Annotated in this window: 442 protein-coding genes, 8 tRNA genes, 2 rRNA genes and 1 other RNA gene (1 of these 453 only partly in view); 180 read left to right on the top strand and 273 right to left on the bottom strand. The window is 54.8% G+C overall.

Features of this window, described 5'->3' with window-relative positions; all coding sequences use genetic code 11:
- The 5 genes from IB226_RS02260 to IB226_RS02240 form a co-directional block, all read left to right on the top strand.
- A protein-coding gene (locus IB226_RS02260) for a beta-N-acetylhexosaminidase (protein ID WP_192233352.1) crosses the window boundary here: on the top strand, positions 1-2,104 show its 3' portion. The gene continues 560 nt to the left of window position 1, outside the view; 2,104 of the gene's 2,664 nt are visible here — the last part of the coding sequence; its start codon lies beyond the left edge, outside the window; the stop codon is at positions 2,102-2,104.
- Positions 2,105-2,157: 53 nt separating this feature from the next.
- Positions 2,158-3,282, top strand: coding sequence for a sugar efflux transporter (locus IB226_RS02255; protein ID WP_192233350.1), 1,125 nt, complete (start codon positions 2,158-2,160; stop codon positions 3,280-3,282).
- A gap of 56 nt (positions 3,283-3,338) precedes the next feature.
- Positions 3,339-4,370: a UDP-glucose 4-epimerase GalE gene (galE, locus tag IB226_RS02250; protein ID WP_192233348.1), complete on the top strand. Its 1,032-nt coding sequence runs from the start codon at positions 3,339-3,341 to the stop codon at positions 4,368-4,370.
- Positions 4,370-6,235: a GNAT family N-acetyltransferase gene (locus IB226_RS02245; RefSeq protein ID WP_192233346.1), complete on the top strand. Its 1,866-nt coding sequence runs from the start codon at positions 4,370-4,372 to the stop codon at positions 6,233-6,235. The genes galE and IB226_RS02245 overlap by 1 nt, the downstream gene beginning before the upstream one ends.
- A 185-nt stretch (positions 6,236-6,420) precedes the next feature.
- Positions 6,421-6,624: a hypothetical protein gene (locus IB226_RS02240; RefSeq protein WP_101763330.1), complete on the top strand. Its 204-nt coding sequence runs from the start codon at positions 6,421-6,423 to the stop codon at positions 6,622-6,624.
- 71 nt (positions 6,625-6,695) lie between these two features.
- On the opposite strand, the gene ahpF is transcribed toward IB226_RS02240, so the two are convergent.
- Positions 6,696-8,264, bottom strand: a complete 1,569-nt coding sequence (ahpF, locus tag IB226_RS02235) for an alkyl hydroperoxide reductase subunit F (RefSeq protein ID WP_192233344.1) — start codon at positions 8,262-8,264, stop codon at positions 6,696-6,698.
- A 67-nt stretch (positions 8,265-8,331) separates the two neighbouring features.
- Positions 8,332-8,895, bottom strand: coding sequence for an alkyl hydroperoxide reductase subunit C (ahpC, locus tag IB226_RS02230; RefSeq protein WP_101763328.1), 564 nt, complete (start codon positions 8,893-8,895; stop codon positions 8,332-8,334).
- Positions 8,896-9,220: 325 nt separating this feature from the next.
- Here ahpC and IB226_RS02225 point away from each other — a divergent pair, with 325 nt between their 5' ends.
- Entirely contained in the window at positions 9,221-9,673 is a 453-nt protein-coding gene (locus tag IB226_RS02225) for a GNAT family N-acetyltransferase (protein ID WP_137386156.1), read from the top strand.
- On the opposite strand, the gene apbC is transcribed toward IB226_RS02225, so the two are convergent.
- Positions 9,670-10,782 (bottom strand): iron-sulfur cluster carrier protein ApbC, encoded by a 1,113-nt coding sequence (gene apbC, locus IB226_RS02220; protein WP_101763326.1) that lies wholly within the window; start codon positions 10,780-10,782, stop codon positions 9,670-9,672. The genes IB226_RS02225 and apbC overlap by 4 nt on opposite strands.
- 161 nt (positions 10,783-10,943) lie before the next feature.
- On the opposite strand from apbC, the gene metG reads away from it, so the two are divergent.
- The 6 genes from metG to sanA all read left to right on the top strand — a co-directional run bounded on the left by metG (position 10,944) and on the right by sanA (position 17,949).
- Positions 10,944-12,977, top strand: a complete 2,034-nt coding sequence (gene metG, locus IB226_RS02215; protein ID WP_192233342.1) for a methionine--tRNA ligase — start codon at positions 10,944-10,946, stop codon at positions 12,975-12,977.
- A gap of 170 nt (positions 12,978-13,147) precedes the next feature.
- Entirely contained in the window at positions 13,148-13,531 is a 384-nt protein-coding gene (locus tag IB226_RS02210; RefSeq protein ID WP_110866616.1) for a CidA/LrgA family protein, read from the top strand.
- A complete protein-coding gene (locus tag IB226_RS02205) occupies positions 13,524-14,216 on the top strand; it encodes a CidB/LrgB family autolysis modulator (RefSeq protein WP_101763323.1) in 693 nt (230 codons plus the stop codon). The genes IB226_RS02210 and IB226_RS02205 overlap by 8 nt, the downstream gene beginning before the upstream one ends.
- A 124-nt stretch (positions 14,217-14,340) precedes the next feature.
- Complete coding sequence (gene cdd, locus IB226_RS02200) at positions 14,341-15,237, top strand: cytidine deaminase (RefSeq protein ID WP_192233340.1); 897 nt, start codon at positions 14,341-14,343, stop codon at positions 15,235-15,237.
- Between the two features lie 160 nt (positions 15,238-15,397).
- Positions 15,398-17,095 carry an NAD-dependent malic enzyme gene (locus IB226_RS02195; RefSeq protein ID WP_101763321.1) on the top strand — a complete coding sequence of 566 codons (1,698 nt, stop codon included), beginning with the start codon at positions 15,398-15,400 and terminating at the stop codon, positions 17,093-17,095.
- 134 nt (positions 17,096-17,229) lie between these two features.
- The gene (sanA, locus tag IB226_RS02190) at positions 17,230-17,949 is read left to right on the top strand and encodes an outer membrane permeability protein SanA (protein WP_008104952.1); all 720 of its coding nucleotides are present in this window, start codon (positions 17,230-17,232) and stop codon (positions 17,947-17,949) included.
- 127 nt (positions 17,950-18,076) lie between these two features.
- Here sanA and mglC read toward each other — a convergent pair whose 3' ends face one another.
- The 7 genes from mglC to IB226_RS02155 all read right to left on the bottom strand — a co-directional run bounded on the left by mglC (position 18,077) and on the right by IB226_RS02155 (position 26,303).
- Entirely contained in the window at positions 18,077-19,087 is a 1,011-nt protein-coding gene (mglC, locus tag IB226_RS02185) for a galactose/methyl galactoside ABC transporter permease MglC (RefSeq protein ID WP_007889502.1), read from the bottom strand.
- 18 nt (positions 19,088-19,105) lie between these two features.
- Positions 19,106-20,626, bottom strand: a complete 1,521-nt coding sequence (mglA, locus tag IB226_RS02180; RefSeq protein ID WP_110866613.1) for a galactose/methyl galactoside ABC transporter ATP-binding protein MglA — start codon at positions 20,624-20,626, stop codon at positions 19,106-19,108.
- Between the two features lie 70 nt (positions 20,627-20,696).
- Positions 20,697-21,692 carry a galactose/glucose ABC transporter substrate-binding protein MglB gene (gene mglB, locus IB226_RS02175; RefSeq protein ID WP_101763715.1) on the bottom strand — a complete coding sequence of 332 codons (996 nt, stop codon included), beginning with the start codon at positions 21,690-21,692 and terminating at the stop codon, positions 20,697-20,699.
- A 303-nt stretch (positions 21,693-21,995) separates the two neighbouring features.
- Positions 21,996-23,036 (bottom strand): HTH-type transcriptional regulator GalS, encoded by a 1,041-nt coding sequence (gene galS, locus IB226_RS02170; RefSeq protein WP_192233338.1) that lies wholly within the window; start codon positions 23,034-23,036, stop codon positions 21,996-21,998.
- A gap of 142 nt (positions 23,037-23,178) precedes the next feature.
- The gene (gene yeiB, locus IB226_RS02165; RefSeq protein WP_192233336.1) at positions 23,179-24,339 is read right to left on the bottom strand and encodes a DUF418 domain-containing protein YeiB; all 1,161 of its coding nucleotides are present in this window, start codon (positions 24,337-24,339) and stop codon (positions 23,179-23,181) included.
- 53 nt (positions 24,340-24,392) lie between these two features.
- Positions 24,393-25,058, bottom strand: coding sequence for a GTP cyclohydrolase I FolE (gene folE / locus IB226_RS02160; protein WP_049852430.1), 666 nt, complete (start codon positions 25,056-25,058; stop codon positions 24,393-24,395).
- A 117-nt stretch (positions 25,059-25,175) separates the two neighbouring features.
- Positions 25,176-26,303 (bottom strand): YbfB/YjiJ family MFS transporter, encoded by a 1,128-nt coding sequence (locus tag IB226_RS02155; RefSeq protein WP_192233334.1) that lies wholly within the window; start codon positions 26,301-26,303, stop codon positions 25,176-25,178.
- 99 nt (positions 26,304-26,402) lie between these two features.
- Here IB226_RS02155 and IB226_RS02150 point away from each other — a divergent pair, with 99 nt between their 5' ends.
- From IB226_RS02150 to fghA, 3 genes are all read left to right on the top strand, one after another.
- Entirely contained in the window at positions 26,403-27,314 is a 912-nt protein-coding gene (locus IB226_RS02150) for a LysR family transcriptional regulator (RefSeq protein ID WP_101763711.1), read from the top strand.
- 67 nt (positions 27,315-27,381) lie between these two features.
- Entirely contained in the window at positions 27,382-28,506 is a 1,125-nt protein-coding gene (locus tag IB226_RS02145; RefSeq protein ID WP_064739274.1) for an S-(hydroxymethyl)glutathione dehydrogenase/class III alcohol dehydrogenase, read from the top strand.
- Between the two features lie 12 nt (positions 28,507-28,518).
- Positions 28,519-29,361: an S-formylglutathione hydrolase gene (gene fghA / locus IB226_RS02140; RefSeq protein ID WP_192233332.1), complete on the top strand. Its 843-nt coding sequence runs from the start codon at positions 28,519-28,521 to the stop codon at positions 29,359-29,361.
- A gap of 171 nt (positions 29,362-29,532) precedes the next feature.
- On the opposite strand, the gene IB226_RS02135 is transcribed toward fghA, so the two are convergent.
- The 4 genes from IB226_RS02135 to yieE form a co-directional block, all read right to left on the bottom strand.
- Positions 29,533-30,318 (bottom strand): ABC transporter ATP-binding protein, encoded by a 786-nt coding sequence (locus IB226_RS02135; RefSeq protein WP_192233330.1) that lies wholly within the window; start codon positions 30,316-30,318, stop codon positions 29,533-29,535.
- Positions 30,318-31,397, bottom strand: coding sequence for an iron ABC transporter permease (locus IB226_RS02130; protein ID WP_101763708.1), 1,080 nt, complete (start codon positions 31,395-31,397; stop codon positions 30,318-30,320). The genes IB226_RS02135 and IB226_RS02130 overlap by 1 nt, the downstream gene beginning before the upstream one ends.
- Before the next feature lie 169 nt (positions 31,398-31,566).
- Positions 31,567-33,033, bottom strand: a complete 1,467-nt coding sequence (locus IB226_RS02125; protein WP_101763707.1) for an amino acid permease — start codon at positions 33,031-33,033, stop codon at positions 31,567-31,569.
- A 136-nt stretch (positions 33,034-33,169) separates the two neighbouring features.
- Positions 33,170-34,036, bottom strand: a complete 867-nt coding sequence (gene yieE, locus IB226_RS02120; RefSeq protein ID WP_192233328.1) for a DNA-binding transcriptional regulator YeiE — start codon at positions 34,034-34,036, stop codon at positions 33,170-33,172.
- A 234-nt stretch (positions 34,037-34,270) separates the two neighbouring features.
- Between yieE and IB226_RS02115 the strand changes: the two genes are divergently transcribed.
- Together IB226_RS02115 and nfo are read left to right on the top strand one after the other, a co-directional pair.
- A complete protein-coding gene (locus IB226_RS02115) occupies positions 34,271-35,314 on the top strand; it encodes a YeiH family putative sulfate export transporter (RefSeq protein WP_192233326.1) in 1,044 nt (347 codons plus the stop codon).
- 57 nt (positions 35,315-35,371) lie between these two features.
- Positions 35,372-36,217 carry a deoxyribonuclease IV gene (gene nfo, locus IB226_RS02110; RefSeq protein ID WP_192233324.1) on the top strand — a complete coding sequence of 282 codons (846 nt, stop codon included), beginning with the start codon at positions 35,372-35,374 and terminating at the stop codon, positions 36,215-36,217.
- 54 nt (positions 36,218-36,271) lie between these two features.
- On the opposite strand, the gene fruA is transcribed toward nfo, so the two are convergent.
- The 4 genes from fruA to IB226_RS02090 form a co-directional block, all read right to left on the bottom strand.
- Positions 36,272-37,969 (bottom strand): PTS fructose transporter subunit IIBC, encoded by a 1,698-nt coding sequence (gene fruA, locus IB226_RS02105; RefSeq protein WP_101763703.1) that lies wholly within the window; start codon positions 37,967-37,969, stop codon positions 36,272-36,274.
- 16 nt (positions 37,970-37,985) lie between these two features.
- On the bottom strand, positions 37,986-38,924 hold the full coding sequence (gene fruK / locus IB226_RS02100; RefSeq protein ID WP_101763702.1) for a 1-phosphofructokinase: 939 nt from the start codon (positions 38,922-38,924) through the stop codon (positions 37,986-37,988).
- Positions 38,921-40,051: a fused PTS fructose transporter subunit IIA/HPr protein gene (fruB, locus tag IB226_RS02095; protein ID WP_101763701.1), complete on the bottom strand. Its 1,131-nt coding sequence runs from the start codon at positions 40,049-40,051 to the stop codon at positions 38,921-38,923. The genes fruK and fruB overlap by 4 nt, the downstream gene beginning before the upstream one ends.
- 278 nt (positions 40,052-40,329) lie before the next feature.
- Entirely contained in the window at positions 40,330-40,584 is a 255-nt protein-coding gene (locus IB226_RS02090; RefSeq protein WP_101763700.1) for a YkgJ family cysteine cluster protein, read from the bottom strand.
- Positions 40,585-40,736: 152 nt separating this feature from the next.
- On the opposite strand from IB226_RS02090, the gene yeiP reads away from it, so the two are divergent.
- The 9 genes from yeiP (at position 40,737) to yejF (ending at position 51,669) form a co-directional block, all read left to right on the top strand.
- Complete coding sequence (gene yeiP, locus IB226_RS02085) at positions 40,737-41,312, top strand: elongation factor P-like protein YeiP (protein WP_008105009.1); 576 nt, start codon at positions 40,737-40,739, stop codon at positions 41,310-41,312.
- A 106-nt stretch (positions 41,313-41,418) separates the two neighbouring features.
- Entirely contained in the window at positions 41,419-42,393 is a 975-nt protein-coding gene (locus IB226_RS02080; protein WP_192233322.1) for a GTP-binding protein, read from the top strand.
- A gap of 44 nt (positions 42,394-42,437) precedes the next feature.
- Entirely contained in the window at positions 42,438-43,145 is a 708-nt protein-coding gene (locus tag IB226_RS02075; RefSeq protein WP_101763698.1) for a phosphatase PAP2 family protein, read from the top strand.
- Positions 43,146-43,659: 514 nt separating this feature from the next.
- On the top strand, positions 43,660-44,235 hold the full coding sequence (mepS, locus tag IB226_RS02070) for a bifunctional murein DD-endopeptidase/murein LD-carboxypeptidase (RefSeq protein WP_008105015.1): 576 nt from the start codon (positions 43,660-43,662) through the stop codon (positions 44,233-44,235).
- 280 nt (positions 44,236-44,515) lie between these two features.
- Positions 44,516-46,081 (top strand): cyclic di-GMP phosphodiesterase, encoded by a 1,566-nt coding sequence (locus tag IB226_RS02065; protein WP_192233320.1) that lies wholly within the window; start codon positions 44,516-44,518, stop codon positions 46,079-46,081.
- Positions 46,082-46,146: 65 nt separating this feature from the next.
- Positions 46,147-47,955 carry an extracellular solute-binding protein gene (locus IB226_RS02060; protein ID WP_192233318.1) on the top strand — a complete coding sequence of 603 codons (1,809 nt, stop codon included), beginning with the start codon at positions 46,147-46,149 and terminating at the stop codon, positions 47,953-47,955.
- Between the two features lie 10 nt (positions 47,956-47,965).
- The gene (locus tag IB226_RS02055; RefSeq protein WP_176972345.1) at positions 47,966-49,057 is read left to right on the top strand and encodes a microcin C ABC transporter permease YejB; all 1,092 of its coding nucleotides are present in this window, start codon (positions 47,966-47,968) and stop codon (positions 49,055-49,057) included.
- Positions 49,057-50,079, top strand: a complete 1,023-nt coding sequence (locus IB226_RS02050; protein WP_110866600.1) for an ABC transporter permease — start codon at positions 49,057-49,059, stop codon at positions 50,077-50,079. Before IB226_RS02055 ends, IB226_RS02050 begins: the two co-directional genes overlap by 1 nt.
- Positions 50,080-51,669: a microcin C ABC transporter ATP-binding protein YejF gene (gene yejF / locus IB226_RS02045; protein WP_192233316.1), complete on the top strand. Its 1,590-nt coding sequence runs from the start codon at positions 50,080-50,082 to the stop codon at positions 51,667-51,669.
- Here the strand turns inward: yejF and IB226_RS02040 are convergent.
- The 3 genes from IB226_RS02040 to rsuA form a co-directional block, all read right to left on the bottom strand.
- Complete coding sequence (locus IB226_RS02040; RefSeq protein WP_101763692.1) at positions 51,663-51,989, bottom strand: hypothetical protein; 327 nt, start codon at positions 51,987-51,989, stop codon at positions 51,663-51,665. The genes yejF and IB226_RS02040 overlap by 7 nt on opposite strands.
- 337 nt (positions 51,990-52,326) lie before the next feature.
- Entirely contained in the window at positions 52,327-53,520 is a 1,194-nt protein-coding gene (locus IB226_RS02035; protein ID WP_192233314.1) for a Bcr/CflA family multidrug efflux MFS transporter, read from the bottom strand.
- 12 nt (positions 53,521-53,532) lie between these two features.
- Positions 53,533-54,255, bottom strand: coding sequence for a 16S rRNA pseudouridine(516) synthase RsuA (rsuA, locus tag IB226_RS02030; protein ID WP_176973714.1), 723 nt, complete (start codon positions 54,253-54,255; stop codon positions 53,533-53,535).
- Positions 54,256-54,421: 166 nt separating this feature from the next.
- Between rsuA and IB226_RS02025 the strand changes: the two genes are divergently transcribed.
- The 3 genes from IB226_RS02025 to IB226_RS02015 all read left to right on the top strand — a co-directional run bounded on the left by IB226_RS02025 (position 54,422) and on the right by IB226_RS02015 (position 60,639).
- Positions 54,422-56,176 carry a DEAD/DEAH box helicase gene (locus IB226_RS02025; RefSeq protein ID WP_192233312.1) on the top strand — a complete coding sequence of 585 codons (1,755 nt, stop codon included), beginning with the start codon at positions 54,422-54,424 and terminating at the stop codon, positions 56,174-56,176.
- Positions 56,177-56,307: 131 nt separating this feature from the next.
- On the top strand, positions 56,308-56,592 hold the full coding sequence (gene rplY / locus IB226_RS02020; protein WP_101763688.1) for a 50S ribosomal protein L25: 285 nt from the start codon (positions 56,308-56,310) through the stop codon (positions 56,590-56,592).
- A gap of 216 nt (positions 56,593-56,808) precedes the next feature.
- On the top strand, positions 56,809-60,639 hold the full coding sequence (locus IB226_RS02015) for a S6 family peptidase (RefSeq protein WP_192233310.1): 3,831 nt from the start codon (positions 56,809-56,811) through the stop codon (positions 60,637-60,639).
- A gap of 35 nt (positions 60,640-60,674) precedes the next feature.
- Here the strand turns inward: IB226_RS02015 and yejK are convergent, their stop codons facing one another.
- A complete protein-coding gene (gene yejK / locus IB226_RS02010) occupies positions 60,675-61,679 on the bottom strand; it encodes a nucleoid-associated protein YejK (protein WP_101763686.1) in 1,005 nt (334 codons plus the stop codon).
- Between the two features lie 158 nt (positions 61,680-61,837).
- On the opposite strand from yejK, the gene IB226_RS02005 reads away from it, so the two are divergent.
- From IB226_RS02005 to IB226_RS01995, 3 genes are all read left to right on the top strand, one after another.
- Positions 61,838-62,065 (top strand): YejL family protein, encoded by a 228-nt coding sequence (locus tag IB226_RS02005; protein WP_036648480.1) that lies wholly within the window; start codon positions 61,838-61,840, stop codon positions 62,063-62,065.
- 22 nt (positions 62,066-62,087) lie between these two features.
- A complete protein-coding gene (gene yejM, locus IB226_RS02000) occupies positions 62,088-63,842 on the top strand; it encodes an LPS biosynthesis-modulating metalloenzyme YejM (RefSeq protein WP_192233308.1) in 1,755 nt (584 codons plus the stop codon).
- A gap of 70 nt (positions 63,843-63,912) precedes the next feature.
- Positions 63,913-63,989: transfer RNA gene (locus IB226_RS01995), tRNA-Pro, on the top strand.
- Between the two features lie 65 nt (positions 63,990-64,054).
- Here IB226_RS01995 and IB226_RS01990 read toward each other — a convergent pair.
- The 4 genes from IB226_RS01990 to IB226_RS01975 all read right to left on the bottom strand — a co-directional run bounded on the left by IB226_RS01990 (position 64,055) and on the right by IB226_RS01975 (position 67,364).
- Positions 64,055-64,984, bottom strand: coding sequence for a hypothetical protein (locus IB226_RS01990; protein ID WP_192233306.1), 930 nt, complete (start codon positions 64,982-64,984; stop codon positions 64,055-64,057).
- 290 nt (positions 64,985-65,274) lie between these two features.
- Positions 65,275-65,700 (bottom strand): glutaredoxin-dependent arsenate reductase, encoded by a 426-nt coding sequence (gene arsC, locus IB226_RS01985; RefSeq protein ID WP_192233304.1) that lies wholly within the window; start codon positions 65,698-65,700, stop codon positions 65,275-65,277.
- A 12-nt stretch (positions 65,701-65,712) separates the two neighbouring features.
- Positions 65,713-67,002 (bottom strand): arsenic transporter, encoded by a 1,290-nt coding sequence (locus tag IB226_RS01980; RefSeq protein ID WP_192233302.1) that lies wholly within the window; start codon positions 67,000-67,002, stop codon positions 65,713-65,715.
- A gap of 41 nt (positions 67,003-67,043) precedes the next feature.
- Positions 67,044-67,364: a metalloregulator ArsR/SmtB family transcription factor gene (locus IB226_RS01975; RefSeq protein ID WP_101763682.1), complete on the bottom strand. Its 321-nt coding sequence runs from the start codon at positions 67,362-67,364 to the stop codon at positions 67,044-67,046.
- A gap of 291 nt (positions 67,365-67,655) precedes the next feature.
- Here IB226_RS01975 and IB226_RS01970 point away from each other — a divergent pair, with 291 nt between their 5' ends.
- Both IB226_RS01970 and IB226_RS01965 read left to right on the top strand, forming a co-directional pair.
- A complete protein-coding gene (locus IB226_RS01970; protein WP_008105079.1) occupies positions 67,656-67,859 on the top strand; it encodes a hypothetical protein in 204 nt (67 codons plus the stop codon).
- Positions 67,860-67,936: 77 nt separating this feature from the next.
- On the top strand, positions 67,937-68,662 hold the full coding sequence (locus tag IB226_RS01965) for a 4'-phosphopantetheinyl transferase (protein WP_192233300.1): 726 nt from the start codon (positions 67,937-67,939) through the stop codon (positions 68,660-68,662).
- 156 nt (positions 68,663-68,818) lie between these two features.
- Here IB226_RS01965 and IB226_RS01960 read toward each other — a convergent pair whose 3' ends face one another.
- From IB226_RS01960 to apbE, 3 genes are all read right to left on the bottom strand, one after another.
- Positions 68,819-70,471 carry a multidrug ABC transporter permease/ATP-binding protein gene (locus tag IB226_RS01960; RefSeq protein ID WP_110866591.1) on the bottom strand — a complete coding sequence of 551 codons (1,653 nt, stop codon included), beginning with the start codon at positions 70,469-70,471 and terminating at the stop codon, positions 68,819-68,821.
- Between the two features lie 514 nt (positions 70,472-70,985).
- A complete protein-coding gene (gene alkB, locus IB226_RS01955) occupies positions 70,986-71,627 on the bottom strand; it encodes a DNA oxidative demethylase AlkB (RefSeq protein WP_176973725.1) in 642 nt (213 codons plus the stop codon).
- Positions 71,628-71,638: 11 nt separating this feature from the next.
- Positions 71,639-72,676, bottom strand: coding sequence for an FAD:protein FMN transferase ApbE (apbE, locus tag IB226_RS01950; RefSeq protein WP_192233298.1), 1,038 nt, complete (start codon positions 72,674-72,676; stop codon positions 71,639-71,641).
- A gap of 402 nt (positions 72,677-73,078) precedes the next feature.
- Here apbE and IB226_RS01940 point away from each other — a divergent pair, with 402 nt between their 5' ends.
- A complete protein-coding gene (locus IB226_RS01940) occupies positions 73,079-73,237 on the top strand; it encodes a hypothetical protein (protein WP_192233295.1) in 159 nt (52 codons plus the stop codon).
- A 3-nt stretch (positions 73,238-73,240) separates the two neighbouring features.
- Here the strand turns inward: IB226_RS01940 and IB226_RS01935 are convergent, their stop codons facing one another.
- Positions 73,241-73,696, bottom strand: coding sequence for a nuclear transport factor 2 family protein (locus IB226_RS01935; RefSeq protein WP_192233293.1), 456 nt, complete (start codon positions 73,694-73,696; stop codon positions 73,241-73,243).
- A 93-nt stretch (positions 73,697-73,789) separates the two neighbouring features.
- On the opposite strand from IB226_RS01935, the gene IB226_RS01930 reads away from it, so the two are divergent.
- The gene (locus IB226_RS01930) at positions 73,790-74,353 is read left to right on the top strand and encodes a TetR/AcrR family transcriptional regulator (RefSeq protein WP_192233291.1); all 564 of its coding nucleotides are present in this window, start codon (positions 73,790-73,792) and stop codon (positions 74,351-74,353) included.
- A 24-nt stretch (positions 74,354-74,377) separates the two neighbouring features.
- Here IB226_RS01930 and ompC read toward each other — a convergent pair whose 3' ends face one another.
- From ompC to IB226_RS01910, 4 genes are all read right to left on the bottom strand, one after another.
- Positions 74,378-75,502 (bottom strand): porin OmpC, encoded by a 1,125-nt coding sequence (gene ompC, locus IB226_RS01925; protein ID WP_101763675.1) that lies wholly within the window; start codon positions 75,500-75,502, stop codon positions 74,378-74,380.
- Between the two features lie 598 nt (positions 75,503-76,100).
- Entirely contained in the window at positions 76,101-77,270 is a 1,170-nt protein-coding gene (locus IB226_RS01920; protein ID WP_192233289.1) for an HlyD family efflux transporter periplasmic adaptor subunit, read from the bottom strand.
- Entirely contained in the window at positions 77,267-79,399 is a 2,133-nt protein-coding gene (locus IB226_RS01915) for a type I secretion system permease/ATPase (protein ID WP_192233287.1), read from the bottom strand. The genes IB226_RS01920 and IB226_RS01915 overlap by 4 nt, the downstream gene beginning before the upstream one ends.
- Before the next feature lie 71 nt (positions 79,400-79,470).
- Positions 79,471-81,255, bottom strand: coding sequence for an Ig-like domain-containing protein (locus IB226_RS01910; protein WP_192233285.1), 1,785 nt, complete (start codon positions 81,253-81,255; stop codon positions 79,471-79,473).
- 562 nt (positions 81,256-81,817) lie between these two features.
- On the opposite strand from IB226_RS01910, the gene IB226_RS01905 reads away from it, so the two are divergent.
- The 3 genes from IB226_RS01905 to rcsB are packed head-to-tail and all read left to right on the top strand — an operon-like array spanning position 81,818 to position 86,311.
- Entirely contained in the window at positions 81,818-82,972 is a 1,155-nt protein-coding gene (locus IB226_RS01905) for an MFS transporter (protein WP_110866581.1), read from the top strand.
- A 23-nt stretch (positions 82,973-82,995) separates the two neighbouring features.
- Positions 82,996-85,659: a phosphotransferase RcsD gene (rcsD, locus tag IB226_RS01900; protein WP_192234493.1), complete on the top strand. Its 2,664-nt coding sequence runs from the start codon at positions 82,996-82,998 to the stop codon at positions 85,657-85,659.
- Between the two features lies 1 nt (position 85,660).
- Positions 85,661-86,311 (top strand): response regulator transcription factor RcsB, encoded by a 651-nt coding sequence (gene rcsB, locus IB226_RS01895; protein ID WP_007889370.1) that lies wholly within the window; start codon positions 85,661-85,663, stop codon positions 86,309-86,311.
- 48 nt (positions 86,312-86,359) lie between these two features.
- On the opposite strand, the gene rcsC is transcribed toward rcsB, so the two are convergent.
- Complete coding sequence (rcsC, locus tag IB226_RS01890; RefSeq protein ID WP_101763669.1) at positions 86,360-89,215, bottom strand: two-component system sensor histidine kinase RcsC; 2,856 nt, start codon at positions 89,213-89,215, stop codon at positions 86,360-86,362.
- Between the two features lie 164 nt (positions 89,216-89,379).
- A complete protein-coding gene (gene gyrA, locus IB226_RS01885) occupies positions 89,380-92,019 on the bottom strand; it encodes a DNA topoisomerase (ATP-hydrolyzing) subunit A (protein WP_192233283.1) in 2,640 nt (879 codons plus the stop codon).
- A gap of 176 nt (positions 92,020-92,195) precedes the next feature.
- On the opposite strand from gyrA, the gene ubiG reads away from it, so the two are divergent.
- The 4 genes from ubiG (at position 92,196) to yfaE (ending at position 97,425) form a co-directional block, all read left to right on the top strand.
- On the top strand, positions 92,196-92,921 hold the full coding sequence (ubiG, locus tag IB226_RS01880) for a bifunctional 2-polyprenyl-6-hydroxyphenol methylase/3-demethylubiquinol 3-O-methyltransferase UbiG (protein WP_110866579.1): 726 nt from the start codon (positions 92,196-92,198) through the stop codon (positions 92,919-92,921).
- Between the two features lie 771 nt (positions 92,922-93,692).
- Positions 93,693-95,978, top strand: coding sequence for a class 1a ribonucleoside-diphosphate reductase subunit alpha (nrdA, locus tag IB226_RS01875; protein WP_110866577.1), 2,286 nt, complete (start codon positions 93,693-93,695; stop codon positions 95,976-95,978).
- Between the two features lie 53 nt (positions 95,979-96,031).
- The gene (gene nrdB / locus IB226_RS01870) at positions 96,032-97,162 is read left to right on the top strand and encodes a class Ia ribonucleoside-diphosphate reductase subunit beta (protein ID WP_192233281.1); all 1,131 of its coding nucleotides are present in this window, start codon (positions 96,032-96,034) and stop codon (positions 97,160-97,162) included.
- A 2-nt stretch (positions 97,163-97,164) separates the two neighbouring features.
- Positions 97,165-97,425, top strand: a complete 261-nt coding sequence (gene yfaE, locus IB226_RS01865) for a class I ribonucleotide reductase maintenance protein YfaE (protein WP_061717835.1) — start codon at positions 97,165-97,167, stop codon at positions 97,423-97,425.
- A 37-nt stretch (positions 97,426-97,462) separates the two neighbouring features.
- Here yfaE and IB226_RS01860 read toward each other — a convergent pair whose 3' ends face one another.
- Entirely contained in the window at positions 97,463-98,659 is a 1,197-nt protein-coding gene (locus IB226_RS01860; protein ID WP_192233279.1) for a nicotinamide mononucleotide deamidase-related protein YfaY, read from the bottom strand.
- 144 nt (positions 98,660-98,803) lie between these two features.
- Positions 98,804-99,112, bottom strand: a complete 309-nt coding sequence (gene elaB, locus IB226_RS01855) for a stress response protein ElaB (protein ID WP_101763663.1) — start codon at positions 99,110-99,112, stop codon at positions 98,804-98,806.
- Positions 99,113-99,403: 291 nt separating this feature from the next.
- Between elaB and IB226_RS01850 the strand changes: the two genes are divergently transcribed.
- Positions 99,404-101,062, top strand: coding sequence for a glucan biosynthesis protein D (locus IB226_RS01850; protein ID WP_101763662.1), 1,659 nt, complete (start codon positions 99,404-99,406; stop codon positions 101,060-101,062).
- Positions 101,063-101,092: 30 nt separating this feature from the next.
- Here IB226_RS01850 and IB226_RS01845 read toward each other — a convergent pair whose 3' ends face one another.
- From IB226_RS01845 to lrhA, 15 genes are all read right to left on the bottom strand, one after another.
- Positions 101,093-101,545, bottom strand: coding sequence for a GNAT family N-acetyltransferase (locus IB226_RS01845; RefSeq protein WP_101763661.1), 453 nt, complete (start codon positions 101,543-101,545; stop codon positions 101,093-101,095).
- Positions 101,546-101,734: 189 nt separating this feature from the next.
- Positions 101,735-103,192: an NADH-quinone oxidoreductase subunit NuoN gene (gene nuoN / locus IB226_RS01840; RefSeq protein ID WP_008105131.1), complete on the bottom strand. Its 1,458-nt coding sequence runs from the start codon at positions 103,190-103,192 to the stop codon at positions 101,735-101,737.
- A gap of 6 nt (positions 103,193-103,198) precedes the next feature.
- Positions 103,199-104,719 (bottom strand): NADH-quinone oxidoreductase subunit M, encoded by a 1,521-nt coding sequence (gene nuoM / locus IB226_RS01835; protein ID WP_101763660.1) that lies wholly within the window; start codon positions 104,717-104,719, stop codon positions 103,199-103,201.
- Between the two features lie 84 nt (positions 104,720-104,803).
- The gene (gene nuoL, locus IB226_RS01830; RefSeq protein WP_192233277.1) at positions 104,804-106,639 is read right to left on the bottom strand and encodes an NADH-quinone oxidoreductase subunit L; all 1,836 of its coding nucleotides are present in this window, start codon (positions 106,637-106,639) and stop codon (positions 104,804-104,806) included.
- Positions 106,636-106,938: an NADH-quinone oxidoreductase subunit NuoK gene (gene nuoK, locus IB226_RS01825; RefSeq protein ID WP_007889334.1), complete on the bottom strand. Its 303-nt coding sequence runs from the start codon at positions 106,936-106,938 to the stop codon at positions 106,636-106,638. The genes nuoL and nuoK overlap by 4 nt, the downstream gene beginning before the upstream one ends.
- Positions 106,935-107,486 (bottom strand): NADH-quinone oxidoreductase subunit J, encoded by a 552-nt coding sequence (nuoJ, locus tag IB226_RS01820; protein ID WP_008105138.1) that lies wholly within the window; start codon positions 107,484-107,486, stop codon positions 106,935-106,937. Before nuoJ ends, nuoK begins: the two co-directional genes overlap by 4 nt.
- A 10-nt stretch (positions 107,487-107,496) precedes the next feature.
- Positions 107,497-108,039: an NADH-quinone oxidoreductase subunit NuoI gene (nuoI, locus tag IB226_RS01815; protein ID WP_007889332.1), complete on the bottom strand. Its 543-nt coding sequence runs from the start codon at positions 108,037-108,039 to the stop codon at positions 107,497-107,499.
- Positions 108,040-108,050: 11 nt separating this feature from the next.
- On the bottom strand, positions 108,051-109,028 hold the full coding sequence (gene nuoH / locus IB226_RS01810; RefSeq protein WP_008105140.1) for an NADH-quinone oxidoreductase subunit NuoH: 978 nt from the start codon (positions 109,026-109,028) through the stop codon (positions 108,051-108,053).
- Complete coding sequence (gene nuoG, locus IB226_RS01805; RefSeq protein ID WP_192233275.1) at positions 109,025-111,748, bottom strand: NADH-quinone oxidoreductase subunit NuoG; 2,724 nt, start codon at positions 111,746-111,748, stop codon at positions 109,025-109,027. Before nuoG ends, nuoH begins: the two co-directional genes overlap by 4 nt.
- Before the next feature lie 103 nt (positions 111,749-111,851).
- Positions 111,852-113,192: an NADH-quinone oxidoreductase subunit NuoF gene (gene nuoF / locus IB226_RS01800; RefSeq protein WP_176519213.1), complete on the bottom strand. Its 1,341-nt coding sequence runs from the start codon at positions 113,190-113,192 to the stop codon at positions 111,852-111,854.
- 2 nt (positions 113,193-113,194) lie between these two features.
- Positions 113,195-113,710, bottom strand: a complete 516-nt coding sequence (gene nuoE, locus IB226_RS01795) for an NADH-quinone oxidoreductase subunit NuoE (protein ID WP_101763655.1) — start codon at positions 113,708-113,710, stop codon at positions 113,195-113,197.
- A 2-nt stretch (positions 113,711-113,712) separates the two neighbouring features.
- A complete protein-coding gene (gene nuoC, locus IB226_RS01790) occupies positions 113,713-115,512 on the bottom strand; it encodes an NADH-quinone oxidoreductase subunit C/D (protein WP_101763654.1) in 1,800 nt (599 codons plus the stop codon).
- Positions 115,513-115,628: 116 nt separating this feature from the next.
- Positions 115,629-116,309 (bottom strand): NADH-quinone oxidoreductase subunit B family protein, encoded by a 681-nt coding sequence (locus IB226_RS01785; protein WP_008105151.1) that lies wholly within the window; start codon positions 116,307-116,309, stop codon positions 115,629-115,631.
- A 15-nt stretch (positions 116,310-116,324) separates the two neighbouring features.
- A complete protein-coding gene (locus tag IB226_RS01780) occupies positions 116,325-116,768 on the bottom strand; it encodes an NADH-quinone oxidoreductase subunit A (RefSeq protein ID WP_007889316.1) in 444 nt (147 codons plus the stop codon).
- A gap of 660 nt (positions 116,769-117,428) precedes the next feature.
- The gene (gene lrhA / locus IB226_RS01775) at positions 117,429-118,352 is read right to left on the bottom strand and encodes a transcriptional regulator LrhA (protein ID WP_021509211.1); all 924 of its coding nucleotides are present in this window, start codon (positions 118,350-118,352) and stop codon (positions 117,429-117,431) included.
- Between the two features lie 966 nt (positions 118,353-119,318).
- Here lrhA and IB226_RS01770 point away from each other — a divergent pair.
- A complete protein-coding gene (locus IB226_RS01770) occupies positions 119,319-120,536 on the top strand; it encodes a pyridoxal phosphate-dependent aminotransferase (protein ID WP_192233273.1) in 1,218 nt (405 codons plus the stop codon).
- A 70-nt stretch (positions 120,537-120,606) separates the two neighbouring features.
- The gene (gene yfbR, locus IB226_RS01765; protein ID WP_110866568.1) at positions 120,607-121,206 is read left to right on the top strand and encodes a 5'-deoxynucleotidase; all 600 of its coding nucleotides are present in this window, start codon (positions 120,607-120,609) and stop codon (positions 121,204-121,206) included.
- Positions 121,207-121,233: 27 nt separating this feature from the next.
- On the opposite strand, the gene IB226_RS01760 is transcribed toward yfbR, so the two are convergent.
- The 3 genes from IB226_RS01760 to yfbV form a co-directional block, all read right to left on the bottom strand.
- Positions 121,234-121,893 carry a sugar phosphatase gene (locus IB226_RS01760; protein ID WP_192233271.1) on the bottom strand — a complete coding sequence of 220 codons (660 nt, stop codon included), beginning with the start codon at positions 121,891-121,893 and terminating at the stop codon, positions 121,234-121,236.
- 14 nt (positions 121,894-121,907) lie between these two features.
- The gene (locus IB226_RS01755) at positions 121,908-122,402 is read right to left on the bottom strand and encodes a YfbU family protein (RefSeq protein ID WP_101763651.1); all 495 of its coding nucleotides are present in this window, start codon (positions 122,400-122,402) and stop codon (positions 121,908-121,910) included.
- 150 nt (positions 122,403-122,552) lie between these two features.
- Complete coding sequence (yfbV, locus tag IB226_RS01750) at positions 122,553-123,005, bottom strand: terminus macrodomain insulation protein YfbV (RefSeq protein WP_101763650.1); 453 nt, start codon at positions 123,003-123,005, stop codon at positions 122,553-122,555.
- A 339-nt stretch (positions 123,006-123,344) separates the two neighbouring features.
- On the opposite strand from yfbV, the gene ackA reads away from it, so the two are divergent.
- The 3 genes from ackA (at position 123,345) to IB226_RS01735 (ending at position 128,153) form a co-directional block, all read left to right on the top strand.
- Positions 123,345-124,547: an acetate kinase gene (gene ackA, locus IB226_RS01745; protein WP_101763649.1), complete on the top strand. Its 1,203-nt coding sequence runs from the start codon at positions 123,345-123,347 to the stop codon at positions 124,545-124,547.
- 73 nt (positions 124,548-124,620) lie between these two features.
- Positions 124,621-126,765, top strand: coding sequence for a phosphate acetyltransferase (pta, locus tag IB226_RS01740; protein ID WP_176971183.1), 2,145 nt, complete (start codon positions 124,621-124,623; stop codon positions 126,763-126,765).
- A 128-nt stretch (positions 126,766-126,893) separates the two neighbouring features.
- Positions 126,894-128,153: a 4-aminobutyrate--2-oxoglutarate transaminase gene (locus IB226_RS01735; RefSeq protein ID WP_192233269.1), complete on the top strand. Its 1,260-nt coding sequence runs from the start codon at positions 126,894-126,896 to the stop codon at positions 128,151-128,153.
- A 46-nt stretch (positions 128,154-128,199) separates the two neighbouring features.
- Here the strand turns inward: IB226_RS01735 and yfcD are convergent, their stop codons facing one another.
- Positions 128,200-128,745, bottom strand: a complete 546-nt coding sequence (yfcD, locus tag IB226_RS01730; protein WP_007889295.1) for an NUDIX hydrolase YfcD — start codon at positions 128,743-128,745, stop codon at positions 128,200-128,202.
- Between the two features lie 111 nt (positions 128,746-128,856).
- Positions 128,857-129,498 (bottom strand): glutathione transferase, encoded by a 642-nt coding sequence (gene yfcF, locus IB226_RS01725; RefSeq protein ID WP_008105173.1) that lies wholly within the window; start codon positions 129,496-129,498, stop codon positions 128,857-128,859.
- Between the two features lie 204 nt (positions 129,499-129,702).
- On the opposite strand from yfcF, the gene IB226_RS01720 reads away from it, so the two are divergent.
- Positions 129,703-130,596, top strand: a complete 894-nt coding sequence (locus tag IB226_RS01720; RefSeq protein WP_101763646.1) for a TIGR01777 family oxidoreductase — start codon at positions 129,703-129,705, stop codon at positions 130,594-130,596.
- A 32-nt stretch (positions 130,597-130,628) separates the two neighbouring features.
- Here IB226_RS01720 and IB226_RS01715 read toward each other — a convergent pair whose 3' ends face one another.
- From IB226_RS01715 to dalD, 3 genes are read right to left on the bottom strand one after another with little or no spacing between them, the layout of a single operon-like run.
- Entirely contained in the window at positions 130,629-131,909 is a 1,281-nt protein-coding gene (locus IB226_RS01715; RefSeq protein ID WP_192233267.1) for an MFS transporter, read from the bottom strand.
- Positions 131,910-131,931: 22 nt separating this feature from the next.
- The gene (gene xylB, locus IB226_RS01710) at positions 131,932-133,401 is read right to left on the bottom strand and encodes a xylulokinase (RefSeq protein ID WP_192233265.1); all 1,470 of its coding nucleotides are present in this window, start codon (positions 133,399-133,401) and stop codon (positions 131,932-131,934) included.
- Positions 133,402-133,411: 10 nt separating this feature from the next.
- Complete coding sequence (gene dalD, locus IB226_RS01705; protein ID WP_192233263.1) at positions 133,412-134,806, bottom strand: D-arabinitol 4-dehydrogenase; 1,395 nt, start codon at positions 134,804-134,806, stop codon at positions 133,412-133,414.
- Positions 134,807-135,001: 195 nt separating this feature from the next.
- Between dalD and IB226_RS01700 the strand changes: the two genes are divergently transcribed.
- Complete coding sequence (locus tag IB226_RS01700; RefSeq protein ID WP_192233261.1) at positions 135,002-135,949, top strand: sugar-binding transcriptional regulator; 948 nt, start codon at positions 135,002-135,004, stop codon at positions 135,947-135,949.
- Positions 135,950-136,109: 160 nt separating this feature from the next.
- Here the strand turns inward: IB226_RS01700 and hisP are convergent, their stop codons facing one another.
- The 15 genes from hisP to IB226_RS01625 form a co-directional block, all read right to left on the bottom strand.
- A complete protein-coding gene (hisP, locus tag IB226_RS01695; protein WP_101763641.1) occupies positions 136,110-136,883 on the bottom strand; it encodes a histidine ABC transporter ATP-binding protein HisP in 774 nt (257 codons plus the stop codon).
- An 8-nt stretch (positions 136,884-136,891) separates the two neighbouring features.
- Positions 136,892-137,608: an ABC transporter permease gene (locus tag IB226_RS01690; RefSeq protein ID WP_008105190.1), complete on the bottom strand. Its 717-nt coding sequence runs from the start codon at positions 137,606-137,608 to the stop codon at positions 136,892-136,894.
- Positions 137,605-138,291, bottom strand: a complete 687-nt coding sequence (locus tag IB226_RS01685) for a histidine ABC transporter permease HisQ (RefSeq protein WP_008105192.1) — start codon at positions 138,289-138,291, stop codon at positions 137,605-137,607. Before IB226_RS01685 ends, IB226_RS01690 begins: the two co-directional genes overlap by 4 nt.
- Positions 138,292-138,485: 194 nt before the next feature.
- Positions 138,486-139,268: a lysine/arginine/ornithine ABC transporter substrate-binding protein ArgT gene (gene argT / locus IB226_RS01680; RefSeq protein ID WP_101763640.1), complete on the bottom strand. Its 783-nt coding sequence runs from the start codon at positions 139,266-139,268 to the stop codon at positions 138,486-138,488.
- 278 nt (positions 139,269-139,546) lie between these two features.
- Entirely contained in the window at positions 139,547-140,116 is a 570-nt protein-coding gene (locus IB226_RS01675) for a UbiX family flavin prenyltransferase (RefSeq protein WP_061717852.1), read from the bottom strand.
- A gap of 116 nt (positions 140,117-140,232) precedes the next feature.
- On the bottom strand, positions 140,233-141,750 hold the full coding sequence (purF, locus tag IB226_RS01670) for an amidophosphoribosyltransferase (protein WP_101763639.1): 1,518 nt from the start codon (positions 141,748-141,750) through the stop codon (positions 140,233-140,235).
- Between the two features lie 36 nt (positions 141,751-141,786).
- Positions 141,787-142,272: a colicin V production protein gene (gene cvpA, locus IB226_RS01665; RefSeq protein ID WP_064739347.1), complete on the bottom strand. Its 486-nt coding sequence runs from the start codon at positions 142,270-142,272 to the stop codon at positions 141,787-141,789.
- Positions 142,273-142,521: 249 nt separating this feature from the next.
- On the bottom strand, positions 142,522-143,271 hold the full coding sequence (dedD, locus tag IB226_RS01660) for a cell division protein DedD (protein WP_110866560.1): 750 nt from the start codon (positions 143,269-143,271) through the stop codon (positions 142,522-142,524).
- On the bottom strand, positions 143,261-144,526 hold the full coding sequence (gene folC, locus IB226_RS01655) for a bifunctional tetrahydrofolate synthase/dihydrofolate synthase (RefSeq protein ID WP_101763637.1): 1,266 nt from the start codon (positions 144,524-144,526) through the stop codon (positions 143,261-143,263). Before folC ends, dedD begins: the two co-directional genes overlap by 11 nt.
- A gap of 126 nt (positions 144,527-144,652) precedes the next feature.
- A complete protein-coding gene (gene accD, locus IB226_RS01650) occupies positions 144,653-145,561 on the bottom strand; it encodes an acetyl-CoA carboxylase, carboxyltransferase subunit beta (RefSeq protein ID WP_008105205.1) in 909 nt (302 codons plus the stop codon).
- A 132-nt stretch (positions 145,562-145,693) separates the two neighbouring features.
- The gene (locus tag IB226_RS01645) at positions 145,694-146,347 is read right to left on the bottom strand and encodes a DedA family protein (protein WP_101763636.1); all 654 of its coding nucleotides are present in this window, start codon (positions 146,345-146,347) and stop codon (positions 145,694-145,696) included.
- Between the two features lie 36 nt (positions 146,348-146,383).
- A complete protein-coding gene (gene truA / locus IB226_RS01640) occupies positions 146,384-147,190 on the bottom strand; it encodes a tRNA pseudouridine(38-40) synthase TruA (protein WP_101763635.1) in 807 nt (268 codons plus the stop codon).
- Complete coding sequence (locus tag IB226_RS01635; RefSeq protein WP_110866557.1) at positions 147,190-148,200, bottom strand: aspartate-semialdehyde dehydrogenase; 1,011 nt, start codon at positions 148,198-148,200, stop codon at positions 147,190-147,192. The genes truA and IB226_RS01635 overlap by 1 nt, the downstream gene beginning before the upstream one ends.
- 101 nt (positions 148,201-148,301) lie before the next feature.
- Positions 148,302-149,426, bottom strand: coding sequence for a 4-phosphoerythronate dehydrogenase PdxB (gene pdxB / locus IB226_RS01630; RefSeq protein WP_110866556.1), 1,125 nt, complete (start codon positions 149,424-149,426; stop codon positions 148,302-148,304).
- A gap of 56 nt (positions 149,427-149,482) precedes the next feature.
- Positions 149,483-150,262, bottom strand: coding sequence for a helix-turn-helix domain-containing protein (locus IB226_RS01625; RefSeq protein WP_192233259.1), 780 nt, complete (start codon positions 150,260-150,262; stop codon positions 149,483-149,485).
- Positions 150,263-150,356: 94 nt separating this feature from the next.
- On the opposite strand from IB226_RS01625, the gene IB226_RS01620 reads away from it, so the two are divergent.
- Positions 150,357-151,262, top strand: a complete 906-nt coding sequence (locus IB226_RS01620) for a DMT family transporter (RefSeq protein ID WP_192233257.1) — start codon at positions 150,357-150,359, stop codon at positions 151,260-151,262.
- 112 nt (positions 151,263-151,374) lie between these two features.
- Positions 151,375-152,406, top strand: coding sequence for a flagella biosynthesis regulator Flk (gene flk / locus IB226_RS01615; RefSeq protein WP_192233255.1), 1,032 nt, complete (start codon positions 151,375-151,377; stop codon positions 152,404-152,406).
- Here the strand turns inward: flk and IB226_RS01610 are convergent.
- Complete coding sequence (locus IB226_RS01610; protein WP_192233253.1) at positions 152,403-152,846, bottom strand: rhodanese-like domain-containing protein; 444 nt, start codon at positions 152,844-152,846, stop codon at positions 152,403-152,405. The two genes, flk and IB226_RS01610, sit on opposite strands and share 4 nt — an antisense overlap.
- 86 nt (positions 152,847-152,932) lie before the next feature.
- Between IB226_RS01610 and IB226_RS01605 the strand changes: the two genes are divergently transcribed.
- Positions 152,933-154,369: a PLP-dependent aminotransferase family protein gene (locus IB226_RS01605; protein ID WP_192233251.1), complete on the top strand. Its 1,437-nt coding sequence runs from the start codon at positions 152,933-152,935 to the stop codon at positions 154,367-154,369.
- Here the strand turns inward: IB226_RS01605 and IB226_RS01600 are convergent.
- Both IB226_RS01600 and fabB read right to left on the bottom strand, forming a co-directional pair.
- A complete protein-coding gene (locus IB226_RS01600) occupies positions 154,332-155,513 on the bottom strand; it encodes an MFS transporter (protein ID WP_192233249.1) in 1,182 nt (393 codons plus the stop codon). The genes IB226_RS01605 and IB226_RS01600 overlap by 38 nt on opposite strands.
- Before the next feature lie 231 nt (positions 155,514-155,744).
- A complete protein-coding gene (fabB, locus tag IB226_RS01595) occupies positions 155,745-156,965 on the bottom strand; it encodes a beta-ketoacyl-ACP synthase I (RefSeq protein WP_192233247.1) in 1,221 nt (406 codons plus the stop codon).
- A 153-nt stretch (positions 156,966-157,118) separates the two neighbouring features.
- On the opposite strand from fabB, the gene mnmC reads away from it, so the two are divergent.
- On the top strand, positions 157,119-159,131 hold the full coding sequence (mnmC, locus tag IB226_RS01590) for a bifunctional tRNA (5-methylaminomethyl-2-thiouridine)(34)-methyltransferase MnmD/FAD-dependent 5-carboxymethylaminomethyl-2-thiouridine(34) oxidoreductase MnmC (RefSeq protein WP_192233245.1): 2,013 nt from the start codon (positions 157,119-157,121) through the stop codon (positions 159,129-159,131).
- A gap of 29 nt (positions 159,132-159,160) precedes the next feature.
- Here mnmC and IB226_RS01585 read toward each other — a convergent pair whose 3' ends face one another.
- The 6 genes from IB226_RS01585 to prmB all read right to left on the bottom strand — a co-directional run bounded on the left by IB226_RS01585 (position 159,161) and on the right by prmB (position 163,788).
- Positions 159,161-159,442, bottom strand: a complete 282-nt coding sequence (locus IB226_RS01585) for a YfcL family protein (protein ID WP_008101252.1) — start codon at positions 159,440-159,442, stop codon at positions 159,161-159,163.
- 30 nt (positions 159,443-159,472) lie between these two features.
- Positions 159,473-160,018, bottom strand: a complete 546-nt coding sequence (locus tag IB226_RS01580) for an elongation factor P hydroxylase (RefSeq protein ID WP_192233243.1) — start codon at positions 160,016-160,018, stop codon at positions 159,473-159,475.
- A gap of 66 nt (positions 160,019-160,084) precedes the next feature.
- Positions 160,085-160,882: a sulfite exporter TauE/SafE family protein gene (locus tag IB226_RS01575; protein ID WP_192233241.1), complete on the bottom strand. Its 798-nt coding sequence runs from the start codon at positions 160,880-160,882 to the stop codon at positions 160,085-160,087.
- 8 nt (positions 160,883-160,890) lie between these two features.
- Positions 160,891-161,718 carry a penicillin-insensitive murein endopeptidase gene (gene mepA, locus IB226_RS01570; protein ID WP_370579096.1) on the bottom strand — a complete coding sequence of 276 codons (828 nt, stop codon included), beginning with the start codon at positions 161,716-161,718 and terminating at the stop codon, positions 160,891-160,893.
- Between the two features lie 5 nt (positions 161,719-161,723).
- Positions 161,724-162,809, bottom strand: coding sequence for a chorismate synthase (gene aroC, locus IB226_RS01565; protein ID WP_101763624.1), 1,086 nt, complete (start codon positions 162,807-162,809; stop codon positions 161,724-161,726).
- Between the two features lie 46 nt (positions 162,810-162,855).
- Entirely contained in the window at positions 162,856-163,788 is a 933-nt protein-coding gene (prmB, locus tag IB226_RS01560; protein WP_137386216.1) for a 50S ribosomal protein L3 N(5)-glutamine methyltransferase, read from the bottom strand.
- A gap of 160 nt (positions 163,789-163,948) precedes the next feature.
- On the opposite strand from prmB, the gene smrB reads away from it, so the two are divergent.
- Positions 163,949-164,497: an endonuclease SmrB gene (smrB, locus tag IB226_RS01555; protein WP_101763622.1), complete on the top strand. Its 549-nt coding sequence runs from the start codon at positions 163,949-163,951 to the stop codon at positions 164,495-164,497.
- Between the two features lie 54 nt (positions 164,498-164,551).
- Here smrB and sixA read toward each other — a convergent pair whose 3' ends face one another.
- From sixA to IB226_RS01535, 4 genes are all read right to left on the bottom strand, one after another.
- Entirely contained in the window at positions 164,552-165,034 is a 483-nt protein-coding gene (sixA, locus tag IB226_RS01550; RefSeq protein WP_101763719.1) for a phosphohistidine phosphatase SixA, read from the bottom strand.
- A 195-nt stretch (positions 165,035-165,229) separates the two neighbouring features.
- Positions 165,230-167,359: a fatty acid oxidation complex subunit alpha FadJ gene (fadJ, locus tag IB226_RS01545; protein ID WP_192233239.1), complete on the bottom strand. Its 2,130-nt coding sequence runs from the start codon at positions 167,357-167,359 to the stop codon at positions 165,230-165,232.
- Positions 167,359-168,669: an acetyl-CoA C-acyltransferase FadI gene (gene fadI, locus IB226_RS01540; RefSeq protein WP_137386218.1), complete on the bottom strand. Its 1,311-nt coding sequence runs from the start codon at positions 168,667-168,669 to the stop codon at positions 167,359-167,361. Before fadI ends, fadJ begins: the two co-directional genes overlap by 1 nt.
- A 166-nt stretch (positions 168,670-168,835) precedes the next feature.
- Positions 168,836-169,132 carry a YfcZ/YiiS family protein gene (locus IB226_RS01535; RefSeq protein WP_101763619.1) on the bottom strand — a complete coding sequence of 99 codons (297 nt, stop codon included), beginning with the start codon at positions 169,130-169,132 and terminating at the stop codon, positions 168,836-168,838.
- A gap of 359 nt (positions 169,133-169,491) precedes the next feature.
- On the opposite strand from IB226_RS01535, the gene fadL reads away from it, so the two are divergent.
- Positions 169,492-170,775, top strand: coding sequence for a long-chain fatty acid transporter FadL (fadL, locus tag IB226_RS01530; protein ID WP_101763618.1), 1,284 nt, complete (start codon positions 169,492-169,494; stop codon positions 170,773-170,775).
- A gap of 47 nt (positions 170,776-170,822) precedes the next feature.
- On the opposite strand, the gene mlaA is transcribed toward fadL, so the two are convergent.
- The 10 genes from mlaA to ccmA are packed head-to-tail and all read right to left on the bottom strand — an operon-like array spanning position 170,823 to position 178,581.
- The gene (gene mlaA, locus IB226_RS01525; RefSeq protein ID WP_101763617.1) at positions 170,823-171,590 is read right to left on the bottom strand and encodes a phospholipid-binding lipoprotein MlaA; all 768 of its coding nucleotides are present in this window, start codon (positions 171,588-171,590) and stop codon (positions 170,823-170,825) included.
- 35 nt (positions 171,591-171,625) lie between these two features.
- The gene (gene ccmI, locus IB226_RS01520) at positions 171,626-172,837 is read right to left on the bottom strand and encodes a c-type cytochrome biogenesis protein CcmI (protein ID WP_192233237.1); all 1,212 of its coding nucleotides are present in this window, start codon (positions 172,835-172,837) and stop codon (positions 171,626-171,628) included.
- A complete protein-coding gene (locus tag IB226_RS01515) occupies positions 172,837-173,292 on the bottom strand; it encodes a cytochrome c-type biogenesis protein (RefSeq protein ID WP_192233235.1) in 456 nt (151 codons plus the stop codon). The genes ccmI and IB226_RS01515 overlap by 1 nt, the downstream gene beginning before the upstream one ends.
- Positions 173,289-173,846 carry a DsbE family thiol:disulfide interchange protein gene (locus IB226_RS01510; RefSeq protein WP_101763614.1) on the bottom strand — a complete coding sequence of 186 codons (558 nt, stop codon included), beginning with the start codon at positions 173,844-173,846 and terminating at the stop codon, positions 173,289-173,291. The genes IB226_RS01515 and IB226_RS01510 overlap by 4 nt, the downstream gene beginning before the upstream one ends.
- Positions 173,843-175,801, bottom strand: a complete 1,959-nt coding sequence (locus tag IB226_RS01505) for a heme lyase CcmF/NrfE family subunit (protein ID WP_192233233.1) — start codon at positions 175,799-175,801, stop codon at positions 173,843-173,845. The genes IB226_RS01510 and IB226_RS01505 overlap by 4 nt, the downstream gene beginning before the upstream one ends.
- Positions 175,798-176,283 (bottom strand): cytochrome c maturation protein CcmE, encoded by a 486-nt coding sequence (ccmE, locus tag IB226_RS01500; protein WP_008101293.1) that lies wholly within the window; start codon positions 176,281-176,283, stop codon positions 175,798-175,800. The genes IB226_RS01505 and ccmE overlap by 4 nt, the downstream gene beginning before the upstream one ends.
- The gene (gene ccmD / locus IB226_RS01495; protein ID WP_192233231.1) at positions 176,280-176,513 is read right to left on the bottom strand and encodes a heme exporter protein CcmD; all 234 of its coding nucleotides are present in this window, start codon (positions 176,511-176,513) and stop codon (positions 176,280-176,282) included. Before ccmD ends, ccmE begins: the two co-directional genes overlap by 4 nt.
- Complete coding sequence (locus IB226_RS01490; RefSeq protein WP_110866541.1) at positions 176,510-177,250, bottom strand: heme ABC transporter permease; 741 nt, start codon at positions 177,248-177,250, stop codon at positions 176,510-176,512. Before IB226_RS01490 ends, ccmD begins: the two co-directional genes overlap by 4 nt.
- 57 nt (positions 177,251-177,307) lie before the next feature.
- Positions 177,308-177,967, bottom strand: a complete 660-nt coding sequence (ccmB, locus tag IB226_RS01485) for a heme exporter protein CcmB (protein WP_101763610.1) — start codon at positions 177,965-177,967, stop codon at positions 177,308-177,310.
- Positions 177,967-178,581 (bottom strand): cytochrome c biogenesis heme-transporting ATPase CcmA, encoded by a 615-nt coding sequence (gene ccmA, locus IB226_RS01480; protein WP_192233229.1) that lies wholly within the window; start codon positions 178,579-178,581, stop codon positions 177,967-177,969. The genes ccmB and ccmA overlap by 1 nt, the downstream gene beginning before the upstream one ends.
- A gap of 243 nt (positions 178,582-178,824) precedes the next feature.
- Here ccmA and IB226_RS01475 point away from each other — a divergent pair, with 243 nt between their 5' ends.
- From IB226_RS01475 to IB226_RS01465, 3 genes are all read left to right on the top strand, one after another.
- Positions 178,825-179,739: a formate/nitrite transporter family protein gene (locus IB226_RS01475; protein WP_137386225.1), complete on the top strand. Its 915-nt coding sequence runs from the start codon at positions 178,825-178,827 to the stop codon at positions 179,737-179,739.
- 87 nt (positions 179,740-179,826) lie between these two features.
- Positions 179,827-179,901 (top strand) — tRNA-Arg (locus IB226_RS01470).
- 162 nt (positions 179,902-180,063) lie between these two features.
- The gene (locus tag IB226_RS01465) at positions 180,064-181,221 is read left to right on the top strand and encodes a tyrosine-type recombinase/integrase (RefSeq protein ID WP_192233227.1); all 1,158 of its coding nucleotides are present in this window, start codon (positions 180,064-180,066) and stop codon (positions 181,219-181,221) included.
- A 7-nt stretch (positions 181,222-181,228) separates the two neighbouring features.
- Here the strand turns inward: IB226_RS01465 and IB226_RS01460 are convergent, their stop codons facing one another.
- From IB226_RS01460 to IB226_RS01445, 4 genes are all read right to left on the bottom strand, one after another.
- Positions 181,229-181,471, bottom strand: coding sequence for a hypothetical protein (locus IB226_RS01460; protein WP_192233225.1), 243 nt, complete (start codon positions 181,469-181,471; stop codon positions 181,229-181,231).
- Between the two features lie 53 nt (positions 181,472-181,524).
- Positions 181,525-182,787, bottom strand: a complete 1,263-nt coding sequence (gene umuC / locus IB226_RS01455) for a translesion error-prone DNA polymerase V subunit UmuC (protein WP_192233223.1) — start codon at positions 182,785-182,787, stop codon at positions 181,525-181,527.
- On the bottom strand, positions 182,787-183,209 hold the full coding sequence (gene umuD / locus IB226_RS01450) for a translesion error-prone DNA polymerase V autoproteolytic subunit (protein WP_192233214.1): 423 nt from the start codon (positions 183,207-183,209) through the stop codon (positions 182,787-182,789). Before umuD ends, umuC begins: the two co-directional genes overlap by 1 nt.
- Before the next feature lie 63 nt (positions 183,210-183,272).
- Positions 183,273-183,506 (bottom strand): DNA polymerase V, encoded by a 234-nt coding sequence (locus IB226_RS01445; RefSeq protein WP_192234490.1) that lies wholly within the window; start codon positions 183,504-183,506, stop codon positions 183,273-183,275.
- Positions 183,507-184,783: 1,277 nt separating this feature from the next.
- On the opposite strand from IB226_RS01445, the gene IB226_RS01440 reads away from it, so the two are divergent.
- Complete coding sequence (locus IB226_RS01440) at positions 184,784-185,863, top strand: acyltransferase (RefSeq protein ID WP_225608138.1); 1,080 nt, start codon at positions 184,784-184,786, stop codon at positions 185,861-185,863.
- Positions 185,864-185,945: 82 nt separating this feature from the next.
- On the opposite strand, the gene IB226_RS01435 is transcribed toward IB226_RS01440, so the two are convergent.
- The 44 genes from IB226_RS01435 to IB226_RS01220 all read right to left on the bottom strand — a co-directional run bounded on the left by IB226_RS01435 (position 185,946) and on the right by IB226_RS01220 (position 218,619).
- Complete coding sequence (locus tag IB226_RS01435; protein ID WP_192233212.1) at positions 185,946-188,405, bottom strand: GDSL-type esterase/lipase family protein; 2,460 nt, start codon at positions 188,403-188,405, stop codon at positions 185,946-185,948.
- Positions 188,406-188,461: 56 nt separating this feature from the next.
- Entirely contained in the window at positions 188,462-190,954 is a 2,493-nt protein-coding gene (locus IB226_RS01430; RefSeq protein ID WP_192233210.1) for a host specificity factor TipJ family phage tail protein, read from the bottom strand.
- The gene (locus tag IB226_RS01425) at positions 190,914-191,333 is read right to left on the bottom strand and encodes an NlpC/P60 family protein (protein ID WP_192233208.1); all 420 of its coding nucleotides are present in this window, start codon (positions 191,331-191,333) and stop codon (positions 190,914-190,916) included. The genes IB226_RS01430 and IB226_RS01425 overlap by 41 nt, the downstream gene beginning before the upstream one ends.
- A complete protein-coding gene (locus IB226_RS01420) occupies positions 191,326-191,796 on the bottom strand; it encodes a DUF1833 family protein (protein WP_192233205.1) in 471 nt (156 codons plus the stop codon). The genes IB226_RS01425 and IB226_RS01420 overlap by 8 nt, the downstream gene beginning before the upstream one ends.
- Positions 191,796-192,293 (bottom strand): hypothetical protein, encoded by a 498-nt coding sequence (locus tag IB226_RS01415; protein WP_192233203.1) that lies wholly within the window; start codon positions 192,291-192,293, stop codon positions 191,796-191,798. The genes IB226_RS01420 and IB226_RS01415 overlap by 1 nt, the downstream gene beginning before the upstream one ends.
- Positions 192,294-192,295: 2 nt before the next feature.
- The gene (locus IB226_RS01410; protein ID WP_192233201.1) at positions 192,296-195,754 is read right to left on the bottom strand and encodes a tape measure protein; all 3,459 of its coding nucleotides are present in this window, start codon (positions 195,752-195,754) and stop codon (positions 192,296-192,298) included.
- A gap of 61 nt (positions 195,755-195,815) precedes the next feature.
- Positions 195,816-196,223, bottom strand: a complete 408-nt coding sequence (locus IB226_RS01405; protein ID WP_192233198.1) for a hypothetical protein — start codon at positions 196,221-196,223, stop codon at positions 195,816-195,818.
- Between the two features lie 78 nt (positions 196,224-196,301).
- Complete coding sequence (locus IB226_RS01400; protein WP_192233196.1) at positions 196,302-196,979, bottom strand: DUF6246 family protein; 678 nt, start codon at positions 196,977-196,979, stop codon at positions 196,302-196,304.
- A 59-nt stretch (positions 196,980-197,038) separates the two neighbouring features.
- Positions 197,039-197,785 (bottom strand): Ig-like domain-containing protein, encoded by a 747-nt coding sequence (locus IB226_RS01395; protein ID WP_192233194.1) that lies wholly within the window; start codon positions 197,783-197,785, stop codon positions 197,039-197,041.
- A gap of 26 nt (positions 197,786-197,811) precedes the next feature.
- A complete protein-coding gene (locus IB226_RS01390; protein WP_192233192.1) occupies positions 197,812-198,195 on the bottom strand; it encodes a hypothetical protein in 384 nt (127 codons plus the stop codon).
- Positions 198,192-198,560, bottom strand: a complete 369-nt coding sequence (locus IB226_RS01385) for an HK97 gp10 family phage protein (protein WP_192233190.1) — start codon at positions 198,558-198,560, stop codon at positions 198,192-198,194. Before IB226_RS01385 ends, IB226_RS01390 begins: the two co-directional genes overlap by 4 nt.
- A gap of 2 nt (positions 198,561-198,562) precedes the next feature.
- A complete protein-coding gene (locus IB226_RS01380; protein ID WP_192233188.1) occupies positions 198,563-198,910 on the bottom strand; it encodes a hypothetical protein in 348 nt (115 codons plus the stop codon).
- Between the two features lie 168 nt (positions 198,911-199,078).
- Positions 199,079-199,456, bottom strand: coding sequence for a hypothetical protein (locus IB226_RS01375; RefSeq protein WP_192233186.1), 378 nt, complete (start codon positions 199,454-199,456; stop codon positions 199,079-199,081).
- A 2-nt stretch (positions 199,457-199,458) separates the two neighbouring features.
- On the bottom strand, positions 199,459-199,860 hold the full coding sequence (locus IB226_RS01370; protein WP_192233184.1) for a hypothetical protein: 402 nt from the start codon (positions 199,858-199,860) through the stop codon (positions 199,459-199,461).
- 9 nt (positions 199,861-199,869) lie between these two features.
- Entirely contained in the window at positions 199,870-200,940 is a 1,071-nt protein-coding gene (locus IB226_RS01365) for a major capsid protein (RefSeq protein WP_192233182.1), read from the bottom strand.
- A gap of 11 nt (positions 200,941-200,951) precedes the next feature.
- Positions 200,952-201,383 (bottom strand): hypothetical protein, encoded by a 432-nt coding sequence (locus IB226_RS01360; RefSeq protein WP_192234486.1) that lies wholly within the window; start codon positions 201,381-201,383, stop codon positions 200,952-200,954.
- A gap of 3 nt (positions 201,384-201,386) precedes the next feature.
- A complete protein-coding gene (locus tag IB226_RS01355; RefSeq protein WP_192233180.1) occupies positions 201,387-202,583 on the bottom strand; it encodes a DUF2213 domain-containing protein in 1,197 nt (398 codons plus the stop codon).
- 24 nt (positions 202,584-202,607) lie between these two features.
- Entirely contained in the window at positions 202,608-203,576 is a 969-nt protein-coding gene (locus IB226_RS01350) for a phage minor head protein (RefSeq protein WP_192233178.1), read from the bottom strand.
- Positions 203,515-204,972, bottom strand: coding sequence for a DUF1073 domain-containing protein (locus IB226_RS01345; protein WP_370579081.1), 1,458 nt, complete (start codon positions 204,970-204,972; stop codon positions 203,515-203,517). The genes IB226_RS01350 and IB226_RS01345 overlap by 62 nt, the downstream gene beginning before the upstream one ends.
- Before the next feature lie 11 nt (positions 204,973-204,983).
- Positions 204,984-206,456: a terminase gene (locus tag IB226_RS01340; protein WP_192233176.1), complete on the bottom strand. Its 1,473-nt coding sequence runs from the start codon at positions 206,454-206,456 to the stop codon at positions 204,984-204,986.
- A gap of 2 nt (positions 206,457-206,458) precedes the next feature.
- Entirely contained in the window at positions 206,459-207,061 is a 603-nt protein-coding gene (locus IB226_RS01335) for a hypothetical protein (protein WP_192233174.1), read from the bottom strand.
- Positions 207,062-207,203: 142 nt separating this feature from the next.
- The gene (locus IB226_RS01330) at positions 207,204-207,386 is read right to left on the bottom strand and encodes a hypothetical protein (protein ID WP_192233172.1); all 183 of its coding nucleotides are present in this window, start codon (positions 207,384-207,386) and stop codon (positions 207,204-207,206) included.
- 40 nt (positions 207,387-207,426) lie between these two features.
- Positions 207,427-207,915, bottom strand: coding sequence for a hypothetical protein (locus IB226_RS01325; RefSeq protein WP_192233170.1), 489 nt, complete (start codon positions 207,913-207,915; stop codon positions 207,427-207,429).
- 105 nt (positions 207,916-208,020) lie between these two features.
- Positions 208,021-208,269: a bacteriocin immunity protein gene (locus tag IB226_RS01320; protein ID WP_192233168.1), complete on the bottom strand. Its 249-nt coding sequence runs from the start codon at positions 208,267-208,269 to the stop codon at positions 208,021-208,023.
- A gap of 39 nt (positions 208,270-208,308) precedes the next feature.
- Positions 208,309-208,773, bottom strand: a complete 465-nt coding sequence (locus IB226_RS23315; protein ID WP_192233166.1) for a lysis protein — start codon at positions 208,771-208,773, stop codon at positions 208,309-208,311.
- Complete coding sequence (locus tag IB226_RS01310; RefSeq protein ID WP_304622212.1) at positions 208,763-209,266, bottom strand: lysozyme; 504 nt, start codon at positions 209,264-209,266, stop codon at positions 208,763-208,765. Before IB226_RS01310 ends, IB226_RS23315 begins: the two co-directional genes overlap by 11 nt.
- 4 nt (positions 209,267-209,270) lie before the next feature.
- A complete protein-coding gene (locus IB226_RS01305; RefSeq protein WP_192233164.1) occupies positions 209,271-209,513 on the bottom strand; it encodes a phage holin in 243 nt (80 codons plus the stop codon).
- Between the two features lie 830 nt (positions 209,514-210,343).
- Entirely contained in the window at positions 210,344-210,967 is a 624-nt protein-coding gene (locus IB226_RS01300; RefSeq protein WP_192233162.1) for a hypothetical protein, read from the bottom strand.
- Positions 210,957-211,082: a YlcG family protein gene (locus IB226_RS01295; RefSeq protein ID WP_192233160.1), complete on the bottom strand. Its 126-nt coding sequence runs from the start codon at positions 211,080-211,082 to the stop codon at positions 210,957-210,959. The genes IB226_RS01300 and IB226_RS01295 overlap by 11 nt, the downstream gene beginning before the upstream one ends.
- Positions 211,079-211,303 (bottom strand): protein ninY, encoded by a 225-nt coding sequence (locus IB226_RS01290; RefSeq protein WP_192233158.1) that lies wholly within the window; start codon positions 211,301-211,303, stop codon positions 211,079-211,081. The genes IB226_RS01295 and IB226_RS01290 overlap by 4 nt, the downstream gene beginning before the upstream one ends.
- Complete coding sequence (locus tag IB226_RS01285) at positions 211,300-211,884, bottom strand: recombination protein NinG (RefSeq protein WP_192234480.1); 585 nt, start codon at positions 211,882-211,884, stop codon at positions 211,300-211,302. Before IB226_RS01285 ends, IB226_RS01290 begins: the two co-directional genes overlap by 4 nt.
- On the bottom strand, positions 211,877-212,053 hold the full coding sequence (locus tag IB226_RS01280; protein WP_192233156.1) for a hypothetical protein: 177 nt from the start codon (positions 212,051-212,053) through the stop codon (positions 211,877-211,879). The genes IB226_RS01285 and IB226_RS01280 overlap by 8 nt, the downstream gene beginning before the upstream one ends.
- A 98-nt stretch (positions 212,054-212,151) precedes the next feature.
- Complete coding sequence (locus tag IB226_RS01275; protein ID WP_192233154.1) at positions 212,152-213,177, bottom strand: DNA cytosine methyltransferase; 1,026 nt, start codon at positions 213,175-213,177, stop codon at positions 212,152-212,154.
- 309 nt (positions 213,178-213,486) lie between these two features.
- A complete protein-coding gene (locus IB226_RS01270; RefSeq protein WP_192233152.1) occupies positions 213,487-213,681 on the bottom strand; it encodes a hypothetical protein in 195 nt (64 codons plus the stop codon).
- 8 nt (positions 213,682-213,689) lie between these two features.
- Positions 213,690-214,139 carry a DUF1367 family protein gene (locus IB226_RS01265; protein WP_192233150.1) on the bottom strand — a complete coding sequence of 150 codons (450 nt, stop codon included), beginning with the start codon at positions 214,137-214,139 and terminating at the stop codon, positions 213,690-213,692.
- Positions 214,140-214,292: 153 nt separating this feature from the next.
- Entirely contained in the window at positions 214,293-214,664 is a 372-nt protein-coding gene (locus tag IB226_RS01260) for a DUF3850 domain-containing protein (protein WP_225608137.1), read from the bottom strand.
- Positions 214,630-215,025 carry a hypothetical protein gene (locus tag IB226_RS01255; RefSeq protein WP_192233148.1) on the bottom strand — a complete coding sequence of 132 codons (396 nt, stop codon included), beginning with the start codon at positions 215,023-215,025 and terminating at the stop codon, positions 214,630-214,632. The genes IB226_RS01260 and IB226_RS01255 overlap by 35 nt, the downstream gene beginning before the upstream one ends.
- Positions 215,006-215,221: a hypothetical protein gene (locus IB226_RS01250; protein WP_192233146.1), complete on the bottom strand. Its 216-nt coding sequence runs from the start codon at positions 215,219-215,221 to the stop codon at positions 215,006-215,008. The genes IB226_RS01255 and IB226_RS01250 overlap by 20 nt, the downstream gene beginning before the upstream one ends.
- Entirely contained in the window at positions 215,218-215,430 is a 213-nt protein-coding gene (locus IB226_RS01245) for a hypothetical protein (RefSeq protein WP_192233144.1), read from the bottom strand. The genes IB226_RS01250 and IB226_RS01245 overlap by 4 nt, the downstream gene beginning before the upstream one ends.
- On the bottom strand, positions 215,427-215,621 hold the full coding sequence (locus IB226_RS01240; RefSeq protein WP_192233142.1) for a hypothetical protein: 195 nt from the start codon (positions 215,619-215,621) through the stop codon (positions 215,427-215,429). Before IB226_RS01240 ends, IB226_RS01245 begins: the two co-directional genes overlap by 4 nt.
- On the bottom strand, positions 215,618-217,006 hold the full coding sequence (locus tag IB226_RS01235) for a replicative DNA helicase (protein ID WP_192234476.1): 1,389 nt from the start codon (positions 217,004-217,006) through the stop codon (positions 215,618-215,620). The genes IB226_RS01240 and IB226_RS01235 overlap by 4 nt, the downstream gene beginning before the upstream one ends.
- Positions 217,006-217,866 carry a replication protein gene (locus IB226_RS01230; protein ID WP_192234474.1) on the bottom strand — a complete coding sequence of 287 codons (861 nt, stop codon included), beginning with the start codon at positions 217,864-217,866 and terminating at the stop codon, positions 217,006-217,008. The genes IB226_RS01235 and IB226_RS01230 overlap by 1 nt, the downstream gene beginning before the upstream one ends.
- Before the next feature lie 134 nt (positions 217,867-218,000).
- Complete coding sequence (locus IB226_RS01225; RefSeq protein ID WP_049852105.1) at positions 218,001-218,282, bottom strand: CII family transcriptional regulator; 282 nt, start codon at positions 218,280-218,282, stop codon at positions 218,001-218,003.
- 121 nt (positions 218,283-218,403) lie between these two features.
- Complete coding sequence (locus tag IB226_RS01220; protein WP_192233140.1) at positions 218,404-218,619, bottom strand: helix-turn-helix domain-containing protein; 216 nt, start codon at positions 218,617-218,619, stop codon at positions 218,404-218,406.
- Between the two features lie 103 nt (positions 218,620-218,722).
- Here IB226_RS01220 and IB226_RS01215 point away from each other — a divergent pair, with 103 nt between their 5' ends.
- From IB226_RS01215 to IB226_RS01195, 5 genes are all read left to right on the top strand, one after another.
- On the top strand, positions 218,723-219,361 hold the full coding sequence (locus IB226_RS01215; protein ID WP_192233138.1) for a LexA family transcriptional regulator: 639 nt from the start codon (positions 218,723-218,725) through the stop codon (positions 219,359-219,361).
- 343 nt (positions 219,362-219,704) lie between these two features.
- Positions 219,705-220,010 (top strand): antitermination protein N, encoded by a 306-nt coding sequence (locus tag IB226_RS23190; RefSeq protein ID WP_225608135.1) that lies wholly within the window; start codon positions 219,705-219,707, stop codon positions 220,008-220,010.
- Positions 220,011-220,012: 2 nt separating this feature from the next.
- Positions 220,013-220,243, top strand: a complete 231-nt coding sequence (locus IB226_RS01205) for a hypothetical protein (protein WP_192233136.1) — start codon at positions 220,013-220,015, stop codon at positions 220,241-220,243.
- 68 nt (positions 220,244-220,311) lie between these two features.
- Positions 220,312-220,800 (top strand): hypothetical protein, encoded by a 489-nt coding sequence (locus IB226_RS01200; RefSeq protein ID WP_192233134.1) that lies wholly within the window; start codon positions 220,312-220,314, stop codon positions 220,798-220,800.
- A 125-nt stretch (positions 220,801-220,925) separates the two neighbouring features.
- Positions 220,926-221,204: a hypothetical protein gene (locus IB226_RS01195; RefSeq protein ID WP_192233132.1), complete on the top strand. Its 279-nt coding sequence runs from the start codon at positions 220,926-220,928 to the stop codon at positions 221,202-221,204.
- Between the two features lie 13 nt (positions 221,205-221,217).
- Here IB226_RS01195 and IB226_RS01190 read toward each other — a convergent pair whose 3' ends face one another.
- Positions 221,218-221,343 carry a DUF2256 domain-containing protein gene (locus IB226_RS01190; protein ID WP_072930066.1) on the bottom strand — a complete coding sequence of 42 codons (126 nt, stop codon included), beginning with the start codon at positions 221,341-221,343 and terminating at the stop codon, positions 221,218-221,220.
- Positions 221,344-221,486: 143 nt separating this feature from the next.
- Here IB226_RS01190 and IB226_RS01185 point away from each other — a divergent pair, with 143 nt between their 5' ends.
- The 12 genes from IB226_RS01185 (at position 221,487) to IB226_RS01130 (ending at position 226,811) form a co-directional block, all read left to right on the top strand.
- Positions 221,487-221,693: a protease FtsH-inhibitory lysogeny factor CIII gene (locus IB226_RS01185; protein WP_370579072.1), complete on the top strand. Its 207-nt coding sequence runs from the start codon at positions 221,487-221,489 to the stop codon at positions 221,691-221,693.
- A 273-nt stretch (positions 221,694-221,966) separates the two neighbouring features.
- Complete coding sequence (locus IB226_RS01180) at positions 221,967-222,119, top strand: hypothetical protein (protein WP_192233130.1); 153 nt, start codon at positions 221,967-221,969, stop codon at positions 222,117-222,119.
- Positions 222,112-222,726 (top strand): ERF family protein, encoded by a 615-nt coding sequence (locus IB226_RS01175; protein WP_192233128.1) that lies wholly within the window; start codon positions 222,112-222,114, stop codon positions 222,724-222,726. Before IB226_RS01180 ends, IB226_RS01175 begins: the two co-directional genes overlap by 8 nt.
- 50 nt (positions 222,727-222,776) lie before the next feature.
- Positions 222,777-223,121, top strand: coding sequence for a single-stranded DNA-binding protein (locus IB226_RS01170; RefSeq protein WP_225608134.1), 345 nt, complete (start codon positions 222,777-222,779; stop codon positions 223,119-223,121).
- Between the two features lie 26 nt (positions 223,122-223,147).
- Positions 223,148-223,471: a hypothetical protein gene (locus IB226_RS01165; RefSeq protein ID WP_192233127.1), complete on the top strand. Its 324-nt coding sequence runs from the start codon at positions 223,148-223,150 to the stop codon at positions 223,469-223,471.
- 270 nt (positions 223,472-223,741) lie between these two features.
- Complete coding sequence (locus tag IB226_RS01160) at positions 223,742-224,311, top strand: hypothetical protein (protein WP_192233125.1); 570 nt, start codon at positions 223,742-223,744, stop codon at positions 224,309-224,311.
- 206 nt (positions 224,312-224,517) lie between these two features.
- Positions 224,518-224,703, top strand: coding sequence for a hypothetical protein (locus tag IB226_RS01155; RefSeq protein WP_192233123.1), 186 nt, complete (start codon positions 224,518-224,520; stop codon positions 224,701-224,703).
- 113 nt (positions 224,704-224,816) lie between these two features.
- Complete coding sequence (locus IB226_RS01150) at positions 224,817-225,089, top strand: DUF5405 family protein (protein ID WP_192233121.1); 273 nt, start codon at positions 224,817-224,819, stop codon at positions 225,087-225,089.
- Positions 225,082-225,288 (top strand): hypothetical protein, encoded by a 207-nt coding sequence (locus tag IB226_RS01145; protein ID WP_192233119.1) that lies wholly within the window; start codon positions 225,082-225,084, stop codon positions 225,286-225,288. The genes IB226_RS01150 and IB226_RS01145 overlap by 8 nt, the downstream gene beginning before the upstream one ends.
- On the top strand, positions 225,285-225,617 hold the full coding sequence (locus IB226_RS01140; RefSeq protein ID WP_192233117.1) for a hypothetical protein: 333 nt from the start codon (positions 225,285-225,287) through the stop codon (positions 225,615-225,617). Before IB226_RS01145 ends, IB226_RS01140 begins: the two co-directional genes overlap by 4 nt.
- Before the next feature lie 72 nt (positions 225,618-225,689).
- On the top strand, positions 225,690-226,439 hold the full coding sequence (locus IB226_RS01135) for a DNA cytosine methyltransferase (RefSeq protein ID WP_192233115.1): 750 nt from the start codon (positions 225,690-225,692) through the stop codon (positions 226,437-226,439).
- A 177-nt stretch (positions 226,440-226,616) separates the two neighbouring features.
- Positions 226,617-226,811 carry an AlpA family transcriptional regulator gene (locus IB226_RS01130; RefSeq protein WP_064739444.1) on the top strand — a complete coding sequence of 65 codons (195 nt, stop codon included), beginning with the start codon at positions 226,617-226,619 and terminating at the stop codon, positions 226,809-226,811.
- Between the two features lie 108 nt (positions 226,812-226,919).
- On the opposite strand, the gene IB226_RS01125 is transcribed toward IB226_RS01130, so the two are convergent.
- From IB226_RS01125 to IB226_RS01115, 3 genes are all read right to left on the bottom strand, one after another.
- Positions 226,920-227,108, bottom strand: coding sequence for a hypothetical protein (locus tag IB226_RS01125; RefSeq protein ID WP_192233113.1), 189 nt, complete (start codon positions 227,106-227,108; stop codon positions 226,920-226,922).
- Between the two features lie 25 nt (positions 227,109-227,133).
- A complete protein-coding gene (locus IB226_RS01120) occupies positions 227,134-227,367 on the bottom strand; it encodes a hypothetical protein (protein ID WP_225608133.1) in 234 nt (77 codons plus the stop codon).
- Positions 227,368-227,551: 184 nt separating this feature from the next.
- Positions 227,552-228,421, bottom strand: coding sequence for an AraC family transcriptional regulator (locus IB226_RS01115; RefSeq protein WP_101763606.1), 870 nt, complete (start codon positions 228,419-228,421; stop codon positions 227,552-227,554).
- 180 nt (positions 228,422-228,601) lie between these two features.
- Between IB226_RS01115 and IB226_RS01110 the strand changes: the two genes are divergently transcribed.
- A complete protein-coding gene (locus tag IB226_RS01110; protein WP_192233111.1) occupies positions 228,602-229,501 on the top strand; it encodes a DMT family transporter in 900 nt (299 codons plus the stop codon).
- 38 nt (positions 229,502-229,539) lie between these two features.
- On the opposite strand, the gene IB226_RS01105 is transcribed toward IB226_RS01110, so the two are convergent.
- The gene (locus IB226_RS01105) at positions 229,540-229,779 is read right to left on the bottom strand and encodes a hypothetical protein (protein ID WP_008101313.1); all 240 of its coding nucleotides are present in this window, start codon (positions 229,777-229,779) and stop codon (positions 229,540-229,542) included.
- 269 nt (positions 229,780-230,048) lie between these two features.
- Between IB226_RS01105 and IB226_RS01100 the strand changes: the two genes are divergently transcribed.
- Positions 230,049-231,266 carry an MFS transporter gene (locus tag IB226_RS01100; protein WP_192233109.1) on the top strand — a complete coding sequence of 406 codons (1,218 nt, stop codon included), beginning with the start codon at positions 230,049-230,051 and terminating at the stop codon, positions 231,264-231,266.
- Positions 231,267-231,781: 515 nt separating this feature from the next.
- Here the strand turns inward: IB226_RS01100 and IB226_RS01095 are convergent.
- The 4 genes from IB226_RS01095 to IB226_RS01080 form a co-directional block, all read right to left on the bottom strand.
- Positions 231,782-232,063, bottom strand: a complete 282-nt coding sequence (locus tag IB226_RS01095; RefSeq protein ID WP_008101319.1) for a membrane lipoprotein lipid attachment site-containing protein — start codon at positions 232,061-232,063, stop codon at positions 231,782-231,784.
- A gap of 253 nt (positions 232,064-232,316) precedes the next feature.
- Positions 232,317-233,120 (bottom strand): hypothetical protein, encoded by an 804-nt coding sequence (locus IB226_RS01090; protein WP_192233107.1) that lies wholly within the window; start codon positions 233,118-233,120, stop codon positions 232,317-232,319.
- Between the two features lie 9 nt (positions 233,121-233,129).
- On the bottom strand, positions 233,130-233,582 hold the full coding sequence (locus IB226_RS01085; RefSeq protein WP_101763602.1) for a universal stress protein: 453 nt from the start codon (positions 233,580-233,582) through the stop codon (positions 233,130-233,132).
- Between the two features lie 7 nt (positions 233,583-233,589).
- Positions 233,590-234,375, bottom strand: coding sequence for an IclR family transcriptional regulator (locus IB226_RS01080; RefSeq protein ID WP_008101326.1), 786 nt, complete (start codon positions 234,373-234,375; stop codon positions 233,590-233,592).
- Between the two features lie 150 nt (positions 234,376-234,525).
- Between IB226_RS01080 and IB226_RS01075 the strand changes: the two genes are divergently transcribed.
- From IB226_RS01075 to ypdK, 3 genes are all read left to right on the top strand, one after another.
- Positions 234,526-236,127, top strand: a complete 1,602-nt coding sequence (locus IB226_RS01075) for an MFS transporter (protein WP_110866532.1) — start codon at positions 234,526-234,528, stop codon at positions 236,125-236,127.
- A 5-nt stretch (positions 236,128-236,132) separates the two neighbouring features.
- Positions 236,133-237,161 carry an HlyD family secretion protein gene (locus IB226_RS01070; RefSeq protein ID WP_192233105.1) on the top strand — a complete coding sequence of 343 codons (1,029 nt, stop codon included), beginning with the start codon at positions 236,133-236,135 and terminating at the stop codon, positions 237,159-237,161.
- Positions 237,162-237,363: 202 nt separating this feature from the next.
- Positions 237,364-237,435, top strand: coding sequence for a membrane protein YpdK (gene ypdK / locus IB226_RS01065; protein ID WP_099686956.1), 72 nt, complete (start codon positions 237,364-237,366; stop codon positions 237,433-237,435).
- 41 nt (positions 237,436-237,476) lie between these two features.
- Here ypdK and alaC read toward each other — a convergent pair whose 3' ends face one another.
- Together alaC and IB226_RS01055 are read right to left on the bottom strand one after the other, a co-directional pair.
- Positions 237,477-238,715 (bottom strand): alanine transaminase, encoded by a 1,239-nt coding sequence (gene alaC / locus IB226_RS01060; protein WP_008101332.1) that lies wholly within the window; start codon positions 238,713-238,715, stop codon positions 237,477-237,479.
- 118 nt (positions 238,716-238,833) lie between these two features.
- Positions 238,834-239,358, bottom strand: coding sequence for a GNAT family N-acetyltransferase (locus IB226_RS01055; protein WP_137386234.1), 525 nt, complete (start codon positions 239,356-239,358; stop codon positions 238,834-238,836).
- A gap of 419 nt (positions 239,359-239,777) precedes the next feature.
- Between IB226_RS01055 and IB226_RS01050 the strand changes: the two genes are divergently transcribed.
- Together IB226_RS01050 and IB226_RS01045 are read left to right on the top strand one after the other, a co-directional pair.
- Positions 239,778-241,469: a sensor histidine kinase gene (locus IB226_RS01050; RefSeq protein ID WP_110866529.1), complete on the top strand. Its 1,692-nt coding sequence runs from the start codon at positions 239,778-239,780 to the stop codon at positions 241,467-241,469.
- Positions 241,466-242,191: a LytTR family DNA-binding domain-containing protein gene (locus tag IB226_RS01045; RefSeq protein WP_101763596.1), complete on the top strand. Its 726-nt coding sequence runs from the start codon at positions 241,466-241,468 to the stop codon at positions 242,189-242,191. Before IB226_RS01050 ends, IB226_RS01045 begins: the two co-directional genes overlap by 4 nt.
- 31 nt (positions 242,192-242,222) lie before the next feature.
- Here the strand turns inward: IB226_RS01045 and glk are convergent, their stop codons facing one another.
- Both glk and IB226_RS01035 read right to left on the bottom strand, forming a co-directional pair.
- Positions 242,223-243,188 carry a glucokinase gene (gene glk / locus IB226_RS01040; RefSeq protein WP_101763595.1) on the bottom strand — a complete coding sequence of 322 codons (966 nt, stop codon included), beginning with the start codon at positions 243,186-243,188 and terminating at the stop codon, positions 242,223-242,225.
- A gap of 160 nt (positions 243,189-243,348) precedes the next feature.
- Positions 243,349-245,001: an alpha-keto acid decarboxylase family protein gene (locus IB226_RS01035; RefSeq protein ID WP_192233103.1), complete on the bottom strand. Its 1,653-nt coding sequence runs from the start codon at positions 244,999-245,001 to the stop codon at positions 243,349-243,351.
- Positions 245,002-245,214: 213 nt separating this feature from the next.
- On the opposite strand from IB226_RS01035, the gene mgrA reads away from it, so the two are divergent.
- Both mgrA and IB226_RS01025 read left to right on the top strand, forming a co-directional pair.
- On the top strand, positions 245,215-246,204 hold the full coding sequence (gene mgrA, locus IB226_RS01030) for an L-glyceraldehyde 3-phosphate reductase (protein ID WP_101763593.1): 990 nt from the start codon (positions 245,215-245,217) through the stop codon (positions 246,202-246,204).
- Positions 246,205-246,362: 158 nt separating this feature from the next.
- Positions 246,363-246,719 carry a DUF2502 domain-containing protein gene (locus tag IB226_RS01025; RefSeq protein WP_101763592.1) on the top strand — a complete coding sequence of 119 codons (357 nt, stop codon included), beginning with the start codon at positions 246,363-246,365 and terminating at the stop codon, positions 246,717-246,719.
- A gap of 45 nt (positions 246,720-246,764) precedes the next feature.
- Here IB226_RS01025 and IB226_RS01020 read toward each other — a convergent pair whose 3' ends face one another.
- Positions 246,765-248,006 (bottom strand): Nramp family divalent metal transporter, encoded by a 1,242-nt coding sequence (locus IB226_RS01020; RefSeq protein ID WP_192233101.1) that lies wholly within the window; start codon positions 248,004-248,006, stop codon positions 246,765-246,767.
- 369 nt (positions 248,007-248,375) lie between these two features.
- On the opposite strand from IB226_RS01020, the gene IB226_RS01015 reads away from it, so the two are divergent.
- The 4 genes from IB226_RS01015 (at position 248,376) to IB226_RS01000 (ending at position 253,052) form a co-directional block, all read left to right on the top strand.
- Positions 248,376-249,566 carry a NupC/NupG family nucleoside CNT transporter gene (locus IB226_RS01015; RefSeq protein ID WP_101763591.1) on the top strand — a complete coding sequence of 397 codons (1,191 nt, stop codon included), beginning with the start codon at positions 248,376-248,378 and terminating at the stop codon, positions 249,564-249,566.
- A gap of 192 nt (positions 249,567-249,758) precedes the next feature.
- Entirely contained in the window at positions 249,759-250,847 is a 1,089-nt protein-coding gene (locus tag IB226_RS01010) for an LLM class flavin-dependent oxidoreductase (protein WP_192233099.1), read from the top strand.
- Between the two features lie 5 nt (positions 250,848-250,852).
- Entirely contained in the window at positions 250,853-251,443 is a 591-nt protein-coding gene (locus tag IB226_RS01005; protein WP_192233097.1) for a cysteine dioxygenase, read from the top strand.
- A complete protein-coding gene (locus tag IB226_RS01000; RefSeq protein ID WP_192233094.1) occupies positions 251,436-253,052 on the top strand; it encodes a rhodanese homology domain-containing protein in 1,617 nt (538 codons plus the stop codon). Before IB226_RS01005 ends, IB226_RS01000 begins: the two co-directional genes overlap by 8 nt.
- Positions 253,053-253,177: 125 nt before the next feature.
- Here the strand turns inward: IB226_RS01000 and IB226_RS00995 are convergent.
- Both IB226_RS00995 and IB226_RS00990 read right to left on the bottom strand, forming a co-directional pair.
- A tRNA-Ala gene (locus IB226_RS00995) sits at positions 253,178-253,253 on the bottom strand.
- 42 nt (positions 253,254-253,295) lie between these two features.
- Positions 253,296-253,371, bottom strand: a tRNA-Ala gene (locus IB226_RS00990).
- 361 nt (positions 253,372-253,732) lie between these two features.
- Between IB226_RS00990 and IB226_RS00985 the strand changes: the two genes are divergently transcribed.
- Positions 253,733-254,521 (top strand): formate/nitrite transporter family protein, encoded by a 789-nt coding sequence (locus IB226_RS00985; protein WP_101763587.1) that lies wholly within the window; start codon positions 253,733-253,735, stop codon positions 254,519-254,521.
- Between the two features lie 111 nt (positions 254,522-254,632).
- Positions 254,633-254,986 carry a YfeC-like transcriptional regulator gene (locus IB226_RS00980; protein ID WP_110866524.1) on the top strand — a complete coding sequence of 118 codons (354 nt, stop codon included), beginning with the start codon at positions 254,633-254,635 and terminating at the stop codon, positions 254,984-254,986.
- Positions 254,987-255,021: 35 nt separating this feature from the next.
- Here IB226_RS00980 and gltX read toward each other — a convergent pair whose 3' ends face one another.
- A complete protein-coding gene (gene gltX / locus IB226_RS00975) occupies positions 255,022-256,443 on the bottom strand; it encodes a glutamate--tRNA ligase (protein WP_101763585.1) in 1,422 nt (473 codons plus the stop codon).
- 272 nt (positions 256,444-256,715) lie between these two features.
- Between gltX and IB226_RS00970 the strand changes: the two genes are divergently transcribed.
- The 5 genes from IB226_RS00970 to IB226_RS00950 all read left to right on the top strand — a co-directional run bounded on the left by IB226_RS00970 (position 256,716) and on the right by IB226_RS00950 (position 257,604).
- Positions 256,716-256,791: transfer RNA gene (locus tag IB226_RS00970), tRNA-Val, on the top strand.
- Between the two features lie 49 nt (positions 256,792-256,840).
- Positions 256,841-256,916 (top strand) — tRNA-Val (locus tag IB226_RS00965).
- Between the two features lie 41 nt (positions 256,917-256,957).
- Positions 256,958-257,033: transfer RNA gene (locus tag IB226_RS00960), tRNA-Val, on the top strand.
- Between the two features lie 4 nt (positions 257,034-257,037).
- Positions 257,038-257,113, top strand: a tRNA-Lys gene (locus tag IB226_RS00955).
- A gap of 161 nt (positions 257,114-257,274) precedes the next feature.
- On the top strand, positions 257,275-257,604 hold the full coding sequence (locus IB226_RS00950) for a FlxA-like family protein (protein ID WP_101763584.1): 330 nt from the start codon (positions 257,275-257,277) through the stop codon (positions 257,602-257,604).
- Here the strand turns inward: IB226_RS00950 and IB226_RS00945 are convergent.
- Complete coding sequence (locus IB226_RS00945; RefSeq protein ID WP_101763583.1) at positions 257,601-258,521, bottom strand: LysR family transcriptional regulator; 921 nt, start codon at positions 258,519-258,521, stop codon at positions 257,601-257,603. The genes IB226_RS00950 and IB226_RS00945 overlap by 4 nt on opposite strands.
- Before the next feature lie 102 nt (positions 258,522-258,623).
- On the opposite strand from IB226_RS00945, the gene IB226_RS00940 reads away from it, so the two are divergent.
- On the top strand, positions 258,624-259,625 hold the full coding sequence (locus IB226_RS00940; RefSeq protein ID WP_101763582.1) for a bile acid:sodium symporter family protein: 1,002 nt from the start codon (positions 258,624-258,626) through the stop codon (positions 259,623-259,625).
- 31 nt (positions 259,626-259,656) lie between these two features.
- On the opposite strand, the gene IB226_RS00935 is transcribed toward IB226_RS00940, so the two are convergent.
- The 3 genes from IB226_RS00935 to zipA all read right to left on the bottom strand — a co-directional run bounded on the left by IB226_RS00935 (position 259,657) and on the right by zipA (position 262,941).
- Complete coding sequence (locus tag IB226_RS00935) at positions 259,657-259,875, bottom strand: DUF3820 family protein (RefSeq protein WP_101763581.1); 219 nt, start codon at positions 259,873-259,875, stop codon at positions 259,657-259,659.
- A gap of 1 nt (position 259,876) precedes the next feature.
- Positions 259,877-261,895 (bottom strand): NAD-dependent DNA ligase LigA, encoded by a 2,019-nt coding sequence (gene ligA, locus IB226_RS00930; protein ID WP_192233093.1) that lies wholly within the window; start codon positions 261,893-261,895, stop codon positions 259,877-259,879.
- A gap of 68 nt (positions 261,896-261,963) precedes the next feature.
- Positions 261,964-262,941: a cell division protein ZipA gene (zipA, locus tag IB226_RS00925; protein ID WP_137386242.1), complete on the bottom strand. Its 978-nt coding sequence runs from the start codon at positions 262,939-262,941 to the stop codon at positions 261,964-261,966.
- 217 nt (positions 262,942-263,158) lie between these two features.
- Here zipA and cysZ point away from each other — a divergent pair, with 217 nt between their 5' ends.
- From cysZ to crr, 5 genes are all read left to right on the top strand, one after another.
- Entirely contained in the window at positions 263,159-263,917 is a 759-nt protein-coding gene (gene cysZ, locus IB226_RS00920) for a sulfate transporter CysZ (protein ID WP_192233090.1), read from the top strand.
- Positions 263,918-264,057: 140 nt separating this feature from the next.
- Positions 264,058-265,029, top strand: a complete 972-nt coding sequence (gene cysK, locus IB226_RS00915; RefSeq protein ID WP_192233088.1) for a cysteine synthase A — start codon at positions 264,058-264,060, stop codon at positions 265,027-265,029.
- Between the two features lie 388 nt (positions 265,030-265,417).
- On the top strand, positions 265,418-265,675 hold the full coding sequence (gene ptsH, locus IB226_RS00910; RefSeq protein ID WP_101763576.1) for a phosphocarrier protein Hpr: 258 nt from the start codon (positions 265,418-265,420) through the stop codon (positions 265,673-265,675).
- Between the two features lie 157 nt (positions 265,676-265,832).
- A complete protein-coding gene (gene ptsI, locus IB226_RS00905; protein WP_110866519.1) occupies positions 265,833-267,560 on the top strand; it encodes a phosphoenolpyruvate-protein phosphotransferase PtsI in 1,728 nt (575 codons plus the stop codon).
- 41 nt (positions 267,561-267,601) lie between these two features.
- Entirely contained in the window at positions 267,602-268,105 is a 504-nt protein-coding gene (gene crr / locus IB226_RS00900) for a PTS glucose transporter subunit IIA (protein ID WP_008107804.1), read from the top strand.
- Between the two features lie 228 nt (positions 268,106-268,333).
- Here crr and IB226_RS00895 read toward each other — a convergent pair whose 3' ends face one another.
- The 11 genes from IB226_RS00895 to IB226_RS00845 all read right to left on the bottom strand — a co-directional run bounded on the left by IB226_RS00895 (position 268,334) and on the right by IB226_RS00845 (position 278,139).
- The gene (locus IB226_RS00895; RefSeq protein ID WP_101763574.1) at positions 268,334-269,695 is read right to left on the bottom strand and encodes an ATP-binding protein; all 1,362 of its coding nucleotides are present in this window, start codon (positions 269,693-269,695) and stop codon (positions 268,334-268,336) included.
- Positions 269,692-270,372, bottom strand: coding sequence for a response regulator transcription factor (locus IB226_RS00890; RefSeq protein ID WP_008107810.1), 681 nt, complete (start codon positions 270,370-270,372; stop codon positions 269,692-269,694). Before IB226_RS00890 ends, IB226_RS00895 begins: the two co-directional genes overlap by 4 nt.
- A 176-nt stretch (positions 270,373-270,548) precedes the next feature.
- Positions 270,549-271,430: a cysteine synthase CysM gene (cysM, locus tag IB226_RS00885; RefSeq protein ID WP_110866517.1), complete on the bottom strand. Its 882-nt coding sequence runs from the start codon at positions 271,428-271,430 to the stop codon at positions 270,549-270,551.
- 72 nt (positions 271,431-271,502) lie between these two features.
- Positions 271,503-272,591, bottom strand: a complete 1,089-nt coding sequence (cysA, locus tag IB226_RS00880) for a sulfate/thiosulfate ABC transporter ATP-binding protein CysA (RefSeq protein ID WP_192233086.1) — start codon at positions 272,589-272,591, stop codon at positions 271,503-271,505.
- Positions 272,581-273,453 carry a sulfate/thiosulfate ABC transporter permease CysW gene (gene cysW / locus IB226_RS00875; protein WP_101763571.1) on the bottom strand — a complete coding sequence of 291 codons (873 nt, stop codon included), beginning with the start codon at positions 273,451-273,453 and terminating at the stop codon, positions 272,581-272,583. Before cysW ends, cysA begins: the two co-directional genes overlap by 11 nt.
- Positions 273,453-274,286, bottom strand: coding sequence for a sulfate/thiosulfate ABC transporter permease CysT (gene cysT / locus IB226_RS00870; protein ID WP_064739484.1), 834 nt, complete (start codon positions 274,284-274,286; stop codon positions 273,453-273,455). The genes cysW and cysT overlap by 1 nt, the downstream gene beginning before the upstream one ends.
- Positions 274,286-275,302, bottom strand: a complete 1,017-nt coding sequence (locus IB226_RS00865) for a sulfate ABC transporter substrate-binding protein (RefSeq protein ID WP_192233084.1) — start codon at positions 275,300-275,302, stop codon at positions 274,286-274,288. The genes cysT and IB226_RS00865 overlap by 1 nt, the downstream gene beginning before the upstream one ends.
- A gap of 269 nt (positions 275,303-275,571) precedes the next feature.
- Positions 275,572-276,468, bottom strand: coding sequence for a Dyp-type peroxidase (locus tag IB226_RS00860; protein ID WP_192233082.1), 897 nt, complete (start codon positions 276,466-276,468; stop codon positions 275,572-275,574).
- A gap of 100 nt (positions 276,469-276,568) precedes the next feature.
- A complete protein-coding gene (locus IB226_RS00855) occupies positions 276,569-277,189 on the bottom strand; it encodes an RpoE-regulated lipoprotein (RefSeq protein ID WP_192233080.1) in 621 nt (206 codons plus the stop codon).
- A 63-nt stretch (positions 277,190-277,252) separates the two neighbouring features.
- Positions 277,253-277,705, bottom strand: coding sequence for a DUF2919 domain-containing protein (locus tag IB226_RS00850; protein ID WP_225608132.1), 453 nt, complete (start codon positions 277,703-277,705; stop codon positions 277,253-277,255).
- A gap of 8 nt (positions 277,706-277,713) precedes the next feature.
- Entirely contained in the window at positions 277,714-278,139 is a 426-nt protein-coding gene (locus tag IB226_RS00845) for a GNAT family acetyltransferase (RefSeq protein WP_061717913.1), read from the bottom strand.
- A gap of 211 nt (positions 278,140-278,350) precedes the next feature.
- Between IB226_RS00845 and amiA the strand changes: the two genes are divergently transcribed.
- Positions 278,351-279,208 (top strand): N-acetylmuramoyl-L-alanine amidase AmiA, encoded by an 858-nt coding sequence (gene amiA / locus IB226_RS00840; protein ID WP_101763566.1) that lies wholly within the window; start codon positions 278,351-278,353, stop codon positions 279,206-279,208.
- A gap of 48 nt (positions 279,209-279,256) precedes the next feature.
- Positions 279,257-280,177, top strand: coding sequence for an oxygen-dependent coproporphyrinogen oxidase (gene hemF / locus IB226_RS00835; protein WP_192233076.1), 921 nt, complete (start codon positions 279,257-279,259; stop codon positions 280,175-280,177).
- Positions 280,178-280,281: 104 nt separating this feature from the next.
- On the opposite strand, the gene maeB is transcribed toward hemF, so the two are convergent.
- Positions 280,282-282,561: an NADP-dependent oxaloacetate-decarboxylating malate dehydrogenase gene (maeB, locus tag IB226_RS00830; protein WP_192233074.1), complete on the bottom strand. Its 2,280-nt coding sequence runs from the start codon at positions 282,559-282,561 to the stop codon at positions 280,282-280,284.
- A 341-nt stretch (positions 282,562-282,902) separates the two neighbouring features.
- On the opposite strand from maeB, the gene tal reads away from it, so the two are divergent.
- The 3 genes from tal (at position 282,903) to ampH (ending at position 287,248) form a co-directional block, all read left to right on the top strand.
- Positions 282,903-283,853, top strand: coding sequence for a transaldolase (gene tal / locus IB226_RS00825; RefSeq protein WP_101763551.1), 951 nt, complete (start codon positions 282,903-282,905; stop codon positions 283,851-283,853).
- A 69-nt stretch (positions 283,854-283,922) separates the two neighbouring features.
- Positions 283,923-285,932 carry a transketolase gene (tkt, locus tag IB226_RS00820; protein WP_192233072.1) on the top strand — a complete coding sequence of 670 codons (2,010 nt, stop codon included), beginning with the start codon at positions 283,923-283,925 and terminating at the stop codon, positions 285,930-285,932.
- Between the two features lie 146 nt (positions 285,933-286,078).
- Positions 286,079-287,248, top strand: coding sequence for a D-alanyl-D-alanine-carboxypeptidase/endopeptidase AmpH (ampH, locus tag IB226_RS00815; protein ID WP_101763549.1), 1,170 nt, complete (start codon positions 286,079-286,081; stop codon positions 287,246-287,248).
- A 92-nt stretch (positions 287,249-287,340) separates the two neighbouring features.
- Here ampH and IB226_RS00810 read toward each other — a convergent pair whose 3' ends face one another.
- On the bottom strand, positions 287,341-288,414 hold the full coding sequence (locus tag IB226_RS00810) for a DUF1176 domain-containing protein (protein WP_192233070.1): 1,074 nt from the start codon (positions 288,412-288,414) through the stop codon (positions 287,341-287,343).
- A 488-nt stretch (positions 288,415-288,902) separates the two neighbouring features.
- On the opposite strand from IB226_RS00810, the gene IB226_RS00805 reads away from it, so the two are divergent.
- From IB226_RS00805 to IB226_RS00770, 8 genes are read left to right on the top strand one after another with little or no spacing between them, the layout of a single operon-like run.
- Positions 288,903-289,733, top strand: a complete 831-nt coding sequence (locus tag IB226_RS00805; RefSeq protein ID WP_101763547.1) for a DeoR/GlpR family DNA-binding transcription regulator — start codon at positions 288,903-288,905, stop codon at positions 289,731-289,733.
- Positions 289,734-289,745: 12 nt separating this feature from the next.
- On the top strand, positions 289,746-290,729 hold the full coding sequence (locus tag IB226_RS00800) for a substrate-binding domain-containing protein (protein WP_110866506.1): 984 nt from the start codon (positions 289,746-289,748) through the stop codon (positions 290,727-290,729).
- Positions 290,730-290,731: 2 nt separating this feature from the next.
- Positions 290,732-292,237, top strand: a complete 1,506-nt coding sequence (locus tag IB226_RS00795) for a sugar ABC transporter ATP-binding protein (protein ID WP_192234472.1) — start codon at positions 290,732-290,734, stop codon at positions 292,235-292,237.
- A complete protein-coding gene (locus IB226_RS00790) occupies positions 292,230-293,219 on the top strand; it encodes an ABC transporter permease (RefSeq protein ID WP_101763545.1) in 990 nt (329 codons plus the stop codon). Before IB226_RS00795 ends, IB226_RS00790 begins: the two co-directional genes overlap by 8 nt.
- A 16-nt stretch (positions 293,220-293,235) precedes the next feature.
- Complete coding sequence (locus IB226_RS00785) at positions 293,236-294,285, top strand: ABC transporter permease (RefSeq protein WP_101763544.1); 1,050 nt, start codon at positions 293,236-293,238, stop codon at positions 294,283-294,285.
- A complete protein-coding gene (gene alsE / locus IB226_RS00780) occupies positions 294,285-294,977 on the top strand; it encodes a D-allulose 6-phosphate 3-epimerase (protein ID WP_061717928.1) in 693 nt (230 codons plus the stop codon). The genes IB226_RS00785 and alsE overlap by 1 nt, the downstream gene beginning before the upstream one ends.
- Positions 294,974-295,867, top strand: a complete 894-nt coding sequence (alsK, locus tag IB226_RS00775; protein ID WP_192233068.1) for an allose kinase — start codon at positions 294,974-294,976, stop codon at positions 295,865-295,867. The genes alsE and alsK overlap by 4 nt, the downstream gene beginning before the upstream one ends.
- A complete protein-coding gene (locus tag IB226_RS00770; protein WP_101763542.1) occupies positions 295,867-296,829 on the top strand; it encodes a ribokinase in 963 nt (320 codons plus the stop codon). The genes alsK and IB226_RS00770 overlap by 1 nt, the downstream gene beginning before the upstream one ends.
- A gap of 103 nt (positions 296,830-296,932) precedes the next feature.
- Here the strand turns inward: IB226_RS00770 and nudK are convergent, their stop codons facing one another.
- The 8 genes from nudK to IB226_RS00730 all read right to left on the bottom strand — a co-directional run bounded on the left by nudK (position 296,933) and on the right by IB226_RS00730 (position 304,216).
- The gene (gene nudK / locus IB226_RS00765) at positions 296,933-297,511 is read right to left on the bottom strand and encodes a GDP-mannose pyrophosphatase NudK (RefSeq protein ID WP_192233065.1); all 579 of its coding nucleotides are present in this window, start codon (positions 297,509-297,511) and stop codon (positions 296,933-296,935) included.
- A 230-nt stretch (positions 297,512-297,741) separates the two neighbouring features.
- Positions 297,742-298,326: a cytochrome c-type protein NapC gene (gene napC, locus IB226_RS00760; RefSeq protein ID WP_101763540.1), complete on the bottom strand. Its 585-nt coding sequence runs from the start codon at positions 298,324-298,326 to the stop codon at positions 297,742-297,744.
- A gap of 7 nt (positions 298,327-298,333) precedes the next feature.
- Positions 298,334-298,765, bottom strand: a complete 432-nt coding sequence (napB, locus tag IB226_RS00755) for a nitrate reductase cytochrome c-type subunit (RefSeq protein ID WP_101763539.1) — start codon at positions 298,763-298,765, stop codon at positions 298,334-298,336.
- Positions 298,766-298,776: 11 nt separating this feature from the next.
- Positions 298,777-301,263, bottom strand: coding sequence for a nitrate reductase catalytic subunit NapA (napA, locus tag IB226_RS00750; protein ID WP_192233063.1), 2,487 nt, complete (start codon positions 301,261-301,263; stop codon positions 298,777-298,779).
- Positions 301,260-301,538 (bottom strand): chaperone NapD, encoded by a 279-nt coding sequence (locus IB226_RS00745; protein ID WP_101763537.1) that lies wholly within the window; start codon positions 301,536-301,538, stop codon positions 301,260-301,262. The genes napA and IB226_RS00745 overlap by 4 nt, the downstream gene beginning before the upstream one ends.
- Positions 301,528-301,998 carry a ferredoxin-type protein NapF gene (gene napF / locus IB226_RS00740; RefSeq protein ID WP_192233061.1) on the bottom strand — a complete coding sequence of 157 codons (471 nt, stop codon included), beginning with the start codon at positions 301,996-301,998 and terminating at the stop codon, positions 301,528-301,530. The genes IB226_RS00745 and napF overlap by 11 nt, the downstream gene beginning before the upstream one ends.
- Positions 301,999-302,161: 163 nt before the next feature.
- A complete protein-coding gene (gene ansP, locus IB226_RS00735; protein ID WP_101763535.1) occupies positions 302,162-303,664 on the bottom strand; it encodes an L-asparagine permease in 1,503 nt (500 codons plus the stop codon).
- A gap of 279 nt (positions 303,665-303,943) precedes the next feature.
- Positions 303,944-304,216 carry a YdgH/BhsA/McbA-like domain containing protein gene (locus IB226_RS00730; protein WP_101763534.1) on the bottom strand — a complete coding sequence of 91 codons (273 nt, stop codon included), beginning with the start codon at positions 304,214-304,216 and terminating at the stop codon, positions 303,944-303,946.
- Between the two features lie 237 nt (positions 304,217-304,453).
- Here IB226_RS00730 and narQ point away from each other — a divergent pair, with 237 nt between their 5' ends.
- The 3 genes from narQ to acrD all read left to right on the top strand — a co-directional run bounded on the left by narQ (position 304,454) and on the right by acrD (position 310,196).
- Positions 304,454-306,142 (top strand): nitrate/nitrite two-component system sensor histidine kinase NarQ, encoded by a 1,689-nt coding sequence (gene narQ / locus IB226_RS00725; protein ID WP_192233059.1) that lies wholly within the window; start codon positions 304,454-304,456, stop codon positions 306,140-306,142.
- A gap of 109 nt (positions 306,143-306,251) precedes the next feature.
- On the top strand, positions 306,252-306,884 hold the full coding sequence (locus IB226_RS00720; RefSeq protein ID WP_101763532.1) for a response regulator: 633 nt from the start codon (positions 306,252-306,254) through the stop codon (positions 306,882-306,884).
- Positions 306,885-307,079: 195 nt separating this feature from the next.
- Complete coding sequence (gene acrD / locus IB226_RS00715; protein ID WP_192233057.1) at positions 307,080-310,196, top strand: multidrug efflux RND transporter permease AcrD; 3,117 nt, start codon at positions 307,080-307,082, stop codon at positions 310,194-310,196.
- A gap of 196 nt (positions 310,197-310,392) precedes the next feature.
- Here acrD and ypfM read toward each other — a convergent pair whose 3' ends face one another.
- The gene (gene ypfM, locus IB226_RS23375) at positions 310,393-310,452 is read right to left on the bottom strand and encodes a protein YpfM (protein WP_137386901.1); all 60 of its coding nucleotides are present in this window, start codon (positions 310,450-310,452) and stop codon (positions 310,393-310,395) included.
- A 404-nt stretch (positions 310,453-310,856) separates the two neighbouring features.
- On the opposite strand from ypfM, the gene IB226_RS00705 reads away from it, so the two are divergent.
- Genes IB226_RS00705 through IB226_RS00695 form a run of 3 tightly spaced genes read left to right on the top strand, consistent with a single transcriptional unit; the run spans position 310,857 to position 312,561 of the window.
- Positions 310,857-311,225 carry an ArsC family reductase gene (locus IB226_RS00705; protein ID WP_101763530.1) on the top strand — a complete coding sequence of 123 codons (369 nt, stop codon included), beginning with the start codon at positions 310,857-310,859 and terminating at the stop codon, positions 311,223-311,225.
- A 1-nt stretch (position 311,226) separates the two neighbouring features.
- Entirely contained in the window at positions 311,227-312,354 is a 1,128-nt protein-coding gene (dapE, locus tag IB226_RS00700; RefSeq protein WP_179449927.1) for a succinyl-diaminopimelate desuccinylase, read from the top strand.
- An 18-nt stretch (positions 312,355-312,372) separates the two neighbouring features.
- Positions 312,373-312,561 (top strand): YpfN family protein, encoded by a 189-nt coding sequence (locus IB226_RS00695; RefSeq protein WP_008108368.1) that lies wholly within the window; start codon positions 312,373-312,375, stop codon positions 312,559-312,561.
- A gap of 47 nt (positions 312,562-312,608) precedes the next feature.
- On the opposite strand, the gene ypfH is transcribed toward IB226_RS00695, so the two are convergent.
- The 6 genes from ypfH to dapA form a co-directional block, all read right to left on the bottom strand.
- Positions 312,609-313,304 carry an esterase gene (ypfH, locus tag IB226_RS00690; RefSeq protein WP_101763528.1) on the bottom strand — a complete coding sequence of 232 codons (696 nt, stop codon included), beginning with the start codon at positions 313,302-313,304 and terminating at the stop codon, positions 312,609-312,611.
- A 73-nt stretch (positions 313,305-313,377) separates the two neighbouring features.
- Entirely contained in the window at positions 313,378-315,309 is a 1,932-nt protein-coding gene (locus IB226_RS00685; protein WP_192233055.1) for a tRNA(Met) cytidine acetyltransferase TmcA, read from the bottom strand.
- A gap of 26 nt (positions 315,310-315,335) precedes the next feature.
- Complete coding sequence (locus IB226_RS00680; RefSeq protein ID WP_192233053.1) at positions 315,336-316,208, bottom strand: neutral zinc metallopeptidase; 873 nt, start codon at positions 316,206-316,208, stop codon at positions 315,336-315,338.
- Positions 316,209-316,422: 214 nt separating this feature from the next.
- Complete coding sequence (purC, locus tag IB226_RS00675) at positions 316,423-317,136, bottom strand: phosphoribosylaminoimidazolesuccinocarboxamide synthase (protein WP_097097668.1); 714 nt, start codon at positions 317,134-317,136, stop codon at positions 316,423-316,425.
- Positions 317,137-317,280: 144 nt separating this feature from the next.
- Positions 317,281-318,309, bottom strand: a complete 1,029-nt coding sequence (bamC, locus tag IB226_RS00670; RefSeq protein WP_101763526.1) for an outer membrane protein assembly factor BamC — start codon at positions 318,307-318,309, stop codon at positions 317,281-317,283.
- A gap of 14 nt (positions 318,310-318,323) precedes the next feature.
- Positions 318,324-319,202 carry a 4-hydroxy-tetrahydrodipicolinate synthase gene (gene dapA, locus IB226_RS00665; protein WP_101763525.1) on the bottom strand — a complete coding sequence of 293 codons (879 nt, stop codon included), beginning with the start codon at positions 319,200-319,202 and terminating at the stop codon, positions 318,324-318,326.
- Between the two features lie 143 nt (positions 319,203-319,345).
- On the opposite strand from dapA, the gene IB226_RS00660 reads away from it, so the two are divergent.
- Positions 319,346-319,912: a glycine cleavage system transcriptional repressor gene (locus tag IB226_RS00660; RefSeq protein ID WP_217548954.1), complete on the top strand. Its 567-nt coding sequence runs from the start codon at positions 319,346-319,348 to the stop codon at positions 319,910-319,912.
- Positions 319,913-320,052: 140 nt separating this feature from the next.
- A complete protein-coding gene (gene bcp / locus IB226_RS00655) occupies positions 320,053-320,520 on the top strand; it encodes a thioredoxin-dependent thiol peroxidase (protein WP_192233049.1) in 468 nt (155 codons plus the stop codon).
- A gap of 32 nt (positions 320,521-320,552) precedes the next feature.
- Here the strand turns inward: bcp and IB226_RS00650 are convergent, their stop codons facing one another.
- The 9 genes from IB226_RS00650 to IB226_RS00610 all read right to left on the bottom strand — a co-directional run bounded on the left by IB226_RS00650 (position 320,553) and on the right by IB226_RS00610 (position 329,251).
- Entirely contained in the window at positions 320,553-322,145 is a 1,593-nt protein-coding gene (locus IB226_RS00650; RefSeq protein WP_101763522.1) for a sensor domain-containing diguanylate cyclase, read from the bottom strand.
- A gap of 165 nt (positions 322,146-322,310) precedes the next feature.
- Positions 322,311-323,129: a phosphodiesterase gene (locus IB226_RS00645; RefSeq protein ID WP_225608171.1), complete on the bottom strand. Its 819-nt coding sequence runs from the start codon at positions 323,127-323,129 to the stop codon at positions 322,311-322,313.
- Positions 323,130-323,199: 70 nt separating this feature from the next.
- Complete coding sequence (locus IB226_RS00640) at positions 323,200-324,183, bottom strand: ABC transporter ATP-binding protein (RefSeq protein ID WP_192233045.1); 984 nt, start codon at positions 324,181-324,183, stop codon at positions 323,200-323,202.
- Complete coding sequence (locus IB226_RS00635) at positions 324,180-324,992, bottom strand: ABC transporter permease (protein ID WP_192233043.1); 813 nt, start codon at positions 324,990-324,992, stop codon at positions 324,180-324,182. Before IB226_RS00635 ends, IB226_RS00640 begins: the two co-directional genes overlap by 4 nt.
- Positions 324,989-325,852: an ABC transporter permease gene (locus IB226_RS00630; RefSeq protein ID WP_192233041.1), complete on the bottom strand. Its 864-nt coding sequence runs from the start codon at positions 325,850-325,852 to the stop codon at positions 324,989-324,991. The genes IB226_RS00635 and IB226_RS00630 overlap by 4 nt, the downstream gene beginning before the upstream one ends.
- Positions 325,852-326,865, bottom strand: a complete 1,014-nt coding sequence (locus IB226_RS00625; protein ID WP_192233039.1) for an ABC transporter substrate-binding protein — start codon at positions 326,863-326,865, stop codon at positions 325,852-325,854. The genes IB226_RS00630 and IB226_RS00625 overlap by 1 nt, the downstream gene beginning before the upstream one ends.
- The gene (locus tag IB226_RS00620; protein WP_192233037.1) at positions 326,862-327,887 is read right to left on the bottom strand and encodes a substrate-binding domain-containing protein; all 1,026 of its coding nucleotides are present in this window, start codon (positions 327,885-327,887) and stop codon (positions 326,862-326,864) included. The genes IB226_RS00625 and IB226_RS00620 overlap by 4 nt, the downstream gene beginning before the upstream one ends.
- A 126-nt stretch (positions 327,888-328,013) precedes the next feature.
- Positions 328,014-328,622, bottom strand: coding sequence for a DsrE family protein (locus IB226_RS00615; RefSeq protein WP_192233035.1), 609 nt, complete (start codon positions 328,620-328,622; stop codon positions 328,014-328,016).
- A gap of 23 nt (positions 328,623-328,645) precedes the next feature.
- Positions 328,646-329,251: a DsrE family protein gene (locus IB226_RS00610; protein ID WP_101763514.1), complete on the bottom strand. Its 606-nt coding sequence runs from the start codon at positions 329,249-329,251 to the stop codon at positions 328,646-328,648.
- A gap of 309 nt (positions 329,252-329,560) precedes the next feature.
- Here IB226_RS00610 and IB226_RS00605 point away from each other — a divergent pair, with 309 nt between their 5' ends.
- From IB226_RS00605 to arsC (IB226_RS00595), 3 genes are read left to right on the top strand one after another with little or no spacing between them, the layout of a single operon-like run.
- Entirely contained in the window at positions 329,561-329,833 is a 273-nt protein-coding gene (locus IB226_RS00605; protein ID WP_192233033.1) for a hypothetical protein, read from the top strand.
- A gap of 59 nt (positions 329,834-329,892) precedes the next feature.
- Positions 329,893-331,356 (top strand): M48 family metallopeptidase, encoded by a 1,464-nt coding sequence (locus IB226_RS00600; RefSeq protein ID WP_192233031.1) that lies wholly within the window; start codon positions 329,893-329,895, stop codon positions 331,354-331,356.
- Between the two features lie 4 nt (positions 331,357-331,360).
- Positions 331,361-331,708 carry an arsenate reductase (glutaredoxin) gene (arsC, locus tag IB226_RS00595; protein ID WP_192233029.1) on the top strand — a complete coding sequence of 116 codons (348 nt, stop codon included), beginning with the start codon at positions 331,361-331,363 and terminating at the stop codon, positions 331,706-331,708.
- Here the strand turns inward: arsC (IB226_RS00595) and hda are convergent.
- From hda to upp, 3 genes are all read right to left on the bottom strand, one after another.
- Positions 331,705-332,406 (bottom strand): DnaA inactivator Hda, encoded by a 702-nt coding sequence (hda, locus tag IB226_RS00590; protein WP_036649513.1) that lies wholly within the window; start codon positions 332,404-332,406, stop codon positions 331,705-331,707. The two genes, arsC (IB226_RS00595) and hda, sit on opposite strands and share 4 nt — an antisense overlap.
- 93 nt (positions 332,407-332,499) lie before the next feature.
- The gene (gene uraA, locus IB226_RS00585) at positions 332,500-333,783 is read right to left on the bottom strand and encodes a uracil permease (RefSeq protein ID WP_192233027.1); all 1,284 of its coding nucleotides are present in this window, start codon (positions 333,781-333,783) and stop codon (positions 332,500-332,502) included.
- Positions 333,784-333,901: 118 nt separating this feature from the next.
- Positions 333,902-334,528 carry a uracil phosphoribosyltransferase gene (gene upp, locus IB226_RS00580; protein WP_008108331.1) on the bottom strand — a complete coding sequence of 209 codons (627 nt, stop codon included), beginning with the start codon at positions 334,526-334,528 and terminating at the stop codon, positions 333,902-333,904.
- A gap of 230 nt (positions 334,529-334,758) precedes the next feature.
- On the opposite strand from upp, the gene purM reads away from it, so the two are divergent.
- Both purM and purN read left to right on the top strand, forming a co-directional pair.
- The gene (gene purM / locus IB226_RS00575; RefSeq protein ID WP_101763557.1) at positions 334,759-335,799 is read left to right on the top strand and encodes a phosphoribosylformylglycinamidine cyclo-ligase; all 1,041 of its coding nucleotides are present in this window, start codon (positions 334,759-334,761) and stop codon (positions 335,797-335,799) included.
- A complete protein-coding gene (gene purN / locus IB226_RS00570) occupies positions 335,796-336,434 on the top strand; it encodes a phosphoribosylglycinamide formyltransferase (RefSeq protein ID WP_101763510.1) in 639 nt (212 codons plus the stop codon). Before purM ends, purN begins: the two co-directional genes overlap by 4 nt.
- A 109-nt stretch (positions 336,435-336,543) precedes the next feature.
- On the opposite strand, the gene pstB is transcribed toward purN, so the two are convergent.
- The 4 genes from pstB to IB226_RS23365 all read right to left on the bottom strand — a co-directional run bounded on the left by pstB (position 336,544) and on the right by IB226_RS23365 (position 340,599).
- The gene (gene pstB, locus IB226_RS00565) at positions 336,544-337,311 is read right to left on the bottom strand and encodes a phosphate ABC transporter ATP-binding protein PstB (protein ID WP_101763509.1); all 768 of its coding nucleotides are present in this window, start codon (positions 337,309-337,311) and stop codon (positions 336,544-336,546) included.
- An 11-nt stretch (positions 337,312-337,322) separates the two neighbouring features.
- Positions 337,323-338,921, bottom strand: a complete 1,599-nt coding sequence (gene pstA, locus IB226_RS00560; protein ID WP_192233025.1) for a phosphate ABC transporter permease PstA — start codon at positions 338,919-338,921, stop codon at positions 337,323-337,325.
- Entirely contained in the window at positions 338,918-339,670 is a 753-nt protein-coding gene (locus IB226_RS23370) for an ABC transporter permease subunit (RefSeq protein ID WP_225608169.1), read from the bottom strand. The genes pstA and IB226_RS23370 overlap by 4 nt, the downstream gene beginning before the upstream one ends.
- 848 nt (positions 339,671-340,518) lie before the next feature.
- Entirely contained in the window at positions 340,519-340,599 is an 81-nt protein-coding gene (locus tag IB226_RS23365) for a hypothetical protein (RefSeq protein ID WP_225608168.1), read from the bottom strand.
- A 594-nt stretch (positions 340,600-341,193) separates the two neighbouring features.
- Between IB226_RS23365 and ppk1 the strand changes: the two genes are divergently transcribed.
- From ppk1 to mgtE, 5 genes are all read left to right on the top strand, one after another.
- Entirely contained in the window at positions 341,194-343,254 is a 2,061-nt protein-coding gene (ppk1, locus tag IB226_RS00550) for a polyphosphate kinase 1 (protein ID WP_101763506.1), read from the top strand.
- A 5-nt stretch (positions 343,255-343,259) separates the two neighbouring features.
- Positions 343,260-344,786 carry an exopolyphosphatase gene (gene ppx, locus IB226_RS00545; protein WP_192233021.1) on the top strand — a complete coding sequence of 509 codons (1,527 nt, stop codon included), beginning with the start codon at positions 343,260-343,262 and terminating at the stop codon, positions 344,784-344,786.
- A gap of 21 nt (positions 344,787-344,807) precedes the next feature.
- A complete protein-coding gene (gene tehB / locus IB226_RS00540; RefSeq protein WP_137386274.1) occupies positions 344,808-345,413 on the top strand; it encodes a tellurite resistance methyltransferase TehB in 606 nt (201 codons plus the stop codon).
- A 153-nt stretch (positions 345,414-345,566) separates the two neighbouring features.
- Positions 345,567-345,752, top strand: a complete 186-nt coding sequence (locus IB226_RS00535; protein ID WP_110866478.1) for a YfgG family protein — start codon at positions 345,567-345,569, stop codon at positions 345,750-345,752.
- A gap of 121 nt (positions 345,753-345,873) precedes the next feature.
- On the top strand, positions 345,874-347,307 hold the full coding sequence (gene mgtE, locus IB226_RS00530; protein ID WP_110866477.1) for a magnesium transporter: 1,434 nt from the start codon (positions 345,874-345,876) through the stop codon (positions 347,305-347,307).
- Here the strand turns inward: mgtE and IB226_RS00525 are convergent.
- Positions 347,304-347,804: an AlpA family transcriptional regulator gene (locus tag IB226_RS00525; RefSeq protein ID WP_192233019.1), complete on the bottom strand. Its 501-nt coding sequence runs from the start codon at positions 347,802-347,804 to the stop codon at positions 347,304-347,306. The two genes, mgtE and IB226_RS00525, sit on opposite strands and share 4 nt — an antisense overlap.
- Before the next feature lie 13 nt (positions 347,805-347,817).
- Complete coding sequence (locus tag IB226_RS23175; protein WP_225608130.1) at positions 347,818-348,075, bottom strand: hypothetical protein; 258 nt, start codon at positions 348,073-348,075, stop codon at positions 347,818-347,820.
- Positions 348,076-348,291: 216 nt separating this feature from the next.
- Between IB226_RS23175 and IB226_RS00520 the strand changes: the two genes are divergently transcribed.
- On the top strand, positions 348,292-348,471 hold the full coding sequence (locus IB226_RS00520) for a DUF2158 domain-containing protein (protein ID WP_101763499.1): 180 nt from the start codon (positions 348,292-348,294) through the stop codon (positions 348,469-348,471).
- 27 nt (positions 348,472-348,498) lie between these two features.
- Here the strand turns inward: IB226_RS00520 and IB226_RS00515 are convergent, their stop codons facing one another.
- From IB226_RS00515 to guaB, 3 genes are all read right to left on the bottom strand, one after another.
- Complete coding sequence (locus IB226_RS00515; protein WP_008108318.1) at positions 348,499-349,275, bottom strand: DUF3750 domain-containing protein; 777 nt, start codon at positions 349,273-349,275, stop codon at positions 348,499-348,501.
- A gap of 169 nt (positions 349,276-349,444) precedes the next feature.
- Entirely contained in the window at positions 349,445-351,025 is a 1,581-nt protein-coding gene (guaA, locus tag IB226_RS00510; protein ID WP_101763498.1) for a glutamine-hydrolyzing GMP synthase, read from the bottom strand.
- 72 nt (positions 351,026-351,097) lie between these two features.
- Positions 351,098-352,564 (bottom strand): IMP dehydrogenase, encoded by a 1,467-nt coding sequence (guaB, locus tag IB226_RS00505; protein WP_101763497.1) that lies wholly within the window; start codon positions 352,562-352,564, stop codon positions 351,098-351,100.
- Between the two features lie 169 nt (positions 352,565-352,733).
- Here guaB and xseA point away from each other — a divergent pair, with 169 nt between their 5' ends.
- The 4 genes from xseA to IB226_RS00485 all read left to right on the top strand — a co-directional run bounded on the left by xseA (position 352,734) and on the right by IB226_RS00485 (position 355,778).
- Positions 352,734-354,107 carry an exodeoxyribonuclease VII large subunit gene (gene xseA, locus IB226_RS00500; RefSeq protein WP_110866471.1) on the top strand — a complete coding sequence of 458 codons (1,374 nt, stop codon included), beginning with the start codon at positions 352,734-352,736 and terminating at the stop codon, positions 354,105-354,107.
- Between the two features lie 48 nt (positions 354,108-354,155).
- Positions 354,156-355,181 carry a M4 family metallopeptidase gene (locus IB226_RS00495; protein ID WP_192233017.1) on the top strand — a complete coding sequence of 342 codons (1,026 nt, stop codon included), beginning with the start codon at positions 354,156-354,158 and terminating at the stop codon, positions 355,179-355,181.
- A complete protein-coding gene (locus IB226_RS00490; protein ID WP_137386280.1) occupies positions 355,166-355,492 on the top strand; it encodes a protealysin inhibitor emfourin in 327 nt (108 codons plus the stop codon). The genes IB226_RS00495 and IB226_RS00490 overlap by 16 nt, the downstream gene beginning before the upstream one ends.
- A 103-nt stretch (positions 355,493-355,595) precedes the next feature.
- Complete coding sequence (locus tag IB226_RS00485) at positions 355,596-355,778, top strand: general stress protein (protein WP_045814915.1); 183 nt, start codon at positions 355,596-355,598, stop codon at positions 355,776-355,778.
- A gap of 87 nt (positions 355,779-355,865) precedes the next feature.
- Here IB226_RS00485 and IB226_RS00480 read toward each other — a convergent pair whose 3' ends face one another.
- The 13 genes from IB226_RS00480 to IB226_RS00420 form a co-directional block, all read right to left on the bottom strand.
- Entirely contained in the window at positions 355,866-358,304 is a 2,439-nt protein-coding gene (locus IB226_RS00480; RefSeq protein WP_192233015.1) for a glucose/quinate/shikimate family membrane-bound PQQ-dependent dehydrogenase, read from the bottom strand.
- A gap of 327 nt (positions 358,305-358,631) precedes the next feature.
- Positions 358,632-358,859 carry a zinc ribbon domain-containing protein gene (locus IB226_RS00475; protein WP_192233013.1) on the bottom strand — a complete coding sequence of 76 codons (228 nt, stop codon included), beginning with the start codon at positions 358,857-358,859 and terminating at the stop codon, positions 358,632-358,634.
- Between the two features lie 94 nt (positions 358,860-358,953).
- Complete coding sequence (der, locus tag IB226_RS00470; RefSeq protein ID WP_101763491.1) at positions 358,954-360,444, bottom strand: ribosome biogenesis GTPase Der; 1,491 nt, start codon at positions 360,442-360,444, stop codon at positions 358,954-358,956.
- Between the two features lie 178 nt (positions 360,445-360,622).
- Complete coding sequence (bamB, locus tag IB226_RS00465; protein WP_110866466.1) at positions 360,623-361,804, bottom strand: outer membrane protein assembly factor BamB; 1,182 nt, start codon at positions 361,802-361,804, stop codon at positions 360,623-360,625.
- A 19-nt stretch (positions 361,805-361,823) separates the two neighbouring features.
- Positions 361,824-362,441: a YfgM family protein gene (locus tag IB226_RS00460; RefSeq protein WP_101763489.1), complete on the bottom strand. Its 618-nt coding sequence runs from the start codon at positions 362,439-362,441 to the stop codon at positions 361,824-361,826.
- 39 nt (positions 362,442-362,480) lie between these two features.
- Complete coding sequence (gene hisS / locus IB226_RS00455; protein WP_192233011.1) at positions 362,481-363,755, bottom strand: histidine--tRNA ligase; 1,275 nt, start codon at positions 363,753-363,755, stop codon at positions 362,481-362,483.
- A gap of 105 nt (positions 363,756-363,860) precedes the next feature.
- Positions 363,861-364,982 carry a flavodoxin-dependent (E)-4-hydroxy-3-methylbut-2-enyl-diphosphate synthase gene (gene ispG / locus IB226_RS00450; RefSeq protein ID WP_101763487.1) on the bottom strand — a complete coding sequence of 374 codons (1,122 nt, stop codon included), beginning with the start codon at positions 364,980-364,982 and terminating at the stop codon, positions 363,861-363,863.
- A gap of 38 nt (positions 364,983-365,020) precedes the next feature.
- The gene (rodZ, locus tag IB226_RS00445) at positions 365,021-366,037 is read right to left on the bottom strand and encodes a cytoskeleton protein RodZ (protein WP_137386283.1); all 1,017 of its coding nucleotides are present in this window, start codon (positions 366,035-366,037) and stop codon (positions 365,021-365,023) included.
- The gene (gene pilW / locus IB226_RS00440) at positions 366,027-366,761 is read right to left on the bottom strand and encodes a type IV pilus biogenesis/stability protein PilW (RefSeq protein WP_192233009.1); all 735 of its coding nucleotides are present in this window, start codon (positions 366,759-366,761) and stop codon (positions 366,027-366,029) included. The genes rodZ and pilW overlap by 11 nt, the downstream gene beginning before the upstream one ends.
- A gap of 75 nt (positions 366,762-366,836) precedes the next feature.
- On the bottom strand, positions 366,837-368,006 hold the full coding sequence (locus tag IB226_RS00435; RefSeq protein WP_007884898.1) for a bifunctional tRNA (adenosine(37)-C2)-methyltransferase TrmG/ribosomal RNA large subunit methyltransferase RlmN: 1,170 nt from the start codon (positions 368,004-368,006) through the stop codon (positions 366,837-366,839).
- A gap of 188 nt (positions 368,007-368,194) precedes the next feature.
- Positions 368,195-368,626 (bottom strand): nucleoside-diphosphate kinase, encoded by a 432-nt coding sequence (ndk, locus tag IB226_RS00430; protein ID WP_007884899.1) that lies wholly within the window; start codon positions 368,624-368,626, stop codon positions 368,195-368,197.
- Positions 368,627-368,794: 168 nt separating this feature from the next.
- The gene (gene pbpC, locus IB226_RS00425) at positions 368,795-371,119 is read right to left on the bottom strand and encodes a peptidoglycan glycosyltransferase PbpC (protein WP_192233007.1); all 2,325 of its coding nucleotides are present in this window, start codon (positions 371,117-371,119) and stop codon (positions 368,795-368,797) included.
- Between the two features lie 6 nt (positions 371,120-371,125).
- Positions 371,126-376,012: an alpha-2-macroglobulin gene (locus IB226_RS00420; protein WP_192233005.1), complete on the bottom strand. Its 4,887-nt coding sequence runs from the start codon at positions 376,010-376,012 to the stop codon at positions 371,126-371,128.
- Between the two features lie 147 nt (positions 376,013-376,159).
- Between IB226_RS00420 and sseA the strand changes: the two genes are divergently transcribed.
- Positions 376,160-376,999 carry a 3-mercaptopyruvate sulfurtransferase gene (gene sseA / locus IB226_RS00415; RefSeq protein ID WP_192233003.1) on the top strand — a complete coding sequence of 280 codons (840 nt, stop codon included), beginning with the start codon at positions 376,160-376,162 and terminating at the stop codon, positions 376,997-376,999.
- 30 nt (positions 377,000-377,029) lie between these two features.
- On the opposite strand, the gene sseB is transcribed toward sseA, so the two are convergent.
- The 5 genes from sseB to trmJ form a co-directional block, all read right to left on the bottom strand.
- Positions 377,030-377,797, bottom strand: coding sequence for an enhanced serine sensitivity protein SseB (sseB, locus tag IB226_RS00410; RefSeq protein WP_192233001.1), 768 nt, complete (start codon positions 377,795-377,797; stop codon positions 377,030-377,032).
- A 49-nt stretch (positions 377,798-377,846) separates the two neighbouring features.
- Positions 377,847-379,133, bottom strand: coding sequence for an aminopeptidase PepB (gene pepB, locus IB226_RS00405; protein ID WP_192232999.1), 1,287 nt, complete (start codon positions 379,131-379,133; stop codon positions 377,847-377,849).
- Between the two features lie 62 nt (positions 379,134-379,195).
- Positions 379,196-380,368, bottom strand: a complete 1,173-nt coding sequence (locus IB226_RS00400) for an IscS subfamily cysteine desulfurase (protein WP_192232997.1) — start codon at positions 380,366-380,368, stop codon at positions 379,196-379,198.
- An 88-nt stretch (positions 380,369-380,456) separates the two neighbouring features.
- Positions 380,457-380,954 carry a Fe-S cluster assembly transcriptional regulator IscR gene (iscR, locus tag IB226_RS00395; protein ID WP_008108287.1) on the bottom strand — a complete coding sequence of 166 codons (498 nt, stop codon included), beginning with the start codon at positions 380,952-380,954 and terminating at the stop codon, positions 380,457-380,459.
- Between the two features lie 135 nt (positions 380,955-381,089).
- Entirely contained in the window at positions 381,090-381,833 is a 744-nt protein-coding gene (gene trmJ / locus IB226_RS00390) for a tRNA (cytosine(32)/uridine(32)-2'-O)-methyltransferase TrmJ (protein ID WP_110868266.1), read from the bottom strand.
- A 121-nt stretch (positions 381,834-381,954) separates the two neighbouring features.
- Here trmJ and suhB point away from each other — a divergent pair, with 121 nt between their 5' ends.
- Positions 381,955-382,758 carry an inositol-1-monophosphatase gene (gene suhB / locus IB226_RS00385; RefSeq protein WP_008108283.1) on the top strand — a complete coding sequence of 268 codons (804 nt, stop codon included), beginning with the start codon at positions 381,955-381,957 and terminating at the stop codon, positions 382,756-382,758.
- Positions 382,759-382,795: 37 nt separating this feature from the next.
- Here the strand turns inward: suhB and IB226_RS00380 are convergent, their stop codons facing one another.
- The 3 genes from IB226_RS00380 to IB226_RS00370 all read right to left on the bottom strand — a co-directional run bounded on the left by IB226_RS00380 (position 382,796) and on the right by IB226_RS00370 (position 385,598).
- Positions 382,796-383,809 (bottom strand): hypothetical protein, encoded by a 1,014-nt coding sequence (locus tag IB226_RS00380; protein ID WP_101763476.1) that lies wholly within the window; start codon positions 383,807-383,809, stop codon positions 382,796-382,798.
- A 191-nt stretch (positions 383,810-384,000) separates the two neighbouring features.
- Entirely contained in the window at positions 384,001-384,981 is a 981-nt protein-coding gene (locus tag IB226_RS00375; RefSeq protein ID WP_192232995.1) for a nickel/cobalt transporter, read from the bottom strand.
- Complete coding sequence (locus tag IB226_RS00370) at positions 384,972-385,598, bottom strand: DUF1007 family protein (protein WP_137386294.1); 627 nt, start codon at positions 385,596-385,598, stop codon at positions 384,972-384,974. The genes IB226_RS00375 and IB226_RS00370 overlap by 10 nt, the downstream gene beginning before the upstream one ends.
- A 155-nt stretch (positions 385,599-385,753) precedes the next feature.
- Here IB226_RS00370 and csiE point away from each other — a divergent pair, with 155 nt between their 5' ends.
- The gene (gene csiE, locus IB226_RS00365; protein ID WP_110868270.1) at positions 385,754-387,022 is read left to right on the top strand and encodes a stationary phase inducible protein CsiE; all 1,269 of its coding nucleotides are present in this window, start codon (positions 385,754-385,756) and stop codon (positions 387,020-387,022) included.
- Here the strand turns inward: csiE and IB226_RS00360 are convergent.
- Together IB226_RS00360 and glyA are read right to left on the bottom strand one after the other, a co-directional pair.
- Positions 387,019-388,158 (bottom strand): 3-phenylpropionate MFS transporter, encoded by a 1,140-nt coding sequence (locus tag IB226_RS00360; RefSeq protein WP_192232993.1) that lies wholly within the window; start codon positions 388,156-388,158, stop codon positions 387,019-387,021. The genes csiE and IB226_RS00360 overlap by 4 nt on opposite strands.
- Positions 388,159-388,286: 128 nt before the next feature.
- Positions 388,287-389,540 carry a serine hydroxymethyltransferase gene (glyA, locus tag IB226_RS00355; protein ID WP_101763471.1) on the bottom strand — a complete coding sequence of 418 codons (1,254 nt, stop codon included), beginning with the start codon at positions 389,538-389,540 and terminating at the stop codon, positions 388,287-388,289.
- A 339-nt stretch (positions 389,541-389,879) separates the two neighbouring features.
- Here glyA and hmpA point away from each other — a divergent pair, with 339 nt between their 5' ends.
- The gene (gene hmpA / locus IB226_RS00350; RefSeq protein WP_192232991.1) at positions 389,880-391,064 is read left to right on the top strand and encodes an NO-inducible flavohemoprotein; all 1,185 of its coding nucleotides are present in this window, start codon (positions 389,880-389,882) and stop codon (positions 391,062-391,064) included.
- Between the two features lie 51 nt (positions 391,065-391,115).
- Here the strand turns inward: hmpA and glnB are convergent, their stop codons facing one another.
- The 5 genes from glnB to purL all read right to left on the bottom strand — a co-directional run bounded on the left by glnB (position 391,116) and on the right by purL (position 399,468).
- Complete coding sequence (gene glnB, locus IB226_RS00345; RefSeq protein ID WP_007886217.1) at positions 391,116-391,454, bottom strand: nitrogen regulatory protein P-II; 339 nt, start codon at positions 391,452-391,454, stop codon at positions 391,116-391,118.
- Between the two features lie 75 nt (positions 391,455-391,529).
- Positions 391,530-392,861, bottom strand: a complete 1,332-nt coding sequence (gene glrR / locus IB226_RS00340; protein ID WP_101763469.1) for a two-component system response regulator GlrR — start codon at positions 392,859-392,861, stop codon at positions 391,530-391,532.
- A 2-nt stretch (positions 392,862-392,863) separates the two neighbouring features.
- On the bottom strand, positions 392,864-393,535 hold the full coding sequence (gene qseG / locus IB226_RS00335) for a two-component system QseEF-associated lipoprotein QseG (RefSeq protein ID WP_192232989.1): 672 nt from the start codon (positions 393,533-393,535) through the stop codon (positions 392,864-392,866).
- A gap of 3 nt (positions 393,536-393,538) precedes the next feature.
- Complete coding sequence (locus tag IB226_RS00330) at positions 393,539-394,966, bottom strand: HAMP domain-containing sensor histidine kinase (protein WP_101763467.1); 1,428 nt, start codon at positions 394,964-394,966, stop codon at positions 393,539-393,541.
- Between the two features lie 611 nt (positions 394,967-395,577).
- A complete protein-coding gene (purL, locus tag IB226_RS00325; RefSeq protein ID WP_192232987.1) occupies positions 395,578-399,468 on the bottom strand; it encodes a phosphoribosylformylglycinamidine synthase in 3,891 nt (1,296 codons plus the stop codon).
- A gap of 270 nt (positions 399,469-399,738) precedes the next feature.
- Between purL and mltF the strand changes: the two genes are divergently transcribed.
- The gene (mltF, locus tag IB226_RS00320; protein WP_110868275.1) at positions 399,739-401,196 is read left to right on the top strand and encodes a membrane-bound lytic murein transglycosylase MltF; all 1,458 of its coding nucleotides are present in this window, start codon (positions 399,739-399,741) and stop codon (positions 401,194-401,196) included.
- Here the strand turns inward: mltF and tadA are convergent.
- Both tadA and yfhb read right to left on the bottom strand, forming a co-directional pair.
- Entirely contained in the window at positions 401,193-401,687 is a 495-nt protein-coding gene (gene tadA / locus IB226_RS00315; RefSeq protein WP_137386298.1) for a tRNA adenosine(34) deaminase TadA, read from the bottom strand. The genes mltF and tadA overlap by 4 nt on opposite strands.
- 64 nt (positions 401,688-401,751) lie before the next feature.
- Entirely contained in the window at positions 401,752-402,390 is a 639-nt protein-coding gene (gene yfhb, locus IB226_RS00310; protein ID WP_192232985.1) for a phosphatidylglycerophosphatase C, read from the bottom strand.
- A 167-nt stretch (positions 402,391-402,557) separates the two neighbouring features.
- Between yfhb and IB226_RS00305 the strand changes: the two genes are divergently transcribed.
- Entirely contained in the window at positions 402,558-403,397 is an 840-nt protein-coding gene (locus IB226_RS00305) for a MurR/RpiR family transcriptional regulator (protein WP_101763462.1), read from the top strand.
- Between the two features lie 55 nt (positions 403,398-403,452).
- Positions 403,453-403,701, top strand: a complete 249-nt coding sequence (locus IB226_RS00300; protein ID WP_192232982.1) for a YfhL family 4Fe-4S dicluster ferredoxin — start codon at positions 403,453-403,455, stop codon at positions 403,699-403,701.
- On the opposite strand, the gene acpS is transcribed toward IB226_RS00300, so the two are convergent.
- The 11 genes from acpS to rpoE form a co-directional block, all read right to left on the bottom strand.
- Positions 403,698-404,078, bottom strand: coding sequence for a holo-ACP synthase (gene acpS, locus IB226_RS00295; protein WP_101763460.1), 381 nt, complete (start codon positions 404,076-404,078; stop codon positions 403,698-403,700). The two genes, IB226_RS00300 and acpS, sit on opposite strands and share 4 nt — an antisense overlap.
- Positions 404,078-404,809, bottom strand: coding sequence for a pyridoxine 5'-phosphate synthase (pdxJ, locus tag IB226_RS00290; protein ID WP_007886179.1), 732 nt, complete (start codon positions 404,807-404,809; stop codon positions 404,078-404,080). Before pdxJ ends, acpS begins: the two co-directional genes overlap by 1 nt.
- Positions 404,810-404,879: 70 nt before the next feature.
- Positions 404,880-405,608 (bottom strand): DNA repair protein RecO, encoded by a 729-nt coding sequence (gene recO / locus IB226_RS00285; RefSeq protein ID WP_008101510.1) that lies wholly within the window; start codon positions 405,606-405,608, stop codon positions 404,880-404,882.
- A gap of 3 nt (positions 405,609-405,611) precedes the next feature.
- On the bottom strand, positions 405,612-406,517 hold the full coding sequence (era, locus tag IB226_RS00280; RefSeq protein WP_008101512.1) for a GTPase Era: 906 nt from the start codon (positions 406,515-406,517) through the stop codon (positions 405,612-405,614).
- A gap of 49 nt (positions 406,518-406,566) precedes the next feature.
- Positions 406,567-407,247: a ribonuclease III gene (rnc, locus tag IB226_RS00275; RefSeq protein ID WP_036620136.1), complete on the bottom strand. Its 681-nt coding sequence runs from the start codon at positions 407,245-407,247 to the stop codon at positions 406,567-406,569.
- 118 nt (positions 407,248-407,365) lie between these two features.
- On the bottom strand, positions 407,366-408,337 hold the full coding sequence (lepB, locus tag IB226_RS00270; RefSeq protein ID WP_101763459.1) for a signal peptidase I: 972 nt from the start codon (positions 408,335-408,337) through the stop codon (positions 407,366-407,368).
- A gap of 9 nt (positions 408,338-408,346) precedes the next feature.
- Complete coding sequence (lepA, locus tag IB226_RS00265; RefSeq protein ID WP_101763458.1) at positions 408,347-410,146, bottom strand: translation elongation factor 4; 1,800 nt, start codon at positions 410,144-410,146, stop codon at positions 408,347-408,349.
- 218 nt (positions 410,147-410,364) lie between these two features.
- On the bottom strand, positions 410,365-410,829 hold the full coding sequence (gene rseC / locus IB226_RS00260) for a SoxR-reducing system protein RseC (protein ID WP_061718009.1): 465 nt from the start codon (positions 410,827-410,829) through the stop codon (positions 410,365-410,367).
- A complete protein-coding gene (gene rseB, locus IB226_RS00255; protein WP_110868278.1) occupies positions 410,826-411,782 on the bottom strand; it encodes a sigma-E factor regulatory protein RseB in 957 nt (318 codons plus the stop codon). Before rseB ends, rseC begins: the two co-directional genes overlap by 4 nt.
- A complete protein-coding gene (rseA, locus tag IB226_RS00250) occupies positions 411,782-412,438 on the bottom strand; it encodes an anti-sigma-E factor RseA (protein ID WP_101763456.1) in 657 nt (218 codons plus the stop codon). The genes rseB and rseA overlap by 1 nt, the downstream gene beginning before the upstream one ends.
- A gap of 27 nt (positions 412,439-412,465) precedes the next feature.
- Positions 412,466-413,044, bottom strand: a complete 579-nt coding sequence (gene rpoE, locus IB226_RS00245) for an RNA polymerase sigma factor RpoE (protein ID WP_007886161.1) — start codon at positions 413,042-413,044, stop codon at positions 412,466-412,468.
- 440 nt (positions 413,045-413,484) lie between these two features.
- On the opposite strand from rpoE, the gene nadB reads away from it, so the two are divergent.
- A complete protein-coding gene (gene nadB, locus IB226_RS00240; protein ID WP_192232980.1) occupies positions 413,485-415,122 on the top strand; it encodes an L-aspartate oxidase in 1,638 nt (545 codons plus the stop codon).
- Here the strand turns inward: nadB and IB226_RS00235 are convergent.
- The gene (locus IB226_RS00235) at positions 415,088-415,837 is read right to left on the bottom strand and encodes a tRNA1(Val) (adenine(37)-N6)-methyltransferase (RefSeq protein WP_192232978.1); all 750 of its coding nucleotides are present in this window, start codon (positions 415,835-415,837) and stop codon (positions 415,088-415,090) included. The genes nadB and IB226_RS00235 overlap by 35 nt on opposite strands.
- Before the next feature lie 141 nt (positions 415,838-415,978).
- On the opposite strand from IB226_RS00235, the gene srmB reads away from it, so the two are divergent.
- The gene (srmB, locus tag IB226_RS00230) at positions 415,979-417,307 is read left to right on the top strand and encodes an ATP-dependent RNA helicase SrmB (protein WP_137386305.1); all 1,329 of its coding nucleotides are present in this window, start codon (positions 415,979-415,981) and stop codon (positions 417,305-417,307) included.
- Between the two features lie 187 nt (positions 417,308-417,494).
- Here srmB and grcA read toward each other — a convergent pair whose 3' ends face one another.
- Positions 417,495-417,878: an autonomous glycyl radical cofactor GrcA gene (gene grcA / locus IB226_RS00225; protein WP_192232976.1), complete on the bottom strand. Its 384-nt coding sequence runs from the start codon at positions 417,876-417,878 to the stop codon at positions 417,495-417,497.
- Positions 417,879-418,143: 265 nt separating this feature from the next.
- On the opposite strand from grcA, the gene ung reads away from it, so the two are divergent.
- Positions 418,144-418,821 (top strand): uracil-DNA glycosylase, encoded by a 678-nt coding sequence (gene ung, locus IB226_RS00220; protein ID WP_192232974.1) that lies wholly within the window; start codon positions 418,144-418,146, stop codon positions 418,819-418,821.
- A 46-nt stretch (positions 418,822-418,867) separates the two neighbouring features.
- On the opposite strand, the gene grpE is transcribed toward ung, so the two are convergent.
- Entirely contained in the window at positions 418,868-419,446 is a 579-nt protein-coding gene (gene grpE / locus IB226_RS00215) for a nucleotide exchange factor GrpE (RefSeq protein ID WP_101763451.1), read from the bottom strand.
- A gap of 122 nt (positions 419,447-419,568) precedes the next feature.
- On the opposite strand from grpE, the gene nadK reads away from it, so the two are divergent.
- The 3 genes from nadK (at position 419,569) to bamE (ending at position 422,729) form a co-directional block, all read left to right on the top strand.
- On the top strand, positions 419,569-420,447 hold the full coding sequence (nadK, locus tag IB226_RS00210) for an NAD(+) kinase (protein WP_061718023.1): 879 nt from the start codon (positions 419,569-419,571) through the stop codon (positions 420,445-420,447).
- An 85-nt stretch (positions 420,448-420,532) separates the two neighbouring features.
- Entirely contained in the window at positions 420,533-422,194 is a 1,662-nt protein-coding gene (gene recN, locus IB226_RS00205) for a DNA repair protein RecN (RefSeq protein WP_101763450.1), read from the top strand.
- A 187-nt stretch (positions 422,195-422,381) separates the two neighbouring features.
- The gene (gene bamE / locus IB226_RS00200; protein WP_101763449.1) at positions 422,382-422,729 is read left to right on the top strand and encodes an outer membrane protein assembly factor BamE; all 348 of its coding nucleotides are present in this window, start codon (positions 422,382-422,384) and stop codon (positions 422,727-422,729) included.
- Positions 422,730-422,783: 54 nt separating this feature from the next.
- On the opposite strand, the gene IB226_RS00195 is transcribed toward bamE, so the two are convergent.
- Positions 422,784-423,074 (bottom strand): RnfH family protein, encoded by a 291-nt coding sequence (locus IB226_RS00195; RefSeq protein WP_110868282.1) that lies wholly within the window; start codon positions 423,072-423,074, stop codon positions 422,784-422,786.
- Positions 423,067-423,501, bottom strand: coding sequence for a type II toxin-antitoxin system RatA family toxin (locus IB226_RS00190; protein ID WP_008101549.1), 435 nt, complete (start codon positions 423,499-423,501; stop codon positions 423,067-423,069). The genes IB226_RS00195 and IB226_RS00190 overlap by 8 nt, the downstream gene beginning before the upstream one ends.
- A 159-nt stretch (positions 423,502-423,660) precedes the next feature.
- On the opposite strand from IB226_RS00190, the gene smpB reads away from it, so the two are divergent.
- The 3 genes from smpB (at position 423,661) to IB226_RS00175 (ending at position 425,512) form a co-directional block, all read left to right on the top strand.
- The gene (smpB, locus tag IB226_RS00185) at positions 423,661-424,143 is read left to right on the top strand and encodes an SsrA-binding protein SmpB (protein WP_007886141.1); all 483 of its coding nucleotides are present in this window, start codon (positions 423,661-423,663) and stop codon (positions 424,141-424,143) included.
- A 44-nt stretch (positions 424,144-424,187) separates the two neighbouring features.
- Positions 424,188-424,550: a transfer-messenger RNA gene (ssrA, locus tag IB226_RS00180) on the top strand.
- Positions 424,551-424,657: 107 nt separating this feature from the next.
- Positions 424,658-425,512, top strand: a complete 855-nt coding sequence (locus IB226_RS00175; protein ID WP_101763447.1) for a PA4780 family RIO1-like protein kinase — start codon at positions 424,658-424,660, stop codon at positions 425,510-425,512.
- Here the strand turns inward: IB226_RS00175 and IB226_RS00170 are convergent.
- Positions 425,479-425,646: a hypothetical protein gene (locus IB226_RS00170; protein WP_192232972.1), complete on the bottom strand. Its 168-nt coding sequence runs from the start codon at positions 425,644-425,646 to the stop codon at positions 425,479-425,481. The two genes, IB226_RS00175 and IB226_RS00170, sit on opposite strands and share 34 nt — an antisense overlap.
- Before the next feature lie 224 nt (positions 425,647-425,870).
- Between IB226_RS00170 and IB226_RS00165 the strand changes: the two genes are divergently transcribed.
- Both IB226_RS00165 and IB226_RS00160 read left to right on the top strand, forming a co-directional pair.
- A complete protein-coding gene (locus IB226_RS00165) occupies positions 425,871-426,227 on the top strand; it encodes a hypothetical protein (RefSeq protein ID WP_110868297.1) in 357 nt (118 codons plus the stop codon).
- Between the two features lie 124 nt (positions 426,228-426,351).
- Positions 426,352-427,011 (top strand): epoxyqueuosine reductase QueH, encoded by a 660-nt coding sequence (locus IB226_RS00160; RefSeq protein WP_008101584.1) that lies wholly within the window; start codon positions 426,352-426,354, stop codon positions 427,009-427,011.
- Positions 427,012-427,145: 134 nt separating this feature from the next.
- Here IB226_RS00160 and mgtA read toward each other — a convergent pair whose 3' ends face one another.
- On the bottom strand, positions 427,146-429,869 hold the full coding sequence (gene mgtA, locus IB226_RS00155) for a magnesium-translocating P-type ATPase (RefSeq protein WP_192232969.1): 2,724 nt from the start codon (positions 429,867-429,869) through the stop codon (positions 427,146-427,148).
- 806 nt (positions 429,870-430,675) lie between these two features.
- On the opposite strand from mgtA, the gene IB226_RS00150 reads away from it, so the two are divergent.
- Genes IB226_RS00150 through speG form a run of 6 tightly spaced genes read left to right on the top strand, consistent with a single transcriptional unit; the run spans position 430,676 to position 436,200 of the window.
- Entirely contained in the window at positions 430,676-432,244 is a 1,569-nt protein-coding gene (locus tag IB226_RS00150) for an ABC transporter substrate-binding protein (RefSeq protein WP_101763445.1), read from the top strand.
- Positions 432,244-433,296, top strand: coding sequence for an ABC transporter permease (locus IB226_RS00145; RefSeq protein ID WP_192232967.1), 1,053 nt, complete (start codon positions 432,244-432,246; stop codon positions 433,294-433,296). Before IB226_RS00150 ends, IB226_RS00145 begins: the two co-directional genes overlap by 1 nt.
- A complete protein-coding gene (locus tag IB226_RS00140) occupies positions 433,293-434,150 on the top strand; it encodes an ABC transporter permease (protein WP_101763443.1) in 858 nt (285 codons plus the stop codon). Before IB226_RS00145 ends, IB226_RS00140 begins: the two co-directional genes overlap by 4 nt.
- Complete coding sequence (locus tag IB226_RS00135; protein ID WP_061718038.1) at positions 434,140-434,973, top strand: ABC transporter ATP-binding protein; 834 nt, start codon at positions 434,140-434,142, stop codon at positions 434,971-434,973. Before IB226_RS00140 ends, IB226_RS00135 begins: the two co-directional genes overlap by 11 nt.
- Positions 434,966-435,658 (top strand): ABC transporter ATP-binding protein, encoded by a 693-nt coding sequence (locus IB226_RS00130; RefSeq protein ID WP_137386313.1) that lies wholly within the window; start codon positions 434,966-434,968, stop codon positions 435,656-435,658. Before IB226_RS00135 ends, IB226_RS00130 begins: the two co-directional genes overlap by 8 nt.
- The gene (speG, locus tag IB226_RS00125; protein ID WP_008101618.1) at positions 435,655-436,200 is read left to right on the top strand and encodes a spermidine N1-acetyltransferase; all 546 of its coding nucleotides are present in this window, start codon (positions 435,655-435,657) and stop codon (positions 436,198-436,200) included. Before IB226_RS00130 ends, speG begins: the two co-directional genes overlap by 4 nt.
- Positions 436,201-436,302: 102 nt before the next feature.
- On the opposite strand, the gene IB226_RS00120 is transcribed toward speG, so the two are convergent.
- From IB226_RS00120 to IB226_RS00105, 4 genes are all read right to left on the bottom strand, one after another.
- Positions 436,303-436,722 carry a hypothetical protein gene (locus IB226_RS00120; RefSeq protein ID WP_008101619.1) on the bottom strand — a complete coding sequence of 140 codons (420 nt, stop codon included), beginning with the start codon at positions 436,720-436,722 and terminating at the stop codon, positions 436,303-436,305.
- 87 nt (positions 436,723-436,809) lie between these two features.
- Positions 436,810-437,742 carry a homocysteine S-methyltransferase gene (gene mmuM / locus IB226_RS00115; RefSeq protein WP_192232965.1) on the bottom strand — a complete coding sequence of 311 codons (933 nt, stop codon included), beginning with the start codon at positions 437,740-437,742 and terminating at the stop codon, positions 436,810-436,812.
- Positions 437,732-439,147 carry an S-methylmethionine permease gene (gene mmuP, locus IB226_RS00110; protein WP_101763440.1) on the bottom strand — a complete coding sequence of 472 codons (1,416 nt, stop codon included), beginning with the start codon at positions 439,145-439,147 and terminating at the stop codon, positions 437,732-437,734. Before mmuP ends, mmuM begins: the two co-directional genes overlap by 11 nt.
- Before the next feature lie 133 nt (positions 439,148-439,280).
- Positions 439,281-439,619: a DUF2002 family protein gene (locus IB226_RS00105; RefSeq protein WP_008101622.1), complete on the bottom strand. Its 339-nt coding sequence runs from the start codon at positions 439,617-439,619 to the stop codon at positions 439,281-439,283.
- 150 nt (positions 439,620-439,769) lie between these two features.
- On the opposite strand from IB226_RS00105, the gene IB226_RS00100 reads away from it, so the two are divergent.
- From IB226_RS00100 to emrB, 11 genes are all read left to right on the top strand, one after another.
- Positions 439,770-440,090, top strand: a complete 321-nt coding sequence (locus IB226_RS00100) for a DUF883 family protein (RefSeq protein WP_008101623.1) — start codon at positions 439,770-439,772, stop codon at positions 440,088-440,090.
- Between the two features lie 462 nt (positions 440,091-440,552).
- Positions 440,553-440,795, top strand: coding sequence for a glutaredoxin-like protein NrdH (nrdH, locus tag IB226_RS00095; RefSeq protein WP_008101624.1), 243 nt, complete (start codon positions 440,553-440,555; stop codon positions 440,793-440,795).
- A 3-nt stretch (positions 440,796-440,798) separates the two neighbouring features.
- The gene (nrdI, locus tag IB226_RS00090) at positions 440,799-441,203 is read left to right on the top strand and encodes a class Ib ribonucleoside-diphosphate reductase assembly flavoprotein NrdI (RefSeq protein WP_061718050.1); all 405 of its coding nucleotides are present in this window, start codon (positions 440,799-440,801) and stop codon (positions 441,201-441,203) included.
- On the top strand, positions 441,182-443,320 hold the full coding sequence (gene nrdE / locus IB226_RS00085; protein ID WP_192232963.1) for a class 1b ribonucleoside-diphosphate reductase subunit alpha: 2,139 nt from the start codon (positions 441,182-441,184) through the stop codon (positions 443,318-443,320). The genes nrdI and nrdE overlap by 22 nt, the downstream gene beginning before the upstream one ends.
- 8 nt (positions 443,321-443,328) lie before the next feature.
- Positions 443,329-444,288, top strand: coding sequence for a class 1b ribonucleoside-diphosphate reductase subunit beta (gene nrdF, locus IB226_RS00080; RefSeq protein ID WP_036647504.1), 960 nt, complete (start codon positions 443,329-443,331; stop codon positions 444,286-444,288).
- Positions 444,289-444,770: 482 nt separating this feature from the next.
- Positions 444,771-445,961, top strand: coding sequence for a glycine betaine/L-proline ABC transporter ATP-binding protein ProV (proV, locus tag IB226_RS00075; RefSeq protein WP_192232961.1), 1,191 nt, complete (start codon positions 444,771-444,773; stop codon positions 445,959-445,961).
- 2 nt (positions 445,962-445,963) lie between these two features.
- Positions 445,964-447,142, top strand: coding sequence for a glycine betaine/L-proline ABC transporter permease ProW (gene proW / locus IB226_RS00070; protein WP_101763436.1), 1,179 nt, complete (start codon positions 445,964-445,966; stop codon positions 447,140-447,142).
- Positions 447,143-447,205: 63 nt separating this feature from the next.
- Positions 447,206-448,201 (top strand): glycine betaine/L-proline ABC transporter substrate-binding protein ProX, encoded by a 996-nt coding sequence (gene proX, locus IB226_RS00065; protein WP_008101636.1) that lies wholly within the window; start codon positions 447,206-447,208, stop codon positions 448,199-448,201.
- 708 nt (positions 448,202-448,909) lie between these two features.
- The gene (gene mprA / locus IB226_RS00060; RefSeq protein WP_008101638.1) at positions 448,910-449,440 is read left to right on the top strand and encodes a transcriptional repressor MprA; all 531 of its coding nucleotides are present in this window, start codon (positions 448,910-448,912) and stop codon (positions 449,438-449,440) included.
- A 148-nt stretch (positions 449,441-449,588) separates the two neighbouring features.
- Positions 449,589-450,761, top strand: coding sequence for a multidrug efflux MFS transporter periplasmic adaptor subunit EmrA (emrA, locus tag IB226_RS00055; RefSeq protein WP_110868299.1), 1,173 nt, complete (start codon positions 449,589-449,591; stop codon positions 450,759-450,761).
- A gap of 17 nt (positions 450,762-450,778) precedes the next feature.
- Positions 450,779-452,314, top strand: coding sequence for a multidrug efflux MFS transporter permease subunit EmrB (emrB, locus tag IB226_RS00050; protein ID WP_101763434.1), 1,536 nt, complete (start codon positions 450,779-450,781; stop codon positions 452,312-452,314).
- Between the two features lie 37 nt (positions 452,315-452,351).
- Here the strand turns inward: emrB and IB226_RS00045 are convergent, their stop codons facing one another.
- Positions 452,352-453,464 carry a tRNA/rRNA methyltransferase gene (locus tag IB226_RS00045; RefSeq protein WP_137386321.1) on the bottom strand — a complete coding sequence of 371 codons (1,113 nt, stop codon included), beginning with the start codon at positions 453,462-453,464 and terminating at the stop codon, positions 452,352-452,354.
- A gap of 156 nt (positions 453,465-453,620) precedes the next feature.
- Here IB226_RS00045 and trxC point away from each other — a divergent pair, with 156 nt between their 5' ends.
- The 5 genes from trxC (at position 453,621) to IB226_RS00020 (ending at position 459,377) form a co-directional block, all read left to right on the top strand.
- Positions 453,621-454,040: a thioredoxin TrxC gene (gene trxC, locus IB226_RS00040; protein WP_101763432.1), complete on the top strand. Its 420-nt coding sequence runs from the start codon at positions 453,621-453,623 to the stop codon at positions 454,038-454,040.
- 91 nt (positions 454,041-454,131) lie between these two features.
- A complete protein-coding gene (locus tag IB226_RS00035) occupies positions 454,132-454,836 on the top strand; it encodes a tRNA-uridine aminocarboxypropyltransferase (protein ID WP_110868291.1) in 705 nt (234 codons plus the stop codon).
- A gap of 87 nt (positions 454,837-454,923) precedes the next feature.
- The gene (locus IB226_RS00030) at positions 454,924-457,581 is read left to right on the top strand and encodes a bifunctional acetate--CoA ligase family protein/GNAT family N-acetyltransferase (RefSeq protein ID WP_192234470.1); all 2,658 of its coding nucleotides are present in this window, start codon (positions 454,924-454,926) and stop codon (positions 457,579-457,581) included.
- 116 nt (positions 457,582-457,697) lie between these two features.
- Positions 457,698-459,053 carry a CDP-diacylglycerol--serine O-phosphatidyltransferase gene (gene pssA, locus IB226_RS00025; RefSeq protein ID WP_101763429.1) on the top strand — a complete coding sequence of 452 codons (1,356 nt, stop codon included), beginning with the start codon at positions 457,698-457,700 and terminating at the stop codon, positions 459,051-459,053.
- A 3-nt stretch (positions 459,054-459,056) separates the two neighbouring features.
- Positions 459,057-459,377 carry a YfiM family lipoprotein gene (locus IB226_RS00020; RefSeq protein WP_101763428.1) on the top strand — a complete coding sequence of 107 codons (321 nt, stop codon included), beginning with the start codon at positions 459,057-459,059 and terminating at the stop codon, positions 459,375-459,377.
- Here IB226_RS00020 and IB226_RS00015 read toward each other — a convergent pair whose 3' ends face one another.
- The 3 genes from IB226_RS00015 to IB226_RS00005 form a co-directional block, all read right to left on the bottom strand.
- A complete protein-coding gene (locus tag IB226_RS00015; RefSeq protein ID WP_192232959.1) occupies positions 459,378-460,682 on the bottom strand; it encodes an MFS family transporter in 1,305 nt (434 codons plus the stop codon).
- A gap of 233 nt (positions 460,683-460,915) precedes the next feature.
- Positions 460,916-461,031 (bottom strand): 5S ribosomal RNA (rrf, locus tag IB226_RS00010).
- A gap of 104 nt (positions 461,032-461,135) precedes the next feature.
- Positions 461,136-461,373 (bottom strand): 23S ribosomal RNA (locus IB226_RS00005); the annotation flags it as partial.

The following is a 461,373-nucleotide window of genomic DNA, read 5'->3' as shown; positions in this document are numbered from 1 at the left end:
CGTGCTAATGCTGCCGCAAAGTCGCTTCTCAAAGAATGCCGATGTGGCGCAACTGCCTGCCAGCGCGCTGCGCGGACAAATCACCCCAACGCCGCGTTCGGTGAAAGTTCATGCGGCGGATGTCGATCTGAGCCGTGGCGTTGCCTTGCATCTTGAGGTATTGGCGGACAACCAGGCCGATGCAGTTAAACAGCGTTTCGATTTGATGGGGCTCAAACCGCAGTCAGCGGGTTATGACATTCATACCCGTATCGCCGTCAATCATTTCCACGGCGCAGAGGCGGTTTCCGGTGCTTATGAACTGCGCATCACACCGCGCGGCACCGATATCATTGGTTACGATCAAGCTGGCGTTTACTACGGCTTAATGTCGTTACTGTCGCTGGTGCCGGCTGAAGGTAAACCGATTATCGCCACGCTTGAAGCGAAAGATGCACCGCGCTTTGCCTATCGCGGTGCCTTCCTCGATGTGGCGCGTAATTTCCACAGCAAGCAAGCGGTGCTGCGCATGCTCGATCAAATGGCGGCGTGGAAGATGAATAAATTCCACTTCCACCTGACCGATGACGAAGCCTGGCGTATCGAAATCCCCGGTCTGCCAGAGTTGACCGACGTCGGCAGTAAGCGTTGTCACGATCTGACTGAGCAGCAATGTCTTCTGCCGCAATTGGGCTCCGGCCCGCTCACGAATAACAACGGAACCGGACATTTCAGCCGCGCCGATTATATCGAGATCGTCAAATATGCGCAGGCGCGCAACATCGAAGTGATCCCGGAAATCGATATGCCCGCGCATGCACGCGCGGCGGTGATCTCTATGGAGGCGCGATATCAGCAACTGATGAAAGCGGGTAAACCGCAGCAGGCCAGTGAATATCGATTGGTGGATCCTACGGATACCTCGAATACCCGTTCCGTGCAGCTGTACGACCGCACCAGCTATCTCAATCCTTGCCTCGACTCCTCGAAGCGATTTGTCGATAAAGTGATGGGTGAAGTGCAGGCGATGCACCGCGAAGCCGGCCAACCGTTGACCACCTGGCACTTTGGCGGTGATGAAGCGAAAAACATTCGCCTCGGTAGCGGCTACAGCGATGTTAAGAACCCGAAAGCGGGAACGGGCATTTTAGACCAAAGCAAAGAGGACAAACCCTGGGCAAAATCTCAGGTCTGCCAGGCGGTGGTGAAATCCGGCAAGGTGGAAGATCTGGAGCACTTGCCAAGTCACTTCGCGCTGGAAGTGAGCAAGATGGTGAAAGCGCACGGCATTCCGGTGATGCAGGCCTGGCAGGATGGATTGAAAGATGCCACTGACGCGCACGCCTTCGCCACTTCGCGCGTACGCGTTAACTTCTGGGACACGCTCTATTGGGGCGGCTTTGACACCGCCAACGACTGGACGCTGAAAGATTATGAAGTGGTGATCTCCAATCCGGATTACGTCTACATGGACTTCCCGTATGAGGTGAATCCTAACGAGCGCGGCTATTACTGGGGCACACGCTTCAGCGATGAGCGCAAGATGTTTGGCTTCGCGCCGGACAACCTGCCGCAGAACGCTGAAACCTCGGTGGATCGCGACGGGAAGACCTTTGATGCCACCTCGAATAAGCCGTGGTCAGGCGCATACGGCATTTCAGTACAGCTGTGGAGTGAAACCACGCGTACCGATCAGCAGATGGATTACATGGTATTCCCGCGCCTGCTGTCGGTGGCCGAACGCGGTTGGCATCGCGCGGAGTGGGAGCTGAATTATCAGCAAGGCCGCACCTTTAAAGGCGGTGAAACCCACTTCGTTAACCAGCAGCAGCGCAATCAGGACTGGCAGCGTTTCGCCAATCTGTTAGGCCAGCGTGAGTTGGGCAAGATGGATAAAGCCGGTATTCACTACCGTTTACCGGTGCCGGGGGCGCGCGTCGAGAATGGCATACTGACCATGAACATTGCGCTGCCGGGTCTGCCGCTGGAGTACAGCCTGGATAAGGGTAAGCGCTGGCAGCGTTATCAACCACATGCTAAACCGGCAATTACTGCTAGCGATAAAGTCTGGGTGCGTAGCGTGAGTCCGGATGGCAAACGCTTCAGCCGCGCTGAAGCACTTTAAAAACTTTCTGCCCCTCGCTGGAGTGCCTGGGGCGAACACTGACAAGGATGTCGATGAAACACTCAACCTTCTCTTTTTATGTTGTTGCGCTGGGTGCCGGTTTAAGCGGCGCCCTGTTCATTCCGACGCTCAGCTTATTTCTAGCCAGTGAACTTAACGTGGCAGCCTGGAAAATCGGCGCCTTCTTCAGCGTTAATGCGCTCAGCAGTATTGCGATGAGCTTACTGATTGCCCGTTATTCAGATCGTGTCACGCAGCGTCGCCCGCTACTGCTCTTGTGCTTATTCGCACAGGCGCTCAATGCGCTGCTGTTTATCTTCTGCCGCGATTATCTGCTGTTAATTTCGCTCGGTTCGCTGCTCAATGCTTGCGGCAGTGCGGCGATACCGCAACTGTTCGCGCTGGCACGGCAAACCCGCAGTGACAATGCTTTCAGCGCCATTTTACGCGCGCAATTTTCGCTGGCGTGGGTATTCGGCCCACCGCTGGCATTCTGGATTGTTCAGTTGGCCGGCTTCACCTGGCTGTATGCCGTCATGTTCGTGCTGTTACTGAGCGTGACGCTGCTGGCTGTCACCTTGCCGCCTGGCGAGCGGCTGGCAAGCGCTACTCCTGCAAAGCAACCGGACCGGCAGCCGCTGGGGCGAAACCTTTGCTTACTGATGTTTGCCACCTTGCTGGTATGGAGCTGCAGCGCACTCTATCTGATTGCGTTTCCTTTGCATCTGGCAGAGCAGCCAACCTTGTCTGCCGACTGGAGTGGCGTGCTTTTTGGCCTCGCCGCGGCGCTGGAAATACCGATCATGCTGCTCAGCGCCAGCATGCTCAAACGCTGGGGTAAGAAAACGCAAATGCAGGCAGCCATGCTGTGCGGCATGATGTTTTATGTGGGAATTTACTTCAGTCAAAGTTTTATCCCACTGATGTTACTGCAAATTTTCAATGCCATTTTCATCGCTATCATCGCTACCGTTGGCATGTTCTGGTTTCAGGATTTACTGCAACATCGTCAGGGAATGGCGGCCACGCTGTATACCAATTCGATGTCCATCGGCGTGCTGCTGGCTGGCGTTTTACAGGGAATTATCACCACCGTCTCACCGCTGGCCATCTGGCCGGCAGCCTGTGTGCTGTTGGTGATGTCATTACTACTGATAACAAAGGTCGACAATGTTTAAACACCCTCATTCGTCGCGCACCGCTGCGCGCAACAAAACACATGGAGTGTACGTAAATGAATGTCTTAATTACTGGCGGTGCGGGCTATATTGGCTCACACATTGCCCTTAGCCTGCTGCAGAAAAACCATCGTGTAATCGTGCTGGATAATTTGTGTAATAGCTCACCGCTGGCCTTAACGCGTGTCGAAGCGTTAAGCGGAAAGAAAATGACGTTTCATCAGGGCGATATTCGCCGCCGCGCCGATCTAAATCTGGTATTTAGCCATCAGCCGATTGATGCGGTTATTCATATGGCTGGGCTGAAATCGGTAAATGAATCGCTGCAGAAACCGGTGAAGTATTATCAAAACAATATTGCCGGAACGCTAATGCTGCTGGAAACCATGAAGCAGCATCAGGTGAAAAAACTTATTTTCAGCTCATCCGCCACGGTTTATGGCATTCCGGTAAAGATTCCGCTGTGTGAGAACTGTGATACCGGCAATACCACCAATCCTTATGGCGCCTCCAAATACATGGTGGAGAAGATCATGGGTGAAGTGGTTGATGCACAACCTGAGTTAGCCATTACCGCACTGCGCTATTTCAATCCCGCCGGCGCGCATCCCTCCGGCCAGATTGGTGAACATCCTGCAGGGATTCCCAACAATTTACTGCCCTATCTGTTTCAGGTTGCCAATGGACTAAGAAGCCATCTGCCGGTATTTGGTGATGACTATGCAACGCCCGACGGCACCGGCGTGCGCGACTACATCCACGTGATGGATTTAGCCGAAGGTCATATTCAGGCGCTAAATCATCTCAAACCGGGCTATCGCCATTACAACCTGGGTACCGGACAAGGCTACTCGGTGCTGGAAATCGTGCAGATGTTTGAACAGGTGAGCGGCCGACGCGTGCCGCTCGATATGCGCCCGCGTCGTCCCGGCGATGTCGCCATCTGCTTATCCGATCCCGGTCAGGCGAAAAAAGAACTGGGCTGGCAAGCAACTCGCGGCCTCGAAGACATGCTGCGCGACGCATGGCGCTGGCATACGCAGAATCCGCAAGGCTATGTTGCTCAACCAGCCGGGAGCGAAATCTGATGATGACGCGCGAAACGTTTTTACCTCACTACGAACGCCAACTCGCCGCGCTTAAAAAGCGCTTTACCTATCCCGCGACAGCAGACTGGCAACAAGCATTACGGCAGTTTAAACAGTGGCAAGTGGAACATCAGCCGCACGAGGTGTGCGTTGCGGAACTCTCTTCGATGTTCGCGGTGCCCACCAGCCGACTGACAGGTAATGAATGCACGCTCCATCGCGTCTGGCTCGGCGGAGCATCACCACTCAACGTCAACCGCACCATTGCCCAATGGCAACGCGCGATAGAAGCCAGTCGCAGTGATTTCCGGCAAACGCTATGGGTGTGGAATGCACAGCAGCTGGCGGCAGAGGATCGCTTCGTCGCTCAGCAGGGAAACAGCCCCTTTCATGCTGGCACGCTGTTTCTGCCTGATGCGCTGGTGCAGGTCAACAGCCTGAGCGCACTGATGCAGTCATTTGATGGCGCCCTGATCGATGTGCTGCAGCAACTGCATGATAAGCGCTATTACGCTACGCTCTCTGACTTCTTCCGCCTGGCGATTCTCAATCGGTGCGGCGGCGTTTATATGGATGCCGATACACTTCCCGCTCAGCCTGCGACGCTGTTTCTCTGTCATCCTGAACTGCCTGATTTTACGGCAGAACAGCAGCAAATAAATTGGCTGAATCTCTTCACCGATGAAACCGGCATGATCATCAGTCATCAAAACAATCCGGTGTTGCAGAACTTACAACGGCGGCTCTGTGCGGTGTATCGCGGCTGGCCTCAGCCAATTCCAGCAAAAACGCCGGAAAGCGAACGCGCCATCTTCGAACCTTTTTACCAGTTATGGTGCGAGCAATTGCAGGTCACGCAGCTCAGCCATCAGGATTTCAGCCGGTTTGCCGTATGGGGTTTTGATGTTCAGCAGCATCGCGTGAGCGGGATTAAAGGCATGCGCCTGACGGAGGATATTCTCAGCGGTGAACGTCGCCCGCTGAGTGGTGAAGAGCAGCAGCATTATCAGCATACGATTACTCAGCTAGCACAACGCGACTGGCAATTAAGCGATCCTCTGCAGTTGGGTGAACTGGTACCTTTGCTTTCTGAATGCGATATCCTGCAAATTGCTTATGCGCCGCAGCTGCGCGCTGAAATTCCCTATTATCACTATTACGGCGTGCTCTCTCAGGATCCGCAACTGGATAAAGTGAATGCGTTATTCAGCAATTTTTTAATTGCGCTTAACGCCAGGAACATAAAAGCAGGTGATTTCTGGCAGCCGATTCATGGTCAGAAAGCGTCGCCGCTGAGCTTCAAACCGGGAAGTATTACAGACAAGCATGAACAGCTCGCGATGGCGAAATTAATTTTCACCACCAGCTATCTGGAATACTGCTCGGTCGATAATATTTATGCCACTGATATAACCACCCTACAGCAGCGGCAAAATATCCAGCCTTTCCTGCAACAGATTGCCGTGATTTATAATCCGCAGGGAAAAATGGTGGGTTTCGTTAACGCTGCGCCGATTCAGGATTACGATCACATCAAGGTGCAATATGGCTATCGTCAGGAGGTTTTTCCACTGGATGTGGCTTACGACAGTTTCGTGAATCAGCATCGCCAGCCGGACGATTTCTTCATTTGCAGCGTGGCGCTGCAGCCAGAGGAACAGGGAAAAGGCTATTTCAATCAAATTTTGTCAAAGCTTAAGGATCAAGCCAAACAGCAAAAAATGCGCCGCATCACCTTATGCGTCTGGCAATCGAACCCGGCAGCTATGATCTATCGCAAGAAAGGTTTTAAGGTGGTGAGCAGTATGAAACAGGAGGTTGCACGGTTTAGTGATGAAATCTTGTTTATGGCGCTAATGCTGTAATCCTTCCGCGATCAAATAATCCGGTGCGAATCTATTTATATTCGCACCGGAAGCAACAGAAGCGCGGTGAAATAAGCAAAGTTTTAATCACCTTGATACTTATCAAATTTATTACGCCAGAAAACGGGCCTAATTGCGCTCCGGATTTGAAGATAAACACCGCCCACTCCATTCCGGTAGCGATAATGAAATTAAAATTCTTCAGCTTTATTCCGCATGCACACAAATGGCACAACATCCGTATTTCCCGCAAAGGCGCTATTTCTCCCACCGGGCGAGCCTACTTCTCAACTCATGTTGAAGCACAATGTAAAGGCTGTGGCGAACGGCTGCATAAAATCTATTACCGCGATATTAGCGATGCGCAAGCCATACGCTGGTTAGGCTAATCATTGTTTTTTCAAATAAAAAAAAGCCCCGCAACATGCGTTGCAGGGCTATTGCGTGGCTATCGCAAAACTTATTCAGCCGGTTTGGTGCGAATCAGATAATCAAAGGCGCTGAGTGAGGCTTTCGCGCCTTCACCGCTGGCGATGATGATCTGCTTGTACGGCACCGTGGTGCAGTCGCCTGCGGCAAACACGCCTTTCAGGCTGGTTTCGCACTTGGCATCGATGATGATTTCGCCCATCTTGTTGCGCTCAACCGCACCTTCCAGGAAGGTGGTGTTCGGCAGCAAACCAATCTGCACGAAGATGCCGCTCAGCGCGATTTCGTGGCTGCTCTGGTTGTTACGGTCAATGTAGGTCAGGCTGGTGACTTTGCTGCCGTCGCCTTTCACTTCGGTGGTCTGTGCGTTCAGAATCACATCGACGTTTTTCAGGCTGCGCAGTTTGTCCTGCAGCACTTTGTCGGCGCGCATTTCGCTGGCAAATTCCAGCAGCGTCACGTGCTCAACAATACCGGCCAAATCGATTGCCGCTTCAACGCCTGAGTTACCGCCGCCGATCACCGCGGTGCGTTTGCCTTTAAACAGCGGGCCGTCGCAGTGCGGGCAATAGGTTACGCCCTTGGTGCGATACTGCTCTTCGCCAGGTACGCCCATGTTGCGCCAGCGTGCGCCGGTAGCAATGATGATGCTGCGGGATTTCAGTACTGCGCCAGATGCGGTTTCAATTGCGTGCAGACCGCCCTCTTTCGCCGCCGGAATCAGCTTGATGGCGCTCTGGGTGTCAATCACATCAACATCGTAATCATCAACGTGGGCACGCAGAGAACCGGCCAGCTTCGCGCCTTCGGTTTTCGGTACGGAGATGTAGTTTTCAATGTCTACGGTGTCCAGCACCTGACCACCGAAACGCTCGCCCATCAGGCCAGTACGGATGCCTTTACGTGCAGAGTAGATGGCCGCTGCTGCGCCCGCCGGGCCGCTGCCGACGATCAGTACTTCGTAGGCTTCACGTTTGTTCAGCTCTTCAGCCGCACGCTTGTCGGCGTTGGTGTCCACTTTACCGACGATTTCCGCCAGGCTCAGACGGCCCTGACCGAACTCTTTACCGTTGAGGAATACCGCCGGCACGCCCATCACGTTGCGCTCGGTGATTTCGTTCTGGAACATACCGCCGTCAATCGCGGTATGGCTGATACGCGGGTTCAGCACCGCCATCAGGTTCAGCGCCTGTACCACGTCAGGACAGTTGTGGCACGACAGTGAGTAATAGGTTTCGAAGTGGAAGTCGCCTTCCAAAGCCACAACCTGATCCAGCAGGCTCTGCGCTTCTTTCGAAGGGTGTCCACCGGTTTGCAGCAAGGCTAAAACCAGTGAAGTAAATTCGTGGCCCATTGGCGAACCGGCAAAACGCGGACCGCTCTGGCTGCCTGGGTTAGTGATCAGGAAAGAGGGTTTACGCACCGGACGATCGTTCTCTTCGCGGAAGCTGACTTTATCTGACAAGCCCGCGATATCGGCCAACAGAGAGCGAATCTCTGCCGATTTGGCGCCATCATCCAATGTGGCAATCAACTCAACCGGTTTCGTTAGTTTCTCAAGGTAAGCCTTGAGTTGGGATTTTAAATTGGTGTCGAGCATAGTGAGTTCCTGTCATGAAAATCGGGTGCCGTAGCACCCGATAGAGAAAGATCGAATGGCAGCTAACTTAGATTTTGCCAACCAGGTCCAGTGATGGAGCCAGAGTTGCTTCGCCTTCTTTCCATTTTGCCGGGCAAACTTCACCTGGGTGAGAAGCAACGTACTGAGCGGCTTTCACTTTACGAATCAGGTCAGATGCGTCACGGCCAATGCCTTCTGCAGTGATTTCGATCGCCTGGATGATGCCTTGCGGGTCAACGATGAAGGTACCGCGGTCTGCCAGACCTTCGTCTTCGCGCATGATTTCGAAGTTACGGGTCAGCGCGCCAGTTGGGTCACCGATCATTGCGTATTTGATTTTCGCGATGGTGTCAGAAGAACCGTGCCAGGCTTTGTGGGTAAAGTGCGTGTCAGTAGAAACAGAGTAGATATCTACACCCAGTTTCTGGAACTCTTCGTGATGGTCTGCAACGTCACCCAGTTCGGTTGGGCATACGAAGGTGAAGTCAGCCGGGTAGAAGAAGAAAACACTCCATTTACCTTCAACGTCTTTCTCGGTGACTTCGATGAATTCGCCGTTTTTGAACGCTGCGTTTTTAAATGGTTTGATCTTGGTATTAATGATGGACATGGTGACCTCCGTTAAAAGATGTGATGCAGGCTACAGAATTTTCGGGCCAACTTCTAATATGCAGACGTTATCAATCAGATAACCAAAAGCTATCAAAGCGCCGACACCTGATTTCATGCGGCTCGCGGAGGCATTCTACACAAAAAGGGCGCGGTTCTGTCAGGCTTTATCTTTTTGCGGTGAAACTGCTAGTTTAAGCTGCGTTATCGCACGGATTTGTAGCGGCGCGATTTATCGCGCGTCATTCAGACGGAACAATCGTCAATTGTGCGCAATAAATTGCGCCGCTACGGCCTCTGCGCATCTCACATAATGGAGCTCTCAGGTGCATATACGTTTTTTTGACGAAGCCGATCGGCCTTTTCTGCGCACGCTGTATCTTGCCGCGCGACGCCATAACTGGACGTGGCTGGATGGCGATGATTGGCAGTTAGAAGATTTCGATGCGGTGATTTTGGGCGAAACCGTGCTGGTCGCTGAACTGAATGGGCATCGCGTAGGGTTTGCGGCGGTGCTGGATAATGACAACTTCCTGCATAGCCTGTATGTCGACCCCGATGCGCAGGGACAAGGCGTGGGCAGCGCGCTGTTAGAAAAAGTGCAATCGCGATTTAGCTCGACGGGCGCCTTGAAATGCCTGCAACAGAATCAGGCGGCGATGGATTTCTATCTCAAACACGGCTGGCGGCGCGAAGCGGTTGGCGAGAGCGAGCAGGGAAAATATGTGCTGATGCATTTTCCGCTGGCGACGCGCACCAGCGGAAATGGACGCCGTTAAACGGCGCGGAACGCGATATCGCCAGGGATAATTTCTCCCTGCCAATAGAGCTGCGCCGCAACGCGACCCGCCAGCTGGCGGTAGAGCGCGGTGAAATCACTTTCCGGACGGCGCACCACGGTCGGTTCGCCATCATCCAGATCTTCACGCAGCGTAATGTGCAGCGGCAACTGGGCCAGCAAACGGGTGCTGTAATCTTCCACTAGCTTCTGCGCACCGCCGGTGCCGAAAATCGGCTCATGATGTCCGCATTGGCTACAAATGTGCATGCTCATATTCTCGATCACGCCCAGCACCGGCACGCTGACTTTCTCGAACATCACCATCCCTTTACGCGCGTCAATCAAGGCGATGTCCTGCGGCGTGGTGACCACCAGCGCGCCGGTCACCGGCACGTTTTGCGCCAGCGTCAGCTGAATATCGCCGGTACCTGGCGGCATATCGAGGATCAGATAATCGAGATCCGGCCACAGGGTTTCGTTGAGCAACTGCATCAGGGCTTTGCTGGCCATTGGACCGCGCCACACCATGGCGTTGTCGTCGGTGACCAGATAACCAATCGAATTGGTTGCCAGGCCGTGCGCCATAATCGGTGCCATGTGCGTGCCATCCGGCGAGGTGGGACGCTGATTTTCGGTGCCGAGCATGTTAGGGATCGACGGACCGTAAATATCCGCATCGAGAATCCCCACGCGCGCCCCTTCGGCGATCAGCGCCAGCGCCATGTTCACAGCGGTGCTGGATTTGCCCACGCCACCTTTGCCAGAACTCACGGCGATGATGTTCTTCACACCGGTTGCGCCCGGATGGTTTTTCACCCGCTTCAGCGTGGCGATGTCGTGGCGCAGTCGCCAGTCAATGGCGCTGGCGTCCGTCAGGCGCAGCAGTTCGGCGCTGGTTTGCGCTTTCAGCTCTTCAAAAGCGCTGGCCCACGCGAATGGCATCACCAGCTCGATATGCAGCTTGTCATCCAGCAGCGCGACATGGCGCAGGGCTTTCAGCGTGGTCAGGTTATGTTGCAGCGTCGGATGTTCAAAGTCACTCAACACGCCAATAACCAATGCTCGCAGCGCCTCAGGTGAATGATGTTGCTGGGATTGTGAAGTCATCCCCTCTCCTTGTTTATTCATCACGCCAGATTGCGGCGGTGTCTGTTCAATAATATCAGATAGGCGCTAAAAGTGACGTGGATGTCCAGCTGTGTTTACGCCAGAGGGTGCTTCGGTTAACATCTAACACCGATTTTTCTTCAACGGAACGCTACGCAAAAATGACTCAAGTCGCTAAAAAAATTCTGGTAACGTGCGCACTGCCGTACGCAAACGGTTCAATCCATCTCGGTCACATGCTTGAACACATTCAGGCTGACATTTGGGTCCGTTACCAGCGAATGCGTGGCAACCAGGTTCACTTTATCTGTGCAGACGACGCTCACGGCACGCCTATCATGCTGAAAGCTCAGCAGCTTGGCATCGCGCCGGAGCAGATGATCGCGGAGATGAAACAGGAGCACGAAACGGATTTTGCTGGCTTCAATATCAGCTACGACAACTATCACTCGACGCACGGTGACGAAAACCGTCAGCTGTCCGAGCTGATTTATGGCCGCCTGAAAGAGAACGGCTTCATTAAGAACCGCACCATTTCGCAGCTGTACGATCCTGAGAAAGGCATGTTCCTGCCGGACCGTTTCGTCAAAGGCACCTGCCCGAAATGTAAGTCACCGGATCAATATGGCGATAACTGCGAAGTGTGTAGCGCAACCTACAGCCCAACCGAGCTGATCGACCCGAAATCGGTGGTCTCTGGCGCGACGCCGGTGCTGCGCGATTCCGAGCACTTCTTCTTTGATCTGCCCTCTTTCAGCGCGATGCTGCAGGCGTGGACGCGTTCAGGCGCACTGCAAGAGCAGGTGGCTAACAAGATGCAAGAGTGGTTCGAGTCTGGCTTGCAGCAGTGGGATATCTCCCGCGATGCGCCTTACTTCGGCTTCGAAATCCCTGGCGCGCCGGGCAAATACTTCTACGTCTGGCTGGATGCGCCAATCGGTTACATGGGTTCATTCAAAAACCTGTGCGACAAACGCGGCGATATCGATTTCGACGAGTTCTGGAAGAAAGATTCCACTACTGAGCTGTATCACTTCATCGGTAAAGACATCGTCTATTTCCACAGCCTGTTCTGGCCAGCGATGCTGGAAGGCAGCAACTTCCGCAAGCCAACCAATCTGTTCGTACACGGTTATGTGACGGTGAACGGCGCGAAGATGTCTAAATCGCGCGGCACCTTTATTAAAGCCAGCACCTGGTTGCAGCATCTGGATGCCGATAGCCTGCGCTATTACTACGCAGCCAAGCTCTCTTCACGCATCGACGACATCGACCTGAATCTGGAAGATTTCGTGCAGCGCGTGAACGCAGACGTGGTGAACAAAGTGGTGAACCTGGCGTCACGTAATGCCGGCTTCCTGACCAAACGCTTTGGCGGCAAACTGGCGAGTGAACTGGCCGATCCCGCGTTGTATCAAACCTTTGTGGCGGCCTCAGAGAAGATTGGCGAAGCCTGGGCCAGCCGCGAATATAACCGCGCGATCCGTGAAATCATGGCGCTGGCCGATCTGGCCAACCGCTATGTCGATGAGCAGGCACCTTGGGTGTTAGCAAAGCAAGAAGGCCGCGATGCCGACCTGCAGGCGATTTGCTCCATGGGCATTAACCTGTTCCGCGTCTTGATGACCTGGCTGAAGCCAGTGCTGCCATCTTTGAGCGAGCGTGCCGAAGCCTTCCTGAAGAGCGAACTGAGCTGGGATGCAATTACCCAACCGCTGCTGGATCATGAAGTAGCGCCGTTCAAAGCGCTGTATGGCCGTATCGAAATGACCAAAGTTGACGCGCTGATTGAGGCCTCGAAAGAAGATGCGGCGGCGGCGAATAAGCCTGCAGCAACCGGTCCGCTGGCTGATGCGCCGATTGGCGACACCATCACCATTGATGATTTTGCCAAGGTCGATATGCGCGTGGCGCTGATCGAGAAAGCGGAGCTGGTTGAGGGTTCTGACAAGCTGCTGCGTCTGGAGCTGGATTTGGGGGGCGAGAAGCGTCAGATTTTCTCTGGCATTCGCGCTGCGTATCCGGATCCGTCGGTGCTGGTCGGCAAGATGACCATCATCGTCGCCAACCTCGCGCCGCGTAAAATGCGCTTCGGTATTTCCGAAGGTATGGTGCTGTCAGCGGGTCCAGGCGGCAAAGACCTGTTTGTGCTGTCGGTTGATAGCGGCGCAGTACCGGGCATGCCGGTTAAGTAAGCTAACAAGCCGCCTCAGGGCGGCTTTTTTGTACCTGTTGATCCTACAAAGGATTGACGCGTTTTTTGTAGGGTCGCCATTTATGGCGACCAGGTCAGACAGTACTGTGATCGCTAGCACGCTAATCGCTTAATGCGTATGATAAAGCGCTACGAAAACAGGAGCCTGACATGCCTGCCGTTCTCACTGCTTGTTGGCGCTATGTGCGCGCCTTCGTCATCATCTATGCGGCGCTTTACGCTGGAATGGGGATTTCTGCCCTGCTCCCAATAACCATTCCCGGCAGCATCATCGGCATGCTGCTGCTATTCCTGCTGCTGGGTCTGCAAATCATGCCGGTTGAGTGGGTGAAACCCGGATGCCATTTACTGATTCGCTATATGGCACTGCTGTTTGTGCCGATTAGCGTTGGTGTAATGGGCTATACCGATATCCTCACCGCGCAGTTTGGGCCGATTGTGGTGTCATGCATTGTCAGTACTTTTATGGTGCTGCTGATTGTCGGGCTCAGCGCAGAGCGCCTGCAGCGCCCGCAGGAGAAGCCGAATGAGTGATGCATGGTGGTCGCTGCCGCTGACGGTGATCGCCTATTTTCTGGCGCGTAAACTGGCGGCGAAAATCAATATCTCCATCGTTAATCCATTGTTAGTGGCGATGGCGATTGTCATTCCGATTCTGCTGCTGACTCACCTGCCTTACACGCGCTATTTTGCCGGCAGCAGCCTGCTCAATCAGTTGCTGCAACCGGCAGTCGTAGCGCTGGCGTTGCCGCTGTATGAGCAGATGCATCAGATTCGCGCGCGCTGGAAAACCATCATCAGCGTCTGCTTCATCGGCAGCATCACGGCAATGGTATCGGGCACCGCGATTGCGCTGTGGATGGGCGCAACGCCGGAAATCGCCGCCACCATTATGCCGAAATCCGTTACCACGCCGATTGCGATGGCGGTCTCCGCATCGCTGCACGGTATTCCTGCCATCAGCGCCATCTGCGTACTTATCGCCGGCGTGCTGGGTGCGGTGTTTGGCCATATGCTGCTCAATCTGTTTAAGGTGAAAAACAAATCCTCGCGCGGGTTAGCAATTGGTAACGCATCGCACGCGTTAGGTACCGCGCGCGCAGCCGAGATCGATTATCAGGAAGGCGCGTTCAGCTCCCTTGCGCTGGTGATTTGCGGCATCATCACCTCGTTACTGGCGCCGCTGCTTTTTCCGCTATTAATGCATTGGTGGGGCTAAAACTTGCGAGAGATCTCGCAAAGTTGAAACAACCCAATCAGCTTGCATTGTCAGAGCGACTTGGATCACATATAAAACGTCAGGCGGCGCATCGCCGCTAACGCGTAACTGAGGTCATCCCATCATGCATTCACGATTCCTAACTGCTTTTTCTGCCCTGCCCGCTGCGCTGCAAGCTGCGATTCAGCCGCTGCTGGATGCGCCGGATTTCCATGGCGTATTGCGTCCGCAGGATGTCGCGCAACTGAAACAGCTTACCGGACTGGATGAAGATGCGCTGGCGCTGGAACTGCTGCCGCTGGCGGCGAGCTGCGCCGTGGCAACGGTGTCTCACTTTAATGTCGGCGCGATTTCCCGCGGCGTCAGCGGCCATTGGTACTTCGGCGCCAACATGGAGTTCCTGCATACCCCGCTGCAGCAGACGGTGCACGCCGAGCAGAGCGCGATTACGCACGCCTGGCTGCGCGGTGAAGAGAAGCTGGCGGCGATTACCGTCAACTACACGCCGTGCGGACATTGCCGTCAGTTTATGAACGAGCTGAACAGCGGCACAGCGATTCGCATCAGCCTGCCGGGACGTGCGGTTAGCACGCTGGGCGACTACCTGCCGGATGCGTTTGGCCCTGCCGATCTGAACATCACCGAACGTCTGCTGACGCCGGTCGATCATGGTTTTGCGGTTGCGGGCGATGCATTGCAACAGGCCGCCATTGCCGCCGCCAATAACAGTCACGCGCCTTACAGCCAGAGTTACAGCGGCGTGGCGCTGCGCAGCCAGAGCGGCAAGGTCTTCACCGGTCGCTATGCGGAAAACGCCGCCTTTAACCCCAGCTTGCCGCCGCTGCAGGCTGCACTGATTTTGATGAACATGAGCAACGAAGCACTGGAGACAATTCAGCAAGCGGTTTTGGCGGAATGTCAGGACAGCACGCTGAGTCAGCTTGACGCGACCCGCGCGACGCTTAAGGCGTTAGGATGTGAGGATTTCTCACTTACTTTAGTTTCGAAAACATCAGTTTAGTGATCCTTTTACCGCTTTTGTGACCTCCTGTTAACAAAAGCTGTACATCTGCAGGAATTTTCATAGGATCGGGCGCCAGAACCTCTTCACTTCAAGATGGACTGGCGTTACCTTTTCCCGGCGATACGTCAGAAAACACTGCAACCGGAGCAAGCACTGCATGGAACTCGACTACGAAAGTAAACGCCCGCTGTATATTCCTTATGCGGGTCCGATCCTGCTGGAATTTCCGCTGTTGAATAAAGGCAGCGCCTTCACCCTCGAAGAACGTAACGAATTTAACCTCAACGGCCTGCTACCCGAAGCGGTAGAAACCATCGAAGAGCAGGCGGAACGTGCCTGGCGCCAGTTCCTGGATTTTAAAAACAACAACGACAAGCATGTCTATCTGCGCAATATCCAGGACACCAACGAAACCCTGTTCTACCGCCTGCTCGACAATCATCTCGAAGAGATGATGCCGATTATCTACACCCCAACGGTCGGCGCCGCCTGTGAACACTTCTCTGAAATCTACCGTCGCGCGCGTGGCGTATTCATCTCTTATAACAATCGCGACCGCATTGAAGACATGCTGCAGAACGCCACCAAGCAGAATGTCAAAGTGATCGTGGTGACCGATGGCGAACGTATTCTCGGCCTCGGTGATTTGGGTATCGGCGGCATGGGCATCCCAATCGGTAAGCTGTCGCTGTATACCGCGTGTGGCGGCATCAGCCCGGCTTACACCTTGCCGGTGGTGCTGGATGTGGGTACCAACAACCAGCAGTTGCTGAACGATCCGCTCTATATGGGCTGGCGTCACCCGCGTATCACTGGCGAAGAGTACGAAGAGTTCGTCAATGAATTCATTCAGGCGGTGAATCGTCGCTGGCCGAACGTGCTGTTGCAGTTCGAAGACTTCGCGCAGAAAAACGCCATGCCGCTGCTGGAGCGCTATCGCGATGAGATCTGCTGCTTCAACGACGATATTCAGGGCACCGCCGCAGTGACCGTCGGCACCCTCATCGCCGCCAGCCGCGCTGCGGGCAGCCGCCTGTGCGAGCAGAAAGTGGTGTTCCTCGGTGCCGGTTCTGCCGGTTGCGGTATTGCCGAGCAGATCATCGCGCAGATGAAGTCGGAAGGATTGAGCGATGATGAAGCGCGTGGCCGCGTGATGATGGTCGATCGCTTCGGTTTGCTCACCGACAAGCTGCCGAACCTGCTCAATTTCCAGAGCAAGCTGGTGCAGAAGAGTGACAGCCTGAAAGATTGGGACACCAGCAGCGACTCCATTTCTCTGCTCGACGTGGTACGCAACGCCAAGCCGGATATTCTGATCGGCGTGTCTGGCCAACCTGGCCTGTTCACCGAAGAGATCATTCGCGAGATGCACAAGCACACTAAGCGTCCGATTGTTATGCCGCTGTCGAACCCGACTTCACGCGTTGAAGCGACGCCAGCCGACATCATCGCCTGGACTGACGGCGCCGCGCTGGTTGCCACCGGCAGCCCGTTCTCGCCGGTCACCTGGAAAGGGAAAACCTATCCCATCGCCCAGTGCAATAACTCCTATATCTTCCCTGGCATCGGTTTGGGGGTTATCGCCGCGGGCGCCAGTCGCGTGACGGATTCGATGCTGATGACCGCCAGTCGCGCATTGGCCGACTGCTCGCCGCTGGTTAACGATGGCGAAGGTCCGGTTCTGCCGGAGATCAAAGACATTCAGGGCGTTTCCAAGCTGATTGCCATCGAGGTGGGTAAAGCCGCGCAGCTGGCGGGCGTGGCGGTGGTGACCTCGGAAGATGTGTTGTCGAAAGCCGTCAGCAACAACTTCTGGCTGCCGCAGTATCGTAACTATCGCCGTACTTCGATCTGATAAATCCGTTGCCGGATCATTTAGATCCGGCAACGTTTAAAAAAACGTCAGCCAACGGGCGTTTACTTGCTTCCCCCGCCCGCCTCAAGTAGCCTTTATCCATTCTGAATTCTGCCAACCGAGTGCCCGCGCGCATGATTAAACGCGTTTTCTTTGGTCTGTTTTTCATCATCTTACTGATGGTGGCGACCGCGCTCGGCCTGGATCGCTGGATCAGCTGGAAAACCGCGCCCTTTATATACGAAGATGTCACCTCGTTGCCACATCGTCAGGTCGGCGTGGTCTTGGGCACGGCGAAGTACTACCGCACCGGCGTGATCAATCAGTATTACCTCTATCGCATCCAGGGCGCGTTGAACGCCTATAACAGCGGCAAGGTCAATTACCTGCTGCTGAGCGGTGATAATGCGCAGCAAAGCTATAACGAACCGATGACTATGCGCCGCGATTTGATCAAAGCGGGCGTCGCGCCGTCGGACATCGTGCTGGATTACGCTGGCTTCCGTACGCTGGATTCGATTGTGCGCACGCGTAAAGTGTTCGATACCAACGATTTCATCATCATTACTCAGCGCTTCCACTGCGAGCGAGCGCTGTATATCGCGCAGCATTTGGGCATTCAGGCGCAGTGCTATGCGGTGCCGTCGCCGAAGAATATGTTGTCGGTGCGTTTCCGCGAAGTGGGTGCGCGTTTGGGTGCGCTGGCGGATTTGTATTTGATGAAGCGCGAGCCGCGCTTCCTTGGCCCATTAGTGCCGATTCCTGCGGTGCATGAAGTGCCGGAAGATGCGCAGAGTTATCCGGCGGTGACGCCGGAGCAGCTTTTGGAGTTAGAAGAGAAACTGCAGAAGTGACGTTTGCTCCCTGACCCTGGCCCTCTCCCGCGAGCGGGAGAGGGAACCGTGTAGTGCAGGTTTAAGCCAGAATTCGGTCTGCTCCCTCTCCCGCCTGCGGGAGAGGGTTGGGGTGAGGGGAAATCCACTACTTCTTACGTGCGTACTTCAATGAATCCAGCGCCACGGCGAAGATGATGATGCCGCCCTTGATGATGTACTGCCAGTAAGGGTTAACGCCGATGTAGGTCAAACCGTAGTTGATCACGGTGAAGATGATGACACCGGTCACCACGCCCGCCACCGAACCCACGCCCCCGGCAAACGACACGCCGCCGACCACACAAGCCGCAATCGCATCCAGCTCATACATAAAGCCGAGGTTATTGGTGGCGCTGCCGATACGGCCTGCTTCCAGCATCCCGCCGAACGCGTAGAACACGCCAGACAAGGCATACACCAGAATCAGGTTGAACGGCACGTTCACGCCAGACACTTTCGCCGCTTCCGGGTTACCACCGATAGCGAAGATATTGCGACCAAAGCGAGTTTTATTCCACAGCACCCAAACAAAGACGATGGCAATCACAGCGTAGAAGGTGATAAACGACAGTTTGAAATCACCAAAACGCAGGAAGCCTTGGGCAAATTTGGAGAAGCCAGGATCGAAACCGGCAATTGGCGATGCACCCACAAAGTCGTAATAGAGCGAGTTGATACCGTAAACGATAATCATGGTGCCCAACGTGGTGATAAATGGCGTTACCTTGAGGTAAGCAATAATCACCCCGTTCACCAGACCAATCACACCGCCGATGATGCACACGGTCAGGATAACCACCGGAATGGGCACGGTATCCAGATGCGGGAACACCTTGTTGGCGTTATCCATCGCCTGCAGCAGCGTAGCTGCCACCACCGCCGCTAAGCCAACCTGACGACCCGCTGAAAGGTCGGTACCCTGGGTGACAATCAAACCGGCCACGCCGAGTGCGATGATAATACGCACCGAAGATTGGGTCAGAATATTACTCAGGTTCATTAAACTTAAGAAGGTTGGATCCTGGAAAATAATAATTGCCAGCAGTACAAACAGGACAACGTAAATGCCGCCCTCTTTTAACCAGGTTAGCGCATTCTTTTTAGTAGTCGCTTTCATGTTAAAGCCCTTGCTTCATTAAAGGTGTAATGACGCTAAACGCAGGATTTCATTCTGCGAGGTCGTTTTGGTATCAACAATGCCTGCTACCTGGCCATTACTCATCACTAAAATACGATCGGTAATACCCAACAGCTCTGGCATTTCAGAAGAGATAATAATGATGCCCTTCTCTTTCTTCGCCAACTCGGCAATAAGTTGGTAGATTTCGAATTTCGCGCCCACATCAATCCCGCGCGTCGGTTCATCAAGCATCAATATTTCCGGCTGCGTTAATAACCAGCGACCAATAATCACTTTTTGTTGGTTACCACCGGAAAGCGAACCAATTTGCGTATGATGACCCGGCGTTTTCACGCGCATCGAATCAATGACCCATTGGGTATCGCTTTTCATGCGTTTATTATCGAGCAGCCCCATGCTGGATTTATACTTTTTAATATTGGAGATAAGCGAGTTAAAGCCTATATCCAGATACGCATAAATACCGGTGGAGCGACGCTCTTCTGTCACCAGCGCAAAGCCGTGGTTAATGGCTTCGTTGGCGCTGTGGTTATTAATACTCTTGCCGTGCAGCTTAATCGTACCGCCTGACTTCTCGCGAATGCCAAACAGGGTTTCGACGATGTCGGTACGCTTGGCGCCCACCAAACCGGCAATACCAAGAATTTCACCTTTACGCAGATCGAACGAGATATCACGTATCGACGGCTGACGCAGTGAGGTTAAATGGCGCACCTCAAGAATGGTTTCCCCCGGCACGTTGGTTTTGTCCGGGAAGCGCTGGTTCAATGAACGGCCAACCATCATCGAGATGATTTTGTCCATGTCCAGACCTTCCAGCGGCTGGGTGGCGATCCACTGTCCGTCACGCAAAATGGTAATCTCATCACACAGCTGGAATATCTCTTCCATCTTGTGCGAGATATACACAATGCCGCAGCCACGATCTTTCAGCTTACGAATAATCGTGAACAAGTGGTTCACTTCTTTTTCGGTCAGCGATGATGTCGGCTCATCCATGATGACGATTTTGGCATCATAGGAGAAGGCTTTGGCGATTTCGATCATCTGCATCTGCGACACCGATAAGGTGGCAACTTTATCGCGCGGATCGATATCAATATCTAATTCATCAAAGATCGCTTTGGTATCGCGATACATTTTATCCTGATCGACAAACACGCCTTTACGTGGATAACGGCCAAGCCACATGTTATCCATGACGTTGCGTTGCAGAACCAGGTTTAATTCCTGATGCACCATGGAAACGCCATTTTCCAGCGCTTCTTTGGAGCTCTTATAATCAATTTCCTCACCCTGAAACAGGATGCTCCCCGTATCCTTTTTATAAATCCCAAACAGACATTTTAATAATGTAGATTTCCCGGCGCCGTTTTCGCCCATTAATGCATGAACAGAGTGCGGCCGCACTTTTAAATTCACATTATCTAAGGCTTTAACCCCTGGAAATGATTTCGAGACATTCGTCATCTCCAGCAGATATTCACGCTGTGTGGTCGGATTCTCACTGGCCATAATTTACCTGGCTAAATAAAGCGTTGGTCAGATGCAATAAGGCGCGGCGAAATGCCGCGCCCAGGATGAATTACTTCACAAACTGCGACAGATTTTCTTTATCTACTGGTACGTAAGGAACACGTACGATTTTGTTGTCCATCTTGAAGTTAGTGCCTGCAGTTGGCTCTTTGCCATTGGCCAGATTGTTAGCAATATCCAGCGTCGCTTTCGCCTGGTTTTCCGCATCGTTCAACACGGTACCGGCCAGCGCGCCTGATTTCACCAGCGCCAGCGCTTCTGGCAGTGCATCGACACCAAACACCGGAATGCTGGTTTTGTTGTGCGCTTTCAGCGCTTCAACCGCACCCATCGCCATCGCATCGTTATTAGCGATGATCACTTCAATTTTGTTGGCGTTCGGGCCAGAGAGCCAGGCGTCAACTTTGTCTTTTGCCTGTGCTGTATCCCACATCGCGGTATCCATCGCCAGCTGCTGCGTTTTTAGGCCGTCTTTGTTCAGGGTATCGATCACGTATTTGGTACGCGCTTCGGCATCCGGATGACCCGGCTCGCCTTTCAGCAGCACGAACTGGATGGTACCGTCTTTGTTCAGATCCCAGGCTGGCGTGGCTTTCCAGTGCTTCTCAATCAGCTGACCCTGGATGATGCCTGACTCTTTAGAGTCGGTACCGACGTAATACGCTTTCGGGTAGCTGGCCAGCACTTTGGCGTTAGGTTCTTTGTTGAAGAACACCACCGGCACATCGTTGCCACGCGCTTTATCAATCACCACTGCCGCAGCAGCCGGATCCACCAGGTTGATGGCCAGCGCTTTCACGCCTTTCGCCATCAGCACGTCAATCTGGTCGTTCTGTTTAGACTGGTCGTTCTGGGAGTCATTCATCAACAGCTGAATGCCGCCCAATGATTTTGCTTCTTTCTCAATGTCCTTACGCACCATCGACATGAAGTTGTCGTCGTATTTGTAGATGGTCACGCCAATGCGGGTATCGGCGGCGTGCGCAGTTGCACCAAACATCATGCTGGCAACCAGTGCTGTGAGCGTGAAAACCTTCTTATTCATGGTATCTCCGGTTTTTTATGTAGGGCATTTCATTGCGCTATTTGCCTGCGGGCAAACAGCGCCGTCGGTTGTAAACCTGATAATGGGCGGACGCGTAACGCAAAGCCGGGCCACCATCGCAATCCTGACTTCCCTGTAGGTAAACGCTTCCTGAAGAGTGTTGTGAACTATTTCAATCGGCTACTGAAACCGGCTGGGAAGAGGATTTCCCGGCGTTACATGATGTTTCAGTCCGGTAAGACGCTGCCATCATAGTGAGCGGCATGTTAATTAACTGTGAATGCAATCACAGATTGGAAACGGTTACACTGCGCTATCGCCTGAATTAGTGACCGACTCCACAATTTGCCGCTGGGCGACAGAATGGCGACGCACCAGCGTTGGCATAAAGCAGTGTACAGCCAGCTGATCCAGCTCGCCTGCGGCACCTTTAAGCGCTAACTCCGTGGCGAGTTTCGCCATAGAAACAATAGGATAACGGACCGTGGTTAACTGCGGATCGGTGTAGCGGGAGATGGGAATATCATCAAAGCCAATGACAGAGAAATGCTGCGGAACCTGGATGCCGTTGTCCTTTAAAGCGGTCAATGCACCCGCCGCCATGCCGTCATTGTAGGAAAACACCGCTGTTAAATGTAAGTTACGCCCCAGCAACTCCACCATCGCTGCTTCGCCGCCTTGCATATCAGGTTCAGCATGCGCAATCCATGACTCCTGCGGGCGGATTCCCTGTTCTGACAAGGCCTGCAGCCAGCCTTCACGTCGTTGCGTTACATCCTCAATCGGGTGGCTGGAGCTAAGAAAGCCGATGCGTTGATGTCCCTGTTGTAACAACATGCGCGTGGCTACCTGAGCGCCGGTAACATTATCCAGGCAGACGCAGCGGTGTTCGTAACCGGGAATTGTACGGTTAATCAATACCATACCGGGAACCTGATCCATAAACTGCGTCAGTTCGGCGTCTGAAAGCGTTTTCGCGTGCACCACCAATGCGTTACATCGTTGACGTATCAGCACCTCAATTGCGTGACGTTCTTTCTCTTCCTGATGCCAGGAGTTACTGATTAACACGTGTTTATGCACGCGCTGCGCCACGGTATCCACCGCTTTCACCAGCGCGCCAAAGAAGGGATCGGAAACATCCATCACCACCACGCCGATGGTGTCACTGATTTGCGTAGCCAGCGCCTGCGCGTTGGCGTTCGGGCGATAGCCTAACGCATCAACGGCAGCCAGCACGGCTTCCCGGGTATCGGCGGTGACTGCACTGCTGTTGTTGAGCACACGCGACACGGTGGCTACTGACACACCGGCCTGACGGGCGACATCACGAATCGTTATCATGCAGCTGTTCCACAGAGTCTGAAAATGCGCGACAAGCGCGTAACGGCGCTATTCTGTCAGGGCATGTGAAACGACTACGTGAATCACGTCACAGCAATGAAAACGGTTACATACAATTCTGCAACCTTTGTGATGAACATCATTATCTGAGCGAGGAGGAAGGATCAGCTTTTCCCGCGGCAAGACGTGTCAGTTTGCGCCAGATCCACTCCATTGGGCCTTGCGGGAAGACGCGCAGCCACAGCACGGAAAACAGGATATTAACCAGCCAGATAGCCGGTACAAAGGCCAGCAGCTGCAGGCGATCGAATCTGAGGAAAAGATCAAAGCGGTAGAACAGCGTGGTGCAAATCAGCGTCTGTAACAGGTAATTGCTCAAGGCCATGCGGCCAACGCATTGAATGGCGTAGCTGACGCGCGTTGACGCAATTTGCGGCCAGAATCCCAGGCAAAGCGCGGCATAACCGAGGCTGATAAACGGACTGGCGAGATCGCGCGGTACCTGCAGGAAAAAGCCGGTCCAGCGGAATTCCCAGCCAATCATCCACTGCGCGGCGATGCCGGGAATGGCGATCAGCCAGCCGATAGTCAGCAGCAGCGCCGCCGAACGGCGATAGTGCTGCACGCTAAATTGCCCGCTGAGCCAGCCGCTGCGCATCAATGCCGCACCAATCAGCATCAAACCCGCCAGTTGCCATCCATATTGTGACGCCAGTGCCATCAGGCCTGATGACAGATGATCCAGCCGGTTCTGCACCGCTTCCCAGCCGCCGAGCAGTTTCCAGTAGCTCTCATATTGCAGATCCGACGCACCCGGCAGCCAGGATCGCGTGGGATTGGGGCTGGAGACCGCGCCGAAAATCAGCAGCACGCCGCAGCCGACCAGATAGAGTAATGCGCCGGTTTGTAACAACGCGCGGTCGGAAGGCACATCCCGCAGCATGCGCCAGATAATCAGCCCAATCAGGCCATAATCCAGCAGGATGTCGCCTTCCCAGAAAAAGATGCCGTGAATGAAACCGAGCAGCACCAGCAGCGTCAGACGCGCCGACATCCAGCGGCTGCCGCGCGGCGCCTGCATGTAAAGGCCGGCACCAAACAGCAAGGCAAACAGCGTGAGGAATTTCAGCTGCGCCAGGCCATCCATGATCGCCCACGTCCAGGCATCAGACGTAGCAGCCTCGCCGCGCCATGCCGGATTGAGATAGGCGGCCGATGGCAACGCAAAGCCGACAATGTTCAGCAGCAAGATGCCGAGAATGGCGCAACCACGAATGAAATCCAGCGCGAGATAGCGTTGCATCGAGTGCCCTGACGGAGAGAGGAAATCGGGCAACAGGCTGTTGCCCAAACAGATTAGCTGTGACGAACCGCGCGCAAAAACTCCTGACGCGTGTTCTGGCTGGATTTGAACAAGCCACCAAGCGAGGTGGTGGTGGTGGCGCTGGTAGCATCTTTCACGCCACGCGCTTTCACGCAGTAATGCACTGCATCAATCGACACCGCAACGTTATTGGTGCCGAGCAGCGTTTGCAGCGCCACCAGCACTTGCTGCGTCAGGCGCTCTTGCACCTGCGGACGCTGGGCAAAGAACTGCACAATACGGTTGATTTTCGACAGGCCAATCACTTTCTCTTTCGGGATATAGGCCACGGTGGCTTTGCCATCGATAATCACAAAGTGGTGTTCGCAAGTGCTGGTCAACGTGATATCACGCACCGTTACCATCTCATCCACTTTCATCTTGTTTTCAATAACGGTGATTTTCGGGAAGTTGGCGTAATCAAGACCTGAGAAAATCTCATCCACATACATCTTGGCGATGCGGTGCGGCGTTTCCATCAGGCTGTCATCTTCCAGATCCAGGTTCAGCAGCTGCATGATTTGCGTCATGTGGCCGGCAATTTCGCGTTTGCGCGCGGCGTCATCCATTTCACGCACCGGGGCACGTAACGGTGTTTCCAGACCACGCGCCAACAGCGCTTCGTGAACCAGGGCGGCTTCCTGACTTAAGGTGCTCATTTACTCTTCTCCGACAGGTGATGCGCCCGCGGGTTTTCGCCCACGGGGGAAATTCTGAGCGCGTATTGTGAAATACTCCGCGCCCTTAATCCAGTAATCATTCTGATAAGCTTTTCATCACGTACGGCGACGTAAAACCAGCATTCCCGCAAGGATTAAGCTGGCGCCCGCTACCCATAGCGCGGGTTCCAGCTGATGCCATAGCATGCTGGAAATCCACGACAGCAGCGGACCGCCCAATTGCCCGACCGCATAACCGGTGGTGAGCAAACCGGCAAGATAGCGCGCATGCTGTGGTGCCAGCTCGCGCCCATATTGCAGCGTCAGCTGCACCACACACAGGAAGCCGCCGCCGATCAGCGCTGCGCCCAGCATCAGGCCATTCAAGCCGGGCAGCACAATCGCGGCGATAACGCCCAGCGCCTGCGCCCACAACACTATGGCCAGCCGCAGATGGCTGCTGCCCCAGTGACGCGTCAGAATACCTAACACGATGCCGATCACCGCCGCGCCACCAAACACCGGCCAGACAAACTGGGCAAACGCGCTGTCAGGAAAACGCGCCGCCGCCATTTGCGACAGAAAAGTGGCGGGCAGAATGTAGCCAAAGCCGGCGAGGCTGTAACTCAGCACCAGGCGCTTGAGATTGCCATTCAGCACCAGCGGCGATGCAGCTTGATCGGGGCGATGTAACTGGCCGGTGCGCGGCAGGAATCGCGCAATCGCGGCAATCAACAACAGTGCCAGCAAACCGTAAGCCGCCCACGCAAAGGCCGCGCTGACACCGCTGGCGTGCAGCGCCACCGCCAGCATGCCGCTGATAAAGATGCCGGTGCCGGGTCCGGCAAACACCGCCGCCAGCAAGCCGGGACGTCCGTGATGATGTAGCTGGTCGCTGGCCCATGCCGCCAGCAACACCATCGCCCAGCCGCTGGCCCAGCCAATCAGGAAACGAATCAGGCCATGTAACCACGGACCGCTGACGCAGGCCGAGAGCAGCGTTAAAATCACTGCGCCCCACACGCCCGCCTGTAAACGCCACTCGACGCGGGTGCGCGCACGCATCGCATCAAACGAGCCAAACAGATAGCCGAGATAGTTGAGTGCCGCCACTAGACTGGCGCTGGTGAGCGTCAGTTGATGGTCCTGAATCATCAGCGGAACCTGCGGCGTGAAAGCAAATCGCCCAATCCCCATCGCAACCACTAAACTTAAGAACGCGCTAAGCGCGACACGAAACGCCATACCGACCTCAGAATGTTTTATCACTTGTCACTAGCATGCATGACGTTTAAACTCACGGAAAGTGAATAATACTAACCAAGTTGTTTACGAGAAGAGAATATGGATTTAGTACAGCTCCGCATGTTTTGCTCCGTGGCCGAATCCGGTTCGCTGGCGCGTGCCGCCGAGCAACTCCATCGCGTACCTTCCAATCTCACCACGCGTCTGCGCCAGCTGGAAGATGAAATTGGCGTTGATCTGTTTATTCGTGAGAAGCAACGCATTCGCCTGTCGCCAATGGGCCACAATTTTCTTAACTATGCGCAGCGCATCCTGGCATTGAGCGATGAAGCGCTGAACATGGCGCGCGCCGGTGAGCCGGGCGGTAATTTCGCGCTCGGTTCGATGGAGAGCACCGCCGCGACGCGCCTCCCTGCCCTCCTGGCGGCCTATCACCAGCGTTTTCCCGCCGTGGAACTGTCGCTGATCACCAATACTTCCGGTGAAATCATCGACAAAGTGCGGGAAGGCACGCTGGCCGCCGCGCTGGTGGATGGTCCGGTGGCGCACGACGATCTCAATGGCTGCATTGCCTTTAATGAGCAGATGGTGCTGATCACCAGCCCGGAACATGCGCCGATTGCCAGCGCGCGCGATGTGCAAGGCGACACGCTGTTTGCTTTTCGCAACAGCTGTTCCTACCGCACCAAGCTGGAAGCGTGGTATCGCGAAAGCCAGACCGCGCCGAGCAGCGTGATGGAGATACAGTCTTACCACGCGATGGTGGCGTGTGTGGCCGGCGGCGCGGGCGTGGCGATGATTCCCGCCTCGGTGCTGGCGCAAATGCCAGCCCGCGCCCGCGTGCAGGAGCATGCGTTACCGCCTGCTTACCGCGATACCGCCACCTGGCTGATGTGGCGGCGCGATGCGTTTACACCCAATGTGGAAGCGCTGAAATACTTGATTATTGAACTGTTTGACGATCGCCCGGTTAACGACGAGTTGCGGCATCCGCTGCACGTTGCCGAGTGAGTTTCTGTTTTATCGACATCACGACCATCGGGGCCACTTACCCCGCATCTACAGGAAGAGGGATTGCATGAACATGATTAAAACCCGCGCCGCCGTTGCCTGGGCAGCTGGCGAACCGCTGAAAATCGAAGAAGTGGATCTGATGCCACCGCAAAAAGGTGAAGTGCTGGTGCGCATCGTGGCTACTGGCGTGTGCCACACCGATGCTTACACCTTGTCGGGACAAGATCCGGAAGGCGTATTCCCGGCGATCCTCGGTCACGAAGGCGGCGGCGTGGTGGAAGCGGTGGGTGAAGGCGTGACCAGCGTGGCCGTCGGCGACCACGTGATCCCGCTTTACACCCCAGAGTGCGGCAAGTGTAAGTTCTGTCTCTCGGGCAAAACCAACCTCTGCCAGGCGATTCGCGCCACCCAGGGCAAAGGTTTGATGCCAGACGGCACCACCCGCTTCTTCAAAGACGGCAAGCCGATTTTCCACTACATGGGCACCTCAACCTTCTCTGAATACACCGTGGTACCGGAAATCTCGCTGGCGGTGATCAGCAAAGAAGCGCCTCTGGAAGAAGTGTGCCTGCTGGGCTGCGGCGTCACCACCGGCATGGGCGCGGTGATGAACACGGCCAAAGTAAAAGAAGGCGACACCGTGGCGATCTTCGGCCTCGGCGGTATTGGTTTGTCGGCGATTATCGGCGCGAAGATGGCGAAAGCCGGTCGCATCATCGGTATCGATCTCAACACCAGTAAATTCGATCTGGCGCGCAAACTGGGTGCCACCGATCTGATCAACCCGAAAGATCACGATAAACCGATTCAGGATGTGATCGTTGAACTGACCGACGGCGGCGTCGATTTCTCCTTCGAGTGCATCGGTAACGTTAACGTGATGCGTTCGGCGCTGGAGTGCTGCCACAAAGGTTGGGGCGAATCAGTGATTATCGGCGTGGCTGGCGCGGGCCAGGAGATTTCTACCCGTCCATTCCAGCTGGTGACCGGTCGCGTATGGCGTGGTTCCGCTTTTGGTGGCGTTAAAGGCCGTTCACAGTTGCCGGGCATCGTGCAGGATTACCTCGACGGTAAATTCGCCCTGAACGATTTCATCACCCATAACCTGCCGCTGGAAGAGATTAACGACGCCTTTGATCTGATGCATGAAGGGAAATCTATCCGTACGGTGGTGCATTTTACTAAGTAATCAGGAGACGTTATGGCTTCCACTTTGGAGCTGTTAGAAGAGCATCGCATTTTTGGTGGCTGGCAGCAGCGCTGGCGTCATCAGTCGGCCATGCTGAACTGTCCGATGACCTTCAGCATTTTTCTGCCGCCGCCGCAGAGTGACGCACCGCCGCCAGTGGTGTGGTTTCTCGCCGGATTGACCTGCAGCGATGAGAACTTCACCACCAAAGCCGGCGCCCAGCGCGTGGCTGCGCAGCTGGGTTTGGTGCTGATTATGCCCGACACCAGCCCGCGCGGTGACGATGTGGCGAACGACAGCGGTTACGATCTCGGCCAGGGCGCAGGTTTCTACCTCAACGCCACGCAGCAGCCGTGGGCGGCGAACTTCCGCATGTTCGATTACCTCAGCGCGGAGCTGCCGGAGTTGGTGGCGGATAACTTTAAGCTGAGCGATCGTCAGTCGGTGATGGGTCATTCAATGGGCGGTCACGGTGCGCTGGTGTTGGCATTGCGTCTTGGCGGACGTTTTGCGTCTGCTTCTGCCTTCGCGCCAATCGTCAATCCTACCGAAGTGCCTTGGGGGCAGAAGGCCTTTGCCGCATACCTGGGTGAAGATCGTCAGATGTGGCGTGAATGGGATAGTTGCCTGTTGATGCGTGACGTGGAACAGCGCTTGCCGATTCTGATTGATCAAGGGGATAGCGATCAGTTCCTCGCCGATCAGCTGCGTCCAGAGCGACTGGAAGCGGTGGCGCGTGAGCAAGGCTTCCCGCTGGAGCTACGCATCCAGCCGGGTTATGACCATAGCTACTTCTTTATCGCCAGCTTCGTGGAAGATCATCTGCGTTTCCACGCGAAGCATTTGTTGGTGTGATGGTGCTGGCTGGCCTCTCGGTATGTGCTGGCTGTCCCCCTCCTCGGTCCTCCCCCATAAATGGGGGAGGAAGATGCTGCCACATGTCAGTGAGGAAGCTGCATGTGGCAGCGTCTCCTTCCCCCGCTTGCGGGGGAAGGCCGGGATGGGGGACAGCGTGCACCTGCTTAACTACACCAACGTCTCCGCCAACCCGTCGATCATCACCTGCGGCATGCCGCGTGAGCAGTGCTCGATACGGCCGCGCACGCCATACACCTGCGCAAGCGTCTCCGGCGTAATCACCTGCGACGGCTCGCCGTCCGCCAGCAGATTGCCATCCTTCAGCATCAGCGCGTGATCCGCATGACGCAGCGCGATGTTGATATCGTGCACCACCACCACCGTCACAATATTGCGCAACCGGGTTTCACGACGCACCAGATCCATCACGTGGAACTGGTAGTTAAGATCCAGCGCGCTAAGCGGTTCATCCAGCAGCAGAAGTTCCGGACGGCGAATCAGCGATTGCGCCAGACCCACCAACTGCTTCTGCCCGCCCGAAAGCTGATCGAGATAACGCATGGCTAAATGCGCGATGCCGAGCTGCTCGAGTAGATGCATGATCTCCGCTTCGCTCGAGGCGCTGTGTAAACCACCCGACGCACGCTGCGCCACGATAATCGACTCCAGCACGTGCAGATGCACGCCCGCCGGCAAACTTTGCGGCAGATAAACCACACGCTGCGCCCGGCGCGCAAACGGCTGGCTCATCAGCTCTTCACCGTTCAGCCACAGCTCGCCCTGCCCTTTGCCCAAGCCAGCCAGCGCGCGCAACAGCGTCGATTTGCCGCAGCCGTTGGGGCCAAGCAACACGGTGATTTTGCCCTGCGGCAGCTCCGGCACGTTGAGATCGTCAATCACCTTGCACTTCGGATAACCGGCGGAGAAATGCTTGAGACGTAATCCCTGCTCCATTACACCGTCCCCCGATGACGCAGAATAATGCTGAGGAAGAACGGCACGCCGACCAGCGACGTCACAATTCCCACCGGAATGATCACGCCGGGAATCAGGTTTTTCGACGCCACCGAAGCCAGCGACAGCACCAGCGCACCGACCAGCGCGCTGGCTGGCAGGTAATAGCGGTGATCTTCACCAAACATCATGCGCGCAATGTGCGGCGCGACCAGACCGATGAAACCAATTGGGCCGACAAACGCCACCGCCAGCGCAGAGAGAATACTGATGCGCAGCAGCGTTGCCAGGCGCAGACGGCGCACGTCGATACCAAAACTCACCGCGCGATCTTCGCCGAGGCGCAGCGCGGTCAGCTTCCAGCTGCTGAGCATCGAGAACGGAATCAGGATGGCAAAGGCGGCGGTTAATACGCCGAGCTTTTCCCACGAGGCGCGCGCGAGGCTGCCCATGGTCCAGAACACCAGGCCCTGCAAAGTATCTTCGCTGGCGATGAACTGCATCATTGAGACTAATGCGTTGAAGGTGAACACCAGCGCGATACCAAACAGCACCACGCCAGAGGTCGAAACTTTGGTCCAGCGCGTCACGCCATCCAGCATCAAGGCGGCAAATAGCGCAAACACAAACGCGTTGGCGGAGATAAACCACTGATCCGGCACGCCAGGAATGCCGATACCAAGAACGATGGCCAGCGCCGCACCAAAGGCCGCCGCCGACGAAACGCCGAGCGTAAACGGGCTGGCAAGCGGGTTATTCAGGATGGTTTGCATCTCTGCACCGGCAAGGCCGAGCGAGAAGCCCACCACAACCGCCATCAAGGCGTACGGTAAACGAATATCCCAGACAATCACGCGCGTGCCCGCATCGACCGCATCGGGATGCGTCAGCGTTTGCCATAAGGTGTCGAGGGAGAGCCCAGCCGGGCCGAGGGTGAAATCAAGAATCACTGACGCTAATATCGCCAGCGCCAGCACGCCAATTAACATCAGTCGCTGGCGCAGTACCTGACGATAACGCGTCATGGTGTCGGTTTCGAGGCCGTTTTCCGCCAGCAGCGTGGCGTCGGTGGTACGCATTGTTCTACCCGTTTCTTGTCGAAATCATAACGGCAGCCACAATAGTGCAGGTGATAATAATTATCAATTCAATCTGAGTAACAAAATCCAAAACAATGCGCAATAAATTGCGCCGCTACTACACGTGCACCTTATTCGTAGCGGCGCGATTTATCGCGCAAGGGTATGACTACTCTTTGAACGTCGGGAATTCCATCTCGCTGTATTTCACGAAGCGCGAACCGCGTGTCAGCTTGTAGCCCAACCAAATAATCAGGAACAGCGGCAGACCAATATAGGTTGCGGCCACGCCATACCAATCAATGCGGTCAGCAAGGAACGCCTGATAGTTCTGACCCAGTGTGATGATCAAACACAGAATAAAGGCGAAAATCGGTCCCAGCGGGAAGAAGCCCGAACGGTACGGCAAATCGGCCAGGTTGTGACCCTGAGCGATATAACCGCGACGGAAACGGTAATGGCTAATGGCGATACCCAACCAGGCAATAAAACCGGTCATGCCTGAGGTGTTCAGTAGCCACAGGTAAACTTCCTGGTTACCAAATTTCGAGCTCAGGAAGCACAATCCCGCCACCACGGTGGTAGCAATCAGCGCGTTACGCGGCACGCCACCTTTCGACAGCTTGCCGAAAATGCGTGGCGCTTTACCTTCGCGTGCCAGGTTGAACAGCATACGCGTTGAGGCGTACATGCCGGAGTTACCCGCCGACAGTACCGCCGTCAGAATCACTGCGTTCATTACCGCTGCGGCTGACAGCAGACCGGCATTCTGGAACACCAGCGTGAACGGGCTGATGGCGATATCGGTGACATCGTTATGCAGCAGCTTCGGATCGGTGTACGGCAGAATCAGGCTAATGATCAGAATAGCGAAGATATAGAACAGCAGAATTCGCCAGAATACCTGACGCACCGCACGCGGAATGTTCTTCGCCGGATCCTCAGATTCACCGGCCGCGATACCGATCAGCTCGGTGCCCTGGAAGGAGAAGCCAACGATCATCGCCACGCCTATCATCGCGGCAAAACCACCGGCGAACGGCGCTTCGCCCACGGTCCAGTTATGCCAGCCGGCGTTTTCTGCGCCGCGCATGATGCCGGTGATCATCAACACGCCAACCACAATAAAGATGATGACGGTGGTCACTTTGATCAGCGAGAACCAATATTCCGCTTCGCCGAAGCCTTTGACTGAGATGTAGTTGAGCAGGAACATCAGGCCAAGGAACAGTGCGCTCCAGATCCAGCCGGGCGTGTCCGGGAACCAGTAGTTCATGACGAGCTGCGAGGCGACGAGGTCAACGGCGATGGTCACCGCCCAGTTGTACCAATAGTTCCAGCCCAGCGCGAAGCCGAAGCCTTCTTCAACATATTTTGAACCGTAGGTGGAGAAGGAGCCAGAAACCGGCATAAAGGCCGCGAGTTCGCCGAGGCTGGTCATCAGGAAGTAAACCATCAGGCCGATGAGCGCATAGGAGAGCAGCGCGCCGCCGGGTCCGGCCTGAGAAATGGTGGCACCCGAGGCGACAAACAGGCCGGTACCGATGGAACCACCAATGGCGATCATGGTGAGATGACGCGCTTTTAATTCACGGCGCAATCCAGGTTGTTGTGTTGTTTTTGAGTCATTATGCATGTGTAAACGCTATGCTGGATAAAAATGAGGCGAGATTGTAGCAGCTAGCCCCAAGCTGTATAGCATTCACGTCGGGTTATTAGTTACCTTCATGATCGGCCGGGAATTATTAGCCGCAGCGTGATCAGCGCTGTGATTATTCACGGCAATACGACAGGAAACGGCTCAACGCTTTGGACACATGCTTCTGTCGATGATGGATGCGATACAGCGTGCGCGTCAGGCGCGTCAATGGGATCGCGACTTCCACCAGCGTGCCGGCTTCCAGCAGATCCTCAATCACCCGCCGCGACAAACAGCTGATGCCCATGCCGTGACGCACCGCGTGTTTAATCGCCTCTGAATTGCCTAACTCCATGCCGAGCTGAAACTGTGGCAGATGCGACAGCAGCAGATAATCAACGATCTCGCGCGTGCCTGAACCGCGCTCGCGTAGAATCCACGGCGCGGCGGCGAGCGCTTCCAGCGTAATCGGCTGCTGCAGGATGGCGGCATCCGGCGCGGCAAACACCACCAGCTCATCTTCCAGCCACGGCTCGCTGATAATATCCAGCTCGTGGCACGGACCTTCGATCAAACCGATATCGACGCGAAAATCCGCCACCGCATTAATCGCATCCTGACTGTTGCCGACGCTCAGCTCCAGCGGCAACGCGGGGAAATCGCGGCGATAGGCGGCGATCATGCCCGGCAGCAGGTAATTACCAATGGTGCTGCTGGCGAACAGGCGAATCGCCCCGTTATCTTCCTTAAACAGCTGTTCGATTTCGCCCGCCTGCTCCATCAAACCCACGGCGCGCGGATAGAGTAAACGGCCATGCTCATTCACCACCAGCCGCTTACCAACGCGGTCAAACAGCTGCACACCGAGTTGGTTTTCCAAATCTGCTAACGCGGCGCTCACCGCCGACTGCGACAGCGCCAGCACCTGCGAGGCCTGCGTCGTCGAGCCGCTCTTCAGCACTTCGGTAAACACTTCAATCTGGCGCAACGTGATGTGCATGCGGTTTCCTTTATATTACTTATTCTGGTTAATTATAAATATATTATCAATTTTACTTTTATACCAGCGCAGCGCAGGCTTAGCAAAGAACAGCATGAGATAAGCACACGGCATAAATCATCGCACATTCCGTAGCGGCGCGATTTATCGCGCAATAAATTGCGCCGCTACGGAATGTGCGCTCTTTAATTGTGGTTTTCGTCCGAACCACCGCCGTCCAGCGAGGAGAAAAGTATGGCTGAGTTAAGCGTGAATAAAACCCCGTTTCATCTACATCACTGGCTGCCGGGTTTGCTGTTGACCGTGGCGATTGCCGGTACCGCGGCGTGGTTAAGCAATCAGTCTTGGTTGGCCGGGGCCGGATTCGGTGCGCTGACGTTAGCGATTATTTTGGGCATCGTGCTCGGTAACACCCTTTATCCGCAGATGGCCGGCGCCTGTGACAGCGGCGTAATGCTGGCGAAACAGCGCTTGCTGCGCCTCGGCATCATCCTGTATGGCTTTCGTATTACCGTGCAGCAGATTGCTGATGTCGGTCTTAGCGGCGTATTGATTGATGTGATGGTTCTCAGCTCCACTTTCCTGCTGACCTGTTTTATCGGCATTCGTCTGCTGAAGATGGATCGCGAAACCGTGTGGCTGATTGGGGCGGGCAGCAGCATTTGTGGCGCGGCGGCGGTGCTGGCGAGTGAACCTATCGTTAAGGCTGCGCCGTCAAAAGTGGCGGTGGCTGTTGCGACTGTGGTGCTGTTTGGTACCCTCGGTATCGTCCTCTATCCGCTGCTGTGGTCGCTGCTACCAACAGTTAGCGCGGAACATTTCGGTATCTTCACGGGTTCGACGTTGCATGAAGTGGCGCAGGTTGTCGCGGCAGGACACGCGATGGGTGCCGAGGCCGAAAACACCGCCGTGATTGCCAAAATGCTGCGCGTGATGATGTTAGCGCCCTTCTTGCTGATGCTGGGAAGCTGGCTGAAACGTCAGCGTAGCCACAACGCACAGCAACAAGCGATTAGTTTTCCCTGGTTCGCGCTGCTGTTTATTGTGGTGGCGCTGTTTAACTCGCTGCATCTGCTGCCTGCCAATATTGTTAGCACGCTGAATCAGCTGGCCAATCTGCTGCTGGCGATGGCGATGGCCGCGCTGGGTTTGACTACGCGCTTCAGCGCCCTGAAACAGGCTGGCTGTAAACCCTTGCTGCTGGGATTGGTGATGTTTGGCTGGTTAATTCTCGGCGGCGGAGCACTCAATGTGCTGGTGCAACATTTCATGGCGTAACCGCATCCGCTATGATGGGCAGCTTTGCAGCAGCAATCGCCCAATCAGGAGAGCGGCATGAAATATATCGGCGCACACGTCAGTGCATCAGGCGGCGTGGACCAGGCAGTTATCCGTGCCCACGAACTCGAAGCCACAGCCTTTGCGCTGTTCACCAAAAATCAGCGCCAGTGGAAAGCCGCACCGCTGTCAGGAGAAGTGATCGATGCGTTTAAAACCGCCTGCGATCGTTACAACTTCACCTCCGCGCAGATTCTGCCGCATGATAGCTATCTGATTAACCTCGGCCATCCGATGATGGAAGCGCTGGAGAAATCGCGCGAGGCTTTCCTCGATGAGATGCAGCGTGCCGAGCAGTTGGGTTTGACCTTGCTGAACTTCCATCCGGGCAGCCATCTGAAGCAGATTGAAGAAGAAGCCTGCCTGAAGCGTATCGCCGAATCGATCAACATCGCGCTGGATAAAACCAGCAGCGTGGTGGCGGTGATCGAAAACACCGCCGGTCAGGGCAGCAATCTCGGTTTCCGCTTCGAGCACCTCGCCACTATTATTGAGCACGTGGAAGATAAGTCGCGCGTTGGCGTGTGCATTGATACCTGCCACGCCTTTGCGGGCGGTTACGACCTGCGTACCGAAGAAGCCTGCGCCGAGACCTTCAGCGACTTTGAGCGCATCGTTGGTTTCCAGTATCTGCGCGGTATGCACCTGAATGATGCCAAGAGCACGCTGGGCAGTCGCGTCGACCGCCATCACAGTCTGGGTGAAGGCAATATCGGTAAAACCGCGTTTAGCTGGCTGATGAAAGATAAACGTTTTGACGGCATTCCCATGATTCTGGAAACCATTAATCCGGATATCTGGAAGGATGAGATTGCATGGTTGAAGTCGGAGCAGCAGGGTTAATTATCTGATTAAACAAAAGGGAGCCGCAGCTCCCTTTTTTATGTGTGACGAAGATTACGCGGCTTTAACCAGCTCTTCTTCCGGTCTTTTCAGGATGGCGTAGCCAAGTCCCGCTACCGCAGTACCAATCACAATCGCCAGCAGATAACCCAATACTGGGGTAATCGCGCCTGGAATCAGCAGGACGAACAGACCACCGTGCGGTGCCATCAGTTTCGCGCCAATCGCCATGGAAATCGCACCGGTTACCGCGCCGCCAATGATACAGCACGGCAGCACACGCATTGGATCACGCGCCGCGAACGGAATCGCACCTTCAGAGATGAAGCACAGCCCGAGCACCAGCGCCGCTTTACCACCTTCCTGCTGACCTTTGTTGAACTTACGACGCGCAACCAGCGTCGCCAGGCCCATCGCCAGCGGTGGCACCATTCCGGCTGCCATAATGGCCGCCATCGGTGCGTAGGTTTGTGAACTCAGCAGACCAACACCAAACGCATAGGCCACTTTGTTCACCGGACCGCCCATGTCGGTACACATCATGCCACCGAGAATCGCGCCCAGCAGCACTGCGTTCGCGGTACCCATATTGGCCAGCCAGGTTGTCAGGCCAGTCATGATGCCCGCCACCGGCTTACCTACCACGTAAATCATCAGCAAACCGGTAATTAAACTCGCCACCAGCGGAATGATTAGAATCGGCTTCAGCGCTTCCATACTCTGCGGCAGTTTCACTTTGCTGCTGAGCATCTTCGCGGCGTAACCGGCAATGAAACCGGCGATGATACCGCCCAGGAAACCGGCGTTAATGCTGGTGGCGATCATACCGCCAATCAAACCAGGCGTCAGACCCGGACGATCCGCAATCGAGAAGGCAATGAAACCGGCTAACACCGGCACCATCAGCGCGAAGGCGCTGCCGCCACCGATCTGCATCAGTGCCGCCGCTAAGGTGCCCGGCTCTTTAAATGCGGTGATACCAAAGGCAAATGACAGCGCGATGCTCAAACCACCGGCAACCACCATCGGCAGCATGTACGAAACGCCAGTCAGCAGGTGACGATAGGCACCGGCTTTCTCTTTGCTGTCGCCCTGTGCGCTGGCAGCCTGATTGCCGCTCGGCTGATAGGTTTTCGCTTCGGCCTGCGCTTTATCCAGCTCCTGCGCAGTTTTCTTCAGCGCCAGACTGGTTGAGGTGCGGTACATCGGCTTACCGGCAAATTTCGCCAGATCCACATCGATATCAGCCGCGACGATCACCAGATCGGCCGCCGCCACTTCTTCTGGTGTAATCGCGTTGCCTGCGCCCACAGAACCACGGGTTTCAACTTTCACCCACCAGCCACGCTTGGTCGCTTCGGCCTGAATAGCTTCAGCAGCCATAAAGGTATGCGCCACGCCGGTTGGGCAGGCGGTCACCGCCACGATGCGTTTCTGAGCAGCGCTCTGCGCAGCTACTGGCGCGGCAGCGGTTGCAGCAGCAGGCTGCCAGGTTTTGGCACTCGCTTTGGCTTGATTGATTGCCGCCAGCGGATCGCGCAGCGCTTGCTGCACATCAACCAGCGCCAGCGATTTACCGGCCAGCTCTGCGTCCTGCGGCACATTGTGACCAGCAACCAGCACCAGTTCTGCTTCGGCGGCATTATCGGTCAGCGTCAGGCCAGCTTGTGCCGCCGTCGCGCGTAAACGTTCCAGCGCCAGATGTCCTGACGCCAGTCCCAGTAAAGAATCTTTTATCAGCAGCGTTTTCATTATCGCTCTCCTGCTGTTAGTTAACGGGTTGTAAGTCGACGCGCGCCATCATCGCGGCCAACTGGGTACGATCTTTCACGCCAACGTTGCTTTGGCTGACGGCCATCGCCGCCACTGCCGTCGCCAGACGCAGCGTGTGCTCGCTGGATTCACGCATCAGCAAGCCGTAAATCAGGCCGCCGACCATCGAATCGCCGGCACCGACGGTGCTGACCACTTCGCAGGCAGGCGGTTTGGCGATCCATTCGCCGGAGGCATTCACCCACAGCGCACCTTCCGCACCGAGAGAAATCACTACGTGCGCAATACCTTGCTCACGCAGTTCATGTGCAGCACCGATCACGTCCTGCAGCGCAGGCAGTTTGCGACCAGCCCAAATCTCCAGCTCGCGGCGGTTCGGTTTCACCAGCCACGGCGCGGCTTTCAGACCGGCGACCAGCGCTTCGCGGCTGCTGTCGAAGATGATGCACGGGCACAGCGTGCGCAGATCGCTCATCCATTTGGTGAAGGCTTCTGGCGCCACGCCGGCTGGCAGGCTGCCGCTGACGCACACCATGTCGAACTGGCCGAGCCAGGTGAGAGAATCGGCGGTGAAGCGCTCCCAATCCTGCGCGGTGACCTCAAAGCCAGAGAAATTCAGGTCGGTCACATCGCCGTCTTTTTCGGTCAGCTTAACGTTAATACGCGTACGGCCCTGCACCACCTGAAAACGGTTGGCGATGCCGAGTTCGCTGAACAGCTGCTGAAAGCCGTCCTGATTCTCTTTGCCGAGGAAACCGCCGACGGTGACATCAATACCGAGATCCTTCAGCACTTTGGCAACGTTGATGCCTTTACCCGCCGCGTGCAGGCCGGTGGTTTTCACCAGGTTGACTTCGCCGCGCTCAATTTCTGGCGTGTATCCGACCAGATCGTAAGCCGGGTTTAAGGTAATTGTTGCGACACGACGGCTCATGCAACCCCCTCGCCTAAACCAGAATTGATCGCTTCTTCAATTGCGTTCAGCGCCTGCTGTGCATCTTCGCCGCTGGCGGTAAAGCGCAGGCGATGGCCTTTTTTCACACCGAGCGCAACGACTTTCATCAGGCTGCGGCCGTTAGCAGGCTTACCGCTGCCATCGAGATTAGTTACGGTGATGTCGCTGTTGAACTGTTTGATGACGGTCACCAGCGCCGTGCCCGGACGCGCGTGCAGACCGTGTTCGTTGCGGATGGTGAATTCAGCGGTCAGCAGCTCGGCAGCTTCATCGACTTCGCTGGTCAGCAGCGCCAGAATACCGGCGGCATCGGCCTTCAGCAGACGTTCAGCTTTGTTGCTGAGCAGCAGGTTGCTGAGATAGCCCAGCACTTCCAGCGGACGCTGATCGTTAGCCGCCACGGTCAGCAGCAGCGCGACGTTTTCGCCCTGATGCTGGAATGGCGCAGCCGCGCGGCTTACGGCCACTGCGCTGCCGAGATTGCCGTTGGCGCTGTCGCTCAGCCAGATGCCCTGACCAAGGCTCAGCGGGGCGCGGGAAATCACGTCAGCAATAAATGACGCGTCCACCGCGCCTGCAGCCTGCAGACGTCCGGCGTTCAGTGCCTGTAACGTGATTAAATCGCTGGCCGCCACATCAACGGCAATCAGCGAGGTATCGAATTTGAATTCTGCCGCCTGGTTTTCGCCCATCAGCAGCGCACGCAGATCTTCCGCCGAGGCGGTTTTTAGCTGTTCAGCAATGCTGTCATCACTTAATACGTGAGTGAGCTGGCGCAGCAACGCGAGGTGTTCATCCGATTTAGCGGCAATACCGATCGCCACATACGCCGTTTGCCCTTCGCCCCAATCCACGCCCTGCGGGAACTGATAAACCTGGACACCGGTTTTCAGCACCAGGTCGCGGGTGTCGGTGGTGCCGTGCGGAATGGCGATGCCGTTACCCAGGAAAGTGGTGGTTTGCTGTTCGCGCGCCAGCATGCCGTTAACGTAGCCTTCGGCCACATTGCCTGCAGCGGTTAACGCAGCGGCAACCTGACGAATGGCCTCTTCTTTATTCTGTGCGCTAGCACCGGTATGAATGGCCTGAACTTCGAGCTGGAACATATCTCTCCTCGCTTGCTGTATTGAATCGTTTCAGCTAGATGGTGAAAAAATCTGCTGTGCATCGCGGACTTAGCCGGAGTGACAACGCTGAAACGTTTCAGGGAATATGGTACAGCCACGTACAGCAGGCAAGAAAATGCGCGATCTGAGTAGCAGATTTTTGACGTTCCGCACACTTCATGTTGGATTTAAGATTTTTACCGGCAGGCAGGCTGATGCTTTTGCTGTACAGACCAACGGCATTAAGTCCAATTCTTCAGCTAAGCGTCAGCAGTGCTTCAGGGCGCCGTCTCGGCTTCCAGTTTAAGCAGAAATGTCATGGCGCTATCACGGCTGCTGCCGCACATTTCGGCGCTGGGCTGTAAGCCGGCACAGACCGCCGGACGCAGCGGTGAACCAAAGATTTTGCAACGCTGTTGCTCATCAAGCTGCACGCAACGCGTGTTGGCCGGCTTGCCGTGCGGCATGCCAGGAATCGGGGACGAGATTGAGGGGGCTGTGCAACAGGCACCGCACTGGTCACGACAAAACATCATGCGCTCCTGCAGACAATTCGCCGCGACAATAACAGTCCCAGACCGCGAATGCCATGCACCGGCAACAATTTTACATTGGCTGACTTGCCAGTTTTTCGCCGCGCGAGTAACGTGACGCGCATTAACCTCCTGTCAGCGAGAAAACCACCATGCCAAAGGCAAATGAAATCAAAAAAGGGATGGCTGTCACCTGGAACGGCAAACTGTTGCTGGTGAAAGACATTGATGTACAGAGCCCAAGTGCTCGCGGTGCCGCGACGCTCTATAAAATGCGTTTTACCGATGTCCGCACCGGCCTGAAAGTGGAAGAGCGCTTCAAAGGCGACGATATTATTGACGCCATTTCGCTTAGCCGCCGCGCCGTCACCTTCTCTTATATAGATGGTGATGAGTATGTGTTTATGGATGACGAAGACTACACGCCGTACAACTTCAAAAAAGAGCAAATTGAAGAAGAGCTACTGTTTATTCCTGAAGGTGGCATTCCCGGCATTCAGGTGCTGACGATGGATGGCCAGGTCTTGGCGCTTGAACTGCCACAAACCGTCGATATGGAAATTGTTGATACCTCGCCGGGCATTAAAGGCGCCTCCGCCAGCGCTCGATCCAAACCCGCAGGCATGAGCACCGGCTTATCCATTCAGGTACCGGAATACCTGAGCAATGGCGATCGCATCCGCATTCATATTGCGGAACGTCGTTATATGGGACGCGCTGATTCATAACGTGCTTCCGTCCGGCGGCCGGTGATTGTTATAGTATAACAAGGCCGTGCGCGCCGGATGCCTCTCATCCACGCGCGATTTATTCTCTTTTTTTGGGAGCCCTTTTGTGACGCGCGTAAACCTCATCACCGGATTTCTCGGCAGCGGAAAAACCACCACTCTGCTGCATCTGTTAGCCAATAAACCCGCCGATGAAAACTGGGCGATTCTGGTCAACGAATTTGGCGAAATTGGCATCGACGGCGCACTGCTCGCCGATCGCGGTGCCACGCTGAAAGAGATTCCCGGCGGCTGCATGTGCTGCGTTAACGGCTTGCCGCTGCAGGTTGGGCTGAACATGCTGCTAAAACAGGCTAAACCCGATCGTCTGATTATCGAACCTACCGGCCTTGGCCATCCCAAACAGCTGCTGAATATGCTGCGTGCTGCCGTTTATCAACCCTGGATTCAGGTGGATGCCACCTTAACGCTGCTCGATCCGCGCCAGCTTGCCGACGCACGCGTAGTGGAGAATGAGAATTTCCGCGATCAGCTGGTGGCGGCCGATATCATCGTGGCGAATAAAAGCGATCGCTGGAGCGATAATGATCGTCAGCGTTTGCAGGATTGGCAACAGCAATTTTTGGGCGAACGTCAGCTGGTGGAAGTGGCGTGGGGACACATCGATCCCGCGCTGTTGACTCAACCCGCCTTGGCGGATCGTGCGGTTCCCGATGCAGCACATCACCACCAGAATTCACGTCCACAAGGCCTGGCCGCACTGAAACTGGATGGCCAGGCGCGCTGGCGTCGTGCGCTAAATGAAGGCCAGGGCTATGCTTCCTGTGGCTGGATTTTCGATGGTGAAACCGTGTTTGATGCGATCAAAGCGCTAGAGTGGGCAAGGCATGCGCCGGTTGATCGCGTTAAAGGTGTGTTGCGCACTGCCGATGGTTTAGTGAATATCAATCGCCAGGGCGACGATTTGTTTATAGAAACCCGCCCTACCACACCGCCTGATAGCCGCATCGAATTGATTCATCATCAGCCTGCTGACTGGAACCTTTTGCAGACCGCTTTGTTGAAGATTCGTTTAAATTAGATGCGTTAGGTTGCCCCGTTGTTTTCACTTTGAGTCTATTTTCTATGCGCGCTTCTCGATTAGTCACCATCCTGCTGCTGAATGCACTGGGTGTGATGCTTTTCCTTTCATGGTACCTGCCGCCGGATCACGGGTTCTGGTTTGGTATCGATAAAGCCATCTTTTATGGCTTCAATGACCAGATGGTTGATCATCACGGTTTCGCACTGTTAGTGGCCATCACTAACTTCCGCGGTTTCGATGTGGTTTCGCTGTTGGCTATGGGTTTGCTCTATTTAAGCTACTGGCGCCGCGAGACACCGCAAGGTCGCCGCCGTTTGCTGGCCATTGGCATCACGATGCTGCTGAGCGCGGTAGTACTGAACCAGCTCGGTCATCTGCTGCCGGTACAGCACTCCAGCCCAACGCTGTTCTTTGAGAATGTGCATCGCGTAAGCGAACTGACCGGCATCCCGGCCAAAGATGCCTCGAAAGATAGCTTCCCTGGCGACCACGGCATGATGCTGATGATCTTCACCTGCTTTATGTGGCGCTATTTCGGCTTCCGCGCGTTTCTGGTGGGGTTGATGATTACCGTGGTGTTTGCTCTGCCACGTGTGATGGCGGGTGCGCACTGGTTTACTGATATCGCTGTGGGTTCGTTGTCAGTGGTGCTGGTTGGCATGAGCTGGTGCCTGTTAACGCCCTTCAGCGACAAGCTGGTGAATTGGCTGAACCGTTCGTTGCCGGGCAAATATAAGCCGCGCACGTAATTGTTAAGCGCGAGTGATCATAGAACAAAAAGTCAGTCGCTCGCGCTTATTTAAAACCTGAATAAACTATTAGCAAACTAACATTATTCAGGTAAAAGAAAAGATTATGATGAAAAACGCGGAACAATAGCCTTAATCCTAAGTTGTCCAGCCCGAACCCTCTTAAAATCGGCCTTAGCGCCAGAATTACCCCCTTATTGCACCGCTGTTTGGCTATTAAATCGCTGCCAATTGTTGATAAAGTCGCCATTGTGTTACAGATTGATTTCACATCGAAAAAACCTTTGAATATTTATATAAAAGCACTCGCCACGCGGTCTGTAATCGGTTAACCTCAAATCCGATTAGTAAGCAACAGCATAAAATGCGGTGCTGAAAGCGACAAAAATGTGTGCATTAACACATTTTAGTAATTAAGGATTTGTCTTAGACGGTCGTACTTATTAATCTCAACCCGTTTTGTCATCTGGCTGACGACATTCTGTCGTAAGGAAATCGAAGGAAAACACGTACAATGGTCAAGTCTCAACCAATTCTGAGATACCTCAGGCGGATCATTCCCGCGGTAGCACTCGCAACACTTTTATCAGCATGTAGCAGTACCCATAACGGTCAGAACGCGAATAACGAGAATCATGAAGTTAACAACCAGAATGGTTTTTTACTTCAAGCGTCTCAGGACGAATTTGAACAGATGGTGCAGAACGTGGACGTTAAGTCCCGCATCATGGAACAGTACAGTGACTGGAAAGGTGTACGTTATCGCTTAGGCGGCGACACCAAACGCGGCATTGATTGTTCTGCTTTTGTTCAGCGCACCTTTCGCGAGCAGTTCGGTTTAGATTTGCCACGCTCAACGTCTGAACAGCAAGACACCGGCAAAGAGATTTCACGCAATAAATTGCGCGCAGGTGACTTAGTGCTGTTCCGCGCCGGTTCTACCGGTCGCCACGTGGGCATCTATCTTGGCAACGATAACTTTGTTCACGCGTCCACCAGCAGTGGCGTAATGATTTCCAACCTGAATGACAGTTATTGGAAAAATCGTTACCGCGAAGCGCGTCGGGTTCTTGCTAAAAACCCAAGCTAACGTACTTCTTTGATGATCCTCTCAGCCAGAGAATCAGAAACGCTGCCCCGGCAGCGTTTTTTTTCGCCCGTAGTTTTTAACTCAAATCCAACCGATAAAAAGTAATTGAGAATCAAAAATATAACGAGACATTCTTCGCGCTCTCGTTATATTCTCGTTGACTTCCTGATACCCAGATATTGCGCTGCAGACACCGTTATCACCGTGGCTGCGGTCTGAAGTGGGTAGTGACCAAACGATAAACATAATAAAAAATGGCAAGACAAGGGGAATGCACTCCATGCCACTGTCAGGGACATTAAAACACCACCGCAGTTATTCACGCCGTATCGCCTGGCATAGTGCGATTATCGGCGCGGCATTCTTTCTGCTTTTTGTCACCGTGCTATTAACACTCACCTGGCAAAAACGTGTACAACAACACGAACAGCTTCTGGCACACAGCCGCGACGATTTACAACAGGTGATAGCAAGCCTGGTCGATACACTTTATCCCTTACAGCAATACACCCAGTTAGCCTGCAACAACGTCAGTCGTGAGCTCACTTCTCGCGCCGCCTTTGCCGGTAATATCCGCGCCATCCTGCTGGTGCGTGATGGCAACGCTTACTGCTCTTCTGCCACCGGCGCTTTTCTGATGCCAGCCAACGATATTTCTCCTGAGTCTGAACTGGAACGCGATCGCGATATGCGCTTGCTGGAAGGCACGCCATTGCTACCGAAGAAACCGGCGCTGGTGCTATGGGTGAAAAATCCAGGTTCAGCCGAGACCGGCCTTTTCGCCACCATGAACATCAGCCTGACGCCTTATCAGCTGCTGGCCTCTTATCATCCCGAAATCACTGGCATGGCGCTGGTGGTCGGCAACAAAGCGCTGTTGAGCGGCAGCAACAACGTGGTACGCGCGAGTGATTTACCGGCATCGCTACATGAAATAGCCTTTAATAACAGCGATCTACGATTCGTGCTGTTTGGCACCACCTTAGCGCCACGCGATTACTCACTGACGTTGCTGACCGGCATACTCTTCTCACTGCTGATTTCCGCGCTAAGCGGGTTATTGCTGACGCGACATCAGCGGCCGGGCAAAGAGATCATGCAGGGCATTAAACGTGGCCAGTTTCATGTTGAATACCAGCCGCTGGTCACTGCGCACGATGGACAACCCTACGGCGTGGAAGCGCTGCTGCGCTGGACGCATCCCACTGAAGGCATGATTCCGCCGGATGCCTTTATCAGCTACGCCGAAGCGCAAAACCTGATTATTCCGCTCACTCAGCATCTGTTCACGCTGGTGGCGCGCGATGCCCAGTTTCTCTATAAACAGCTGCCGCGCGGCACGCGCCTGAGCCTCAATCTCTCGCCGCTGCATCTCGCCTCAGAGAGCTTCCGGCGCGATGTCCAGGCATGGATTAACATCATGCCTACCGATCACTTCAACTATGTGTTTGAAATTACCGAACGCAGCATGGTCGGTGAAAAAAGCGCGGGAGAAATCTTCGCCTGGCTACATGAGAACAATTTTAAAATAGCGATTGATGATTTCGGCACTGGGCATAGCGCGCTGATCTATCTGGAAAAATATCCGTTCGATTACCTGAAAATCGATCGCGGCTTTGTGCAAAGCATTGGTACAGAAACTGTCACCTCACCGGTGCTTGATGCAGTGCTGCTGCTGGCAAAAAAACTCAATCTCAAAACCGTGGCTGAAGGGGTCGAAACGGGCGATCAGGCGGCGTGGCTGGTGAATCGCGGCGTGACGCATTTGCAGGGCTATCTGTTTAGTCGTCCGTTACGCCCCGAAAACCTCGTCAGCTATTATCAACGCCAGCGCGCGCTGAGTTAACATCACGCGAACCCCATGAAACTGCTACCATAAAGTGCGGAACACCACAGGAGATCGCCCCACTTATGCTGCTGCGTCTTGTCACAGCGTTGTTCATTTGTAGCGCCATTGCGCCGCTGCATGCCGCCACCATCAATGAAAGCTATGCCTTCGCTAAACTGGGCGAGCCGAAATATGCGGTGAATTTCACTCACTACGATTACGCCAATCCCGCCGCGCCCAAAGGCGGCAAAATCACGCTGGCGGTGGTGGGCACCTACGACAACTTCAACCGTTTCGCCTCGCGCGGCAATCCCGGCATCGGTACCGATACGCTGTATGACGGCTTGTTCACCACCTCCGATGATGAACCTGGCAGCTACTATCCGCTGATCGCGGAATCAGCGCGCTATCCCGACGACTATCGCTGGATGGAAGTGTCGATCAATCCTCATGCACAGTTTCAGGACGGAACACCGATTACCGCGCAGGATGTGGCTTTCACCTTCCAGAAATTCATGACGGAAGGTGTGCCGCAGTTCCGCGTGGCGTTTCGTGACGTGCAAGTGAAAGCGCTAAACCGTCTCACCGTGCGTATCGATATGCCGAAACCGGACAAAGATCGGATTCTCAGCTGGCTAACGCTGCCGGTCATCCCGGAAAAATTCTGGCAAAACAAAAAGTTTAACGAGCCGATTGGTTATCCGCCGCTGGCCAGCGGGCCTTATCGCGTCACCTCCTATAAATCGGGTCAGTTTATCCAGTACAGCCGGGTGAAAGATTACTGGGCCGCCAATCTGCCGGTGAATCGCGGGCGTTTTAACTTCGATACTTTGCGTTATGACTATTATCTTGATGACAACGTGGCGTTTGAGGCCTTTAAAGCCGGCGCTTACGATTTGCGCGAAGAGAGTTCAGCGAAGAAATGGGCGACACAATATCGCGGCCGCAACTTTGACAGTCACGCCATCGTCAAATCGACCATTCCCAACACCGTTTCCACCGACACGCAATGGCTGGCATTTAACAACGAAAAACCGCTGTTCGCCGATCGTCGCGTACGTGAAGCCATCACGCTGGCGTTCGATTTCGAGTGGATGAACAAAGCCTTGTTCTATGGCGCTTATAAACGCACGCGCAGCTATTTCCAGAACACTGAATATGCAGCGCTTGGCTATCCCAAAGCCGAGCAGTTGATCCTGCTGGCGCCCTACAAAGCGCAGCTGCCGCCCGAAGTGTTCAACAATGAGTATGCCCCGCCACGTTCTGACGGCAGCGGTTTCGATCGCGGCAACCTGTTGCAAGCCATGAACTTGCTGAAAGCGGCGGGTTGGGAAATCAGAAATCAGCAATTGGTGAATGTGAAATCCGGCCAGCCGTTCCGTTTCGAATTACTGATGCGCAGCGGTACGCAAAACGACTGGGCGTTGCCGTTCCAGCACAGTTTGCAGCGGCTTGGCATCCAGGTCTCGCTGCGCCAGATTGACAGCTCGCAATATCTCCGCCGTATGCGCGAAGGCGACTACGACATGATCCCATCGCTCTATTACGCCATGCCATGGCCCTCGACCAGCTTGCAAACGATCTGGCAATCTCAATTCATTGACTCTTCCTGGAACAGGCCGCGCGTGAAAGATCCCATCGTCGACCATTTTGTGCAGCAGATCGTTGAGCATCAGGGCGATGAGAAAGCGCTGCTGCCGCTCGGCCAGGCGCTGGATCGCATCCTGCTGTGGAATGCCTACATGATTCCGATGTGGTACAGCGCGGAAGATCGCATGGCGTATTGGGACAAGTTTTCCCATCCCGAGATTAAACCCGCGTTTGCTACCGGTCTGGAAAACTGGTGGTACGATGTGAACAAAGCCGGGCGATTGCCGGCCAATCGACGCTGAGGAGCACGGTTTGGCAGCCTATTTTCTTCGCAGGTTACTGCTGATCATCCCGACACTTTGGGCGATCATCACCCTGAACTTCTTTATTGTGCAGATTGCGCCGGGCGGCCCGGTGGATCAGGCGTTAGCCAATGTGCAGTTTGGTCACAGCACCGGCATTCCTGGCTCAGGCGGCGGCGACAGCGGCGCGCGCGGTGCGCTGATGCGTGACAATCCCGGCGACAGCCAATATCGCGGCGCTCGCGGACTCGATCCGGAAGTGATCGCGGAAATTAAGCATCGCTATGGCTTCGATAAACCGCTGCTGCAGCGTTACGGTGAAATGCTGTGGAACTATATCCGTTTTGATTTCGGCGACAGCCTGTTCCGCAGCGCATCGGTGCTGCAGTTGATCAAAGAGAGTTTGCCGGTCTCCGTCAGTTTGGGATTGTGGAGCACCTTGATCATTTATCTGGTGTCGATTCCGCTGGGCATCAAAAAAGCGGTGCGTAACGGCAGCGCTTTCGATATCTGGAGCAGCACTTTTATCATCATTGGCTATTCGATCCCGGCATTCCTGTTCGGCATCATGCTGATTGTGCTATTCGCCGGCGGCAGCTATTTCGACTGGTTCCCGCTGCGCGGCCTGACGTCACCGCAGTTTGATGCGCTGCCGTGGTACAGCAAAATCAGCGATTACCTATGGCACATCACGCTGCCGGTGCTGGCTACGGTGATTGGCGGTTTCGCCACGCTGACCATGCTGACTAAAAACTCGTTCCTTGATGAGATCCGCAAACAATATGTGGTCACCGCACGCGCCAAAGGGCTGGATGAGAAGCGCGTGCTGTACGGCCACGTGTTCCGCAACGCCATGCTGCTGGTGATCGCCGGTTTCCCCGCCACCTTTATCAGCATGTTTTTCACCAGCTCGGTGTTGATAGAGGTGATGTTCTCACTCAATGGTTTGGGCCTGCTCGGCTATGACGCCACTATTCAGCGCGACTATCCGGTGATGTTCGGCACGCTCTATATCTTCACCTTGATTGGCCTGCTGATGAACATTCTTAGCGATCTGACCTACACGCTGGTCGATCCGCGCATTGATTTTGAGGGACGCTAATGCGCTTATCTCCGGTTAACCAGCAGCGCTGGCAGCGTTTTCGCCATAACCGACGCGGTTACTGGTCGCTGTGGATTTTCCTGATCATTTTTGTTCTGTCACTGGGCGCTGAGCTGCTGGCTAACGACAAACCGCTGCTGGTGCATTATCAGCAGCGCTGGTATGTGCCGCTGCTATTCAACTACAGCGAAAGTGATTACGGCGGTGATTTCTCTACGCCTGCCGATTATCAGGATCCCTGGCTGAAGCAGCGCATCGATCAACAAGGTTGGGCGATCTGGGCACCGATTCGCTTCAGCGACAGCACCATCAACTTCGCCACCGATGTGCCCTTCCCTTCGCCACCTTCCACACAAAACTGGCTCGGCACCGATGCTAACGGTGGCGATGTGCTGGCACGCTTGCTGTATGGCACGCGCATCTCATTGCTGTTCGGCATCATGCTGACGCTGTTCTCCAGCGTGATTGGCATCGTGGTTGGCGCGGTGCAAGGCTACTTTGGCGGCCGCATCGATTTGGTGGGTCAACGCCTGATTGAGGTGTGGTCCGGCATGCCTTCGCTGTTCCTGCTGATTCTGCTCTCCAGCGTGATTCAGCCCGGCTTCTGGTGGCTGCTGCTGGTGACAGTGGTGTTTGGCTGGATGAGCCTGGTAAGCGTGGTGCGCGCCGAATTCCTGCGCGCACGTAACTACGATTATATCCGTGCGGCGCGCGCGCTCGGCGTCAGCGATAGCCGCATTATGCTGCGCCACATGCTGCCCAACGCCATGGTCGCCACGCTGACGTTTTTGCCATTTATTCTGTGCGGCTCAATCACCACGCTAACTTCGCTGGACTTCCTGGGTTTTGGTTTACCGGTGGGATCACCCTCGCTTGGCGAGCTACTGCTCCAGGGCAAAAACAATTTACAGGCGCCGTGGCTGGGACTGGCGGGCTTCTTTGCCCTCGCCCTGCTGCTGTCGTTACTGATCTTTATTGGCGAAGCGGTACGCGATGCCTTTGACCCGAGTCGAGGACGCTAAATGAGCCTGTTAAAGGTGAATCATCTGGCGGTGGCCTTTCAGGATCGCCGCGTGGTAGAAGACATTTCGCTGCAGATTGACGCCGGCGAAACGCTGGCGCTGGTGGGCGAATCCGGTTCCGGTAAAAGCGTGACTGCGCTGTCGATCATGCGCTTATTGCCGCAGCCGCCGGTCAACTATCCGCAAGGCGAAATCTTGTTTAACGGCCAGGATATTTTGCAGGCCAGCGAACGCACCTTGCGCGGGCTGCGTGGCAACCAGATGGCAATGATTTTTCAGGAACCGATGGTGTCGCTCAATCCACTGCATAACGTGGAGAAGCAGCTGTATGAAGTGCTGTCGGTGCATCGCGGCATGCGGCGCGAAGCCGCACGTGGCGAAATGCTGAGCTGCCTGGATCGCGTCGGCATTCGCCATGCGGCATCGCGCTTGCAGGATTTTCCGCACCAGCTTTCTGGTGGTGAGCGACAGCGCGTGATGATCGCCATGGCGCTGCTAACCCAGCCGAAGCTGCTGATCGCCGATGAACCGACCACCGCGCTGGATGTGACGGTTCAGGCGCAGATTCTGCAACTGCTGCGCGAACTGCAGCGTGAACTCAACATGGGCATGCTGTTCATCACCCATAACCTGAATATCGTGCGTCAGCTGGCGCACAGCGTCACGGTGATGCGCAATGGCCGCGCTGTGGAACACAATCGCTGCGATATGCTGTTCAGCCAGCCGCAGCAGCCCTATACGCGCGAACTGATCGCCGCCGAGCCGGATGGCGAACCGGTGCCGCTGCTGGATGCGCAACCGCTGTTACAGGTGAAGAATTTACAGGTTGGTTTCCCGATCCGGCGGGGATTGCTGCGTCGCACCGTGGCAGAGAAGATGGCGCTGAAGGATCTTAGCTTTACCCTGCGGCGTGGCGAAAGCCTCGGACTGGTGGGCGAATCGGGCTCGGGCAAGAGTACAACGGGCCTGGCGCTGCTGCGTTTAATTAGCGCGCGCGGTGAGATCTGGTTTGACGATCAGCCGCTGCATCAGCTGTCGCCAAAGCAATTATTGCCGCTGCGCCAGCGCATTCAGGTGGTGTTTCAGGATCCCAATTCTTCGCTCAATCCGCGCATGACGGTGCAACAGGTGATTGCGGAAGGTTTAGCGGTGCATCGCCCGGAACTGAGCAGTGCGGAGCAGGAAGCCAAAGTGATTGCGGTGATGCAGGAAGTGGGGCTCGATGCCGACAGCCGCTCGCGCTATCCGGCGGAGTTTTCAGGCGGTCAGCGCCAGCGCATCGCGATCGCCCGCGCGTTGATCCTTGAGCCGCAGCTGATTGTGCTGGATGAACCCACCTCGTCGCTGGACCGCTCGGTGCAGAAGCAAATTCTCACCTTACTGCGCCGTTTGCAGCAGCAGCATCAGCTCGCCTATCTGTTTATCAGCCATGATTTGCAGGTGGTGCGCGCGCTCTGTCATCAGCTGATTGTGCTGCGTCAGGGTGAAGTGGTGGAGCAAGGTGATTGCGAAACGCTGTTTAACGCACCAGCAGCCGATTACACGCGGCAGCTACTGGCGTCTGCGCAGGGAAAAGATCTAAGTCAGTGACCATCAAAGGTTTCGGCGATAGCGACACCCTGATTTTTCAGGCAGCAGTTGGTCGCGCTTTCGTCATCACGTTGAATCAGCAGGCAAGGCTGCCCTTCACACTCGGCGATTTTGCACTCGACCTGAATTTGCGCCAGCGTCTCCTTCAGCTGGTGCAGAATTTCCAGCGCCGGATGACCATCATGACTCAGCAGGCGCAGCACCACTAAATCTTCGGCATGCACGCCATTCGCTGCTTCCTGACGCACAATTTCACCCGCATGTTCCAGCGACCAGCGATAATGTTGTGGCAAGCGATGCACAACGGAAAGTTGCAGCATAGTTATACGGCCCCCAGAGACGTTAACTTTATTCACGACGACGGCACAACGTGGTGAATCCCAATCTGATTAGCTCTGAATACCAATTCAGTCTGCCTTCTCGTTTTAAACACAAAGCGTGTAGCCAATTTATAATTTGCGAGGCTTCTCACATTTATGCCTATGTTTACCGTGTTCGGCTGCGGTTAACAATCATTTTAGACGCATTATCGTTACTTTTTTATCTCTAAATTTTCACATAATGGAAACATTAAGCATAACGAATGAATGGGGATTAGCGAGTGAGGGAGAAGAATTAAGAGAGGTCAGGTCGCCATTTATGACGACCCTGGGGATGTCACGCCGGCTGTTGAGGCCGCGAAGCATAGGTGAACAGCACAATCGAAATTGTGGCGCACAGCGCAATGGTGGCAACCATCGGCCAGGCGCTGTTAATGCTGACTAATGAGAGCAGCGCGCCGACTAAAGCACCGACACCAAAACGCAGCGTTCCCGCCAGCGAGGAAGCGGTGCCCGCCATATGCGGAAACTCATCCAGAATCACTGCCATCGCATTCGACGACACCGTCGAGACGCAGCCAATAAACATCGCCACGCCAAACACCAGCGACAAGAAGCCCAAATCCAGCGCGCTGGAAATCAACAGCCAAACGCCCATCGCGAACTGAATCAACAATCCCATGCGGAACATTTTCACCGGACCAAAACGGCGCACGGCGCGGCTGTTGATCAACGTCATCACGAACAGGAACACCACGTTCAGGCCAAAGTAATAGCCAAAGTTCTGCGGGGAAACGTGGTTCACTTCGATGTAGACAAACGGACCGGCGTTGAGGAAGGTGAATAATCCGGCAAAGGAGAAACCGCTCGCCAGCATGTAACTGAAGGCGCGCTTGTGGCGCACCAGCGCCACAAAGTTGCCCAACGTGGTCCGCAGATGAAAGCGCTGGCGCTGTTCGGGCTTGAGCGTTTCACGAATTTGCGTCACGACCAGCATGGTGGTGAACAGCGCGGCACCTGCCAGCGTCCAGAAAATAGCGTGCCAGTTCCACAGCAACAGCAGCCAGCCACCGATAATCGGTGCCAGCAGCGGCGCGATGGTGGTCACCAGCATCACGAATGACATCATGCGCGAGAAGTCCTCTTTCGAGTAGGTGTCGCGCATCAAGGCGTTGATCACCACGCTGGCAGCGGCGGCCGATAAGCCGTGCAGGAAGCGCATAAAGATCAGCTGATCGATGGTTTGTGACAGCGCGCAAGCCGCGGCGGCGCAGGCAAAAATTAGCGTTCCCAGCACAATCACCGGTTTACGTCCGTAGCTGTCTGCCAGTGGACCATAAACTAACTGGCCAATGGCGAAACCGAGGATGTAAAGGTTGAGCGTCATCTGCACACTGCCCGCTGAAACCGCAAACTCATGGGCGATTTGCGGCATGGCCGGCAGATACATATCGATAGAGAGCGGCATCAGCATTGCCAGCAATCCGAGGATGACCACTAAACCGACCGGTGAATTCTTTTCCTTGCGCACCGCGTTCTCCCGCTATTTACGTTGTTTGAGTTCTTCTGGCAGGCCGATGCTGTCGACCTCTTGCTGGGTCAGTTCACGATATTCACCTTCGCCGAGATCTTCATCCAGCTCGATGTCACCAATACGTTCGCGATGCAGCGCTGAGACATGGTTACCCATCGCCGCAAACATGCGTTTGACCTGATGGTAACGCCCTTCGCTGATAGTCAAACGGGCGGCTTTCTCATCGAGAATCTCTAGCACGGCCGGCTTGGTGAGCTCTTTTTCATTGTGCAGCTGTACACCCGCAGCGAACTTCTCAACCAGAGCAGGATCGATTGGCTCCTCCACTTCCACCAGATAAGTTTTTTCCAGGTGATGCTTCGGTGAGGTAATGCGGTGTGACCATTGCCCATCATCGGTCAGCAGCACCAAACCGGTGGTGTCGATATCCAGACGGCCCGCCGCATGCAGCTTGAACGCTGCGGGTTCTTCGATAAAGAACAGCACGGTGGGATGATCGGGATCGTCGGTTGAGCAGACGTAACCCTGCGGCTTGTTCAGCATGAAATAGCGCGGTCCTTGCTGCACCACCAGCGGATTGCCGTCGTATTCGACTTCATCGTCTGGCAATACTTTGTAAGCCGCATCGCGCACGACTTCGCCGTTAATGGTGACTTTTTTGGCGCGGATTTCGCGTCCGGCGATAGCACGGCTAACTTCCAGTTGCTGAGATATGAATTTTTCGAGTCGCATGAATTCGCTTTGCCTGTTACTGCGGGGGAAACTGAAACGGTGTTTTTGTCCGTTAAGAAAGTGTGGGCAGTATAGCTTGATCCTTAGAGTGCTAACAGTAGTGAACCTGCGTTTAACTGGCTTTCATGGCATAATGCGTGTTTGTTCCAGAAAAAAGTTTGCCCCGATGTCATTCACCCTGCGCCCATACCAACAAGAGGCGGTTGACGCCACCCTCAACCACTTTCGTCGCCATACCACGCCTGCGGTGATTGTGCTGCCAACCGGGGCGGGTAAGAGTCTGGTGATTGCTGAACTGGCGCGGCTAGCGCGTGGACGGGTATTGGTGCTGGCCCACGTCAAAGAGCTGGTGGAGCAGAATCACAGCAAATATCAGGCTTATGGTCTTGAAGCAGACATCTTCGCCGCGGGTTTGCAGCGCAAACAGAGCGAAAGCAAAGTGGTGTTTGGCAGCGTGCAGTCGGTAGCACGCAATCTTGATCGCTTCGATAGCGCCTTTTCACTGGTGATCGTTGATGAGTGTCACCGCATCAGCGATAACGAAGAGAGCCAGTATCAGCTGCTGTTCGCCCACCTGCGGCAGCACAATCCGCAGTTGCGCCTGTTGGGTTTGACCGCCACGCCCTTCCGACTCGGCAAAGGCTGGATATATCAGTTCCACTATCACGGCATGGTGCGCGGCGATGAGAAAGCACTGTTCCGCGATTGCATTTATGAGCTGCCGCTGCGCTATATGATCAAACATGGCTTTCTGGTGCCGCCGGAGCGCTTAGATATGCCGGTGGTACAGTACGATTTCAGCCGCCTGATCCCGCAAAATAATGGCCTGTTTAGCGAAGCCGATCTCAACCGCGAGCTGAAACAACAGCATCGCGTAACGCCGCATATTATTCGCCAGATTATTGAGTTTGCTGAAGATCGCCGTGGCGTGATGGTGTTTGCCTCAACCGTGGAACATGCCCGTGAAATCCTCACGCTGCTGCCTGAAAACAGCGCGCTGGTCTCGGCGGAAACGGCAGTGAAGGATCGTGACCGCTTAATTGGTGCATTTAAAGCGCAGCAGCTGAAGTTCCTGGTCAACGTTGCCGTTCTGACCACTGGCTTTGACGCGCCCCACGTGGATTTGATCGCCATTTTGCGCCCTACCGAATCCGTTAGCCTCTACCAGCAGATCGTCGGTCGCGGTTTACGCTTGTCACCCGGCAAAACCGATTGTCTGGTGCTGGATTACGCCGGTAATCCACACGATCTTTTCACCCCCGAAGTCGGCGCGCCGAAAGGGGCCAGCGACAATCAGCCGGTGCAGGTGTTTTGTCCCGCCTGCGGTTTCGCCAATACCTTCTGGGGCAAAACCACCGAAGATGGACACATCATCGAGCATTTTGGCCGCCGCTGTCAGGGCGTGCTGGAAGATGATGAAGGCGAGCGCGAACAGTGTGATTATCGCTTTCGCTTCAAAAGCTGCCCGGATTGCGGCGCCGAGAATGACATCGCCGCGCGGCGCTGCCATCAATGCGACAAAATTCTGGTCGACCCGGATGACATGCTGAAAGCGGCCCTGAAACTGAAAGATGCGCGCGTGTTGCGCTGCGCCGGCATGACGCTGGAGCAAGGGCGCGATGATAAAGGCGAATGGCTGAAAGCCACCTATTTCGATGAAGATGGCACCAGCGTCAGCGAGCGTTTTCGCCTGCAAACGCCAGCACAACGTAAAGCCTTTGAGCAGCTGTTTATGCGCCCGCATCAGCGCGCGCCGGGCGTGGAACTTGGCTGGCAAACCGCAGCGGATGTCATCGCCTTACAGCCTTTATTGCGTCATCCGGACTTTGTGGTGGCACGCGCAAAAGGCCATTTCTGGCAGATTCGCGAAAAAATGTTTGATTATCAGGGCCGTTATCGCCGTGCCAATGAGCTGCGTTAAGCGGCGGAATCATTTGCCCCTGCAGCATCATTGGGGCTATAATGCCGCCCGCTTTTGCATCCGTAAAAGCAGTTTGAATAACCGTCCTGTTGCTGGGTCGCCTGTAGCAGGAACTATTGAAGAGACATCAAATGTTCACTATTAACGCTGAAGTACGTAAAGACCAGGGTAAGGGTGCGAGCCGCCGCCTGCGTGTAGCAAACAAATTCCCAGCCATCATCTATGGCGGAAATGAAGCACCAATTGCTATCGAACTCGACCACGATGCAGTGATGAACGTACAGGTTAAACCTGAGTTCTACAGCGAAGTGCTGACCATCGCGGTTGATGGCAAAGAAGTTAAAGTTAAAGCTCAGGCGGTACAGCGTCATCCGTTCAAGCCAAAACTGTTCCACATCGACTTCGTTCGCGCTTAATCGCTGAATAAGTTGAAGGTAGAAGGGCCGGTTGCGAAACCGGCCCTTTTATTTTAGGCATAAAAAATAACCCGATATCTTCCCTTCCTAAAAACCCCTGTCTTTCATTTCTCTCTGCTTTCGTTTATTTGAGACTGTTCTTTACCGTGAAGCTTTCACAAACCATGGAGAATGCCGTTTTAACATTTCTCCAGAATTTGTCTGCAAGGACTTCAAGTGAAAAAAATACCTGCCTTGGGCTATGGCATCATACTCATCTCATTTTCTGGCTATGCGGGCGTAATGCGTCATGACATTAACGTGCAAGAATACCGTGATTTTGCCGAAAATATGGGTAAATATCGTGTCGGCTTAAGCAATATTCCCATTTTTAAAAAAGATGGCGAGCTGAGTGGTTATCTTGATTTTGCCATGCCCGACCTTAGCAGTGTATCTCGTCGCGGGTTTGCCACATTAATTAATCCATCCTATGTAACCACCACACGGCACGTAACCGCTTTGGGTAGCGTTTCTTTTGGCGGTCCTTCTGCTTATTCCTCCCGTTATCTTTTTATTAACCGCAATCAATCCGCCGTTCAGGATAATATTCTGCCACGGTTAAACAAAGTTGTAACCGAAGTAGCGCCAATAGATTATGTGGAACGTAATGAGCTTCAGAAAGGACATGGCTCTCGGTATATTGCTTATGTGCGCGCGGGTGCTGGTGAAATGACACAGGTCACAAATGACCTCACTGAGAAAGAGTTCCTGGCCAGTGCCTATAAATGGTTAGCGGGTGGAACAATTAATATTGACACCATTACCTTCAACAAAGAAAAAAATGACGATTTCTATTGGATTCAATATGAACCTGGCCATCAATATTCATCCGCTTTATCAATATCAACCGGCGGCGGTGACAGTGGCAGCCCTATTTACGTCTACGACAATGTTGATAAAAAATGGAAACTCGCTGGTGTACATTATGGTGGTTATGGTAGCGCAACGCCTTATGGTCGCAAAGTTATCTCAACACGTTTTAATGAAGAATATTTCAATGGGATTATTGCCAACAATATCTCTCCCGATGTCACTGATTTTGCGAATAATGGCCCAATTTACTGGAATGCAGATAAGCTGGTTCAGGGTAGTAAAAACTGGGGTTGGCAAGGTTTAGACAACACATATCGTCATTTGGCGCCAGGCAAAGCCAGCCTTATTGAACTTGATGCAACCAAAGATATTCGCTTTAACGGCGCGGGCGGAGACATTATTCTTAATGAGGCTGTCAATCTGGGAGCAGGAAAACTACAGTTTTCTAATAACTACACACTGAAATCTGCAGAGAATGTGGGCGCAACCTGGGTGGGCGGCGGCGTTGAAATCGATGAAGGGAAAAAAGTCATCTGGCAAGTGAATGGACTCAAAGATGATGATTTACACAAAATTGGCGGTGGCGTCTTACATATTAATGCTACAGGTGTCAATGAAGGCGGACTGAATATCGGCGATGGCACCGTTATTCTGGATCAACAAAAAGATGCGCAAGGAAATCGCCAGGCATTTTCTCGACTGTATTTAGCGAGCGGTCGGCCTACCGTTATTTTAGCGAGCGAAGACCAGGTTAATCCTGATAACATTTATTTTGGTTATCGTGGGGGGACATTGGATCTTAGTGGTAATAATCTCATAATGCGAAAGATTAATCACACGGATAGCGGTGCGGCAGTGATCAATCAGAGTGAGTTAACCTCGGCCAGTCTAACGCTTACAGGGTACTCACGTAGCGATATCAACATTAACACCTGGAGCAGTGTCGACATTGGTAATATTGGTGATATTTATGAATATTATAATTCGAGAACGCAACGTAAAGAGTATTTTCAATTAAAAAAAGAGAAGTATTGGTACTTCCCCACAAATCAGCAGGACAATGAAGACTGGAAGTATCTGGGATATGATCTGGTTCAAGCCGTCGATTATCGACTATCGCAGTTAAATGATTTAGTTTTCCGCGGAGACATTGGCACGCGCTCGTCGGATAAAAATAATGGTGCATTAGATGTGAATTTATCTCCGGAGAGTGGAAATACACATTTCGCACTGACCGGTAATATCCATTTAAATGGAAATATCAGCGTCAATAAGGGGACTCTTCTGCTGTCCGGGCAACCCGTTCCTCATGCCGGCGGCCTGATCATTGACAACGATTGGTACACTTCCTCTTTCACCGCCAATAACATTGTAGTCAATGACAATGCACGTTTACAGGTCGGTGAATACGCGCAGGTTAAAGCCGATATCCAGGCGGGCGACAACAGCCAGGTTATCCTTGGCTACCATCCCGACGCTGCTGATGAGCAGCAAATTTTACGCTGCACCTCGCCGGTGCAAAGCACTAAGGGCAGCTGCAAAGTTGCACAGCGAAACGCGGAAGAGTTGCGTTTCCTTCCCGCCAGCTCGGTTGAGGGCAATATCACGCTGGGCGATAACGCATTGCTTCATCTTGGCAAAGTCGATTACTACGGCCACATCAACGACAGTCACTCAGCGAGAGTCACCCTGAGCAGTGAAACATTCTGGAATATGAATGGTAACAGCCGCGTGCATCGGATGGATGCAGGTAAAGGCGGTATCATCTCGCTTCTTTCTGCAGATGAAATGGCCTGGACGCCGAAGCTGCTCTCTGTGGAACATCTGACGGCAAATCATCTGCAGCTTGGTTTCGGCATCGCGCCACAGTCCGCCATCAGCGACAGTTTATACATTGGGTCCAGCGTGCAGGGCGGCAGCAACACCCTCGATCTTGGCTTTATGCTGGGTGAAACCTTCCCCAACCGCATCGCGAAAGAGATCGTGCTGGTGAACGCGCCCGCCGGAACCGCGCACGACTATTTCACGCTACCTCCGGTCAAACGCGGGTTCTCGCTCTATACCGCTGATTATCAGGTTGTGGAAGAGAATGGTCGCGTGAAATGGATCATTGCCAAAACGCCGGATCCGGTGTTACCACCCGATCCGATAATTGACCCCGATCCGGAGACTCATCCCGAACCCGACATTACGCCTGAACCGGAAGTTAAGCCTGAACCGGAAGTTAAGCCTGAGCCTGAAGTGAAACCTGAGCCCGAGATCACGCCAAATCCGGGTACTGCAGAAGACTGGTTTGAGATCATTGATAATCAGCCGCTGGTGCAGAGTACTCGCGCCCTGCTCGCTTCGCGCCACTACCTGTTCAGTGAAATCAGCAATATGCTGACCGATCGCGCTCAGCTCCTGCGCGGTAACCATGAAAATAGCGGCGCATGGGCCAGCCTCAGCCAAAATCGCGGCAGAATGGATAGCGTAACGTTAAAAGACAGCAGGCTAGAGATCGGCGCCGATGCGCAAGCGGATGCCTGGCTTTATGGCGTGACCGCCAGTTACAGCCAGGGAAATGCCGGGGACGAAGCCAGCATTAGCCATAAACTGAGCACTCTGGGCCTGTATGCAAGCGGAATGAGCGATGAAGGATGGTTTATGGATCTTGCTGCCAGCTACCTGCATCTGCGTCAGGACATTCACCTTGACCCGGTATTGGGAGTAAAAAGCACCTCAAAAACCAGCCATATGCTGGTAGGCAGTGCAAAATGGGGTAAATCCTACCCTCTGCTGGATGCGTCTTTCACGCTATCGCCTTACCTGAAAGCCAGCGCAGGCTATTTACCGGGATACACGCTGGAAAGCAGAGAGGCCAGCATTGCCCTGAGTTCAGCCATGCCGTGGGGACTCGCGCCGGGTATTGAAGTCAGCAAACAGGGGCTCGGTACGCTGCTGCCACGCGTGCGATTCAGCGCCACCGTTGAAAAACAATTTTCACCGGGCCGTTCTGGCTCTTCACTAACCCTTGAGGATCGCCACAGCCGACGCGTTTATGGCGCGCTGGACGACGATCGTTATCGGGTTCATCTGGGTTTAGAAGGGAAAATCAGCGACAACTGGTCAGCGAATATTGGCGCGAAGCATAGCTTTGGTGGCAAGTTCCGCACCGATTCCCTCATCAGCAGTGGCATAAACTATTCGTTCTGATAGAAAAGCCGGGCACTTTGGTGACCCGGCTTTTTTCATTTACTGCTGGTGCGGCGTTGCAGCTGATCGCGCAAATTCGGTGGCGTGCCTTTAATGGTCAGCGTGTCGGTGGTGGGATCCCAGAAGATACGCTCGCCGAGCAGCATGGCATCAAAGTTCAGGGTTAATCCGCCGCCGCTACCCGCAAACTTGGTCAACTGGCGCAAGGTGCTACGATCCGCTGGGAAGGTCTCTTCCAGCTCGTAACCTTGCTCCTGGGTGAAGGCCTGAAACGTTTTTTCTCCCAGCGGCGGTAATTCACTGGAGAGATCGTGTAGCGCAATCTCTTCGCCGGCCTGCAGCTGATCGTTACAGTAGCTGTAAACCTGCTGACGATAGTTCTGACGCTCGTTTTTATCGAGATCCGATTCGGCGCAGTAATCATCAACCGCTTGCAGCAGCCCACGGTTTTGCGCTTTGGTGTCCAGACCGACGCTAGCACCAAGGAAATCCATGAAGAAATCCGCCACTTTACGCCCCACGCGACCGCGCAGGAAGGTCAGATAACGGGTGGATTCCGGGTTAGTTTCCCACTCGGTGAGATCGATACGCGCCACAATATCCGCATGATTGATATCGAGATAATGGGTGCTGCTGATATCCAGTTGCTCGTTGACGCGCATGCTCGACTGGCTGTTGAGAACCGCAATCAGCAAATATTCCACGGCCAGATAGCGATAGTGCAAAAACAGCACCACGCCGCCTTCCGCAAACGGATATTTGCTCAGTTCATCACGCAAACGTCCGGTTGCCGCACGGCTAAACGCCAGAAAGTCATCTTCCCCTTTGCGGCAGTTACGCAACGCATCGGCCAGTTCGCTATCTTCGTTAAACAGTCCGTAAGCTTTGCTTTTGGCGCTATATACCCGGTGCAGCTCTTCTGCCATCTCTTCAACCGCGCGGGTAGCAGGCAGCAAGGTGTCGCGCAGTACCAGTTCAAGCTGGTTTTCATCACGTTTAACTAACTGATGCAGGGCAATCTGGTCGATATCCAGACTCATGGTAGACTCTCCTTTTAGCTCAGGCGCGTATTCAAACACCGCCCGCAGCCGCTTTCAACTGCCAGCACAAACTGATCGCTCTGCTTGCGATAAAATTGCGGAAAAAAATGCGTTGTTACGGTAATATACCGCCTTTTCACACTTGATTAGACGACGATATGCCACAATCATCCCGTTACAGTGACGAACGCGTGGAAAAGCTCCTCGCAGAGATGGCGCAGATTCTTGAAAAAGACAAAGCGCCAACCGACCTTTCCCTGATGGTATTGGGTAACATGGTAACTAACTTGATCAATACCAGCGTTTCACCGGCTCAACGCCGCACACTGGCTCGATCTTTCGCGGATGCGTTGCAGTCATCCGTACGCGATGATAACGCTCATTAATATGCAGATTTGACCTCATAATATGGTAACCAACCGGCAGCGCTACCGTGAAAAAGTCTCCCAGATGATCAGCTGGGGGCATTGGTTTGCCCTGTTTAATATTATCTTCGCGTTAATTTTAGGCAGCCGCTACCTGTTGGTCGCCGACTGGCCCGCGTCACTCGCGGGACGTATCTATGCCTATACCAGCTGGATCGGTCATTTCAGTTTCATCGTCTTCGCCGGTTATCTGCTCATCATCTTCCCGCTCACTTTCGTGGTGATGTCACAGCGATTGCTTAGGGTGTTGTCGGCGATTGTCGCCACCGCCGGACTGACGCTGATTATGGTCGACAGCGCGGTGTTCAGCCGCTTCCACTTGCACCTCAATCCGGTGGTGTGGGAGCTGGTGATAAACCCTGATCAAAGCGAGATGGCGCGCGACTGGCAGCTGATGTTTATCAGCGTGCCGCTGATTTTCCTCGTCGAAATGCTGTTCGCGACCTGGAGCTGGCAAAAGCTGCGCAGCCTTAATCGGCGCTCGTTCGGCAAACCGCTGGCTGCGCTGTTTATCAGCGCCTTCTTCGCCAGTCATCTGCTCTATATCTGGGCCGATGCCAATTTCTATCGCCCAATTACCATGCAGCGCGCCAACCTGCCGCTCTCCTATCCAATGACCGCGCGTCGCTTCCTTGAGCGTCACGGTTTGCTGGATGCGCAAGAGTATCAGCGCCGTCTGGTGCAACAGGGTGATCCGGAAGCGTTGTCAGTGCAGTATCCACTGAGTGACATTACCTTCCGCGATGGCGGTACGCGCCACAATCTGCTGGTGCTAACCGTTGATGGTCTGAACAACGCCACGGTGGAAAAAGCGCTGCCGTCGCTTCATCAATTCGCCAGTGAGAACGTGCGCTTCACCCAGCATTTCAGCGCGGGGCTACAGCCGGAAAAAGGGTTATTTGGTCTGTTCTACGGCATCTCTTCCAGCTATATGGATGGCGTGTTAGCGTCGCGTACGCCTTCCGTGCTGCTGAATGCGCTGAACGCGCAAGGCTATCAGTTTGGCTTGTTCTCATCGGACGGCTTCAGCCAACCGCTGTATCGTCAGGCTTTGTTAGCCGATTACTCGCTGCCGCAGGCCGACACCCAACCGAATAGCACCACGGTGACGCAGTGGCAGAACTGGCTCAATGGCCACAAATCAAACAATGCGCCGTGGTTCTCGTGGATTGCCCTTAACGGTGTGACGGTCAATGGCGACAACCTAAAAGCGCGCCAGCGTAGCTATACGCGTCAGGCAAGCGGTGTCGACGAGCAGATTAAGGCGGTGCTGCAAACCTTGCAGGATCGCGATTTGCTGAAAAATACCGTGGTGGTGATCACGGCGCAGCGTGCGGTCAATCTGGATAGCAACGATGACAATCCAGGTAACCGTGCGACGTTACAGGTGCCGCTGGTGGTGCATTGGCCGAATACGCCAGCGCAAACCATCGATCGCCTGACCGATCAGCAGGATGTGATGACCACGCTGATGCAGCGTTTACTGCACGTGCGCACTAATCCCGGTAACTTCTCACAGGGTGAAGATCTGTTTGCCGCACAACGCAGCCACGATTGGGTGGCGAGCAGCGAAGATGGCAAGCTGGTAGTGACCACGCCAACCGTGACGCTGGTGCTGAATAACAATGGCAGCTACAGCGCTTACGATGCGCAGGGTAACAAACTGAAGGATCATAAACCGCAGCTGGCGTTGTTACTGCAGGTGCTGACGGAAGAGAAGCGTTTCGTCGCAAACTGATTAATTATGAGGCAGTTAAATGCGGCTCATATTGCAATCGTGCGTAGAAACAGTAATATTCTTCCACGTTCGGCACGTAGCGCAGCCTGGTAGCGCACGGTCATGGGGTGTCCGGGGTCGGAGGTTCAAATCCTCTCGTGCCGACCAAAATCCTTTCGAAAAAAGGGATTATCTTTCGAGATAATCCCTTTTTCATATCTGAATTTTCTCGCTTACCAGCTACCGTGGAATCCACCGCCCATCGCTGAACCGCCACCAATATGCGGCCCACCGCCTAAGCCGTGAGCGCTATTAGTGTTAGCAGCATTATTAGCACCATTACCGCTACCGCCAAAAGAATGTGATGAAGCCTTATCATTTTTGGAACCTTTGCCCGTATTAACCTGAAACGCGGGAACGTGTGGGACTGCAACTTGTACGGATGGATTAACAGCCGCAATAACCCCAGCCGTTGTAGTTTTAGTTATCCCGTTCACAGTGACGTTAACCAGTGTTGAAGGTTTCAGGCTGCTAACAGCGACGTTTATTGTTTGTGCTTGCTCAAGCTGATTGATATAGGCACGGTAAGAAGCACCGGTAATCTGAGGTTGTTTGGTTGGTACGGCTTGCGGGGTGAGCTGTTGCTTAACAGTCGGAACACTGTAGGAAGGAGTTAACTGTTCATTAGGTGCGATCTGGGGCGTTAACTGTGCTGTAGGAGTAGGCACACTGTAAGATGGTGTTTTATGTGGTGTTGCTTGCGGTACGGCTTGAGGCTGCATGTTCGGAACAGCCGTAGGGGTTTTAGTAGGCGTAGCGTATGGAGCCTGATTTACTGCAGGATGTGCAGAAATATCACCGTACCGGTCAGCTACAGCTTGGGCCTGATCAGCACGAGCTACGGCAGCCATGTTAGCGGCCCGATTCTGGCTAACAGTTTGAGCACTGTTCAAATCAGCATGGGCCTGAGCTCGTTCAGCACCAATAGCAGCGCCCATAGTATCCTGTGAATCGCCACGTACACCCGCCGAACCCTCTGGACGGTTGTTAATCGAATCGCCGTAGCGGTCTGTGTGGCTTACTGCTTCCTGTGCCTGAGATAAGTCAGCAGCCACGGTAGAAAATGAACTCATTACCAGTAAAGCAAGCATAGTATTTTTCATTTGTTAATTTCCGAATTGAAAATCTCGTCAGGGCTCGGTTTATTCGTGGCGAATAATAAGTTGACGTATTTATACACTTCTCAATTGTCGGAAATTTGATCTTAATCACACTAATATCTCTACTATAGAAACATTCCCATCACCCTTACTCACTTTGCCCCCTAGCTAAGTGATGGAAACGCCCTAAGCATATGAGGTGTCCAAGGTCGGAAGTTCAAATCCTCTCGTGCCAACCAAAAGCCAAAAAAAGCAGCCTTAATGGCTGCTTTTTTTATTGTTTCTAATTCGGCCTAAACGATTCGATTTCCGTGCTTATCTATCACCTTCTCACCATCCTCCTTTCTGAATTCGCCCTGCTGCGCATCGGGAAGAATATCGAGCACGGCTTCTGAAGGCCGGCACAAACGCGTTCCCAGCGGGGAGACAACAATCGGACGGTTAATCAGGATGGGATAATTCAACATCGCCTCGATGAGTTGCTCGTCACTAAAACGCTCTTCAGCCAAACCCAATTTTTCGTAGGGTTCGACATTTTTGCGTAATAAAGCGCGCGCATCGATCCCCATCGCGCTAATCAACGCCTTAAGTTGCTCACGATTTGGCGGAGTCTCAAGATAGAGAATGATGGCGGGTTCAATGCCGCTATTGCGTATTAACGCCAGCGTGTTGCGCGATGTGCCGCAAGCGGGATTGTGATAAATGGTGATGTCAGTCATGGTGCTCTCTTCCTAATGGGACAACGTTAGGCGCAGGGCCAACGCGCTAAGGGTGACGAGCAGCACGGGCAATGTCATCACGACACCCACGCGGAAGTAATAACCCCAGCTAATGTTGATGTTCTTCTGGTCGAGTACGTGCAGCCATAGCAATGTGGCAAGACTGCCAATCGGCGTAATTTTTGGCCCCAGGTCGCAACCAATAACATTGGCATAAATCATCGCTTCCTTTATCACGCCCTGCGCGCTGCTGGCATCAATCGACAGCGCACCAATCAGCACCGTTGGCATATTATTCATTACTGAAGAAAGCAGCGCCGTCACCAAACCGGTACCCAAGGTGGCGGCCCATAAGCCGTGGCTGGCAATGAGGTTGAGTAAGTCAGAGAGATGTTGCGTCAGCCCGGCATTTTTAAGGCCATAAACTACCAGGTACATGCCGAGCGAAAAAATCACGATCTGCCAGGGCGCGCCGCGTAACACTTTACCGGTGTTAATCGCCTGACCTCTTTTGGCAACGATAAACAGAATTAACGCGCCCAGTGCGGCGATAGCACTGACTGGAATGCCCAGCGGCTCCAGCAGGAAAAATCCCACCAATAGCAACAACAGCACCAGCCAACCGGCTTTAAAGGTAGCGGGATCTTTTATGGCTTCAGCTGGTAGTTTGAGGCGTGAAACCTCATAGCTGGCGGGAAGGTCTTTGCGAAAGAAAAGGTGCAGCACTATCAGCGTGGTGATAATAGCGGCAATATCAACCGGAACCATCACCGCCGCGTAAGCGTTGAATCCCAATTTGAAGAAATCTGCGGAAACGATGTTAACCAGATTGGATACGATCAGCGGCAAACTCGCGGTATCGGCGATAAATCCTGCTGCCATGACGAAAGCCAGCGTTGCACCTTTACTAAAGCCCAGTGCCAGCAGCATTGCGATGACGATCGGCGTCAATATCAGAGCCGCACCATCATTGGCGAAAAGCGCGGCAACGCATGCACCGAGCAACACGATATAGGTGAAAAGCAGCCGCCCTCGCCCACTTCCCCAGCGCGCTACGTGCAAAGCGCACCACTCAAAAAAACCGGATTCGTCCAGCAACAGGCTGATGATAATGACGGCGATAAAAGCCGCTGTCGCATTCCAGACGATATGCCACACAGCGGGAATATCGTTTAACTGGATAACGCCGGTCACCAGCGCCAGTAAAGCCCCTATCGTTGCTGTCCAGCCAATGCTCAGGCCGCGCGGCTGCCAGATAACAAACACGATGGTCAAAACAAATATTGCGCCTGCCAGAAACATCACGCCTCCAATGCATTCGAATAATCAAATGTGTTTAATGATTATTCACAACCCGTAGCAGCGGCGTTCTTCAGCGACTCACGCACTTCCTCACGCTGGCTATTCCAGGCCGTATCGATAATCGATGCAGCCCAGGCCGGCATATGCGGAGAAAGGCGATAGTGTATCCACTTGCCTTCACGTCGATCCAGAATCAGCTCAGCATCGCGCAGCAAGGCAATGTGGCGTGAAATCTTTGGCTGTGATTGTTGGGTAACGGTGCAGAGATCGCAGACACACAGCTCTCCGGCTTCTCGTAATAATAAAACGATGGTCGTACGCGTTTCGTCGGCAAGCAGTTTGAAAAGTTGAACAGGGAGCATTGGGCCAGGTTCCAGTAAAAATCTATTACATATGGTAATTCATATATGTTGGAAGTAAAGGCAGAATATAAAGTCTGGCGATTTCATATGTTTTCCATGCAATAAAGCATTCTCAGATTATCGCCAAAGAAATGCTGATTATTGACTTTTAATCAGTAACTTACCGAAAGCAACTCAACCCGAGCCAGATCACATTTCTGGATAAATGTTACAGCGCTTCATCAAATTGAAACAAAACTGTCACAGACTTCTCTTACTCTTAGGGCTCTTGTTTTTTCGATGGAAACCATTATGGTCATCAAAGCAAAAAACCTGCAGGATGCGGAAGAACTCCTGCACTCGGGTATCAATAAAGTTGAACTGGCTTACGATATCGGCAGCGACGATTTCTTCCGTCTCGCCTCGCGCTGGTGCGATCGCGGTGCGCGCATCACCAAAGGCCATCAGCACTTCGTGGTGCAGATTAAAGGCATGGCTATTCCGCCAAATAACTAAAAGTAGGCGAGCCCCTTTGGCTTGCTCTCCATCCGGCTGGCTGGTAAAACTACGTTTTCCGTCAGCCGTGATTTTTTATGTTCGCCTCTGAAACGCCGCTTGCCCTGCCCTCTTCCCCGTTTATCCGCGCTGCTGGCATGTCGCTGGATACATTGCCGATCGCCTGGTGCGAATTCGATCAACATCACTGGCATGCTGAATTGCACCAGGCGTGGCAACTGCCGCTGCCCGCGTCGCTACAGAGCGCGGTGACGAAACGCAAAGCCGAGCATCTGGCGAGTCGCTGGCTGGTGCAGCAAAACTTTGCGCACTTCGGTTTACCGCACTTTGTGTTGTGTAATGCGCCCGATCGTTCACCGTTGTGGCCCGCCGGCATTCAGGCGTCGCTGTCGCATACGCACAGCGTTGCGGTGATGGCTGCGACGCGCGAGCCACTGTGCGTGGGTGTGGATGTTGAGCAGATTATGGCGGAGGAAACCGCCGATGAAACCGCTGGGATGTTGATGAGCCCGGCGGAAAAACAGCGCCTGCTGGCGCGGCCTATGCCCTTTGCCCAGGCCGCTACACTGCTGTTTTCATTGAAAGAGAGTGTGTACAAAGCGCTGTGGCCGCAATTGCATCAGCCAATGGATTTTCTTCAGGCGGAAGTGCTGGAACTGGACGTGCAGCAAGGCCGTGCAACGCTGCGGTTGTGTCAGGATTTTGATGAGTATTTCACCACCAAAGCGCTGCTGCAGGCGCGTTTTTGGCTGGCTGGAGATCGCGTGATTACGCTGCTGACGCATCCACTCCCGACAAAATAAAAAACCGGCTCAGAAATAAACCTGAGCCGGTGACAACACAAGACGACAGAAAAGTGTTCCAGGGACGCAGAAACGAGGATTTCTGCTGGGAGTGACTTTACTCACTCCGCAACTTCTTGCCCAATAAGGGTTTTTGCTAAGCTTTCCCGGCTGGCGTTAATGGCCGGTATCGGTACGTTGCACCGCATCCAGCGTTGCCATCTCGCGTTCGTTACCGGTTAACTCACTTAGTTGACCTTCGCGCATCTCCAGCAAGCGATCGGCGTGAATAAAGTAGTGATCGTCATGACTAATAGCGAACACCGTTTTACCCGATTCCTGTAACCATGGCAGCAGCTCACGATAGAAGATGCGACGGAAATGCGGATCCTGATCCGCCGCCCATTCGTCGAGCAACAGAATATCGCGCTCTTCGGCGGCTGCCAGCAGCAGCGCCAGACGTTTGCTCTGCCCTTTAGACAGTTGCAGATTGAGCACTCTGTTGCCTTCCAGCTTGAGCTTGTCCTGCATCTTCAGACGCTCCAGCCACTGCTGCACCAGCGCAGGATTGGCTGGCTGCCCTTGATCGCCGATGAGGCGATCAAACAGATGCACGTCAGTAAACACCGCCGAGAAATGTTTGCGATAAGCATCGAGGTTTTGCCAATCCACCACCTTGCCATCCAGCAGCAAACTGCCCGATTGCGGCTGATAGAGGCCGGTGAGCAGCATCGCCAGCGTCGATTTTCCGCTGCCGTTGCCGCCAATCAGGAACACCAGCTCGCCGCGGCGCAGCGTCAAATTGATCGGCCCAACCTGGAATCCGTGCTCACCGTAGTGGAAGCAGACGTCGCGCAGCTCCAGCGTTTGCCAGTCGCTGACTTTTGGCAGCGCCTTGAACGTTTCTTCATAGGGCGCCAGTTCAAACCTGTTGAGCTTGCGAAACGCCACCTGCGCGCTGAGCAGCGTAGGCAAGGCGCCGACCGCCGCCAACAGCGGTGTGCGCAGGAACAGCAGCGTCAGCGAATAAGTTGCCGCCACCGCCGTATTTGCCCAGCCCAGCCCGTTCGCCATAAAGAACACGATGCCAATCGCGCCGAGCATCATGATATTCGACCAGTTCACCGCGCTGAGGTGGAAGGTATCGGCGCGCACGATGTGGTGGCGATAGCTTTTGGCATTCTCCTGATAAACACTGTCGTAAATAAGCTGCGCACGTTCGCGGTTAAGCTGCAGCTCTTTACGCCCTTCGATAATGGTCTGGAAATCGCGATACAGGTCATCTTCGATTTCACGCAGCTTAGCCATGTGCTGATAAACGCGTGATACCAGCAGCCAACCGCCAACCAGCGTCACCACCAGCCACAGGCAGGTGATTAGCAGCATTTTTGGCGAAAGCCAGGCGAGATAAAGCGCCGAACCGAGCGTAATAATGATGCCCTGAATCAGCTCGGGTAAACGCACGAAGGCGATGGTGATGGCGCGCACATCGCTGGTGAGACCGGCCAGCAGTTGGGCATTGCCAATCTGTTCGATGCGCTCCACGCGCGTATCAAGAATCCGTTTGATGAATTCGCCGCGCAGCCGCCAGACAAAGTGATGGCCGAGCATAGTCAGCGCCAGCTGGGAGCCGAGCGTCACCGCCATTAGCAGGAACAGCTGGCCAAGGAAACTCGGCAGCACCGAAATCGAAGTATTCACCGCGACAATCAGCTCATTATTGATATAGGCAATCAAACCAATACCAAGCACGGCGCTTAACAATGTAAGAAGAATGACGCCAATAAAAGGCCAGCGGTACTGGCGAAAAACGACTTGCAGCAATGCCATCAAAGGGTTCCAGCGGTCAATAAAGCAGCCTGCAGTTTAATGTCGCCTTGGCTGATAGCAAGAATAATTCTCATGCCATAGTTGCCTGAGCACAGTGTTGCTTGCCGCTAGTTTGTAGCAGCGCGATTTATTGCGAAATGCTTGTCAGATAAGAAGGTATTTTGTTTTGAAAAGGCATTATCTGTGCGGGCTCTGACACGTCTGCGCCTCTGGCAAATGAGCCCTTTTCAATAATACGCACTGAAGTTGATGAGCAGGCCGGGGCCGCTTTTGGGCCGGCAATCCGCAGCGCTGAACGAAGCGAGGAAGCCAGGAGAGCCCGCAGGACGCGGGCGAAAGGCGGAGCCGGGACATGGAAGTCCCGTCTCCGCCGGTCCGTCAGGCAGACGAACGAAGTGAAGGAACCGCGCTAGCGGCGCGAGGACCGCCGGCCCAAAAGTGGCACCGGCCAGCGCCCTCATCACTGGCTTAACTAACATGTATTACGCAATAAATTGCGCCGCCACAAAAATGCCTAAAAAGCACGGCGGAAAGTCAGGTTGAAACGGAAAGCGCCTGCCTGCGGATGAATGCCAGGTTTGAGCGGCAGAATACCGTGATAACGCAGGCGCGATGGCCCGCCCCACACCACGATATCGCCATGTTCCAGCAGCACGCGCTGGGTAGCATCGCCGCGTTCGAAACCGCCGAACTGGAATACCGCAGGCAATCCCAGCGAAACCGACACAATCGGCTGGCGCAGATCCTTCTCATCTTTATCCTGATGCAGCGTCAGTTTTGCGCCGGGTTCATAGCGGTTAATCAGGCAGGCATCCGGGTTGAAACCGGCAAAGCCCGCTTCGCGCGCGGTTTGCTGCGCCAGCTCGCGGAACAGCGCGGGCATCGGCGGCCAATGGTGTCCGCTGTTGCTGTCTTGCTCGGTATATTGATAGCCGCGCGAATCGGTGGACCAGCCAAAATCACCACAGTTGGTCATCGCCACCGACATGCGATGGCCGCCGGGCGTGATGCGATGGGCAAAGGGATTTTTCGCGGCGATATCGTGAATCGCCGCCAGCAGCGCGTCGGCCTGTTCGCGGGCACGACGTCGCAGAATCACCGCGCCATCCGCCAGCGGTTCCTGCCACGGCGCTTCGTCACTAAATAAATCCAGCATGTGCGCCTCCTTTATTGAGATGCCTGATCGATGAGGAAGGTTTTAAACTGCGGCGACATCCAGTGAGTAAAACCGTCGCCCTGCTTGCTGATCAAATAGACCGCCAGATGCTCTTTCACCGCTAACGCTTTAGCGCGTTCGCTGCCGAGCACCATCAAACCGGTATCCCAGCCATCCGCTTCCAGCGCGGTGGTGGCTATTACCGTTGCCGACACCAGCTTGTGCTCAATCGGTCTTCCGGTAGTCGGATCGATGACGTGCGAAATGCGTTTGCCATCCAGTTCATAATAGTTGCGATAGCTGCCGGAGGTGCTGATGCCGTGTCCTTGCAGATCGACGCGTGCTTCCACCGCGTTTTCGCGATCGGTGGGTTTTTGGATCGCCACGCGCCACGGCTGCTGATTGGCATTGACGCCACGGCTCAATACCGCGCCGCCCACCGAAACCAAATAATCGGTGATGCCTTGCTGCTCCATCAGACGCGCCAGATGATCGGTGGCATAGCCTTCTCCCATGGTGGAGAGATCGACATACAAGCCGGGCAGATCTTTCTGCAGCCATTGACCGTCCACGCCCTGAATCACGCGCAGATGCTGCAAACCGGTCCGCGCTTTAGCAGCTTCGATTTCTGCCTCGCTGGGGGTATGCTCCGGTTGCTTCGTCGGGCCAAAACCCCACAGATTGACCAGCGGGCCCACGGTGATATCCATCGCACCCGACGTTTTATGCCCGATTCGCAGCGCTTCAGTGACGATATCCGCCATGTCAGCGCTTACCGGCTGCGGTGCGTTGCCTTGATACTGATTAAAGTGCGACAGCACCGAATCGCTTTTCCACGTCGAGAGTTCGCCGTCATCGCGATCCAGCTGTTGCTGGATCAACTGTTGCAACGCCGCTTTACGCTGCGGATCAACGCCGGCGACGCTGACGCGCCACACGGTGCCCATGGTTTTGCCTTCCAGTACCATCGCAGGTTGGCTGCTGTTTTTTTCGCAACCGCTGAGACCTAATGCCAGCAGGCTAATTAGCAGAATGTTCTGAAAACGCATCAATTCCTCATCTGTAACCCATTACTACAGCCAATTACAAAGCATAACTCGCTTGTAAAGCAGTCTAAAGCTGCTTGATGTTCGATAAACGCTGACACAGGATAACCGGTTCCTGCAACGTTATGCCTACAGGAGCATCAGATGATTTATATGATTATTGCCGTAACCGCCGGGCTGTTTATTTATGGCAGTTTCAAATGTTGGCAGACTTACCGCCATCGCCTGATTCAGCACTATCCTGCACGCCGACGTTAAATTATTGCACCAGAAAATCACCCTTCTGCACCGCTTCAGCGCTGGCGCAGTGTAGCAAAGTCGCTACAAGCCGCGTGGCGCTGAGAGCGGTGTGCTGGCATGAATGCTGCATTGTTGAAGATGAGTTGAACTTCAGCGAGGTGCAGAATGGAAAATAGCAAAACACAAAACAGTAAATGGCAGCACTGGCTGAGCTTCTCGGCCTTTACGCTGGCGGGTATCGCGATGGAAGGCAGCCTGAGCGCCATCACCAACCCGCCGCCGCAACCGGCACCCAAAGCCAAAAAATGGCGTGGTATGCAATAACCGCTACAGTCCCAACTCACTCAGGCCCGGATGATCGTCCGGGCGCGTGCCGGCTGGCCAGTGGAACAGACGCTGATCTGCGCTGATCGGCAGATCGTTGATGCAGCCGAATCGCTGAATCATCAAACCATCGGCACCAAAGTGCCAGTTCTCATTGCCATAGCTGCGAAACCAGTTACCGCTGTCATCATGCCATTCATAGGCAAAGCGCACCGCCAGCTTATCTTCATGCCACGCCCATAACTCCTTCATCAGTCGATAATCCAACTCTTTGATCCACTTACGCTGCAGGAAGGTCACGACTTCTGCGCGTCCATTGACGAATTCACTGCGATTACGCCAGCGCGTATCTTCGCTGTACACCCGCGAAACACGCTGCGCATCGCAGCTGTTCCAGGCATCTTCCGCCATGCGGACTTTCTGTAATGCGGTTTGTTGATTGAACGGTGGCACCAGCATGCTATTTCTCCCTATTATGTAGACAGGTCTGTCTACTTGATTCATCCTGCCGTATGTAGACAATTCTGTCTACATGCAAACACAGGAATTTTTATGCTTGAGCCTCTGATCTTTGATGCCACCGCCTCCGCGCGCGATCGTATCTTGCTGTGCGCGCAGCAGCTGTTTTACCAACAAGGCATTCGCGCCACCGGCGTGGATAAGGTGATTGCGCAAGCGGGCGTGACCAAAGTGACTTTCTATCGTCACTTTCCGGCGAAGAATGCGCTGGTGCTGGCGTTTTTACAGCAGCGCCATCAGCGCTGGATGCTGGCGTTTCGCCATGCGCTGAATCAGCATGCGGCATTGATCGATGCGCTGCCCGCGGCGTTACTGAGCTGGTTCAGGGATGACGATTATCGCGGCTGTGCGTTTATCAATACCGCCGCGGAGCTGGGCGACACGTTAGCGGAAGCCAGCGAACTGATTCGTCAACATAAGCGTGAGATGGCGCAGGCGATCAGCGACAAGTTGATGCCCGATCAGCAGGTCAAAACGGCGCAGATTGTGTTGCTGGTTGAGGGCGCGATTGTGCAGGTACAGATTGGCGAGGAGGCGGAACGGGTGGTCGACGTGCTGCGTGCCGCGCTGGATGCGCTGCTGAAAACGGGAGCGTGACCGGCAAGTCACGCTCCATCACCCTTAGAACTGGTAAACCAAGCCCAGTGCTACGACGTCATCGGTATTGATACCGGCTGCGTCGGTGAAGTTGTTGTCGTCCAGCAGGTTGATCTGGTAATCAACGTAGGTCGACATGTTTTTGTTGAAGTAGTAAGTTGCGCCTACATCAATGTATTTCTTCAGGTTCTGGCTGCCGTAACCTTCGATGTCAGAGCCGCGAGAAGAGACAAACGCCAGAGATGGACGCAGGCCGAAGTCGAACTGGTACTGTGCCACCAATTCCCAGTTATCCGCTTTGTTGGCGTAACCGTAAACGGTGCCGCTATCGCTGGCGCCGAAACGCGTTGCGTTGTATGAACGGCTGTACATTGCGGCCAGGTAAACGTTGTTAGCGTCATACTTCAGCGCGCCGCTGTAAGCTTCGGCTTTATCACCGCGACCCAGGATGTTGGCAGTACGTGGATTGTTACCGTTCTGGTTATTGGTACGGTCAGACTGGAACATCGCTGCACCAATACCGAAACCTGAACCCAGATCGTAAGTGGTGCTCAGACCGTAGCCGTCACCGTTCTCGCCCAACACATCACGACCAGAGCCAGTAGATTCGGTTGGGTTATCGTTTTTGCCTTGATACTGAACCGCGAAGTTCCAGCCATCCACTAAACCGAAGAAGTTGGTATTACGATAGGTTGCGAGGCCGTTGCTGCGCTGGAACAGGAAGTTGTCCGCGCCGTAGGTATCGCCACCGAACTCTGGCAGAACGTCAGTCCATGCGCCGAGATCGTACATCACGCCGTAGTTACGGCCGTAATCGAATGAACCTGCATCACCAAATTTCAGACCGGCAAAACCAACACGCGTATAGCTGTTCGCGGTGCCTTCGCTTTCTGCGGTGTTCAGTGCAGCCTGGTATTCCCACTGGCCGTAACCGGTCAGCTGATCGGTCACCTGAGTTTCACCTTTGAAGCCAAAACGCAGGTAAGACTGGTCACCGTCTGAGCCAGAGTTGTCAGAGAAATAATGCAGACCGTCCACTTTTCCGTAGAGGTCTAATTTGTTGCCATCTTTATTGTAAATTTCAGCTGCGCTTGCTGATCCTGCCACCAGCAATGCAGGAATCATCAGGGAGAGAACGCGACGTTTCATTTTTATTACCCTCTTTAATGTGCCTTTATTTTTGCCACTGCGAACTGAATGATTAAAAATTCAGCCGGCAAGCCATTGTTATTTTATGTTGGGCAATAATCTATCACGAAAATGCTACTAAATTTCCAAAACTGTTTCAGTGTATTAAATAGTTATTTCAGGATGTAAATTCAGGGGAACTAATAACCAGCACAGATAGGTAAAAAATATAGCACTTTTTGACAACACATATTTTAATTGTTTAAAAACATCAAATTACATTAGTTACATTTCCGCACTGAATGACAAAACTCAAACCCATCCAGAGCATACAATTATCCTCGCTATCATCATTTATTTCATTATTACCTTCATTCACCCCGAATGTTTTGATTTACCCTAATTTCCCGCCGGACCAGATGGTCCGGCATTTTTTTGCCCGCAATTCAGACATCGCCTTATATTGCGTAAAGTTAATTACACGGGTTAAATTAACCACAATAACTGCCGCGCATTATTTGTCTCTTTTCGCACATTTTGTTCAATTCATAGCCTTAAATCGGCAATGTTAATTTCGGCACGTAACAAAGATCGCTGCAATAATAGCCGGTGCATATTGTTAACGCTCACGCAGTGATTCCCTGGCTTTATTCAGCGGCTTAAGCAAATAATCCATCACGGTTTTCTGACCGGTTTTAATCTCAACATTCGCCACCATGCCGGGCATGATGGCGAATCTGCGTCCGCTTTTATTGGTCAGCTCGGCTTTTTGCGTGCGCACATAGACGCGATAGTAAAACTCGTCGTGCCGCACCTCGTCCTGCAGCGTATCAGGCGAAACGGTTTCGACTTCCCCGTGCAGATCGCCATAAATCGACGCGTCGTAGGCGGTGATCTTCACCACCGCGGGTAAACCCGGCCGGATATAGCCGATATCGCGTGGATTGATGCGCGTCTCAATCAGCAATTGATCCTCCAGCGGTACAATCTCCATCAGCTTGCCACCCGGCTCCAGCACGCCGCCCACGGTGGTGACGCGCACATCCTTCACAATGCCGCGCACCGGCGAAATCAGCGTAGTGCGCGTCAGCAGATCCTGTTTCCCTGCCGCCACCTGCAACTGCGCATCCAGCTCACCGTTGTTCTTCACCTGCTCTTCATGGGCTCGCACGTAATAATCGTTGCGCGCTTCGTCGATTTTGCCGCGCAGATCGCTAACCTGGCGACGCAGGCGAATCACATCCACCTTACCCGCCGCGCCGCGCAGCATCAGCGGCTCCGTCACGTTGAGTTCTGCCTGCACCAGCGCAAGGGATTGCTGCAAATTGCCGATGGTCTCGACAAAATTCTGCCGCCGCGCCTGATAGAGCTGCGTTTCGCGCGCCACCAGTTCGGGATGTTGCAGGATATCGGCGCTGAACCTCAGCGGCGTGTCGCTGAGCTCGGCCTGTAAACGTTCAGAGGAGGCACGCAGCGTGCGCACCCGCGCAATCGCCTCACCAAAGTTGGTTTGAAAGCGCGTGGGATCGAGTGTTGCCAGCACCTCGCCGCGCTGCACGATATTGCCCTCGTGCACATTGAGCTGTTTGACGATGCCGCCATCAAGGCTATCAATGATCTGCGCGCGGCTGGAAGGCGTGACTTTGCCGATGCCGACCGTGACTTCGTCCAGCACCGCAAAGTACGCCCACAGCAGAAACAGCAGCAGCGCCACCACGCACAGCCAGATGATCGCCGAGGTGCGACGCTCACGCCGCGTCAGATCTTTATCCAACAGCACCACGCTCATGCCGCATCTCCTTTTTTACTGGCGGCGTGGCGCAGAATCTCGTCGCGCGCGCCATCGGCCACGATGCGGCCGTTATCCATCACAATGATGCGATCAACCATGCGCAGCAGCGCGGGACGATGCGTGACCAGTACCAGCGTGCGCCCGGTGACCCATTGCGCCAGCTGACGAATCACTTGCGCTTCGAGCTGTTCATCCATCGCCGCGGTCGGTTCGTCCAGCAAAACCACCTGCGGCTGGCGCAGAATCAACCGGCTGAGCAGCACCATTTGCCGCTGGCCGCCGGACAAGCCGCGTCCGCCTTCATGAATAATGCGATCGAGGCTGGCGGCGTCATGCTGCACCAAAGCTAACGCGCCGCTAATGCGCAGCGCCTGCAGCATCTCCTGCTCGCTGGCGTGCGGATTCCCGAGCAGCAGGTTCTGGCGCAGCGTGCCGAAAAACAGCCGCGCATCCTGCGACAGCCAGCCAAGCTGACGCCGCAGATCGACCGGATCGATGCAGGTGAGATCGACGCCGTCCACCAGCACTTTGCCCTGGCTGGCGCGCGCCTGACCGGCCAGCATCTTCAGCAGCGTCGATTTGCCCGCGCCGACTTTACCGAGAATCGCCACGCGTTCGCCGGGCGCGATCTGCAACTGCGGAATGTTGAGCACGCTATTACCGCTCTCCTCTTCGTAGCGGTAATGCACATTTTGCAGCAGATAGTGGCCGCTGAGCACCGGACAGTGCGCCAGCGTGGCGTGATCGGGTTGGTCGAGCGGCTTCTTTAACAGTTCATCCAGCCCTTTCATCGCCGATTTCGCATGCTGCCAGCGCGAAAACACCATGGTGAGCTGCATCAGCGGCGCGATGGTGCGTGATGAGAGCAAGCTGCACGCCACCAGCGTGCCGGTGGTGATCTGATTGTCGAGCACCAGATAGACGCCGAACACCAACATGCCGGCATAGGTGAGCTGCTGCACGCTAGCCGACCAACCGGTGAGGCGCGCGCCCCATAAACGTTGCTGATTACTGATGGCCGCGCTAACTTCGTGCGTTTGCTCCCACTGGCGCTGAAAATAGGGTTCCGCTTGCAGCGCTTTGATATCCTCTACACCTTCTAAGGTTTCCACCAGCACCGCCTGACGCAGCGCGCTTTCCCGCAACCCTTCCTGCGCCAGCCGCGCCATCGGGATTTGCACCAGTAAGCCTGGAATGACGATCAGCGGGATTGCCAGTAACGGAATCAGCACCAGCCAGCCGCCAATCGACGCCATAATCAGCAGAAACAGCAGCACAAACGGCAAGTCGGCGGCGGCATTCACCGTGGTGGACGTCAGCAGTTCGCGTACCTGGTCAATTTCACGCAATTGGGCAATAAAGGAGCCGGTGGAACGTGGGCGCGCTTCGTTGCGGATGTTCATCGCCCGCGCGAATAGCATGGCGGATATTTTCAGGTCGATGCGTTTGCCCATCAGGTCAGAAACCTGGGTGCGCATCAGACGAATCAGATACTCAATGGCGGCCGCCAGCACCACGCCGGCGAACAACACCCACAACGTTGGCAGCGACTGCGCCGGAATCACCCGATCGTACACCTGCATAGAAAACAGAATGCCCGCCAGCGCCAGCACGTTGCCGACCAGCGAGGCCAGGCTGATTTCCGCAATGCGCCGCTTCATGCCACGAAAGTGATGCCAGAACCAGTGCGGCTGATAAGGCTGCACAAACTCATCGATGCGCGCATCACGCGCCCGCGCCGCCACACCAACGACGCCGACCTGCATGTCGGCCTGCATGAGCAAATCCTGCAGCTGACCTGCGCGCACCACATCGCCACTTTCACTCAGCCAGTAACGTACGCCACCGTTGCTATCCACCTCTTCTATCAACGCTACGCTGCCATTTTCCAGCAGCAGCAATACCGGCACAATTTCCTGCCGCCAGCGCAGTTTGCTGTGCGGCACCAACATCAAATGCAGGCCTAACAGCCGGGCTAAACGTTCTAACTGTTGCGTCGGGGCCAGATGTTGAAACCAGCGCATCTGCTGGCGCAGCGTGCTGCCGTCCGCCGGTTTACCGAAGCGTGCCGCCACGCGCAGCATCGCCGCGATGCCGTTGTCGCTGTTGAAGGGTTGTGCTGTCATCCCTGTTGTCCCGTGAGCAATGAGAGTGGGCTGGCAACCGCTAGCCGATGTTGCTAGCGGTTGATGGCGGATTACGCCAGGTTCTGAACCTGATGTTGCTGCAGATGGTCGCCGAGGGTGTAACTGCTATCGCTGGCGTTGTAGTGACTCTCCGTGGCGCGCGCATCGCTGGGTTGAGCGGCGGCGCTGTCGCCTGCGTCGACCAGTTGCGTATTCAGTGGCTCGCTGCTGACGCTGGCGGCCGCCTCATGGCTATCGATGGTCACCGGCTGCGTCGCCATCGCCACATTGCCTGCTTTGTCCTGCGCGCTGACCTTCATTTGGTAACTGCCATCATCCAGCGGTGCCAGCTGACCCGCCAAAATGGTCAGCGCCCAGTTGCCGTCGGCTTTAACCGTGGCGGTGTAACTCTGATCGCCCAGCGTCAACGTCACAAGGCTGCCCTGATCGAGATGGCTACTGCTGCCCTGAATCAGATGCCAGCTATTCAGCTCCGCCGCATCCAGCACCCCGTCGCCAAACGGTTGATTCAGCGTAATGGTCGGCACCTGATGCGTGGCAACGTTGAACAGGTTCTCAATAATCTGCGTGTCGTGGTTGCCGTACTCATCCCAGCGCGTGGCCAGCGCCGACACTTCGCCATCCGGCAGCGCCTGCAGATCTTCGGCGCTGATGGTGACCATGCCGTTGACCGGCGTGTAGTTTTTGCCGTTGAGCGTCAGCTCCTTCACGCCTTCGAGATAGAAACTGAGATCGTGCTGCGCTTCCTGCTGATTCAGCGTGGTATCGCCGCCAATATTGATTTCGTAATAGATGTCTGGCAGTTGGGTGACCACGTTCAGTTCCAGCATTGCGTCAGTGCTGTTGCCAGCGCCATCCTGCGCATAAACCCGGATTTCGCCCAGTGCAATAAAGCTCGCCACTTCACTGGCCGGAATCGTTACCTGCCAGTGACCGTCGCTGCCAATCTGCGCGTGATAGACCGCATCTCCACTGCACAGCAACAGCTGCTGGCCCGGCACCACCACCGAAAGATCGCCGCTAAAGGTGAGATCGTTTTGGCTCTCTTCTTTATTGATCACGTTGTCTGCCGTGACCTTATCGAAACTGATGTGCGGCAGGCTGCTAACGTGGGTAATTAAGGTGACATCCTGCAGATAAGCGGTGGTTTTGCCGTTGGGATCGGTAGCGCTGACTTTCAGGCTGTAGACGCCATCCTGTAACGCCTGAAGATCCTGTGAAGGAATGGCAGCGGTCCATTCGCCTTTATCGTTAACGCCGCCAGAGTATTTTTTCCCGGCTAAAATCACCGTGATATGGCTGTTCGCCGGCATGTGCGTAACGCTGCCGTGCACCTCCACGCCGTAAATGCCTTCTGCCACGCTGACCGCGTTATCACCGCTGATCGGATCCAACGTCAGCGTAGGCTTGATGGTTTTATCCACGTAAACCCCAAAGCCCACCTGCGTATCGGTGCTGTTACCGGCTTTGTCGGTGATGGTCAGCGTCAGCGAATAAGCACCGTCGGACAATCCGTTGAGCACCGACGGCGGCATCGAAGCATTCCAGTAACCCCATTTATTTACCGTGCTGTGCCAGACTTCGCCGTTAAAGGTCAGCGTTACGGTGGCGCCTGGCTCAGATTCGGCGCGACCGCGCAGGTGAATATTCCTGCCGGATTCCCATGCGGCAATCACGCCATCTTGTGCAATAGGTTCATAAGGACGTAACGGCGCGGGCGGCGTAGTATCCACGCTGCGCGTTTGCAAAGATGATGTGTCGTCTGCCAGCGGATAAAGAGTGACCGCAGAGTGCAGAATCGCCGCTAATTGTTGTTCGGATTGACGTGAAGACATAGGTAACCTCGTTACAGGGAAGGTATTGCAACGGTCATTAAGCTTATTAATGTTTTAAGCGTACCGGTGCGCCATACAGGCCATTAATCAATGGCCCGCTTCGCCTGATGAAAACGGGTTACCCGCAGGTAACAAGGAGTAAAATAAGGCACAGCAAAATTCTCCCAAAGGGGGAGAAATAATCTCGATCTCGCTATATTCCGCATCGGGAGCTGATGGGATGACTAACATATCGGTTTTACGTGGTCGCTGCCTATTGGCGAAAATCCGGAAATGCATGCTTTGCGACAGCGCCAAAAAATTGACGTCCAGGCCGCATGTGGCGCGGAATCTTTCATCAGTATACTGCATCATTCGGCAGAAAAAATTTTACTTAAGTCACTCCAGTAATGATTGGCACATGCCAGGAAAGTTCTGGAAAAGCGCAGCGATGCGTAAAAAATCGGTAATATGCCTGTTTCTGGCGTTTAATCGCTGCCATCTGATAGGGTCTGATGCGCGGTGTGACATGCGCTTTGATGCTAAACTTCGTCGCTTCACCCGCTAATGAAAACTACTCTTTATGACAGCACTGGACGCCGCGCCGCAAAATAAATTGCATCACCGTGTCAATCTTGGGACACGTATCGTTTTCCTCATCGCTGGATTGGGCATGTCCGCATGGGCACCGCTGGTGCCGTTCGCCAGCCAGCGTCTGGCATTGAGCGGCGCATCATTGGGCGGTTTGCTGCTGTGTCTGGGAATTGGCTCGCTGGCGGCGATGCCGATTACCGGCGGTTTGATTGCGCGCTTCGGTGGTCGTCGGGTGATGTTGTGCTCCACGCTGGTGGTGCTGGCGATGTTACCGCTGCTGGCAACGCTTGATGTGATGTGGCTGATGGCCGCCACTTTAATGGTGTTTGGTGCCGGACTCGGCATGCTGGATGTCGCGATGAACGTGCAGGCGGTCGAAGTGGAAAAAGCCGCACGCAAGCCGATGATGTCCGGTTTCCACGGCTTCTTTAGCCTCGGCGGGATTATCGGCGCCGGTTCCGTCAGCCTGTTACTCGGCAGCGGCCTGACGCCGTTACAAGCCGTAGGCGCGGTGATGGTGCTGATTGTGCTGCTGCTGGTGTGGAGCCTGCCGACGCTGATGACCGAACGCCTGCATCAGCCCGATCAGCCGTGGCTGGTTATTCCGCGCGGTTGGGTGGCATTCCTCGGTTTACTCTGCTTTATTCTGTTTCTTGCCGAAGGTGCGGTGCTGGATTGGGGCGCGCTGTTGCTGCTGCAAAGCCCGGAGATGAGCCCGGCGCACGCTGGTTTAGGTTATGCGGTGTTCTCGGTGGCAATGACCATTGGTCGTCTGACCGGCGATAAAGTGATTCAGCGCTTCGGCCGTTATCCGGTGATGTTGACCGGTGCGTTAGCCGCTGCCGCAGGCATGACGTTGGCGGTGTTGCTGCCGTGGCCGCAAATTGCGCTGCTGGCTTTCCTGCTGGTGGGTTTTGGCCTCGCCAATACGGTGCCGATGTTGTTCAATGCTGCCGGGAATCAACACGATATGCCGTCGAATCTGGCGATTTCGGCCATGACAACGTTAGGCTATGCAGGTATTCTTTCAGGTCCGGCTTTAATCGGATTAATTTCCCAGTGGATCAGCCTGAGTGGTGCATTTTTGCTTATCGCTCTGCTGCTGCTGGCCGTCGCTGCCAGTGCCCGACGGGTTGCGCGCTAATTCCATGATCCTGAGACACTATGCTGCCTTATAAATTTCCACTGACATCCGGCAATGTAACGCGCTTTTTCGTGGTGTTTAACCTGGTGCTTTTTCTGGCGCTGGGCGCGATGGTGCACAACAGCGTGAATGCCTGGATGACAGAGAAGCGCTATGCGATGACCGATTTGGCGCGTGCGATGCAGAAACGCATCGATGCGTCGCGCTTCGCTACGTGGCAGATCTATGAGAACCTGGCCACCAGCGCCGCCGGTTCGTCGCCGAACAGTAATCTTCAGGAAACCCGCCTGCGCCCGGATGTCTATTATCTGGAAAAAACCCGCCGCAAAACCGAAGCACTGATTTTCGGTTCGCACGATAGCAGCACGCTGGATATGACCATGCGCATGTCCAACTATCTCGATACGCTGTGGGGCGCGGAAAATCCGACCTGGTCGATGTACTTCCTCAATGGTCAGGATAACAGCCTGATTATGATCTCCACGCTGCCGCTGAAAGACATGGCGACACGTTATAAAGAGAGTGCGATCAATTCGCTGGTTGATAGCCGCCGCGCCGAGATGCTGCAGCAGGCCAATGCGCTGGATGAGCGCGAAAGCTTCTCGCCGCTGCGTCACTTCGCCTGGCAGAACGATCACTACTTTACCCTGCGCACCACTTTCAATCAGCCGGGCCATTTAGCTACCGTGGTGGCATTTGATTTGCCGGTTAACGATCTGATTCCGCGTAATATGCCGCTGGAGAACTTCCAGCTACGTCAGGACGCGACGCAAACGTCGACCACCACCACCACCAGCGACGACACCAGCAGCGAAAGCACGCACGTGGCGCTGGTAAACCCGAATCTGGAGATCGCCGCCTCGCTGCCTAGCACTTCGCTGCAGCTGGTGTATCGCGTGCCGCTCACCAGCCTGGCGCTGGATACGCTGCATAATCTGATGTGGCCGCTGCTGATCAACCTTGTGCTGTTTTTACTGTCGATTGCGGGCATTACGCTGCTGCGTCAGCAATCGCTGCGCCCGAACGAGAATCAGAGCGCCGAGCTGGATTCGCTGCGCATGCTTAACGAAGAGATCGTCGCCAGTTTGCCGGTCGGCTTGCTGGTGTACGACTTCGCCACTAACCGCACGCTGCTCAGCAATAAAATCGCTGAACATCTATTGCCGCACCTGAATCTGCAGAAAATCATCAATATGTCCGATCAACATCAGGGCGTATTGCAGGCGACCATCAATAATGAAGTGTATGAAATTCGCCACGCGCGCAGCGTGCTGTCGCCGCATACTCAGCTATTTATGATGCGCGATCAGGACCGCGAATTACTGGTAAATAAGAAGTTGCAGAAGGCACAACAGGTGCTGGATCGTAATCACCAGATGCGTCAGCAGTTAATGCATAACCTCGGTCACGCCCTCAATGGTCCACTGCAAAGCATGGTTAAGCAACTAGTACAACTTAGCCAGCGTGACGATGACGAAAGCGTGCTCGATCTGCTCGACGAGAGCCAGGGTTTGGCGCGCCTGGTGGATGACATTGTGCTGCTTAATCGCCTGGAAGCGCATGACTGGTCGCCTGATGCCAGCGTGTTCAACCTGCAGGATATGCTGGACGAAATCGCGCTGGAAAGCCTGCCGCTGCTGCGTCGTAAAGGTTTAGCGCTGGTGGTGAATAACCATTTAGCCAATGACGAGATGCGTTTTGGCGATCGTCGTGCGCTGCGTAAAGTGCTGACCACGCTGATGCACTATTCGCTGACCACCACGCGCTGGGGCAAGATTTCGCTGGAGATCAAAACCAGTGAAGACAAGCCCAATCAGGTCTTACTGCAGCTGGTGGATACCGGCTCCGGCTTGAGCGTCGATGAACTGGCGAATGTCGATTTCCCCTATCTCGGCGACACCACGCAAGATCGTTTTGGCCAGGCGTCCGGCATGGCATTTTTCCTCTGTAAGCAGCTGTGCAAACAGATGGGCGGCCAGCTGGAGATCATCGCTAAACCCGATATCGGCACACGCTACAATATTCAGCTGCCGCTGGCGTTAGAGCAGCAAGGCGAGCAGGAAGAGAAACTGCTGGAAGGCGTGACCGCGTTGGTGGATATCGCCGTAGAAGACGTACACAAGATCGTTTGTCGCCACCTCGAAAACTGGGGAGCGAAATGCCTGACCTCGGATGAGCGTTTAACTGGTCAGGATCATGATGTGCTGGTGACCGACGATCCGGCGCGCCTGAACGGCTGGGCGCTGCTGCTGGCCGGTGACGAAATGGGTCATCACGCGTTGAACGATCATCAATTCCGGGTCAACTTCAATCTCAGTAATGCACTGCTTGATGCGCTGCTGGCCCTGATTGAAAAGCAACTTTCTCATGATTTGTTAGAGGATAGTCGCGAAGATGAAGAAGCCACGCCGCTAATGAGCGGAGGCTATTTCCAGCTGTTTACCGAGACAGTACCGCCAGATGTGAAGAGACTGTATACTGAAGCGGCGGAAAAGGATTATCCCTCGCTTGCTCAGACAGCACATCGCCTGAAAGGCGTGTTTGCCATGCTCAATCTGGGTTCAGGTAAACAGCTTTGTGAAGCGTTAGAACAACACATTAAAGTATGTGACGATTTAACCATTAAAAATACCACCAGTGAAATTGACGCTTACGTCAGCCAACTGCTGCAGCAAGGTAACCAATAAGATGAATAACTTGAACGTAATTATTGCCGATGACCATCCGATCGTTCTGTTCGGTATCCGTAAGTCACTGGAACAGATTGAATGGGTTAACGTTGTAGGTGAGTTTGAAGACTCAACAGCACTGGTAAACAGCTTGCCCAAACTGGACGCTAATGTCCTGATTACCGACCTTTCCATGCCAGGCGAGAAGTACGGTGACGGTATCACCCTGATTAAATACATCAAACGTCACTATCCGGACCTCTCGATTATCGTTCTGACCATGAACAATAACCCAGCGATCCTGAGCGCGGTGTTGGATCTGGATATCGAAGGGATTGTACTGAAGCAAGGCGCACCAACCGATCTGCCAAAAGCACTCGCGGCTCTGCAGAAAGGCAAAAAATATACGCCGGAAAGCGTGGCAAAACTGCTGGAGCGCATCAGCGCCGGTGGTTACGGTGACAAACGTCTGTCGCCGAAAGAGAGTGAAGTACTGCGTCTGTTCGCAGAAGGTTTCCTGGTGACTGAGATCGCTAAGAAACTTAACCGCAGTATCAAAACCATCAGTAGCCAGAAGAAATCAGCCATGATGAAACTGGGCGTGGAAAACGATATCGCGCTGCTGAACTATCTCTCTTCTGTCAGCGCCACTCAGGTCGACAAAGAGTAATACGAATGGGCGGCGTCTTCTGACACCGCCCATTTTTTAGTTTCCGCTTTACGCCTCTACCCTGCCCTTTCTGACGCGTTCCGCATACACCGCCAGCGTGCTTTTCAACACATCCAGCGTGACCGGCTTCGACAAACAGTTATCCATACCCGCATCCATACAGCGCTGCTTCTCTTCCGCTAACGCATTTGCCGTGACGCCAATCACCGGGAAAGTATGTCCCAGCTGACGCAGACGTTGCGTCAGGCGATAACCATCCATGTTCGGCATGTTCACGTCGCTCAGCACGATATCGATATGGTTGCGACTCAGCACGTTCAGCGCATCAACGCCATCCTGCGCGGTTTTGGTTTGATAGCCGACGGTGCCGAGCTGTTCTGATAGCAGCATGCGGTTGATCGGATGGTCATCAACAATCAGTACGATAATATCTTCGAAGGTCGCGGCGGCTTTTGGCGCGGTTAACGGCAGCGGCGTGGCGGTTTGGCTATTAATGTTGATGCGGTAGATGCGGCCCAGCAGCTGCGGCAGATCGTGCAGCATCGCGCTGCTCTGAATCCATTGCCCCGGCGCGGTTTCGTGCGGCATATCGATGTGCTCACCACAGATACGAATATGTGCGCGTCCAGTTTGCGCGGCAGGTTCATCGTGATCGCTGATGATCACATCATCAGCCGCCGCCTGGCCGTGGTAATACGCTGCCTGAATGCCCTGCTGTTGCAGCAGACGCAGCAGGAAGCTGGCGAGATACTCATTACGCATATCCAGCCAGATGGCTTTTTCCTGCAAGCCGTCGAGCAGCGGTGGCGCCGCCAGCTGACCGGAATAGATCGGAATACGCACGATAAACTGGCTGCCCATGCCCGGTTCGGAATCGACTTCGATATCGCCATCCATCATGTTGATCAGCTTTTCACAGATCGCCAGCCCTAAGCCGGTGCCCTGGAAGTTACGCTGCACGCCAGAACCCACCTGGAAGAACGGATCGAACAGGCGCGTTACCTCTTTGGCCGGAATACCGACGCCGGTATCGCGTACGCGGAATGCCAGATAACCCTCTTTGACGTAAGCATGCAGGATGATGCAGCCGGTATGCGTGAATTTAATGGCGTTGTTCAGCAGGTTGGATATCACCTGCTGCAGACGCATGGCGTCGCCATCCATAATCAGGGGCACATCGTTTTCAATAAACACATACAGCGCCAGGCGCTTACGCACCACCAGCGAGAGATAGTTGCTGGCAATATGGTTGACCACTTCACGCGGCGAGAACGGATGCGGTTCAATTTTCAGTTGTTCGGATTCGATCTTCGAGAAGTCGAGAATGTCGCTGATGATCTTCAGCAGCAGGCTCGACGAGTTGTTCATCGCCGTCACCAGTGAATCGACGCCTTTCGGCAGCACTTTGGTTTGCAGCAGATCGAGGTTACCGATAATGCCGTACAGCGGCGTGCGCAGTTCATGGCTGACGGTGGCGAGGAACATTGATTTCGACTGGCTGGCTTGCTCGGCCGAGTGCGCCATCTCCTGCAGCGACTGCTCCATACGCACGCGCGCCGAAACATCCACCAGCACGCAAATCGCCACGTTTTCATTACGATAACGCGAATGTACAAAGCTGATTTGCAGGTTGGTGTTGCTGCCGGTCAGCACATCGACAAAGTTGACCTGCTGACCGCCAATGATTTCATTCAGACGCTGGCGATCTTCCTGCGTCAGCAGCGTCAGATAGTTATGCGCCAGTTCGTTACTCAGAATGTTGGTGCCGTCGCTGGTGCGCAGGATACAGATGCCGACCGGCGCCGAGGCGACAATCTTGCGGTTGAACTGCTCGTGCTCCTCCAGCCGATGCGCATTCTCCTCGGCCGGCAGGAACATGCGGCGCTCAAAAATCCACGCCAGCGTGAACAAAATCACCGCGGTTAAGATATTGAGTAGCAGCGCGTTGATCAGCATCAGCTTGAGCTGATCGGTTAACACGTCGGTGGAAAGCGACCACACCACATTGAGATTCGACGGCGGCAGCGGCTTTTTCAGCACCAGCTGGCGATAGCTGTCGAGATAGCCGAACCAGGTGCTGTTATCCGGCAGATCGTCGAGCGAGTAGCCCGGCCCGCCGCGACGCGAACTGATCAGCGGACGGTAGTTTTCATCGGTGATGGTGGCCACCAGCGGCAAACCGCCCGGCTGAATAAACTCATCAAGGCGAATATTCTGCTCCACGCCCAGCAGCGCCTGCAGCTTGTTCGCCACATATACCGGCATCACCATATAGAAGTTGCCGACGCCCGGCTGCGCGCTGCTGGTGATCCAATACATCGGCTGACGGCGCTCTTCTTCATTGCCGTTGCGATAATGCAGCACGCGTTCGCGCAGCGCTTTCAGGCTACGTTCACGATCGACTGAATTGTTGCTGCCGATAGTGAAATCAGCCAGACACTGATTCTCTCCGCCGATGAAGAACACGCGGTTCAATTCATACGCCGAGGCAAAATTGCTTTTCCAGTAATTGATGTAGTAGCTGAGCGAGTCCAGCGAGTTACGCCAGGTATTGCTCATTGACGTGCAGTCGCCATCGGAAAACAGCGGCGTGAACTGCGGCAGCGCACCTTTTCCCGGCGGCAAACCGTTGAGCACATCCAGACCATTAGCGCTGCTGCTCAGGCGATTTTCGGTGATGTATTTCAGCTCGCGCATCACGTCCGCCGAATGGCGCACGTACCACTCAGCCTGACCATAATTGGCGGCAAACTCCTGACGCACCGCGTTCTCTTTCTCATGCAGCACGTTGATGATGTAGAAAGTGGTCAGCAGCGCACCCAGCGCCCAGAGCAGCAACGCCAGCGCACGAAACAGATAGCGCGAAATTCGAAGCGTAGTGCGAAAGGAGACAAGATATTTCAAAAGAGGCTCACTGGCGGTAAGAGGTTATCAGGATGTTGAAAAGCTTCCATACACTAGCTTTATCGGTCCTAAAAAGCCAGCTAGCCCGCGCCTTTAGGGGAAAACTCAGATAAAAAAACGGCAGGTCAGTTTCCTGACCTGCCGCTTAATAAAGCCGTTACGAATTACTCTTCGTCGTCAGCTTCTGGTGCTTCGTCCTCGCTGTCCACTTCCGGCGCGATATCCTCCTCGCCTTCCGCTACGCTACCGTCGATGGCGTCGAGTTCTTCCTCTTCCACCGGCTCCGCGACGCGTTGCAGACCCACCACGTTTTCATCTTCCGCAGTACGGATCAGAATCACGCCCTGAGTGTTACGGCCTACCACGCTGACTTCCGACACGCGAGTACGCACCAGCGTACCGGCATCGGTGATCATCATGATCTGATCGCCATCCACCACCTGTACCGCGCCGATAACCGGTCCGTTACGTTCGGTGACTTTAATCGAGATCACGCCCTGGGTCGCACGCGACTTGGTTGGATACTCGCTGTTGGCGGTACGTTTACCGTAACCGTTCTGCGTCACGGTGAGGATCGCGCCCTCTTCGCGTGGCACAATCAGCGACACCACTTTGTCGCTTTCAGCCAGCTTGATACCGCGAACGCCCGAAGCCGAACGGCCCATCGCACGTACCGCCGTTTCAGCGAAGCGCACCACTTTACCGGCGGCAGAGAACAGCATCGCTTCGTCGCTACCGTTGGTCAGCGCCACGCCAATCAGCTCGTCATCCTCACGCAGGTTGATGGCGATGATGCCCGCGCTACGCGGACGGCTGAACTCCTGCAGCGCGGTTTTCTTCACGGTACCGCTCGCAGTAGCCATGAAGATGTTGAAGCCTTCGGTGTATTCACGCACCGGCAGAATGGCGGTGATACGTTCGTTGGCTTCCAGCGGCAACAGGTTAACGATTGGACGACCGCGCGCACCACGGCTGGCTTCCGGCAGCTGATAGACCTTCATCCAGTAGAGACGGCCGCGGCTGGAGAAGCACAGAATGGTGTCGTGGGTGTTGGCCACCAGCAGACGATCGATAAAGTCTTCTTCTTTAATACGTGCGGCGGATTTGCCTTTACCACCGCGGCGCTGGGCTTCATAGTCGGTCAGCGGTTGGTATTTGACATAACCCTGATGCGACAGCGTCACCACAACGTCTTCCTGATTGATCAGGTCTTCGATATTGATGTCTGCACTGTTCGCGGTAATTTCAGTACGACGTGCGTCGCCGAACTGATCGCGCATCAGCTCCAGCTCTTCACGGATTACTTCCATCAGGCGCTCAGCGCTTTGCAGGATGTGCAGCAGCTCAGCAATCTGATCCAGCAGCTCTTTGTATTCGTCGAGCAGCTTTTCGTGCTCGAGGCCGGTCAGTTTCTGCAGACGCAGATCCAGAATCGCCTGCGCTTGCTGTTCAGTCAGATAATATTGACCATCGCGAATACCGAACTCGGCTTCCAGCCATTCCGGACGTGCAGCGTCATTACCGGCACGTTCCAGCATCGCGGCAACGTTACCCAGATCCCACGACTGCGCCAGCAGGCCCAGTTTCGCTTCGGCTGGCGTTGGTGCACGACGAATCAGTTCGATGATCGGGTCGATGTTAGCCAGCGCAATCGCCAGGCCTTCAAGGATGTGGGCACGATCGCGCGCTTTACGCAGTTCGAAAATGGTACGACGCGTAACCACTTCACGACGGTGGCGCACGAAGGCTTCGATGATGCCTTTCAGCGTCATGATCTTCGGCTGGCCCTGATGCAGCGCCACCATGTTGATGCCGAAAGAGACCTGCAGCTGTGTCAGCGAGTAGAGGTTGTTGAGAACCACTTCACCCACCGCATCGCGTTTGATCTCAATGACAACACGCATGCCGTCTTTATCAGATTCGTCACGTAGTGCGCTGATGCCTTCCACGCGCTTCTCTTTCACCAGCTCGGCGATCTTCTCGATCAGACGCGCTTTGTTCACCTGATACGGCAGTTCGTGCACGATGATGGTTTCACGGCCGGTCTTGGCATCAGTTTCCACTTCGCCACGTGCGCGAATGTAAATCTTACCGCGCCCGGTGCGATAGGCTTCTTCAATACCACGACGACCATTGATGAAGGCCGCCGTCGGGAAGTCTGGCCCGGTGATGTGCTCCATCAGACCTTCAACGGTGATGTCTTCATCTTCAATAAACGCCAGACAGCCGTTGATCACTTCCGTCAGGTTGTGCGGTGGAATGTTGGTTGCCATACCAACGGCGATACCGGAAGAACCGTTTACCAGCAGGTTAGGAATTTTAGTTGGCAGGACTTCAGGGATCTGCTCGGTGCCGTCATAGTTCGGCACGAAATCGACGGTTTCCTTTTCCAGGTCAGCCAGCAGCTCCGAAGAGATCTTTGCCATGCGGACTTCGGTATAACGCATCGCTGCGGCGGAGTCGCCGTCGACCGAACCAAAGTTACCCTGACCGTCAACCAGCATGTAGCGCAGGGAGAATGGCTGGGCCATACGCACGATACTTTCGTATACAGCGGAATCGCCGTGCGGGTGATATTTACCGATGACGTCACCGACCACACGGGCGGATTTTTTATAGGGTTTATTCCAGTCGTTGCCCAGTTCGCTCATGGCAAAAAGCACACGGCGGTGTACCGGCTTCAGACCATCACGCACATCGGGTAAGGCTCGGCCAACAATGACCGACATGGCGTAATCGAGGTAGGAGTTTTTCAACTCTTCTTCGATATTGACCGGTGTAATTTCTCTCGCAAGGTCGCTCATGGAGCCGCTATCCCTCTACATAATCCCGGATTTAAAGGTGCGAAAGTATATCACATTGCTTCCCTTCGGTGAACGTTAACCAGGCCTTAATCCCGCTTTTCCTTGAGCGTGAGAGATGCGTTCGCGTGAGTTAAGCGTTTATACTGAGGGAATATTTTGTCTGGAGTGATGATTCAATGAGTGAACAACCGCAGGAAAGCCGCCAGAACGTCGACCACGCCGAGATCGCCAAGTTTGAGGCCGTGGCATCCCGCTGGTGGGATTTAGAGGGTGAATTTAAGCCGTTGCACCGTATTAACCCCCTGCGACTTGGCTGGATAGCGCAGCATAGTAATGGCCTGTTCGGCAAGAAAGTGCTCGATGTCGGCTGCGGCGGCGGCATTCTGGCGGAGAGCATGGCGCGTGAAGGCGCTGAGGTTACCGGCCTGGATATGGGCGCTGAGCCGCTGGAAGTGGCGCGTCTGCATGCGCTTGAGAGCGGCGTTAGCGTTAACTACGTGCAGCAAACCGTGGAAGATCACGCCGCAAGTCACCCCGGGCATTATGATGTGGTGACCTGCATGGAGATGCTGGAGCATGTGCCGGATCCGCGCTCGGTAGTCTTAGCCTGCGCGCAGCTGGTGAAGCCCGGCGGCGAAGTGTTTTTCTCCACCATCAACCGCAATCCAAAAGCCTGGCTGCTGGCGGTATTTGGTGCCGAGTATGTGCTGCGCATGGTGCCGCGCGGGACGCACGACGTGAAGAAATTCATCCGTCCCGCCGAGTTGCTGAACTGGGTGGATGAAACCCCGCTGCGTGAAAGAAATATGATTGGCCTGCACTACAATCCGCTGACCAACCAGTTCCGTCTGGGTCGCGGTGTCGATGTGAACTACATGATTCATACGCATCGTCAGGAGTGATGTCATCCTTTGCCAGAGGCGCTGGCGCGTCTGCTGCGACAAAAGGGTCATTCGCAGCGCTGAGGCTTTTACGTTGGGTCAGGAGCCTCACGCAGGGATGCGTGAGGCAGTTCGGGGCCGGCCAGGATGGCCGATCCGCGAACGGTCCGTTGGCACGACGTGGAAGCCGAAGGCACCGCGCTAGCGGCGCGAGGACGGCCCGTGACGCAGCAGAGGTGTCAGAGCCCGCACCAGATTTCAAGCAAAATGCTTTCTTAACTAACAAGCATTACCTCTTTCATGGCGACCTCTTATCCCCTAATTTTGGCCCTATCCAGATCAATTTCCTTTTAGACGCGTACCAGCCTTTTTTATAGGCTAAGCAAGTCACAAAAAATTCATAAGCACTTTTAGATAAGTTCGCTGCTGGCGGCCTTGTCGGGGCTTTTTTTGTCTAAGAAAATTCCTGAAGCGCGGTGGTTGAGCAAGAAACACGCGTCCGATCATAAAGTGAAAAAAAAGTGCTGAGCGGTTGACACTAAGTGCAGGCCTTGCGGCATGCGGATCCAGGATTTTAGCCAGCCGGTAATGACGATTTTTTAGTGAAAATCAACTCTTGTTAAGAAGAGATTGCTGACTAGAATACTCACCATATTGTTGTTCAAACTTCCCGCACCCCCTATATATAGTGTTTATCCACAGGCTTACTCACAACGAGCGGCTTGTGCATAAACCTTGTGCATACATGGGGGATAAATACGTCATTCATGCATGGACAGGTAAAAACGCGACATGAACCAAAGTCTGCTCGTTACTAAACGCGATGGCCGCCAGGAGCGCATTGATCTCGACAAAATTCATCGTGTACTGGATTGGGCAGCCGAAGGGCTGAACAATGTTTCAGTTTCACAGGTTGAACTGCGCTCACACATTCAGTTCTACGATGGCATCAGAACTTCTGACATTCATGAGACCATCATCAAGGCTGCCGCAGACCTGATCTCGCGTGATGCGCCGGATTACCAATACCTGGCTGCGCGTCTGGCTATCTTCCACCTGCGTAAAAAAGCCTACGGCCAGTTTGAGCCGCCGAAGCTGTACGATCAGGTGGTGAAAATGGTTGAGATGGGCAAATACGACCGCCATCTGCTGGAAGATTACAGCACCGAAGAGTTCGAGCAGATGGACGCGTTTATCGACCATTGGCGCGACATGAATTTCTCCTACGCAGCGGTTAAGCAGCTGGAAGGGAAATATCTGGTGCAGAACCGCGTCAGCGGCGAAATCTACGAAAGCGCCCAGTTCCTCTACATTCTGGTGGCGGCATGCCTGTTCTCTGGCTATCCGCGCGAAACCCGTATGGATTACGTGAAGCGCTTCTACGATGCGATCTCAACCTTTAAGATCTCACTGCCAACGCCAATCATGTCCGGCGTGCGCACCCCAACGCGTCAGTTCAGCTCTTGCGTACTGATCGAGTGCGGCGACAGCCTCGACTCTATCAACGCCACCTCTAGCGCCATTGTGAAATACGTTTCTCAGCGCGCCGGTATCGGCATCAACGCCGGCCGCATTCGTGCGCTGGGTAGCCCGATTCGCGGTGGCGAAGCGTTCCACACCGGTTGTATTCCGTTCTACAAACATTTCCAGACTGCCGTGAAGTCTTGCTCACAAGGCGGCGTACGTGGCGGCGCAGCGACGCTGTTCTACCCAATGTGGCATCTGGAAGTTGAAAGCCTGCTGGTGCTGAAAAACAACCGCGGTGTTGAAGGCAACCGCGTGCGTCACATGGATTACGGCGTACAGATCAACAAACTGATGTACACCCGCCTGCTGAAAGGTGAAGACATCACGCTGTTCAGCCCGTCTGACGTGCCTGGCCTGTACGATGCGTTCTTCGCCGATCAGGACGAGTTCGAGCGTCTGTACACCAAATACGAGAAAGACGACAGCATCCGCAAACAGCGCGTGAAAGCCGTTGAGCTGTTCTCACTGATGATGCAGGAGCGTGCATCAACTGGCCGTATCTACATTCAGAACGTCGATCACTGCAACACGCACAGCCCGTTCGATCCAAGCATCGCGCCAGTTCGTCAGTCGAATCTGTGCCTCGAGATCGCACTGCCGACCAAACCGCTGAACGACGTCAATGACGAAAGCGGCGAAATCGCCCTGTGTACGCTGTCTGCCTTTAACCTGGGCGCGATTAACAGCCTTGACGATCTGGAAGAGCTGGCCACCCTTGCGGTGCGTGCGCTTGATGCACTGCTGGATTATCAGGATTACCCCATTCCGGCAGCACAACGCGGCGCCATGGGCCGTCGTACGCTGGGTATTGGCGTGATCAACTACGCATACTACCTGGCGAAAAACGGCGTGCGTTACTCTGATGGCAGCGCCAACAATCTGACGCACAAAACTTTCGAAGCCATTCAGTACTACTTGCTGAAAGCCTCGAACGAATTGGCGAAAGAGCAAGGTGCGTGCCCGTGGTTTAAAGAGACCACTTACTCGCAGGGCATTCTGCCGATCGATACCTATAAAAAGGATCTCGACGCGGTGTGCAACGAGCCGCTGCATCTGGATTGGGAAGGCCTGCGTGAGTCCATCACCACGCACGGTCTGCGCAACTCAACGCTCTCTGCGCTGATGCCGTCTGAAACCTCTTCGCAGATTTCGAACGCCACCAACGGTATTGAGCCGCCGCGCGGACACATCAGCATCAAAGCATCGAAAGACGGCATTCTGCGTCAGGTGGTGCCAGAGTATGAGCGTCTGAAAGACCAGTACGAACTGCTGTGGGAAATGCCGTCTAACGACGGTTATCTGCAGCTGGTTGGCGTGATGCAGAAGTTCATCGATCAGGCGATTTCGTCGAACACCAACTACGATCCGAGCCGCTTTGCGAATGGCAAAGTGCCGATGAAACAGCTGCTGAAAGACCTGCTGACCGCGTACAAGTTCGGCGTGAAAACCCTGTATTATCAAAACACCCGCGACGGTGCGGAAGATGCACAGGACGATCTGGCACCTTCCATTCAGGATGATGGCTGCGAAAGCGGCGCATGTAAGATCTAATCTCATCTTGTCAGGGCCGACATTGGTCGGCCCTCTTCACATTTGGACTCAAAATGGCTTACACCACATTCTCGCAGAACAAAAATGACCAGCTGAAAGAGCCGATGTTCTTTGGCCAGTCCGTCAACGTTGCCCGTTTCGATCAGCAGAAATATGACATCTTTGAAAAGCTGATTGAGAAGCAGCTCTCCTTCTTCTGGCGTCCGGAAGAAGTGGACGTCTCGCGCGATCGCATCGATTACCAGGCGCTGCCGGAGCATGAAAAGCACATCTTCATCAGCAACCTGAAGTATCAAACGCTGCTGGACTCGATTCAGGGTCGTAGCCCGAACGTGGCGCTGCTGCCGTTGATTTCCATCCCTGAGCTGGAAACCTGGATTGAAACCTGGGCGTTCTCCGAGACCATTCACTCGCGCTCCTACACGCACATCATCCGTAACATCGTTAACGATCCGGCGGTGGTGTTTGACGATATCGTCACCAACGAGCAGATTCTGGCGCGCGCCGAAGATATCTCGAAGTACTACGACGACCTGATCGAGATGACCAGTTACTGGCATCTGCTGGGTGAAGGTACGCATCAGGTCAACGGTAAAACCGTTACCGTTAACCTGCGCGATCTGAAAAAGCAGCTCTATATCTGCCTGATGAGCGTTAACGCGCTGGAAGCGATTCGCTTCTACGTCAGCTTCGCCTGTTCATTTGCTTTCGCCGAGCGCGAGCTGATGGAAGGCAACGCCAAAATCATCAAGCTGATTGCACGCGATGAAGCGCTGCATCTGACCGGCACCCAGCATATGCTGAACCTGCTGCGCACCGGTGAAGACGATCCAGAGATGAAAGCTATCGCCGCGGAGTGTCGTGATGAATGCTTCGAACTGTTCAAGAAGGCAGCCGAGCAGGAAAAAGAGTGGGCAGAATACCTGTTCAGCGGCGGCTCGATGATTGGCCTGAACAAAGACATTCTGTGCCAGTATATCGAGTACATCACCAACATCCGTATGCAGGCGGTGGGTCTTGATCTGCCGTTCCAGACGCGTTCCAACCCCATTCCATGGATCAACTCGTGGCTGGTGTCGGACAATGTGCAGGTTGCACCGCAGGAAGTTGAAGTGAGCTCGTATTTGGTCGGTCAGATTGATTCTGAAGTGGGCGAAGACGATTTCGACGGCTTCCAGCTGTAAGCATGAGCCGCTCTGTTGTTATTCTGCGTAGCTCCGGCTCCCGGCTGGAGTGCGCAGAAGATCACCCTAATCTGCTGGCGACGCTGGAAGCCAATAATCTGTGCGTTGAGTTTCAGTGTCGCGAAGGCTACTGCGGCTCTTGTCGCATGCGTTTGCTAAAAGGCGAAGTGGATTATGCCGAAACCCCGTTGGCGTTTGTGCAGCAAGGCGAGATTTTGCCGTGCTGCTGTCGCGCCAAAGGGGAGATTGAGATCGAGCTGTGATTGACTAGGCCGCCATTTATGGCGACCTGGTGACCAATCAGCGTTTCACCGTTTCCAGCACATCAATCCAACCGTGACCGGTGCTGACTTCACTGCCGTGCAGCCAGCGACGCAACATGTTCATCGCCATCATTGCCACCACTTTCTGCCGCGTTTCCACGTTATGACGTCCATGAGTGAACTTTACGCGTTGGCCCCAGCTGGCTTCCGGCGTATGAAGCGCAATCGATACTTCGCCTTCCACTAAATTTCCCACCGACAACGCCAGCGCCACGCCCTGCTGTTTCGCCCAGTCACGCGTGCGCGCAACCTGCGCTTCCAGATCTTCATCCTGCGGCGGCAGAATCTCTGCTTTGCTGAGCGCCACATCCGCTGCGGCCAGCTGCCAGTTAAGTAAGCCGGCGGTGAACTGCTCGCTCAGCGCCAAATGGAAGCCACGCTGCTGCAACTCGCGCGCCAGCAGCGCCGGTAAACCTTCGGTGCCCTCAAAGATGGTGCATTCAGCCAGCAACAGTTTTACCTGCTGCCACACTTGCTCCATCGCCACGCGCTGGCTGGCGGGTCCGGTGAGTTTGATTTCAATAATCGGCATCGATGAGCGATAGCCCATCACCACGCCTTCCGGCAGCGGGAGCGGCTCCAGCTCGGCGGCAATGTCACTTTCCCCACGTCCAAAGGTGGTGAGGCGCAAACACAATGGTGGCTCAGGCAGTTCAAAGCGTGCTTTGAGGCGCGGAATAATCTCCTGCTCAACCATCACTTTAAATTCCGACGGCACGCCAGGGGTGAAGAAAATCCAGCAGCGATTGAGCTGCAGCGCGAAGCCGCATGCGGTGCCGACCGGATTATCGAGCATCTCAGCTATGGCGGGGATTTCTGCCTGCTTGCGGTTGCTCGGTGCCATCACACGTCCGCGGCTGGCGAACCAGGCTTCCATTTTTTCCAGCCAGGGTTGCTGGATAACTAACTCGCTGCCGCTGGCAATGGCTGCGGCCTGCGCGCTGAGATCGTCACTGGTCGGTCCTAAACCGCCATTCACGATTAGCACGTCAGCAATCTGGCTGCGGCTCTGCAGCGCCTCCACCAGCGAGGTCATTGCATCACCGACGGTGCTACGGCTGGTCATCGGCAAACCGTGCTGGAACAGCACATCGGCCAGCCACGCGGCGTTGGTATCGACAATCTGCCCATGTAACACTTCATCGCCCGTTGAGAGCATTTCTACACGTATCACGTTGCGTTCTCCTTTTCCCTGTCGCTTTACTGTAGGAAGCGCGCAGGCGAAACACAATCGCGGATGATGCGAAACAGGGATTTAACGGGAAAAGCGGCGAGGAAATCAGGAAGCGGGCGCGAAGCGTGTCGCGCCCGTTGGAACTTATCGTCGAGCCAGCAGTAAACCGACAAACAGGCCAGCGGCGGCACCGATGCCAATCCCCTGCCACGGTTTTTCATGCACATAATCATCGGCGCGATAGGCCGCGTTTTTGGCACGATAGTAATAGCTGTCTGACGCATGGCTAACGCGCGATTTCACGTCTTCCAGCGCTTGTTCAGCTTTGAGTTTCAGCTCGATATATTTCTGATCGGCCGGATCGCCTGATGCGCGTAACACTTCTTCCAGCGTTTCCGTTAGCAGCGCCAGGTCGTCGTCAAGGTGCGTTTCAAATTGATCTGAAGATGACACTATGTAGTTCCTCCATGTTCCTTGCTCGTTGTGGTTTAACTATAGTCATAAATTGCAGATTTGCTGGATGGCGACTGCAAGGTTTTCACCAAGTTTCATCCACCACAGTGCAAAGTTGTGTCATGTACGCTGCCGCTACGCGAATTCTGCTTCGCTTATTTGATTAATCTGATAAATTTTCCGCAGACTGAATTATTTATTTTCACGACTGTCGTACCCCCCTGTAGTCAGACGCTTCTCGTCTTACGAGAGTCAAAATACACCCGAGCAGCTAAGGATTAGATTTCCGGCATGAATCGTAGAAAATTTATGAAAGCGTCCATGGCCCTCTCCGCTGTTAGCGGCATGACGGGTCTCTCCACGCTGTTTGCACAATCCGCCTGGGCCGATGATGGTATCGCCGACGGTACCGCGGTTCGCTTCGATTTCGACTCACTGAAAAAGAAAGCCTCCGCGCTGGCAAAACAGCCCTGGGGCGGCGCCCCCGGCCCCTTGCCCGACACCCTGGCCAATCTCACTCCACAGGCCTATAACGAAATTCAGTACGACGCCAACCACTCGCTGTGGAATAACATCCCCGATCGTCAGCTGGACGTGCAATTCTTCCACGTCGGTATGGGCTTCAAGCGCCGCATCCGCATGTTCTCGGTCGATGCCCAGAGCCGTGAAGCGCGTGAGATCCACTTCCGTCCGGAGCTGTTCAATTATCACAACGCCAACGTTGATACCAGGCAGCTGGTTGGTAAAACCGATCTCGGCTTTGCCGGTTTCCGTGCGTTTAAGAAACCTGAACTGGCGCGCCGCGATATCGTCTCTTTCCTTGGCGCCAGCTATTTCCGTGCGGTTGATGAAACCTTCCAGTACGGCCTCTCCGCGCGCGGCGTGGCGGTCAACACCTTCAGCAACGGCAAAGAAGAGTTCCCGGACTTCACCGCGTTCTGGTTCGAAACACCAAAAGCGGATGACACTACTTTCGTGGTCTACGCCCTGCTGGATGGCGCGAGCGTCACCGGTGCCTATAAGTTCACCATTCACTGCGAGGAGAAACGCGTCGTGATGGAGGTGGAAAACCACCTGTTTGCGCGTAACGACATTCGCCAGCTTGGCATTGCGCCAATGACCAGCATGTTCAGTTGTGGCACCAACGAGCGCCGCATGTGTAACACTTACCATCCACAAATCCACGACTCCGATCGTCTGGCGATGTGGACCGGTGAAGGCGAATGGATTGCACGTCCGCTGAACAACCCGCAGCGTTTGCAGTTCAACGCCTATCAGGACGAAAACCCGCGTGGTTTTGGCCTGTTGCAGCTCGATCATGACTTCAAAAATTATCAGGATGTGATTGGCTGGTACGACAAACGTCCAAGCCTGTGGGTAGAACCGATTGGTAAATGGGGCAAAGGCGCCATTAACGTGATGGAGATTCCAACCACTGGTGAAACGCTGGATAACGTGGTGTGCTTCTGGCAGCCGTCAGAACCGGTGAAAGCCGGTAGCGAGTTCAGCTTCCAGTACAAACTCTACTGGAGCCAGTTGCCACCAGTGCGCAGTGGTTTGGCGCGTGTCGATGCCACGCGCACCGGTATCGGCGGCTTCCCGGAAGGTTGGGCGCCAGGCGAACACTTCCCGGATACCTGGTCACGTCGCTTTGCCATTGATTTTGTTGGTGGCGATCTGAAAGCCGCAGCGCCGAAAGGTATTGAGCCGGTGATTACCGTTTCAGAAGGCACATTTAAGCAGGTTGAGATTCTCTACGTCGAGCCACTCAACGGTTACCGCATTCTGTTTGACTGGTATCCAAACAGCGACTCGACCAAACCGGTTGATATGCGCCTGTTCCTGCGCACTAAGGATGAGACGCTGAGTGAAACCTGGCTCTATCAGTACTTCCCGCCGCCGCCAGATCAACGTAAATACGTTGATGACCGGCAGATGACGCCAGGCTGATTGATTAACGGCGAGGAGCAATCCTCGCCGTTATGCTTTTTGCATGCCGATGTGCGGAATGTCATCTTCCATGTAGACTTCAGTCACCGCTTTAAAGCCCAGACGACCGTAGAACCCTTCCAGATGTGCCTGCGCAGAGAGATAAATAGCGCGCTGCGACCAATACTTTTCACAGCTCTCCAGCGCCTTCTCCATCAAGCGATAGCCCAGCTTCAAACCGCGTGCTTCTTCAGAAACAATCACACGACCAATCATTACCGGTGCAGAGTCTAGCGCTGGCGTTAACACGCGCGCATAGGCCAGCAGCTTACCGTCGAGAAATCCGAGAATGTGGCGATTTTCGGCAGCTAGATCCTGGCCATCAATATCCTGATAAGGACAGTTTTGTTCCACGATGAAGACATGATTGCGCAGTGCCAGCAAAGTGTAGAGTTGTTGCGCTGTCAGTTCACTGTGGTGGCAATCAAGCCAAAGCATTTCCATGGTGCTTCCTTGTCTGAGCGAAAAAAGGGATCCGATGAGAATATCACACCGGCTACGCCAAACGCAGTGAGCAGCAGCGGCAGCTGAAAACCTCGTGGTGACTCTGTGCTCGACCTCTCACTATGCCGTGAACTGCAGGCAAAAAAAATCAGGCCCGCAGGCCTGATTCAGTAGTTTCGTAAATCTGAATTACATCAGTGGCTGAGCCATCTGCACCAGTGTAATCAGCGGCTGCGGATAAACACCGAGCAGCAGCACCAGAATCGCAGATATCAGCACCACAACGCCGCCGGCAGTAAATGCCCAATTGGCTTGCGTATCGCGGTTGTGCAGTTCCGGCGGACTGAGATACAGACTCACCGTCACACGCAGATAGTAATAAAGCCCAATTGCACTACCCGCTACTACCGCACCACTCAACCACCACAGATGTGCGTTCACACTCGAGGCGATAACGTAGAACTTACCGATGAAGCCGAGCGTCATTGGGATACCCGCCAGTGACAACATCATCACCGTCATTACCGCAGACAGAATCGGACGATGCCAGAACAGACCACGATAGGAATAGAGCGTATCGGCATCCGGACCGCGATATGGGCTCGACATCAGGCTCACTACGCCGAACGCGCCAAGGCTGCTGAATAGGTAACCGGCCAGATAAACGCCTGCGGTTTCCAGCGACAGCTGATGGGTTTTCACCGCAATCAGCGCCACCAACAGATAACCAAGGTGCGCGATCGAGGAGTAACCGAGCAGACGCTTGATGTTGCTCTGGGAAATCGCCATCAGGTTGCCGAACAGAATCGACGCAAAGGCAATGATGCCCAGCACGGTACGCACCGCTTCGCTGTCAGTGACGGGCGCGTACATGAACAGGCGCATAATCACACCAAAGATGGCGATCTTGCTGGCGGTAGCGAGGAAGGTTGAAACCGGCGCTGGCGCACCCTGATAAACATCTGGCGTCCACAGGTGGAAAGGAACCAGCGACAGTTTAAAGCCCAGTCCGATAATCATCATGCCCAGACCGAGCAGCAACAGCGGCTCCTGAATCATGCTATCGCTCAGACTTTTACCCAGCTGCACAAAGCTCAGGCTGCCGGAATCAGCATAAATCAGCGCGATACCGAACAGCAGGAACGATGAGGCCGCCGCCGACAGAATGGTATATTTCAGCGACGCTTCCAGCGAACGTTTCTGGCGGAAAGCATAACCAATCAAACCAAACAGCGGCAGTGACAGCAGTTCGATACCGATGAACAGCGCTGCCAGATGATTGGCGCTCGCCAGCACGATCCCGCCGAGTGCTGCAATCAGCACCAGCAGATAGAACTCATCTTTGTTATCCGGGAAACCGGCCAGCCACGGATAAGCGAAGGTGCAGGTGGCTAAACTCGCCAGCACCACCAGCGCGGTGTAGAACATCGAATAGCCATCAACGCGCAGCAGCGGCGTGACGTCCATCGCTCCCGCCTGGCCTACAAACCACAGAGAAAACAGCGCAATGTTAAGTCCGATCACCGTCAGCGTGGCATTAACAAAGTGATTGCGTCGCCACGCAATGGACAGCATCACCACCACCACCGTCAATCCGACGATCAACAGCGGCAGTAACGCGATCAGATGTTGAGGAGTTATTGTCATGGCGAATTACGGCCTTGTAGTTGAAATTGAAGCGGTAAACCACTGCTGAATATTGCTCATCGCAGCATGGGATGTGTCGAGGATCGGCTGAGGATAAATCCCCAGCAGCACCAGCAACACCACCAATACGCCGATAGTCATGAACTCACGCGGTGACATGCCTGGCAGCGGATCTTTCGACTTTGCTTCGCCGAAGTAAGCGCGCTGCATCATGATCAGGGAGTAAACCGAAGCAAACACCAGACCAAAGGTTGCAATGACGATAATCACCGGCACCACCTGGAAGCTGCCGGTCAGAATCATAAATTCACCAACAAAGTTACCGGTGCCCGGCATACCGAGGTTTGCAACCGCGAAGAACAGTGACAGACCCGGAATCCATTTGATACGTGACCACAAGCCGCCCATCTGACGAAGGTCGCGGGTATGCAGACGCTCATACAGCTGACCACACAAGATGAACAGTGCCGCAGCAGAGAGACCGTGCGCAATCATCTGAATCACCGCGCCCTGGAAGGCCAGTTGGCTGCCAGTGTAGATGGCGATGAGCACGAAGCCCATGTGCGAAATAGAGGTGTAAGCGATCAGTCGCTTGATATCAGTTTGTGAGAATGCCATCCACGCACCGTAGAAGATGCCGATGATACCCAGCCACATGGCAATCGGTGCGAACTCTGCTGACGCATTCGGGAACAGCGGCAGGCTAAAGCGCAGCAAACCGTAAGCCGCAGTTTTCAGCAAGATACCTGCGAGGTCAACTGAACCGGCAGTTGGTGCCTGGCTATGCGCATCGGGTAACCAACCGTGTAATGGCACCACCGGCATTTTCACCGCAAAGGCAATAAAGAAGCCAAGCATCAGCAGATATTCAACGGTGTGCGACATCGGAGTTTTCAGCAGCTCTTCGTAGCTGAAAGTCCACACGCCGGTGGCGTTGTAATGGACAAAGACCAGCGCCAGAATCGCCACCAACATGATCAGACCCGATGCCTGGGTGTAGATGAAGAACTTGGTCGCCGCGCTGATACGCGTTTTACCGTCGGATGCTTTATGGCCCCACAGTGCGATGAGGAAATACATCGGCACCAGCATCATTTCCCAGAAGAAGAAGAACAGGAACATATCGATGGAGAGGAACACGCCAATCACACCACCGAGAATCCACATCAGGTTGAGGTGGAAAAAGCCCTGATATTTCTCAATTTCGTTCCAGGAACACAGCACCGCCATCAAACCGAGCAGTCCGGTCAGCACCACCATCAGCAGCGACAGACCATCAATTGCCAGATGGAAGTTAATGCCAAAGCGCGGAATCCACGGTACGGAGAAAGTCGATTGCCATTGCGGAATGCCCGCAGCCTGCGTCAGTGAATAGCCTCCCTGCAACCACAGCTGCAGACCAAGCGCTAGCGTCAGGCCCATGGTGATCATGGCAATCCAGCGCGGAACTTTCGCGCCAAGACGCTCCGCAAGCCAGCAGAGCAAGCCACCGACAAAAGGTATGATAATTAGCCAAGGTAATAACACGGCAAACTTCCCTTTTTATTGCCTTACTTCAGGCAATTTTTGACATTCTAATTGGGCGAGCGAACCCGCCCCGCTCATCAATCTTTAAATCACCAGCAGCAGCGCCAGCACTACAACGGCACCCACACTCATCGAGGCCACGTACCAGCGCAGATAACCGTTTTCGCTCACCACCAAACCTTTGTTACCAACACGCGACAGCAGCGCAGGCAGGTTCATCAGTGAGTTAAGCGGATCGCGCTTCAGCAACCAGGCAATGCCGAGATAAGGTTTTACAAACACCTTGTCATACAGCCAATCGAAGCCCCAGGCCGCGAACCACCAGGTGCCGAAGAAACGACCCGGCGCGCTGTTAGCAATACTGGTCACCAGTTGACGTTTACCCAGCCACAGAACTGCTGCGATCAGGATACCGACAATGGCCACCACGCCTGAGGTGATTTCCAGCATCACTTTGCCGCCTTCACCAAACTCGTTCTGCGGCAGAACACCCGCCAGAGGAGGCGTGATCAGCGCACCAATAAAGGTGGAGAGCACCATCAGAACAATCAGCGGCAGGTGATGCGTAATGCCTTTACCGGCGTGAGCATGAATTTTCTCTTCACCGTGGAACACGATAAAGATCATGCGGAAGGTGTAGATCGAAGTGAGGAATGCACCCACCAGACCCGCCACCATCAGATTGATGTGACCATTCGCCATCGCACCAAACAGGATTTCATCTTTACTGTAGAAACCTGCGGTGATCAGCGGCAGCGCAGCCAACGCGGCACCGCCCACCAGGAAGCAGACATACACCAGCGGGATGCTCTTACGCAGGCCACCCATTTTGAAAATATTCTGCTCGTGATGGCAGGCCAGAATGACCGAGCCTGAAGAGAGGAACAGCAAGGCTTTGAAGAATGCATGCGTCATCAGGTGGAAAATCGCCGCGTCCCATGCCTGTACGCCAAGCGCGAGGAACATGTAGCCGATCTGACTCATGGTGGAGTAAGCCAGCACGCGTTTGATGTCGGTTTGCACCAGCGCAGCAAAACCTGCCAGCACCAGGGTAATCGCACCAATGATACCCACCAGATGCAGCACTTCCGGCGTCAACAGGAACAGGCCGTGAGTACGTGCAATCAGATAAACACCGGCGGTTACCATGGTCGCGGCGTGAATCAGAGCCGAAACCGGGGTTGGACCGGCCATCGCATCCGCCAGCCAGGTTTGTAATGGCAGCTGTGCAGATTTACCGACCGCGCCCCCCAACAGCATCAGGGTTGCCCACTGCAGCATGTGGTTGTCTGCAGCGAAGTGCGCGGGTGCCAGTTCCACCAGTTCGCGGAAGTTCAGCGTGCCCAGCTCGTTGTAGAGGATGAACAAGGCGAAAGCGAGGAACACATCACCGACACGGGTGATGATAAAGGCTTTCATCGCCGCTTTGCCGTTCTCTGGATTGCTGTAATAGAAGCCAATCAGCAGATAGGAGCACAGGCCCACGCCTTCCCAACCGAGATACATCAGCATCAGGTTATCGGCCAGCACCAACACCACCATGCTCGCGATGAACAGGTTGGTGTAAGCGAAGAAGCGCGAATAACCCTCTTCACCACGCATGTACCATGAAGCGAACATGTGGATGAAGAAACCAACGCCGGTGACGACGGACAGCATGGTCAGAGAAAGACCATCCAGCACCAGATTCACTTTAATGTCAAAGTTGCCGACGTGAATCCAGGTCCACAGCGCCTGAGTGAACGGCTGCTGACCCTGATTGAAGAAGTCGAAACCGGCATAAATAGTGGTTAATGCGGCAAGACCAACAGAACCCATACCGATTGCTGCCGACAGGTTCTCCGACCAGCGACCGCGTGAAAACGCCAATAGCAGGAAGCCAATCAGCGGAAATAATACGGTTAAATAGAGAAGATTCATCCGCGCATCTCGCTCACTGTGTCAATGTTCAGCGTCTGACGACGACGATAGAGCTGGAGCAACAGCGCCAGACCAATACTCGCTTCCGCCGCCGCAAGGCTGATCGCCAGGATGTACATTACCTGACCATCAGCTTGTCCCCAATAGCTGCCTGCTACCACCAGCGCTAACGCGGAGGCATTGATCATGATTTCCAGACCAATCAGCATAAACAGGATGTTACGACGCAGCACCACGGAGGTCAGGCCGAGAACAAACAGCACAGCGGCCAGCATCAGGCCGTGTTGTAACGGGATCATGCGTGATCCTCCTTATTTGCTTGCGCATCAGCTTGACGATTGCTCAACACTTCGCCGTGACGCTCTTCACGTCCAATATGGAAGGCCACGACCAGACCCGCGAGCAGCAGCATCGATGCCAATTCAACCGCCAGAACATAGGGACCAAATAAGCTGATACCGACTGCTTTCGCGTCGATAACGGTGCCATCAATGCCCTGATCGGTTGCCGTGCTAATCGCGTAAATCATCACTGCCAGCAGCAGTAAAGAGACGATGCCCGGACCAATCCACAGCGAAGGTTTGAGCCACTCGCGCTCTTGATCCTGCTGCGTTTTGCCGAGGTTCAGCATCATCACCACAAAGACGAACAGCACCATGATGGCACCCGCGTAGACGATGATTTCCAGTGCACCGGCAAAGTAGGCGCCCATTGAGAAGAACACGCCGGCAATCGACAGCAGCGAAACAATCAGGTACAGCAGCGCATGTACCGGATTGGTGTGGGTGATGACGCGCAGCGTCGTCAGCACCGCCACCAGTCCGCAAAGATAAAACGCAAATTCCATACCTGGCTCCTTAAGGTAACAACCCTTTGACGTCGATCGGCTTGGCTTCGTTTTCCGCTTCGCCCTTCTCTTTTCCGTCGATCGCCATACCAGCCATACGATAGAAGTTGTACTCCGGATATTTACCCGGACCGGAAATCAGCAAGTCTTCTTTCTCATACACCAGATCCTGACGCTTAAACTCACCCAGTTCGAAATCGGGTGTCAGCTGAATCGCGGTGGTTGGGCAAGCCTCTTCACACAGGCCGCAGAAGATGCAGCGTGAGAAGTTGATGCGGAAGAACTCCGGATACCAACGTCCATCCTGCGTCTCGGCTTTCTGCAGTGAGATACAGCCGACAGGACAAGCTACCGCACATAAGTTACAGGCAACGCAACGCTCTGCGCCGTCCGGATCGCGCGTCAGCACGATACGGCCACGGTAACGCGGCGGCAAATAAACCGGCTCTTCCGGATACATTTGGGTTTCGCGCTTGGCGAAGGCATGCATGCCTATCATCCAGATACTGCGCACTGTCGTGCCGAAGCCAACGACAATATCTTTTAAAGTCATCTCAATGTCCCTTACTGCGCGGTGTACAGAATCACTGCGGCGGTCGCCAGCAGGTTCAACAGCGTCAACGGCAGACACACTTTCCAGCCGAACGACAGCACCTGGTCATAGCGTGGACGCGGCAGCGCAGCACGAATCAGGATAAACATCACCATAAAGAACGCTGTTTTCAGAGCGAACCAGATGAATGGCGGCAGGAACGGGCCGTGCCAGCCACCGAAGAACAGCGTCACGATCAGCGCTGAAACGGTGGTGATCGCCACGTATTCACCGACGAAGAACAGGCCGAACTTCATACCGGCGTATTCGATGTGGTAACCGTCCGCCAGTTCCTGCTCCGCTTCTGGTTGGTCAAACGGATGACGGTGACATACCGCTACGCCCGCGATGCAGAAGGTAAGGAAGCCGAAGAACTGAGGAATGATGTTCCACAGATGCGCCTGGCTTTCGACAATGGCATTCATATTGAACGAGCCGGCTTGCGCCACCACGCCCATCAGTGACAGACCAAGGAACACTTCGTAGCTCAGCGTCTGCGCCGATGCACGCATCGCACCCAACAGTGAGTATTTGTTGTTACTCGACCAGCCAGCGAACAGCACCGCATACACCGCCAGGCCCGCCATCATCAGGAAGAACAGCAGACCGATGTTCAGATCGGTGACCATCCAGGTCGGCGAAACCGGCACAATGGCAAAGGCTAGCAGCAGCGATACGAAGGCGATAACCGGTGCCAGCGTAAAGATGAAGCGGTCGGTAAACGGCGGAACCCAGTCCTCTTTAAAGAACATTTTGATCATGTCAGCAGCCAGCTGCAGCGAACCGCCCCAGCCAACACGGTTTGGTCCATAACGGTTCTGCCACAGGCCGAGCAGACGACGCTCGGCGAAACTCATGAAGGCACCACAACCGACAACCACCAACAAGATGACCAGCGCTTTGCCGATGTTGATCAGGATTTCAATAACGTCCGGTGTCAGCCAACTCATTGCGCGGCCTCCTGCAGTTTGTCAATTTGCGCACCTGAGAGGAACGGCGGCACGCCCGGCATACCGAGCGGTAAACCAACCTGCCCTGCTTGCAGCGACGCAGAGAAACGTACCGGCAAGCGTAGTGTTTCGCCTGCACACACCAGCTCCACGGAAGAACCGCTATTAACGCCCAGTTTCTCAGCATCAGCCGGGTTAATCACCAGCGTGGCCGGGGACATGCGTTTCTGGAAGGTGGTTGAACGCTGGGTCATCTCCTCGCTACCAAACAGCTGGTAGTAAGGTGCGACGCGCCACTGGCTGCCTTCAACAAAGCTTTCCGGAATGGCGGTAAACCACGGCAATGAACGATCGCTGGCTTCAAACAGACGCACGCCCGGATCGCCATGACGCAGTTTGCCGCCCACTTCAGCCTGGAACTTATTCCATGCCTGCGGTGAGTTCCAGCCCGGCGCCCAGGCAAATGGAATCTGCGAACGCGGCGCGCTGGGCTGGTTGTTACCTTCCATCGAGAAGGCAAACATGGTGTCTTTATCTTGCGGCTGACGCGGTTCATGCACGCTGATGTTGGCGCGCATCGCAGTACGGCCACTGTTGCGGTGCGGTGAACGTGCCAGTTTTTGACCGCGGATACGGAAGCTGGCGTCTGGCGCAGCATCCTTAATGCCTTTCAGCTGTGGCAGCGCCGCAACGGTGGCATCAATCACGTGATCCAGTTGAGTCCAGTCGATGTGACGGCTCTCAACCGCGCTGTGCAGAGAACGCAACCAGCGCCAGCTCTCCAGCATCACTACGCTGTCATCGTAATAAGCGGGATCGTAAACCTGGAAGAAGCGCTGCGCGCGGCCTTCGTGGTTGATTGAGGTGCCATCGCTCTCCGCAAAGCTGGCGGTTGAAAGTACCAAACCGGCTTTTTCCAGCGTGGCGGTACGTTGATGATCGACCACAATCACGTTAGCGGTGGTATCGAGCGCCGCATCCACGTTGGCTTTCGGCGCATGACGATAGAGATCGTTTTCCAGCACCACCAGCGCATCGGCTTCGCCTTTACTCAGCTGTTCCAGTGCGCTATCCAGCGATTGACCGCCCATCAGGCCGAGGCCAAAGCTGTTCGCCGCACCCGCGAGGAAGGTAATACCGACATCGGCACCGCGCGCTTTCAGGGCTTTTGCCACGTTAGCAGCAGCTTCAATCATCGCGATGCTCCCGGAATGGGTACCGGAGATAATCAGCGGTTTTTTTGCACCTGCCAGCGCCTGAACCACCACGTCAACTTTGCCGTTGAGTTTGCTGTCGAAGCCGCTGACTGCCGGCGCGCTTTCATCCAGCGCATTGGCAATGGCGAAGCCGAGACGCGCCTGATCTTCCACCGGTGCGCGATAGCTCCACGCAGCGATATCATCCAGGCGGGTTTCGTCAACATTGGTTACGAACAGCGGATGTTTGGCATGCTGACCGATGTTAAGGATTGCCGCGATCTGCCAGTCAGCCACTTTCTGTGCCGCAGCCATCTCACGCGCTTTACCTTTTACTGCCTGACGTACAGACAACGCCACGCGTGCGCCAACCTGAGTCAAATCTTCACCCAGCACCAGCACCGCATCGTAGCTCTCAATTTCGCGCAGTGATGGCGTGTAGATGCCGCCGTCCTGCAGGACTTTCAGCATCAGCTCAACGCGAGCCTGCTCACCGGCTGGCATACCGGTTGAGAAGTTTTCTGCGCCAACCAGCTCACGTAACGCGAAGTTGCTTTCAATGCTGGCGCGCGGAGAACCGATACCAATGACTTTTTTCGCCCGACGCAACACATCCGCCGCCGCATTTACCGCTTGTTCAGCATTCAGGCTGACCCAATCGTTGCCGCGTTGCTGTATCGGATGACGTGGGCGATCTTTGCGGTTGACGTAGCCGTAACCGAAACGACCGCGATCGCACAGGAAATAGTGGTTTACGGTGCCGTTATAGCGGTTTTCGATACGACGCAATTCGCCATAGCGTTCGCCCGGGCTGGTGTTACAACCCACGCTGCACTGCTGACAGATGCTTGGTGCGAACTGCATATCCCATTTACGGTTATAGCGTTCGGAGTGCGTTTTATCGGTGAAAACACCGGTCGGACAGATTTCCACCAGGTTACCGGAGAATTCGCTTTCCAGCGTGCCATCTTCCGGACGACCAAAGTAGACGTTGTCGTGAGCGCCATAAACGCCAAGATCTTTGCCGTCGGCATAATCTTTGTAGTAACGCACGCAGCGATAGCAGGCGATACAGCGGTTCATTTCATGCGAAATGAACGGGCCGAGATCCTGATTCTGGTGGGTACGTTTAGTGAAACGATAACGACGGAAACTGTGTCCGGTCATTACCGTCATATCCTGCAGATGGCAGTTACCGCCCTCTTCGCACACCGGGCAGTCGTGCGGATGGTTGGTCATCAGCCATTCCACCACGCTTTCACGAAACTCTTTCGCTTCGCCATCGTCGATGGAGATAAAGGTGCCGTCCGACGCTGGTGTCATGCAGGACATGACAAGGCGACCGCGGGTATCTTCGGCATTCTGGAATTGCTTCACCGCGCACTGGCGGCAGGCCCCTACGCTTCCCAGCGCCGGATGCCAGCAAAAATAAGGAATATCAAGGCCCAGAGAGAGACACGCCTGTAGCAGGTTGTCCGCTCCGTTCACATCATATTCTTTACCGTCTACATGGATTGTAGCCATAGTGAACATGCTTCCGTAAGGCTCGCCCTAAGACGAGCGTTAAACATCTAATTCTTTCCCCACGCCATGTCGGCATGAGGTGAATTCCGTGTACGGCGGCTGATTACCAGCGCGCTTTCAGCAGGTTGGGCTGAATACCGCCGATGGCTCGGGTATTGCCAAACACCTGCGGCGCAATGCCAGCTTCAAACTCTTCACGGAAATATTTAATCGCGCTCTGCAATGGCTCGACGGCGCCCGGTGCGTGGGCACAGAAGGTTTTACCTGGGCCAAGCTGGCGGCAGAGTTGCTGCAGGGTTTCAATATCACCCGGCTGACCTTTCTTCTGCTCCAGCGCTCGCAGGATCTTCACGCTCCATGGCAATCCATCACGGCACGGCGTACACCAGCCACAGGATTCGCGCGCAAAGAATTCTTCCAGGTTACGCACCAGTGAAACCATGTTGATTTCGTGATCGACCGCCATCGCCAGCGCAGTACCTAAACGGCTGCCAGCTTTACCAATACTGGCAAATTCCATCGGCAGATCGAGGTGCTGATCGGTAAGGAAGTCAGTTCCTGCACCGCCTGGCTGCCAGGCTTTGAATTTCAGGCCATCACGCATGCCACCGGCGTAATCCTCAAGGATTTCACGTGCGGTGGTGCCGAACGGCAATTCCCAGACGCCAGGATTTTTCACGCGGCCGGAAAAGCCCATCATTTTGGTGCCGGTGTCTTCGCTGGTAGAGATGTTTTTGTACCAGTCAACGCCGTTAAGGAAGATGGCAGGCACGTTCGACAGCGTTTCCACGTTGTTCACGCAGGTCGGCTTGCCCCACACGCCGGCACTGGCCGGGAATGGCGGCTTAGAACGCGGGTTCGCACGACGTCCTTCCAGCGAGTTGATCAGTGCTGTTTCTTCACCGCAGATATAACGACCTGCGCCGGTGTGGACGATCAGCTCGAAATCAAAACCGGTACCAAGAATATTTTTGCCGAGATAGCCCGCTTCGGTGGCTTCAGCAATCGCGCGACGCAGATTAACGGCCGCTTCGATGTACTCACCACGTAAGAAGATGTAGCCACGATAGGCTTTCAGCGCGAACGCACTGATCAGCATGCCTTCCACCAGCTGGTGCGGCAGTTGCTCCATCAGCAAGCGGTCTTTGTAAGTGCCCGGCTCCATTTCATCGGCATTACACAGCAGGTAACGGATGTTCATGGATTCGTCTTTCGGCATCAGGCTCCACTTCAGGCCGGTGTTAAAACCTGCACCACCGCGGCCTTTCAGACCCGAGTCTTTTACCGCCGCGACGATTTCGTCCTGGCTGAAATCTTTCAGCGCTTTTTCTGCGCCGACATAACCGTTTTTACTGCGATATTCATCGATCCAGATCGGCTGCTTGTCGTCACGGAGACGCCAGGTCAGTGGATGCGTTTCAGCAGTACGAATGATCTGTTTAATGGTCATTGATACTGCTCCAGCAAGTTGGCGATGCCTTCAGGCGTCAGATGAACGTGGGTATCTTCATCCACCATCATGGTTGGCCCTTTATCGCAGTTACCCAGGCAGCAAGTTGGCAGCAACGTAAAGCGTCCATCCGCCGTAGTCTGGCCCGGCTTGATGTTCAGATTTTGCTCCAGCGCATCCTGAATCCCCTGATAACCCGTGATGTGGCACACCACGCTGTCACAGTAGCGAATAACGTGACGGCCAACCGGCGTACGGTAGATTTGGCTATAGAAAGTCGCTACGCCTTCAACATCACTGGCTGGAATCCCCAGAACATCTGCGATGGCGTTAATCGCGCCGTCCGGCACCCAGCCACGCTGTTTCTGCACGATCTTCAACGCTTCGATCGAAGCGGCGCGTGCATCTTCGTAATGGTGTTTCTCGTGCTCGATAGCGTGGTGCTCGGCCTCGCTCAGCACGAAGACCTCAGTAGGGTCGATGGTGTGAATAGCAATTTTTTGATCGTGCATAATTAGCGGTCCACGTCTGACATAACAAAATCGATACTACCGAGGTAAACGATCAAGTCGGATACCAGGCTGCCGCGGATCACCGATGGGATCTGCTGCAGATGCGGGAAGCTCGGCGTACGCACGCGGGTGCGATAGCTCATGGTGCTGCCATCGCTGGTCAGGTAGTAACTGTTGATCCCTTTGGTCGCCTCAATCATCTGGAAGGATTCGTTGGCCGGCATGATTGGGCCCCACGAAACCTGCAGGAAGTGAGTGATCAGGGTTTCAATGTGCTGCAGCGTTCGCTCTTTCGGCGGCGGCGTTGTCAGCGGATGGTCCGCTTTGAACGGGCCTTCAGGCATGTTGTTCAGGCACTGTTCCAGAATGCGCAGTGACTGCCACATCTCTTCCATTTTCAGCTGCACGCGGGTGTACGCATCACTGATGCCAGCGCCAACCGGAATTTCGAAATCGAAGTTTTCGTAACCTGAATATGGACGCCATTTGCGCACGTCAAAATCTAAACCAGTGGCGCGCAGACCTGCGCCGGTGGTGCCCCACGCCAGTGCTTCATCCATGTTGTACGCCGCAACGCCTTGCGAACGGCCCATCAACACGGTATTGCGCAGTGCGGCTTTGTCGTACTCTTTCAGACGCTTCGGCATCCAGTCGAGGAAGTCGCGCAGCAGACGTTCCCAGCCTTTCGGCAGGTCATGCGCGACGCCGCCGATGCGGAACCACGCCGGGTGCATACGGAAACCGGTAATCGCTTCCACCACATCATAGATTTTCTGACGATCGGTAAAGGCGAAGAACACCGGCGTCATCGCGCCGACGTCCTGAATAAAGGTGGAGATATAGAGCAGATGGCTGTTGATGCGGAACAGTTCAGACAGCATCACGCGGATCACATTGACGCGATCCGGCACGGTAATGCCCGCCAGTTTTTCCACCGCCAGCACGTAAGGCATTTCGTTCACGCAGCCGCCGAGGTACTCGATACGGTCGGTGTACGGAATGTAGCTGTGCCAGGATTGGCGCTCGCCCATCTTCTCCGCGCCACGATGGTGGTAGCCGACATCGGGAACGCAATCGACGATTTCTTCACCATCTAACTGCAGAATGATGCGGAAAGCACCGTGCGCAGAGGGGTGGTTCGGACCGAGGTTGAGGAACATGAAGTCCTCATTGGTGGTGCTGCGCTTCATGCCCCAATCTTCAGGCTTAAAGGTCAGTGCCTCCATCTCCAGATCTTCTTTCTGCCTGGTCAGCTCGAAGGGATCGAACTCGGTAGCGCGCGCCGGATAATCTTTACGCAGCGGATGGCCTTCCCACGTCTGCGGCATCATGATGCGCGTCAGGTGCGGGTGACCATTGAAAGTGATGCCAAACATCTCCCAGGTTTCGCGCTCATACCAGTTGGCGTTAGCGAAAATTTTGGTGATGGTTGGCACATTCAGATCGTTTTCAGATAAAGCGACCTTGAGCATGATGTCGCGGTTGCGTTCAATTGAAAGCAGGTGATAGAAAACGGAAAAATCCGCGGCGGGCAAACCGGCGCGGTTAGTGCGTAAACGCTCATCAAAACCGTGTAAGTCATACAGCATGACATAGGGCTTTGGCAGCTTGCGCAGGAATTCAACGATTTCTAATAGCTGTTCACGCTTTACCCAGACTACCGGAATCCCGGTGCGGGTAGCCTGAACGGTAAAGGCATCCGGCCCAAAACGGTTACGCAGCTCGCCGACCACTGGGTCATCCAGGTGATCGCGGGTTTGCCATGAAGGCTGAGCGAGATCTTGCGTGGTTAAATCAGTCATACGTTACTCACCATTCCGGCCTGTAATCAGGCGCTCAAAAGAAGGCGTCAGGATGGCGGCGCACATTAAATTGTGATGTTTTGCTGTGGCCGTGGCTCCATCCGTGTACGGGAAGCTTAAACTTCGTCTGGCGATCTCAGGTTGGTGACGGCAATACGCTCGCCACGCTTTCTTTCACGCTCTGGCTGCATATTGGCGCGATAAACACCCTGATCACCGACCACCCAAGACAGTGGACGACGCTCTTTGCCAATCGACTCGCGCAGCAGCAGCAATGCCTGCATATACGCTTCTGGACGTGGCGGGCAGCCAGGAATGTACACGTCAACCGGCAGGAATTTATCCACGCCCTGCACCACCGAGTAGATGTCATACATGCCACCCGAGTTAGCGCATGCGCCCATGGAAATCACCCATTTCGGCTCTAGCATTTGGTCATATAAACGCTGAATAACCGGCGCCATTTTGGTAAATGGCGTACCGGCGATCACCATGAAGTCAGCCTGACGTGGCGAGGCGCGCATAACTTCGGCACCAAAACGTGCCACGTCATGCACTGCGGTGAAGGATGTGGTCATTTCCACGTAGCAACAGGAAAGGCCGAAGTTATACGGCCAGAGTGAGTTTTTACGACCCCAGTTCACCATGTCATGCAGGGCGTGCTCGAGCTTGCCCATGTAGACGCTGCGGTGAACGTGTTGCTCCAGCGGATCGGTAACCGTTTCCTGTTTCTGCAGAGGATAACGATCGTTATCGCCGCCCCCGTTCGGGTCTACGCGTGTCAGCGTGTAGTCCATCTTATTGCCTCGCTTTTACTGCTTATGAGGGTTGGTGTGGCTGTGACTGACCGGGACAGATTTGACCACTACGCGACGACGCGCAGGAGCCCAATCCAGCGCACCGATGCGCACCAGATAAACCAGGCCTGCCAAGAGCACCAAAATGAAAATTGCGGCTTCGACAAAGCCGACCCAACCGCTTTCGCGAATGGAAGTCGACCATGCGTATAAATAGAGGGCTTCGACGTCGAATATGACGAAAAACATCGCAACCAGATAGAATTTTGCAGAGAGGCGAATATGAGTGTCACCGACCGACTCAATACCCGATTCGAACGGGGTGTCCTTGTGTCGCGCACGCGCACGACCACCTAACAACCAGCCACCGGTCAACATAAAGGCACACAGGCCGAATGCGATAACGATAAAAACAATAAATGCCCAGTGATGAGCGATCACTTCTGTAGTTGTCGACATACTCTTTGCTTACTCATCAAAAGTGGTGATGGCATCCTGCGCTGTTGCAGCAAACACACCACATCGATTCAAGGGAAGGATAAAAAACCTTATAAATTTTGCTGTCATTAGCAATAAAGCAGCAATTTTATAGGGGTTTTTACTCCTTTCTATAACCTTTTGTCAACTTTGACAAAAGTATCCAAACATTATTTTACAGCTGCATCATATTATTAACATTCAACCCTCTGAGCGCCAGCTAAATCGCTTCAGTTTGTGAGGTTAATTTTAGTGTAGCGGGTATTCACATGCGTGGATCGTGCATTTAACAATCATATTTTGACAGGTCTCGCCCGAGATTCCCCCCCCTTATCAGGGGTATTTTTTTGATCTAAAGCACATAACTGGGTTTTATGCTGCAAAAAACAGCGGAGTGGACGGGCAATTGCCCTGGGAAAGTTGGCACGAATTGATAAAATCATTCCATGTGGAGCAAAAATGGAACACATTTCATTTTTAAGATGTTGAGTGAAATCTTTTTCTGGAAATCGCTCTAAAAAGGACGTGTTAAAAGGCATAAAAAAAGCCTTAGCGGATAATTATCCAGCTAAGGCTTTTTTTTATCAGTTTTAACAATTAACCGGTATTCCAATTGAGAGGAATTACCAGTAACTGCAACCCTTATTCTTCATCATCCAGTAACAAGGTACCGTCTGGATTAGCACTCAGATTATAAGGATCGTTGGTGGACTGCATGGCATTGAAGATCGCCAGCGCCAGTTCGTTATCGCTGTCTGGATTACGGCACAGCAGATACTGGGTGTCAGGCAATACTGGCAAACCTTCTGCCGCGCCCATCACGCGCAGTTCTGGACTCATCATCTCAACAGGACGCGCTGTCACACCCAAACCGGCTTTAACCGCTGCACGGACGGCAGCCAGCGTTGAAGCAACATACGAGATGCGCCACGGAATGCCAGCCTCGTTGAGGTGATCAATGGCCATATCACGATACGGGCTTGGCTCATCCAACAGAACCAAAGGAATGGCCTCTCCACGCTGGAAGATATAATCTGCCGCGCAGTACCACAACGTTGGTGAAGTACGCAGTACCTGATAAGTAAAGTTTCCTGGGCTGGACGTGGTCACAACCAGATCGACTTCACCTTGATTAAGCATTTCCATCATGAACGGGTTGCGCTTAACACGCACATCAATGGCCAGCTTCGGATAGACCGACGTTACGCGGTTAAGCAGGAACGGCAGAATGGTATCTGAGGTATCATCTGAAGCGCCAATGGTCAGAACGCCCTGGATGTTGCTGTACATTAAAGAGGTGCAAGCTTCGTCATTAAAACGAAGGATTTTCCTGGCGTAACCCAGCAGTTGAATGCCATGCTCCGTCAGCAATTTATTACGTCCATGTCTGGCAAACAGCTCTTTACCTACCAATTGTTCCAGACGTTGCATCTGCTGGCTCACTGCGGACTGCGTTCTGCACACGGCGGCAGCGGCGGCTGCGAAAGTGTTCAGATCGGCAACGGCAACAAATGTACGCAGCAGATCGAGGTCGAGATTCAGTATCGGACGATTTGCATTAGTCATGTTTTTTCTTCACTTATAAGATTTTTTAAAACTACTACCCTGGTGTATTACCCGACTTATCAAAGAGATAAGAGGCAATGGTGCTTAATGACAGCCCTGTGTGGAGCTGCCATGAAAAAATTTGTCAGGCGGATGCCGACGATCGCACCACTCTGAGATCAGAGCAGCGTCGTCATTATAGACAGCAGAACTTCTGGGCCGAAAACGTAAGTCGTACAGGTGCTGGAAGCTGCGTAGTTGTCTATGTCTCCCGCACAAAGTCCCTGCGGGTTAAAAGAAATAACATCATGTTATGTAGATGCGAAGCGATAAAGTGCATCAAATAATAAATTATACTTAATCATTTTTACGCTATAAATGGAAATGTTTTTGTTCAAAACATCGCAATTTTTGACCAAAAGTCTTTTCGCACACATCCTGCCATAATGCTGCTCTTTTTTTAACCCCTCCAGGTTCTGAATCTCAAACACTTACGTTAAAGATACAGCGCAAATGCTATTTTATGCGTGTTTTACACTGAGTTGCAGCTGATGATGGTGCTTAATCCTGCCAATAGAAAGTGTATGAGAATGAACTCTATTTTGTGACGCCAAACAGTGCTTAATCATTACCAGACAATTTTCCGCCATCCAACAAGATTCATTTAACTATTTCGTTTGGTCGCTAATGTTTTTTTAAGCCAGTTTTGACTGAAAAATTTCTGAATAGTCTTTGATGTCGATGGAAGAAGGCATTTACACGTCAGGCACACCTTACCAGCGTTTAATATTAACATTTTTCACATTTGTGGACTAATGAACCAGATTAATCGATTTCCAATGACTTTTACGCCAAGTGAAGGGGGAAAAAATGGCAAACACGCCAAAACCAAGCGCTGCCCTTCTTTTGTTAAGGTGAGAAGAGTAAATTGGGCGAGTTTGATTTTTGGTGGCAGGTTAAAGGACTCTGCCCATAAAGGCGGTAACAATGAATTTTCAAATTGATAAATCCGGCAAGCTGGAAAATGTCTGTTATGACATCCGTGGCCCGGTACTGAAAGAAGCTAAACGTCTCGAAGAAGAAGGCAACAAAGTTCTCAAGCTGAACATCGGCAACCCTGCCCCGTTTGGTTTCGAAGCGCCTGATGAAATTCTGGTCGATGTCATTCGCAATCTGCCGAGCTCGCAGGGTTATTGCGATTCAAAAGGGCTGTATTCGGCGCGTAAAGCGATCATGCAGCATTACCAGGCGCGTGACATGCGCGATGTCACTGTCGAAGACATCTATATTGGTAACGGCGTATCCGAACTGATTGTGCAAGCGATGCAGGCATTGCTCAACAGCGGTGATGAAATGCTGGTGCCTGCGCCGGATTATCCGCTGTGGACCGCTGCCGTTTCCCTGTCGAGCGGTAAAGCGGTGCATTATTTGTGTGATGAATCAGCAGGTTGGTTCCCTGACCTGGATGATATTCGCAGCAAGATCACCCCGCGCACGCGTGGCATTGTCATCATTAACCCGAATAACCCGACCGGCGCGGTTTACAGCAAAGAGTTGTTGCTTGAGATTGTTGAAATTGCGCGCCAGCACAATCTGATTATTTTCGCCGATGAAATCTACGACAAGATTCTCTACGACGAAGCACAACATCATTCGATTGCTGCGCTGGCACCCGATCTGCTGACGGTGACCTTCAACGGCTTGTCCAAAACCTATCGCGTGGCGGGTTTCCGTCAGGGCTGGATGGTTTTGAATGGTCCGAAGAAACACGCCAAAGGATACATTGAAGGGCTGGAGATGCTGGCGTCGATGCGCCTGTGTGCCAACGTTCCTGCACAACACGCGATTCAGACCGCATTGGGTGGTTATCAAAGCATTAGTGAATTTATCGCGCCCGGCGGACGTCTGTATGAACAGCGCCAGCGTGCGTGGGAATTGATTAATGATATTCCTGGCGTCAGCTGTGTGAAGCCGCAAGGTGCGCTCTATATGTTCCCGCGTATTGACGCCAAGAAATTCAACATCCTCGACGATCAGAAGATGGTGCTGGATTTCCTGTTGCAGGAAAAAGTGCTGCTGGTACAGGGCACCGCGTTCAACTGGCCGTGGCCGGATCACGTACGCATCGTTACGCTGCCGCGCGTGGACGATTTGGAAATGGCCGTCAGCAAGTTTGGTCGTTTCTTACAAGGGTATCGCCAGTAAATTGTGACGCGTATACTGTTCGCATTTCGGGGAAAAGATATCTTCCCCGCCGTGCGAACAGGAACCTTCCATGACTCGTAGCCATTTTTTCGCCCACCTCTCCCGTCTCAAACTGATTAACCGCTGGCCATTAATGCGCAATGTGCGCACTGAAAACGTTTCCGAGCATAGTCTGCAGGTGGCGATGGTTGCTCACGCGCTCGCCATCATCAAAAACAAAAAGTTTAACGGCAACCTCAACGCCGAGCGCATTGCCATGCTAGCGCTGTATCACGATGCCAGCGAAGTACTGACCGGGGATTTACCGACGCCGGTGAAGTACTACAACGCGCAAATTGCGCACGAATATAAAAAGATCGAGAAAATTGCCCAACAGAAACTCATCGATATGCTGCCGCCCGAACTGCAGGACGCTTATCGGCCGCTGATAGATGAACACATGCATAGCGAAAGTGAACAATCCGTGGTTAAGCAAGCGGATGCACTTTGCGCCTATGTGAAGTGTCTGGAAGAGTTGTCGGCGGGTAATAACGAGTTTTTGCTGGCCAAAGCGCGTCTTGAGAAAACCCTGACGCAGCGGCGCTCGCCGGAAATGGATTATTTTGTTGAGGTGTTTATTCCCAGCTTTAGCCTGTCGCTGGATGAAATCTCACAGGATACGCCGCTGTAAAAAAACGGGCCGCAGCGGCCCGTTTTTTTATGCGGTGATAGAAAGGGTAAATTCACCGCTATCTTCTTTAGTGACATTTAACGGTTCAAGCGAAGCGACGCGGAAGGTGACTTCATCAATGCGCGGCGCATCGGCTGGCGCATTTATAGCGATCACCGCACTGCCCGCATCCAATCCTGAAATGATGCCCGCTGGCGCATCCTCAACCACCACGCATTGCGTCGCTGAAAGCCCCAAACGCTCGGCGCCCAGCAAATAAGGCTCGGGATTCGGCTTACCGTGCTTGATGTTCTCCGCGGTGATGAACACCTCTGGCATGGGTAGATTGGCGGCTTTATGGCGCGCATAGGCAACAGGGATCGACCCCGATGTGACAATCGCCCATGGGATCTGCAACTCGTTCAACGTTGACAGTAACGCTAATGCGCCCGGAATCGCCTGTACGCCATGCGTGTCTTCCGCTTCGAGGCGTTCAAGCCAGAGAAATTCCGCCTGAATCGCCTCTTCAGATTGTCCCGCCATGAAATGGCGCAGCGAGTTGATCGCAGGCTTCCCATGGATATAGCTCAGGACCTCTTCCGCAGACAAACCATGGCGCTCACCCCACAATGACCATGCGCGAATCACAGCAGGCAGTGAATCCACCAGCGTACCGTCTAAATCAAACAGAAAACCCCTGTACTTCACGCGTCGCTCCTTATTCAGGCATTGATAATCTGCGCGATCTCATTCGCGCTGAGATGATATTGACGCGGACAAGTGTGCCACACCGTAAGCATGCGTTGGTATTTTTCCCACATCGGCGTTTGGGCATTGAAGCCGTGTGTGCCGGAATCAAAATGGGTATAGCGCCCTTCTACGTTCACCATAAAACGCACGTAGCCGAGATAACGCGCTTCGGTGGCCGCATCAAAGCCGAGAAACGCCAGGCGACGCTCATCAATCGCGCTGCCATCTTTGAGGTTCGACCACGAAACATGCAGCGCATGATGCATTTCCATAATATCGATCAGTGAGCGACAGGTCGCTTCGGTTAGCTCGCCGAATTCCTTATCGAGTTCGCGTAACTGTAAGCCATAGCCGCGTTCAATAATGGTTTGATAACGACGATAGCGCTCGGCGTTATCGGGCTCCAGCATGGCCATCATTTTGTATTGATTGGAGAGGATCAATCGTTGTGCGTGGGTCATTTCCATGGTTTGCTCCCGGGCCAGGCGGCCGCTTAAGATTTAAACAATGAAGAAATGATTACACAAGGAGAGTGATGCGTGTATGCCCGCACCACTTTTCTTTGATTTGAACCGGGATTTGGCTCAAATTCTCTGGCAGGTAAAAGCGTCCGCGGATCAAAGATCGTCGAGGAAAGTGCGATCAAGCTGTTTAAACGCGCGCTTCAACACATCGGCGAGCGACTGATATGTCGGCTTACCGTCAACGGGTGCAATCGCCTGCCCCGCTTCTTGCAGTTTGGTACGCACTTCATGGAACCACTGCAGCAGCGTCGGCGGCAACGGCGTTACCGAACGTTTACCTAACCACCATAATCCTTGCATCGGCAGGCTGCAGGCAAACAGCGCGGTGGCAATTGCTGGACCAAGTTGTCCCCCCATCGCGATTTGCCACGTCAGGGTGAAAATCGCCAGCGGCGGCATAAAGCGAATGGCAAAACGCGTTGCATTCACCACGCGATTTTCAGGAAATACCGGCGCCAGGCGCTTGTCTGCAGGCCAGGTCTTCATGTATCGCTGTCCGCGCTGGAACAAGCCGAACCAGCCGGGTTTGTCTGTCTCATTCGCCATGATAGACCTCAACTAAATCTGCAATATTTAAAATAAACCGATAACTACACAACTTTACGTGACATCCTTCAAAAGTTTTTGTCTTTGCGGGTGACAGTGAGTATTCTGACGCCGTTTGAGTAACATTACCGGAAGCTTTAGCTCAATAAAAGAGCGGCCAGAGCCATGTTTCGCTAAGTGCTTATCAAAAATAAGCGTAAAATCACCAAAATTTTTTGCATGTCACTGAATTTTTGACTAGCACATGATGTTTATCATTAACCTACCAGCTTTCATGGGCTACGCTGTTAGTCTGATTGCGTTTTTTTTAGCCACTATTTAACAAAAATAGGTACTTCCATGTCGACGAAGTTAGTTCTGGTTCTGAACTGCGGCAGTTCTTCACTTAAGTTTGCCATCCTTAACCCTGTTACCGGCGACGAATACCTCTCCGGTTTGGCTGAATGTTTCCATTTACCGGAAGCACGTATTAAGTGGAAACTGGACGGCAGCAAACAAGAAGCTCAGCTTGGCGCGGGTGCGGCACACAGCGAAGCACTGAATTTCATGGTCAAAACTATTCTGGCACAAAAACCAGAGCTTTCGGCACAAATCGCTGCAATCGGCCATCGTATTGTTCACGGCGGCGAGCAGCTGACCAAATCAGTCATCATCGACGAATCTGTTATTCAGGGCATCAAAGACGCCTCTTCTTTTGCGCCGCTGCACAATCCTGCGCATCTGATCGGTATAGATGAAGCGCTGAAAAACTTCCCACATCTTTCTGATAAAAATGTCGCGGTTTTTGACACCGCATTCCATCAGACAATGCCGGAAGAGTCCTATCTCTATGCTCTGCCGTACAAATTGTATAAAGAGCACGGCGTTCGTCGCTACGGCGCACACGGCACCAGCCACTACTATGTGACGCAGGAAGCCGCGAAAATGCTGAACAAACCCGTTAGCGAACTGAACGTCATCACCTGCCACTTGGGTAATGGCGGTTCCGTTTCTGCTATTCGCAATGGTCAGTGTGTTGATACTTCCATGGGCCTGACGCCATTGGAAGGTTTGGTGATGGGCACGCGCAGTGGCGACATCGATCCTGCGATTATCTTCTTCCTGCATGATGCCCTGGGCATGAGCGTTGATGCCATCAATAAGTTGCTGACCAAAGAGTCTGGCCTGTTAGGTCTGACCGAAGTCACCAGCGACTGCCGCTATGTGGAAGACAACTACAGCACCAAAGAAGATGCTAAGCGTGCGATGGATGTGTTCTGCCACCGCCTGGCGAAATACATCGGCAGCTACACTGCGCTGATGGAAGGCCGTCTGGACGCCGTGGTCTTCACCGGTGGTATCGGTGAAAACGCGGCGATGGTGCGCGAGCTGGCGCTGCAGAAACTGGGTCTGCTCGGCTTCGAAGTCGATCACGAGCGCAACCTGGCAGCACGCTTCGGCAAATCGGGTTTCATCAACAAAGAAGGCACGCGCCCAGCCGTGGTGATCCCAACCAACGAAGAGTTGGTGATTGCTCAAGACGCCGCGCGTCTCACCGCTTAAAAACACTTCTCTCCGTCAGCTTAGGCTGACGGAGTTGTTTTAGACAGTCTGCAACACCTGAGAGGTTTCTATCGTGTCACGTACAATTATGCTCATTCCTACCGGCACCAGCGTCGGTCTGACCAGCGTCAGCCTCGGCGTGATCCGTGCCATGGAGCGCAAAGGCGTGCGCCTGAGCGTATTCAAGCCAATTGCCCAGCCACGTGCGGGTGGCGATGCGCCAGACCAAACCACCAGCATTATCCGTAAAAGCTCCGCGATTCCTGCCGCAGAACCGCTGCAGATGTCACGCGTTGAGTCGCTGCTTGGATCTAACCAGCAAGACGTGTTGATGGAAGAGATCATTGCCAACTATCACGCAAACGCTAAAGACGCGGAAGTAGTGCTGGTTGAAGGTCTGGTCCCCACGCGTAAACATCAGTTCGCATCTGCTCTGAACTATGAGATCGCTAAAACCCTGAACGCCGAAATCGTCTTCGTCATGGCGCTGGGCAACGATTCTCCGGCGCAGCTCAAAGAGCGCATCGAACTGACGCAAAGCAGCTTTGGCGGCAGCAAAAACAAAAACATCACTGGCGTGATCATCAACAAACTGAATGCGCCGGTGGATGAGCAAGGTCGTACGCGCCCGGATCTGTCAGAAATTTTTGATGACTCCTCTAAAGCCAGCATCGCCAACATCGATCCAAAGCAGCTGTTTGCCAACAGTCCGCTGCCGGTGCTGGGTTGTGTACCGTGGAGCTTTGATCTGATCGCCACTCGCGCCATAGATATGTGCCGTCACCTGAACGCCGATATCATCAACGAAGGTGAAATCCAGACGCGCCGTGTGAAATCTGTCACCTTCTGTGCGCGTAGCATTCCACACATGCTGGAGCACTTCCGTCCGGGTTCACTGCTGGTAACCTCCGCCGATCGTCCTGATGTACTGGTTGCCGCCTGTTTGGCCGCGATGAACGGCGTAGAAATAGGTGCAGTGCTGTTGACCGGTGGCTATCAGATTGAAGCGCCCATCGCACGCCTGTGCGAACGCGCGTTTCAGACCGGCCTGCCGGTGTTTATGGTGAAAACCAACACCTGGCAGACGTCGCTTAGCCTGCAAAGCTTCAACCTTGAAGTCCCGACTGACGATACGCAGCGCATCGAGAAAGTGCAGGAGTACGTAGCTAGCTTCATTAATGAAGATTGGGTGGAATCGCTGACCGCCACGTCCGAGCGCAGCCGTCGCCTGTCTCCACCGGCATTCCGCTACCAACTCACCGAGCTGGCGCGCAAAGCAGGCAAACGCATCGTGCTGCCAGAAGGCGACGAGCCGCGTACCGTCAAAGCGGCAGCAATTTGCGCCGAACGCGGCATCGCTACCTGTGTGCTGCTCGGCAATCCGGAAGAGATTCAGCGTGTTGCGGCGGCGCAGGGTGTTGAACTCGGCACAGGCATCGTGATCGTGGATCCAGAAGTGGTACGTGAAAACTACGTGCCACGTTTGGTTGAGCTGCGTAAGAGCAAAGGCATGACCGAAGTGGTGGCGCAGGAGCAGCTGGAAGACAACGTGGTGCTCGGCACCATGATGCTGGAGAGCGGCGAAGTTGACGGTCTGGTCTCCGGCGCGGTTCACACCACTGCGAATACCATTCGTCCACCGCTGCAGTTGATCAAAACCGCGCCAAACAGCTCGCTGGTGTCGTCGGTGTTCTTCATGCTGCTGCCGGAGCAGGTTCTGGTGTATGGCGACTGCGCCATCAACCCGGATCCCAATCCAGAACAGCTGGCAGAGATCGCGATTCAGTCTGCCGACTCAGCTAAAGCCTTCGGTATCGATCCACGCGTCGCGATGATCTCCTACTCAACCGGTAACTCCGGTGCCGGTAGCGACGTAGAGAAAGTACGTGAAGCCACGCGCATCGCGCAGGAAAAACGCCCGGATCTGGTGATCGATGGTCCGCTGCAGTACGACGCCGCGATTATGGAAGACGTCGCCAAATCCAAAGCGCCAAACTCTGCGGTTGCCGGCCGCGCTACCGTGTTCATCTTCCCGGATCTGAACACCGGTAACACCACTTACAAAGCGGTACAGCGTTCTGCCGATCTGATCTCCATCGGACCGATGCTGCAAGGCATGCGTAAGCCGGTGAACGACCTGTCGCGCGGCGCACTGGTGGATGATATCGTCTACACCATCGCATTGACGGCGATTCAATCGCAGCAGGCCGAAGGCTAATCCCCTTTCCCGCCCACCAAAAAAGCATGCACTTCGGTGCGTGCTTTTTTTTGCCCCGTACTTCACTGGCATAAACCTCACGCTGCACTAACACTGATTGAAGTCTGCCGCTAATTACGAGGTGAATAATGAGCAACAGTGATATGCACCGCCGTCGTTTACAAGCCACGCCGCGCGGCGTAGGTGTGATGTGTGATTTCTATGCGGTAAGAGCCGAGAATGCCACGGTTTGGGATCAGCATGGCCGCGAATACACCGATTTTTCCGCAGGCATCGCAGTGCTTAACACCGGGCATCGTCACCCGAAAGTGATGGCTGCGGTGCAACAGCAGCTAGAATGCTTTACCCACACCGCATTTCAAATCATCCCTTATGAGAACTACATTCATCTCGCTGAGCGACTAAATGCGCTGGTGCCGATTAGCGGGCCGGTGAAAACCACCTTTTTCTCAACCGGTGCTGAAGCGGTCGAAAACGCGGTCAAAATCGCGCGTGCGGCCACCGGTCGGCCCGGCATCATCGCCTTCACCGGCGCGTTTCATGGCCGCACCAATATGACAATGTCGCTGACCGGGAAAGTGGTGCCGTATAAAACCGGCTTCGGCCCCTTCGCCAGCCCGGTGTTTCACGCGCGCTATCCCAACGCGCTGCACAAGGTCAGCGTGAGCGATGCGCTCGACAGCCTGGAAGCGATTTTCCGCAGCGATATCAGCCCGCAGCAGGTGGCAGCCATTATCTTTGAACCGGTTCAGGGCGAAGGCGGTTTCTACGATGCGCCGCCAGAGTTTGTCGTTGCGCTGCGGGAGTTGTGCGATCGCCACGGCATACTGCTGATCGCCGATGAGATCCAGAGCGGTTTTGCGCGCACCGGCAAGCTGTTCGCCAGCGACTATTACGCCGTGCAGCCTGATATCATCACCATGGCGAAAAGTCTGGCCGGTGGTTTCCCGCTCTCGGCGGTATCGGGACGCGCAGAAGTCATGGATGCGCCAGAACCCGGCGGCCTGGGCGGAACCTATGCTGGCAGTCCACCGGCGATTGCGGCGGCGCTGGCGGTGTTAGACATTATCGAAGAAGAGGCGCTGTGCAGCCGCGCCAACCAGCTTGGCAGCCGATTAAAACAGACGTTGCAGCGAGCAGATTGTAAAGCGCTGGCGGAAATTCGTGGTTATGGCTCAATGATGGCGGCGGAATTCAATGATGCGGCGGGCAAGCCGTCGGCGGAGATTGCCAAAGCTATTCAGCAGCAGGCGCTGGAAAAAGGTTTGATTCTGCTAACCTGTGGCGTGTACGGCAACGTGATCCGCTTCCTCTATCCGCTGACTATTCCCGATGCGCAGTTCGAGGATGCGTTGGCACTGTTGGCGGGGATTCTGCGGGAACATTAACAATGTTGTGTATAAGGTCGCCAAAAATGGCGACCTTACGGCAAGATTACGCTTCGCTGCTCTGTTTACGACGTGCAGCATCACTGTTTCGGCTCAGCCACAGCGACAGCGCCTTAAGCGAATCATCGGTGAACTCGTCACAGCGCGCGGTGATCTCTTCCGGCGTCATCCAGAAGATCTCATCCACTTCCTCTTCCTGCATGGCAAAAGGGCCATGGGAAACGCAGCTGAACAGCCCGCCCCATACGCGGCAATGCTGATCTTCAAAATAGAACTGGCCGTGTTCGGCGAATGGAACGGCCGCGATACCCAATTCCTCTTCCGCTTCACGACGCGCCGATTCCAGCAGGTCTTCCCCACTCTGCACCACGCCACCGGCAGTGGCGTCCAGCATACCCGGCATGAAGTCTTTGATTTCAGTACGACGCTGCACCAGAATTTTGCCCATACCATCGTGCACCACAATATAGGTAGCGCGATGACGCAGACACTGCGCACGCATCTGCGCACGGCTGGCCTGCGCAATGACTTCGTTCTCTTCGTTAACGATATCAACCCACTCGATACCGTCACCTGCCGTTTGATCCACCATCCGTAACCCTTTTCTGTTTTCGGCGTGCCCAGCACGCGCCTGTTTGCCATGCTTTATTAGAATGAGCGGTAAGGTAAAGCGTTCTTTTCGCCATCGCAAGGCGCATCGTGCTCAGCGTGTTTTACCCGATTCCGCTAACCAGAGTTGCACCGAAGCACGCTGCCACTGGAACTCCGCATAGTGTTGCAGCTTCACCGGCAGCGCATCGCCGTGCAGCGCCAGGCGATTAATCATCACGGCTAAATCGGTATCCGCAATCGACCATTCGCCAAACAGATTTTGCTGTCCATCAGGCAAAAGGCGCTGCACCGCAGCAATGAGTTTGTTGGCAGCTTGCTCACCCGCCGGCGTAAGCGGCGCAAAGCGTTCGCCGGCGAACAGCACTTCGGTTGGACGCTCAGAGCGCAGCGCCATTAAGTCGCTGCGCAGCCATGCCTGCACTTCGCGCGCATGCGCCCGTTTCTCACGATCGCGCGGATAGAGCCGCTCGAACTCTGGCGCCGGAAAACGCTCTTCCAGGTACTCAGCAATCGCTGAAGATTCCGTCAGCAGCACATCATCGATTTGCAGCGTCGGCACGCGGCAGGTCAGCGACAGCGCGCGGTATTCCTCATCCCACTGCGCATTCTGCGATAAATCGACGCGCTTAAGGGTGAAGGGAATGCCCTTCTCGGTGAGCGCAACATAAACCGACATGGCGTAAGGGCTGAAAAAGCAAGAATCTGACCACAAAGTAATGGTTGGATAATTCATTGGCTGCCTCAGAAAAGCGTCAGGTGTGCATCATGTTTACCGATTTTTATTTATTAAGGCAATGGTGCGCTGGTCGGATCTTTAGCGGCTAAGACCAGCGCTGACTTTTCCTTTTTCTTCATAAGAGTAAGCCGAGTCACGCCGCGCGCACGCTTCTCTTCTATGCTCAATCTGAGCAGATAAAAAATGACAAGGAGGCTCAACATGCATTTACTGATCACCGGCGGCACCGGCCTGATTGGCCGCCATCTGATTCCGCGTCTGTTGCAGCTTGGCCATCAGGTGAGCGTCGTCACGCGCGATGTCGCCGCCGCACGCGAGAAACTCGACGCCAGCGTGGCGCTGTGGTCCGGCATCAATCAGCAAACCGATTTAAACGGTATTGATGGTGTGATTAATCTTGCGGGCGAACCGATCGCCGATAAACGCTGGACCGAACAGCAGAAGCAGCGGCTGTGCGAAAGCCGCTGGCAGATCACCGAGCAGCTGGTCTCGCTGATTCACGCCAGCAGCAATCCCCCGCAATTTTTGATTTCCGGCTCGGCTACCGGCTTTTATGGCGATACCGGCGACTTAGTGCTGACCGAAGAGGATCCGGGCCAGGATGAATTTACCCATACGCTGTGCGCGCGTTGGGAACAACTGGCGTTAACTGCGCAGAGCGATCGCACGCGCGTCTGTTTGCTGCGCACCGGCGTGGTGCTGGCGAAAGAAGGCGGCGCGTTATCGAAGATGAAACTGCCGTTTAAGCTTGGCGTAGGCGGCCCGATTGGTAGCGGCAAACAGTATTTACCGTGGATTCACATCGACGATTTGGTTAACGCGCTGCTGTGGCTAATCGATCACTCTGAACTGCGCGGCCCGTTCAACATGGTTGCGCCCTATGCGGTGCGCAATGAGCAGTTCGCCGCCACGCTCGGCCATGTGATGCATCGCCCAGCCTTTATGCGCACGCCCGCCAGCGCCATCAAGCTGATGATGGGGGAATCAGCGGTGCTGGTGCTCGGCGGCCAACATGTGTTGCCGAAGCGCCTGGAAGAGTCAGGCTTTGGTTTTCGCTGGTACGATTTGGAGGAAGCGTTGCGGGATGTCGTGTAGGGGCGCCATTAATGGCGCCCGCCTATCACAGATTAACTTCTTTGCTGCGCCACGCGTGATTTCACTGCCGCCGGTTCATGCGTATGTCCCGGCTGCGGCACGCGGATGATAAAGGTCAGCACGCCAGCAAACACGTACAGCGCGGTATACGCCCATACCACGCCGACGATATCGAAAAATGGCAGCAACACCGACGCAATCGCGGGCGCGACAAAATTACTCAGTCCGGCCGACAGGTTATAAATCGACACGGCGGCGCCTTTGTGATGCGGCTCCAGTGTCGGAAACACAGCGGTCATCGGCACGAAGGCGGCGACAAAAATTCCTAACATCACCGCCGGAATCAGCGCCACCCAGAAGTTATGTCCGGCATACAGCGGCAGGTAGTAAAACGCCAGACTGGAGATGGCCATACCGAGACAGCCAAACCAGCGCACCTGACGGATCCAACCCAGCTTCTCGCCGGTAATGCCCCAGAAAATGTTGGTAAAAATGGTAACGAAGAAGAACACCGCCCAGATTTGCAGCCATTCGGAAATGGTAAAACCAAGACGATCAACGAACAGCAGCGGCATGATAATGGCGAAACCAAACAGTGACAGCGTATTAATGATGCGAATCAGGCAGGCATAAAACACGTGCTGGTTGGTAAACAGAATAGTTACCGCCCGCGACATTTCGGTCATTTTATCGCGCATCGGCAAATTGACGCGCGAACGATCAACCGGCACATGGCGCAAGCTGAAATAGGCCAGCACGCCACCACAGGCAACCCAAATAATTGCCAGCCACAGCGTACCGGTTTCGCCGAGCATCGGGATGGTCAGACTCGGTAAATAGCTGCCGACCACACCGATACCGACGGAATACATTGCCCAGAACCAACCGGTGGCGGCCGCCAGTTTTTCACGCGGCAGCACCTGCACCAGCATCATCATGAATGAGTAAATGAATAGCGGATACGCCAGGCCGCGAATGCCGTAGAACAGCACCATCAGCGGATAGTTGCGCATGCCAAGTCCCAGCGACATAAACAGCGTGTGCATGACAATCCACAGCACGAAGCCAATCATCATGGCACGCTGGGGCGTAATCAGTTCCGCCACCACGCCCGATGCCCACGCCGCTAGCGCTGCCGCCAGTCCGTAGAAAGTAAATACTACCGCCGACTGCGCTGGCGTGAAGCCCATATCGGTGATGTGACGCGACAGAAATGCCATCTCAAAGCCATCACCCGCCATAAAAATAGCGATGGCGAGAAAGCCCCAGAACATCTTTTTCGGTAAGCCAAACCAGTAATCATTCGATTGCATCTCATTCATCCTCTGTCTGGAATTATTCAGGCAACAACACTCGCGCCTGCTGCTGTTGTGCATAGAGCGTACGGAACAGCTGCAATCGCTGCTGCAGCACCTTGCCGCGCACAGCATCTGGTTGATATCGCGCCTGCACCGGCGGTTTGAGGCAAACTTCGCTCTCCACACCCCCCGCGGCCAGCCACGCCAGACGCGCTGCCCCCAAAGCGCCGGACGCGCTGGCGGGATGCGTGACGATCGGCAGTTGCAGCACATCGGCGATCAACTGCGCCCACAACGTGCTGCGCGCCCCACCGCCGGTCAGGCTGCACTGCTGAATCTGGCGCTGCGCATCACCAAGCACCGCGAACCCGTCGGCCAAACCAAACGCTACGCCTTCAATCACCGCATAGCCGAGCAGCGCACGCGGCGTTTCGTGGCGCAGATTGAAGAAAGAGCCGGAGGCGTCAGGATCGTTGTGTGGCGTGCGTTCACCAGAAAGATAGGGCAGGAAAACCGGGGCATGACGCCGCTGCTCTTCGCTGAGCTGTGCCATCTCTTCCATCAGTTGGCTTTCGGTAACGGAGAGCAAATTACACAGCCAGCGCAGGCAGCTGGCGGCGCTGAGCATCACGCTCATCTGGTGCCAGCGTCCGGGCAAGGCGTGACAGAAGGCGTGCACGCCCGATTGCGGATCGGCCAGCAAACGATCGTTGACGACAAAAATCACGCCGGAGGTACCCAGCGAGATAAAAGCATCACCCGGATTAACCGCGCCGACACCAACCGCCGATGCGGCATTGTCGCCACCGCCGCCCGCCACGCAGACCGCGGCCGACAAGCCCCATTCACTTGCCAGATCGGCTTTCAATGGGGCGCTCACCGCGCTGCCTTCCACCAGCGCCGGCATATTGGCGCGCGTGAGACCGGTGATGGCTAACAGTTCGTCGCACCAGTCGCGCTGAGCTACATCGAGCCACAACGTGCCTGCCGCGTCTGAAGGTTCACTGATAAATTGTCCGGTTAAACGCCAGCGTAGGTAATCTTTCGGCAGCAGCACTTTATCGATGCGACGGAAAATCTCAGGCTCATGTTCTGCCACCCAACGCAGTTTAGGTGCGGTGAAGCCCGGCATAATCATATTGCCGCTGAGCTGCATCATTTCCGGATGTTGGGCACTGAGCGCGGCACATTGCGGCGCGCTGCGCGTGTCATTCCACAGAATGCACGGGCGCAGCACCTTGCCCTGCGCATCCAGCAGCACCGCGCCGTGCATCTGCCCGGACAAACCCATCGCGCGAATCTCGCTCCAGGCCAGCGCGTCCTGCTGGCGCAATCCAGCAAGGACATCACCGCACGCTTGCCACCAGCGCTCGGGATCCTGTTCTGCCCAGTGCGCATGCGGGCGCTGCACGTTGAGCGTGGCGTGATTCGAGGCAATGATCTCACCCTGCGCATTGATGATCAGCGCTTTGAGCTCGGAGGTGCCAATATCAATCCCAAGATACATAACGCGCTCCTTACACCGCAGCCAGCATGCGTTCTGGCTGTTTCAGCCACAGTTGCAGATCCGCCACGCTGCGCGTCACCAGCGCATGAAACGCCTTGTCCTGTGCCAGTTCGCCAAATAGCGCGCTATCGCTGAGGAAAGCGTTCAGTGCATCGGAGCGGCTAAACTGCTGGCGCAGCGCATCGGCTTGCAGCACGCCATCCTGATAGGTGTAAGGCAAATCATCACAGGCCCAGCGTTGCAGGAACAGGAAGAACAGTGCAGGCAGCACGGCGGTGGCCGCCGGTTCTGCGCCACGCTGATAGCATTCGCGCAGTGTTGGTGTCACCATGCCGGGGATTTTCGACAAACCGTCCGCGCCAACACGTTGATTGGTGTCTTTAATGTAGGGATTGCTAAAACGCGCCAGTACCACATCGCGATAATCGGCTAAATCCAGCGGGCTCGGCGACAGCGATGGCATCACATCCTGGGTCACGTAGTCATAGGCCAGTTGGTAAATCGCCGGCTGACGCGTGCTGTCATCAATGTAATTGAGGCCAATCAGCGTGCCTGCCCAGGCAATCGCCGCATGCGTGGCGTTAAGGATGCGGATTTTCGCCTCTTCCCACGGCAATACCGATTCCACCAGCTCAACGCCAACCTTCTCCAGCGCCGGCCGACCGGCAATGAAGTCATCTTCAATCACCCATTGAATAAAGGATTCGGCCATCACCGATGCACCATCCTCTTTACCCGTAGCGGCTTTAACGCGCTCAGCCACATCCGGCGTTGGACGCGGCGTAATGCGATCCACCATGGTGTTGGGCGAGGTGGTATTTTCGCGCACCCAATTCGCTAAGGCGTTGTCACCTTTGGCGGTAAGAAACGCGAGGAAGCCGTGACGGAAACGTTCGCCGTTGTGGCGCAGGTTATCGCAGTTGAGCAGCGTAACGGGCGCGCCACCGTTGGCCACGCGCTGCGTGAGGATGCGTGCCAGCGCGCCATAAATCGTGCGGATGTCGCCTTTCACATCGGCCTGCACATCCGGCTGCGTCAGGTCCAGTTCGAATTCCGGTGTCAAATAGTAACCGGCTTCGGTGACGGTAAAACCTATCACGCGGGTTTCACTTTTCGCTCCCTGCTCCACCAGCGCGCTGATGTCGCTATCCCACGGCAGGATTTTGCGCAATGACGTGATGGTTTCATAGGCGCGTTCGCCATCGGGTGTAACGGTTTCCAGCACATATTCGCCCTCTTGCGCAGCGAGTTGCTTTAGCAACGGCGCGGCATCATTGCGGATATTGCCGAGGGCAATGCTCCAGCTGTCATCGCCCTGCTCGCGTAGTTTATGCAGATACCACGCCTGATGCGCGCGGTGAAAAGATCCTGCGCCGATATGCATCCACACTGATTGATTGGTCATAGTCGCCTCAAAATAAACATTTGCCACGATTAAGGGCATTTGCCCGATGAGGCGTAGCATAGTGCGAGCGAGCAGCCTTGTTCTGCGAGCTCAATCACAATTAATACTTTTGCTCTTTTTTAGGGCTTTTGCTCAGTTAACACTTCATCGGCATCTCGCGTTAACATGGCGCACCGGTTTTGACGGAACAGCGCGATGAGCAGAGAAGAGAAAAAACAAGAACTGGCAGCACGTGCGGCCTGGATGTATTACGTGGCGGGCGTGACGCAGCAAGAGATTGCGCGCGCGTTAGGATTGTCACGTCAGGTGGCGCAGCGTTTGGTCTCCAGCGCGCGTGAAATGGGCATGGTGAGCGTAAAGATTGATCATCCGGTTACCCATTGCTTGCATCTGGCGCGCGACGTTCAGGAGAAATTTGGCCTGCAACTGTGCCGTGTGGTGCCATCCGCCAATCTGGATGATGACGCTATTCAGCAGATGCTGGCAGTGGAAGGCGCGGCGGTAATGGCGCAATACATCAGCGAGGAGCAGCCGCAGGTATTTGGCATTGGTTCCGGTAAGACGCTGCGCTCGATGATTGATGCACTTCCTTGGGTTGAGCGACCGCAGCATCAGTGCGTTTCGATGATTGGCGCGATTGCGCGGGACGACTCGGGTACGCGCTACGACGTGCCGCTGAAGATGGCGGAGAAGATGCAGGGCAAGTATTTCTTCATTCCTGCGCCGCTGTATGCGGATACGCCCGAAGATAAAGAGATGTGGATTCAGCATCAGGTTTATCAGCGCGTGACGTTACGCGCCTTGCAGGCGAATGTGGCCTTCGTTGGCATCGGCGAAGTGCAGCCCGGCTGCCCGCTGCATGCCGAAGGCTTTATCACCGATGCGCAAGTTGCTGCGCTCAACGCGCGCGGCGTGGTGGGCGAAATGCTCGGGCACTTTTTCAATCAGCAAGGTGAACGCGTGTGGGGTGAAACCGATGAACTGCTCACCAGCGTGTTGCTGGAGAGCCAGACGCAACGCCAGATTATTGGCTTTGCCGGCAGCGAGCGTAAATATCCGGCGATTCGCGCGGCGTTGCAGGGCGGCTGGGTGTCAGGTCTGGTGACCGATGAGGATACGGCGCTGAAGTTGTTGCGGGGGTAGAGGGTGCTTGCTGGCCTTCCCCCGCCCGCGGGGGAAGGAGACGCTGCCAAATGCCACTTCAACACCCACATATAGCAGCATCTTCCTCCCCCAATTTTGGGGGAGGACCGAGGAGGGGGACAGCGAGCACTGGCCAGGATGGGGGACAGCGGGCACAAAACTACTTCAACGATCCCTTCAAAAACTGCTGCAAACGCGGGCTTTTTGGATTGCCGAACAGCTCATCCGGCGTGCCCTGCTCTTCAATTTTGCCCTGATGCAGGAAGATCACATGATTAGAGACGTGACGAGCAAACTCCATCTCATGCGTCACCACCACCATGGTTTTGCCCTCTTCCGCCAGTTTCTGCATAATGCGCAGCACTTCGCCGACCAGTTCCGGATCGAGCGCAGAAGTGGGTTCGTCAAACAGTAACACTTCAGGCTCCATCGCCAACGCACGCGCAATCGACACGCGCTGCTGCTGACCACCGGAAAGGTGCACCGGATATTTGGCACGCGCACGCGCATCAATGCCGACTTTATCCAGATACTTAATCGCACGCTCACGCGCTTCCGCCTTGCTCAGCCCCAGCACCTGAATCGGCGCTTCGGTAACGTTGTCCAGCACCGTCATGTGGCTCCACAGGTTGAAGTGCTGAAACACCATGGTCAGGCGCGTGCGCAGCATACGCAGCTGCTCTTTGTTCGCGACTTTCAGTTGACCATCGGTGTCGCGCACCAGATTGATCTGCTGGTTGTTGACCGCAATGGTGCCTTCGCTCGGTTTCTCGAGGAAGTTAATGCAGCGTAAGAAGGTACTTTTCCCAGAACCGGACGAGCCAATAATGCTGATCACATCGCCGGCATTTGCCTGCAGCGATACGCCTTTCAGAACTTCATGTTCACCGTAACGTTTGTGCAGTTCGGTAACGCTTAATTTATTGTCAGCCATAGTGATACTCAATGCGATGAAGAAGGTTTTACGTGCGCCAGGAAGCGTTGTTCAGCTTTGCGGAACAAGCTAATCAGCCCGTAAGAGATTATCAGATACAGCACCGCAGCGATGCCAAACGCGGTAAACGGCTGATAGGTGGCCGAGTTGATATCGCGCGCGATTTTTAACAGATCCGGCACCGTCGCGGTAAACGCCAGCGCGGTGGAGTGCAGCATCAGGATCACTTCATTGCTGTACGCCGGCAGCGCGGTGCGCAGTGCCGACGGCAGAATGATGCAGCGATACAATTTAAACGGTGAGAAGCCATAGGCGCGCGCCGCTTCGATTTCACCGTGCGGCACCGAACGAATCGCACCGGCAAAGATTTCGGTGGTATAGGCGCAGGTGTTCAGCGTGAACGCCAGCAGCGTACAGTTCAATCCACTGCGGAAGAAGGCGTTCAGCAGCTCGGTGCCCTTCACCACTTCCAGCGTGTACATGCCGGAGTAGAACACCAGCAGCTGCACATACAGCGGCGTACCGCGAAATACATAGGTGAACAGCCAAACCGGCGTGGAGATAAAGCGGTTAGAGGAGACGCGCGCAATCGCCAGCAGCACCGCGAGCGAACCGCCGATCACCACCGAGATGATCAATAACCACAGCGTAATCGCGATGCCGGTAAAACGGTAACCATCGGTCCAGAGCAGCTGTTTCCAATACTCCTGAATAATCTCAATCATAGCTCTGCCCTTTTCACACCCACCGTGTAGCGACGTTCAAGCCACCACAGCACGCCATTTGACAGCGTGGTAAACACCAGATAAATCACACCTGCCACAATGGCGAAGTAGAACGGCTGCCAGGTACTTTTACCTGCCAGCTGCGTGGCTTTCACCACATCTTCCAGCCCCAGCAGCGAAACCAGCGCCGTGGCTTTGAGAATAACCTGCCAGTTGTTGCCGATGCCCGGCAGCGCAAAGCGCATCATGGCCGGGAACAGAATGCGACGGAAGGTTTGCGAGCCGGTGAAACCGAAGGCGGTTGCCGCTTCGATCTGCCCTTTTGGCACCGCGAGGAACGCACCACGGAAGGTTTCAGTGAAGTAAGCACCGTAGATAAAGCCGAGCGTGATGATACCGGCGACCATCGGATCGATATCAAATTGCGCCAGTCCCAGCGCATCAGTGAGGGTATTCAAGGCGATCTGCAGACCGTAGAAGATCAGCAGCATCAACACCAAATCGGGCACACCGCGGATTAAGGTGGTGTAGCCTTCAAACAACATCGCCAGCGGGCGACTGCGGGAAAGTTTGGCGCCAGCGCCAATCAAGCCGAGCACCACCGCCAGCAACACGGAACTGAGCGCCAGCTCCAGCGTCACAAGGGTGCCCTTGAGGATTACTTCGGAATAGCCATACAACATGGGTTCAATCCTGTCGTGAGGGTAAGTTACAAACGCTGCCCAACTGACGGACAGTCCTAACCGGGGAATTTGAATCGCAGGATGGATGGCGGCAAGCGTATGAAGCCGGGCAGTTTACATAGGTAAGCGCCCGGAGTGAATACTTATGTGCAACCTTCCTGCCTTTCACAGCTCAGGATTAGGAAACAGGATAATTAATCGCCGTACACGTTGAAATCAAAGTACTTCTTAGCAATCTTGTCGTAAGTGCCGTCTTTACGCATCTCAACAAAAGCTTTATCGATCGCGGCCTTCAGATCGGCGTCATCTTTACGCAAGCCCATACCGGTACCGACGCCAAAGATCTTGTCGTCTTTCACTGCCGGGCCGGCAAACGCATATTTAGCGCCAACAGGCTGCTTCAGGAAACCTTCGCTCGCCTGCACTTCGTCCTGGAACGCAGCATCAATACGACCGGCATTCAGATCCTGATACACCAGATCCTGGTTAGCGTAAGGCGTAACGGTGACACCTTTTGGCTGCCAGTACTCTTTTGCATAGGTTTCCTGGGTGGTGCCCTGCAGCAGACCGATGTTTTTCCCTTTCAGGGATTCAATGGTCGGTTGCAGCGTAGAACCTTTCGGTGCCACTAAGCGCGCGTTCGCCGCGTACAGTTTTTCAGAGAAGTTGATCTCTTCCTGACGCTTTTCGGTAATTGACAGAGAAGAGATGATGGCGTCGATCTTCTTCGCTTTCAGCGACGGGATCAGCGCATCGAAATCACTTTCCACATAAGTACATTTTGTCTTGATACGTTTACAAATTTCGTTCGCCAGATCGATATCAAAGCCCACCAGCTGACCTTGCGCGTTCTTGGATTCGAATGGCGGATAAGTCGGGTCAGTTCCAATGCGCAGCGACTGCGGCACAGCGGCGAAGACGCTCGCGCTACTTACCATTGTCAGCATCAGAGAAAGAGCCAGAACTCGCTTTTTCATAGGTAACCCTCAAGTGAAGTGCTTATTGTTATGTGGTGCGTGATGTGTTGGTTTGCGCTGTAAGCTGTGCACGTTTCATGCCAGTTGTGCGAATTGGCTAAACGCTGCGCAAGCGCGCTAAATACTGCGCCGGTTAGCGGCGCAAGCACTTAGTTTGTGAGGGAAATATAACAGTGGTGTGAGGAAGAAAAAGCGACATTGTTAACTTTTGGTGCACAAGATGCACGAAGAGTGATCGCACACGCGAATTTGCACACGTGCAGTGCATTAATGCACCATTATGCGCCACTCCAGCGAGTGAAAAGATCTTCTGGCAGCTCAATATCGAACTGATCGAGCACACGATTCACCGTTTGATCGACTAAATCGCCGATCGATTGCGGACGATGATAGAACGCTGGCACCGGCGGCATGATCAGCGCACCCAGCTCTGCGGCGGTGGTCATCATGCGCAGATGTCCCAAATGCAGCGGCGTTTCGCGTACGCACAGCACCAGCTTACGCTGCTCTTTTAGCACCACATCCGCCGCGCGGGTTAGCAGGCTATCGCTGTAGCTGTGCACAATCCCCGACAGGGTTTTCATCGAGCACGGCGCGATCGCCATGCCGAGAGTTTTGTAGGATCCGGATGAGATGCTGGCGGCGATGTCGCGCACATCATGCACCACATCGGCCATCGCTTGCACCTCGCGCAGGCTGAAATCGGTCTCCAGCGCCAGCGTTTGCCGCGCGGCGGGGCTGATCACCAAATGGGTTTCCACCTCCGCCAGCGGTTGCAGCACTTGCAACATGCGCACGCCGTAGATCGCGCCGCTGGCGCCGGAAATACCAATGATCAGTCGTTTCATAATTCAGCCTTGCAGGTTCAGATTGCGGCAATGATAGCGGCTCACTGAACAAAAATACAAAAACAAACAGGGCGGGATTGCGCCCGCCCTGCTTTTACTCTGCCATAACCTCTGGCTTAGCCTTCGTTGTGCAGCTCCAGACCTTCCACTTCTGTCTGACGCGCGATGGCTTTGGAATCGTCATTACGCAGCGACTGCAGATACTCAAGGTACTGTTGATCGACATCTTTGGTGACGTAGATGCCGTTGAATACCGAGCACTCAAAGTTGGCGATATCCGGGTTCTCTTCACGCACCGCTTCAATCAGGTCGTTGAGATCCTGGAAAATCAACGCATCCGCTTTAATCAGCTGGCAGATCTCATTCACTTCACGGCCATGCGCAATCAGTTCGGTAGCGCTCGGCATATCAATGCCATAGACGTTCGGGAAACGGATTTCCGGTGCCGCCGAGGCGAGATAGACTTTTTTCGCGCCCGCTTCACGTGCCATCTCAATGATCTGCTCGGATGTGGTGCCGCGTACGATGGAGTCATCCACCAGCAACACATTCTTATCACGGAACTCAGCACGGTTGGCGTTCAGCTTGCGGCGAACGGCGCTGCGGCGCTGCTGCTGGCCGGGCATGATAAAGGTACGGCCAACGTAGCGGTTCTTCACGAAGCCCTGACGATATGGCTTGTCGAGGATACGTGCGATTTCCAGCGCGATATCGGTTGAGGTTTCCGGAATCGGAATCACCACATCGATATCCAGATCTTCCCACTCGCGGGCAATTTTGTTACCCAACTTGGTGCCCATACGCACGCGTGCGCTGTACACCGAGATTTTGTCGAGGAACGAGTCCGGGCGCGCAAAGTAGACGTATTCAAACAGGCACGGATTGGTTTTCGGGTTCTCAGCGCATTGACGCGTAGAGAGCTGGCCCTGCTCGGTGATGTATACGGCTTCGCCAGGCGCTACGTCACGAATGAACTCGAAGCCCAGCGTATCCAGCGCGACGCTCTCTGACGCCACCATGTATTCGGTGCGGCCATCGGCGATAACGCGCTTGCCCAGCACCAGCGGACGAATACCGTTGGGATCGCGGAAGGCGACCATTCCGTGTCCGATAATCATTGAAACCACTGCGTAAGCGCCGCGCACCTGCTGATGCACAGCCGCCACCGCAGCAAAAATGTTGTCAGCTTCCAGCGGATAGTGCTGAAAACGGTCCAGCTCCTGCGCGAAGATGTTCAGCAGGATTTCGGAATCTGAGGTGGTATTAACGTGACGGCGACCCGTTTCGAACAGCTGTTTACGCAGTTCGTGGGCGTTAGTCAGGTTGCCGTTATGCGCCAACGTGATGCCGTAAGGAGAGTTCACGTAGAAAGGTTGCGCTTCAGAGGCGCTGGAGCTGCCTGCCGTTGGGTAGCGCACATGACCAATCCCGATGTTACCCTGCAGACGCTGCATATGGCGCGCTTCGAACACATCGCTGACCAGGCCGTTGGCTTTACGCAAACGGAAGCAGTTAATAGCATCGATGGTACAAATGCCGGCGGCATCCTGCCCGCGGTGCTGAAGCACCGTTAACGCGTCATAGATTGACTGGTTTACTGGCATGAAACCGGTGATACCAACAATACCGCACATATTGTCATTTCCTCATTAGCCGCACTCCCGATGGTGTCACCGGGGTAAAAAACTCGACGTGCTTTTCAGGTAATCGAAAAACCACCTGATGATGTAACTGAACTGGGGAATGAGTTGCGACTGTTGCCAGTCCGGGCTTTTAGAAAAGCCGGTGAATGTATCGAGAAAGAACAGCATAGCAGACACGATCAGCACACCGCGCAACGCCCCGAAACAGACACCCAACACCCTGTCGGTTCCCGACAAGCCGGTTTTTTCAACCAGCGAGCCGATCACATAGTTCACGATGGCACCCACAATCAGGGTGGCAACAAACAACACCGCGATAGCGATGCCGTTGCGAACCAGTTCGTCGTCAAAACCTGTAAACCAGACTGCAAGGTAGGCGTAATAATGACTGGCGACAAAAAACGCGCATCCCCAGGTAACGAGAGATAAGGCTTCCCGGACAAACCCGCGAATCAGGCTGACCAGAGCCGAAAAACCAACTACCGCAATAATGACGTAATCAATCCAGATCATGAACTCTTCCAGCCCAGTGCTATCGCACCCCTGCATCCAGTTCGGGGCGCATTCTAACAGAAAAAGAAAACGTTTGCGTAGGGTTTTCCGGTTCTGTTTCCGCAAAAAGGGCGATGAAAAAACTTTCCTCGCCCTGTGTATTATCAGTGATTTAATCCACTGATATTCAAAGATTTTCCTGTCGCGCTTCGCTACAAAAATTTTGTAAAGCCGCGCCTTTTTCTGCTATTGGCGCGGCTTATCAGCGCGTTATCGCGCGCTATACGGTTTCACCACGCCACCGAGGCCGGAGATGCTTTGCAACTCACTCAGCGAGCCTTGCAGCTTCGCTTTATTGGCATCCGGACCGACGTAAATGCGGGTGATTTGTCCCTGCACCGGCGTAGACGGCACGGTAAAGGCGCGATAACCGGAAAGACGCAGCTGCGCCACAATCTCGCTCACTTTCGCCGCATTCTTCAGCGCTCCGAGCTGCACCACAAATGCCTGACCAGCTGGCGCTGCGGGTTCACTCTGCTTCGGCGTTTCCACCGGTTTCGACTGCTCTACCGGTTTCGGCTGCTCGACGGGCTTCGGCTTAGCTTGCTCCACCGGTTTTGGCTTCGGCTGTTCAACCGGCTTCGGTTTCGGCTGCTCGACCGCTTTTGGCTTCGACTGTTCCACCGGTTTCGGCTGCACTTGCTGATGCACCGGCGGCGGCGTGACCACGCTGGGCTCGCTATTCTGAGTGGGCTGCGCGCTGCCATTAGTGGCGGTTTTACCACCGTTCTGATTCTGGGCCGCGCCCGCCCCTTCCGGCGGCTGCGCCGGCAAGGGTTGCGTCACCGGCGGCACCATTTCGCTATCCTGCTGATCGTCCGGTTTTGGCACCAGCGGAATGGCGGCGAACTCTTCTTTATAATGTTTCTTCTTACCGTCCAGTAGGCCGGGCAAGACGATGACACCAATCGCCACCAGAATGACCGTACCGACTAAGCGATTTTGGAACTTACTTGCCACTGCCGTTCTCCGCTGCCATCGATTCCATAACCTGCGCTACGGTGTGGAAAGAGCCACACACCAGAATCACATCTTCGGGACGCGCCTGCTGACGCGCCGCTTGCCAGGCTGCATCAACGTTGCTGTAAGCCACACCGCCGTCCAGATGAGCCAGCAGCTCATCGGCGGAGGCACCGCGCGGACCGTCGAGCGGCGCGCAGTACCAGCGATCAACCTGTGGTGCCAGCGCCGCCAGCGTGCCCGCGATATCTTTGTCGTGCAGCATGCCGACCACCGCATGCACTTCACCGCTGTGCGGCTCTTCAGCCAGACGCGAAGCCAGATAATAAGCGGCATGCGGATTGTGCGCCACATCGAGAATGACGCGCGGCGCTTCGCTGACGGTCTGGAAACGCCCCGGCAGAATCGCCAGCGGCAGATGCTGACGAATAATCGCTTCGCTTACCGTTAAACCCGACGCACGCAGTGCGGTCAGCGCGGTGGCGGCATTGGGTAACGGCACCTGCGGCAGCGGTAAATCGCGCAGCTCGCCGTGCGCATCCTGCAACGTCCAGCTGGTACCCGTTTGCTGCCACTGCCAGTCGCGATTGCGCTGCAGCAACACCGCACCCTTCTCCGCTGCGACGTCGGCGATGGTGCCCGGCATGTCGGCTTCACCGACAATTGCTGGTTTACCTGCGCGAAACACGCCGGCTTTTTCCCGGCCGATACTTTCACGATCCGGACCCAGCCAATCGGTGTGATCGAGCGCAATGCTGGTGATCACTGCCACGTCGGCATCGACAATATTGGTGGCATCAAGACGTCCGCCCAGGCCGACTTCAAGGATCACCACGTCGAGATTCGCCGCGCGGAACAGATTGAAGGCCGACAAGGTGCCGAACTCAAAATAGGTCAGTGAAGTGTCACCGCGCCCGGCTTCAATCGCGGCAAAACTGGCGCTGTGCTGCGCTTCATCCAGTTCAGCGCCCTGCACACGTACACGTTCGGTGTAACGCACCAGATGTGGCGAGCTGTAAACGCCCACGCGATAGCCCGCGGCCATCAATAGCGTTTCCAGCATGCGGCAGGTGGTGCCTTTGCCATTGGTACCGGCGACGGTGAAGACAAAAGGAGCGGGTTTGAGCAGGTCGAGGCGTGCGGCGACGCGTTGAATACGATCCAGACCCAGTTCAATGGCCTGCGAATGCAGATGCTCAAGATAATGAAGCCACGTGGCCAAAGGCGACGTGGCTTGAGGAAGAGATTTGTCCATGTGTCCCGTTCAAAATCAATACATCGAGTAACTTAAGGTCGCGGACCACGTTGGATGCAACCTTAAGTATTCAATGTAGACGGTGCATTGGAGGAAGGAAACATTACTGCCTCATTCCGTTGCCTGTCAGGCTTCGTTGCTCTCCGGCTCAGCCACATTAGGCTGATCACCATCCAGCTGCGGCGCTGGCAGGTTCATCATTTTCGCCAGCAGGCTTGCCAGCTTAAAGCGCATTTCCGGACGACGGATGATCATGTCGATTGCGCCTTTCTCGATCAGGAACTCACTGCGCTGGAAGCCCGGCGGCAGTTTTTCACGCACGGTCTGCTCGATAACGCGTGGACCGGCAAAGCCAATCAGCGCTTTCGGTTCCGCCACGTTGAGATCGCCCAACATCGCGAAGCTGGCTGAAACGCCGCCCATGGTTGGGTCAGTCAGCACGGAGATATACGGCAAGCCGCGCTCCTGCATTTTCGCCAGTGCCGCACTGGTTTTCGCCATCTGCATCAGCGACTGCAGCGCTTCCTGCATACGTGCACCGCCTGACGCGGAGAAGCAGATCAGTGGGCAGTTGTCTTCCAACGCCTGCTCAACGCCACGCACAAAGCGCGCGCCAACCACTGAACCCATTGAGCCGCCCATAAAGGAGAACTCAAAGGCCACAGCAACAATTGGCATGCCGTGCAGCGTGCCTTTCATCGCCACCAGCGCATCTTTCTCACCGGTGTCTTTCTGTGCGGCGACCAAACGGTCTTTATACTTTTTCGAGTCACGGAACTTCAGTAGATCTTTCGGTTCCAGCTCGCTGCCCAGCTCAACCAGCGAACCTTCATCCAGCATGCTATGCAGACGCTCACGGGCGTGCATGCGCATGTGATGGTCGCACTTCGGGCAGACCTCGAGGTTACGCTCCAGCTCGGCGCGGTACAGCACCTGCCCACAACTATCGCACTTGGTCCACACCCCTTCCGGGATGCTGGCTTTGCGCGTTGGCGTGGCAGTGCTTTTATTCAGTATGCGTTCAATCCAGCTCATTGATGACCTTTCTATTTAATGCTGACCTGGTCCAGTCTTCTCATTGCTGCTGAAATCACCTTCAGCAGGCCGTAAATGTCGCTCATTAAACCACAACCCGTTCACGCTGTGGATAAAAATCTGGTAACGAGCTTACTGCGACTTCTGCTGGCGGCGATGACGCCACACTTCAATTACGCCTGGCAGTATAGAAACCACGATGATGCCGACGATCAGCAGCTTCAGGTTCTCCTGCACAACCGGCAGGTCGCCAAACAGATAACCGGCGTAAGAGAACAGCAGCACCCACAGCAGTGCGCCCGTCACATTGTAGAGCGCGAAGTGGCGATAAGACATGTGTCCCATCCCCGCCACAAAGGGGGCAAAGGTTCGCACGATTGGTACAAAGCGCGCAAGTATAATGGTCTTGCCGCCGTGGCGATCGTAGAACGCGTGGGTTTTATCCAGGTAACTGCGACGGAAAATTTTCGAGTTCGGGTTGCTGAACAGCTTCTCACCGAACAGACGCCCAATCGTGTAGTTCACCGCATCACCGAGGATGGCGGCGATCACCAACAGCGTTACCATCAGGTGTACGTTGAGATCGTTCCCCGGCAAGGCCGCCAGCGCACCGGCAACAAACAGCAGGGAATCACCTGGCAGGAACGGCGTGACCACCAAACCGGTTTCACAGAACAGAATCAGGAACAGAATGGCGTAAATCCAGATGCCGTACTGCGCCACCAGCTCGGCCAAATGCACATCAATATGCAGAATAAAATCGACTAAAAAGTGGATGAAATCCATATAACCACAACTCCCCTAACACCCAACAATTAACGGTTAATCTGCGAGGAACAACGGTCCCAACGCAGGCTGAGGTAATGCAAAGTGGGATGGATAATCCACCGCTACCAAATAAAGCCCCTCGGCTTTGGCGGTCGCCGCCGCCAGCTTACGATCTTTGGCCGCGAGCAGCGTCGCCATCCACTCTTCCGGCTGGTTGCCGGTGCCGATTTCCATCAGGCTGCCGACAATATTACGCACCATGTGATGTACAAATGCATTGGCTTTGATATCCACCACCACATACGGCCCATGACGCGTGACGTTGAGATGCATCACGTTGCGCCACGGCGTGCGTGACTGACACTGCACCGCACGGAACGAAGTGAAGTCATTCTCGCCAATCAGCGCCTGACCAGCGCGCTGCATCTTCTCTGCATCCAGCGGATGGTAATAATGGGTAATGCCATTGCCCAGAATCGCCGGACGCAGCCGATGGTTGTAAATCACGTAGCGATAGCGGCGTGCCGTGGCGCTAAAACGCGCATGAAACTCGTCCGGCACCGCTTTCACCCAGCGCACCGCGATGTCATCGGGCAGATTGGCATTCACACCCAACGTCCAGGCCGCGTCAGCACGCGGTGAGGTGGTTTCAAAATGCACCACTTGTCCGGTGCCATGCACACCAGCATCGGTGCGGCCCGCGCAGAACACCACCACCGGATGATCGGCCACTTTCGACAGCGCCTTTTCCAGCTTTTCCTGCACGCTGCGCACTTCATTTTGCCGCTGCCAGCCGTAATAACGGCTGCCATCGTATTCAATACCCAACGCCAGCTTAAGCGTTTTCCCTTCAGGCAACATTAATAGAAATACTCCTGCACCAGTTTCTCAGCGGTTTTCACCGCCATCAGTGCACCGCCGAAACGGATGTTGTCTGCCACAGACCAGAACTGCAGCAACTCTGGGATGCCGTAATCATTGCGCACGCAGCCAATGCTCAGCACGTCGCTGCCGGACGCATCGCCCACCTGCGTGGGGTAATCGCTCTCTTCACTCAGGTTGATATCACCGGAGCGGCCCAGTTCATCGCGCGCTTCTTCTGCAGAGAGCGGACGCAGATTCTCCACGTGTACGATCTGCGCATTGCCGTAGAACACCGGCGCCTGCACGCTGCTTACCGCGATCGGCAAACCTTCGTCCTGCAGCACTTTACGTACCTGCTCAACCACGCGACGTTCGCTCTCGACGCTGCCATTGCTGTCCGCCAGCAGCGGCAAAATGTTGAACGCCAGCTGGCGGCCAAAATAGTGCGTTTCCGCCGGCACGCCGTTCAGCAAACGCGCACTTTCACCGGCCAAACCATCAACCGCCGCTTTACCATGGCTGGAGGCCGCAATCAGGTTGGTAACCTGCAAACGGCTCAGACCGGCCAGATCCACCAGCGGTTTGATTGAGCACAGCAGCTGGCTTACCAAGCTGTCGGCAACGGTAATGATGTTGCGATTGCGGTAATCCGCCAGCACCTGTGGATTCACATCCGGCACCACCAGCGGCACATCCGGTTCGAGCGCAAACAGATCGCTGCTATCGATCACCAGACAACCCTGGCTGGCGGCTTCTTCGGCATAGCGCGCCGAAGCTTCACGACCCGCAGTGAAGAACGCCAGCTGCACTTGCGTCCAGTCAAATTCGGCCACGTCCTGCACCAGCACGGTACGTCCCTCAAAACGTTTGTTCTCACCGGCACCGTTTTCACTCGCCAGCAAATACAACTCACCAACCGGGAACTGGCGTTCAGCCAGCAGTTCCAGTACAGCGTTCCCTACTGCGCCTGTTGCGCCCAAAAGCGCGATATTCCAGCCGTCAGACATGTTGGTTACTCCAGAGATTGACACAAAAACAGAAGGCGATGAAAACATCGCCCGAGATTTAGGAATTATCCCCCGCAATAGTGCAGGTGATTGAAATTTCTTTACAAACTGGCGCGGAAGCCAAGCTGATTGAGCATCGCCGCCGTCTCCGCATCATCGCAATGCACCTGCAGCGATGACCACTCACGACGCTCTTGATATTGCTTGCGCAGGCGATCAAACTCGCCTGGCTTTGCCGCCACTTTACGCAGTGGCGCATCGTCGCGGCGCACATCATACACCAGATGTACTAAGCGTTTTAGCGTTGGCTGATCGAGCTTGCCGCGTAAAGTGACAGAACCGAATTCAGGTGCCGGCAGCAGGCTTTCCAGCGCCACCTGCTGCGGCTGGCCGATAAAGTCGCACCAGGCTTCAAACACTTGCGTGGTGCCGCGCGCTTTACCTTCCAGCGTGTAGCCAGCGATATGGGCGGTGGCGATATCCACTTTATCCAGCAGATCGAGCGACAGATCCGGCTCCGGCTCCCACACATCCAATACCACGCTAAGATCGTGGCGCATCTTCAGCACTGCCAGCAGCGCCGCGTTATCTACCACCGCACCGCGGCAGGCGTTGATCAGAATAGTGTTGGGTTTGAGCGCCATCAGCAGCGCCGCATCGGCCAAATGCCAGCTTTTATACGGGCCATCTTTAAACAGCGGCGTGTGGAAGGTCAGGATGTCGGCCTGCGCCACCAGATCATCCAGCGAATGGAAGGTTTCCTGATCGCCACGATCGGCGCGCGGTGGATCGCACAGCAGCGTTTTCACGCCCCAGGCTTGCAGACGCTTCTGCAGGCGGCCGCCAACATTCCCCACGCCAACAATGCCCACGGTGCGATCGCGCAGTGCAAAACCATCGCGCTCCGCCAGCAGCAGCAGCGAGGAGAACACATACTCCACCACCGCAATGGCATTACAGCCAGGCGCCGCAGAGAAGCTGATGCCTGCCGCCGCCAGTGATGCTTCATCAATATGATCGGTGCCGGCGGTCGCGGTGCCGACAAACTTCACCGGCGTACCGGCCAGCAGCGCCGCATTCACTTTGGTGACGGAACGCACCATCAATCCGCTGGCGTCCTGCAGCTCAGCTTCCGGCAACGGACGTCCCGGCACCGCGAGCACATCGCCGGTGCGGCTGAAGAGTTCACGGGCATAAGGCATATTTTCATCGACGAGAATTTTCACTGCGGCGGTCCTGTCTGCAAAAATTTAAGGCGCGTATTTTGCCATAAAGCCGGGGATTAACCTAACCGACTGCGATAGCGATCGGGCGTGGTACCGGCCTGCTGCTGGAACATCACAATGAGCGCCGACGCCGAGCTGTAACCCAGCTCGTGAGCGATGCCCTGCACGCTGCAACCCTGCTCCAGCAGCGCGATAGCACGCAGAAAGCGTAAACGCTGCCGCCACTCGCTGAATGACATATTCAACTGCTGCTGACAGCGTCGCGCTAGCGTACGCTCGGTGGTGAACACGCGCTTCGCCCATTGTGCCAGCGTGGTGTTATCGCCGGGATGCGCTTCAAGCGCGCGCAGAATCGGCGCGAGGAATTTGTCATCTGACATCGGCAAATAGCTGTTATGCACCGGCGCCAGACGCAGGCGATCGATCAACACTTCACACATGCGCCAGTCGGCTTGCGTTTGCGGCTGCTCCAGTTCACGGCGGGCAAAATCATTCATGATGGCATGCCCAATGGCATCGACATGCAATAAACAGGCTTTATCCGGCAGGCCCGCGCAGAGATCGGCGGCGAGATTAAAGGTGCGAAAACGTGCTTCGTTGTGGTTGTAGCTGCTGTGACGATGGCCGGCCGGAATCCAGATCGGGATATCTGCGGGCGTCAGCAGACGTTCGCCCTCCACTTCCATCTCCAGCACGTGGCTGGTGACGAAAATCACCTGACCCCAATCATGCACATGGGTGAGGTATTCGGTTTTGGCGTTGACCTCGTCATAACGCATGAAGAAGCGCAGCAAAGGCGCATCAATCGGCGGCTGGTATTCGACTTGTAGATTCATTCTGTCCGGTCACTAACAAATATTGTCCGATTTTAACTATCTGCTTTAAACCGGTCAAACGTAAACTATTCGCGATTATCTGAGGAGCTGTATCATGAATTTACTGTTTCCGCTGATCGCGGTATTGATCTGGTCGATCAACACTATCGTCAGCAAACTCTCGGCGGGAAGTATCGATCCTGCGGCGATCTCCTTCTATCGCTGGCTGCTGGCGCTGGTAGTACTAACACCGTTTTGCCTGCCGGGCGTGTGGCGCCATCGTCACACCATTAAAGCCAACGGCTGGCGATTGCTGTTCCTGGGTCTGCTCGGCATGGTGCTGTATCAAAGTCTCGCCTATTACGCGGCGCACAGCGTTTCTGCGGTGATGATGGGAATTCTCGGCGCGACCATTCCGCTGCTGACCATCCTGCTCAGTCTGGTTGTGCTGCGCCTCGCGCCGACGCGCGGCATTCTGATTGGCGGCGTGTTGTCGTTCGCCGGTTTGGTATGGCTGGTGAGCGAAGGCGACCCGGCACAGTTGCTAAATCAACGGCTCGGCAATGGCGAATTGATGATGCTGGCAGCATCGACCTCGTACGCCTTGTACGGCGTGCTGACCAAGCGCTGGGCGATTCCGCTGCCGACCTGGCAAAGCCTGTATGTGCAGATTTTCTTTGGCGTACTGCTGTTGCTGCCTGGCTTCCTGCGCGCGCCGGATGTCACGCTCAACATGCACAATCTGCCGCTGGTGCTGTATGCCGGGCTGTTTGCGTCGATCATCGCGCCGTTCCTGTGGATCCTTGGCGTGCAGCGTCTGGGCGCCAGCACCACCAGCATTTTTATGAATTTCGTACCGGCGTTTACTGCCATTATTGCCGTGATGTTCCTGCATGAGCAGTTGCATGGCTATCACTGGATTGGCGGCGGCATGACGTTAGTCGGTGTTATTCTGGCGCAACGGCTGAAAACCCCGCTGCGTAAGCCGCGCAGCGCGACCCTTCCCGATCCCGCCGCCTGATTTTATTATCCGGAAAGGCCGCAGCCCCCGTGGATTTCCTGGGGGCTTTTGCTATGATGTGGCCTCTTTTTTCCGGCGCACCCGGATCTGACCCGTTTTCAAGGATTCCGCCATGCAACCTCTCAGCGGTCCCGGTGTGCCCGCGGGCGATCGTTCCCCTTTATCTCAGGCCACTGGCCCAACGCGACCTGGCGGTCCAGCCGGTGAGCAGCCGCTCTCTCCTACCCAGCGCACCACGCTGGAACGTTTGATTGTTCGCATTATGTCTTTAAGTACGCTGAAAGCGCCGGAACTCTGGGCTGGCGTGCGGCATGAAGTCGGGGTAAAGAGTGAGGCGGAGCTGCAATCGCGCCACTTCCCGGCGGCGGAGCAGCATCTCAACGGTCGCTTAACCCAGGTGCAAAACAGTCTTGCTACGCGCCAGCTGCTGCAACAGCTGCTGGAAAAATTGCCGCAGGGCAATAATCGTCAGGCGGTGAGCGATTTTATTCGTCAGCAGTTTAACCAAACGGTGTTGAGCGCGTTGTCGCAGGATCAGCTGCGTCAGGTGCTGACCATGTTGCAAAACGGTCAGATGGCGATCCCGCAGCCGCAGCAAACGCGCGTGTCCGATCGCAGCTTGTTGCCGGCAGAACAGCAGTCGCTGAATCAGCAGGTGACGCGCCTTGCGGCGAAAACCGGTGAATCGCCGGTGAAACTGCTGGCCGATACGCTGAAGCTGGTGAATCTGAAAAGTGGCGATCCGATTCCATCGCGCCACTTCCCGCTGCTGACGCAATATTTGCAGGTGCGCCAGACGCTGGCTCAGCACAGTGCGCCAACCTTGCAGATGCTGGAAACCTCACTGCGCCAGCCGTTAACCCATGATGAGCAGCGACTGCTGGAAGATTACAGCCAGCAACGTTTCCAGGCGCTGCCGACCACCGTGCTGACGCCAGCGCAGACGCAGGATCTGCTGAATCTGCTGTTTAGCCGCCGCGCCGAGAAACTGCACGAACAGCCGCTGGCCGATAGCGAAATTCGGCCGCAGCCCATCTGGTCGCCGTTTATCCAGATGCTGCCGCAACCGCTGGCGCAGCGCCCGGCGTTAACGCTGATTGTCGGCACCTTCCTGTTTATCTTCCTGCTGTGGCTGTTTATCTAGCAGCCACAGTTGGCAGCGGGCGTGGCGAGTGGCCACTCACCCGCTGCCGCGCCCCACGCCATCGGATGGCCATCGCGTTTCCAGAAATCCAGCCCGCCAATTAACTCTTTAACCTGAAAACCCAGCGACGCCAGCTTGAGCGCGGCTTTGGTTGAGCCGTTGCAGCCGATGCCGTCGCAATAGGTGATGTAAACTTTGCTGCGATCGAGATGCGCCGTAGATTCCGCATTCATGGTGCGATGCGGAAACGAAAGTGCACCGCAAATGTGTCCAGCCTGATAAACCTCATCAGAGCGCGCATCAATCACCACGATCGCCGTGATGCCCCGCGCCAAATCCTCTGCTAAATCCCACGCATCGGTGTAGTACGCTAGTTTATGTTGCAGATACGCCACGCTCTCGCTGGCGCTAACGGGGGCAATTTTTAAGACCGCTGACATCGCATTCTCCTGTTGTGATTTCCCCTGAGTTTACGGCAAAGTGGTCTGCCTGTTGATACCACTTCCACCATAGTGATAAGACCACCGTGACCACATCTTTTCTCGCGCTGTTTAGCCATCAAACTCAGGGCGGTTTACGTGAGCGACTGTGCAATACCTTGCGCCAGGCCATCGCCAATGGGCATCTGCGGCATGAGCAGAAACTGCCGTCCAGCCGCCAGTTAGCCACGGACCTATCGCTGTCGCGTGTTACGGTGGAGGCGGCGTATGCGCAGCTTGAAAGTGAAGGTTATCTGCAGCGTCACGGCGGACGCGGGACGTTTGTTTCGATTCGCATGGCGTCGCCCACCAGCAAAACCCGCACCGAACGCTCACCACACTTTTCTCAGCGTGGCCTGCAGGTTTTGGCAACGGGCGGCTGTCAGGATCCGCCCTTTCCACACGCCTTTGCCGCCGGTTCACCCGAGTTACGCGCCTTCCCACATACGCAGTGGCGTCGCATCAGCAATCAGGTGCAGCGCTCGCTGGGCAGCAACGTGATGGGTTACGGCGATCCGCTTGGATTGCCATCACTGCGGCAGGCGGTGGCGGATTATCTGGCGCTGTCACGCGGCGTGCGCTGCACGGCGGAGCAAGTGGTGATCCTCACCAGCTCACAGCAGGCGCTGCAGTTGCTGGCGTTGATGTTCCTTGATACGGGTGACGAAGTGTGGCTGGAAGAGCCGGGTTATCCTGGCGCGCGCAATGCATTTCTTGCCGCCGGGGCGCGCTGTCGCGCCATGCCGCTGGATGCAGAAGGCGCAGTGCCGCTCAGTGGCAGCGCGAAACTGGTCTATCTGACGCCAGCGCATCATTATCCCACCGGCACAGCGATGAGCCTGGCGCGGCGCTTACAGTGGCTGGCGTGGGCGCGAAAGCAGGATAGCTGGTTGATTGAGGACGATTACGACAGCGAATTTCACTACGAGGATCGCCCGGCTCCGGCGCTACAAGGATTAGCCGCGGATGGTCGGGTGATTTGCCTCGGCACTTTCTCCAAAACGCTGTTCCCGTCGCTGCGGCTGGCGTGGATGGTGGTGCCGCCACAACTGGTGGAACCGTTGGGCCGCGCACGCAGCGTGATGGATGGTCACAGCGCGTTGCTGCCGCAGGCGATTTGCGCAGAGTTTCTGCAACAAGGCCATTTCGCCAGCCATTTGCGCCTGATGCGCCAACTCTATCGCAGCCGACGTGACTGCTTGCTGCAGCAGATCGAAACGCGCTTAACACCCTGGCTTGAGCCGCTGCCGGCGGCGGGCGGCTTACAGTTAGCGGTGCGGCTGTTGCAAGGGGATGAAGCGCGCTTAACCGCCGAGGCGAAAGAGAGCGGATTGTTGTTGCCGCGCCTGTCGCCGCTTTATGCCGGTGAAGTGCAGCAAGCGGGCTGGCTACTGGGCTTTGCGGCGCTGACACCCGGGGAGATTGTCAGCGCCTGCGATAAGCTGGTTACGCTGTTGTCGCAGCCCGCGCAAAGCTCCAGGTAACCAGAATGCCCAGCGCCGCACAACAGGCACCCGCAACATAGACCGAGCCGTAACCCAGCGCCGTCGCCAGTAAGCCGGTCAACGGGCCGCTGGCACCATACGCGATATCCTGAAATGCAGAGAAACCGCCAAGCGCGGTGCCGCGAATCTGTGGCGATACGCGTTTAATCACTTCAACGCCCAGCGCCGGGAAGATCAGCGAGCAGCCGCAGCCGGTCAAAGCCGCGCCAATCAGCGCCATCCAGCCAGAAGTGGCGAACGCCAGTAGCAGCAGACCGGCGGTTTCCACCAGCAAAGAGATCATCGCTACTTTTACGCCGCCGTGACGATCCGGCAAGCCGCCAAAGAACACGCGCACCAGCACAAACGCACAGCCGAAGGCGGTCAGCGCAAAACCGGCGTTGCCCCAGTTTTCCGCAGCAAAATAGAGTGACGTAAAGGTGCCGATCACCGCAAAACCGGTGCCCTGCAGCGCCAGCGCCAGTCCCGGCTGAAAGATGGTTTTCACTACGCTAAGCAGCGATGGCCGCTCGCCGCCCACCACCGGCACTTTGCGGATCCAGCCATTTATCGCCAGCGACAGCAGCGGCAACAGCAGCGCAACCGCACCGAGAGCAGCAAAGCCGCAGTGCTGATTGATCAGCAAGCCGAGCGGTGCGCCAGCCGCCAGCGCTCCATAAATCGCCATGCCGTTCCATGACATCACTAATCCGGAACGTTTGCTGCCCACCAATCCCATGCCCCAGGTCAGATTGCCGGTCAGCAGCAGGCTTTCGCCGAATCCTAACAGCAAGCGCCCCACTGCCAACAAACCAAACTTCATCCACGGAGAAACCGGTAACAACGCGGCCGCCAGATACGCCACGCCCACCAGCGCGATGGCCAGCATGCCGTGCTGAGTGGTGAGTTTCGCACCGTGTTGATCGGCTCGACGCCCGGCAAAGCTACGCGTCAACAGCGTGGCGAAGAACTGTATTCCCACCGCCACGCCAACCATCAGGTTACTCATGCCGAGTTCATGATGGACATACAGCGGGATGACCGGCAGCGCGAGGCCAGCGGTCAGATAGGTGAGGAATACCGCAAAGGAGGTGCAGGCCAGCGGCATAACGGATTGCGTTTGCGCGTCAGCAGTCGTGGTCATGGTGGGTCGAACTCCTTGTAATAACCAGACACGCGCTTGCTGCCAAAACAGAAACGGGATATTTGGTTCACACTAAGCTAAAAGTGATAATTTTGTTTCGGATGGAGTGGGAGTGTAGGCAAGCTGAAGGTGGAATGTCAAAACAACAAGGGCCGGATAACCGGCCCTTGTGATATTGCTAGCATAATTAGGTCTCCATGAATGGCGATCCTACGGGATTATGCTGGCAACTTACGCATGATACTTACGCATGGTCAGAGTGGCGTTAGTCCCGCCGAAGCCAAAGCTGTTCGACATCACGGTGGTCAGCGCTTTATCAGTCGGTTTGGTCACGATGTTCAGACCTTTGCCCGCTTCATCCAGCTCTTCCACGTTGATGCTTGGCGCGATGAAACCGTGCTCCAGCATCAGCAAAGTGTAGATCGCTTCCTGCACGCCCGCCGCACCCAGTGAATGACCGGTCATGGCTTTGGTAGCAGACAGTGATGGGCAGTTATCGCCGAACACTTCGCGAATCGCACCCAGCTCTTTCACATCACCAACCGGCGTAGAAGTGCCGTGGGTATTGAGGTAATCGATTGGGGTATCCAGACCTTGCATCGCCATCTTCATGCAGCGCACTGCGCCTTCGCCTGAAGGAGCTACCATGTCTGCGCCATCTGAGGTTGCGCCGTAGCCCACGATCTCAGCATAAATGTGTGCACCACGTGCCAGAGCGTGCTCCAGCTCTTCAACCACCACCATACCGCCGCCGCCAGCGATAACGAAGCCGTCACGGTTGGCATCGTAAGTACGTGAGGCTTTTTCTGGCGTTTCGTTGTATTTGGTCGACAGTGCGCCCATCGCATCGAACTCACAGGCCATTTCCCAGCTCAGCTCTTCACCGCCGCCAGCAAATACAATGTCCTGTTTACCCAGCTGAATCTGCTCAACCGCGTTACCGATGCAGTGTGCAGAAGTAGCACAGGCTGAACTGATGGAGTAGTTCACGCCGTGAATTTTGAACGGGGTTGCCAGGCAAGCAGAAACGCCTGAACCCATCGCCTTGGTCACCACATAAGGACCGACCGCTTTCAGGCCGCGTGGGCTACGCATGGCGTCAGCACCAAATACCTGATAACGCGGAGAACCGCCGCCAGAACCGGCAATCAAACCCACACGTGGGTTTTGCTGATACTGTTCGTCAGTCAGGCCAGAGTCTTTGATCGCTTCGGCCATTGAAAGGTAGGTATAAATAGAGGCATCACTCATAAAACGCACGATTTTGCGATCGATGAGCCCGTTGGTATCCAGTTTGACGTTGCCCCATACGTGGCTGCGCATACCGGCATCTCTCATCTCTTCAGAGAAAGTAATACCGGAACGGCCTTCACGCAGAGAAGCCAGCACTTCTTGCTGGTTATTACCAATGCTGGAAACAATACCCAGGCCAGTAATCACTGCACGTTTCATTCAATAATCCTCGTTCCACATATTTGGATGTGGTGCACTCTAGCGTACAGTTGTAAGCCGAACAAGTCCGATCAGCCATTTCCCTTTGTAAATTTGCGTCATGTGACGTCTATCGCTAAACTCGCGCCACTGCCTGAAATATGAGCCTTTCCCGTGAAATTAACCCCGGTTGAACACGCCCAAATAAACTGGAATGAACAGGGTACACCTGTGTCCCGAGCGTTCGGCGACGTCTATTTCTCCAACGATAATGGACTGGAGGAAACGCGCTATGTGTTCCTTGATGGCAACCATATTCCGCACAGTTTTGCTGAACATTCACGCGATTTATTTATTGTCGCCGAAAGCGGTTTTGGGACTGGTCTGAACTTTCTTACCCTGTGGCAAGCCTTCGATCGCTTCCGCAATGAGCAACCCAACGCCACTTTGCAGCGTCTGCACTTCATCAGCTGCGAGAAATTCCCGCTGACGCACGCCGATCTGGTGGCTGCGCATGCCCATTGGCCGGAGCTAAAGCCGTGGGCCGAACAGCTGCAACAGCAGTGGCCGCAGGCGTTGCCGGGTTGTCAGCGCCTGCTGTTCAACGGCGGCGAAGTCACGCTGGACCTCTGGCTTGGTGATATTAACGCGCTAATTCACACCTTTGATGACAGCCTCAATCGTCAGGTGGATGCGTGGTTCCTTGATGGCTTCGCGCCGGCAAAAAATCCTGAGATGTGGACGCCAGATCTGTTCGCCGCGATGGCGCGCCTCGCCCGGCCGGGCGGCACGCTGGCGACTTTTACCGCGTCGGGGTTTGTGCGACGTGGGTTGCAGGACGCCGGTTTCAGTATGCAGAAGCGCAAAGGCTTTGGTCACAAGCGTGAAATGCTGGTCGGCGTGCTGGAACAGGCCGCTGCATTGCCGCACAGCCAGCCGTGGTATGCGCGCCCGTCGGCAAGCAGCAATGAAGTAGCGCTGATTGGCGGCGGCGTCGCCAGCGCAGTATTGGCGCTGGCGCTACTGCGACGCGGTTGGCGCGTGACGCTCTACTGCGCCGATGACGCGCCCGCGCTGGGCGCATCCGGCAATCGTCAGGGCGCGCTCTATCCGCTGCTCAACCAGCACGATCCCGCACTGGCCACCTTCTTCCCGGCGGCTTTTGGTTTTGCCCGACGTCTATACGATCGGCTGCCAGTGGAGTTTGAGCATGACTGGAGCGGCGTGTTGCAACTGGGCTGGGATGATAAAAGCGCGGAGAAAATTGCGCAGATGCTCAACATGGCATTGCCGCATGACATCGCGTACGGCGTTAATAAAGAAGAAGCGCAACAGCTGGCGGGCGTTGAACTTGATGTTGGCGGGATTTTTTATCCGCAAGGTGGCTGGCTGTCACCTGCACAGCTGACCAGCAATCTGCTGGAGTACGCGCAATCGCGGGGATTACGCCTGCACTGGCTGCATCGCGTCACGCAATTAATGCGCGATGAAGATCGCTGGACGCTGCACTTTAGCGAGCAGCCGCCGGTGCAGCATTCCCAAGTGGTGCTGGCGAATGGTCACGCGTTGCTGGAACTTGAGCACAGCAAAACGCTGCCGGTGTACGCGGTGGCGGGACAAGTGAGCCACGCGCCGACTAATCCGTCGTTGGGCGCGCTGCGCACCGTGCTGTGTTACGACGGCTATCTCACGCCGGTCAGCCCGAACTTCGCCACCCATTGCATCGGCGCCAGCTATCATCGCGGCGATACCGCCACAGATTTCCGCACCGACGATCAGCTAGAGAATCGCCAGCGGCTGATTAACTGTCTGCCGCAGAGCCAATGGCCGCAACAGGTTGATGTGTCCGATAACCAGGCGCGCAACGGCGTGCGCTGTGCCACGCGCGATCATCTGCCGATGAGCGGCAGCGCGCCAGATTATGAAGCGACACTCACGCAATACGCCGATCTGCCAGAACAGCGTGCGCGCGGCGCAAGCGTAGCCGATGCGCCGGTGCATAACGGTTTGTTTGTGTTGGGCGCATTAGGTTCGCGTGGTTTGTGCAGCGCACCGCTGGCAGCCGAAGTCCTGGCGGCGCAGATGAGCGGCGAACCGCAGCCACTGGATGCAGCCACGCTGGCGGCGATGAGTCCGAATCGCTATTGGGTGCGCAAACTGCTGAAGGGTAAAAAAGCGGGTCGATAATCTGCGGGGCGAGCGATCGCCCCGAGACGTTAAGCGGTTTGACGTGCCTGCAGGAACAGATTGTCCCACATGCCGGTGACCAGCGCCTGATCGCGTGGCGACAGTTCGCCAGCAGCAATGGCTTTTTGCAGGCTGTTGGTGACGTGAGTTTGCAGCGCTTCCGGCGTGTGTTCACCGCTCAGCTCAATCTCCGCCACTGCCAGGGTCAGATGACCACGCAGATAGCCCCCTGCAAACAGCTCGTCATCGCTGGCGTGATCGACCATGTCATCAATCAGGGCCAGAATGCGGGTTTCAAATTCTACGATCATCTCTTCCTCTCTTCTTATAACCTTCGCGGATTACAGATCTTCCGGCCAGGGGAATTGTGCCGCCGTCAGTGGCGGCGTGCCGTAATAATTCGTCAGTGCATCGATGAAGCGAGCTGGTCGTGCCGGAATGCCCTGCTGCAGATACGTCATCACCTGTGCATGCACTTTGCGCTGAAACGCTATGCGATCTGGCTCACAATCGCCTTCGAGATTGTCACAACTTACGTTGAAGGGAAAGCCCGCCGCCACGCAGAATAACCACTCCAGCGCCTGCGGTTTTACCTCAACCGATTCGAACTGGCTCTGCGTTTGCGCATCGCGTCCGTCCGGACAATACCAATAACCAAAATCCACCAGCCTGCGGCGCGCTTCACCGGCAATGCACCAGTGGGAAATTTCATGCAGTCCGCTGGCGTAGTAGCCGTGCGCGAACACCACGCGATTCCACGGTGAGGTTTCATCCGCTGGAAGATAAATAGGTTCGTCGTCGCCTTTAATTAGACGGGTCTGAAAATCGTCAACGAAGCAGCCATCAAAGATGGCAATCAGCTGATCGTAATGGTGTGTTGTACTCATAATTTTTAATCTTTAAAAAAACCGGCGCCATTGTCGCATTGGCAGCCGGTCTTGACGAGTGTTGGATTACAGCGTGGCCAGCCAGGCCATCAGTTCTGCGCCATGACTGTCCCATAACAATTTAGCGCTCATTACCGCAGAAACGATCACTACCATGGGGCGAATCAGTTTCTGACCACGGCTCAATACCAGCCTGGCGCCGAGGCGAGCGCCGATAAAGGCGCCGAGCAACATAATCGCGCCGGTGCCCCACACCACTTTTCCGCCGAACATAAAGAACAGCAAACTGCCAAAATTCGAGGTGAAATTTAGGATTTTGGCGTGGGCGGTGGCTTTCGCCAGATTGAAGCCACACAGCGTAACAAAGGCCAGCGCATAGAACGAGCCAGCGCCGGGACCAAAGAAGCCGTCGTAAAAGCCGACGCAGCTGCCGCCTACCAGCGCATAGGGCAAACCGTGCAGACGACGTTCGCGATCGGCTTCGCCCAAACGCGGCATCAGCAGGAACCACAAACCGATGCAGATCAGCAGCAGCGGTAAGATTTGGCGCAGCACATCCGCTTGTAAGTGCTGAATCAGAATGGTGCCAGCAATCGCGCCGAGGAAGGTCATGGCGATATTCAGCCACTGCTCGCTCAGATTCACCGCACCACGTCGGATGAAATAGAGGCTGGCGGAGAACGATCCGCCGACCGATTGCAGCTTATTGGTGGCTAACGCCTGTGCAGGCGACAGCCCGGCAGCCAATAAGGAAGGCACGGTGAGTAAACCACCGCCACCGGCAATGGAGTCGATAAACGCCGCCAGCACCGCCACAAAAAACAGCACACAAAGGATGAGTGGGCTGACAACGAACCAATCCATTGAAATACCTACAGAAGATGCTTATCAAGTAAAGCCTGGCATGAAGGGGGCAATGGCGGCGGCGTTTTCTTCACCGGCGGCGTACTGCCTGGTTTTTTCGGCAGGAACCAGCTGTCCAGCTCAGCGCCACAGCCATCGCCCGCTGGTTGAGGTGCCTGGTCTTCACATTCAAGGCTCCCCGCCGGACAACGCAGACGCACGTGCATGTGCGCGCGATGGGCGAACCACGGACGCACTTTATTCAACCACGCGCGATCGCTGCCAGCATCGGCGCAAAGCTGCCTTTTGATTGCCGGATTGACGAAGATACGCGTCACTTCATCATCTTTCGCCGCCAGTTTAATCAGGCTATCGATTTGCGGCTGCCAGTGACGCGCAATCACCTGTTTATCATCGGCAGAAACCAGATCGAGCGGCTGCGGCTTGAGCAATTGCTGCGCCGTCCAGCGGGTTTTCGGCAGCTGCAGCCAGATATCGACGTCTAAACCAGTTTGATGGCTGGCGTGGCCGCTGCTAAAACGTCCACCCGCCGCCATGCCCATATCGCCAATCAGCACTTGTCCCAGCTGAAGCTGATGAACCTGGGTGCTGAGACGCTGAATAAAGGCGATCAGATCGGGATGGCCGAAATAGCGGCGCTGATCCTGGCGCATCACCTGATAATTGGGTGAGTTAAGCGGCAACTGCTGCGCACCCACAATACAGCCGTTGGCGAAACCGCCAATCGACTGCGGGCTGCCGGCAATCGGCTGATGAATTTGCTGCCACGGCGTGGCAGCAACGGCGGCCGCACTGCATAGCAGCGCGGCACAGATAATGAGCAGACGGCGCATCATCGGGTTTACCAGCGCGGAACGCTGCTGTTGACGTCACCGTTTTGCGCACGCTGGCGCAGCAGGTGATCCATCAACACAATCGCCATCATCGCTTCGGCAATCGGCACGGCGCGAATGCCGACGCAGGGATCGTGACGACCTTTGGTGATCATCTCGACTTCTTCACCCTCGCGGGTGATGGTGTTGCCTGGCACGGTGATGCTGGAGGTCGGTTTCATCGCCAGATTGGCGCTAATGGTTTGGCCGCTGCTGATGCCGCCCAGAATGCCGCCCGCGTGATTGCTCTGGAAACCGTTGGCACGGATCTCATCGCGATGTTGACTGCCGCGCTGATTGATCACCGCAAAACCGTCACCGATCTCCACGCCTTTCACCGCGTTAATGCTCATCAGCGCATGCGCTAAATCCGCATCCAGACGATCAAATACCGGCTCGCCCAGGCCCGGCGGCACGTTCTCTGCCAGCACGGTAACTTTGGCGCCGATAGAGTCACCCTCTTTTTTCAGGCCGCGCATCAGCTCATCCAGCGCTTCCAGTTTAGAGGCATCCGGGCAGAAGAACGGGTTCTCTTCCACGATGCTCCAGTCTTTCAGCTCGCAGGCCACATCGCCAATCTGCGCCAGATAGCCGCGCACCACGATGCCGTGCTTCATCTGCAGATACTTCTTGGCAATCGCCCCTGCTGCCACGCGCATCGCGGTTTCACGCGCCGAAGAACGGCCGCCGCCACGGTAGTCGCGCAGGCCGTATTTCTGCTCGTAGGTATAATCGGCATGGCCAGGGCGGAACAGATCTTTGATGGTGCCGTAATCCTGTGAACGCTGGTCGGTGTTCTCAATCAGCAAACCGATTGAGGTTCCCGTCGTCACGCCCTCAAACACGCCGGACAAAATTTTCACCTGATCCGGCTCGCGGCGCTGCGTGGTATAGCGCGAAGTGCCAGGACGACGACGATCGAGATCGTGCTGGATGTCGGCTTCCGTCAGCGGAATGCCGGGTGGCACACCGTCAACGATGCAGCCCAGCGCAATACCATGCGACTCGCCAAAAGTGGTTACGCGAAAAACTTGTCCGATGCTGTTTCCGGCCATGCTGGTTCCTTGTTGCGATGTTGCGGGCGAGCGCTCGCCCTCTTATTTAGTCTTTGTAAAATGAGAAGTGATGCTGTGCCGCCACGATTTGCTCGCGCGTCAGCATAAACACGCCGTCACCGCCGTTATCAAACTCCAGCCAGGTAAACGGCACGTCTGGATACTGATCGATCATGTGCACCATGCTGTTACCCACTTCGCAAATCAGCACGCCTTGCTCGGTGAGGTAATCCGGCGCACAGGCCAGAATGCGACGCACCAGTTTCAGGCCGTCGCTGCCCGCCGCCAGACCCAGTTCCGGCTCGTGGCGATATTCGTTCGGCAGATCGTCCATATCTTCCGCATCCACGTACGGCGGATTGGTGACGATCAGATCGTATTTCACCTGCGGCAAGTTGCGGAACAGATCGGCGCGGATTGGCGTGACGTGGTTCAGCAGGCCGTGCTCTTCAATGTTCTGCTCGGCGACAGCCAGTGCATCGGTGGAGATATCGACTGCATCCACTTCCGCTTCCGGGAAGGCGTAAGCGCAGGCAATGGCGATGCAGCCGCTGCCGGTACACATATCCAGAATGTGATGAGGCGAATCGCTGATCAAGCCGGCAAAGCGGTTCTCAATCAGTTCACCAATCGGTGAACGCGGCACTAATACGCGCTCATCAACGTAAAATTCGTGGCCGCAGAACCAGGCTTTGTTGGTGAGATACGCCACCGGAATACGCTCGTTGACGCGGCGAATCACGCGCTCAACAATGCGATGACGCTCGCTGGCAGTCAGGCGCGCATTGCGCATATCTTCTGGAATATCCAGCGGCAGCCACAGCGTTGGCAGAACCAGTTGGACTGCTTCGTCCCAGGGATTATCCGTGCCGTGGCCGTACCAAATGCCTGCCGCCGAAAAACGGCTGACAGCCCAGCGCAGCATGTCCTGAATGGTGTGCAGTTCATTCACTGCCTCATCGACGAATATCTTGTCCACGTAGCCCTCCGCAGGCCATAAAATCAATCGGCCGATAGTGTGCCACGAAGCCGGGCAGAATTCAGCGCAGCGAGGCGAAAAAGCTGACAATTGTTAACAGTAACGGTTAAGGTATGCCACCGGCTGTTTAACCAGCCTTTTCTGACCCAATCACAGAGCCATGAGTAAGAAAACGCCGCTAAGCCAGGACGATCAGGAGATGTTCCGCCAGTTAATGAGTGGAACCCGCAAGCTGAAACAGGACACTATCGTGCATAAACCGGTAGTGAAAACGCGCGAAGTACCGCTTAAACGCCTGCTTTCAGAACAGGTCGATAATAGCCATTATTTTTCAGACGAGTTTCAGCCGTTGCTGTCGAGCGAAGGTCCGGTGCGCTACGTGCGCGCGGATGTCAGCCATTACGAGCAGAAGAAATTGCGTCGTGGCGATTACACGCCAGAAATTTTTCTCGATCTGCATGGCTTAACGCAGATGCAGGCCAAGCAGGAGCTCGGCGCGTTGATTGCCGCCTGTCGCCGCGAACATCTGTTCTGCGCCAGCGTGATGACCGGGCACGGCAAACACATCCTCAAGCAGCAAACACCGCTGTGGCTGGCACAACATCCGCATGTGATGGCGTTTCATCAGGCACCGAAAATGTTTGGCGGCGACGCCGCACTGCTGGTATTGATTGAGGTGGAAGAGTGGCAACCGCCAGAACTGCCGTAAAGGCTGCGGTAAAAAAGGATAGGGCCGCATTTGTAAGCGGCCCATAGAGCGGAATTACATCGCTTTAGCCAATTTTGACGGGCTGACCTGCCACTCCAGCTTGCCTTCGCAGGCCTCTGCATCAAAGTTCACACAGGCTATTGCCGAGGTCGCGAACATCGGCGGCGCTTCCTGCGGGCAGAGTTCAGACACCAGATAACCCACCAGCGGCAGATGCGAAATCACCAGCGCCGATTTAACCCCTTTTTGTGCCAGCGCCTGCAGATAGCAGGCCACCATGCCCGGATCGCCGCCCGGCGTCAGTTCCGGCAAAACATCCTGCCCTTCTGGCAATTTCAGGGTTTCGCGCACCGTGGCGAGCGTTTGCTCGGCACGCAGGTAAGGACTGACTAATACCCGATCAATTTCTGGCGTTTTGCCGTTGAGCCAGCTCGCCATCGCTCTCGATTCATCACAGCCACAGAGTGTGAGAGGTCGAACAGAATCACTCGCTGCTTCCAGAGCTGCATCGCCATGACGCATGATAAAAACTTGCATAAAGCACCGCTGTTGTTTGTCGATATCGGCCGGTACCACAGCACCAGACGCTTCATTCTGCGAATGAACGGTGTGTTTTACCCCAATGGCTTCAGTATAGTCAACCGGTTGTTTATTAAATAAGCATATCTCAGAATGGTGCCGCGCTTACCGCTGCACGGCCCGCTGACTAACCCGCTGAATCTCTGTGCCTATTCACGATTGTGCAGAAGTGTAAAAATTCGTTTGCTGTTCTGACATTGCAATCAGCGCCTCACTCGGCGTAAAACGCTCGCCGTGCTGCTGCATTAATGACCTTAATGCTTTGACGATATCGCCAATGCCGCGCTGATCCATATAGCGGAACGGACCGCCAAGGAACGGCGGAAAACCGATGCCAAATACCGCCGCAATATCGCCATCACGCGCGTTGCGGATCACCGCTTCATCCAGACAGCGTGCCGCTTCGTTCAGCATCATCAAGACGCAGCGCTCAGCGATCTGCGCTTCGCTCTGCCTTGCCTGCGGTTTGATATTCAGCAGTGAATAAAGGGAAGCATCGACTTTGCGTTTTCCCGGCCAGCGCGAACGTTGATAGAGGTAAAACCCTTTGTGATTTTTGCGCCCTTTTCTGCCGTCGGCCAGAATGGCGTTCGCGGCGTTGGGGGCGCTGAAACGTAAACCGTAAGCCTGCTCGAGAATCGGGCTGATTTTGCTGCCGACATCAATGCCCACTTCATCCAGCAGCTGCAGTGGCCCAACCGGGAAACCAAACTTCACTAGAGCGCGATCGATATGCTCAATCGGCTCACCTTCCTGCAAGCAGTGCATCGCTTCATTTATATAGGCCGCGAGAATGCGGTTAACGTAAAAGCCGGGACGATCCGCCACCACCACCGCCGTTTTGCCCTGCTGACGCGCCAGCTGCACCGTGTTCGCCAGCGTTTGCGCCGAGGTATTGGCGTGAGGAATCACCTCCACCAGCGGCATTTTGTCCACAGGACTGAAGAAATGCAGACCGATCACGTTTTCAGGCCGCTGGGCTTTGGCTGCGATATCAGCAATTGGCAGCGACGAAGTATTGGAGGCGAAAATGGTGTGCGGCTGGCAATGACTTTCGATTTCGCTGACCATCTGTTGCTTGAGCGCCAGATCCTCAAATACTGCTTCAATCACCAGATCGCGCTGGCTGAACCCCTGGTAATCGGTGCCACCGCTGATGCGCGCCATCTGCTGCTGGCGTTCGGCGGCTTTTAGCTGACGCCGCTTCACCTTGTTGCTCAGCAGATCCCAGCTGTATTGCAGCGCATGATTCACGCCATTGAGGTTGATGTCTTTAATGCGCACTGGCAAACCGGCTTTCAGCGCCGTAACGCTGGCGATGCCGCCGCCCATCAAACCGCCGCCGAGCACGCCAATCTGCTTCAGCACTTGCGGCTCGACACTGGCCATCGACTCTTTCTTTAAGGTCGTTGAGGCGAAGAACAAACTGCGCAGCGCGGCCGATTCTGGCGTCATCACCAGTTGGCCAAAGGCGCGCGCTTCCGCTTCATGCCCGGCGCTGCTGCCCTGCTCCAGACCGATGCGCACCACGTCAAGAATGCGCTGGGCCGCTGGATAGTTGCCCTGGGTTTTGCTGTGGGTTTGCCGCTGCGCCAGCGAGAACAGCACCTGACGCGCGATTGGTCCCTGCAGAAAACGATCGCGGCGCGAAAGCTCCCGCCGTGCGCCTTTTCCTTTATGTACACGCGCAATCGCCGTTTCCAGCAGAATCGATTGCGGCACCGCGTCATCGACAATCCCGAGCTTGAGCGCCTGTTTAGCGCGTAGCTGTTTGCCGGTAAGGATCAGCGGCAGCGCCTGCTGTACGCCAATCAGGCGCGGCAAACGTTGCGTGCCGCCAGAACCCGGCAGCAGACCGAGCTGTACTTCCGGCAAACCGAGGCGCGTTTTGTCATCCAGCGAACAGATGCGCGCATCGCAGGCCAGCGCCAGTTCCAGACCGCCGCCGAGGCAGGCACCGTGAATCGCCGCCACCACTGGAAACGGCAGCGCGGCAATCATCGCCATCACATCTTGTCCCTGCTTTGCCAGCGCCTCAGCTTCCTGCGCCGTTTTGCAGTTGGCGATCATGCTGATATCCGCACCAGCAACAAAGTTGTCTGGCTTGCCGGAGATCAACACTAATCCAGCCAACTGCTGATGGCTGCGCGCTTCGTCCAGCACCGCTTTGATCTGCGGCACAAACTCGGCCTTCAGCGTGTTCATCTTCTCGCCCGGCACATCGATGGTGATCACACCGACGTGGTCGAGGCGCATGTGTAAATGAAAGGCGGATTCACTCATTATTCGGCCTCCAAAACCATTGCCGTGCCCAGGCCGCCCGCCGCGCAGGCGGTGACCAATCCCAATCCGCCACCGCGCCGCCGCAGTTCCTGCAGCGTTTGCGTGATCATGCGTGCGCCAGTGGCGGCAAACGGATGACCATAAGCAATCGATCCGCCAAGCACGTTAAAGCGTTCTTCATTGACTTCACCTAACGCATGCGGACGATTCAGCACCTCGCGCGCAAAGCGTTCGTCACGGAACATTTTCAGGTTGGCTAAGGTTTGTGCGGCAAAGGCTTCGTGCATATCAATCAGCGTCAGATCGTTGAGCGTGATGCCGGCGCGCTCCAGCGCCAGCGGCGAGGCGTAGGCCGGTCCAAGCAGCATATCCTGCCAGACATCAATCGCCGTAAAAGCATAGCTGCGCAGATAGCCGAGCGGCTGAATGCCGAGTTCGCGCGCGCGCCCTTCACGCATCAGGATCACCGCTGCGGCACCATCGGTCAGCGGCGTGCTGTTGGCGGCGGTCACCGAACCGTGGCGACGATCAAACGCCGGGCGCAGTTTGGCGTAATCGGCGGCGCTGGCGTTGAAGCGAATATTGTTGTCCTGCTCGATGGGCGCTTTCCACGGCGGCACAAATGCGGGCATCACTTCCTGGCTTAACACGCCCGATTGCCAGGCGCGCGCCGCATGCTGGTGCGAACGCAGCGCTAACGCGTCCTGCTGTTCACGCGTGATGCCGTGACTTTTCGCCATCTGCTCGGCGGTATCGCCCATGCGTAATCCGGTAGAATACTCCGCTACCGCCGGTGGCACCGGCAACAGATCGCGCGGACGCAAACGACGCAGGATGCTGAGTTTTTGACTAAAGCTGCGCGCTTTGTTGAGATCCACCAGCGCACGCGCCAGAGTTTTACTGACGCCAATCGGCAGCACCGAGGATGAATCCGCGCCACCGGCAATGCCGGCATCGATGGTGCCCGCCATTAAACTTTCCGCCACGTTTGCCACCGCCTGAAAACTGGTGGCGCAGGCGCGGCTAACGCTATAGGCATCGGTATGCACGCCTAATCCGCTGCTCAGAACAATTTCACGCGCAATATTGGGCGCTTCCGGCATCTGCACCACCTGGCCAAACACCAGTTGATCGATAATCTCGACCGGTAATTCGCTACGCGCCATCAGTTCGCTGATCACCATGCGCCCCAGCTCCAGCGCGGGAATGCCGTGGAAATCGGTCGCCTGACGGGCAAAAGGGGTGCGTAATCCGTGGGTTATGGCGATACGTTCGCCCTGACGCGTCAGCAGCGGCTGCGCTTTACTCATTGCAATCACCTGTATTTTTTGACCGGGGCATCATTGCCAAACAGGTCTGACCTGATCATCAGTGTTAACTAAGTGTTGCTAAGTAGCCAATAAGCAGAGGAAAAAAGTGCGAGGGAATACACGAAAATGAGTTAAGGCTGCCGAAGGGGTTTCGGCAGCGGCATGATTAGCGTAGGCCGAGCTGGAAAATCAGGGTTTCGGCCTGGCAGGCAAAGGTGAAGTCGATAGACAGGCGCACCGCGTCGCCTTCATTGGCAAAATCCGCGCGAATATCGCAAGGATCGGATTCCACCTGACGCGCGCGCTCAGTCAAATGCGCCAGCATCGCTTCCGCCGCATGGCGATCGGCAAACACGCCAGACCAGCTTGCGGTGCAATCGGTGTTATCCATCACGGTTCCCACATCGACACAGCAGCAGGCCGCCGTTTCGTTGGCATTACACTTTTTAATGGCATCAGTCATGATTCTCTCCTGACGATAATTTCAACATAATCGGATTATTTTCTGCCGCAAAGTGTACGCCTGCTGCGTTTTCACATCCACGATCAAGCCGCTAAGTGACGAATATCACACTAAAAATTGATCCACAGCAAAATTGAACGCTATGTTTAAGTCGAACCGCTAAGATTTTGTTAAGCAGATCTGATTTTATCGATCAAATCAGAAATATTTAAAAAACAATATTGCAACAAATACACAGGTCGGACCTATACTCGTCGCACTGGTCTGATATGTGGTTTTGCCATCAGTCCCTACAATTCGCCGCTCTTTGTTACGCGACGTAACAACGTTAAATAATAAATCTAGATGAGGTTGTGGTCATGAACCATAAAAACCTGTTTGCAAAGTCAGCTGTGGCAGCTGCAGTAACGCTCGTCTGTTCTCATGTTTACGCCGCGGGCTTTCAACTGAATGAATTCTCAGCAATTGGTTTAGGTCGTGCATATTCCGGCGAAGGTGCGATGGGTGATACCGCCGCCTCTGCCAGCCGTAACCCGGCAACCATGGCATTAATGGATCGCCCTTCTTTCTCTATCGGCGCGGTTTATATTGATCCCGAAGTGGATATTAGCGGTCAGAGCCCGACAGGTCGCAGCCTCGATGCCAAAAATATCGCCCCAAATCAGTGGATCCCTAATCTTCACTATGTGCACCCAATTAACGATCAGTGGTGGATTGGTGCATCTGCGACCTCAAACTATGGTTTAGCAACCGAATTTAATGACGGCTATACCGCAGGTGGTTATGGCGGCAAAACCGACCTGATGACCGGTAATTTTAATATCAGCACCGCTTATCGACTGAATGAGAATTTCAGCTTCGGTATCGGCTTTGATGCGGTCTACGCAAAAGCGAAAATTGAGCGTTATGCCGGTGAAGCAGGTGCCGTGGCAGGATTGCCAGCCGATACCCAGATTGCGCATTTAAAAGGTGATGAATGGGGCTACGGCTGGAACGCCGGCATCCTGTACGAAGTGGATAAAAATAACCGCTTTGGCTTTACCTACCGCTCAGAAGTAAAAGTCGACTTTGATGGTGACTACAAGAGCAACATCCCCACCGCCTTTAACGGTACACCGCAGGCACTGGCTTTAGGCCTGCCTTACGGCACCAGCGGCACCACGATTCCGGGTTCTCTGACTTTGAATCTGCCAGAGATGTGGGAAGTGTCAGGCTGGCATAAAGTGGCGCCGCAATGGGCGGTTCACTATAGCCTGACTTATACCAGTTGGAGTCAATTCCAGGAGTTGAAAGCCACCGGCAGCAATGGCCAGACGCTGTTCTATAAGGATGAAAGTTTCCACGATGCCTACCGTATCGCGTTGGGTACCACTTACTTCTACGACGATAATTGGACCTTCCGTACCGGTATCGCCTTTGATGACAGCCCGGTTCCAGCCGACAAGCGTTCTATCTCTATTCCGGATCAGGATCGTCTGTGGCTGAGTGCCGGTGCGTCTTACGCCTTCAATGAAGATGCTTCTGTCGACCTGGGTATTTCTTACATGCACGGTCAGAAAGTCACCGTGAAAGAAGGCCCGTATACCTTTAACTCTGAAGGTAAAGCCTGGCTGTACGGCGCGAACTTTAACTACAAGTTCTGATACGTAGCTTGATAAAAAAAGGCGACTCATTGAGTCGCCTTTTTGTTTTATTCAGAATCAATATCTTTCAGATCGTCCTGAATCGCACTGGCGTTCGGATTATCTTCCGGCTTCAGCTTACCGCCGTTGGCAATAAAGTCATGTCGCTGGAAGTAGGCATTACGAATAAAGGCGTACGGATCTTGCTGCTGACGCAAAATGGCGTCCGAATCCAGCAACTGCGCACGGGTTTCAATCCCTTCCAGCGTCCATTTACCTACCGAGATCGGCCAGCTCAACCAGCTTAAGACCGGATAGAGCGTATCAACGAAGTCACCGCCATCTTCACGGATGGTGAAACTACCGTAGGCCGGCAATTCAACATACGGGCCGTAACCGACGCCATAACGTCCCAGCGTGCTACCAAAGCGATGCGGCACTTCACGCGCCAGCGCCGGATTGGCTTTGCCCGCCACGTCGATAAAGCCACCCAGCCCTAACACGGTGTTCAGGAAGAAGCGGGTGAAGTGGATGCCTGCCTGGCGCGGTTCACCCACCAGAATGGCGTTGACCATGCTGGCGGGCTCTTCAACGTTGGATAACACATTACTGATGCCGCTACGTGCCGGCACCGGCACATAATCGCGCCAGGCGACTGCCACCGGACGCAGAACATACGGATCCAGCACGTTGTAGTTGAAGTTAAACATCGTGCGGTTAAAGCCTTCCAGCGGATCGCTGCGCTGCGCAGGTTCCGTATTTTCAGCCGGTTTTGAGCTGGCACAACCCACCAGCAGTAAACTGGCTAGCGCCAAACCGGTCAGGCGGTTATTCATTCTTCTCTCCCTGTGCGGATCAGTAAGGTATCGCTTCAGGGCTGCTGTTGATTAATTTCCACAGCCAGTTGCTGATGACCATCCCAGGGTGTGACCGCGCTTAAACCCAACCAGTCGCCAGACTGTGGATTGGCACTGCCATCGCGCGAAATGCGCACCCTGACTTGTACCTGATGCTGTGCCGAAAGCAGGCGATCGGGCATCATGGCATTGCTGTCATCGAGCGTGAGCGATAACGGAAAGTGGCTCAGCGGTAAACGCTTCACAGCCACAGGCACCGGTGAAACACCGTCAGACACAGAAATATACAACACTCCGCCTTGCGGTAACATTTTTTCTGCCGGCGGCGTCAAACTCACCGTTAATGCCAGGCTGCTATTTTGCTGTCCCGCGTCAGTTTTCGCTTGTTCAATGCTGCGCTCGATCATGGTGATGCGACGATCGCCTGCCGGTAACAGTTTCAGCATCACCTGCCATGCACCAATCGCCTCGTTGTACTGCTGCTGTTCAAAGGCGTTAAACGCCAGCAGACTCAGCGTGCGCACATCGCTGTGATCGCGTTTAAGCAGCGCTTTCAGCAACACGTTGGCCTGACGGTTATCCTGCGGATCGCTGGAGCGCGTCAGCACTTCGGCATAATCCTGCTGCAGTTCGATATTGTCTGGCGCCAGCTGTAGCGCATGTTCAAATGCCTGGCTGGCATCGGTGGCATTATTCAGCACCATCCCTAAGCGGCCCAGCATCGCCCAATCGTTGAGGTTCGTTGCGTCGTTCTGCAGCGAGCTGCGCAGACCCAGATGCAGACGCGCCAGCTCTTCCATAGTTAGCGGCTGAGCTTTAGGATCCATCACGCGCGCGCGTAACGCAGGATACTCCTGCTGTACGCTGACAAACGCGGTTTGCTGCGTGAGTCCGCCGGTTTTCAGATACATGCCAACCGACACCACCAGCAGCACAATCACGCCCGGCAGCAACACCCAGCGGCTGCTGCGATGAATGGTCGCGGCATCCTGCTGCGGCACATCAGTTAATAGTGTTTGTTGCAGTTCGCGCACCATTTCCGGGCGCTCAGCCACCACGCCCTCTTCTTCATCACGCTCCAGCTCGCGCAGGCGTTGCTGATAGAAATCGGTGTTGAGACGATCGCGATCGCCACTGCTGGCCTCGCGCTGACGCCAGCCAGCAAGCAGAAACAGCGCGATAGCCGCCAGCAGTAAAATAATCAGGGTAATCCAGAATCCAGTCATTACGGCTTCCCGTCACGCTTGAGTAACGCCGCAAGGCGCTGTTGTTCACTGTCGTCGAGTTCGCTACGCGCTTTGCCGCGACGATTACGCAGAATAATGATCAGCGCGCCCAGCACCACAAACAGCGCTGGCCCCACCCACAAAATCAGCGTGGAAGGCGTTACCGGCGGCTCATACGTCACGAAATTACCGTAACGCGCCACCATGTAATCAATGATCTGCTGGCGGCTTTCGCCCTGCTTCATTAACTCGTAGACTTTGAGACGCATATCCGACGCGATCATCGCATTGGAATCGGCAATGCTGTTGTTCTGGCATTTCGGGCAACGCAGCGATGCGGTGAGATCGCGGTATTGTTCTTCCTGCTGCACCGAATCGAACTGATAAGTATTAATCGCCGCCCACAGGCTGGTGCTGAGCAGAATGCCCGCTAACAGTAGAAGCAGCCGTTTCATACGCCCGCCTCCTTGTTGTATTTGTCCCACAGCGGTTTCACTTCTTCGAGCCAGACGCGATCGTTCATGTCGCCTGCGTGGCGATAACGAATGATCCCTTTGCCGTCGATCAGGAAGGTTTCCGGTGCACCGTAAACGCCGAGATCGAGACCGAGCATCCCGTTGCCGTCATACAGGCTGAGCGCATAAGGATTACCCAGCGTGTTCAGCCAGGTCACCGCTTTGGTGCGATCGTCTTTATAGTTGAGGCCAACCACGCGAATGCCTTTTTCCGCCAGCGTGTTGAGGTATTGATGCTCCGCGCGGCAGGTTGGGCACCAGGTTGCCCAGACGTTGAGCAGAATCGGTTTGCCGTCGGTCAGCACCTGCTGATCGTAGATTTTGCCGGGTTGATCGAGCGCTTCCAGTTTGAATACGGGTACCGGTTTGCCGATCAACGCTGATTCGAGACGCGTTGGATCATCGCCGTTGGCGTTGCGCGACAGCTGCCACAGCAGCGCCGCGGCCAGCAGCAAAAATAGAACTAACGGGATAAACAGGATTTTTTTGTTCATGCCAGCTCCTCGCGCTGCTCTTTTTTGCGTGAGCGATAGCGCGGATCGAACAGGCAGAACAAGCCGCCCACCGCCATAAACACGCCGCCGTACCAGATCCAGCGCACAAACGGTTTGTAGTAAATCCGCACCGCCCACGAACCGTCATCCAGCTCTTCGCCCAGCGCCGCATACAGATCGCGGGTGAAACCGCCGCTGATCGCCGCTTCGGTCATCATGGTGCGCGCGGCTGCATAGAAGCGTTTTTCCGCCTGCATCACCGCCTCCAGCTTGCCGTTGCGCGTCACTTCAATCACCGCCACGCCGCCGCTGTAGTTCGGCCCTTGCAGGTTGCGCACGCCGTGGAAGGTAAAGTGATAATTGTGGATATCAACGGTATCGCCCGCCTTCATGCGCACATCACGCTCAACGCTGTACTGGGTGCTAAAGGCGATACCGACCACGGTCACCGCCACGCCTAAATGCCCTAGCACCATGCCCCAATGGCTGCGCGACAGATGTCGTAAACCTTTGAAGAAAGAGTGGCGATGGGTGGCGCGCTCGTGCAGTTCCATCAACGTCAGCATGATCACCCAGATCGACATCAGCAGGCCGATAACTGTCATCGCCTCAATGCGATCCTGCAGCAGCCACGGCAGGGCGATCGACAGAATCAGCGTCACTAACAGGCCCACGCCAAGGCGTTTCCACAGTTTCTGTGGTTGGTCACGACGCCAGCGCACCAGCGGACCGATACCGAGCATCAGCGCGAACGGTGCCATCAGCCAGGTAAACATGGTGTTGAAGAACGGCTCGCCCACCGAGATGCTGCCGAGACCGAGCTGTTTATGCACCAGCGGCAGCAGCGTACCGAGTAACACCACCAGCATCGCGGCGATCAGCAGCACGTTATTACCCAGCAGGAAGGATTCGCGTGACCAGGCTTCGCTCTGTACGCGGCTGCGCACCTGACCACCTTTCAGCGCGTACAGCAGCAGCGAGCTGCCAATCACAATCACCAGGAAGGCGAGAATAAACATGCCGCGCGCCGGATCGGAGGCGAACGAGTGCACGGAAACCAGCACGCCGGAGCGCACGAGGAAAGTGCCAAGCAGGCTTAACGAGAACGCGGTAATCGCCAGTAACACCGTCCAGGACTTGAAGCTGCCGCGCTTTTCCGTTACCGCCAGCGAGTGCATCAGCGCGGTACCAGCCAGCCACGGCATAAAGGAGGCGTTTTCGACCGGATCCCAGAACCACCAGCCGCCCCAGCCGAGTTCGTAATAAGCCCACGCCGAACCGAGCACGATGCCGATTGTCAGGAAGACCCACGCGGCGGTAGTCCACGGACGTGACCAGCGCGCCCATGCGGTATCCAGACGTCCGGCCATCAGCGAGGCAATAGCAAACGCAAAGGCCACCGAGAAGCCGACGTAACCCATGTACAGCAGCGGCGGATGGAAGATCAGCCCGATATCCTGCAGCATTGGGTTGAGATCTCGCCCGTCAATCGGGAAGTTTGGCAAGGTGCGGGTAAATGGATTCGAGGTGAGAATGATAAACAGCAGGAAGCCGAGATTAATCATGCCCATCACCGCCAGCACGCGTGCTAGCGCATCCTGCGGCATCCCGCGACTGAAGATCGCCACCGCCAGCGTCCAGGTGCTGAGCAGCAGCACCCACAACAGCAGTGAACCTTCGTGCGCCCCCCAGGTTGCCGCGATGCGATAATAGACCGGCAGCAAGGTGTTGGAGTTGGTGGCGACATAGCCAACGGTAAAGTCATTCACCACAAAGGCGTGCACCAACACCACAAAAGAGGCGGCGACACAGATAAACATGCCCCAGGTTAATGGGCGCGCCATGGCCATCAAACGCGCATCCTGCCGCGCAGCGCCCCACAACGGATAGACGCTCAACAGGAGCGCTAAAGCCAGCGCCAGACACAGCAGAAAGCTACCAATTTCCGGCATCATGATTGCGCACCCGACTGCTGATACGCTGCTGCAGGTCCTGTGTGATTCTTCTTCATGGCATCTTCAATTTCGGGAGGCGTATATTTTTCATCGTGTTTCGCCAGCACTTCTTTGGCGTTCACCAGATTGCCCTCTTCCAGCACGCCTTGCGCTACCACGCCTTGCCCTTCACGGAACAGGTCCGGCAGAATGCCTTCATAGGTCACACTGACCACGCCGTTGGCGTCATACAGTTTGAAAGAGACGGCGAGCGTTTTCGGATCGCGCTTTACGCTGCCCGGCATCACCATGCCGCCAATGCGCAAGCGCTGGCCCGGCTCAGGCTTCTGATGATCTTCACCTTTGCCGTTGATAATTTCACTCGGGGTATAAAAAAGGTCGATGTTGGAACGCAGCGCGTACATCACCAGCGCGGTCGCCAGGCCAAGCCCGATCAACACCGCGATCGCCACATAGAGGCGATTACGACGACGGATATTCACACGGATTCTCCCGCTGCTCCACTGGCAGCTTTTTTCGATTTAGCCGCGCGAATGCGGCGCTCCCTGGACTGACGCTGGCGAATTTCCGTCAGCAAACGGCGGCGGAACAGCACGGTGTGCAGCACCAGACCGAATAACGGGATCAATGTGAGGATAACGGCGAGCCAGACGTAAAAGGCATAGCCGCCCATGGCGAAGAAATCGCTCCACGATGCAAAGGCTGGCGTCATGATTTGCTTCCTCCCTGCGCCACATCAATCGCCCACGGACGATGACGCTCGGTGAATAGAATCAAATTGCGCAGGCGCATTAAGGTCAGCGCACCAAACACCAGCAGGTAACCGAGAATGGACCAGCGCAGCGGTGTGCGCATGCTTGGATCGATAGCCTGCTGCAGAATGCCTGATGAGCCCTGATGCAGCGTGTTCCACCATTGCACCGAGAAGTGAATGATCGGCAGATTAACCACGCCAACCAGAATCAAAATGCCGGCGGCGCGCCCGGCGGTGCGGCGGTCTTCAAAGGAGTGATACAGCGCGATAACGCCCATATAGAGGAACAGCAGCACCAGCTCAGATGTCAGGCGTGCATCCCAGATCCACCAGGTTCCCCACATCGGTTTACCCCAGGCGGAGCCGGTAATCAGCGCGATAAAGGTGAACACCGCGCCAATCGGCGCCATCGCCGCTGAGACCAGATCGGCCATCTTCATCTGCCACACCAGGCCGATAAATGCCGCAATAGCCATTGATGCATACACGCCCATCGACCACATCGCTGCAGGCACGTGAATGTACATAATCCGGAAGCTGTTGCCCTGCTGATAATCCGCCGGTGCAAAGCCGAATCCCCAGACCCAACCGAGTAACAGCGTGCCAACACCCAGCACCGCGAACCACGGAATCAAGCGACCGCATAGCTGGTAAAGCCGCTCAGGCTTTGCCCACTGGTGTAACCATTTCCACATTTTGCATAGCTCACAATAAAGAGAATTCAGGTTTCGACCGCTCTGGGGCGGCACGAATTAATGCAGACTGATACGCAAGGCCGCTGCCGTCGCGAACGGCGACAGCGTTGCGCTTACCGCCAGCATCGCGCCAAGAATCGCCAGATAACCCCCGATCGGCAATCCCATTCCGGCGGCATCAATCGCCGCGCTGGCAAATATCAAAACCGGTATCGACAACGGCAATACCAGCAAACTCAGTAATACGCCGCCGCGCCGCAACCCAACGGTTAATCCGGTCCCAATCGCGCCGAGAAAACTCAGCGTTGGCGTGCCAAGTAATAACGTCAATGCCATCGCGCGCCAGCCGGCAAAATCCAGCGACAGCAACAATGCCGCCAGCGGCGACAATAAAATCAGCGGTAGCCCGGTAATCAGCCAGTGCGCAATCACTTTGCCCAGCACCGTGATCGGCAGCGGCGTCGGCAACAGAAGTAGTTGCTCAAGCGAACCATCAAGAAAATCGTCACGAAACAGCCGTTCCAACGCCAGCAATGAGGCGAGTAACGCGGCAACCCACGCCACGCCCGGCGCAATGCGCGCCAGCTGCTGTGGCTCCGGTCCGATACCTAACGGAAACAGCGTGATAACAATCAGGAAAAACCACAGCGGATTGATCACTTCCCCGCCGCTACGAAAAGCGATTTTTAATTCACGCTGAATGACCCGGCCTAACATCAAGCCCACTCCGAAGTAAGACGAATTTTACGCACGCGCGCGCTGTGATCGGGCAGATCCTGATGCGTGGTCAGAATCACCGCTCCGCCGTTATCGGCATGGCTGACGAATCGCGCCATTAATTTTTCCACACCGCCTTTATCGATGGCGGTTAAGGGTTCATCGAGGATCCACATCGACGCCGGACTGAGCCATAAGCGTGCTAATGCCACGCGCCGCTGCTGTCCGGCGGAGAGTTGTGCCACCGGCACCTCTTCAAAGCCCAGCAGATCGACCTGCTCAAGCGCGGCAAAAATCGCGTCTTCATTGCTGCTACCGTGCCAGAAATGCAGATTCTCTAGCGGTGAGAGTACCGATTTCACGCCGGGATGATGGCCAAGATAGAGCAGATTTTGTTGCCATACTTCGCGCTGTTGACGAAGGGGCTGTGACTGCCACGTTACGTCGCCCTCTTCCGCCCGGCTTAATCCGGCCAGCAGGCGCAACAGCGAAGTTTTCCCGGCTCCGTTTGGCCCTTCAATTTGCACAATGTCACCCGGTTGCACGCGGAAGCTCAACCCATGAAACAAGGTTCGCTCATCACGAACGCATGAGAGATTAATGACTTCGAGCATAGAAGGGAGAATCGCGGCAATGAATGAGGCGGGGATAATACCACATTGAATCTGTGGGCCGAAGTCTGTGAGCTGGCTCCCACTTACCCCAAATGGGGTATTCGTGCGCCCCAGATCAACAAATTGCTCAAAAATCCAACTCGGTTAAAATTTCGTTACTCTTAATTTGAATCTTCGTAACAAATCGAACTTGTAAAAACCAGCTACGCTTATGACGCAATGGCATTATCACCTGAGGAAAACATGAAACAATCACCATCGATTTCAAACAGTGACAACGATGTAGAGAGTGATGAGAAGGAGCAAGGTAAGGAGATAGAAGTCGATGAAGATGCCCTGCCCTCGCAGGCTGCGGCGATTCATGAAGAGATACGCCAGGATGGGGAAAAAGAGCTCGAGCGTGACGGCATGGCGCTGCTCTGGTCCGCGGTTGCGGCGGGACTGTCAATGAGCGCTTCGCTGATGGCGAAAGGCATTTTTCAGGTCCATCTTAAAGGCGTGCCGGGCGCATTTTTACTGGAAAATTTGGGTTATACCTTTGGCTTTGTCATCGTGATTATGGCGCGCCAGCAACTGTTTACCGAGAATACCGTTACCGCCGTTTTGCCGGTGATGCACAAACCGACCGGCAGCAACTTTGCGCTGCTGTTACGGCTCTGGTGCGTGGTGCTGCTCGGCAATCTGATTGGCACCGCATTGGGGGCGCTGGCCTTTAATCATATGCCAATATTCGACGATGCGACGCGTCAGGCCTTTACCGCCATCAGTGAAAAAGTGATGGTGAACTCACCAAGCGAAATGTTCGCTAATGCGGTGATATCAGGCTGGATTATCGCCACCATGGTATGGATGTTCCCGTATGCGGGTGGCGCAAAGATTGTAGTGATTGTGATGATGACCTGGCTGGTGGCGTTAGGTGATTTAGCGCATATCGTGGTCGGTTCAGTCGAGGTGCTGTATCTGGTGTTTGCGGGCACGCTGCCGTGGTACGAATTCTTCTGGCCATTTGCCTTGCCTACGCTGCTTGGCAATATCACTGGCGGTACGCTGATATTTGCGTTGATCAGCCATGCGCAGATTCGTAACGATATGAGTGAAGCGGCGAAAGCCAAAGCGCGTGCGGAACAGAAGCGGAAAGAGAAGCAAAAACAGGCGTAAGCCTGGTCTTAAATTGCTGATAGATTGAGCAAACAACCGCTGCATAGTTAAAATCAGGTTCGCGGTGCGCTATACTGCGCGCCCGGCGTCTCCTTAGTTAAATGGATATAACGAGCCCCTCCTAAGGGCTAGTTGCAGGTTCGATTCCTGCAGGGGACACCATATAGCAGTTCGCACCCATCCTTCTCCGTTCGCTAAAACCCCATTGCACCAAGCACTCACCCAAATTACCGTTCGCAATCGTTCGCCATAGTTCGTTGACAGCCAGACTATTGGCTGGGTAAATTCTGGGTAAATCAATTTTACCCACCCGGATTTTACCCAATGCTCACGATCAAGCAGATTGACGCTGCAAAACCCAAAGAGAAGCCTTACAGGGTTGCAGATGGAAACGGACTATTCCTCTATGTGCCGGCATCAGGAAAGAAGGTCTGGCAGGTGCGCTACCAGTTCGACGGAAAAGAGAAGGTGCACACGATCGGGAAATATCCGGAGATTGGCCCGGCGGATGCCAGGAGCATGGCATTTGAGCTGAAACGCGATTTGGCTATTGGCCTTAATCCGGCCGTGAAGAAAAAACAGAAGGGAAAAGAACCGGACTCGTTTGGTTCAATTTTCGAGGAGTGGTACAAGCATAAGAAACAGGTTTGGTCTGAGAAGTACGCCAGTGAACTCAGGCGCATGTTTGATGACGACATCCTTCCTTATATTGGCAAGTTGCAGATGGATGACATTGAGCCGATGGCTCTGCTGAAGGTGTTGCGCAGGTTTGAGGATCGGGGCGCGATGGAGCGAGCCAACAAAGCGCGGCGCCGCTGCGGTGAAGTGTTTCGCTATGCAGTCGTTACCGGACGTTGCAAATATAATCCGGCGCCAGACCTTGCTGATGCAATGAAAGGCTACCGAAAGCAGAACTACCCGTTCCTGCCGGCCGACCAGATACCAGCGTTTAACGCAGCGCTCGCCACTTATTCAGGAAGCGTCATTTCCCGCGTTGCTACCCAAATACTTCAGTACACCGCCCTGCGCACTAAAGAGATGCGTAGTATGCAATGGACAGACGTCGATTTCGAAAACGACCTGATTACGATCGCCGCGGATGTGATGAAAAATCGCAAGCAGCACGTCGTTCCGATGTCACGTCAGGTAAAGGCGTTGCTGAAGTTCCTGCACCCAATCACCTCCACCTCGGCATTCGTATTCCCCGGTCGCAATGACAAATCAAAATCAATCAGTGACGCGGCCGTGCTGCTGGTAATTCGCCAGATTGGCTATGAGGGGCTTGCCAGTGGGCATGGTTTCCGGCACCAGTTCAGCACGATTCTGAACGAGCACGGCTGGCCGCATGATGCGATAGAGCGCCAGCTTGCTCACGTCGATCGCAATAACATCCGAGGCATCTATAACCACGCGCAGTACCTGGAAAAACGCAGGGAGATGATGCAGTGGTGGGCGGATTATCTGGAAGGAAATGGGGCGTAATGCCCCCTCAAATCGTCGGTCTGTCATCCTCATGCATGGTCGTGATTTCGTGCGTCACCACTCCCACCACCGCGATGTCTTCCAGCAGGTCATCCATCAGGAATGCGCCATCGTCGGTAATGAGCCGCCGCGGATGAATCATGATCATCGCCCACTCATACATCCCTGACATATCAATCAGCACTGTGTCGCCGTTTACCGGGTAACGCTGCTTATCGATTATGCACCTGCGGCCGTTCAGCTCCACCATGCTGGAAGTCTCTCGGGTAGACAGGATGTGCTGCAGCGGCTGAAGCAGAAACGTTACTTCGCCACTGGCAGGTCCGACAGTCTGGTTGTGTATGCCGGCGACAACATTTCTCGCTTCATCTCCCAGGATTTCTGGATACCCTGTCCTGCAAACCATAATTTCCCCTTCCCGCTCTGGTTGAGACCGTCAACGACACGCATCAGCGATTCGCTGTTGGCCTGTGGCTTGAATTCGTCAAAGAGATTGAGCTGAGACACACCCTGACTGTAGAAGTCGCCCAGCATCACGCCTGCTTTCATATACCGGCACCCGTCGCGCCATATGTGGTCTAGCCCCTGCATGGCAACCCGGATAATGTCGCGCGTGTCGTTTGATGGCGTTAGCAGCCTGCCCATTGCCTGATTGCCGTAAAACACCTCGCCTTCAGCGTGCGGGCTGGTACGGACGAACACCGCTACCTGTCGGCAATACTGGCGCTCGCGCCTTAGCTTCTCGGCAGCGCGTTCTGCATACGAGCAAACCGCCTGGCGCATATCCATGTACTCGGTGATGCGTGAGCCAAATGAACGGGAGCAGACAATCTGCTGCTTCGTAGGCGCGAACTCTTCCAGCTCGAGACAGGGCTCGCCGCGCAACTCGCGCACCGTTCGTTCCAGCACCACGTTAAAGTGCTTGCGGATGATGTATGTGCTCTGCTCTGACAGGTCTTTGGCGGTGATGATGCCCATTGCGTTCAGCTTCTTACTAATGCGCCTACCGACGCCCCATACTTCTTCCACCGGTACCAGAGCCATTAACTTTCTCTGTCGCTCAATGTTCGACAGGTCAACTACTCCGCCTGTCTGCTTCCATTTTTTGGCAGCATAGTTTGCGAGCTTCGCCAACGTTTTGGTTTGCGCGATACCGACGCCCACGGTCAGATGTGTGTCGCGCTTGATTCGTTCACGAATTTCCCGCCCGAAATCTTCCAGAACCCAACAGTTTCTCAAACCTGTCAGGTCCAGGAAGGCTTCATCGATTGAGTAAACCTCCACGGATGGCACCATTTTCTCCAGCGTTGTCATCACTCGATTACTAAAGTCTGCGTATAGCGGGTAGTTGGAGCTAAACACGGTAATCTTGTGCCGCCGGATTTCGTCCTTTAGCTTGAAGTAAGGCGCACCCATCGGGATTTTCAGCTCCTTCACTTCGGCGTTGCGGGCAATTACGCAGCCATCGTTATTGCTCAGAACCAGCACCGGTTTTCCACGAAGATCGGGACGAAATACCGTCTCACATCCGCAATAGAAATTATTAACATCCACCAGGGCGAACATTACCGGCTCATCGATTTTATCGAATGCTTAACCACCCCGAAAATTTCAAACTGATCCGGGTCGGTAACAGGAATAATGGCGTGTGCTGCGTTCATCGGCTTCAGGTGAAGGAAAGGCTTGGTCATCAGCAGCTTTACGGTGAATTCACCGGATATTGCAGCGACAATAATGTCGCCATGCTCAGCTTTAATCGAGCTATCTACAACCAACATATCACCGTCGCTTATCCCGCCATCAATCATTGAGTCGCCGCTTACCCTGATGAAATAGGTTGAACTGGGATGGCTGACAAGCAGGCTGTTCAAATCAATGCGCTGTTCGACGTAGTCCTGGGCCGGGGACGGGAACCCACACGGCACACGTTCGATAAATAATGGCAACTCTAATATGGCGCGGATTTCCGCTGGTTTGTAAAACTTCATAGCTGTTATCTCAATCGATGATCATCAGGAATTAAATGGGTTATGTTCAGGCGTGATGGGAGTTCATCCGTTTGGATTGAATACCTGAAACACGCGCTCATCACCTTCCGATGTTGAGATATCCCGGAATACTGACTTGTGAGCCTCGATCCAGTTATTCGCTTGCCGTGGCGTGTAATGCCAGTTCAGGCGCTCAAGTTCACTGACAAAGTCGAGTGTGCTTACGGTGTAGCGTCCAGCGGCATCGCGTTTGATTGCGAACCTGAAGGCGTCTTTTATTTCGTAGTCGCGGGGCATGGTCATCTCCCTCCCTGATAGATACTGTATATAAATACAGTAATATCGATCGGTGGGATCGATCAAGTCGCTGCACTTGAGGAATTTGTAAAGCCATTGGTGGGTAAAGAAATTTAGTTTTTTAACTGGTGGCGTTTTGACTTAAGCGATTAGAAATCTACGCTTAATTAGCAACATATCGTTGCCTTAACGGGGAAAGGAAATGATGAAGAGCTTATTAGGTGGGATGATCATAATTACAAGTCTAATGACATTAGCTGGTTGCCAGCATGAAAGCCCTGCTGTAGGCCCGGACGGAAGACCGCACGCGCCAAGTGGTGAGTCAGTACCAGGTGGCCCGTTAGGAAAGGGACCGGTTGGCCAGCCTCAGGCTTAAATTCACGCCCGGCCACCGCGCCGGATTTTAACGCACGCGCGAATCAATTAAAATCATCAATCCTGCCATATAATTCTTATTATCTATGGATATACGATATATCCTAAAAGAGTTGCTATTATATCTGTGGGAAGCACACAGCAAACGTGTTGCCTACGAGAAAAACTTCATTTGTTCGATTTTTTGCCCGCCTTCGTGCGGGCTTTTTTGCATTCTATTCTTACATAAGATAGGTTTAAGCTCGTCTTTCACCAAGACTGAAAGTTACTTTGAGATGATAGGCTCACTATTGTAGCCGCCCGGATATTCGTCCGGGCTTTTTTATGCCCGCCGCTTGGCTACTTATGTGGCTGGGGGCTAACCTCAAGTCACCCACCCCGTAGCCTGCTCAGATCGGCGCGGTACACTCCTGCCCCGTCGCCGGGGCTTTTTTATGCAGGAAGTTGCCTGAAATATACGCAAACCGATTTCATGGTTGCATTTATGGATGACGTAAGCATTGTGTGAGATTATTGTAAGCATAATGACTGACAGCATGCAGGTGTGTTAATGGTTTTCTTCACTCGCCTTTTTGGCCTTGTTTTTCTCTTTTGCATCCTTGTCCTTAAATCCTATGAATGGCCTGATAAAAGGTTTTTCTATATAGAAATCATAGGGCTAGGGCTGTGGGCCTGGAGCGAGATTCATTGGCTTCGTAGTAAAAAACGTGTCGACTCTTCCGCGCTGCCTGAAAAAAAATAGTGCAACTCACCAGCTAAGATATTTCTTACAGAATTTCTTGTGAGATCTCTTCCATCATTCCGCAAAGGGATCAACAATGCTTTGATAAGCATGAGTAAATTTTGCGTAAGCATTGATGGCTAATCATCAAGCCCACCTTTTTACCTTTTAGGACTGGAAATTGAAATCACTAAATATCAGTTACATGGATAGGATTGACCATCTTAGATTTTTTGCTGCTGTCATGCTGATGATTCATCACTTCAGAGGTAATATAAATTGGGATGGTTCATATTCAGCCAATGCCATGATAAGGCTTTGGATGGAAAACGGATCGAGCGGCGTTTCTTTTTTTCTCGTGCTTACCGGGTTTCTTTTCTGCCTGATTTCAAATAGTGGTGAGAAGCAAATAAAATATGGCGGGTATTTATATAACAGAATACTTAGAATATTCCCATTAATGATTTTCCTTGTATTCATTGTTATTTGTTGCAGCAGACAGCAATCATCCCCAATGGACATATTGCGAATTATAACCCTGCAGCTAAATACTGGAAACACTTACACTGGGTGGGGTCATGAATTCTTCCCCTCTGGACCAATTTGGACAATCGCAGTTGAGTTTCAATTTTACTTAATATTTCCATTTATAGCTTTATTTTTGCACCGTTATGGCCCCAAATATCTTTTAGGCCTTGTGGTATTGATGGTCGCCACTCGCTTTAATGTTGCCACCTTAAAAGGTGGGGAAATATACTACAACATGTATCACACGATGGTAGGTCGACTTGACCAGTTTTCAATTGGGATACTCTTCGGCTTTGCGTATCAGAAAGGGTATCTTAGATTCCTTTCAAAATGGTCGCTCCTGATACCAGTAGCAATTTCATCTATTGCTGCTCTGACATACCTTTTCACCTTTAACAAAACAACCGTTGGCTATAGCACTTGGTCATTTACTGTTGAGGCAATTTGTTGGGGTGCTATAGCGGTTTGCTACCTAAATGCATCACTGCCCGATATAAAGCCAATAAACTCTGTTCTTTCTTATCTTGGAATGACAAGTTTCTCTATGTATCTATTGCATCTTCCTGTAGGGGGTATGTTCAATAAAATTATGGGATGGGGAAGCCCTGAGACGGTCTCTTCTTCCTTAGAAGAGTCTATGATAAGAATACCAGTTATAATAGCGGTATCATTCTTCACATTTTATATGATTGAAAAACCTTTCATGGGATTAAGAGTTAAATATACAAAGTAGAGATGGGCCGGTTACGGCCCATTTTTATAATTATCTATAGCGTTGATTTAAAATGGACATATTGAGTAAGCTTCAATATCTATTATATAAATCCGATCGTATGACTCAGCATCACGGCAGCCGCCCTCCCGGTTCCGTTAACGATTGATCCGCAGTGACCGCCAGAACTCCCCACGAAGGTGCCAAATGGAACCGTCCTTAAAAGCGTGGTGTCAGGGCCGTTAAGCTTTACGTCGATGTTGAAACCTGAAGCATTTTTGTAAAGCCCAACCACCGCGCTGTATCCATCAGCTGTAAACACCGCACCCGCAGTTATGGAACTAGATCCCAGATAAACCTCTCCTGTGCGGTTCTTCCAGTAGATATCCCAGATAGACAACTTGTTGGCTGTGTTCCTGAAAAGAAGGATTCCCGCCTTGTATCCATCAGCCTTTGAGCCGTTAGAGGTGGCAATCGGCGACGTGTTGTAATAGAACGCATTACTCTCGCAAAGAATGACGCCTGTCTCTATCGGCCATGTGCCTGAAAGGGTGATGTTTGTGACGTTTCCATCCACACCAAACCCCACCCTTGTATCGTTAAACGGATCGAAGGGCACATCAAGAACGGTCATATTGGCGATGGAGCCAGGAACAACAAACTGCGACTTTTTGAGAATGCTAAACTGCGCCCCCGGCGTGACCGAGAAATACCCCATGTAGTAGCCGTCAGCGTCAACTGCTGCGTTTATGCGGTAATAGATTCGGTTTAGCCCATATGGCATCTGTCCCATCAGCTGAGCGCACTCTGATGGGTTCTTATCTGCTCCGGTAGGCATTCCCGCGCCAGCGACTTTGGCATCAATCAGCGCTGCATAATTGTAAGAGATGGCCGTCAGGTTTACAGAAGGGTGATTCGCGATAGCAGTTGATGTATTCCCGTCATTACCAACCGACATATAACGAAGGGTAGACATAGGCTCATCATTCCAAACCCATATTTCTGTCAGTTTATCGCCTGAGTTCGCATCGCCCGTTTGCCAGAGAAGATTGCCGCCTACAGCGTTATTGCTTCCCGTAAAGAGCGGAAGAGCATTACCAGTTCGGGAAACGACTTTACCTGACCAGGCTGGAATTTTTGTGTGTCCATTGACTGTAACCACAAATGGCGCCAGCGCTCTCGCCGTTACAGATGCCATGAAGCAATAGCCGATATCACCGTAGTGGATCATGTCGGGCTGCAGGTTCAGCCAGTCGCCCAATTGGTCGTTGTTTCGGGTAAGCCACTTCTTCTGCTCTTCCTGCTGATCGATAAAGGGAATGCCGAAGAAGTCGGCCACTTCTTTCTGAGCTGTCCATACATCGGATGCAAGGTTCTTGTTATTGATGTTGGACGGATTGGTGAGTGCCACCGGGTTTGATGACTGAATAATTGGCAGCGTGCCATCCTTGAGGATCAACCAAACCAGCTCAAACAGTTTTTGCTTAAATAACGTATAGGTGAAGTAGGATTTCTGAATATCATTCAGCCCAAACGTAACAATAACTGCGTCAGGAACACCAAATAAATCCGTTACTGCCGACTTATAGTTATTGTAAGCCCAGTCATCGATGATTGATTGTCCGCCATAGCCGGCGTTATTAACCGTAATGCTGGTACTGGAGTACATGTCGCGCAGAATTGTCTGGAGCTTAGCCGGGAATGAGTTTGGTGGTTTGTAACCAGACTGTGATCCACTAGGTCTCACTGTCCATCCGGTGGAGCCATGTCCTTCTGTTGTGCTGTCACCGAAGCAGGTTATATTTACATTACCGAGACGATCTAGTTTTGAAATGATGTTATTAAACTGGCCGACGAGATTTTGCTTCTCGAGCACAGTGATTTTCGCGTACCCACCACCTGTAAATACAATTTTCCTATATGCATAGAAGAAACCATCAACATAAGTTGATAGCTTAATGGCAGTAATAGTGTGAGGTACATATATTGGCTTACCTGTAGCTGCTGCCGCCTGGAATGAGGAGGTATCATCAGCAATTCCATCCAGTTTAGCTCCAAAATCTTTTACTGATATTATCTCTGCGTTTTTTTCATGCTGATTCCTAATTATCGACCCCGCTAACTCCTGCTTAACAGCGATTAGAGCGTCACCCATGCCGCTCATTGAGCTGTTGAGATTTGAACGCAAAGATGCATCGCCTACAGATAACCAGGCTCCTTTGCCAATACCACCCGCACTTTGAGGTGTTGAGTTTGCTGGTACAGCCTTAGGAAGAACACCATCCCAGCGGTAATATTCACCTGTTGATGAGTCTCTCAAAACCTGATTAGGAAGGGTGATGTTCGCCCCAGCGAGAAAGGAATCAACAGTGATATACCCGTATTGTGATATAGCCTGCTGCGCGAGCCAGCGTAGCCCTTCAATCGTGTAATGATTGTTTCCAAACCGATCCTGATATTTTTGTGTTAAAGAGGTGACAAATTCGTCAATTTTTCCAGCATTAAATTTAAGATCGCGAGGTGATTCACTAGGTACAGCATTGTTAGTAGGTTGCGTAGCCATATTTTTTCCATAAAAAAAGCCAGCTCTATGGCTGGCCTGTGTTGGATTGATTGCTGTCAGGGGTAAATCAGGTCGCTATACTCTGCGAGGGTTAATGCGGTAGTGCCATCGCTGTTAGGCTGCTTCTCGCTGATGATCCACTGCGTCGCATTGAGTTCTTCAGTTGTCGCAATGACGTATCTCGATGGAGACTGAACGTCATAGCCGTCAAAGATGTTGAGGGTCATGTCAGGAATCGCAGCAATGAACCCAAATGCGGTATCGGTGCGCGGCGTGGCGGCATATCTGGCAGAACTGTTGCCCAGCGAATCAGTGATGACCACAAACATCGATCCAGCGAAATTGATTCGTTCACTGGTTTCAAACGTATTGCCATTGCGGGACACTATGTAACCCGCCTGTTGGTTCGTATCGTAGGTGTCCGGCACCTGAACCATATCGCCTACGTTGACCCACTCACCGTCAGCCAGCGCGGTGATCGCCATGCTCATGCGCGAATAAAGCAACCGTCGGCATTCCTTCTGTGCGCGGTAGTCAGCCTGAAAAGCGTTGCGGGTATACATCATCTCAAACTTCTTAGCTTTAGCGGGCTGTCCCAGTACTATCTGGTTGTTAGCTACACGGTAACGCACAAAAGCCTGCTTATTGGTGCTTGGGTCTCGATACTGAACCTCAACGCCATCGTAATCACCTGGCAGGGTCATTTCATAGCTAAGTGAATATCCTGACTGAACTGTGTTGGACCTATTAAAAACCGTCACAGGCCTGTCGCGCTTTTCATCCAGAGTGAATGACAATACGCCGTCGTCCCAGAAAACACTCACTCCGGCCGCATCGCATATCGTCTCCATGCGAGAACCCAGTGATACATCCTCATCATCGAATGTGTAATCGCAGTAACCGAGGCGAACATCTTTTGCATCTAACTTGGCCTGAATCTGGTAAAGGCCGTAAATGTCGATGCTGCTTTCCGCCTGCCCGCCAACTACCAGCCAGTTAAACAAGGCGATATCAGAGAATTTTCGAGAGGGGCGCAGAGCGTAATCAACTGCTTGTGTCGTAGCGTTGTAGCTGATGACATATCGATTAATCAGCGCGTTGTATTTCCTCTCTCTTTCGCTTGTAGCGTTCTCTGTTCCCTTAACAGTCACTCGCACAATACAGTCGTTTTGATAGACCACATTTGATCTGATGTTCACAGAGTGAATGGCCTCGACTGTCAGCTTGTTGCCGGAATTAGAGTTATTCGTGCGGTAAAACGAGACTGCATACCTTCCGGCGCCAGCGGCCGGTGTTAGCTTGTATGTGTTGTAATAAGTTTTTGTGGTGACGTTGTAGGGGTTGTCAACGCTATAGGTGAAAGACTGCTCCGTTCCCGGGATCTGATTATTATCGTCGTCCACCTTCCATATTTTCGTTACCCAATCTGTCGTACCATCGGTTGGACCGAGCTGGGAAACCATGTGTACCCATAGCTGCGATGATGCCACAGCAGAAAAGTAAGGCCCTGAAACGAGCCCCTCGTTATCGTTCAGAATGAACTTCACAAGGTTAATCGTAGCATTTGCAGGCACGATACCGGCGTCAGCACCTGACAGCGATCCAATCACAAATGTGTAGTAATAGATTGGAGCCGTAACCGATCCGTTGTCACTCTGAATTGCGCTAATCAGCGTGCCGCTGAATGTTGCATCGCGCGTCACCGAACCGCTTCCTGAGTTGTAAGTGACGTTGACAGTAAAAGTTACAGCATGGGGTTTCGGCAAATCGAAGAAGTAAGCAAATGAAGACTGTCTTGTGATCTTAATTCTTGCCTGATTATTGATGAATCCCGCTTCAATCAGGCTTGTTGAGGTAGCAGTTTCAACGACAATACCATCGTTCTCGTTCGCACCCAGAACTTCCTGCCCGTCTATTCCGTCAAAAGCAAATCCGACATTAACCGATCCGATATTCTCGCCAGGCTGGAAAACTGTATAACTTGCGCCGGCAAGCGACGAAAGGTTTGACTCCGAATACCTGATACTGCTTACGTCATATTTTCCAAGGCCGAAGTTCATCCATTCAGTGATGTATTTGTCATTGTTCGAATACTCAAATAACGACTCCTGAATAAGGTCCGGGAATGATCGAATAAGCCCAAAGCTATCTGGCTTGGCCTCGCCGTTGCGGGCAATGTTCGTTTGCCCTTTCACACTGTTGTTTGGTGAGGTCTTACTGTTTCCAGCCGCGGCGCTGGCGTTTGGCTGCTTGATCAGCCCACTCATTACTTTCTGGGTGAACTTGATGGGGTTGAAGTGCTCCAGAGGGTTAAGCAGCGTTCCTACCAGGCCGCCGCTTTTAGGCTGGTCAAATATGATAATCCTGTCGTTATCATTGAGCGCAAAACCGACCTCATCATCATCATGCAGCTCACGTCCATTGACGTTCACGCGCATTTCAGCATGCAAGTTTGATTCGCCCAGCCATTCACTCAGTAGTGTTCCCGCAGGAACTTCTACGCGTTCTTTAGGCAGCCCCGGAACGCGCTGAATCTCGATCACTGGCATACGAATAAAACTCCACTTTGGTAAAAAGCTTTTGGATAGTGCGCATGTGGTCAGAACGTACGTGACCGTTTTCTCCACGGCTATGGAGTGCCATCCCATCAATCACTAACCCAACGTGAACCGGTTGTGCTCCGTAGAAGGCAACAAACATATCGCCGTCACAGAAGGTTTCACCTTTGCGCCAGTAAACGATCTCGTTAAAAAAGCAGGTGGTAAAATCGCTGTCTGCTTCATATCCCGGCACATCATGCAGTTCAATTCCAAGCACGTGACGGTAATACAGCACAATCAATCCCCAACAATCGGCTCCCTCAAAATTACAGGCGCGATTGCGCCATGGAATCCCCTCAACCTTTTCAAGAAATTCATCTTTAAGCATTTTGTAATCCGGGGAATTCTTCGATCGTATAAAGGCGTCCAACGTTGTTGTTAACCGGATTCTTCAGGGTTAAAGTGCAGGTAACGTCAGTGTCATCCATTGACACATCAGACACGTACAGGGTCCACGGCTTGAGTGGCGTGTTCATATCTCGCGCATCGAATTGCTGGTAAGTTGCAGATATAGGCGTCAGGCGCGCGTATGCTTTCCACGCTTTCAGCTTTTGCTTGAAGTCCTGCGCTAGTCTCCCGAACTTGACGGAGCAGTCGATAACCGGCGTACTACTCTGCTGGCTCTCAATCACCTCCATTCGGCATGGCTGATAAACCTGTCCGGAAAATGTTTTTGGGAATATCTGGCGATTTACCAGACGAACCGAACCAAACACCTGACTATTGAACGTTAATGTGTCGAAAAGGATTTGATTTGGACGCTGGCTTTTAACTTCTCTGAATGTCGGCATTACGGCGCCCTCGGCAATGATTCAGGATCCCGATTATCCGGATAGCCAGTCACCACAAAATCCAGCCAACTAGCCCAAGGCGGCGGCAATTCAATAAGAATGTCGTCAAAGTCATCATCGGAGTTTTTAAGCTCACGCGCGATGACCGTGCCAGCCCAGGTGAACGTCGAACCGCTCTGGTTCCACGTCGGATAAGCTGTAAAGTGAAGCTCCTGCATTTCCAGCCCTGTGTCACCCGTACCGGTTGAAAGCCTCATGCTGAACCATTGATTGGCGTTATCCAGATAGTCAGGACTTCGCAACCACTGATAAAAGGCACGATGCTGGGCGGCGGTAAAAATCCAGGTAAGGTTGAATGAAGCTTTCAGGTCATCAGTGAGCTTTTGAAATATGGGGGCACCGACCTGTGGCTGATCGGTGCGAAACCCCGTGTCATTGGTGACGTTTTTATTCGACTTCTGAGCGAGAGGAAGCCAGTCAGGATAGGGAATTGCCATGGTTATCCTTTTGCTTTACGTGGAGCCTGGAAGTTATTTGTCAGCGCATTGCTGATCCTCCCACCCTGATTAAGGTCTGCAACTATCAAGTCAATCGTTACGCCGTTGCCGTCATTGCTTGCCTGCGCATCAACAGTCGCAGAGGTGTAGTTTTGGATATTAATGACCACACCACCGCTGGCTGGCGCGCCGCCGCCTGAGTTCAGGTCTTTATTGCTGATAACTGAGCCGTTATCGCCGGGTATCATGTACTGGCTGCCATTGCTGGCACGGTAGATTTCAGGCATACCACCCTCACCCACTTGGTACATTGAACCAGCCGATACCGGCCCGCCATTTTTACGCTTTCCTGCCAGCCCACCTGCCAGCGCCATTCCCGCAATCAAAGCGCCAATACCGATTATCGCTGCACCACCAAACGAACCAATTGATGCCGCCGCCGCCGCTGGCAACCATGCGACTGTAGTTGTTGCTGCAGATGCTGTGCTTGCTGCGGTAGTTGTGGCTATGCCCGCAACCGATGCGGACGTTGTTGCAGCTGTTGCTGAGATTTGAGCAGTCGAACCCATCACAGCAGATTTAACCCACTCAACGCCCATTTGGACGAAGGAGTTAATCAGGCTGTTGATAGCGTTGCTGGCGAGTGACTGCATGGCCTCTTGGGCTGTCATGCTGCCAGTAACCATTCCTGTGAAGGCGTTGGATGCATTGCCAGCCAGTGAATCAAACGACGCTGCTACGGCCTCATTGCCAACACTCTGATTGCGCCACATCGTCCACATTGCAGCCGTTCTCTGCTGGTCGTACTGCGTGTTCAGTGAATTGCGCAAGGCGAGGCTTTGCTGTTCGGTGAGCACCTTTTGGTTCTCGAACTGCTGGATGAGTTGAAGTTTCTGTGCATTCTCATTAGCCAGCTGCTGAACCGGATCGACCGTGCCGGCGGCGGCCTGTTGCGGCGTGACAACCTGCTCAGAACGTATTTTCGCAAGGTTGGTCTGGTGCTGCTGCTCCATTTGCTCAGCGGTGGCGTTGTATTGCTCCAGGCTGATTTTCTTCGCGGATAATGCAGCATTCAGATCGTCTACATCCTGCTTGTAGCTGGCGTTCTCCTTCGCTTCAGGCAATAACTTCTCTGCCGCTGCCTGCGCGCGGATTGCATTGCCGGTATCCCACTTTGCAGCCGCATACTTGCCAGCCAGCTCAATATCCTTTTGAGTTGCAGCGCTGCCCAGCGATTGCTGCGCGGTAAGAATGGCCTGCTCACGACTTAGCTCTCGAGTCGAATCGCCAGCCAATTCTGATTGTTGTTTCAGATTAGCCAGCTTCTGCGCGACAGATTCAGCCTGTGTTTCCGCCCTCTTTCCTTCAGCTATTCCTGCGCGCGTCTCTTTGTTGCGATTTGCCTCGGCCTGCTGAAGATCGTACTGCGCCCCAGCAAGTTCGCCGGCGGTGTTAATCTGGTTTTGATTGCCACCTTTTGCGTTTGCCTCCATGCGAGCTTTGGTTACAGCACGGAGTCGCTTGTCTGTAATGGCAAGTAAGGCGTTTTCAGTTTCAAGGTCTTTGTTATAGGCGTCAGCCTGATCGCTGCGTGGCAGCTGCAGGCTGGTTGAGTTGAATTTCTCCTTAGCCCTGCTGGCAAAATCAATTGCATTCCCAAACTGATTCATCAGGCCAGTTGCAATGCCAGCAGCCTCACCATCTCGTTTAAGCAGGTCGATACCCTGCGCGAAGGTGCCATTCATCTGTGCACGGAGAATGCCGGTTTTGCTAACTGTCTGGCTCAGTTTGTTCTGGGCTGTCTCATTCTGCGCCAGCAACTGGGTATGCTCGCTCTGTGCATCCGTCAGTTCTGAAAGTGTGACCTTGTAGAGCAGGCTGCCTTCCTGAAGATAACTAAGCGTGCGGCGAAGGCGGTATTGCTGCAGCTCGTTGGATTCAAGGCTGGACTGGTTATCTTTTATCGCATCGGCCTGCGCCTTGATGGATTTGGTCGCATTGTCGATTTCAGCTGCAAGCTGAACCTGACTCATGCTCTTCATCTTGGCGATCACACCATCAAGCTTGTCAGCGAAATCGATGCTCTCCTGACGGGCCTGCTGCATTTTCTGGTAGAAGTAGAAGATGCCTGCTGCAGCAATTACCGCCAGCCCTGCCGGTCCGCCAATCAACGCCAGAGCGCCTTTGGCTAAACCGCCAATAGTGGTAGTCGCAGCAGCAGAAGCCGCAGCAGCTGTTCTGGTTGCGGCCGCTTCTGCCAGTTGCGCTTCTGCATATGCAGCCGATCGCTGGATGGCTACGGATTTAACGGCCACCAGATTTTCAAGCGCGAACGCCTCCGCCGCCGAACCTCTGGCAACGTTGTATTCAGTCTGAGCCAGCGCAAGGTTTGATAATGCCTGTTCTTTGTCGAGACCTGCTTTCAAAGCCGTAACGCGCGCGGCATTAGCTGTAGCCGCTGCTGATTGGGCTGTCGCTGCTGTCTGAGCCTTCGCCGCCAGTGAATCATCGATGCGGGCTTTGGTTGCCAGTGCCAACGCGCCGACAAAACGTCCGCCAAAAATGACCGCAGCGACAGCGATCGCGTTCGCCACGATATCGAGATTCTGGCTGAGTGAAATCACACCCTCATTAAACACACGAATTGAAGTGGAAACGCTGGAGCTTTCGCCGACGAATTTAGTGATGTTGTTGGTGGCGATCGTAAACGCCTGACCCATTGTGGTCGTGGTGTTTGCGAATTCCTTTGCGATTGCGCTGCTCTGCTTGAGCAGACCGTTAACTACCACTTCCGTTGTCAATTTACCCTGCGCAGCCATGCCACGGAGCTGGCCAATGGTGACGCCAAGTGAATCTGCAAGTGCTACCGCAAGGCGGCTACCGTTCTCAGAAATTGAGTTGAATTCCTCACCTCGAAGAACGCCAGACGCGAGTGCCTGAGAAAGCTGCGTCATCGTTGAGCTGGCTTCTTCGGTGGTGGCGCCAGAAACCGCCAGGCCTTTATTGATTGTCGAGGTCAGTGTGATCAGGTCTTTGGTGCTTGTGCCGGCGCTGCGGGTTGCGCGCTCAAGACGCCCATACAGAGTTGCCGTTGCCGCCAGGCTGCTCATGGTGTTCTGAGAAATGTCGAAAACGCGCTGAGTCACTTCAGCCAGTGATTCATTGGCCCGAACAGAGTTAGCCAGTTTGTTATTGACTGTTACCCACTCGTTGCCATACGCGGCTACCTGCTGAACAGAAATGGCAGCGATAACGCCGCGAGCTACTGCACTCAGGTTGGACATGGTGCGCTGCATTGAAACGACTGAGCGCTCAGCTCGAGTCACCGTGGCATCCAGACGACCAACAGTTCCATTCATGCCGCTAAGAGCGGCGTCTACTTCGCGGCGGGCCGCCAGCAGGCGAGCGGTGTCCATATCCACTTCATAGATGATGCTGCCTGCATTTAAAGTGCCAGCCATTCGCTATTCTCCGGGCATAAAAAAACCTCGCCGGAGCGAGGTTGATTTCGTTGTCATGTCGTTATTTGAATATAAATATCATGGCCACTAAGAAAATTATCAGAGCAACTATCCATTGGGCAGCCATTGAATTCGACTCTTCTTTTTTTGCAATCTCAGCATTAATTTTATTCGTGCTGTCTAATGATGCTGACGTTGCTGCATCAACTTCCTGCGTATAGACCTCATAAAAAGCTATTCGAGCCTCTGCTGGCTCTTTTGCAAAGAATTCTTTGATGATGTCAGATACATCTAATGATGCGGTATGTGGATTTCCGCCTTTATCACTGACTCCCTGGATGTATAAAACATAACTCTCAACTAATTGCCTTACTTTACCCCTAAGCGCACTGTATTCGATAACGCCTAGCTCATTGGTGATGCCGACATAATAATCTTTAGGTTGCCCAGGTATTAAAAAGTCATTCACATCCCTATCCCCATAAAACTTTGAGGGGATAAATCCTATGTGTAAAGTGATGCAAAATAAAGCAAGATGTAACGCTATCTATTTTGAAGCTTTAGCTCTTCGCCTAGCCTGTCTGGCTAAGAAATCATCCTGTATCTCATTATACTCATCACGCGTGAATCCTTTTTGATCGGGATATTTGGCGTTCAGCATGTGCTGAAACTCAGTCATGGTCAGGTGCTCAGCCTCTTGCCGGCTAATGCCGAAGTGATTGCGTGCGGCGCTGATGTATTCGAAGGCTGAAAACTCAGAAGTGCCCTGGCTGCTTTCATGGCGCTGTAGTTGCCGCACTTTCGCTTTACCGATGATGCCATGCGTTATGAGTGATTGGGCGATCAGCAATATTTCGAAGTCTCCCATCTGTCCGGCGCGGCGCTTAAACGGCTTCCCCTTCGCTTTTGCTGGTCGAAATTCACCTATAAGCGATGAAATATCGCATTCGGTGCACGCCTCCATCACGGTAAGCGCTGCCATTAATGCGTGTTTGCCGTAGGTAGTGTTGCGGACATGCTCGGCCAACCATGCTGGCACGTGCCCATATGCCGCCACCGCACGCTCAATCAATGGCGTCACCTCATCACTGTGCAGATCGTAAAAAGCCTGCACAATCTCCTGTGGTTCGCCAATTCGCATCATGTTGGCAAAGGATGGGCGAAACATGTAATCGGCGTTCGGCGTTGAAATCACGCATTCGCCAATCTCTTTCATCGGGGTCATAAGTTAGTCCGGTAAAAATCATTCTCGGGGCCACCAAGCGATAGCCCCTGAAATGGCAATTACGAGGCCGTGACGGTTACTGCGGTCGTGCCAACCTTTGCGCCGTCAGTGGTGGTGAACGTTGCGTTGCCAGTGCCAGCCGCTACGCCGGTGATCAGGCCTGATGTGCTGATGGTGAACTTCGATGTGTCAGAAGATGCCCACACGCCGGTTTTATCAGTCGCATCAGTTGGTGACACGGTGGCAGTCAACTGACGGGTGGCGCCCACAACAACAGAAGTGGTTGCTGGGGTCAGCGCAACGCCGGTCACCGGAACTTCGTTGTCAGTGTCGATCACCTGAATGGTGTCGGCATCTGCAACTTTGAACTCGGTGGAGAACGTGATGATATCGTTAGTGCCGCCGTCTGAACTCAGGGCGTTAATCAGCATATAGCCGATGAATGTTACCGGCCCAAACTCCATGCGCACCCATAGCGTTGGCTGGCGAGTTGCCTGAATTTCAGTGTTAAAGTATTTAATCAGGCGGCCTACGCCGTACTGATCCAGTTTGTCATTGCGGCGCACTTCACCTTCAAAAGAGATGGTGAAATCAGCATTGGTAACGATGTTTTCAACGTAGCCTTTGGTGTCATCAGCATCCGATGTAACGCTGTTTGGCGAGAAGTCGAAACCTTTACTTGTGCCGGCGGCCAGAGCCTTCCATTCTGACTCCAGCGGTACCGCATCGGCGCAACCATCGGCTACTTCGAGCACAATGGCGCGGCCAAACAACTTGGTGTTGTCCGTTGGGCAATTTGCTGCCATGGGTAATTCCTCTTTAGTGTTATCGGCTATTCGCCGTACTTGATTGCAAACTGAAGCCGATAGACCAGCCGGCCTTCGGTGGTGAGAACTGGCGCGGGTATTCCGCCGAAGTTTTCGATGTAGCCGATACAACTATCTGAAATGGAGTTGATCTGAATGCTGCTGATAATCTGCTGAACTCGCTCATCGACTACGCCGTTTGCGCCCTTCGCTCCAATCACGTCAACCATCACGTAATATTCGGCGCCCAATTCATCGCGGATTGGTGAGCCGCCATTTGGCCTGAACACCATGAATGAGTCGGTCAATTTGCCGCTGTCATTCCAGACCAGCAACTGCGTGGTAAATCCAGCGGTAAGCCCGGCATCAACAAAGTGATTGCGCAAGCGCGTATGCATTGGAGGATTCAAAATGACATCTCCTTCTGCACAACGCGGTCAATCACATCGCGGCTTTCTTCGAACCCTTTAGTCAGGAATTCTTTCTCTGCAGTGGCGCGGCGGAACCGCTGCGGATTTGCCGGGTCATGCACGTAAGCGGCGTATGAGGCGGTGTAGCCAACCCTACCGGTGATGCGAGCGCCATTAACGACGATTTCACGGAACTGGCTGTTGAGCAGATACGACGTATCGATTGGCGTGTAGATTGCTGCCTGTGATGCGCCGACGATCATCGCGCTGGTGAGAGCACGAACAATGCGCCGGTCCTGAATGTTATCGATAGCGCGGTTAACGTTGCGTGAAACCTGCCTGATGCCTTTTACTTTCACGCCCATGGCTACACTCCAGTGATAATCGCGTAATCATCTGCGGCTCGTTCAAAGGTGTCTGCATAGCGGATAGCCTGCATCACCTCATCGGCACCAGCTGCAATCGGGTCAGGGTTGTCAGATGCGCCAATGAGCAGGTAATCGCCGGTGTCAGCCAGCGCATACTCTGTCCATACCGTGTTCTTCACTACATTCTCGCCGCCGATGTCGCCAAGCCGCTTTGAAAGCCCACCCTGATAATCACAGGCAATAACCAGCGGCGCTTCGAATATCGGGTCGCCGTAGTCATTGCTTGCGCCTGAGCGCCTCCAGATCGTCGCCTGAGCGGTGTATGACCAGTTAGCTAAAGATGACATGTCATTTCCTCCAACTGGTCACTACGGGCTTCTCAGCAGCAATTCGCGGGCAGTTAATCACCCACTCGCCGCTGCTGTTAACGTAGCCGGTCGTCTGCCGGCCAATTGAAGTCGTTATCCACACTCGCTCGAATGGCTTGGGCGGTTGTGATGCTGGTTGCCAGTCCATCAGCAGCCACCAATCACATCGAAGAAGCCAACACTTGTGCCAACGTCAATTGGCAACAATGCGGTGCATCCTGATGTGTCCAGCGCCGCCAGCGTATTGCGCATCGTCTTCACATCGCCGCTGTAATCAAACGATCGGGACGCCCCTGAAGGCGCTGACTGAGATTTGATGCGCTGACTGAAAGCGGTGATAGCCATAAGGGTAACGGCGTACACCTGAATCAGTGTCATGTCGCATTCATCGTAGCCAGCCGCCTCCAGGCACATGCTTATACTTCCCAGCTTGCAGAGGTAGGCGTCAATCATGAAGTCCGGGATGGAGTAACCCAGCGCAGATAACTGCTGTTTAACCTGCGCTGCCGTTATCTGCACTGCCATGGTTACTTGTCCTTTTTGGTTGCGGCTGTCAGCGCTGCTTCTGCTTTGTCTGCACGATCGTTTGCTGCAGCAAGCTCAGTAGCGTGAGCGGTCTTCAGCTGCTCCAGCGCGTCGGCATGCTCTTTGTCTTTGGCTTCGACTGCATCCTGAGCGGTCTTCAGCTGCTCCAGCGCGTCATCCAGTTTCGACTGCAACACCGATGTGTCAGTGCTAACCGGCGCCGATGGGGTTGCCACTTCGAAGGTCAGCTTCTCGCCTTTCTTCTCGGTGGCCTTTTCAGCTTTACCCTGAGCAAGCCACTTTTCAGCGACCGAATCATCTACGTCATAAACCTGACCGGCCTCCAGTTTCTGGAAGCCGGCACCGGCAAAGAGGTTTGAAACCAATACCTTTACGAGTGCCATGTTTGTTCCTTAGCTCGAAGCGTGGATGACTGAGTATTTGTTGTTGATGTCCTGCTTAACCATCAGGCCCATGGCACCCCATGTACGCCAGATGTAATCGCTGTTGTAAAACGGGCGAGGGTCGGCAACGGTGCCGATAGCCTGGCCGACGATCGGAGCAATCACGCCTGCAGTCAGAGGAACAATCAGAATTTCGTTTCCTGACAGTTGTGCATCTTCTTTGATACCAGCGATGCCGGACAACTTCAGGAGCTCTTCCAGAACGGTGCGGGTCGCATTCACATCGAAGTAACGCTCAAGGTTGGACATGATTTCTGCTGAAACATACCAGGTCTGAGGCGCGTACTGGCTGTTTGTCACACGAACCACGTCACGCAGTGCGATAGCATTGGTGCGCAGCGCTACCGGATCGGTGCTGGTTGCAAAGTTGAACGTCAGCGTTACCTGAGCAACGCGTTCGTCAGCCTTCAGGCCTTTCCAGGTTAAGCCATCAAACTTCACGTAATTGCCTTCAGAGTCGCGGAAGCCGTTGAACATGTAGTCAACGTACTGACGCTGCACGTCTTCGACAGAACCACGCTGAGCATCAGCCTGAGACTGAAGGGCCGACGGACTGTTGAAAATCGGATCGCGCCAGTTGAACTTAAAGCCTGAGTCATGCACTGGCACCATCGTGCCATCAAAGGTGTAGCTCTTGGCATCCAGCGCCGCGCCAATCTGTCCGGACATGGACGTATGAGCCCAACCACGACCACCAGTACGAGCGTAGTCATAGCGTGACTGCTCAATACGAACAGAACGCGACAGAGGCATCAGGTCGTTTAGCAAAGTGAACTGAGTGGTTGGCTCGAACTGAGCCAGAACAGTGGTATCGAAAGCGCGATACAGGCGGCGGATGTCATCAACTGCGTTTACCGCATCCAGTCGCCCAGCATCCTCACGGACGCCACGCACGCGACCAATGAAGTCAGCGGCAGCCTGAGCACCTTCATTACGCGCAATTTGCAGCTCGGCAAACTGAGACTGGTTAACCTCGAGGTTTCCAGTGCGTTCACCCAGAGAACGGGAAAATACAAACATTCAGGTGCTCCTTACTTAATCACAACGCGCAGCAGGTCACCTGCGGCAGCGGTATATGCTTTGTCTTCTTCGACATAGCAACGAATTGACTCATCACCGGCTTGAGCCTTGACCTGACCATTTGCGATCGACAAAGGCTGTCCTTTTTTGTAGGTGCCGGCAGCGGCGCGTACGTTCAGGAACATGCCCTGCAATGGCTGAATGCCAACGACCAGCTCACCGACCGGAATGCTGTCATCAACAGTCAGGCAGCGCAGATAATCGAAGTTGGCCACATAAAGGATCGCCTGCTCGTTACCTGCAACTGATGCAGTGAATTTGCCTGCATCGAAGAAGCCGATCGTGCCAGGCTTAGTTGCCGCTGCAGCCGCACCTTCACGGTTAAGCAGAGGGTTAGGGAATACGCCACCGGCGTGAATTACGTGCTTTCCATCTTTAGCCATCATTTACTCCGGCATTTCGCTGAGGGATTTATCTGAGTTGACCTGACGCAGAGAGCTATTCAGGCCGATGGATGTCTGGCATTGAGCAAAGAGCTCATTCAGCGGCTCGCCATCAAGCGCATTCACCGCGATATCAGTCATGCCGAATTTGGCTTTAACAGCAGCGCGTTTTTCACCCTTCTCTTTGTCAGAGTTAACTGCCAGGCCGCTTTCAATGGTGTTCAGTTTTTCGGCGAATGGTTTGAACCATGCCGGAGCTTCATCGCTATTGGTGGCGGTGTCTTTGGCCTTTTTGTCAGCCTCTTCTTTTTCTTTCTTGGCCTTTTCATCAGCGGCAGCTTTCGCTGTCGCATCATCGGCGGCCATCTGGTTGTAAGCGTCCATCAGCTCAGCATCGGACTTACCTTCAACGTCGATGCCTTTCGCTTTCAGCGCATTGGTGATGAGTTCTTTCATCGGGTTTGCTTCCTCTTTGACGGAATTGCTGTTGGCGCTGAAAAACGCCTTTAGCTGGTTAAAAATTGATTTGAGAGCGGGGTCTTGCGTTGAATCGATATCGGGCGACTGGCCTTCTGACAGGTTGACGACTTCCAGTTCCTGCTCGGTGCCATCGGAGTTAACGAAGATGCCTACGCCCTCCTCCGGCGTTCCGGCGCCAGCCTCATCCAGCAGCACCGCCACATGGTCGAACATCATGTTGGTGGCGATTTCGTTGTACTTCTTGCCTTTCGACTCGCCATTTGCAGCGATGCCGGAATAAAGCAGTCCGGTGGAGATGTGGATCGGTTCGACGTTTGCTTTGGCAGCCATTTCATCCAGGCGGTTAATCAGACGCTTGCCATTTTCACTGGCTTCGGCATAGCGGCGGTCCACGTACATGTCACCAACCACTTTGCCTTCGACGTGAGTGACATTCTGGAGCCATGCACCGACGTGATAATTGTTCACCGCACGGACATCGCGGGCCGATACGTGTTTGCCATCCACTTTCGGGTGACCGAACGGCATCGGATTTCGCTCAAGCGTGTTGAACGCCTTTTCAATTTCTGCTGCCGGGTACAACTTCCGGTTCATCACAATATCGTCGACAACGGGCGTGATGCCGCGAACCACGATGTGTGGTTTGCCGTCGATGGTTTCAGTGGTGATGTTTGAAGCGGAGTTGACGACGGTCAGCACGTTAACGCGATTGCGCTTCATGCTGTGTCCTCATGGGATGGATAGTTAAGTGGTCTGCTGCCACTCCTTGCGCTCTTTGCTCAGCCTGTCAACGAGGCCGGTATTTACGATCTTCCCTTTGTCATCCAGCAGACAGGGCACGTTAGCGCAATAGCAGTGATACCTGTTGCCTCGCTCGGCATAGAAGGCTTCGACTTGCTCGGTAGTGTAAGTGTGACCGTGGCGGGCAGCATGCCATGTGCGCGTTGTTGGCTTCAGCGCTGACAGCCAGAGGATGGCAGTGTTCAGGCCTAACCTCTCCTTTGCCCAATCCGTTTCCAGCCACTGCGCTTTGCGCAGCGCCCCTACCTGCTCGGTCTGCGCGATGTTCTTGGCCTGCGCCATCGAAACATCCAACCGCTTGCTGATGATGCGGGCTGTTTCGCGCGGGTTAACGCCACGCCCGATTGAGTCGGACACGACAGTAGCCAGGTCAGCACGAGCTGCGTCGCTAATGCCTTTCCAGTCGCTATAGGTCGATACGTAGGCTGCGGCAATCTGGTTCTGATATGCCGGGCTGCTCAGCAACTGCGCAAGCGTGGTTTGCTGCTCGTATACGGTCGACTGTACTGACAGGTTGGTAAAAGCCTGCCGGGTGCCACGCTCATACTCTGCGGCTACATAGCCCAGCGCCCACAGGTTTTGACTGCCACCGTCGAGGAGGTGATCGTCAAGTATCACCTGAATACGCTGCAGCAGGTCAGCCAGTTGCGCGGCTGTCATGTCGTAGATGTAAGTGCCGGCGTTCACCTGGTAAATCACATCGCCATATACGGCATGCGAGGCGTTACCAATGCGCTCAGTTCCGGTTAAACGCTCATCGAATAGCTGCTTAAGCGCCAATTTGATCTGGTAGTAGCGGTCATCAATGTCGCGGTACATCCGGCCAACCTGACGCGATGATTGTGTCGGGTCAGCTTTGTTGCGGGGAATTATCGGTGTTCCGATTCGGGTTCTCGCTGGCGTCGTCATCATTCAGCGGGTCCTTATCGTTTAACTTTTTGTTTGGGTCAGGCGTGGATGGCGCTTTGCGTGGCTCAAGTTCACCGACGGTGCGCACCTCGTTTTCGTCAATCGCTGGAGTGCCGAATGCCTGCTGAGTGTCTTTCGCTACAGCTGCCATTGCCTGCATGTTGGCGATCTTCTCTTTCTCGCTTGGGGCGAGTAAGTCAGACCACGCCAGAGTGACTTCGCCGGATGTCGGCGCATCGATGACGCCAATTTTCCAGAAGCGCTCCAGCAACATCTGCACGACTGCCGTCTGGAATCCCCAGCGGCGACCGTTGCAGCGCTTGGCCCAATCGGTTTTATCCTCATCGGAGGCAAGTCGTCCGGTCTGCTGACCGAACAGAATGGTGAACGGGCATTGAATTGAGGATGCGAACTCGTTTGCCGTAACCGTCCAGCTTGGCGCCGGGTCGGCTGCAGCGACTGACAGAACCGATGTGGTTCCCGACTGAGTGACGAGCGCCGAATCAGTGCCGCGATTCAGCTTCATCATCTTGTCATTCATCGCTTCGCCGAGGTCTTTGTACCCTGCCTTGGTAGCCATGTCAGCCAGAGTTTTCATGTCTGTCTGCGCGTCGAAGCTGATGCCTAACTGGCGGCTGGCGTTCTTCAGGAAGCCTTCAGCGCTACCACCGGATATCTTTTCGAGGTCCAGCAACTTGTTGTAGCCCGCACGGAGGAATGGCACGCCGGAAAGCATGTTTTCATCTTCCGAGCCTTCACACAGGATGATGACGCGATCGGGATGGACTGTAACGCTGCGCACCGGCCCATATGTGCCATCGTCACCCACTGGCTGCTCATTGAACTGGTAGTTAACCGGCTCGCCATAGGTTTCCGACATGGTGTCCGTGTCGAAGTTGCCAGGCTTAATTTGCGATTCCCACGCAGGAATGAGTTTGACGATCGCTTTATCTCGCAACCGGGAAACAACGTTGATATCTACCGGCTCTTTCCACTCGCGACCGTCTTTGAACTGGATGAGTAGCGCCGAATACCTGCCAACCAGATTGCGCCGGTCGGCATCTTTGATTTTCGCCCAATGCTTACTCAGCAACTTGGTTGCCGTCTTTTCCCATGACGTGGTTTCGGTCGACTCTTTGTTCTCGTCACCGTCGATAATCGTCGGCTTATCCGTCCAGCACGATTCCAGCAGCTTATGCACGGCGGCATAGGCGACAGGGTTACGCTCGTAGGCGCGGTAGTACTGGTCGAATCCGAGTTCATCGGGATAGCCGAACTCCTCGTAAAGCTTTGTGCGCTTGGTATTGCCATTTCTGGCGCCATACATCATGCGCTGGCGGCCCACAGCATCAGCGAGGGCGTTCACGAGGAATTGCTCCCCGTTGCTTAGTTCACTCACTGATGAGCTCCTTAGAAGAATATTGCGCCTACCTGCTTACGATTGTTTTTCGCCACTGCGAAGTAACGGAAGCCATCGGAGCCATGAGATGTTGCGTCGTGTAGCGGCTTATCTTTCCAGCATCCCTTATTCATGTCCCACTCCTTTCGATAGCCTTCAAGATGGGTGATTCCTTCAGCGCATTTTTCTTCGTCGAATACGCACTTGGGTAGAATTTCACGTACTGACTCAATGCCGGTATCGACTCCAGTTTTAGGCACCACTATGAAGTTCATGGAGTATGTCTGACCATCGATTTCATATCCCTCTCGCGCCAGCTCTTTACGGGATTTAGCATCAGAACCGAATTCTCGGTTCTCAATATCGTGCGGACCCCAATGCTCACCATATTCATAACCACGGTCTTTCAGCACCTTCATGTAGTGGCGCAGGCCTTCACCGCTGTTCTCGTAGTAGTCGATAATGTGAAACTCTTCACCAACCTCGCGCACGAACCATATCGCGGTGGAGTCGCCTACACCGATATCCCAGAAGGTATGAACCGGCAGGTGTGAGTTATCAGGAAGCTTGCCGATGCGCTTGTTGGTGTAGAGCCAGCGGAACTGTTTGGCGTAGTAAGCCCCTTCGACAGACTGTTCAAACGCTTCAGACGGTATCGATGGATACTCGCGCTTCATGTCGTCACCGAGCGTTTTCTCTTTGGCGTAATACCAGGCTTTCTGGCGCTCGTTCAGGCTGATGCCTTGCTTCGCCTCTATATCATCAAAATAATCGCTCAGGCGCTGCGGGAGTGGCTCTACCGGGTCGATTGCATAAAGTGGATTCTTCCACCAAGAGAAGAAGAAAAACTTCCAGTCGAGGTTGGATAGCTGCTTACCCTGCAACATCGCTTTCTCGGCAGTCTGGCAGTAATCGAAGAAGTAGCTCGCCCGGCCTTCTGCGGTGCTTTCAATGGTCGTGAAGCAATCGCTCGATACCGCTTCGAATGCGCCGGTGACGATCTCCCGCGCTTTGTCGGGGAACTTGGCGCATATCTTTCCGAACTCGGATACGTGCAGGAATCGCAGCGTTCCACCACGGAATGACGTGCTGACGTAGAGCGAGCCACCCTTTTTGAATACCAGCTCACCCGCTGAATCATTACTTGCCGGGTTGGCTGCCCTGATTTCTGCCGGCAGCCGATCGTATGCGTATTTAACCTTCTCGCGGAACAGGCGCTTGGCATCGTTAAGGGTGTGGGCGATCAATGCGCACTTTGCAGCCTCAAACAGCGCAGCATCCAACTGAATGATGCAGACCTCAGTCGTGAAGCCAAGCTGACGTGCCTTCAGGATGATGTTGCGGGTATGCATGCCTTCGAAATATTCGAGCTGCTCCGGCGTCATCTTGAACCGGACTGGTTTGCCTTCTTTGTCGGTAATCCAGTAGAGGTTGTTAAGCCGCCAGAGTTTGTCACGCAGAAGCGCGATGTGTTCTGGCTTCATGATTACCCCTTGGCTAAATCGTCCATCAAATCGGAGAGCTTCTTCGTTGATTCATCGCCGGTCGGCCCGTCGATGTCGTATGCCTGACGCTCGAGACCAACGAGGGTTTTCAGCGTGTCGGATAAGTCTTTCATAGACTTCACGCGACCAGGCAAGCTCGTTGCCTTCTGATAAATCTCGTTCAGCCTGTCCCTGCCGGTTTTCTCATCAGGGTCAAACATCAGTTCGCCAAGCTTGCGCAGGGACTCAACATCAGCGCATTGGGCTTCAAGCTCATCAAACAGTGAGTTAGCCATGCCTCGGGCGCGGCGGATATCACCACGATGTTCCATGCGAACGTTGGCGATTACTTCGGCGTTAGCCTCAATCAGTATCCGCTCATTAGTAGCCGTTTCAGTGGATACCTGTCTGGATACCTCACGTTTGGATACCAGCGAATCAGCCTTAGCTTTTATTTTCGCCTTGAGGTCGCGCTCCCATCCGTCACGCTTCGCTCGCTTGTTTATGGCGCCGTGAGTAATGCCATGTTGTGAAGCTATTTCGCGGATAGACATCAAACCAGCACGGTAAGCCGATTCGATGGCCTCCCAATCTGGTGATGCCATATGAGTTCCTTAAAATCATCACTATGGGGAAGCGTCCTCCAAGACCGGAGGCGCCAAAGTTCGGAGGTATTTATGTCTACAAAATTAATTGAGCTGGCAGTCGCATACGCACCAACTATTAACGCAATTGTTCTTTGGGTTCTTAGTCGTTAACCGGCACGAATTCCATCTTCTGCACGTCATCCGGCGCGAGGTATACCCAAGCGCCATCTTCCTGAGCGACACCAATGAATCCGTTTACGATTTCAGGTTGTGATCTGTTCATCAGGCCAATGTGAGTTTCACCTGACTTAGTTGTCACTGTGATGCGGTAGGTGTCAGTCATATTGGCTCCAATAAAAAACCGCCCGTAGGCGGCTTGTGAGTTAGTCTGCAGCAGAAATTTTGGCTCTTGCCACCTCTTGCGTTCCGCTTAATCCGTATGGATGACGGGTATGATATCGCTGAAGAACAAGTTGATTAACAGTGCTACTTACTGAGGCAAGGGACTTCATTACATCATCAATGTTTTTTGCATTAGGAAAAGCATCATGAGCAACAAGAAAGAGGAAGTCTGGCTCATCTTCTGGGGTGTGAGCATTAAAAACATATCCTTCACTTACTTCAAATGCAGGGCTGAACCCCAGCACCTCTGATGGGAGGATATATTTATCAATTTCACTAGGTGGTAGTTGTCCCAATGCATCTTTAATTAGCACTTTCGCGAATTCAACTTCTTCCGGGATGTCTCTGTTCATCTTAGTTGCTGGGTTTTTTTCAAAAGCCTCAAGCTTCATTTCTAAGCTATACCCAAGCTCGTCTAAATATTTTATCCATTGGTAGTGATGTAACCAAGGATTGCGTTTCCAGCCCATAATAACCTCCATTTAAATGAAGGCTCAGATTACAACATCAATCATTCACATTGCTAATCTGGATCATCATCAGGCGCACTCGCAAATGCGCCTTGTGATGACTCATTACTTAAAGTCAGACAGACCAGCACTCCTTCGCCATGCCCTCACGGTCGCAACTATTTTCTCCGGAGTGAGATCGTCATCGTCGTTGTAATAAATCAGGTCGGAACCCTCCGGATGCTCAGTCACCGCAATGAAGTTATCCAGTAACTCATCCTGATACGCTTCGCTGCCCTCTGCGCTGCAAATCTCACTGACCAACTGAGTAAATTCTGCCTCAGTGTAATCTTCGAATCTTGGCTTTAAGTTCATTGGACACCCTCATGTTTAGGGTGATGTTAACTCACGATGTCACTTTAAGCATTGTTCGTTGATGTACTGCTGCAATCCGGCTATTTGCTTTCCGGCGATTTCGATACGACTTCGGAGGGTCCAATAATTACGCTCAGCGGCGTCAGCAAGTCGGGGGCTGGTTGCATCATCCACGCCGGTGGTGCCGGTGTCGTTGTTCGCTGGACACTTTGCGTTGAGCTGCAGCCGGCGCTTGCCAGTAGCAACATCATCATGCAGCAGATCGATAGTCGCCTGAACATCGGCTAACTCCTTCGTGTATTTGGCATCGAGTGCCGCAACGTCACGCTGACGCACCTGCATGTCGTCAATAGTGGCGCTGGCCAACTTGAGCGCATCAGATGCTTTATCTCGCTGGGCCTTGTAGTCGATGGCATTGCCACGGTAGTACAGCGCGATGCCACCCGCAGCAATCAAGCCTGCCAGCAAGAGCAGCAGAAATCCGATCGTCGCTTTAGATATCATTTGCGCTTTCCGCCAGGCAGAGAGAACGCTCCATGTCGCGTCGGTTCATCAGACCTTTCCACTTCATGCCACCGGCATACACCCAGCGGCGCAGCTCTTCGCATGCTCCAGCCTGGTCACCAGCGTTGAGCTTTTTCAGCAGCGTGGATTTGGAGAAGGCAGATGTACCGACGTTATAGGTGAAGCTGTAGAGCGCGGCGCGGGGATACTCGCCCAGCGGCACCTTCACCATTGAATCGACAGCCTTCTTAACCGGCTGCAGGTCATTCCACATCAGACGACCGCATTCACGGTCGGTATACTTCTTTCCCTTCACGATGTCAGCACCGGTATGACCATCGCAGACAGTCCACACCCCAGCCACATCTTTGTAGGGTTCGTACACGCGCCCTTCTACACCATCCTTTCCGCCAAGGAATACCGTTGCGATAAGCATGGCGCCGCCGCCTGCAGCAGCAATAAGCCTGTTGCGCAGTGTGTTAGACATTGCCATTGGGTTAATCCTCGGTGACGTCGGGCGCGGTGGGCCAGCGTTGCAGCGCTTTAATCTGCGCCATTGTGGCCTTGCGTTTGTAATACCAGTTGATGCCGAGAGTGAATAGCGCAACCAGAATACCGGCCAGCACGCCAACAGCACTCCATTCATCGGGACTTAACCGGGTCAGCAGACCGTTGGCAATTGTCCCGGCAGATGCGCCGTATGCCGCGCCTGATGCCAGTTTGCTCATATCGATACTCATATACACCTCGCTGTTCGCTTGGTGCCGCCTGTAGTCGTAAGAAAAGTGCGCGCATCCCCACACAGCAATGAGGGTCTGAATAAGTTTTGGGATGGCGCAAAACGAAAAAAGGCCGCCAATTGGCGACCTCTTAAATTTGATGTGCCCCACCCGGCGCTTATCTCCGGCACTCGTAATGGCTTAGCTCTTGAAGGGGCGGAACAATCTTCTCAAATTCGTAACGTGGAAATTTAACGTTACTTGCTCTATTTACTATTAGTCAGCTAAGCATATTCATTTGCAGCACAAGATGCTCAGCCTGGCAGTCAGAATCTATGCAATAAAAAAGGCACCGCCGAAGCAGTGCCTAATTTTTTGGTGTGCGGCGCCGGGTGCCTCCCGGTGAGACAGCTAACCCGACAAAGTCCATCCCGTGCGACATATCAAGCTTTATGCTGATTCGGATTCCACCCCTCCGCATAGGGGGATTCACCGCATCCGCAGCATTATATTCAGCTAAGATTAATCTTAAAGGGTTGAGCGTATAAAATACTTATAAAACAAAAAGCCCCATCGGTTAAGACGAGGCTTTCGGCCTGATATGCGAGATGAATGATTGGACTAAAGAACAATACACATCAGGCGATTCACTTTTTACAAAAACTTTTTTCGGGTGTCAATATCGCAAAAAAGCCCCGCTAGCTGGTGAGGCTACGAGGCTCTTTAACTATCTCACGATTTTTGCAACTAACCGATTAAGCTGCGATCTGTTCGCTTCACTTCCCGATCATGCCACTAATTTGCCAGGTTGCTTGCCCTTTGTCTTTAGCTATTCGTGCTATTTATGCTCATCATGCCGCCATTTTAGGAATCTCCTTCTCCATTTCACGCTTAATTGCGTAAAACATTTCTCCTTCGAGGATATCCAGCGCCCATTCCATTCTATTCCGCGCCTCCTTCTGGCTGATGCCGGTGAAGTAAGTTAGCGATGAACCGATGTTTTGCACGCTCTTGCGCTTGCAGTATCGTAATCTGGCTACGTTGCGAACCGGGTTGTCCTTACCGAACGTCTTCACCATGACTGATTCAACGAAGGCAGCATCATCTGATTCTTTGGCGAGAGCGATGATGTTTGCCGTTGATGACTGAGGTATCAGTAAGTCCCTTGCCTTGCGGAATAGTTCTTCCCCGCGCAGGCCTTCACAATGAAGCTCTGACACGATTTTCTCTATCTGCCTTCCCTTCTGTTCACTCCATTCGCAGCGCATCATCAGGCGGCCAATAACGTTCACTTCGCAGCGATCGTAATCTTCACCACCGAGGTGCTGGCCCCACACGGTTAGCAGGTGCCTAATCCATGCCTGTTGCGATCGGTTGATAGTCTTCCATCCGTTACCGAACAGCCGGCGCATATCAGCAGCGCTACGAACACCGGCAAGCCTGACGATTTGCTGAAAGTCACGTTCAATGCGCATGCTTAATCCCCATGATTTTGGCTGTGTGCTTAATGATTCGGTAATCGACCGGGAAGGTGTTGCGAGCGCGATACATACGCAGCAGCTGCCACTTCTGTCTGAGGTAGTCGGTCATGCGGCCTGCTCCATAGACTGCTCATAGTTCAGGTACAGCCCCCAAAAGCTCACTAACAGATTTGCTTTCACGACCATTTTTTCCTCATTGCACCAGCGACTAAACCAGCCAATCGCCAGCTTCAACTCCTGCTCAATATCGCGTGGGCTTTCGATATGCATGGGGAAAATGATGTCGTCAAAAACAGCCGCTGTTGAACTTGGATAGGTAATCTTGCTCATGCTGCTTCCCTCTCTTTGACCAATGCACGAAGCAAAGCCCTGTAATGCGATCTGATGCGCTCCAGTTCTTCGCGGGTGTATCGATGAGGTGTGTTGTTAGATTCGAGCGCTAAGACGCGCTGAAGGCCGATTTTTGCTATGAGGTTGACCCTGTATGGGCCGATGTTGCCGGAATGGTGCACATTGCAAGATGCACATTGTGAATGGCATCCATCCTCATTGAACCTTAACTGCGAAGCCGCTGCCGTTGTCCTGAAATGCCCTGCGTGATAGCTGACTGCCGTTGTGCTGCCGCAGCTGATGCACACGTCGCCGTCTCTGGCCCTGATGAAGTCGTTGAAAGCTCGCTGGGTCATGCTCATCCAGTGGCTTAACGGTTTAACATCCGCTTTGCGTTTATTCCACGCCGCACGCTCCTCTTTCGCCTGGCGCTTTTGCTTGCGCTCGGTGAGTTGGTTAGCGAATTGAATGGCACATTTGGGTGAGCAGACGGTTTGAAGGCTATTGCGGGGGATAAATTTTTCAGGGCAGCATTTGCATTTCTTCGGCTTCGGCGGTTTCGGCTTGATGCCTTTAGCCATCATCGTCTCCTGTCATGCCGAAATTGGGATCGGCTTCCTGTAGATGGTCGGTGCAATCTGTGCAGCAGTAGGTCTCGCAATCGGCCAGGGTAATGGCGCAGAACACGCACACCAAAGGAGATAGCTCGCCAGCGCCAGTAGGCGGATTTGATTGCAAGGTTTCTTTCATGCTCTTCCCACTCCAGATCGCATTGGCATTCTTCGCAGCTAATTGAGTACCAGTATTTATCTTCACTGGTGAGGATGGTGTAGCAGCGGCGACAGCGTTCACGCATGATGAACCTCCATATAAGCCTCTATGAATTCTTTCGCGACTTCCGCGTTGATGGCGTTGCCGTAGGCGCGCAGTCGTCCCACTCTTTGGGTAGCGCCATTAACCAACGGGAATGAGCCGGGTTCAACTGGCCGGAACTTTCCATCCCGGCAGAGGAGCCAGTCAGAATCTCTCCAGAAGCCGTTAACCGGATTGGCTGAGCTATCGACGCAAAGTCCTGCAGCCGCTGCTGTATTTTCGTGCCATCCTTTCTCTTCATGTTCATTGCATTTTCCGGATTCGGCGTCCTGTCGTTGCTCGCTGCTGTAGGCGTCGGCCATCCCGCCAATTTCGCTGTACCCGGCAGCTTCAGGCAAACTTTCGGTGACCCGTCCGGATGCTTCCCGCTGTAACAGTGGGTTGAACCGGTCGCATCGTTCGCCACTGGCGTCTGCCAACCCGCTAGCTGGGCTTCCGATTGAAGGTTCATTCCACCTTGACGGCCGCTCGTTCCTGCTCCGGTTCCGTTGTTCGCTGTCGGAGTTGGCCACCCAGAAGAGTCGCTGCCTGATGTGCGGCGCACCGAAGCCCGCAGCGCAGATATCAAGAGCTGCTGCGGCGTATCCCGTTCCTTCCAGGTCAGTTTGTACAAGGTCGAACCAAGCAAGGCCGTCTTTGCTCGCAACCTGCTCTCCAAAGACTGTCTCAGGTCGCAACTTTTCGATGAGGTAGTGGAAGTGGGGCCAAAGGTGCCGCTCGTCATCAAACCCAGCGCCCTTGCCCGCGTCGCTGAAAGGTTGGCATGGGCAGCTTCCTGTCCACACTGGCCGATCGTCACTCCATCCTGACTGGCGGAGCGCGTAACTCCAGACGCCAATTCCGGCGAAGAAGTGACACTGTGTGAAGCCTCGTAAATCTGCGGGTGTAACATCCTCAATACTCCTTTCATCAACAACGCCGGCGGCGATGTGTCCTGCTTCAATTAAGTTACGCAGCCATTGGGCGGCGTAGGGGTCGATTTCGTTGTAGTAAGCCGTCATCGCGTGAACCTCACTCTGTTAGCCACAGATTGGCGCAGACCTTCCAGGTAGCTGAAAGTGGTTACTTGGGATTCAGTGGGTTGTGGCTGGCGTTTCTTGCGTGGTGATTTGGTGTCGTAGATGGCGTGGCTTTCGTAGCGTTCCCAGATGGATTTGCGTCTCTTCATCTCGCCCTCGCACACATATGGCGGCATGTATCGATGCTGCATCCCATCCGCTGGCTGATGATTGCGTATGTCAGCCCCATTTTTCTCAGCTTCCCTACCTTGTTGCACTCTTCCTGTGTGTGGTGTTGGTATCTGCCTTTGCTCATGCTGCGCACCTGTATTCAGTGTTTACGGTTCCCGGCGTGCCGGTGGTGAACATTGCGTTGCGATCGGGATGCTCTGGCTTCACTTCCATCCGCCCGTCAAAGCGTTGGTAAACGCAGTGAGGTTTCTTATGGACGAACGCCAGCCACGCAGCTTCTTCGATGGCTGCGCCAATATCGGTAAAGGGTGTCATTGGATTCCTCAGAAGTAGGAATAGAGTTGGTTGATGATGTTCTGGTCTTTAGTGCCGGCGAATAGGTGTTTGATGGCGGCATTAATCAGGGATGAATAGCAGCGCTCAAACTCTTCCTGCTCCATGTTGCTGTAAGCCAGACTCTTTGCTTCTGCCCTCACCTCGCCGCGGATGTTTGTCACCATGTCGTAATGGCCTGCCAGAATGGTCAGGTCTTTGCGGAACCGGTTGAACTGCGTGGTTTCATCGGCATGCTCAAGCCCTGCCCGTTCAGCAGCCCAGTGCTGAAAGCAGAAATTGAAGAATGCGAAGGTCTTACGATGGAAAGCGGGGTTGCGGGTTAGCTTGATTTCGGCGGTGTACTGCTCGCCATTTTTGAAGCGGGTAAGGCGTTGTATGTCACTATCAAGCGCTGGGGTGAATATCCCCCCGGCCGATTTGATCAGCTCGATTTGCATGGCGTTCCTCGATAGCTTTCTCCAGGCATGATGCAATGCTGTCGACCAGTTGCTGTTGCTCTGGCGTCAGTTTCGTGTCGTTGAGTTTGTCGTTTGCTTCGTAGGCTTGGCGGAGTGGGTCAGGACGGAGTGGGATTACGTTGCTCATCTGGTTCACCACATTAAGTCATCGTGCGCCGGCTCCGAATCGTCCATGCTCAGTAGCACATAGCCAGGTAGGTAAGCAGAGACATCCGCAACATGTGAAATCTTTCGGATAGCAAATCTGCCAGTGAATTTGTGTCCGTCCCACTCGCAAAGATTGAGTGTGTCGCCCTGCTGGTAGTTTCGGTCGTTGTTTCGAAGCTCTGCCCGCTTGATGCCTGCATCAACTGGAACAAAGTGCTCTGGAAGAATTTTTAAGTGATGCTCCACTTTGGTTTCCCCCTCTCCACTTTCACGGCAATCATCGCCGCTGGTTTGATGGTTGGTGAACTGAGCGGTCAAATTATTAGTCATAATCTGCGTCCCAAAATGCTTCGTCATCACCGCGATCCTCATCATTTTCAATCTGCCGGTAGGTGTCCGTTGTGGGCTGCTCTTGCTCACCAAAATAGACCGGGCAAATCGTACCGCCAATTTCAGTCGCTAGCCGACGAGCGAGGTGAATTGAGCCGCAGTGTGAATGCTCTTTATCGTCATACTCATTCGGATCGGGGTTTGGGTGGTACACGATGTAGTAAGCTGGAACGCTCAACACTTGCTGCTGCTCCAGTACTGGCAGTGCAATCTCAAGGGCTTGCAGGTACTTCTCCTCTTTCAGGCTCAGGCCAACTTTCGGATCGGACTGGAATGATTTGAGGTGGACGATATCTCGGCGGGCTACTTCAGCGGTTAGTTTGTTCATCGGTTGATTCCTTGTAAAAGACGTCAGGTGCAAGTTCGCTCAGGTCAACGCCAAGCCATTCGCACGCCCGCTTCATTTCATCCTCTGGAATTACTCGCTGGCCATTACTCAGCACCACAACCTTGATCGTCAGGTCGGGGGCTATGGCCAGGTAATTTTCCGCTACTACCGTTAGTGCTTGTTCGTTGTCGCTCAAAATCCACCACCCTTAGTTTTGCTCTTGCCGCCTTTGTCGTAACGGGAATCGCGCCCATCGACTTGATATTTTCTTTCCTGACCGGCGCGGATTCGACACGCATCGCAGTTTTGCGAGTAAGTGAAATGCCATGCGCAACCGCCAAAATCCTCCTCCATCATGCGCTTAATCAGCTCAGCGCGAGGCAGTCCGTGAATTACCTGTGTCATGATGCAGCCCTTTTACCGGAGAAAAGCTTGCCGGATGCAAACAGCAGTGCGAGGTGAACGTGCGATGCAGCGCTACGCATGTGCAGCTCTTCAAGATTTTCGAGATCGATGATTACCGGACCGCGATGATTGGGGTGATCGGCAACGTAATACGATGCGATTACGTGTGAGTCTTCATAGGTTAAATTCATACGTCAGCCCCTTTGTTGTAGCGGCGTGATTGCTGTTGAGGTTGCTCAGGCTTGGCGCGGCACAATCTGGCGGCTTCTTCCTGATCGGTTGGCTGGAAATGTCCGTTGTTGAATGCCTGATAGACCGTACCGAGTTGACCGAAGCGGTTTTTGGTGACGATGATTTCTGCCAGCTTCGCGGCGGGTGAATCTTCGTCGTAAACGGCTTCGCGGTAGAGCATGATGATGCTGTCGGCGTCCTGCTCAATACTGCCTGAGTCGCGCAGGTCGGCATTCGTCGGGCGGCGCTGACCTTTCGGGCGCTTCTCAACGTCACGCGATAGCTGGCTCAGTGACATAACGGGGGTTTTCAGGTCTTTCGCCATACGCTTCAGGCTTCCAGAGATAAGCGCGATAGCGAGGTCGTTGCGGTCTGCCTTTGGCTTATCAATCAGCCCAAGGTAGTCGACAAGGATGAGAGACAGCGCCGGATGGTTGCGCTTGTGGCGTTCTGCAATGGCCCGGATTTGCTCAACGTTCATCTTGCTGGCATCGACAATCCACACATCCAGATCCAGAAGTCGCTTCATGCCCAGCGTAACTTTCGCCCAGCCTTCGTCGTCCATCTTCGCCGGGTTACGTAGCGCCGATACGGGAAGGTTTCCCGCGCCTGCCAGCTGGCGTTCGATAATCTGGTTAGCGTCCATCTCCATGCTGAAAATCAGCACGCCGCGATTATCTTTGCTGCCGGGCAATTGCTGCCGACCAACTCCTTCCGCCACCGTCAGAGCGAATTCCGTCTTACCCATGCCCGGACGTGCCGCGACGATCACCAGGTCGACTGGGTTTATGCCGCCAGTAATCTGATCAAGCTCTGGAATGCCGGTTTTCAGCGTGTCGGATTCTTCACCCTGTCGAACGCGCTTCTCCAGCAGCTCCTGATACCCGTCGAGAACGTCACGGATGTGCATCGGCCTGATTTCATCACCGGGGCGGTCAATGTCGGTCAGTGATGCCATGAACTGGTTGATGGCGTTAAGCGCTAACTCATGATTGCCGGCCGAAGATATCTCGCGTTTGCCAGCGTCCATCAGCTCGGTAAACCGGCGCACCTTGTGATAGTCAGACACAACACGTGCATATCCTTTCAGGTTTGCTGCTGACGGGCATTTGCGCGTGGTTTCCATGATGTGAGCGACGTAGTCATTACCCATGGCTTCAGCAACCATCATGCCGTCAATCAGGCCTCGCTGTTTCGCCTGGCGCTTAATCTCGCAAAATGCGCGGCGGTACAGCTCAACGCTGAATGCGCTGTCGTCCAGCGTGGCGATCACGTCACTCGCATCAGGCGTATATCCGCCAATCAGCAAGCCGCCGATCACACTGGCTTCGATATCGGTGTTAATCATGCTGGCTCCTTGTGGTCTGCAAACTTGCCTTCCCTGACGCCTGTCAGCGTTGCATCCCTGAGCAGGTAATCGAGATCTGCTGACCAGCCAGTGTCATTGGCGCCGAAATAAAACGGCTTGGCCTGACAGACAAACGCCCGGACGTATGACCGGAATCCGGCGACGTTAGGCGTTTTCAGTTGGGGTATTAATTTCTTGATGCGACGTTTGCGGGCTTCGTTTGCAGCGACGGCATGTGGCAGCCGATCACCAACTTCCTCGTTGTAAGCTACCAGGTATGAGTCGTAATCGATGCGCTCTGCCTTTCGCTTTTCAGGTGAAACCTGATCGCCATCCCGGCCCCCTTTGGGGGTATGGGGGTAGTTATTATTTAATTCTTGTTCTAGTAACTTCTTGTTCTGTTCACCGGTTGGTTCTTCGGATGGTTCATCGGGTATGGCACTCAAAGCCGCGCCAGCACTGGGTTTGTTGTTATCGGATGGTCTTTCGCGAGGTTCATCGGGTGAAATGGCCTGATATTCGGCATAATTCGTGATGCTGATCACCGTTCCGAAGCGCGTTCCTTTGGTGGTGATCATCCCTTCTCTGGCGAAGAAATTAATCATCCGGGTCACCGCCTGCGGACTCTTCTCATGACCGTCCTGATCACGCAATTTGCGCCCCATAATCGCCGCTGTGGTCACCAGTTCGCCGGGTTGTAGATTCCACTCTTTGCCGGAAAACTCTACTGTGCGTGGTCTGTAGGAAGCCTCACCGATAAGCCGAATCCACATTGCCAGCTTGGCAGTATCTTTGGCCCAATCCTTGGACAGAAGACTCCTGAACAGTGCAAAGTGCCCCTGCTTTTGGTTTTCCATCCTTGCGCTCCTGAGCTTGCGAGCTGCGTTGAAGTCTAAAAGTTCAGCAGTTACCATAACTGCCCCCTTTACTGTTTACATATCCAGTTAGTCCTGGCATTATTACCTCCAGTGATTGGTGTCACTAATGTGGTTTAAGCCTCAAACGTTCCCGCGTTTGGGGCTTTTTCTTTGGCGCTTATCGCCTCAATCGTTTCCTGCACTAACCGGCCCATTGGGCTAACTTCCCAAGCCATGCGAGCCGTACAAATCACAGCTGCAATAAAGCGCCAGTCAGCGCGGCTAATCTTCGTCTCATGGCACCCAACGCCTTTAGCGAACTCTCGCCCGGTCATTTGAGACACAGCCAGTAGAAGATCAGTTTGAGTGCGGTTAATCTCGCTCTCTGTTGGTTTGCTGTAGTTTGCTGATTCCATTGCGTAATATTCCTTTGTTGAATAAGTAATTGCGTGACATTGCGGACTGCAGTCACGTCATTGAATCGTTTGTTTGATTACTGCCCTTTTTCAGGGCGGGGATGTTTAAGAGCGGAACTGCTTAAGCTGCGGTCTTTCTTGGTGGGAACAAAACATCTAGGTTTGTTTTGCCACCCAATTTGTTCAGCGCTTTAACCAGGCTGCGGCATGACTCTAAATCTGGTGCTCGAATTCCTGTTTCGTAATTAGCCAGGCGGGACTGATTCCAGCCGCACGCTGTCGCCAGCACAGATTGAGTGATGCCAAGCTTTTTCCGTTCGTTGGCAATGTTGTTCATACTCGTTCCTTAAAAGTGGTCACTCAACGCACATTAAACACAATTTGTGATTCGATATCAACACAAATCGTGTAAAGCCTTTTAACACGGACTGTGATACAAAATGCGCATGAACAGAATCGAATCCATTTCATCCAGAATTAAGCGCTTGCGCGAAGAACGTGGTCTTTCTCAGAAGGCTCTGGCGGAGCTTTGTGGATGGGGCTCGCAATCTCGCATCGGAAATTATGAATCAGGGACCAGAAGCGTTAGCGTAGAAGACGCAGAGGTGATCGCTAAGGCGTTGGGCGTGTCTGCGCCTGAGCTTCTGTTTGGCGATGCTTATAAGGGACAATATAAGCCTGGTAAAAAATATCCGCTGATCAGCTGGGTCAGCGCCGGTGCATGGAGCGAAGCTATGGAACCCTATTCTCTACAAGAGATTGATGAGTGGTATGAAACTGACGAGCCGGTTTTTGGCAGTGGTTTTTGGCTGCGTGTGCAAGGCGACTCAATGACTGCTCCAGCCGGGATAAGTATTCCCGAAGGTATGCTTGTGCTATTCGATACTGGCAAGGAGCCAGTAAATGGCAGCCTTGTGATCGCAAAAATCACAGAAGCAAATGAAGCGACATTCAAAAAGCTGGTCATTGATGGCGGGCAGAAGTATCTCAAAGGCCTCAACCCCGCCTACCCAGCGGTTCCAATCAATGGTAATTGCCGCATTATAGGCGTTGCAGTTCAATCTCTTATGAAGCTTTAAACCTCAAGCACACTACATCAAACCCGCTTCGGCGGGTTTTTTTGTGCCCTCAAAAAATATTTTCCATTTCAAATCAATTACATCACACGACGTGATGAAATAAATCACAATTTGTGTTGACTGATAAAACACAATTTGTGATTATTCATCTCGCAGCAGGACGCTGAAGCAACAACGGGACAAGAGATGCAGTCCCTGCTCCTTAACAGATAGCGCTGAAAAAGCGCAAACATTCAAAGCAGCAAGCTTTGGGTTGTGGTGGGTAGCTACTTCGTGCAGGTCTCAGCTATAGCTGGTCCACGATGCCAACACAACACCAAAGCTAACTGACAGGAGAATGACCATGAATGCACAAGAAAAACGCCGTGCAGCTCGTGCTGAGAAGCAATCGGCATGGAAGCAAGCCAACCCCCTGTTGGTTGGCGTGAAAGCATCACCAGCGTGCCGCCCTATCCTCACGCTGAACCGCAAGCCGGCAGATCGCGTAGTGAAGGCAGTCGACACCGAGACGGAGTATCACAAGCAGATTCTGGCGGGTGCGGCGAAGTACATCGGCGGTGAGATTGAATCAGGAATGTGTCTGACAGACGTTGCAATTTACGCAGCTGGCTATCGGAAATCTAAAGACAACGTGACGGCGAGAGGTTGAGCATGATTGAGCAGCTTAATTTTTATATGACGCAGGCATCGCCAGAGCTTCTTGAAAGTCGGCGTGAATATATCGAGCGGGTCATTGTAGTAAAGCTTAAGCGCGGAATTGAAGATCAGAAATCGTGGTCGCCTGAGTTTGCAAGCGAACCGGATTCTCAGGAGCTAATCGTTGCATATAAAGGAGGACTCAAGTTCTTCACAGAGAAAGGATTCAACAGCGAGGCTGCCTAGCGCGGCATTTTTTTACGCCACCTGTTCACTAAACAGCGTGGACGCAGCAGAACTGATAAGAGGTGAGTATGACACTTACAGAATTGACGCAGCATTTGGGCGCAGCAAAGCAACGGAAGGCGGCGATTCAGGACGTTTACGAGATGGATATCAAGAATGTAGATGCTGAGATTCTTCGCCTCACTCAGCGTATGAACATTGCTAACGCTGGCCTTGATGAAGAGATGGTGAAGCGCGGCATGGTAGTTATTAGTTTTGGTGACGTGAAAGGTATACCTGAACGGATGAGTTGTGTACGTGATGCATTGGATGATCTAGCAGGTAACGCAACGTCGCTGAAGCACGAGTATTTCGGCACCAAGAATTATGCACACTGGAGCGACCAGCGCTGTGATTGCGCCTACGGATATGGGCCTTCGCACGGTTCGATAGTTTTTCACGTTGGGCTGAACCACGATTATCGGGGGAAGGATTTAACCCCTGACGACATTGAATGTGCGATTTACTGCCTGCTCAATATCGACAAGATAAACGAGCAAATGAAACAGCCAGCATAACCCGCCCCCGAGCGGGTTTCTTTTTACCTACACAAAGGCCAAAACCATGAGCACACAAGATTGCATTATCTGCTGGGTAGTGACTGTGTTGCTGATAGGGTTGGCGATGATAGCGAGGATTTGAGATGAGCAATTTCACTAAAGGCCCATGGGTGGCTGATAAAACCTCACGGGCAATCGGTCCGGTTAGCAAGGATGACGACCAGTCAAATGGAATGGTGATTCCGATTGCATGGGTAGAGTTTGACCCAGAAGTAGAGATTCAGGCGGCAAACGCCAATCTGATAGCTGCGGCGCCAGAAATGCTTAGGGCTCTGCAATTTATTCAGCCATGGGTGCCAACGCAGGATGCAGAGGCTACGCATTTAGTTGAGCAGGCGATTGCCAGGGCGCTAGGCCAGTAACCACCGACAACGCTCACTGCCTCCGGCATCGCTCCGAGCACTTACGCACTTCATCCCAGCACTTCTCCCACTTTTTACGCCATGTGAAAGGCCGTCCACACACGGTGCATATTTTGGTTGGGAGTTCACTTTTCTTCATAACGCACCTCATCTGGAAAGTGATGCAGAGGGATTATTTTAGCTGATACAGCAGCGCAATGCCTTCACTGAGGGCATTTCGGTGCTAGTCACCAACGCTTAAGAGTCGAGCCCTTGAGCAACAAATAGAACGTTAGACACCTTATGGGCTGCGCAATGCGGCCCTTCTTTTTTCCAACACCAACCAACCTAAATTTTCAGGAACCCATGATGAACTACGCCATCGTGGGTGGACCCGTCGTGGGTTTCACCCAGCACAACGAATCGCAACTTGACCGTCTTGTTCGCCGCCTCCGCTCTGGATGGCGCTCTCTTATCGACACACTGAATCAGCCAGGGAACCCGCTATGAGAACACGTCATTTCAGAAAGGCTCAGGAGCTTTCTCGTGAAGCTGTCCTGTATAGCAGCCCTGCCAAGTGGGCGGTGGCGATGAATCTTTTGCGGAGAGCTATCAAATGAAATTCCCTCAGTCACGTATCGCGCTTATCTCATGGCACCGCCATTACCTTTTGCTGGCTAAAGAGAGCCGCAGCACCGGTGATCGTGAGTCGGCAGCGCACTTACAGATGATGGCAGCCACAACGCGCCGTCACATTGTCACCCTTCACACTAAGGCGGCGGCATGAGCGACGACTATGCAGCGTTTATTGAATTCATGCAGGGTGCGCTGGGCGACCTGTCCGACCCTATGACATACGAGCAAGCCGCAAAGGATGCGATTGCCGATCACCGCACGGAACGCCAGTTTGAAATGATGGGAGGATGCCATGAGTAAAGAGTTCTATGCGCGGCTCGCGACAATTCAGCACACGCTGAACGCGCCAAAGGGCCAATACAACAACTTCGGCAAGTATCACTATCGCAGCTGCGAAGACATTCTTGAGGGCGTTAAGCCGCTTCTTGATGGCTTATTCCTATCGATATCTGACGAGATTGTGCTGATTGGCGATCGTTATTACGTAAAGTCGACTGCAACGATTACTGATGGCGAAACAAGCCACAGCGCGACTGCAATGGCGCGAGAGGCGCTTGATAAGAAAGGGATGGATGAGGCACAGATCACCGGCGCTACCAGCTCTTATGCCCGCAAATACTGCCTGAATGGCTTGTTCGGTATTGATGACTCCAAGGACGCCGATTCGAACGAGCATAAGCAGCAGCAAAACAACGCAAAACCTCAGCATCATCAGCAAAAAACTAAGCCTGCACCGGATGCCGCATTAGCCGCATTCACTGAAGCTGCGATGAAGAAAGCAACTCTGGAAGAGTTGAAGCAGGCGTTCGCCAAAGCATGGCAGATGCTTGATGGCACGCCGGAGCAGCAAAAAGCGAAAGATGTTTACGAAATCAGAAAATCCGAACTGGAAGGAGCAGCAGCATAATGCCAATCAATGTGATCACAATATCCGGCAACGTCGGCTAGGATGCCGTTTTGCGCGTCACCCCAAACGGCAAGCGCATCGCCACCTTCTCTCTGCCGGCCAAATCTGGCTTTGGCGACAAAGAGAAAACCTCCTGGCTGCAGTGCAAAATGTTCGGCGCGATGGCCGAGAAATTAACGCAGGGCATTACCAAGGGCGCGAAAGTTACGGTAAGCGGTGAGTTTGTTCTTGAGGAGTGGGATCGCGATGACGGCAGCAAAGCATCCATCCCCACCATTCTGATTCGTGACATCGACCTGCCACCGAAACAATCGGGAAACGGAGCGCCATCGAATCAGCCGCAATCTCGTGGGCAATCTACCGCACCTGAATACGACGATTCGATCCCCTTCTGATTTAACCCACCAATAAGGCCTCCATCATGAACCATTCACCGGTACAACCGGCGCATTTGTCACGCCTGGATGCAGCTGACGAAGAGATAAAGCGCCGCAAGCAGGAAGTGCTGGATGGCGTGATGGCGGCCTTGCAGGCGCAGGCTGCCGGCGCTGACCACCCTCGCCTGTTAACGCCTGAGCGAAAGGAATCGCTCTACATCAAAGAGATTGAGCGGCGTGAGCATTACGAAATGTCGAAGCGCCCGCCGCTGCCACAAATCATCGTGACGAAGAAAGTTGCGGATTACGAATGGCGCGACTTCACCAACACCATTCGCGGACGCTTTGGTGCAATCAGACAAGAGTAGCGGCACAGCGCCGCGCCAGATTAATCGACGCTTGCCTGTACCCGGTTGGCGAATGAGGAGAAAGAGGTGAGTAAAATAATCAAATAGAGCTGGGCAATTAAGAACATAAGGCCCAACGCCACATCTTCAATCCGTGAGTAGTACATGAGTTAATCGGGAGAGGAAGTTTTAAATCTTTTATATTGAGTGCAAAAAATTTCGCTAACCCCTAAACACATTAGCTCAACGATGTTAAATTAGATTATCTCATTAATCTCTTTGGGTCGTTTGATGGAAATCACTCAGTTTGAGCTAGTTCATCCCACGCTTTTCAATGCCTTAGCTCATCAGTTAAAATTTAGGTTTCCTGATCCATCGCTACTTATCGAAGTCCCTACCTCTCCCATTCTTGACGATCTCAGTCAGTTAAATGAGTTTGGTAAAATAAATTGGGTGCCGCGACTGGTTATTCCACCCTACTGCGAATACGACTATCATCACCCTGTAAGGTTTGTTGTTTACTATAGAACAAAGCTAGTTGGCTATGTTTTTGGTGGCTACAATGATGCTAAGCAATCTCTTGAAGTACACTATATGGAAAAAGTAAAGGATGCGCATGCCGATCTTTATAAGCAGTTTCTTCCCCTCACGATCGAAGTAATGTCAGCTTACGCATGTTTCCTCAAACAACAGGGCCTACTTGTAGATAGAATTGCTTTAGTAAACCCTGTAAGTAATCGCCAAAGTTACTATCTTGATAGCGGATTTGAGCTTCATGGCAACTATGACGGGTACTGCCATGCAATGGTATTGAGTGCGAGTTTGGAAACAGGAAGTTTTGACTACAAGACAGCTATTTAAAGCTTTGGCTCAGGCTCAGGCTTTTGAGAAACGGCTGAAATCTACTAAAAAAATCGGGTTGCAACTTGTTATTTAATGGTCTCTCGATTACATTTACGTCAACCGTTCCTGTTTGCACATGTAAACAATTTTCAAATGAAGCCGATACCTAGTATTGATAGGCTACTAAAATTATACTGAACGGTTTTCCCCAGTGAGGAGTCGATATGAAAACAACTGAGCAGATGATGGCTGAAGCTGAGAAGCTTGTGGCTACACTGTTTGCTAACGGCGGATCTCCGATGACTAAGTTCGGAACCAGCTGGGAGCAGCTCGAGCAACTCGAACTCCGGGATGATCAAATCACATCTATCATTCCGTGCGAAGTTCACCGACAAGTTGCATATGGTTGAATAAGCTTAGAAATAGAGTGATTAGGCCGCTATAAGCGGCCTTTTTTATAAATGAAAATTTAAGAACCTCGCCACGGCGGGGTTTTTTATTGCCTGTAATCTGGAGAAATACCATGCAAATCGATATCGGCGACAAATACGTCCTGACCGCTGACCAGTATCAGTACATCGTTCAGGAGAAGAAGACGGTCAAGGAAGGCAAGAACGCTGGCAGCGAATATCTCTCGCTCGTCGGCTACTACCCAAAACTCAGCCAGGCGATTACGGGCCTGATTCATCTGGATGTGCAGCTGTCAGATGTGCAGTCACTGCAGGCAATGGAACAGCACATTAACCGCGTAGCATTGCAGTGTAAGCAGGCATTTAAGGAGGCGGAAAATGTGTGATATCGCAGATGAAGCGGCAGAGCTTGAGCTGCAGATGATTGAGGTAGCGCTTGCCAATAGAGAGCGCCCGACCATGACATTCACCGGCGCCTGTCACTACTGCGAAGAGAAAGTGGATAAGGTCTTCTTCTGCTGCCCTGAATGCAAAGATGATTATGAGCGCATTGAGCGTGCGGCTAATCATCGGAGGGCGGCATGAGTATTGAGTGGAATGGAGAAGGATTGCCGCCGCTGGGGTGCGTATGTGAGATTGCACCACCAATACATGATGCGGGAACAAAAGTGCGCGTGCTATGCCATGACGAGAACGCGGCTGTATGTCGCATTCTAGAAGGTGATCGACTGCATTCGCTTTGCCAATTAGAAGTGGCGGAGATTCGCCCTGTTCGAACCGAAGCAACGCGCAAGCGTGAGGAGACGATAGCAGACCTTCAGAATGCTTTAGGTCACGCGCACGGACTATTCGACCTTGTACTTCTCTATAAAGCGCTAACGTCAGGCAGCATTCGTCACATCACACCGAAGTAATCCCCCACCCCATTAACCTTTATCGCGCTCTGCGTGAGGAGTTGTTATGCCTGAAGTAAACAGTGAGGTGTCATGAATGAGTTGGCTTTATTCGCTGGCGCTGGCGGAGGAATACTCGGCGGGCACATCCTTGGATGGAGAACAGTTTGCGCCGTTGAGCGTGATGCCTACGCCGCACAGGTTCTGGCGCAACGACAAAATGATCGAATTCTCCGACCTTTCCCGATTTGGTCTGACGTGTGCAGTTTTGACGGCAAGCCATGGCGAGGAATTGCTGACGTCGTATCTGGCGGATTTCCCTGCCAAGACATCAGCTCTGCCGGAAAAGGTGCTGGAATCGAAGGAGGCAGATCAGGACTTTGGAAGCAAATGGCAAGAATCATCGGTGAGGTTCGACCACGATTCATACTGCTGGAAAACTCACCTCTGCTTGTGGGAAGAGGACTTGCCATGGTCCTCGGTGACATTGCCACGATGGGGTTTGATGCTGAATGGTGTTGTGTATCAGCATCAGAGTGCGGAGCGCCCCATAACCGCGACCGAATCTGGCTTGTTGCCTACCCCAAGGGCAAGCATGGGAAGCCATGGGATAGCCTGGTGCAGAGCGAGAACGGGAGAGCATCGGCACAATCTGGAGGATTATCTTGGCTGGCAGCATCTGGAGGCTGGCGGAGAGGAGATTCCTGGCCTGAACATCTGCCCAAGCTACGCCGAGTGGCTGATGATGTGGCCTTTGGGGTGGACAGAATTAAAGCCCTTGGAAATGGGCAGGTTCCACGAGTGGCAGCAACTGCATTCTCGATATTGAAGCCATCAGCATGACCACCACCTGCGAAGACATCACCCCGGCTGAGGTCATCATCGATTTCAGCCTTCTCGCTGCAGTAATCATCGCTTTTATCCTCGGCAAACCACCTAAAGAGTGAGTGTGGCTACATGGTCACATTTGCTCTGATTGTTTGGGGTTGTTGCTATATACCGACATTGGAGAATTCAATTATGGAATTGCGCGAAGACACGCTCGTTGACCTGAAATTTATCATGGCCGATACTGGTTTCGGCAAGACCTACATTTATGACCGTGTAAAAGACGGCACCCTCTGCAAGCCTATTAAAATCAGCGGACGTTCTCGCTGGAAATATCGCGATCACCTGGAGTTCAAAAACAAGCTCATTTCCGGCTGCGGCGGGTAAAATGCTGGGTAAAGAATTCTTCCAATCTGAAAAAACCTATATGATGCAACTTTTTAGGCGGTGGATTAGACGTCTGCAGGGGACACCAGATTTTCATCGTTCTCCCGCTTAAAACAGCCATCTTGCCAGAGCAAGTGTCAGTCTAGCGGTGCTCATTATTCCCGCCACAATCCATTTCGTTTGTTGATTTATCGCCTGATGAAGATCGCTTTTAGTGGCGTAGTTCGATTTGATCACCGCGATATCCGTTTTCATTTCATGAATATCCGCTTCCAGCTTTGATACGCGCTTTTCCATGTTCACTCCTTGATTAGTTATTCACTCAAAACAACCAGCGAGCCAGTGCCAGCGTCATACCTGCGGTACTCAGCATCCCCGCGACTATCCATTTTGTCTGCTTACTTAACTCCTGATGAATTCTCCCAATATCCTGATGCACTTTGCCGATCTCCTGATAAAGATCGCTCTTGGTGACGTAATTCGACTTGATCACCGCGATATCCATTTTCATTTCATGAATATCCGCTTCCAGCTTTGACACGCGCTTTTCCATCATTATGGCTTCTCGTAACTTGTTATTTTAATCAATGGGATAGATTAAATTTCCTGCAAAGCATCCTACTCCAAAATCCATAGAAAAAATGCCTCACTGAGTTTGAGAATGCCTAATTGAGAGATGTGTTCAGAAAAAAAAAGGGGTTCTTGCAGCCGATTACAACGTTTTAAAAGTGAGATCGTAATCAGACGTGATCTTGGCGCCATGCCGATGGCGTCACGCCATGCAGCTGACGGAAGCGGTTACTGAAGTGACTCGAGGAGTGAAAACCGCAGCGCAATGCGATTTCTGTTAGCGTTAAACGGCTGAATTTCAGCAGCTGCAGCGCAGCATCCATACGGCGACGCATCACATATTGATGCGGGGCCTCGCCAACGCTGCTGCGGAACATGCGGGCAAAATGGTATTCGCTCAGCGCCGCTTCAGCTGCCAGTTGCGCCAGCGTTAATGGCTGATCGAGCTGCGCATCAATATACGCCATGACTCGCCGCAACACGGCGGGCGCCAGTCCGCCACGCACCTGCGGCGCTTGCCATTGCACATCGCTGTAGCGTTGCAGCAGATGCGTCATCAGCAACGTTGATGCGCTGCTGAGCATCAATTGATTCGCCGGCTGTTGCCAGTCGGTGCTCAGCAAGAAGTGGCGATAAAGTTGGGTGATGCGATCGTCCGCCGCGAAGATCTTTTCATGCAGATTGAGCTGCGACGGACTCCGATCCCAAATCTGCTCGCCCAAATGCCGCAGATGTTCGTCGGTGCAATAGAGATGCACAAACGACAAATCGGCGCGAATATCCCACACCGATTCTACCCCGCTGGGCATCAGGCAAAAGCGATCCGGGCCGCCGCCGTTGCGCCAGCCGTTTTGGGTTTTATGCCAGGTTTCATAGCCGTCTGCGGTATACAGGCTCAGCGTATGATGATCGCTAAGATTGGTGACGCGATCGCCGCTGTTAAACCAGGCCGCCAGCTTAATGCCGCTCGACAACTGCACACTGTCGCGCAGCTGCGCTTTGTGGCGCTGCAGCATGTTGAAGGTCTGGTAATCGGCCATGGTTCATATCACTCGAAGTTCATGAGCGCCCAGTGTACGGATCTCCGCAGACAGAAAATAGGTCACAGCCGGACACAGAAGTAAAAAGCGCAAGATTTTGCAATTGCCGCGCAAAAACGTGCAAGCCGCAGGTTGCTTTTCACGCCACACTGCGGGCCAGATTATGTCGGAGAGTGCGCTATGAATGTAATGTTATACCTTGCCGTGGTGATGATTTGGGGAACCACCTGGATTGCCATTTTCCTGCAGCAGGAAGCGGGCGATACGCCCGTTTTGGTGGCGGTATTTTGGCGTTTCTTACTGGCATCACTGGTGATGCTGGTGATCCTCAAACTGCTGCGTCGGCTGCGAACGCTGGATAAGCGCGATCATCTGCTTTGTCTGCTGCAGGGCTGCTGCGTGTTTGGCTTCAACTTTGTCTGCTTCTATCATGCTGCCGCGTGGATCAGCAGCGGACTTGAGTCGGTGATATTCTCGATGGCCGTGCTGTATAACGCGCTTAACGGCTGGATCTTCTTCCGTCAGCGCCCATCGTTTCGCCTGTTGCCAGCGGCGGTGCTTGGCCTGGGCGGTATTGTCGCACTGTTCTGGAATGATATTCAGGCGGCGCATCCGGCTCCACAGTTGCTGTGGGGCGTGGGCCTCAGCGCGCTTGGCACGCTGGGCTTCTCCTTCGGCAATATGATTTCGCTGCGCCATCAACGCCGTCAGCGTGATGTGTTGACCACCAATAGCTACGCGATGCTGTATGGCGCTTTGGTGATGGCCGCACTGGCATTAATTAACGGCGATTCGCTGGCGCCAGCGCTGAATATGCAGTGGTTAGGCGCGATGAGCTACCTGGCAATATTTGGTTCGGTCGTGGGATTTGGGGCCTACTTCACGCTGGTGGGCCGTATTGGTGCCAGTCAGGCCGCTTACAGTACTTTGCTGTTCCCGCTGGTGGCGCTAACGCTCTCCACGCTTTACGAAGGTTATCACTGGCACAGTAATGCGATTGTCGGATTGGTGATGATTCTGGCGGGGAACATGGTGATGTTTGTACGCTGGCCGACGATGGGCCGATTACGGACTGCATAAATAACGAGAGCGGGCATTGCGCCCGCTCTTTTGTTCCTCTAGCGCCAGCCCTGAACGCCGATATTGAGCTGGTGAGGTTTAGTTATGGCTTTTCTGGCAATCCAGTAAAGCAGGACGCGTTCATCATCTTTGTCGCGGTCGGCCATTGCCAGTAATTTCAACGACAACGTGGATTTATTCACTGGTTGATGCTCATCGCTTAACTCGATCACCGCCTGACCGATAATGCAGCAAACCTCATCCTCATTTGACGCGGATTCATATGTTCGGTCTTTCATATTTCCTCCTTTTGAATGAATTCTAAGCCTGGCAAACATCCACAACTTTGCAGGCGATATGGCGCGATCGATACAAACACTTACAGATGGTTACCCGTAGCAACCGCTAGGGCTTAAATGACATCACTTACTGTCATCACAATGCCATTCATACCCGCTTTACTGCATTTCGTTCCACCATCCGGTTCATTCACGCCTCTGCATCCCCCGCACGCGCGAGAGCAATTTATTATCTCCACAGATTCCGCTTTCTCGAGTGAGAGATAAAAATGACAACAGCAACCCCCGCGAATGACCAACGTACCCGCATGCTCACCCTTATCGGCACTATTATCACCCAGTTCGCTTTGGGCTCGGTTTATACCTGGAGCCTGTTTAACGGCCCGCTGGCAAATAAGCTGAATGCGCCGATCAGTGAAGTGGCTTTCTCGTTCGGTTTACTCAGTCTTGGCCTGGCGATTGCGTCATCGCTTGCCGGGAAATTGCAGGAGCGCTTTGGCGTGCGCAACGTCACCATCGGTGCGGGCATGCTGATGGCGGTAGGTTTCTGGCTGACCGCGCATGCCGATAATCTGATGATGCTCTACCTCAGCGCGGGGATTCTAGTGGGATTGGCCGATGGCGCCGGTTATCTGATGACGCTCTCTAACTGCGTGAAGTGGTTCCCGGAGCGCAAAGGGCTCATTTCCGCCTGCTCGATTGGTGCGTATGGTTTGGGTAGCCTCGGCTTTAAATTCATCTGCGGCGCACTGCTGAGCGCACAAGGTCTGGAGAATACCTTCATGATCTGGGGCGTGCTGGCGATGAGCATGATCATTGTCGGCGCGTTGCTGATGCGTGACGCACCGATGCAGAAGAACAGAAGTAATACGCAGCTGGAAGCCAAAGATTACACGCTGGCGCAATCGGTGCGTTTACCGCAGTACTGGATGCTGGCGCTGATGTTCCTCACTGCCTGCATGAGCGGCCTGTACGTGATTGGCGTGGCGAAAGATATCGGTGAAGGCATGGTGCATCTGAGCGCGCAAACCGCCGCCAATGCGGTCACGGTGATTGCAATTGCCAACCTCAGCGGCCGTCTGATTCTTGGCGTGCTCTCGGATAAAATGGCGCGCATCCGCGTGATTACGCTGGCGCAAATCGTCTCGCTGGTGGGCATGAGCATTTTGCTATTCACCCATATGAGTGAATCGACCTTCTTCCTCTCCTTAGCTTGCGTGGCCTTCAGCTTCGGCGGCACCATTACCGTGTTCCCATCGCTGGTCAGCGATTTCTTTGGCCTGAACAACCTGACCAAAAACTATGGTCTGATTTACCTGGGCTTCGGTATCGGCAGCGTGCTGGGTTCGCTGGTGGCTTCTGCCTTTGGCGGCTTCACCGTCACCTTCAGCCTGATTATGACCTTGCTGGTGATTTCGCTGGTGTTGTCGCTGAGCATCCGTCTGCCAAATCGCCAAAACGTGGCAGAACCTTTACTGCATAATTAAGTTCGCTGGGATGCCGCATTAATACGCGGCATCCAATTTCTCCACAATTATTCCACAATAAAACGTTAATTGAGAACCACTATTATTAAGCCTTGCCTTTCGGAGTAATCTCGTTATTATTATCAGGCATTCAGCTTATTCCGATTGGTTTATTTTACCCCGCGACTTTTTTAGCATTTAATTGACACACTCCGTAATACATTCCGTAATAACTCTACATTTCCTGCATCTTCACTCCACTATTCCCCTGTAATCTGGCGTCATTGGAACAGAGGAGGACTCTCCATGAAGAAAGTGATTAAGCTTGCATCGGTTGTAGCCATTATGACGATGTTGAGTGGCTGTATTATCGATCATCATCGTGGAGGCGGCGGCCCAGGCTGGGGCCATCATGGTGGTGGCGGCGGCTGGCATCATGGGCACGGCGGTTATGGACACCGCAGATAGTTGGGCAAAGCACACACAGCAAATAATAAGAAAATAAAAAGGGCGGGAAATTATCCCGCCCTATTTTTTTAGCTTTTTACCGCGTAATTACATTGATACCAGGCTTTCTTTAGTCCGGGCAAATGGCTATTTTGCGACGGCAGTGATTCCACCTTATCAAATCCACGCTGACTGCAATAATTAGCAAGGTCGATCTCCATTGCGTCTTTATTCAGCGTGTGCGGATCGTAACGATACTGCACGGTATTTGAGCTGGTATCTTCATCAACACGCTCAAATCCTCCTGGTTTGCTGACGCTACAACCCGCCAACATAAAAAGCGCCAATGCGCTAATAAGCATTTTTTTCATTAGGGTTTCCTCTTGAGCGTTGCAGTCTAAAAGGCAACGCCGCGCTTATCTATAGGAATAAAGCGCGAAATGTCCGGGATTAGTGAAGCTTTCGCCAATCAAATCGATAAAACCAAACGGTTTCACTTATCAAGGTAAGGGTGCGATTATCTGTTCAGACAAAACGAAGTCTGCACCACACCAGGTGAATTAATAATAAACATACTGATAATGACCTTCATGCCCGCGCTGAGCGGGCTTTTTTTTTTGCCTGCTAACCGGTAAGGCTGACCATCTTACGTAAAAGATTGGCCGCTTGTTTGTCAGGCAATGCGAGAATGCCGCTGTAGAGATCAATCGACATCGCGCACATTGCGCCGCGATCAACCGCGGTATCCGCTGGCATATTCAGCTGTTGCAGCCTATCGCCCCACTTGCCATACAGTTTTTCCACCACGCTTTGTAAATCGCGCTGCGCCGCAGCCTGATCCAGCGGCTGTTCATTGCCGGTACTTTGCTGCAGCAGCGTTTCGAGTGCTTGCGCATCGCGCTGATTCAGTTCCGGTGACAGCACCTGTTGCAAATTGACGCCGCCATTCACCTGCGGATAGAGGAAACGAAAGCAGCGCTGCGGTTCCTGCTGCTGCAACGCCTGCATCTCCTCGACCGAGACGCGGATGTAATCAATGATCGCCGCATCGCTGGCGCGCGTCAGACGCTGATTAACCAGATCCATCAACCAGCCGCGCATATCCCCCAGCGCCTGATTGGCGGGAACACCTTCCAGCCGTTTATGCAGCAGCTCGCGATTAAGCAACTGCCACAATGCGGGTTCCTGAATTTTTAGCAGACGATAACCGGGCGCAAGGCTGAGTTGGGTTGCGACCTCTTCCATCAGCGCCTGCCGCTCCTGACGTGGATGAAGCCAGCTGAACCACAGTAAATTCGCCAGTATTAGCGGCAAGATAAATAACAGCACGCCTTGCCACTGTCGCAGCGAGGTGGTGCGCACCAGCAGAATAATAATGATCGCCAGCAGCGCGAACGCCGCTAGCGTAATCGGAAAAAGCGAGAGCATCGAGCGGGGTTAATCCTTACGCACATCAATTAAAACGGGGCAATTGGCGCGTTCAATTACCGCAGCGCTGACCGAACCTTTCAGCAGACGATTAAACGGCGACAGATGACGGCGTCCCATGATGATCATGCTGGCATGCAAAAGTGTGGATTGCGCCACAATGGTTTCCGCCGCTTCCCCCGCCAAAATCAAACCCTTTGCCGCCACGCCCGCGCGCAAAAGCGGCGCCAGCGCGTGACGCACCACCATTTCGGCGGTGTTCTGCTCATCTTTCGCTGCCACAAAATCATCCGGATCTTCACCGGCATCAATCTCTATCGGTTGATTGCAGGAGGAGTAAGCGGGATCAACGCAGCACAGCACCGTGACCTGTGCCTGATGCGCCAGCGCTTGTTCAATGGTCAACGCAATCACTTTTTCCGCCACCGGAGAGTTATCGATGGCCATCAGCAAGGTTTTCATCAGTTGGTTATCCTTCCACAGCGGTCATTTTGCCAATTTCACGAATCAAGGCGTCTTTGCACTTGATGATTTGCTCACGATAATGCGCTTCCTGCTTATGAAAACGCGCGGTCGGCACCAGTAATGAGATGGAGAAGCGGCCAAACAGCGTATCAATGGCGACCGCCATGGTCGAAATGCCCTCCAGCGTCTCACCGCGATCAATCGCCAATCCGCTGGCGCGTACCTCGGCAATCAGCTCCAGCAATTGCGGCAGCGTTTTCACCGTCATCTCGGTTAACTCTTTATAGGCTTCGCCCACCATCACGCGCACATCTTCATCGCTCTCCAGCGCCAGCAACGCGCGGCCGCCCGATGTGCTGTAAAGCGGCAGATTCAGCCCGATGCGCGGCACCACGCGCAGTTCGCGCGAGGCCACCACATAATGCACGATAGCCAGCTGCGTGCCGCTGGCCCGCGCCAGCGATACCGTTTCATTAATCTCTGCAGAGAGTTGTTCGAGGAATGGACGCACGATTTCCACCACGTCGCTGTGCACGCTGGAGATCAGCTTGAGCAGCGCCGGACCAAGACGTAACCCGCCGGCACCGCTGCTGCGCACCAGCTGTGCGCTGTCCAGCGCACCAATAATGCGCTGCACCGTCGAGCGCGGCAGATCAACCACCTGCGCAATTTCACCCAAACTCATGCCGCCGGGATGCTCACCCAGCGCGTTCAGAATTTTTGCCGCACGCGCGATGACCTGAATGCCACCCGCTTTTTCATCCTCACGGCTTGAGGGAAGTTCAACCATGATGCGTTCCTTTTTGGCCTGCCCTACTTTAACGCGAATGATCGCACTTTTACACCCTGTATCACATTGCAATACAGCATATCGATATGTAAGATGCCATCTGTATCACATCGCAATACACTGCATCAACACTATAACGAGAAGCCTGCTATGAACGCCCAGCCCATTGCGGCTCCGGCCCCCCATCCGTTTACTCTGCGCCTGGCGCTGGGATTGGTTGGCGTGCTGATTGCCGCGCTCACATCAGGATTAAACGATCGCGTCACCGATATCGCGTTAGCCGATATCCGCGCTGCCATCGGCATCAGTTTCGATCAAGGCAGCTGGATCATCTCCGCGTATCAGGCCGCTGAAGTTGCGGCAATGATGATTGCGCCCTGGTTCGCCGTCACCTTTTCGCTGCGCCGCTTTGCGCTCACCGTCTCCGCTGGTTTTATGCTAAGCGGTCTGCTGCTGCCGCTGATGCCTAACGCCACGCTGTTTATCGCCTTGCGCGTGGTGCAGGGGTTATTTGGCGGCGCGCTGCCGCCAATGCTGATGACCGTTGCGCTGCGCTTTCTGCCGCCGCCGATCAAATTATACGGTTTAGCCGGATATGCGCTGACCGCCACCTTCGGTCCGAATATGGCCGCTTCGCTGGCGGCGTTCTGGACCGATGACGTCAGCTGGCTGTTTGTCTTCTGGCAAGTGGTGCCCGCCATGCTGATTGCCATGCTGCTGATTAGCTGGGGTTTGCCGCAGGATCCGCTGCGCCTTGAGCGTTTTAAACAGATCGATCTGTTTGGCATGCTAACCGGCTGTTCGGGTATGGCGCTGCTGATCCTGGCGCTGACGCAGGGCGAGCGACTCGACTGGCTCGAATCGCCGTTATTTTGCGGCCTATTATTCAGCGCGCTGGCGTTGCTGACTGTGTTCTTTATTAATGAATGGTTTCATCCGCTGCCGCTGTTCAAATTGCAGATGCTGGGGCGGCGCAATCTCGCGCACGGCTTGCTGGTGCTGGCGGGCGTGCTGATTCTGTCGCTGTCAGGTTCGGCGCTGCCGTCGGCCTATCTGGCGCAGGTGCAAGGCTTCCGCACGCTGCAGTTCGCCCCGCTGGCGTTGACCATCGGATTGCCGCAGTTGCTGATCGCGCCTTTTGTTGCCGCGCTGCTGAATATTCGCTGGGTGGATTGCCGCTGGATGTTGACAGCGGGCGTAGCGCTGTTGGTGACGTCCTGCCTGATGGGCATGCACATCACCACCGATTGGGCGCGGCAGAATTTCTGGCTGATTCAGATTTTGCAGGCGTTCGGCCAGCCCATGGTGATTTTGCCGGTGCTGATGAGTGCCACCAGCGTGGTTGCACCACCAGAAGGCCCCTTTGCCTCGGCGATGTTCAACACGGTGCGCGGTTTCTCCAGCATCGCCGCCAGCACGCTGGTGGAATGGTTTATCAGCCACCGTGAAAAATTCCACTCCAACGTGCTGGTCGATAGCGCCGCCAGCCGTTCATGGCTGATGACGGCGCCGAACAGCGCACAATCCAGCAGCAGCGTGCCGTTGCTGCCGGACGGCAGCGTCAGCAGCGCGGAAAACCTCAGCGGCTTCGCCACCTTGCTGAAACAGCAGGCGATGGTGCTGAGCCTGAGTGATTGCTACCAGATGCTGATTGCCTTCGCCGCCCTGCTTTTACTGTTAACCGCCTGGTTGCCAAAACGCGTGTGGCCACCACAAACACTGATTCAACCTGTTACGACGACGTCGAGATAATTGATATGCAAGCTTTTGCTTTGAAGAGAACGGTGCTGTTGAGCACCTTATTACTGGTGTTATTAGCGATGGCTTTTTTTGTCTGGTCATCAATGACCGGCAACGATCACCGCACCACCGATGCCTACGTGAATGCCGATTACACGCTGGTTGCACCGAAAGTTTCCGGCTACATCGCCAGCGTCAACGTGCAAGACAACCAGCGCGTGAAGGCCGGCGAACTGCTGGCGACACTCGACGATCGCGATTTCCGTGTGGCGTTAGAGACCGCGCAGGCCAATTTGCAGGTCAGCGAGGCGAAGCGTTTGAGTAGCCAGGCGCAGCTGGAACAGCAGCAATCCACTATCGACCAGGCGAAGGCCACGTTAGCGGCGAGCCAGGCTTCCGCGCAGTACGCCGGACAGAGCGCCGCGCGTTACAACCAGCTGTATAAAAGTGGCACCATCGCCGCAGACGATCAGCAAAAAGCCAACTCAACGCAGCGATCCGCTTCGGCTACCGTCCGCCAGAGCGAAGCGGCGCTAGCTTCCGCCGTCAAGCAAGTTGGCGTGCTACAAGCTGCGGTGCGTCAGGCCGCTGCCGATGTCGCTGCCGCGCAGGCCAGCGTCGATCAGGCGCAGCTCAATCTTTCCTACACGCGGATTGTGGCGCCGGTGGATGGCATGGTCGGTCAGCGTTCGGTGCGCCTCGGCGCCTACGTTAGCGCAGGCACGCGTTTGCTGGCGGTGGTGCCGCTGCAGCAAACCTATATCACCGCTAATTATCTGGAAACCCAGCTGGCGGATGTGCAGCAAGGGCAGAAAGTGAGCGTGAAGGTGGATGCCTTGCCAGGCAAGGTATTTAGCGGCCGCGTCGACAGCATTGCTCCGGCGACGGGCGCGACCTTTTCCGCCATTTCGCCGGACAACGCCACCGGCAATTACACCAAAGTGGTACAGCGTTTACCGGTGAAAATTGTGCTCGATGAGAACCAGCCGGATCTGGCAAAACTGCGCGTGGGAATGTCGGCGATACCGGAGATTGAGACCCGCTGAAAATGTGAGCAATATCTCAGAAGTGGCCTATTTATTTTTGGGACAAATCCGCGTAAATTAGCCCTCGATCCTGTTTCGGGCTTGCCTGGAGCGACCTGAGAAGAAAGCGTGTAGCGATGATGAACTCCACCTTTCTCTTATTCTGTTCGGGTTACGCGGGTTTGGGATCGCCCGCCGGGTAGCCGCTCAGAGGAGTTGTTTTGTGAGATACGCTTTGATGGGAATATCTTTCTTCCTGTTGCTTTGGGTCGGTACTTTTGTACTGATGCTGTAGAGCCGCCAGGCGGGGCGACGCTGAGTCGCCCCACTTAATGGTTATTCCTCTTCTTCTTCCAGCGCTTTCACCGTTCCCGGCAAAATGCCATCGGCACGGAACATCGATTTAATCCCCCGCACCGCCTGACGAATACGATCGCTGTTTTCAATCAGCGCGAAACGCACGTGGGTATCACCGTAATCACCGAAACCGATGCCCGGCGAGACGCACACTTTGGCTTCCTGCATCAGTAATTTGGCGAACTCCAGTGAGCCAAGATGCGCGTAGTGATCGGGAATTTTCGCCCAGACGTACATCGACGCCTTCGGCAGATCGACCATCCAGCCCGCTTCGTGCAGGCCTTTCACCAGCACATCGCGGCGGCGTTTGTATTGTTCAGCGATATCGCGCACGCACTGTTGATCGCCTTCCAGCGCCGCAATCGCCGCGACCTGCAGTGGCGTGAAGGTGCCGTAATCGTGATAACTTTTGATGCGTGCCAGCGCGGAGACCAGCTCTTTGTTACCGACCATAAAGCCGATGCGCCAGCCCGCCATGTTGTAGCTTTTCGACAGGGTAAAGAATTCTACCGCCACATCACGCGCGCCTGGCACCTGCATAATCGACGGCGCTTTCCAGCCATCGTAGGTGATATCAGCGTAGGCGAGATCGTGGATGACCAGCACGTTGTACTGCTTCGCCAGCGCGATGACGCGCTCAAAGAAGTCGAGCTCAACGCATTGCGCTGTAGGGTTCGACGGGAAGCCGAGAATCATCATTTTCGGTTTGGGGTAGCTTTCGCGAATCGCCCGCTCCAGCTCGTTGAAGAAATCAACGCCCGCTACCAAAGGAACAGAACGCACCTGCGCGCCGGCAATGACCGCGCCGTAAATGTGAATCGGATAGCTGGGGTTCGGCACCAGCACGGTGTCGCCGTGATCGAGCGTGGCCAGCATCAAGTGCGCCAAACCCTCTTTGGAGCCGATGGTGACTATTGCTTCCGATTCTGGATCGATCTCTACCTGATAACGGTCTGCGTACCAGCGCGAAATCGCGCGACGCAAACGGGGAATACCTTTCGAGGTTGAGTAACCGTGCGTGTCTTCGCGCTGCGCCACCTGGCAGAGTTTTTCGACGATGTGCGGCGGCGTGGGGCCATCCGGATTGCCCATCGAAAAATCGATGATGTCTTCGCCGCGCCGACGCGCAGCCATCTTCAATTCAGCGGTAATGTTAAAAACATACGGGGGAAGGCGTTCAATACGCGAGAAACGACGGGGTGTGCTGTTATCAGCCATGATGTCCTCTGGTTTACGTAAGCGCCCGGACCGTCCGAGCGACGTGGGTCACTGTGGTGACCGCACCAAGAACATAACGCGCTGATAACAAGATTGTCGAGAGCAGACGGAAATTTTTTTAATGTTGCGGATTCAGGCGGCCAAACACCCAATCGCTTACCCATTGGTCGTTTAGCAGATAATTATCCCGCAGCGTACCCTCAAGGACGAAACCATTCTTCTCAAGAATGCGGCGCGACGGCCAATTCCCCTCAATCACCATCGCTTTCAGCTTATGAAATTCTGCCTGTAGCAAAAACTGGCACAGCGCGTCGAGCGCTTCACTGCCATAACCCATTCCGGTAAACGCCGCGCGCAGCATGTAACCCACTTCGGCCTGACGATAAGGATGCCACTCGGCGCTGCAGCCAAACAGGCCAATCGGCTCGCCGGTTTCCCGGATGCGCGCCACCAGACACAGCATATGAAAACTGCTCGCCTGCCACGGCGCCAGACGCTCAGTAAAGCGTTGACGAATATCGTTTTCATCCGGAATTTCACTGACCCACGTCATGGTCGTGCGGTCCTGATGTACCGCTTTGAAAATCCGCCAGTCTTCAGGTTGAAGCCGACTGAGGGACAAACGTGGCGTGAGTAATTGCATGGCTAAGCTCCCCTTTTTATCCGGCAACATAGCAAACCGGCGTATTGACAACCAGCGTTCGGCGCACGCTTTCGCTAATCCTCTTTTTGTTACTCAAGTTTTCCTCTTTTTGCAGAGGTCGCCATTTATGGCGTAATGCCGATCAGTTAAGCACCTAATCAAATCATCGCACATTCCGTAGCGGCGCGATTTATCGCGCAATGAATTGCGCCGCTACAATGTGTGCTCGCGGTAATTAAGAGTTTTCATGTCTTAACTGATGAGCATTACGCCATTTATGGCGATCAGGCATGCTCAAAATTGATCCCGGCTACGAGAAAGGTCTGCAGATTGCCGTGAGGCTGGCGGATCGTGACCACATTTTTTATCATAGCCTCCCGTTTCTTGCCTGAGAGATGCCCTTGCCTTCCCACTTCGACATGCTGCTGGCGGTTTTTGACCGCGCGGCGCTGATGCTGATCTGTCTGTTCTTCCTCACGCGCACGCGGGTGTTTCGTCAGCTGTTGCAAAAAGATGAGCATTCGGTGCGAGAAAAACTGGTGGTGACGGCAATATTCTCGCTGTTTGCGCTGTTCAGCACCTGGTCAGGCATTAACGTCGACGGCTCGCTGCTCAATGTGCGCGTGATTGCGGTGATGTCCGGCGGCATTCTGTTTGGTCCGTGGGTAGGCATCGCCACCGGCGTGATTGCCGGTTTGCATCGCTATCTAATTGATATGGATGGCGTCACGGCGGTGCCTTGCCTGATCACCAGCATCATTGCTGGCATCGCTTCGGGCGTGATTAATCGCCGGGTGAATAAAGAGCAGCGCTGGCGCGCCGGTATTCTTGGCGGCATGTTGTGCGAAAGCCTGACCATGCTGCTGATTGTGCTGTGGGCCAAGCCAATGACGCTGGGACTGGCGATTGTGTCCGAGATTGCGCTGCCGATGATTTTGGGCGCATCGAGCATCGGTTTAATCGTGCTGCTGGTGCAGAGCGTCGAAGGTGAAAAAGAGGCGATTGCGGCGCGTCAGGCCAAGCTTGCGCTGGAGATCGCCAACAAAACATTGCCGCTGTTTCGCCAGGTTGATAGCCAGTCGCTGCATAAAGTGTGCGATATCATCCGCACCGACATTCACGCCGATGCGGTCGCCATCACCAATAACAAACAGATTCTCGCCTATGTCGGTTACGGCGAGCAGAACTATCACAACGGCGATGATGCCATCAGCCCGACCACCGCGCAGGCGATCGCCAGCGGTAAAATTATTATTAAAAACAACGACGAGGCACATCGCACCAAAGATATTCACTCGATGCTGGTTATTCCCCTTTGGGAAAAAGGGGAAGTGACAGGCACGCTAAAAATCTATTATCGCCGTGCGCATCGCATCACCGGGTCGCTGAAAGAGATGGCGATTGGGCTGTCGCAAATCATCTCCACCCAGCTGGAAGTCTCGCGGGCTGAACAGCTGCGTGAGATGGCGAACAAGGCAGAATTGCGCGCACTGCAGAGCAAAATTAACCCGCATTTCCTGTTTAACGCCCTGAATGCTATTTCCTCTTCGATTCGCCTTAATCCGGACACCGCGCGCCAGTTGGTGATCAATTTGTCACGTTATCTGCGTTACAACCTCGAACTCAACGATGACGAGCTTATCGATATCAAGAAAGAGTTGTGGCAGGTGAAGGATTACATCGCGATTGAGCAGGCGCGTTTCGGCGATAAGCTGTCGATGATTTATGACGTGGATGAAGATCTGCACTTCACGCTGCCCAGCCTGCTGATTCAGCCGCTGGTAGAGAACGCGATTGTGCACGGCATTCAGCCTTGCCGCGGCAAAGGCGTAGTGACGCTGAGCGTGAAGGATTTAGGCGATCGGGTGCGCGTTGCGGTGCGCGATACCGGTGATGGCATCAGCGATGATGTGATGAGCCGCGTGGCGCGAAACGAGATGCCCGGCAACAAAATTGGTCTGCTGAATGTGCATCATCGCGTTAAGCTGCTCTCCGGCCAGGGCTTGGTCATCACCCGCCATCATCCCGGCACGGAAATCGCCTTTACGCTTAGCAAGAATGGCCAGCGGCTGCCTGCCCCGCTGCGCCCCACCACGGAAACCGCCACGTGAAAGCCATCATCGTTGAAGACGAGTTTCTCGCCCAGCAAGAGTTAAGCTGGATGATTCAGCAACATAGCCAAATCAGCGTTGAGGCCTGCTTTGATGATGGGCTGGAAGTGCTGAAATATCTGCAGAACCATCGGGTGGATGTGATTTTCCTCGATATCAACATTCCTTCGCTTGATGGCATGCTGCTGGCGCAAAACATCAATCAGTTTGCTCATAAGCCACTGATTGTGTTTATCACCGCGTGGAAAGAGCATGCGGTTGAAGCGTTTGAGCTGGATGCGTTTGACTACATTCTCAAGCCGTATCATGAGTCGCGCATCATGACCATGCTGCAGAAACTGGAAGCCAGCGCGCAACAGCAGTTGCAACCACAAAACGCAGCCACCAGCTCGCCACAAACCGTCAATCTGGTGAAAGATGAACGCATTATCGTCACCGATATCAACGAGATCTATTACGTTGAGGCGCACGAGAAGTTGACATTTGTGTATACGCGGCGCGAAGCCTATGTGATGTCGATGGTGATCAGTGAGTTTTGCAGCCGTTTGCCGGAACAGCAGTTCTTCCGCTGTCATCGCTCTTACTGCGTCAACCTGAGCAAGATTCGTGAAATCGAGCCGTGGTTTAACAATACCTATTTGGTGAAGTTGCGTGATTTGGATGCGCAGGTGCCGGTGAGTCGCAGCAAGGTGAAAGCCTTTCGGCAGTTGATGAGATTATAAGGCGAACGGCGGATGCCGCTCGCCTGCGTGTTTACAGCTCGCGGCCCAACACCTGACGCAGGTGCGCACCGGCGCCGAGTAAGCCCGGCTGATCGTGGGTGATCATATATACCGGAATATCGACCAGGTAATCGCGGAAGCGACCTTTATCTTCAAATGCCGCGCGGAAACCGGAGGCTTTAAAGAAATCGAGGAAGCGCGGCACAATACCGCCCGCGATATAAACGCCGCCGAAGGTGCCCAGATTCAGCGCCAGGTTGCCGCCAAAACGGCCCATGATCACGCAGAACAGCGACAGCGCGCGACGGCAATCAATGCAGGTATCTTTTAATGCGCGTTCGGTGACATCTTTAGGCTTGAGGTTTTCTGGCTCACGCTCATCTGACTTCACAATGGCGCGATACAGATTGACCAAACCGGCACCGGACAGCACGCGTTCCGCCGAAACGTGGCCAATCTCCGCGCGCAGCACTTCGAGAATTTCACCCTCTTCTTCGCTATTTGGCGCGAAGTCAACGTGACCGCCCTCGCCCGGCAAGCTGATCCAGCGCTTATCCACGTGCACTAAATGGCTGACGCCGAGGCCGGTACCCGCACCATAAATCGCGATAGGCTTGCCTTCAACCGGCGCTCTACCGCCGAACTGAATCACTTCCTGTTCGCTCAGCATCGGAATCGCCATCGAAACGGCGGTGAAATCATTGATGATTTCCAGGCTTTCCAGCGCCAGATGCTCTTTCATCACTTTGGTCGAGAACGCCCAATCGTGGTTGGTCATCTCCACCCAATCGCCGGTAATCGGACAGGCAATAGCGATACAGGCGTGCTTAATGTCCTGTTTTTGCTCGTCCAGATAGTGGCGAATCACCGCTTCGAGATTGTCGTAGTCTGATGTTGAGAAGGTTTGGGCTTGCGAGATAGCGCCGTTTTCTACCTCACACAATGCGAGACGGGCATTGGTACCGCCCACATCGCCGACCAGGGCGTATGTTGTCATTCTTCTGCTGCTCCGCTTGGGTCATAAACAATTGCAGGACACTATAAAAGCCTGCCAATAAAACAACAACGCCCACCTGCACGATGGGCGTAATCCATTCAAAGATGCTGCACAGCCTACCGATCACCTGCCCGACTTCCCAGCGGCAACTTTCCGAAATTTAGCCACTATTACGCTGATGCAGTGCGGCGGTGACTTTACGTAGCAGCGGCGGCAAGTCCTGTTTGTCCATCACCACTTCCACCAGCGACAGACGTCGATTCCGCATCAATTGTTCCATCACCGCGTCGAGTTGCACCGTTTCGCTGACGCGCCAGCTTTGCGCCGCACAGTGCTGGCTCAGCGCCTGCGGTAGCGCGGTCCAGTTCCATTGCGCGATATCATTGTAACGTTGCTCAGCACCGTGAATCGCGCGCTCAACGGTATAACCATCGTTATTAATCAAGAAGATAATCGGCTGCTGGCCGTCGCGTAGCATCGAACCTAACTCCTGAATCGTCAGCTGCGCAGAGCCATCGCCAATGATCAGGATGACCCGCCGATCTGGCTGCGCGGTTTGCGCACCAAAAGTGGCGGGTAAAGTATAGCCAATCGATCCCCACAGCGGTTGCACCAACAGTTGTGCATCCTGCGGTAAACGCAGCGCCGCCGCACCAAAGGCCGCAGTGCCTTGATCGGCAAGGATAATATCACCGGGTTGCAGGAAGCGCTGCATCGCCTGCCAGAATGCCTGCTGACTGATTACCGCCGCAGCAATTTGCTCACTTTCCTCGCACTCAGGCGCATCTGCCAGCCGCCAGTGCGCGCAGTGACGCTGATAAATCGGCGTCAGCGCCGCCAGCGCCTGCTGCATGCTCAACGGCGCAAACACCTCGCCAGCGACCGTGGCCTGAAACGGCTGCAGATCGATCACGCGCTCGGCGGGCAGATTTTGTGTGAAGCCGGCGGTTAAGGTGTCGGTAAACCGCACGCCGACGCACAGCGTAACGTCGGTATCTTCGATGGCCTGACGCACCGCCTCGCTGCTGCCTTGCGCGGCGTACGTACCGACGAAGCCCGGCTGCTGCTCGTTCAGCACGCCCTTGCCCATCAACAAGGTGGCGGCAGGAATCGCACGCAGCTGGCGCAACACCTCAAGCTGTGGCTGCAACTGCCAGCGTGAGGCCAGGAAATCGGCCAACAGCGCCACGCGCTGTGCTGGTGCCAGCAAGCGTTCTGCCGCATCGGCAAAGGCCACGGCAACCTGCTGATGGTTATCTGCGGCTGTGGCTTTTTCCTCTGATAGCGAAATCTCAGCCGCCGCCACATCCACCGCCAGCAATAAATAGCCGGGACGATGTTGCGTTAGCGCCTCGCTGATAACGCGATCAATCTCAGTCACTGCGTTTTCCGCCGTCAGCACCGCCGATGCCACACTCACTTCCTGCGCCATACGCAGGAAGTGACCAAAATCGCCGTCGCCCAGCGAATGGTGAACACAATCGCCCTGCTGTTGCGCCTGACTGGCGGGCGCGCCAACGATATGAATCACCGGCACATATTCGGCATAGCTGCCGGCGATGCCGTTGATAGCGCTGAGCTCGCCGACGCCAAAGGTGGTCAGCAGTGCCGCCGCACCGTTGCAGCGCCCGTAACCATCCGCCGCATACGCCGCATTCAGTTCATTGGCACAGCCAACCCAGGCAATGTCGGGATGCACAATCACGCTGTCGAGAAATTGCAGGTTGTAATCGCCGGGCACGCCGAACAGATGACGGATGCCAGCTTGCTGTAATCGGTGCAGTAAATAATCGCCAACGTTCGGGTTTTTCATCGACAGCTCCTTGTTAAGGGGATAATCACGAGTATTAGCGATGTGGCTGAATTGGCGAGATATTCATCATCGTGGCGTGGTGATTTGTGGCAAGCATTCGTTACGACGACAGATAATTCTGTAAGTTGCGATCTTCGGCGCGTTTCGCCTTAGTGTAAACGCATACACTGATATGCTGATGTCACTTTCTCCCCTATGAGACAGGAACGCTGCATGAGTGCTTTTCCCCATCCCGAACGTTATCAACAGATGCAATACCGCCGCAGTGGCCGTAGCGGCCTGAAGTTACCGGCGATTTCACTGGGTTTGTGGCATAACTTTGGCGACAGTACGCGCGTCGATAACAGCCGTGAACTGCTGCGCCATGCCTTTGATCGCGGCATTACCCATTTCGATCTCGCCAATAATTACGGCCCGCCGCCGGGATCGGCGGAATCCAACTTTGGTCGCATTCTGCGCGAGGATTTTCAGGGACTGCGTGACGAGCTGGTGATTTCAACTAAAGCCGGTTACACCATGTGGGACGGCCCATACGGCGATTGGGGTTCGCGCAAGTATCTGATTTCCAGTCTCGATCAAAGCCTGAAGCGCATGGGATTGGAGTACGTTGATATCTTCTATCATCACCGCCCCGATCCCGAAACGCCGCTGGAAGAGACCATGCGTGCGCTGGATCAGGTGGTGCGTCAGGGCAAAGCGCTGTATGCCGCCATCTCCAACTATCCGGCAGACAAAGCTGCCGAAGCGATTGCGATTCTGCGCGACCTCGGCACGCCTTGCCTGATCCACCAGCCGCGTTATTCGATGTTTGAACGTACGCCTGAGCAGGGTTTGCTGGATGTGCTGGGCGACAACGGCGTTGGTTGCATCGCCTTCTCGCCGCTGGCGGGTGGCGTGTTAACCGACCGCTATTTGCAGGGTATTCCACAAGACTCGCGCATCGCCAGCGGCAGTAAGTTCCTGAATGAAAACCAGCTGACGCAAGAGAAGATGGAAAAAGTGCGTCAGCTGCAGGCGATTGCCCAACAGCGCGGCCAGAAGCTGGCGCAGATGGCGCTGAGCTGGGTGCTGCGCGATGCGCGTGTTACCTCGGTGCTGATTGGCGCCAGTAAAACCGCGCAAATTGATGATGCGGTTGAGATGTTGAGCCAGCCGGAACTAAGCCAGGATGAGATCGACGCTATCCACAATATCTTAGTGTAAACGTTTACCGCCCGGCATTGGTCGGGCGTTTTCCGCAGCAGAAAATTCTCATTTCAGATTTCCCTCAGCGTTTTCAGACTGATTCTCAAGGCTTCCCTGGTCCGATGTGGCAAACTAGCGCAACGGTGGCAGTTATAAGCTACTGAAAAGGAGAAGTTATGAAACGTGCCATTTTGTTTGCCGCCTTGCTGGCAACCTTATCCCCGTTGGCTATCAGCACAGCACAAGCCGACAGCGCCACCATCAATTTGGGTCCGGGCGTTACGCTGCATCTCGGCGATCGCGATCGTCACGGTAATTACTGGGACGGCGGTCGCTGGCGCGAGCCGCGCTGGTGGAACGATCGTTATCAGTACAACGATCATCGCTGGTGGCGTCACGAAGAGTGGAAACGTCATCGCGCCTATGAACGTGAGCGCGAACGCCGCTGGCATGAGCGTGAACGTCGTGAACATCACCGCCACGATCATCGCCATGATGATCGTCGAGGTCACCACGATCACCATCATCACTAAACAAAAAATCCCGCACAATGGCGGGATTTTTCTTTTCTCTGGCAGTTACCAACCGAGCGCTTCGCCGACCAGCAAATAGAGATTGAGGGCGATCACCAGCACCACAATCAGCCGCCCGGCATTTTGCATCAGACGCGAGTTCACCATCTCATCGCCCATCAATTCGCGGTTGCTGGTAAAGGAGAGCAGCGGAATCAGCGCCAGCGCGATACCGAAACTCAACAGCACCTGACTCATTACCAGAATGCGCGTGGGATCCCAGCCCGCCCAAATTACTATAAAAGAGGGCAACATGGTGATAGTGCGGCGGAACCACAGCGGAATGTGGAAACGGATAAAGCCCTGCATCACCACTTGTCCCGCCAGCGTGCCAACCACGGTTGAGGAGAGACCGGCAGCCACCAGACTCAAACCAAACACAATTGCTGCCGCTTCACCCAACAGCGGTTGCAGCGTTAGGTATGCCTGATCGAGATCGACGATGCTGGAGTGACCGCTAAAGTGAAACGCCGCGGCGGCGGTGGCCATCATCGCCAGATTCACAAAGCCAGCGATGGTCATGGCGATAGCCACATCCAGCTTGGTTGAACTGTAACGTTGCGCCTTGCTGCCTTTATTGCCGTGCTGCGTCAGCGCCGAGTGCAGATAAATCACGTGCGGCATAATGGTGGCGCCTAACACACCAGCAGCGAGGAATACCGCATCCGATGTTGGCAGCGATGGCAGCGCCATGCCAACCACCAGCTCACTCACTTTAGGCTGGGAGAAAAACAGCTCCACAATATAAGCCGCCGCTACAAACAGCAGCAGACCGCCAATCACCAGTTCCAGCGGCTTCTGCCCGCGACTTTGCAGCATCAGAATCAGGTAGGTCGCGATACCGGTTAACACCGCACCCTGCAGCAGGGAAATGCCAAGTAATAGCTTGAAGCCGAGCGCCGCGCCGATAAATTCAGCGAGATCGGTGGCCATGGCGATGATTTCCGCCTGCACCCAATAGAACCACACCGCCGGGCGCGGGAAGCGATCGCGGATGTGTTCTGCAAGATTTTTGCCGGTAGCAATGCCCAGCTTGGCGGACATCAGCTGGATCAGCATCGCCATGACGTTGGCCCACACCACCACCCATAACAGCTTGTAGCCGTAGGCGGCGCCGGCCTGAATGTTGGTCGCGAAGTTGCCGGGATCGATGTAGCCAATCGCCGCAATAAAGGCCGGGCCCAGCAGCGCGAGTTTGATCTTTCTGGCTCCGCGAGCGGCGCGCTCGGCGGTGCGGCTTTCTAGCATAGTTTTACCCTGTCCTAATGCTTGTTGACCTGTCCAGATTAAGGGTCATTCAAGGCAGATGAAATTTGGTTATAGTTATTGTAGTAATAGATGGTGCTATAAAGTATAGCCATTGCTATACATTGCGGTAAAGTCAGTTCTTGCTAAAAACAAGTGCAACGCAAAAGACTCTACTCTTGGGTTATTTTATAGACAATGTTTTTGTGGATATTTCTTGTGATGAATTTGTAATAGGGTTGTGAGCGGTCAGACTTATCTGAGAAAAAACGCGATAGCGAATACTTATAATGTGGTTTTGATCTCGTTTTTAAGTAACGCGTTACATAGAATACGCAACAAAATACAACCCTCCTCAAATTTGGAGCCGACATGTCCCATGTTTTGCATTTTCTTTTAGCACTAGTGGTGGTAGCGGTGCTGGCCTTGCTGGTCAGCCACGATCGTAAAAGCATCCGTCTTCGTTATATCGTTCAACTTCTGGTAATCGAAATTCTGCTGGCCTGGTTCTTCCTGAACTCCTCCATCGGTCTCGGCTTTGTGCAGGGCTTCGCAGGTTTCTTCGATCATCTGCTCAAATATGCCGCCGAAGGCACCAACTTCGTGTTTGGCAATATGAGCGAAAAAGGCCTCGCTTTCTTCTTCCTCAACGTGCTTTGCCCCATCATTTTCATCTCTGCGTTAATCGGTATTTTGCAGCATTTCCGCATCTTGCCGTGGGTGATTCGCGGCATTGGTACCGTGCTGTCCAAAGTAAACGGTATGGGCAAACTGGAATCCTTTAACGCCGTGAGCTCTCTGATTTTGGGACAGTCAGAAAACTTCATCGCTTATAAAGATATCCTTGGCAAAATGTCACAGCGCCGTATGTACACCATGGCAGCGACTGCCATGTCGACGGTTTCGATGTCAATTGTCGGCGCCTACATGACCATGCTGCAGCCAAAATATGTGGTGGCCGCGCTGGTATTGAACATGTTCAGCACCTTTATTGTGCTGTCGCTGATAAACCCGTACCGCGTGGATAGCGAAGAAGATCTGCAACTGCAGGACCTGCATAAAGGCCAGAGCTTCTTCGAAATGCTGGGCGAATACATCCTCGCCGGTTTTAAAGTTGCGATGATTGTTGCCGCAATGCTGATTGGTTTTATCGCCTTGATTACCGGTCTGAACGCGCTGTTCGACCTGATTTTCGGCATCAGCTTCCAGGGCGTGCTGGGTTATGTGTTCTATCCATTTGCGTGGGTGATGGGCGTTCCTTCACACGAAGCGCTGCAAGTGGGCAGCATCATGGCCACCAAACTGGTTTCCAACGAATTCGTGGCAATGATGGATCTGCAGAAAATCGCCGGTCAGCTGTCGCCACACTCGGAAGGTATTCTTTCTGTGTTCCTGGTCTCCTTTGCTAACTTCTCCTCTATCGGGATTGTGGCGGGCGCGATTAAAGGTCTGCACGAAGAGCAAGGTAACGTGGTTTCACGCTTCGGCCTGAAACTGCTGTACGGTTCAACGCTGGTGAGCGTGCTGTCAGCCGCTATCGCTGGTCTGGTATTGGCCTTCTGATATACGGGGCGAGCTGCGGCTCGCCCTTCTGTTCTTAATTATTTCAATCGGTTCTAATCCGCGTCGCTTCCGCTTTTCCCCCGCTATCACCCGCTTCACAGTTAAACGCAAAACCTTTGCACAATATTGAATTTCCGTTCACACCGCCTGCGCCCGTAGTTTTTCTCCATGACGTCACTTCAGGAGAACCGCATGAGCATTCAATTCCTAGGCATGATAGGCCACCGCCTCGCTTCCGAAATCATTCCGGCTAGCGGCCCGCTGTTCGATAAAGAGTACATTGCGCGTTTTGCGCGGGCGCACGAAGACGCCGGTTTTGATCGCATTCTGGTGGGCTATTGGTCGGATCAGCCGGATGGTTTTCTGGTCACCGCGCACGCGGCGGCGCACACCTCGACGCTGAAATTTTTGCTGGCGCATCGTCCCGGCTTTGTCTCGCCGACGCTAGCGGCGCGCAAACTGGCTTCGCTTGATCACCTCACTGACGGTCGCTTAGCGGTGCACATCATCAGCGGCGGCAGCGATGCCGAGCAGCGCCGCGACGGTGACTTCCTCAATAAAGCCGAGCGCTATGCGCGTAGCGATGAGTTCCTCACCGTATTGAAGCAGAGTCTCGAATCCGCGCAGCCGTACGATCATCAAGGCCGGTTTTATCAGGCCGAGCAGGCGTTCTCAGCCATCAAACCGCTGCAGAATAAACTGCCCATCTATTTTGGCGGATCGTCGCAGGAGGCGATTGATGTTGCAGCACGCCATGCCGATGTGTTTGCGCTGTGGGGCGAGCCGCTGAAAGGCGCGGAAGAGACGGTACGCAACGTGCGTGCCACTGCCGCCAGACAGGGCCGCGAAATTAACTTCAACATCTCGTTCCGGCCGATTCTTGGCACAACTGAAAAAGAAGCCTGGGAACGTGCGGAGCACATCCGCGCCACGGCTGAAAAACAGCTTAACGAAAGTGGCTTTGCCTTTGGTAAGGCGAAGCCGCAGAGCGTTGGCGCGCAGCGTTTACTCGCCGCCGCCAATGAAGGCGATCGTCTGGATAAAGTGCTGTGGACCGGCGTCGCAAAACTGGTTCAGGGCGGCTACAACTCCACTGCGCTGGTGGGAACGCCGGAGCAAGTTTCCGATGCACTGCTGGAATATTATCGCCTTGGCATTCATAGCGTGCTGATTCGCGGCTTCGATCCGCTTAACGATGCGGTGGAATATGGTCGCGAGCTGATTCCGCTGACGCGCGAGAAAGTCGATGCGCTCTCAGCCGCCGATAAAAGGAGCGCCTGAAGCTTATGAGCCAGTATCAGCACCAGCGCCTGCGTGATTTTGTCGCCAATCTTGCCAACTTGCTGGATGCGCAGCCGGAGGAGGCCACGGTGTTGCAGCGTGGCAGCACGTGGCTTGGCGAGTTGATTCGCCACGACGACTGGCTGGACGACGCCTTTACCCAACCTCATCCCGAACACTATCAACAATATTTGTTGTATGCCGATGCGCAGCAACGCTTTTCGGTGGTGAGTTTCGTCTGGGGGCCAGGCCAGCAAACGCCGATTCACGACCATCGCGTATGGGGACTGATTGGCATGCTGCGCGGCGCAGAGATTTCACAATCCTGGCAGCCGGGGCCAAACGGATTGCAGCCGGAAGGCGCGCCAGTCCGACTCGATCCCGGCCGCGTTGAAGCGGTGTCGCCGACGGTAGGCGATATTCATCGCGTCAGCAACGCCTATGACGACCGCGTCTCCATCAGCATTCACGTTTATGGCGCCAACATTGGCGCGGTCAAACGCGCGGTCTACCGCGAAGACGGCAGTGAAAAAACGTTTATCTCCGGTTACAGCAACCGTTACTTACCGAACATTTGGGACCTTTCACATGACTAAACCGGTTTTCCCTTTACGCCAGGCGGCGGAAATTATTGAGGCCCTGCGTCAGCAGCAGGAAGTGGCGATTGTCGATGTGCGCGATGAAGCGCTGTTTGCCACCGCGCATCCGTTGTTTGCGGTGAATATTCCACTGTCAAAACTGGAGCTTGAGCTGCTGGACCGCATTCCGCAGCGCACCACCGCGATCACGCTGTATGACGGTAACGAAGGCCTGGCGCAAACCGCTGCCGAACGGATTGCCACGCTGGGTTACAGCAATGTCGCGCTGCTGGCAGATGATTTGGCCGGCTGGCAAGCGGCAGGCGGCGAACTGTTTATCGACGTGAATTCACCCAGCAAAGCCTTTGGCGAGCTGGTTGAGCATCACAATCACACACCTTCTTTATCTGCGGACGAGGTGCATCAGCTGATTAACAGCGATGCTAACGTGGTGGTGCTCGATGCGCGTCGTTTCGATGAATATCAAACCATGAGTATTCCAGGCGCCACCAGTGTGCCGGGCGGTGAACTGGTGCTGCGCGTACGTGACATCGCGCCATCGCCGGAGACCACGGTGATAGTGAACTGCGCCGGCCGCACGCGCAGTATCATTGGTACGCAATCGCTGGTGAACGCCGGGATTCGCAATCCGGTGTTCGCACTGCGTAATGGTACCATCGGCTGGACGCTGGCCGGGCATGCGCTGGATAAAGGCCAGTCGCGCCGCTACGGCGAGGCCAGCGAAACCGCACAGTATCAGGCGGCGAACAATGCGCGCATCATCGCCGATCGCGCCGGTGTGGAACGTATCCCACTCGCCACGCTGAAACGCTGGCAGCAGGAGACGCGCACCACTTATCTGTTTGATGTGCGTGATGCCGACGAATACGCCGCCGGGCATCTGCCTGGCAGCCGCCATGTACCGGGAGGTCAACTGGTGCAGGAGACCGATCATTACGCCAGTGTACGCGGTGCGCGCATTGTGCTAATTGATGATGACGGCGTGCGCGCCAATATGACCGCATCCTGGCTGGCGCAGCTTGGCTGGCAGGTTTCGGTGCTGGAGGAGCTGCAGGCCAGTGATTTCAGTGAACGCGGTAACTGGAAAGCGCAGGTGCCGCCCGTCGCTCAACCCGAATTCATCTCACCGCAGCAGTTAGCGGAATGGCTGCAGGAAGGACAAACGCAGGTACTGGATTTCACCACGCGCGCGAACCATCTCCACAGCCATATTCCGGGCGCGGCCTGGTTGCTGCGCTCTACCCTGCAGCAGCAAGGCAAAGCGTTGTTGCCGGAGGCACGTCGCTATGTTCTGACCTGCGGCAGCAGCCTGCTAGCGGGTTATGCGGTGCAACAAGTGGCTGAGCTGACCGGCAAGCCGGTGTTTGTGCTGGAGGGCGGTAACGCTGCCTGGCGCGAAGCGGGTTTGCCAACGGAGCAAGGAGAGCAGCAACTGTTGTCCCCGGCCATTGATCGCTATCGCCGTCCATATGAAGGCACCGATATTGAAGCGGGCGTGATGCAGGCGTATCTGGACTGGGAATACGGTTTAGTGGCGCAGCTGGATCGCGATGGCACGCACGGTTTCCGGGTGCTGCAATTGCAGCCGCAGGCTGTTACGGCCTGAGGATAATTTGCATGGTGAGTGATGAGGTCGCCAAAATGGCGGCCCTTCAAACGACAAAATCGCAGTTTACTGCGTCGCGTTTAAGAAGGTGATTTTTTTGAATGTGTTCAGAAAGAACAGAGATTTGGTGGAGATAAGCGGGATCGAACCGCTGACCTCTTGCATGCCATGCAAGCGCTCTCCCAGCTGAGCTATACCCCCACATCTGGAAATCATTTTTCGGTCAAACCGTTGGGAGCGGTTTGGTGGAGATAAGCGGGATCGAACCGCTGACCTCTTGCATGCCATGCAAGCGCTCTCCCAGCTGAGCTATACCCCCGAACCGAAAAACTGCCGAGTAAACTCGACGGACGGGATAATATGAAACCGCCCCTTGAGTGTCAACGTCAAATTCTCGTTCTGTGTTTGATCGCTGAAAAAGGCGTCAACCCCGCGTCAGCATGGTTTTTTTTCAACACGCCATCCCGCTGCGCGACTATTTATATGCACCATCCGGCAATGCTTCCCCACTCCAACCTCAACCCAGCGTTAACTTTAGGTTAAAGATGTTAGAAGCAGTCTTGTTTTCGTTAAAAGTGCGTGTAAAACTTAGCGCGCTAATTAACCGGTCATCCTACCAGGGTGTTCTCTCAATGACCGGCCAGCAACGTCCCCATTAATCCATAAAAGAAAAGTGAACTATGTCGCTGCATACACCTAAAGAGATCGCCCAACTGGCGATTCAAGCTGGCGTGGCTAAAAGCCGCCTGCCTATCTCCACCTTGTTGATTCTTGGCTTTATGGCCGGTGCGTTTATCGCCACTGGCTTCCTGCTCGATCTGCATGTCATTAACCAACTGCCTGCTGAATGGGGTTCATTCGGCGTGCTACTCGGCGCTGCGGTGTTCCCGGTCGGGTTGATCATGACGGTACTGGCGGGCGGCGAGCTGCTGACCGGCAATATGATGACGATGCCCATCGCCTGGTTCGCTCGTCGCATCAGTGGCTTCAGCGTTCTGCGTAACTGGTTTTGGGTTACCCTCGCCAATTTCATTGGCAGCGTTGCGGTTGCATGGTTCTTTGGTCACATGCTGGGCATGACCGAAGGCGATTACCTGAAAAAAACCGTGGCGATTGCGCACGCAAAAGTGAATGCCGATTTCCTGCACGCCTTTATTTCCGGCGTGGGCTGCAACTGGCTGGTGTGTCTGGCGGTGTGGCTCGCCTTCGCCAGTAAAGATGTGGTAGGTAAAATTTTCGGTATGTGGTTCCCGGTGATGGCGTTCGTGGCGATTGGCTTCCAGCACGTCGTCGCAAACATGTTTATTGTTCCGGCAGCAATTTTTGCCGGGCAGATGAGCTGGGCGGAATTTGCGCCAAACGTGATCGCGGTGTTCCTCGGTAACGGCGTGGGCGGTGCAATTTTTGTTGGCCTCACCTATTTCATCGCTTTCCGTCCGGAACAACCCGCAGTGAGCCAGGCGCAATAACCTAATTTTGCCTTTTGTTGGAGAGCAGAAGGCATTTTCTGTTCAGGTTACTTTTCCCCGTTACGTTTTGTTGTAATATGTAGAACTAATGTATTTAACAGGGACAGCATCGTGAAAAAGGAATGGCTTACCCCCGAGGAGCTCGCGCAGGAAACGGGCTACAGTCGGCAAACGGTGAATAAATGGATCAAGCGTGAAAACTGGACAACCACGCCAAAGCCCGGTGTTCAGGGCGGTAAAGCGCGATTGATCCATATAGATGAGCGCGTAAAGAGCTTTGTTCAATCCACCCGCCACGCGAACGAACCGGCGGCTAATTACGGTGCACAACAAAATACGTTACCTGCGTTATTAATAAATTCTGTCCAGCAAATGACGGCAGCGGAGCAAGAGCAATTTGCGGCGTTGTTGTTGCGGGAGGGAATTCGAGGCGTACTGGAACGTCTGGGGATTCAGGAAGAATAAATAAGCCGGAAGCAGATGCTTCCGGCTTTTTCATATTATGCGTTTGCTTCGCGCTCCGCGATGAATGCCAGCGCTTTTTCGATTCGCGCAACGCTGCGGCTGCGACCAATCGCTTCCACCGTCACATCCAGCGCCGGTGACTGACCAGAACCGGTCACCGCTACACGCAGTGGCATACCGACTTTGCCCATCCCCAGCTCCAGCTCATCTGCCGCAGACTGAATTGCATGATGCACATTCTCTGCGTTCCAGTTGCTGTCGCTGATTGCAGCCAGTTTGTCGCGCACTACTTCCAGCGGCTGACGCGCGACCGGACGCAGATGCTTCTTCGCCGCGTCAGCATCAAAGGCTTCAAACTCTTCATAAAAGTAACGGCAAGATGCCGCGATCTCTACCAGGGTTTTGCAACGCTCGCCCAGCAAGGTAACCAGCTTTGCCAGCTCCGGACCGGTGCGGGTATCAATCTTCTGCTGCTCAATATGCCATTGCAGCTGCGTAGCAACGTACTCCGGCGGCAGCGTATTAATGTAGTGATGATTCAGCCACTGCAGTTTTTCAGTATTGAAAGCACTGGCCGACTTACTCACGGCATCCAGAGTGAACAGCTCTGCCATTTCCGGCACGCTGAAAATCTCCTGATCGCCATGTGACCAGCCAAGACGTACCAGATAGTTGAGCAGCGCTTCCGGCAAATAACCGTCATCACGATACTGCATCACGCCAACAGCGCCATGACGCTTGGACAACTTCTTACTGTCATCGCCGAGGATCATTGATACGTGCGCGTAGGTTGGCACTTCTGCACCGATCGCTTTCAGGATATTGATCTGGCGTGGCGTGTTGTTGATATGGTCTTCACCACGAATCACGTGAGTGATGCCCATATCCCAGTCATCCACCACCACACAGAAGTTATAGGTGGGTGAACCGTCGGTACGGCGAATGATCAGGTCATCCAGTTCCTGATTGCTGAATTCAATCGGACCACGAATCTGATCGTCAAAGATGACAGAACCGTCCTGCGGGTTGCGGAAGCGCACCACGCACGGCTCATCAGCGGCGTGATGTTCATGGCTGTCGCGGCAGCGGCCGTCATAACGCGGCTTTTCGCCTTTTTCCATCTGCTCTTCACGCAGCGCATCGAGACGTTCTTTACTGCAGTAGCATTTATAGGCCGTGCCCGCTTCCAGCATGTCGTCGATCACCGCGTTGTAGCGATCAAAACGCTTGGTCTGATAATACGGACCTTCATCCCAGTTAAGGCTCAGCCAGTTCATACCATCCATGATGGCTTCAATGGCTTCCGGTGTGGAACGCTCCAGATCGGTATCTTCGATACGCAGAACGAATTCGCCTTTGTTATGGCGAGCATAAAGCCAGGAGTAAAGAGCAGTACGAGCACCGCCTACGTGCAGATAGCCCGTTGGGCTGGGTGCGAAGCGAGTTTTGATTTTCATTCAGCATTGCCTTAAATGCGCAGGTTTCATTGTCTGGATGACAAAAAACGGGTTAACGCGAAAAAACAGTGCGCACATTCTAGCAGGTGAGGCTGATTCCTCAATGATTGTCGCGGTGGCATCCCGGTTTGCTGTGCGCTTTTCTGCTAATAAAACCAGCACATTGGCGAAAAGCACCCCACGATGATTATTTTTAAAGCGAACGCACATTTAAGTTTTAAAAACCGTTGACTCACTTTGAAGGATCCCTATAATGCGACTCCACACAGCGGGGGTGATTAGCTCAGTTGGTAGAGCATCTCCCTTACAAGGAGGGGGTCGGCGGTTCGAGCCCGTCATCACCCACCACTCTTTAGAAGGTTTAAAGATGGCCCGCAGTGAACAAGAGATAAGATATGGGTGATTAGCTCAGTTGGTAGAGCATCTCCCTTACAAGGAGGGGGTCGGCGGTTCGAGCCCGTCATCACCCACCATATCTTAGTCAGATGACACTCTTGTTAAGCAGTACCGAAGTGGGTGATTAGCTCAGTTGGTAGAGCATCTCCCTTACAAGGAGGGGGTCGGCGGTTCGAGCCCGTCATCACCCACCACTTCGGGTCGTTAGCTCAGTTGGTAGAGCAGTTGACTTTTAATCAATTGGTCGCAGGTTCGAATCCTGCACGACCCACCAATGTAGAAAGGCGCCCTAAAGGCGCCTTTTTGCTATGCGTTAAATCTGTGGTTAATGCGCTAAATCCCAACGAACCCTTTTCGCAAGTTTAACACTCCCTGCCCTCAAGCCTCCTTATACTCTAACCGATAACGATAATGGTCTATTGCAAGGAGAAAACCATGTCTATATCCAGCGTAGGTAGTGTCAGCACCGCAAGTAGCGGCGGCGGTTCTACCTCAGAAATCGCCAGCCTCTATAAACAGATTCAATCCATCACTAAGCAGCTGAAAGATCTTTCCAGCGACGATACGCTCACCGATGAGCAAAAGTCTGAACAGGAGCAGATGCTGCAATCACAGATTCAAATGATCGAAGCGCAAATCGCGCAAATTGAGCAGCAGCAAGCTGAGAAAGCGCAACAGAAACAGGAAGCACAGCAACCTGCGGCCACCAAAGCTGATGGTATTAACCGCCCAACTGATACCAATCAAATCAACGTGTACGTTTAAAACGCCGGCTTTAGCATGCGTTGTTGCGTCAGCAGGGCTGCCTGCTGGCGCACTTCCTGCCAGATCGCTTCTGCGGCGGGTGTCAGCGAGCGGTTTTTGCGCTTTATCAGCATCAGGCTGCGATTAATTTCCGGATAAAGACGCCGCACCGTGAGTTTGCGTCCTGACGGCAACGGCAAGGCCAGCGCAGGCAGAATGCTGATGCCAATTCCCGCTTCCACCATCGGATAAAGCGTAGCGGGATGACCGATTTCCTGCACCACATGCACACTCAACGCCAGCTGTTGCAGCGCGGCATCAACTAACACGCGACTGCCGGAAGCATAATCCTGTAGCACCATATTGCGTCCGGCCAGCATCGACCATTGCGCCTGTTCAATTTGCGCCAGCTCGTCATCTTCATGACACAGCAGTAAAAAAGGCTCCTGCAGAATCTCTTCGCTGTCGAAATCAGTGTCGTTGAGCGGGCCAATTACAATGCCAAAATCAACCTCCGCATTGCGTACGCTTTGCAGCACCCATTGCTGTACGCGGTCATGCAGGATGACGCGGATATCCGGATAGCGCTGCTGGCTGCTGGCCAGGCACTGCGGCATCAGATGGGCAGAAGGCGTTTGGCTGGCGGCAACACGCACCGTGCCGCTGCGCTGTTCGCCATAGCTGCGCACATCCAACACGGTGGTATTGAGGTCGTCCAGCAGACGGTTAAGCCGTGTGGCCAGCTGCTGCCCCGCCTCGGTCAGCATTACTTCCCGCGTAGTGCGATCGAGTAAGCGCACGCCCATTTCCGCTTCCAGCTCTTTAATGCTATGGCTGACCGCCGATTGACTTAAACCAATCGCTTGTCCGGCCAGACTGAAGCTGCCGTGATGCGCCACCGCGACAAAGGTGCGCAACTGACGTAAGGTGTAATTCATCAATATCTCTCATAGATTGATGCAATAAATCAATTTTATTTCTAAACCCAGCAGGCGCACAATCAGCACCATCATTTTTCTAAATTTAACCGGATTTTAACAATGGGATTTTTACGCCTCGATCCGATGATGATTAAACTCATCATTACCGTGCTGCTGGCCAGCTTTATTCCTGCCAAAGGCGTCTTTGTCGATATCTTCGAATATCTGACCACCGCCGCCATCGCCCTGCTGTTCTTTATGCATGGCGCCAAACTGTCGCGCGAGAAGATCATTGCCGGCAGCAGCCACTGGCGTTTGCACTTGTGGATTATGTGCAGCACCTTTGTGATTTTCCCGATTATTGGTTTGCTGATTGTCTGGTGGCATCCGGTTAACGTCAGCCCGGAGATTTACACCGGCTTTATCTATCTGTGTATTCTGCCAGCGACCGTGCAATCCTCAATCGCCTTCACCTCAATGGCGGGCGGCAACGTCGCCGCTGCGGTCTGTGCAGCTTCAGCCTCCAGCCTGCTCGGCGTATTTGTCTCGCCGCTGCTGGTGAATCTGGTGATGAATGTGCATAGCGAAATGCCGGGCAACGGTCTGGAGCAGATTGGCAAAATTATGCTGCAACTGCTGGTGCCGTTTGTTTTAGGACATCTGTCGCGTCGCTGGATTGGCGCGTGGGTCGAGAAGCATCGCAGCCTGATTGGTAAAACCGACCAAACCTCGATTCTGCTGGTGGTTTACTCCGCCTTCAGTGAAGCGGTGGTGAACGGCATTTGGCATCGCGTGGGCGTGGATACCTTGCTGTGGATTCTGGTTGGCAGCGTGCTGGTGCTGTTTATCGCACTGGCGATTAACCTGGCGGCATCGCGCCTGTTTGGCTTCAGCCGTGCGGACGAGATTGTGGTGCTGTTCTGTGGCTCGAAAAAGAGTCTGGCGAACGGTGTCCCGATGGCCAACATCCTGTTCCCGGCCAGTTCCGTGGGGATTATCGTGCTGCCGCTGATGATCTTCCATCAGGTGCAGTTAATGGTGTGTTCTTTCATTGCCCAGCGCTATAAAGCCGGCAATGAAAAACGGCTGGCGCAGCAGCAAGTAGAAGCGCAGAAGTCCTAAATACCACGGCCCGCAAAAGCGGGCCGTTTTGTTATTCATTGCGCTTGAGTGGTTTGATTAAACCTTCCAGCCCTTCGATCTTGATGGTCAGCGTCAGCTGCATCAATTCGCCTAACTTACCGGCCGGGAATTCATCTTTGCGAGCGAACCACAGCAAATACTCCTCCGGCACATCAATCAGCGCTCTGCCCTTGTACTTGCCGAACGGCATCACGGTATTGGCGATTTCAACCAGTTGCTGTTTATCCACATTACGCTCCGAGCAGGCGAATCATTTCCGCTTCGTCGATCACCGGAATGCCGAGCTCTTGCGCTTTCGCCAGCTTGGAACCGGCCGCTTCCCCCGCAATCAGCAAATCGGTTTTCTTCGACACGCTACCGCTCACTTTAGCGCCCAACGCTACCAGACGCTCTTTGGCATCATCGCGATTCATCTGCGACAGAGAGCCGGTCAGTACCACGGTTTTACCGGCAAATGGACTATCAATTTCTTCGACATTGACCACTTCAACCTGCGGCCAGTGCACGCCAATCTCTTCAGTAAGATCGCGAATAACGGCGCGGTTGCTCTCTTCATCCATAAAGTTACGCACATGCGTCGCCACCACTTTGCCGACATCTTGTACTTCAATCAGCGCATCGAGATCGGCGTTCATCACCTTTTCCAGCTCGCCAAAGTGATTGGCAAGGTTGGCGGCAGTGGCTTCGCCCACTTCGCGAATACCCAGCGCATAGAGGAAACGTGCCAGCGTGGTGGATTTGGCCTTTTCCAGCGCATCAACCACGTTCTGAGCCGATTTAGGGCCCATGCGATCGAGTCCGGTTAGCTTACCGGCAGTAAGGCGGAACAGATCGGCTGGCGTTAAGACGTACTCTTTCTCCACCAACTGATCGATGATCTTATCGCCCATGCCATCGACATCCATCGCACGACGCGAAACGAAGTGTTTAAGTGCTTCTTTACGCTGCGCGCCACAAATCAGGCCGCCGGTGCAGCGCGTCACAACTTCACCTTCCACGCGTTCAACGTCTGAACCGCACACCGGGCAATGACCTGGGAAGACGATTTCACGCGTCTCTGCCGGGCGCTCCGATTCCACCACGTTGACCACTTGCGGAATCACGTCACCGGCGCGGCGAATCACCACCTTGTCGCCAATGCGCAAACCCAGTCGGGCAATTTCATCGGCGTTGTGCAGCGTGGCATTACTTACCACAACCCCCGCAACCTGAACCGGCTCCAGACGCGCGACGGGCGTAATCGCGCCGGTGCGGCCCACCTGGAATTCGACATCGCGCACGAACGTCATCTGTTCCTGCGCCGGGAATTTAAAGGCTACAGCCCAGCGCGGCGCTCGCGCCACAAAGCCGAGCTGCTCCTGCAGCGCCTGCGAATCGACCTTGATAACCACGCCATCGATATCGAAGCCGAGCGACGGGCGCTCCTGCTCAACCTGACGATAAAACGCCAGCACCTCATCGGCGCTGTGTGCCAGGCGAATACGATCGGTGACTGGCAATCCCCACGCCTTAAACTGTTGCAGACGTTGCCAATGGCTGGCAGGCATTTCACCGCCTTCCAGCAGACCAAAACCGTAGCAGAAGAAGGTCAGTGGACGTTTAGCGGTGATGCGTGGATCGAGCTGGCGCAGTGAACCGGCTGCGGCGTTGCGTGGGTTAGCAAAGACTTTCGCGCCGATGCGACGCGCTTCTTCATTCAGCTTTTCAAAACCGCTTTCGGTGATAAACACTTCGCCACGCACTTCAACGCGTGCGGGGATGTTATCGCCATGCAGACGCAGCGGAATGGCGTGAATTGTGCGCACGTTCGCCGTGATGTTCTCGCCGGTGGTACCATCTCCGCGCGTCGCCGCACGCACCAGCAGGCCATCTTCATACAGCAAGCTCACGGCTAGACCATCCAGCTTGAGCTCGCAGCAGTAAGTCAATTCGTCAGTGCTTTTAAGGCGATCCTGCACGCGTTTATTAAAGGCAAGGAAGCCCGCTTCATCAAAGGTGTTGTCCAGCGATAACATCGGCACTTCATGACGCACTTGCTCAAAAGCCGCCAGCGGTGCCGCACCCACGCGTTGGGTGGGTGAATCAGGGGTGATCAAATCAGGATGTGCGCTTTCCAGCTCGCGCAGCTGAACCATCAATCGGTCATACTCTGCATCCGGAATTTCCGGCGTATCCATCACGTGGTAGAGATATTCGTGGTGACGTAACGTGGTGCGCAGCGCGGTGATCTGCTCCTGAACCGATTTCATAGTCTCTTATCCGATAAAAAACCCCCGACAGGCGGGGGTTATACTTGTTTTGACTCAGCTAGCGGCGATTAACCGATAACTTCGCGAATACGCGTTTTGTAGGTTTCCAGCTTCTGCGGCGTCATCATGCGACGCTCATCATCCAGCACCACGCCGCCTACATCATCAGCGATACGCTGCGCGGATTGCAGCATCAGCTTGAAGTTCTGATTCGCATCGCCGTACGACGGCACCATCATGAAGATCGAGACGCCAGGCGTTGAGAAATTCCCCATTTGATCCGGATCGAATGAACCCGGCTTCACCATGTTCGCCAGGCTAAACAGCACCGGACCGCTGCCGGCTGGGCTAAGATGGCGATGGAAAATGTTCATCTCACCAAACTGGAATCCGGCCTGCAGGATGCCCTGCAACAGCGCTTCACCGTTCAGTTCGCCGCCCGCATGTGCAGCGACGTGCAGCACTAATACGGCCTCTTTTTTACTGCCAGGCGCAGCAGCCGCTGGCTGTGGCGCTTCTGGTTGATGTGCAACTGGCGCTTCAGGTTCGAATTCTGGCTCTTCTGCGGCGAGGAATTCAGGTGCAGGTTGAGTCGCGGAAAGCGGTTCGTTATCCAGCAATGGATCGGCCTGAATTGGTTGTGGTGCAGGCGCTGGCGCTGGCTTCGCCACTGGCGCTTGCGGCGCAGCCGGCTTACGCACGTCTGGCTCGTTATCCAGCAGCGGATCGCCTAATAATGGGTCAGCCTGACGTGATGCCGGTTGACGTACAGGTTCAGGCGCACGCGGCGCGCTCGCTGGACGTGCAGTGAATTCAGGTTCTTCATCCGCATCACGAGGACGACGTACACGGACTTCGCCGACGCCATCATCTTCTTCGCTCAGCAGATCTTCATCGGCTTCTTCGCGCTGTTTCAGACGTTTGTGCGGGCGATCACGAAACACGGAGGAGCGCTCTTTACGGCTGGTCCACAGTCCATGAAGTAGCAGCGCTATTATGGCGATCGCGCCAACAACGATTAATATCAGACGCAAATCCTGCATCATTGTATTCTCTGTTGTTCCAATACCTTGCCACCACGGCAAACTTTATCCTCTAACTGTATTTGCCCAGCTAAACAAGTGCAAGTCTGTGCAGTATTTTCTGACAAATTAGATAGCTGCCCCACGCTTTTTTGCTGTTTTTTCGCGCAAACACTGCCTGAAGCCGATAAAAAGCCAGGTTATGATGGTCGCGCCGCTATATTTAGGAGAAAGGCTCGCTATGCCCGCAGGAAATTCGGTCTCAACATTTAATGGTGTTCACTACTTCGCTGAAGGATGGAAACTGGTGCGCCTGCCCGGCATTCGTCGCTATGTCATCATGCCGCTACTGATCAACATCGTGCTACTTGGCGGTGCCTTTATCTGGTTGTTTCAGCGCTTGGGGCAGTGGATCCCGGCTTTAATGTCACATATCCCTGACTGGCTGCAGTGGCTGAGTTATCTGCTATGGCCGCTCTCAGTGATTTCGATTGTGTTGGTATTCAGTTACTTCTTTTCGACTCTGGCAAATCTGATTGCCGCGCCCTTCTGTGGCTTGCTCGCCGAGCAGCTTGAAGGGCGATTGACCGGAACGCCATTACCAGATAGCGGTTGGGTGGGCCTGATAAAAGACATACCGCGCATCATGAAGCGAGAGTTTCAGAAGCTCGCCTACTATTTGCCGCGTGCGCTTGGTTTGCTGTTGCTGCACTTTATCCCCGGCTTTGGACAAACGGTGGCGCCCGTTCTATGGTTTTTATTCAGTGCGTGGATGTTGTCCGTGCAGTATTGCGACTACCCATTTGATAACCACAAAGTGAGTTTCCAGCAGATGCGCCAGGCGTTGCGCCAGCACAAAAGCGCAAATATGCAATTTGGTGCGCTGGTTAGCCTGTTCACCATGATCCCGATTATCAATCTGGCGATTCTGCCGGTTGCGGTATGCGGTGCAACGGCCATGTGGGTGGATCGTTATCATGCACAACATGCACGCCGCTAAAGCTTTAAATCGTCTTATGCATTTTTGCGTGAGGCTTATGGTTGTGCGCTATATAGATATGCGATTTCTTTCCTTCCGCACATCATTAGAAAAGGTATGCTCTGAGGGTTCCCAATATTTCATACAGTTAAGGACGAGCTATGAGTAAGATCTATGAAGACAACTCTCTGACAATTGGTCATACGCCGCTGGTTCGACTGAACCGCATCGGTAACGGCCGCATTCTGGCTAAGGTCGAGTCGCGCAACCCGAGCTTCAGCATCAAATGCCGTATCGGTGCCAATATGATTTGGGACGCGGAAAAACGCGGTATTTTGAAGCCGGGCGTTGAACTGGTTGAACCAACCAGCGGTAACACCGGTATTGCGCTGGCTTACGTCGCCGCAGCGCGCGGTTACAAGCTGACGCTAACCATGCCAGAAACCATGTCAATTGAGCGCCGCAAGCTGCTGAAAGCGCTGGGAGCTAACCTGGTGCTAACCGAAGGTCCTAAAGGCATGAAAGGTGCCATCGCGAAGGCGGAAGAGATTGTCGCCAGCGATCCGGACAAATATGTGCTGTTGCAGCAGTTCAGCAACCCAGCCAACCCGGAAATCCACGAAAAAACCACCGGTCCAGAAATTTGGGAAGACACCGACGGCGAAGTGGACGTGTTTATTGCGGGCGTGGGCACCGGCGGTACGCTGACAGGCGTGAGCCGCTACATCAAGAATACCAAAGGCAAGACCGAGTTGATTACCGTTGCCGTTGAGCCAACAGATTCACCGGTTATTGCTCAGGCACTGGCGGGCGAAGAGATCAAACCAGGCCCACATAAAATTCAGGGCATCGGTGCCGGCTTCATTCCTGGCAACCTTGATCTGGAATTGATCGACCGCGTAGTGGCGATCACCAATGAAGAAGCCATTAGCACCGCCCGTAAGCTGATGGAAGAAGAAGGTATTTTAGCAGGTATCTCTTCAGGTGCTGCCGTTGCTGCCGCGCTGAAGCTGCAAGAAGATGAAGCCTTCGCCAACAAGAACATCGTGGTGATTCTGCCCTCCTCCGGCGAACGTTATTTAAGTACCGCGCTGTTTGCCGATCTCTTCACAGAGAAAGAACTCCATCAGTGATGCTTAAAGTCTGAAACTGACGAAAAAAGCACCCGAATGGGTGCTTTTTTGTGGTACAGATCTCACTTTTATCACCAGACAGATTGCTTTCAGTGATGCGGCTCTGGTATTTAAGCTTCCAATTATTTCGGTGCCTGAAATTAATCTGCCTTTGAAGTGGATCAAGCTGAATCGATTTACTGATTTGGCGAAACGGCGAATCACGGCATAATGAGAAGAGTGACGCATTCGTGCAGTTTTTGATCTGTCACTGTTAATGACGTACTCATTCGAGCGCATTTTATGGTGAGCTTAAAGCCATACCAGCGCACCTACACAGGCTAAAGTTACGGCTCCAGGCTAGACTTTAGATCCATAACACCAAACCTGATAAAGTTGGGGAAATAGAATGTTCCAGCAAGAAGTTACCATTACCGCACCTAACGGCCTTCATACTCGTCCTGCAGCCCAGTTCGTCAAAGAAGCAAAGGCTTTTAAGTCAGAAATCAATGTGACCTCTAATGGCAAATCTGCCAGCGCGAAAAGCCTGTTCAAACTGCAGACTTTGGGTCTGACTCAAGGTACGGTTGTTACGCTGTCTGCTGAAGGTGAAGACGAGCAGCAAGCGGTTGAGCACCTGGTCAAGCTGATGGCTGAGCTGGAGTAACCGGCTCAGTTCGCAACTAAACCGACCCCTTTGCCCCATTGAGTGCAAATATCTTGATCGCGGACAATCTGTCCGCGTTATTGCATCTTTAGAGTACTGCTCCGCGACAGTGGCGACGCATCGGGTCAATGAGCCATCGTGATTAAAAGGTAGGGTTATGATTTCAGGCATTTTAGCATCACCGGGTATCGCTTTCGGCAACGCACTTTTGCTGAAGGAAGATGAGATCGTCATCAGCCGTAAAAAAATTACTGACGATCAGGTTGAGCAGGAAGTTCAGCGCTTCCTCGATGGACGCAGCAAAGCTGCTTCACAGCTCGAAGCCATTCGCATTAAAGCCGGTGAAACCTTCGGTGAAGAGAAAGCGGCGATCTTTGAAGGTCACATCATGCTGCTCGAAGACGAAGAGCTTGAGCAGGAAATCATCGACCTCATCAAGAAAGACCATGCTACCGCGGACGCCGCTGCTCACACCGTGATTGAAGGCCAGGCCGTTGCACTGGAAGAGCTGGATGACGAATACCTGAAAGAGCGTGCGGCTGACGTACGTGATATTGGTAAGCGTCTGCTGCAGAACATTCTCGGTCTGCACATTGTCGACCTGAGTGCGATTGCTGACGAATCTATTCTGGTGGCGAAAGATTTAACGCCGTCAGAAACCGCACAGCTGAACCTGAAAAAGGTGCTGGGCTTTATTACCGATCTGGGTGGGCGTACATCTCACACCTCGATCATGGCGCGTTCGCTTGAGCTGCCTGCGATTGTCGGCACCGGCAACGTGACTGCCACCGTGAAAAACGGTGATTTCCTGATCATTGATGGCGTGAACAACAAAATTTACGTCAATCCAACTGATGACGTGCAGGAAGAACTGAAAGCAATTCAGACTCAATATCTGTCTGAAAAGCATGAACTGGCGAAACTGAAAGATCTGCCAGCCATTACGCTGGACGGCCATCAGGTTGAAGTCTGCGCTAACATCGGTACCGTGCGCGATGTCGCCGGTGCAGAGCGCAACGGCGCGGAAGGTGTTGGCCTGTATCGTACCGAGTTCCTGTTTATGGACCGTGATTCACTGCCAACCGAAGAAGAACAATTTCAGGCGTATAAAGCCGTGGCTGAAGCCGTGGGTTCGCAGGCGGTTATCGTGCGTACCATGGACATCGGCGGCGACAAAGATCTGCCTTACATGAACCTGCCGAAAGAAGATAACCCGTTCCTCGGCTGGCGCGCGATTCGTATCGCCATGGACCGTAAAGAGATTCTGCATGCGCAGCTGCGCGCGATTCTGCGTGCATCCTCATTCGGTAAACTGCGCATCATGTTCCCAATGATCATTTCAGTAGAAGAAGTTCGCATTCTGAAAGGCGAACTGGAGCTGTTGAAAGCGCAACTGCGTGAAGAAGGCAAATCCTTTGATGAGACCATCGAAGTCGGCATCATGGTTGAAACGCCAGCATCCGCAGTGATTGCTCGCCATCTGGCGAAAGAAGTCGACTTCTTTAGTATTGGGACAAATGACCTGACGCAGTATACTCTGGCGGTCGATCGTGGTAATGATTTGATTTCACACCTCTATAACCCAATGACGCCATCTGTACTTGGCCTCATTAAGCAAGTGATCGACGCATCACATGCCGAAGGGAAATGGACCGGCATGTGTGGTGAGCTGGCTGGTGATGAACGTGCTACACTACTGTTACTGGGAATGGGGCTGGACGAATTCAGCATGAGCGCCATTTCAATCCCAAGCATCAAGAAAATCATTCGTAATACTAATTTCGAAGATGCGAAGGCATTGGCGGAGCAGGCTCTGGATCAACCAACAGCGGATGATTTGATGAATTTGGTCAACAAGTTCATTAAAGAAAAAACGCTCTGCTGATCCACGGACGCTAGCCTCAAATTACTGCTTAGGAGAAGATCATGGGTTTGTTTTCTAAACTTTTTGGCGAAAAATCAGAGAGCGCGTCAGGCACTATTGATATCGTTGCGCCTCTGTCAGGCGAAATCGTAAATATCGAAGACGTACCTGATGTGGTATTCGCTGAGAAAATCGTGGGTGACGGTATCGCAATCAAACCAACCGGCAACAAAATGGTTGCACCGGTTGATGGTACTATCGGCAAGATTTTCGAAACTAACCACGCATTTTCAATCGAGTCTGATAACGGTATCGAACTGTTTGTTCACTTCGGTATCGACACGGTTGAGCTCAAAGGTGAAGGTTTCAAACGCATCGCTGAAGAAGGCCAGAAGGTTAAGAAAGGCGACGTGGTGATCGAGTTTGATCTGGCACTGCTGGAAGAGAAAGCGAAATCCACGCTGACGCCGGTTGTAATCTCGAACATGGACGAGATTAAAGACCTGATCAAACTCTCCGGTCAGGTAACTGTGGGCGAGACTCCGGTTATCCGCATTAAAAAGTAAGCTTCGGCTGATTCGTGAGAATTGCAAAACGGCACCCAATGGGTGCCGTTTTTTGTTTCAGTCTGCCCTACTCTTGCATCTTTCAACGCGCACAATGCGGGAAGAGGTCGGGACGACGGGGCAGAGGAGTAAAGCGTCTCGCGCCAGGGAAGGCGCGAGCCGAGGCCAAGGGACGGTTTATGCCGTCTTTATGATCTGCCCCATTGTCCTGACCGACTGCACTAAGCCTTATTCCTGTTTCCAGCGCGGTAACCTTAACGTTAACTCCAGACCACCTTCCGGGCGATTTACCGCCTGAACTTCACCGTGATGCGCCAGAATCACCTTACGCACAATCGATAGCCCCAAGCCATAACCTTTGCCCATCAGTGGAGAATTCACGCGGACAAAAGGATCGAAGATGCTTGAGAGCTTTTCATCATCCACGCCCGGCCCTTGATCGCGCACGCTAATTGCCAGCCACTGATTTTCCGCCTGCAGCCGCACATTGATGTGCTGCCCTTTGTGCGAGAAACGCAGCGCATTGCGCAGCACATTCTCCACACCACGACGAATCAGTTCCGCATTGCCGTGAACGGTGTAATCCGCATTCTCATCCACCTGAAAATCGACAATCACGCCGGGAATCTGCGCTTCGTAGCGCACATCGGTCACCACCGCATGCAGCAGGCCGGTAAGGTCGAAATATTGTTCCCCAGGCATACTTTCGTGCTCAGCGCGCGAAAGCGTCAGCAGCTCGCCAATCATCTTGTCGAGGCGTCGGGCTTCCTCATCAATGCGATTGAGCGAGGATTCGACGGATTCCGGCGTCTGCCGCGCCAGGCCGGTCGCCAGCTGCAAGCGCGCCAGCGGTGAACGCAGCTCGTGGGAGATATCATGCAGCAGCTCCTCACGTGCTTTCACCAGCGTATCGAGGCGCTCAACCATCGCATCAAAATCCTGCGCAACGTTCGAGAGCTCATCATGGCGTTTACGCATCACCGGATAGAGCCGTACCGACAAATCACCGCTGGAGACGCGCGCAAAGCCCTCACGCAGCTGCCGCATTGGTCGCGTCAGGTTCCACGCCAGCAGCAGGCTAAACAGCAGCCCCAATGCGCCAGCGAAGGTAAACATCGGTTCGGGGATATTCAGGATGCGGCGCGGGCGGCCGCCGCCCATTGAGCTGTCTTCGCGCAGACCTTTAACGTCGTAACGCAGCTCGTACTGTTTGCCATCCTGCCCTTTTACCCAGCGCACAATCACATCAGGAAACGGTCCCTGAAAGGGTTCGTTGATGCTTTCTGGCGGCGCATTGTTGGGCGTCGCAGCGGGCTTTTCGTGCTGGATCACCGAGAAGAATTGCCGATCGTTCGGTTCCCAGTCGGCCATCATGTCATCAAGCGAGCTGGGACCACCGCGCTCCAGCACTGAAACCGCTGACGCCATTTGCAGATTAACGATACGCCGAATCGCCACCAGCTCTGGCGGCTCATGTCGATTACCGGAGAGCGTAAAGCCAAGCCACAACAGTTGGCTGATGATGACAAACACAATCCAGAAGCCCAGCAAAATTTTCCAGAACATGCGGCCGCGATAGCTGTGTTTCATCGAATGCGATAACCAATACTGCGCACAGTTTCAATGTTGACGCTGTCGGCGGTTAAGGCAGCCAGCTTTTGACGGATGTTGCTGATATGCACATCAACGCTACGATCGTAAGCTTCGCGCGGACGGCCAAGGCCTTTTTCCGACAGCTCATCTTTCGACACCACGCGATCCGGCGCACGCAGCAGCAAATCCAGCAAGTTAAACTCTGAAGCCGTCAGATCGAACGCTTTGCCCTGCCATTCGGTGATACGCGTGGCGGGATTGAGGCTGAGATCGCCCCAGCGTAGCAGCTCTTTCTTATCCGGCAGCGGAGTCTGATCTTCAAAGCGACGCAGCACGGCGCGCAGACGGGCCACCAGTTCACGCGGATAGCACGGTTTCGGCATGTAATCATCCGCACCCATTTCCAGGCCGATCACCCGATCAATATTGTCGCCTTTCGCCGTCAGCATAATTACCGGTAATCGGCTGTTCTGCCGCACCTGGCGCAGCACATCGATGCCGCTCATATCAGGCAGCATGATGTCGAGAATCATTGCGGTATAGTTGCCCGATAACGCGCCCTCCACACCGGCGCTACCGGTTAAAACCAGTTGTGTTTCAAAACCTTCAGCAATCAGGTATTGGCTCAACATGGTGCCAAGTTCTACATCATCATCAACCAGCAGAATTTTCATCGTTATCTCTCGTGTAAATTGCCGCTATTTTGTCCTGAGTCCACAACGAACGCAGCCGGTTTTACGCGATCCTTACGTTGCTTACGTCAGACGATTATTACGAAGACTATAGACAAAAATGGCCTGGACGTACCATCACAGTACGCGCAGGCCAAATCATCGGTGGGAAATTGGGATCAGTGGAAAACGCCGGTTGAGAGATAGCGGTCGCCGCGATCGCACACAATCGCCACCACCACGCTGCCAGGCTGCGCCGTGGCGATACGCAATGCGCCGGCCACCGCGCCGCCAGAGCTGACGCCACAGAAAATCCCTTCACGCTGCGCCAGCGCGCGCATGGTCTCTTCCGCCTCGCGCTGCGCCATATCTATTACCTCATCCACTAACTCCGGACGGAAAATGCCAGGCAAATAGGCTTCAGGCCAGCGACGTATACCGGGAATGCTGCTGCCCTCTTGTGGCTGCAGGCCAATTATCTGCACCGCTGGCGCGAACTCTTTAAGGTAACGCCCAACGCCGGTAATGGTGCCGGTGGTGCCCATGCTGGAGACAAAATGCGTCATGCGGCCAGCGCTTTGCTGCCAGATTTCCGGGCCCGTGGTGAGATAGTGGCCCAGCGGATTATCGGGATTGTTGAACTGATCCAGCACGCGTCCTTCGCCGCGATCGGCCATCGCCTGCGCCAAATCGCGTGCCCCTTCCATGCCCTGCTCGCGCGATACCAGCAGCAATTCAGCGCCGTAGGCGCGCATCGCATCCTGGCGCTCCTGGCTCATGTTATCGGGCATCAACAGGCGCAGCTTGTAGCCCTTCATCGCGGCGATCATCGCCAGCGCAATGCCGGTATTGCCGCTGGTGGCTTCAATTAAGGTATCGCCCGGTTTGATGTCACCGCGCAACTCCGCCTGATGAATCATCGACCAGGCCGCACGGTCTTTGACGGAACCGGCTGGATTGTTGCCTTCCAGCTTTAGCCAGATCTCGCTGCCGTTATCAGGCGTCAGGCGCTGCAACTTTATCAACGGCGTATTGCCGATGGTATTTTCCAGTGTGGTCACGGTTTAATTCCAGACGAAAGAGGGGCAAATAAAACTGGCGGGAAAGTCCCGCCCGAAGGAGTGTCAAAAATATCAGGCGCTCTCGGCAAAGGCAACCGGGCGCAGCGGCGTAGTGCCATGGTAAATTCGCGCCTGTTGCAGGCCAACGAACAGGCGTTCACCACGCACCGGCGCATGGTGATCGCCGTCGAACACCACGGAGAACACCTCGCCCTGCCAGCCGCTCGGCTGAACAACCAACTGCCAGAAGTGGCCGCGCGGGCTGATCTCCAGCACCTGCACTGGCAAAGGCGTTTCCAGGCTGCTCTGGCGTGAAATATCGATTTCCCACGGACGCAGGAACAGTTCAACTTCGCCCTGATGCGCAGGCGTGTAGCCCAGCGGCCAGCGATGCGCGGCCACATGGAACTGAGAGCCATGTACTTCGCCTGTAAAGCGATTCACTTCGCCAAGGAATTCCAGCACAAAGCGCGTCGATGGATCGCGCCATACGTCATCTGGCGTGCCAACCTGTTCGATGTTGCCCTGGCTCATCACCACCACGGTGTCCGCCACTTCCATCGCTTCTTCCTGGTCGTGGGTCACGAACACGCTGGTGAATTTCAACTCTTCATGCAACTGACGCAGCCAGCGACGCAACTCTTTACGCACCTGCGCATCCAACGCGCCAAACGGCTCATCCAGCAGCAGGATTTGCGGTTCTACCGCCAGTGCACGCGCCAGCGCTACACGCTGCTTCTGTCCACCCGACAACTGCGCCGGGAAGCGGTTGCCCAGATGGGAAAGTTGTACCATCTCAAGCAGACGCGTAACGCGCTGTTTGATCTCAGCAGCACCTGGACGTTCGCGACGTGGCAGAACGGTAAGGCCAAAGGCGATATTGTCGAACACCGTCATGTGGCGGAACAGCGCGTAGTGCTGGAACACAAAGCCCACCTGACGATCGCGCGCATGGATGCGGCTGACGTCTTTGCCATTGAAATGGATCTGTCCGCTATTCTGATGTTCCAGCCCAGCGATGATACGGAGCAGCGTGGTTTTACCGGAACCGGATGGCCCCAGCAGCCCCACCATCTTGCCGGAAGGAATATCCAGAGAGATGTCGTTAAGAACCGACGTGCGGTCAAACGATTTGTTGATTTGTTTAATCTCAATGCTCATGATTTTCCTCCTGTAGGCGCTTCTGCTGATGCTCTAATCGCCACTGCACCACGCTTTTCAGAAACAGCGTTACGATTGCCATCAGGGTCAGCAGCGCGGCGGCAGTAAAGGCGCCCACGGTGTTGTAATCCTGATGCAGTAATTCAACCTGAAGCGGCAAGGTATAGGTTTCGCCGCGAATCGATCCCGAAACCACCGAGACCGCACCAAATTCGCCAATCGCACGTGCGTTGGTTAGCACCACGCCGTACATCAGCGCCCAGCGGATATTCGGCAGCGTCACGCGGCGGAACATCTGCCAGCCGGATGCGCCGAGCAGCACCGCCGCTTCATCTTCGTGACTGCCCTGGCTCAGCATCACCGGCACCAACTCACGCACCACAAAAGGACAGGTAACGAAGATGGTGGCCAGCACCATGCCCGGCCAGGAGAACATAATCTGAATATTATGCGCATCCAGCCAGCCACCGGCAGGACCGTTGACGCCCCAGAACAGCAGATACATCAACCCGGCAACCACCGGCGACACCGCAAACGGGATATCAAACAGCGTCAACAGCAGCTGGCGGCCGGGAAAGGTGAAGCGCGTCACCAGCCACGCCAGCAGCGTACCGAACACCATGTTGACCGGCACGGTAATCAGCGCCACTAAAAGGGTCAGCCAGATGGCGTGCAGCATGTCGCCATCTTTCAGGTTACTCAGCGAGGCAACCAAACCCTGGTTAAGCGCTTCCCAGAAGATGGAAACCATCGGCACCACCAGCAGCAGGATGGAAACTAGCGCACCGATGCCAATCAGCAGCCACTTGCCCCAGTTAATTGGCTGGCGGTCGGCGTGATTGATGTGTGAAATCTCCGCCATCAGTGGCCTCCTAAGCGACGGCCGAAGCGGCTCTGCAAGGTGTTAATCGCGAACAGCAGCAGCAAAGAAGCCGCCATGATCACCGAGGCGATGGCACTCGCCGCCGGATAATCAAACTCCTGCAGACGCACGAAAATCATCAGCGAGGTCACTTCCGTTTTCCAGGCGATGTTGCCGGCGATAAAGATTACCGCGCCAAACTCACCGATGCTGCGGGTAAACGACAGCGCAGTGCCGGCCAGCAATGCCGGCGCCACTTCTGGCAGCACCACGCGACGGAAGCTCTGCCAGCGCGTTGCGCCCAGCGTTTCCGCGGCTTCTTCATATTCCGGACCTAACTCTTCCAGCACCGGCTGCACGGTACGCACCACAAACGGAATGCTGGTAAAGGCCATCGCCACAGCGATGCCGAGCCAGGTGTAAGAGACTTTAATATCAAAATGCGCCAGCCACTGACCGTACCAGCCGTTGACCGAAAACAGACCCGCCAGCGTTAAACCTGCCACCGCAGTCGGCAGCGCAAACGGCAGATCCATCAAACCATCCAGCAGCGTGCGGCCGGGGAAGCGATAACGCGTCAAAATCCACGCCATCAGCATGCCGAATACGGCGTTGAACAGCGAGGCCACGCCCGCCGCCAGAATCGTCACTTTATACGCGGCGATCAGCTGTGGATGGCTAATCACCGCCCAGTATTGCGCCAGCGTCATCTGCGACAGCTGCATCAGCAGCGCGCTGATCGGCAGCAGCAGAATCAGACAGGTGAAGAGTAAGCTGGTGCCGAGGCTCAATCCAAAGCCCGGCAAAACACGTTTTTGAGCGAGCGCGAACATTAACCGCGCCCCGCTGCCAGTAATTTGTCCAGCTCGCCATCATTGGCAAAATGGACTTTCATCACGTTATCCCAGCCGCCAAAGGCGTCTTTGACGTTGAACAGTTCAGTTTGTGGGAAGCGATCTTTCTGCTCCGCCATCAGCTGCGGGTTATTCACGCGATAGTAGTAAGTGGTGATGATTTTCTGTGCTTCGGGCGTGTAGAGATAATTCAGATAAGCTTTGGCCGCGTCTGCGGTGCCGTTGTGCTCGACATTTTTGTCGACCCACGCCACCGGGAACTCCGCCAGAATATTGGTTTTTGGCACGATCACTTCGTAGTCGTCTTTGCCGTACTGATTACGGATGTTATTCACTTCCGATTCAAAGCTGATCAGCACATCGCCCAGACCGCGCTCGGCAAAGGTGGTGGTCGCACCGCGACCGCCGGTATCAAACACTTCCACGTTCTTGAGGAACTTCGCCATAAAGGCTTCAGTTTTGGCTTTATCTTTGCCATCCGCCTGATCGGCAGCGCCCCACGCGGCGAGATAAGTGTAACGGCCGTTACCCGAGGTTTTTGGGTTAGGGAAAATCAGCTTCACGTTATCGCGCGCCAGATCGGCCCAGCTGTGAATCTGCTTTGGGTTACCTTTACGCACCAGAAACGCCATGGTGGAGTAAAACGGTGAGCTGCTGTTTGGCAGACGTTGTTGCCAGTCAGCGGGAATCAGTTGGCCTTTGTCGTGCAGCACCTGCACATCGGTCACCTGATTGTAGGTCACCACATCGGCGCGCAGCCCTTGCAGAATCGCCAGCGCCTGCTTAGAAGAACCGGCGTGCGACTGCTTGATGGTCAGCTTGTCATTAGGATGGGCAGCGTCCCACTGTTTTTCAAAGGGTGCATTCAGGGCAACGAACAGTTCGCGCGAAACGTCGTAAGAGCTATTCAGCAACTCGGTCGCTTGCGCCGCACCGGCTAAAGCACACGACAGCGCGATACCGCCAAGCCATTTTTTCGAAATCGGAAGTGTCATGCTGCACCCTGAAAGACGACAGTTAAGCCAATGCCATTAGATGCTGTCAGTGTATTTATAACTCAGGGGAAAGCTGTAACGGTTTTATATATCGTTTAGGGATTTCAAAGTCTAAAAAGGCATAAGACGGCGGGAGAGTTTATGCGGCGAATGGAAATGTAAATCGGCATTAAGCGATTCATTGCGCAATAAATGGCGCCGCGACAAATAAGGGCTGATATCCGTAGCGGCGCGATGAATCGCGCCAGGTTGACCTTAATACATAGAGGTTACAGCGCTTGCAAAGCATCTAGCGACGGCGCAAAAAAGTAGCTGCCGCTAACCGGTTTGGTGAAGCGCAGCATGGCGTCCATCTTGCCGTCGCGCTCGCCGAACATGCTCAGCAATTGCTGCTCAATATTATAGAGACGATGACAGTAAGAGATGAAGTACAGCCCATGCGTGCCACTGGCGCTGCCGTATGGCAGGCTTTGGCGCAGAATTTTCAGCCCTTTCCCCTCTTCTTTCAGATCGACACGGCTGAGATGCGATGTCGCAGGACGCTGATCGCCCGGCAACTCTTCATCCGTCTCTTTAGTACGGCCAATAATCGCTTCCTGTTTCTCCACCGCCATGCGGTTCCACAGCTTAAGGTTGTGCTCCCAGCGCTGGGTAAACACATAGCTGCCGCCCGCATCCGCGCCTGCGCTGATAATCGCTACCTCCTTGCGCGCTTCGCCCTGCGGATTTTCCGTGCCATCGACGAAGCCCGATAGATCGCGATCTTCAATCCAGCGGAAACCGTGCGTCTCTTCTTCGATATTGACCGCAGCGGCAAAGGCGCTAAGTGCCGCCTGAGCCAGCGCGAAGTTCACGTCGTGTCGTTGAGATTGAATATGGATCAGCAAATCGCGCTGCGTGGCAGGCGCAATGCCATTACCAAGCGCGGCGAAAGCTTTGAGTTCAGGTGCAGAAGCGTTGCCTTGCAGATCGCGCCACAGCGCATCACCAAAGGCGATCACCGCGCCCAATCCGGCATCACTGAATTGCGTCTGCAGCGCTTCAAGCTGCTGTAAGAAGAATTTGCTGCCCTGGCGCAGCGCGTCAAGATCGCCCGTGACGCGGGCTTCGAGCCAAATGGCGAAACGGCGGTGCTCCAACAGGATCCCGCTCTGAAACTGAGACATTGCTATGCTCTCCGGCATGAAGGTTAGACGACATTTTTCGCCCGCATCATACCGGAAAGCCACACTCTTTGAGCGGGTTTTTAAGCAAGTTTTATCTGGTTTAACGCTGCCAGACAATCTTGCTGATTTTCCAGCTTTTCAGGGTATCGTCCGACGGCATCAAGCCTTCCGGACCATGCCATTCACCGCTGTAAATGTAGGAGATGTGCTGGCTGCCCGGCGCACGGCACTCAACATCGCGTGCATCAAGACCGGTGACCATTTTGCAGTTATTAAAGGCTTTGCTGAACTTGTCGCTGAACAGATCGCCGATCTTGCTGCCATCCGCCGCTTTGGCATCGGCATCCTGCACTTCAATGCGCTCCACGCTGCTGCTGCCATTAATCACCAATTTAACGTTGTCGCCATCCAGCGCCTGCCAGAAATCCACCACCTGACCATTCTGCGTGCGCATGCCCTGACGCAGTTTGTAATCGCCGTTCAGCGCTTTATGGATGGCGTCTTCCGACATTGAGGTGGTGCTCGTCAGGCCCGCAACGCCTTGCTCGGTGACCTCCAGCGATCCACCAAACCAGCCGAGTGGATTGAGCGCCGACCAGTGATAGCTAAGCGGATTGTACCAATGGCTTTCGCTATCGCTCGCGCTGCCAGAGGAACCCGAACTGGCGCAGCCGGCCAGAACCATGCTGCTAACCAGCAGTGCGTGACGAACAACTTTCATGAAAACTCCTTGATCTGCTAAGCCGATTGGCGTGCCTGTTGGAGTCGCAAACCGGCAAAAAGTTTATTCGACCTGCTGATGTTCCGGCAGAAAGCAGTCACGCAAGCGAGGTTGCGTTTGCAGCCAGAACAACGCCAGCAGGTCAAACAGCGTCAATAACAGCGGCAGCGGCGAGTCGGGAAAGGCGCCTTGCAGCAGGCTGGAACCTTGCCACAGCAGGCTGATAAGTAGCGATACGCTCAATACATGACGCCAGCTTTGCCACAGGCGCGGCCAGCGCTGGCGATAGCCGGTCAGCAATAAGCCGATAGCCGCCGGAATGCCTAACGCCAGCCCCAGCCAGAAGCTTTGGCGGTCGGGATAGAACAGCGCCAGCAAATCATTGCCCTGCTGGCGTGATGCGCCCGCCATCACCAGCAGCAGCCAGGTGCGCGCCTGCAATAACAGGATCAGCCAGAAAAGAAACGGCAGCCGCAGCTGCCCTTTCGCATCGTACTCTTCGGGGAGGTATTTCAAACCGACTCTCAATACTCGCGATCTTCAATCAAACGCTTGCCCAGCAGCAGCGAGTCCACCGGCTCGTATTCGAGCTTTTCGTAAAACGCCACCACCTGATCGTTCTCTTCGCGCACCATCAAATTGATTTTTGGGCAACCGCGCGCAATCAGCTTTTTCTCAAGACGGTTCATCAACGCATTGGCAAAGCCACGGCCCTGATAATCAGGATGCACCGCCAGATAGTAGACGGAGCCGCGATGGCCGTCGTAGCCGCCCATCACCGTACCGACCACTTCGCCACCGACTTCCGCGACCAGAAACAGTTCCGCGTCGTGGTTCATTTTGCGTTCAATGTCCAGCTCCGGATCGTTCCATGGGCGTAACAAATCGCAACGCTCCCAGAGCGTGATCACTTCTTCAAAATCTTCCTGGCGGAAAGAACGGATTTCCATCGACGTTACCCTGCTGTTAGGCACAATTCGCTGATTATCACGCATTCTTTGCCAGGCGCAACCCTCACGCGTGACAACGGAGCAAAAAAAGCGCGACATCGCTGTTAGTCTGTTGCAATAGAAAGTAAACACTTGAAATAGTTGCGAGGTCGCCGCCTGGCAATTGTTACGCTATAACACGGGGCAGGATTTACCTGCCATGGACCCGTAAATGAAGAAGATTTCACTGCTTAAGCGCCTTACCAATCGTCGCCAACTGATACTTTCCGGTTTAGCGCTGGCGGTGTTATCACCGCGTGCGGTGCAGGCCAAAGAACAGAACAGCGATTTGCGCGTCAGTCCGCGTCATACGCCACCGAAACCTGCCAGCAACGGCAAACGCATCGTGATGATCGATCCCGGCCACGGCGGCATCGATTCCGGCGCCGTCGGCGAAGAGGGTTCTGAAGAGAAACACATTGTGCTGGCGATCGCCAATACCGTGAAGACGCTGCTGCAATCGCATCCGCACATCGAAGTGCGCCTGACGCGTGACAGCGACCACTTTATTCCGCTCTATCAGCGCGTCGAAATCGCCCACCAGCACGGCGCTAACCTGTTTATGTCGATTCACGCCGATGGCTACACCAGCCCGGATGCTAACGGCGCATCGGTTTTTGCCCTTTCCAATCGCGGTGCCAGCAGCGCGATGGCGCGATACCTTTCGCAGCGTGAAAACGATGCCGACAAAGTAGGCGGCGCTGAGGTGCAGGATAAAGATCATTACCTCAACCAGATTCTGTTCGATCTGGTGCAGACCGATACCATTCGCAACAGCCTGACGCTGGGTAAACACGTCCTCGATCAGATTCGCCCGGTGCATCATCTGCACAGCCAGCACACCGAACAGGCTGCATTTGCGGTGCTGAAATCGCCGTCGATTCCTTCGGTGCTGGTGGAAACCTCCTTCATTACCAATCCGCGTGAAGAGCAGCTGCTTGGCACGCAGGCGTTCCGCCAGAAAATTGCCAGCGCCATTGCCGACGGCATCACCCGCTACTTCGATGAGGTCGATCGTCGCGAAGCATAGTCTTTATCCTGTGGTAGAATCGCGGCACATTTCCGGAACGAGTAACTGATGAGCAATCCCGATATTTCCCGCGTCAAAGCCTTTTTGCTGGCGCTGCAAGATGATATTTGCGCCCAATTAGCGGCGGAAGATGGCAAGGCGAGCTTTGCCGAAGATGAGTGGCAACGTCCCGGCGGCGGCGGCGGACGCAGTCGCGTATTGCGTTATGGCGCGGTGTTTGAACAAGCCGGCGTTAACTTCTCGCACGTGCATGGCGATCAAATGCCCGCGTCCGCCACCGCGCATCGTCCTGAACTGGCAGGGCGCAGCTTTGAAGCGATGGGCGTATCGCTGGTGGTGCATCCATCCAATCCTTATGTGCCCACCAGCCACGCCAACGTGCGCTTCTTTATTGCGGAAAAACCGGGCGCCGATCCGGTGTGGTGGTTTGGTGGCGGTTTCGATCTTACGCCCTATTACGGCTTCGAAGAGGATGCGCTGCACTGGCATCAAACCGCGCACGACCTATGCCAGCCGTTTGGTGAGGAGGTTTATCCGCGCTACAAAAAGTGGTGCGACGATTACTTCTACCTTAAGCATCGCGACGAGCAGCGCGGTATCGGCGGTCTGTTTTATGACGACCTGAACACGCCCGATTTCGATTACTGCTTCGATTTTATGCAGGCAGTCGGCAACGGTTTTGCCAACGCCTACCTGCCGATTGTGGCCAGGCGCAAAGCGCTGCCGTGGGGCGACCGCGAGCGCCAGTTCCAGCTCTATCGTCGTGGTCGCTACGTCGAGTTCAATCTGGTGTGGGATCGCGGCACGCTGTTTGGCCTGCAAACTGGCGGCCGCACCGAATCCATTTTGATGTCGATGCCACCGCTGGTGCGCTGGGAATACGATTATCAGCCAGAAGCCGATTCCCCCGAAGCCGCCTTGTACCGTGATTTCCTGCCAGTCAAAGATTGGTTGAAGCGACATAATTAACCAACCGCACACCCCGTAGCGGCGCGATTTATCGCGCAATGAATTGCGCCGCGAAAAGGTGTGCAGAATTTCATTGCGGCGCAACACATTCGCCAATCAAGTCGTTACAACGGCTCGGTCTGCGCCTCCACCACCGCTAACGCCACCATATTCACGATGCGCCGCACCGAGGCGATACGCGTCAACACATGTACCGGCTTGCTGATCCCCATCAACACCGGTCCCACCGTGACACCTTCGGAGCAGGAGACGCGCAGCAGGTTATAGCTGATACGCGCCGCTTCGACGTTCGGCATAATCAGCAAATTCGCGGTGCCTTTCAGCGGGCTGTCCGGCATCAGTTCACGGCGAATGCTCTCGACCAGCGCCGCATCACCGTGCATTTCGCCGTCAATCTCCAGGTCCGGGGCGCGTTGCTGAATCAACGCGAGTACGTCACGCATTTTGCGCGCGCCCGGCGCATTTGAGGTGCCAAAGCTGGAGTGCGACAGCAGCGCCACGCGCGGTTCAATGCCGAAGCGTCGCACCGTTTCCGCCGCCAGCAGCGTGATATCCGCCAGTTGTTCTGCGCTGGGATCTTCATTAACGTAGGTGTCAGCTATAAAGGTATTGCCGCTCGGCAATAGCAACGCATTCATCGCGCCCGCCACCTTCACGTCCTCTCGCAGCCCGAACACTTTCTCCACCACATCATAATGTTCCTGATAATCGCCGATGGTGCCGCAGATCAGCGCATCGGCCTCACCGCGATGCACCATGATCGCGCCAATCAGCGTGGGATTGCCGATCACCGCGCGCTGGGCAGTTTCCGGCGTCACGCCGCGCCGTTTCATGATCTGGTAATACTCATTCCAGTACTCTTTGAAACGTGGATCGGACTCGTTATTGACGATCTCAAAATCTTTGCCGGCCTCGATTTTTAAACCCTGCTTTTGCAGACGCATAGCGATGACATTCGGCCGGCCAATCAGAATCGGCTTCGCCAGCCCTAACGTCACCAGCTCCTGCGTGGCGTGCAGCACGCGCACCTCTTCGCCTTCTGCCAGCACCACGCGTTTGGGATCTCTACGCGCCTGCGAAAAGATCGGCTTCATAAACAGGTTGGTTTTATAGACGAACTCGGTGAGCTGCTCACGATAAGCATCAAAGTCCTCAATCGGTCGCGTGGCGACGCCCGATTCCATCGCCGCTTTCGCCACCGCGGGCGCGATCTGCACGATTAAACGCGGATCAAACGGTTTGGGGATCAGGTAATCCGGGCCGAAACTCAGATCCTGATCGTCATATGCCGACGCCACCACATCGCTCTGTTCCGCCTGCGCCAGCGCCGCAATCGCGTGCACCGCCGCCAGCTTCATCTCTTCATTGATCGCGGTGGCACCCACGTCCAGCGCGCCACGGAAGATAAACGGGAAGCACAACACGTTGTTCACCTGATTGGGGAAATCAGAGCGCCCGGTGCAGATAATCGCGTCGGGCCGCACCTGTTTGGCCAGCGGCGGCATGATTTCCGGCTCGGGATTGGCCAGCGCCAGAATCAGCGGATCCTGCGCCATCTTCTGCACCATCTCCGGCGTCAGCGCTTTGGGGCCGGAACAGCCAAGGAAAATATCCGCGCCGCCAATCACCTCATCCAGCGTGCGTGCGCCGCTGTCGGCCACCGCATAGGCGGCTTTAGTCGGCGTCATATTCGGCTCGCGATCGCGATAGATCACCCCTTTGGAATCGCACACCACAATGTTGTGCTGCTGCATGCCGAGCGCCACCAGCAGATTCAGGCAGGCAATCGCCGAAGCACCTGCGCCGGAAACCACCAGCCGCACCTCGCTGATGGCTTTTTTAACGATGGTTAAGCCGTTGAGCACCGCCGCGGTACAGATGATCGCCGTGCCGTGCTGATCGTCGTGGAATACCGGGATCTGCATGCGCTCACGCAGCTGTTGCTCAATATAGAAACACTCGGGCGCTTTGATATCTTCCAGATTGATGCCACCAAAAGTGGGTTCCAGCGCGGCAATCACCTCAATCAACTTATCGGGATCGCGCTCATCGATTTCGATATCAAACACGTCAATGCCGGCGAACTTTTTAAACAGCACGCCCTTGCCCTCCATCACCGGCTTACTCGCCAGCGCGCCAATGTTACCCAGCCCCAGCACCGCGGTGCCGTTGGAGATCACCGCCACCAGATTGCCACGCGCGGTGTATTTGCGCGCCGCCAGCGGATCGGCGGCAATTTCCAGACAAGGCGCAGCGACGCCGGGCGAATAGGCCAGCGCCAGATCGCGCTGCGTGGCTAACGGTTTGGTGGGTGAAACCTGAATTTTTCCGGGCGTGGGAAATTGATGAAAATCGAGCGCGCTTTGCTTGAGTTGATCGTCCATTGGGCATCCTTTGGCATCGCTAAATAGGCATTCAGTATAGGAATGTGCGGCACAAAAGAGGGTGAAGGCGCTCAAAGAACGCACAGACTGAAAGGCACGGATTGCCACCGCTTCGCCTGCGGGATCGGCACAGCCTGCTATCCTTATTGATGGCAAAAAGCGTAGCTGAACCGTTTAGGCCAGTCCTCCTTTCACTATCGCACCTCTTAAGCGCCACGACGCCACAATCAGAGAAAACGCATTTTCTTCGTGTAACGTCTGTAGCACTGTGTTGGACCAATACTTAACAGGAATGGGTGCAACACCTTTGCCCACATTATTGCTAATCAAGGAGTTAAGTGATGAACCAGCTAGATGCATTGAAACAATACACCACCGTGGTGGCGGACAGCGGCGATATCGAATCCATTCGCCATTACAATCCAGAAGACGCGACCACCAACCCCTCATTGATTCTGAAAGCCGCCGGTCTTGAGGGTTATAAACATCTGATTGATGACGCCATCGACTACGCGAAAAAACAGGGCGGCAGCAAAGAGACGCAAATCATCAACGCCAGCGACAAAGTGGCGATCAACCTCGGTATGGAAATTCTGAAAAGCATACCGGGCCGTGTTTCGACCGAAGTGGATGCGCGCCTCTCCTTCGATCGTGGCATGTGTGTCACCAAAGCCGAGAAGCTGGTGCGTCTGTACGAAGAGCACGGCATCGACCGCTCACGCATTCTGATTAAACTGGCATCAACCTGGGAAGGCATCAAAGCCGCCGAGGAGCTGGAGAAAAACGGCATTCAGTGCAACCTGACGCTGCTGTTCTCCTTTGCTCAGGCGCGTGCCTGTGCCGAAGCCGGTGTGTTCCTGATTTCGCCGTTTGTTGGCCGTATTTACGACTGGTACAACACCCGCAAACCGATGGATCCGTATGTGGTCGATGAGGATCCGGGCGTGAAATCTGTGCGCCGTATCTACGATTACTACAAGAAGCACCGTTATAGCACCGTCATCATGGGTGCCAGCTTCCGTAAAGTGGAACAGATTCAGGCGCTGGCCGGCTGTGACCGTTTGACCATTTCCCCTAACCTGCTGGAAGAGCTGGCCAACAGCGACGCGCCGCTGGAGCGTAAGCTGGAGCCATCAACCGAAGGTTTCCATCAGCCGGCTTCACTGTCTGAAGCGGAATTCCGCTGGGAACACAATCAGGATCCGATGGCGGTAGAAAAACTGTCAGACGGCATCCGTCAGTTCGCCGTCGACCAGCAGAAGCTGGAAGACGTGCTCTCTTCTCGTCTGTAATCCGCACTCACTCTTATGGCGGATGGGCATTGGCTCATCCGCTATCGCCAAATCACAAGGGAGAACCTTATGTCTTCACGCAGAGAGTTGGCTAACGCAATTCGTGCACTCAGCATGGATGCGGTACAAAAAGCAAATTCCGGGCACCCAGGTATGCCGATGGGCATGGCAGATATCGCCGAAGTGTTATGGCGCGATGTGTTGAAACACAATCCCAACAATCCGGCGTGGGCCGATCGTGACCGCTTTATTCTTTCCAACGGTCACGGCTCGATGCTGCTCTACAGCCTGCTGCATCTCACCGGCTACGACCTGCCGATGGAAGAGTTGAAAAACTTCCGTCAGCTGCACTCAAAAACGCCGGGACACCCTGAACTCGGCTACACGCCTGGCGTGGAAACCACCACCGGTCCGCTCGGCCAGGGCCTGGCCAATGCGGTCGGTTTAGCGATTGCCGAACGCACGCTGGCGGCGCAGTTTAACCGTCCCGGCCACGACATCGTTGATCATCACACCTACGTGTTTATGGGCGATGGTTGTTTGATGGAAGGCATCTCGCACGAAGTGAGCTCGCTGGCCGGTACGCTCGGCCTCGGCAAACTGATTGGCTTCTACGATCACAACGGCATCTCCATCGATGGTGAAACCGAAGGCTGGTTCACCGACGACACGCACAAACGTTTCGAAGCCTACAACTGGCACGTCGTGGGTAGCGCAGAAGGTATCGACGGCCACGATTCGGCAGCGATCGCTGCGGCGATTAAAGAGGCACAAAGCGTCACCGATAAGCCGTCACTGATTATCTGTCGCACCACTATCGGTTTCGGTTCGCCGAACAAAGCCGGTAAAGAGGAGTCGCACGGCGCGGCGCTGGGCGAAGAAGAAGTAGCGTTGACGCGGCAGAAATTGGGCTGGCACTATCCGCCGTTTGAGATCCCGAAAGAGATTTATCAGCAGTGGGATGCCAAAGAAGCGGGCGCGCAGCGCGAGAAATCCTGGGATGATAAGTTTGCCGCTTATAAAGAGGCACACCCCGAGTTGGCGCAGGAGTTTACCCGTCGTCTGAGCGGTGAAATGCCGGCTAACTGGAGTAGCGAAGTGCAGAAGTTTGTTGAAGAGCTGCAGGCTAATCCACAGAAAATCGCCAGCCGTAAAGCCTCACAAAATACGCTGGAAGTGTTTGGCAAGCTGCTGCCGGAATTCCTCGGCGGCTCAGCGGATCTGGCACCCAGTAACCTCACCATCTGGTCGGGCTCAAAATCGATCAAAGAGGATACTGCCGGTAACTACATTCACTACGGCGTACGTGAATTTGGTATGACGGCGATCGGCAACGGCATCGCGCATCACGGCGGCTTCGTGCCATACACCGCTACCTTCCTGATGTTCGTCGAGTACGCGCGTAATGCGGTGCGCATGGCGGCGCTGATGAAGGCGCGTCAGGTGCTGGTCTATACGCATGACTCCATCGGCCTCGGCGAAGATGGTCCGACACACCAGCCAGTTGAGCAGATTGCCAGCCTGCGCGTTACGCCAAACATGAGTGTGTGGCGTCCGTGCGATCAGGTGGAAACCGCCGTGGCGTGGCAAGCCGCCGTTGAGCGCCATCATGGGCCAACCGCGCTGATCCTATCGCGTCAGAACCTGCTGCAGCCAGAGCGTAGCAAAGAGCAGGTGGCGAATATTGCACGCGGTGGCTATGTGCTGCAGGACAGCAACGGCACGCCGGATGCGATCATCATCGCCACCGGTTCGGAGATTGAAATCGCGCTGGGCGCGGCGGATAAACTCACCGCTGCTGGCCACAAGATTCGCGTGGTTTCGCTGCCGAGCACCGACGTGTTTGATAAGCAGGACGTCGCGTATCGCGAATCGGTGCTGCCATCCGGCGTGAAAGCGCGCGTGGCGGTCGAAGCCGGTATTGCTGATTACTGGTACAAGTATGTTGGTCTGGATGGCGCGATTGTCGGTATGACCACCTTTGGTGAGTCAGCCCCCGCCGGCAAACTGTTCCCGGAATTCGGTTTCACCGTCGAGAACATCGTCAGCCACACTGAAGCTTTACTCAAGCCGCACTAATCGATCTGGCCCTGCGTCTTTTTGGCGTAAGGGCCATTTTTTGATCACAGCCTGAAACAGAAAAAAATCCGCCCTGCCCCCTTCACGCCTCGCGCAAACTGATTACTATAAGCTTTCCTCCGATTCTTATAGCGGACGCTTTCCCGTTGAAAAAACGTACTCCTTTTTTACTGGCCTTAATGGTTACAGTGCTTCCATTAAAAAGCATGGCGCAGTCGTCGCCCGATCCGCTGTTGGCATCGCAAATTGTTGATCGCTACGCCGAGCACATTTTCTATGGCAGCGGCGCAACCGGCATGGCGCTGGTGGCGATTGATGGCAATCAGCGGGTTTTCGCCAGCTTTGGTGATACGCGCCCCGGCAACAACGTGCGTCCGCAGCCCGATTCGGTGATTCGTATTGCCTCGCTCAGCAAGCTGATGACCAGCGAAGTGATGGTGAAGATGGCCGAACGCGGTCAACTGCGTCTTGACGATCCGCTCAGCAAATACGCGCCGCCTGGCGCGCGCGTGCCAAGCTATAACGGCCAGCCGATTCGCCTGATTAACCTCTCCACCCACACCAGCGGCCTGCCGCGCGAGCAGCCCGGCGGTAAACCGCATCGTCCGGTGTTTGTCTGGCCGACCAAGTCCGATCGCTGGCAGTGGCTGAGCGGAGCGGCATTAAAGGCCGCGCCAGGCACCAATGCCGCCTATTCCAACCTGGGCTTTGATCTGCTGAGCGATGCGCTCGCCAAAGCGGCTGGCATGCCCTATCCAGCACTGTTCCAGCAGTTGATAACGCGTCCGCTGGGCATGAAAGACACCACCTTTACGCCGTCACCGGATCAGTGTCAGCGTCTGATGATTGCCGAGAAAGGTGCCAGTCCGTGTAACAACACGCTGGCGGCCATCGGTAGCGGCGGCGTTTACTCAACGCCAGACGATATGGGCCGCTGGATGCAGCAGTTCCTTAACTCGGCGGTGAATCACCGCACGCCGCAAATTGATCGCCTGCAAACGCTGATTTATCGTCGTGACCAGCTAACCAAAGTGGAAGGCATGGATGTGCCGGGCCGCGCCGATGCGCTGGGCATGGGTTGGGTCTATATGGGGCCGAAGGAAGGTCGTCCGGGGATTATTCAGAAAACCGGTGGCGGCGGCGGCTTCATTACCTATATGGCGATGGTGCCGCAGCACAACGTTGGCGTGTTTGTGGTGGTGACTCGCTCGCCGTTAACGCGTTTCACCCCGATGAGCGATGGCGTGAATAATATGCTGACCGAGCTGGTGGGCAATCAGTCGGGTTCACCGATGACGGTGCAAGCCATCCGCTAACTGGGTTGTAGTGCAGGCTGTAGCGGCGCAATTCATTGCGCGATAAATCGCGCCGCTACGGAATGTGCAATGATTTAATGCTGCACGTGGTATTAACGCGACTGCGCCGGATTTTGCGATTCAGTGACCCAGAGTGTTGGCCAATCCTCACTGCTGTGCCACGCATCGCAGGTCTTCTCTTCCGCATACTCCGCCAGCACAAACTCGCTGCCGTCATACTGCCAGCGCGTTGCCACGCCGCAATCCCCCAAACCACGTCCTTTACTGAAGGTGTAGAGCAATCCATGGCTGGCATCAAATTCCGCGTTCACCAACTCCAGCTGATTATCCCCGCGTGACGGCGGCGTAAACGGCAGCGTTAAGCTCAGACCGCGCGATACATAAGGCTGCGTGCGCGTCACTTCAAAGGCCAGATCGATCACGTTATACGCACCGGTTTCGCAGCTGATCAGCAGTAGCGCTTTGCTGTCGGTCAGCGGCGACACGCTCACTTCACGCCGCAGTGGATCGAGCGAGCAGTTATCGGTATTCACCCGCCAGGTACCAAAATCAATTAAACCGCTGGTCTCTTCCTGCGTCAGCGGCGGCGGCGGCGGTAATGGCGAAGGTAACGCCGGCAACGCTGGCTGCGGCGGTACATCCCACTGCACGCGGTCGCCACGCTTCACCCAGGCGCTGGCACCGTTGACGCGGCCCTGCACGTCATCCATCAACAGTAATGCCGCCTTCATACCGCTGAGCGGAATGGTGGCGTTGGCTTTATAGGTCAGCTGCAGATTTTGCGCATCCAGCGTCTGCGCCAGAAACTCGTCGATGGCGATAGCATTACTGGTCGCCAGATGATGCGGTTCCACCGTCCAGTGTTTAAGGTCTGGTGTGAGACGGCGTTGATCGAGTAGCAGGTTATCCTTGAGCGGGCCGCCCGGCAGCTCACCGCTGTAGGCGCTGCCGTAATCAATACGCAGCAAGGGACGATCGTTGACGCCAGCATAACGTGAGAGCGTCATCACTAAGCCGTTGTCACCGGGAAAACTGCGTGCCACGCAAAAAGCCGCGTTGTTACAAGTCAGTTGCCAGTCAGAAAATGACTTTTGCAGTGGCTGAGCCTGAACGCACGCGACAAAAAGAAAGGGCAATAAAAGCAGTAACTTCATCCAATACGACATCAAAAAATCGGTCCCCAAATTCCTGGAAAGAAAATAATAGCGCAACGGGAACGCTGTCAGCAGGCCTAAACTGTGAGCCGGCCCTAAAAGCGAGGTTAACCGCTGAAAAAGCCGTCACCTGTGGCGAACGGGTACTGGATGGGGCAAGCGCTCATCATCCGTTTTGGCCGATTACTGCTCAATCGGATTCGTCGGACTCTTGTTAACTCATCACAAAACGGTCAAATACACACAAACGGTCATAAGCGGTCATGTTAGGTTAAATTCATGTTTTGGATTTGCAACGCGCGTAGAACGCGCATTTCGCGCCATTAGGCTTATTTATGTGAGCCATATCACTTAATTTTGATAACCAGACATCTCATTTACATATAAGACAGATCCAGATCACTCTAATCAGTTAAGGCGTTTTGGTGACTGTGGACTCGTGCGCGGCCCACACTTTCCAAATGCGCTATCCAGTAATTTATAGCCATCGGAGGTTAGTTATGTTGCCGATTGAAAGACAGCAGCGAATTATTGACGAATTAAATTTAAATGGTCGGGTCATTGTCGCTGAATTAGTCACGTTATGTCAGGTTTCACAAGAAACTATTCGGCGTGATTTAACGCAGCTGGAGAAACGTGGTCTGTTACAACGCAGTCACGGTGGTGCGGTACCCGCAAAACGACAGGCCGCCAACATTCAGGGAAATACGCGAGGTGTTAACGAGTATGAATTATCTTTCCGCCAGAGAGTCAATGAACATGTTGATGCAAAAATGGCTATTGCCAAACGCGCACTCGATTTCATTAGCCCCGGCGATTGTATATTACTCGATAGCAGCACCACTTGCTGGTATTTAGCGCGACAGCTGCCGGATATTGAATTAACGGTATTAACCAATTCCATCAGGATTGTGCAAACCCTTGCGGCGCGCGGCAGCATCCGCACCATCTGTCTGGGGGGAGAATATTCTGACCGTTATGAAGATTTCCACGGCGTCGTCGCCGAGCAACCGCTCAGGGAATTTCAGATCAATAAGATCTTTTTCTCCTGTAGCAGTTTAGGCAATGACGGTTATTTACGTGAAGGTAACGAAAACAACGCACATTTAAAACAGCAAATGTTATTAGCAGCGGAAAGAAAACATCTGCTGCTGGACGGAAGTAAATTCCTGCGGCCCTCATTCGCGCGTATTTGTCATTATCGCGATGTGGACTTTCTCATTACTGACCAATTAAAAGACAAAGAGCTGGAACAAGAATTAGCGTGGAACGGCGTCAATATTATTGATTGCTCCCAGCGCAGCCATTCGATGCAGCTAATAAAAAATTAAATCGGAGTCTTTATGAAAAAACATCTTATCGCCTGTTCTCTGCTCGCCCTGTTTGCCGCCTCCGGCGCGCAGGCTGCTGACAAATTACGCATGGGCATCGTGGTGAAAATTGGCGGTATTCCGTGGTTCAACGCCATGGAAGCGGGCATCAAGAGTGAAGCAGCGAAACGCGGCATTGACGCGTGGATGGTGGGACCAACGGCGGCCGATCCGGCTCTGCAGGTGCGCGCTATCGAAGATTTGATTGCCCAGAAGGTCGACATCATTGGCGTGGTGCCGAATGACCCGAAAGTGCTGGAACCGGTGCTGAAGCGCGCCCGTGATGCCGGCATTGAAGTGATCACCCACGAATCGCCGGATCAGAAAGGCGCTAACTGGGACTTCGAACTGGTGGATGCGCCGACGCACGGCATCAACCATATGAAAGCGCTGGCGAAATGCATGCATGAAGAGGGCAAATACGCCATGTACGTCGGCAGCCTGACCGTGCCGCTGCACCAGCAGTGGACCGACGCCGCGCTGAATTATCAAAAAGAACACTATCCGAAGATGCAGATGGTCACCGACAAGTTTGGCGTCGGCGAGTCGCTGGATGACTCGATTCGCACCACTAACGAACTGATGTCCAAATATCCGGATTTGAAAGGGATTATGGCCTTTGGTTCACAAGGTCCGATTGGCGCCGGTCGCGCGGTGATGAACCGTAACAAGATCGATCAGGTCTGCGTAATTGGCGCCTTTAGTCCTGGCCAGGGCGCATCGCTGGTGCAGCGTGGCGCGATCAAAGGCGGCTACATCTGGAATCCACAAACCGCAGGCGAAGTGTTCGTACGTATCGCCGACATGATGCAGAAGAAAGAGCCAATCACCGACGGAATGACTATCGAGGGTTTGGGCAAAGTGAAAGTTGACGAGGCGACCCACACCATCCTCGGCAACAACACCGAAAGCCTGGACAAAGAGAACCTGCCAAAACTGGTGAAAATGGGGCTGTAATGATGAATGAGGTGATCCCACAGACGCTGATCGCGCTCGACAACTTGTCGAAAACATTTGGTGGCAACCGCGCACTGAGCGATATCTCGCTGACCTTACTGGCTGGCGAAGTGCACTGTCTCGCTGGCACCAACGGCTGTGGCAAGAGCACCTTAATCAAAGTCATTTCCGGGGTGCACGCCCCGGATAGCGGCAGCCGCATCACGCTGGGCGACGGCCCGAGCTTTCCGCGTCTGACCACTCGCCAGGCGCGTGACTTCGGTATCCAGGTGATTTATCAGGATCTGTCGCTGTTCCCCAACCTCAGCGTGGCGGAAAACATCGCCTTCGAGCACAACCTGAATAGCCTGCTCGGCTGGCACCGCAAAGCCAAACTGCGTGAAACCGCGCAGCGCATCATTGATGAACTGAAGTTTGAACTCGACCTTGATGAGAAAGTGGCGTCGCTGTCGATTGCAGCTCGCCAGCAGGTGGCGATCTGCCGCGCGCTGGTCGCCGATGCGCGGCTGGTGATCATGGATGAGCCGACGGCGTCGCTGACGCGCACCGAAGTGAATCAGCTGCTGCGCACCGTGCGTTACCTGAAAGACAAAAACATCTGCGTGGTGTTTGTCAGCCATCGACTGGATGAGGTGCTGGAGATCTCGGATCGCGTGACGGTGATCCGCGACGGCCGCAAAATGGGCTGCTGGCCCGCCAAAGCGATGACGCCGCACCATCTGACCGAACTGATGACCGGCCTGAAGCTCGACTATCAGCTGAAAACGCCGACGCGCCATGACGATCGCCTGATCCTCGAAGTCGAAAAACTGACGCGCGCCGGACAATACCATGACGTTAATTTCAAACTCTATCAGGGCGAAGTGCTGGGCCTGTGCGGCCTGCTGGGCTCGGGCCGCACCGAACTGGCGCTGTCGCTGTTTGGCATGACCAAACCGGACAGCGGCAAGATCTGGCTCGACAGCAAACCGGTGCGTTTCCGTGGACACGAAGATGCGATCAAAGCCGGCATCGGCTACGTCTCCGAAGATCGCTTAACCCTGGGTTTGGTGCAGCAACAATCGGTGGCCGACAACATGGTGCTGCCGATCCTCGACAAGCTGCAAAACCGTTTCCACCTGATTGATGAATACCGTAAGAACAAGCTGATCCTGCAGTGGATTCAGCAGCTTGGCGTGCGTGTTGCCGATCCCAATCTGGCCATCTCCACGCTCTCCGGCGGCAACCAGCAGAAAATCGTGCTGGCGAAATGGGTGCTGACCCAGCCGCGCATCCTGATCCTCGATTCGCCCACCGTTGGCGTGGATGTCGGCGCTAAAGCCAGCATCTATCAGCTAATTCATCTGCTGGCGAAAGAGGGTTTGTCGATCATCCTGATTTCCGACGAAGTGCCGGAGGTTTGGTACAACTGCGACCGCATCCTGCACTTCCGTGATGGCACCGTTCATGCCGAATACCAACCCGATACCGTTGAGCAACAGCAGCTGGCGGAGGTGATCAATGCCTGATTTTTCTCGTTTACGTCCGAGCTCCAGCCAGGGCTGGCTGGCCTGGGTTTTGCTGGCGTTCATTGTGTTTTTCTCTGCCGCCAGCGATCAGTTCCTGACGGTGCAAAACCTGCTGGATCTGGCAGAAAGCTACGCCGTGACCGGCATCTTTGCCCTCGGCCTGTTTGTGGTGCTGGTGACCGGCGGCATCGATATCTCCTTTGCTGCGGTGGCGTCGGTGGTGCAATACCTGATCGCCTCGCTGTTTGTGCAGTTCCAGTTTGATAACGCCCTGCTCAGCATCCTGCTGGCGGTGGTGTGCGGCACGCTGTTTGGCGTGATCAACGCCCTGCTGATCACCACGCTGCGCGTCGTCTCGATCATCATCACCATCAGCATGCAGTCGCTGCTGTTTGGCCTGTTGATGTGGGTAACCGGCGGCAAAAGCCTCTATTCGCTGCCGGACTGGTGGATCACGCTGCGCAGCGTGCTGCCATTCACCTGGCAAGGCAACAGCTTCCAGATTGGCTTGCCGCTGGTGACCATGCTGGTGATTGCCGGACTCACCGCGCTGCTGCTGAACAAAACCAATCTCGGTCGCCAACTGTATGCGGTGGGCGGCGATGCGGAATCGGCGCGCCGCATCGGTATTCGCGTCGGTCTGATTCATGTCTTCGCCTATGGCTGGCTGGGTGCCATGGCGGCGATTGGCGGCTTGGTGCAGGTCTATCGCATGGGTGAAGTGGTGCCAAATGCGCTGGTCGGCGGCGAGCTGGATGTGCTGGCCGCCACGGTGCTGGGCGGTGCCAGCCTGATGGGCGGCAAAGGCACGGTGAGCGGCACCTTAATGGGCGTGTTCCTCATCGCCATCCTGAAGAACGGCCTCAACCTGATTGGCGTCTCCAACTACTTCATGAACATCGTGGTGGGCGGCGTGATCATGGTGGCTATTGCCGTGACTCACTACAAAAAACGTAAAGAAACTGATGTCAGTTTCGTCTAACGGGAGCCGCATCAACATGAAATCACTCTCTGCTCTGCGTCCGGACGGCACCAATATCGGCCTGATGCTGTTAATCGCGCTGGCGCTGGCGATCTTTACCGTCATGTTGCCGGGTCGCTTTCTCACTGATTCGACCTTTATGAGTATGGCATTTCAGCTGCCCGAGCTGGGCTTGCTGACGCTGGCGATGTTTATCGCCATTCTCAGCGGCGGACTGAATCTGGCGATCATCGCCACCGCCAACCTGACGGCGCTGTTTATCGCCTGGACGCTGATGCGCGCCCTGCCCGCCGATGCGGGAACCGGCATGCAACTGCTGTGGCTGTTTATTGCGATTATCGGCGCGATGCTGATTGCGGCGGTGATCGGCGTGATTACCGGCGTGATGGTGACGCGCATCGGTGCGCACCCGATTCTGGTGACGCTCGCGACCATGATGACGCTGAACGGTATCGGCATCTGGCTGACCAAAGGCGCGGCCGTCAGCGGCATGCCGTCGGTGGTGCAGGCGCTCGGTTCCAACACGCTGCTTGGCGTTCCGCTGCCGCTGTGGGTGTTCCTGTTTGCCGCCGCGCTGCTGGCGCTGTTCCTCGGCAAAACCCGCGCCGGTAAATGCATCTATATGGGCGGCAGCAACATCAACGCCACCTGGTTTAGCGGCATCAATACGCATCGCATGGTGATTCTGGTGTACGTCATCTCCAGCCTGCTGTGTGTGTTGGCCGGTTTGATCATGATGGCGCGCTTCAACTCGGCGCGTATGGGTTACGGCGATGCGTATCTGCTGCTGACGGTGCTGGCCATTATCCTTGGCGGCACCGACCCGAATGGCGGCTTTGGTCGCGTGACCGGCGTGGTGCTGGCGCTGATCGCCCTGCAAGTGCTCTCCACCGGCTTCAACCTGATGAACATCAGCCAGCACGTTAGCCTGGCAATGTGGGGCGCGGTGCTGATTGTGGTGTTGGCCTTCAAACAATTCAAAACTCGCTTTAACGAACATCGTGCCGTCAAGCTCAGCAAACTGGCGGCGGCGCTTAACCCTTTGACCGAAAAAAAGGAAGTATGATGCGTATTCAAGTCTCCCCGTCGTTGATGTGTATGAATCTGATGGAGATCAAGCACCAGCTCGCCGTGCTGGACTCCCGCGCCGACTTCCTGCATATCGATATTATGGATGGTCACTACGTGAAAAATATCACGCTGTCACCGTTCTTTATTGAGCAGATTCGCCCATTCACCAAAGTGGCGCTGGATGTCCATTTGATGGTCGAGCAGCCTACCGATTTCATAGAAGTGATTGCCAAAGCGGGTGCCGATTACATCTGCCCGCACGCTGAAACCATCAACCGCGATGCATTCCGGGTGATCAATATGATCCGCAGCTTCGGCAAGAAAGTTGGCGTGGTGCTTAATCCTGCTACGCCGGTCTCCTTTATTCATCACTACATTCATCTGGTGGATAAGATCACCGTGATGACGGTAGATCCAGGCTACGCCGGACAACCGTTTATTCCGGAAATGGTGCAGAAGGTACAGGAGCTGAAAGCGCTGAAGCAGGCCAACGGCTATCAATATCTGATTGAGATTGACGGTTCCTGCAATACCCGCACCTACAACACGCTGGTCGGCGCGGGTGCAGAAGTGCTGATTGTCGGCACCTCCGGTCTGTTCAATATTCATGACGATCTGGAAACCGCCTGGAATATGATGCGCGAAAGCATTGATGAGGCTCAGGGATTGGCGCAGGTATCCGCATGAAAAAATGCTGGCTCGGTATCGACATTGGCGGCACCGGCACACGTCTGCAGCTGATGGAAGCAGGCCGCGTTTGGTCGAGCTTCCGTAAAGTGCCGACGGCCAGCTGGGCGCAGCAGCCTGATGCGCTTAACGCGTTGGGCCAGTTAATCAGCGAAACGCTGGAGCAGCAGCCAGTTAGCGGCGTGATGCTCGGATTACCCGGCATTCTCAGCCGCGACCGCCAGCAGGTGATTTCGCTGCCGTTTATTCAGGCGCTGGACCAGCAACCGGTTGCCGCGCGCCTCACCGAACGCCTTGGCGTACCGGTGGCGATGGACAAAGATGTTAACCATCTGATGCTGTGGGATTTACTGCAGCTGGAGCAGCTGCCAGACAGCGCGGTGGGTTTGTATCCCGGCACCGGCATGGGCAACAGCCTGTGGCTTAACGGCCAGTTTTATCATGGTCAACACGGTGGCGCGGGTGAGCTTGGTCATGTGCCTGTTGCCGGCAACGATCTGCCCTGCCCGTGCGGCAATCGTGGCTGTGCGGAAACCGTGACGTCGGGCCATTGGCTGAGCGGCTGGGCGAGCACCCATGTGCCGGAAACCAACATGTCGGCGCTGTTTACCCAGCATCGTGAGCATCCGGAGCTGCAGGCTTTTGTACAGCGGCTGGCGCAACTGATTGCCACCGAGATGAACATCCTCGATCCGGAATACCTGATTCTGGGCGGCGGCGTGCTGGCGATGGCGGACTTCCCGCTGGCACAGCTGCGCAGCCAGATTCAGCAGCATCTTCGTCCACCCGCCACGCGTGAGGGTTTGAAGATCGTGTTTAGCCAATCCACCGACCACACCGGTTGTCGCGGTGCCTGTTTAGCCGCCGAACGTCTGTTCAGGAGTGCATGATGAAAGGAAAAGTGTGTGTGTTTGGCTCGTTCAACCTCGACGTAGTCGCGGTAATGAACCGCTTTCCGATGCCGGGCGAATCGCTCACCGCCCATACCAGCATGATGGGACCGGGCGGCAAAGGCGCGAACCAGGCGACGGCCGCGCTGCGCGCCGGCGCGCGCGTGCACTATATCGGTAAGATTGGTAATGATGACTTCGGCATGTTTGCGCGTCGCCATCTGGAAAAGACCGGTTTCGATGCCATTACCTTGTTTACCTGCAAGGAGAAACCGACCGGCAATGCGCTGATTTATGTCGCCGGGGACGATGCCGAGAATATGATTTCAGTCTATCCCGGCGCGAACACCACCGTAACAGCCGCCGAGGTGACGCGCTGCCAACCCACCGTTGCGGCAGCCGATATTCTGCTGGTGCAGCTGGAGAATAATCTCAGCGCCATCCAGCGCATGATCGACAACGCGCGCGCCGGTGGCACCTTTGTGATTATGAATCCTGCGCCGTGGCAGAAGGTCACCGATGCGCTGCTGGCAAAAGTGGATTTGCTGACGCCTAACAGCACCGAAGCGATGCAGCTGACCGGCGTGAAGGTCACCGACTTCGCCAGCGCGCAGCAAGCCGCAGAGAAGCTGCATCGCAAAGGGGCGCGTCAGGTGATTATTACGTTGGGGGTTTGCGGTGCGTTGCTGTCAGTAGCAGACCAGCCGCCGCTGCGTATTCCGCTGTTCCCGGCTCAGCCGCTGGATACCACCGGCGCGGGCGATGCGTTTAATGGCGCACTGGCGGCGCGGCTGGCTTCCGGCGATGAACTGCCACAGGCGGCGCTGTTTGCTTCAGCTTATGCTTCGCTGTGTGTGGAACGCTCCGGTGCAGCGCACTCGATGCCTTCGTATGCCGAAGCGCTGGCAAGATTGCAGGCGTATCCGCAATGTGTCCCGGAAACGTTGGGAGAGTGTGTTTAAGGCAAGATGGCCACACATTGCTGTAGCGGCGCAATTTATTGCGCATTTTCACATCGATGAAAAGGTCAAAAGAGCGCAATAAATTGCGCCGCTACGGTCAAAACTACGCCTGCAACCAACCGGCGATCTGCGCATGCTGTAGCAGCATAATGGCTTTACCGTCACGAATGCGGCCATCTTTCACCATCGCCAGCGCCTCCGGGAAACTCAGCTCCAGCACGGTAATCTCTTCATCCTCAACGCCACCGCCCTTGTTGGCGCGCTGTGCATCGCTGTATTCCGCGGCGAAGAAGTGGATCAGTTCAGTCACGCCGCCCGGCGACATGTAGGCTTCAAAAACTTTATCGACCTTACCCACCTGATAGCCGGTCTCTTCTATCGCTTCTTTGCGGATGCAATCTTCCGGCGAGTCGTCATCCAGCAGCCCGGCGCAGGTCTCAATCAACTCGCCACTTTCATTGCCATTGACATAAGTAGCAATGCGGAACTGACGCACCAGCAGCACGCTATTTTTTTCAGTGTTGTACAGCAGGATGGTGGCGCCGTTACCGCGATCGTACACTTCGCGCTTGTGACGCACGACTTCGCCGTTGTTGCGGATGAGTTCGTAGGTGAAGTTGCGCAGCACAAACCAGTTTTCTGACAGCAACTTGTCTTTGATGATGTTGATCTTTAACGACATAACCGCTCCACTGCTAAATTGAGGGAGCCTGAGATGATAGGCCGAAGCGGCGGGGAAAACTATCTGAATTGTGAGGCCGGTCGCCGTGATGGGCGCTCCTGGCTCAGTGCACAGAGATTGTAGCGGCGCAATGGGTTGCGCGTTAAATCGCGCCGCTACGGATTGTGCAGTGGTTTGATGCGCTGCGGTAGTGATCGGCATTACGCCAATTCATGCCGCGTTGTTAGGCCTCAAAAACCGTTGGGTTGGTCTTTCATATCGGGCAGATGGTGCGCGATACCTTTGTGGCAATCGATACAGGTTTTCCCTTCCTCAACTGCTTTGCTGTGCATCTTCGCGGCCACGGTCTTCTGCGCGGTGAAATCCATATAATCGAAGTTGTGGCAGTTACGACACTCCTGCGAATTGTTGTTTTTCATCCTGCGCCACTCGTTTTGCGCCAGCTTAATGCGATGATCCTCGAACTTTTGCGGCGTATCGATGATGCCGAAAATCTTGGCATATACCTCTTTGCTCGCCTGGATCTTACGCAGCATTTTCGGGCCCCACTCGTGCGGCACGTGACAATCCGGACAGGTGGCGCGCACGCCGCTGCGGTTGTTGTAGTGCACCGTCTGCATATATTCCTGATAGACGTTATTTCGCATCTCATGGCAGCCAATACAGAACTGCTCGCGGTTGGTCATCTCCATTGCGGTATTGAAGCCGCCCCAGAAAATGATGCCGCCAGCAAAGCCCAGAATCAGTAGCGTACCGAGCGCCAGACGGCTCGGACGCCGCCACCAGCGCCAGATGCGCAGAAGTTTCTCTTTCATCATGTCCTCACTTACCGAAGCCGTCAGCCGGTTTGAAGGTGTTTTCCACCACCGGTTTGGCATCGGTTTGCGGTACGTGACACTGCAGGCAGAAGTAGCGACGCGGCGACACGGTGCTGCTCACCAGTCCATCGCGATCGGTGAAGTGCGTTGGGCTAACGCGTGGCGCGCCGGTGGTGAGATAGCTCTGCGTGCCGTGACACTGCAGACAACGGTTCACGTTTTTCGTCACCTGATAGCCATCGACGCTATGCGGGATCACCGGCGGCTGATTCACATAGTTCAACGGCTTGCGGCTCTGCTCTTTGGGCTGATGAATGGTGCCCTGTTGCGTGGCCGTCACTTCCGGTGACTGATTGAGATCGACGCCGTTGTGGGCGTAAACCGTGCCGCCCAGCATCAGGGCGGCCAAAGTAACAAGTGTGATTAAGGGTTTCATTGCATCCTGCCTTAAATTTTAACCAGCTTGACGGCGCATTTTTTGTAATCGGTCTGCTTCGACAGCGGATCGGTGGCGTCCAGCGTGACATTGTTGGCCAGCACGCCCGCATCAAAGAACGGCATAAATACCAGACCTTTGGGCGGCTGATTGCGACCGCGCGTTTCCACGGTGGCAAGGGTTTCGCCACGACGCGACACCACGCGGACTTTCTCGCCGCGACGGAAATTGCGCTCTTTGGCATCCAGCGGATGTATATAGAGTAGCGCCTGCGGCACTGCGCGGTGCAGCTCCGGCACGCGACGCGTCATGGTGCCGGTGTGCCAGTGTTCAAGCACGCGACCGGTACAGAACCACAGGTCGTACTCTTCATCCGGCGATTCGGCTGGCGCTTCGTAAGGCAGCGCAAAAATGGTGGCTTTGCCATCCGGCTTGCCGTAGAAACGCACGCCTTCACCGGCTTTGACGTAGCTGTCGTAACCTTCGCGATAGCGCCAGCGCGTCTCTTTGCCATCCACCACCGGCCAGCGCAGGCCGCGCGCCTGATGGTAAGCATCGAACGGCGCAAGATCGTGGCCGTGACCGCGACCAAAGCTGGCGTACTCCTCGAACAAGCCTTTCTGGATGTAGAAGCCAAACTCGCGCGCTTCATCATTCAACTGGTCATCTGCCACTTCACTCAGTGGGAATTGGTTGACCTGGCCGTTGGCGTACAGCACATCAAACAGCGTTTTGTCGCGCAGCTCCGGATTCTGTGCCAGCAGCGCTTCCGGCCACACTTCCGCTACCTTGAAACGTTTGGAGAAATTCACCAGCTGCCACAGATCGGATTTCGCGTCGCCCGGCGCTTTCACCTGCTGATGCCAGAACTGAGTACGACGCTCGGCGTTGCCATACGCGCCCTCTTTCTCCACCCACATCGCAGTGGGCAGAATCAGGTCAGCCGACAAGGCGCTGACGGTGGGATAGGGATCGGAAACCACGATGAAGTTGCGCTCATCGCGCCAGCCCGGCATACGCTCCTGCGTCAGGTTGGGACCGGCCTGCATGTTGTTGTTACACATCACCCAGTAGGCGTTGAGCTTGCCATCTTTCAGCGCGCGATCCTGCGCCACGGCATGCAAACCAATTTTGGCCGGCACCGTGCCCTGCGGCAGCTTCCACAGCTTCTCGGCGGTAGCGCGGTGTTTGTCATTATTAACCACCATGTCCGCCGGTAAACGGTGTGAGAAGGTGCCGACTTCACGCGCCGTGCCGCACGCCGACGGCTGGCCGGTGAGCGAGAACGGACCGGTGCCCGGACGTGAAATTTTGCCGGTCAATAAGTGCAGGTTGTAGCACAGGTTATTGGCCCACACGCCGCGCGTATGCTGGTTGAAGCCCATGGTCCAGTACGACACCACGTTGACTTTCGGATCGGCATACAGCTCGGCGAGGGCGATGAGTTGATCTTTCTCGACACCGCTCATTGCGCTGGCTTTTTCCACCGTGTACTCAGAGACAAACTTCGCAAACTCGTCAAAGCTCATCGGCGTGGATTCGCCGCTGTCCGGGTTCTTCGCCGAAGCCTGACGCGGATCGGTGGGGCGCAAACCGTAACCGATTTCGGTCACGCCTTTGCGTAGCGTAACGTGGTTCTGCAGGAAGGTTTTATCGACCTTGTTGTTCTGAATAATGTAGTTGGCGATGAAGTTGAGGATCGCCAGATCGCTCTGCGGTGTGAACACCATCGCGTTGTCGGCCAGCTCAAAACTGCGATGACGATAGGTGGAAAGCACCGCCACTTTGACTTTCTCACTGCTGAGACGACGCGCGGTAATACGTGACCACAGAATCGGGTGCATCTCCGCCATGTTGGAGCCCCACAACACAAAGGCGTCGGCCTGCTCGATGTCGTCGTAGCAGCCCATCGGTTCGTCCATGCCGAAGGTGCGCATAAAGCCAACCACCGCTGAAGCCATGCAGTGACGCGCATTGGGATCGAGATTGTTGGTGCGGAAACCGGCTTTCATCAGCTTGGAGGCCGCGTAACCTTCCCACACCGTCCACTGACCGGAACCGAACATGCCGACCGAATCCGGGCCGTTGGCTTTCAGCGCCGCTTTGAACTTCTCTTCCATGATGTCGAAGGCTTGATCCCAGCTGACCGGGGTGAACTCGCCCTCTTTGGCATATTTACCGTCGGTCATGCGCAGCAGCGGCTGGGTCAGACGATCTTTCCCGTACATGATCTTCGGCAGGAAATAGCCTTTGATACAGTTCAGACCGCGGTTCACTTCTGCCTGTGGATCGCCCTGCGACGCCACTACGCGGCCATCCTGGGTGCCAACCAGCACGCCACAGCCGGTGCCGCAGAATCGACACGGCGCTTTTTCCCAGCGAATTGGCGCAGCCAATGAGGTCGCGGCTTTGGTGACGGTGGGAATGGTGAGTCCTGCAGCCGTTGCAGCAGCAGCCGCCGCATTGGCCTTCATAAAATCACGACGACTTATGCTCATGATGCTTCCTTACAAGGTTCTTCAATTTCGTCTTGCTGGTGATAGACCAGCGATACCGCCAACACGCCAGCGATGTTGCGGCTCTCTTCAATATTGCGCAGCAGCGCGGCGCTATCCGTCGCACCCAGCGTCACCGCCAGCGTGCCGCGCGCGGCGTCTTCCGCGGCGATGTCGCAATCGGCAAAGGCCAGCAGCGCACTTTTTACGGCGGGAATCGACGCCGGCCGCGCCTGAATCACCAGGCCGCAGACGTGCCAACTGTTTTCATGGTTCATGATGTAATCCTGTGGCTGAGACCGGGCAAGGCGCGATGCAGGCGCCGCAACCGGTGCAATGCTGCGGAAGGGTTTCAGGCTGTGCGATGCCGTTCGGCATCAGCTGGAAACGGATGGCTTGCTGTTCACAACTCTCCTGGCAGCTGCGGCAGTTCACGCCCAGGAAGGTGATGCAGCGGTTGTCGATGCGAATGCGCTGTGGAAACGGCTCGGTTTCACGCGCGTGGAATAGCGGCTGCGGGCAAGCGTCTACGCAGGCGGCGCAAAACGTGCATTCACCCTGCAGAAAATCGAGGTGCGGCACTTCACCGGCAGCCAGGCGGATGATGTGTGTTTCGCAGGCCGAGACGCATGTGCCGCAGCCATCACAACCCTTCTCTCCCCGCCACCATGGCAAAGCGATGCCGTCAGCAGACGCTACGCGCTGCCCGGTAAAGAGTTCACGTCGCGACAGCGCCATCGGTTCACCTTAAACGGGGGAAAGAGAGATGGTGCGTAAAATAACCTGACGCTATAGAGGGCTATATCACCCCAAAGGGGTAAATCCCGACGTGGGATCAAGTGAAGGGGAATTGAAATAAAAACGGGGGCCAAAAGGCCCCCTTAGATGAGAATCGCTACGATTAACGCGCGTTATCGTCCGCCAGTTTCGGCGATACATCATCCTGGTCGTCAGCATGATGTTCGTGCTCTTTCATCGCTTCGGCATTAACGCGTTTGCGCACGCCAAACCAACCCAGCACGAGCACCACGGCAATCAGGGGAATCGAGGCGATGGTGTAAGTGCCGTTCGGATAGTCGAACGCCATCAGCACCAGCACGCTCACCAGGAACAGCAGCGTCAACCAGGAGGTGAACGGCGCCCACGGTAGCTTGAAGCTGACATCTTCGGCTTTGCCCTCTTTGATCGCTTTGCGCAGACGCATCTGGCACACCACGATAAAGGCCCACGACGAGATGATGCCGAGTGACGCCACGTTCAGAACGATTTCAAACACCTGCGACGGCACATAGTAGTTCAGCACCACGCCGATGATGTAAACGGCAACGGTGACCAGAATGCCGGCATACGGCACCTGCTGCTTGCTCATCTTCGACATAAACTGTGGCGCAGAACCGCCCATCGACATGGAGCGCAGAATACGGCCGGTGGAATAGAGACCCGAGTTGAGGCTCGACAGCGCGGCGCTCAGCACCACGATGTTCATTACGCTACCGATATAAGGCACGCCCAGTTTGGAGAAGAAGGTCACGAACGGACTTTGCCCCGCCTGATAGGCATTCCACGGCAGCAGCAGTACCAGCAGCACCACGGAACCGACGTAGAACAGGCCGATACGCCAGATCACGCTGTTGATGGCTTTTGGCAGCATGGTCTTGGGATCTTTACATTCGCCTGCTGCGGTACCTACCAGCTCAATCGAGGCGAAGGCGAACACGACGCCCTGCACCAACACCAGCGCTGGCAGCAAGCCGTGCGGGAAGAAACCGCCGTTATCGGTGATCAGATGGAAGCCGGTGGTATTGCCGTCCAGCGGTTTACCGCTGCCGAGGAACACCACGCCGACAATCAGGAACACCACGATAGCCAGCACTTTCACCAGCGCGAACCAGAACTCCATCTCGGCGAACCACTTCACGCCGATCATGTTCATGGTGCCGACAATCGCCAGCGCGCCTAGCGCAAACACCCACTGCGGCACATCGCCAAACGCGCCCCAATAGTGCATATAAAGCGCGACTGCGGTGATATCGACGATACCGGTCATCGCCCAGTTAACGAAATACATCCAGCCCGCAACGTAAGACGCTTTTTCCCCAAGGAATTCACGCGCATAAGAAACAAAGCTGCCGCTGGAAGGACGATGTAACACCAGTTCGCCCAACGCTCGGAGGATAAAGAAGGAGAAGATACCGCACACCAGATAAACCAGCGCCAGTGCAGGACCGGCCATTTGCAGGCGCGCGCCAGCACCGAGGAACAGACCGGTACCGATAGCACCGCCGATGGCGATCATTTGTACCTGGCGGTTACCCATTGCTTTGTGGTAACCGCTGTCATGCGAGTTGAGCCAGCGTCTTTTCGCAGCGCGTTGTTCGGCTGCGGTTTTTTTAGTTGATTTCATAGCTATCCTGTTTGTCCTGACCATCAATCACCGCGTAACCAAACGATTGCGTATGGCGGTGCGAAATGGGGTAAAAACCCGGTGTCACAGCGGCGGAACGATGTCGCGTGGCGGGGTGGGAATTTACGGCGATGAATCCTACCCGTTCTGCAAGAACGAAGCAAAAAATACCGCCAGGCTGCACAAGATGAATTGTAATAATCCGTCGCGGTGCACAAAAAAACCGGCCAGAGGGCTGACCGGTAAAGGGATGGCTACAGGGATAACTACTGGAGGGAATTAACGATAAATCTCTGCGGTGCCGCTCCACAGGCTGGAGTCGCCCGGAGTTTGTACACCAATAACACGATAACCGCTGGCACCTTCCTCTTGCGCTTTTTGCGACAGATGGCGCGTTGCGTCATCCAGCGAGCCGCGTACGCCGCTGATGGAAACGGTGCCCGCGCTTTGCAGGTTTTGCGCTTGCGTGGCGCTTACGGGCTGGGCCGCCAACGTCGAGAAACTTGCGGTGGCAAGCAGTGCAGCAGTCAGAACGGCATAACGTCTCTTCATGGGATGCTCCTGTTGTCTTCCGTTAAGGGTTACAGGACTTATTATCACGCAGGGAATGAAAACCAGGTTGAGCAAGCCGTAAAGCCGTTTAATAATTCGCCAGCTTAGCGCGGGTTATTTAGAGAAAGGTAAAGAGAAAGGGTTTTCTCTGTTAAAAGTAACCTGATGTGACGAGATCTCACTCGCCGTCACCGCACGGCTGCCCTATAATCCCCCGCTCTTACAAGGGTTATTACTGTGATTGTGAAACGTCCCGTTACTCGTACCATTGCGCGCGCACTTAGCGTGATTGTGCTGCTGTCGCTGTTGACCACCGGGCTGGCGCTGATGACGCTCTCCAGCAGCCTGCGCGATGCCGAAGCGGTGAATGTCGCCGGATCGCTGCGCATGCAGATATATCGTCTGGCGTGGGACAGCACGCGCGATCCGCAGCAATTGGATCATCACATCCAACTTTACCGGCAAACGCTGGAATCCCCGGCGCTGCAGCACCTGGAGCGCGCGTGGGTACCGCTTGAAGTGAGTAGCCGCTATCGCTATCTGCGTCACAGCTGGCCGATGCTGCAGGAAACGTTGCAGCCCAGGCGAGCACAAATCTACCAGCAGCGTGTCGCGGGCTACGTCAGCGAGATCGACCGCTTCGTGCTGGCATTACAGCATTATGCTGAACTGAAGATGCATCTGGTGGCCGCCAGCAGCCTGTTCGGTTTTCTGGCGATTGTGGCGCTGGCGTTGTGGACGATTCGCTTTATCCGCCGCAACGTGGTGCGACCGCTCAACGCGCTGGTGACCGCTAGCCAATATGTTGAGCAGGCGAATTTCGCTTTTCCGCCGCTGCCGGTGCAACAGCCGAATGAACTGGGCGTGCTGGCGCAGGCTTTTACTACCATGGCCGAACGGCTGCATTCGCACTATCGCCTGCTGGAGTGCGCGGTGCGTGATAAAACCGAAGATCTCACCCAGGCCAATCGCACACTTTCTCTACTGTATGAAAGCTCACAAATTCTCACCAGCAGCCCACCCAATCCCGAACTGTTTCAGGGATTGCTGCGTCTGGTACAGCGCCGTGAAGCGCTGACGGTGCTGAAAATTGTCAGCGAAGGGATTGAGTTTCAGGCCGGTGTGGCAACGGATGAGGTGAGCTGGCAGCGTTTGCCGTTGATGCAGGAAGAGCAGCGGCTGGGCGAACTGTGCTGGCAAACCCACCGCGCACCGCCCGCCGACGAACTGATGCAGAGCCTGGCGAACATGCTGGCGCGCGCACTGTGGATTTGGCAGACGCAAAAGCAGTATCAGCAGATGCTATTAATAGAAGAGCGCGCCACCATTGCGCGGGAATTGCACGATTCGCTGGCGCAGTCGCTCTCTTTCCTGCGCATCCAGCTGGCGCTGCTGCGACGCAATGTCGATGGGTCGCAACCGCAGGCGCTGGCGATTATCACTGATTTTGATCGCGCGCTGGCCGAAGCCTATCAGCAGCTGCGCGAACTGCTGACCACATTCCGTCTGACCATCGAACAGGCTGATTTGGTGCAGGCGATGCAGGCGATGATTGCGCCGCTGCAGGAGCAATCGCAGGCGGCAATCGACTTCGATTATCAGCCCGGCTTGCAGATGCTGGATGCGCAGCAGCAAGTGCATGTGCTGCAGATTGCGCGCGAAGCGCTGCTCAACGCGATTCGCCACGCGCAGGCGCACAATATTCAGATTCACTATCAGCGTGTCGCTGATGAGGACCACTTACTGACCATCGAAGACGATGGCTGCGGCATCAGCAGCCTCGAAGAGCCGCCAGGACATTATGGTCTCACCATCATGGCGGAGCGCGCCGCGCGGTTATCCGGCACGCTGATGATTACCCCGCAGGCGCAAGGCACGCGCGTCACGCTGCGTTTTCCACCGCGCCCGACGCACCGGTTGAGCTGACAGATTATAGAGCGCACCTGCTGTAGCGGCGCGATTCATCGCGCAATAAACTGCGCCGCTACGGCAGATGCGTTAATGAAAGAAAGTTGCCTTTGATACTGGAGATATTATGGCTAACCCTTCCCTGACCATTATGATCGTTGACGATCATCCACTGATGCGCCGTGGTATTCGCCAGTTGCTGGCGCTGGAGCCCCGGCTGGACGTGGTAGCGGAAGCCAATAATGGCACTGAAGCGCTGGCCGAAGCACGCCGTTTGTCGCCGGATGTCATTCTGCTGGATCTCAACATGAAAGGCATGTCCGGGCTGGACACGCTGAAAGCGCTGCGTAACGAAGGCATCGCCGCACGGATTCTGGTGCTGACGGTTTCCGATGCGCGCAGTGATATTTATGCGATGGTGGATGCTGGTGCCGATGGCTATCTGCTCAAGGACAGCGAACCCGAACTACTGCTGGCGCAAGTGATGCGCGGCGCTAAAGGTGAAAACGTGTTTAGCGAGGTGGTGGCCGATTATCTGGCGACGCGCCAGCCGACGACAAATCCGTTCAAACAGCTCACCGAACGCGAACTGGATGTGCTGCAGGAAGTGGCGCGTGGCTTATCGAATAAGGAAATTGCTGCCACCTTGCATATCTCCGAAGAGACGGTAAAAGTGCACATTCGCAACTTGCTGCGTAAGCTGGATGTCCGTTCGCGCGTTGCCGCTACGGTACTGTGGCTCGAAAGCCGACATCTGTAGTCGCGCACAAAAAACCGTCACTATATTTACACTTTCTCCATAATTTACTCACGATTCTCTAATTTGTGCCGCGTAGAGTGTCTGCAGCAGGAGTCTTTCGAGAGAGCAGTTTGCACTCCGCCAGCGTGACGCCGTCCGCGCATCGCGCTCATCATAATAAAAGTAAAAAATACGCAGTTGAGGAGTGTCGGTTTCATGTCGAATTTCTTTATCGACCGGCCCATTTTTGCCTGGGTTCTGTCTATTCTGCTCTGCCTGTGCGGTACGTTGGCGATCGTCTCGCTACCGGTTGAGCAATATCCCGACCTCGCGCCGCCTAACGTGCGTATCACCGCCAACTATCCCGGCGCATCCGCGGAAACGCTGGAGAACACCGTTACGCAAGTTATCGAACAGAACATGACCGGCATCGATAATTTGATGTACATGTCCTCCAACAGCAGCAACACCGGCCAGGCCCAGATCACCCTCACCTTTACCGCGGGCACCAACCCCGACGAAGCGCGCCAGCAGGTGCAAAACCAATTGCAAAGTGCGCTGCGTAAATTGCCTGCGGCGGTACAGTCACAAGGCGTGACGGTGAATAAAACCGGTGACAGCAATATCCTGATGATTGCCTTCGTCTCTACCGACGGAAGCATGGACAAACAGGATATTTCAGATTACGTCGCCAGTAACATTCAGGATCCGCTCAGCCGTGTTGATGGCGTCGGCCAAGTGGATGCTTACGGCTCGCAATATGCGATGCGGATCTGGCTCGATCCCAACAAGCTGATTGCCTACGCGCTGACCACCGAAGACGTGGTGAGCGCGATTGAATCGCAAAATGCGCAGGTGGCGGTGGGTCAGGTAGGCGGATTGCCGTCGGTGGACAAGCAGGCGCTCAACGCCACGGTGAATGCGCAGTCGATGCTGCAAACCCCGGCGCAGTTCAAAGCGGTGACGCTGAAAACCAACAGCGACGGCTCGGTGGTGACGCTCGGCGATGTGGCGGATGTGGCGATGGGCGCGGAAAAATATGATTTCCTCAGCCGCTATAATGGCCAGGCGGCATCGGGGCTCGGCATTAAGCTGGCTTCCGGTGCCAATGAGATGAACACCGACAAACTGGTGCGTGAGCGTATTGCTGAGCTGTCGCACTACTTCCCGCACGGGCTGGAAGCTAAAGTCGCTTACGAAACCACGCCGTTCGTTAAGGCCTCGATTAAAGACGTGGTGAAGACCCTGCTGGAAGCGATCCTGCTGGTGTTCCTTGTGATGTATCTGTTCCTGCAAAACTTTCGTGCCACGCTAATTCCAACTATCGCCGTGCCGGTGGTGCTCCTCGGCACCTTTGCGGTGCTTTACGCCTTCGGCTACAGCATCAACACCCTGACGATGTTCGCCATGGTGCTCGCCATCGGCTTGCTGGTGGATGACGCCATCGTGGTGGTGGAAAACGTCGAGCGCATCATGAGCGAGGAAGGTCTGTCGCCGCGCGCCGCTACGCGTAAATCGATGGGCCAGATTCAGGGCGCGCTGGTTGGCATTGCGCTGGTGCTGTCGGCGGTGTTTGTACCGATGGCGTTCTTTGGCGGCACCGTCGGCGCCATCTATCGCCAGTTCTCGATCACTATCGTTTCGGCAATGGTGCTGTCGGTATTGGTGGCGATGATTCTGACGCCCGCGCTCTGTTCCACGCTGCTGAAACCGCTGGAGCAAGGCCATCATCACGGTCGTCGTGGCTTCTTCGGCTGGTTTAACCGCACCTTCAACGCCAGCGCAGAACGTTACGAGCGCGGCGTCGCCAAAATTCTGCGTAAAGGCGGCCGCTGGCTGCTGCTCTATCTGGCGATTATCGGCGTGATGGCGTTCCTGTTTATTCGTCTGCCCACCTCGTTCCTGCCGCTGGAAGATCGCGGCGTGTTCCTGACGCAGGTGCAATTGCCGGCCGGTTCGACGCTGCAACAAACCTCGGACGTGGTGGCGAAGGTCGAAAATTATTATATGACCCAGGAGAAAGACAATGTGGTTTCGGTGTTCTCCACCATCGGAGCGGGTCCTGGCGGTAACGGTCAAAACGTCGCGCGCCTGTTCGTTCGCTTGAAAGATTGGGAGGAGCGTCCGGGCAGCGATCGCACCTCTTTCGCCATCATCGAGCGCGCGACTAAAGCCTTCCACACGATCAACGAAGCGCGCGTTATCGCCAGCAGCCCGCCCGCGATTACCGGCATGGGCAGTTCGTCGGGCTTCGATATGGAGTTGCAGGATCACGGTGGCATCGGTCACACGCGGCTAATGGCAATGCGCGATAAGTTACTGGAGATGGCTGACAGCAATCCGGCGCTGTCACGCGTACGTCACAACGGCCTCGACGACAGCCCGCAGTTGCAGATTGATGTCGACCAGCGCAAAGCGCAGGCGCTTGGCGTGTCGCTGGATACCATCAACGACACCTTAACCACCGCGTGGGGCTCAACTTACGTCAATGACTTCCTCGATCGCGGTCGCGTGAAAAAAGTCTACGTGCAGGCGGCGGCAGAGTTCCGCATGCTGCCGGAAGACGTAAATAAGTGGTATGTGCGTAACAACAGCGGCAGCATGGTGCCCTTCTCTGCCTTCGCCACCAGCCATTGGCAAACCGGTTCACCGCGTCTGGAGCGCTACAACGGTTACTCTGCGCTGGAGATTGTCGGTGAAGCGGCGAACGGCGTCAGCAGCGGTACCGCGATGGACGAGATGGAGAAACTGGTTGGGCAGCTGCCGCTGGGCGTAGGCTTCCAGTGGACCGGCGCCTCCTATCAGGAACGTTTGTCCGGTTCTCAGGCGCCGGCGCTGTATGCGATTTCGCTGCTGGTGGTGTTCCTGTGTCTGGCGGCGTTGTATGAGAGCTGGTCGATTCCATTCTCAGTGATGCTGGTGGTGCCGCTCGGCGTGGTGGGCGCGCTGGTGGCAACCTGGATGCGCGGGCTGGAGAACGATGTCTATTTCCAGGTGGGCTTGCTCACGGTGATTGGCTTGTCGGCGAAGAATGCCATTTTGATTGTCGAGTTCGCCAATGAGATCAACAGTAAAGGCCGCGAGCTGATGGAGTCGACGCTGGAAGCCTCGCGTCAGCGTCTGCGCCCGATTCTGATGACTTCGCTGGCGTTTATCTTCGGCGTGCTGCCGATGGCCATCAGCAGCGGTGCCGGTTCCGGCAGCCAGCACGCGGTGGGTACCGGCGTGATGGGCGGGATGATTTCTGCCACCGTGCTGGCGATTTTCTTTGTACCGCTGTTCTTTGTGGTGGTACGCCGCCGCTTCCCGCTAAAAGAGAAGCCGCACGATTGAGCATGCCATTGCGCCGCTACGGTTTGTGCGGACATCAGGTTCCGCGCATATCAAGTGCACACACTTGTCGCGGCGTGATTCATCGCGCGCGGTTAAATGAATAAAAAAGCCGCCATGAACATCCATGGCGGCTTTATTGTTGTGTGTGGTAAGAATTACAGCAAGTTGGGAAGTGCCCTGCTTTTCTCTTCACGCGTTACTTACGTAACATCGCTTCGATGAATTCTTTCCAGTTTCCCATTTCGGTGTCGACCATAAAACCCTCTCTTATTGTAGCGGCAATTCTACGCCGTTTTTTTCTAGTGGTGAATACGTTTCCACCTGTTATCACCATCGGCACAAGCGTAGAAAAGCTTCAATCTGTTGAAATTGCGTACTGACGCACATTTCAGCAACTCTATAATGCGGCAGGAAAAATGGCTGACTTAAATCGGGTAGCAGAAATCTGCGTTTAGGATAATCCTTAGTGGCTTAATGATGTCGCAGGCAATTATTAAGTGCGTAAGTGAAAGCGCTTCCTGGCCCTAAGTAATAAAATTTATAACGGCTTAAGGGTCATGAAAAATGGGTGAATAAGGCCGGCTTTCACTGTCAGCGCTCACAGCCCTTAGAGCGCTGTGGTAAACTCGCGCTTTATTTTTTACTCAACGGGAATAAGCGATGACAGCGCAGTGGGTGATGTACGGAATTAAAAATTGCGACACGATTAAAAAAGCACGCAACTATTTAGCGTCTTCCGGTATCGACTACTGTTTTCACGACTATCGCGTGGAGGGCATTGACGACGCGCTGCTGCAATCGTTTATCGATCAACTCGGTTATGAGGCGCTGCTGAATACGCGCGGTACCACGTGGCGCAAGCTGCCGGAAGCCGAACGCGACGCGGTAAACGATGCCGCCAGCGCCAAAGCGGTGATGCTGGCGCAGCCTGCCATCATCAAGCGTCCGGTGTTAGCCGCGCCGAATGGCGATCTGCTGGTCGGCTTCAAAGATTCCCTTTATTCCGCCTTTATCCAGGAGAAGTCATAACATGTTCTGTCCGGTTATTGAGCTGGCTCAGCAGCTTATCCGTCGCCCGTCACTCAGCCCGGATGATGCCGGTTGTCAGGCGCTGCTGATTGCGCGTCTGGAAGCCATTGGCTTCACGGTTGAGCCAATGCACATTGGCGATACGCTGAACTTTTGGGCGACGCGCGGCCAGGGCGAAACGCTGGCGTTTGCCGGTCATACCGATGTGGTGCCGCCGGGCGACGCCAACCGCTGGATCAGCCCGCCGTTTGAACCCAGCATCCGCGACGGCATGCTGTTTGGCCGCGGTGCCGCCGATATGAAAGGTTCGCTGGCGGCGATGGTGGTGGCAGCGGAACGCTTTGTGGCCGCTAATCCGCAGCATAAAGGTCGTCTGGCGTTTCTGATTACCTCCGATGAAGAAGCCAGCGCGGTTAACGGAACGGTGAAAGTGGTTGAGCGCTTGATGGCGCGCAACGAACGCATGGATTATTGCCTGGTCGGCGAACCGTCGAGCACCGAGATTGTGGGTGACGTGGTGAAGAATGGCCGTCGCGGCTCGATGACCGCGAATCTCACTATTCATGGCGTGCAGGGCCACGTAGCCTATCCGCATCTGGCGGATAATCCGGTGCATCGCGCCATGCCGGCGCTGAATGAGCTGGTAGAAACCGTGTGGGATGAAGGCAACGAATTCTTCCCACCGACCAGCATGCAGATCGCCAACGTGCAGGCCGGAACCGGCAGCAACAACGTAATTCCTGGCGAATTCTTTGTGCAGTTCAACTTCCGTTTCAGCACGCAGTTGACCGATCAGATGATTAAAGATCGCGTGGCGGAGCTGCTCGATCGTCATCAGCTGCGCTATACGCTGGAGTGGAATGTTTCCGGCCAGCCATTCCTGACATCACGCGGTAAGCTGGTGGATGCCGTGGTGAACGCTGTGGCGCACTATAATGAAATTAAGCCGCAGTTGCTGACTACCGGCGGCACCTCCGATGGGCGCTTCATTGCGCGCATGGGTGCGCAGGTGGTGGAACTGGGCCCGGTGAACGCCACCATTCATAAGATCAATGAGTGCGTGAAAGCGTCAGATTTGCAGATGCTGAGCCGTATGTATCAGCGCATCATGGAACAGCTGATCGCCTAAGCGCGAAGGAGAAAGGGGATGGAATTCTTTAAAGAGTACTGGTGGATCCTGGTGATCCTGCTGATGGTTGGTATTTTGATGAACGTTTACAAAGACCTAAAACGTATCGACCATAAAAAATTCATGGACAACAAACCGACGTTACCGCCGCATCGTGATTTCAACGATAAATGGGATGACGAGGACGACTGGCCGAAAAAGAAATAATCGTCATATCGCAAACGGCGCGATAACTCGCGCCGTTATGCATCCTGCTACATCATCATCACCACATCATCATCGCCCGGCTTCGCACCGCTCAGCGCCTCATCGAAGTAACGACGCGGCACGGTATAACGCAGATGATTCAGCGCCAGCTCCATGCTGCGATCGTTAATCGCGTGCGGTAAATCTTCCACCACATCCAGCGTGACATCGCCGCCCAACGAAATCAGACGTTGCTTCGCCTCTTCGGCGTGCTGCAGCGGGATCTGTTCGTCGTAATCGCCATGAATCAGATGAATGGTGTTACGCGTGCTGGCCCGCAACGGCAGCGTGGCATAGCGGCCGCTAAACACAATCGCGCGTCCCGCCAAATCCGGCTGCGCTTTCATGCCTTCCAGCACCATGATGCCGCCCTGGGAAAAGCCCACCAGCGCCGTGGCTTCGGCACGCACGCCGCTCTCTTGCTGCCAGTGACGTACCGATGCCACGAACTCAGGCATGATCGCATCCACGCCCTGCTGTTCCGAACGATCGTGCGGCGGAATATCGGCAAACCACTGACGTCCTTGCGGCACGCTGCCCGCGTAAGGTGCGCCGACCGACACCACCAGCGCTTGCGGGAACGCTTTCGCGAACCAGCTACCAATCTGCGCCATCGAATCCGGGTTGTCGTTGATGCCGTGATACAGCAGAAACAGCTGTGCTGCACTGCTGGGTTGCTGAACAATTACATATCGTAGTGCCATAAGATCCTCCTCAAATCACTATACGCCGCTGCTGGCACAGAGATATCGGGAAAATTTGAACGAGATAATGGATTTATTGCAATGAACGCAGCCGCTGCGCCGCGTCGGGATTGAGGCGAATCAGTGCTGCGCCAGCTTCCGATCGCAGCTGGTTTATCAAGGCTTTACGACCGCTGAGACCGGCATGTTGCGCGGCATCGGTTAGCGTCTGTTTTTGCAGCAGGATGGCATTCAACAACGGTGAAGGAGACTGGCGCACCAGCCGCTGTAGCGCCGCGTAGCTGGCTTCGAACGGGCGCTGCGCCCAGGCAAAACCGGCCAGCAGCGCCCAGTCATCCTCGTTTAGCTGCTGGCTGGCATCGCTTACCAGCGTTAACGGTAAATCTATAATCGCTTGCAGCCACAGCCAATCACGCGCCAGGCGCTGCGCTGCCTGCTGTTGTAGCACTTCACCTGCCGCCGAGATTGCCAGCATCGCCATCGCGGCATAGCAGCCGCTGCTGGCTTCGCGCTGCGAGCCAATCCGCACCAGCGTAAAACCGCAGGCGCGCCAGAAGTGCCACAAGGATTCGGTGTAGCCGAAACTCACCGAGAGATAATCACATTTCTGCGCCTGCTGACGTGCGGTGGCCACCAATGCTTTGCCGATCCCACGCTGACGCTGTGACGCCTGCACCGCAATCCGGCTAATGCGCAGTGAGCGCAGCGTTGCCGCCTGCGCGAAACCGGCATGGGCCGCCAGCGATTGCGCCACCAGATTGCCGCGCGGCCGACGATGACCGGCCCACACCGCGTCAGCCAATGACTGATCCAATCCGCCCTCTTCCACCAGCCACAACGCGCCGGTTACCTGTTCGGCTGCACCCGCCAACCAAAAACGCATGCCGGGCGCATCCAGCATGCGCCGTAAATCCAGTGGCGAAGTGCGATAGTGCGCACTGGCAAGCAGGCGATAGCCCGCTTCCAGCGCCGTTATGTTGTGGTCCGGTGTGGCCGGGTAAATGGCGATCTCACCGCTTGCGCGGCTCTCCTGCGCATCTTCAAACAGCAACGCCTGGCTGAGCCATTGCTCCAGCGGATCGTTCGGCGACCAGCGCAACGGCTCGTCGAGCTGGAAGAGGCGCACATCCGGCAAGGTGGCGCAGAAGCGCAGCATAAAGCCGCGTCCGGTGCCTTCGTAACCTTGCACGGTGGTGATAAGCAGCACGCGCGGGAAACGTTGCACCAGCTGTTGCAGGATGGGCGCGGGAATGGCGGCCGCTTCATCGACAATCAGCCACTGCGCCTGAGGCGTCGCTTCCTGCGCGAGAACGGCATCGGGCGCCATGAAACTGAAATGCTCACCTGCAAACGCTGCCAGCACCGCCGTGGAGACTTTGGCCGGCGCCGTGACTAAACAGTGTTGATTGCGCTGCGCCAGCATGCCGGCCAACGCCGATTTGCCGCGACCGCGCGCGGCGGTGATCACTGCCACGCCCGGCGGCATCGCTTCAAGCTGTTCAAGGATTTGCATCTGCTGCTGCGGCGCCTGACAGCGCCAGTCGGGCAGATGCGTTTCCACCGGATAACGCACCGCTTGATGCTGACGTTGCAACATCACCTGCGCGTCTTGCCGCATCAGCGATTGCAGATGGTGGATAAAGTGCGGCGTGGCGATCGGTTCAGCGACATCCGCCCAGCGCAGGCTGTCGGCATCGGTCTGCCTGGGCCAGCTTTCCCAATCAGGCGTTAACAGCAATAACCAGCTGCCCGCGCGTAAGGTTCCGGCCAGTGCTGCAAAAGCTTCGGCGTGAAAACCGCGGCGAGCATCAAATATCGCATGCTGGAATTCACGCCCCAGCAAGGTGCGTAAAGCCGCGGGCGCAACGGCGTGCGGGAAATCGGCGCTGTCGCTCACCGTCAGCCAGTCGCCGGGCAGCGCGGTATGCCAACCTGTGGCCTGCTGCTGCGCCCACTCCTCATCACCCGCTATCACGCAAAGGCGGCGAATGCCTGCACGCTGCATCGCCGCCGTTTGTTCAACCAGGGAGATCACTTGCTAGCGAAGGTGTTGCACTGGCCGGGATCGCCGCTATCGAAACCGCGTTTCAGCCAGGTGTAACGCTGCTGAGAGGTGCCATGGGTGAAGCTATCCGGCACTACGCGGCCCTGACCTTTCTGCTGCAGACGATCGTCGCCAATCGCTTCAGCTGCGTTGAGTGCTTCCTGCAGATCGCCCACTTCCAGAACGTTTTGCTGCTCCATGTAATGGCCCCAAACGCCGGCGAAGCAATCCGCCTGCAGCTCCATTTTCACCGACAGCTGATTCGCCTGCGCCTGGCTCGCGCCCTGCTGCATCTGACGCACTTTTGGCTCAATGCCCAGCAGCTTTTGTACGTGATGCCCCACTTCATGCGCAATCACGTAGCCTTGCGCAAAGTCGCCACCGGCACCGAGTTTGGTTTTCATGTCATCGTAGAATGACAAATCGATATACACGGTTTGATCGGCAGGACAGTAAAACGGCCCCATCGCCGATTGGCCAGTGCCGCAGTTGGTGCGCGTTGCCCCGCGATACATCACCAGCTTCGGCGGCACATACTGTTTGTTCATCTGCTGGAACAGCTTGCTCCAGGTATCTTCGGTGGTTGCCAGAATCACCGAGGTGAATTTGGCATCTTCGTTACTCTGCGCGGTGTTTACCTGACGCTGCTGCGACGTTGGCGCGACACTGCCGCCGCCGCCTTCCAATAACGCGGTGAGGTCGTAGCCGTAATAGCCGGCAACAGCGACCACCACCAGCAAGATAAGGCCGCCTTTGCCGCGTGGAATGCGGATTTGCCGTCCCCCGCCGCCGCCAAGGCCAGGTGAATCATTGCGTCGATCTTCTACATTGTCGCTTTCACGACGCCCTTGCCAGCGCATGGTCTAACTCCTTTAAACATGTTTGGCATGATTTTAGTTGGCGGCAGCGGTAAGCACCAGTGTTGTAGTGACAGCACGGCAAGAATGAGAGAAATGGTGTGATAAAGGAGGAAGGAATTTGTAGCGGCGCGATTTATCGCGCAATGTCTGGAAGGTGCACCGACCGTAATAGAGCGCGATAAATCGCGCCGCTACGGGCCGGTGCAAACAGGACTTAATCCAGCTTCACACCCAAACGCTGTGCAACTTCTTCGTACGCTTCAACCAAGCCGCCAAGGCTCTGACGGAAACGGTCTTTGTCCATTTTATCCAGGGTGTTTTTGTCCCACAGACGCGCGCCATCTGGCGAGAACTCATCACCCAGCACCACTTCGCCGTTAAACAGACCAAACTCCAGCTTGAAGTCGACCAGGATCAAACCTGCGTCATCAAACAGTTTACTCAGCACATCATTGGCTTTGAAGGTCAGCTCTTGCATGCGTGCCAGATTCGCTTTGCTCACCCAGCCGAAGGTTTCGCAATAGGATTCGTTGACCATCGGGTCGTGTTTGGCGTCATCTTTCAGGAAGAGATCAAACAGCGGTGGATTGAGCACAATGCCCTCTTCCACACCCAGACGTTTTACCAGCGATCCTGCCGCTCGGTTGCGCACCACGCACTCCACCGGCACCATCTCCAGCTTTTTCACCAGCGCTTCGTTATCTGACAGCAGCGCTTCCATCTGGGTCGGAATGCCCGCTTCCTGCAATTTGGTCATGATGAAATGGTTAAACTTGTTGTTTACCATTCCTTTGCGATCAAACTGCTCGATTCGTGCACCGTCTCCTGCTGACGTATCGTTGCGGAATTCAAGTACCAGCAGATCCGGATTATCGGTGCTGTATACGGTTTTCGCTTTACCGCGATACAACTCAGCTCGCTTTTGCATCTTGTTAACTCCAAACATGAAAGAACCCGTGTTCAGCGGTGTTTCACCGCGCGCCGATTGCGTGACGCAATCGTTTACTTCGCCGGGCGCTATTATGCCAAATCCAAAACAAAAAGGCCGGAGAATCTCCGGCCCTTTGGCAATTTATTTCAGCGCACCTTGAATCACCTGCACCAGCGCGTCGTTCTGCGCCTGGGTTAGCACGTGACCTTTCGGATCGATGAACTGCAGACTGCTGCGGTTATCCAGATCGCCAACCTGCAACTTGTAATCGCCGTTTGGCAGTTCTGGATCTTTGGCGCCAATCTGATCCCACACGCCGCTGCCCGGCTGTTTGTAGGTCACTTTCAGGCTGCCCTGCGAACGGTTGTCATCCGTGATTTCCATGCCCACGCGTTTCAGCGCCGCTGGCAAACGCTGCCAGGTGACGTTAAACGGTGCGCGCAGAATCAACAGCGGTAAACCGGTGTCATCCGCGCCGCTCTGCACATCAATCTGTCCGGTGGCACGGTTGGCCGCCGCATCCTGGCTGGCAGAATCGACTTTATCCAGACCGGTGCTGATGTCGTTCAACATCTGGCCGGTATAGCGTTGAATCTGTGCCGGAGAAGTAACGGCTTGACCAGACTGCTGCAGTTCCAGCAAACGTACGGTCAGCACTTGCTGATAGCTCTGATTCTGCACGCTGATCTGATAGCGACCGCGATACTGGTTATCTTCGTCAGCACGGTTCCACTGCACCCAATCGGTGGTCAGCTGTTGCGAAGCGTCATCACGCTGGGCAATCGGGAACTTGTAAGACTGAATCACACCCACAACCTGCGACCAGATAGAACCGCGACTGCTTTCCACTGCCAGCACGCCCGTATTACCGGTGAACTGCGCACGCGTGCCGTTCAGCAGCGCCAGCGGCTGGGCTGGCGGACGAATATCCAGCTCTTTACCAACCGCGCCTTTCGCCACGCTGTGCGGAACATCGTAATCCCCATTCTGCAACGGCAGAATCATGCCCGCGGGGGCTTTTAAATCATGCAGCTCAGGCGCCTGCAGGTAAGATTCATCCCCGCTGACCTGGCGCTTATAACGCTGATCGTTGGAACACGCTGTGAGCAGCATCAGGGTGGAAAGGCCCACTACCGTTGCCAGCGTCGAGCGCTTAACTGAATAACTCATTGATTCTCCCTAAATTATCGCAGACCCGCTTTAATCAACGCTTGCGCCGTTTTCGTCTGACCAGCTTCGGTCAGTGGCGTCATTGGCAAGCGCAGCGTGTCATCCGCGATTAATCCTAGCTGTTTTGCTGCCCATTTCACCGGGATTGGATTGGGTTCACAGAAAAGCGTCTGGTGCAGGTGCATCAGACGCTGATTCAGGCGACGCGCTTCGGCGAATTTGCCCTGTTGCGCTAAGGCACAGAGTTCAACCATTTCACGCGCTGCAATGTTAGCCGTGACCGAAATTACGCCTTTGCCGCCCAGTTGCATGGAGTCCAGCGCCGTAGCGTCATCGCCGCTGACGATGATGAACTCATCATTAACCAGCTCTTGGATCTGTGAGACACGCGATAAGTTCCCGGTGGCCTCTTTGATTCCGATAATATTTTTAATTTCGGCCAAGCGCGCGACGGTTTCCGGCAGCATGTCGCAACCGGTACGCGAAGGAACGTTATACAGCATCTGCGGCAGATCGGTACTTTCCGCAATAGCTTTAAAGTGCTGGAACAGACCTTCCTGCGTCGGACGGTTGTAATAAGGCGTGACCGTTAAACAGCCCACCACACCGCTGCCGGTAAAGCGTTTGGTCAGAGAGATGCCTTCAGCCGTGGCATTTGCGCCGGTGCCGGCTATAACCGGAATACGGCCATCCGCCAGTTCCAGGGTTTGCATAACCACATCACCGTGCTCGTCATGGCTGAGCGTGGCTGATTCGCCGGTGGTGCCAACAGAAACAATCGCCGCGGTGCCGCTGGCAACATGATAATCAATCAGTTTTTTCAAACTTTCGCGGCAGACATTACCTTTTTCATTCATTGGCGTAATGAGCGCAACAATACTTCCGGTGAACATGGGCTATCCCCTCGACAAACAAGTGCCTCATGTTACGTTTTACATTGAAAGAAAAGCAAGCGAGCCACGCCATTCCCGCGCTTGTCAGCAGTTTTTTTTATGTTTACCTTATAGTTATTAGCGAACGTACAGGAAATGCCATTTTGTCGCAGTCACAGCCTCACCATCTGGTGATCACCGCACTGGGCGTTGATCGTCCGGGTATCGTCAATACCATCACCCGCCACGTCAGCAGCTGCGGCTGCAACATCGAGGACAGCCGTTTAGCGATGCTGGGCGATGAGTTCACTTTTATCATGCTGCTGTCCGGTAGCTGGAACGCGATAACCCTGATTGAATCGACGCTGCCGATGAAAGGTGCCGAGCTGGAGTTGCTGATTGTAATGAAGCGCACCAATGCGCGCGCCACGCCACCGATGCCCGCCACCGTATGGGTGCAAATCGAAGTGCCGGATTCACCGCACATCATTGAGCGCTTCACCGATCTGTTCGATAAACATCAGATGAATATTGCCGAACTGGTGTCCAGAATTAAACCGGCGCAGGATGACGTGGCACCGACGCTCTATATTCAAATAACGGCGCACAGCCCGGCCAATCAATTCAGTGCGCCCATCGAGCAGGCTTTCAATCAGCTGTGCGAAGAACTGCATGCACAAGGCTCAATTCGTCTTTATAGTGTCACCGACGATGCTAATAGCACCGTTTAATCAGGCTCCGGGTTATTTCGCCACACACTCTGCCGCTGCGGCAAACCGTGTGGTGAAATAACCCTGACGGTAAACACCACCTGGCACTTTTGCTCTTGATGGTGTATTACCCACAGCATGTAAAAAAATGGAGAGTTGTGATGAATCCACTGAAAGCCGGTGATACCGCACCGAAATTTAGTTTGCCCGATCAGGACGGCGAACAAGTAAATTTGGCCGACTTCCAGGGACAGCGCGTTCTGGTCTATTTCTATCCGAAAGCCATGACGCCGGGTTGCACCGTGCAGGCTTGCGGTCTGCGCGACAACATGGATGAGTTGAAAACTGAGGGCGTTGTTGTGCTGGGTATCAGCACCGACAAAGCGGAGAAGCTGTCACGCTTTGCCGATAAAGAGCTGCTGAACTTCACGCTCTTATCGGATGAAGATCATCAGGTGTGCGAGCAGTTTGGCGTCTGGGGCGAGAAAACCTTTATGGGTAAAACCTATGACGGCATTCACCGCATCAGCTTCCTTATTGATGCCAACGGCAAAATTGAGAAAGTGTTCGACGATTTCAAAACCTCCAATCACCACGACATCGTGCTGGATTATCTGAAGTCAGCCTGAGGTAAACGGGTGCGCAGGCCGCACCCGGAGCGTTAATGCGTAATGCTGCTGACCAACGCATCCTGACCGGAGATCATCACGCAGTTGCGTCCAGCATTTTTCGCCTGATAAAGCGCGGCATCGGCTTGCTTGAGGCTCTGCTCCTGCGAACCACTTTCCGGCTGCCAGTCGGCAATGCCCACCGACAGCGTGACATTGCCAACCTGATCAATCCAGTTTTCTGCAATGCTGATGCGCACGCGCTCGGCCAGAATGCGTGCGTCTTCCACCGACGTCGCAGGCAGCAACATCAGGAACTCTTCCCCGCCGTTACGGCACACCACATCGGTTTGACGGGCGCTGCTGCGTAAGGTTCGCGCCACATGTTTAATCACCTCATCGCCGACATCATGACCGAAGGTATCGTTGACCCGTTTGAAATGATCGATATCCAGCGCCAGCACCGAGAACGGTTGGCGCATGGTGGCGAAGTAGTCGAGCACCGCGCTCAGGCCTCGACGGTTAAGCAGATTGGTCATGGGATCGCTCTGCACTTCCGATTTCAGGCGACCAATCTTATCCTGCACTAAACCAATACCGGTGAGCAGCGCGCGTTTGACCTGCGCCGCTTCGAAATACCAGGCGCGAATGCCGCCAATCTCGTTCGACACGCCCTGGGAATCCATCTGGCTGGCTTTGCGCGCCAGTTGCCACAGCGGCAGCGCAATCAGACGCGCCAGAATCACCGCCACCAGCAAGGTCAGCAGCGCAAATGGCACCGAGTTTTTCAACACTTTCAGCAGCAAGCCGGTGAGCGGCGCCAGCGTCACATCGGTGGGTTTCAACGCCACCACCATCCAGCCGGTGGTGGGTACGATGGCGTAACCGGCCAGCTTAGGCACGTTCTCTTCCGTCAGTTGCACTTCACCGTTGGTTTTCTCCTCGCGTTGGCGATCGCTAACGATGCCCGGCACGCTTTTACCAATCAGCTGGGTATTCTGGTGGTACAGCACCTGATTATTGCGATCCAGCACGTAAACATGCGTGCCATCGCGATAGAACTGCTCGCCGAGCAGCGCGTTGAGGATGCTTTTCTTCTTCAGATAGATGGTGCCGCCGACGTAGCCAAGGTAACGTCCGTCTTTGCTCCAGATCGGCCAGGAGACAAACACAATCAGATTATTGGCGGCGGAGATGCTGGGTTTGCTGACCATCGGCTGACGCTGCGCCAGCGCTTCACGCGAAGCCTGGCTGGTGAGCTGCATGCCTTTCAGCATCAGCGATTCGGGTGAAATGGCTTTCACGATGCCGTTGCTGTCCACCACCGCCACCGAGTTAAAGCTATTAGTTTGCTCACGCAGGCGATTGACTTCCTGCTGCGCCAAATCGGCATCATCAAAATCATTGCCCAGCTGCGTCGCGCTGTAGTGCAGCTGCGACTGAGCCAGCTGAAAGAAGACCTCCGTCGTCGCCGCCAGTTTAGTGGCGTAAGCGCGATTGGCTTCGAGGGTGCTTTCGATCAGGACCATACGTTGTACGCGCCAGGTGGCGTACAGCGTGTTGGCAAGTGTGATGACGATGCTGGTGATCGCCAACAGCGCGATCAGCGTGCGCAGGTCAGTTTTTGGCCGCAGGCGCGTTAGCATAGCGCAACGACCTTAGTGAATAGATTCATCGATATGTGTGCCTGACAGTCTTGTTATAGTTGGATGCACTTGCCCTGGTGAGCTAACGGGCGATTGTACACCCACAACGCAAATTGAGCACGAAGCATCCTGTCAGCCACACACAATTCTTTCTCTACGCTGGCGCTAATCGATCAAACCGTTGGCATCGTAAAACGGCCACGGACCGGGATAATCGCCGATAGCACACAAATGCGTGCTCATGCCCTGCTGCGCATGCCAGCGATGCAGCAGAAAACCGGGCGGCTCCAGCACAAAATTCGCCGGTGCATTTTCCGCGAGATCAAACGCCACCTGATGCGATACACCCGGCGCCACGCACGCCAGCGTACCGGCAAAGCGCGCCTGCACCGAGCGGTGCAGATGGCCGCTCAGCACGCGTTCCACCTGTGGATGGCGCTGGATAATCGCCGCCAGCGCCGCCGGATTGCGCAGCGGCTGGTTATCCATATGTTCGATGCCGCAAAGAAACGGCGGATGATGCAGCATCACCAGCGTCGGCAACTGCGGCTGGCGCTGCAACTGCTCATCAAGCCAGCGCAGCTGCTCTTCATCCACATAGCCCCACGGCTGCTGTGGCACGCTGGAATCGAGCGCCAGCAGCTGCACGCCTTTCACCTGCATCTGCCAGTTCAGGGTTGCTCCGTGCTGCAGATAGTGATGATCCGGAAACGCCGCACGCAGCGCCTGGCGATCGTCGTGGTTACCCGGCATCAGCAGAAACGGCAGCTGCAGTTGGCGCAGCGCCTGCTTTAACGTTTGATACTCTGCCGCGGTGCCGAAATCGACCAGATCGCCGGTAATCACCACCATGTCGGGGCGCGGCGCAAGGCGGTTTAGCGTCTCAATCACCTGCAGTAGCGCGGCTTGAGTGTCGACTTTTTTGTAGGATAAACGGCCGTTGGCCTTAATGTGTAAATCGCTGATTTGCGCGATGAGCGTCATTGTTTCAGACACGAATTTTTTCCTTTGGATGTTTAAGCGCGGCGGTCGCCATTTATGGCGACCGGGCCAATTAAGAAAACTGCAGCGCGGCGTCCTGCGCCAGCGTCCAGCTCACCGCTTGTCCGGCATGCCAGGCTTCACGCGCGTGGCGATCCACCTGAATGGGCGTCGCCAGCCCGATGTCGATCATCAACCGCTGCGACGCGCCCAGAAAGGTGCTGGCAACAATAAAACCCTGGCGCGGATAACGCTCATCGCTGGCCAGCAGTACATCTTCCGGGCGGCAAAAGCGCTGCGGATGGCCGCGTGTATCCACATCTACGCAGTTAATCGCGCCCACAAAATCGGCGACAAATTTTGACGCCGGATGCTGATAAATTTTCTGCGGCGTATCGATCTGCACCAAACGTCCCTGCTCCATCACCGCAATACGGTCGCCGAGCGCCATCGCTTCCTGCTGATCGTGCGTTACGTAAACGGCGGTGATCGCCAGCTTCTTCAGTAGCGCGCCGATCTCCAGACGCAGACGATCGCGCAGGCGCGCATCCAGCGCCGCCAGCGGCTCATCAAACAGCAGCACTTTGGGCTGCGCGGCTAACGCGCGCGCCAGCGCCACACGCTGCTTCTGGCCGCCGGAGAGTTTGTCGATGCTACGCTGCGCCAGCGCGGTGAGATCCACCAGCGCCAGCATCTCCTGTACGCGCGCTTCCCGTTCGGCACGCGCCACGCCCTGCACTTTCAGGCCGTACGCTACGTTCCCGGCCACATTGAGATTCGGGAACAGCGCGTAGTTCTGGAACACCATGCCGACGTTGCGTTTTTCAATCGGTAAAGCGGTAACGTTGCGATCGTCAAACCACACTTCGCCGCCGACATCGCAGCTCTCCAGCCCGCTGATAATGCGCAGCGTAGTGGTTTTGCCGCAGCCGGACGGCCCCAGCAGCACCAGCGTTTCGCCGGCATGCACCGTGAGATCAAGCGGTTGCAGCGCCTGATGATGATTAAAGTGACGTGCGCAGCCGCGCAGCGTCACGGTAACGGCCGCAGGGTTCATGCTACCTCCTTGTGTTGGCGCGAAACCGCGCGGTTAAGCCAGTGATTCACGGCATTGAGCATCAGCAGCAGCGGCAGAATCATCAGAATGAAAATCAGCGTGTAGGCGGAGCCCACTTCCAGCCGCATTGAGGCATAGCTGTCGGCAAGGCCAACCGGCAAGGTTTTGGTCAGCGGCGTGTGCAGCATCCATGTAATGTTGAATTCACCCACCGACAGCGTGATCACCATAAACGCGCCAGCAAGAATGCCGTTGCGGCAGTTTGGCACCACCACGGTAAAGAAGCGCTGCCACAAGCTGGCACCGAGGCTGGCCGAGGCTTCTTCCAGGCGCGGCATATCCACCGCCTGCATCACCGCCAGCACTGGCCGCATCATAAACGGCAAGGTAAACAGCACGTGACCAATCAGGATGAACAGCCAGCTATCACGCAAGCCGGAAAACTGGCCGTAGAGCAGAATGATGCCGAGCGCGGTTGCCAGACCGGGCAGCGCCACCGGCAGCATCAAGCACTCTTCAATACGCGCCGCCCAGCGGCCCGGCGCTTTCAGCAATCCCCACGCAGCGGGAACGCCAATCACCAAGGTAACCAGCAGGCAGAACAGCGCGACCAGCAGCGACAGCCAGAAAGTATCGGCGTACATCTGCCACACTTGCTCCACCCACTTCAGCGTGAAGCCGCTGCGCAGGCCGATGAAATAGTTATTGGTGACGCCCGCCAGCATCGACAGCACCACCGGCACGATCATAAACAGCGCGGTGATGGCGGTGATCAGCAGTTGCAGGCTAAACAGTCCACGACGTTTCATGATTGCGCCTCCTTAGCCTGCGCCAGACGGCGCGCCAGCATCAGCGCCAGCCAGGCGAATCCGCCCATCAACACTGACAGCGCCGCGGCGGTGGCGAAGTTGGCGTAGTTGGTGAACTCGCCGTAAATGGTCAGTGGTAGCACCGCCAAATCGGTGCCGAGCGTAAAGGCGGTGCCAAAAGCGCCCATGCTGGTAGCGAAGCACAGCGCGCCGGTAGAGAGCAGCGCCGGTTGCAGGCCGGGCACAATCACGTCCCAGGTGATGCGCCACTGGCTGGCACCGAGCGAACGCGCTGCTTCTTCCAGCGAGCGATCGAGTTTTTCACTGGCTGCTACCAGCGTGAGGATGGCGCGCGGCAGTGAGAAATAGAGGTAACCGATAAACAGGCCCGCCAGCGAATAGGCCAACGTCCAGCGTTCATGCAGCAAACTCATGCTGATTTGCGCCAGCAATCCCTGACGTCCAGCCAGCATCACCACCAGAAAACCCACCACCACGCCGGGAAACGCCAGCGGAAAGGTCAGCAACGCCAGCAAGGTGCCGCGCCCGGCAAAGCGCTGGCGTGCCAGAAAGCAGCCGACGATAGCGGCGATGAGTAACGTCACCAGCGTCACCGCCAGCGACAGCAGCACGGTGTTCAGCAGGCTCAGCAGATAGTGCGGCTGCGTGATCACCGTCCAGTAACCGCTGTGCTGGGTGCTGCGATCGTTCTGCATGCCGATTTGCAGCAGGCGGGCAAACGGCAGCAGCCAGAAAGCGCAAAAGAACAGCAGCGCGGGCAGCGTCAGCCACAACCAGCGGCTGCCCGGTTGCGTCGGTATCTGGCGGCGCGAGGCCGCCAGCGTGTCAGCCATCGACATTAACGCATCTCGCTCAGGTATGTCGCCGAGAAGGCCTTCTGCGCATCGGCCATCTGCTGATAGTTCACGGTTTGCGCACGCGCATAGTCGCTGTCTGGCAGGAAGAATTTCTTAGCGTCAGCGGACATCGCCGAGGTGCGTACCGGACGCAGGAAGGCATTAGCCCAAATCGCCTGACCTTTATCCGACAATACGTAGTCGATCACTTTCTTGCCGTTGTCTGCGTGCGGCGCGTTCTTCACCAGGCTGATGACGTACGGCACCGTAACCGTGCCCTCTTTCGGGATCACAAAGGCGACATTGGCGTGATCTTTATATTTGGCGCGGTAGGCGTTGAAGTCGTAGTCGAGCAGGATCGGAATCTCACCGGAGATCAGGCGCGCGTAGGCGGTCTGCTTCGGTACGATCGGCTGGTTAGCCTGGAGTTTTTTGAACCATGTCAGCGCGGGTGTGAAGTCCTGCATGTTGCCGCCCTTCGCCTGGTTGACCGCCACGGCCGCCACGTAACCGACAAAGGCGCTAGCCGGATCGAGGTAGCCGATCATGCCTTTGTATTCAGGCTTCAGCAGATCGTCCCAGGATTGCGGCACCGGCGCGCCGCCCAGCGCATCAAGGTTAACCATAAAGCCCATGGTGCCGGAGTGCAGCGCCACCCATTTGCCGTCGGGATCTTTCATTCCCGCTGGGATCTCGTCCCAATGCGCGGGCTTATAGGCGCTGATGACACCGGCGCTATCCGCCTGGATGCCAAAACTGACGCCGTAATACACCACATCTGCCACCGGATTGCCCTGCTCCGCCACCAGCTGCGCCAGCGCCTGGCCGGAGTTTTTATTGTCCTGCGGCACCTGAATGCCAGTGTCTTTAGCAATAGCGTTAAGCTGGGTTCCCCAGTCCGCCCATTCGGGAGGACAGTTGTAGCAAATCGCCGTATCGGCGGCCTGCGCCAGCGAACTGAACAGCGAACCGGCGGACAGTGCGAGCGCCCCGGCAATCATTGTGACTTTTTTCATGATGGTTCCCTGATATTGGCAATGGAAGAAAAAGAGGTTGCTGGCGCGGCGATACTGGCGCCGAGCCTTAATCGATGTGGCAGCACGCGCGTGCCGCGGCTGGCTTGTTGTAACAGCATGTCGATCGCCCCGGCGCCGAGCATGTCAGCTGGCTGGCTTACGCTCGCCAGCGACGGCGCGATCTGCTCGCCGATATCGATGCCATCAAAACCCATCACCGACAGCTGCTGCGGAATGCGCACTCCGGCGCGCGCCGCAGCACCAATCAGGCTGATGGCGAGCAGATCGTTGGTGCAGATCACCGCGCTGAGCGGCGTGTCGCCACTCAGCTGCGGCTGCAGCAGCGCGAAATCAGATTGGGTATGGCTGGGCATTTCGAGTACCGGCAGCGCGCGCAATCCGGCCTGCTGCATGGCATCGCAATAGCCCTGATAGCGCAGACGGGCGCGATCCGATTGCAGCATAGGACCGGCCACCATACCGATGTGGCGATGTCCGAGCTGCAGCAGATGTTCGGTGGCTTGCTGCATCGCCTGGCGGTTATCGACGCAAATCGCGGGCCAGTGCGTGGCTTGCGGCACGTTATGCGTCAGGACAAACGGCATGCTGGCTTGATGCAGCGTATGCAGGATGGCGCTGTTGTCGGCGTCGGCGACGGTAAGAACCAAACCGGCAACGCGCTGGTTCAGCATGTGCTCCACCATCGCCGCTTCCCGCTCGGGCTGATAATCGCTGGTTGCCACCAGCAGACCGTAACCGGCGGCACGCGCCTGACGCTCCATCGCTTGCAGTTGACGGGCGAAGATCGGATTCAGCAGCGACGGCAGCAGCACGCCGAAGGTGGTTGAACTTTGGGTACGCAGTTGGCGGGCAATGTGATTGGGGCGAAAGCCGAGCTGCTCAGAGGCGCTCAACACCTTTTCCAGCGTGTCAGCCCGCAGCAGATGCGGATCAGAGAATGCGCGGGCGGCGGTAGCGCGAGAAACGCCAGCCAGTTTGGCCACGCTGATTAAATCGGACATGTTCGCCTCGTAAAGTGCCAATGAGATCGATCTCATTGGCGCTTAAAGTAGCGGCGAACTGTGACAGCAACATCGCGGATAAATGACAGCGGGATGACAGCAGCGCGAACTGCTGTCAGGCAGAAATCAGAGCATCAGGAAGGCGTAACCTTCGTTCTGCAGCGACGCCACGGTGGTGCCGCTCGACAGCGTGTGGGTGACGCGCGTATCGATCCAGTTGCGCTCCAGCTGATGGAAAGCCACCGACTGATCGCAAATGGTCACCTTCACGCCAGCTTTTTTCAACTCATCAATCAGCTTGAGATTGGGGTTATCGGTGCCGTAGGTTTTGCGGAATTGCTCATTATTCAACGCCGCAGGAACCGCATCGCTGTTAATCGACACCACAAATTTCAGCTGATCGAGCGGTACGCCCGCCGCGTAATAGAGGTTGGTGACGCGTGCCACGCGCTCCAGCCCAAGGTTCGGCTGACGCACATCGCCTTCATTACGGTTGATCTGGAAGACGATTTTATTGCTCAACCCTGGCGTGGTGGCCGGATTGTAGTCCGGCACATTCACAAAGTGGATTTTGCCGTAACCGTAGATCGCCGGCGTGCTCCAGAAATCAGCCGGTTCACTTTTCTTGTCAGCAAATTTGTCGCTAACCTTGTCGACCAAATCGGGGAGCTGTAATACATTGCCGCCGACAAACCCTGCCAGAGCCGCAATAACGATATAGGATGCTGGACGCATTTCACTTCTCCTGTGCCTGAAATTTACATCTGTAAGAGTGCATAACCCTGATTTTCCAGCGTCGACACGGTCGTCGGGCTGGAGAGTGCATGAATCACCGATGGGTCAATCCACTCTCTCGGGAAGTGATGGAACGCCACCGACTGATCGCATACGGAAACCTTCACGCCCAACTTATTCAGTGCGCCGATCAGCGCCAGATTGGGGTTGTCCGCTTGGTAGAACTGCTGGAAATGTGCGTTATCCAGCATCGCTGGCGTGGCATCACCGGTGACCGATACCACAAAGTGCAGGTCGTCAGCGGGCACGCCCGAAGCGATATAGAGATTGACCACGCGCGCTACGCGCTCCAATCCAAGATTTGGGCGCGTCATCTCCCCTTCACTGCGGGTAATTTGAAACACCACTTTGTTGCTTAAACCGACCACCGGTTTGAAAGCCGCATCCGGTTCGTAATGGATTTTGCCGTAGCCGTCGACGGCGGGCGTGCTCCAGAAGCCGTCGGGATCGGCGGGTGCAGAGGAGAAATGGCTGACAACACGCTGATACAGGTCATCACCTTTACTCACGGTGGCGCCAACAAAGCCACCGACAATTGCGATAAGGGCGTATGAAACTACAGAACGCATAAAAACTCTCCGGCTTACACTGCGCGTCAATTCACAGTCCGTTTGAATAAAGTGCCTTATCTATACCACAGCGTGAGCAAGGCAAAAGTCCTGTAGTGACGGGCTGTCCGACGTTTTCATTGCGTGAAAAATAATTAGCAAGGTTAATTGAAAAAGGGTTTCGATTGTCGCTTTGGCAGGAGTTGAGAAATGCGTGGCCGTGAAATTGTTATCCTAATACAGGGGGAATAAGTTTACGTGCGTTTAAAATCCGTCCGATGATAACTGTGTAGCATGCTCTGCGCGTCGCCTTCACGATTAAAAACGCTGATGGATAAAGCGGGCCAACACCGCTCATTTGCCGCCGCTTTTCAGAGTAAACCTGGAAAAGTTCATGCCAAATTCAATAATTTTGAGCAACTTTACGTAACTTTAACTTTTACGAGTGAAGAAGCCTGTTTAAATCGCGGCGTGCTATTCAATTTTTTGCTGCAATTTCGTCATGCTGTAACCCTTTTTTCATTTAAAGCGCATGAATCTTCATCGTTTGCTTGTCGCCGCAGTCTGGTTAAGATAGAGCGCGTTCCGCAAAGGGAAAAATAGTGCAGAACATTTGAACCACTTACCTGTCCAATTTCGGGTGACTTTTACAGGATCAAGGCATGTTTAACCGGTTGAAAAAATCAGTGCTGGCGGCCCTTATTCCTACGCTGCTGCTGACGCCTGCGCTGAGTGCGCGCGCTGACGTTAGTGATACGCTGCCCGACATGGGCACCACAGCAGGTTCAACGCTTTCGATTAATCAGGAACTGCAGATGGGCGACTTCTACGTGCGCCAGCTGCGCGCCAGTGCGCCTCTGATTAACGACCCGCTGTTGAATCAATACATTAATGAGCTCGGTCAGCGACTGGTGGCGCATGCCAACTCGGTGCGCACGCCGTTCCACTTCTTTTTGATCCAGAACGACGAACTCAACGCCTTCGCCTTTTTTGGCGGCAACGTGGTGCTGCATTCATCGCTGTTCCGCTATACCGATAACGAAAGCCAGCTGGCGTCGGTGATGGCGCACGAAATCTCGCACGTCACGCAGCGCCATCTGGCGCGCGCCATGGAAGAGCAGCGACGTAATGCGCCGCTGACCTGGGTCGGCGCATTGGGATCGATTCTGCTGGCAATGGCCAGCCCGCAAGCCGGCATGGCGGCGTTGACCGGTACGCTGGCGGGTGCGCAGCAAGGCATTATCAGCTTTACCCAGGGCAACGAGCAGGAAGCTGACCGCATCGGTATTCAGGTTCTGCAACGCGCTGGATTCGATCCGCAAGCGATGCCGACTTTTCTGCAGAAGCTGGCGGATCAGAGCCGCTTCTCCTCCAAGCCGCCGGAAATTTTGCTGACGCACCCGTTACCCGACAGCCGACTTGCCGATGCGCGTAACCGCGCCAACCAGATGCGTCCGGTGGTGGTGCAGTCGTCGCAGGATTTCTACATGGCGAAAGTGCGCTCGCTCGGCATGTACGCCACTGGCCGCAATCAGCTAACTGATGACCTGCTGAACGAATACGCCAAAGGCAACGTGCGCGAGCAGCAGGCGGCGCAGTACGGCAAAGCGATACAGTTCCTGCAGGCTAAAAGCTTTGATAGCGCCAAACGGGTGATCGCCCCGCTGCTGGCGAAACAGCCGGATAACGTCTGGTTCCTCGATATCATGACCGATATCGACATCGGCCTGAATCAGCCGCAGCAGGCGATCGCCATGCTCAGCAGCGCCAAAGGCAGCAGCAGCAATCCGGTATTGCAGTTGAATCTGGCTAATGCCTATGTCGAAGCAAAGCAGCCCGCCAACGCCAGCCGCATCCTTAATCGCTACACCTTTGCCCATCCAGACGATGTTAACGCCTTTGATCTGCTGGCGCAGGCCTCTGCGGCGCAGGGTTTGCGCGATGAAGAACTTTCGGCGCGCGCGGAAGGTTTGGCGCTTAACGGCCAGCTCGATCAGGCGATCTCCACCTTGAGCAGCGCCAGCGCGCAGGTGCCGCTCGGCAGCCTGAAACAAGCGCGCTATGACGCACGTATCGACCAGTTCCGTGAACTGCAAAAGCGTTTTAAGGTTTATCAAAAAGGATAAGAAGATGGTCAGCATTTATCACAACCCGCGCTGCAGCAAGAGCCGCGAAACGCTGGCGCTGTTGCAGGAGCGAGGTATCGAGCCCGATGTGGTGCTTTATCTTGAGACGCCGCCCGATGTCCCCACGCTAAAACGTCTGTTGAAACAGCTCGGCATGCACAGCGCGCGCGAACTGATGCGGCGTAAAGAGGACTTGTATCAAGAGTTGGCTTTAGCGGATAGCGCGTTAAGCGAGGCTCATCTGCTGCAAGCGATGGTGGATCATCCGAAACTGATCGAACGCCCGATTGTGATCAATGGCGAACAGGCGCGTATTGGTCGTCCACCCGAAGCGGTGCTGGAGATTATCTAAAGCTCCAGCGCTTCTTTAACAAAAGGAATGGTGAGTTTGCGCTGGGCGCTGATGGAGGCGCGATCGAGACGATCCAGCGTATCAAACAGCGTGCGCATCTCACGGTCGAGGCGTTTCAACAGGAAGCGCCCGACATCTTCCGGCAACTCAAAACCACGCAATCCGGCACGCAGCTGCATCGCCTGTAATTTGTCGTCATCCGAGAGCGGCTGCAAACGATAAATCTGTCCCCAGTCGAGACGTGAAGCCAGATCCGGTAAGCCGAGATTGAGCTGACGCGGCGGTCGATCGCCGGTTATCAGCAAACGCGTTTTACCGATTTCCAGAATACGATTGTAGAGATCAAAGATCGCCATTTCCCACTCCGGATCGCCCGCGATGCACTCGATATTATCAATGCACACCAGCGCCAGATTCTCCATGCCTTCCAGAACTTCCGGCACAAACCAGGTGCGCTTATCCAGCGGCACATAGCCCACCGCTTCGCCGCGCGCCGAGAGCTCCGCACAGGCGGCATGCAGCAGATGACTACGGCCACCGCCTTCGCGCGACCAGAAATAGAGATAGCTACCGTGTTGCTGAGAGAGTGCGCCTTGCAGCGCCGCCAGCAGAGACGTGTTTTCCCCCGGCCAGAAACTGGCGAAGGTTTCATCATCGGGTAAATAGAGTGGCAATGAGAGCTGTGCCGGCGTGTTCAGAAGTACCTCAACGGATGAGCGGGCAGAAAACCGCGCAAGTTTATCACGATCTTTGCCGGAGATGAACCGGGCTTCCCTGCCCGGCTTGCAGCCTTAACTTTCGCGCTTCTCTTCAGCGTCCAGCACCACCTCTTCCGGGCGCAACACGCTGATTAAACGGAAGATCAGCGCCAGACCCACGCCAACAATAGTCGCCAGCGCCATACCTTTCAGCTCGGCCGCGCCGATATGCACTTTGGCACCGCTCACGCCGATGATCAGGATCACCGAGGTCAGGATCAGGTTCTGCGCTTTGTTGTAATCCACTTTAGACTCGATCAGCACACGAATACCGGACGCGCCAATTACGCCGTATAGCAACAGCGATACGCCGCCCATCACCGGCACAGGAACCGCCTGAATCGCCGCCGCCAGCTTGCCGACGCACGAGAGCAGAATGGCAAAGATCGCCGCGCCGCCAATTACCCAGGTGCTGTACACGCGGGTAATCGCCATTACACCGATGTTCTCGCCGTAAGTGGTGTTCGGCGTGGAGCCGAAGAAACCGGAGATCATGGTGGATAAACCGTTAGCGAACATCGAGCGGTGCAGACCCGGATCGCGGATCAGATCTTTCTTCACGATATTCGCGGTGACCACCAAGTGACCCACGTGCTCGGCAATCACCACCAGTGCGGCTGGCAGAATGGTCAGCATCGCCACCCATTCAAAACGCGGCGTGTAGAAGGTTGGCAGCGCAAACCACGGCGCATTTTCCACCGCGGTCCAGTCCACAATGCCCATCGCGTAAGAGAGCGCATAGCCGACCAACACGCCGACTAAAATCGGGATGATGGCGAGGAAACCACGGAACAGCACCGAACCAAACACGGTCACCGCCAGCGTCACCATCGAGATGATCACGGTTTTGCTGTCTGGCGATGTGCCGTCAGCAGGCAGCAGGCCGGCCATATTCGCCGCCACGCCCGCCAGTTCCAGACCGATAACCGCGACAATCGCGCCCATCGCTGCCGGTGGGAACATCACGTCCAGCCAGCCGGTACCGGCTTTCTTGACGATCAGCGCCACCATACAGAACAGCAAACCGCAGAGAATAAAGCCGCCCAGCGCCACTTCATAACCCAACGGCAATAGCAGCAGCACCGGCGAAATAAAGGCAAAGCTCGATCCGAGATAAGCGGGGATTTTGCCTTTACAGATAAACAGATAGAGCAGCGTTCCGACGCCGTTAAACAGCAACACCGTGGCCGGGTTGATGTGGAACAGAATCGGCACCAGCACGGTTGCGCCGAACATGGCGAACAGATGCTGTAAGCTGAGTGGAATGGTTTGCAACAGTGGCGGACGTTCGCCCACACCAATAGCACGACGAGTCATTATTATCCCCTATCCTCTTCGTTCTTCGAGCCATGGCTGCGTTGGCTCGAATAACTCGAGGATGACAATGTTGTGTTTTTGCCAAAAAAAAGCCGACTCTCTGGCCGGCTGGTTTCTTTTATTTGGTTCCGAAAATCTTGTCCCCTGCATCTCCCAAGCCAGGAATGATGTAGCCCTTCTCGTTCAATCCCTGATCGATAGATGCGGTGTAGAGCTCCACATCCGGATGCGCTTTCTCCAGCGCGGCAATACCTTCAGGTGCGGCCACCAGCACCAGCACTTTGATGCTGGTACAACCGGCTTTCTTCAGCAGATCGATGGTGGCGATCATCGAACCGCCGGTTGCCAGCATTGGGTCGACCACCAGCGCCAGGCGCTCTTCAATGTTCGAAACCAGCTTCTGGAAATAAGGAACCGGCTCCAGCGTCTCTTCATCACGATACACGCCAACCACGCTGATGCGCGCGCTGGGAACGTGCTCAAGCACGCCTTCCATCATGCCAAGACCCGCACGCAGAATCGGAACCACCGTGATTTTTTTACCTTTGATCTGATCGATTTCAACCGGACCATTCCAGCCTTCGATGGTGACGCGCTCGGTTTCCAGATCGGCGGTGGCTTCATAGGTCAGCAAGCTGCCCACTTCCGAGGCCAGCTCGCGGAAACGCTTGGTGCTGATATCATGCTCACGCATCAGGCCCAGTTTATGTTTGACCAGCGGGTGTTTGACTTCCACGATCTTCATGATTGTTCTCCCGGAATTGAGTTGAGCTAAAAAAAAATCGCCGGATTATACCGCCTTTTCGCTGCTGCGCCACTTGTCATCGGTCAATAGCCTGCGTCATCTAAGGATTGGCGAAAATCTGAGGCGATGCAAAGGCAGCATGAGATGGGACTCGCAAACGTTTGCCTGCGCTGTTAGAATTGCCGCGCTTAATTTTTGCCACCAACCGCAACTCGCGTGGGGATTCCGCAGTGACCGACAAAACCTCTCTCAGCTACAAAGACGCCGGTGTTGATATCGATGCTGGTAACGATCTGGTTGACCGTATTAAAGGCGTAGTGAAAAAAACCCGCCGCCCGGAAGTCATGGGTGGATTGGGCGGATTCGGCGCGCTCTGTGCGCTGCCGCAGAAGTACCGCGAGCCGGTGCTGGTCTCCGGAACCGATGGCGTCGGCACCAAGCTGCGTCTGGCGATGGATCTCAAACGCCACGACAGCATCGGCATCGATCTGGTCGCAATGTGTGTTAACGACCTGATTGTTCAGGGTGCTGAGCCGCTGTTCTTCCTCGATTATTACGCGACCGGCAAGCTGGATGTGGATACCGCTGCATCGGTAATCACCGGCATCGCCGAAGGTTGCTTGCAGTCGGGTTGTGCGCTGGTCGGCGGTGAAACCGCTGAAATGCCAGGCATGTACCACGGCGAAGATTACGACGTGGCGGGTTTCTGCGTCGGCGTGGTGGAAAAATCAGAAATCATTGACGGTTCGAAAGTGCAGGACGGCGACGTGCTGATCGCGCTGGGCTCCAGCGGCCCACACTCGAACGGTTATTCACTGGTACGCAAGATTCTTGAAGTCAGCCAGACCGATCCGGCGACCAAACAGCTGGATGGCAAATCACTGGCCGATCACCTGCTGGCGCCAACCCGCATCTATGTGAAAAACATCCTTAGCCTGATCGAACAGGTTGATGTGCATGCGATTTCGCATCTGACCGGCGGCGGCTTCTGGGAAAACATCCCGCGCGTGTTGCCAGATAACACCCAGGCGGTGCTGGAAGAGAGCAGCTGGCAGTGGCCGTCAGTGTTCAGCTGGTTGCAGCAGGCAGGCAACGTTAGCCGTCACGAAATGTACCGCACCTTTAACTGCGGCGTGGGCATGGTGATTGCGCTGAGCCCGGCAGAAGCCGATAAAGCGGTACAGCTGATGACCGACGCGGGCGAAAAAGCGTGGAAAATCGGTGTGATTAAAGCGTCTGATTCAGAAGAGCGTGTGGTTATCAATCCATGAAAAAACTGGTTGTACTGATCTCCGGCAACGGAAGCAATCTTCAGTCCATCCTCGACGCCTGCGCAAGCGGGCGTATAAACGGCAGCGTCGCTGCCGTTTTCAGTAATAAAGCCAGCGCGTTTGGTTTAACGCGCGCGCGGGAAGCCAATGTCCCGTCACATGCGTTAGCCGCCAGTGATTTTGCCGACCGCGAAGCCTTTGATCGCCAGCTGATGCAGGAGATTGATGCTTACGCGCCGGATCTGGTGGTGCTGGCCGGTTATATGCGCATCCTCAGCAGCGCTTTTGTCGCGCACTATCACGATCGTCTGGTGAATATTCATCCGTCGCTGTTACCGAAATATCCAGGCTTACACACACATCGTCAGGCGCTGGAAAACGGCGATGAGGAGCATGGCACCTCAGTGCATTTTGTCACTGACGAGCTGGATGGCGGACCCATTATTTTGCAAGCGCGTGTGCCGGTGTTTGCTGGCGATAGCGAAGACGAGATCAGCGCGCGCGTGCAGAATCAGGAACACGCGATCTATCCGCTGGTGATCAGCTGGTTTGTTGATGGGCGTTTGCAGATGCGTGAAGGTAAAGCATGGCTGGATGGTCAGTTATTACCGACGCAAGGCTATGCTCACGATTGAATGTTATGCATATTCCGAAGCGGCGCGATTTATCGCGCATTTCGATGGCAACATCGTGCCCATCCGGGCATTGCGCAATAAATTGCGCCGCTACAAATCGCAGACTTTTTTAACCAAATCTTCCCGTAATATAATCTTCGGTTCGCCGCGCTTTCGGTGAGGTGAAGATTCTGTCGGTTTCGTCAAACTCTACCAACTGACCGTTGTGCATAAACGCGGTGTAATCCGACACGCGTGCCGCCTGCTGCATATTGTGCGTCACCAGCACCAGCGTGAAATGCTGCTTCAGCGTGGTCATCAACTCCTCGATCACCAGCGTTGAGATCGGATCAAGTGCCGAAGTGGGCTCATCCAGCAGCAACACTTCCGGCTCGATGGCAATGGCGCGCGCAATCACCAAACGCTGCTGCTGGCCGTTAGAGAGCGTTAACGCGTTCTGCCCCAGCTGATCTTTCACTTCGCCCCACAACGCCGCCGCGCGCAGCGCACGCTCACAGGCTTCATTCAGCACGCGACGATCGCGCACGCCCTGCAAGCGCAGGCCGTAAACCACGTTTTCGTAGATCGATTTAGGAAACGGATTCGGCCGCTGGAACACCATGCCAATGCGGCGACGCAGCGCGGGAAGATCCTGATTCGCCTGCATCACCGCGTAATCACCGAGCAGAATCTCGCCTTCAATGCGGCAGCGATCGATCACATCATTCATGCGATTGAAACAGCGCAGCAGCGTCGATTTGCCACAGCCGGAAGGACCAATCAACGCCGTGATGCGGTTCTTCGGAATCTGCAGATCAATGTTATTCAGCGCCTGGCGTTCGCCATACCACAGCGAAAGCTGATTAACGCTAAGGGCAATGTCGTAATCGGGCGTCATCAGAAACCTTTTTAGTGCGTCATAATCCGGTAACGCTCACGCAGCCGATGGCGCAACGCCATCGCCAGCAGATTGAGCGACAGGATGATCACCACCAGCAGCAAAGCGGTGGCGTAAACCAGCGGTCGATCAGCATCGATGTTGGGGCTCTGGAACGCCAAATCGTAGATCTGAAAACCGAGGTGCATGAATTTGCGATCGAGGTGCAGATAAGGGAACACCGCATCAACCGGCAGCTCAGGAACCATCTTCACCACGCCCACCAGCATCAGCGGCGCGGTTTCTCCGGCCGCACGCGCCACCGCCAGAATCAAGCCGGTGAGCATGGCCGGTACCGCCAGCGGCAGCACCACGCGCCACAGCGTTTCCGCCTGCGTTGCGCCCAGCGCCAGCGATCCCTGACGCAGATTATCCGGAATGCGCGACAATCCCTCTTCGGTGGCAACGATCACCACCGGCAGCGTCAGCAGCGCCAGCGTCAGCGCGGCCCACAGCAAGCCCGGCGTACCAAAAGTCGGATTGGGTAAGGCGCTGGAGAAAAACAGCTGGTCGAGGGTGCCGCCAATCAGCCAGACAAAGAAACCGAGGCCAAACACGCCGTAGACAATTGACGGCACGCCCGCAAGATTAACCACCGCGATGCGCACCAGCCGCGTCAACGCATTGCGTCCGGCGTATTCGTGCAGCCATACCGCCGCGATGACGCCGAGCGGCATGACGATGATCGACATCAACAGCACCATCAGCACTGTGCCAAAAATCGCCGGAAACGCCCCGCTCTCGCCGCCACCGGAAGTCGGTGAATCGCTGACGAATTGCCAAATCTGACCGAAGAAGTGCAGCGTTTTGTTGGTTAAGGTCATGGCATTCGGATACCACGCATCTACCACCTGCGCCAATAGGATGGTGTGATCCACGCCGTTCACATCGCGCAGCACCAGCGTATCGCGCTGACTTTCGTGCTGCAGATGGGTTAACTGCTGCGCCAGCGCGTTAAAGCGGCGCTGTAACGCCGTGCGATTGGCATCAAACTCAGACTGCACCTCCAGGCTGAAGCGGCCGTTACGCTGCTGCTCATCGGCCTGCTGCTGCAGGCTTTCCAGCTGTGCATTAAGGCGCGCCATCTCAATGCGGCGGATGTTACTCGCCTGGCGCAGCTGCTCATGTACCTGCTGCAAACGCTGATGCAGCAAGGCATCGCGGCTTTGAGCGGTCATGACTTCGTTATCCTGGCGCAGCTCCACCAGCCAGCCATAGGCGTTGCCGCCGTTGCGGCGCTGCAGCACCAACACATCAGCAGGACGACGGGTTTTCGCCTCGCCCTGACTGTAGAGCACGCGGAAATCCGGCGCGGCAAAGTCACGGTTGCCGGTTTTCACCACATAGCGCCACTGTTCGCCCTGCTGCTGCTTTTGCAAGGTTTCACCCAGCACCATCACCGGGCTGCCTTGCGGCGGCTGGAACTGATATTGATCGACCGGCTGCGGCCAGAAGGCACGCACGCCCTGCCAGCCGAGCAAACCAATCAGCAAGGTAAACGCCAGCAGGCAAACCGCGACGGCGCCAGCGGTGAGCCAGCGCCAGCGATCGTTTTGTTTCATCGCCGTCATCCGTGGCCCTCATGCTGGCTGTAGCGTTGGCGCAAGCGCTGACGAATCAACTCGGCGATGGTGTTGATCACCAAGGTGAAGATCAACAGCAACAACGCACTGAGGAACAGAATGCGATAATGCGCGCTGCCCGCTGCGGCTTCGGGCATCTCAATGGCAATGTTGGCGGAGAGCGCACGCAGGCCAGCAAATAAGCCGCCTTCGCTAACCGGCGTGTTGCCGGTGGCCATCAGCACAATCATCGTCTCGCCGACGGCGCGGCCAAAGCCAATCATCAAGGCGGCGAAGATGCCCGCCGAGGCACCCGGCAGCACCACACGCGTCAGGGTTTGCCACGGCGTGGCGCCCAGCGCCAGCGAGCCCTGCCCCAGCGCGCCCGGCACGCTGAACAGCGCATCTTCCGATAAGGTGAAAATCAGCGGCACCAGTGCAAAACCCATCGCCAGCGCAGCAACTAATAAGTTGCGCTGTTCGTAATGCGCTAAACGCTCGCAAATCTCCGGCCAGAACAGCGTTGGCAGCCACAGCGTCAGCAACGTCACCACTAACAGTAGCGGCAGCAGCAGAATCACTTCAAAACCGGGACGTCGCCAGCTGGCCGGCAAACGCGGACTCAGCACGCCGCACAATAATAAGGTCGCGGCCAACACCGGCGGCAGTAGCAGCACGCCAACCAGCGCGGTGCTGATGTGCGGTGCCAGCCACACGCCAGCGATTAAACCAATTACCACGCTGGGCAGCGCGCCCATCATTTCGATCGCCGGTTTCACCCAGCGACGTAAACCCGGCGACATAAACCACGCGGTGTACATCGCGGCGGCCAGCGCCAGCGGCGTGGCAAACAGCAGCGCCAGACTGGCGGCTTTTAGCGTGCCCAGTACCAGCGGCATCAGGCTGAACTTGGCTTGATAGCTGTCGCCCGCCGCGGTGGATTGCCATACCCAATCGGCCTGCGGATAGTTTTCGTACCAGATTTTTTGCCACAGGTTGCGCCAGGTGAAGTCCGGCCACGGGTTATCCAGCGCAAACTGTTGCCATTCCCCGGCGCGTTCAATGATCAAGGCATCACCGTGCGGCGCGAAGGCCAGTGCCTGAATGCCCGGTGCCAGCTGACGCGTTAAAATCGCGCCCTGCTGCTTGCTGGCGAATAGCTGAACCTTGCCCTGCGCATCGTAAGTGGCAAACACGCGGCGCTGCGGCTCCGGCGTTATTCCGCGCACCTGCTGGCTACCGTTGAAGGTGTGAATCTGTTGTAAGCGCGGCCCTTGATCACTGGCGATAGCGAACCATTGCTGTACGCCTTGCGCATACTGAATCAGCAAGGTGCGTCCACCGGCCAGCATATGCAGGCTTTGCGGCGGCAGATTGAGGGTTTGCGTTTCACGTAACTGTGCGCCATCAGATGTGATTTGCCACACGCGCAGCAAACGCCCGCTGCTGGCGTAAAGCAAAGAGCCATCCGGTGATAGCAGCAGATGATCGGCCTGCTGCTGTGGTAACAGAATCTGATTCACTTTTTGCTGATTTTCCAGCGTCAGCAGGCTGATGCCAGCTGCGGTTTGCGCCGCGATCAACCATTGATGGTCGTTGAGCGACGTCAACGCCATGTTACTGACCGGGCCTTGCGGTAAGCGCAGCGGACGATCGCCGAGCGGGAAGCCCCATTCGCCGCTGCCATTGCGGATAACCGGTTGCATTAACAGCAGTTCGCCCTGCATATTGAGCAGCACGCTGCGGTTATCAAAGCTTGCGATCGCCGCATCGGGTTTGCCATTCAGCGCCAGTGCGGGAGCGGCAGGTTGACCATCAAGCGGAATAAAGCGCGCTTCGTTGCGGCTGATGCGCCAGCCTAAATTGCCGTCGCTGCCCATCGCCAGCATTGGGGTTTTGTCCCACAGCTGAATATTGGTGGTGGCATGCATTCCCGGCGCGCTAAACAGCGGCAACACCACCCAGATCAACCAGAAGAACAGCAGTAACATCAGCAGCAAAATTCCCACGCCGCAAGCTGTGACGACGCGGCGCACTAAATTATCAGTGGCGCGTCGACGACGGTCGCTAAAGTGGACGGGAATACGATTTATGCTCATGCAGGCCAGGTTACCGGTGGAAACAAGTCGCTATGTTGCCCGTAGCTGATTGATAAGACAACCTTTGACGTTGGACAAGCCTGCCATACTCTCGCCATAATGGTGACGGACACTGAGCGGTAACGCATTTTTGCGTCTTTTCCGCCGGACATTCCGTCCAGCATCAGCATCTCGGAGTCAGAATGGGTCAGGATAAGCTGTATATAGAAAAAGAATTAAGCTGGTTAAGCTTCAATGAACGTGTGTTACAGGAAGCCTCGGATAAAAGTAATCCGCTGATTGAACGCATGCGCTTCCTCGGGATTTACTCCAATAACCTCGAAGAGTTCTATAAAGTGCGCTTTGCCGATCTCAAGCGGCGAATTCTGATCAGCGAAGAGCAAGGCAAACCGACCTCTTTGCGGCATCTGTTAAAGAAAATTCAGCTGCGGGTGCAGAAATCGGATCAGGAGTTTGATGCGCTCTACAACGATCTGCTGCTGGAAATGGCGCGTAATCAGATCTTCCTGATTAACGAACGTCAACTGTCACCGAATCAGCAAGAGTGGCTGCGCTACTACTTCAAACATCAATTACGCCAGCACGTTACGCCGATTCTGATTAACCATGACACCGATCTGATCGAATTCCTGAAAGACGATTACACCTATCTGGCGGTGGAGATCATTCGCGGCGACGATATTCGTTATGCGCTGCTGGAGATCCCGTCTGATAAAGTGCCGCGCTTTATTAACTTGCCGGCTGAGTCGCCACGCCGGCGCAAGCCAATGATTCTGCTGGATAACATCCTGCGCTATTGCCTCGATGAAATTTTCAAAGGCTTCTTCGATTACGATACGCTGAACGCCTATTCGATGAAGATGACGCGCGACGCCGAATACGATCTGGTTACCGAGATGGAATCGAGCCTGCTGGAGCTGATGTCGTCGAGCCTGAAGCAGCGTCTCAATGCCGAGCCGGTTCGTTTCGTTTATCAGCGCGATATGCCGGATGCGATGGTGGAAATGCTGCGCCATAAGCTGTCGATTTCGAACTACGATTCGATTGTGCCCGGCGGCCGCTACCATAACTTCAAAGATTTCATCGGCTTCCCGAACGTTGGTAAAAGCAATCTGGAAAACCGTCCGCTGCCGCAAATTCGCCACATCGGCTTTGACGGCTTCCGCAACGGCTTCGACGCCATCCGCAATCGCGATGTGCTGCTCTACTATCCGTATCACACCTTTGAGCATGTGCTGGAGCTGCTGCGTCAGGCCTCGTTCGACCCGAACGTGCTGGCGATTAAGATCAATATTTACCGCGTAGCGAAAAACTCGCGCATCATGGATGCGATGATTCACGCCGCCTATAACGGTAAGAAAGTTACGGTGGTGGTGGAACTGCAGGCGCGCTTCGATGAAGAGGCCAACATCCGCTGGGCGAAACGTCTGACCGAAGCGGGCGTGCATGTGATCTTCTCCGCGCCGGGTCTGAAAATTCACGCCAAGCTGTTCCTGATTTCGCGCCGTGAAGGCGAAGAAGTGGTGCGTTATGCGCATATCGGTACCGGGAACTTCAACGAAAAAACCGCGCGCATTTATACTGACTATTCATTGCTGACCGCCGATGCGCGCATCACCAATGAAGTGCGTCGCGTGTTCAACTTCATTGAGAATCCGTATCGTCCGGTCACTTTCGAGCATTTGCTGGTGTCACCGCAGAACTCGCGTGACGTGCTGTATAAGTTCATTGATGCCGAGATCGCCAACGCGCAGCAAGGCAATCCTGCTGGCATTACGTTGAAGATCAACAACCTGGTGGATAATGGTTTAGTTGATCGACTTTACGCCGCCTCGTCGGCAGGCGTGAAAGTGAATCTGCTGGTGCGCGGCATGTGTTCGCTGATTCCTGATTTACCGGGCATCAGTGAAAATATTCGCATTACCAGCATCGTTGACCGCTATCTCGAACACGACCGCGTCTATATTTTTGAGAACGGCGGCGAGAAAAAGGTGTTCCTCTCTTCCGCGGACTGGATGACGCGTAACATAGACCACCGCATTGAAGTAGCCGTGGCGATTCTTGATCCCCGCGTGAAGCAGCGCATATTGGACATCATCGCCATTCTGTTTAGTGATACGGTGAAAGCCCGCATCGTCGATAAAGAGCTGAGTAATCGTTATGTGCCGCGCGGCAACCGTAAAAAGGTGCGTTCGCAGCTGGCCATTTATGACTACATCAAGAAACTGGAACAACCCGAATAACGCCTATGCCAATCTCACATAAAAGTACGCCGAAACCTCAGGAATTCGCGGCAATCGACCTCGGCTCGAACAGCTTCCATATGGTCATTGCCCGCGTGGTGGATGGCGCTTTGCAAGTGCTGGGACGCCTGAAACAGCGCGTGCATCTGGCCGATGGGCTGGATGCGCGCAATCGCCTGAGCGAAGAAGCGATTGAGCGCGGGCTGAGCTGTCTGGCGTTGTTCGCCGAACGTTTGCAGGGCTTCAGTTCCGCCAACGTGACGATCGTCGGCACGCACACGCTGCGTATCGCCAGCAATGCGGAAGAGTTTCTGCAGCGCGCGGCCGAGGTGATTCCCTATCCGATCGAAGTGATCTCCGGCAACGAAGAAGCGCGTCTGATTTTTATGGGCGTGGAGCACACGCAGCCGGAAAAAGGCCGCAAGCTGGTGATCGATATCGGCGGCGGCTCCACCGAACTGGTGATTGGGGAAGACTTTGAGCCGCAGCTGGTAGAGAGCCGCCGCATGGGCTGCGTCAGCTTCGCCAATCTCTTCTTCCCCAAAGGCGAAATTACGCCAGAAAACTTCCGCCGCGCGCGCCTCTCCGCTGCGCAAAAGCTGGAAACCATGGCGTGGCAATATCGTTTGCACGGCTGGCAATATGCGCTAGGCGCGTCGGGCTCCATTAAAGCGGCCTGCGAAGTGCTGCTAGCGATGGGCGAAAAAGAGAAGCTGATTACGCCAGAGACGCTGGAGTTGCTGACCAGCGAAGTGCTGAAGCATAAGTCGTTTAATGCGCTGAGCCTGCCGGGCTTGTCGGAAGAGCGTAAAGCGGTGTTTGTGCCGGGCTTAGCGATTTTGTGTGGCGTGTTTGATGCGTTAGCGATTCGCGAACTGCGTCTCTCTGACGGCGCACTGCGTGAAGGCGTGCTGTATGAGATGGAAGGCCGTTTCCGTCATCAAGACATTCGCAGCCGCACCGCGCAAAGTCTGGCAAATCACTATGCGATTGATAGCGATCAGGCGCGTCGCGTGCTGGAAACCACCGAGAAGCTCTATTTGCAGTGGCAGGAGCAGAATCCCAAGCAAGCTAATCCACAACTGTCGACGCTGCTGAAATGGGCCGCGCTGCTGCATGAAGTGGGATTGACCATCAATCACAGCGGCATGCAGCGCCATTCGGCTTACATCCTGCAGAACTCCAACATGCCGGGCTTTAATCAGGATCAACAGATGCTGTTGGCCACGCTGGTACGTTATCACCGCAAAGCGGTGAAGCAGGATGAGATGCCGCGTTTCACCTTGTTTAAAAAGAAACAGTTTCTGCCGATGGTATTCCTGTTGCGTCTTGGCACGCTGCTGAATAATCAGCGCCAGGCGACCACCAAACCGGATTCGCTCAAGCTCAGCACCGACGACGGCCACTGGACGCTGACCTTCCCTGCCGGCTTCCTGAGCCAGAATACGCTGGTGCAGCTGGATCTGGAGCGCGAGCAAGCTTACTGGAATGATGTCACCGGCTGGAAACTGATGCTGGAAGAAGAGGAGTAATGCGGGCAGCTGGCCCGCAATCTGGTTATGACGACACGCCCCGATAATTATTACGCTGAAAAATACGGCCTCACGCCGACCCATTCTGAAGTGCTGGCGGCCCTGCCTCATCTTGAAGTAGGGAAAGCACTGGATTTGGGCTGCGGCCAGGGCCGCAATAGTCTGTTTCTCAATCAGCATGGCTTTGACGTGACGGCCTGGGACAGCAATCCCGCCAGTCTGGAGCGCCTGAACAGCATCATCGCGGAAGAGAATCTACAGAACATTCACACCGAGCTGTGCGATCTGAATAGCGTGCGCTTCAACGGCAGCTATCAGTTTGTGCTGTCGACCGTGGTGATGATGTTCCTGCAGCCGGCAACCATTCCGCAGCTGATTGCCGATATGCAGGCCAGCACGCGTAAATATGGCTACAACCTGATTGTGGCGGCGATGGATACCGATGATTATCCCAATACGCAAAACTTCCCATTTGCGTTTAAATCCGGTGAACTCAGCCACTATTACCGCAACTGGCATATTGTGAAATACAACGAAGAGGTCGGTGAACTGCATCGTCGTGATGAAAACGGTAACCGCATTAAAACCCGTTTCGCCACGCTGCTGGCGCAGAAAGCCAGTTACTGAATTAACGGCCGCTTTGTGCGGCCGTTAGATTGTCTGATGTCGATCAGTGCGCTGAATCTTTTTTGCTCATTTTTCACACAGCGATTGCTTTAGCGATCTAAGTGTGACTAAATATTGCCTTCGCCCATCGGGCATTTACAGGAACCACCCCGCGTGAACAGCGCTATCTCTGCACGAAGACGTCCCAAAACTGGCACCATGACCCGCATTGTTTTACTGGTCAGCTTCTTAATTTTGTTTGGCCGCCTGCTTTTCATCATTCCCGGTGCCATCGAGCATCATCAGCAAAAGAAAGCCATCCCTGAACCGGTCACGCTGAGCACCAGTGATTCGCGCTAAATAATTTGCGGGTCGGCTGTCGCTGCTAAACATTGTCCTTTGAGACAATGCTGCTTTTTACGTCCTGTTACCCGCAACGCGCTACACTGTGAGCTGACTTTACAGACACAAGGAACGCGTTATGTCTGCTTCGCATTCACAAAAATTAGCTGAAACCCGTCATCACATTCTCAACCTGCTGCTCAACGAGCACGATCTGGTTGATGTTCTGCTGGATAAATCCGTCGATCTGAATGCCGCCGAACTGCGTGATATCACCGACTGGCGTCATGAATTAGAGCTTGAGCTGCAGCAATTGCACGCCGCGGATTTAGCCGACATCCTCGAAGCCTTGCCGGAAGAAGAGCGTCAGGCGCTGTGGCGTTTAGTGCCGACGGCACAGCGCGGTCACGTCCTGGTTGAGGCTTCAGAAACCGTTTGGGCCAGCCTGACGGAAGAAATGTCTGATCGCGATATTCTGCACGCCATCGAGCCGCTGGATATCGACGATCAGGTATATCTGGCGCGCTACCTGCCGCGCGATTTAACCGGACGTCTGCTCACCACCCTTGAACCTAGCCTGCGCGCGCGACTGATGAGCGTGATCGAGCTGGATCGCGATCGCGTCGGGCAGATCATGGATTTCAATATCCTGACGGTGCGCTCTGACGTGACCTTAGCCACGGTGCAGCGCTATCTGCGTAAAGGCAAAAAAATGCCTGACGGCACCGATAAGATATTTATCACCGACGAACAGAATCAACTGGTAGGTGAGTTAACGCTCACTGATATTCTGCTCAACAAACCGAAGATGCTGGTCGCAGAAGTGATGAATTCGCATCCCACCACGTTTCAGCTCAACGATAAAGCGGAAGACGCCGCCAGCGCGTTTGAACGTTATAACCTGATCTCCGCTGCGGTCACCGATGCTCAAGGCAAACTGATTGGCCGTATCACCATTGAAGACGTGGTCGATTTGGTGAACGAAGAGAACGAAAGCAACATCCGTAAAATGGGGGGTATCAGCCAGGGCGAAGACGTGTTTGCGCCGGTGCGCAAAGCGGTGGGCAAACGCTGGGCCTGGCTGGCGGTTAACCTGTGTACCGCATTTGTCGCTTCGCGCGTGATTGGCCTGTTTGAAGCCACCATATCGCAGCTGGTTGCGCTGGCGGCGCTGATGCCAATCGTCGCCGGCATCGGCGGCAACACCGGCAATCAAACCATTACCATGATTGTGCGTGCGCTGGCGCTGCATCAGGTTGAACCGGGTAACTTCTCGTTCCTGATCATGCGTGAACTCGGCGTGGCATTGATTAACGGCCTGTTCTGGGGCGGCATTATGGGCGGCGTCACCTGGCTGATGTACGACAACCTGCAACTCGGCGGCGTGATGATGCTGGCGATGGTGCTGAACCTGCTGCTGGCCGCGCTGATGGGCGTGCTGATTCCGTTAATCATGACCAAAATGAAACGCGATCCCGCCGTTGGCTCCAGCGTGCTGATCACCGCGATCACCGATACCGGCGGATTCTTTATCTTCCTTGGTCTGGCGACGATATTTTTGCTGCATCATTAAGGCTTTAAACAGTGTGCGTAACGTTGCAGCATCTGCTGTAAATTGAGTTGCAACGTTGCGCGCGCCAGTTCACTCAGTGCTGGATTGACCCGCGTTGAACCACGCTGATTTAACCACTCCAGTACATCGATTAAATGCCATATGGCTGTTTTTCCATCATGAATCGGGCGCGGAAACTGCGGGCTATGGCTGAGCATCAGCTTGCGCATGTTCTGCCGCGAAACACCTATCAACTCTGCGATATCCGTCAGCCCGACTAAATCTGGCGCGGCTTCAATCAGTTCCGCATCTGGCAATGCCTGAAAAACATCCTCCAACGCGCTGCGTACCGCGTCCTGTGCAGTGCTGGCTTCGCGGCAGAACGTCATGCTTAATTTTCCCGCCACACCCGCGCCAATTAACGCATCAGTGCAGCCTTGCGAGCCGAGCCGTTCGATCACTTCATCGATGTCGCTCTCATCATTGAGCTGAAAACGCAGCGTAAACTCGAATTCCATGTTTCACTCCTCGTCACTTAACCCGCTTAGGGTTTTCACTGCAGTTATCCACCACGCGCCGTAACAGTTTGGCATGCGTTTCGGGATTTTTTGGCGTACTCCAGATGCAGGTAATGCAGTAATCCCCACATCGACACTCTGTCGAATTATCTGGGCAGTACATCTTGCCCCACGCATGGTGACCGCCAACTGCAATCTTCCAACCTCTCGCTTCTGCATATCGCAAAGCTCCTTCGACCGCTTTATGCGGATGCCGCTTCCTCTCTGACATCGCTGGCTACCTTATGCTCACCGCAATAAGTTGTCAACTGAAAACCGCGAAGTGTTTCGGTACTATTTCAGCGGCGAATGCTGCAGAAAATAACCAGAACGGTCTCAACGCGCTTTGATTCAGTTTTGTGCTGGAAGACAGCGCACAAAATCAAGCGCACAGCGCCTAAAGTGCATATAGACTCTGTTGTTATCACTGACCTGACGGAGAAGAAGCATGTTTAACGTGGATGATTTTGTGCAGTCTAAGACCGGTGGCCCAAAGATGCAGGTGCTGCGCGTGGAAGGCGATATGCTGTGGTGCGCTCGCGTTGACGATCACATCAAGCGTGAAATTGAAGTCAGAGCCGATAGCGTGAATCTGTATCACGAAGACGGCGATTTCGGCGTCTGTTAAAAAAATGGCCCCAAATCGGGGCCATTTTTAGGGATTGTCTCGCTGCACATTATTCTGACCGATGCCGCCGATAAACGGCAGACGCAGCCTGAATGGTGTGAAATCCAGCCCCATGTTTAATCCCAGCAAGTTCACTTCCAGCCCCTCTTCCGCGCCAACCGTCACACCCAACACGCCCAGCAGGGAAAGCTGCACGCCGCGACCTGACGGCGGTAAACCTACCGGATTAAGCAGCGAGCGATAATCTTTGCCGAGCGCGTTAGCCGGCAGGTCGAGCTTCAATGCCGGAACCTCGCGGCCGATATGCGCCATAAAAGTATTGCTGTTGGGTCCCGGCCAGGCGTGATACGTGGTCGGCCAGGGATAGGATTTAATGGCCGCTTCGATCTGCGGAATCATCGCTTCTGCGCTACTGCCGCGATGGTCAACCAGCAGACGCGGCTTCGCACCGTACCAATAACCATCGGGAAGATTGCTGTTACGACGCACTTTATCGCCGCTGCCCCAGCTAATCACTTCGTAACGGTTATAGCGGGTTTCACCGGCGCGCTTGAAGATAATCCACGGATGTACCGCCACCGCGCCCTTCCAGCCATAAGTCGGCGCAGCATAAACCTGCACGATAGCTTCTGCCGCATAACGCTGCGGATCCGGTGCGATACCGGCCGAATCGCGCCTTGCGGATGCCCAGCCACCGCGTTCAGAGGTGAGCTCACCGCTTCGCGTTGCCTGCGCCAAGCTCGCGCCTAATGAAAGCAAGATGATGCAAAGAAAAGAGATCAGTACGGCTTTGAAAGGCAACATCGACGGCATCCTGATGAGTAAAAATTACTCGCTATCTTGCATCGAAACGGGGGCGTTTGTATTCACGAACTATGCGATACATTTAGCCGCATGATTTGCCATCAGAAGGTTTGAAAAAAAAGCCCGCAATTAAGCGGGCTTCGTTTTTACGCAGTAATCAAAGCAGGATTTATTCCCACTCAATCGTCGCAGGTGGTTTACCTGAAATATCATAAACCACGCGGGAAATGCCGTTAACTTCGTTGATGATGCGGTTAGAGACGCGGCCAAGGAAATCGTACGGCAGGTGCGCCCAGTGCGCTGTCATAAAGTCGATGGTTTCCACCGCACGCAGTGAAACAACCCAATCATATTTACGACCATCGCCCATCACGCCAACAGAACGTACTGGCAGGAACACGGTGAACGCCTGGCTGACTTTGTTGTACAAGTCAGCTTTATGCAGCTCTTCGATGAAGATAGCGTCTGCACGGCGCAGCAGGTCGCAGTACTCTTTCTTCACTTCGCCCAGCACGCGCACGCCCAAACCTGGACCTGGGAACGGATGACGATACAGCATGTCGTACGGCAGGCCGAGTTCCAGACCGATTTTACGCACTTCGTCTTTGAACAGCTCTTTCAGCGGCTCAACCAGGCCCATCTTCATCTCTTTCGGCAAACCGCCCACGTTGTGGTGCGATTTGATCACGTGCGCTTTACCGGTGGCAGAAGCCGCCGATTCGATCACGTCAGGATAGATGGTGCCTTGTGCCAGCCACTTCACGTCTTCCAGACGCAGCGCCTGCTCGTCAAACACCTCTACGAATACGCGGCCGATGATTTTACGTTTGGCTTCGGGATCGTTCTCGCCCGCCAGCGCATCAAGGAAGCGCGCTTCTGCCGCAACGTGCACGATGTTCAGACCGAAGTGGTCACCGAACATTTCCAGCACCTGCTCAGCTTCATTCAGACGCAGCAGGCCGTTATCCACGAACACGCAGGTCAGACGCTCGCCGATGGCGCGATGCAGCAGCATCGCGGTCACAGAAGAGTCCACGCCGCCAGACAGACCGAGAATCACTTTGTCATCGCCAACCTGCTGACGAATACGCTCAACCGCATCTTCGATGATTTTGGCTGGCGTCCACAGCGCTTCACAGCCGCAGATGTCACGAATGAAACGCTCAAGCATACGCAGGCCCTGACGCGTGTGCGTCACTTCCGGGTGGAACTGCACGCCGTAGAATTTCTTCTCTTCGTTAGCCATGATGGCAAACGGACAGGTTTCGGTGCTGGCAACGGTTTCGAAACCGGCTGGGATGGCGGTGACTTTGTCGCCGTGGCTCATCCAAACGTCCAGCAGCGGTTTACCTGCTGCGCTAATCGCATCTTCGATGTCACGCACCAGCGCGCTCTGAGTCAGCACTTCAACCTGCGCATAACCAAATTCGCGCTCGTTAGAGCCTTCAACCTTGCCGCCCAACTGCATCGCCATGGTCTGCATGCCGTAGCAGACGCCCAACACTGGCACACCCGCGTTAAACACGTATTCCGGCGCACGCGGGCTGTTCAGCTCGGTGGTGCTCTCCGGACCGCCAGAGAGAATGATGCCGTTCGGGTTAAACTGGCGAATTTGCTCTTCGGTGACATCCCACGCCCAGAGTTCGCAGTAGACACCCAGCTCGCGCACGCGGCGCGCAACCAGCTGCGTATACTGAGAACCAAAATCGAGGATCAAAATGCGATGTTTATGAATATTTTCAGTCGTCATTGAGGCGTTTCCATTGGGATGGACTTAATAATAAAAGCGCCCGGCGGGTGCCGGGCGCTAAATTTTACGGGATTATGAACCCATGCGGTAGTTTGGTGACTCTTTGGTGATGGTCACGTCATGCACGTGGCTTTCATTGATGCCCGCGCCGCTGATACGCACGAACTCCGCTTTGGTGCGCAGATCGTCAATGGTCTGGCAACCCGTCAGGCCCATGCAAGAGCGTAAGCCGCCCATCTGCTGGTGCACGATCTCTTTCAGGCGGCCTTTATAGGCCACGCGGCCTTCGATACCTTCCGGTACCAGTTTGTCAGCGGCGTTATCGCTCTGGAAGTAACGATCTGAAGAGCCTTTAGACATCGCGCCCAGTGAACCCATACCGCGATAAGACTTGAACGAACGGCCCTGATACAGCTCGATTTCGCCCGGAGACTCTTCGGTACCAGCCAGCATAGAACCGACCATGACGGCCGCTGCGCCTGCTGCAATCGCTTTAGCGATGTCGCCAGAGAAGCGGATGCCGCCATCAGCGATAACCGGAATGCCGGTGCCTTCCAGCGCGGCAACCGCATCAGAAACCGCGGTGATCTGTGGCACGCCAACACCAGTGACGATACGCGTGGTACAGATTGAGCCAGGACCGATCCCCACTTTCACCGCGCTCACGCCGGCCTGCGCCAGCGCCAATGCGCCTGCGCCGGTGGCAACGTTGCCGCCGATGATTTCCAGGTTCGGGTATTTTGCACGGGTTTCACGAATACGCTGCAGCACGCCTTCAGAGTGACCGTGTGATGAGTCAATCAGCAGCACGTCAACACCGGCAGCAACCAGCGCATCAACGCGCTCTTCATTGCCCGCACCGGCACCAACAGCAGCGCCCACGCGCAGACGGCCTTCCGCATCTTTACACGCGTTAGGTTTACGTTCGGCTTTTTGGAAGTCTTTAACGGTGATCATGCCCAGCAGGTGGAAGCTGTCATCAACAACCAGCGCTTTCTCAACACGTTTTTCATGCATTTTGTGCAGCACAACTTCGCGTGCTTCACCCTCTTTCACCGTTACCAGGCGCTCTTTCGGGGTCATCACCGCGGAAACTGGTAAGGTCAGGTCGGTAACAAAACGCACGTCACGGCCCGTGATGATGCCCACCAGCTCGTTGTCGGTGTTCACGACCGGGTAGCCGGCGAAGCCGTTACGTTCGGTCAGCTCTTTCACCGCCGCCAGCGCGGTGGTTGGCAGCACGGTTTGTGGATCGGTAACGACGCCGCTTTCGTGTTTTTTCACCTTACGAACTTCATCCGCCTGGCGCTCAATTGACATGTTTTTGTGAATAAAGCCCAAACCACCTTCCTGCGCCAGCGCAATTGCCAGACCGGCTTCGGTCACGGTGTCCATTGCAGCGGAGAGCATGGGAATGTTCAGACGGATGTTTTTCGTCAGTTGAGTGCTGAGATCAGCGGTGTTCGGTAAGACAGTGGAGTGAGCGGGAACGAGCAGAACGTCGTCAAATGTGAGGGCTTCTTTAGCGATTCTTAACATTGCAATATCTCCACCTGGGGGCGATTAAAACAGATAAAATATTGCCGCGGCATTATACAGGCCGAAACCGATTGCCTCCAGTGTTTTTTCAGAAAATGTCTTGATCCTCGGGGCAAGCAATGTAGTATCAGTTGATTAACCCTCTGATTTAAAATTTGATCTACATCACATGTCGCTACCGCCAACCGCCAATATTTTTACCGTCAGCCGCCTGAACACCACGGTGCGCCAACTGCTGGAAAATGAGATGGGCCTGGTGTGGCTCAGCGCTGAAATTTCAAATTTCACTCAGCCCTCTTCCGGTCATTGGTACTTCACGTTGAAGGATGATGGCGCACAAGTGCGCTGCGCGATGTTCCGCAACAGCAATCGTCGCGTCACCTTCCGTCCTCAACATGGCCAGCAGGTGTTAGTGCGCGCCAGCATCACGCTGTATGAGCCGCGCGGCGATTATCAGCTGATTATCGAAAGTATGCATCCGGCCGGTGAAGGCTTGCTGCAGCAGCAATTTGAACAGCTGAAAGCGCGTTTAGCCGCGGAAGGCTTATTCGATCAACAGTTCAAACAGCCGCTGCCGGATCCGGCGCGTCAGGTGGGCGTGATTACCTCCGCCACCGGCGCTGCACTGCACGACGTGCTGCGCGTGCTGCATCGACGCGATCCTTCACTGCCGGTGATTATCTATCCCACCGCGGTGCAAGGCGTGGATGCGCCGGCTGGCATTGTGCGTGCCATTGAGCTGGCTAACCAGCGCGATGAGTGTGACGTGCTGATTGTCGGTCGTGGCGGCGGTTCACTGGAAGATTTGTGGAGCTTCAATGACGAGCGTGTGGCGCGGGCGATTTTTGCCAGCCGCCTGCCGATTGTCAGCGCCGTTGGGCATGAAACCGATGTCACTATCGCTGACTTCGTAGCGGATTTACGTGCGCCGACGCCGTCTGCTGCGGCAGAACTGGTGAGCCGTAATCAGCTTGAACTGTTGCGCCGTTTGCAGTCGCAGCAGCAGCGCATGGAGATGGCGATGGATTTCTATCTGGCTCAGCAGCAGCGTCGCTTCACGCGCATTCAGCACCGCTTACAGCAGCAGCATCCGCAGCTGCGTCTGGCACGCCAGCAAACCGCGCTCTTCCAGCTGCAGCGCCGTCTCGGTGAAGCAATGGACCAGCGCATGCGCGTGGCCAATCGTCAGCAGGATCGCCTGCTGCAACGCCTTAACGCCCAGCAGCCGCAGGGACGTATTCTGCGCGCTCAGCAGCAGCTCCAGCAATGGCACTATCGCTTACAGCAGGGCATGGAGAAGCAGCTCAATCACAATCGTCAGCGCTTTGGCACGCTGGCGGCACAGCTGGAAGGCGTGAGCCCGCTGGCGACGCTGGCGCGTGGCTTCAGCGTAACCACCGACACCCAAGGTCAGGTGGTGAAGAAAACCCAACAGCTGAGCAAAGGCGACTTGCTGCGCACCCGGCTGGACGATGGCTGGGTGGAAAGCCAGGTTACCGCACTCGAACCGCAGAAATCCCGGAGCCGCAAAGCGCGTTCATAGCGGGAAAACTATACTTCTGGCATGTACCTCAATGGCCAGGAGTTTTTTATGTCTTACAGCGTTATTCCTCCCTACATTCTGCGCAATATCATTGATAACTGCTCCGGCGCGCAGCAAGACTACGCGCGCCGCACCCTCACCCACGTCCAGCACTTGATGGGCGAACATAACGCTAAACCAGCAAGCACCGCCACCGCTCAGCCAGGCACAGTGCTGCGTGCTATCTATGACGCCGAAGGGACGCAAAATCTGCCCGGCACGTTGGTGCGCGAAGAAGGCCAGCCGGGAAATGGTGATGTTGCAGCCGAAGAAGCCTGGAACTATCTCGGCATTACCTACGATTTCTTCTGGCAAATCTACCAACGCAACTCGCTGGACAATAAAGGCCTGAAGCTCGATGGCACCGTGCATTACGGCAAGGAGTATCAGAACGCCTTCTGGAACGGGCAGCAGATGGTGTTTGGTGACGGTGACGGCGAGATTTTCAATCGCTTCACTATCGCGCTGGATGTGGTGGCGCACGAGCTGACGCACGGCGTGACAGAAACCGAAGCGGGATTGATCTATTTCCAGCAGGCAGGCGCGCTGAATGAATCGATGTCTGACGTGTTTGGTTCGCTGGTGAAGCAATTTCACCTCAAGCAGAGCGCCGATCAGGCCGACTGGATTATCGGCGAAGGTTTACTGGCGCAGGGCATCAACGGGCGCGGATTGCGCTCGATGTCGTCACCGGGAACGGCTTACGATGATCCGGTGCTGGGTAAAGATCCGCAACCGGCCGATATGGCGCACTATATCGAAACGCGTGACGACAACGGCGGCGTGCACCTCAATTCTGGCATACCCAATCGCGCTTTTTACCTCGCCGCCAAAGCGCTGGGCGGCTTTGCGTGGGAACAGGCCGGTCAAGCCTGGTACGACACGCTATGCGACAAAACGCTGCCGCAGGATGCCGATTTCAGCACCTTCGCGCGCTTTACCGTGCAGCACGCCAATCAACGATTCAACAGCTCAGTGGCGGAAAAGATCCAATCCGCCTGGCAGCAGGTAGGCGTAACATGGACATCCAACTGACCGATGACGCAATCATCGAGCTGGCGCGGGAAGGCGGAATCGCTTTTATCCCTAAACTGCGCGGCGAACGGCGCTTTGCGCTGGCGGAACTGCCGGAACCGCAAAAGCAGCGCGTCTGCGAAGTACTGGAACAGGCAATGCCCTTGGGGGAAACGGAAGATCAGGCGGCAAATGTCGGGCGTGGCGATCAGCGCTACTTCCGCATTCAAATCACCTACGCCACCCATCGCGAAGCGGGAAGTTTCGTGATTTTAATTCCCGAACAACTGGCGCCCCCCGAGCTGCAATCGCTGTGGCGAGACGGTGAATAGGTTATCGGAGATCTCTCAAGGCAGAGCGTAACTGATTGACTATACTCATTATGTGGCTAGCTAGTCCACGTCGAAGAAAACACCCTTAGATGAGGTCTCTGCTATGACACAAAAAAAGCAACGAGGTGGTGCCGGGAACTTTGCAGAGGACCCGGAGCGCGCCAGGGAAGCCGGTAGCGCTGGCGGCAAAGTCAGTGGGGGTAATTTCAGAAACGATCCTGAAAGAGCCAGGGAAGCTGGAAGAAAAGGAGGTCAAAAAAGCCGTCGCCCTTCTAAGCAGCAGTAATTAAGGTGCCTTAAAGGAAGAGATGTGCCACGGAGGGTGATAAAAAAAAGGCCGACATCATGATGTCGGCCTTTCTCCTTTTTTAACTTACTTGCTGTCTGGCAGCGCGTAAGCAATCACGTAATCACCACGGTCTGGCGACTGACGTGCACCGCCTGCGGAGATCAGGATGTACTGTTTGCCGGTTTTAGGCGAAACATAGCTGATTGGACCGCCCTGGCTGCCGACTGGCAGACGTGCTTTCCACACTTCTTTACCGGTTGAGCTATCGAAAGCGCGCAGATAGTAATCCTGCGTACCCGCGATGAACACCAGGCCACCCTGCGTTGCCAGCGTGCCGCCTAAGGTCGGCATACCAATTGGCATTTTCGCGCGCATTTTGATACCAAACGGACCGGTATCTTCTACCGTACCCACCGGCACCTGCCACACGATCTGACGGGTTTTCATGTCAATCGCTGACAGCGTACCGAACGGCGGAGCCTGGCACGGAATGCCCAGCGGCGACATGAAGCGGTTTTTGTTCACCGCGTACGGTGTGCCTTTCAGCGGAACCGCACCCATACCGGTGTTGATGGCTTCACCGCCGTTGCTGGCCGCCGTTTTGCTGGTGTCTTGTGGGATCATCTGTACCCACAGGCCCAGACGCATGTCGTTAACGAACATGTACTGGTTGTTCGGGTCAAACGAGATACCGCCCCAGTTCATACCACCCAGTGAACCTGGGAAGCTGAGGGATTTATCGGTATCCGGCACGGTGAACAGACCATCGTAACGCATACCTTTAAAGGCAATACGACACGCCAGCTGATCAAACGGTGTTGCACCCCACATATCCGACTCAGTCATTTTCTGGTTGCCGATATTTGGCATTTCCACAGAGTGCGGCTGAGTTTTGGTGTACTGCTCGTTCGGGATGTGACCCTGCGGCATCGGCAGCTCTTCAACTTTGGTCAAAGGCTTGCCAGTTAGGCGGTCCAGCACCCAGATCATGCCGGTTTTCGCGCCGATAACGACGGCTGGCTTGTTGGTGCCATCCTTCATCGGGAAGTCGACCAGGCTCGGCTGCATTGGCAGGTCGAAGTCCCACAGATCGTTATGCACGGTCTGATAAACCCACTTCTGCTTACCGGTGGTGGCATCCAACGCCAGGATTGATGCGCCGTAAGTGTGATCCAGTTTGGTACGGTTCGCACCCCACAGATCCACTGACGAGCTACCCATCGGCAGGAACACGGTGTTCATTGCCGGATCGTAAGACATTGGCGCCCACGAGTTTGGCGTACTGCGGGTGTAATTTTTACCTGGCATCAGCACCGCATTAGGGTCGTCATTGCCTGGGTCAAACGCCCAACGCATCTGACCGGTGATGACGTCAAAACCGCGCAGCACGCCGCCAGGCATGTCGGTCTGTACGTTATCGGCGACACGACCACCCACAACAACAGTGGTACCGGCCATCGCTGGCGGTGACGTCAGCTGATATTGCGGATCTGGCGCACTGCCCAGACCGGTTTTCAGATCAACCACACCGTGCGTACCGAAGGTGTCGCACAGCTCACCGTTGTCGGCGTTGATAGCAATCAGACGCGCATCAATGGTGTTCATCAGAATACGACGCTGACAGGTGTCGCCAGCAGGCAGCACAGCGGCAGTAACCGGCGTTGAACCCGGCTCGGTTGGCTGCTGCAGGGGTTTAGTCGCATCGAAATAGGCTAAGCCACGGCAGCGGTTCCACACTTCTGCCTGCGCGTTGATTTCGCGTTTCCAGATTTCCTTACCGCTGTCTGCGGCAACCGCAATCACATTGTTATGCGGGGTGCACAGGAACAGCGTGTTGCCCACCTGCAGCGGGGTTTGCTGATCTTCCGCACCGTTACCGGTTGGGCTGATTGGCGTATCGCCAGTGTGGAAAGTCCAGGCAACCTGCAGGTCTTTCACGTTGTCGCGGGTAATCTGATCGATGGCAGCGAAGCGGTCGCCACCCGACGTACGGCCGTAGCTGCTCCAGTCTTGCTGAGGTTTTGATTTATCGACCGGAATCAGCGGCAGCTGTTTACCGTCAAATGCCACGGTAGGATGCGGCTGGAACATCTGCACGAAAGTCGCCACCATGCCCACCACGATCACCGCAGACAGCACATAAGAGACTTTCGCCAGGGAGCTTTTGCCTTCGCTTTTACGCAGGGCTGGCCAGGTGAGGAATGCAAACAGCATCAAGCCGGCCGGCACCATCAAGCGCGAGACCAGCGGCCAGAAATGCAGGCCTGCATCAAACAGTGACCAAATCAGCGTGCCAGCAAACACCAGAATAAACAGGGTGACGGCGGATGATTTGCGACGGAAGAACTGAATGGCCGACAGCAACATAATGATACCGGCGATGAGGAAGTACCAGCTGCCGCCCAGCGCGACCAGCTTGCCGCCGCCGATTGCGAAGAACAAGCCGATTGCCAGCAAGACCAGGCCAAACAGTACGGACCAGATGCTCAGCCCTTTGCCGGGACGAGCGGAATTTTCTGCCATAACAAAAACTCTCCTGAAAAAATAAAGCGCTGGCGCCGATAAATCTGTGGCAGCCGATGACAAGGCCCCAGCCGCAGCGGGAGACAGGAACTATTCCGTTACGCTTTATTTTATATCTATTGATACGGGTGCAATGCCCGTGATTCGGCGCTTGTGAGCGAGGACACAACGTAGGTGAGAGTGATTCTCGCGACAAGGCGGCAGGATTGTACCACCTGGTACAATAAAAAGTGAATATCCATAACGCGGCAGTCACTGGTTAATAGCATTTTTGCTACAAATCCAGGCGTAACTGGTTAATAACTTTAGGCTTGGAATCCGGAGTTTTTAATCTGCGATGAAGTCAGGCGTAAATTCGACGCGCTTTTTCGAGATGAGACCGTCGCCGTGCTGACAAAAGTAGTCGACAGCGCCACAGGCTTTCAGCACTTGTAACGGCCGATGGCAATCCGGGCATAAGGCGATACGATCGAAATGACGTTCACAATTGGGGCAGTCAAAACCGGTTTCACTGAGAGTGAGTGGTTGCTGACAGGTTGGGCAGGAAAAGTTCATCCATTGTCCTCTGCGCTTTGGATAGCGGTCGCCATAAATGGCGCCACCACAAGTTACAGGTGAAAAAAAAGGGCCCTGCTGGGCCCTTCTCATCTTAACGCTTGTTCTTCTTCAGATGCGACATCAGACGCTGACGTTTACGCTGCTGCGTTGGCGTCAACAGGTTGCGTTTGCCCGCGTACGGGTTATCGCCTTCTTTGAACTGAATGCGAATCGGCGTACCCATAACGTTGAGTGAACGACGGAAGTAGTTCATCAGGTAACGCTTATAGGAATCAGCCAGATCTTTCACCTGGTTGCCGTGAATCACCACGATTGGCGGGTTATAACCACCGGCGTGCGCATACTTCAGCTTCACGCGGCGACCCCGCACCAACGGCGGTTGGTGATCGTCGGCGGCCATGGTCATAATGCGCGTCAGCATTGCGGTGCCCACACGTTTGGTAGAGCAGTCGTACGCTTCGGTCACCGATTCGAACAGGTTGCCGACGCCGCTGCCGTGCAGGGCGGAAATAAAGTGGATGCGCGCAAAATCGATAAAGCCCAGGCGGAAGTCCAACATCTCTTTGACTTCATCTCTGGCTTCCTGCGTCATGCCATCCCACTTGTTGACCACGATCACCAGTGAGCGCCCACTGTTCAGGATAAAGCCGAGCAGCGAGAGATCCTGATCGGAGATTCCGGCACGGGCATCAATCACCAGCATTACCACGTTAGCATCTTCGATCGCTTGCAACGTTTTGATAACTGAGAATTTTTCGACGGTTTCGGTGATTTTACCGCGCTTACGTACGCCAGCGGTATCAATCAGGACATACTCACGTCCGTCACGTTCCATCGGAATATAGATGCTGTCGCGCGTGGTGCCCGGCATATCGAAGACCACGACACGGTCTTCGCCAAGAATGCGGTTAGTTAGCGTTGACTTACCCACGTTCGGGCGGCCAACGATAGCGAGTTTGATTGGCAGTGTGGTTGGGTCGAAATCTTCTTCTTCCTCTTCCTCCAGCGCCTTCTCACTCTCTTCTTCTAAATCGGCCCAATAAGCAGCGTTCTCTTCTTCTTCAGTGAGCTCGACTTCTGGAACGATTTCTTCCATCCACGGCAACAGTGCGGTTTCCAGCAGGCTGTTAACGCCGCGGCCATGCGAAGCTGCAATGGCGTGAATCTCGCCTAAGCCCAGCGCATAGAAATCCAGCACCGCCGCTTCCGGGTCGATACCGTCAGTTTTGTTGGCGACAACAAAGGTGGCTTTCTCACGGGCACGCAGATGATTAGCGATTTGCTGATCCGCCGGCATTACGCCCGCGCGCGCATCCACCATAAACAGCACCACATCGGCTTCTTCAATCGCCAGCAGCGACTGCTCCGCCATGCGGTTTTCTACGCCCTCTTCGGTGCCATCAATACCGCCGGTATCAATAACAATGAATTCGCGCCCTTCCACTTCGGCGCGACCATATTTGCGATCGCGAGTCAGTCCAGGAAAATCCGCCACCAGCGCATCACGTGTGCGTGTTAAACGGTTAAATAGCGTAGATTTTCCCACATTGGGACGCCCAACCAGCGCGACCACAGGTACCATAACACTTGCCTCAGTTTTTAAAATAATTCGCCCGAATGGCGTGATTATAACGACATTTGACGCCAGGCGTCAGGCTGAAGGCGCAAAGAATACCATGCCTGACTAAAAACGAAACGGCCCCTGACGAATCAGGAGCCGTGTAAGCGAGCGGGAAACGGGTTCCCGCAGAGCCAAATCCTTAACGGGTGATGGCGTAAACTTCTCCGCCTTTCGCCTGGATCAGCAGCTTGTCACCGGCAACCACCGGTTCAGTCTGGAAGCCATCGCTGTCCAGTTTCTGCTGCGCCACGAAGCGGCCGTCAAGGGTGTTAATCCAGTGCAGATAACCTTCGCTATCACCGACAACCAGATAACCGTTGAACAGCACCGGCGAGGTCAGATTACGATGCAGCAGATCGCTTTGACGCCAGATGGCTACGCCACCATCAGCATTCAGGGCAATCACGCGGTCATCCTGATCGACCAGATAGATACGACCCGCATCCACCACCATGTCTTTCACGCCGCCAATCTCACGTTTCCACAGCACCTGACCAGAACGCAGTTCCAGCGCGGTGAGGTTACCGTTATACGCCAGCGCATAAACCACACCGTTTACCACGACTGGCGTAGTATCGACGTCGCTCAGGCGATCGATTTCCGTGGCGCCGCTTGGCTGCGAAATACGCTGCTGCCAAATCAGCTGACCTTGATTGACGATGACTGCGCTCACGCGGCCATTATCGCCACCCACAATTGCGCCACCAAAGGCCACGGTCGGGGCTGATTCACCGCGCAGTGACAGCGCAGGCATATCAAGGTTAACGGTCCATTTGATCACGCCAGTGCTCTGATCAAGGCCTTGCAACATACCGTTGCTGGTGTGAACCAGCACTAAACCGTCACTCACCACCGGACGCGACAGCGCTTCACCGGCGACCTTGGTCTGCCAGGCAATGCCACCATCGCTGGTATTCAACGCAAATACCTGACCACGTTCACTACCGATGTAGATGCGGTCGCCGCTGGCGGTGACGCCGCCAGAGAGCAGTGCCGAGATGTTTTTCGAGAAGAAGCCTGTTTTCTCAGAGAGATCGACTTTCCATTTCTCTTTACCATTGCTGGCATCAAGCGCTTTAACCACACCAAAACGATCCGCAGCATACACGGTACCGTCCAGCCAGGCTGGATGCAGATTGGAATAGAAATCACCAACGCCGTCGCCAACCGACGTGCTCCACGCGGTCTGCGGCGTAAACTGGTTTTCCACTTTAGGCAGCGGGGCCATTTTCACTACATCTTCTTCGCCGCTGAACAGCGAGCAACCGCTGAGCAGAGTGACTGAAATCAGCCCTGGCAGCAGGTATTTACGTAATTCCATGTGCGCTCTCTTGACTGGCTTAACTTAAGTTATTCATCTTCATCTGCAGCATTTGCTTCAGCGCAGGAGAGGCCTGCGATTCAGCACCTTTGCTCCAGGCATCACGCGCGCCCTGCTTATCGCCTTTGCTCAGCAGTGCTTCGCCACGAATGTCCGCCACAATGGCTGTCCAGCCATCACCTTTAACATTGTTAAGGGTAGAAAGTGCGGCATCGGCCTGACTTTGCTGCAACTGAATGCGAGCCAGACGCAGGTTAATCACCGCCTGCAGGTTGGCATCTTTGGTATCTTTCAGCCCACTCTGTAACAGAGTGATAGCTTTATCGAGCTGATTGGTTTCAACATACTGCTTAGCCAGATCCAACGAAGCCAACGCACCATAGGTGTTGTTGTTTTCGCTGGCGAAAGTGGCGACCGCTTCCAGCGAATCAGGCTTGTCCGCCTGCATCGCGCTGGTCAGCTGTTGATATTCTGCTGATGCCGCTTTATCGGTGCCTTCCTGATGACTGGACCAGAAACGCCAGCCACCCAGCGCAGCGATACCGATGATTACGCCAACGGCCAGGAATTTGCCATTGTTGGCAAAGAACTGACGCAGCGCGTCAACTTGTTCGTTTTCGTTGCTGTAAACTTCCACGCAATCCCTCTCTTTAAAATGGCTGTTGCAGTGCTGCGCTTACTGCAGCAGCGTGCGCAACGTCGCAGCGGCGTCGCTCTGAGCCAGCGTCTGTTGATCGCCGGTACGCAGGTCTTTCACCACAACCTGGCCCGCTTTCACTTCATCTTCGCCCAGCACCAGCGCAATGCGTGCGCCCCACTTGTCTGCACGGGCAAACTGCTTCTTGAAGTTACCGCCACCAAAGTTGGTCATCATCTTTAGTGCCGGATCAGCATCACGCAGTTTTTCCGCCAGTTGCATCGCGGCGGACTGAACGCCCTGCCCCGAAGCGATAACATAGACATCAACAATGCGCGTCGGTTCAAATTCTGGATTAACTGCTTGCACCAGCAACACCAGACGCTCCATACCCATAGCAAAACCAACCGCTGGCGTGGCACGTCCACCCAGCTGTTCAACTAAACCATCGTAACGTCCGCCGCCGCACACGGTGCCCTGCGAACCGAGGCTGCTGGTCACCCATTCAAACACGGTACGGTTATAGTAATCGAGGCCGCGCACCAGGCGCTGGTTAATGCGATAGTTAATGCCCGCGTCGTCCAGCAAGGCGCACAGGCCGCTGAAGTGCTCGCGTGACTCCTCATCAAGGAATTCGCCTAGCGTTGGCGCATCGTTTAACAGTTTCTGGATGTCAGGATTTTTGCTGTCGAGCACGCGCAGTGGATTGGTGTACATGCGGCGTTTACAATCTTCGTCGAGTACGTCCTGATGTTGCTCAAGGAATGCCACCAGCGCGCTGCGATAGTTGGCACGCGCGTCCAGCGAGCCGATAGAGTTCAGCTCCAGCTCAACGTGCTCGGCAATACCCAACGCTTTCCACCAGCGCGCGGTCATCATGATCAGCTCAGCATCTACGTCCGGGCCTTGCAGGCCGAAGACTTCGACACCCATCTGGTGGAACTGGCGATAACGACCTTTCTGCGGGCGCTCGTAGCGGAACATCGGGCCGGTGTACCACAGACGCTGTTCCTGATTGTACAGCAGACCGTGCTCGATACCGGCGCGCACGCAACCTGCAGTGCCTTCCGGACGCAGCGTCAAGCTTTCGCCGTTGCGGTCTTCAAAGGTGTACATCTCTTTCTCAACCACGTCGGTGACTTCACCGATCGCGCGGCTGAACAACGGGGTGTGCTCAACGATTGGCAGACGGATTTCACTGTAACCATAACTGGCCAGCACCTGCTTAAGGGTGCCTTCAATACGTTGCCAAATCGCGGTATCCGCCGGCAGGTAATCGTTCATCCCGCGAATCGCTTGAATATTCTTCGCCACGTTAGAATCTCTTAAGACAAAAAAACCTGAGCGGCATCATACCTTATGAGGATGAAACCGCACAGGTTCAATCACAAACTGGCACGCGACAGGCGCGCACCACGATTATTTTTCCAGCTGCTGCACGTTGATACGGCGGCTTTCATCCAGCATGCTGGCTTTAGCGCGAATACGCGCTTCCAGCTGGTCGATCATGTCGTTGTTATCGAGACGATCGCGCTGGCGCACACCATCTTCGTAGAAGCCGCTTTTCTTGGCTCCGCCGGTCACGCCGAGGGTAGAAACTGTCGCTTCACCCGGACCGTTCACCACGCAACCGATAATGGAAATATCCATCGGTGTGATGATGTCTTCCAGCCGCTCTTCCAGCGCATTGACCGTACCGATGACATCAAACTCCTGACGCGAACAGGTCGGGCAGGCAATAAAGTTGATGCCGCGGGAGCGGATGCGCAGAGATTTGAGGATATCGTAGCCGACTTTCACTTCTTCAACCGGATCGGCCGCCAGCGAAATACGCAGCGTATCGCCGATGCCTTCGGCCAGCAGTAAACCTAAACCGATCGCCGATTTCACGGAACCCGCACGCGCGCCGCCCGCTTCGGTGATACCGAGGTGCAGCGGCTGATCGATGGCTTTCGCCAGCAAACGATAAGATTCAACGGCAAGGAAGACGTCAGAGGCTTTGACGCTCACTTTGAACTGATCAAAATTGAGGCGATCGAGGTGATCCACATGGCGCATCGCGGATTCGAGCAGCGCCTGCGGCGTTGGCTCGCCATATTTTTCCTGCAGATCTTTTTCCAGCGAACCGGCATTAACGCCGATACGGATCGGAATATTGTAATGACGCGCACAATCCACCACCTGGCGAATACGCTCATTGTTACCGATGTTGCCTGGATTGATACGTAAACAATCCACGCCATATTCAGCGACTTTCAGTGCGATGCGATAGTCAAAGTGAATGTCCGCGACCAGCGGCACGTTGACCTGTTGCTTAATCAGTTTGAAGGCTTCAGCCGCATCCATAGTGGGAACGGAGACGCGCACGATATCAACCCCGACGCGCTCAAGCTGGCGAATCTGGTTAACGGTGGCGTCCACGTCAGTGGTGCGGGTGTTGGTCATTGACTGAACGGCGATGGGCGCACCATCGCCAACTGGCACCTTGCCGACGTAAATCCGTGTTGATTTGCGACGGATGATGGGTGCTTCGTTATGCATATTCTCTCTCCACAATTACCCGGAAAGCGCGCTGCGCGTTATTGCGCACCCAGCGTCAGACGGGCAACCTGGTTATTACGGATAAAACGACTTAAATCAACGGGCTGATTCTGATATTGCACGTCAACCGCACCCGGTGCGCCAATTTTCAGACGATACGGAGCCGTTCCGGACAAACTCAGCTTACCGCCGCTACGTTGCAAACCGCTGAACAACTTCTTGCCGGTCGCATCGCTGACTTCCAGCCAGCAGTCGGCTTTGAAGTTCATTACGATGGCATTCGGATCGCCTGCCGGTTGGCTGACTGCCGCATTCGCGGTAGGCATTTGACCAGCAGGAACACTGTTTGCTGGCGCCGGAGAGGTCGCCGCTGGCGGCGCTGTATCAATCGGAGCCTGGCTTGGCGAAACCACGGCGTTGTCGCTGCCGGTGGTTTGCGCATTGTTGCTCATGCTCGACGCAGGTGCGCCGGCGTTGCTTTCAGGCGTGGCCACTGCGCCAGCACCGTTATCGACTGGCGTACCGGCAGCGTTAGTGTCCGCATCGGTATTGCTGTCGGTGCTGTTGTCGCCCAATGGAATGGACTGGCTATTGTCGCCGCTGCCGTTTTGATCGGCCATCGACACCAAATCAGCCTGTGACGCTTTATGGTTCTGCCACCACCACGCACCGGTCAAACCGACTACGACGAAAATCACCAACCAGGTGAAGATCATCAGCCAGCCATCGCGCTTTTTACGACGCTTACCCAATGAGAAGCTCTGCATCGGCTCGATCCTGGCAGCGCGCACCGGAGCCTGTTTTGCCATCATCGGCAGCAGGTCATCTTCCGGCACATGCACCAGACGGGCATAAGAGCGAATGTAACCGCGCAGGAATGTCGAAGCCAAATCAGCTGGTGATTTATCCTCTTCAATATCACGCACGGTAGTAAGTTTCAGGCACAGGCGTTCAGCGACGTTTTGCTGGGTCAGCCCCATCTGCTCACGGGCCAGACGCAGGCGTTCACCTGTGGAATGTACTGCAGAATTCTCTTGAGTGGCTTCAGTATTCATTAGCTAAATAACGCTGGTACTGTATCGATTGTGGAAAACTTCGCGCCAACCGGTCGCCATAACGTGTAACGTCAGCAGCGTTTCCCTGTTGCGCGGCGAAACGTATCTGTAACCACATGCTCTCTGCCGTTGCGGGCAAACGCTGGTGGTACACTTCTAAAAGCAGCGGAACCGACTGCTGTTCCTGCTGTTCAAGCCGCCTTTCCACTTCCCTCAGCAGTTGACTGCCCTGCTCCGGTGCGGCATCCAGCGCGTAACCTAACTGCTCGCGCGCTGCGGCACTCTCATCAGCCTGCAGGTAACAATAGCCCGAAAACAGGAATGCATCCTGACGAGCATCGATTTCCTGCGCCTCAATTGCCAGCTTAAACTGTTGATGCGCTTCGTCATACTGCCTTAAACCGCAGAGAAACGCACCGTAATTGTTAGCCACATAACCATTCAGCGGCGCTAACTGCTGCGCCCGCTGATAGTGCCAGCGGGTTTGTGCGCTGTTCTGCTGCGCCTGCGCCACACGGGCCAGGGCCAACGGCACGCGATAATCTTTCGGCGCTGCCTGCTGAGCACGCAATAAATTGCGCTGTGCAGCGGCATAATCCTTCACCGCCAGATAATGCAATCCGAGCTGCAGACGGATATCCGCTGCACTCTGCTTTGCAGGGTGATTGACACAACCGGTTACAACAAAGCCAGCCAGAATCGCGGCGGGTAATCCTTTACGCATTTCAGTCTCTCCATGAAAAATATGTGGAGAGACTGACATGAGTTACGCCCGCTGAATATCAGCAGGCGCTGGCTTTCAGAGCGCCTTCACAGAGATGGCTTCGCCCGCCATTTTCTTACGTAGCGTGCGCTTGGTACGGTCAATCACATCGCCCGCCAGCTGACCACAAGCGGCGTCGATATCATCACCACGGGTTTTACGCACGATGGTGGTGAAACCATAATCCATCAGTACTTTGGAGAAGCGGTCAATACGGCTATTGGAGCTACGGCCATACGGCGCGCCCGGGAACGGGTTCCACGGAATCAGGTTGATTTTGCACGGCGTCTCTTTCAGCAGTGCCGCCAGTTCATGCGCGTTGTCGGTGCTGTCATTGACGTGATCCAACATCACATACTCGATGGTCACACGGCCCTGATTGGCGTTGGACTTGCCGATGTAGCGTTTGACCGCCGCAAGGAAAGTCTCGATGTTGTACTTTTTGTTGATCGGCACGATCTCATCACGAATCGCATCGTTCGGTGCGTGCAGTGAAATCGCCAGCGCTACGTCGATCATATCGCCCAGCTTATCCAGCGCCGGCACCACGCCTGAGGTTGACAGCGTAACGCGACGTTTTGACAGGCCGAAACCGAAGTCGTCCAGCATGATATCCATCGCCGGCACCACGTTGTTCAGATTCAGCAGCGGTTCGCCCATGCCCATCATCACCACGTTGGTGATCGGGCGCTGACCGGTAATTTTCGCAGCACCGATGATTTTCGCGGCGCGCCATACCTGGCCGATAATTTCTGATACGCGCAGGTTGCGGTTAAAGCCCTGCTGCGCCGTCGAACAGAATTTGCACTCCAGCGCGCAGCCTACCTGCGAGGAGACGCACAGGGTTGCGCGATCCGCTTCCGGGATGTAGACGGTTTCAACCAGCTGGTCGCCCACGCGAATCGCCCATTTAATGGTGCCATCGGTGGAACGCATCTCTTCCGCCACTTCCGGCGCACGGATTTCAGCGCGCTGCATCAGCTTACCGCGCAGCACTTTGTTGATGTCGGTCATCTGCTCGAAATCATCGCAGCAGTAGTGGTACATCCACTTCATGACCTGATCGGCACGGAACGGCTTTTCGCCCATCTCAAGAAAGAATTCGCGCATCTGCTGACGGTTAAGATCCAGCAGGTTAATTTTTTCGTTTTTTGGGGAAACAACCACGGGGGAAGCGGACGACGGCGTCACAATCTGTTCGGACATAATGTTCTCTGGCCTCGTTGTTACACGTTACGGCTCTGGTTAATAGTAGGAAAAAAACAGCGCCCTCGCTGAGGCTGGCTCAACAAGGGCGCATAATTGTACTACATCTGCTGCATGATGCCAGGGGAACCGTTTCACAGAGGTTGAACAGCTGTAAAGACGGGTGTCCGCTCAGGCCATCAACGCACTTAGCGAGTGCGTGGGCAGACTTCGTTTTCTGCGAAGAAGTACGCGATTTCGCGTGCTGCAGATTCAGCAGAGTCAGAACCGTGGGTCGCGTTCTCGGTGAAGCTGTCCGCGTAATCCGCACGCAGGGTCCCTGCCAGCGCGTTGTCTGGGTTAGTTGCACCCATCAGATCGCGGTGACGCTGAACGGCGTTTTCGCCTTCCAGTACAGAAACCACAACCGGACCAGAAGTCATGAATTCAACCAGACCATCAAAGAATGGACGGCCTTTGTGCTCAGCGTAGAAGCCTTCAGCCTGCTCTTTGGTCAGGTGCAGCATTTTTGCGCCAACGATTTTGAAGCCCGCGCTTTCAAAACGGTTATAAATTGCACCAATCACGTTCTTAGCGACGGCGTTTGGTTTCACGATTGAGAAAGTACGTTCGATTGCCATGTTGACCTCTAGTTAGCATCCTGAAGAATCCGGGAGCTCCTCCCGGTAATAAAACGCGCCGATTATAGGGATATCGCAGCGCGTTGCCTATTAGCGATTTGCGGAATTATTGAAAATAATTGATTTTTGTCGGGGCGCGCAGGCAAAAAGTATGCCATATCCATGCACTTAACCGCGGATAAATGACACCGATGAGAGTTGCCCCGCTTCATCCATCACCACCACTTGATAACTGCCCGGCTCATCCAGCACCAGCGCCGCACTCTTATTACTCGCGTCCCGCTCAAGCGGCTCTCCGTTTAAGAACCACCAGCGCTGCTCACCTTGCCCGCCCTGCACCGCAACCGGCATCACCAGCACTACTTTACCCGGCAGCGGCTGTACGCGCTGGCCGTTGATCACACCAGTAATCACCATCGGCGGCGCATTGCCCTGATTGCGCGGCGGACAAGCGGGATCGATCGGCGGCAAGCGCTGCGCACGGCGTTCAGCAACCGGCAGCCAGGGTTCAAGCGGCAGCGGCCACATCAGGCGCTCCCGACTTTGTGCATCCGGGCAATCGGCCGCCACACGCCATCCCCGGCTGTTCTGCCAGTAGCGCTGACGCAAGCCATTGACGCCTTCCTGCCCCGGCGCCAGCAGCGTCGGTGGCACAGTTTGATTCAACACCCAACTCTGACGACGCTGGCGACAGTTCTCGTCGCCGGGAGGCAACGGCTGACCGCCAGGCCAGCAAATGCTCATGGCGCTGACCGCAAGCGGACGCGGATCGCGCGGCGCACCGCTCACCGGCATGTGTCCCGCCAGCACATTATTGACCTGATTCATCACCGGCACCGCCGAGGCAAAACCAAATTGCCCGGCGACCGGCGTGGCATCCGGCCGCCCAACCCACACGCCAATCAGATAGCGCGACGTGATGCCAATCGTCCATGCATCACGGTAGCCGTAACTGGTACCGGTTTTCCACGCCAAAGGCGCAATCTCCGGCACCGCGCCGCTGGCCGGAGGTTGCGCCGCGCCAGCCAGAATGCGCCGCACAATCCATGCTGCGCCCGGCGACAACAGCGGCCTCTCCTGCAGCGGCTGTGTCGTCAGCCAGCGCAACTGCGCCGCATTGCCGTGACGGGCAAAGGCGCTGTAGGCCGCCACAATCTCATCCATGCGTGCGCCGGTGCCGCCCAGCACCAGCGACAGATTGGGCTCTGCGCCAGCGGGAAAGCGCAGATTTAATCCCACGTTACGCAAGCGCGCAGCGACACTTTTTGGCCCCAGCGCATCCAGTAACTGCACCGCCGGGAGATTGAGCGATCGCTCCAGCGCAGCGCTGGCGCTCACCGGCCCGTGAAAGCCCGAGTCAAAGTTGCCGGGACGATAGTCGCCGAAGCGACGCGGCACATCCTGCAGCAGTGATTCGCCATGAATCAGCCCATCATCCAGCGCCATGCCATAGACAAAAGGCTTCAGCACCGATCCTGGCGATCGCACGCTGGAGATCATATCGACATGACCAAAACGGCTGTCGTCATTGAAATCCACCGATCCGACATAGCCGCGCACTTTCATGTTTTGGTGATCCACCACCAGCAGCGCCAGCGAGGTGCGCGGCGGTAAGTTGTTTTTCAGCGACGTCGCCAGATTCTCCAGTTCGCGCTGCAGCGACACATCAATGGTTGAGGTGATTTTGGTATCGGGTGACAGCGACAATAGGCGTCGGGCCAGCAGCGGCGCACGTTGCGGCATTTGGCGCGGCGGCAGCCACACCGCTTCTTGTTTGATATCGGCGACAACCTGCGCTGACCAGACGTGATATTGCGCGAGGCGATCCAGCACTTTATTGCGTGCTGCTTCGGCGCGCTGAGGCCAGCGGTCCGGACGCAGGCGGCTTGGTGCCTGTGGCAACACCGCCAGCAGCGCCGCTTCACCTTGGGTAAGTTGCGAAGGCGGTTTCCCCAGCCACATCCAGCTCGCCGCGCCAACGCCCTCCACCGTGCCGCCAAAAGGGGCGCGATTGAGATACAGCGTGAGGATGTCGCGTTTTGAGAGATGATATTCGAGCTGCAGCGCGCGCCACGCCTGCACCACTTTGCCGCGCAGAGTGCGCGGTTGCGGATCGATAAGTCGCGCCACCTGCATGGTGAGCGTGCTACCGCCGGAGACCACGCCGTGATGCAGCACGTTCTGCCCGACTGCACGCACAATCGCCATCGGATTGATGCCGGGATGATGCCAGAACCAGCGATCTTCGTAGGTCAGCAGCGCCTCGATATAGGCAGGCGAGACATCCTCCAGCGTCACCGGATAGCGCCAAATGCCTTGCGGGTCAGCAAAGCGCCACAGCGGCGTACCGTCTTCGGCCACCACCACGCGCGCCGGCTGTAACTCATGCAGCGGTAGCGGTGTAAGGCGATCCAGTAGCCACAGCGCGGCCAGCAGCAGCAGTAAAAAAAGCGGCAGCCAGCGCCACCGCTTTAGTCGCTTACTTCCAGACATCAATGCTTAACGCACATTGAGTTTTTCCGGCGTGCTGCCAATCGCGCGCCATTCCGGCACATACATCGATTCCACCTGCGGCGGCGGCAGGCGATAGCTGCCCGGCGTCACCGCACGCGCCAGATACAGCAGCGTGCCCGGCGTGTAGCCATCGAGCGCCAGCGCGGCGACAAAGCGGTCGTCACGGAATTCGATGTGCTTGATGTTGGCTTGCTGCATATCCATCATGCTCTCTTTCAGCGCGTCGGCACTGTCGCCTAAACTGGCGCTGCTGTCGCTCAGGTTCTGGTTTTCCAGCTCCAGTCCGGCAGGCAGCAGATCCACCACCAGCGCATCACTGACGCGCTCGCTGGCCGCGACTTTGAGCCGCACCACCAGCAGTTCGCCACTTTTCAGGTTGGTGAGATCCGCCGGCTTACCCTCCAGCGTGAAGTACTCACGACTGATCTGCAGCACGTTGCTCATAGGCGACGGTGCGGTGCGCGGATAACCCACCACATTTAGCGTGCCGTAAAGCGGCGACGCGTTGTCGCTTTTCACCGACACGCCCTGACGCAGCTGATCTTCCGTCATGCCAATATTGAGCGGCTGATCACTGCTGAGCGGTTCCGCTTTACCCTGCAGGGTCGCCTGCCAGCTTTCACCTTTGTGCTGCTGCAAGGTGCGAGCGGCGAGGAACAACGCGTTGTTTTCCTGGGTCGAGAACCAGCGCTGTCCGTGCACGGCTTTTGCCAGCTCGATCAACAACGGACCTTGCATCTCCGGCAGCAGCTGGTTTTCTGTCAGCAGCGACAGAATCAGCGCGCGATCGCGCACCGGGCTGCCGTAATCGCCGAGCCAGCTGTTGGGTTTACGTTCCAGGCCAATGCCCTGGGCCAGCGCCAGTTGTGCGCGCTGTTGATCGCCCATCAGCTTCAATGCCACGCCAAGCTGCACCATCGCCAGGCCCGATTTAGCCCGATCGCGCTTTTCATACAGCGCACGCAACGCACCGAGCGGCGCCTGCTGCTGACGCGCCAGCACCAATCCGGCATAAGCCTGCACGCTGAAACGCAAGCCATCGGCATCGCTGCTCCAGCTGGTTTCGATCTGCGCGGGATCCTGCAGATAGCGCAGCAGACGTTCGTCGGCACGGGTAATCACGCCATCCGGTACGCCGTAACCGGCTTCGCTGGCGCGCAGCAGGAAATCGGTGACGTAAGCCGTCAGCCAGAACTCTTCCTGACTCTCTTTGCTCCACAAACCAAAGCTGCCGTTGCCGCGCTGCATGCCGGCAAGACGCGCGATGCCGGTATCAATTGAGGCGCGACGCGCTTCATCGTTACTGGTTTTGATGCCCATCGCCGTCAGCTGCGCATGATTGGTGAACACCGACGGCCAAATGCCGCTGGCGGTCTGTTCAAGGCAGCCATAAGGATAGGCGTACAGCGAACGGATATAGCTGGCGATATTCAGCGGTGGACGGTTACTGAGCGACAGCTGTACGCTCAAGGTATCCTGCTGCAAGCCATTGAAGGCGCTGGCCATCACCTGCCAGTTCTGACCGGTTTGCATCACGTTATCGAAACTCAGCGTTTGTGCCGGATAGGCCGGACGCACGCCAATTTTCCATTTACGCTCGCTCGCTGCCAGCGTTTCGCCCGGCAAACTCATGCCGGAAACCCTGACCTGTACCTCGCCTTCACCGAAGCCGCCCAGCGCTCTGACCGGAATTTGCAAGGTGGTGCGCGCGCCTTGCGCCAGCTGCACGCTGGCAGGGATTTTGCCGTTCAGGACGATCTGGCCGCTGGCGCTGACGTTGATTTTCAGCGTTTGCGGTTGATCGGTGAGGTTAGTGAGATCCAGCGCCAGCGTAGATTGATCGCCGCTGGCCAGGAAGCGCGGCGTCGCCAGTTCACTGATCAATGGCGCGGCAACCACCAGCTTACGATCGGCCGACCCGAAGCTGTCGTCACTCCACACCTGCGCCATTAAACGCAGTTCGCCATTAAACGCCGGAATCGGCAGTTCCAGCGTGCCTTCGCCATTGGCATCCAGCGTTACGGGCTGCAACTGCTGCGCCACGATCTGCACGTCGGTGACCGGTTTTTTGCCGCCGCGCGACAGCGCATCCGCATCGTCGGCGTCACCACCAAAGCGCAGCGCGGCCAGTTTGCCACCGCCTTCAATCAGTTGACCAAACACATCGTATTGATCGGCGTTATAGCGCTTGCGGCCAAAGAACGCTTCCCACGGATTCGGGGTTTTGTAGTCAGTGATGTTAAGCACGCCGCTGTCCACCGCCGAGAGCAATACCTGAACCTGTTTTGGTAATGCGCCACCTTCACGGCTGGCTTTGACCTGCACTTTTAGCGTCTGCTCAGGACGGATTTTATCCGGCGCGTCGAGCGCTAAGCTGAGGCGGCGCGCTTCGGTCGCCATCGGCAGATGCAGTAACCCCACCGCGCGTTTCGGCGTGACGCCGCTGGCCTTGTCGCCGTCGCGCACCACGATGGCGCTGAGATAGAGATCGTGTCGCTTCCAGCTGTCGCTAATCGGTACATCAATGGTTGCGCCGCCCGCCGGAACCTCCAGCGGTTGCCACCACAGCGTGCCGCTGCTGGATTCCACCATCAGATAGCCTTTGCCGGCAGCAGGCGACTCCACCTGTACGTGTGCGATGTCGCCCGCCTGATAGGCGGTTTTATCAATTTTCAGTTTGACCTGATCCGGACGCAGCGCGCCGGTGCCGTTGGTATTGTCCTGCCACCCATATCCGGCCTGGAAGCGTACGCTGCTAATGATGTTGTCGCCGGCATGCACTTCCAGGCGATAGGTGCCCCACTCCACCGGGAAACTCACTTTCTGGCTGCCGCCCGCCGCAATAGAGATGCGCTGCTGATCCTCCTGCAGATCCTTTTGATCGAAGCGCGATTGCCATCCTTCGCTGTCAGAGAAGCTCCAGTAATAGTCGCGGCGTTCGTGGATCAGGCGCACATCAAGATCAGACGCCGCCAGTTTTTCGCCCTGCGGATTGGCGTAGACCACGTCGAATTCCGCGAGGCTGTTTTCTGCCACGGTCGGCTCATCGTGATAACGATCGCTGCGATAGTCATATACCGATTCACTGCTAAACAGCGGACGGATGCCGGGCAGCGCCGCTGCCGGCCAAATCGCCTGAGTCGCGCGGTGCGTCACCGGACGGCCGCCGGTTTCCAGCAGGCTGGCTTGCAGAATCAGATTGAGCGGTGAATGGACCTCTTTCCAGCTGCTCTCAACGTTAAGCTGCAGCTTGCCGCTCTCATCCAGCTTCTCATCCACATCATCGAGCGAACGTTTCAGCTCTTCAGTGATGTCGCCAAATTGATAGCCGGGCAGCGCGGCCACCGCTTCACGCGCGGGACGCAGCAACAGCTGCCCTTGCAGCTCGTTACCCGCAGCCGGCGCGCCGTACAGATAGCGGCCTTCAACAACAAAGGTGACGTCCTCATCCGGCGCCACCGGCTGCGCGCTGTTGGTCAAATCCAGCGCCATGCGCTCCGGCAGGAAATCTTCGACGTGGAACGTCCAACTGCGCGGCTGGTTGTCGCCACTGTTGATACGCAGCGTCCATTCGCCGGTCATTGCGGAAGCCGGTATCGCGAAGCGATGTTGATAGATGCCGTTCTCCGGCTGCCAGACAAAGGTCTGCGACACTTCGCCATTCGGCTGCACCACGTCGGCTTTCACCGGCTGCGGCGGCAACGGTTTGCCATCAGCATCACGCAGCAGCGCGTTGACGATCACCGTTTCACCCGGACGATAGAGATCGCGCGGACCAAATACGAACAACTGTTTGTCGTAGCCTTGCGGTCCATCAATCGGGAACTCCGCCAGATCCAGCGCCGGACGATTAAGATCGATCAGCGAGGTTTGGTCCTTTTGTGTCGCCAGCAGCAGCTTGCCTTTAGCATTCGCCGGTAAACGCAAATGACCGTAGCTGTCGCTGGTGCCACTGGCGAGTTGTTTGCCTTTCTCATCCAGCAGCTGCACGCTAACGTCATCAAGTGGCGCGCCATTGGTCAGGCTTTGGGCAAACAGTTCCAGCTGTTCAGGGAATTGGTGCAGCGACAAACCGATGTCGCTCAACGTAAACAGCGTCGCCGGTTGCGTGTAGTTGTAGGTTCCGGCCTGTTTCATCACCGCCAGATAAACGCCCGGCTGCTTCAGCGCATCGACATCGCCCAGCGGCAGCTGCATTTTCTCGCGCGTGTTGCGTGCCGGATTAAGATCGAAGCGGGCGCCGTAAACCAGATCGGCATTTTTCAGCAGCTCGCGTGATTCCCAGTACGACATATTGTTGCCGTAATTCCACTGCGCCAGAAAATCGGCCAGCGAGGCGTTTTTCACGCGGAAGAAATCGACGTCGACGTTATTCACATTCAGCGCCAGCACCGGCAATCCCTGCGTCAAACGCAGCGGCAGTAGCGATCCGCGACTGGCAAAACCCACCATCGGCTGGATATCGCGCGTGGTGAGCGATTGGCTAAAAGATTTCGATAAGGTGCTGCCATCTGCTGCTTTGAGACCGGCATCGACATTAACCGTCAACTTGCGCGACGGTTCAGGATGACGAAAACGCAACGCTTTACCGTTTGGCGCCAGCTCCCAGCCGCCATCAACCTTGCCGCTTTTCTCATCGATAATCTGCACGCGCGCAGCGAAATCCTGCTTCGCTTCAAGCGGCGTGTTGAAGGTCAACACCAGCGCGGCGGCGCCGTCGAGTTGCAGCTCGGAGAGATCGATAACCGACAGCGATTTCTGCGTTGCTGTTGCGGTTGCCGCTTCCTCCGCGTGTATCGTCAAGGTCCCGCCGCCCAGTAATCCAGCACCGAACAGCGCGCTGAGCAGCAGCCGGTTAAAACGTTTTGCCATGGTAATTCCCTCACCAGTCCCAGAAGTTAAGAAAACGTCATTCCGCGCAATTTCACATCAACCCGCCAACTTTAGCAATCACACCCTTGAGATAGCGTTCACATTCCCGGAGACTGGTCGTTTCCCGTTTGCTGAGAAGAGGTTGCTATGACAGCCATGTTTGTGTCCGCTGATTGGTTGAAAGAACATTACACCGAGGAAACATTGCAGGTGCTTGATGCCCGCATGTTACCGCCTGGCCAGGAAGCCGTACGTGATGTGCAGGCTGAATATCTGGCTGGTCATCTGCCGAATGCGCCGTTCTTCAATATTGAAGCCTTGTCCGATCATACCAGTGCTTATCCACACATGATGCCGCGCGCCGAATCCTTTGCGGTGGCAATGCGCGAATTGGGCGTCAGCCAGGACAAACATCTGGTGGTGTATGACGAAGGCAACCTGTTTTCGGCTCCGCGTGCGTGGTGGATGCTGCGCGCCTTTGGCTGCGAAAACGTGTCGATTCTGGCCGGAGGATTACAGGGCTGGAAGGCAGCCGGTTTCGATGTCGCCACCGGACCGGTTAGTTTGCCGGAGGGTGAATTCGAAGCGACTTATGATAGCGCACAGGTGAAACGTCTGACCGATGTGCTGCTGATCAGCCACGAAGGCGGTGCGCAGATTGTCGATGCCCGTGCGGCGAACCGTTTTAACGCCGAAGTGGATGAACCGCGTCCGGGCTTGTTGCGCGGGCATATTCCCAACAGCCTGAACGTGCCGTGGAACAGTTTAGTGGTAAATGGTGAATTGAAACCGGCAGCGGAACTGCGCGATCTGTTTGCTCAGGCGGGGGTAAAACTGGATCAGCCGGTGATTGCCAGCTGCGGTTCGGGTGTCACGGCGGTGGTGGTGATTCTGGCGCTCACCTCGCTGGGTGTGCGGGATGTGACGCTGTACGACGGTTCGTGGGGCGAATGGGGCAGCCGCGACGATTTACCGATCGAGAAGTGATAGCAGGTCGCCATCAATGGCGACCACGCATTATATAATCCGCTGACTGCCCTTAAAATCGCGCAGGAAACTGCCCCAGCGACGTTCATAGAACGGCGTGATGTGGGCAGTAAAGAAGTGGCTCACGCCGCGATCTTCATTAACCACTTCACAGATATCAATGGGCGCATCATCCGCAAGCGTATCCGTCGCTACACCGCCCGCCGCCTGAATAATCTCATCGATATCGCTATCAGCTTCGATACCAATCAGCAGGTTCGGTGCTTCGCTGGCGCTTTCACGAATGCTGGCGATGTAAGCACGGCGTACCTGTTTGTACTTGGCAAACAGTTGCGTTAACGAATCAATCATCTGCGCTGGCGGCTCGGCCACTTCGGACAACAGCAACGCATGACCACCTTCCAGCACGGTTTGCTGGCTCAGCGCACTGCCCTCTTCGCCAATCAAATGGGCGATTTCACCCGGCGAAAACTCTTTACCCGCAGGCAGTTTCGGATTGAGGAACAGCGTTTCGCCTTGCGTGATTTCAAACAGCGTGCGCACCGGCATGCGCAGATAAGGCTGTTCATCTTTGATGGCCTCGCCCATCGCCTCTTCCGAGGTGAAGAACGGGATCACGCTGCCGCCACCCTCTTTTTCCCAATGCTGTAATTCGACCGGCGAAGTCGCATCAAACTGTTCGGCGGGACTTTCGCCTGGCACCCACACATCGGCTTCCAGCAGCAGCTGGAAAAATTCCGGACGGTGCGCAGGCTCAATGGCCGCCAGCTTCAGCACCTCTTCAAGACGGTTACTCATTTATCGTATTCCAAAAAAGACGGCAAGCTTGCGCCTGCCGTGATGAGGATTATTTCAGTAACAGATTGGCGACGGTGCGTACACCCAAACCGGTCGCACCCGCGGACCACTGATCCACCGCGCTTTTGCGGTACGTCGCGGAGCAGTCAATGTGCAGCCAGCCTTGCTGATATTTGCTGACGAAATGCGACAGAAACGCCGCCGCACTGCTGGCACCTGCCGCATGTGACGGACTAGCGATGTTATTCAGATCGGCAAAGTTTGAAGGCAGATGGCTGCGATGGAACTCGGCCAGAGGCAGACGCCAGAAGGCTTCGTTTTCGCCGGTTGCGCTGCCAAGCAGCGATTCCGCCAGCACATCGTCAAAGGTAAAAAGCGCGTGATAATCGTTACCCAGCGCGGTTTTCGCCGCGCCGGTCAGCGTTGCCGCATCGATTAGCAGTTCAGGATTTTGCTCGCTGGCATCGATCAGGCCATCGGCCAACACCAGACGACCTTCCGCATCGGTGTTCATCACTTCCACGGTTTTACCGTTGCGATAGCGAATGATGTCGCCCAGACGGAACGCGTTGCCGCTGACCATGTTGTCTGCGCAGCATAGATACAGCTTCACACGCTTATTCAGACCGCGTGAAATCGCCAGCGCCAGTGCGCCAGTCAGCGTTGCCGCGCCGCCCATATCAGACTTCATTGAGTCCATGAAAGCGCTCTGCTTCAGGCTGTAACCGCCGGTATCAAAGGTGATGCCTTTACCGACCAGACAGGCGTAAACCGGCGCATCTTCATCGCCAGTTGGATTGAAATCCAGCGCCAGCAACACCGGTGCGCGCGTGGAGCCGCGGCCCACGGTGTGGATACCGGCGTAACCCTGAACACGCAAATCGTCACCTTTGGTGATGCGATAGCTGACTGCTTTGCCGCCCACTTCGTTGATCAGATCAACCGCGTTGTGCGCCAGCTGTTCCGGGCTAAGATCTTCCGCCGGCAGGTTGATGGTGTCGCGCACCCAGTCAACAATCTTCAGACGACGTGCAAATTCAGCCTGATCGTCTTCATTGAATTCCGGCCACTCGACCTGACGTTTGCCTTTCGGGCTGCGGAAGCCTTGCCAGAACGCCCAGCACTTTTCCACATCCCAGCCTTCGCCCTGCAGCGAGACGTGACGAATGCCCTGCCCGTCCAGCTTGCGCCCCGCGCGCTGGATGCTCATCAGCGCGTCTGCGCCAGTCAGGTGAACGGTCATGCCACTTTCGTTGCTGCTCAGCAGCGCTTTGTCACCCCAGCGCGCATCGGCGGCCTGGGAGCTGAGCGTAATTATCATCGGTTGTGTTGTCATCGCGTGGCTCCGTTTGCGTTAGGTGTCACCTTGCGCCAGAACCGGCGCAAGGGGTGCATGAATTAGCGGGCGTTTGCCGCAGGCGAAAGTGCCCGCAGACGTGTTACCGCTTTGTTGACCAGCTCGATAGCGTACTCAATTTCCTCTGCGCTGGTGAAGCGTCCGAGCGAAAAACGCAGCGAGCTGTGTGCCAGCTCCTGCTCAACGCCCATCGCGCGCAGCACATAGGAAGGTTCGAGACTGGCCGAGGTACAGGCGGAACCGGATGACAGCGCCAAATCTTTCAGCGCCATAATCAGCGATTCGCCATCGACGTGGGCAAAACTAATATTGAGGATGTTCGGAGCGCCCTGCTCCAGCGAACCGTTGAGGTTCACGTTACCCAATTGACTAATACCGCGCCACAGACGCTGGCGCAGCTCGGCCAGACGCGCCATTTCGCTGCCCATCTCTTCACGCGCAATACGGTAGGCTTCGCCCATGCCGACAATCTGATGCACCGGCAACGTGCCCGAACGCATGCCGCGCTCGTGACCGCCACCGTGCATCTGTGCATCAATTTGCAGACGCGGTTTACGACGCACCCACAGCGCGCCGATGCCTTTCGGTCCATACAGCTTGTGCGCTGAGAACGACATCAAATCCACTGGCAGTTCAGTGACGTCAATCGGCAATTTGCCGACGCTTTGCGTGGCATCAACGTGAAACAGGATGTCACGCGCACGGCACAGCGCGCCGAGTGCGGCGATGTCCTGAATCACACCGGTTTCATTATTGACGTGCATCAGCGATACCAGCACCGTGTCGTCACGCAGTGCAGATTCGAGCATCTGCGGCGTAACGATACCGTCGCTGCCCGGCTGTAAGAAGGTGACATCAAAGCCTTCGTGCGCCAGTTGCTGGCAACTGTCGAGCACCGCTTTGTGTTCGGTTTGGCTGGTAATAATGTGTTTGCCGCGCGCCTGATGGAATTGCGCGGCACCTTTGATCGCAAGGTTGTCCGCTTCGGTCGCGCCGGAGGTAAAAACGATTTCACGGGGATCGGCATTGACCAGCTCAGCAACTTGATTGCGAGCCACATCAACAGCTTCTTCAGCCTGCCAGCCAAAACGGTGGGAACGGGACGCGGGGTTACCGAAAGTGCCATCCATTGTGAGGAACTGCATCATTTTGGTGGCAACACGCGGATCCGCAGGCGTAGTGGCTGCGTAATCCAGGTAAATCGGTAATTTCATTGCGCTAAAACTCCGTATAAAAAATCATACGTCTTTATAGCACATTCGGCCTCGCCCGTATGAACAGGAAAGGCCGAAGGAGAACTGATTAAGCGCGCAGATTAACGTTGATGGTTTCTTGCACACGATGCTGCTGGAAACGACGATTGTCGACGGTATTCTGACGATCGGCCACTTCGAGGATTTCCTGATTATTCACCAGTTCCGCCAGCGTGATGTTGTTGAGGAAGTCGCTGATGCGCTCACTCAGATCACGCCACAAAACGTGGGTCAGGCAACGCTCGCCGCCCTGGCAGCCCTCTTTGCCCTGGCATTTAGTGGCATCGACAGATTCGTCAACTGCGGTAATAACCGCGCCCACAGCAATCGCGCTTGAATCTTTGCCTAACAGATAACCGCCACCTGGACCACGAACGCTGGCCACTAATCCATGCTTACGCAGACGTGAGAATAACTGCTCCAGATAGGACAATGAGATGCCCTGACGCTCAGAAATGTCAGCTAGCGGCACCGGGCCCTCATTGGAGTGCAGTGCAACGTCCAGCATAGCGGTTACGGCATAACGTCCTTTGGATGTCAGTCTCATAGCATACAACCTCGTAAGCGTCCGTCCGGTTATCGGCGGGTTATCTGAAGAATTGACGCCAGTCTGACATTCCTGAGTAAAACGGTCAACTATTTAACCAAGTAAATTGCTCAACTATTTAACCAACTGTTTTACTCAACTATTATCCACATTACCTTTGCGCTTTTCGAACGATGCCATCATGCCGCGCAGGATGTTCAGTTCGTCGCGTTCGGGGCGCGCACGTGTATATAAACGACGCAGCTTGCTCATCACCTGGCTTGGCGTGCCTTCACGGATAAAGCCGCTGTTCAGCATCATCTGTTCGATGTGCTGATAGAAGCGCTCCAAATCGTCAACCAGCGGATACGGTGATTCGACAGGCTCTTCCGTCGGCGCGGCTTTTTCCTGCGCGTCCAGCCAGGCCATGCGCACTTCGTAAGCGATGATCTGCACCGCCATCGCCAGATTCAGTGAGCTGTATTCCGGGTTCGCCTGAATCGCGACGTGATAGTGACATTTCTGCAACTCTTCGTTAGTCAGGCCCACGCGCTCGCGGCCAAACACCAACGCCACCGGCGCCTGCTGGCCCTCTTCCACGCTTTTAATGCCGCACTCGCGTGAATCCAACATGGGCCACGGCAGTGAACGTGAACGTGCGCTGGTGCCAACCACCAAACTACAACCGGCAATGGCTTCATCCATGGTATCGACAATGCGCGCATTACCAATGACATCGCTGGCACCGGCGGCGAGGGAAATGGCCTGTGAATCGGGTTTCACCAGCGGATTGACCAGATAAAGGTTGGTTAAGCCCATAGTTTTCATCGCGCGTGCGACGGAGCCCATGTTGCCGGTGTGCGACGTTTCTACCAGTACGATTCGGATATTCTGCAGCATAATTAGAGGCGGTCAGGGAAATGATGGCGCGCATCCTAACATAAAAAGAGGACATTTGCTGAACACGCTGATATACTCCGCGCCGTTTTCCCCGTTCTTTAACATCCAGCGAGAGATACCGATGCATCCGATGCTCAACATAGCCGTGCGCGCCGCGCGCAAGGCCGGAAATTTAATTGCCAAGAATTATGAAACCCCGGACGCTGTCGAAGCCAGCCAGAAAGGCAGCAACGACTTCGTTACCAATGTTGACCGTGACGCAGAACGTCTGATTATCGAAGTAATTCGTAAATCGTACCCGAAACACACCATCATCACCGAAGAAAGCGGTGAGCTGGCGGGCGAAGATCAAGACATTCAATGGGTAATCGATCCGCTGGATGGCACCACCAACTTCATCAAACGTTTACCACACTTCTCCGTTTCTATCGCTGTGCGCATCAAAGGCCGCACCGAAGTGGCTGTGGTTTACGATCCAATGCGCAACGAACTCTTTACCGCCGTACGCGGTCAGGGCGCTCAGCTGAATGGCTATCGCCTGCGCGGCAGCACGGCGCGCGATCTGGATGGCACCATCCTGGCGACCGGCTTCCCGTTCAAGTTGAAGCAGCACGCAACCCCTTACATCAACATCGTTGGCAAACTGTTCACCCAGTGCGCTGATTTCCGTCGCACCGGTTCGGCGGCGCTGGATCTGGCTTACACCGCTGCAGGTCGCGTTGATGGTTTCTTTGAGATTGGCCTGAAGCCGTGGGATTTTGCGGCGGGCGAACTGCTGGTTCGTGAAGCGGGCGGCCTGGTGACTGACTTTACCGGCAACCACGGTTACGTGATGTCAGGTAACATCGTTGCGGGTAACCCACGCGTAGTGAAAGCGATGCTGGCATCGATGCGTGAAGAGTTGAGTGAGGCGCTGAAGCGCTAGAAGCGAGAAGGCGGCTGAATCAGCCGCCTTTTTTTTGTTACCGACGTTCGTGGCTTAATACCTGACGCGGTTGCGTCCTGCGACCCACGCGCCCCAGCAATGCTGCCAGTACTGCTTCAATCACCAGCATAAAGAAGGTGAACCAGCTCGCTTTCGCCGTTGCGGCCGCCGCTTGCTCAGCCACTTCACGGGCTTTTTGCTCCGCCTGCTGTTTCAACTCCTGATACTGTTGCACGGCTTTTTTATAGCTCTCCTCGGTTTGAGTCACAATCTGCTCAACCTCTTGATCGCTTTTACCGGTGCGCGCTTTGATAATATTTTTCAGCGCATCACGATCGGCAGCTTGCAATGTATCTGAGTGACGATTCATAACGCCTTTCAACCAATTAGCCAGATCATTATCAGCATTCTGTGGATTTTGTGCCGTTTGCTCAGCTTGATTTTGCGCGTTATTGGCTTCGTTATTTACATCCTTTTGCAGATTCTCAGGTTGTAATTCTGTCTTGCCGGTTTGACGCAGCGTAGTTTGTAATTCGTTTTTTAAATCATCTAAATTGATATTACTTTCCTGCAGCTTCTCTTTTGCCATATTGGTCAGTGATGGCGCCGCTGCGGAAATTCCATTACCCACGGCATTTACGCCGGCGCCTAAAATATTAAACGCACCGCCAATAACGCCAGTCGCCAGGGTAATCGCGAGCCATAATGTCAAAATGGTGCTAACACCAAACATCAACAAACCATGCATCGCCCCTTCGCGCTGCGCCAGACGCCCCGCAACGTAGCTACCTACGCCCATGGCAATCAGCATACTCACGCCGGTCCAGATTAACGCGCCGGTTCCCAGATGCTGCAGCGGATTTTGTTCCTGTTGTGGATCGATGGTTGTTGCACCAATCGCTGTACCCAATATCCCCAATAAAATATGAATGATTAGCGCAGCGATAACGCCGGCAAATACTGCGCTCCATGAAATACGTTTTAATGGTAGGCCGCCATGCACGTCGTGCACCGTATCTACGCTGCCATTATTAATCCGAGTTTCAGGCATCGTTTTCTCCTCGCAGAATATTTTGCTGAAATTTTATAATTGCTAATCCACCAGAATATTGACTGGTGTAATTGAGCTTAGACAGAGAAATCTATTTTCACCAGCACGCTAAGCGGAGATATTTAATTAACTGTTGAGGGTGAGAATACTTGCAACAGTGGAATATTTACACTACCCAAATATCCTTAATGTCAGAAAGGACGAATTCCACCGCCGATGCCCGGCGCGGCACTTTGCCATAATGCAACGCCCGCAACGATTAACAGCACGCTACCTAACATGGCGAGCAGCGGCACCAGCAGCCTGGTCGCAGGATGAGCACCGCCGGCCTGCCCTAAGCGCTGAGCCAGCAGACGGGAGCGCTGCACTAACAAGCCGAGCGCCGAAACCGTCACAGCAGTGCCCACCGCCATCGCCACGGCAGAGGCGACGCCCCACGCATACACACCAATCACTTTGGCAAACAGCAGCATCATGATGGCGCCGGAACAGGGCCGCAACCCCATGGAAAACACCACCAGCGTCTGCGTTTTAGTGCTAACTGCCTGATCCATCTGCGCAGCGCTGGGCAGATGCGCATGTCCGCAGCCGCAGTGTTCATCGTGCTGATGCGCTGGGCGAATAGCGTGGATCTGCAACTTTGGCTGAGGACGCCATTGCTGGCGCAGCGACCGCAATGCACGCCAACCGACCCAAATACCCAGCGCGACGACTAACAGATAACTGCCCTTCTCCAGCCAGTAACTGCCGAGATGCATCTGACGCGACGAGGTTTGCAGTACCACCAGCATCAGCGTTACCAAACCAATCGCCACGCCGCCCTGCAGCAAAGCAGCCAGCAGCGTTAGCTTCATGCTGGTTTTCAACTTTGCCGGATGGGTGGCAAGAAAGGTAGTGATCACCACTTTGCCGTGTCCCGGCCCCAGCGCATGCAGCACGCCGTAAGCGAGGCTGAACAGCATCAGCGTCACGCCCGCCTGCTGCGGTTGTTCAGCCACCTGCTGCAAAAGCTGCGTCATTTCGCGATTGAGGATTTTTTGCCACAGCACGCTTTGCAGCAAAATCTGCGACCAGTGCTGCCACAGCAGCACGCCCGCTAGCAGCAATAACGCCGCCATCAGCCACAGCGGCCATAAACGACGTGAACGGGAGGGAAGCGAAATCAGTGACATGTTAGTGTCACCGTTTGGGCGAATTGCTGGCCAAGATCCATATCCTCTGGCGGCGCATCGGCTTTATCCAGCGACAGCGCATATTGCTTCAGCGAGTCATCCGGTTTCGGCGTATGCAGATCGATCTGGCAATGCGATTTAACGGTGTCGTCCATGGTTAATGCCTGTGGATTATCGTAATACATATCAACAAAGTAGCTGGGATCAAAAGTCTGAATGCGATACTGCTTCGCGCTCAATAACTGCGGCTCGCCAAACGGCACGATAAACTCCAGCACCGCTTTGTTGCCGTTGCGCGATAAGTTGTACTCTTTCGGCAGATTGAGAAACTTGACCCGATTTCTGTCCTGCCACACTTCAGTGAAATAGTGCTGACCGAGCACATTTGCCATCACCTGCGCCGCCAGCTTTTTCCACACCACATCCCCGGGCTTGGCTTTACCTGCGTCGTATAACAGATCGGCGGAGGTTATCTCATCCATGGTCCACACCATTTTCATGCCGCTAAGATGTTGGTTGTCACTGATGAACTCGGTTTTCATGTCAATGAAGCTATGCGGATGTGACCAGGCTGCGGTGCTGAACAACAGCGTAAACGTAATGAGTGCAATTTTCATGTGTTATAAAGTAACAATTTTAAAGTGAAGTGTAGAGTGGCCCAGAAAAATTGTGACCCGCCCTAAAGCTCTGAACAAAAGTCACGACAAAGTGCAAGGTTAACGCGTGGAGTTAGCTATTCTTAGCTCAAAAGTGACCTGCGGATAAACCATTGATGAGTTCTGCACCCTCCTCTGCACCACTCTTCAGCCGTTCCCAGCGTCGTTGTCATCTGTTACTGCTGCTATTTCTGCCCGCTCCCGCGTTGACGCTTGAAAAGCTCTGCCAGTTAAATGGCGTGGCGCCTGTTGTCGCCCGACAGGATATCGCGGATGTGGGAGAGGAGATACAGCGTTACCATCAACTGGAACTACACCAGATGGTCGATGGCAGCTTCCGCATTCACGGGACGGAACTGGACAGGCGGCTGTGCCTGATCCACTGGCTGCGACGCGCGCTGCGTTTGTCGCAGGATTTTGTCTGCGAACATTTTGCCCCGGTGCTGCGTCAGCGCCTGAAAGTCCTGAAAATCGAGAAAGCGCTGTGGGATGAAACTAACCTGCAGGCGCTGATTCAGCACTGCAGCCTGCGTCTGGCGCGCGACTTCAGCCCGCGCGACCGCCTGTTTCTGCAAATCTTCATGAAGTATGCGCTGTGCCAGCGCCAAAACGCCTTGTTCAATGACGGACAGCGCGCGTGGCTGGCGGAAAAAGTCGAACGAGCTGCCGCCGACGACGTAATCCATCACTGGCAGAAGCGCTGCCACTTAGCGCCGGATGTAAGCGAGACCGACTTCTGGACGCTGCTATTTAGCCTGATTCACGCGCCAACCGCTACGCAGCTGGAGCATCCGCAGGCAGTAAAGCTGATGCAGTCAGTGGAAGCGCTGATTGCGCGCTTTGAGCAGTTGGCACAAACCACCTTCAGAAATCGCGCCGAACTCACTCAGCAACTCTTTACGCATCTGGCGCAGGCGCTGGATCGCAGCCATTTTGCCATCGGCATCGATAACAGCGTGGCGCTGGATGTCGCACGACTCTATCCGCGCCTGCTGCGCACCACTGAACGCGCACTTGAGCATTTCAGCCGTAACTTTGCCACGCGCTTTAGTGCTGAAGAGATAAGTCTGGTGGCGGTGTTATTTGGTGCCTGGTTGATGCAGGAGAGTGCATTGCAGGAAAAGCAGGTGCTGCTGCTGACGGGCGCGGATGCGGCGCTTGAGCAGTTGCTGGAGCAGCAGCTGCGGGAAATGACGCTGCTACCGATTAACATCAGCTATCAGGACGTCGTGCATTTTCAGCGTGAAGGCGCGCCGCGCGACATCGCGCTGGTGATCACGCCGTATGCCATTTCATTGCCGCTGTTCTCACCGCCGCTAATCCAGGCGGAGCTGCCGCTGAGTCGTCATCAGCAGCAGCGTATTCTCCAGTTGCTGGAGAGTTAAGCGGCGCGCGGACGCAGGAACAGCGCCGGCAACGCCACTAACGCCATCACCCAGAACAGATGTCCTTGCAGATGCGTAAACAGCACGCCGCAAATCATAGTCATCACCGCAATACCGCCGCCCATGGCCAGCGCCGAATAGAGCGATTGCAGACGAATCACTTCCGCGCCTTTGCGCGCGGCAATAAACCGCATCGCCGCTAAATGGCAGACGGTAAAGCTGCCGCAGTGCAGAATTTGCGCCACGATCAGCAACGGCAACGCGGTGCTGGATCCCAGCATTGTCCAGCGGATAATGGCGCACACGCCTGATAACAGCAAGAGATCGCGCGCACTCCAGCGGCGAAACAGTCGGCTGCTGAGAGCAAAAATGATGATTTCAGCCACCACGCCCAGCGACCACAAATAGCCGATAATCGACGCGGAATAACCGCTCTCCTGCCACCAAATCGCGCTGAAGCTGTAGTAAGCCGCATGTGCGCCCTGCAACAATGTCACGCATAACATAAAGCGCCACACCGCATTTTCGCGCAGCAAATCACGCCATGCCTGCCAGCCACCGTCGGTGGATGTCTGACGTTCACTGCCCTGCGGCTTCGTCGCTGGCGTTAACATCATCCCACCTAACATGCCGATCGCGCCCAGTGACAGCAGCACCAGAATCGCCTGCGATGAGAACGCCGTGACAAGCATGCCGGTTAAGGCAGAGCTGAAGACAAACGCCAGCGAGCCCCACAAACGAACCGGGCCATATGTCAGACCAATTTGCTGCGTCCAGGTGGCGGCCAGCGCATCACTCAGCGGCACCAGCGGTGAGAAAAACAGGTTGAAGCCGATCATCACGAACAGCAGCCACATCCACTGTTGTCCCAGCCAATAACCGATAGCGAACAGGCACGTCATCAGCGCCAGCAAGCGCAGCGCAGTGATCAGCTGTGAGGGATTTTTTACCTGCGAGGCAATCAGCAAACTGCCGACAAAGCGCGCCACCATGCCGCACCCCAGCAGCAGACCGATTTTTTCTGCATCAAGTCCGGTGCCTTTGAGCCACACGCTCCAGAAAGGAAGGTAAATGCCGTAACAGAAGAAGTAAGTGAAGTAGCCCAAACCGAGCCATTTGGCGGAGCCGATTGCCATATTCCCTCCAGCAAAAATGCTGCTGAGCAGCACGAGTGGGCGCTACTTTGTCAGAGCACTGCTGCGACGGCAATAAAAAAGGATGGCTTGCACCATCCTTTTTTGCACTGCATCGAGAAGCGTAAAGCTTACGCGTACACCGGCAGACGGCTGCAGATTTCCAGCACTTTCTGTTTGGTACGTTCGATGGTCGCTTCGTCGTTGATGTTGTCCAGCACGTCAGCGATCCAGCCAGCCAGCTCGCGAACGTCAGCTTCTTTGAAGCCACGACGCGTCACCGCTGGGGTACCGATACGCACGCCAGAGGTCACGAACGGGCTCTTCGGATCGTTTGGTACGCTGTTTTTGTTCACGGTAATGTTGGCGCGGCCCAGAGCGGCATCGGCTTCTTTACCGGTCAGGTTTTTGCTGACCAGATCGATCAGGAACAAGTGGTTGTGTGTGCCACCGGAAACGATGTTGTAACCGCGCTCCAGCAGAACTTCCACCATCGCTTTCGCGTTCTTAGCCACCTGCTGCTGATAAGTCTTGAACTCTGGCTCCATCGCTTCTTTGAACGCCACCGCTTTACCGGCGATCACGTGCATCAGAGGACCGCCCTGACCGCCAGGGAACACCGCGGAGTTCAGTTTTTTATACAGCTCTTCATCACCGTTTTTCGCCAGGATCAGGCCGCCGCGCGGACCCGCCAGGGTTTTATGGGTGGTTGAAGTCACGATGTGGGCATGAGGAACTGGGTTCGGATAGACGTCTGCGGCGATCAGGCCCGCAACGTGTGCCATATCGACGAACAGGTAGGCGCCAACGCTGTCTGCGATTTCACGCATTTTGGCCCAGTCGCACACGCCAGAGTAAGCAGAGAAGCCGCCGACGATCATTTTTGGCTTGTGGGTTTGTGCCAGCTCAGCCAGTTCTTCGTAGTTGATTTTGCCGGTTTCATCGATGCCGTAAGGGATAACGTTGTACAGCTTACCCGACAGGTTTACCGGGGAACCGTGCGTCAGGTGACCACCGTGCGCCAGGTTCATACCCAGAATGGTGTCGCCTGGCTGCAGCAGCGCGGTGTAAACCGCGAAGTTGGCCTGAGAACCGGAGTGCGGCTGTACATTAGCGAAATCTGCGCCGAACAGCTCTTTAGCGCGATCGATCGCCAGTTGCTCAACGATATCGACGTATTCACATCCGCCGTAATAGCGTTTGCCCGGATAGCCTTCGGCATATTTGTTGGTGAGCTGTGAACCTTGGGCCTGCATTACGCGTGGGCTGGTGTAGTTTTCAGAAGCAATCAGTTCAATGTGCTCTTCCTGACGCACTTTCTCTTGCTCCATAGCCTGCCACAACGCGGCATCATAATCGGCAATGTTCATATCACGCTTTAACATCCGGACTCTCCTGACTCAGCTAACTTTTTAACGGCAGTTTAGGCCCCGGCTAGGGGGCGAAGGCGAACAGTGTAAACGGTTTTGACAGGTGACGGTAGCGTCAATCCCCTCTTTTTGCGCAAACGATTGGCATGGCGCTGGAACGGGTTTTTTACGCTTTTTTGCAAGCCAGAAAATCACGAAATTTGCTCACTTTCATGGCGAAAGAATTTCAGCTTTGCGCGCCAGCCCGCACCTTTCTTGCTTAATCCTTAATCACAACAAGGGATTTACAGGCGCTTCGATTACTCATAAGATGCATTTAAAATACATGTTTAAATTCACTCTGAGGATTTCACCATGCTCGACGCGCAAACCATCGCTACCATCAAATCGACCTTGCCCGCCATTGCCCAGGTTGGACCGCAGCTGACCGGCCATTTCTACCAACGTTTACTGACGCAACATCCTGAACTGAAAAACGTATTCAACATGAACAATCAGCGCAGCGGCAATCAGCGGGAAGCGTTGTTTAACGCCATTGTGGCTTATGGCAGCAACCTGGAAAATTTGGCCGTACTGTTGCCGGCGGTGGAGAAAATCGCGCAGAAGCATGCCAGCCTGAACATTCAGCCCGAGCAGTATGCGATTGTGGGTGAAAACCTGCTGGCGACGATTGATGAGCTGCTGCATCCGGGTGAAGAAGTGCTGACCGCATGGGGCAAAGCGTACAGCGTGCTGGCCGATGTGTTTATCCAGCGTGAAGAAGCCATCTATTCGGCCTCCGAAGAGAAAACCGGCGGCTGGCGCGGTGCGCGTGATTTTCGTGTTCGCGCTATCAATCAGGAGAGTTCGGTGATCAAGAGTTTTGAACTGGTGCCAAACGACGGTAAGCCGGTGGCAACCTTCCTGCCAGGGCAGTATCTGGCCATCAGCCTACAACCGGCAGGCTGTGAAAATATTCAGCATCGCCAGTATTCGCTGACGCACCAGCCAAATGGGCAATTTTATCGCATCGCGGTTAAACGCGAGGCGCTGGGCAGCGTGTCGGGCTGGCTACATGACCGCGCGCAGGTGGGCGATATCGTGCAATGCGCGGCACCAGCCGGTGATTTCTTCCTGCTGGCTGAAGCCGCTACGCCGATTACGCTGATCTCTGCTGGCGTCGGCCAAACTCCCATGCTGGCGATGCTGGCTACTCTGGCGCAGCAGCAACATCCGGCGGCGGTTAACTGGCTACACGCTGCGGAAGCCGGTTCGCAGCATGCGTTTGCTGAAGAGGTAAAATCCCTCGGCGCGCGCCTGCCAAACTTCACCAGCCACGTTTGGTATCGTCAGCCGGAAAGTGCCGATGCCGGACGTTACGACGCTCAGGGCTTGATGGATTTGGCGAGCGTGTCCTCCGCGCTGAACCAGGCCGATCGTCAGTTCTGGATCTGTGGTCCGCTGCCGTTTATGCAGTTTGTCGCACGTCAACTGGTCGATGCCGGCATCAATGCCGATCGCATCCACTACGAAGTATTTGGCCCGCACAAGGTGCTGTAAAACAAAAAAGCCTGCGCAAGGCAGGCTTTTGCAGGCAATGCGCGAAGGGGCTTAAATCGCCTCTTCGTCCTCTTCACCGGTACGGATACGCACTACGCGCGCCACGTCAAAGACAAAGATTTTGCCGTCGCCGATTTTGCCGGTCTGCGCGGTTTTCATAATGGTTTCTACGCAGGTATCGACGATATCGTCACCTACCACCATTTCGATTTTCACTTTTGGCAGAAAATCGACCATGTACTCAGCGCCGCGATACAGCTCAGTGTGACCTTTCTGACGACCAAAGCCTTTCACTTCACTGACGGTCATCCCGGTGATGCCCACTTCAGCTAAGGCTTCACGTACATCATCGAGTTTGAATGGTTTGATAATTGCATCGATCTTTTTCATGACAGATCCTTTTTTACTCCCTCCATGATGGACGGATACCGTTAGTATAATTGTTCCTGACGCTGCCGCAGCAAGCTACTCTTTAAATTCGCTGGCGTCCAATTCATGTCGCGACAGCAGCTTATAGAATTCAGTGCGGTTACGTCCAGCCAGACGCGCAGCGTTGGTGACATTTCCTTTGGTCATCTGCAGCAGTTTACGCAGATAGTTCAGCTCAAATTGATTACGTGCTTCGACGAAAGTCGGCAGCGCGGTATTTTCCCCCGCCAGCGCCTGTTCAACCAGGGCATCACCGATGACCGGCGCGGTACTCAAGGCGACGCACTGTTCAATCACGTTGACCAGCTGACGTACATTGCCCGGCCAGGCGGCGCTGACCAGCCGCTTCATCGCATCCACCGAAAAGCTACGCACGAAAGGTTTATGGCGATCGGCGGACTGACGCAGCAGATGATTCGCCAGCAGCGGGATATCTTCAGCGCGCTCGTGCAGCGCGGGAATTTTCAGATTCACCACGTTAAGACGATAGTAGAGATCTTCGCGGAAACTCTTCTTCTCCATCGCTTTGGGCAAATCGCGGTGCGTCGCGGAAATAATCCGCACGTTGATATCCAGATCGCGGTTGCTGCCTAACGGCCGCACTTTGCGCTCCTGCAGCACACGCAGCAGTTTCACCTGCAGCGCCTGAGGCATGTCGCCAATCTCATCAAGAAACAGCGTGCCGCCTTCCGCCGCCTGGAACAGACCTTCACGTGCGCTGACCGCGCCGGTAAAGGCGCCTTTAGCGTGGCCAAACAGTTCGGACTCTAAAAGTTGTTCCGGCAGCGCACCACAGTTGATGGCGATGAACGGCTTGGTGGCGCGCGGGCTGGCGGCGTGAATCGCCTGCGCCAGCACCTCTTTACCGGTGCCACTTTGGCCGTTAATCAATACGCTGACGTCAGATTGCGCCACCATGTGCGACTGCTCCAGCAACCGCAGCATCTGCGGATTGCGCGTCACAATCGCTTCGCGCCAGCCGTCATCGCTGATCGGTGCGCGCTGGGCCAGCGCTTCATCTATCGCTTTATACAAAGCGTCACGATCGACCGGTTTGGTCAGAAAGCTGAACACGCCTTGTTGCGTGGCGGATACCGCTTCCGGGATCGAACCGTGCGCGGTGAGAATGATCACCGGCAAGCCCGCATGACGTTTTTGCACTTCGCCGAACAGCGCCAGACCATCCATTTCGTCCATGCGCAGGTCGCTGATCACCAAATCGACCTTCTCTTTCTGCAGATGGCGCAGGGCTTCCGGCCCGCTGGCGGCCGTCGCCACCTGATAGCCTTCGCTGCTCAGACGCATGCCGAGCAGTTTCAATAAGCCCGGATCATCATCCACCAGCAATAAACGTGCGGCTTGTTTCATGGTTACTGATCCTCACTTTGCACATCGCTGCCGCCGTGCGATGTGTCGCTGCTATCAGGCGCTTTACGCGACGACAGCTGGCGTTCAATGTCGGTTAAACGCTCTAACTTGCGTTGGGTATCGGCCAGCGACTGACGCATTTTGGTTTGCTGCTGGCGCAGGTTATCCATCTCCGCGTCATTACTCTGCTGCAAAGCGGCGTAGCGTCCGCGCGCTTCGCTCAGCTCCAGTTGGGCCGCCTGATTGCTGCGCCACAGCTGGAGCAGCGGACGCACCGATGCCGGATAAGCCGCGCTGTAACCGTCTAAGGTAGTGACGAAATCACGGCGCTCAACTGGCGTGACGTTACCGTTCGCGAGCAAGATGCCCTGCTTGAAGGCGCGCGCCCAGCCTTGCACCGGCCAACGACGCGCTTCTGCACGCGCTTCGGCCGGCGATAAGCGCTCGGCGCAATCCATGGCGCGCTGCCAATAGAGCGGATTGCCTGCGGCGGCTGGCGTTTCGATTTGCCACACGTTTTGGCAATCGGTCGCCAGATAATCCGGCAGGCGTACCTCCGGTTCAGGGACGCTAACGCCATTATGCTGCATACGATCTTGTGACGGTGCCTGGCAGGCACTGAGGCCGAAAACCAGCACTGCACTGGCCACAAGTTTGAATAGGGTTAGTTTCATTAATCAGGCATTCCCGGCGCTGGTCGTCAGAATGATACGAAAACAGACATCCGCATCCTTGCGCGTTACCAACTGCAGATCGCCGTGCATCCTGCGCAGACAATCTTTGGCGATGCTTAAGCCCAGCCCGCTGCCTTTAACCGGCCCTTTGCGCTGTTGGCTGCCCTGATAAAAGGGCTCAAAAATCATCGCCTGCTCTTCAGCCGGAATCGGTGTGCCGGTGTTTGCCACCTCAATCCATACCTGGTTGCCCTTCTGCTGGCTCTGCAGCCAGATGTTACCGGATTCGCTGCCGTAGTTCACGGCGTTCGAATAGAGGTTATCGATCACCCGCTGCAGCAGCGTCGCTTCCGCCAGACAGTGATGCACTTGCAGATCAACGTGGGTGGTCATCTCACGCGCATTGGCTGGCAACGAGTGCACTTTTACCACCGAATCAATGATCTCATTTAGCGCCACAGGCTTCAGCGCCATCGGTCCATCGGCCAGCTTGCGGTTATAATCGAGCAACTGCTCAATCAGCCGCTGTAAATGACGGCTGCTGGTATCGAGAATCGCCACCACTTCCTGCTGCTCGGCATTCAGTGGTCCAGCGACCTGATCGGCCAGCAGTTCAGTGCCTTCACGCAGGCTGGCAAGCGGCGTTTTCAGCTCATGCGACAGGTGGCGCAAAAATTCGTGGCGCTGCTCTTCCAGCCAGCTTAATCGCTCACTCAGCCAGACAATGCGCTGCCCCAGCGAACGAATCTCACGCGGACCACGGAAACTGCCGCTATCGCCCAGCGCCTTACCTTCGCCCAATCGATTAATCATGCGTTCAACCCGCTTCACCGGACCGATGATCATCCCCGTGAACAGCAAAACCAGCACCAGGCTAATCAGGAACAGAATCAGCGCCTGCCAGCCAAAAAACTGACCGCGATCGGCGATTTCACGCTGCAGCTGTAAGCCGCGCGAAAATACCACTTCACGCGTTGCCTGCACCATTTGCGTGTTGGTATCGGAAAAACGCTCCAGCGCGCTGGCGGCTTGCGCCTCGGGATTGCCGTTATCGCACTGCAGTTGCTGCAGCGACGGCAAGGTGGTTTGCAGCACTTTGAAGGAAGGCAGATCGGGCAAACTGGCGGCGTGACTGCTGAGCATTTGGCCGTAGCGCGTCCACTGCGTTTGATACAGCTTCGCCAGCGACGCATCGCCGAGCACGCAATATTGGCGGTAGCTGCGCTCCAGCTCCAGCGCGGTACGCGCCATCGCTTCGCTGCGACGCACATCGGTAAAGGTATTGCGGTTGGTATCCGCCGCCTGGTTGCTTAACGCCGAAAGACTTTCCCACGCTTGCCACGCCAGCACCAGTAACGGCAGCAGTACCAGCAGGAAAGCCATTAACACTAACTGCCGCAGGGATCGGGGAAACAGACGCCATTTCATCACAACCGCGCTTCCTTAAATGTGAGCTGCAGGCATGCTAGCGAAGTATCAAAACGGAAGAAAGGCCAGATATGAAAACGGCAGGCCTTTTGGCCTGCCGTGAGAGCGACGCCGCAGCTTCGCTTGCAAAATAGGTGGAGCCTAACTCAACGTTGCGCCCGATGTTTGATAACGTTGCAAAGCAAACGATTATCGGTGAGGTGGACGACAGGCTCCGTTTGGTGCGTCATTCGGTTTTTATGAGCTCAGCCGCTGAAGCGGGGCAATCATAAACAGGTGAATGAGCCACGTAGAGATTATAGCAAGTATCGTGCCAATAAATAAATAGCGTTTATTATCAGAGAAATGCCTGAGATGAAGCGCTCTCCCAGAGAAAAGCGGACCGGACGGTCTGTGAAAAGTGTCGCTGATTAGCAACGTGTTTGTCGTGGTAATTTACTGGCTATATAAATCAATCAGTTAAATGTCACCTTTTGACGACAACGTATTGGCGGGATTGTCGTTATTTTCCGACAGTTTGAAGATTATGCGGATTTCAGTAAGGTCGCCATGAATGGTGGACCTGCAAAACGCGCAGAATAAAAAAGGCCGCTATTTAGCGGCCTTTGTTTTGCTTATCCCAACTGCTTACGCGCGTTGCGGAAGATACGCATCCACGGGCTGTCTTCGCCCCACTCTGCCGGATGCCAGGAGTTGCTCACGGTACGGAATACACGCTCTGGGTGCGGCATCATAATGGTGACGCGTCCGCTCTCGTTGGTTACCGCAGTGATGCCGTTAGGCGATCCGTTCGGGTTAGCCGGATAGCTTTCTGTCACTTTGCCGAAGTTATCGACGAAGCGCAGCGCCACCAAACCTTTGCTCTCCAGCTGTGCCAGATGCGCGCCGTCACGCACTTCGACAAAACCTTCACCGTGCGATACGGCGATTGGCATATGCGATCCGACCATGCCATCCAGCAGCAGCGATGGGCTCGCCGCCACTTCAACCAGGCTGAAACGCGCTTCGAAACGCTCGGACTGGTTGCGTACAAAGCGTGGCCACAGCTCGCTTCCTGGAATCAGCTCGCGCAGGTTCGACATCATCTGACAACCGTTACACACGCCAAGTGCCAGTGTTTGTGGACGATGGAAGAAGTTTTCGAACTCATCACGCACGCGGCCGTTGAACAGGATGGATTTCGCCCAGCCTTCACCCGCGCCCAGCACGTCACCGTACGAGAAGCCACCGCAGGCGACCAGCGCCTGGAACTCTTCCAGACCGCGACGGCCCGCCAGCAGATCGCTCATGTGCACGTCAACTGCAGTAAAGCCCGCACGATGGAAGGCGGCGGCCATCTCTACGTGTGAGTTAACGCCCTGCTCACGCAGCACTGCCACACGCGGACGTGCGCCCGTCGCAATCATCGGTGCCGCAACATCTTCTTCTGGTTTGAAGGTCAGATGGACGTTCAGACCTGGGTCGTTATCGTCTTTCTTCGCTTCATGCTCCTGATCGGCACAGGCTGGGTTATCACGCAGACGCTGCATCTGCCAGGTGGTTTCTGCCCACCAGGTACGCAGCGTGCTACGGCTTTCGCTGTACACCGCGCTGTCGCCAGAGCGGATCACGAAGCGATCGCCTGGCAGGGCTTTACCAATCACGTGCAGGTTAGCGCTCAGACCGTGGTCAGCGAACACCTTCTCGACGGCTGCACGATCCGCTGCGTTGATCTGCAGCACCGCGCCCAGCTCTTCGGTGAACAATGCGGCTAACGCATCGCTGCCCAACGCGGCAATATCGGCTTCGATACCGCAGTGACCGGTGAAGGCCATCTCCGCCAGCGTGACCAGCAGGCCGCCGTCAGAACGGTCGTGGTAAGCCAGCAGTTTCTGCTCGGCCACCAGCGCCTGAATGGCGTTGAAGAAGCCCGCCAGCTGCGTAGCATCACGCACGTCGGCAGGCTTGTCGCCCAGCTGACGATAAACCTGTGAAAGCGCAGTCGCGCCAAGGGTGTTCGCGCCGTTGCCGAGATCCACCAGCAGCAGCAGGTTGTCTTGATCCGCCTGCAACTGCGGCGTCACGGTGCGACGCACATCTTCCACGCGCGCAAAGGCGGTGATCACCAGCGACAGCGGCGAGGTCATTTCGCGCTGCTCAGTACCTTGCTGCCAGCGGGTTTTCATCGACATCGAGTCTTTGCCCACCGGAATGGTGATACCCAGCGCGGGACACAACTCTTCGCCGACCGCTTTAACCGCCGCGTACAAGCCCGCGTCTTCGCCTGGATGACCGGCGGCGGCCATCCAGTTCGCAGAGAGCTTAACGCGCTGTAGCGAACCAATGGAGGTTGCGGCGATGTTGGTCAGCGCTTCACCGACGGCGAGGCGACCTGAAGCCGCGAAGTCGAGCAATGCGACGGGTGCACGTTCACCAAGCGAGAATGCTTCACCGTGATAGCTATCGAGGCTGGCGGTGGTGACGGCGCAGTTCGCGACCGGAATCTGCCACGGTCCTACCATCTGATCGCGCGCCACCATGCCGGTTACGCTGCGGTCACCAATGGTGATCAGGAAGGTTTTTTCCGCCACGGTCGGCAGGTGCAGCACGCGATTCACCGCATCCGCTACGCTAATCCCGTCACGCTGCAGCGCTTCGCCGTTGGCCTGCTGGCTGGCAACATCACGCGTCATCTTCGGTGTTTTGCCCAGCAGTACGTCGAGAGGCATGTCGATTGGCTTGTTGTCGAAATGGCTGTCGGCGAGGTTCAGATGCAGCTCTTCGGTGGCTTCACCGATGACCGCATAAGGCGCGCGTTCACGCTGACACAGCTCGTCAAACAGCGCCAGTTTCTCCGGCGCGACCGCCAGCACATAACGTTCCTGCGACTCGTTACACCATACTTCCAGCGGACTCATGCCTGGCTCATCGCTGAGGATGTCGCGCAGGTTGAAGTTACCGCCACGATTACCGTCGCTCACCAGCTCAGGCATGGCGTTCGAAAGGCCGCCCGCGCCGACGTCGTGGATGAACAGAATCGGGTTGGCTTCGCCCAGCTGCCAGCAGCGGTCAATCACTTCCTGGCAACGACGTTCCATCTCTGGGTTGTCGCGCTGTACTGACGCAAAGTCGAGATCGGCATCCGATTGGCCTGATGCCATTGACGATGCCGCGCCGCCGCCCAGACCGATGTTCATAGCCGGGCCCCCCAGCACGATCAGCTTGGCGCCGACCACGATCTCGCCTTTCTGCACGTGATCGGCACGGATGTTACCGATGCCGCCCGCCAGCATGATGGGTTTGTGATAGCCGCGCAGCTCCACGCCATTGTGGCTGTTAACGCGCTCTTCATAGGTACGGAAGTAGCCGTTCAGGGCTGGACGACCAAATTCGTTGTTGAACGCCGCGCCGCCCAATGGACCTTCGGTCATGATATCCAGCGCGGTGACGATGCGATCCGGCTTACCGAAATCCTCTTCCCACGGCTGTTCAAAGCCCGGAATACGCAGGTTCGATACCGAGAAACCGACCAGACCGGCTTTGGGCTTCGCGCCACGTCCGGTTGCGCCTTCGTCACGAATTTCGCCACCAGAACCGGTCGCGGCACCCGGCCATGGTGAAATGGCGGTTGGGTGGTTATGGGTTTCAACTTTCATCAGGATATGTGCGGCTTCCTGATGGAATTCATATTCGCCCTTCTGCGCATCGGCGTAGAAGCGGCCAACCTCAGAACCTTCCATTACCGCAGCGTTGTCTTTATAGGCAGACAGCACGTGCTCAGGATTATGTTCAAAGGTGTTTTTAATCATTTTAAACAGCGACTTTGGCTGCTTTTCGCCGTCGATAATCCAGTCGGCATTGAAGATCTTGTGACGACAGTGCTCGGAGTTTGCCTGCGCAAACATGTAGAGCTCGATGTCGTTTGGATTGCGGCCCAGCTTAGTAAAGGCATCAAGCAGGTAATCGATCTCATCATCAGCCAGCGCCAGACCCAGCGTGGTGTTGGCCTGCTCCAGCGCGCTGCGGCCTGCGCCCAGCACGTCAACGCTTTTCAGCGGCTGCGGCTGATGGTGAGCAAACAGCTGCTGCGCATCGTTGAGATCAGCGAACACCGTTTCCATCATGCGGTCATGCAACAGGCTCGCCAGCTGCTGCCACTGTGCTTCCGTGAGCTCAGGTGCCTGCACATAGAAGGCCATACCGCGCTCAAGACGCAAGACCTGTGGCAGATCGCAGTTATGGGCGATGTCGGTGGCTTTCGATGACCACGGTGAGATGGTGCCGGGACGCGGCGTTACCAGCAACAGACGCCCTTGTGGCGCATGTTCGGCGAGAGAAGGACCGTATTTCAGCAGGCGTTGCAGGCGGGCTTGCTCATCCGCGCTGAGCGGTGCACTAACATCGGCAAAATGGACGTACTCGGCGTAAATATCACTCACCGGAAGGTGAGCGTCCTGAAAGCGGGTCAGCAGTTTGTTTACACGAAATGCCGACAGAGCGGGCGAACCACGCAGAATTTCCATCATTAAAGATCTCTCGTCTTTGAAGTGCCGGGCGACGCTTCATTGGGCGCAACAGGGGAAAACGGGCGGTATTATAGAGAAACAGCTCGGGTTACGAAACCGTTTGCGCATAAATTCTGGCACCTGGCGTTTGGCTGAATTTTGCACAATTCTTGCTATAAAAGTTGCCCTGCCCCTTTTTGTTGCGCAAAATGCCCCTCGCTCTGGGAGTTAAAACAACATAAATACTGCCTTTAAAAGACAGAGGCCTGTGAGCCATTACGAGACAACTATTTGAAACGCCTAAAAATAAACTATCTGTTTATCGGTCTGATCACCGTGCTTCTTGCGCTAGCATTGTGGCCTTCAATCCCGTGGTACGGGGGCGGAACAGACGCGCTATCACAGATCAAATCACGCGGAGTGCTGCGCATCAGTACCGTTAACTCTCCGCTGACTTACTACACCATTAACAATGCACCAGCCGGTATGGATTACGAGCTGGCGAAGCGCTTCGCCGATTACCTTGGCGTGAAACTGGAAGTTGAGGTGCGTCCTAATCTCGGCGATCTGTTTGACGACCTCGATGACGGTAAAGCGGATTTGCTGGCCGCCGGCTTGATCTACAACAGCGAGCGCCTCGCGCACTACCAAAGTGGCCCGAGCTACTATTCGGTGTCGCAGCAGCTGGTGTACCGCATTGATAAGCCTCGCCCTAAGAATCTCGGCGATCTCAAAGGCCGCCTGATTGTGCAGTCCGGTTCGGCATATCTGTCAACTTTACGTTCCGCCAAAGCTGACAGCTATCCCGATCTCGACTGGGCGATCTCCACCGATCAGGGCCAGAAAGCGCTGCTTGAAGCGGTTGCTGACGGCAAACTCGATTACACGGTGGGCGATTCGGTCACCATCGGCCTGCTGCAGCGCATTCATCCGCAGCTGGCGGTGGCGTTTGATGTGACCGACGAAGAGCCGGTCACCTGGTATTTACCGCGCAATGAAGACGACAGCCTGAGTGCGGCGATGCTCGACTTCTACAGCCAGATGGGCGAGGAAGGCACGATGGCGCGGCTGGAAGAGAAGTATCTCGGCCACGTTGGCACCTTCGATTACGTTGATACCCGCACCTTCCTGCGCGCCATTGATAACACTTTGCCGGATATCAAACCGCTGTTTGAGAAATATTCCGCCAGCATGGATTGGCGTTTACTGGCGGCAATATCTTATCAGGAGTCGCACTGGAATCCGCAGGCCACATCGCCAACCGGCGTGCGCGGCATGATGATGTTGACGCGTAATACCGCCGACAGCCTTGACGTTAACGATCGCCTCGATCCCGAACAGAGCATTCGCGGCGGCAGCGAATATCTCAAGCGCATGATGGAGAAAGTCCCGGAAACGATTCCTGAAGATGAACGTATCTGGTTCGCGCTGGCGGCATATAACATGGGTTACGCGCACATGCTGGACGTACGCAAGCTGACGGCGAAACAGGGCGGCAATCCCGACAGCTGGGCCGATGTGAAGCTGCGTTTGCCGATGTTGAGCCAGAAGCGCTATTACACGCAAACCACCTACGGCTACGCGCGCGGCCACGAAGCTTATAACTACGTGGAGAATATCCGTAAATATCAGATCAGTTTGGTGGGATATTTGCAGGAACAGGAGAAGCGTTTAGCTCAGCAGTCGGCACTGGAAGCGGAGTTAGGCGCCGGTTACCCGGCGGTCGAACCGAAAATTGCCATGAATTAACCGGTGCGCTGCGCCTGACGCAGCGCCTTCTTCTGTTCGCGACGCATGCGGAAAAAGTCACTCAGCATCCCGGCACACTCTTCCGCCAGCACACCGCAATCAATCTGAATTTGATGATTCATGCCGGGATGACCAATCACATCCAGCAGTGAACCGGCCGCGCCGGTTTTATCATCTTTAGCGCCGTACACCAGCCGCGTGATGCGACCGTGCACCATCGCACCGGCGCACATCACGCAGGGTTCCAGCGTGACATATAGCGTGGTATCCAGCAGACGATAGTTTTCCAGTACTTTGCCGCCCTGACGCAGCGCCATGATCTCGGCATGTGCGGTAGGATCGTGCTGGCCAATCGGCCGGTTCCAGCCCTCGCCAATCACCTTGTCGCCCTGCACCAGCACCGCACCAACCGGCACTTCGCCCTGCTCCCACGCGCGCTTCGCCAGTTCCAGCGCATAACGCATCCAATATTCATCAGTTTGTGGGTTCACCGGGCAACTCCTGCGGGCAATAAAGGCGGCGCATTATAGCGATGCTGCTGCCGGAATCGAAGCGTTATTCCAGTTGTTGCAGCTCACCGCGCGGCGTGACGCGCCAGCGGTGCTGACAGAAGAACAGCAGCGGGTTGTCCTGTTTGCTGTCGCTGTAGCCGCTATACAGTTGCAGCGGCGTGCCGATTTTCTCCTCCAGCTGTGCCACCTTTTCATGGCCGAGGCAGCGCATCGACAGCAAACGTCCGCCGCGGCCCGGTTTCATCTGGCTGGCAATCAGCTGTACGCGCGGCAGGAAGGCCGAGTCGAAATAGACTTGCTCCACCAGCGACTGCGGCGAACCGGTAATCAGCCAGACATCGGCATCGCTGCTGCTGAGATAGTCGGTGAGCCGCTGCTGCACCACCGGAAACGCAGTAACACGCTGGCGGAACCACTCAGCGAATTCCGCCTCACGCTGGCGCAGACGTTTTTCGCTGTGGCCAAAGGTAATCGCCCACAGTAACAAACTCATTGGCCAGCGTGCGGCGCGCCCTTTGATCAGCATGCCAAGACCAATCACCGGTAACAGCGGTACCACCAGCAGCAGATTGATCGGCTGACGTCGCAGCAGATAGCGCATAAAGGTGCCAAACATGTCTTGCTGATGCAGCGTGCCATCGAGATCGAAAAATACCACGCGTCGTTGTGTACCCTTTGTCAAACAGCACTCCTTCTCTATCCTTCGTGGTTTCTGCACTACAGTGTAGCCAGCTTCGGCGTTCAGGGCGAAAGCTGCTATTTTTAATTCCAGTGACTACAATGCCATTTGAATAGTTTATTCTTCGCGTTTACGCGCTGTTTGCGGATAAAGGAATTAAGGATCGAACCATGAGTTCATTGCTGCGCATTCGTCAGCTCTACCCTCGACTGGCGCTAAATGAGCGCCGGCTGGCGGATTTTTTGCTGTCGCAGCCGGATCGTGCACGGCATCTCAGTTCACAAAAACTCGCCGAGGAATCGGGCGTTAGCCAGTCCAGCGTGGTGAAGTTTGCCCAGAAGCTGGGCTACAAAGGGTTTCCAGCGCTGAAGCTGGCGCTGAGCGAATCGATGGCCGATCGCGATGCGATTACCGTGCATAACCATATTCTCAGCGACGATCCGCTGAAAGTGGTCGGCGAAAAGCTGCTGACCGAAAAGATCTCGGCGATCCGCGCCACGCTGGATATCAATAGCGAAGAGAAGCTGCTGCAAACCTTGCAGCTGCTGAAAAATGCCAATCGTATTTTGCTGGTTGGCATCGGCGCGTCCGGTTTAGTGGCGAAAGATTTTTCGTGGAAGCTGATGAAGATCGGCATCAATGCAGTGGCGGAGCAGGATATGCACGCTTTGCTCGCCAGCGTGCAAGCGATGGCGCCGGGCGATGTGCTGCTGGCGATCTCCTATACTGGCGAACGTCGCGAAATCAATCTGGCGGCGCAGGAAGCGGCGCAGGTCGGTGCCGATGTGCTGGCCTTTACCGGCTTTACGCCGAATGCTCTGCAGCAGTGCGCCACGGTTTGCCTCTACACCGTGGCGGAAGAGCAGAGCACGCGCAGTGCGGCGATCTCGTCGACCAGCGCGCAGCTGGCGTTGACCGATCTGCTGTTTATGGCGCTGGTACAAAACGATCCTGAACGCGCCTCCAGCCACATTCGCCACAGCGAAGCGTTGGTGAAAAAGCTGGTCTGATGAGATCAGGCGCGTATAATACCCGCGCCTTTTCTGCTGTTATTGGACTTCTGCCATGGCCTTGCTCATCACCACAAAATGCATCAATTGCGATATGTGCGAACCTGAATGCCCAAACCAGGCAATCAGCTTAGGCGACGCGATCTATGAAATTGATGTCGACCGCTGCACCGAGTGCGTGGGCCATTATGATATGCCGACCTGCCAAAGCGTCTGTCCGATTGATAACACCATCATTACCGATCCACAGCACCCGGAAAGCCGCGAGGCGCTGTGGGAGAAGTTCGTGGTGTTGCACCCTTAGTTCTCGATAATCACCGTTGCGCAGGCGTAATGGCGTTCATCCGCTAACGTCACATGCACATGCTTCACGCCGAGCTGGCTGGCAATCACCCTGGCCTGCTCAAAGAAACGTAATCCCGGTTTGCCCAGCGCATCGTTGTACACTTCGAACTGATTGAAGGCCAGGCCACCGCGAATGCCGGTGCCAAACGCTTTCGCTGCCGCCTCTTTCACCGCAAAACGCTTAGCCAGAAAGCGCACCGGTTGCTGGTGCGCCTGATATTGCTGCCACTCGGCTTCGCTTAATACGCGACGCGCCAGACGGTCGCCGGAGCGCTCAATGACGCCAGCAATGCGCTCGATCTCTACGATATCGCTGCCGAGCCCGAGAATCGCCATTAGCGACGCGCTTCCCGCATCAGCTGCTTCATTTCGCTGACCGCATCGGCCAAACCGCTGAACAGCGCGCGACCAATAATCGCATGGCCAATATTCAGCTCGTGCATTTCCGGCAATTCAGCAATCGGCTGCACATTGTGGTAAGTCAAACCGTGGCCGGCATTGACTTTCAGGCCCAGACTGGCGGCGAAAGTCGCGGCTTTGCGGATGCGCGACAGCTCAGCCTGGCGCGCGAGACCTTCGGGCGCTTCGGCATAGGCACCGGTGTGAATTTCGATATAAGGCGCGCCGCTGGCAACCGCCGCTTCAATCTGGCGGTGATCGGCATCGATAAACAGTGACACCAGAATGCCGGCGTCGCTTAACAGGCGCACCGCAGCATTGATTTTATCCTGCTGACCCGCCACATCCAGCCCGCCTTCGGTGGTCACTTCCTGACGCTTTTCCGGCACCAGACAAACGAAGTGCGGCTTGATTTCGCAGGCAATGTCGATCATCTCGTCCGTTACCGCCATCTCCAGATTCATGCGCGTCTGGATGGTGTCACGCAAAATGCGTACATCGCGATCGGTGATGTGACGGCGATCCTCACGCAGATGCACGGTAATGCCGTCAGCGCCGGCCTGCTCAGCAACAAACGCGGCCTGCACCGGATCGGGATAGTTTGTACCACGTGCGTTACGTACGGTGGCAATGTGGTCAATGTTGACGCCTAACAGCAACTCAGCCATGACAATCCTTAAATGTGTTCAGTGTGTTTGCAGTGTACCGCGCTGAATATATCAGGCGGTACGACCAGCGCTAGTCGTTTGCCACATCGGGTTTCTTTTTTGGCACAAACTGGCGAAACAGTTCCTGACTCTTCAGCGGTTTGCCGCCAAGATAGGGCTTCAGCGCCATGCGCGTAAAGCGTTTAGCGGCGCGCAGGGTATCAGCATCGGGAAATTCGCGCTCCCACAACGCACGCAGCTGGCGGCCGGTAAAGCTGCGTTGATTGACCACCAAACTGGCAATAAAACCCTTCTCTTCGCGGTAGCTGTAGGTCATGCCATCGGCCACCTCTTCGCCGCTGCCGGCACAGTGCAGAAAATCCACGCCGTAACCGAGATGCCCGAGCAGCGCCAGCTCAAAGCGGCGCAGCGCCGGTTCAGGCGAGCCGTTGCCTGCCGCCAGCGTTTGGATGCAATTCAGGTAATCAAAGAACATATCAGAGAAGGGAATTTGCTGCTCCAGCACGCGCGACAGCAGCTCGTTGACGTAGAGCCCACAATAGAGCGTAATGCCGCTGAGCGGCAATGCCAGCGAAACGGCTTCGGCATTGCGCAGCGTTTTGACATCACCGCGTCCACCCCAGCGCACCAGCAGTGGCGTAAAGGGTTGCAGTGCACCTTTTAGTTGGGAGCGGCGCGAGCGGGCGCCTTTGGCAAGGACGCGGACGCGCCCTTCGCTTTCGCTGAACAGATCGAGGAGTAGGCTGGTTTCGCTGTAAGGGCGACTATGCAGCACAAAGGCGCGTTGCCAGCCTTCCATTACTTAACCTTCGTCAGAGTAACCTAAGCTGCGCAGCGCACGTTCATCGTCCGCCCAGCCCGATTTCACTTTAACCCACAGTTCGAGATGCACTTTCGCTTCAAACATCTCTTCCATGTCTTTACGCGATTCAATGCCGATGGTTTTGATCTTGGCGCCTTTATTACCGATGACCATTTTCTTCTGGCCTTCGCGCTCAACAAGGATCAGGCCATTGATGTCGTAGCCGCCGCGATCGTTCGAAACAAACTGCTCAATTTCTACGGTAACGGAGTAAGGCAGTTCTGCACCCAGGAAGCGCATTAACTTTTCACGGATGATCTCAGACGCCATAAAGCGCTGCGAGCGGTCGGTGACATAATCTTCCGGGAAATGATGCTCAGATTTTGGCAGGCATTTGCGCGCAATCGCCGCAATCGCGTCGACATTTTTGCCGCTTTCCGCTGAGATAGGAACGATTTCAAGGAAGTTCATCTGCTGGCTAAGGAACTGCAGATGCGGTAACAGAATGCTCTTATCCTGGATGTTGTCGACTTTATTGATCGCCAATACCACCGGAACTTTGTTATCACGCAGCTTGTTGAGCACCATCTCGTCGTCTGGTGTCCAGCGCGTGCCTTCAACCACAAAGATCACCAGCTCAACGTCACCAATGGAGCTGCTGGCGGCACGGTTCATCAGGCGGTTGATCGCCCGTTTCTCTTCCATGTGCAGCCCTGGCGTATCCACGTAGATCGCCTGATAAGCGCCTTCGGTATGGATGCCCATAATACGGTGACGCGTGGTTTGCGGCTTGCGTGACGTGATCGACACTTTCTGCCCCAGCAACTGGTTCAGCAAAGTGGATTTACCGACGTTTGGTCGGCCTACAATCGCGACAAAGCCGCTATATGTTTCGAGTTCGCTCATTCGAGTCCTGACTTGGGCAGCGCCGCTTTCGACGCTGCAATGTGACTATTTATTCGAGGCCAAGCTTAATTAACGCCTGTTCGGCGGCTGCTTGCTCGGCTTTACGGCGGCTGGAGCCAATGCCCACCACCGGTTCTGCCATGCCACTCACCTGACAGTGAATGGTGAATTCCTGATCGTGGGCTTCGCCACGCACCTGCACCACCAAATACGACGGCAGCGGCAGATGACGTCCCTGCAAATACTCCTGCAGGCGCGTTTTCGGATCTTTTTGCTTATCGCCCGGACTGATCTGTTCCAGTCGTGAGTGATACCAGTCGAGAATTAACTTTTCGACGGTTTGAATGCTGCTATCGAGGAAGATGCCGCCAATTAAGGCTTCAACGGTATCCGCGAGGATCGATTCACGACGGAAACCGCCGCTTTTCAGCTCGCCCGGACCGAGGCGTAAACATTCGCCAAGGTCGAACTCTCGCGCCATCTCTGCCAGCGTATTGCCGCGCACCAGCGTGGCACGCATACGGCTCATGTCGCCTTCATCCACACGCGGGAAGCGGTGATAGAGCGCATTGGCAATCACGTAGCTGAGAATAGAATCGCCAAGAAATTCAAGACGTTCATTGTGTTTGCTACTGGCGCTACGATGCGTCAGTGCCTGCTGCAATAAATCCGGATGAGTAAAAGTGTAGCCCAGTTTGCGCTGCAGCTTGTTAATGACGATGGGGTTCATGCTATTCCAGTTGTTCTGTGCGCCTATCACTGCATACGAAACAGGGCTGAGGTTCCAACCTGTTCTGTTTCGTGTGCACTGGCCTCCCGAAAGAGAGGCCAACCTTTTTTGAAGCTAATTAGTGAATCCCACCAATGCGGCTAAAGCGCACGCCGGTCGGCCACTGTCCTTCTTGTTTCTCGAAGCTCATCCAGATGGCCACCGCTTTGCCGACCAGATTCTTCTCGGGCACAAAGCCCCAGTAGCGGCTGTCGGCGCTGTTATCGCGGTTATCACCCATCATGAAATATTGCCCTTGCGGCACAATCCAGGTCGATTGCGGCTGGCCCGGCTGCTGATAATACATGCTTGCCTGGCTTTGCGCTTCGTTTACCAGCAAGATATCGTGCGTTACGTTGCCCAATGTCTCTTTGCGGGTGCCGAGACGCAGGCCGCCCTTCATGGTTTCGCCCTGCGGCGCCTGGAAGAAGCCGTTGCCGGTTTCATTGCCATCAAAGCCGCTGAAGGTTTGAATGAAGTTGCTTGGCTCAACGTTAGTGTAAGTCACTGGCAGCGCCGTGTCGCAACTGCCGCTGCTGCAACCCGGATTGATGGTCAGGGTTTTGCTGTAAGGATCAAACACCACTTTATCGCCCGGCAAGCCAATCACGCGCTTGATGTAGTCCACGCTGGGATCTTTCGGGTATTTGAATACCGCGACATCACCGCGCTGCGGATGGCCAGTTGGTATCAGTGTGGTTTGGGTAATCGGATCTTTAATACCGTAAGCAAACTTCTCCACGAGGATGAAGTCGCCAATCAGCAGCGTTGGCATCATTGAGCCCGAGGGAATCTGGAACGGCTCAAAAATAAACGAACGCACGATCAACACCACCGCCAGCACCGGGAACACCGATGCGGTGGTTTCAACCCAACCCGGCTGCGCGGCTACTTTCGCCAGCGTTTTACTGTCGAGTGCGTTGCCGGCCTGCGCTTGCGCGGCAGCCTGCTTCGCACGACGCGCCGGTGCCCATTTAAAGCGATCGATACACCAGATAACGCCAGTGATCAGCGTTGCGATCACTAAAACCAGGGCGAACATGTTAGCCATTAAAAATCCTTATTTGCTGTCTTTACCGACATGCAGAATGGCAAGGAATGCTTCCTGCGGCAGCTCAACGTTGCCGACCTGCTTCATTCGCTTCTTACCGTCTTTCTGCTTCTGCAACAGTTTCTTCTTACGGCTCACGTCACCGCCATAGCATTTCGCCAGGACGTTTTTACGCAGCTGTTTTACCGTTGAGCGAGCGATAATGTGGTTGCCGATTGCCGCCTGAATCGCAATATCGAACTGCTGACGTGGGATCAGATCTTTCATCTTCTCCACCAGGTCGCGGCCACGATATTGTGAGTTATCACGGTGAGTAATCAGCGCCAGCGCATCAACACGTTCTGAGTTAATCATCACGTCGACACGCACCATGTCAGAGGTCTGGAAACGTTTGAAGTTGTAATCCAGCGAAGCATAACCGCGCGAGGTTGATTTCAGACGGTCGAAGAAGTCAAGAACCACTTCCGCCATCGGAATCTCATACGTCAGCGCAACCTGCTTGCCGTGGTAAACCATGTTGGTTTGCACGCCACGTTTTTCAATACACAGCGTAATGACGTTGCCGAGGAACTCCTGCGGCAGCAGCATGTGACACTCAGCAATCGGCTCACGCAGCTCGGCAATATTATTCAGCGGTGGCAGCTTCGACGGGCTATCAACATAGATAGTTTCACCGTCGGTGGTTTCCACTTCATACACTACGGTTGGTGCAGTGGTGATCAGATCCAGATCGTATTCACGCTCCAGACGTTCCTGAATGATCTCCATGTGCAGCAGACCAAGGAAGCCGATGCGGAAACCGAAGCCCAGCGCCGTTGAGCTCTCTGGCTCGTAGAACAGTGACGCATCGTTCAGGCTCAATTTGCCCAGCGCATCACGGAACGCTTCATAGTCGTCAGAACTGATTGGGAACAGACCGGCGTAAACCTGTGGCTTCACTTTCTTGAAGCCAGGCAACACTTTCTCCGCCGGATTGCGCTGCAAGGTTAGCGTATCGCCCACCGGTGCGCCGAGGATGTCTTTAATCGCACACACCAGCCAGCCTACTTCACCGCAGTTCAGCTCGTTGCGATCAACACGCTTCGGCGTGAAGATGCCGAGACGGTCAGCGTTGTAGCTTTGACCGGAGCTCATGACTTTAACTTTGTCACCTTTACGCAGCGTGCCGTTCTTAATACGAATCAGCGATACCACGCCAAGGTAGTTATCGAACCAGGAATCGATGATCAGCGCCTGCAGCGGGCCTTCCGGATCGCCTTCTGGCGGCGGGATGTCACGCACCAGACGTTCCAGCACGTCGGGCACGCCGACGCCGGTTTTCGCCGAGCAACGCACCGCATCGGTGGCGTCAATGCCGACGATATCTTCAATCTCTTCCGCTACGCGCTCTGGATCGGCGGCAGGCAGGTCGATTTTGTTCAGTACCGGTACCACTTCCAGATCCATTTCCATTGCGGTGTAGCAGTTTGCCAGCGTCTGAGCTTCAACGCCCTGCCCTGCATCGACCACCAGCAATGCTCCTTCACACGCCGCTAGCGAGCGGGAAACTTCATACGAGAAGTCAACGTGACCGGGAGTATCGATAAAATTGAGCTGGTAAGTTTCACCGTCCTGCGCTTTGTAATCGAGCGTCACGCTCTGCGCTTTAATGGTAATGCCGCGCTCGCGTTCCAGATCCATGGAATCCAGAACCTGCGCCGCCATCTCACGATCGCTCAGGCCACCACAAATTTGAATCAAACGGTCCGAGAGCGTTGATTTGCCGTGGTCAATGTGAGCGATGATGGAGAAATTTCGTATGTGCTTCATTTATATGAATATCTTCACGTAGAAAATCAGTGGGAAACTTGAGCACGAACACATTCAGGAAAGTGAGCTTAACCCGGAACCCTGTCGGCCTCATTAATGACGACGCATATTACACTGTTAACGCCGCGCGTTAAAGAATGGAACTGTGGGGAATCGCAACAGATTTCAGCGGTTAAGCTGATTGGGAAAGGCCGCATCAAACGCGGCCTGGACGGGGATCAAGCTTCGCTTTCCACGCGCAACGCATCAGGCGGTAACGCAACGCTGAGAATCACCGGCTGGAAAGCCTCGCGATCGCCGAAGAGTTTGGATACCCCTTTCGCCACGATAAAGCCGCCAATGCCGCCCAACAGCGCGCCACAGGCCGCAGCCAGATCGCTGGCGAACAGCATCTGGAAGATGCCAGCCACTAAAAACAGGCCAAACAGCGGCGTCATGTAAACCAGCAAGGCAGAGCCCAGCAGGCTGCTTTCGCGGATGCCTAACTCAATGCGCTGGCCGGGTTGCAACGGCTCCGCGCTGGCGATAGTCATCACGTGGGCATTTTTCGGCCCCAGCTGATTAAGCGCATGGCTGCCGCAGCCTTTACGCGCCGAGCAGCTGTTACAAGACGTTTTCGCTTCCGTGTGCAGAGTGGCAATGCCTTCTTTCCACGCCACCACGGTGGCCCATTCTTTCATCATTTTGGTGAACCCGAATCTATGCTGTCCGCAATACGTTTGGCAGTGGCTGGCGGTAACTCGCCCACCACCGTGATTTCGTTATTATTGCGCACTTCTGTCTGCACCGTGCGACGTCCAGTGCGCAATGCCTGCACGCTGCTGCTTTTATCTGCTGGCGTAACATTAATGGCAAAGCTAAACAGGCCATCGCTGTACAGGCGCGATTCGACAGTTTTGTTCATCGACGGAATATCGCGGCGACTTTGTGAGATCAGTTTCATGCCCGCCGGAAGCCAGTTTGGCTGCCAGCTGAGTTCCACTTTGTCACCGGCCGGTAACGACAGCGATGGCGGCAAGTTGGCCTTCTCCAGCCCTTGCATCAGATTGCGTACGCCTTCATCGACGGCAAAGCTGATGACGCGGAACTGTTCCAGCGTTTCACCGTCACGATCAAGCAGATCGATGCGCAGCGGCAATTTAGTGTCCACATCCAGCCACACGACATAGCTGTAACGCGTGCCATCACGTGACACGATGCGCACCACTTCGCACATCTGATCAGCCATGCGCGAACGGCCCACCGGAATGAAATCGTAGGCCTCACCCAAACGGGAGAAGTCGGCAAACATCAAACCAGGTAACGCATCGATGATGTGATTGCCCGGCAGCGAGAAGGGATCTAATCCCGGCTCGAAATAGCTGATGTCGTTTCCGCGCTGAATCACTTCACGGCGCGGTCCGTCCATCTGCAACAGTTGGGCGAAGATACGATTGTCGATAACCGCGTGACGATAACGCAGAGATTCAATGCCGAGACGCGAGACATTGATGTAGGCAAATTCGTAGTTGAGGTTCTGGCTTGCCTGCTCCATCTGTTGCAACAACGCCCCGGACGCAGAGGTCTGCGCCGAGGCGATAGATGAGCAAAACAGGCTGCCTGCCAGCAGGCTAACGGCACACCAAAGCTGCTTCATTACTGCTGCTGAGTTCCTAACGACTGATTTCCGGGAACATTAGCCTGAGCCTGTTGCGGATCGTTTTTCTCAAACTGAACCTGATCGGCATGCAGACGACGTTGCAGTTCATAATCCTGCAGCATGGCATTCACGCGACGACGCTGTTCCTGCACCTGCTGATTAGAGCTGTTGGTGTCGAAGGCTTCAGAAGGCACGCCTAAGCTGACCGGCGACGCTTTACCCATCATCGGCAAGGTGTTGAATGCCGGTGAATCGGACGCTTCAGTCGCGCTGCCGGTTGGAGAGCTGTTGTAGTGCTGAACACCGACAATCACCGCCAGTGAGACGCACGCAGCCACACCAACTTGCGTCAGCTGTGCCGCCCAACTGCCACCACGACGCCAGAACGGCATCTTCTCGTAGCGTGATGGTTCAGGCTGCGCTTCAGGGATCAGCGAAGTGACTTTGCGTGCCGGCTCGTTTTCGATGGCCGCCGCCACACGTGCGGAGATATCAAAATGCAGCACTTCTCCGATATCACCGCGTAAGGTGTCGCGAATGAGATGGTAGCTTTCCCAGCTGTGCTGAAGATCCGCATCCTTCGACAACGATGCCAACAGCTCGTTATCTAAAGTTTCACCATCCATTAAAGCGGAAAGTTTTTCTTTCTGCATGCCTTGGTACCCTTCCAGTAGCCGTTATCACTGACGTTGGATAAGCGGTTGAACTTTATTATCAATAGCCTCTCGTGCACGGAAGATACGCGAACGTACGGTACCGACCGGACAATCCATGATGACGGCAATCTCTTCGTAACTCAGACCATCCAATTCCCTGAGGGTAATGGCCATACGAAGATCTTCGGGAAGCGCCTCAATGGTACGAAAGACGATTTGTTTCAGTTCTTCAGACAACATTAAGTTCTCAGGGTTCGAAATTTCTTTCAGTGCACCCGCACTTTCGAAATTTTCCGCATCGATAGCATCCACATCACTGGATGGCGGACGTCGCCCCTGAGCAACCAGATAATTTTTCGCTGTGTTTACCGCGATGCGGTACAGCCATGTATAAAAGGCGCTGTCGCCACGGAACGATTCCAGTGCGCGATACGCTTTAATAAACGATTCCTGAACCACATCAGGCACATCGCCTGACGGAACATAGCGTGAAACCAGGCTCGCCACTTTATGCTGGTATCGAATCACCAGTAAATTAAAGGACTTTTGATCTCCCTTCTGAACCCGCTCAACGAGAACCTGATCCGTTAACTGCTCGCTCATCCGAGGTAATATCTCCCCAAAACTTTTTTATGCGTAAGTGAACTGCCAGCACATCTCATTATTCTGAGCAAGCATGCGCTTAGAGTGGCCCTTTGGCCCGAAGTTCACTACGACCAGAATTTTCCGTATCGGAACCACGACATCATTGTTGTTGATTGTCTTTCAGTGTAGCGACTTGCCACGCTGGTGGTGTCTTTTGCGGCACCGATAATCGCTGGCAGAGTACCTTATGACGCCGTCATTTTCACCTTTATTCCCTGAATTTTCAGAGTGTTTGATATAAAAAACACATTGTGCTCAATTTCAGAGTTAACTCACTGAATTCACGCTACTATCTCTACCCGCTGAATAATTTTTCCGCGCAGTTGGTTCAAAATACTTCACAGCACCCCCATCACGGCTTATGCTCAAGCCACCTTTTGTTTAGTAAATTAAACATCATGACTTCTCTCCCGGAATATCAGTGTGATGTCCTCATCGTCGGCAGCGGTGCGGCAGGTTTATCGTTAGCGCTGCGCTTAGCGCCGCATTATCAGGTTACCGTGCTGAGTAAAGCGCAGGTGAATGAGGGCTCAACGCTGTATGCGCAGGGCGGGATTGCGGCGGTGTTTGATGAAACGGACAGCATCGAATCACACGTTGAAGACACGCTGGTTGCGGGTGCCGGCTTGTGCGACCGCGATACGGTGAGCTTTATCGCCAGCAACGCGCGTCACTGCGTGCAGTGGCTGATTGATAACGGCGTCGCCTTCGATAAAGAGCCGCAGGCTGAGGGTGAAGCGCGTTACCACCTCACGCGCGAAGGCGGGCACAGCCATCGCCGCATTCTGCATAGCGCCGATGCCACTGGCCGCGCGGTGGAAACCACGCTGGTAAGCCAGGCGCTGAGCCATCCTAACATCCGAATTATTGAACGCACCAATGCGGTGGATTTGATCCTTTCCGATAAGCTTGGCCTGCCCGGCAAGCGCCGCGTAGTTGGCGCGTGGATCTGGAACCGTAAACGTGAACAGGTGGAAACCTGCCGCGCGCGCGCCGTGGTGTTAGCCACCGGCGGCGCAGCAAAAGTCTATCAGTACACCACCAATCCGGACGTGGCCTCTGGCGATGGCATTGCCATGGCGTGGCGCGCCGGTTGCCGCGTAGCGAACCTCGAATTTAATCAATTCCATCCCACCTGTTTATTCCATCCACAAGCGCAAAATTTCCTGCTGACTGAAGCGCTGCGCGGTGAAGGTGCCTGGCTGTTGCGTCCTGACGGCACTCGCTTTATGCCTGACTTTGATGAGCGTGCCGAGCTGGCACCGCGCGATATTGTGGCGCGCGCCATTGACCATGAGATGAAACGGCTGGGCGTCGATTGCATGTATCTCGACATTAGCCACCAGCCGGAAAGCTTTGTGCGCGCGCACTTCCCGATGATTTACGAAAAATTGCTGACCTTTGGCCTCGATCTTACTAAACAGTTGATTCCGATTGTGCCAGCCGCGCATTACACTTGCGGCGGCGTGATGGTCGATCAGCAAGGCCGTACAGATGTTGACGGACTGTATGCGATTGGCGAAGTGAGTTACACCGGCTTACATGGCGCAAACCGCATGGCGTCCAACTCCCTGCTGGAGTGCCTGGTTTACGGTTGGTCTGCGGCTGAAGATATGATCGCCCGCTTGCCGGACATCGCGGCGGTAGAACATCTGCCCGCGTGGGATGAAAGCCGCGTTGATGATGCCGATGAGCGCGTAGTGATCCAGCATAACTGGCATGAACTGCGATTGTTCATGTGGGATTACATGGGAATTGTGCGTACTACCAAACGTCTGGAGCGCGCGCTGCGGCGTATTAATTTGCTGCAACAGGAGATTGACGAGTACTACGCGCACTTCCGCCTCTCTAACAATCTGCTCGAGCTGCGCAATCTGGTACAGGTCGCCGAACTGATGGTGCGCTGTGCGCTGGAGCGCAAGGAGAGCCGAGGGCTGCACTTTACCCTCGACAATCCCGATCTGCTGGATGAAGCGTTACCGACCATCCTGCAGCCCGAAGCTAACGGAACAGGTAAAAGTCTTTCACCAGGCTAAGCCAGTCGGCTGAATAGCTTTTATCTTCATCACGAATGGCGAGACGTTCCAGCAAGGTTTCGCCGGCGGAGGGAGAAAAGCCTAACACCACGCGATTCGGCGGGCGCTGCGCATAGGCGGCGACATCGTAGCGATAACGCAAATGCCAGCCATCCGCCAGCGCCAGTGAAATCAATGCTTCGCCAGCTTCAGCCGGCAGCACCACGCAAAATAGCCCTTCTTCTTCAATCAACTGGGCGGCACAACGCAGCAGCGTCAGATGGTCGAGCGTAGCGGTGCTGCGTGCGGTATCACGCGCGACACTGCCGGTTGCCATACCGGGCGCAAAAAAAGGCGGATTACTGACGATGAGCGAAAAGCGTTTTTCACACTGTTCGCTCCAGCGGACAATATCCTGATGGTGGACGTGGATGCGATCCGCCCACGGCGAAGCCTGCATATTTTCCTGCGCCTGCTGCGCTGCGCTGGCTTCCAGTTCGACGGCATCAATCTCTACCGAATTGGGCGTACGTTGCGCCAGCATCAGCGCAATCAAACCACTGCCGCAGCCAATATCGAGGATGCGACGCGCGCCGGCTACTGGCGCCCAGGCCCCGATTAACACGCCATCGGTGCCGACTTTCATCGCACAGCGATCGTGCGCCACGAAAAATTGCTTAAAGGTAAAACCGTCTTTTCTTAACGTCGGCCGCGCGTGCGGCTGGTCCTGAGACATACTTCACTACCATTGAATTTTTTACTGCCGGAAGTGTAACGTGGTGGCGATGGGAATTCACCTGCGCCGGTAATACCTACACAAACAGATGAAGATTATATTCGTTCTGTCTATAATCAGCGCCCCAAACTGAGGTAGACCATGACCGTAACCACATTCTCCGAACTCGAACTCGACGAAAGCCTGCTACAAGCTTTGCAGGAAAAAGGCTTCACTCGCCCTACTGTTATTCAGGCCGAGACCATTCCTGCCGCGCTGGAAGGCCGTGACGTTCTGGGTTCGGCTCCAACCGGGACGGGGAAAACTGCAGCGTTTTTGCTGCCCGCTTTACAGCATTTGCTCGATTTCCCGCGCAAGAAATCAGGCCCACCACGCATTCTGATCATCACCCCAACGCGCGAACTGGCGATGCAGGTTGCCGATCACGCGCGCGAGTTGGCTAAACACACGCATCTGGATATCGCCACCATCACCGGGGGCGTGGCGTATATGAACCATGCCGAAGTATTCAGCGAAAACCAGGACATCGTCGTCGCGACCACCGGCCGTTTGCTGCAGTACATCAAAGAAGAGAACTTTGACTGCCGCGCCGTAGAAACGCTGATTCTCGATGAAGCTGACCGCATGCTCGATATGGGCTTTGCGCAGGACATCGAGACCATCGCCGCAGAAACCCGCTGGCGCAAACAGACGCTGCTGTTCTCGGCGACGCTGGAAGGTGAGCACATCAAAGACTTCGCCGAGCGTTTGCTCAACGAGCCTGTGTTTATTGAGGCCGACCCAAGCAAAAGCGAACGCAAAAAAATCCAGCAATGGTATTACCGCGCCGATAATTTAGAGCATAAGAATAAGCTGCTGATTCACCTGTTGAAACAGCCAGATGCCACGCGCGTCATTGTATTTGTGCGCAAACGTGAGCGCCTGCATGAGCTGGTTACCTGGCTTCATGAAGCGGGCATCCGCACCAGCTATCTCGAAGGCGAAATGGTGCAGGTCAACCGTAACGAAGCCATCAAGCGTATGAATGATGGCCGCGTAAAGGTGATGATTGCCACCGACGTTGCTGCGCGCGGTATCGACATCGACGATATCTCGCACGTGATTAACTACGATTTGCCGCGCACCGCAGATACCTATCTGCACCGTATCGGTCGTACCGCGCGTGCGGGCCGTAAAGGTACCGCGATCTCGCTGGTTGAAGCGCACGATCACGTGCTGCTGGGCAAAATCACCCGTTACATCAACGAGCCGTTAAAAGCGCGTGTGATTGATGAGCTGCGTCCAGAAAGCCGTGCGCCAAGTGCTAAAGTGACGGGAAAACCGTCGAAAAAAGCACTTGCGAAGCGTCAAGAGCGTAAAGAGAAAGAACAAGAGAAACCGCGCGTCAAGCAACGTCATCGCGACACCAAAAATGTGGGTAAACGCCGCAAACCAAGCGGTAGCGATGCACCAAAGTCTGGTGCGGAATAAAACAGCACTCGCTGTAATTAATCGCCTCTTTTGAGGCGATTTTTTTGTTTTAAGCGTAGCGAAAACGCGCTTTCGCTATCATCCGCCCTGAAGAACCGTTCTTTTAAACTCGCCAGATAAAAAAAAGCCGCGCCAATCAACATTGGCGCGGCTTGTATTGCTGTGTGTCTTATCGTCAGCGCTGCAATTACAGGCTTTCGGTGAATGTACGTGTAATCACGTCACGCTGCTGCTCTGGCGTCAGCGCGTTAAAGCGCACGGCATAGCCGGATACGCGAATGGTCAACTGCGGATATTTTTCCGGATGATTGACGGCATCTTCCAGCGTTTCGCGGCGCAGCACGTTAACGTTCAGGTGCTGACCACCTTCGATGCGCACCTGCGGTTTCTGCTCAAGTGGAATTTCACGGTAATCGATTTCGCCGAGATCGCTGATAGCAACAATCTGATCTTCTGCGAAATCCCCTTTGGCGCACAGGCAGCGCGCTTCGGCTTTATCATCGTCCAGCAGCCAGAATGAGTTCAACAGCTGTGGATTATTTGCCTGAGTAATTTGAATACCGGTAATCATAGTAGGTCTCCAGGGCTTTACGCTGTCGCAACTGGGCAGCGAGGTTCATAAGGTTTTGGAATGCTGTGGTATATCACTGCGGGAAATGCGCCGTTTTGACCTGTATCAATTTCGTCCAGTCACGATTACACGCTGAAAACCTAACAAATTGATTCATAACAACTTCGCTAATTAAAATTTTACGTAAATATTCAAATTATTTTTACCCTTCTGCTGTTGAGTCCGACACGTTAAGCTAGGCGCACTATTTTGCAGGGAGTCAACGATGGCTGAGAAGCTGACCTGGCACGACGTGCTGGCTGAAGAGAAAGAGAAACCTTACTTCGTGGAAACGCTGAAAGCGGTGGCCAATGAACGCGCTGCCGGCGTAACGGTGTATCCGCCGCAGAAGGATGTGTTTAATGCCTTTCGGCTGACCGAACTGGGCGATATCAAAGTGGTGATTTTGGGGCAGGACCCCTATCACGGGCCGAATCAGGCGCATGGTCTGGCTTTTTCCGTTCTGCCCGGCGTGGCGATCCCGCCGTCATTACTAAATATGTACAAAGAGCTGGAGCAGGATGTACCCGGCTTTGTGCGTCCTACACACGGTTTTCTTGAAAGCTGGGCAACACAAGGCGTGATGCTGTTGAACACCGTGTTAACGGTGGAAGCCAGTAAGGCGCATTCGCACGCGCGCTTTGGCTGGGAAACCTTTACCGATAACGTCATCAGCGCCATCAATCAGCATCGCGAAGGGGTAATTTTCTTGCTGTGGGGTTCGCATGCGCAGAAGAAAGGCAGCATCATTGATACGCAGCGTCATCATGTATTGAAAGCGCCGCACCCTTCTCCGCTCTCCGCGCATCGTGGCTTTTTTGGCAGTAAACACTTCTCGCAGGCGAATGCGCTGCTGAGCCAATCGGGCCAGTCACCAATTGACTGGATGCCGGTGTTGCCATAATAAACAAACGGCCGCATTAAGCGGCCGTTGTTATTACAGCGACAGATTAGCCTTTGGCTTTGGTCACTGCCACCATCGCCGGACGCAGCAGGCGACCATTGAGGGTGTAACCGCGCTGCATCACCATCAGCACGTGATTTGGCGCCATATCTTCTGATTCCATCATCGACATCGCCTGATGGATCTCTGGATTGAATGGCACATTGGTTTCGCCCACCACTTCCACGCCAAACTTACGCACCGCGCCCAGCAGCGACTTCAGCGTCAGCTCGATACCTTCGATCATCGAAGCCAGTTCAGCGTTCTCTTTGTCTGCCACTTCCAGCGCGCGCTCCAGGCTATCGATCACGGGCAGCAGCTCGTTGGCAAATTTCTCCAGCGCAAATTTATGCGCTTTTTCCACATCCATTTCAGTACGGCGACGAATATTTTCGATCTCCGCCTGCGCACGCAGCTGTGCATCACGCACGCCGGTTTGCGACACGGCTAACTCGGCTTCCAGTTGCGCGATACGCTCATCACGCGGATCCACCTCAGCGGTTGTCTCTGCGTCCACGTGCTGCTGATCCTGTTGAATTTCGTCTGAGACTTGCTCGTTTGGGGTGTTCTGTTCTTTACTACTCATGAATTTCTCCGCGTTTTGCACATTCATCTCGCTGGTTGGCTTATTATGGGGATCAGTTTGACGGTTTCAAGTAAACCCATCACATTGCCTGGCCGTTTTGGCTTATAAGGAACTCGCGCTAAATGAACAAACACTTTAACTGCATCGGGATTGTCGGCCATCCGCGCCATCCTACTGCGTTAACCACCCATGAAATGCTCTGGCGCTGGCTAACGGCAAAGGGTTATGAGGTGATTGTCGAGCAGCAGATTGCGCGCGAACTGGATTTGAAAAATGCCCAAACCGGCAGCCTTGCGGATATTGGTCAACGCGCTGATTTAGCTGTGGTGGTTGGTGGCGATGGCAACATGCTTGGTGCTGCCCGTGTGCTGGCGCGCTATGACATCAAAGTGATTGGCATCAACCGTGGCAACCTCGGTTTTCTCACCGATCTCGATCCGGACAATGCTCAACAGCAGCTGGACGATGTGCTGCAGGGCGATTACTTCGTCGAGAGCCGCTTCTTGCTGGAGGCGCAGGTATGCAAAGAAGCGTGCTCGCCGCGCATTGGTAGCGCCATTAATGAAGTGGTGCTGCATCCCGGTAAAGTTGCGCATATGATTGAATTCGAAGTCTATATTGATGAGGTGTTTGCCTTTTCACAGCGTTCCGATGGTTTGATTATCTCCACACCGACCGGCTCCACCGCCTATTCGCTTTCGGCGGGCGGCCCTATTCTGACGCCGTCGCTGGATGCGATTACGCTGGTGCCCATGTTCCCGCACACGCTTTCTGCGCGTCCGCTGGTCATCAACAGCAGCAGCACCATCCGCCTGCGTTTTTCTTCCCTGCGCAGCGATCTCGAGATCAGTTGCGACAGCCAGATTGCCTTGCCAATTCAGGAAGGTGAAGATGTCCTGATCCGCCGTAGCGCCAATCATCTCAATCTTATCCATCCTAAAAATTACAACTATTTTAATACCTTAAGTTCAAAGTTGGGCTGGTCTAAAAAATTGTTCTGAAAATCAGCGCTGACTACTTTACTGTATAAAAAACCAGGATATACTGTATGTAAAACCATATCTGTTTTTACATACAGGTGATTCTATGCTGGCACAACTGACCATCAGTAACTTTGCTATCGTTCGTGAACTGGAGATCGACTTTCATCGTGGTATGACGGCAATCACGGGTGAAACCGGCGCAGGTAAATCTATCGCCATCGATGCGCTGGGCCTGTGTCTGGGCGGCCGCGCTGAAGCAGATATGGTGCGTCAGGGTGCCAGTCGTGCTGATATCTGCGCCCGTTTCCAGCTCAAAGCTTCGCCTTCCGCACAACGCTGGCTGGTGGAGAATCAGCTGGATGAAGGCAATGAGTGTCTGCTGCGGCGTGTGATTAGCGCGGATGGTCGTTCGCGTGGCTTTATCAACGGCACATCGGTGCCGCTGTCGCAGTTGCGTGAACTGGGCCAGTTGCTGATTCAGATTCACGGCCAGCATGCTCACCAGTTGCTGCTCAAATCCGATCACCAAAAACATCTGCTGGATGCGTATGCAGCCCACGATGATTTGCTGTCTGAAATGCGCCATCACTATCAGCGCTGGCATCAGAGTTGCCGCGCGCTGGCACAGCATCAGCAGCTTTCGCAAGAGCGTGAATCCCGTCGCGAGCTACTGCAGTATCAGTTGAAAGAACTCAATGAATTTGCCCCGCAGCTGGGCGAATTTGAACAGATTGATGAAGAGTATAAACGCCTGGCGAACAGCGGCCAGTTGCTGTCCACTAGCCAGCAAGCGCTGCAAATTCTCGCCGATGGGGATGACACCAACCTGCAGAGCCTTCTTTATAGCGCTCGTCACATGCTGGGCGAACTGGTGACGCTGGATAATAAAGTCAGCGGCGTGTTCAATCTGCTGGAGGAAGCCGCGATTCAACTCAGTGAAGCCAGCGATGAACTGCGTCACTACTGCGAACGTCTGGATCTCGATCCCAATCGCCTGCATGAGCTGGAGCAACGTCTGTCACGGCAGATTGCATTGGCACGTAAGCACCATGTCGCACCTGAAACCTTGCCGGTGCTTTATCAGCAGTTGCTGGATGAAGCGGAACTGCTTTCGCAGCAAGAGAGCGATCAGGAAACTTTGCAGTCTGAAGTTGTCGCCCACCACAAAGCCGCGTTAGTCAGCGCTGAAAATCTGCATCAACTGCGCGAGCATTCCGCTCAAGAATTGAGCCAGCTGATTACGCAAAGCATGCGCACGCTGGCAATGCCGCACGGCCAGTTTGCCATTGTGCTGGAGTTCAATGCCGATCAACTCACCGCAGATGGCGCAACGCGCATTGATTTCCGCGTTACGACGAACCCAGGCCAGCCGCTCCAGCCGCTGGGCAAAGTGGCTTCCGGCGGTGAGCTGTCGCGTATCGCTCTGGCGATTCAGGTGATTACCGCACAGAAAATGGAAACACCGGCAATGATCTTCGATGAAGTAGATGTTGGCATCAGCGGCCCAACCGCCGCTGTTGTCGGTCAAATGCTGCGTCAGCTGGGCGAGTCAACACAGGTTATGTGTGTCACGCACCTGCCGCAGGTTGCCGGCTGCGGTCATCAGCACTTTTACGTCAGCAAAGAGACCGATGGTGCGATGACAGAAACGCATATGCAGCCGCTGGATAAACGCGCGCGTCTGCAAGAGTTGGCGCGTTTGCTGGGCGGCAGCGAGGTGACGCGCAACACGCTGGCCAACGCTAAAGAACTTTTAGCCGCCTGATACCGCACTTTTTTCCCGGCTGGTGGTCATATGCTTGCTCTGTAGAGGTTTCAAATAGCGAAAAGGTTTATTATCATCGGCAGTTATGTCGTCTGAGTAATAAAGCCTGCCGCAGGCAGAGTTCGGAATTTGATGGCAAAAAAATAGCCTGCTGAAAGGCGTTTGGCCCCAGAAAAGGAATGTATAGATGCGCTGTAAAACGCTGACTGCCGCGGCAGTAGTAATGTTGATGATGACCGCTGGATGTTCCACCCTTGAGCGCGTTGTGTATCGTCCGGATATCAATCAGGGGAATTACCTGGTCGCCAACGATGTGTCGAAAATTCACAACGGCATGACGCAGCAGCAGGTTGCCTACACGCTCGGTACGCCGATGATGCGCGATCCGTTTGGCAGCAACGTTTGGTATTACGTGTTCCGCCAGGAACCAGGCCATGAAGGTGTGAAACAGCAAACGCTGACGCTGACCTTTGACAGCAACGGAACACTGACTAACATCGACAATAAGCCGAAGCTCTCAGGCAAAGAAGGCTAAGTGAACGGCAATAAAAAAGGCGCTTAAGCGCCTTTTTTCGTTTTTACATTCCGACTATTTCTTCTCAGCTGACCGCTCTGCGCGTTGACGCCGTAACTCTTTCGGGTCGGCAATCAGCGGACGATAGATCTCAATGCGATCACCATCCTGGACGGCATCACCCAATTTTACCGGGCGGCTATAAATCCCAACCTTATTCGAGTTCAAGTCAATATCTTTACGCAGTGACAGCAACCCCGAAGCCTTGATCGCTTGCTCAACGGTTGCGCCTTCTTCAAGCGTTACGGCACGCATATACTGCTTGTCTGGCAGTGCGTAAACCACTTCCACGCTGATATCAGGCACGATAAACCTCTTTTGCGCGCTGACTGAACGCCTGCACCATGCTATTTGCCAGCTCTTTAAAGATGCGGCCGAACGCCATTTCTACCAGCATATTGGTGAACTCAAAATCGAGGTTCAACTCAACCTTGCAGGCATCATCACCTAATGAAGTGAAATGCCAGCCGCCGGTCAATTTACGAAACGGGCCATCAACCAACTGCATCAATATGCTTTGGTTGCTGATCAGCGTGTTGCGCGTAGTGAAAGTTTTACTGATGCCCGCTTTCGAGACATCAACGGCCGCGGTCATTTGATCTCCGCTGTTATCCAGCACGCGACTGCCGGTGCAGCCCGGCAGAAACTGAGGATAAGCATCCACGTCATTCACAAGACGGTACATCTGTTCAGCGCTATAAGGGACCAGCGCTGAACGACTAATCTGGGCCATAATGGTTCCTGTTCATCACAAAACCATTGAATAATACCATTTTCAGTCACCAAACAAAAATTCACGGCTTTGCTTGCTGTGCTAAAATGGAGTGTTTTTTACCGCCCTGCAGGACAGGGGATGCGCCCATAAACTGAGTGATGTAGACTACGCCGCACTATGACAAAGAAAAAAGTTAACAAACCCGGTTCAGCCACTATTGCCCTCAATAAACGCGCACGTCATGAATACTTCATTGAAGAAGAGTTCGAGGCGGGTATGTCGTTGCAAGGATGGGAAGTCAAATCACTCCGTGCCGGTAAGGCTAACATCAGCGATAGCTACATTCTGTTGCGCGATGGTGAAGCTTACCTGTTCGGCTCTACTTTCCAGCCGCTAGCGGTTGCTTCGACGCATGTGGTGTGTGATCCCACGCGAAGCCGCAAGCTGCTGCTGAAACAACGCGAACTCGATTCGCTGTACGGTCGCGTCAACCGCGAAGGTTTTACCGTGGTTGCGCTGTCGATGTACTGGAAGAATGCCTGGGCCAAACTGAAGATCGGTGTGGCACGCGGTAAGAAAGAGCACGACAAGCGTGACGACGTGAAAGAGCGCGAATGGAAGATGGACAAAGCGCGCATTATGAAGAATTCAAAGCGTTAAGCGCTGGATTTTAGCGTCGCTTGTCTGTAGTATTGAAATTTCTTGGGGCTGATTCTGGACTCGACGGGATTGTGAAGCCTTAGGAGCATGCCGAGGGGCGGTTTGCCTCGTAAAAAGCCGCAAAAAAATAGTCGCAAACGACGAAAACTACGCTTTAGCAGCTTAATAACCTGCTTTGAAGCCCTCTCTCCCTAGCTTCCGCTCTTAAGACGGGGATCAAGAGAGGTCAAACCCAAAAGAGATCGTGTGGATGCCTTGCCTGGGGTTGAAGCACTAAATCTAATCAGGCTAGTTTGTCAGTGGCGTGTCTGTCCGCAGCTGGCCGGCGAATGTAAAGACTGACTAAGCATGTAGTGCCGACGGTGTAGTAATTTCGGACGCGGGTTCAACTCCCGCCAGCTCCACCAAAATTCTCCATCGATGATCACCAGAGTCATTCGATGAAGTCCTAAGAGCCCGTATGGCGCAAGCCTTACGGGCTTTTTTGTATCTGGACTCTTTCAAGGCGACTCGCATGAAAATCCCAAACCGACTCCAGCCTCTCGTCGATGATGGCCTGGTAGATGAAGTACTACAAAGACTAAGAAGCGGCAAAGAAGCTGACGTTTATACCGTGTTAACGGGCGGCAAAATCCAGTGTGCGAAAGTGTACAAGGACGCCACACAACGAAGTTTCAAGCAGGCCGTGCATTATCAGGAAGGGCGCAAAGTCCGCAACAGCCGTAATTCACGTGCGATGCAAAAAGGGTCGAAATTCGGGCGCAAGCAGCAAGAAGAGACCTGGCAAAGCGCGGAAGTTGATGCGTTATTCCGCCTGGCGAATGCTGGCGTACGCGTCCCGCAGCCCTACATTTGCATCGACGGCGTTTTGTTGATGGAGCTGGTCACAGACGCAGAAGGTCTGGTTGCGCCACGCCTGAGCGATGTGTTCCTGACCGAAGAGAACGCCCTGAAGGATTTCGATACCATGATCCGCAATATCGTGCGCATGCTGTGCGCCGGCATTGTTCATGGTGATCTGTCGGAATTCAACGTGCTGCAGGATGCCAACGGACCGGTGATTATCGACTTGCCACAAGCGGTTGATGCCGCGGCAAACAACCACGCTGAATCGATGTTTGAGCGCGATGTGAACAATATCACCGCCTATTATGGTCAATATGCTCCGCAGATTTTGCAAACGCGCTATGCGAAAGAGATCTGGCAGTTATATGAAGATGGAAAGCTGACGCCAGAAACGCCACTCACCGGTCTCTTCGTAGAAGAGGTGCATGAAGTGGATATGAACTCATTGATGGATGAGATTATCGCCGCCGAAGATGAGTTCTATGATCGTCAGCGCGCCGCTAAAGAGCGCGACGAAGAGTAGAGGCGGCTCCACAGCTCAGGCAGGCTGGCGATAAACGCCTCGGCTATCGCGTGTTTATTGCCACCCGGATTCCACAACGTTACCAGCGTAAAGTTCAATCCCTGATTGCCAACCTCGGTACGCAACCGTTGCACGTTGCGCCACTGCTATGCTGCGCCAGGCAGATAGCAGATTAATATTGCAGAGCCACCGCTCAGGTGGCTCTTATCCCTTCCTGCAACAACCTAAAATGCTATCTACTGGTGATTTTGCCAGCGAAACTAGACCTTTTTCATTCCTGGTTTATTCTTAAATCTTTCCATCCCGGCCTGTGCCAGGATGATTACCTGAGACGACATATTTCATGAAAGAGGGAATTATGAAAAAGACCATTATTGCACTGTCAGCCATTCTGATGGCATCTTCGGCTTTTGCCGCGACCACACATGCAACTGATGAAACTGTCGCTAACGCGCAGGCCGGTGCGAATACCGCTAAAGAAAAACTGCATCAGGCGCAGAACGAAGGTAAAGAGCAGCAGCTGAAAGCGAAGCATGCGGCAGAAGGCAAAAGCGATAACCTGACCAGCAAAGCCAGCGAAGGTACGCAGAAAGCCTGGAACAAAACCAAAGAAGGTTCTGAGAAAGGTTGGGATGCCACCAAAGAAGGCACGCAGAAAGGCTGGAATAAAACCAAAGAAGGTGCCAGCGATCTGAAAAAGAAAGTGACTGAATAAGGTTCGTCGCTCAATCCAGAGGCCGCGTTTGCGGCCTTTTTTTATTGCCTGTTTTCCCTCAACTTTGCATCTTTAACGCTATCCCCTTAGACTTTACCCAACACTCCATTAACCAATAATGCTCATGTCTGACACCTTTACCCGCCAGCCGCTGCCCTTACCCAACGGTCATAATAAAGTCCTGTTGCACTCCTGCTGTGCGCCCTGCTCGGGCGAAGTGATGGAAGCGATGCTGGCTTCCGGCATCGATTACACCATCTTCTTCTACAACCCAAACATTCATCCGCTGAAAGAGTATGAGCTGCGTAAAGAGGAGAATATCCGCTTTGCCGAGCAGTTTGGCGTGCCCTTTGTTGATGCCGATTATGATAAAGACAATTGGTTTGAGCGGGCGCGTGGCATGGAGTGGGAACCGGAACGTGGCGTGCGCTGCACCATGTGTTTCGACATGCGCTTTGAACGCACCGCGCTGTATGCACATGAAAACGGTTTCCCGGTGATCACCAGTTCACTCGGTATTTCGCGCTGGAAGAATATGCAGCAGATCAACGACTGCGGCGTGCGCGCGGCGGCGCACTATCCCGATATGCTTTATTGGGAGTTCAACTGGCGGAAAGGTGGCGGCTCGTCACGCATGATTGAGATCAGCAAGCGCGAACGTTTCTATCAGCAGGAGTATTGCGGCTGCATCTACTCGCTGCGCGACAGCAATCGCCATCGTGTAGCTAGCGGCCGCGAGCGCATTGAGATCGGCGTGCAGTATTACCAGCCCGACGAAGAGTAAAGAAAAGGGCAGGAAATCCTGCCCTTTTTTCATTAACGAAACACCAGCGTTAACACCACCATGACAACCATCATCATTATCAGGTGAAACACCACCTTATTGAGATTGCGGTTACGCATTTCACCTCCATGTGTTTAAAACCACTGGCCAAAGCGCTTGATGTAGAGCATTTTCATGCCCTGCGCGACCACGCAATACCCGAGCAGCGTTGCCACCAGCCATGGGAAGTAAGCCCATGGCAACGGCACCAATCCCACCATCGCGCCCAGCGGTGAGAACGGCAGCAGAATGCCGGCGATCATCACACACGCAGTGGTCAGCAGCACCGGCAGCGCCGCACGGCTCTGGATAAACGGAATCTTTTGCGTGCGCAGCATGTGCACCACCAGCGTTTGCGACAGCAAGCCTTCAATAAACCAGCCGGACTGGAACAGCGACTGCATTTCTGGCGTATTCGCCGCGAACACGAACCACATCAGCGCAAAAGTGGTGATATCGAAAATCGACGACGTTGGCCCAATCCACAACATGAAGCGTTTGATATTACGCGCGTCCCATTTACGCGGCTTACGCAGGAACTCGCGGTCCATTTTGTCCCACGGCAGTGCCAGCTGGGACAGATCGTACATCAGGTTCTGAATCAGCAGATGAATCGCCAGCATCGGCAGGAACGGAATAAAGGCGCTCGCCACCAACACCGAGAACACGTTGCCGAAGTTCGAGCTGGCGGTCATGTTCAGGTACTTAATGATGTTGCCGAAGGTTTCGCGTCCCTTCATTACGCCCTCTTCCAGCACCATCAAATCTTTTTCCAGCAGGATGATATCGGAGGACTCTTTAGCGATGTCCGCCGCGCTATCAACGGAAATCCCCACATCGGCATCACGCAGCGCCGGCGCATCATTAATCCCGTCGCCGAGGAAGCCAACGGTGTGGCCCTGCTGCTGAAGCGCGCGCAGGATGCGTGATTTCTGCAGCGGCGTGAGTTTAGCGAATACCGCACTCTGTGCGGCGGCGTCTGCCAACTGCTCGTCGCTCATCAGGGCAATTTGGTCGCCGGTGACGATCGCGCCGCTGTCGATGCCAACCTGCTGGCAAATGCGCGCGGTCACCACCGGATTATCACCGGTCAGCACTTTGACGCTAACGCCATTGTCGCGCAGCGCACCGATAGCTTTGGCGGCGCTCTCTTTCGGTGGATCAAGGAAGGTCAGCAGCCCTTCTACCGTTAAGCCTTGCTCATCCGCCACGCTCAGCGGCTGCTGTAAACCCGGATCCGCCAGCACGCGGCTCGCCACCAGCAGCACGCGAAAACCCTGCTCATTGTATTGATGAGCCAGCGCCAGCAGTTCTGCACGACGCGTTTCGTTCAGCGGCTGCACCAGTTTGCCTTCACGCTCGGCAGTCGCGATGCTCAGCATCTCTTCCACCGCGCCTTTGCAGATCAGCATCTGCTGATTGAGACGACGATCGCGCACCACCACCGAGACGCGACGGCGAATGAAATCAAATGGCAGTTCATCCACTTTGATATAGGTATCGCTTACCGCTTCGCTGACGCGGTTTTTGCCGTACTGCAAAATGGCGCGATCCATCAGATTCAGCGTGCCACTTTGATAGTGGCTGTTGAGCCAGCTCAGCATCAGCACGCGTGAGTTCTCCACGCCAGCACAATCCAGATGATGCTCCAGAATGATGTTGTCCTGCGTCAGCGTGCCGGTTTTGTCGGTGCAGAGAATATCCATCGCGCCGAGGTTTTGAATCGCATTCAGACGTTTGACGATCACTTTACGCCGCGACATGGCGATGGCACCTTTCGCCAGGTTGGAGCTAACGATCATCGGCAACATTTCCGGCGTTAAACCTACCGCTACCGCCAGCGCAAACAGTGAAGCATCCAGCCAGTCGCCTTTGGTTAGGCCATTAATCAGCAACACCACCGGCACCATCACCAACATGAAGCGGATCAGCAGCCAGCTCACGCTGTTGACGCCGCGGTCAAAGGCGGTTTGTGAGCGATTACCCACAATCGATTTCGCCAGGCTACCGAAGTAAGTTTCGCTGCCGGTTGCCACTACCACCGCTTTGGCGCTGCCGCTGGACACGTTGGTGCCCATCAGGCAGACGCTGCCCAGTTCCAGCAGCGATGTGCCCTGTTCGCTGGCACCGCTGCTTTTGCTGGTGACGTGGCCGGTGACGTCATACTTCTCAACCGGTAACGATTCGCCGGTCAAAATCGCCTGGCTGATAAACAGATCGCGTGAATCCAGCAGCCGCACATCGGCTGGCACCAAATCCCCCGCCGACAGATAGATGATGTCACCCGGCACCAGCGTGGCGATATCGACTTCCTGTTTGAGCGGCGCTTGCTGCGCTGACTCACGACGCAGCACCGTGGCGGTGGTGCGCACCATCGATTTCAGCGCCTGCGCCGCTTTATTGGTACGGAACTCCTGCCAGAAGCGCAGCAAACCGCTGAGCGTTACCATCGTCACAATGATGATGACACCGGTCAGATCGGTCTCCTCGCCGTTGCGCAGCGGCAGCCAGAAATCAGTGAAAAAGCTCACCAGCGCCAGCGCCATCAGGACATAGATAAACGGATTGTTGAATGCCTGCAGCAACTGCAACAACGCCGGTGGCGCTTTGTCGTGTTCGACCTGATTGCGGCCATATACATTCAGGCGCGCCTCGGCTTCACGTTCACTCAGGCCAAGCGCATCGCTGCGCAGACGCACCAGCGTTTCGTCGGCAGTAAAACCGGCTTCATCTTCAATCAGGTAACGCGGTGTTTTTTGACGCGGCTGGCGCGTGGTGTTCCAGGCTTTTTTGTCCTGGTTGAGTTTCATGTCAGTCATAGTGACATTCCTCTTTATTACGGCAATAAAAATCCCTGCGTGCGAGGCACACAAATTAAATTAACGGCAATGCGTTTGTTAAATTAAAAATAACCTGTCGGGAATTTCCATATCACCTCCCGGAAATTAAAGACGAAAAGAGTCGCTCGCAAAATAACGAGTAATAAATAAAGACGAAGGTAAACACCACGCAATCGAACAGCGAAAAGCCGTCTAATGTGCAGCGCTAATCAGCACGCTGAGGTTCAGCGCGCGTATCGAGGCGGAGGGAAAAGTGTGTTAAAAATCATGTGCATGATGATATCCCCACGGGCTTTGGCCCGTTACAATGTCGTTTAAAGGGAACAATCATCAGAAAAGAGAGGATTGCTGCCCGCCGTGTTGGCAAGCAGCGACAAAAAAGTTCGCGCGTCAGCTTGCCTTGTGATGCCAACTAAAAGGGTGACTGTCCAACTGAACTCTCCTGCTTTGAAATTGCGGCCATTATATTCTGGCAAGTAACGAAGTAAAGTTAATTATCGGTTAGTCACCCATCATTTATATTCCGTTGCAGTTGAGTTGATATTACCTCTGATGCACATTCCGTAGAGGCACGATTAATCGCGCGATTTTGCATTAACGATCCTGCACCCAAAGCCCATCCACACATTGCGCAATGAATTGCGCCGCTACGGATTGTGCGGTTTTCCCTTATAACTGAACCATGCGTCTTAGATCATTAATGCATATGCATAGCCTGAAATTGACTATTCTTCACTGCTGCGCTCTCGTAAACTCGCGTTACTTTTTTTAGGCAAGGAAACAACATGAAAAAAATTATTCCATCACTGCTGGCGTTATCGCTGGTAGCCGCCTTCTCTGTTCAGGCAGCGACGCCGAAAGATACGCTGGTGATTGCCCAGTCTACCGATGATGCCGACAGCTTCGACCCTGCGCAGGGCTTCGAACTCACCACGGTGCAAGCGTTCACTAACATTTATCAGCGCCTGGTTCAGTCCGATCCCACCAATCCAACCGATTTGCAGCCAACGCTGGCCACGTCCTGGCAAGCGGGCAGCGATAATCGCAGCCTGACGTTTGAACTGCGCAAAGGCGCTCAGTTCGCCAGCGGCAATCCGCTGCGTCCAGAGGATGTGATCTTCTCACTGGGTCGCGTGGTGAAACTCAACCTCGATCCCTCCTTTATTCTTACCCAACTTGGCTGGAATAAAGACAACGTCGATACCTTCCTGAAAAAGGTTGATGACAACCACGTACAGATCAGCTGGAGCGCCAACGTCAGCCCGGCGTATGTGCTCAGCCTGCTCTCCGCGCCGGTCTCTTCGATTGTTGATGAGAAAACCGCGCAGGCCAACGCGAAGAACGGTGACTTCGGCCACGCGTGGCTCGGTACTCACTCTGCCGGTAGCGGCCCGTATCAGATTCGTAAAGTGGTGCTGCACGAAGCGATTCTGCTGAGCGCGAATCCAACTTCGCCAGCGGGCGCTCCGAAGCTGAAAAATATCCTGATTAAAAACGTTCCGGAACCGGCTGCGCGTCGTCTGCTGCTGGAACAGGGCGATGTGGATATCGCGCGTAACCTCGGTGCGGATCAAATCGCCTCGTTGAAAGGCAAAGCGGGCGTGAAGACCGAAGCGATTCCGATGGCGTCGCTCTACTACATTCAGTTCAACATCGGTGAAAACCCGGTGCTGAAGAACCCGGCGCTGTGGGAAGCAGCTCGATACCTATTCGACTATAAAGGTATCGCTAACGACCTGCTGAAAGGCCAGTTCGACGTGCATCAAACCTTCCTGCCGAAAGGCTTCCTCGGCGCAATCAACGACACGCCATACACTTACGATCCTGAAAAAGCCAAAGCGATTCTGAAGAAAGCCGGTCTGACCAACGTCAGCTTCACGCTTTCCACCAGCAACCAGCCGCCTTACCTCGATATCGCGCAGGCGCTGCAGGGTAGCTTTGCCAAAGGCGGCGTGAAAGTGGAAGTGCAACCTGGCCTGAGCTCTGAAGTCTCGACCCGCGTGAAGGCGCACAAATATGAAGCCACCCTGAACGCCTGGGGCGCAGACTATTTCGATCCCAACACCAACGCCGCGTCCTTCGCTTACAACCCGGAAGATGGCAGCAAAACCGTGGCTTACCGTTCTGACTGGCACATCCCGGAGCTGAACAAGCAAACGCTGGCCGCCACCGCCGAGAGCGATAACAACAAGCGCGTCGAACTCTATCAGGCGATGCAGCGTGAAGTGCTGAAGAACTCGCCGTACGTGATTGGCTTGCAGGCGAAAAACCTGATTGCGCTGCGCGACAATCTGCAAGGCTATGTGCAGGGCATCAACCCGGACATGGTGTATTACTCGCAGGTTTCTAAGTAATGGCAGTGTCAGCTTCACAGGCCGGGTTCGCCCGGCCACTTTGGCAACGCGTTAGCCACATCGTCACCAGCCTGCTCTCGCTGCTGGTGACGTTGGTCGGTTTGTTAGCGTTCACTTTTATGCTGTCGCACCTTTCGCCAGTCGATCCGGTGCAACAGATCGCAGGCGATCACGCCAGCGAAGCCACCTACGCGCAGGTGCGACACGATCTCGGTCTTGATCAGCCGGTGCTGGTGCAGTTCTGGCGCTATATCAGCCATTTGGCGCGCGGCGATCTCGGCTTATCGCATCTGACCAATCAACCGGTCAGCGCCGATCTGATGCGCACCTTCCCGGCCACCATTGAGCTGGCCACCTGCGCGATGATTTTTGCCGCGGTGTTCGGCATTACCTTAGCGCTGCTGGCGGCGTGGAAGCCGGGCAGCATCATCGATAACGTGGCGCGTTTTGTTTCGCTGCTCGGCTACTCGGTGCCGGTGTTCTGGCTCGGCTTGCTGGGTTTGCTGCTGTTTTATGCCGTGCTGCACTGGTCCGCCGGACCGGGCCAGCTTGATGACATCTGGATCTACACGCTGGAGCCAAAAACCGGCTTTGTGCTGATTGATAGCTGGATGTCCGGCGATGCCGAGATGTTCCGCAATGCGATTGCCCACTTGTGGCTGCCGGTGGTGATTCTCGGCCTGCTGGCGATGGCGGGTATCACGCGCCTGCTGCGCGCGGCGCTGCTGGAAGAGAGCAGCAAAGAGTATGTGGTGCTGGCGCGTGCGAAAGGTGCCAGCCGTGGCCGCATTTTGCTGCGTCATATTTTCCCCAACGTGCTGGGCACGCTGATTACCGTTATCGCCCTCTCCTACGCCACGCTGCTGGAAGGTTCGGTACTGACCGAAACGGTATTTGCCTGGCCGGGCGTTGGTCGCTACATGACTAACGCGCTGTTTTCCTCCGATGTACCGGCGATTCTCGGCTCGACCTTGCTAATTGGCAGCTGCTTTATTCTGCTCAACGCGCTGGCCGATGCCCTGACCTGGTTAACCGATCCGAGAACCCGATGACTCAACAACTCTCTGAACTGGAAACGCTGCGTCCGCGCCGCCGCCGCGCGCGCGTGACCTCGCTTTCCATCGGCCTGACGTTGGTGCTGATTGTGGTGGCGATGGCGTTGTTCGCGCCATTGCTGGCGCCTTTCGATCCCAATGCGCAGATCATCTCCCAGCGTTTGCAGGCGCCATCGGCGCTGCACTGGTTTGGCACCGATGGCTTTGGCCGCGATCTGCTGTCACGCGTGATTTATGGCGCGCGCCCCACGCTGCTGTTGGTGTCACTGATTCTGGTGCTGACCATTCCGGTTGGCCTGCTGGTCGGCATCACCGCCGGTTACGTGGGCGGCTGGACCGAGCGCGTGTTGATGCGCATAACCGATATCTTCCTGTCGCTGCCGAATCTGGTGATCGCGCTGGCGCTGGTCGCCATGCTCGGCCCCGGCTTGATGAATGGCGCACTGGCGCTGGCGCTCACCAGCTGGCCGCCGTTTGCCCGTCAGGCGCGCGCGGAAACGCTGGCGCTGCGCCGCAGTGATTATCTCGCCGCCGCGCGCATGCAGGGCATCACCGGTTTACGCCTGATGTTTGGCCACATTCTGCCGCTGTGTATGCCAACGGCGGTGGTACGTGCCGCGCTGAGCCTCGGCGGAATCATTCTTTCAGCGGCGGGCCTCGGCTTCCTTGGCATGGGCGTGCAACCGCCTACCGCCGAATGGGGTTCGATGGTGGCAGAAGGCAGTAAAGTGATCTTCGACCAATGGTGGGTAGCCGCCGCACCCGGCGGCGCGATTCTGTTCGCCAGCCTGGCGTTTAACCTGACAGGCGATGGCCTGCGTGACCGACTGGATACTCGTCATGCCAAATGATCTGTTAATTGATGTACAAGGCCTGACGATTCGCAGCGATGATGCGCTGCTGGTCGATAACATCGGCTTTCAAATTGGCCGCGAGCGCGTAGCGCTGGTGGGTGAATCCGGTTCCGGTAAATCACTCACCGCGCGCACGCTGATGGGCTTGCTGTCACCTTCGCTGCACTTGCAGGCCGACCGTTTGCAGATTGTCGGCACCGATGCGTTGAGCCTGCGCGAGCGTGACTGGATTCAACTGCGCGGCAGCAAAGTAGCGATGGTGATGCAGGATCCGAAATATGCGCTTAATCCCACGCGCACCATTGGCTGGCAGGTGGAAGAACCGCTGGTGCTGCACCACAAATTGAGCCGCGCTGAACGTAAAGAGAAAGTGTGCGAGATGCTGGATGCGGTGGGCTTGCCCGACCCGCGTCAGCTGATGAAACGCTATCCGCATCAACTTTCTGGCGGCATGGGGCAACGCGTGATGCTGGCGATCGCCCTGATCACCGATCCTGAACTGCTGATCGCCGATGAACCTACGTCGGCACTCGATCACGCGATGCGCGATCAGGTGCTGGCGCTAATTCGTCGTCTGGTTGAGCAGCGCAACATGGGTTTGCTGCTGATCAGCCACGATCTGCAACAGGTTTCCGAGCACTGCGAACGTGTGATGGTGATGTATCAGGGCCGCGTGCTGGATACCTTGCCGGCGTCCGAACTCTCCAACGCCAGCCATCCTTACACCAGCACCTTGTGGGCCTGTCGCCCGAGTAAAGCCACGCACGGCGAGCGTTTGCCGGTGCTGGATCGTGCCGCGCTGGAGAAGAATTATGATTGAGTTAGCGAACCTCAGCGTTTCGCACAAGCAAGGTTACGAGCTGCGCACCGTGGTGCACGATGTGTCGCTGCAGGTCGCGGCCGGTGAGTGTTTTGGTCTGGTTGGTCCGTCCGGCTGCGGCAAGTCGTCGCTGCTGTGGGTGCTGGCGGGATTGAATCCGCACTGGAGCGGCAGCATGTCGCTGGCGGGCACCGCCGTGCAGCCCGGCAAAGCGTTTACCGGCCAGCTGCGCCGCGATGTGCAGATGGTGTTTCAGGATCCCTACGCTTCGCTGCATCCGCGCCATCGCCTGCGTCGCACGCTGGCGGAACCGCTGAAAATGCTCAAACGTGATAACATCGACGACCGCATTAATGCCGGGTTCCGCCATGTCGGGCTCGATCCGGCGCTGGCGGATCGCTATCCGCATCAGCTTTCAGGCGGTCAGCGTCAGCGCGTAGCGATTGTGCGCGCCCTGCTGCTGGAACCCAAGATCCTGCTGCTGGATGAGCCGACCTCGGCGCTGGACATGTCGGTGCAGGCTGAGATCCTCAACCTGCTCAACGATCTAAAGCAAAAAGATGGTTTAACCATGGTGCTGGTCAGCCACGATCCGGATGTGATCGATCACATGTGCGATCGCGCGGCGCGTATGGCGCAGGGCCGCATCGTGGAGCAACATTCAACAACAAGGAACACCGTATGACGGTTAAGTTACGTCCGCTGGAGCGGGAAGATTTACGCTTTGTGCACCAATTAGATAACAACGCCAGCGTGATGCGTTACTGGTTTGAAGAACCGTACGAAGCGTTTGTCGAGCTTTCAGACCTGTATGACAAACATATCCATGACCAAACCGAGCGTCGCTTTGTGGTGGAGCATGATGGACACAAAGCCGGGTTGGTGGAGTTGGTCGAGATTAATCACGTGCATCGCCGCGCTGAGTTTCAAATCATTATCGATCCTTCCCATCAGGGCAAAGGCTTAGCCACCAAAGCGGCAAAGCTGGCGATGGATTACGGCTTTTCGGTGCTGAATCTCTACAAACTCTATCTAATTGTCGATGAAGAGAATAAGAAGGCGGTGCATATCTACACCAAGCTGGGTTTTGAGGTGGAAGGCGTACTGAAGCACGAATTTTTCATCAACGGCGAATACCGCAACACCATCCGCATGTGCATTTTCCAGCAGCAACATCTGGCGCAGCATAAAAGCGCCAATGCGATGGTGAAGCCTACCGCGCAGTAACTCAAACTGTTGAATGATTTGTAGCGGCGCAATTAATTGCGCTGTTTTTTTTCGCGGCAAGATTGCGCAATAAATTGCGCCGCTACGATCGGTGCGGGCTTATTAACCCCGCGCGCCGACGACGTTCAGCTTCGGCTGTGGATGTTCTGGTTTGAGATCGTACATGCCGCCGTAGAAGGGATCGACCAGCAGCCAGCCGGGGAAGCCCAACAGCGGAATATTGCCGAGCAAATACCACAGATTGGCATTGGCCTCGATCGGCAAGGTTAGCGGCACGTAGCCCGGACTCTCCAGCATCACCTGATAGTGCTTCTTACCAAAGTAATTCCCGGTCGATTTCGCCAGCTCGACGGTTTGCGGCGTATAGCCCTGCGCCACCGCGCGGCCGGTCTCATCCTGCACGGTGAAACGCGCGCCTTGCGGCAGGGAGTCGATTTTTACCGGTTGCGTTTCAGTGCCGACAATGGTGGCGCAGCCGCTCAGCAGCAGCGCACAGGCAGGAAAAAGAGGTCGCAGGTTCATAGCAGGTCCGCTTCAGCATCAGATAGGACAGTGTAAACTGCCCTTCTGTTCTTAATCGCGCTATCACTGATGATTTTCTGCGCTTTATTACGGTTGACAACAGGCAGCAATCGCCGCGATATCCTGCGGCGTGGTTCGGCAGCAGCCGCCAATCAGACGTGCGCCCGCCTGCTGCCATTCGGCGAATTTGTCATGCAGCGTGCAGCCCGACGGCGCGGAGTGCCAGGTTTTGCTGCTAGCATCGTACTGCTCGCCGGAGTTCGGATAGACCAGCAGCGGCTTATCACACAGCGCCTGGAAGCGGCGCAGAGCGGGCGTTACGCTCTCCAGCGCCACGCAGTTGATGCCAACCGCCACCACCTGCGGTGCCGCATGCACCAGCTCAGCCACTTTACTCAACGGCGTGCCGTCGCTGATGTGTTCGGCATCGCGCAGGGTAAAGGAGAACCACGCGCTGCTGGCAGGGAATTCAGCCAGTAAACTCACCAGCGCCTGCGCTTCGGTAAAGGACGGCAACGTTTCACAGGCCAGCAGATCGACACCCGCTTCCAGCAACGCCTTCACGCGCGGACGGTGGAACGCTTTCATCTCCTCTTCCGGCAGCGCGTAATCACCGCGATACTCCGCACCATTGGCCAGAAAAGCGCCATACGGCCCGACCGAACCGGCCACCAGCAAGGGCGCGGTGCTGGCGGAAGATGCGCGATAGTCATCACGCGCGCGCTGCGCCAGCTGTACGCTCTGGGTGATCAGTGCCAGCGCCTGCGCTTCATCTAAGCCGCGCGCGGCAAAACCCTGCGGCGTGGCCTGATAGCTGGCGGTAATCGCCACATGCGCGCCAGCGGCAAAGTAATCGTGATGCACCTGATAAATCAGCTCAGGATTTTCCATCAGCACTTTGGCCGACCACAACGCATCGGCCAGATTGCAGCCGCGCGCCTCCAGCTCGGTCGCCAGCGCACCATCCAGAATCAGCGTGTCAGTTTGGGTTAGTGCCTGCGCGATGGGATTACGCGACATCGTTGGCCTCCTCAGCCTTAAGGGATGACTTGCGTCGTTGCGTGACATGGTATGCGGCATAGCAGAACAGCACAAACGGAATGCCGCACCACAGCGCGATACGCTGCGACGGATCGAACGCCAGTCCGACGCACGCCAGCAGGCATAACAGGAAGCCCAGAATCGGCGTCAGCGGATAGAGCGGCGCGCGATACGCCAGCTGTTGTAAGCTGCCGCCCGCCTGCAGATGGCGACGACGGAACACATAGTGCGAGGCGCAGATGCTGAGCCACACCGCCACCACGGCAAAACCGGAAATCGCCGACAGCGCCACAAACACTGTGTCCGGCGCAATCACACTGGAGAACAGCGCCAGCAAGCCGCCAATCATGCTCACGGTCAGCGCCAGCACCGGAATGCCACGACGGTTGACGCGCGCAAAACAGCGCGGCAGCGTCTTCTCATTAGCCAGCGACCACAACATGCGGCCAGAAGCATACAGGCCGGAGTTGGCGGCGGAGAGAATGGCGGTGAGGATCACGAAGTTGAAAATATCCGCCGCGTACGGGATGCCGATCTTTTCAAACACCAGCACAAACGGGCTTTTAACGATCCCGGCCTGATCCATCGGGATCAGCGCCGCCAGCACAAATACCGTGCCGATAAAGAAGATGATCAACCGTGCGACGGTGGTGCGGATCGCCAGCGGCAGCGCTTTTTGTGGCTGCTCGGTTTCACCGGCAGCGATACCGATCAATTCCGTGCCCGAGAAAGCGAAGTTGACCGCCACCATGGTCATCAGAATCGGCAGCGTGCCGTGCGGCAGCCAGCCGGAAGCGGTGAGATTGTGTAATCCCGGCGCAGCACTGCCGTCTTTCATCGGGATAAAACCAAAGATCGCGCCCGCTCCGAGAATGATAAAGGCGATGATGGTGATCACTTTAATGATGGAGAACCAGAATTCACCTTCGGCAAAGAAGCGCGTTGAGACGATATTCAGCAGATAAATAGCGATGCAGAACACCAGACACCATGTCCACACCGGCACGCTCGGGAACCAGTACTGCATGCAGAATCCGGCGGCGGTCAGGCTGGAACCCAGCGCCACCGTCCAGGTGAGCCAGTAAAGCCAGGCGACGGTATAACCGGTGGCCGGACTGAGATAGCGCGCGGCATAGACGTGGAACGCGCCGGTTTCCGGCATCGCCACGGCCAGTTCGCCGAGACAGACCATCACCAACCACACCACCAGCGCACCAATCAGATAGGCCAGCAAGGTGCCGGCTGCACCGGTGGTTGAGATGATGTAGCCGGTATTGAAGAACAGTCCGGTTCCGATCACACCGCCCAGCGACAGCATCACCAGATGCCGTACTTTCATGGTGCGCTTAAAGTTTTCCTGTGGAGGCGTATCCTGAGTTTGCATGATATTTATCCGTATGGACGTCTGAACATCTATATGGACACAAGGTTATACGCGTCAGCGTGCGGATTTGCAACGGGGCAGAAGGAGAGGATTGAGTCAGGGTTTGCGGCCCCGCGTGAAACGGGGCGCAAGTTCAGGCGCCAAATACGCCTTGCAGATAACGCTCAAGCGCAACGCGCGAGCTGAAGCCGTGCGGAATGCCGTAATGCTCCTGCGAATCGCCCATTAAATAGAGTGGGAATTGCGTGTAGTGATCGCAGGTTTTCATCTCTGAAGCCGGTTCAGCAAAGCTCTGGCTTTTCTCTTTCAGCGTCGGGTGAATGATTAAGGCGGTCCGTCCCATACGCGCTTCGCGATTGACGTACACATAGTTTTCGCCGCGACGATAACCGTAAATTTTTGGCGTTTGGGTATCCATTTCGAAGCCCACTTTCTCAAGTACGCGCGCTACCTCATCTGGTCGTAAATACATGCTTGCTCCTCTCTTCTCACAGCCCCGCAACCTTACAGCAGCAGGATGGCATGGGCATTCGGAATTTTCCCTAAAGCCTGGCACATCCCTGCGTTTAATCACGCTTCGTCTACACTAAGTATTACGTGTTAAATCAAAGGGAGCTAAAAAATGTTTAATCGAAGCGCAAAAAACGATGACATTGATATCAATCAGGATGTAAACGAACTAGCCGATTCGCTAGAGGCGTTACTTAAATCTTATGGCAGTGAAGCTAAAGACGAAGTTGATAATGCCCGTAGCCAGGCGCAGGCGCTGTTAAAGCAGACGCGTGCCAAACTGAGCGGCGGACAGAGTCGCGTATCGCAAGCGGCACGTGATGCGGGTACGCAGGTTGACGCCTATGTCCACGACAAGCCGTGGCACGGCGTGGGCGTTGGTGCGGCGATAGGCTTAGTGCTTGGCGCGTTGCTGGTATCTTCACGCCGATAAGCATGTGTTCGTTGATGCAATGAGCCTCGCTGATGCGGGGCTTTTTTGTGGGCGCGAGATAGTGCGCGCTTTCCCTCACCCTAACCCTCTCCCGCAGGCGGGAGAGGGAATGTTTAGGTGGCGTTCAACTGTAAACACCTATGCTGGATCGGCTCCTTCTCCCGCTTGCGGGAGAAGGCTGGGATGAGGGTCAAATCGCACAAAATCCAACCACCTCTCCCATCTCATTCCCTTTACAAAAAATTTTTCCGGCCTGGAAGGCGCATGATCTCTGGTCTTAGCGAATATCCGAAGATCAAAATCACAAAACCCTATATCTGGTGGGCTTGACCCTTTTACCTACTACATCTAGTATTCAACCCATCAACTAACTACCAAATGTCGTCAAGGACGAAGTTCGATGCAAACAGGAATTTGCTTCGTATCTCGCAATCTGACCGCAATCAAAGGGAAATACGAATCATGCGCATTATTATTTACACCAAAGACAACTGTGTCCAGTGCAATGCGACTAAAAATGCCATGGACCGCAAAGGTATCGACTATCAGCTGATCAACCTTGATACCCAACCTGAAGCCATCGACAACCTCAAATCTCTCGGCTATCGCCAGGTGCCAGTGGTGATGACACAAGACGATCACTGGAGTGGCTTCCGTCCCGACAAAATTGCCAGCCTGCGCCAGCTCGCGGCCGTCGGGGGATAAGCCATGTTTCCACTGGTCTATTTCTCTAGCCAGTCGGAAAACACGCACCGATTCATCACGCGTCTTGGGCTGCCTGCCCGCCGCATTCCGGTTGACGGCAAGCAGCGCCTGCATATCGAACAGCCCTACATTTTAGTGGTGCCGAGCTACGGCGGCGGCAGTTCGCGCGGTGCGGTGCCGAGACAAGTGATTCAATTCCTCAATGATGATGCCAACCGACGCGGGATTCGCGGGGTGATCGCTGCCGGTAACCGCAACTTCGGTGAAGGCTATTGCCTGGCGGGCGACATCATTGCGCAGAAATGTCAGGTTCCCTATCTCTACCGCTTTGAGCTGATGGGAACCCCCGACGATATCGCTAATGTAAAAGCGGGAGTGACCCAATTTTGGCAACGACAGACACCCTAAACAGCTCGCTGACTGATTACCACGCGCTTAACGCGATGCTGAACCTGTATGACGCCGATGGCCGCATCCAGTTCAGTAAAGATCACGAAGCGACGCGCCAGTTCTTCCTGCAGCATGTACAACCCAATACCGTGCAGTTTGCCTCGGCAGGCGAGCGCCTGCGCTATCTGGTGGCCGAAGGCTACTACGAAGCCGAGGTGCTGAATCAGTACGCTTTCGATTTCCTGTGTCAGCTGCACGATGAAGCTGATGCGGCAGGTTTCGCCTTTCACACCTTCCTCGGGGCGTGGAAGTTTTACACCAGCTACACGTTGAAAACCTTCGACGGCAAACGCTATCTGGAAACCTTCGAACAGCGCGCCTGCATGGTGACGCTGACGCTGGCACGCGGCAATGAAACCTTAGCGCGCGAGCTGCTGGCGGAAATGCTGAGCGGTCGCTTCCAGCCGGCTACGCCAACTTTCCTTAACTGCGGTAAGCAGCAGCGCGGCGAGCTGGTCTCCTGCTTCCTGCTGCGCATCGAAGACAACATGGAATCGATTGGTCGCGCGGTGAACTCGGCGCTGCAACTGTCGAAACGCGGCGGCGGCGTAGCGTTCCTGCTCTCTAACCTGCGTGAATCGGGCGCGCCGATTAAGCGTATTGAGAACCAGTCGTCCGGCGTAATTCCGGTGATGAAGATGCTGGAAGATGCGTTCTCCTACGCTAACCAGCTGGGTGCACGTCAGGGCGCAGGTGCGGTGTGGCTGAATGCGCATCACCCGGATATTTTCCGCTTTCTCGATACCAAACGTGAAAACGCCGACGAGAAGATCCGCATCAAAACGCTGTCGCTCGGCGTGGTGATCCCGGATATCACCTTCCAGCTGGCGAAAGAGAATCGCGATATGGCGCTGTTCTCGCCGTACGATGTCGAGCGCATCTACGGCAAAGCCTTTGGTGATATCAGCATCAGCGAGCATTACGACGAGATGCTGGCGGACGATCGCATCACCAAAACCTACATCAAGCCGCGCGATTTCTTCCAGACGCTGGCGGAGATTCAGTTTGAATCGGGCTACCCGTACATCATGTTTGAAGACAGCGTGAACCGCAGCAACCCGATTGCCGGGCGCATCAACATGAGTAATCTCTGTTCCGAGATTTTGCAGGTTAACAGCGCCAGCGAATTCAATGACGATCTTAGCTATCGTCGCGTCGGCAAAGATATCTCCTGCAACCTCGGCTCTCTCAACATTGCGCATGCCATGGATTCGCGCAATCTGGCGCAAACCGTGGAAACCGCCGTGCGTGCACTGACCGCCGTTTCCGAGATGAGTGAGATCAATTCGGTGCCTTCGGTGGCGGAAGGCAATCGCCGCTCGCACGCGATTGGCCTCGGTCAGATGAACCTGCATGGTTATCTGGCGCGCGAAGGCATGGCGTACGGTTCAGAAGAGGCGCTGGATTTCACCAATCTCTATTTCTATTGCGTCACCTATCACGCCGTGCGCACCTCGAATCTGCTGGCGCAGGAGCATCAGAAGAGTTTCGACGGTTTCGCCGAGTCGAAATACGCCAGCGGCAGTTACTTCGATAAATATGTCGAACAGCGCTGGCTGCCGCGCACCGCGCGCGTGGCAAAACTGTTCGCCGATGCCGGACTGACTCTGCCAACGCAGGCCGACTGGCAAGCGCTGCGTGCAGCGGTGATGCAACATGGGCTGTACAACCAGAACCTGCAGGCGATTCCGCCCACCGGTTCGATCTCGTACATCAACCATGCGACCTCCAGCATTCACCCGATTGTGTCGCGCATTGAGATCCGTAAAGAGGGCAAAACCGGCCGCGTTTACTATCCGGCGCCGTTTATGACCAACGACAATCTCGACCTCTATCAGGATGCGTACTCCATTGGGCCGGAAGCGATTATTGATACCTACGCCGAAGCCACGCAGCACGTCGATCAAGGCCTGTCGCTGACGCTGTTCTTCCGCGACGACGTCACCACGCGCGATATCAACAAAGCGCAGATCTACGCGTGGAAAAAAGGCATCAAAACGCTCTATTACATCCGTCTGCGCCAGATGGCGCTTCAAGGCACCGAGGTGCAGGGCTGCGTCTCCTGCTCACTGTGATGAAAACTATGCAACTAAAACAAATTCAAGCCATTAACTGGAACCGCATCCAGGACGAAAAAGACCTCGAAGTGTGGAACCGACTGACCAGTAATTTCTGGCTGCCGGAAAAAGTGCCGCTCTCCAACGATTTGCCAGCGTGGCAGTCGCTGGACCACCAGCAACAGCAGCTGACTATTCGGGTGTTTACCGGATTGACGCTGCTCGACACCATCCAGAACGTGATTGGTGCGCCTGGCCTGATGGAAGATGCGATTACGCCACACGAGGAAGCTGTGCTGTCGAACGTCTCCTTTATGGAAGCAGTGCATGCGCGTTCGTACAGTTCGATTTTCTCCACGCTGTGTAACACCGCAGATGTCGATGCGGCGTACCGCTGGAGTGAAGAGAATGAAGCGTTGCAGAACAAGGCGAAGATTGTGCTGGAGCACTATCGCGCCGAGGATCCGCTCAAGAAGAAAATCGCCAGCGTGTTCCTTGAATCGTTCCTGTTCTACTCCGGTTTCTGGCTGCCGATGTATTGGTCGAGCCGTGGCAAGCTGACCAACACCGCAGATCTGATTCGCCTGATCATTCGCGACGAAGCGGTACACGGTTACTACATCGGCTATAAGTACCAAAAGGCGCTGGAAAACGTCGATGCTGGCCGCCGCGAAGAGCTGCAGCAGTTCGCGATTGATTTGCTGCTGGCGCTGTACGAAAACGAAGTGGTGTATACCGAAGCCTTGTACGGTGAAGTCGGTTGGGCGGAAGAGGTGAAAACCTTCCTGCACTACAACGCCAATAAAGCGCTAATGAACCTCGGCTACGAAGCGCTGTTCCCGGCCGAACTGACCGCCGTGAACCCGGCGATTTTGTCCGCGCTGTCGCCCAACGCCGATGAAAACCACGACTTCTTCTCAGGTTCTGGCTCCTCTTACGTAATGGGGAAAGCCGTAGAAACCGAAGACGAAGACTGGAATTTCTAATACGCGTCATACTTCGCGTTGCCTGGCGGCACCTACTTTTGGCACAGCAGCGTTGACTGCGCCCACTCTTCCCAGTCACATAGTTCACTATGCTGCTGGGTCGAGTGGGCTTGTCGCCTTGCTGTGACGCGAATTATTTAGCGTATTGATTCAGTGATAATTAATTTTTAAACCAATCTTATTTCCGCTCTTCTCACCCATTTATTTCACTTATATTTCTTCTTTTTGGATTGATTTTCGGCCGCTCTGCACCAGAAACAGTCTGAAACGCACATAAATTCACTTCTCAAATGCAAAAAATTAATCCGCGCGCATCCCTTGTGAGCACTGGCGATTTTAGCGATTGACTGCTGCGCGCGCCGCCGAATATCGCCCTTCAGGGTTGTCAGATAATTTCACTATGTTAGGGTATAGGGCGCTTAATTTTACTCAGGACCACAACAAGAAATAGTTAAACATTTAACCGGGAAATTAATTACTGCATGGCAATTAAACTCGAAGTAAAGAATTTATATAAGGTATTTGGGGATAATCCCGAAAAGGCATTTAAGCTGATCGATAAAGGCGAAAGCAAAGAGAGTATTCTGGCAAAAACCGGCCTCTCTGTTGGCGTCAAAAATGCCAGTCTGGCCATTGAAGAAGGCGAGATCTTCGTCATCATGGGGCTTTCAGGTTCAGGTAAGTCCACCATGGTTCGCCTTCTCAATCGTCTGATCGAGCCCACTCGCGGCCAGGTAATCATAGACGGTGTCGATATTGCCAAAATATCGGAATCAGAACTGCGTGAAGTCCGCAGAAATAAGATCAGTATGGTATTTCAATCCTTCGCGCTGATGCCACACATGACTGTGCTAAATAATGCCGCTTTTGGCATGGAATTAGCCGGCATTCCCTTAGCCGAACGTCAGGAAAAAGCGCTGGAAGCATTGCGTCAGGTTGGCCTGGATAATTACGCCAACTCTTATCCCGATGAACTTTCTGGCGGCATGCGTCAACGCGTTGGATTAGCCCGCGCATTGGCGATTAATCCTGATATTTTATTAATGGATGAAGCTTTCTCAGCACTTGATCCGTTGATTCGTACCGAAATGCAGGATGAACTGGTAAAATTGCAGGCCAAACATCAGCGTACCATTGTATTTATTTCTCACGACCTCGATGAAGCGATGCGTATTGGCGACCGCATTGCCATTATGCAGGGCGGCGAAGTGGTACAGGTCGGCACGCCGGATGAAATCCTCAATAATCCTGCCAATGATTATGTGCGCACCTTCTTCCGCGGCGTCGATATTAGTCACGTGTTTAGCGCCAAAGATATTGCGCGTCGCAGTGCGGGTTCACTGATCCGCAAAGCCGCCGGTTTTGGTCCGCGATCCGCCATCAAGCTGCTGCAGGATGAAGATCGCGAATATGGCTACGTGCTGGAGAAACAGAAGTTTGTTGGCGTGGTGTCCACCGATTCATTGAAAGCCGCGCTGGCGGCCGGTGAAGGGCTGGATAGCGCGCTGCTCGACACGCCCTTAGCGGTTCCTGCCGATACCTCCCTGAACGATCTGCTGTCGCATGTGGCACAAGCGCCCTGCGCCGTGCCGGTAGTCAGCGAAGAGAATCAGTACGTCGGTATCATTTCGAAAAGCATGCTGTTGCGTGCTTTAGACCGTGAAGGAGCCTAATCATGAGCGAACAAACAGCGAATCCGTGGGAAAGCGCCAGCCAAACCACCCAGCAACCTGCCACCACTGATACCAGCCCCGCCGCCAGCAGCAGCGATCCCTGGGCGAGTGGCGGTGCCGCGCCTGCAGATAGCAGCTCCGGCAGCGCCGATGCATGGGGTGATCCCTCCGCCGCCAGCAGCGGTGGCCACGATGCCGCCAGCAATGCTGCCAGCAGCAGCGACTGGCTGAGCAGCGCACCCGCTCCCGCGCCGGAACATTTCAACCTCATGGACCCGTTCCATAAAACCTGGATTCCGCTTGATAGCTGGGTGACTGAAGGCATTGATTGGGTGGTCAGCCATTTCCGCCCGGTGTTTCAGGGCATTCGCGTGCCGGTGGATTACATCCTCAGCGCGTTCCAGCAGTTACTGCTCGGCATGCCCGCGCCGGTAGCGATTGTGGTGTTCGCACTGATCGCCTGGCAGATTGCCAGCCCAGCGATGGGGATTGCTACGCTGGTCTCGCTGATTGCCATTGGCGCGATTGGTGCCTGGTCGCAGGCGATGGTGACGCTGGCGCTGGTGCTAACCGCCCTGCTGTTCTGCATCATCATCGGCTTGCCGCTCGGCATCTGGCTGGCGCGCAGTGAACGTGCCGCGCGCATTATTCGTCCGCTGCTGGATGCGATGCAGACCACGCCAGCCTTCGTCTATCTGGTGCCGATCGTCATGCTGTTTGGTATCGGCAACGTGCCGGGCGTAGTGGTGACCATTATCTTTGCGCTGCCGCCGATTGTGCGCCTCACCATTCTTGGGATTAAGCAGGTGCCAGCCGACCTGATTGAAGCGAGTGAATCCTTCGGTGCCAGCCCGCGTCAGATGCTGTTCAAAGTGCAGCTGCCGCTGGCGATGCCGACCATCATGGCTGGCGTAAACCAGACGCTGATGCTGGCGCTGTCGATGGTGGTGATCGCCTCGATGATCGCGGTTGGCGGTCTCGGTCAGATGGTGCTGCGCGGCATTGGTCGCCTGGATATGGGCCTCGCCACCGTCGGCGGCGTGGGCATCGTGATCCTCGCCATTATCCTCGATCGCTTGACGCAGTCGATGGGCCGCGACAGCCGCAGCCGTGGCAGCCGTCACTGGTACAGCACTGGCCCGCTCGGTCTGCTGATGCGCCCTTTCAGTAAAAAAGCCTGATTTCAATGGGCGGTCCGCTGCGGCCGCCCGTCTTCGACGTAACACGTAAAATAAGGAATGACTATGCGCAAGACAGCTCTCATCGCCGCCGTCCTGACGACGTTCGCCGCGACGCACGTGTCCGCCGCCGACCTGCCCGGTAAAGGCATCACCGTTAAACCGACGCAGAGTACCATCTCTGAAGAGACCTTCCAGACGCTGCTGGTAAGCCGCGCGCTGGAGAAACTCGGCTATACCGTTGAGAAGCCAAGCGAGATTGATTACAACGTGGCGTACACCACCATCGCAGCCGGTGATGCCACCTTTATTGCCACCAACTGGAAACCGCTGCACGACGATATGTACAAAGCCGCGGGCGGCGATGCGAAGTTTTATCGCCAGGGCACTTACGTCGGTGGCGCGGCTCAGGGTTACCTGATTGATAAGAAAACCGCCGAGCAGTATCACATCACCAATATTGAACAGTTGAAAGATCCCAAGATCGCCAAACTGTTTGATACCAATGGTGATGGCAAAGCAGATTTGACCGGCTGTACGCCAGGCTGGGGCTGTGAAGCGGTGATTAATCACCAGATTGATGCCTACAAGCTGAGCAACACCGTGGAGCACAATCAGGGCAACTACTCGGCGATGATCGCCGATACCATCACGCGTTTTAAACAGGGCAAACCGGTGTTTTATTACACCTGGACGCCGTATTGGGTCAGCGACGTGCTGAAGCCGGGTAAAGATGTGGTATGGCTGCAGGTACCGTTCTCTTCACTGCCGGGCGAGCAGAGCAAAGTCGATACCAAGCTGGCGAACGGGGCTAACTACGGTTTCCCGGTGAACACCATGCATATCGTCGCCAACAAAGCCTGGACCGAGAAAAATCCGGCCGCGGCAAAGCTGTTTGCTGAGATGAAGCTGCCGATTGGCGACATCAACGCCGAGAATGCGGCGATGCATGCGGGCCATGCTTCTGAAGCCGATATCAATGGCCACGTTGATGGCTGGATCAAAGGTCACCAGGCGGAATTCGATAAGTGGATTCAGGACGCACTGGCGGCAGCGAAGTAACGCATTTACATTAGCGTTGGTATTGTAGCGGCGCGATTTATCGCGCCGTTTTTCATGCAATCAATCCACTTTAAGAACTCAGCGCAATAAATTGCGCCGCTACGGCAAAACGGCTGCCTCCCCCTTTTCCTTTCCCCCGATAAGCGAAGCGTGCGCTATAGCGCACTGGTACGTCCTGTTAATTAACACACCATTGAAATAATTTTTTCGGTTACTATTACCTACAAATGATTATCTCTCTTATCCGCACGCAATGACTGCTTCCCGTTTAGCGATCAAATTCCATCACTTAGGCTGGTGTCGCATTCGCGCGGGCGTTGTTAAGAGCATGTTAATCAACACCTTGATTTACGTGGATAAGCGGCGCGCGAAAAGTGTTTAGAAATCGTAAAGATGGTTCTAAACCGCTGAGCAATACTATTCATTAATGATTGGGTTTGTTATGGTTAGCAGCGCAGTTATTCACCAGAGTTATTTTTTCTCGCGAAATTATTTATCTGTAAAAAGGTTTCCCGAGATGAATTGATGGCATCGGCTGCCTGTATGTTCAGGTGGGATGTCAGGGCAAAATGCCCAGGGTTAAGGAACAACCTGGAATGTCAGATGTTGACTATGTGATCGTGCTAACAATCACCTGCGGAAATTGTGACTACGCTTAATCTGTCACCATCATTACTATACCAGTTGCAACTAAGAGGTTTTTTTAAAATGGAAAGTTCGTTTACTCCCATTGAACAGATGCTTAACATCCGTGCTAACCGCCATAAAGATTTTCCGCTGCAGGAGATCATTCTGACCCGCTTGTGCATGCACATGCAGGGTAAACTGCTGGATAATCGCAACAAAATGTTGAAGGCGCAGGGAATTAACGAGACCTTATTCATGGCGCTGATTACCCTTGATGCACAGGAAAATCAGAGCATTCAGCCTTCAGAACTGAGTTCTGCCCTCGGCTCTTCACGCACCAATGCCACGCGTATCGCTGATGAGCTGGAGAAGCGCGGCTGGATCGAACGTCGTGAAAGCGAGAACGACCGTCGCTGCCTGCATCTGCATTTGACCGAAAAAGGCAATGAATTCCTGCGCCAGCTGCTGCCACCGCAGCATCAGAGCCTGCAATACCTGTGGTCTTCGCTCTCTACTAACGAGCAGGATCAGCTGGAATCGATTACCCGTAAGTTACTTAACCGTCTCGATAAAATGGACGAAGATCAGGTTATCGCTTCCCTGTCGCGCTAATAGCAAGAAGTGCGACACAATCACCTTCCGAAATCGCTATTTTAATCCCCTTTTGTCCGGCCAGCGCTTAAGTGCTGGCTTTTTTGACTCGGGCAACCGTGTTGAAGGATCGGCACATCCCGACTAAATGGAAAACGTGGAGAACGACATGAGTGCGACAGCGGAAGCTCAAAGCCCGCAACAGCCAGCGAATAAAAAGAAGAAGCGCAAAGGTGTGCTGATCCTGCTGGCTATCGTGTTTGTAATTATTGGTGTTTCGTATCTGGCTTACTGGTATTTGGTGCTGCGTCACTTCCAGGAAACCGATGATGCGTACGTGGCGGGCAACCAGGTGCAGGTGATGGCGCAGGTTTCTGGCAGCGTAAACAAAGTGTGGTTTGATAACACCGACGTGGTGAAGAAAGGCGACGTCCTGGTGTCGCTGGATAAAACCGATGCCGAGCAGGCGTTTGAAAAAGCGCAGACCGCGTTAGCCACCAGCGTGCGTCAAACCCACCAGCTGATGATCAATGGCAAACAGTATCAAGCCACCATCAAGCTGCAGCAAACCGCGCTGGAACAGGCCGAAGCTGACCTGAAACGCCGCGAGCCGTTGGGCGCGTCTAATCTGATTGGCCGCGAAGAGCTGCAACACTCGCGTGATGCCGTGGCGACAGCCAAAGCGCAGCTGGATGTGGCAGTGCAGCAATACAACGCTAACCAGGCGATGATTCTGAATACCTCGCTGGAAAATCAGCCCGCGGTACAGCAGAGTGCGGCTGAGCTGCGCGATGCCTGGCTGGCGCTGCAGCGTACTGAAATCCGTAGCCCGATTGATGGCTTCATTTCACGTCGCAGCGTACAGGTTGGCTCGCAAATCTCCACCACCACCCCGCTGTTGGCGGTGGTGCCGTCCACTAATCTGTGGATCGATGCAAACTTCAAAGAGACCCAGCTTGCAGGTGTACGTATCGGCCAATCAGCCACGGTGATCAGTGATATCTACGGCGATGACGTCGAGTATCACGGCAAAGTGGTGGGTCTGGATATGGGTACCGGCAGCGCCTTCTCGCTGCTGCCTGCGCAGAACGCCACCGGTAACTGGATTAAAGTGGTCCAGCGTCTGCCGGTGCGTATCGAGCTGGATCCGAAACAGGTGGCGGAACATCCGCTGCGTATCGGCCTCTCCACGCTGGTGAAAGTGGATACCCAAAACAAAGAGGGTGCCACGCTGGCCAGCACCGTGCGTTCGCAAGCCGCGTATGAAAGTAATGCGTTGGCAATCGACCTCGCGCCGGTTAACCAGCTGATTACTGACATCGTTCGTGCCAACGCTGACTAACGCCGCGGGAGGCTGTTATGGCACAAAAACCGCTTGAAGGTGCGCCGTTAGTCCTGATGACCATCGCCCTGTCGCTGGCGACGTTTATGCAGGTACTCGACTCCACCATCGCTAACGTGGCGATTCCGACCATCGCCGGTAACCTCGGTGCCTCGAACTCGCAGGGCACCTGGGTGATTACCTCTTTCGGGGTGGCAAACGCCATCTCGATTCCGATAACCGGTTGGCTGGCCAAGCGCATCGGTGAAGTGAAGCTGTTTACCTGGTCGACCATCCTGTTTGTGCTGGCGTCCTGGGCTTGCGGCATGTCCGAAAGCCTGGAGATGCTGATCTTCTTCCGCGTCATTCAGGGCGTGGTTGCCGGTCCGCTGATTCCGCTGTCGCAGAGTTTGCTGCTGAACAACTATCCGCCAGCGAAACGCAGCGTGGCGCTTTCGCTGTGGGCGATGACGGTGATTGTGGCACCGATCTGCGGTCCGATTCTCGGCGGCTGGATCAGCGATAACTATCACTGGGGCTGGATCTTCTTCATCAACGTGCCGATTGGTTTGGTGGTGGTGTTACTGACGCTGCAAACGCTGCGTGGGCGTGAAACCAAAACCGAAATCCGCCGGATCGATATGGTGGGGTTGGTACTGCTGGTGGTGGGCATTGGCTCGCTGCAGGTGATGCTGGATCGCGGAAAAGAGCTCGACTGGTTTAGCTCAACCGAGATCATTGTGCTGATGGTGGTCGCCGTGGTGGCGCTGCTGGTGTTGCTGGTGTGGGAGCTCACCGACGACCATCCGATAGTCGATTTGTCGTTGTTCAAGATGCGCAACTTCACCATCGGCTGTTTGTCGATTAGCCTGGCCTATATGCTTTACTTCGGCTCGATAGTGTTGCTGCCGCAGCTGTTACAGGAGGTATATGGCTACACCGCCACCTGGGCCGGATTGGCGTCGGCACCGGTGGGGATTCTGCCGGTGATCCTGTCGCCGATCATTGGCCGCTTCGCCCACAAGCTGGATATGCGTAAGCTGGTGACCTTCAGCTTCATCATGTATGCCGTCTGTTTCTACTGGCGCGCCTACACGTTTGAGCCGGGAATGGATTTTGGTGCATCAGCGTGGCCGCAGTTTATTCAGGGCTTTGCGGTGGCGTGCTTCTTTATGCCGCTCACCACCATTACGCTGTCAGGCTTACCGCCAGAACGCATGGCGGCGGCATCAAGCCTGTCGAACTTCGTGCGTACGCTGGCAGGTTCCATCGGTACCTCGATTACTACCACCATGTGGAGTAACCGTGAATCGATGCATCATAGCTATCTGTCGGAGTCGGTGAATCCGTACAACGTCAATTCACAGCAGATGTATGACCAGTTGCAAAGCATGGGCATGACCCAGCAGCAGGCCTCGGCATATATCGCGCAGCAAATTACCAATCAGGGTCTGATTATTTCGGCGAATGAGATCTTCTGGGCATCGGCGGGCGTGTTCTTGATCTTGCTGGTGCTGGTGTGGTTTGCGCGTCCACCATTTGGTGCGGGCAGTGGCGGTGGTGGTGCTCACTAAGCGAGACAAACAAAAACGGGCCTTGCGGCCCGTTTTTTTATGCGTTCTGACGCCACCATTCGGCGAGCAGAATACCGGTCGCCACTGACACGTTGAGGCTTTCAACGTTGCCGGTGCCACCAATCGACAGGCTGAGATCGCCCTGCTGGAAAGCGCTGTCTGACAGACCTTCGCTCTCCTGACCCAACACCAGCACCATTTTGGCAGGCAGCTCAGCTTTCGCCAGCGGTGTGCCTTCGTGGCTTGAGGTGGTAACGATGGTGTAACCCGCTTTACGGAACGCTTCCAGGCCATCGGCAAAGCTTTCGCCGCTGATTGCCTGTACGTGTTCAGCGCCACCTTCGGCGGTACGTACTGCCGCACCTGACTCCAGCAGCGAAGCATCATTCACCAGCAAACCTTTCACACCGAAGTGCGCGCAGCTACGCATAATGCCGCCAAGGTTGTGCGGGTTGCTGACATCTTCCAGCGCCAGCACGCAATCTTTGGTGGGGGCCTTGGTCAGCCACTCGGTAACCGGCATGCCCATACGTTTTTTGATGATGAAGCACACGCCACCGTGGTGTTCAGTACCTGAAGCTTTGGTCAGCTCAGCATCTTCAACCACATGATAGGCTTTGCGGTTGGCCGCCAGCCAGCGCAGGGTTTCACGGAAACGCGGTGTTACGCTCTGAATAAACCAGGCACGCACGATGCTTTCCGGACGGCTCAGGAACAGCGCCTGACAGGCATTTTCACCGTAGACGCGCGTCTCTTCCTGACGCTGACGGCGAATCTGCTCGGGATCGATGACCGGCTTATTCGCGACATCATCCAGTTGGCTATCATCCGCGACCGGCGGACGAGAAACGGTGCGCCACGGCGAATCACCGAAGCTGCGGTTGTCGTCACCACGATCGTCACGACGACCAAAGCTGCGACCGCGTTCGGTATTACTCGCACCGCGCGGTGCCGAGCTGCGTGCGCCGCTACGGCCACCTTCTTCATTATTACGTGCACCGCTGCGAGGACCAGAACGACGATTATCTTCCTGGCGCGCAGCAGGACGGCCGCCTTTGCCGGTACGGGGATTCGGCTTTTGACCACTCTCCTCATCACGTACGTACATCACTTTTACCTTGCCGCTTTTGCCTTTAAATTCGTCGTTCATCTGTTCCTCCAGCATTGAGAGCGCGAAGATTACCTGATGTGTCGGTGCTTAGCTATCAACTATTGAACCTATTGGGCAATCCAGATTGAGCATAGCACTCAACCTTTTCATAATGTCCGGCAATCATCAGATTTACAGGTCCGGGTTGAGGTAAATATGAATACAGTTTGTGCCTCCTGTCAGGCAACCAACCGCGTGCCCGAGTCGCGCATGGCTGATGGAGCAAAATGTGGTCGTTGCGGCGGCGAGCTATTCAACGGTGAAGTCGCCAACGCGACCGCAGCCACGCTGGATAAGTATCTGCAAGACGATCTGCCGGTGGTGATCGACTTCTGGGCGCCGTGGTGCGGCCCGTGCGTTAACTTCGCACCGGTGTTTAAAGATGTCGCCGACGAGCGGCGCGGCAAGGTGCGCTTCGTGAAAGTGAATACCGAAGCCGAACCCGCGCTTAGCGCGCGTTTCCGCATTCGCAGCATTCCTACGATTATGCTGTTCAAGAACGGCGAGATGGTCGACATGCTGAATGGCGCAATGCCGAAAGCGCCCTTCAACGAGTGGCTCGACGAATCGCTGTAAACCGCTGATGGCCAGCCGCGAGCTGGCCTTCCTTATTACCTTTCCCGGCTAATTCCATTACACTGGCGTTTTTTCTCCTGCCTGCGAATTTATGTTTGAAAATGCCGTTCTGCGCTTACGTGCGCAACGTTTAGCGCGCGCCACGCGCCCGTTTCTTGCGCGCGGTAATCGTGTCATTCGTTGCCAACGCTGCCTGCTGCCGCAGAAAAACTGTCTGTGTGCCACCATCCAGCCTCAGCAAGCGCGCAGTCGCTTCTGTCTGGTGATGTTCGATACCGAGCCGATGAAGCCGAGCAATACCGGAAGGTTAATTGCCGATGTGCTGCCGGACACCGAGGCGTTTGGCTGGTCACGCACCGAGCCGGATGCCGCGCTGCTGGCGGCGGTGAAGAACGCGCATTATCAGCCGCTGGTGGTTTTCCCGGCGTCTTACGCAGATGCCGATCGCGAAGTGCTCACCAGCCCGCCGCTCACCGGCAAACCGCCGCTGTTTATTATGCTCGACGGCACCTGGACGGAAGCGCGCAAGATGTTCCGCAAAAGTCCGTGGCTGGATGCGTTGCCGGTGATGTCGCTCAACGTGTCTGCGCCCTCGCGCTACACGCTGCGCGAGGCCCACGGCGAAGGCCAGCACTGCACCGCCGAAGTTGCTGCCGCGCTGCTGGAACAGGCCGGGGATCTCGCCGCCGCCGCAGAATTGCAGCACTATTTCGCCCGCTTCCGTCATGCTTATCTGGCGGGGAAACCGCATCATCCGATTCATGCTCTGGAAGAAGCATTGAGTAGCGGAATCTGAAGCTGGCTCTCAGCCTGCGATCGGTGAATCGGCACGCGCGCTAAAAAGCGTTTACAATCATGCCAATCTTGATAGCAGGAGCGGATGATGAGCCAACGCGGACTGGAAGCGCTGTTACGACCTAAATCAATCGCGGTAATCGGTGCGTCAATTACACCGGGGCGCGCCGGCTACTTTATGATGCGTAACCTGCTGGCCGGTGGATTTAGCGGTCCGGTATTGCCGGTGACGCCGAAGTATAAAGCGGTGAGCGGCGTGCTGGCATGGCCGGATATCGCCAGCCTGCCCTTCGCGCCCGATCTCGCCATCATCTGTACCCACGCCAAACGTAATCTCGAACTGCTGCAACAACTGGGCGAAAAAGGTTGTAAGGCCTGTATTATTCTCTCGGCGCCATCCAGCCAGTTGGAAGAGCTGAAAGCCTGCGCCAGTCAGTGGCAAATTCGCCTGCTTGGGCCCAACAGCTTAGGTTTGCTGGCGCCGTGGCAAGGGTTGAATGCCAGCTTCTCGCCGGTGCCGATTGCTAAAGGTCGCATTGCTTTTATTTCGCAATCCGCCGCGGTTTCTAACACCATTCTCGACTGGGCGCAGCAGCGTAACCTCGGTTTCTCCTGGTTTATCGCCTTGGGTGATAGCCTGGATATCGACGTTGATGATCTGCTGGATTTCCTCGCGCGCGACGGTAAAACCAGCGCCATTCTGCTCTACCTCGAACACCTCAGCGATGCGCGTCGCTTTGTTTCCGCTTCGCGCAGCGCCTCGCGTAATAAACCGATTTTGGTGATAAAAAGTGGTCGTAGCCATCAGGCGCAGGCGATGATCGGTACCCACAGCGGACTGGACGCTGCCTGGGATGCGGCGATTCAGCGCGCCGGTTTACTGCGCGTACAGGATACGCATGAACTGTTTACGGCGGTTGAGTCGCTGAGCCATATGCGTCCATTACGCGGCGATCGACTGATGATCATCAGCAACGGCGCGGCCCCGGCGGCGCTGGCCCTGGATGAACTGTATGCGCGCAACGGTAAGCTGGCGACGCTAAGTGACGAAACCTTGCAGGCGCTGGCCACACTGCTGCCAGAAGGCGTTGGCCGCGGCAATCCGCTGGATTTGAAAGATGACGCGACACCAGCGCGCTATGTCGCCTGCATTGAACGGCTGCTGGATAGCCATGAACTTGATGCACTGATGATCATTCATGCGCCAAGCGCCGTTTCACCTTCGAGCGAAACCGCCGAGCAGATTATCGCTGCGGTTGCCAAACATCCGCGTGGCAAGCAGGTTACTTTGCTGACGAACTGGTGCGGCGAATACTCTTCGCAGAGCGCACGACGCGCGTTTACTCAGGCTGGTATTCCCACCTGGCGCACACCTGAAGGTACCGTTACCGCTTTCATGCATCAGGTGGAATATCGCCGCAACCAGAAGCAACTGCGTGAGACGCCCGCGCTGCCGATTGGTTTGACGCAGAACAGCGCGCAGGCGCATCAGCTGATTCAGCAAGCGCTTGATAAAGGCATCACCACGCTGGACACCCACGAAGTGCAGCCGGTGTTGCAGGCTTATGGCCTGGCGACGCTGCCCACCTGGATTGCCAGCGACAGCGCCGCGGCTGCCAGCATCGCCGATCAGATTGGCTATCCGGTCGCACTCAAGCTGCGTTCGCCGGATATTCCGCATAAGTCGGAGGTACAAGGCGTAATGCTGTATCTGCGCAGCGCCGCAGAGGTGGAACAAGCGGCTGAAGCCATTTTTGATCGCGTGCGTGAAACCCATCCACATGCGCATGTTGATGGTTTGCTGGTGCAGAGTATGGCGAATCGCGCCGGAGCACAGGAGTTGCGTGTGGTGGTCGAACAGGATCCGCTGTTTGGCCCCATCATCCTGCTGGGCGAAGGCGGCGTGGAGTGGCAGCCCGACAAGCAAGCCGCCGTGGCTTTGCCGCCGCTGAATATGACGCTGGCGCGCTATCTGGTGATTCAGGCGATGAAAAGCGGCAAAGTCCGCAGCCGTAGCGCGTTGCGACCACTGGATATCACCGGGCTTAGCCAGCTGTTAGTGCAGGTTTCAAACCTGGTGGTCGATTGTCCGGAGATTCAGCGCCTGGATATTCATCCGCTGCTGGCATCAGCCGACGAATTCACGCTGCTGGATGTCACGCTGCAGCTGGCCCCTTTCAATGGTGATAACGAAACACGGCTGGCGATTCGTCCTTACCCGCATCATCTTGAAGAGCAGGTGCAGCTGAAAAATGGGCAATATTGCCTGTTCCGCCCGATCCTGCCGGAAGATGAACCGCAGCTGCGCGCCTTTATCGCCCAGGTAACGAAAGAAGATCTCTACTATCGTTACTTCAGTGAAATCAATGAATTCACCCATGAAGATTTGGCGAATATGACGCAAATTGATTACGACCGCGAAATGGCGATTGTCGCTATACGGCAGCACAACGGCGTCGACGAGATCATTGGCGTAACACGTGCGATCTCCGATGCCGATAATATCGATGCTGAATTCTCCGTGCTGGTGCGGTCTGACCTGAAAGGCTTGGGCATGGGCAGGCGCTTACTGGAGAAGATGATTCGCTATACGCGCGATCATGGCCTGCAACAATTGAACGGTATCACCATGCCAAACAATAGCGGCATGATTACGCTGGCGCGAAAGCTCAATTTTCGCGTGAATATTCAACTGGATGATGGCATTGTCAGCCTGAATTTGCCGCTCGGTGATGTCATCAGCTAACCTGTACAGAAAGGTAAAATTCCTCCTCTACAGGCCGGTTGATGGTATTATTTACCGTTAGGATCATGATTTGATGGCAAAAGGCCATGCAATGAACAGAGAAGAAGTGCACTGTGATGTTGTCTAAATTTAAACGTAATAAACACCAACAACACCTCGCACAGCTGCCTAAACTGTCACAATCCGTGTCGGATCTGACGACGCTTTACTCGCCTGCCGAGTTTCGCGAAACCCTGCTGACGAAAATTGCCGCAGCAGAAAAGCGTATCTGTATCACCGCGCTGTATCTGGAGAATGATGACGGCGGTCGGGGAATAATGCAGGCGCTGTACGCAGCGCGTCAGGCACGTCCGGAGCTGGATGTCTGTATTCTGGTTGACTGGCATCGTGCGCAGCGTGGTCGTATTGGCGCTGCTCGCGGCGTGACCAACGCTGACTGGTATTGCGAAATGGCGACTCAGCACCCGGATATCGCTATTCCAGTTTACGGCATTCCGGTTAACACCCGCGAAGCGCTCGGTGTGCTGCATCTGAAAGGGTTTATCATTGATGATACGCTGCTCTACAGCGGCGCGAGCCTGAACGATGTCTATTTGCATCAGCATGATAAATACCGTTATGACCGTTATCAGCTGATCCGCAATCCACAGCTTACCGATACCATGTATGCGTGGATCTGCGAAAATCTCAAGGATTCCGATGCGGTTAACCGGCTCGATAAAACTGAGCGCCCTTCCAGCCCGGAAATCAAAAACGAAACACGTCAGTTCCGTCAGGAGCTGCGCAGCTTTAACTATCAGTTTACCGGCAATGCAGATAATGATTGCCTTGCCGTCACGCCGTTGGTTGGCTTGGGCAAACGTAGCCTGCTGAACAAAACCATTTTCCATTTGATGCCCTGCGCTGAGCGCAAGCTGACGCTGTGTACGCCCTATTTTAACCTGCCGGCCATTCTGGTGCGTAACCTGATTCATTTACTGCGTCAGGGTAAAGAAGTTGAAATCATCATTGGCGACAAAACGGCCAATGACTTCTACATCCCGCCAGAACAGCCGTTCAAGATTATCGGGGCGCTGCCTTATCTATATGAGATTAACCTGCGTCGCTTCCTGAGCCGTTTGCAGTATTACGTCAATAATGGTCAGCTGACGGTACGCTTGTGGAAAGATGGCGAAAACAGTTATCACCTGAAAGGCATTTGGGTGGATGACGAATGGATGATGATCACCGGTAATAACCTCAATCCACGCGCGTGGCGACTGGATCTGGAAAATGCGGTGCTGATTCACGATCCTCTCAATCAATTGGCCGAGCAGCGTGAAAAAGAGCTGGCGCTGATTCGTGAGCATACTTCCGTGGTGCAGCATTATCGCGAGCTGGAAAGTATCTCCGATTATCCGGCAAAGGTGCGCAAGCTGATTCGTCGCCTGCGCCGTATTCGCATCGATCGCTTGATTAGCCGTCTGCTTTAGCCGATGCGTGCGCCTATCCTCTGCGTGGTTTTGCTGTGTAGTGGATGTGCGCATGTCGCCCAGGATAACTGGACCGGCAAAGACAAAGCGCAACACTACTTCTCTTCTGCTGTGCTGGCAGCCGCTGGTAGTGAGATTTCTCAGCATCAAAATCACAGCCGCGGGCAGAATTTGCGTTTCGGCTTTCTGTTTTCGTTGAGTTTCGGTGTGGGGAAAGAGTTATATGACAGCCGCTCAGCGGGGAGCGGCTGGAGTTGGAAAGATCTTAGCTGGGATGTCGCCGGCGCCGCCAGCGGTATCGCACTGTGGAATCTCAGTCAGTAACTACAGCGCAATCCCCTTCCCTTTGCGATGCAGCATCAGCGATACCAGAAATGCTAAAGCGCCCATTGCCGAAACATACCAGAAGAAGCTGGTTTCAATACCTTCCCTTTTCAGCAGTAAGGCTACGTACTCTGCTGAACCACCAAAAATAGCATTCGCCACCGCATAGGAAAGCCCAACGCCCAGCGCGCGGACTTCCGGCGGGAACATCTCTGCTTTCAAAATGCCACTGATAGCGGTGTAGAAACTGGTGATGATTAGCGCCAGCATGATCAAGGCAAATGCCAGCCAACTGCTTTGCACATTTTGCAGCAATAGCAGAATAGGTACCGTACAGATAGCTGCCCCGGCACCAAAAATCATCATTGAGGCACGACGACCAATCTTGTCTGACAGCGCGCCAACTATCGGCTGAGTCAACATGAATACCAATAAGCAACCGGTCATTAATCCACTGGCACTGCGCGCATCCATCCCGGCAGTATTTACCAGATATTTTTGCATGTAGGTGGTGAAGGTATAGAAGCTTAGCGAACCGCCTGCGGTAAAGCCCAGCACCATCAGAAATGCACGGGTGTGATTGCGCAGTAATCCCGTAATGCTGCCGGCGTCACGATGTTCTCGGTGTTTTTTCTCTGAAGTTTCGTTGAGAGAACGACGCAACCACAATGCCACCACAGCGAGCGCCGCCCCGAGGAAGAACGGAATACGCCAGCCCCAGCTGCGAAGTTCTTCATCGCTGAGAATTTGCTGTAAGACTACAACGGTAAGCACCGCTAACAGTTGGCCGCCGATGAGCGTCACATATTGGAAAGAGGCATAAAATCCTTTTCGTCCTTCCAGTGCTACTTCGCTCATATAAGTGGCGCTGGTACCGTATTCCCCACCAACCGATAATCCCTGAAACATACGCGCCAGCAGAAGAATGACAGGCGCGGCCAGGCCAATTTCTCCGTAGCCCGGTAGACAGGCGATCACTAATGATCCCAGACACATCATGCACACTGAGATCAGCATTGAGGCTTTGCGACCGTGGCGATCGGCAATATAGCCAAATAACCATCCGCCAATCGGACGCATCAGAAAACCAGCTGCGAAGACGCCTGCTGTTTGCAGCAATTGGGTGGTGGTATCACCGCTTGGAAAGAAGACATGGGCAAAATAGAGTGAGAAGAAGGAGTAGACGTAGAAATCGAACCATTCAACTAAGTTGCCGGATGATGCGCCGACAATCGCCCAGATACGCTTTTTACTGTCGGCTGCCGTTTCAGATATAGCCACTTTTTGTTGTTGTGAGTCAGTCATGCTTACCTCTTTTCCTTGCGAATAATTAGCGCCAAAGGATTGAGTAAAGCATCTATTAACTGGTTGCGGGAATTGTCTCTGTTCCTGGATTACAAAATGTGATTGCCGCGAAGTTTTTAGTGCAATTTATTACTGATTTTCATGCAAATTCAGCCATCTGCCGGCTTTAATTCGCTATATGCAGACGTAAAAAAGCCCCGGACTTTCGTCCGGGGCTTCTTCACTTATTTGATGCCTGGCAGTTCCCTACTCTCGCATGGGGAGGCCCCACACTACCATCGGCGCTACGGCGTTTCACTTCTGAGTTCGGCATGGGGTCAGGTGGGACCGCCGCGCTAAAGCCGCCAGGCAAATTCTGTCGCAAAAACGAATAACATTCGCTTCCGCTAATTCTTTATCCGGTAAAACAAGCTGAAAATCCGGTCTCTCACACCAAAACGCCTCTGGCGTTGTAAGGTTAAGCCTCACGGGTCATTAGTACCGGTTAGCTCAACGCATCGCTGCGCTTACACATCCGGCCTATCAACGTCGTAGTCTTCAACGTCCCTTCAGGACTCTCAAGGAGTCAGGGAGAACTCATCTCGGGGCAAGTTTCGTGCTTAGATGCTTTCAGCACTTATCTTTTCCGCACTTAGCTACCGGGCAGTGCCATTGGCATGACAACCCGAACACCAGTGGTGCGTTCACTCCG

Source organism: Pantoea sp. PNT03 (assembly GCF_014852515.1).
Lineage (GTDB): Bacteria > Pseudomonadota > Gammaproteobacteria > Enterobacterales > Enterobacteriaceae > Pantoea > Pantoea leporis.
Note: the sequence above shows the minus strand (reverse complement) of the source record. Positions and strands in the feature narration are given on the sequence as shown.

Excerpts from the sequence above, each read along its gene's own strand:
- IB226_RS23315 (WP_192233166.1), bottom strand. The coding sequence starts at position 208,773 with ATGATATCTAAAGCGACGATCGGATTTCTGCTGCTCTTGCTGGCAGGC.
- IB226_RS00480 (WP_192233015.1), bottom strand. The coding sequence starts at position 358,304 with ATGGCAGAAAATTCCGCTCGTCCCGGCAAAGGGCTGAGCATCTGGTCC.
- IB226_RS00370 (WP_137386294.1), bottom strand. The coding sequence starts at position 385,598 with ATGAAAATTGCACTCATTACGTTTACGCTGTTGTTCAGCACCGCAGCC.
- purL (WP_192232987.1), bottom strand. The coding sequence starts at position 399,468 with ATGATGGAAATTCTGCGTGGTTCGCCCGCTCTGTCGGCATTTCGTGTA.
- IB226_RS01620 (WP_192233257.1), top strand. The coding sequence starts at position 150,357 with ATGAATTTACTGTTTCCGCTGATCGCGGTATTGATCTGGTCGATCAAC.
- lepA (WP_101763458.1), bottom strand. The coding sequence starts at position 410,146 with ATGAAGCACATACGAAATTTCTCCATCATCGCTCACATTGACCACGGC.
- purC (WP_097097668.1), bottom strand. The coding sequence starts at position 317,136 with ATGCAAAAGCGAGCTGAGTTGTATCGCGGTAAAGCGAAAACCGTATAC.
- fadL (WP_101763618.1), top strand. The coding sequence starts at position 169,492 with ATGAACCATAAAAACCTGTTTGCAAAGTCAGCTGTGGCAGCTGCAGTA.
- tal (WP_101763551.1), top strand. The coding sequence starts at position 282,903 with ATGAACCAGCTAGATGCATTGAAACAATACACCACCGTGGTGGCGGAC.
- IB226_RS01715 (WP_192233267.1), bottom strand. The coding sequence starts at position 131,909 with ATGCAATCGAATGATTACTGGTTTGGCTTACCGAAAAAGATGTTCTGG.
- IB226_RS00945 (WP_101763583.1), bottom strand. The coding sequence starts at position 258,521 with ATGAATTACACCTTACGTCAGTTGCGCACCTTTGTCGCGGTGGCGCAT.
- flk (WP_192233255.1), top strand. The coding sequence starts at position 151,375 with ATGCAACCTCTCAGCGGTCCCGGTGTGCCCGCGGGCGATCGTTCCCCT.
- IB226_RS01245 (WP_192233144.1), bottom strand. The coding sequence starts at position 215,430 with ATGACACAGGTAATTCACGGACTGCCTCGCGCTGAGCTGATTAAGCGC.
- guaB (WP_101763497.1), bottom strand. The coding sequence starts at position 352,564 with ATGTTAAGAATCGCTAAAGAAGCCCTCACATTTGACGACGTTCTGCTC.
- accD (WP_008105205.1), bottom strand. The coding sequence starts at position 145,561 with ATGAGCTGGATTGAACGCATACTGAATAAAAGCACTGCCACGCCAACG.
- IB226_RS01180 (WP_192233130.1), top strand. The coding sequence starts at position 221,967 with ATGAGCGACGACTATGCAGCGTTTATTGAATTCATGCAGGGTGCGCTG.
- xseA (WP_110866471.1), top strand. The coding sequence starts at position 352,734 with ATGTCGCTACCGCCAACCGCCAATATTTTTACCGTCAGCCGCCTGAAC.
- IB226_RS00790 (WP_101763545.1), top strand. The coding sequence starts at position 292,230 with ATGCCTGATTTTTCTCGTTTACGTCCGAGCTCCAGCCAGGGCTGGCTG.
- sanA (WP_008104952.1), top strand. The coding sequence starts at position 17,230 with ATGATTAAACGCGTTTTCTTTGGTCTGTTTTTCATCATCTTACTGATG.
- IB226_RS01930 (WP_192233291.1), top strand. The coding sequence starts at position 73,790 with ATGCTTGAGCCTCTGATCTTTGATGCCACCGCCTCCGCGCGCGATCGT.
- IB226_RS01100 (WP_192233109.1), top strand. The coding sequence starts at position 230,049 with ATGACAACAGCAACCCCCGCGAATGACCAACGTACCCGCATGCTCACC.
- IB226_RS01675 (WP_061717852.1), bottom strand. The coding sequence starts at position 140,116 with ATGAAACGACTGATCATTGGTATTTCCGGCGCCAGCGGCGCGATCTAC.
- IB226_RS02125 (WP_101763707.1), bottom strand. The coding sequence starts at position 33,033 with ATGCATAATGACTCAAAAACAACACAACAACCTGGATTGCGCCGTGAA.
- glnB (WP_007886217.1), bottom strand. The coding sequence starts at position 391,454 with ATGAAAAAGATCGATGCAATTATCAAACCATTCAAACTCGATGATGTA.
- ccmI (WP_192233237.1), bottom strand. The coding sequence starts at position 172,837 with ATGACTGGATTCTGGATTACCCTGATTATTTTACTGCTGGCGGCTATC.
- IB226_RS01285 (WP_192234480.1), bottom strand. The coding sequence starts at position 211,884 with ATGGCTAAAGGCATCAAGCCGAAACCGCCGAAGCCGAAGAAATGCAAA.
- IB226_RS01035 (WP_192233103.1), bottom strand. The coding sequence starts at position 245,001 with ATGAAAAACCCGAACGTTGGCGATTATTTACTGCACCGATTACAGCAA.
- dapA (WP_101763525.1), bottom strand. The coding sequence starts at position 319,202 with ATGTTCACCGGAAGTATTGTTGCGCTCATTACGCCAATGAATGAAAAA.
- gltX (WP_101763585.1), bottom strand. The coding sequence starts at position 256,443 with ATGAAAATCAAAACTCGCTTCGCACCCAGCCCAACGGGCTATCTGCAC.
- ung (WP_192232974.1), top strand. The coding sequence starts at position 418,144 with ATGGCTGAGAAGCTGACCTGGCACGACGTGCTGGCTGAAGAGAAAGAG.
- emrA (WP_110868299.1), top strand. The coding sequence starts at position 449,589 with ATGAGTGCGACAGCGGAAGCTCAAAGCCCGCAACAGCCAGCGAATAAA.
- hmpA (WP_192232991.1), top strand. The coding sequence starts at position 389,880 with ATGCTCGACGCGCAAACCATCGCTACCATCAAATCGACCTTGCCCGCC.
- napF (WP_192233061.1), bottom strand. The coding sequence starts at position 301,998 with ATGGCGCTGTCGCGACGTGAACTCTTTACCGGGCAGCGCGTAGCGTCT.
- yfaE (WP_061717835.1), top strand. The coding sequence starts at position 97,165 with ATGAGCCGCTCTGTTGTTATTCTGCGTAGCTCCGGCTCCCGGCTGGAG.
- IB226_RS01270 (WP_192233152.1), bottom strand. The coding sequence starts at position 213,681 with ATGACACCCTTTACCGATATTGGCGCAGCCATCGAAGAAGCTGCGTGG.
- trxC (WP_101763432.1), top strand. The coding sequence starts at position 453,621 with ATGAATACAGTTTGTGCCTCCTGTCAGGCAACCAACCGCGTGCCCGAG.
- folE (WP_049852430.1), bottom strand. The coding sequence starts at position 25,058 with ATGAGCACCTTAAGTCAGGAAGCCGCCCTGGTTCACGAAGCGCTGTTG.
- IB226_RS00620 (WP_192233037.1), bottom strand. The coding sequence starts at position 327,887 with ATGTCCGATTTAATCAGCGTGGCCAAACTGGCTGGCGTTTCTCGCGCT.
- rpoE (WP_007886161.1), bottom strand. The coding sequence starts at position 413,044 with ATGAGCGAGCAGTTAACGGATCAGGTTCTCGTTGAGCGGGTTCAGAAG.
- ackA (WP_101763649.1), top strand. The coding sequence starts at position 123,345 with ATGTCGACGAAGTTAGTTCTGGTTCTGAACTGCGGCAGTTCTTCACTT.
- IB226_RS00135 (WP_061718038.1), top strand. The coding sequence starts at position 434,140 with ATGCCAAATGATCTGTTAATTGATGTACAAGGCCTGACGATTCGCAGC.
- IB226_RS01215 (WP_192233138.1), top strand. The coding sequence starts at position 218,723 with ATGCGCATGAACAGAATCGAATCCATTTCATCCAGAATTAAGCGCTTG.
- IB226_RS01330 (WP_192233172.1), bottom strand. The coding sequence starts at position 207,386 with ATGACTGACACCTACCGCATCACAGTGACAACTAAGTCAGGTGAAACT.
- lrhA (WP_021509211.1), bottom strand. The coding sequence starts at position 118,352 with ATGACTAATGCAAATCGTCCGATACTGAATCTCGACCTCGATCTGCTG.
- fghA (WP_192233332.1), top strand. The coding sequence starts at position 28,519 with ATGGCTTCCACTTTGGAGCTGTTAGAAGAGCATCGCATTTTTGGTGGC.
- IB226_RS02005 (WP_036648480.1), top strand. The coding sequence starts at position 61,838 with ATGCCACAATCATCCCGTTACAGTGACGAACGCGTGGAAAAGCTCCTC.
- IB226_RS01915 (WP_192233287.1), bottom strand. The coding sequence starts at position 79,399 with ATGACAGCACAACCCTTCAACAGCGACAACGGCATCGCGGCGATGCTG.
- rodZ (WP_137386283.1), bottom strand. The coding sequence starts at position 366,037 with ATGAATACTGAAGCCACTCAAGAGAATTCTGCAGTACATTCCACAGGT.
- IB226_RS02150 (WP_101763711.1), top strand. The coding sequence starts at position 26,403 with ATGGATTTAGTACAGCTCCGCATGTTTTGCTCCGTGGCCGAATCCGGT.
- mgtA (WP_192232969.1), bottom strand. The coding sequence starts at position 429,869 with ATGACTGACATGAAACTCAACCAGGACAAAAAAGCCTGGAACACCACG.
- IB226_RS01420 (WP_192233205.1), bottom strand. The coding sequence starts at position 191,796 with ATGCCGACATTCAGAGAAGTTAAAAGCCAGCGTCCAAATCAAATCCTT.
- IB226_RS01255 (WP_192233148.1), bottom strand. The coding sequence starts at position 215,025 with ATGAACAAACTAACCGCTGAAGTAGCCCGCCGAGATATCGTCCACCTC.
- IB226_RS02090 (WP_101763700.1), bottom strand. The coding sequence starts at position 40,584 with ATGTTTTGTCGTGACCAGTGCGGTGCCTGTTGCACAGCCCCCTCAATC.
- IB226_RS00640 (WP_192233045.1), bottom strand. The coding sequence starts at position 324,183 with ATGAACCCTGCGGCCGTTACCGTGACGCTGCGCGGCTGCGCACGTCAC.
- IB226_RS01385 (WP_192233190.1), bottom strand. The coding sequence starts at position 198,560 with ATGGGCGTGAAAGTAAAAGGCATCAGGCAGGTTTCACGCAACGTTAAC.
- emrB (WP_101763434.1), top strand. The coding sequence starts at position 450,779 with ATGGCACAAAAACCGCTTGAAGGTGCGCCGTTAGTCCTGATGACCATC.
- dapE (WP_179449927.1), top strand. The coding sequence starts at position 311,227 with ATGTTCTGTCCGGTTATTGAGCTGGCTCAGCAGCTTATCCGTCGCCCG.
- IB226_RS01290 (WP_192233158.1), bottom strand. The coding sequence starts at position 211,303 with ATGAGCAAGATTACCTATCCAAGTTCAACAGCGGCTGTTTTTGACGAC.
- argT (WP_101763640.1), bottom strand. The coding sequence starts at position 139,268 with ATGAAAAAGCGAGTTCTGGCTCTTTCTCTGATGCTGACAATGGTAAGT.
- nuoJ (WP_008105138.1), bottom strand. The coding sequence starts at position 107,486 with ATGGAATTTGCGTTTTATCTTTGCGGACTGGTGGCGGTGCTGACGACG.
- arsC (WP_192233029.1), top strand. The coding sequence starts at position 331,361 with ATGGTCAGCATTTATCACAACCCGCGCTGCAGCAAGAGCCGCGAAACG.
- rsuA (WP_176973714.1), bottom strand. The coding sequence starts at position 54,255 with ATGCGACTCGAAAAATTCATATCTCAGCAACTGGAAGTTAGCCGTGCT.
- IB226_RS00520 (WP_101763499.1), top strand. The coding sequence starts at position 348,292 with ATGTTTAACGTGGATGATTTTGTGCAGTCTAAGACCGGTGGCCCAAAG.
- mglB (WP_101763715.1), bottom strand. The coding sequence starts at position 21,692 with ATGAATAAGAAGGTTTTCACGCTCACAGCACTGGTTGCCAGCATGATG.
- IB226_RS01720 (WP_101763646.1), top strand. The coding sequence starts at position 129,703 with ATGCATTTACTGATCACCGGCGGCACCGGCCTGATTGGCCGCCATCTG.
- ahpF (WP_192233344.1), bottom strand. The coding sequence starts at position 8,264 with ATGCTCGACACCAATTTAAAATCCCAACTCAAGGCTTACCTTGAGAAA.
- IB226_RS01960 (WP_110866591.1), bottom strand. The coding sequence starts at position 70,471 with ATGGCATTGCTGCAAGTCGTTTTTCGCCAGTACCGCTGGCCTTTTATT.
- IB226_RS01310 (WP_304622212.1), bottom strand. The coding sequence starts at position 209,266 with ATGGCAATGTCTAACACACTGCGCAACAGGCTTATTGCTGCTGCAGGC.
- IB226_RS00435 (WP_007884898.1), bottom strand. The coding sequence starts at position 368,006 with ATGTCCGAACAGATTGTGACGCCGTCGTCCGCTTCCCCCGTGGTTGTT.
- bamB (WP_110866466.1), bottom strand. The coding sequence starts at position 361,804 with ATGGAATTACGTAAATACCTGCTGCCAGGGCTGATTTCAGTCACTCTG.
- IB226_RS00805 (WP_101763547.1), top strand. The coding sequence starts at position 288,903 with ATGTTGCCGATTGAAAGACAGCAGCGAATTATTGACGAATTAAATTTA.
- IB226_RS01015 (WP_101763591.1), top strand. The coding sequence starts at position 248,376 with ATGTCCCATGTTTTGCATTTTCTTTTAGCACTAGTGGTGGTAGCGGTG.
- purN (WP_101763510.1), top strand. The coding sequence starts at position 335,796 with ATGAAAAAACTGGTTGTACTGATCTCCGGCAACGGAAGCAATCTTCAG.
- IB226_RS00165 (WP_110868297.1), top strand. The coding sequence starts at position 425,871 with ATGAAAAAGACCATTATTGCACTGTCAGCCATTCTGATGGCATCTTCG.
- IB226_RS00130 (WP_137386313.1), top strand. The coding sequence starts at position 434,966 with ATGATTGAGTTAGCGAACCTCAGCGTTTCGCACAAGCAAGGTTACGAG.
- IB226_RS01610 (WP_192233253.1), bottom strand. The coding sequence starts at position 152,846 with ATGTCAGCGGTCTTAAAAATTGCCCCCGTTAGCGCCAGCGAGAGCGTG.
- IB226_RS01975 (WP_101763682.1), bottom strand. The coding sequence starts at position 67,364 with ATGCTCCCTGTTCAACTTTTCAAACTGCTTGCCGACGAAACGCGTACG.
- IB226_RS00015 (WP_192232959.1), bottom strand. The coding sequence starts at position 460,682 with ATGACTGACTCACAACAACAAAAAGTGGCTATATCTGAAACGGCAGCC.
- IB226_RS01055 (WP_137386234.1), bottom strand. The coding sequence starts at position 239,358 with ATGCAATTACTCACGCCACGTTTGTCCCTCAGTCGGCTTCAACCTGAA.
- pstB (WP_101763509.1), bottom strand. The coding sequence starts at position 337,311 with ATGACGCCCGATTACGACATTGCCCTTAGCGTTAATCAGCTTTCGCTG.
- fruB (WP_101763701.1), bottom strand. The coding sequence starts at position 40,051 with ATGTTCCAGCTCGAAGTTCAGGCCATTCATACCGGTGCTAGCGCACAG.
- IB226_RS01965 (WP_192233300.1), top strand. The coding sequence starts at position 67,937 with ATGTTCGCCTCTGAAACGCCGCTTGCCCTGCCCTCTTCCCCGTTTATC.
- zipA (WP_137386242.1), bottom strand. The coding sequence starts at position 262,941 with ATGATGCAGGATTTGCGTCTGATATTAATCGTTGTTGGCGCGATCGCC.
- IB226_RS01625 (WP_192233259.1), bottom strand. The coding sequence starts at position 150,262 with ATGAATCTACAAGTCGAATACCAGCCGCCGATTGATGCGCCTTTGCTG.
- IB226_RS00525 (WP_192233019.1), bottom strand. The coding sequence starts at position 347,804 with ATGGAATTCGAGTTTACGCTGCGTTTTCAGCTCAATGATGAGAGCGAC.
- IB226_RS01115 (WP_101763606.1), bottom strand. The coding sequence starts at position 228,421 with ATGGCCGATTACCAGACCTTCAACATGCTGCAGCGCCACAAAGCGCAG.
- der (WP_101763491.1), bottom strand. The coding sequence starts at position 360,444 with ATGGTACCTGTGGTCGCGCTGGTTGGGCGTCCCAATGTGGGAAAATCT.
- IB226_RS00745 (WP_101763537.1), bottom strand. The coding sequence starts at position 301,538 with ATGAACCATGAAAACAGTTGGCACGTCTGCGGCCTGGTGATTCAGGCG.
- IB226_RS01700 (WP_192233261.1), top strand. The coding sequence starts at position 135,002 with ATGAGCAGAGAAGAGAAAAAACAAGAACTGGCAGCACGTGCGGCCTGG.
- ccmB (WP_101763610.1), bottom strand. The coding sequence starts at position 177,967 with ATGTTAGGCCGGGTCATTCAGCGTGAATTAAAAATCGCTTTTCGTAGC.
- IB226_RS01465 (WP_192233227.1), top strand. The coding sequence starts at position 180,064 with ATGCTCACGATCAAGCAGATTGACGCTGCAAAACCCAAAGAGAAGCCT.
- IB226_RS01575 (WP_192233241.1), bottom strand. The coding sequence starts at position 160,882 with ATGGATTGGTTCGTTGTCAGCCCACTCATCCTTTGTGTGCTGTTTTTT.
- IB226_RS01205 (WP_192233136.1), top strand. The coding sequence starts at position 220,013 with ATGATTGAGCAGCTTAATTTTTATATGACGCAGGCATCGCCAGAGCTT.
- IB226_RS01910 (WP_192233285.1), bottom strand. The coding sequence starts at position 81,255 with ATGTCTTCACGTCAATCCGAACAACAATTAGCGGCGATTCTGCACTCT.
- yfbR (WP_110866568.1), top strand. The coding sequence starts at position 120,607 with ATGACTCGTAGCCATTTTTTCGCCCACCTCTCCCGTCTCAAACTGATT.
- galE (WP_192233348.1), top strand. The coding sequence starts at position 3,339 with ATGAATGTCTTAATTACTGGCGGTGCGGGCTATATTGGCTCACACATT.
- ispG (WP_101763487.1), bottom strand. The coding sequence starts at position 364,982 with ATGCATAACGAAGCACCCATCATCCGTCGCAAATCAACACGGATTTAC.
- srmB (WP_137386305.1), top strand. The coding sequence starts at position 415,979 with ATGACCGTAACCACATTCTCCGAACTCGAACTCGACGAAAGCCTGCTA.
- IB226_RS01080 (WP_008101326.1), bottom strand. The coding sequence starts at position 234,375 with ATGGTTGAACTTCCCTCAAGCCGTGAGGATGAAAAAGCGGGTGGCATT.
- IB226_RS01240 (WP_192233142.1), bottom strand. The coding sequence starts at position 215,621 with ATGAATTTAACCTATGAAGACTCACACGTAATCGCATCGTATTACGTT.
- sixA (WP_101763719.1), bottom strand. The coding sequence starts at position 165,034 with ATGCAAGTTTTTATCATGCGTCATGGCGATGCAGCTCTGGAAGCAGCG.
- alsK (WP_192233068.1), top strand. The coding sequence starts at position 294,974 with ATGAAAAAATGCTGGCTCGGTATCGACATTGGCGGCACCGGCACACGT.
- IB226_RS23370 (WP_225608169.1), bottom strand. The coding sequence starts at position 339,670 with ATGGGCGCGCTGCCCAGCGTGGTAATTGGTTTAATCGCTGGCGTGTGG.
- IB226_RS01990 (WP_192233306.1), bottom strand. The coding sequence starts at position 64,984 with ATGAAAAATACTATGCTTGCTTTACTGGTAATGAGTTCATTTTCTACC.
- IB226_RS01460 (WP_192233225.1), bottom strand. The coding sequence starts at position 181,471 with ATGGTGGAGCTGAACGGCCGCAGGTGCATAATCGATAAGCAGCGTTAC.
- nfo (WP_192233324.1), top strand. The coding sequence starts at position 35,372 with ATGAAATATATCGGCGCACACGTCAGTGCATCAGGCGGCGTGGACCAG.
- IB226_RS02060 (WP_192233318.1), top strand. The coding sequence starts at position 46,147 with ATGCTGCTGCGTCTTGTCACAGCGTTGTTCATTTGTAGCGCCATTGCG.
- IB226_RS00630 (WP_192233041.1), bottom strand. The coding sequence starts at position 325,852 with ATGTCGATGGCTGACACGCTGGCGGCCTCGCGCCGCCAGATACCGACG.
- IB226_RS01735 (WP_192233269.1), top strand. The coding sequence starts at position 126,894 with ATGAGCAACAGTGATATGCACCGCCGTCGTTTACAAGCCACGCCGCGC.
- IB226_RS00600 (WP_192233031.1), top strand. The coding sequence starts at position 329,893 with ATGTTTAACCGGTTGAAAAAATCAGTGCTGGCGGCCCTTATTCCTACG.
- IB226_RS00305 (WP_101763462.1), top strand. The coding sequence starts at position 402,558 with ATGAGTTCATTGCTGCGCATTCGTCAGCTCTACCCTCGACTGGCGCTA.
- cysK (WP_192233088.1), top strand. The coding sequence starts at position 264,058 with ATGAGTAAGATCTATGAAGACAACTCTCTGACAATTGGTCATACGCCG.
- IB226_RS01075 (WP_110866532.1), top strand. The coding sequence starts at position 234,526 with ATGAACGCCCAGCCCATTGCGGCTCCGGCCCCCCATCCGTTTACTCTG.
- IB226_RS01395 (WP_192233194.1), bottom strand. The coding sequence starts at position 197,785 with ATGGCAGCAAATTGCCCAACGGACAACACCAAGTTGTTTGGCCGCGCC.
- IB226_RS01295 (WP_192233160.1), bottom strand. The coding sequence starts at position 211,082 with ATGACCGACTACCTCAGACAGAAGTGGCAGCTGCTGCGTATGTATCGC.
- nuoK (WP_007889334.1), bottom strand. The coding sequence starts at position 106,938 with ATGATCCCGTTACAACACGGCCTGATGCTGGCCGCTGTGCTGTTTGTT.
- yeiB (WP_192233336.1), bottom strand. The coding sequence starts at position 24,339 with ATGCAACGCTATCTCGCGCTGGATTTCATTCGTGGTTGCGCCATTCTC.
- IB226_RS02240 (WP_101763330.1), top strand. The coding sequence starts at position 6,421 with ATGAAATTAAAATTCTTCAGCTTTATTCCGCATGCACACAAATGGCAC.
- ndk (WP_007884899.1), bottom strand. The coding sequence starts at position 368,626 with ATGGCAATCGAACGTACTTTCTCAATCGTGAAACCAAACGCCGTCGCT.
- IB226_RS01445 (WP_192234490.1), bottom strand. The coding sequence starts at position 183,506 with ATGCCCCGCGACTACGAAATAAAAGACGCCTTCAGGTTCGCAATCAAA.
- bamE (WP_101763449.1), top strand. The coding sequence starts at position 422,382 with ATGCGCTGTAAAACGCTGACTGCCGCGGCAGTAGTAATGTTGATGATG.
- alkB (WP_176973725.1), bottom strand. The coding sequence starts at position 71,627 with ATGCTGGATTTATTTAGTGACGAAGCGCCGTGGCAGGAACCGCTGGCG.
- IB226_RS01025 (WP_101763592.1), top strand. The coding sequence starts at position 246,363 with ATGAAACGTGCCATTTTGTTTGCCGCCTTGCTGGCAACCTTATCCCCG.
- ypfH (WP_101763528.1), bottom strand. The coding sequence starts at position 313,304 with ATGGCACTACGATATGTAATTGTTCAGCAACCCAGCAGTGCAGCACAG.
- IB226_RS00615 (WP_192233035.1), bottom strand. The coding sequence starts at position 328,622 with ATGCGTCCAGCATCCTATATCGTTATTGCGGCTCTGGCAGGGTTTGTC.
- fruA (WP_101763703.1), bottom strand. The coding sequence starts at position 37,969 with ATGAAAACGCTGCTGATAAAAGATTCTTTACTGGGACTGGCGTCAGGA.
- IB226_RS01415 (WP_192233203.1), bottom strand. The coding sequence starts at position 192,293 with ATGGCAATTCCCTATCCTGACTGGCTTCCTCTCGCTCAGAAGTCGAAT.
- cvpA (WP_064739347.1), bottom strand. The coding sequence starts at position 142,272 with ATGATCTGGATTGATTACGTCATTATTGCGGTAGTTGGTTTTTCGGCT.
- pbpC (WP_192233007.1), bottom strand. The coding sequence starts at position 371,119 with ATGTCTGGAAGTAAGCGACTAAAGCGGTGGCGCTGGCTGCCGCTTTTT.
- IB226_RS01785 (WP_008105151.1), bottom strand. The coding sequence starts at position 116,309 with ATGGACTACACGCTGACACGCGTAGACCCGAACGGGGGCGGCGATAAC.
- IB226_RS01000 (WP_192233094.1), top strand. The coding sequence starts at position 251,436 with ATGACTAAACCGGTTTTCCCTTTACGCCAGGCGGCGGAAATTATTGAG.
- IB226_RS00625 (WP_192233039.1), bottom strand. The coding sequence starts at position 326,865 with ATGAAAAAAGTCACAATGATTGCCGGGGCGCTCGCACTGTCCGCCGGT.
- IB226_RS01780 (WP_007889316.1), bottom strand. The coding sequence starts at position 116,768 with ATGTCGACAACTACAGAAGTGATCGCTCATCACTGGGCATTTATTGTT.
- IB226_RS01845 (WP_101763661.1), bottom strand. The coding sequence starts at position 101,545 with ATGGAAATGCTTTGGCTTGATTGCCACCACAGTGAACTGACAGCGCAA.
- pssA (WP_101763429.1), top strand. The coding sequence starts at position 457,698 with ATGTTGTCTAAATTTAAACGTAATAAACACCAACAACACCTCGCACAG.
- IB226_RS00515 (WP_008108318.1), bottom strand. The coding sequence starts at position 349,275 with ATGTTGCCTTTCAAAGCCGTACTGATCTCTTTTCTTTGCATCATCTTG.
- sseB (WP_192233001.1), bottom strand. The coding sequence starts at position 377,797 with ATGAGTAACCGTCTTGAAGAGGTGCTGAAGCTGGCGGCCATTGAGCCT.
- IB226_RS00800 (WP_110866506.1), top strand. The coding sequence starts at position 289,746 with ATGAAAAAACATCTTATCGCCTGTTCTCTGCTCGCCCTGTTTGCCGCC.
- metG (WP_192233342.1), top strand. The coding sequence starts at position 10,944 with ATGACTCAAGTCGCTAAAAAAATTCTGGTAACGTGCGCACTGCCGTAC.
- IB226_RS00300 (WP_192232982.1), top strand. The coding sequence starts at position 403,453 with ATGGCCTTGCTCATCACCACAAAATGCATCAATTGCGATATGTGCGAA.
- IB226_RS00680 (WP_192233053.1), bottom strand. The coding sequence starts at position 316,208 with ATGCGCTGGCAAGGGCGTCGTGAAAGCGACAATGTAGAAGATCGACGC.
- IB226_RS01940 (WP_192233295.1), top strand. The coding sequence starts at position 73,079 with ATGGAAAATAGCAAAACACAAAACAGTAAATGGCAGCACTGGCTGAGC.
- IB226_RS01140 (WP_192233117.1), top strand. The coding sequence starts at position 225,285 with ATGAGTATTGAGTGGAATGGAGAAGGATTGCCGCCGCTGGGGTGCGTA.
- aroC (WP_101763624.1), bottom strand. The coding sequence starts at position 162,809 with ATGGCCGGAAACAGCATCGGACAAGTTTTTCGCGTAACCACTTTTGGC.
- nrdA (WP_110866577.1), top strand. The coding sequence starts at position 93,693 with ATGAACCAAAGTCTGCTCGTTACTAAACGCGATGGCCGCCAGGAGCGC.
- yeiP (WP_008105009.1), top strand. The coding sequence starts at position 40,737 with ATGCCAAAGGCAAATGAAATCAAAAAAGGGATGGCTGTCACCTGGAAC.
- fadJ (WP_192233239.1), bottom strand. The coding sequence starts at position 167,359 with ATGAGTGAATCCGCCTTTCATTTACACATGCGCCTCGACCACGTCGGT.
- suhB (WP_008108283.1), top strand. The coding sequence starts at position 381,955 with ATGCATCCGATGCTCAACATAGCCGTGCGCGCCGCGCGCAAGGCCGGA.
- apbE (WP_192233298.1), bottom strand. The coding sequence starts at position 72,676 with ATGCGTTTTCAGAACATTCTGCTAATTAGCCTGCTGGCATTAGGTCTC.
- IB226_RS00635 (WP_192233043.1), bottom strand. The coding sequence starts at position 324,992 with ATGAAACGTCGTGGACTGTTTAGCCTGCAACTGCTGATCACCGCCATC.
- IB226_RS01635 (WP_110866557.1), bottom strand. The coding sequence starts at position 148,200 with ATGTCTGACGGCTGGAATATCGCGCTTTTGGGCGCAACAGGCGCAGTA.
- IB226_RS01770 (WP_192233273.1), top strand. The coding sequence starts at position 119,319 with ATGAATTTTCAAATTGATAAATCCGGCAAGCTGGAAAATGTCTGTTAT.
- IB226_RS00375 (WP_192232995.1), bottom strand. The coding sequence starts at position 384,981 with ATGTCACTGATTTCGCTTCCCTCCCGTTCACGTCGTTTATGGCCGCTG.
- cysZ (WP_192233090.1), top strand. The coding sequence starts at position 263,159 with ATGCCCGCAGGAAATTCGGTCTCAACATTTAATGGTGTTCACTACTTC.
- IB226_RS01535 (WP_101763619.1), bottom strand. The coding sequence starts at position 169,132 with ATGACTGATGCCATTAAAAAGTGTAATGCCAACGAAACGGCGGCCTGC.
- IB226_RS02205 (WP_101763323.1), top strand. The coding sequence starts at position 13,524 with ATGAGTGATGCATGGTGGTCGCTGCCGCTGACGGTGATCGCCTATTTT.
- rcsB (WP_007889370.1), top strand. The coding sequence starts at position 85,661 with ATGAATAACTTGAACGTAATTATTGCCGATGACCATCCGATCGTTCTG.
- IB226_RS02245 (WP_192233346.1), top strand. The coding sequence starts at position 4,370 with ATGATGACGCGCGAAACGTTTTTACCTCACTACGAACGCCAACTCGCC.
- IB226_RS01005 (WP_192233097.1), top strand. The coding sequence starts at position 250,853 with ATGAGCCAGTATCAGCACCAGCGCCTGCGTGATTTTGTCGCCAATCTT.
- napC (WP_101763540.1), bottom strand. The coding sequence starts at position 298,326 with ATGAAAGAGAAACTTCTGCGCATCTGGCGCTGGTGGCGGCGTCCGAGC.
- IB226_RS01190 (WP_072930066.1), bottom strand. The coding sequence starts at position 221,343 with ATGAAGAAAAGTGAACTCCCAACCAAAATATGCACCGTGTGTGGACGG.
- IB226_RS00720 (WP_101763532.1), top strand. The coding sequence starts at position 306,252 with ATGGCTAACCCTTCCCTGACCATTATGATCGTTGACGATCATCCACTG.
- IB226_RS01380 (WP_192233188.1), bottom strand. The coding sequence starts at position 198,910 with ATGTCATCTTTAGCTAACTGGTCATACACCGCTCAGGCGACGATCTGG.
- pilW (WP_192233009.1), bottom strand. The coding sequence starts at position 366,761 with ATGCGTAAAGGATTACCCGCCGCGATTCTGGCTGGCTTTGTTGTAACC.
- fadI (WP_137386218.1), bottom strand. The coding sequence starts at position 168,669 with ATGAGTAAAGCGCAGCCGCTGCTGACGCGTCAGGGCGAACGTATCGCC.
- IB226_RS01475 (WP_137386225.1), top strand. The coding sequence starts at position 178,825 with ATGAAACAATCACCATCGATTTCAAACAGTGACAACGATGTAGAGAGT.
- IB226_RS01185 (WP_370579072.1), top strand. The coding sequence starts at position 221,487 with ATGGGCTGCGCAATGCGGCCCTTCTTTTTTCCAACACCAACCAACCTA.
- IB226_RS01120 (WP_225608133.1), bottom strand. The coding sequence starts at position 227,367 with ATGATGGAAAAGCGCGTGTCAAAGCTGGAAGCGGATATTCATGAAATG.
- IB226_RS01580 (WP_192233243.1), bottom strand. The coding sequence starts at position 160,018 with ATGAGTACAACACACCATTACGATCAGCTGATTGCCATCTTTGATGGC.
- IB226_RS01850 (WP_101763662.1), top strand. The coding sequence starts at position 99,404 with ATGAATCGTAGAAAATTTATGAAAGCGTCCATGGCCCTCTCCGCTGTT.
- fabB (WP_192233247.1), bottom strand. The coding sequence starts at position 156,965 with ATGAAACGTGCAGTGATTACTGGCCTGGGTATTGTTTCCAGCATTGGT.
- IB226_RS02255 (WP_192233350.1), top strand. The coding sequence starts at position 2,158 with ATGAAACACTCAACCTTCTCTTTTTATGTTGTTGCGCTGGGTGCCGGT.
- folC (WP_101763637.1), bottom strand. The coding sequence starts at position 144,526 with ATGGACAAATCTCTTCCTCAAGCCACGTCGCCTTTGGCCACGTGGCTT.
- IB226_RS23190 (WP_225608135.1), top strand. The coding sequence starts at position 219,705 with ATGAATGCACAAGAAAAACGCCGTGCAGCTCGTGCTGAGAAGCAATCG.
- cysT (WP_064739484.1), bottom strand. The coding sequence starts at position 274,286 with ATGTTCGCGCTCGCTCAAAAACGTGTTTTGCCGGGCTTTGGATTGAGC.
- ubiG (WP_110866579.1), top strand. The coding sequence starts at position 92,196 with ATGAGTGAACAACCGCAGGAAAGCCGCCAGAACGTCGACCACGCCGAG.
- IB226_RS00985 (WP_101763587.1), top strand. The coding sequence starts at position 253,733 with ATGTCGCTGCATACACCTAAAGAGATCGCCCAACTGGCGATTCAAGCT.
- IB226_RS01145 (WP_192233119.1), top strand. The coding sequence starts at position 225,082 with ATGTGTGATATCGCAGATGAAGCGGCAGAGCTTGAGCTGCAGATGATT.
- IB226_RS00020 (WP_101763428.1), top strand. The coding sequence starts at position 459,057 with ATGCGTGCGCCTATCCTCTGCGTGGTTTTGCTGTGTAGTGGATGTGCG.
- ppk1 (WP_101763506.1), top strand. The coding sequence starts at position 341,194 with ATGGGTCAGGATAAGCTGTATATAGAAAAAGAATTAAGCTGGTTAAGC.
- ptsH (WP_101763576.1), top strand. The coding sequence starts at position 265,418 with ATGTTCCAGCAAGAAGTTACCATTACCGCACCTAACGGCCTTCATACT.
- csiE (WP_110868270.1), top strand. The coding sequence starts at position 385,754 with ATGAGTTCTGCACCCTCCTCTGCACCACTCTTCAGCCGTTCCCAGCGT.
- recO (WP_008101510.1), bottom strand. The coding sequence starts at position 405,608 with ATGGAAGGCTGGCAACGCGCCTTTGTGCTGCATAGTCGCCCTTACAGC.
- ccmD (WP_192233231.1), bottom strand. The coding sequence starts at position 176,513 with ATGACGCCAGCCTTTGCATCGTGGAGCGATTTCTTCGCCATGGGCGGC.
- IB226_RS01645 (WP_101763636.1), bottom strand. The coding sequence starts at position 146,347 with ATGGATTTCATCCACTTTTTAGTCGATTTTATTCTGCATATTGATGTG.
- IB226_RS00695 (WP_008108368.1), top strand. The coding sequence starts at position 312,373 with ATGGAATTCTTTAAAGAGTACTGGTGGATCCTGGTGATCCTGCTGATG.
- rseA (WP_101763456.1), bottom strand. The coding sequence starts at position 412,438 with ATGCAGAAAGAAAAACTTTCCGCTTTAATGGATGGTGAAACTTTAGAT.
- IB226_RS01070 (WP_192233105.1), top strand. The coding sequence starts at position 236,133 with ATGCAAGCTTTTGCTTTGAAGAGAACGGTGCTGTTGAGCACCTTATTA.
- IB226_RS00380 (WP_101763476.1), bottom strand. The coding sequence starts at position 383,809 with ATGCCTGAAACTCGGATTAATAATGGCAGCGTAGATACGGTGCACGAC.
- yejF (WP_192233316.1), top strand. The coding sequence starts at position 50,080 with ATGAGCCTGTTAAAGGTGAATCATCTGGCGGTGGCCTTTCAGGATCGC.
- IB226_RS00810 (WP_192233070.1), bottom strand. The coding sequence starts at position 288,414 with ATGTCGTATTGGATGAAGTTACTGCTTTTATTGCCCTTTCTTTTTGTC.
- IB226_RS00400 (WP_192232997.1), bottom strand. The coding sequence starts at position 380,368 with ATGAAATTACCGATTTACCTGGATTACGCAGCCACTACGCCTGCGGAT.
- IB226_RS00650 (WP_101763522.1), bottom strand. The coding sequence starts at position 322,145 with ATGCTAACGCGCCTGCGGCCAAAAACTGACCTGCGCACGCTGATCGCG.
- IB226_RS01165 (WP_192233127.1), top strand. The coding sequence starts at position 223,148 with ATGAACCATTCACCGGTACAACCGGCGCATTTGTCACGCCTGGATGCA.
- napB (WP_101763539.1), bottom strand. The coding sequence starts at position 298,765 with ATGAAACCCTTAATCACACTTGTTACTTTGGCCGCCCTGATGCTGGGC.
- recN (WP_101763450.1), top strand. The coding sequence starts at position 420,533 with ATGCTGGCACAACTGACCATCAGTAACTTTGCTATCGTTCGTGAACTG.
- acrD (WP_192233057.1), top strand. The coding sequence starts at position 307,080 with ATGTCGAATTTCTTTATCGACCGGCCCATTTTTGCCTGGGTTCTGTCT.
- ptsI (WP_110866519.1), top strand. The coding sequence starts at position 265,833 with ATGATTTCAGGCATTTTAGCATCACCGGGTATCGCTTTCGGCAACGCA.
- IB226_RS01260 (WP_225608137.1), bottom strand. The coding sequence starts at position 214,664 with ATGACGAAGCATTTTGGGACGCAGATTATGACTAATAATTTGACCGCT.
- ompC (WP_101763675.1), bottom strand. The coding sequence starts at position 75,502 with ATGAAACGTCGCGTTCTCTCCCTGATGATTCCTGCATTGCTGGTGGCA.
- yfbV (WP_101763650.1), bottom strand. The coding sequence starts at position 123,005 with ATGGCGAATGAGACAGACAAACCCGGCTGGTTCGGCTTGTTCCAGCGC.
- IB226_RS01230 (WP_192234474.1), bottom strand. The coding sequence starts at position 217,866 with ATGGAAAACCAAAAGCAGGGGCACTTTGCACTGTTCAGGAGTCTTCTG.
- IB226_RS00940 (WP_101763582.1), top strand. The coding sequence starts at position 258,624 with ATGGGATTTTTACGCCTCGATCCGATGATGATTAAACTCATCATTACC.
- IB226_RS02115 (WP_192233326.1), top strand. The coding sequence starts at position 34,271 with ATGGCTGAGTTAAGCGTGAATAAAACCCCGTTTCATCTACATCACTGG.
- IB226_RS01410 (WP_192233201.1), bottom strand. The coding sequence starts at position 195,754 with ATGGCTGGCACTTTAAATGCAGGCAGCATCATCTATGAAGTGGATATG.
- IB226_RS00845 (WP_061717913.1), bottom strand. The coding sequence starts at position 278,139 with ATGGAAATCCGTTCTTTCCGCCAGGAAGATTTTGAAGAAGTGATCACG.
- proW (WP_101763436.1), top strand. The coding sequence starts at position 445,964 with ATGAGCGAACAAACAGCGAATCCGTGGGAAAGCGCCAGCCAAACCACC.
- IB226_RS01275 (WP_192233154.1), bottom strand. The coding sequence starts at position 213,177 with ATGACGGCTTACTACAACGAAATCGACCCCTACGCCGCCCAATGGCTG.
- ahpC (WP_101763328.1), bottom strand. The coding sequence starts at position 8,895 with ATGTCCATCATTAATACCAAGATCAAACCATTTAAAAACGCAGCGTTC.
- IB226_RS00950 (WP_101763584.1), top strand. The coding sequence starts at position 257,275 with ATGTCTATATCCAGCGTAGGTAGTGTCAGCACCGCAAGTAGCGGCGGC.
- IB226_RS00100 (WP_008101623.1), top strand. The coding sequence starts at position 439,770 with ATGTTTAATCGAAGCGCAAAAAACGATGACATTGATATCAATCAGGAT.
- IB226_RS01430 (WP_192233210.1), bottom strand. The coding sequence starts at position 190,954 with ATGCCAGTGATCGAGATTCAGCGCGTTCCGGGGCTGCCTAAAGAACGC.
- IB226_RS00605 (WP_192233033.1), top strand. The coding sequence starts at position 329,561 with ATGGATAAAGCGGGCCAACACCGCTCATTTGCCGCCGCTTTTCAGAGT.
- IB226_RS01490 (WP_110866541.1), bottom strand. The coding sequence starts at position 177,250 with ATGTGGAAATGGTTACACCAGTGGGCAAAGCCTGAGCGGCTTTACCAG.
- IB226_RS01515 (WP_192233235.1), bottom strand. The coding sequence starts at position 173,292 with ATGAAACGGCTGCTTCTACTGTTAGCGGGCATTCTGCTCAGCACCAGC.
- gyrA (WP_192233283.1), bottom strand. The coding sequence starts at position 92,019 with ATGAGCGACCTTGCGAGAGAAATTACACCGGTCAATATCGAAGAAGAG.
- amiA (WP_101763566.1), top strand. The coding sequence starts at position 278,351 with ATGAAGAAGATTTCACTGCTTAAGCGCCTTACCAATCGTCGCCAACTG.
- IB226_RS00855 (WP_192233080.1), bottom strand. The coding sequence starts at position 277,189 with ATGAAAGTTGTTCGTCACGCACTGCTGGTTAGCAGCATGGTTCTGGCC.
- pstA (WP_192233025.1), bottom strand. The coding sequence starts at position 338,921 with ATGACGGCGATGAAACAAAACGATCGCTGGCGCTGGCTCACCGCTGGC.
- mgtE (WP_110866477.1), top strand. The coding sequence starts at position 345,874 with ATGTCTGCTTCGCATTCACAAAAATTAGCTGAAACCCGTCATCACATT.
- purF (WP_101763639.1), bottom strand. The coding sequence starts at position 141,750 with ATGTGCGGTATTGTTGGTATCACCGGTTTCATGCCAGTAAACCAGTCA.
- hisP (WP_101763641.1), bottom strand. The coding sequence starts at position 136,883 with ATGGCTGACAATAAATTAAGCGTTACCGAACTGCACAAACGTTACGGT.
- IB226_RS01585 (WP_008101252.1), bottom strand. The coding sequence starts at position 159,442 with ATGATCGTAGAATTTGAAACCCGCATTCTGGCCCTGATTGATGACATG.
- era (WP_008101512.1), bottom strand. The coding sequence starts at position 406,517 with ATGAGCGAACTCGAAACATATAGCGGCTTTGTCGCGATTGTAGGCCGA.
- dalD (WP_192233263.1), bottom strand. The coding sequence starts at position 134,806 with ATGACCAATCAATCAGTGTGGATGCATATCGGCGCAGGATCTTTTCAC.
- proX (WP_008101636.1), top strand. The coding sequence starts at position 447,206 with ATGCGCAAGACAGCTCTCATCGCCGCCGTCCTGACGACGTTCGCCGCG.
- IB226_RS01200 (WP_192233134.1), top strand. The coding sequence starts at position 220,312 with ATGACACTTACAGAATTGACGCAGCATTTGGGCGCAGCAAAGCAACGG.
- nuoL (WP_192233277.1), bottom strand. The coding sequence starts at position 106,639 with ATGAATCTTCTCTATTTAACCGTATTATTTCCGCTGATTGGCTTCCTG.
- IB226_RS01755 (WP_101763651.1), bottom strand. The coding sequence starts at position 122,402 with ATGGAAATGACCCACGCACAACGATTGATCCTCTCCAATCAATACAAA.
- IB226_RS00770 (WP_101763542.1), top strand. The coding sequence starts at position 295,867 with ATGAAAGGAAAAGTGTGTGTGTTTGGCTCGTTCAACCTCGACGTAGTC.
- IB226_RS01220 (WP_192233140.1), bottom strand. The coding sequence starts at position 218,619 with ATGAACAACATTGCCAACGAACGGAAAAAGCTTGGCATCACTCAATCT.
- IB226_RS02040 (WP_101763692.1), bottom strand. The coding sequence starts at position 51,989 with ATGCTGCAACTTTCCGTTGTGCATCGCTTGCCACAACATTATCGCTGG.
- yfcD (WP_007889295.1), bottom strand. The coding sequence starts at position 128,745 with ATGGTGGATCAAACGGCAGGTGACGGTATCGAGTGGGTTGATATCGTT.
- IB226_RS00190 (WP_008101549.1), bottom strand. The coding sequence starts at position 423,501 with ATGGCCCAGATTAGTCGTTCAGCGCTGGTCCCTTATAGCGCTGAACAG.
- nadK (WP_061718023.1), top strand. The coding sequence starts at position 419,569 with ATGAACAAACACTTTAACTGCATCGGGATTGTCGGCCATCCGCGCCAT.
- ccmA (WP_192233229.1), bottom strand. The coding sequence starts at position 178,581 with ATGCTCGAAGTCATTAATCTCTCATGCGTTCGTGATGAGCGAACCTTG.
- IB226_RS00360 (WP_192232993.1), bottom strand. The coding sequence starts at position 388,158 with ATGGCAATCGGCTCCGCCAAATGGCTCGGTTTGGGCTACTTCACTTAC.
- IB226_RS00705 (WP_101763530.1), top strand. The coding sequence starts at position 310,857 with ATGACAGCGCAGTGGGTGATGTACGGAATTAAAAATTGCGACACGATT.
- nrdB (WP_192233281.1), top strand. The coding sequence starts at position 96,032 with ATGGCTTACACCACATTCTCGCAGAACAAAAATGACCAGCTGAAAGAG.
- yejK (WP_101763686.1), bottom strand. The coding sequence starts at position 61,679 with ATGAGTCTGGATATCGACCAGATTGCCCTGCATCAGTTAGTTAAACGT.
- IB226_RS01360 (WP_192234486.1), bottom strand. The coding sequence starts at position 201,383 with ATGGCTAAAGATGGAAAGCACGTAATTCACGCCGGTGGCGTATTCCCT.
- IB226_RS01300 (WP_192233162.1), bottom strand. The coding sequence starts at position 210,967 with ATGCGCATTGAACGTGACTTTCAGCAAATCGTCAGGCTTGCCGGTGTT.
- guaA (WP_101763498.1), bottom strand. The coding sequence starts at position 351,025 with ATGACGACTGAAAATATTCATAAACATCGCATTTTGATCCTCGATTTT.
- mmuP (WP_101763440.1), bottom strand. The coding sequence starts at position 439,147 with ATGCAAACTCAGGATACGCCTCCACAGGAAAACTTTAAGCGCACCATG.
- IB226_RS01125 (WP_192233113.1), bottom strand. The coding sequence starts at position 227,108 with ATGGAAAAGCGCGTATCAAAGCTGGAAGCGGATATTCATGAAATGAAA.
- rnc (WP_036620136.1), bottom strand. The coding sequence starts at position 407,247 with ATGAACCCCATCGTCATTAACAAGCTGCAGCGCAAACTGGGCTACACT.
- speG (WP_008101618.1), top strand. The coding sequence starts at position 435,655 with ATGACGGTTAAGTTACGTCCGCTGGAGCGGGAAGATTTACGCTTTGTG.
- IB226_RS01090 (WP_192233107.1), bottom strand. The coding sequence starts at position 233,120 with ATGCTCTCGCTTTTTCCGATTACGCTAGCGGCGTTCGCGCTGCTGGCG.
- IB226_RS00475 (WP_192233013.1), bottom strand. The coding sequence starts at position 358,859 with ATGAACTTTTCCTGCCCAACCTGTCAGCAACCACTCACTCTCAGTGAA.
- qseG (WP_192232989.1), bottom strand. The coding sequence starts at position 393,535 with ATGAAACTAACCCTATTCAAACTTGTGGCCAGTGCAGTGCTGGTTTTC.
- trmJ (WP_110868266.1), bottom strand. The coding sequence starts at position 381,833 with ATGCTGCAGAATATCCGAATCGTACTGGTAGAAACGTCGCACACCGGC.
- IB226_RS01370 (WP_192233184.1), bottom strand. The coding sequence starts at position 199,860 with ATGGCACTCGTAAAGGTATTGGTTTCAAACCTCTTTGCCGGTGCCGGC.
- IB226_RS01905 (WP_110866581.1), top strand. The coding sequence starts at position 81,818 with ATGACAGCACTGGACGCCGCGCCGCAAAATAAATTGCATCACCGTGTC.
- IB226_RS01050 (WP_110866529.1), top strand. The coding sequence starts at position 239,778 with ATGCTGCTGGCGGTTTTTGACCGCGCGGCGCTGATGCTGATCTGTCTG.
- proV (WP_192232961.1), top strand. The coding sequence starts at position 444,771 with ATGGCAATTAAACTCGAAGTAAAGAATTTATATAAGGTATTTGGGGAT.
- IB226_RS00160 (WP_008101584.1), top strand. The coding sequence starts at position 426,352 with ATGTCTGACACCTTTACCCGCCAGCCGCTGCCCTTACCCAACGGTCAT.
- mepS (WP_008105015.1), top strand. The coding sequence starts at position 43,660 with ATGGTCAAGTCTCAACCAATTCTGAGATACCTCAGGCGGATCATTCCC.
- glk (WP_101763595.1), bottom strand. The coding sequence starts at position 243,188 with ATGACAACATACGCCCTGGTCGGCGATGTGGGCGGTACCAATGCCCGT.
- grcA (WP_192232976.1), bottom strand. The coding sequence starts at position 417,878 with ATGATTACCGGTATTCAAATTACTCAGGCAAATAATCCACAGCTGTTG.
- IB226_RS02050 (WP_110866600.1), top strand. The coding sequence starts at position 49,057 with ATGCGCTTATCTCCGGTTAACCAGCAGCGCTGGCAGCGTTTTCGCCAT.
- nadB (WP_192232980.1), top strand. The coding sequence starts at position 413,485 with ATGACTTCTCTCCCGGAATATCAGTGTGATGTCCTCATCGTCGGCAGC.
- mglA (WP_110866613.1), bottom strand. The coding sequence starts at position 20,626 with ATGGCCAGTGAGAATCCGACCACACAGCGTGAATATCTGCTGGAGATG.
- mmuM (WP_192232965.1), bottom strand. The coding sequence starts at position 437,742 with ATGTCGCGTAATCCCATCGCGCAGGCACTAACCCAAACTGACACGCTG.
- ansP (WP_101763535.1), bottom strand. The coding sequence starts at position 303,664 with ATGAAATCAACTAAAAAAACCGCAGCCGAACAACGCGCTGCGAAAAGA.
- IB226_RS00895 (WP_101763574.1), bottom strand. The coding sequence starts at position 269,695 with ATGAAACACAGCTATCGCGGCCGCATGTTCTGGAAAATTTTGCTGGGC.
- sseA (WP_192233003.1), top strand. The coding sequence starts at position 376,160 with ATGACAGCCATGTTTGTGTCCGCTGATTGGTTGAAAGAACATTACACC.
- mepA (WP_370579096.1), bottom strand. The coding sequence starts at position 161,718 with ATGATGCGCCGTCTGCTCATTATCTGTGCCGCGCTGCTATGCAGTGCG.
- IB226_RS00145 (WP_192232967.1), top strand. The coding sequence starts at position 432,244 with ATGGCAGTGTCAGCTTCACAGGCCGGGTTCGCCCGGCCACTTTGGCAA.
- IB226_RS01155 (WP_192233123.1), top strand. The coding sequence starts at position 224,518 with ATGAAAACAACTGAGCAGATGATGGCTGAAGCTGAGAAGCTTGTGGCT.
- tkt (WP_192233072.1), top strand. The coding sequence starts at position 283,923 with ATGTCTTCACGCAGAGAGTTGGCTAACGCAATTCGTGCACTCAGCATG.
- IB226_RS01160 (WP_192233125.1), top strand. The coding sequence starts at position 223,742 with ATGGAAATCACTCAGTTTGAGCTAGTTCATCCCACGCTTTTCAATGCC.
- IB226_RS01400 (WP_192233196.1), bottom strand. The coding sequence starts at position 196,979 with ATGACCCCGATGAAAGAGATTGGCGAATGCGTGATTTCAACGCCGAAC.
- IB226_RS02145 (WP_064739274.1), top strand. The coding sequence starts at position 27,382 with ATGAACATGATTAAAACCCGCGCCGCCGTTGCCTGGGCAGCTGGCGAA.
- IB226_RS01105 (WP_008101313.1), bottom strand. The coding sequence starts at position 229,779 with ATGAAAGACCGAACATATGAATCCGCGTCAAATGAGGATGAGGTTTGC.
- nuoH (WP_008105140.1), bottom strand. The coding sequence starts at position 109,028 with ATGAGTTGGCTGACACCGGACGTTATTGAAATCCTGATCAACATCGGC.
- IB226_RS01355 (WP_192233180.1), bottom strand. The coding sequence starts at position 202,583 with ATGAAGCGCAATCGCGTTAACGTGCTGACCGTCGTCAACTCCGCTTCA.
- cysW (WP_101763571.1), bottom strand. The coding sequence starts at position 273,453 with ATGGCGGAGATTTCACACATCAATCACGCCGACCGCCAGCCAATTAAC.
- yieE (WP_192233328.1), bottom strand. The coding sequence starts at position 34,036 with ATGCACATCACGTTGCGCCAGATTGAAGTGTTTACCGAAGTGCTGAAG.
- IB226_RS01320 (WP_192233168.1), bottom strand. The coding sequence starts at position 208,269 with ATGAACTTAAAGCCAAGATTCGAAGATTACACTGAGGCAGAATTTACT.
- smpB (WP_007886141.1), top strand. The coding sequence starts at position 423,661 with ATGACAAAGAAAAAAGTTAACAAACCCGGTTCAGCCACTATTGCCCTC.
- napA (WP_192233063.1), bottom strand. The coding sequence starts at position 301,263 with ATGAGCATAAGTCGTCGTGATTTTATGAAGGCCAATGCGGCGGCTGCT.
- IB226_RS00035 (WP_110868291.1), top strand. The coding sequence starts at position 454,132 with ATGTTTGAAAATGCCGTTCTGCGCTTACGTGCGCAACGTTTAGCGCGC.
- IB226_RS00030 (WP_192234470.1), top strand. The coding sequence starts at position 454,924 with ATGAGCCAACGCGGACTGGAAGCGCTGTTACGACCTAAATCAATCGCG.
- nudK (WP_192233065.1), bottom strand. The coding sequence starts at position 297,511 with ATGTCGTTAAAGATCAACATCATCAAAGACAAGTTGCTGTCAGAAAAC.
- pepB (WP_192232999.1), bottom strand. The coding sequence starts at position 379,133 with ATGACAACACAACCGATGATAATTACGCTCAGCTCCCAGGCCGCCGAT.
- IB226_RS01135 (WP_192233115.1), top strand. The coding sequence starts at position 225,690 with ATGAATGAGTTGGCTTTATTCGCTGGCGCTGGCGGAGGAATACTCGGC.
- nuoC (WP_101763654.1), bottom strand. The coding sequence starts at position 115,512 with ATGACTGATTTAACCACGCAAGATCTCGCTCAGCCTTCATGGCAAACC.
- lepB (WP_101763459.1), bottom strand. The coding sequence starts at position 408,337 with ATGGCTAACATGTTCGCCCTGGTTTTAGTGATCGCAACGCTGATCACT.
- grpE (WP_101763451.1), bottom strand. The coding sequence starts at position 419,446 with ATGAGTAGTAAAGAACAGAACACCCCAAACGAGCAAGTCTCAGACGAA.
- IB226_RS01130 (WP_064739444.1), top strand. The coding sequence starts at position 226,617 with ATGGAATTGCGCGAAGACACGCTCGTTGACCTGAAATTTATCATGGCC.
- IB226_RS01335 (WP_192233174.1), bottom strand. The coding sequence starts at position 207,061 with ATGGCATCACCAGATTGGGAGGCCATCGAATCGGCTTACCGTGCTGGT.
- IB226_RS01340 (WP_192233176.1), bottom strand. The coding sequence starts at position 206,456 with ATGAAGCCAGAACACATCGCGCTTCTGCGTGACAAACTCTGGCGGCTT.
- IB226_RS00685 (WP_192233055.1), bottom strand. The coding sequence starts at position 315,309 with ATGCAGCGTGCAGGCATTCGCCGCCTTTGCGTGATAGCGGGTGATGAG.
- cysA (WP_192233086.1), bottom strand. The coding sequence starts at position 272,591 with ATGAGCATTGAGATTAAACAAATCAACAAATCGTTTGACCGCACGTCG.
- IB226_RS01085 (WP_101763602.1), bottom strand. The coding sequence starts at position 233,582 with ATGAAAACCTTGCTGATGGCCATCGATAACTCTCCGGTGGCGGAAAAA.
- IB226_RS00120 (WP_008101619.1), bottom strand. The coding sequence starts at position 436,722 with ATGAACCTGCGACCTCTTTTTCCTGCCTGTGCGCTGCTGCTGAGCGGC.
- IB226_RS01425 (WP_192233208.1), bottom strand. The coding sequence starts at position 191,333 with ATGCTTAAAGATGAATTTCTTGAAAAGGTTGAGGGGATTCCATGGCGC.
- nrdF (WP_036647504.1), top strand. The coding sequence starts at position 443,329 with ATGCAACTAAAACAAATTCAAGCCATTAACTGGAACCGCATCCAGGAC.
- IB226_RS01305 (WP_192233164.1), bottom strand. The coding sequence starts at position 209,513 with ATGAGTATCGATATGAGCAAACTGGCATCAGGCGCGGCATACGGCGCA.
- IB226_RS01280 (WP_192233156.1), bottom strand. The coding sequence starts at position 212,053 with ATGAAAGAAACCTTGCAATCAAATCCGCCTACTGGCGCTGGCGAGCTA.
- IB226_RS01010 (WP_192233099.1), top strand. The coding sequence starts at position 249,759 with ATGAGCATTCAATTCCTAGGCATGATAGGCCACCGCCTCGCTTCCGAA.
- IB226_RS01325 (WP_192233170.1), bottom strand. The coding sequence starts at position 207,915 with ATGGGCTGGAAACGCAATCCTTGGTTACATCACTACCAATGGATAAAA.
- rplY (WP_101763688.1), top strand. The coding sequence starts at position 56,308 with ATGTTCACTATTAACGCTGAAGTACGTAAAGACCAGGGTAAGGGTGCG.
- nuoN (WP_008105131.1), bottom strand. The coding sequence starts at position 103,192 with ATGACAATAACTCCTCAACATCTGATCGCGTTACTGCCGCTGTTGATC.
- alsE (WP_061717928.1), top strand. The coding sequence starts at position 294,285 with ATGCGTATTCAAGTCTCCCCGTCGTTGATGTGTATGAATCTGATGGAG.
- mgrA (WP_101763593.1), top strand. The coding sequence starts at position 245,215 with ATGAGTGCTTTTCCCCATCCCGAACGTTATCAACAGATGCAATACCGC.
- mprA (WP_008101638.1), top strand. The coding sequence starts at position 448,910 with ATGGAAAGTTCGTTTACTCCCATTGAACAGATGCTTAACATCCGTGCT.
- IB226_RS01690 (WP_008105190.1), bottom strand. The coding sequence starts at position 137,608 with ATGATTGAGATTATTCAGGAGTATTGGAAACAGCTGCTCTGGACCGAT.
- IB226_RS00490 (WP_137386280.1), top strand. The coding sequence starts at position 355,166 with ATGGACATCCAACTGACCGATGACGCAATCATCGAGCTGGCGCGGGAA.
- cdd (WP_192233340.1), top strand. The coding sequence starts at position 14,341 with ATGCATTCACGATTCCTAACTGCTTTTTCTGCCCTGCCCGCTGCGCTG.
- IB226_RS01175 (WP_192233128.1), top strand. The coding sequence starts at position 222,112 with ATGAGTAAAGAGTTCTATGCGCGGCTCGCGACAATTCAGCACACGCTG.
- IB226_RS01150 (WP_192233121.1), top strand. The coding sequence starts at position 224,817 with ATGCAAATCGATATCGGCGACAAATACGTCCTGACCGCTGACCAGTAT.
- IB226_RS02130 (WP_101763708.1), bottom strand. The coding sequence starts at position 31,397 with ATGCGTACCACCGACGCCACGCTGCTGGCGGAAAACGGCCTCGAAACC.
- IB226_RS01375 (WP_192233186.1), bottom strand. The coding sequence starts at position 199,456 with ATGGCAGTGCAGATAACGGCAGCGCAGGTTAAACAGCAGTTATCTGCG.
- IB226_RS00610 (WP_101763514.1), bottom strand. The coding sequence starts at position 329,251 with ATGCGTTCTGTAGTTTCATACGCCCTTATCGCAATTGTCGGTGGCTTT.
- upp (WP_008108331.1), bottom strand. The coding sequence starts at position 334,528 with ATGAAGATCGTGGAAGTCAAACACCCGCTGGTCAAACATAAACTGGGC.
- smrB (WP_101763622.1), top strand. The coding sequence starts at position 163,949 with ATGAGTAAGAAAACGCCGCTAAGCCAGGACGATCAGGAGATGTTCCGC.
- nrdH (WP_008101624.1), top strand. The coding sequence starts at position 440,553 with ATGCGCATTATTATTTACACCAAAGACAACTGTGTCCAGTGCAATGCG.
- uraA (WP_192233027.1), bottom strand. The coding sequence starts at position 333,783 with ATGACTCGTCGTGCTATTGGTGTGGGCGAACGTCCGCCACTGTTGCAA.
- nuoE (WP_101763655.1), bottom strand. The coding sequence starts at position 113,710 with ATGCACGATCAAAAAATTGCTATTCACACCATCGACCCTACTGAGGTC.
- hemF (WP_192233076.1), top strand. The coding sequence starts at position 279,257 with ATGAGCAATCCCGATATTTCCCGCGTCAAAGCCTTTTTGCTGGCGCTG.
- umuD (WP_192233214.1), bottom strand. The coding sequence starts at position 183,209 with ATGAAGTTTTACAAACCAGCGGAAATCCGCGCCATATTAGAGTTGCCA.
- IB226_RS00860 (WP_192233082.1), bottom strand. The coding sequence starts at position 276,468 with ATGTCTCAGTTTCAGAGCGGGATCCTGTTGGAGCACCGCCGTTTCGCC.
- nuoI (WP_007889332.1), bottom strand. The coding sequence starts at position 108,039 with ATGACTTTAAAAGATATTGTCGTTGGCTTCGGCACGACAGTGCGCAGT.
- IB226_RS00645 (WP_225608171.1), bottom strand. The coding sequence starts at position 323,129 with ATGACGCTCATCGCGCAAATCAGCGATTTACACATTAAGGCCAACGGC.
- arsC (WP_192233304.1), bottom strand. The coding sequence starts at position 65,700 with ATGACTGACATCACCATTTATCACAATCCCGCTTGCGGCACATCGCGC.
- nuoG (WP_192233275.1), bottom strand. The coding sequence starts at position 111,748 with ATGGCTACAATCCATGTAGACGGTAAAGAATATGATGTGAACGGAGCG.
- IB226_RS02075 (WP_101763698.1), top strand. The coding sequence starts at position 42,438 with ATGCGCGCTTCTCGATTAGTCACCATCCTGCTGCTGAATGCACTGGGT.
- IB226_RS01365 (WP_192233182.1), bottom strand. The coding sequence starts at position 200,940 with ATGTTTGTATTTTCCCGTTCTCTGGGTGAACGCACTGGAAACCTCGAG.
- IB226_RS23365 (WP_225608168.1), bottom strand. The coding sequence starts at position 340,599 with ATGGCAGCGGCGAATGGGGCTTCCCGCTCGGCGATCGTCCGCTGCGCT.
- IB226_RS01980 (WP_192233302.1), bottom strand. The coding sequence starts at position 67,002 with ATGTTTCTGGCAGGCGCAATATTTGTTTTGACCATCGTGTTTGTTATC.
- apbC (WP_101763326.1), bottom strand. The coding sequence starts at position 10,782 with ATGACTTCACAATCCCAGCAACATCATTCACCTGAGGCGCTGCGAGCA.
- IB226_RS01225 (WP_049852105.1), bottom strand. The coding sequence starts at position 218,282 with ATGGAATCAGCAAACTACAGCAAACCAACAGAGAGCGAGATTAACCGC.
- alaC (WP_008101332.1), bottom strand. The coding sequence starts at position 238,715 with ATGGCTGATAACAGCACACCCCGTCGTTTCTCGCGTATTGAACGCCTT.
- IB226_RS00485 (WP_045814915.1), top strand. The coding sequence starts at position 355,596 with ATGACACAAAAAAAGCAACGAGGTGGTGCCGGGAACTTTGCAGAGGAC.
- ligA (WP_192233093.1), bottom strand. The coding sequence starts at position 261,895 with ATGAAATCGGTTCAGGAGCAGATCACCGCGCTGCGCACCACGTTACGT.
- IB226_RS01510 (WP_101763614.1), bottom strand. The coding sequence starts at position 173,846 with ATGAACAAAAAAATCCTGTTTATCCCGTTAGTTCTATTTTTGCTGCTG.
- IB226_RS00235 (WP_192232978.1), bottom strand. The coding sequence starts at position 415,837 with ATGTCTCAGGACCAGCCGCACGCGCGGCCGACGTTAAGAAAAGACGGT.
- mlaA (WP_101763617.1), bottom strand. The coding sequence starts at position 171,590 with ATGAATAACCGCCTGACCGGTTTGGCGCTAGCCAGTTTACTGCTGGTG.
- IB226_RS02025 (WP_192233312.1), top strand. The coding sequence starts at position 54,422 with ATGTCATTCACCCTGCGCCCATACCAACAAGAGGCGGTTGACGCCACC.
- rseC (WP_061718009.1), bottom strand. The coding sequence starts at position 410,829 with ATGATGAAAGAATGGGCCACCGTGGTGGCGTGGAAAGAAGGCATTGCC.
- IB226_RS02210 (WP_110866616.1), top strand. The coding sequence starts at position 13,148 with ATGCCTGCCGTTCTCACTGCTTGTTGGCGCTATGTGCGCGCCTTCGTC.
- IB226_RS01195 (WP_192233132.1), top strand. The coding sequence starts at position 220,926 with ATGAGCAATTTCACTAAAGGCCCATGGGTGGCTGATAAAACCTCACGG.
- IB226_RS00730 (WP_101763534.1), bottom strand. The coding sequence starts at position 304,216 with ATGAAGAGACGTTATGCCGTTCTGACTGCTGCACTGCTTGCCACCGCA.
- IB226_RS00420 (WP_192233005.1), bottom strand. The coding sequence starts at position 376,012 with ATGGCAAAACGTTTTAACCGGCTGCTGCTCAGCGCGCTGTTCGGTGCT.
- IB226_RS01505 (WP_192233233.1), bottom strand. The coding sequence starts at position 175,801 with ATGATGCCGGAAATTGGTAGCTTTCTGCTGTGTCTGGCGCTGGCTTTA.
- IB226_RS00105 (WP_008101622.1), bottom strand. The coding sequence starts at position 439,619 with ATGTATTTACGACCAGATGAGGTAGCGCGCGTACTTGAGAAAGTGGGC.
- IB226_RS00785 (WP_101763544.1), top strand. The coding sequence starts at position 293,236 with ATGAAATCACTCTCTGCTCTGCGTCCGGACGGCACCAATATCGGCCTG.
- IB226_RS01265 (WP_192233150.1), bottom strand. The coding sequence starts at position 214,139 with ATGCAAATCGAGCTGATCAAATCGGCCGGGGGGATATTCACCCCAGCG.
- crr (WP_008107804.1), top strand. The coding sequence starts at position 267,602 with ATGGGTTTGTTTTCTAAACTTTTTGGCGAAAAATCAGAGAGCGCGTCA.
- iscR (WP_008108287.1), bottom strand. The coding sequence starts at position 380,954 with ATGAGACTGACATCCAAAGGACGTTATGCCGTAACCGCTATGCTGGAC.
- IB226_RS01435 (WP_192233212.1), bottom strand. The coding sequence starts at position 188,405 with ATGGCTACGCAACCTACTAACAATGCTGTACCTAGTGAATCACCTCGC.
- IB226_RS00045 (WP_137386321.1), bottom strand. The coding sequence starts at position 453,464 with ATGAACGACGAATTTAAAGGCAAAAGCGGCAAGGTAAAAGTGATGTAC.
- IB226_RS01020 (WP_192233101.1), bottom strand. The coding sequence starts at position 248,006 with ATGCTAGAAAGCCGCACCGCCGAGCGCGCCGCTCGCGGAGCCAGAAAG.
- IB226_RS02195 (WP_101763321.1), top strand. The coding sequence starts at position 15,398 with ATGGAACTCGACTACGAAAGTAAACGCCCGCTGTATATTCCTTATGCG.
- maeB (WP_192233074.1), bottom strand. The coding sequence starts at position 282,561 with ATGGACGATCAACTCAAGCAAAGCGCGCTCGATTTTCATCAATTTCCC.
- IB226_RS02135 (WP_192233330.1), bottom strand. The coding sequence starts at position 30,318 with ATGGAGCAGGGATTACGTCTCAAGCATTTCTCCGCCGGTTATCCGAAG.
- IB226_RS01095 (WP_008101319.1), bottom strand. The coding sequence starts at position 232,063 with ATGAAAAAAATGCTTATTAGCGCATTGGCGCTTTTTATGTTGGCGGGT.
- bamC (WP_101763526.1), bottom strand. The coding sequence starts at position 318,309 with ATGAGTTATTCAGTTAAGCGCTCGACGCTGGCAACGGTAGTGGGCCTT.
- IB226_RS00150 (WP_101763445.1), top strand. The coding sequence starts at position 430,676 with ATGAAAAAAATTATTCCATCACTGCTGGCGTTATCGCTGGTAGCCGCC.
- umuC (WP_192233223.1), bottom strand. The coding sequence starts at position 182,787 with ATGTTCGCCCTGGTGGATGTTAATAATTTCTATTGCGGATGTGAGACG.
- IB226_RS00795 (WP_192234472.1), top strand. The coding sequence starts at position 290,732 with ATGAATGAGGTGATCCCACAGACGCTGATCGCGCTCGACAACTTGTCG.
- pdxJ (WP_007886179.1), bottom strand. The coding sequence starts at position 404,809 with ATGGCTGAGTTGCTGTTAGGCGTCAACATTGACCACATTGCCACCGTA.
- ppx (WP_192233021.1), top strand. The coding sequence starts at position 343,260 with ATGCCAATCTCACATAAAAGTACGCCGAAACCTCAGGAATTCGCGGCA.
- rseB (WP_110868278.1), bottom strand. The coding sequence starts at position 411,782 with ATGAAGCAGCTTTGGTGTGCCGTTAGCCTGCTGGCAGGCAGCCTGTTT.
- acpS (WP_101763460.1), bottom strand. The coding sequence starts at position 404,078 with ATGGCGATTCTCGGGCTCGGCAGCGATATCGTAGAGATCGAGCGCATT.
- mglC (WP_007889502.1), bottom strand. The coding sequence starts at position 19,087 with ATGAAAGCGACTACTAAAAAGAATGCGCTAACCTGGTTAAAAGAGGGC.
- nrdI (WP_061718050.1), top strand. The coding sequence starts at position 440,799 with ATGTTTCCACTGGTCTATTTCTCTAGCCAGTCGGAAAACACGCACCGA.
- glyA (WP_101763471.1), bottom strand. The coding sequence starts at position 389,540 with ATGTTAAAGCGTGATATGAACATTGCCGATTATGATGCCGCGTTGTGG.
- IB226_RS01110 (WP_192233111.1), top strand. The coding sequence starts at position 228,602 with ATGAATGTAATGTTATACCTTGCCGTGGTGATGATTTGGGGAACCACC.
- IB226_RS00890 (WP_008107810.1), bottom strand. The coding sequence starts at position 270,372 with ATGAAAATTCTGCTGGTTGATGATGATGTAGAACTTGGCACCATGTTG.
- yejM (WP_192233308.1), top strand. The coding sequence starts at position 62,088 with ATGGTAACCAACCGGCAGCGCTACCGTGAAAAAGTCTCCCAGATGATC.
- IB226_RS01600 (WP_192233249.1), bottom strand. The coding sequence starts at position 155,513 with ATGACCACGACTGCTGACGCGCAAACGCAATCCGTTATGCCGCTGGCC.
- fruK (WP_101763702.1), bottom strand. The coding sequence starts at position 38,924 with ATGAGCCGTCGTGTCGCAACAATTACCTTAAACCCGGCTTACGATCTG.
- IB226_RS00865 (WP_192233084.1), bottom strand. The coding sequence starts at position 275,302 with ATGACACTTCCGATTTCGAAAAAATGGCTTGGCGGTATCGCGCTGTCG.
- IB226_RS01920 (WP_192233289.1), bottom strand. The coding sequence starts at position 77,270 with ATGAGCGTGGTGCTGTTGGATAAAGATCTGACGCGGCGTGAGCGTCGC.
- galS (WP_192233338.1), bottom strand. The coding sequence starts at position 23,036 with ATGATAACGATTCGTGATGTCGCCCGTCAGGCCGGTGTGTCAGTAGCC.
- bcp (WP_192233049.1), top strand. The coding sequence starts at position 320,053 with ATGAATCCACTGAAAGCCGGTGATACCGCACCGAAATTTAGTTTGCCC.
- IB226_RS00495 (WP_192233017.1), top strand. The coding sequence starts at position 354,156 with ATGTCTTACAGCGTTATTCCTCCCTACATTCTGCGCAATATCATTGAT.
- IB226_RS01350 (WP_192233178.1), bottom strand. The coding sequence starts at position 203,576 with ATGATGACGACGCCAGCGAGAACCCGAATCGGAACACCGATAATTCCC.
- glrR (WP_101763469.1), bottom strand. The coding sequence starts at position 392,861 with ATGAAACAAGCCGCACGTTTATTGCTGGTGGATGATGATCCGGGCTTA.
- xylB (WP_192233265.1), bottom strand. The coding sequence starts at position 133,401 with ATGTATCTTGGGATTGATATTGGCACCTCCGAGCTCAAAGCGCTGATC.
- IB226_RS01935 (WP_192233293.1), bottom strand. The coding sequence starts at position 73,696 with ATGCTGGTGCCACCGTTCAATCAACAAACCGCATTACAGAAAGTCCGC.
- IB226_RS01685 (WP_008105192.1), bottom strand. The coding sequence starts at position 138,291 with ATGTTGTATGGCTATTCCGAAGTAATCCTCAAGGGCACCCTTGTGACG.
- IB226_RS23175 (WP_225608130.1), bottom strand. The coding sequence starts at position 348,075 with ATGTCAGAGAGGAAGCGGCATCCGCATAAAGCGGTCGAAGGAGCTTTG.
- yfcF (WP_008105173.1), bottom strand. The coding sequence starts at position 129,498 with ATGAATTATCCAACCATTACTTTGTGGTCAGATTCTTGCTTTTTCAGC.
- truA (WP_101763635.1), bottom strand. The coding sequence starts at position 147,190 with ATGTTGCCTGAAGGGAAAACGCTTAAGCTGGCGTTGGGTATTGAATAC.
- IB226_RS01970 (WP_008105079.1), top strand. The coding sequence starts at position 67,656 with ATGGTCATCAAAGCAAAAAACCTGCAGGATGCGGAAGAACTCCTGCAC.
- IB226_RS00140 (WP_101763443.1), top strand. The coding sequence starts at position 433,293 with ATGACTCAACAACTCTCTGAACTGGAAACGCTGCGTCCGCGCCGCCGC.
- IB226_RS02065 (WP_192233320.1), top strand. The coding sequence starts at position 44,516 with ATGCCACTGTCAGGGACATTAAAACACCACCGCAGTTATTCACGCCGT.
- IB226_RS02155 (WP_192233334.1), bottom strand. The coding sequence starts at position 26,303 with ATGGCGTTTCGTGTCGCGCTTAGCGCGTTCTTAAGTTTAGTGGTTGCG.
- IB226_RS00175 (WP_101763447.1), top strand. The coding sequence starts at position 424,658 with ATGAAAATCCCAAACCGACTCCAGCCTCTCGTCGATGATGGCCTGGTA.